Source organism: Microbulbifer sp. CAU 1566 (assembly GCF_023156515.1).
Classification (GTDB): domain Bacteria; phylum Pseudomonadota; class Gammaproteobacteria; order Pseudomonadales; family Cellvibrionaceae; genus Microbulbifer.
Genome location: NZ_JALNMG010000001.1, coordinates 575,895 through 1,037,267, shown reverse-complemented (window position 1 = coordinate 1,037,267; position 461,373 = coordinate 575,895). Strand labels below are relative to the sequence as shown.

Annotated in this window: 374 protein-coding genes, 2 other RNA genes and 1 pseudogene (2 of these 377 running past the window's edge); 193 read left to right on the top strand and 184 right to left on the bottom strand. The window is 57.4% G+C overall.

The genetic code is table 11. The annotated features are described in order from the left end of the window. The 3 genes from M0G74_RS04340 to M0G74_RS04330 all read right to left on the bottom strand — a co-directional run. Nucleotides 1–1,442, bottom strand: partial view of an ABC-F family ATPase gene (locus M0G74_RS04340; RefSeq protein ID WP_160152276.1) — the 5' portion only. Its footprint begins 166 nt before the window's first position; the window shows 1,442 of its 1,608 coding nt (coding positions 1–1,442); its start codon is at nt 1,440–1,442; its stop codon lies off the left edge, out of view. Nucleotides 1,443–1,646: 204 nt separating this feature from the next. Further along, nucleotides 1,647–2,879, bottom strand: a complete 1,233-nt coding sequence (locus M0G74_RS04335; protein ID WP_248214981.1) for a DUF3667 domain-containing protein — start codon at nt 2,877–2,879, stop codon at nt 1,647–1,649. 203 nt (nt 2,880–3,082) lie between these two features. After that, the gene (locus M0G74_RS04330) at nt 3,083–4,171 is read right to left on the bottom strand and encodes an alpha/beta hydrolase-fold protein (protein WP_248214979.1); all 1,089 of its coding nucleotides are present in this window, start codon (nt 4,169–4,171) and stop codon (nt 3,083–3,085) included. A gap of 211 nt (nt 4,172–4,382) precedes the next feature. On the opposite strand from M0G74_RS04330, the gene M0G74_RS04325 reads away from it, so the two are divergent. Next, nucleotides 4,383–4,799: a VOC family protein gene (locus M0G74_RS04325; RefSeq protein ID WP_248214977.1), complete on the top strand. Its 417-nt coding sequence runs from the start codon at nt 4,383–4,385 to the stop codon at nt 4,797–4,799. Nucleotides 4,800–4,842: 43 nt separating this feature from the next. Here M0G74_RS04325 and M0G74_RS04320 read toward each other — a convergent pair whose 3' ends face one another. Next, nucleotides 4,843–5,448, bottom strand: a complete 606-nt coding sequence (locus M0G74_RS04320; protein WP_248214976.1) for a hypothetical protein — start codon at nt 5,446–5,448, stop codon at nt 4,843–4,845. 36 nt (nt 5,449–5,484) lie between these two features. Then, nucleotides 5,485–5,874, bottom strand: coding sequence for a hypothetical protein (locus M0G74_RS04315; protein ID WP_248214973.1), 390 nt, complete (start codon nt 5,872–5,874; stop codon nt 5,485–5,487). On the opposite strand from M0G74_RS04315, the gene M0G74_RS04310 reads away from it, so the two are divergent. Further along, complete coding sequence (locus tag M0G74_RS04310) at nt 5,873–7,648, top strand: ABC transporter transmembrane domain-containing protein (protein ID WP_248214971.1); 1,776 nt, start codon at nt 5,873–5,875, stop codon at nt 7,646–7,648. The two genes, M0G74_RS04315 and M0G74_RS04310, sit on opposite strands and share 2 nt — an antisense overlap. A gap of 154 nt (nt 7,649–7,802) precedes the next feature. After that, the gene (locus M0G74_RS04305; protein ID WP_248214969.1) at nt 7,803–8,501 is read left to right on the top strand and encodes a DUF3592 domain-containing protein; all 699 of its coding nucleotides are present in this window, start codon (nt 7,803–7,805) and stop codon (nt 8,499–8,501) included. 71 nt (nt 8,502–8,572) lie between these two features. Here the strand turns inward: M0G74_RS04305 and M0G74_RS04300 are convergent, their stop codons facing one another. After that, nucleotides 8,573–9,004: a cupin domain-containing protein gene (locus M0G74_RS04300; protein WP_248214967.1), complete on the bottom strand. Its 432-nt coding sequence runs from the start codon at nt 9,002–9,004 to the stop codon at nt 8,573–8,575. A gap of 219 nt (nt 9,005–9,223) precedes the next feature. On the opposite strand from M0G74_RS04300, the gene M0G74_RS04295 reads away from it, so the two are divergent. The 4 genes from M0G74_RS04295 (at nt 9,224) to M0G74_RS04280 (ending at nt 11,857) form a co-directional block, all read left to right on the top strand. Beyond that, the gene (locus M0G74_RS04295) at nt 9,224–10,465 is read left to right on the top strand and encodes an RNA polymerase sigma factor (protein ID WP_248214965.1); all 1,242 of its coding nucleotides are present in this window, start codon (nt 9,224–9,226) and stop codon (nt 10,463–10,465) included. Nucleotides 10,466–10,581: 116 nt separating this feature from the next. Further along, entirely contained in the window at nt 10,582–10,965 is a 384-nt protein-coding gene (locus M0G74_RS04290; RefSeq protein ID WP_248214964.1) for a YciI family protein, read from the top strand. A gap of 32 nt (nt 10,966–10,997) precedes the next feature. Next, nucleotides 10,998–11,441, top strand: coding sequence for an SRPBCC family protein (locus tag M0G74_RS04285; protein ID WP_248214962.1), 444 nt, complete (start codon nt 10,998–11,000; stop codon nt 11,439–11,441). 65 nt (nt 11,442–11,506) lie between these two features. After that, complete coding sequence (locus tag M0G74_RS04280) at nt 11,507–11,857, top strand: YciI family protein (RefSeq protein ID WP_248214961.1); 351 nt, start codon at nt 11,507–11,509, stop codon at nt 11,855–11,857. Nucleotides 11,858–11,929: 72 nt separating this feature from the next. On the opposite strand, the gene M0G74_RS04275 is transcribed toward M0G74_RS04280, so the two are convergent. From M0G74_RS04275 to M0G74_RS04260, 4 genes are all read right to left on the bottom strand, one after another. Next, nucleotides 11,930–13,555: a S8 family serine peptidase gene (locus M0G74_RS04275; protein ID WP_248214958.1), complete on the bottom strand. Its 1,626-nt coding sequence runs from the start codon at nt 13,553–13,555 to the stop codon at nt 11,930–11,932. Between the two features lie 196 nt (nt 13,556–13,751). Further along, nucleotides 13,752–15,134 (bottom strand): hypothetical protein, encoded by a 1,383-nt coding sequence (locus M0G74_RS04270; protein ID WP_248214956.1) that lies wholly within the window; start codon nt 15,132–15,134, stop codon nt 13,752–13,754. 197 nt (nt 15,135–15,331) lie between these two features. Continuing rightward, entirely contained in the window at nt 15,332–16,030 is a 699-nt protein-coding gene (locus tag M0G74_RS04265) for an aspartate/glutamate racemase family protein (RefSeq protein WP_248214955.1), read from the bottom strand. Between the two features lie 70 nt (nt 16,031–16,100). Further along, nucleotides 16,101–17,060 carry a YafY family protein gene (locus M0G74_RS04260; RefSeq protein WP_248214954.1) on the bottom strand — a complete coding sequence of 320 codons (960 nt, stop codon included), beginning with the start codon at nt 17,058–17,060 and terminating at the stop codon, nt 16,101–16,103. 118 nt (nt 17,061–17,178) lie between these two features. Here M0G74_RS04260 and M0G74_RS04255 point away from each other — a divergent pair, with 118 nt between their 5' ends. Then, entirely contained in the window at nt 17,179–17,799 is a 621-nt protein-coding gene (locus tag M0G74_RS04255) for a glutathione S-transferase family protein (RefSeq protein WP_248214951.1), read from the top strand. A 140-nt stretch (nt 17,800–17,939) separates the two neighbouring features. On the opposite strand, the gene M0G74_RS04250 is transcribed toward M0G74_RS04255, so the two are convergent. The 9 genes from M0G74_RS04250 to M0G74_RS04210 form a co-directional block, all read right to left on the bottom strand. Continuing rightward, complete coding sequence (locus tag M0G74_RS04250) at nt 17,940–19,232, bottom strand: DEAD/DEAH box helicase (protein ID WP_248214949.1); 1,293 nt, start codon at nt 19,230–19,232, stop codon at nt 17,940–17,942. A 159-nt stretch (nt 19,233–19,391) separates the two neighbouring features. Next, nucleotides 19,392–19,691, bottom strand: a complete 300-nt coding sequence (locus tag M0G74_RS04245) for a hypothetical protein (protein ID WP_248214948.1) — start codon at nt 19,689–19,691, stop codon at nt 19,392–19,394. A 178-nt stretch (nt 19,692–19,869) separates the two neighbouring features. After that, nucleotides 19,870–20,274 (bottom strand): VOC family protein, encoded by a 405-nt coding sequence (locus M0G74_RS04240; protein ID WP_248214946.1) that lies wholly within the window; start codon nt 20,272–20,274, stop codon nt 19,870–19,872. A gap of 119 nt (nt 20,275–20,393) precedes the next feature. Continuing rightward, nucleotides 20,394–21,131, bottom strand: coding sequence for a hypothetical protein (locus tag M0G74_RS04235; protein WP_248214943.1), 738 nt, complete (start codon nt 21,129–21,131; stop codon nt 20,394–20,396). Between the two features lie 55 nt (nt 21,132–21,186). Further along, on the bottom strand, nt 21,187–21,651 hold the full coding sequence (locus M0G74_RS04230) for a hypothetical protein (RefSeq protein WP_248214942.1): 465 nt from the start codon (nt 21,649–21,651) through the stop codon (nt 21,187–21,189). A 62-nt stretch (nt 21,652–21,713) separates the two neighbouring features. Next, complete coding sequence (locus tag M0G74_RS04225) at nt 21,714–22,196, bottom strand: RDD family protein (protein ID WP_248214939.1); 483 nt, start codon at nt 22,194–22,196, stop codon at nt 21,714–21,716. A 151-nt stretch (nt 22,197–22,347) separates the two neighbouring features. Then, complete coding sequence (locus M0G74_RS04220; RefSeq protein ID WP_248214938.1) at nt 22,348–22,728, bottom strand: hypothetical protein; 381 nt, start codon at nt 22,726–22,728, stop codon at nt 22,348–22,350. A 191-nt stretch (nt 22,729–22,919) separates the two neighbouring features. Continuing rightward, nucleotides 22,920–23,969: an NAD(P)-dependent alcohol dehydrogenase gene (locus tag M0G74_RS04215; RefSeq protein WP_248214936.1), complete on the bottom strand. Its 1,050-nt coding sequence runs from the start codon at nt 23,967–23,969 to the stop codon at nt 22,920–22,922. Nucleotides 23,970–24,120: 151 nt separating this feature from the next. Then, on the bottom strand, nt 24,121–25,044 hold the full coding sequence (locus M0G74_RS04210) for a LysR family transcriptional regulator (RefSeq protein ID WP_248214934.1): 924 nt from the start codon (nt 25,042–25,044) through the stop codon (nt 24,121–24,123). Between the two features lie 200 nt (nt 25,045–25,244). On the opposite strand from M0G74_RS04210, the gene nhaA reads away from it, so the two are divergent. From nhaA to M0G74_RS04190, 4 genes are all read left to right on the top strand, one after another. Further along, complete coding sequence (gene nhaA, locus M0G74_RS04205) at nt 25,245–26,585, top strand: Na+/H+ antiporter NhaA (protein WP_248214932.1); 1,341 nt, start codon at nt 25,245–25,247, stop codon at nt 26,583–26,585. A gap of 271 nt (nt 26,586–26,856) precedes the next feature. Further along, nucleotides 26,857–27,600, top strand: coding sequence for a type 1 glutamine amidotransferase domain-containing protein (locus M0G74_RS04200; RefSeq protein ID WP_248214929.1), 744 nt, complete (start codon nt 26,857–26,859; stop codon nt 27,598–27,600). A gap of 417 nt (nt 27,601–28,017) precedes the next feature. Further along, entirely contained in the window at nt 28,018–28,623 is a 606-nt protein-coding gene (locus M0G74_RS04195; RefSeq protein ID WP_248214923.1) for an AHH domain-containing protein, read from the top strand. Beyond that, a complete protein-coding gene (locus M0G74_RS04190) occupies nt 28,620–29,180 on the top strand; it encodes a DUF1629 domain-containing protein (RefSeq protein ID WP_248214921.1) in 561 nt (186 codons plus the stop codon). Before M0G74_RS04195 ends, M0G74_RS04190 begins: the two co-directional genes overlap by 4 nt. Before the next feature lie 125 nt (nt 29,181–29,305). Here the strand turns inward: M0G74_RS04190 and M0G74_RS04185 are convergent, their stop codons facing one another. From M0G74_RS04185 to M0G74_RS04160, 6 genes are all read right to left on the bottom strand, one after another. Beyond that, complete coding sequence (locus M0G74_RS04185) at nt 29,306–30,028, bottom strand: GIY-YIG nuclease family protein (RefSeq protein WP_248214920.1); 723 nt, start codon at nt 30,026–30,028, stop codon at nt 29,306–29,308. 57 nt (nt 30,029–30,085) lie between these two features. Then, nucleotides 30,086–30,859, bottom strand: a complete 774-nt coding sequence (locus M0G74_RS04180; protein ID WP_248214918.1) for an NERD domain-containing protein — start codon at nt 30,857–30,859, stop codon at nt 30,086–30,088. 4 nt (nt 30,860–30,863) lie between these two features. Next, nucleotides 30,864–31,253 carry a hypothetical protein gene (locus tag M0G74_RS04175; RefSeq protein WP_248214906.1) on the bottom strand — a complete coding sequence of 130 codons (390 nt, stop codon included), beginning with the start codon at nt 31,251–31,253 and terminating at the stop codon, nt 30,864–30,866. Between the two features lie 791 nt (nt 31,254–32,044). Further along, nucleotides 32,045–32,689, bottom strand: a complete 645-nt coding sequence (locus M0G74_RS04170) for a hypothetical protein (RefSeq protein ID WP_248214904.1) — start codon at nt 32,687–32,689, stop codon at nt 32,045–32,047. An 84-nt stretch (nt 32,690–32,773) separates the two neighbouring features. Further along, nucleotides 32,774–33,547: a retron Ec48 family effector membrane protein gene (locus M0G74_RS04165; RefSeq protein WP_248214892.1), complete on the bottom strand. Its 774-nt coding sequence runs from the start codon at nt 33,545–33,547 to the stop codon at nt 32,774–32,776. After that, nucleotides 33,495–34,706: a reverse transcriptase family protein gene (locus tag M0G74_RS04160; RefSeq protein WP_248214890.1), complete on the bottom strand. Its 1,212-nt coding sequence runs from the start codon at nt 34,704–34,706 to the stop codon at nt 33,495–33,497. The genes M0G74_RS04165 and M0G74_RS04160 overlap by 53 nt, the downstream gene beginning before the upstream one ends. A 548-nt stretch (nt 34,707–35,254) precedes the next feature. Here M0G74_RS04160 and M0G74_RS04155 point away from each other — a divergent pair. Continuing rightward, on the top strand, nt 35,255–38,191 hold the full coding sequence (locus M0G74_RS04155; RefSeq protein WP_248214888.1) for a pitrilysin family protein: 2,937 nt from the start codon (nt 35,255–35,257) through the stop codon (nt 38,189–38,191). Between the two features lie 25 nt (nt 38,192–38,216). Here M0G74_RS04155 and M0G74_RS04150 read toward each other — a convergent pair whose 3' ends face one another. After that, entirely contained in the window at nt 38,217–38,384 is a 168-nt protein-coding gene (locus M0G74_RS04150; protein WP_248214885.1) for a hypothetical protein, read from the bottom strand. Between the two features lie 2 nt (nt 38,385–38,386). Further along, on the bottom strand, nt 38,387–39,271 hold the full coding sequence (locus M0G74_RS04145) for a hypothetical protein (RefSeq protein ID WP_248214883.1): 885 nt from the start codon (nt 39,269–39,271) through the stop codon (nt 38,387–38,389). Between the two features lie 323 nt (nt 39,272–39,594). Between M0G74_RS04145 and M0G74_RS04140 the strand changes: the two genes are divergently transcribed. Beyond that, on the top strand, nt 39,595–40,284 hold the full coding sequence (locus M0G74_RS04140) for a glutathione S-transferase family protein (protein ID WP_248214881.1): 690 nt from the start codon (nt 39,595–39,597) through the stop codon (nt 40,282–40,284). Continuing rightward, nucleotides 40,281–41,336, top strand: coding sequence for an SH3 domain-containing protein (locus M0G74_RS04135; protein WP_248214879.1), 1,056 nt, complete (start codon nt 40,281–40,283; stop codon nt 41,334–41,336). The genes M0G74_RS04140 and M0G74_RS04135 overlap by 4 nt, the downstream gene beginning before the upstream one ends. A gap of 100 nt (nt 41,337–41,436) precedes the next feature. Here the strand turns inward: M0G74_RS04135 and M0G74_RS04130 are convergent, their stop codons facing one another. Beyond that, entirely contained in the window at nt 41,437–42,957 is a 1,521-nt protein-coding gene (locus M0G74_RS04130) for an aldehyde dehydrogenase family protein (RefSeq protein ID WP_248214877.1), read from the bottom strand. A gap of 232 nt (nt 42,958–43,189) precedes the next feature. On the opposite strand from M0G74_RS04130, the gene M0G74_RS04125 reads away from it, so the two are divergent. Beyond that, entirely contained in the window at nt 43,190–44,092 is a 903-nt protein-coding gene (locus tag M0G74_RS04125; RefSeq protein WP_248214875.1) for a helix-turn-helix domain-containing protein, read from the top strand. A gap of 131 nt (nt 44,093–44,223) precedes the next feature. Here M0G74_RS04125 and M0G74_RS04120 read toward each other — a convergent pair whose 3' ends face one another. From M0G74_RS04120 to M0G74_RS04105, 4 genes are all read right to left on the bottom strand, one after another. Beyond that, nucleotides 44,224–47,265 (bottom strand): ImpA family metalloprotease, encoded by a 3,042-nt coding sequence (locus M0G74_RS04120; RefSeq protein ID WP_248214872.1) that lies wholly within the window; start codon nt 47,263–47,265, stop codon nt 44,224–44,226. A gap of 303 nt (nt 47,266–47,568) precedes the next feature. Continuing rightward, nucleotides 47,569–48,300: a glycine zipper 2TM domain-containing protein gene (locus M0G74_RS04115; RefSeq protein WP_160152322.1), complete on the bottom strand. Its 732-nt coding sequence runs from the start codon at nt 48,298–48,300 to the stop codon at nt 47,569–47,571. Between the two features lie 109 nt (nt 48,301–48,409). After that, on the bottom strand, nt 48,410–48,652 hold the full coding sequence (locus tag M0G74_RS04110; RefSeq protein WP_248214871.1) for a VF530 family protein: 243 nt from the start codon (nt 48,650–48,652) through the stop codon (nt 48,410–48,412). Between the two features lie 101 nt (nt 48,653–48,753). Then, nucleotides 48,754–50,388 carry a carboxylesterase family protein gene (locus M0G74_RS04105; protein ID WP_248214870.1) on the bottom strand — a complete coding sequence of 545 codons (1,635 nt, stop codon included), beginning with the start codon at nt 50,386–50,388 and terminating at the stop codon, nt 48,754–48,756. 391 nt (nt 50,389–50,779) lie between these two features. Between M0G74_RS04105 and M0G74_RS04100 the strand changes: the two genes are divergently transcribed. Continuing rightward, entirely contained in the window at nt 50,780–51,478 is a 699-nt protein-coding gene (locus M0G74_RS04100) for a hypothetical protein (RefSeq protein ID WP_248214867.1), read from the top strand. 81 nt (nt 51,479–51,559) lie between these two features. On the opposite strand, the gene M0G74_RS04095 is transcribed toward M0G74_RS04100, so the two are convergent. The 5 genes from M0G74_RS04095 to M0G74_RS04080 form a co-directional block, all read right to left on the bottom strand. Then, on the bottom strand, nt 51,560–53,029 hold the full coding sequence (locus M0G74_RS04095) for a serine/threonine-protein kinase (protein ID WP_248214865.1): 1,470 nt from the start codon (nt 53,027–53,029) through the stop codon (nt 51,560–51,562). Nucleotides 53,030–53,180: 151 nt separating this feature from the next. Then, nucleotides 53,181–54,266 carry a cryptochrome/photolyase family protein gene (locus M0G74_RS04090; protein WP_282449932.1) on the bottom strand — a complete coding sequence of 362 codons (1,086 nt, stop codon included), beginning with the start codon at nt 54,264–54,266 and terminating at the stop codon, nt 53,181–53,183. 13 nt (nt 54,267–54,279) lie between these two features. Next, on the bottom strand, nt 54,280–54,714 hold the full coding sequence (locus M0G74_RS18220) for a cryptochrome/photolyase family protein (RefSeq protein WP_282449931.1): 435 nt from the start codon (nt 54,712–54,714) through the stop codon (nt 54,280–54,282). 19 nt (nt 54,715–54,733) lie between these two features. Then, nucleotides 54,734–56,050, bottom strand: a complete 1,317-nt coding sequence (locus M0G74_RS04085) for a DASH family cryptochrome (protein WP_248214863.1) — start codon at nt 56,048–56,050, stop codon at nt 54,734–54,736. Further along, the gene (locus M0G74_RS04080; protein WP_248214861.1) at nt 56,047–57,195 is read right to left on the bottom strand and encodes an acyl-CoA dehydrogenase family protein; all 1,149 of its coding nucleotides are present in this window, start codon (nt 57,193–57,195) and stop codon (nt 56,047–56,049) included. The genes M0G74_RS04085 and M0G74_RS04080 overlap by 4 nt, the downstream gene beginning before the upstream one ends. A 272-nt stretch (nt 57,196–57,467) precedes the next feature. Here M0G74_RS04080 and M0G74_RS04075 point away from each other — a divergent pair, with 272 nt between their 5' ends. Then, nucleotides 57,468–58,697, top strand: coding sequence for an OmpA family protein (locus M0G74_RS04075; protein WP_160152330.1), 1,230 nt, complete (start codon nt 57,468–57,470; stop codon nt 58,695–58,697). Nucleotides 58,698–58,773: 76 nt separating this feature from the next. On the opposite strand, the gene M0G74_RS04070 is transcribed toward M0G74_RS04075, so the two are convergent. Beyond that, complete coding sequence (locus M0G74_RS04070; protein ID WP_248214859.1) at nt 58,774–59,871, bottom strand: AraC family transcriptional regulator; 1,098 nt, start codon at nt 59,869–59,871, stop codon at nt 58,774–58,776. A gap of 148 nt (nt 59,872–60,019) precedes the next feature. On the opposite strand from M0G74_RS04070, the gene M0G74_RS04065 reads away from it, so the two are divergent. Then, nucleotides 60,020–60,346 carry a helix-turn-helix domain-containing protein gene (locus M0G74_RS04065; protein WP_248214857.1) on the top strand — a complete coding sequence of 109 codons (327 nt, stop codon included), beginning with the start codon at nt 60,020–60,022 and terminating at the stop codon, nt 60,344–60,346. Nucleotides 60,347–60,363: 17 nt separating this feature from the next. Here the strand turns inward: M0G74_RS04065 and M0G74_RS04060 are convergent, their stop codons facing one another. The 3 genes from M0G74_RS04060 to rpiA all read right to left on the bottom strand — a co-directional run bounded on the left by M0G74_RS04060 (nt 60,364) and on the right by rpiA (nt 62,257). Then, complete coding sequence (locus M0G74_RS04060; protein ID WP_248214856.1) at nt 60,364–60,708, bottom strand: DUF4168 domain-containing protein; 345 nt, start codon at nt 60,706–60,708, stop codon at nt 60,364–60,366. Nucleotides 60,709–60,907: 199 nt separating this feature from the next. After that, entirely contained in the window at nt 60,908–61,534 is a 627-nt protein-coding gene (locus M0G74_RS04055; RefSeq protein ID WP_248214854.1) for a hypothetical protein, read from the bottom strand. A gap of 45 nt (nt 61,535–61,579) precedes the next feature. Next, nucleotides 61,580–62,257, bottom strand: a complete 678-nt coding sequence (gene rpiA / locus M0G74_RS04050) for a ribose-5-phosphate isomerase RpiA (protein WP_160152335.1) — start codon at nt 62,255–62,257, stop codon at nt 61,580–61,582. A gap of 176 nt (nt 62,258–62,433) precedes the next feature. Between rpiA and ilvA the strand changes: the two genes are divergently transcribed. Together ilvA and M0G74_RS04040 are read left to right on the top strand one after the other, a co-directional pair. Continuing rightward, nucleotides 62,434–63,957: a threonine ammonia-lyase, biosynthetic gene (gene ilvA, locus M0G74_RS04045; protein WP_248214851.1), complete on the top strand. Its 1,524-nt coding sequence runs from the start codon at nt 62,434–62,436 to the stop codon at nt 63,955–63,957. Nucleotides 63,958–64,343: 386 nt separating this feature from the next. Beyond that, nucleotides 64,344–64,484: a hypothetical protein gene (locus M0G74_RS04040; protein ID WP_201277016.1), complete on the top strand. Its 141-nt coding sequence runs from the start codon at nt 64,344–64,346 to the stop codon at nt 64,482–64,484. Nucleotides 64,485–64,589: 105 nt separating this feature from the next. Here M0G74_RS04040 and M0G74_RS04035 read toward each other — a convergent pair whose 3' ends face one another. From M0G74_RS04035 to M0G74_RS04020, 4 genes are all read right to left on the bottom strand, one after another. Beyond that, entirely contained in the window at nt 64,590–65,231 is a 642-nt protein-coding gene (locus tag M0G74_RS04035) for a 5-formyltetrahydrofolate cyclo-ligase (RefSeq protein WP_248214850.1), read from the bottom strand. Nucleotides 65,232–65,287: 56 nt separating this feature from the next. Then, a non-coding RNA gene (gene ssrS, locus M0G74_RS04030) (6S RNA) lies at nt 65,288–65,467 on the bottom strand. 218 nt (nt 65,468–65,685) lie between these two features. Next, nucleotides 65,686–66,000, bottom strand: coding sequence for a cell division protein ZapA (locus M0G74_RS04025; protein ID WP_160152338.1), 315 nt, complete (start codon nt 65,998–66,000; stop codon nt 65,686–65,688). Next, the gene (locus M0G74_RS04020) at nt 66,000–66,203 is read right to left on the bottom strand and encodes a TIGR02449 family protein (RefSeq protein ID WP_248214847.1); all 204 of its coding nucleotides are present in this window, start codon (nt 66,201–66,203) and stop codon (nt 66,000–66,002) included. The genes M0G74_RS04025 and M0G74_RS04020 overlap by 1 nt, the downstream gene beginning before the upstream one ends. Before the next feature lie 261 nt (nt 66,204–66,464). On the opposite strand from M0G74_RS04020, the gene M0G74_RS04015 reads away from it, so the two are divergent. From M0G74_RS04015 to M0G74_RS03980, 8 genes are all read left to right on the top strand, one after another. Beyond that, nucleotides 66,465–67,061, top strand: a complete 597-nt coding sequence (locus M0G74_RS04015; protein ID WP_248214845.1) for a UPF0149 family protein — start codon at nt 66,465–66,467, stop codon at nt 67,059–67,061. Nucleotides 67,062–67,117: 56 nt separating this feature from the next. Beyond that, nucleotides 67,118–68,452: a Xaa-Pro aminopeptidase gene (gene pepP / locus M0G74_RS04010; protein WP_248214843.1), complete on the top strand. Its 1,335-nt coding sequence runs from the start codon at nt 67,118–67,120 to the stop codon at nt 68,450–68,452. Next, entirely contained in the window at nt 68,449–69,732 is a 1,284-nt protein-coding gene (locus M0G74_RS04005) for an FAD-dependent monooxygenase (RefSeq protein ID WP_248214840.1), read from the top strand. The genes pepP and M0G74_RS04005 overlap by 4 nt, the downstream gene beginning before the upstream one ends. A gap of 59 nt (nt 69,733–69,791) precedes the next feature. Further along, nucleotides 69,792–71,027 (top strand): UbiH/UbiF/VisC/COQ6 family ubiquinone biosynthesis hydroxylase, encoded by a 1,236-nt coding sequence (locus tag M0G74_RS04000; RefSeq protein ID WP_236250552.1) that lies wholly within the window; start codon nt 69,792–69,794, stop codon nt 71,025–71,027. Between the two features lie 249 nt (nt 71,028–71,276). Beyond that, the gene (locus M0G74_RS03995; RefSeq protein ID WP_248214837.1) at nt 71,277–72,344 is read left to right on the top strand and encodes a rhomboid family intramembrane serine protease; all 1,068 of its coding nucleotides are present in this window, start codon (nt 71,277–71,279) and stop codon (nt 72,342–72,344) included. A 6-nt stretch (nt 72,345–72,350) separates the two neighbouring features. Beyond that, on the top strand, nt 72,351–73,613 hold the full coding sequence (locus M0G74_RS03990; RefSeq protein WP_248214835.1) for a hemolysin family protein: 1,263 nt from the start codon (nt 72,351–72,353) through the stop codon (nt 73,611–73,613). Nucleotides 73,614–73,804: 191 nt separating this feature from the next. Next, entirely contained in the window at nt 73,805–74,107 is a 303-nt protein-coding gene (locus M0G74_RS03985) for a hypothetical protein (RefSeq protein ID WP_248214833.1), read from the top strand. Nucleotides 74,108–74,230: 123 nt separating this feature from the next. Then, nucleotides 74,231–74,797: a CBS domain-containing protein gene (locus M0G74_RS03980; RefSeq protein ID WP_248214832.1), complete on the top strand. Its 567-nt coding sequence runs from the start codon at nt 74,231–74,233 to the stop codon at nt 74,795–74,797. 215 nt (nt 74,798–75,012) lie between these two features. On the opposite strand, the gene M0G74_RS03975 is transcribed toward M0G74_RS03980, so the two are convergent. Next, nucleotides 75,013–75,690, bottom strand: a complete 678-nt coding sequence (locus M0G74_RS03975) for a 2OG-Fe(II) oxygenase (RefSeq protein ID WP_248214831.1) — start codon at nt 75,688–75,690, stop codon at nt 75,013–75,015. Nucleotides 75,691–75,876: 186 nt separating this feature from the next. Next, nucleotides 75,877–77,658: an SLC13 family permease gene (locus M0G74_RS03970; protein ID WP_248214830.1), complete on the bottom strand. Its 1,782-nt coding sequence runs from the start codon at nt 77,656–77,658 to the stop codon at nt 75,877–75,879. 360 nt (nt 77,659–78,018) lie between these two features. Here M0G74_RS03970 and gcvT point away from each other — a divergent pair, with 360 nt between their 5' ends. Beyond that, a complete protein-coding gene (gene gcvT, locus M0G74_RS03965; protein WP_248214829.1) occupies nt 78,019–79,107 on the top strand; it encodes a glycine cleavage system aminomethyltransferase GcvT in 1,089 nt (362 codons plus the stop codon). A gap of 87 nt (nt 79,108–79,194) precedes the next feature. Next, the gene (gcvH, locus tag M0G74_RS03960; RefSeq protein WP_160152348.1) at nt 79,195–79,584 is read left to right on the top strand and encodes a glycine cleavage system protein GcvH; all 390 of its coding nucleotides are present in this window, start codon (nt 79,195–79,197) and stop codon (nt 79,582–79,584) included. 147 nt (nt 79,585–79,731) lie between these two features. Here the strand turns inward: gcvH and ptsP are convergent, their stop codons facing one another. Together ptsP and M0G74_RS03950 are read right to left on the bottom strand one after the other, a co-directional pair. Next, nucleotides 79,732–82,011, bottom strand: a complete 2,280-nt coding sequence (ptsP, locus tag M0G74_RS03955; protein WP_248214828.1) for a phosphoenolpyruvate--protein phosphotransferase — start codon at nt 82,009–82,011, stop codon at nt 79,732–79,734. A gap of 102 nt (nt 82,012–82,113) precedes the next feature. Continuing rightward, entirely contained in the window at nt 82,114–82,617 is a 504-nt protein-coding gene (locus tag M0G74_RS03950) for an RNA pyrophosphohydrolase (RefSeq protein WP_236250633.1), read from the bottom strand. A 432-nt stretch (nt 82,618–83,049) separates the two neighbouring features. On the opposite strand from M0G74_RS03950, the gene M0G74_RS03945 reads away from it, so the two are divergent. Together M0G74_RS03945 and M0G74_RS03940 are read left to right on the top strand one after the other, a co-directional pair. Then, complete coding sequence (locus M0G74_RS03945; RefSeq protein ID WP_160152350.1) at nt 83,050–83,751, top strand: HAD family hydrolase; 702 nt, start codon at nt 83,050–83,052, stop codon at nt 83,749–83,751. A gap of 104 nt (nt 83,752–83,855) precedes the next feature. Next, the gene (locus M0G74_RS03940; protein WP_248214825.1) at nt 83,856–85,064 is read left to right on the top strand and encodes an imelysin family protein; all 1,209 of its coding nucleotides are present in this window, start codon (nt 83,856–83,858) and stop codon (nt 85,062–85,064) included. Between the two features lie 86 nt (nt 85,065–85,150). On the opposite strand, the gene M0G74_RS03935 is transcribed toward M0G74_RS03940, so the two are convergent. From M0G74_RS03935 to M0G74_RS03915, 5 genes are all read right to left on the bottom strand, one after another. Beyond that, entirely contained in the window at nt 85,151–85,684 is a 534-nt protein-coding gene (locus M0G74_RS03935; RefSeq protein ID WP_160152351.1) for a DUF882 domain-containing protein, read from the bottom strand. Nucleotides 85,685–86,177: 493 nt separating this feature from the next. Then, nucleotides 86,178–87,716 (bottom strand): L,D-transpeptidase family protein, encoded by a 1,539-nt coding sequence (locus M0G74_RS03930; RefSeq protein WP_248214823.1) that lies wholly within the window; start codon nt 87,714–87,716, stop codon nt 86,178–86,180. 16 nt (nt 87,717–87,732) lie between these two features. After that, the gene (locus M0G74_RS03925) at nt 87,733–89,136 is read right to left on the bottom strand and encodes a L,D-transpeptidase family protein (protein WP_248214821.1); all 1,404 of its coding nucleotides are present in this window, start codon (nt 89,134–89,136) and stop codon (nt 87,733–87,735) included. A 320-nt stretch (nt 89,137–89,456) separates the two neighbouring features. Beyond that, complete coding sequence (locus M0G74_RS03920) at nt 89,457–91,424, bottom strand: L,D-transpeptidase family protein (RefSeq protein WP_248214819.1); 1,968 nt, start codon at nt 91,422–91,424, stop codon at nt 89,457–89,459. Nucleotides 91,425–91,870: 446 nt separating this feature from the next. After that, nucleotides 91,871–92,695, bottom strand: a complete 825-nt coding sequence (locus M0G74_RS03915; RefSeq protein ID WP_248214817.1) for an NRDE family protein — start codon at nt 92,693–92,695, stop codon at nt 91,871–91,873. A gap of 90 nt (nt 92,696–92,785) precedes the next feature. Here M0G74_RS03915 and lgt point away from each other — a divergent pair, with 90 nt between their 5' ends. The 10 genes from lgt to M0G74_RS03865 all read left to right on the top strand — a co-directional run bounded on the left by lgt (nt 92,786) and on the right by M0G74_RS03865 (nt 101,416). Then, complete coding sequence (lgt, locus tag M0G74_RS03910) at nt 92,786–93,676, top strand: prolipoprotein diacylglyceryl transferase (RefSeq protein ID WP_248214815.1); 891 nt, start codon at nt 92,786–92,788, stop codon at nt 93,674–93,676. A gap of 21 nt (nt 93,677–93,697) precedes the next feature. After that, nucleotides 93,698–94,531, top strand: coding sequence for a thymidylate synthase (locus M0G74_RS03905; RefSeq protein ID WP_248214813.1), 834 nt, complete (start codon nt 93,698–93,700; stop codon nt 94,529–94,531). Beyond that, nucleotides 94,531–95,049, top strand: coding sequence for a dihydrofolate reductase (locus M0G74_RS03900; protein ID WP_248214811.1), 519 nt, complete (start codon nt 94,531–94,533; stop codon nt 95,047–95,049). Before M0G74_RS03905 ends, M0G74_RS03900 begins: the two co-directional genes overlap by 1 nt. Nucleotides 95,050–95,322: 273 nt before the next feature. Continuing rightward, nucleotides 95,323–96,105 (top strand): DUF3450 domain-containing protein, encoded by a 783-nt coding sequence (locus M0G74_RS03895; protein WP_160152357.1) that lies wholly within the window; start codon nt 95,323–95,325, stop codon nt 96,103–96,105. Then, the gene (locus M0G74_RS03890; protein ID WP_248214810.1) at nt 96,102–97,469 is read left to right on the top strand and encodes a MotA/TolQ/ExbB proton channel family protein; all 1,368 of its coding nucleotides are present in this window, start codon (nt 96,102–96,104) and stop codon (nt 97,467–97,469) included. Before M0G74_RS03895 ends, M0G74_RS03890 begins: the two co-directional genes overlap by 4 nt. Before the next feature lie 14 nt (nt 97,470–97,483). Continuing rightward, entirely contained in the window at nt 97,484–98,011 is a 528-nt protein-coding gene (locus tag M0G74_RS03885) for a MotA/TolQ/ExbB proton channel family protein (protein WP_160152359.1), read from the top strand. A gap of 151 nt (nt 98,012–98,162) precedes the next feature. After that, entirely contained in the window at nt 98,163–98,564 is a 402-nt protein-coding gene (locus M0G74_RS03880; RefSeq protein ID WP_160152360.1) for a biopolymer transporter ExbD, read from the top strand. A gap of 5 nt (nt 98,565–98,569) precedes the next feature. After that, nucleotides 98,570–99,193, top strand: coding sequence for an energy transducer TonB (locus M0G74_RS03875; protein ID WP_160152361.1), 624 nt, complete (start codon nt 98,570–98,572; stop codon nt 99,191–99,193). A gap of 12 nt (nt 99,194–99,205) precedes the next feature. Continuing rightward, nucleotides 99,206–100,543, top strand: a complete 1,338-nt coding sequence (locus M0G74_RS03870; RefSeq protein ID WP_248214808.1) for a tetratricopeptide repeat protein — start codon at nt 99,206–99,208, stop codon at nt 100,541–100,543. 222 nt (nt 100,544–100,765) lie between these two features. Then, the gene (locus M0G74_RS03865) at nt 100,766–101,416 is read left to right on the top strand and encodes an energy transducer TonB (RefSeq protein ID WP_248214806.1); all 651 of its coding nucleotides are present in this window, start codon (nt 100,766–100,768) and stop codon (nt 101,414–101,416) included. A 63-nt stretch (nt 101,417–101,479) separates the two neighbouring features. Here M0G74_RS03865 and ilvD read toward each other — a convergent pair whose 3' ends face one another. The 4 genes from ilvD to M0G74_RS03845 all read right to left on the bottom strand — a co-directional run bounded on the left by ilvD (nt 101,480) and on the right by M0G74_RS03845 (nt 107,087). Beyond that, a complete protein-coding gene (gene ilvD / locus M0G74_RS03860) occupies nt 101,480–103,315 on the bottom strand; it encodes a dihydroxy-acid dehydratase (RefSeq protein WP_248214804.1) in 1,836 nt (611 codons plus the stop codon). A 163-nt stretch (nt 103,316–103,478) separates the two neighbouring features. After that, entirely contained in the window at nt 103,479–104,789 is a 1,311-nt protein-coding gene (gene argA, locus M0G74_RS03855; protein WP_248214802.1) for an amino-acid N-acetyltransferase, read from the bottom strand. A gap of 257 nt (nt 104,790–105,046) precedes the next feature. Then, a complete protein-coding gene (argE, locus tag M0G74_RS03850) occupies nt 105,047–106,201 on the bottom strand; it encodes an acetylornithine deacetylase (RefSeq protein ID WP_248214800.1) in 1,155 nt (384 codons plus the stop codon). A 22-nt stretch (nt 106,202–106,223) separates the two neighbouring features. Beyond that, nucleotides 106,224–107,087 carry a carboxylate/amino acid/amine transporter gene (locus M0G74_RS03845; RefSeq protein WP_248214799.1) on the bottom strand — a complete coding sequence of 288 codons (864 nt, stop codon included), beginning with the start codon at nt 107,085–107,087 and terminating at the stop codon, nt 106,224–106,226. A gap of 18 nt (nt 107,088–107,105) precedes the next feature. Between M0G74_RS03845 and M0G74_RS03840 the strand changes: the two genes are divergently transcribed. Beyond that, on the top strand, nt 107,106–107,576 hold the full coding sequence (locus M0G74_RS03840; RefSeq protein ID WP_248214796.1) for a DUF6314 family protein: 471 nt from the start codon (nt 107,106–107,108) through the stop codon (nt 107,574–107,576). A gap of 62 nt (nt 107,577–107,638) precedes the next feature. Next, entirely contained in the window at nt 107,639–108,928 is a 1,290-nt protein-coding gene (locus M0G74_RS03835; RefSeq protein ID WP_248214795.1) for a Xaa-Pro peptidase family protein, read from the top strand. Nucleotides 108,929–109,006: 78 nt separating this feature from the next. Here the strand turns inward: M0G74_RS03835 and M0G74_RS03830 are convergent, their stop codons facing one another. The 3 genes from M0G74_RS03830 to M0G74_RS03820 form a co-directional block, all read right to left on the bottom strand. Continuing rightward, nucleotides 109,007–109,804 carry a PhzF family phenazine biosynthesis protein gene (locus tag M0G74_RS03830; RefSeq protein ID WP_248214793.1) on the bottom strand — a complete coding sequence of 266 codons (798 nt, stop codon included), beginning with the start codon at nt 109,802–109,804 and terminating at the stop codon, nt 109,007–109,009. A gap of 131 nt (nt 109,805–109,935) precedes the next feature. After that, nucleotides 109,936–111,213, bottom strand: a complete 1,278-nt coding sequence (locus M0G74_RS03825; protein ID WP_160152371.1) for an inorganic phosphate transporter — start codon at nt 111,211–111,213, stop codon at nt 109,936–109,938. 12 nt (nt 111,214–111,225) lie between these two features. Next, nucleotides 111,226–111,903 carry a TIGR00153 family protein gene (locus M0G74_RS03820; protein ID WP_248214791.1) on the bottom strand — a complete coding sequence of 226 codons (678 nt, stop codon included), beginning with the start codon at nt 111,901–111,903 and terminating at the stop codon, nt 111,226–111,228. Between the two features lie 213 nt (nt 111,904–112,116). On the opposite strand from M0G74_RS03820, the gene M0G74_RS03815 reads away from it, so the two are divergent. The 4 genes from M0G74_RS03815 (at nt 112,117) to M0G74_RS03800 (ending at nt 119,080) form a co-directional block, all read left to right on the top strand. Next, nucleotides 112,117–113,901 carry a GspE/PulE family protein gene (locus M0G74_RS03815; RefSeq protein ID WP_248214790.1) on the top strand — a complete coding sequence of 595 codons (1,785 nt, stop codon included), beginning with the start codon at nt 112,117–112,119 and terminating at the stop codon, nt 113,899–113,901. A gap of 124 nt (nt 113,902–114,025) precedes the next feature. Further along, nucleotides 114,026–114,928 carry a PhzF family phenazine biosynthesis protein gene (locus M0G74_RS03810; protein WP_160152374.1) on the top strand — a complete coding sequence of 301 codons (903 nt, stop codon included), beginning with the start codon at nt 114,026–114,028 and terminating at the stop codon, nt 114,926–114,928. A gap of 109 nt (nt 114,929–115,037) precedes the next feature. After that, nucleotides 115,038–117,929 carry a bifunctional [glutamate--ammonia ligase]-adenylyl-L-tyrosine phosphorylase/[glutamate--ammonia-ligase] adenylyltransferase gene (gene glnE / locus M0G74_RS03805; RefSeq protein WP_248214788.1) on the top strand — a complete coding sequence of 964 codons (2,892 nt, stop codon included), beginning with the start codon at nt 115,038–115,040 and terminating at the stop codon, nt 117,927–117,929. Between the two features lie 194 nt (nt 117,930–118,123). Beyond that, the gene (locus M0G74_RS03800) at nt 118,124–119,080 is read left to right on the top strand and encodes a branched-chain amino acid transaminase (protein ID WP_160152376.1); all 957 of its coding nucleotides are present in this window, start codon (nt 118,124–118,126) and stop codon (nt 119,078–119,080) included. A gap of 83 nt (nt 119,081–119,163) precedes the next feature. Here the strand turns inward: M0G74_RS03800 and M0G74_RS03795 are convergent, their stop codons facing one another. After that, on the bottom strand, nt 119,164–120,501 hold the full coding sequence (locus M0G74_RS03795; protein ID WP_248214786.1) for a UDP-glucose/GDP-mannose dehydrogenase family protein: 1,338 nt from the start codon (nt 120,499–120,501) through the stop codon (nt 119,164–119,166). Then, complete coding sequence (locus M0G74_RS03790) at nt 120,498–121,823, bottom strand: O-antigen ligase family protein (protein ID WP_248214784.1); 1,326 nt, start codon at nt 121,821–121,823, stop codon at nt 120,498–120,500. Before M0G74_RS03790 ends, M0G74_RS03795 begins: the two co-directional genes overlap by 4 nt. 320 nt (nt 121,824–122,143) lie before the next feature. On the opposite strand from M0G74_RS03790, the gene M0G74_RS03785 reads away from it, so the two are divergent. Both M0G74_RS03785 and M0G74_RS03780 read left to right on the top strand, forming a co-directional pair. Beyond that, entirely contained in the window at nt 122,144–123,073 is a 930-nt protein-coding gene (locus M0G74_RS03785) for an ELM1/GtrOC1 family putative glycosyltransferase (RefSeq protein ID WP_248214783.1), read from the top strand. Next, entirely contained in the window at nt 123,066–124,136 is a 1,071-nt protein-coding gene (locus M0G74_RS03780; RefSeq protein ID WP_248214781.1) for a glycosyltransferase family 4 protein, read from the top strand. The genes M0G74_RS03785 and M0G74_RS03780 overlap by 8 nt, the downstream gene beginning before the upstream one ends. Nucleotides 124,137–124,186: 50 nt before the next feature. On the opposite strand, the gene M0G74_RS03775 is transcribed toward M0G74_RS03780, so the two are convergent. Beyond that, nucleotides 124,187–124,858: a YrbL family protein gene (locus tag M0G74_RS03775; RefSeq protein WP_248214779.1), complete on the bottom strand. Its 672-nt coding sequence runs from the start codon at nt 124,856–124,858 to the stop codon at nt 124,187–124,189. A 34-nt stretch (nt 124,859–124,892) separates the two neighbouring features. Further along, nucleotides 124,893–126,041, bottom strand: coding sequence for a glycosyltransferase family 4 protein (locus M0G74_RS03770; RefSeq protein WP_248214777.1), 1,149 nt, complete (start codon nt 126,039–126,041; stop codon nt 124,893–124,895). Between the two features lie 324 nt (nt 126,042–126,365). On the opposite strand from M0G74_RS03770, the gene waaA reads away from it, so the two are divergent. Continuing rightward, a complete protein-coding gene (waaA, locus tag M0G74_RS03765) occupies nt 126,366–127,703 on the top strand; it encodes a lipid IV(A) 3-deoxy-D-manno-octulosonic acid transferase (RefSeq protein ID WP_248214775.1) in 1,338 nt (445 codons plus the stop codon). A 135-nt stretch (nt 127,704–127,838) separates the two neighbouring features. Here waaA and M0G74_RS03760 read toward each other — a convergent pair whose 3' ends face one another. Beyond that, a complete protein-coding gene (locus M0G74_RS03760) occupies nt 127,839–128,765 on the bottom strand; it encodes a glycosyltransferase family A protein (protein ID WP_248214774.1) in 927 nt (308 codons plus the stop codon). A gap of 87 nt (nt 128,766–128,852) precedes the next feature. After that, on the bottom strand, nt 128,853–129,818 hold the full coding sequence (locus M0G74_RS03755; protein ID WP_248214767.1) for a glycosyltransferase family 2 protein: 966 nt from the start codon (nt 129,816–129,818) through the stop codon (nt 128,853–128,855). A 334-nt stretch (nt 129,819–130,152) separates the two neighbouring features. Between M0G74_RS03755 and M0G74_RS03750 the strand changes: the two genes are divergently transcribed. Continuing rightward, nucleotides 130,153–131,052 carry a glycosyltransferase family A protein gene (locus M0G74_RS03750; protein ID WP_248214765.1) on the top strand — a complete coding sequence of 300 codons (900 nt, stop codon included), beginning with the start codon at nt 130,153–130,155 and terminating at the stop codon, nt 131,050–131,052. 186 nt (nt 131,053–131,238) lie between these two features. Beyond that, nucleotides 131,239–131,973 (top strand): 3-deoxy-D-manno-octulosonic acid kinase, encoded by a 735-nt coding sequence (locus tag M0G74_RS03745; protein ID WP_248214763.1) that lies wholly within the window; start codon nt 131,239–131,241, stop codon nt 131,971–131,973. Nucleotides 131,974–131,986: 13 nt separating this feature from the next. Here M0G74_RS03745 and M0G74_RS03740 read toward each other — a convergent pair whose 3' ends face one another. Both M0G74_RS03740 and M0G74_RS03735 read right to left on the bottom strand, forming a co-directional pair. Further along, nucleotides 131,987–133,015, bottom strand: coding sequence for an NAD-dependent epimerase (locus M0G74_RS03740; protein ID WP_248214761.1), 1,029 nt, complete (start codon nt 133,013–133,015; stop codon nt 131,987–131,989). A 169-nt stretch (nt 133,016–133,184) separates the two neighbouring features. Then, complete coding sequence (locus tag M0G74_RS03735; protein WP_248214759.1) at nt 133,185–134,687, bottom strand: TolC family outer membrane protein; 1,503 nt, start codon at nt 134,685–134,687, stop codon at nt 133,185–133,187. A gap of 542 nt (nt 134,688–135,229) precedes the next feature. Here M0G74_RS03735 and M0G74_RS03730 point away from each other — a divergent pair. From M0G74_RS03730 to dbpA, 16 genes are all read left to right on the top strand, one after another. Further along, on the top strand, nt 135,230–135,949 hold the full coding sequence (locus M0G74_RS03730; protein WP_248214758.1) for a paraquat-inducible protein A: 720 nt from the start codon (nt 135,230–135,232) through the stop codon (nt 135,947–135,949). 140 nt (nt 135,950–136,089) lie between these two features. Beyond that, entirely contained in the window at nt 136,090–136,593 is a 504-nt protein-coding gene (locus M0G74_RS03725) for a paraquat-inducible protein A (RefSeq protein WP_248215310.1), read from the top strand. Nucleotides 136,594–136,694: 101 nt separating this feature from the next. Further along, complete coding sequence (locus M0G74_RS03720) at nt 136,695–139,055, top strand: MlaD family protein (RefSeq protein WP_248214755.1); 2,361 nt, start codon at nt 136,695–136,697, stop codon at nt 139,053–139,055. A gap of 74 nt (nt 139,056–139,129) precedes the next feature. Further along, nucleotides 139,130–139,717, top strand: coding sequence for a DUF4136 domain-containing protein (locus M0G74_RS03715; protein ID WP_248214754.1), 588 nt, complete (start codon nt 139,130–139,132; stop codon nt 139,715–139,717). 117 nt (nt 139,718–139,834) lie between these two features. Beyond that, nucleotides 139,835–140,401, top strand: a complete 567-nt coding sequence (locus tag M0G74_RS03710; protein WP_248214751.1) for a DUF4136 domain-containing protein — start codon at nt 139,835–139,837, stop codon at nt 140,399–140,401. A gap of 30 nt (nt 140,402–140,431) precedes the next feature. Beyond that, nucleotides 140,432–141,076, top strand: a complete 645-nt coding sequence (locus M0G74_RS03705; RefSeq protein ID WP_248214750.1) for an NUDIX domain-containing protein — start codon at nt 140,432–140,434, stop codon at nt 141,074–141,076. A 160-nt stretch (nt 141,077–141,236) separates the two neighbouring features. After that, nucleotides 141,237–141,758: a DUF1249 domain-containing protein gene (locus M0G74_RS03700; protein WP_248214748.1), complete on the top strand. Its 522-nt coding sequence runs from the start codon at nt 141,237–141,239 to the stop codon at nt 141,756–141,758. A gap of 68 nt (nt 141,759–141,826) precedes the next feature. After that, nucleotides 141,827–142,630, top strand: a complete 804-nt coding sequence (locus M0G74_RS03695) for a phosphodiesterase (RefSeq protein ID WP_248214744.1) — start codon at nt 141,827–141,829, stop codon at nt 142,628–142,630. A 202-nt stretch (nt 142,631–142,832) separates the two neighbouring features. Continuing rightward, nucleotides 142,833–143,531, top strand: a complete 699-nt coding sequence (locus M0G74_RS03690; protein ID WP_248214742.1) for a hypothetical protein — start codon at nt 142,833–142,835, stop codon at nt 143,529–143,531. An 89-nt stretch (nt 143,532–143,620) separates the two neighbouring features. After that, nucleotides 143,621–144,250 carry a YqiA/YcfP family alpha/beta fold hydrolase gene (locus tag M0G74_RS03685; RefSeq protein WP_248214740.1) on the top strand — a complete coding sequence of 210 codons (630 nt, stop codon included), beginning with the start codon at nt 143,621–143,623 and terminating at the stop codon, nt 144,248–144,250. 94 nt (nt 144,251–144,344) lie between these two features. Continuing rightward, nucleotides 144,345–146,231, top strand: coding sequence for a DNA topoisomerase IV subunit B (gene parE / locus M0G74_RS03680; protein ID WP_282449927.1), 1,887 nt, complete (start codon nt 144,345–144,347; stop codon nt 146,229–146,231). Continuing rightward, a complete protein-coding gene (locus M0G74_RS03675) occupies nt 146,215–146,661 on the top strand; it encodes a hypothetical protein (RefSeq protein ID WP_248214738.1) in 447 nt (148 codons plus the stop codon). Before parE ends, M0G74_RS03675 begins: the two co-directional genes overlap by 17 nt. A gap of 86 nt (nt 146,662–146,747) precedes the next feature. Next, the gene (locus M0G74_RS03670; RefSeq protein ID WP_248214736.1) at nt 146,748–147,161 is read left to right on the top strand and encodes a hypothetical protein; all 414 of its coding nucleotides are present in this window, start codon (nt 146,748–146,750) and stop codon (nt 147,159–147,161) included. Between the two features lie 72 nt (nt 147,162–147,233). After that, nucleotides 147,234–147,545, top strand: a complete 312-nt coding sequence (locus M0G74_RS03665) for a cupin (RefSeq protein ID WP_160152399.1) — start codon at nt 147,234–147,236, stop codon at nt 147,543–147,545. A gap of 39 nt (nt 147,546–147,584) precedes the next feature. Further along, on the top strand, nt 147,585–148,019 hold the full coding sequence (locus tag M0G74_RS03660; RefSeq protein WP_248214733.1) for a GNAT family N-acetyltransferase: 435 nt from the start codon (nt 147,585–147,587) through the stop codon (nt 148,017–148,019). A gap of 147 nt (nt 148,020–148,166) precedes the next feature. Beyond that, entirely contained in the window at nt 148,167–149,564 is a 1,398-nt protein-coding gene (gene dbpA, locus M0G74_RS03655; RefSeq protein ID WP_248214731.1) for an ATP-dependent RNA helicase DbpA, read from the top strand. A 94-nt stretch (nt 149,565–149,658) separates the two neighbouring features. Here the strand turns inward: dbpA and M0G74_RS03650 are convergent, their stop codons facing one another. Together M0G74_RS03650 and M0G74_RS03645 are read right to left on the bottom strand one after the other, a co-directional pair. After that, complete coding sequence (locus tag M0G74_RS03650) at nt 149,659–150,267, bottom strand: HD domain-containing protein (RefSeq protein ID WP_248214729.1); 609 nt, start codon at nt 150,265–150,267, stop codon at nt 149,659–149,661. A gap of 32 nt (nt 150,268–150,299) precedes the next feature. Beyond that, entirely contained in the window at nt 150,300–151,073 is a 774-nt protein-coding gene (locus tag M0G74_RS03645) for a class II aldolase/adducin family protein (RefSeq protein ID WP_248214727.1), read from the bottom strand. Nucleotides 151,074–151,207: 134 nt separating this feature from the next. On the opposite strand from M0G74_RS03645, the gene M0G74_RS03640 reads away from it, so the two are divergent. Next, entirely contained in the window at nt 151,208–151,903 is a 696-nt protein-coding gene (locus M0G74_RS03640) for a Crp/Fnr family transcriptional regulator (RefSeq protein WP_248214719.1), read from the top strand. A 1-nt stretch (nt 151,904) separates the two neighbouring features. On the opposite strand, the gene M0G74_RS03635 is transcribed toward M0G74_RS03640, so the two are convergent. Together M0G74_RS03635 and M0G74_RS03630 are read right to left on the bottom strand one after the other, a co-directional pair. Continuing rightward, nucleotides 151,905–152,825 (bottom strand): bile acid:sodium symporter family protein, encoded by a 921-nt coding sequence (locus M0G74_RS03635; protein WP_248214716.1) that lies wholly within the window; start codon nt 152,823–152,825, stop codon nt 151,905–151,907. A 253-nt stretch (nt 152,826–153,078) separates the two neighbouring features. Continuing rightward, the gene (locus tag M0G74_RS03630) at nt 153,079–153,684 is read right to left on the bottom strand and encodes a GNAT family N-acetyltransferase (protein WP_248214713.1); all 606 of its coding nucleotides are present in this window, start codon (nt 153,682–153,684) and stop codon (nt 153,079–153,081) included. Between the two features lie 664 nt (nt 153,685–154,348). Between M0G74_RS03630 and M0G74_RS03625 the strand changes: the two genes are divergently transcribed. Both M0G74_RS03625 and M0G74_RS03620 read left to right on the top strand, forming a co-directional pair. Beyond that, the gene (locus tag M0G74_RS03625) at nt 154,349–155,824 is read left to right on the top strand and encodes a DEAD/DEAH box helicase (RefSeq protein WP_248214709.1); all 1,476 of its coding nucleotides are present in this window, start codon (nt 154,349–154,351) and stop codon (nt 155,822–155,824) included. 358 nt (nt 155,825–156,182) lie between these two features. Beyond that, nucleotides 156,183–157,781: a hypothetical protein gene (locus M0G74_RS03620; protein WP_248214706.1), complete on the top strand. Its 1,599-nt coding sequence runs from the start codon at nt 156,183–156,185 to the stop codon at nt 157,779–157,781. Between the two features lie 57 nt (nt 157,782–157,838). On the opposite strand, the gene M0G74_RS03615 is transcribed toward M0G74_RS03620, so the two are convergent. From M0G74_RS03615 to M0G74_RS03600, 4 genes are all read right to left on the bottom strand, one after another. Then, a complete protein-coding gene (locus M0G74_RS03615; protein WP_248214704.1) occupies nt 157,839–159,134 on the bottom strand; it encodes an amidohydrolase in 1,296 nt (431 codons plus the stop codon). A 60-nt stretch (nt 159,135–159,194) separates the two neighbouring features. Beyond that, complete coding sequence (locus M0G74_RS03610) at nt 159,195–160,193, bottom strand: family 43 glycosylhydrolase (protein ID WP_248214702.1); 999 nt, start codon at nt 160,191–160,193, stop codon at nt 159,195–159,197. Nucleotides 160,194–160,344: 151 nt separating this feature from the next. Further along, on the bottom strand, nt 160,345–161,946 hold the full coding sequence (locus M0G74_RS03605; RefSeq protein ID WP_248214698.1) for an AbgT family transporter: 1,602 nt from the start codon (nt 161,944–161,946) through the stop codon (nt 160,345–160,347). Between the two features lie 284 nt (nt 161,947–162,230). Continuing rightward, nucleotides 162,231–162,974: an OmpW family outer membrane protein gene (locus M0G74_RS03600; RefSeq protein ID WP_248214696.1), complete on the bottom strand. Its 744-nt coding sequence runs from the start codon at nt 162,972–162,974 to the stop codon at nt 162,231–162,233. A gap of 195 nt (nt 162,975–163,169) precedes the next feature. On the opposite strand from M0G74_RS03600, the gene M0G74_RS03595 reads away from it, so the two are divergent. Beyond that, the gene (locus M0G74_RS03595; protein WP_248214694.1) at nt 163,170–163,877 is read left to right on the top strand and encodes a gamma-glutamyl-gamma-aminobutyrate hydrolase family protein; all 708 of its coding nucleotides are present in this window, start codon (nt 163,170–163,172) and stop codon (nt 163,875–163,877) included. A 177-nt stretch (nt 163,878–164,054) separates the two neighbouring features. Here the strand turns inward: M0G74_RS03595 and M0G74_RS03590 are convergent, their stop codons facing one another. After that, nucleotides 164,055–164,603, bottom strand: a complete 549-nt coding sequence (locus tag M0G74_RS03590) for a thioredoxin family protein (RefSeq protein ID WP_248214692.1) — start codon at nt 164,601–164,603, stop codon at nt 164,055–164,057. Between the two features lie 264 nt (nt 164,604–164,867). On the opposite strand from M0G74_RS03590, the gene M0G74_RS03585 reads away from it, so the two are divergent. From M0G74_RS03585 to ureG, 7 genes are read left to right on the top strand one after another with little or no spacing between them, the layout of a single operon-like run. After that, on the top strand, nt 164,868–165,752 hold the full coding sequence (locus M0G74_RS03585; protein WP_248214691.1) for an urease accessory protein UreD: 885 nt from the start codon (nt 164,868–164,870) through the stop codon (nt 165,750–165,752). Between the two features lie 45 nt (nt 165,753–165,797). After that, entirely contained in the window at nt 165,798–166,100 is a 303-nt protein-coding gene (locus M0G74_RS03580) for an urease subunit gamma (protein ID WP_248214689.1), read from the top strand. Between the two features lie 24 nt (nt 166,101–166,124). After that, a complete protein-coding gene (locus tag M0G74_RS03575; protein WP_248214687.1) occupies nt 166,125–166,451 on the top strand; it encodes an urease subunit beta in 327 nt (108 codons plus the stop codon). 13 nt (nt 166,452–166,464) lie between these two features. After that, complete coding sequence (gene ureC, locus M0G74_RS03570) at nt 166,465–168,180, top strand: urease subunit alpha (protein WP_248214676.1); 1,716 nt, start codon at nt 166,465–166,467, stop codon at nt 168,178–168,180. Between the two features lie 16 nt (nt 168,181–168,196). After that, nucleotides 168,197–168,739: an urease accessory protein UreE gene (locus M0G74_RS03565; RefSeq protein ID WP_248214674.1), complete on the top strand. Its 543-nt coding sequence runs from the start codon at nt 168,197–168,199 to the stop codon at nt 168,737–168,739. Further along, entirely contained in the window at nt 168,678–169,394 is a 717-nt protein-coding gene (locus tag M0G74_RS03560) for an urease accessory protein UreF (protein ID WP_248214672.1), read from the top strand. Before M0G74_RS03565 ends, M0G74_RS03560 begins: the two co-directional genes overlap by 62 nt. 34 nt (nt 169,395–169,428) lie before the next feature. Beyond that, the gene (ureG, locus tag M0G74_RS03555; protein WP_248214668.1) at nt 169,429–170,070 is read left to right on the top strand and encodes an urease accessory protein UreG; all 642 of its coding nucleotides are present in this window, start codon (nt 169,429–169,431) and stop codon (nt 170,068–170,070) included. A gap of 405 nt (nt 170,071–170,475) precedes the next feature. On the opposite strand, the gene M0G74_RS03550 is transcribed toward ureG, so the two are convergent. Then, entirely contained in the window at nt 170,476–170,832 is a 357-nt protein-coding gene (locus tag M0G74_RS03550) for a helix-turn-helix domain-containing protein (RefSeq protein ID WP_201276920.1), read from the bottom strand. A 175-nt stretch (nt 170,833–171,007) separates the two neighbouring features. On the opposite strand from M0G74_RS03550, the gene M0G74_RS03545 reads away from it, so the two are divergent. Then, complete coding sequence (locus M0G74_RS03545) at nt 171,008–172,099, top strand: nitronate monooxygenase (protein WP_248214665.1); 1,092 nt, start codon at nt 171,008–171,010, stop codon at nt 172,097–172,099. 59 nt (nt 172,100–172,158) lie between these two features. Beyond that, on the top strand, nt 172,159–172,764 hold the full coding sequence (locus tag M0G74_RS03540; RefSeq protein ID WP_248214662.1) for a glutathione S-transferase family protein: 606 nt from the start codon (nt 172,159–172,161) through the stop codon (nt 172,762–172,764). 66 nt (nt 172,765–172,830) lie between these two features. Here the strand turns inward: M0G74_RS03540 and M0G74_RS03535 are convergent, their stop codons facing one another. Both M0G74_RS03535 and M0G74_RS18335 read right to left on the bottom strand, forming a co-directional pair. Beyond that, nucleotides 172,831–173,781, bottom strand: a complete 951-nt coding sequence (locus M0G74_RS03535) for a response regulator transcription factor (protein ID WP_160152425.1) — start codon at nt 173,779–173,781, stop codon at nt 172,831–172,833. 2 nt (nt 173,782–173,783) lie between these two features. Continuing rightward, nucleotides 173,784–177,233, bottom strand: a complete 3,450-nt coding sequence (locus M0G74_RS18335; RefSeq protein ID WP_248214658.1) for an ATP-binding protein — start codon at nt 177,231–177,233, stop codon at nt 173,784–173,786. 241 nt (nt 177,234–177,474) lie between these two features. Here M0G74_RS18335 and M0G74_RS03525 point away from each other — a divergent pair, with 241 nt between their 5' ends. From M0G74_RS03525 to urtE, 6 genes are read left to right on the top strand one after another with little or no spacing between them, the layout of a single operon-like run. Continuing rightward, entirely contained in the window at nt 177,475–178,632 is a 1,158-nt protein-coding gene (locus M0G74_RS03525) for a hypothetical protein (protein WP_248214655.1), read from the top strand. A 42-nt stretch (nt 178,633–178,674) separates the two neighbouring features. Beyond that, on the top strand, nt 178,675–179,961 hold the full coding sequence (urtA, locus tag M0G74_RS03520; RefSeq protein WP_248214652.1) for an urea ABC transporter substrate-binding protein: 1,287 nt from the start codon (nt 178,675–178,677) through the stop codon (nt 179,959–179,961). A gap of 51 nt (nt 179,962–180,012) precedes the next feature. Next, the gene (urtB, locus tag M0G74_RS03515) at nt 180,013–181,644 is read left to right on the top strand and encodes an urea ABC transporter permease subunit UrtB (protein ID WP_248214648.1); all 1,632 of its coding nucleotides are present in this window, start codon (nt 180,013–180,015) and stop codon (nt 181,642–181,644) included. 47 nt (nt 181,645–181,691) lie between these two features. After that, entirely contained in the window at nt 181,692–182,846 is a 1,155-nt protein-coding gene (gene urtC / locus M0G74_RS03510) for an urea ABC transporter permease subunit UrtC (RefSeq protein ID WP_348983690.1), read from the top strand. After that, nucleotides 182,843–183,688, top strand: a complete 846-nt coding sequence (urtD, locus tag M0G74_RS03505) for an urea ABC transporter ATP-binding protein UrtD (protein WP_248214646.1) — start codon at nt 182,843–182,845, stop codon at nt 183,686–183,688. The genes urtC and urtD overlap by 4 nt, the downstream gene beginning before the upstream one ends. Next, nucleotides 183,685–184,380 carry an urea ABC transporter ATP-binding subunit UrtE gene (gene urtE, locus M0G74_RS03500; protein WP_248214623.1) on the top strand — a complete coding sequence of 232 codons (696 nt, stop codon included), beginning with the start codon at nt 183,685–183,687 and terminating at the stop codon, nt 184,378–184,380. The genes urtD and urtE overlap by 4 nt, the downstream gene beginning before the upstream one ends. A 72-nt stretch (nt 184,381–184,452) precedes the next feature. Here the strand turns inward: urtE and M0G74_RS03495 are convergent, their stop codons facing one another. The 4 genes from M0G74_RS03495 to M0G74_RS03480 all read right to left on the bottom strand — a co-directional run bounded on the left by M0G74_RS03495 (nt 184,453) and on the right by M0G74_RS03480 (nt 188,959). After that, nucleotides 184,453–185,421, bottom strand: coding sequence for a questin oxidase family protein (locus M0G74_RS03495; RefSeq protein WP_248214609.1), 969 nt, complete (start codon nt 185,419–185,421; stop codon nt 184,453–184,455). A gap of 31 nt (nt 185,422–185,452) precedes the next feature. Then, complete coding sequence (locus M0G74_RS03490; protein WP_248214605.1) at nt 185,453–186,262, bottom strand: MOSC N-terminal beta barrel domain-containing protein; 810 nt, start codon at nt 186,260–186,262, stop codon at nt 185,453–185,455. 124 nt (nt 186,263–186,386) lie between these two features. Continuing rightward, nucleotides 186,387–187,364 (bottom strand): family 43 glycosylhydrolase, encoded by a 978-nt coding sequence (locus M0G74_RS03485; RefSeq protein WP_248214602.1) that lies wholly within the window; start codon nt 187,362–187,364, stop codon nt 186,387–186,389. A gap of 212 nt (nt 187,365–187,576) precedes the next feature. Beyond that, the gene (locus tag M0G74_RS03480) at nt 187,577–188,959 is read right to left on the bottom strand and encodes an MFS transporter (RefSeq protein WP_248214599.1); all 1,383 of its coding nucleotides are present in this window, start codon (nt 188,957–188,959) and stop codon (nt 187,577–187,579) included. Between the two features lie 437 nt (nt 188,960–189,396). On the opposite strand from M0G74_RS03480, the gene M0G74_RS03475 reads away from it, so the two are divergent. Further along, nucleotides 189,397–190,158, top strand: coding sequence for a FadR/GntR family transcriptional regulator (locus M0G74_RS03475; protein WP_160152433.1), 762 nt, complete (start codon nt 189,397–189,399; stop codon nt 190,156–190,158). Nucleotides 190,159–190,236: 78 nt separating this feature from the next. Here M0G74_RS03475 and araD1 read toward each other — a convergent pair whose 3' ends face one another. After that, nucleotides 190,237–191,232: an AraD1 family protein gene (gene araD1, locus M0G74_RS03470; RefSeq protein ID WP_248214596.1), complete on the bottom strand. Its 996-nt coding sequence runs from the start codon at nt 191,230–191,232 to the stop codon at nt 190,237–190,239. 328 nt (nt 191,233–191,560) lie between these two features. Between araD1 and M0G74_RS03465 the strand changes: the two genes are divergently transcribed. From M0G74_RS03465 to M0G74_RS03425, 9 genes are all read left to right on the top strand, one after another. Further along, nucleotides 191,561–193,297 (top strand): IlvD/Edd family dehydratase, encoded by a 1,737-nt coding sequence (locus M0G74_RS03465; RefSeq protein ID WP_248214593.1) that lies wholly within the window; start codon nt 191,561–191,563, stop codon nt 193,295–193,297. Nucleotides 193,298–193,506: 209 nt separating this feature from the next. Further along, nucleotides 193,507–194,277 (top strand): SDR family oxidoreductase, encoded by a 771-nt coding sequence (locus M0G74_RS03460; protein WP_160152436.1) that lies wholly within the window; start codon nt 193,507–193,509, stop codon nt 194,275–194,277. A gap of 17 nt (nt 194,278–194,294) precedes the next feature. After that, nucleotides 194,295–195,887, top strand: coding sequence for an aldehyde dehydrogenase (NADP(+)) (locus M0G74_RS03455; protein ID WP_248214592.1), 1,593 nt, complete (start codon nt 194,295–194,297; stop codon nt 195,885–195,887). Continuing rightward, nucleotides 195,877–196,941, top strand: a complete 1,065-nt coding sequence (locus M0G74_RS03450; RefSeq protein ID WP_248215304.1) for an aldose epimerase family protein — start codon at nt 195,877–195,879, stop codon at nt 196,939–196,941. The genes M0G74_RS03455 and M0G74_RS03450 overlap by 11 nt, the downstream gene beginning before the upstream one ends. 429 nt (nt 196,942–197,370) lie before the next feature. Then, nucleotides 197,371–198,315: an ABC transporter substrate-binding protein gene (locus M0G74_RS03445; protein ID WP_248214589.1), complete on the top strand. Its 945-nt coding sequence runs from the start codon at nt 197,371–197,373 to the stop codon at nt 198,313–198,315. A gap of 34 nt (nt 198,316–198,349) precedes the next feature. Then, a complete protein-coding gene (locus M0G74_RS03440) occupies nt 198,350–199,876 on the top strand; it encodes a sugar ABC transporter ATP-binding protein (protein WP_248214585.1) in 1,527 nt (508 codons plus the stop codon). Nucleotide 199,877: 1 nt separating this feature from the next. Then, the gene (locus tag M0G74_RS03435) at nt 199,878–200,945 is read left to right on the top strand and encodes an ABC transporter permease (protein WP_248214583.1); all 1,068 of its coding nucleotides are present in this window, start codon (nt 199,878–199,880) and stop codon (nt 200,943–200,945) included. Further along, nucleotides 200,942–201,919: a galactofuranose ABC transporter, permease protein YjfF gene (gene yjfF / locus M0G74_RS03430; RefSeq protein WP_248214580.1), complete on the top strand. Its 978-nt coding sequence runs from the start codon at nt 200,942–200,944 to the stop codon at nt 201,917–201,919. Before M0G74_RS03435 ends, yjfF begins: the two co-directional genes overlap by 4 nt. A 54-nt stretch (nt 201,920–201,973) precedes the next feature. Next, nucleotides 201,974–202,912 carry an SMP-30/gluconolactonase/LRE family protein gene (locus M0G74_RS03425; protein ID WP_248214576.1) on the top strand — a complete coding sequence of 313 codons (939 nt, stop codon included), beginning with the start codon at nt 201,974–201,976 and terminating at the stop codon, nt 202,910–202,912. Between the two features lie 87 nt (nt 202,913–202,999). Here M0G74_RS03425 and M0G74_RS03420 read toward each other — a convergent pair whose 3' ends face one another. Together M0G74_RS03420 and M0G74_RS03415 are read right to left on the bottom strand one after the other, a co-directional pair. Then, nucleotides 203,000–205,480 carry a glycoside hydrolase family 127 protein gene (locus tag M0G74_RS03420; protein WP_248214574.1) on the bottom strand — a complete coding sequence of 827 codons (2,481 nt, stop codon included), beginning with the start codon at nt 205,478–205,480 and terminating at the stop codon, nt 203,000–203,002. 36 nt (nt 205,481–205,516) lie between these two features. After that, nucleotides 205,517–206,569, bottom strand: a complete 1,053-nt coding sequence (locus M0G74_RS03415; RefSeq protein ID WP_248214569.1) for an arabinan endo-1,5-alpha-L-arabinosidase — start codon at nt 206,567–206,569, stop codon at nt 205,517–205,519. A 216-nt stretch (nt 206,570–206,785) separates the two neighbouring features. Here M0G74_RS03415 and M0G74_RS03410 point away from each other — a divergent pair, with 216 nt between their 5' ends. Genes M0G74_RS03410 through M0G74_RS03400 form a run of 3 tightly spaced genes read left to right on the top strand, consistent with a single transcriptional unit; the run spans nt 206,786 to nt 210,743 of the window. Further along, on the top strand, nt 206,786–207,835 hold the full coding sequence (locus M0G74_RS03410) for a glycoside hydrolase family 43 protein (RefSeq protein WP_248214564.1): 1,050 nt from the start codon (nt 206,786–206,788) through the stop codon (nt 207,833–207,835). 51 nt (nt 207,836–207,886) lie between these two features. Further along, nucleotides 207,887–208,837, top strand: coding sequence for a glycoside hydrolase family 43 protein (locus M0G74_RS03405; RefSeq protein WP_248214561.1), 951 nt, complete (start codon nt 207,887–207,889; stop codon nt 208,835–208,837). A 19-nt stretch (nt 208,838–208,856) separates the two neighbouring features. Beyond that, complete coding sequence (locus tag M0G74_RS03400; protein WP_248214557.1) at nt 208,857–210,743, top strand: family 43 glycosylhydrolase; 1,887 nt, start codon at nt 208,857–208,859, stop codon at nt 210,741–210,743. A 195-nt stretch (nt 210,744–210,938) separates the two neighbouring features. Here the strand turns inward: M0G74_RS03400 and M0G74_RS03395 are convergent, their stop codons facing one another. Continuing rightward, complete coding sequence (locus M0G74_RS03395; RefSeq protein WP_248214554.1) at nt 210,939–213,050, bottom strand: TonB-dependent receptor; 2,112 nt, start codon at nt 213,048–213,050, stop codon at nt 210,939–210,941. A 183-nt stretch (nt 213,051–213,233) separates the two neighbouring features. On the opposite strand from M0G74_RS03395, the gene M0G74_RS03390 reads away from it, so the two are divergent. Beyond that, on the top strand, nt 213,234–214,985 hold the full coding sequence (locus M0G74_RS03390) for a diguanylate cyclase (protein WP_248214545.1): 1,752 nt from the start codon (nt 213,234–213,236) through the stop codon (nt 214,983–214,985). Here the strand turns inward: M0G74_RS03390 and M0G74_RS03385 are convergent. Continuing rightward, complete coding sequence (locus M0G74_RS03385) at nt 214,926–215,417, bottom strand: NYN domain-containing protein (RefSeq protein ID WP_248214542.1); 492 nt, start codon at nt 215,415–215,417, stop codon at nt 214,926–214,928. The genes M0G74_RS03390 and M0G74_RS03385 overlap by 60 nt on opposite strands. 58 nt (nt 215,418–215,475) lie before the next feature. Here M0G74_RS03385 and M0G74_RS03380 point away from each other — a divergent pair, with 58 nt between their 5' ends. Together M0G74_RS03380 and katG are read left to right on the top strand one after the other, a co-directional pair. Beyond that, nucleotides 215,476–216,621 carry a sialidase family protein gene (locus M0G74_RS03380; protein ID WP_248214540.1) on the top strand — a complete coding sequence of 382 codons (1,146 nt, stop codon included), beginning with the start codon at nt 215,476–215,478 and terminating at the stop codon, nt 216,619–216,621. A 177-nt stretch (nt 216,622–216,798) separates the two neighbouring features. Then, on the top strand, nt 216,799–219,018 hold the full coding sequence (gene katG / locus M0G74_RS03375) for a catalase/peroxidase HPI (RefSeq protein WP_248214537.1): 2,220 nt from the start codon (nt 216,799–216,801) through the stop codon (nt 219,016–219,018). 129 nt (nt 219,019–219,147) lie between these two features. Here the strand turns inward: katG and M0G74_RS03370 are convergent, their stop codons facing one another. Continuing rightward, complete coding sequence (locus tag M0G74_RS03370) at nt 219,148–220,977, bottom strand: ATP-binding protein (RefSeq protein WP_248214523.1); 1,830 nt, start codon at nt 220,975–220,977, stop codon at nt 219,148–219,150. A 208-nt stretch (nt 220,978–221,185) separates the two neighbouring features. Further along, on the bottom strand, nt 221,186–224,605 hold the full coding sequence (locus M0G74_RS03365; RefSeq protein WP_248214519.1) for a LamG-like jellyroll fold domain-containing protein: 3,420 nt from the start codon (nt 224,603–224,605) through the stop codon (nt 221,186–221,188). Between the two features lie 943 nt (nt 224,606–225,548). Between M0G74_RS03365 and M0G74_RS03360 the strand changes: the two genes are divergently transcribed. From M0G74_RS03360 to M0G74_RS03350, 3 genes are all read left to right on the top strand, one after another. Then, nucleotides 225,549–228,377 (top strand): TonB-dependent receptor, encoded by a 2,829-nt coding sequence (locus tag M0G74_RS03360; RefSeq protein WP_248214516.1) that lies wholly within the window; start codon nt 225,549–225,551, stop codon nt 228,375–228,377. Nucleotides 228,378–228,952: 575 nt separating this feature from the next. Continuing rightward, a complete protein-coding gene (locus M0G74_RS03355) occupies nt 228,953–231,985 on the top strand; it encodes a TonB-dependent receptor (RefSeq protein ID WP_248214513.1) in 3,033 nt (1,010 codons plus the stop codon). 592 nt (nt 231,986–232,577) lie between these two features. Continuing rightward, complete coding sequence (locus M0G74_RS03350) at nt 232,578–235,445, top strand: TonB-dependent receptor (RefSeq protein ID WP_248214511.1); 2,868 nt, start codon at nt 232,578–232,580, stop codon at nt 235,443–235,445. 171 nt (nt 235,446–235,616) lie between these two features. Here M0G74_RS03350 and ettA read toward each other — a convergent pair whose 3' ends face one another. Then, nucleotides 235,617–237,281 (bottom strand): energy-dependent translational throttle protein EttA, encoded by a 1,665-nt coding sequence (gene ettA, locus M0G74_RS03345; RefSeq protein ID WP_248214508.1) that lies wholly within the window; start codon nt 237,279–237,281, stop codon nt 235,617–235,619. A 451-nt stretch (nt 237,282–237,732) separates the two neighbouring features. Here ettA and M0G74_RS03340 point away from each other — a divergent pair, with 451 nt between their 5' ends. From M0G74_RS03340 to fnr, 4 genes are all read left to right on the top strand, one after another. Further along, on the top strand, nt 237,733–238,809 hold the full coding sequence (locus tag M0G74_RS03340; RefSeq protein ID WP_248214505.1) for an enoyl-CoA hydratase/isomerase family protein: 1,077 nt from the start codon (nt 237,733–237,735) through the stop codon (nt 238,807–238,809). Nucleotides 238,810–238,898: 89 nt separating this feature from the next. Continuing rightward, nucleotides 238,899–239,807: a 3-hydroxyisobutyrate dehydrogenase gene (gene mmsB / locus M0G74_RS03335; RefSeq protein ID WP_248214503.1), complete on the top strand. Its 909-nt coding sequence runs from the start codon at nt 238,899–238,901 to the stop codon at nt 239,805–239,807. 121 nt (nt 239,808–239,928) lie between these two features. After that, complete coding sequence (hemN, locus tag M0G74_RS03330) at nt 239,929–241,410, top strand: oxygen-independent coproporphyrinogen III oxidase (protein ID WP_248214490.1); 1,482 nt, start codon at nt 239,929–239,931, stop codon at nt 241,408–241,410. A gap of 164 nt (nt 241,411–241,574) precedes the next feature. Next, nucleotides 241,575–242,309: a fumarate/nitrate reduction transcriptional regulator Fnr gene (gene fnr, locus M0G74_RS03325; RefSeq protein ID WP_248214483.1), complete on the top strand. Its 735-nt coding sequence runs from the start codon at nt 241,575–241,577 to the stop codon at nt 242,307–242,309. 26 nt (nt 242,310–242,335) lie between these two features. Here the strand turns inward: fnr and M0G74_RS03320 are convergent, their stop codons facing one another. The 5 genes from M0G74_RS03320 to M0G74_RS03300 form a co-directional block, all read right to left on the bottom strand. Further along, nucleotides 242,336–242,902: a hemerythrin domain-containing protein gene (locus M0G74_RS03320; RefSeq protein ID WP_248214479.1), complete on the bottom strand. Its 567-nt coding sequence runs from the start codon at nt 242,900–242,902 to the stop codon at nt 242,336–242,338. Nucleotides 242,903–243,094: 192 nt separating this feature from the next. Next, nucleotides 243,095–243,502 (bottom strand): hypothetical protein, encoded by a 408-nt coding sequence (locus M0G74_RS03315; protein WP_160152465.1) that lies wholly within the window; start codon nt 243,500–243,502, stop codon nt 243,095–243,097. Nucleotides 243,503–243,687: 185 nt separating this feature from the next. Beyond that, nucleotides 243,688–244,281: a pyridoxamine 5'-phosphate oxidase family protein gene (locus tag M0G74_RS03310; RefSeq protein WP_248214476.1), complete on the bottom strand. Its 594-nt coding sequence runs from the start codon at nt 244,279–244,281 to the stop codon at nt 243,688–243,690. Between the two features lie 15 nt (nt 244,282–244,296). Continuing rightward, nucleotides 244,297–244,809, bottom strand: a complete 513-nt coding sequence (hutX, locus tag M0G74_RS03305) for a heme utilization cystosolic carrier protein HutX (protein ID WP_248214471.1) — start codon at nt 244,807–244,809, stop codon at nt 244,297–244,299. A 123-nt stretch (nt 244,810–244,932) separates the two neighbouring features. After that, on the bottom strand, nt 244,933–247,020 hold the full coding sequence (locus M0G74_RS03300; protein WP_248214466.1) for a TonB-dependent hemoglobin/transferrin/lactoferrin family receptor: 2,088 nt from the start codon (nt 247,018–247,020) through the stop codon (nt 244,933–244,935). 209 nt (nt 247,021–247,229) lie between these two features. On the opposite strand from M0G74_RS03300, the gene M0G74_RS03295 reads away from it, so the two are divergent. From M0G74_RS03295 to ribA, 18 genes are all read left to right on the top strand, one after another. Next, entirely contained in the window at nt 247,230–247,901 is a 672-nt protein-coding gene (locus M0G74_RS03295; protein ID WP_248214464.1) for an energy transducer TonB, read from the top strand. Between the two features lie 72 nt (nt 247,902–247,973). Further along, entirely contained in the window at nt 247,974–248,672 is a 699-nt protein-coding gene (locus M0G74_RS03290; RefSeq protein WP_248214463.1) for a MotA/TolQ/ExbB proton channel family protein, read from the top strand. Next, the gene (locus tag M0G74_RS03285) at nt 248,669–249,103 is read left to right on the top strand and encodes a biopolymer transporter ExbD (protein WP_248214459.1); all 435 of its coding nucleotides are present in this window, start codon (nt 248,669–248,671) and stop codon (nt 249,101–249,103) included. Before M0G74_RS03290 ends, M0G74_RS03285 begins: the two co-directional genes overlap by 4 nt. 83 nt (nt 249,104–249,186) lie before the next feature. After that, nucleotides 249,187–249,999, top strand: coding sequence for an ABC transporter substrate-binding protein (locus M0G74_RS03280; RefSeq protein WP_248214456.1), 813 nt, complete (start codon nt 249,187–249,189; stop codon nt 249,997–249,999). Between the two features lie 39 nt (nt 250,000–250,038). Next, complete coding sequence (locus M0G74_RS03275) at nt 250,039–251,100, top strand: iron ABC transporter permease (RefSeq protein WP_248214452.1); 1,062 nt, start codon at nt 250,039–250,041, stop codon at nt 251,098–251,100. An 11-nt stretch (nt 251,101–251,111) separates the two neighbouring features. After that, a complete protein-coding gene (locus M0G74_RS03270; RefSeq protein WP_248214449.1) occupies nt 251,112–251,894 on the top strand; it encodes a heme ABC transporter ATP-binding protein in 783 nt (260 codons plus the stop codon). Nucleotides 251,895–252,306: 412 nt separating this feature from the next. Continuing rightward, a complete protein-coding gene (gene glyA / locus M0G74_RS03265; RefSeq protein ID WP_248214447.1) occupies nt 252,307–253,572 on the top strand; it encodes a serine hydroxymethyltransferase in 1,266 nt (421 codons plus the stop codon). Between the two features lie 416 nt (nt 253,573–253,988). After that, the gene (locus tag M0G74_RS03260; RefSeq protein ID WP_248214445.1) at nt 253,989–255,098 is read left to right on the top strand and encodes an extracellular solute-binding protein; all 1,110 of its coding nucleotides are present in this window, start codon (nt 253,989–253,991) and stop codon (nt 255,096–255,098) included. A gap of 269 nt (nt 255,099–255,367) precedes the next feature. Next, nucleotides 255,368–255,847, top strand: a complete 480-nt coding sequence (gene nrdR, locus M0G74_RS03255; RefSeq protein ID WP_160152476.1) for a transcriptional regulator NrdR — start codon at nt 255,368–255,370, stop codon at nt 255,845–255,847. Next, nucleotides 255,847–256,995: a bifunctional diaminohydroxyphosphoribosylaminopyrimidine deaminase/5-amino-6-(5-phosphoribosylamino)uracil reductase RibD gene (gene ribD, locus M0G74_RS03250; protein ID WP_248215303.1), complete on the top strand. Its 1,149-nt coding sequence runs from the start codon at nt 255,847–255,849 to the stop codon at nt 256,993–256,995. Before nrdR ends, ribD begins: the two co-directional genes overlap by 1 nt. Further along, entirely contained in the window at nt 256,995–257,657 is a 663-nt protein-coding gene (locus M0G74_RS03245; protein ID WP_160152477.1) for a riboflavin synthase, read from the top strand. The genes ribD and M0G74_RS03245 overlap by 1 nt, the downstream gene beginning before the upstream one ends. 76 nt (nt 257,658–257,733) lie before the next feature. Beyond that, nucleotides 257,734–258,849, top strand: a complete 1,116-nt coding sequence (gene ribBA, locus M0G74_RS03240; RefSeq protein ID WP_248214441.1) for a bifunctional 3,4-dihydroxy-2-butanone-4-phosphate synthase/GTP cyclohydrolase II — start codon at nt 257,734–257,736, stop codon at nt 258,847–258,849. Between the two features lie 222 nt (nt 258,850–259,071). Beyond that, a complete protein-coding gene (ribE, locus tag M0G74_RS03235) occupies nt 259,072–259,542 on the top strand; it encodes a 6,7-dimethyl-8-ribityllumazine synthase (RefSeq protein WP_043319264.1) in 471 nt (156 codons plus the stop codon). 16 nt (nt 259,543–259,558) lie between these two features. Continuing rightward, nucleotides 259,559–259,999: a transcription antitermination factor NusB gene (gene nusB / locus M0G74_RS03230; protein WP_160152480.1), complete on the top strand. Its 441-nt coding sequence runs from the start codon at nt 259,559–259,561 to the stop codon at nt 259,997–259,999. 7 nt (nt 260,000–260,006) lie between these two features. Further along, on the top strand, nt 260,007–261,002 hold the full coding sequence (gene thiL, locus M0G74_RS03225; RefSeq protein ID WP_248214440.1) for a thiamine-phosphate kinase: 996 nt from the start codon (nt 260,007–260,009) through the stop codon (nt 261,000–261,002). Nucleotides 261,003–261,023: 21 nt separating this feature from the next. Next, on the top strand, nt 261,024–261,530 hold the full coding sequence (locus tag M0G74_RS03220; protein ID WP_248214437.1) for a phosphatidylglycerophosphatase A: 507 nt from the start codon (nt 261,024–261,026) through the stop codon (nt 261,528–261,530). Between the two features lie 18 nt (nt 261,531–261,548). Further along, nucleotides 261,549–262,181 carry a TIGR02281 family clan AA aspartic protease gene (locus tag M0G74_RS03215; RefSeq protein ID WP_201276973.1) on the top strand — a complete coding sequence of 211 codons (633 nt, stop codon included), beginning with the start codon at nt 261,549–261,551 and terminating at the stop codon, nt 262,179–262,181. Nucleotides 262,182–262,213: 32 nt separating this feature from the next. Then, on the top strand, nt 262,214–262,822 hold the full coding sequence (gene ribA / locus M0G74_RS03210; protein ID WP_160152484.1) for a GTP cyclohydrolase II: 609 nt from the start codon (nt 262,214–262,216) through the stop codon (nt 262,820–262,822). Nucleotides 262,823–263,188: 366 nt separating this feature from the next. On the opposite strand, the gene pulA is transcribed toward ribA, so the two are convergent. Continuing rightward, complete coding sequence (pulA, locus tag M0G74_RS03205; protein ID WP_248214433.1) at nt 263,189–266,584, bottom strand: pullulanase-type alpha-1,6-glucosidase; 3,396 nt, start codon at nt 266,582–266,584, stop codon at nt 263,189–263,191. Between the two features lie 808 nt (nt 266,585–267,392). Between pulA and rsgA the strand changes: the two genes are divergently transcribed. After that, a complete protein-coding gene (gene rsgA / locus M0G74_RS03200) occupies nt 267,393–268,469 on the top strand; it encodes a ribosome small subunit-dependent GTPase A (protein WP_248214421.1) in 1,077 nt (358 codons plus the stop codon). 98 nt (nt 268,470–268,567) lie between these two features. On the opposite strand, the gene M0G74_RS03195 is transcribed toward rsgA, so the two are convergent. The 5 genes from M0G74_RS03195 to M0G74_RS03175 form a co-directional block, all read right to left on the bottom strand. After that, nucleotides 268,568–270,451: a DUF885 domain-containing protein gene (locus M0G74_RS03195; protein ID WP_248214419.1), complete on the bottom strand. Its 1,884-nt coding sequence runs from the start codon at nt 270,449–270,451 to the stop codon at nt 268,568–268,570. A 377-nt stretch (nt 270,452–270,828) separates the two neighbouring features. After that, nucleotides 270,829–272,745, bottom strand: coding sequence for a 1-deoxy-D-xylulose-5-phosphate synthase (dxs, locus tag M0G74_RS03190; RefSeq protein ID WP_248214414.1), 1,917 nt, complete (start codon nt 272,743–272,745; stop codon nt 270,829–270,831). Nucleotides 272,746–272,909: 164 nt separating this feature from the next. Then, nucleotides 272,910–273,797: a farnesyl diphosphate synthase gene (locus tag M0G74_RS03185; protein WP_248215302.1), complete on the bottom strand. Its 888-nt coding sequence runs from the start codon at nt 273,795–273,797 to the stop codon at nt 272,910–272,912. 27 nt (nt 273,798–273,824) lie between these two features. Then, nucleotides 273,825–274,082, bottom strand: a complete 258-nt coding sequence (gene xseB / locus M0G74_RS03180; protein ID WP_160152487.1) for an exodeoxyribonuclease VII small subunit — start codon at nt 274,080–274,082, stop codon at nt 273,825–273,827. 140 nt (nt 274,083–274,222) lie between these two features. Beyond that, a complete protein-coding gene (locus tag M0G74_RS03175; RefSeq protein ID WP_248214401.1) occupies nt 274,223–275,767 on the bottom strand; it encodes a PQQ-dependent sugar dehydrogenase in 1,545 nt (514 codons plus the stop codon). A 625-nt stretch (nt 275,768–276,392) separates the two neighbouring features. On the opposite strand from M0G74_RS03175, the gene M0G74_RS03170 reads away from it, so the two are divergent. Further along, nucleotides 276,393–277,028, top strand: coding sequence for a hypothetical protein (locus tag M0G74_RS03170; protein WP_248214399.1), 636 nt, complete (start codon nt 276,393–276,395; stop codon nt 277,026–277,028). A 37-nt stretch (nt 277,029–277,065) separates the two neighbouring features. Here M0G74_RS03170 and M0G74_RS03165 read toward each other — a convergent pair whose 3' ends face one another. Then, entirely contained in the window at nt 277,066–277,656 is a 591-nt protein-coding gene (locus M0G74_RS03165) for a hypothetical protein (protein WP_248214396.1), read from the bottom strand. A gap of 779 nt (nt 277,657–278,435) precedes the next feature. On the opposite strand from M0G74_RS03165, the gene M0G74_RS03160 reads away from it, so the two are divergent. Next, entirely contained in the window at nt 278,436–279,023 is a 588-nt protein-coding gene (locus M0G74_RS03160; protein WP_248214392.1) for an HNH endonuclease, read from the top strand. A 35-nt stretch (nt 279,024–279,058) separates the two neighbouring features. Here M0G74_RS03160 and M0G74_RS03155 read toward each other — a convergent pair whose 3' ends face one another. From M0G74_RS03155 to M0G74_RS03135, 5 genes are all read right to left on the bottom strand, one after another. Then, on the bottom strand, nt 279,059–280,072 hold the full coding sequence (locus M0G74_RS03155) for a D-alanine--D-alanine ligase (RefSeq protein ID WP_248214389.1): 1,014 nt from the start codon (nt 280,070–280,072) through the stop codon (nt 279,059–279,061). A gap of 50 nt (nt 280,073–280,122) precedes the next feature. Further along, a complete protein-coding gene (mepA, locus tag M0G74_RS03150) occupies nt 280,123–281,016 on the bottom strand; it encodes a penicillin-insensitive murein endopeptidase (RefSeq protein ID WP_248214377.1) in 894 nt (297 codons plus the stop codon). A 104-nt stretch (nt 281,017–281,120) separates the two neighbouring features. Then, complete coding sequence (gene hisC / locus M0G74_RS03145; protein WP_248214375.1) at nt 281,121–282,215, bottom strand: histidinol-phosphate transaminase; 1,095 nt, start codon at nt 282,213–282,215, stop codon at nt 281,121–281,123. A 140-nt stretch (nt 282,216–282,355) separates the two neighbouring features. After that, nucleotides 282,356–283,405: an FHA domain-containing protein gene (locus tag M0G74_RS03140; RefSeq protein ID WP_248214372.1), complete on the bottom strand. Its 1,050-nt coding sequence runs from the start codon at nt 283,403–283,405 to the stop codon at nt 282,356–282,358. Continuing rightward, nucleotides 283,396–284,790 (bottom strand): serine protease, encoded by a 1,395-nt coding sequence (locus M0G74_RS03135; RefSeq protein ID WP_248214370.1) that lies wholly within the window; start codon nt 284,788–284,790, stop codon nt 283,396–283,398. Before M0G74_RS03135 ends, M0G74_RS03140 begins: the two co-directional genes overlap by 10 nt. A gap of 985 nt (nt 284,791–285,775) precedes the next feature. Between M0G74_RS03135 and M0G74_RS03130 the strand changes: the two genes are divergently transcribed. Beyond that, nucleotides 285,776–286,273: a hypothetical protein gene (locus M0G74_RS03130; RefSeq protein ID WP_248214368.1), complete on the top strand. Its 498-nt coding sequence runs from the start codon at nt 285,776–285,778 to the stop codon at nt 286,271–286,273. Here the strand turns inward: M0G74_RS03130 and M0G74_RS03125 are convergent, their stop codons facing one another. From M0G74_RS03125 to M0G74_RS03110, 4 genes are all read right to left on the bottom strand, one after another. Further along, entirely contained in the window at nt 286,274–288,898 is a 2,625-nt protein-coding gene (locus M0G74_RS03125) for a serine/threonine-protein kinase (RefSeq protein WP_248214366.1), read from the bottom strand. Between the two features lie 97 nt (nt 288,899–288,995). Next, nucleotides 288,996–291,653 (bottom strand): serine/threonine-protein kinase, encoded by a 2,658-nt coding sequence (locus M0G74_RS03120; RefSeq protein WP_248214362.1) that lies wholly within the window; start codon nt 291,651–291,653, stop codon nt 288,996–288,998. Between the two features lie 92 nt (nt 291,654–291,745). Then, the gene (locus M0G74_RS03115; protein WP_160152499.1) at nt 291,746–292,768 is read right to left on the bottom strand and encodes an FHA domain-containing protein; all 1,023 of its coding nucleotides are present in this window, start codon (nt 292,766–292,768) and stop codon (nt 291,746–291,748) included. Nucleotides 292,769–293,267: 499 nt separating this feature from the next. After that, nucleotides 293,268–293,777, bottom strand: a complete 510-nt coding sequence (locus M0G74_RS03110; protein WP_248215301.1) for a MarR family transcriptional regulator — start codon at nt 293,775–293,777, stop codon at nt 293,268–293,270. A gap of 465 nt (nt 293,778–294,242) precedes the next feature. Between M0G74_RS03110 and ectA the strand changes: the two genes are divergently transcribed. The 6 genes from ectA (at nt 294,243) to M0G74_RS03080 (ending at nt 300,851) form a co-directional block, all read left to right on the top strand. Then, nucleotides 294,243–294,860, top strand: coding sequence for a diaminobutyrate acetyltransferase (gene ectA, locus M0G74_RS03105; protein ID WP_248214359.1), 618 nt, complete (start codon nt 294,243–294,245; stop codon nt 294,858–294,860). Nucleotides 294,861–294,941: 81 nt separating this feature from the next. Beyond that, entirely contained in the window at nt 294,942–296,276 is a 1,335-nt protein-coding gene (gene ectB, locus M0G74_RS03100; protein WP_248214354.1) for a diaminobutyrate--2-oxoglutarate transaminase, read from the top strand. An 86-nt stretch (nt 296,277–296,362) separates the two neighbouring features. Continuing rightward, nucleotides 296,363–296,767, top strand: a complete 405-nt coding sequence (locus tag M0G74_RS03095) for an ectoine synthase (RefSeq protein ID WP_160152502.1) — start codon at nt 296,363–296,365, stop codon at nt 296,765–296,767. A 136-nt stretch (nt 296,768–296,903) separates the two neighbouring features. Next, the gene (locus M0G74_RS03090) at nt 296,904–298,349 is read left to right on the top strand and encodes an aspartate kinase (RefSeq protein WP_248215300.1); all 1,446 of its coding nucleotides are present in this window, start codon (nt 296,904–296,906) and stop codon (nt 298,347–298,349) included. Beyond that, nucleotides 298,337–299,347 carry a tetratricopeptide repeat protein gene (locus tag M0G74_RS03085; protein ID WP_248214351.1) on the top strand — a complete coding sequence of 337 codons (1,011 nt, stop codon included), beginning with the start codon at nt 298,337–298,339 and terminating at the stop codon, nt 299,345–299,347. Before M0G74_RS03090 ends, M0G74_RS03085 begins: the two co-directional genes overlap by 13 nt. 85 nt (nt 299,348–299,432) lie before the next feature. Beyond that, a complete protein-coding gene (locus tag M0G74_RS03080) occupies nt 299,433–300,851 on the top strand; it encodes a sodium/proline symporter (RefSeq protein ID WP_248214324.1) in 1,419 nt (472 codons plus the stop codon). A 72-nt stretch (nt 300,852–300,923) separates the two neighbouring features. Here the strand turns inward: M0G74_RS03080 and M0G74_RS03075 are convergent, their stop codons facing one another. The 5 genes from M0G74_RS03075 to M0G74_RS03055 all read right to left on the bottom strand — a co-directional run bounded on the left by M0G74_RS03075 (nt 300,924) and on the right by M0G74_RS03055 (nt 304,778). After that, nucleotides 300,924–301,493 carry a YceI family protein gene (locus tag M0G74_RS03075; protein WP_160152505.1) on the bottom strand — a complete coding sequence of 190 codons (570 nt, stop codon included), beginning with the start codon at nt 301,491–301,493 and terminating at the stop codon, nt 300,924–300,926. A 45-nt stretch (nt 301,494–301,538) separates the two neighbouring features. Next, nucleotides 301,539–302,096, bottom strand: coding sequence for a cytochrome b (locus tag M0G74_RS03070; protein ID WP_348983689.1), 558 nt, complete (start codon nt 302,094–302,096; stop codon nt 301,539–301,541). Between the two features lie 207 nt (nt 302,097–302,303). Next, nucleotides 302,304–303,005 carry a hypothetical protein gene (locus tag M0G74_RS03065; protein WP_248214318.1) on the bottom strand — a complete coding sequence of 234 codons (702 nt, stop codon included), beginning with the start codon at nt 303,003–303,005 and terminating at the stop codon, nt 302,304–302,306. 253 nt (nt 303,006–303,258) lie between these two features. Next, entirely contained in the window at nt 303,259–304,212 is a 954-nt protein-coding gene (gene corA / locus M0G74_RS03060) for a magnesium/cobalt transporter CorA (protein WP_160152507.1), read from the bottom strand. Between the two features lie 128 nt (nt 304,213–304,340). Then, nucleotides 304,341–304,778, bottom strand: coding sequence for a host attachment protein (locus M0G74_RS03055; RefSeq protein ID WP_248214316.1), 438 nt, complete (start codon nt 304,776–304,778; stop codon nt 304,341–304,343). A 218-nt stretch (nt 304,779–304,996) separates the two neighbouring features. Between M0G74_RS03055 and M0G74_RS03050 the strand changes: the two genes are divergently transcribed. The 6 genes from M0G74_RS03050 to M0G74_RS03025 all read left to right on the top strand — a co-directional run bounded on the left by M0G74_RS03050 (nt 304,997) and on the right by M0G74_RS03025 (nt 312,667). After that, the gene (locus tag M0G74_RS03050; RefSeq protein ID WP_248214314.1) at nt 304,997–305,413 is read left to right on the top strand and encodes a CBS domain-containing protein; all 417 of its coding nucleotides are present in this window, start codon (nt 304,997–304,999) and stop codon (nt 305,411–305,413) included. A 383-nt stretch (nt 305,414–305,796) separates the two neighbouring features. Further along, a complete protein-coding gene (locus tag M0G74_RS03045; protein WP_248214311.1) occupies nt 305,797–306,663 on the top strand; it encodes a hypothetical protein in 867 nt (288 codons plus the stop codon). Next, on the top strand, nt 306,653–307,726 hold the full coding sequence (locus tag M0G74_RS03040; RefSeq protein ID WP_248214308.1) for a hypothetical protein: 1,074 nt from the start codon (nt 306,653–306,655) through the stop codon (nt 307,724–307,726). The genes M0G74_RS03045 and M0G74_RS03040 overlap by 11 nt, the downstream gene beginning before the upstream one ends. Before the next feature lie 249 nt (nt 307,727–307,975). Next, nucleotides 307,976–310,498 carry a TonB-dependent receptor gene (locus tag M0G74_RS03035; RefSeq protein WP_248214307.1) on the top strand — a complete coding sequence of 841 codons (2,523 nt, stop codon included), beginning with the start codon at nt 307,976–307,978 and terminating at the stop codon, nt 310,496–310,498. A gap of 120 nt (nt 310,499–310,618) precedes the next feature. After that, complete coding sequence (locus M0G74_RS03030) at nt 310,619–311,563, top strand: tyrosine-protein phosphatase (RefSeq protein ID WP_248214303.1); 945 nt, start codon at nt 310,619–310,621, stop codon at nt 311,561–311,563. 453 nt (nt 311,564–312,016) lie between these two features. Further along, a complete protein-coding gene (locus M0G74_RS03025) occupies nt 312,017–312,667 on the top strand; it encodes a hypothetical protein (protein WP_160152514.1) in 651 nt (216 codons plus the stop codon). A gap of 98 nt (nt 312,668–312,765) precedes the next feature. Here the strand turns inward: M0G74_RS03025 and M0G74_RS03020 are convergent, their stop codons facing one another. Beyond that, nucleotides 312,766–313,152 (bottom strand): hypothetical protein, encoded by a 387-nt coding sequence (locus tag M0G74_RS03020; protein ID WP_248214292.1) that lies wholly within the window; start codon nt 313,150–313,152, stop codon nt 312,766–312,768. Between the two features lie 334 nt (nt 313,153–313,486). Here M0G74_RS03020 and M0G74_RS03015 point away from each other — a divergent pair, with 334 nt between their 5' ends. Next, a complete protein-coding gene (locus M0G74_RS03015) occupies nt 313,487–314,614 on the top strand; it encodes an S-(hydroxymethyl)glutathione dehydrogenase/class III alcohol dehydrogenase (RefSeq protein ID WP_160152516.1) in 1,128 nt (375 codons plus the stop codon). A 15-nt stretch (nt 314,615–314,629) separates the two neighbouring features. Then, the gene (gene fghA / locus M0G74_RS03010; RefSeq protein WP_248215299.1) at nt 314,630–315,466 is read left to right on the top strand and encodes an S-formylglutathione hydrolase; all 837 of its coding nucleotides are present in this window, start codon (nt 314,630–314,632) and stop codon (nt 315,464–315,466) included. Nucleotides 315,467–315,550: 84 nt separating this feature from the next. On the opposite strand, the gene M0G74_RS03005 is transcribed toward fghA, so the two are convergent. From M0G74_RS03005 to M0G74_RS02995, 3 genes are all read right to left on the bottom strand, one after another. Next, the gene (locus M0G74_RS03005) at nt 315,551–316,393 is read right to left on the bottom strand and encodes an intradiol ring-cleavage dioxygenase (RefSeq protein ID WP_248214283.1); all 843 of its coding nucleotides are present in this window, start codon (nt 316,391–316,393) and stop codon (nt 315,551–315,553) included. Between the two features lie 43 nt (nt 316,394–316,436). Beyond that, complete coding sequence (locus M0G74_RS03000) at nt 316,437–316,907, bottom strand: hypothetical protein (protein WP_248214281.1); 471 nt, start codon at nt 316,905–316,907, stop codon at nt 316,437–316,439. A 141-nt stretch (nt 316,908–317,048) separates the two neighbouring features. Beyond that, nucleotides 317,049–317,738 (bottom strand): hypothetical protein, encoded by a 690-nt coding sequence (locus M0G74_RS02995; protein WP_248214277.1) that lies wholly within the window; start codon nt 317,736–317,738, stop codon nt 317,049–317,051. A gap of 462 nt (nt 317,739–318,200) precedes the next feature. Between M0G74_RS02995 and M0G74_RS02990 the strand changes: the two genes are divergently transcribed. Next, nucleotides 318,201–321,368, top strand: a complete 3,168-nt coding sequence (locus M0G74_RS02990) for a TonB-dependent receptor (RefSeq protein ID WP_248214275.1) — start codon at nt 318,201–318,203, stop codon at nt 321,366–321,368. A 104-nt stretch (nt 321,369–321,472) separates the two neighbouring features. Here the strand turns inward: M0G74_RS02990 and M0G74_RS02985 are convergent, their stop codons facing one another. From M0G74_RS02985 to M0G74_RS02975, 3 genes are read right to left on the bottom strand one after another with little or no spacing between them, the layout of a single operon-like run. Then, a complete protein-coding gene (locus tag M0G74_RS02985; protein ID WP_248214274.1) occupies nt 321,473–322,339 on the bottom strand; it encodes an SMP-30/gluconolactonase/LRE family protein in 867 nt (288 codons plus the stop codon). A gap of 6 nt (nt 322,340–322,345) precedes the next feature. Continuing rightward, entirely contained in the window at nt 322,346–324,871 is a 2,526-nt protein-coding gene (locus M0G74_RS02980) for a family 20 glycosylhydrolase (RefSeq protein ID WP_248214271.1), read from the bottom strand. 35 nt (nt 324,872–324,906) lie between these two features. Further along, entirely contained in the window at nt 324,907–326,118 is a 1,212-nt protein-coding gene (locus M0G74_RS02975; protein ID WP_248214269.1) for an amino acid deaminase, read from the bottom strand. Nucleotides 326,119–326,307: 189 nt separating this feature from the next. On the opposite strand from M0G74_RS02975, the gene M0G74_RS18330 reads away from it, so the two are divergent. The 5 genes from M0G74_RS18330 to M0G74_RS02950 all read left to right on the top strand — a co-directional run bounded on the left by M0G74_RS18330 (nt 326,308) and on the right by M0G74_RS02950 (nt 333,324). Next, entirely contained in the window at nt 326,308–327,174 is an 867-nt protein-coding gene (locus tag M0G74_RS18330; protein WP_160152522.1) for a MurR/RpiR family transcriptional regulator, read from the top strand. 34 nt (nt 327,175–327,208) lie between these two features. Continuing rightward, the gene (locus M0G74_RS02965) at nt 327,209–328,654 is read left to right on the top strand and encodes a D-aminoacylase (protein ID WP_248214265.1); all 1,446 of its coding nucleotides are present in this window, start codon (nt 327,209–327,211) and stop codon (nt 328,652–328,654) included. Nucleotides 328,655–329,075: 421 nt separating this feature from the next. After that, entirely contained in the window at nt 329,076–329,465 is a 390-nt protein-coding gene (locus M0G74_RS02960) for a RidA family protein (protein WP_248214262.1), read from the top strand. A 64-nt stretch (nt 329,466–329,529) separates the two neighbouring features. Beyond that, complete coding sequence (locus M0G74_RS02955; RefSeq protein ID WP_248214257.1) at nt 329,530–330,987, top strand: sodium:solute symporter family protein; 1,458 nt, start codon at nt 329,530–329,532, stop codon at nt 330,985–330,987. Between the two features lie 129 nt (nt 330,988–331,116). After that, nucleotides 331,117–333,324, top strand: coding sequence for a S9 family peptidase (locus M0G74_RS02950; protein WP_248214254.1), 2,208 nt, complete (start codon nt 331,117–331,119; stop codon nt 333,322–333,324). Nucleotides 333,325–333,411: 87 nt separating this feature from the next. Here M0G74_RS02950 and M0G74_RS02945 read toward each other — a convergent pair whose 3' ends face one another. The 3 genes from M0G74_RS02945 to M0G74_RS02935 are packed head-to-tail and all read right to left on the bottom strand — an operon-like array spanning nt 333,412 to nt 338,357. Further along, nucleotides 333,412–335,952: a DNRLRE domain-containing protein gene (locus M0G74_RS02945; protein WP_248214251.1), complete on the bottom strand. Its 2,541-nt coding sequence runs from the start codon at nt 335,950–335,952 to the stop codon at nt 333,412–333,414. 48 nt (nt 335,953–336,000) lie between these two features. Continuing rightward, nucleotides 336,001–336,690 (bottom strand): DUF1566 domain-containing protein, encoded by a 690-nt coding sequence (locus M0G74_RS02940; RefSeq protein ID WP_248214248.1) that lies wholly within the window; start codon nt 336,688–336,690, stop codon nt 336,001–336,003. Then, a complete protein-coding gene (locus tag M0G74_RS02935; protein WP_248214247.1) occupies nt 336,687–338,357 on the bottom strand; it encodes an ethylbenzene dehydrogenase-related protein in 1,671 nt (556 codons plus the stop codon). The genes M0G74_RS02940 and M0G74_RS02935 overlap by 4 nt, the downstream gene beginning before the upstream one ends. A gap of 221 nt (nt 338,358–338,578) precedes the next feature. Here M0G74_RS02935 and M0G74_RS02930 point away from each other — a divergent pair, with 221 nt between their 5' ends. Both M0G74_RS02930 and M0G74_RS02925 read left to right on the top strand, forming a co-directional pair. Beyond that, entirely contained in the window at nt 338,579–340,699 is a 2,121-nt protein-coding gene (locus M0G74_RS02930) for a TonB-dependent siderophore receptor (protein ID WP_248214244.1), read from the top strand. 176 nt (nt 340,700–340,875) lie between these two features. Then, nucleotides 340,876–342,981, top strand: a complete 2,106-nt coding sequence (locus M0G74_RS02925) for a TonB-dependent siderophore receptor (RefSeq protein WP_248214241.1) — start codon at nt 340,876–340,878, stop codon at nt 342,979–342,981. 137 nt (nt 342,982–343,118) lie between these two features. On the opposite strand, the gene M0G74_RS02920 is transcribed toward M0G74_RS02925, so the two are convergent. Then, nucleotides 343,119–344,858, bottom strand: coding sequence for a M1 family metallopeptidase (locus M0G74_RS02920; RefSeq protein ID WP_248214237.1), 1,740 nt, complete (start codon nt 344,856–344,858; stop codon nt 343,119–343,121). A 344-nt stretch (nt 344,859–345,202) separates the two neighbouring features. Here M0G74_RS02920 and M0G74_RS02915 point away from each other — a divergent pair, with 344 nt between their 5' ends. From M0G74_RS02915 to pelA, 6 genes are all read left to right on the top strand, one after another. After that, entirely contained in the window at nt 345,203–346,330 is a 1,128-nt protein-coding gene (locus M0G74_RS02915; RefSeq protein WP_248214233.1) for a PepSY-associated TM helix domain-containing protein, read from the top strand. Nucleotides 346,331–346,596: 266 nt separating this feature from the next. Continuing rightward, nucleotides 346,597–349,905, top strand: coding sequence for a two-component regulator propeller domain-containing protein (locus tag M0G74_RS02910; protein ID WP_248214220.1), 3,309 nt, complete (start codon nt 346,597–346,599; stop codon nt 349,903–349,905). A gap of 36 nt (nt 349,906–349,941) precedes the next feature. After that, nucleotides 349,942–350,592: a response regulator transcription factor gene (locus M0G74_RS02905; protein ID WP_160152531.1), complete on the top strand. Its 651-nt coding sequence runs from the start codon at nt 349,942–349,944 to the stop codon at nt 350,590–350,592. A gap of 235 nt (nt 350,593–350,827) precedes the next feature. Beyond that, nucleotides 350,828–351,469: a hypothetical protein gene (locus M0G74_RS02900; protein ID WP_248214198.1), complete on the top strand. Its 642-nt coding sequence runs from the start codon at nt 350,828–350,830 to the stop codon at nt 351,467–351,469. Then, on the top strand, nt 351,469–353,910 hold the full coding sequence (locus tag M0G74_RS02895; protein WP_248214195.1) for a matrixin family metalloprotease: 2,442 nt from the start codon (nt 351,469–351,471) through the stop codon (nt 353,908–353,910). The genes M0G74_RS02900 and M0G74_RS02895 overlap by 1 nt, the downstream gene beginning before the upstream one ends. Nucleotides 353,911–354,118: 208 nt before the next feature. Further along, nucleotides 354,119–355,315 (top strand): pectate lyase, encoded by a 1,197-nt coding sequence (gene pelA, locus M0G74_RS02890; protein ID WP_248214191.1) that lies wholly within the window; start codon nt 354,119–354,121, stop codon nt 355,313–355,315. A gap of 75 nt (nt 355,316–355,390) precedes the next feature. Here pelA and M0G74_RS02885 read toward each other — a convergent pair whose 3' ends face one another. The 6 genes from M0G74_RS02885 to M0G74_RS02860 all read right to left on the bottom strand — a co-directional run bounded on the left by M0G74_RS02885 (nt 355,391) and on the right by M0G74_RS02860 (nt 362,825). Further along, on the bottom strand, nt 355,391–356,413 hold the full coding sequence (locus tag M0G74_RS02885; protein WP_248214168.1) for a cytochrome d ubiquinol oxidase subunit II: 1,023 nt from the start codon (nt 356,411–356,413) through the stop codon (nt 355,391–355,393). Next, nucleotides 356,410–357,813, bottom strand: coding sequence for a cytochrome ubiquinol oxidase subunit I (locus M0G74_RS02880; RefSeq protein ID WP_248214165.1), 1,404 nt, complete (start codon nt 357,811–357,813; stop codon nt 356,410–356,412). The genes M0G74_RS02885 and M0G74_RS02880 overlap by 4 nt, the downstream gene beginning before the upstream one ends. Nucleotides 357,814–357,880: 67 nt before the next feature. Further along, nucleotides 357,881–358,453 carry a MarR family transcriptional regulator gene (locus tag M0G74_RS02875; protein WP_248214161.1) on the bottom strand — a complete coding sequence of 191 codons (573 nt, stop codon included), beginning with the start codon at nt 358,451–358,453 and terminating at the stop codon, nt 357,881–357,883. Nucleotides 358,454–358,611: 158 nt separating this feature from the next. Then, nucleotides 358,612–359,553, bottom strand: a complete 942-nt coding sequence (locus M0G74_RS02870; RefSeq protein WP_248214151.1) for a DUF1853 family protein — start codon at nt 359,551–359,553, stop codon at nt 358,612–358,614. A gap of 175 nt (nt 359,554–359,728) precedes the next feature. Next, complete coding sequence (locus tag M0G74_RS02865; protein WP_248214149.1) at nt 359,729–362,083, bottom strand: autotransporter outer membrane beta-barrel domain-containing protein; 2,355 nt, start codon at nt 362,081–362,083, stop codon at nt 359,729–359,731. Continuing rightward, on the bottom strand, nt 362,073–362,825 hold the full coding sequence (locus tag M0G74_RS02860) for an OmpW family outer membrane protein (RefSeq protein WP_248214135.1): 753 nt from the start codon (nt 362,823–362,825) through the stop codon (nt 362,073–362,075). Before M0G74_RS02860 ends, M0G74_RS02865 begins: the two co-directional genes overlap by 11 nt. 362 nt (nt 362,826–363,187) lie before the next feature. On the opposite strand from M0G74_RS02860, the gene M0G74_RS02855 reads away from it, so the two are divergent. Both M0G74_RS02855 and M0G74_RS02850 read left to right on the top strand, forming a co-directional pair. Then, the gene (locus tag M0G74_RS02855; RefSeq protein WP_248214132.1) at nt 363,188–363,508 is read left to right on the top strand and encodes a multidrug efflux SMR transporter; all 321 of its coding nucleotides are present in this window, start codon (nt 363,188–363,190) and stop codon (nt 363,506–363,508) included. A gap of 93 nt (nt 363,509–363,601) precedes the next feature. Beyond that, nucleotides 363,602–364,366, top strand: coding sequence for a DTW domain-containing protein (locus tag M0G74_RS02850; RefSeq protein ID WP_248214130.1), 765 nt, complete (start codon nt 363,602–363,604; stop codon nt 364,364–364,366). A 111-nt stretch (nt 364,367–364,477) separates the two neighbouring features. Here the strand turns inward: M0G74_RS02850 and M0G74_RS02845 are convergent, their stop codons facing one another. The 3 genes from M0G74_RS02845 to M0G74_RS02835 all read right to left on the bottom strand — a co-directional run bounded on the left by M0G74_RS02845 (nt 364,478) and on the right by M0G74_RS02835 (nt 371,263). Beyond that, nucleotides 364,478–367,045: a TonB-dependent receptor gene (locus M0G74_RS02845; RefSeq protein WP_248214127.1), complete on the bottom strand. Its 2,568-nt coding sequence runs from the start codon at nt 367,043–367,045 to the stop codon at nt 364,478–364,480. 375 nt (nt 367,046–367,420) lie between these two features. Then, nucleotides 367,421–369,040: a DUF1254 domain-containing protein gene (locus M0G74_RS02840; protein WP_248214124.1), complete on the bottom strand. Its 1,620-nt coding sequence runs from the start codon at nt 369,038–369,040 to the stop codon at nt 367,421–367,423. Nucleotides 369,041–369,169: 129 nt separating this feature from the next. Beyond that, complete coding sequence (locus M0G74_RS02835; RefSeq protein ID WP_248214119.1) at nt 369,170–371,263, bottom strand: VIT and VWA domain-containing protein; 2,094 nt, start codon at nt 371,261–371,263, stop codon at nt 369,170–369,172. Nucleotides 371,264–371,481: 218 nt separating this feature from the next. Between M0G74_RS02835 and M0G74_RS02830 the strand changes: the two genes are divergently transcribed. Continuing rightward, nucleotides 371,482–372,240: a helix-turn-helix transcriptional regulator gene (locus tag M0G74_RS02830; protein WP_248214116.1), complete on the top strand. Its 759-nt coding sequence runs from the start codon at nt 371,482–371,484 to the stop codon at nt 372,238–372,240. A 27-nt stretch (nt 372,241–372,267) separates the two neighbouring features. Here the strand turns inward: M0G74_RS02830 and M0G74_RS02825 are convergent, their stop codons facing one another. The 3 genes from M0G74_RS02825 to M0G74_RS02815 all read right to left on the bottom strand — a co-directional run bounded on the left by M0G74_RS02825 (nt 372,268) and on the right by M0G74_RS02815 (nt 377,328). Then, nucleotides 372,268–374,070: a DUF3604 domain-containing protein gene (locus tag M0G74_RS02825; protein ID WP_248214113.1), complete on the bottom strand. Its 1,803-nt coding sequence runs from the start codon at nt 374,068–374,070 to the stop codon at nt 372,268–372,270. 502 nt (nt 374,071–374,572) lie between these two features. Next, nucleotides 374,573–376,846, bottom strand: a complete 2,274-nt coding sequence (gene rnr, locus M0G74_RS02820; protein ID WP_248214108.1) for a ribonuclease R — start codon at nt 376,844–376,846, stop codon at nt 374,573–374,575. A gap of 272 nt (nt 376,847–377,118) precedes the next feature. Beyond that, a complete protein-coding gene (locus M0G74_RS02815) occupies nt 377,119–377,328 on the bottom strand; it encodes a cold-shock protein (protein WP_160152554.1) in 210 nt (69 codons plus the stop codon). Between the two features lie 823 nt (nt 377,329–378,151). On the opposite strand from M0G74_RS02815, the gene M0G74_RS02810 reads away from it, so the two are divergent. Beyond that, nucleotides 378,152–379,195, top strand: a complete 1,044-nt coding sequence (locus tag M0G74_RS02810) for an NADP-dependent oxidoreductase (RefSeq protein ID WP_248214082.1) — start codon at nt 378,152–378,154, stop codon at nt 379,193–379,195. A 113-nt stretch (nt 379,196–379,308) separates the two neighbouring features. Here the strand turns inward: M0G74_RS02810 and M0G74_RS02805 are convergent, their stop codons facing one another. Both M0G74_RS02805 and M0G74_RS02800 read right to left on the bottom strand, forming a co-directional pair. Then, complete coding sequence (locus M0G74_RS02805; protein ID WP_248214079.1) at nt 379,309–380,244, bottom strand: alpha/beta hydrolase; 936 nt, start codon at nt 380,242–380,244, stop codon at nt 379,309–379,311. A gap of 70 nt (nt 380,245–380,314) precedes the next feature. After that, nucleotides 380,315–381,247 carry an alpha/beta hydrolase gene (locus M0G74_RS02800; RefSeq protein ID WP_248214077.1) on the bottom strand — a complete coding sequence of 311 codons (933 nt, stop codon included), beginning with the start codon at nt 381,245–381,247 and terminating at the stop codon, nt 380,315–380,317. A gap of 139 nt (nt 381,248–381,386) precedes the next feature. Here M0G74_RS02800 and M0G74_RS02795 point away from each other — a divergent pair, with 139 nt between their 5' ends. Continuing rightward, nucleotides 381,387–382,313, top strand: coding sequence for a LysR family transcriptional regulator (locus M0G74_RS02795; protein ID WP_248214065.1), 927 nt, complete (start codon nt 381,387–381,389; stop codon nt 382,311–382,313). Nucleotides 382,314–382,508: 195 nt separating this feature from the next. Here the strand turns inward: M0G74_RS02795 and M0G74_RS02790 are convergent, their stop codons facing one another. The 12 genes from M0G74_RS02790 to M0G74_RS02735 all read right to left on the bottom strand — a co-directional run bounded on the left by M0G74_RS02790 (nt 382,509) and on the right by M0G74_RS02735 (nt 398,872). Continuing rightward, nucleotides 382,509–384,011, bottom strand: a complete 1,503-nt coding sequence (locus tag M0G74_RS02790; RefSeq protein ID WP_248214061.1) for a class I SAM-dependent DNA methyltransferase — start codon at nt 384,009–384,011, stop codon at nt 382,509–382,511. Continuing rightward, nucleotides 384,008–384,802, bottom strand: a complete 795-nt coding sequence (locus tag M0G74_RS02785; RefSeq protein WP_248214058.1) for a hypothetical protein — start codon at nt 384,800–384,802, stop codon at nt 384,008–384,010. Before M0G74_RS02785 ends, M0G74_RS02790 begins: the two co-directional genes overlap by 4 nt. Next, nucleotides 384,799–386,490 carry an ATP-binding protein gene (locus M0G74_RS02780; protein WP_248214056.1) on the bottom strand — a complete coding sequence of 564 codons (1,692 nt, stop codon included), beginning with the start codon at nt 386,488–386,490 and terminating at the stop codon, nt 384,799–384,801. The genes M0G74_RS02785 and M0G74_RS02780 overlap by 4 nt, the downstream gene beginning before the upstream one ends. A 2-nt stretch (nt 386,491–386,492) precedes the next feature. Further along, nucleotides 386,493–388,244, bottom strand: a complete 1,752-nt coding sequence (locus M0G74_RS02775; RefSeq protein ID WP_248214053.1) for a hypothetical protein — start codon at nt 388,242–388,244, stop codon at nt 386,493–386,495. Further along, nucleotides 388,241–391,021: a type I restriction-modification enzyme R subunit C-terminal domain-containing protein gene (locus M0G74_RS02770; protein WP_248214051.1), complete on the bottom strand. Its 2,781-nt coding sequence runs from the start codon at nt 391,019–391,021 to the stop codon at nt 388,241–388,243. Before M0G74_RS02770 ends, M0G74_RS02775 begins: the two co-directional genes overlap by 4 nt. Nucleotides 391,022–391,175: 154 nt before the next feature. Continuing rightward, entirely contained in the window at nt 391,176–392,813 is a 1,638-nt protein-coding gene (locus M0G74_RS02765) for an ATP-binding protein (protein WP_248214049.1), read from the bottom strand. Nucleotides 392,814–392,835: 22 nt separating this feature from the next. Further along, nucleotides 392,836–393,057, bottom strand: coding sequence for a helix-turn-helix domain-containing protein (locus M0G74_RS02760; RefSeq protein ID WP_282450000.1), 222 nt, complete (start codon nt 393,055–393,057; stop codon nt 392,836–392,838). Nucleotides 393,058–393,392: 335 nt separating this feature from the next. Further along, nucleotides 393,393–393,780: a transfer-messenger RNA gene (ssrA, locus tag M0G74_RS02755) on the bottom strand. Between the two features lie 133 nt (nt 393,781–393,913). Next, complete coding sequence (rlmD, locus tag M0G74_RS02750; protein WP_248214044.1) at nt 393,914–395,323, bottom strand: 23S rRNA (uracil(1939)-C(5))-methyltransferase RlmD; 1,410 nt, start codon at nt 395,321–395,323, stop codon at nt 393,914–393,916. 197 nt (nt 395,324–395,520) lie between these two features. Further along, complete coding sequence (locus M0G74_RS02745) at nt 395,521–396,867, bottom strand: sodium-dependent transporter (protein ID WP_248214022.1); 1,347 nt, start codon at nt 396,865–396,867, stop codon at nt 395,521–395,523. Between the two features lie 61 nt (nt 396,868–396,928). Next, nucleotides 396,929–397,408, bottom strand: coding sequence for an SsrA-binding protein SmpB (smpB, locus tag M0G74_RS02740; RefSeq protein WP_160152569.1), 480 nt, complete (start codon nt 397,406–397,408; stop codon nt 396,929–396,931). Between the two features lie 45 nt (nt 397,409–397,453). Next, nucleotides 397,454–398,872, bottom strand: coding sequence for a sodium-dependent transporter (locus M0G74_RS02735; protein ID WP_248214021.1), 1,419 nt, complete (start codon nt 398,870–398,872; stop codon nt 397,454–397,456). Between the two features lie 263 nt (nt 398,873–399,135). Between M0G74_RS02735 and M0G74_RS02730 the strand changes: the two genes are divergently transcribed. Both M0G74_RS02730 and M0G74_RS02725 read left to right on the top strand, forming a co-directional pair. Next, nucleotides 399,136–399,573 (top strand): type II toxin-antitoxin system RatA family toxin, encoded by a 438-nt coding sequence (locus M0G74_RS02730; protein WP_248214017.1) that lies wholly within the window; start codon nt 399,136–399,138, stop codon nt 399,571–399,573. Then, nucleotides 399,573–399,902 (top strand): RnfH family protein, encoded by a 330-nt coding sequence (locus M0G74_RS02725; protein ID WP_248214014.1) that lies wholly within the window; start codon nt 399,573–399,575, stop codon nt 399,900–399,902. Before M0G74_RS02730 ends, M0G74_RS02725 begins: the two co-directional genes overlap by 1 nt. Before the next feature lie 37 nt (nt 399,903–399,939). On the opposite strand, the gene M0G74_RS02720 is transcribed toward M0G74_RS02725, so the two are convergent. Next, complete coding sequence (locus M0G74_RS02720) at nt 399,940–400,284, bottom strand: outer membrane protein assembly factor BamE (protein WP_160152573.1); 345 nt, start codon at nt 400,282–400,284, stop codon at nt 399,940–399,942. A gap of 386 nt (nt 400,285–400,670) precedes the next feature. Here M0G74_RS02720 and fur point away from each other — a divergent pair, with 386 nt between their 5' ends. Further along, nucleotides 400,671–401,081, top strand: coding sequence for a ferric iron uptake transcriptional regulator (gene fur / locus M0G74_RS02715; protein ID WP_248214010.1), 411 nt, complete (start codon nt 400,671–400,673; stop codon nt 401,079–401,081). A gap of 105 nt (nt 401,082–401,186) precedes the next feature. Here fur and M0G74_RS02710 read toward each other — a convergent pair whose 3' ends face one another. Continuing rightward, entirely contained in the window at nt 401,187–401,780 is a 594-nt protein-coding gene (locus tag M0G74_RS02710) for a 1-acyl-sn-glycerol-3-phosphate acyltransferase (protein ID WP_160152575.1), read from the bottom strand. A gap of 147 nt (nt 401,781–401,927) precedes the next feature. Beyond that, entirely contained in the window at nt 401,928–403,580 is a 1,653-nt protein-coding gene (gene recN / locus M0G74_RS02705) for a DNA repair protein RecN (protein WP_248214007.1), read from the bottom strand. 311 nt (nt 403,581–403,891) lie between these two features. On the opposite strand from recN, the gene grpE reads away from it, so the two are divergent. The 3 genes from grpE to dnaJ all read left to right on the top strand — a co-directional run bounded on the left by grpE (nt 403,892) and on the right by dnaJ (nt 407,817). After that, entirely contained in the window at nt 403,892–404,494 is a 603-nt protein-coding gene (grpE, locus tag M0G74_RS02700; protein WP_160152577.1) for a nucleotide exchange factor GrpE, read from the top strand. Between the two features lie 131 nt (nt 404,495–404,625). Further along, nucleotides 404,626–406,557, top strand: a complete 1,932-nt coding sequence (gene dnaK / locus M0G74_RS02695) for a molecular chaperone DnaK (protein ID WP_160152578.1) — start codon at nt 404,626–404,628, stop codon at nt 406,555–406,557. A 135-nt stretch (nt 406,558–406,692) separates the two neighbouring features. Further along, nucleotides 406,693–407,817, top strand: coding sequence for a molecular chaperone DnaJ (gene dnaJ, locus M0G74_RS02690; protein WP_160152579.1), 1,125 nt, complete (start codon nt 406,693–406,695; stop codon nt 407,815–407,817). A 101-nt stretch (nt 407,818–407,918) separates the two neighbouring features. Here the strand turns inward: dnaJ and M0G74_RS02685 are convergent, their stop codons facing one another. Continuing rightward, complete coding sequence (locus M0G74_RS02685; RefSeq protein ID WP_248214004.1) at nt 407,919–408,362, bottom strand: hypothetical protein; 444 nt, start codon at nt 408,360–408,362, stop codon at nt 407,919–407,921. Between the two features lie 221 nt (nt 408,363–408,583). Here M0G74_RS02685 and dapB point away from each other — a divergent pair, with 221 nt between their 5' ends. The 7 genes and pseudogenes from dapB (at nt 408,584) to greA (ending at nt 417,193) form a co-directional block, all read left to right on the top strand. After that, nucleotides 408,584–409,393 carry a 4-hydroxy-tetrahydrodipicolinate reductase gene (gene dapB / locus M0G74_RS02680; protein ID WP_248214001.1) on the top strand — a complete coding sequence of 270 codons (810 nt, stop codon included), beginning with the start codon at nt 408,584–408,586 and terminating at the stop codon, nt 409,391–409,393. A 52-nt stretch (nt 409,394–409,445) separates the two neighbouring features. Next, a pseudogene (locus M0G74_RS02675) lies at nt 409,446–409,850 on the top strand (ATP-dependent zinc protease); the annotation flags it as partial. A gap of 84 nt (nt 409,851–409,934) precedes the next feature. Further along, nucleotides 409,935–410,855, top strand: a complete 921-nt coding sequence (gene rimK, locus M0G74_RS02670) for a 30S ribosomal protein S6--L-glutamate ligase (RefSeq protein ID WP_236250636.1) — start codon at nt 409,935–409,937, stop codon at nt 410,853–410,855. 201 nt (nt 410,856–411,056) lie between these two features. Then, nucleotides 411,057–411,707 (top strand): YfiR family protein, encoded by a 651-nt coding sequence (locus tag M0G74_RS02665; protein ID WP_248213996.1) that lies wholly within the window; start codon nt 411,057–411,059, stop codon nt 411,705–411,707. A gap of 450 nt (nt 411,708–412,157) precedes the next feature. After that, nucleotides 412,158–413,306 carry a glutamine-hydrolyzing carbamoyl-phosphate synthase small subunit gene (gene carA / locus M0G74_RS02660; protein ID WP_248215297.1) on the top strand — a complete coding sequence of 383 codons (1,149 nt, stop codon included), beginning with the start codon at nt 412,158–412,160 and terminating at the stop codon, nt 413,304–413,306. 69 nt (nt 413,307–413,375) lie between these two features. Continuing rightward, nucleotides 413,376–416,606, top strand: coding sequence for a carbamoyl-phosphate synthase large subunit (carB, locus tag M0G74_RS02655; RefSeq protein ID WP_248213993.1), 3,231 nt, complete (start codon nt 413,376–413,378; stop codon nt 416,604–416,606). Nucleotides 416,607–416,716: 110 nt separating this feature from the next. Further along, nucleotides 416,717–417,193, top strand: coding sequence for a transcription elongation factor GreA (greA, locus tag M0G74_RS02650; protein ID WP_160152584.1), 477 nt, complete (start codon nt 416,717–416,719; stop codon nt 417,191–417,193). A gap of 72 nt (nt 417,194–417,265) precedes the next feature. On the opposite strand, the gene M0G74_RS02645 is transcribed toward greA, so the two are convergent. From M0G74_RS02645 to M0G74_RS02610, 8 genes are all read right to left on the bottom strand, one after another. Beyond that, nucleotides 417,266–418,141 carry a hypothetical protein gene (locus tag M0G74_RS02645; protein WP_248213981.1) on the bottom strand — a complete coding sequence of 292 codons (876 nt, stop codon included), beginning with the start codon at nt 418,139–418,141 and terminating at the stop codon, nt 417,266–417,268. Between the two features lie 120 nt (nt 418,142–418,261). Beyond that, nucleotides 418,262–419,134, bottom strand: a complete 873-nt coding sequence (locus tag M0G74_RS02640; RefSeq protein WP_248213978.1) for a hypothetical protein — start codon at nt 419,132–419,134, stop codon at nt 418,262–418,264. A 585-nt stretch (nt 419,135–419,719) separates the two neighbouring features. After that, nucleotides 419,720–420,664, bottom strand: coding sequence for a hypothetical protein (locus M0G74_RS02635; RefSeq protein WP_248213975.1), 945 nt, complete (start codon nt 420,662–420,664; stop codon nt 419,720–419,722). A 46-nt stretch (nt 420,665–420,710) separates the two neighbouring features. Then, nucleotides 420,711–421,283 (bottom strand): hypothetical protein, encoded by a 573-nt coding sequence (locus tag M0G74_RS02630; protein ID WP_248213974.1) that lies wholly within the window; start codon nt 421,281–421,283, stop codon nt 420,711–420,713. A 37-nt stretch (nt 421,284–421,320) separates the two neighbouring features. Continuing rightward, nucleotides 421,321–422,184, bottom strand: coding sequence for a CsgG/HfaB family protein (locus M0G74_RS02625; RefSeq protein WP_248213971.1), 864 nt, complete (start codon nt 422,182–422,184; stop codon nt 421,321–421,323). Between the two features lie 118 nt (nt 422,185–422,302). Continuing rightward, the gene (locus M0G74_RS02620) at nt 422,303–422,722 is read right to left on the bottom strand and encodes a curli assembly protein CsgF (protein ID WP_160152590.1); all 420 of its coding nucleotides are present in this window, start codon (nt 422,720–422,722) and stop codon (nt 422,303–422,305) included. Further along, nucleotides 422,722–423,165, bottom strand: coding sequence for a curli production assembly/transport protein CsgE (locus M0G74_RS02615; protein WP_248213968.1), 444 nt, complete (start codon nt 423,163–423,165; stop codon nt 422,722–422,724). The genes M0G74_RS02620 and M0G74_RS02615 overlap by 1 nt, the downstream gene beginning before the upstream one ends. Further along, nucleotides 423,162–423,755, bottom strand: coding sequence for a LuxR C-terminal-related transcriptional regulator (locus M0G74_RS02610; RefSeq protein WP_248213964.1), 594 nt, complete (start codon nt 423,753–423,755; stop codon nt 423,162–423,164). Before M0G74_RS02610 ends, M0G74_RS02615 begins: the two co-directional genes overlap by 4 nt. 545 nt (nt 423,756–424,300) lie before the next feature. Between M0G74_RS02610 and M0G74_RS02605 the strand changes: the two genes are divergently transcribed. From M0G74_RS02605 to M0G74_RS02575, 7 genes are all read left to right on the top strand, one after another. Continuing rightward, the gene (locus tag M0G74_RS02605) at nt 424,301–425,380 is read left to right on the top strand and encodes a biotin/lipoyl-binding protein (protein ID WP_248213961.1); all 1,080 of its coding nucleotides are present in this window, start codon (nt 424,301–424,303) and stop codon (nt 425,378–425,380) included. Beyond that, entirely contained in the window at nt 425,367–426,338 is a 972-nt protein-coding gene (locus M0G74_RS02600) for an ABC transporter ATP-binding protein (RefSeq protein ID WP_248213958.1), read from the top strand. Before M0G74_RS02605 ends, M0G74_RS02600 begins: the two co-directional genes overlap by 14 nt. Next, on the top strand, nt 426,335–427,459 hold the full coding sequence (locus M0G74_RS02595; RefSeq protein WP_248213954.1) for an ABC transporter permease: 1,125 nt from the start codon (nt 426,335–426,337) through the stop codon (nt 427,457–427,459). Before M0G74_RS02600 ends, M0G74_RS02595 begins: the two co-directional genes overlap by 4 nt. A 266-nt stretch (nt 427,460–427,725) precedes the next feature. Beyond that, nucleotides 427,726–429,264, top strand: coding sequence for a hypothetical protein (locus M0G74_RS02590; protein ID WP_248213952.1), 1,539 nt, complete (start codon nt 427,726–427,728; stop codon nt 429,262–429,264). Next, complete coding sequence (locus tag M0G74_RS02585; protein ID WP_248213949.1) at nt 429,261–429,899, top strand: VWA domain-containing protein; 639 nt, start codon at nt 429,261–429,263, stop codon at nt 429,897–429,899. The genes M0G74_RS02590 and M0G74_RS02585 overlap by 4 nt, the downstream gene beginning before the upstream one ends. A 6-nt stretch (nt 429,900–429,905) precedes the next feature. Further along, entirely contained in the window at nt 429,906–430,730 is an 825-nt protein-coding gene (locus M0G74_RS02580) for a glycerophosphodiester phosphodiesterase (RefSeq protein ID WP_248213947.1), read from the top strand. Next, on the top strand, nt 430,727–431,650 hold the full coding sequence (locus tag M0G74_RS02575; protein ID WP_248213945.1) for a glycerophosphodiester phosphodiesterase: 924 nt from the start codon (nt 430,727–430,729) through the stop codon (nt 431,648–431,650). The genes M0G74_RS02580 and M0G74_RS02575 overlap by 4 nt, the downstream gene beginning before the upstream one ends. A gap of 97 nt (nt 431,651–431,747) precedes the next feature. Here M0G74_RS02575 and M0G74_RS02570 read toward each other — a convergent pair whose 3' ends face one another. After that, nucleotides 431,748–434,834, bottom strand: a complete 3,087-nt coding sequence (locus tag M0G74_RS02570) for an efflux RND transporter permease subunit (protein WP_248213943.1) — start codon at nt 434,832–434,834, stop codon at nt 431,748–431,750. Nucleotides 434,835–434,911: 77 nt separating this feature from the next. Continuing rightward, nucleotides 434,912–436,051 (bottom strand): efflux RND transporter periplasmic adaptor subunit, encoded by a 1,140-nt coding sequence (locus M0G74_RS02565; RefSeq protein WP_248213941.1) that lies wholly within the window; start codon nt 436,049–436,051, stop codon nt 434,912–434,914. A gap of 247 nt (nt 436,052–436,298) precedes the next feature. Here M0G74_RS02565 and M0G74_RS02560 point away from each other — a divergent pair, with 247 nt between their 5' ends. Next, nucleotides 436,299–436,964 (top strand): TetR/AcrR family transcriptional regulator, encoded by a 666-nt coding sequence (locus M0G74_RS02560; protein WP_248213939.1) that lies wholly within the window; start codon nt 436,299–436,301, stop codon nt 436,962–436,964. An 8-nt stretch (nt 436,965–436,972) separates the two neighbouring features. Here M0G74_RS02560 and M0G74_RS02555 read toward each other — a convergent pair whose 3' ends face one another. The 14 genes from M0G74_RS02555 to M0G74_RS02490 form a co-directional block, all read right to left on the bottom strand. Beyond that, the gene (locus M0G74_RS02555; protein WP_160154856.1) at nt 436,973–437,734 is read right to left on the bottom strand and encodes an ABC transporter permease; all 762 of its coding nucleotides are present in this window, start codon (nt 437,732–437,734) and stop codon (nt 436,973–436,975) included. 17 nt (nt 437,735–437,751) lie between these two features. Then, nucleotides 437,752–438,699, bottom strand: a complete 948-nt coding sequence (locus tag M0G74_RS02550; RefSeq protein WP_248213937.1) for an ABC transporter ATP-binding protein — start codon at nt 438,697–438,699, stop codon at nt 437,752–437,754. 147 nt (nt 438,700–438,846) lie between these two features. Then, entirely contained in the window at nt 438,847–439,575 is a 729-nt protein-coding gene (locus tag M0G74_RS02545; RefSeq protein WP_248213934.1) for a dienelactone hydrolase family protein, read from the bottom strand. Nucleotides 439,576–439,599: 24 nt separating this feature from the next. After that, a complete protein-coding gene (gene trmH / locus M0G74_RS02540; protein ID WP_248213928.1) occupies nt 439,600–440,289 on the bottom strand; it encodes a tRNA (guanosine(18)-2'-O)-methyltransferase TrmH in 690 nt (229 codons plus the stop codon). A 220-nt stretch (nt 440,290–440,509) separates the two neighbouring features. After that, nucleotides 440,510–440,803, bottom strand: a complete 294-nt coding sequence (locus M0G74_RS02535; protein ID WP_160152608.1) for an antibiotic biosynthesis monooxygenase — start codon at nt 440,801–440,803, stop codon at nt 440,510–440,512. Between the two features lie 197 nt (nt 440,804–441,000). Next, nucleotides 441,001–442,254, bottom strand: a complete 1,254-nt coding sequence (gene glp / locus M0G74_RS02530; RefSeq protein ID WP_248213926.1) for a gephyrin-like molybdotransferase Glp — start codon at nt 442,252–442,254, stop codon at nt 441,001–441,003. A gap of 323 nt (nt 442,255–442,577) precedes the next feature. Next, nucleotides 442,578–445,280 carry a nitrate reductase gene (locus tag M0G74_RS02525; protein WP_248213925.1) on the bottom strand — a complete coding sequence of 901 codons (2,703 nt, stop codon included), beginning with the start codon at nt 445,278–445,280 and terminating at the stop codon, nt 442,578–442,580. Nucleotides 445,281–445,305: 25 nt separating this feature from the next. Continuing rightward, nucleotides 445,306–445,662 carry a nitrite reductase small subunit NirD gene (nirD, locus tag M0G74_RS02520; protein WP_160152611.1) on the bottom strand — a complete coding sequence of 119 codons (357 nt, stop codon included), beginning with the start codon at nt 445,660–445,662 and terminating at the stop codon, nt 445,306–445,308. A 256-nt stretch (nt 445,663–445,918) separates the two neighbouring features. Beyond that, on the bottom strand, nt 445,919–448,447 hold the full coding sequence (gene nirB, locus M0G74_RS02515; RefSeq protein WP_160152612.1) for a nitrite reductase large subunit NirB: 2,529 nt from the start codon (nt 448,445–448,447) through the stop codon (nt 445,919–445,921). A 320-nt stretch (nt 448,448–448,767) separates the two neighbouring features. After that, nucleotides 448,768–450,516 (bottom strand): bifunctional protein-serine/threonine kinase/phosphatase, encoded by a 1,749-nt coding sequence (locus M0G74_RS02510; protein WP_248213923.1) that lies wholly within the window; start codon nt 450,514–450,516, stop codon nt 448,768–448,770. A gap of 1 nt (nt 450,517) precedes the next feature. Beyond that, a complete protein-coding gene (locus M0G74_RS02505; RefSeq protein WP_248213910.1) occupies nt 450,518–451,996 on the bottom strand; it encodes a NarK family nitrate/nitrite MFS transporter in 1,479 nt (492 codons plus the stop codon). 297 nt (nt 451,997–452,293) lie between these two features. Continuing rightward, the gene (locus tag M0G74_RS02500; RefSeq protein ID WP_248213908.1) at nt 452,294–453,367 is read right to left on the bottom strand and encodes a CmpA/NrtA family ABC transporter substrate-binding protein; all 1,074 of its coding nucleotides are present in this window, start codon (nt 453,365–453,367) and stop codon (nt 452,294–452,296) included. A gap of 57 nt (nt 453,368–453,424) precedes the next feature. Beyond that, the gene (locus tag M0G74_RS02495) at nt 453,425–454,027 is read right to left on the bottom strand and encodes an ANTAR domain-containing protein (RefSeq protein ID WP_160152616.1); all 603 of its coding nucleotides are present in this window, start codon (nt 454,025–454,027) and stop codon (nt 453,425–453,427) included. Nucleotides 454,028–454,033: 6 nt separating this feature from the next. Beyond that, entirely contained in the window at nt 454,034–455,266 is a 1,233-nt protein-coding gene (locus M0G74_RS02490; RefSeq protein ID WP_248213905.1) for an alginate export family protein, read from the bottom strand. A 426-nt stretch (nt 455,267–455,692) separates the two neighbouring features. Between M0G74_RS02490 and M0G74_RS02485 the strand changes: the two genes are divergently transcribed. From M0G74_RS02485 to M0G74_RS02465, 5 genes are all read left to right on the top strand, one after another. After that, nucleotides 455,693–456,307: a molybdenum cofactor guanylyltransferase gene (locus M0G74_RS02485; protein ID WP_248213903.1), complete on the top strand. Its 615-nt coding sequence runs from the start codon at nt 455,693–455,695 to the stop codon at nt 456,305–456,307. A gap of 53 nt (nt 456,308–456,360) precedes the next feature. After that, complete coding sequence (gene modA / locus M0G74_RS02480; RefSeq protein WP_248213901.1) at nt 456,361–457,254, top strand: molybdate ABC transporter substrate-binding protein; 894 nt, start codon at nt 456,361–456,363, stop codon at nt 457,252–457,254. A gap of 575 nt (nt 457,255–457,829) precedes the next feature. After that, nucleotides 457,830–459,419, top strand: coding sequence for a Re/Si-specific NAD(P)(+) transhydrogenase subunit alpha (locus tag M0G74_RS02475; protein ID WP_348983679.1), 1,590 nt, complete (start codon nt 457,830–457,832; stop codon nt 459,417–459,419). Between the two features lie 12 nt (nt 459,420–459,431). Continuing rightward, entirely contained in the window at nt 459,432–460,829 is a 1,398-nt protein-coding gene (pntB, locus tag M0G74_RS02470; protein ID WP_160152621.1) for a Re/Si-specific NAD(P)(+) transhydrogenase subunit beta, read from the top strand. Between the two features lie 214 nt (nt 460,830–461,043). Continuing rightward, on the top strand, nt 461,044–461,373 hold the 5' end (the start) of the coding sequence (locus tag M0G74_RS02465) for a hypothetical protein (protein ID WP_248213899.1). Its footprint extends 1,659 nt past the window's final position; only the first 330 of its 1,989 coding nucleotides appear in the window; its start codon is at nt 461,044–461,046; its stop codon lies off the right edge, out of view.

The window sequence follows — 461,373 nt, the reverse complement described above, 5'->3', positions numbered from 1 at the left end:
AGCGCCTTGTTCAGGGCCTCGATGGACTCCATATCCAGGTGGTTGGTCGGTTCGTCCATGATCAACACGTTGGTATCCATCATCATCAGCTTGCCGAACAGCAGGCGGTTCTTCTCACCACCGGAGCATACCGCGGCCTTTTTGTTGGCATCGTCCGCGGTAAACAGCAGGCGGCCGAGCATGCCGCGCACCGCCAGGTCGTCGTGTTTGGGCGTGCGCCACTGGGTCATCCACTCAAAGATGGTGAGGTCGCCTTCAAAGTCCGCACTGCTGTCCTGGGGACAGTAGCCGATGGCGGCATTCTCGGACCACTTGATGACACCACTGTTGGCCTGAAGCTGGTCCACCAGGCAACGCAGGAAGGTGGTCTTGCCGACCCCGTTCTCACCGATCACCGCCAGTCGCGCGCCGGCTTCCAGAATCATCTCGCCGCCACTGAACAGGGGCAGGTCTTCAAAGCCGTGGGCCAGGCCTTCCAGGGTCAGGGCCTGGCGGTGCAGTTTCTTGCACTGCTGGAAGGTGATGTAAGGCTTGACCCGGCTGGAGGGTTTTACTTCCTCCAGTTTGATCTTTTCCATCTTCTTCGCCCGCGAGCTGGCCTGCTTGGCCTTGGACGCGTTGGCAGAGAAGCGGTTTACAAAGCTCTGCAGCTCTTCCAGTTCTGCACTCTTTTTAGCGTTCTCCGCGTGAAGCTGTTCCTGAATCAGGGTGGAGGCCGCAACAAAATCCTCATAGTTGCCGGGGAAGATACGCAGCTCGCCGTAGTCGATGTCCGCCATGTGGGTGCACACCTGGTTCAGGAAGTGGCGATCGTGAGAAATGATGATCATGGTGGATTTGCGCTGGTTCAGCACTTCCGCCAGCCAGTGGATGGTGTGGATATCCAGGTTGTTGGTGGGTTCATCCAGCAGCAGGATGTCCGGGTCCGCGAACAGCGCCTGCGCCAGCAGTACCCGCAGCTTCCAGCCGGGGGCCACCTGTTTCATCAGGCCGAAGTGCAGGGATTCCTCAATACCGGCTTCCAGCAGGATCTCACCGGCACGGCTTTCGGCACTGTAGCCGTCCAGCTCCGCAAACTGTACTTCCAGGTCTGCCACGCGCATCCCGTCTTCCTCGCTCATCTCCGGTAGCGAGTAAATGCGGTCGCGCTCCTGCTTGATCTCCCACAGGCGGGTATCGCCCATGATCACCGCGTCCACCACGGTGTATTCCTCAAACGCGAACTGGTCCTGGCTCAGGATGCCGACAGTGCATCCGGGAGCGATGGATACATTGCCAGCGGTGGGCGTCAGGGCACCGCTCAGGATCTTCATAAAGGTGGACTTGCCGCAGCCATTGGCTCCGATCAGGCCATAGCGATTGCCGTTGCCGAACTTGGCGGAGATATTTTCAAACAGCGGCTGGGCACCGAACTGCATGGTGATGTTCGCGGTGGTGATCAAGAGTGTATTCCCGGGAGCTTGCAAGTGAATGGTCGCTGGCGGCTGCAAGTGCGTGAGTCGCCAGCGTCGCCATGACTGAAGGGTTAATTAACCCTGCGCTATGGCGGGCCGCGCACTATACGGTGGCGATGGAGGGGTGTCGAGAAACTTGTTTGATAATTGAGCAATCCCGTTGCAGCCAGGTCAGCTGCAACGGGGCGTCATTCAGAAATTGGCAACACTGGTCAGCCCGGCAATCGTGGTCGCCATGCTGAGCAGGAGAAGGTAGACCACGCTGAGCAACGAATACTTGAACAGGGTCATCGGCCAGCCCTGACGGTATACCCATTTCTGCATCAACAGCAGGTAGACCGGCACCCACAGAGCCAGCGCGACAAGCGCCAGATTGAACAGTGCCTGTGGCAAGGTGTGCGGCTCGGTGAGCCAGGCCCGCAGATCGAACAGCAACACTGCCAGCAATAGCGCCAGCGACAGGAAGGCGTGGCTGTGGAGCGCGACAATCAGGTGTTCCATATAAAGGCGGCGCTTGAACAGGTACAGCAGGCTCAGGCACAGCGCGAAGATGGGCAGCATGATAAACAGTGCCGAGGGAATGGACCCGAACAGCGCATCTTTGAGCAGGTTCGGATCTTTCTCGATACGGGAAATATTCATCGTCAGCCGCGCGCTCTGGCGAACAAACCAGGCATCGATCGCCGACGAGGTGCCGTCGATCTGCGGTGACGGGGTTTCCTCCTGATGGTTTTCGGCGAGACGCTCGACCGCCGCGGGATCCAGTTGTGCAATACGCTGGTCTGCGTGATGGCGAATAATCTGCTCGACGCCGTTTAACAGCCCGGACACACCGGGCAAATCGCCACTTTCCCGCGCCGCCTCGGCAATCTCCTCTATTGCCAGTTCCCGTAACCGCAGTACTTCATCCACACTGCTGGCGGCTGAAATGGAGTGCTCCACACTTTTCAGGTCGAAATCACCCATGGCCTCAGAGGTCGTGGACTGATTGATCGTAAAGGCACTGCCCCAGTCACTGCTGAGGTTGGCAGCGAAGAAGGCCGTCAGGCACAGGAAGACAAACAGTCGCACCGGACTGACATAGCGTGCGCGGCGACCGGCCAGGTATTCATTGGTAAGGAAGCCGGGGTGATACAGCAGTGGCCCAAGAGTCCGCGTGATCCGGGAATCGAAGCAAAATACGGAATTGAGAAAGTCGCCAAGCATTTCCGGTAGCTCGCGCACAAGCCCTTTGGACGGCTGGCCGCAGGCATAACAGTGGGGACCGAGCAGAGGCGCCGTACAGTTCGCGCAATGCGCATGTGCATCGGGTATCTCTGGCGCGTGGCTGCTACTACTTACTTCGCTACTGCTCGCTTCGCTGTTCTGGAGACGTGCATTCGCAGTGGACGTTTCCTGCGCTGTTGGGGTGCTTAAATCACTCATGGTCTAACACGATTTCCGTTCACGATTTTCACTGGCGCAGGCGGGCGCGCAGCGCACGGTTCCAGGGTGTTTCAGTTTGGGCGCCGGGATAATAAGCGGAACGGGTGGCGAAGAGTACCGCTGAGAGTTCTGCTGAGAGTACCGCTAACGGATTCCCTTGCGCCCTTCCGCTTTTTGGCTTCTGGAAAATAGTGGTTCCTGCGTCAGTACTTTTTCCTGGCCAGGGTTACCGTGCCACAGCGGGGGTGGATGGCATCTGTCTCGCACAGGGCTTCGAGGTAGCGCTGACTGGCCTCGGCGTAACCGTTGTCCGTCAGGTAATCCACAATTTCCACAAAGCGAGATGGCTGCACATGCAGGTCGTGGATGGCATAGTCGAATAACGGCTGTAATTTTGCCCGTTCCGCTTCGTCACTGCCGACGGAGTGTCGGGCGGTAATCTGCTGAAGCATTTCCACCGATGGCACTGCCTTTAGCCCGTGGCGGGCAGACAAGGCATCGTAGTGGCGCTTCAGACCCGGGGCTCCAGACATTTTCACCTCCGCAGTTGGCGCCCACTCCGGGAACGCTGCCTGCAGTGCGAACTTCAGCGAGGGATGCTTGGTGCTGCGGTGCGTCTCTGTTGGGAAATGGTGTGATGCGTAGCGGAATTTGCTGGTGGAACTCAGAATGGCGTTGATCCGGGTATAGGGGGCGTGCATATGCTCTCCCTCATTGGCCATGGTCAGTACCAGCGGTTTCTGGTTGGTGAGAGCCTGCCTTGGGAAGGACTCCACTTTGTGCAGAATATCGCCATCATCCAGGGAAGGGCTGAAGGCGAAATACTGGGAGACGGGTAGGGTATTCGACAGCCACTGCTGCATTACAAATTTCCCGGCATGGGAGTGGCCGGAAAGAATTCGGTAGCTCGCTGCTGGATACTCCCGCTCAATAAACGGGAACAGCTCTTTCTCCAGGAATTGCGCAAATTCTGCGTCACCCGCCTTAACATCCAGTTCTTGCCCCTGGCTTTCAATACCCACCACGATGAAGTCCGGCACTGTGTTTGCAATCAGGTCCAGTGTGGCAATGGCCGGCAGCATGTCCCACTGGCTGTGTAACAGATAGAGCACGGGAAACTTCTGGTCCGGGAGGGCGCTGATCGCGGGTAAATAAATATCCAGTTGCTTGTCATCGCCCAGAATGTGCGAAGAAATTGTGCGTGACTGTCCGTAGATTGGTGGTTCTGCCGCGAGGGACGGAAGGCAGAACAGGGATAGCATCAGGGAGAGGAGAGTCATTATTGTTTTCATAGTCTCATTCCTTGGGTAATGGCACTGGGTAATCTACCAGCTGTGACGGAAAAAAAGGAATGGCCGAATGGATGAACAGGCCGCCACGGGCGCGTTTGCAGCAAGGCGCGCGATACTGATTATCCCCTCTCAAGCGCGGTTTACTAAACTGTAAAACAGCCTGCTCGGCGCATTCGCCACGACCCGGATTCCCACTGCCCCCGGAGGAGTTATGAAATCCAACTGCATGCACCTCGCCATTCCCGCCGGGGATCTGGAAGTCGCGAAAACATTCTATTGCAATGTGCTGGGCTGCAAAACCGGCAACAGCGAAGCGGGGCACTGGGTGGATATCGATTTCTGGGGCAATGAGCTCACCCTGCACCAGAGTAAAGAGCAATTACCCAGCGTGCGTCACGATGTGGATATGGGGGCGGTGGCGGTACCGCATTTTGGCGCACACTTGCCCAACGACGAGTTCCAGGCGCTTAAGGCCCGTATCGAAGCGGCGGGACTCGAGTATCTGGACAAACCCTATCGCCGTTTTGTCGGTAATGAATACGAGCAGGAAACCTTTTTTATCAAGGATCCGAATGGCAATGTGCTGGAAATGAAGTCGATGGTAAATCCGGAGCTGATGTTCCGCTAACCCCCTTTGCCTGGCGCAAAAGCTGGCAAGGAGCCCGCTGGTATCAGGCCGGCTTGCGCAAGGAGTGGGTACCAGCATGGAAGAAGCTGACGGCGCGCCGCAGCTTCTGGCCAATATTCACCAGTCGCCACTGTTCCGGCTTCAGCAGCTGCGGCTGGTGCTCCGAGATCAGCCGGTACAGGTGATAACGGGTAACCGCTTTGGCGATTGCCCAGTCGGGGCGCCAGATACGGGAGCGCAGAGTGGCGCGCTCGAAGTCCACCAGGCCCACATTTCCCTCAGCGTCGACCAGTACATCCCGAATCGGCAATGAGTGACGTGCCACCCCCGCAGACAGCATTTTTTCGACAATCGTTGCCAGGCCTTGAAGGTTACGCTCATTCAGCGCTGTTACCGAGGAGCCCGGCAGGCGTGACATCTCCAGCAGGTGTGAGGCATCGGCACTGCGGATCAACTCGGGGACCCCGGCAATACCCTTCAGTCGTGACAGTGCCGCCTTTTCCGTCAGGTAACGCCGCTGCATGCCCCGGCGTTCTTTAAAGTATTTTGTCACCGAGTCAGTGCCAACCTTCAGCAGCACCTTCCTGGTCTCATACTCACCATTGATCACTTTTTTTCCCGTCGCACGGGATCTGATGGCATTTTCCATGAAACGTCCCTGTTTCAAGTCAAACACTGATAAAAATCAGCGATATGTTCCGTTGTAATTGGCGCCATCGGTCGCCTGCCAGTCAGGACATCCGTGACCAAACAGCGCGGTCGGAAATTGAATCGTGAAATTATTATTGCTGAAGTGTGAAGATTTGGAAATTCCCGGATTGCGGAAAAAGCGGCAGTTGCACCAGAAGCGACGATAGAGCGGAGAGAAAGAGCGACGGGCGGCGTGTAATTTAAGTTGGCAGCATTCGCCACCGAATGTGCGATTATGGATGGACGCGAAAATGCGATGGCGAAAGCGCTGGTGCATTATTCGCAGTGAATTCAAGCAGTTGCCCATCAATACAGACAGCAATATGTCCAATACCCCCCATACCCCAGTAGCCACTACGACAGTTCCCCAAAGCGCATCGAGCATGACGTTTCCGGCAATGATGGCCGCGCTCTGGCGGTTTATGCGCCCTTACAAAAAAGTGCTATTTGCCGCCGGCGTGGCGCTGGTATTCACTGCGGGGGTCACCCTGGCCATTGGCCAGGGCGTGCGACTACTGGTCGACAAGGGCTTTGTGGCAAATTCCAGTGAAGCCCTGAGTCACGCCGTATTGGTGATCATCGGGCTGGCGCTCTTGATGGCCATAGGCACTTACACGCGGTTTTACCTTGTGTCCTGGATCGGTGAGCGGGTAGTGGCGGATCTGCGCAAGGCAGTGTTCGACCACATCGTGACCCTGCACCCCAGCTACTTTGAAACCAACCGCAGTGGCGAGATCATGTCCCGCCTCACCACCGATACCACCCTGCTGCAACACATCGTCGGTACCTCCTTCTCCATGGCCCTGCGCAGTGCCCTGATGTTTGTCGGTGCGCTGATTCTGCTGCTCTTCACCAACATCAAATTGAGCCTGATCGTACTTGTGGGAGTGCCCCTGGTATTACTGCCCATCGTGCTCTACGGGCGGCGTGTGCGGAAGCTGTCCAAGGCCAGTCAGGACTCTATTGCCGATGTGGGCAGCTACGCCGGGGAGATTATTCAGCACATCAAAACCGTTCAGAGCTACACCCGGGAAGGCTACGAGAAGCAGGCCTTCGGCAAAGAGGTTGAAACCGCCTTTGGTGTTGCCAAGCGCCGTATTCGCCAGCGCGCGCTGTTAATTGCTCTGGTCATACTGCTGATGTTCGGTGCCGTCAGCGGCCTGCTGTGGGTAGGCGGGAATGACATGATTGCCGGCCGCATGACCGCCGGCGACCTGGCCGCCTTTGTGTTTTACGCCATCATGATGGGCTCTGCCGTCGCGACCATTTCGGAGGTCTACGGCGAACTGCAGCGGGCGACCGGTGCCACCGAGCGACTGGTGGATTTGCTGAATGTGCAAGCGGAAATCCCCGCCGCCAGCGAACATGTGCAGAGCCAGGAAGTGGGTCCCATGGCCAGCGCCCAGGTCGCCTTCGAGGGGGTTGAATTCAGTTATCCATCCCGCCCCGATCAGCTCGCGATTCGCGGGCTGAACCTGATGGTGGCAGCGGGCAAAAGTCTGGCACTGGTTGGCCCCTCCGGTGCCGGCAAATCAACCCTGCTGGAATTGCTGCAGCGCTTCTACGATCCGCTGCGCGGACGCATCACCCTGGGTGGTATCGACATTCGCGAAATGGATACCGCAACCCTGCGCAAACAGATCGCCGTGGTACCGCAGCAACCGGCGCTGTTTACCAATGATGTCTGGTACAACATCCGTTACGGCAAACCCGATGCCAGCGATGCGGAAGTGATTGCGGCCGCCAAAGCCGCCCATGCGCACGAGTTTATTGAGCAGCTGCCGGATGGTTACAGCAGCCATCTGGGGGAGCAGGGCACCCGCTTGTCCGGCGGCCAGAAGCAGCGGATCGCCATTGCTCGCGCCATCCTTAAAGACCCGAAAATTCTGCTGTTGGACGAAGCCACCAGCGCACTGGACGCCGAGAGCGAATACCACGTGCAGCAGGCGCTGGAAGCGCTGATGCAAAACCGCACAACCATCATCATTGCCCATCGGCTGGCGACGATATTGCACGCCGATAGTATTGCGGTATTGGATCAGGGGCAGCTGGTGGCGCAGGGCAGGCATGCGGAGCTTGTGACGACTTCTCCCCTTTACAAGAGGCTGGCTGAATTACAGTTTCGTGATTCCGAGGGCCAAAAACCGGTCCTCGAGTAATCGCCTACATTGGGCCTGTGGTCTCTGTTAAACTGCGTGCCACCCTTGCTGGCATTACATAGGTTGCGTATGCATTGCAGGGGCGTCGACGATAAGCGGGAAGCAATTGCCGCTTTGAAGGATTCAGTCACTATCAGTCACTATAGGGATAGTAATGAAAGCAGTTGCAATCATTAAGTTTGTGTTCACCGCAATCGGCCTTGCGATGCTCGCGGGGGCATTTTTCTTCTTTACCAGCACCCAGGATTTTCTGAAGAGTGCGGCATCTGCCGATGGCACCGTGGTAGCGCTGGTGCCCTCCCGCTCCAGCGACTCGGTTACCTATGCACCAGTGGTGCAATTTATGGACAAAAACGGTGTGTTGATCGAGTTCAGATCTTCATCGAGCAGCAATCCCCCAAGCTATCACGAGGGCGAAGTTGTTGAGGTTCTGTATCCAGAAAGTGCCCCACAGCGAGCCAAGATCAACGGCTTCTTCTCCTTGTGGGGTGGGGCAACCATTATGGCGGGATTGGGCTCGGTATTCCTGATCATAGGTCTTTCCATCATTGTTTTCGGTAACCTGAAAAACAAGAAGATCGAGTTTTTGAAGAAAAACGGAACCCCGGTCAAGGCCAGACTGAAGAGCATTGATCTCAATCATTCTCTCAAGGTAAACGGCAGAAGCCCGTACCGGATTAACGTTCAGTGGGAAAACCCGGAGAAATCGGAAGTACATGTATTCAGCAGTGAGAACATCTGGTTTGACCCCTCGGATCACATTGCCGATGAAGAGATTACCGTCCTGATCGAGAAGGATAATCCCAAGAAATACTACGTTGATATTTCCTTCCTGCCGAAGCTGGCGAGTTAACGTTCCTTCTGAATCCTGTTCAGACCGAGGGTTACGAAAAAGGGGCCGCGTTTGTAAGCGCGGCCCCTTTTTTATTCGTGCTTGCGGTAGACGATAAAAATCACTAGGTCGTCTTTTCCTGTCTGCCTGAGACCATGGGAGTTTCCGGGACGTGTGAGAATTGCGGTGCCGGGACCCACCTCGGATTTCTGGCCGTTCATGGTCAGTTCGCCGCTGCCACTGACCACATAATAGATCTCGTCCTTGTGCTGCTCGTGATAGCCAATGGCCGAACCCGGATGCAGTATCCGCTTTTTGAATACGGTATCCATGGACGGCGCATCGGCGAAAAAGGAAAAGCCAGTAGTTTCACCGCCACCTTTGTGCGGACCCGGCTGCTGAGTGGCTATCTCAGTCTCGCGCTCGATGATATAACCATCATGGTTCGTTGCTTCCGCGGAGGCGAGCATACTGCTGGTAGAGAAGAGGGCTATACCTAGAAAGCCCGACAAGATATTTTTCATGGATACCCATATCGAATAAAAGACGAAACAGAATCGATTTCCAGCCAGTTGATCCAAGGCTGATCGTGCAGAGTCTATCGGTTGGACCTATTTAACATTATTTGCCGCGGAAATATCGATAAATAGTACAAGCAGCAATCCTGTCATAACGGGGCTCGCTATATAAACGCTCTAGCTAAACTGTTCTACCTATAACTTGTCGATCAATAACATTTACCTATGACTGTCGTATCCCAAGCCTGGCTTGACCAGCTTTACCAGACCGAATCACGCCGCGTGCTTGCCACCCTTATTCGTCTGCTGGGGGATTTCGACCTGGCGGAAGAGGCTCTGCACGATGCTTTTGCCGCCGCCATCACCCAATGGCCGGTAGATGGAGTGCCGGATAACCCCCGCGCCTGGCTGGTCTCCACCGGGCGCTTCAAGGCCATCGACCAGCTGCGTCGCAAGGCACGCTTTGATGTGTCCTATGAGGATGTCGCCGAACGACTTGCGGCGGAGCTGACGAGCGAAAGGGAGGACGAGCCGGGCATTGAGGATGACCGGCTGCGTCTGATCTTCACCTGTTGTCATCCCAGTCTGGCGCCGGAAGCGCGACTCGCGCTCACCCTGCGCGAAGTGTGCGGACTTACCACGGAAGAAATAGCCAGCGCCTTCCTCACATCCACGCCCACTCTGGCGCAGCGCATTGTGCGCGCCAAGGCAAAAATTCGCGATGCCAATATTCCCTATGAAATTCCCGAAGCGGAGCAGTTACCCGAACGCCTGGATAGCGTTCTGCACGCCATTTACCTGATCTTCAATGAGGGCTACTCCGCCTCGGCCGGTGAAATCCTGATTCGCCAGGACCTGGCTGCAGAGGCCATTCGCCTCGCGCGCCTGGTGTGTCAGCTGCTACCGGAGCCGGAAGCCGAAGGGCTACTGGCGCTATTGCTGTTGCAGGATGCGCGCCGTGCGGCGCGGGTATCTGCCGATGGCGAATTGATATTGCTGGAGCAGCAGGACCGGTCACTCTGGGATGGGCAGCAGATTCGCGAGGGAAGCGAGCGGGTGCTGGGGGCGCTGGCCAGCCGCCAGTTTGGCCCCTATACCCTACAGGCCGCCATTGCCGCGGTGCATGCGGAAGCCCATTCCGTGGAGGATACTGACTGGCCACAGATCGTTGGTCTCTACGATGCGTTACTGGAAATGTCGCCGTCCCCCGTGATTGAACTCAATCGCGCGGTCGCGGTGGCGATGCGGGATGGACCCGCGCAGGGGTTACAACTGATTGATAACCTGCTTGAGCGTGGGCTGCTGACCAATTATCACCTTTGCCACGCCGCCCGGGCCGACCTCTACCGTCGTCTGGGGCAAAAAGAGGACGCGCGTGCCGCATATCAGGCGGCGTTGGCGTTAGCACAGCAGGGACCGGAACAGCGCTTTCTCGCCCGCCGCCTCGCGGAAATCGAACGCGACTGAATATTCGAAAATTTTCTTAAAAAATTTTCATCCCGCTGTCGAATTCCGTCGTCCCCGAACGACTAGTTAATGAAACAGCCTTTACCCACACCGGGCTGACACAAAAGGAGCAGAGAATGAAATACCTGGCACTGGTCTATTACGACGAGAAGCTCATGGAGAGCAAGTCCCAGCAGGAGTGGGATGCGCTCAATCAGGAGTGTATTGCCTGTGTCGCCGGTTTGAACGAAAGCGGTCACTACGTTTCCGGTAGTCCACTGATGCCCACCAGCTCGGCGACCACCGTACGGGTGCGCGACAACCGGGTCACCGTTACCGATGGCCCCTTTGCCGAAACCAAGGAACAGCTCGCCGGTTTTTACATGCTCGAAGCCAGGGACCTCAACGAGGCCATTACGCTGGCGGGAAAAATTCCACCGGCGCGCTACGGCTCGGTAGAAGTCCGCCCCGCGCGGGAGCTATTGGCCGAGGGTAATCAGGCCGGCGGCGACGCCGATTAACAAATGCCAATTAGCAGAAGGGGAGATAAATCATGACCGGTACCGTTCGTTTGCACCGCGTATTGCGCGCACCCGTGGAGCGCGTGTACCGCGCCTTTACCAACCCGCACGCCATGGCCAAATGGTCCCCGCCGGACGGCTTCTACGCTATCTACGAGTACCTGGAGGCCAAAGTAGGCGGCACCTACAAGGCGTCCTTTACCAACTTTACCACCGGAGATAGTCACTCGTTTGGCGGCGAATTCAAGGAAATCGTCGAGAATGAGCGGATTAGGTATATCGATACTTTCGATGATCCGAACCTACCTGGCACCATGGAAGTGACGGTCACCTTTAAGTCTGTCACCTGCGGAACCGAACTCACCATCGTGCAGGAAGGCATTCCCGAGGTGATTCCGGTGGAGATGTGCTACCTGGGCTGGCAAGAATCCATGGCCGCACTGGCCCGCCTGGTTGAACCGGAAATCAATCAGTAACGCGTGTTTTGGAAAACACTGCAATCCTACTTTCGCGACAAACAGTATCAACACAAGGAGACACCGTGAAAAACTTCCTCGCTATATATCTCGGCACGCCGGATTCCATGAAGAAATGGGAAAATTTATCCGAAACTGAACAGCAGCAAAGGATGAAGGAAGGCATGGCCGCCTGGACCGGCTGGATGGAACAGCATAAAGATATTCTGGTGGTCGAGGGTGGACCGCTGGGTAAAACCAAGCGCATAGATGATGACGGTATCGTCGATACCCGCAACGACATGACCGGGTATGTGATCGTCAAGGCGGAATCTCACGAAGCCGCCGCAAAGCTGTTTGAAGGACACCCGAGCTTCAGTATCTTCCCGGGTGATGGTGTGGAAGTGATGGAGTGTATGCCGATTCCGACACTTTGAAAGTAAAAAAAGAGGCCTGCCAGTATTTTCCATCCAGCAGGCCTCTTTTAAATAGCTCAGTGACTCTACAGATCAGTCCTGAGGACCCGCAAAGAGCTTTCCGATATTCCCTTCATACTTCCAGTTGGAGTTACCGCCTTCAAGCTCATTCCAGTTGGTGGTGTAAAAATGATCCTGAATCTTGCTGCTGTAATAGCGATACAGGCTCTTGGTATTGCCACTGAGAGGCAGATAGGCCGCTACACCATTGTATGACCATCCATTGCCACCACCGCCGAGCTCACCGTAGTTGGCAGTGTACAGGTGGTCGGTTTGCGACGAGTGATAGTAACGGTAAAGTGGTTTGGAATCGCTCTGCTGGCTACGGTATGCATAGCCGATAACACTTTCATATTTCCAGTCGCTGTCCGGTGCAGACTGCAACTCCCACCAGTTTTTGGTGTAGAAATGGTTGCCGATCTTGTCGTTGTTGTAGCGGTGGAAAGCGGTGTAGGTGTTCGAAGTACCACGCGAGTAGGCAAACAGGTTCGGAGTATCAATGGTTTTGCGGTCAGTAACTTTTCCGTAAGTAACCTTGCCCATCACGCTGTTTACAACATTGGCAACGGCGGCATTCGGAGCGCCCTGAAGATAAAGTGCCGCAATGCCGCTCACATGCGGTGCTGCCATGGACGTGCCTTGCCAGGACGCCGTAGCGGTATTGCTACTCGGGTAAGCGGAGCGAACGTCTACGCCCGGCGCCCACACATCAACGCACTGGCCATAATTGGAAAAGGAAGCGCGAGCATCGTTTTTGTCGGTGGCACCGACGGTTAGTGCTTCTTTCACGCGTGCAGGAGATTGAGTGCAGGCATCCTTGGCGTCATTGCCTGCGGAAACCACTACCGTAAATCCAGCGTTAATAGCGTTGCGAATCGCATTGTCGACGGAGTTAGATGTGCCGCCGCCAATACTCGCATGAATTACTGCCGGCTTGGTGCCATTCGAGACAACCCAGTCAAGGGCGGCAATGAAGTCACTCCATTCGCCGCTACCGCCACAGCTCTGAGTTCTTACGGAAACCAAGTTTACGGATTTCGCTACACCGTATGTCTTGCCGCCAATAGTACCGGCAACATGTGTTCCGTGGCCATTACAGTCAGTACCAGTGCCTTTGCTGTTGCTAATGAAATCCCAGCCGGAGCTGGCGCGGCCTTCAAACTCGGAATGACTGTTCTGGATTCCTGAATCGAGAACATAAACCGTAACGCCGGCGCCGGTCCGGTCGTAATTGTAAGTGCCATTCAGGCTGGATCCCCTTTGGTCGATCCTATCGAGGTTCCAGGGCGCGCTCGACTGAGTTGCATCAAGCCAGGTCTTGCCGACTTGCTCGATGTACTTAACTCCAGGTTTTTTGCTCAATTTTTTGAGGGTTTCGATATCGCCCTCAACCACAAATCCATCAACGACCTTGTTGTAAACGCGGTTTAATTTCAAACCGTTTTCATGAGCCATCTGTGTGGCGCGCTCGGACCGATTCAGTCCGGCATATTGCGAGTTGATGGTGCCATTTGAGCTGGTGTCAGCTTCCATGACAACTAGATATTTGTTCGTGCCATTTTCTTTTAGTTGTAAAAAATTATCTTCCTTAGCGGCAAATGCCTGACTGGCACAGAGGGTGCCTAAAAGCAAAGTGCAAAAGATATTGCTTCCTTTCATTCTTACTCCAAAGAATCTAACGTAATTGTTAATGGATAAAATTTAGATGTGAAAAATGGTACAAATTAACCAGTTTTAATTTGTACCATTTAAGCGGTAAGCATTATTAAATGCCTGCGGGAGATTAGCAGTAATCGATTTGTGGATTAAGAAGTTTTTATTAACTTTTAATTGAAAAATCAATTAAAGATGGAACTCAAGTTCCAAGTGAGGCAGGTGAATCCATCGGGGAATCCAATAAATCGAATATTCCTTCTTCTTTTAATACCCGCATCCCTAACCTCTGATCGGATATTCCAGAGCGCAGCAGGTAATCAAAACGCAGGCGATCGCCAGTTTCCACCGCTTCGAAATAGCGGCAATCCACTTGATTGTTCAGTTGGTGCAGGTAATCGCTGAGTTCTATCTGGTGCGAAGAAAACATGAACAGGCAGTTCTCGCGTGTGGAGAAACGCTCAAGGATCGCCAGCGATGCCTCAAAGGCATCTTTCACATTGGTGCCCTTGAAGGGTTCGTCCATCAGTGCGAGCACTTTCTCATTTCGGGCCACGGCTTCCGCCACGGCCTTAACGCGCAGTGCCTCTGCGCGGAAGTAACTCACCCCGCGACGCAGATCGTCGGTCAAGGAGATGGAGCTGAACAGCCACTGTACCGGTACAAACTTGAAGGACTTCGCCGGTACGCCCATGCCCAGGTGGGCGAGGTACATTGCGGTGGCGAAGGCGCGCAGGTAAGTGGTCTTGCCGGCCATATTGGGGCCGGTGAGGAACAGTATGCGGCGCTGCTGATCGAGTGAGGCAGGGTTGGCAACGGGGTTTTTGAGATAGGGGTGGTAGAGTCCTTCCGCCTTCACCTGCAGTGGGCCAGTACAGATCTCGGGCACTATGAAACCGTGCTCTTCATTGGCGTCTGCCATGGATACCAGCGCTTCCAGCTCGTAATTCAATGCCATCAGGCGAATCAGCGTGTCTTTCTCTTTCACCCGCAGTAGCTGGTCGAGCTTGAGCATCTTCCATGTACCCCTGGAACCCACATCAAAATTCGGCACCATGCGAAAGTTGGGGCGCGAGAGCAGCGCGCGCAATTGCTGCAGTAATGGCCCCAGTTCACCCGGGGCGCCTTTTAAATCAGGTTGCGCGGCAAACCGGCGCAGCGCGCGGATTAAGCGGCAGCTGGCTTGGGCGCCGCGCACGATGCTGAAGTAGTGGCTGTCCTGATTAATCCAGACTTGGAGTGAGCCCAGAAAAAATTCGAACCGATTGCGGAAGTCCAGGTTCGGCAGAATTTCCTGCAGGTAATTCTGTGTGCCTTCAACGGCGTAAATGGAGGGAAGCTGCTGGAAAAGTGCGCGCCGCTCGGTGATGAAGCCGATCGCCTGTTGAGTATCCGCAATGCGGTCCGCGCTGGCCCAGGGATTCTGCATGCGTCGCCGCAGTACCGCCGCACCACCGATCGAGCGGGTGCGATTGCAGAAATCAAACAGGCTGGCATCGTCGGTGTCGGACTCGAAGATCTCAAGATCCTTGATGGTGTGTGAGTCGATACCGAGCAGGTCCGCTTTGGTGTTGTTAAGAGACATGGTGGCCTTCCGGTTTGGGACGCGAAGCGGAGATGTCAGCCTTGGCTGTCGCAGTTCCGATCCAGTCGTTATTGTTATCGGTGCTCGCCGGGTAAAAATGGTCAGTATAGACCGATTCGGATCTCCCAAAGCGCTGTCCGGAAGTGTCGCCGATCATCCATCTCGACTATCCTTCCGGGCCGAGTGAAAGCCGCTTGCTAACCTTTAGACAGCGCAAGCTCCACACCCCGGGCCGCGTGAATCTCAGTGGTATCGTAAAGCTGCACAGGGGTATCGCTCTGCTGCACCAGCAAAGCAATTTCGGTACACCCCAGAATTACCGCCTGCGCACCTCGCTGGTGAAGGCACTCGATGATCTGCAGATATCGAGTCTTTGACTCAGACTTAATTAACCCCTGGCACAACTCCTGGTAAATCACATCGTGCACCAGAGTCTGCTCCTCCGGCTCGGGGGTAATTACCTCGATACCAAAATTTTCCGCAAGCCGGCCTTTGTAAAAATCCTGCTCCATAGTGAACCGCGTACCCAGCAAGCCGACAGTGGTGACTTTGTCGCGCACCAGCTGTTGCGCGGTTGCATCGGCGATATGCAGAATCGGGATCGAAATCTGTGATTCGATCTCGTGGAAAACCTTGTGCATGGTATTGGTACAGATCATCAGGAAGTCTGCGCCACCTTGCTCCACCGATTTGGCAGCCTGCGCAAGAATCCTGGCCGTCGCGGGCCAGTCGCCGGCATGTTGGAGCTGTTCGATTTCCGCGAAGTCCACGCTGTACAGGCAGATCTTGGCCGAGTGCAAGCCACCCAATTGTGCTTTCACCCGCTCATTGATCGCCTTGTAGTAACTGGTGGTCGATTCCCAGCTCATCCCGCCCAGCAGGCCAATGGTCTTCATTGCTTTTTCTGTTTCTTAACCCGTATTCGGTATCGAATGCTTTTCACTGTATCAGGAGCAGGGGTGCCGATTAAGCCATGGTGCTTGTCAGCAACTTCTCTGCATGTCGGCGCAACTCGGTTTTGAGGTCCGCTGGCGAGAGAATTTCAAAGTCGTACGGTAATCGCACCAGCTGTGAGGCAAACCAGCCCAGGCAACCGGTCTGTGCGCGCCACAGCACCCCATCGCCTTTTGGCGTTAGCAGGCCGAGTTCATCACCGAGCATCCGGGTGGCGGTCTCAAGATCGGTATGTAGGAACAACTTCACTTCAAAACCCTGCTCCATGGCCGCGAAGCTACCGCGGAGATAGCCGGCAGCATCGAAGTCCAGTGGCCGCTCAAATGGGGATTCCAGTCTGCGTAACTGGCGCATGCGATCGAGGCGGAAGGTGCGGATTTCTGCGCGTAAGTGGCAGTGGCCCACCGCATACCAGCGGCCGTAGCGGAAAACCAGGCCATAGGGATCAAATTCCCGTTGCGTCACCGCGTCATCTGCGTTTTCCCTGCTACTGGTGTAGTCAAATATCACGCGGCAGCGGCTCTGGGTGGCAGTCGCCAGCGCGGCCAGGGTTTCACTGGTGGGTGCGGCCGTCGGCACCAGATCCAGGGTGACACTGTCGTCCAGTGCGCGCAGCTGCTGTTTCAGCTTCTGCGGCATTACGCGTTCCAGCTTGGCCTGGGCGCTGGCAACGGCGGTGGAGATATCGCCTGCACTGAGGCTGCGGGCCGCGAGCAGGCCGAGGGAAATGGCCAGAGTCTCGTCATTGGTGAACATCATCGGCGGTAACTTGTAGCCGGACACCAGCCGGTAGCCGCCGTAGCGCCCGCGCTCTGCGGTTAGCGGAATCCCGATTTCCTCAAGGGTCGCGATGTAACGGCGCAGGGTGCGGCCGTCCACGCCCAGCATCTGCGCCAGCTCGCAGCCACTGGCATTGCCGTGACTTTGCAGCAGCTCCAGCAGTGCCAGTACCCGTGTCGTCGGATTCGACATGAATTGCATCCTGCGTTTTTTATTAGGGCGGAATATAGCCTATTTGAAGACTAGAGTATCCGCATTCCGGTCACACACCGTGGCGGACAATGAGAAGTCAAAGCAACGGAGAGCTGCTATGCAAGATGAAGTGATTTTCTACACTAACCCGCAATCCCGCGGTCGTATCGTGCGCTGGATGCTGGAAGAGGTGGGCGCGCCTTACCGCACGGAGATTCTCGAATATGGCGGCAGTATGAAGGCGCCCGCCTACCTGAAGATCAATCCCATGGGCAAAGTGCCGGCTATCGTACACCGCGATCAGGTGGTGACGGAATGCGCCGCCATCTGCGCCTACCTGGCCGAGGCCTTCCCGCAAGCGGGGCTGGCGCCGACCGCGGAAGAGCGCGCCAGTTACTACCGCTGGCTATTCTTCGCTGCCGGCCCCCTGGAAGCGGCCATTATCGACACCAAAACCCTCGGCGTTGAGCCGGACGCAGAGAAGCAGATGATGGTGGGCTACGGCAGCTACGCGGCGGTGCTCGACAATCTGTCCAACTGGTTTATGGGGCACAACTATGTGGCGGGCGACCGCTTTACCGCTGCCGACGTTTATGTGGGATCGCAGATCAACTGGGGCCTGCAGTTCGGCACTATTGAAAAGCGCGTGGAATTTATCGACTACGCCAAGCGCGTTACCGACCGCGAAGCCTACCAGCGCGGCAATGCAAAAGATGACGCTCTGATGGAGAAGGCCTGATCCATAAACCGATCAGGGCAGCTGCCACTGCAGTTCCGTAAATTATGAAACGGATATCGACCTGAGTACCGGCACTTATCACGGTCACGGCGGCCATTCGTGGCCGCCGCGTCTGTCTGGCGCTTAGTATTTGCGGCCGATCACTTTTTGATAGAACCCCAGGGGGTTTTACGCGGAGGGCTGCCGGACGGACTGCCAGTCGCAGGGCTGGTCGGTTTTTCCGGGCGGCCCGCTTTTTTGACGGTCTTTTTCGCCGCCCCTCTCTTCGCTGAAAAATTCAGGTTCGACGCTGGCAGATCCTTTACCACAGGGAACTCGTCGATCGTCACCCGCTCAATGATCTTCCCAAGCCGGCGCTCCACCGCGCACAGCCGTTTGAAATCGTCCTTGGATACCAGGGATACCGCTTCCCCTGAAGAGCCGGCGCGTCCGGTGCGGCCGATGCGGTGGATATACTCGTCGACATCGTCGGGCAAATCGTAATTGACCACGCGCTCAAGCTCGTCGATATCAATACCGCGGGCGGCAACGCCGGTGGCAATCAGTATATTGATCTCGCCGGATTTGAAATCGGCGAGTATCTTCGAACGCGATGCCTGACTCTTGCCACCATGGATGGCCTCCGCCTTTATGCCACGCTTTTCCAGCTGGCTCACCAGCTTTGCCGCACCGTGCTGGGTACGGATAAAGATCAATGCCTGTGTCCAGTTGCGCTCCGTCACCAGATGACTGAGTAGCGCGGATTTATTGTGCTTGTCGACGGCAATCAACCACTGCGAAATTTTCGGAGCCGTTTTCTTGTTACCAGCAACGGAAACTTCAAAGGGGAATTCGACCACGATATCGGCGAGCGACCTTACCTGACGTGACATGGTCGCGGAAAACAGCAGGCTCTGGCGTCGTGTCGGCAGGCGCGCAATGATTTTTTCGAGATCGTCGATAAACCCCATATCCAGCATTCTGTCGGCTTCATCCAACACCAATACTTCCAGCTCATCAAAATGGAGCGCGCGCTGGCGCGCCAGATCGAGCAAGCGCCCCGGCGTGGCGACCACAATATCGACGCCCTCAATCAATTGCTGTTTCTGCGGCTCCAGGTCAACACCACCCACCATCGCCATCGAAGTCACCGCCAGATGCTTGCCATACTGCCGGACATTGTCTTCCACCTGCATCGCCAGTTCGCGGGTGGGCACCAGAATGAGCGCGCGAAAGCGCTTCGGCCGCCGCTCGCGTTTACCACTGAGCATATCCAGAATCGGCAGCACAAAGGCCGCGGTCTTACCGGTGCCTGTCTGTGCAGTCGCGATCACGTCCCGGCCTTCCAGGATGGCGGGAATCGCTTTGCGCTGGATCTCGGTGGGGGTTGAATACCCTTTTTCTTCAAGGGCTTGCAGGATCGGGGCGCTCAATCCCAGGGGGCGGAATGTCATCTGGAGTCTCTAAAGGGGAGGTAACTAGGGGCGTTGGTCGGTAAATGACCAGCGGCTGGTTTCAGCACGGCATGGTAACAGTAAAGTACAGCGTAGGCGCCGGTTAGCTATTCGGCGTTATGAGCGGTCGCTCCTTGACCGCTGCGGGGCAAATTCCATTCAGGTAATAGCCCAGGCGACGAGTGATAGTGCCAGCCCTGCCAGCAGGCAAAGCAGGCCCTTGATCATCAGTGATTTCGGGTAAGTGGCTTCCTTGTGAATCAGGGAGTAAGGAAGTCCTGTTATCGGGCCGAGAACAAGCGACAACAGCCCCCAGCCCCAGCGGTTATTGCCCAACGCCGTCAGCGCAGCCATCAGGCCACCGAACCAAAAAAGCGTAATGCCTATTACAAGAATGATGAATATCGGTATGGTCAGCCATTGGTTGGCTAGAAATACCTTGAGGATTTCATGTTCCATAAGTTTTCCGGGTGAATATTTTGGCGCGATTGTAACAGGGTCGGGTGGCATATTGATTAGCCAAAATCCTGTCAAGATTTGAGGCCAGGCCACCCCTGGAAACGCGCCACCCGTAAACATGGGGGCAGCCCTTGCGGCCGCCCTCGTACGCCAATATTTTTCTCAGTTATGCATCGGACTACTGTATTGCAGCGGTGTCCATCCACATAATTTCCCAGATATGCCCATCCAGGTCCCGGAAGGCTCGGCCATACATAAAGCCGTGGTCTTCGGGCTCGCGATAGCTGCTGCCGCCCGCCGCAACCGCCTTATCCAGCAGTGCATCTACCTCGGCACGGCTCGCCGCAGACAGGCACACCAGCACCTCGGTGCTCTTGCCGGTATCGCAGATCTCAAGGCCGGGGGTGAAGCCGAGAAATTTCTCACGGGTGAGCAACATCACAAAGTTGCTCTCACCGACGATCATGCAGGTTGCGGTCTCATCGGTGAACTGGGGGTTGAACTCGAAGCCTAGCTGGGAGAAAAACTCGATGGATTTCCCCAGATCGGTGACTGGCAGGTTTACGAACATCATTCTGGACATGGTAATTCCTCTATTTCGACCAACGATAGATGGTGTTGGTATCTAATAGTCGAATCAGAAACGCCGAAATCGACAGCCAGCGAAATTTTTGACGGAAAACTCATCGAGAAGAGATATTGCTACTCTCGTCTAATCCAACTGAGAAAGGCTGGAAGGCCGTTTTCATTCAATAAGCTTTCTCCCTGGCCAATCTGATCCAACTTGCGGACTTGCACCGCATTTTGTGCGGATTTGAAGTAATAACCATCGTAAGTACAGAAAGACCCGCTCTGGTTATAAAGCGGATGTTCGCGCTCCGCGGCGATAAAGGTGATTCCATCACGTGTGAGAGAGCAGTTGGATGCGGGAAGTGCGCCAGTCCATTTTCCGGGCTTCATGCCGCGACCATAGTAGTATGCCAGTCCCGCAATGGGCGCTGGCTCGTCAAAACTGAAAATAAAGGTCTGCTTCGCATGATTGAACAGAAGCTGTGATCCGCCGGATAGCAGGAGAGCGGAGTAGTCGCCGTAATGCACTATATGCTCAATAGAATTGCGGTCTAGCAGGGGGAAGTGCTTTTTGAGTGAAGCGGAAAATTTATCCTGCGTATAGAAACTGGCCATATCCGGCGCCATGGTCACCATCGTTTTCAATGGTTCATTTCTATCCAGTGCAAACCCCAATTGGTCTACCGCTTTCCCTACAATCTCCTCGCGCTTTGGGTCAGCTGTGTTTGGGTAGCATAGAAAATTTGTTTTATCCGATATGCCCTCAAAGCATAAGTGTTCCTGTGTGGCCGTAGCGCTAAAAGAACTAAATGGGGCTAGTAGTATCAGGAGCAATGTTATTAAACCCGCAATTCCTTTTGCTCTGATCATTACCTGAGTCCTTGATTTTTATTGTCGTGTCGAGTGTTTGGTCGGGGCTGATAATTCAATACGAAAGGTCGAAATGTTTCTTTAAGTGGGCTCTAACACGCCTGAAATCCTTGCCGACACTGGAGGAGAATATGATTACTCCTCGCTCCGAATTTGGTTCGGTTAGGTAGATGTCGTGGGAACCGGTTTGGCCGTGTTGCTGAAAGCTCGGAGATGAAACTGCCCCACCTCCAACTCTCAGCCGCATTCCGCTGTAAGGAATGCTCTTGTTCCAGGTGAGGTAAAACCTTTTTCGTAAAATTATGGATTTACTATTCTTGTCTACAAAAATCCATGTTCTGTAGAAAGCAAAGCCCCAAAGAAAAATACATAGAAGTGAGCAAATGGCGATAAGTGTGTAGCTTCCCATTTTATAGCCAACAAAACCAAACCCAATGACTGCAAAGAAAGACAGCAAAAACAGGGCGAATTTAGATTTCATTGGGACCGAGAATGCGTCAATCCACTCGTTCTCGCTCATGTATTTTCCTTCACTTCGTCTTCGCTCTAACTTATGCCTGGAGAGGGTGGTCGCAACGATTTCTAGCAATTTTCAGTTGGTTCAGATATTACGGTTGGTTTGACGACTTCTACTACTGTATTGGCCAGTTTGTCATGCCATCCCTGCTTTTTCTCATCCCATGCAACCCACAGCAACCCCAATCCGAGCGGGATGGTGGAAATGAAATAGCCGATATAGCGAATGACATACTGTTGGAGGGACGGTTTGCCACCAGTTTTGGCATCGACAATTCTGGCCGCAATGGCCATTTTTCCAGGGGTGGCCTGTTTGTATGCCCAGAAGGCAACTATGGCAATGAATGGAAATATCCAGTTAATGACGACGTCCGCAGTGCCCAGGAACAGCTGCTCGCTTTCGAGATATGTCCAGCCATAAATCAGAATCAACGGCGGCAGGGTGATAACCATCAGTATCAGGGTGTCGATGATCGAGGCTCCAACACGTGGCCAGAATCCTACGTAATTGAGAGTGCTTTCTGAGTGCGGCTGGCCCGTGCTAGTCATTCTTCGTCCTTGTTCGTTTGGTGACTTACTTCCTAGTGGGAATTGCATCACATATATTTGGCATGTTTTATATCCCGGAATAATGTTCGCTGACAAGTCACCTGCCTTAAACGAGGTAGTAATCAGCTGTTCGGTGACCTTGGGGCCGAACTTATAGCTCTTGCTCCTTGTCATTGCGCGACGAAACTAAATGAATGATGTTCGACGGGCTAGAGATCCAAAACGCTTTAAACCCCTCAGGTAGTGGTTCAATTTCATCTCTACGATGACAGCCTTGCTCTTTGAGATGTTCGGCTGCTTTACCAATATCACTAGCAACGATCTCCAGCCAGATTTCCGATTGACTCAGGCCGGGCACGGAGTCCAGCCAAAGCACTTTACCGCCAAACTCAAACTTGGGTGTGTCGTCCACACCGTTTCCCGTGAGCTCTTTGAATCGCAAAATGTTTCGATAAAAATTGACGGTGCTTTCATGCTCATGCGCCGGGATCTTCATCGCAATGTTTTTTCCAGGCTCGAATTCCAGATCCATGATTCAATCCTTAGTCCGTGTATTTAACGTCGCGTAAAAATTGAAAGTGAGCTTACCGGAATTTTACAGGTGTCGCTTCCTGCTTGGTTTCATAGGCTCTCAGCGAAACGCTAAGAAGAAACGGCAGTAAAAGTTGTACGGCGGTGCCACCTGTTTGCGGCAGCACCAGTTGAGCAAGGTCCCGCAGTGCTTCAGGGTGCAGCCAGCGAAGCCATATCAATCACAAACCGGTAGCGCACATCCGAGTGCTTGAGACGCTCCAGCGCATCGTTCACCTGGTCAATCTTGATAACCTCGCACTCCGGCAGGATGTTTTTCTTGGCGCAGAAGTTGATCAGCTCCTGGGTTTCGGCAATACCGCCGATGGCGGAGCCGACAATGCAGCGGCGGCCCATGACGACCGCTTCGCTGTTCAGCTCTTCAATCGGGCCAATCTGTCCGACCAGTACCAGGCCGCCATTGATATCCAGCAATTGCAGATAGGGAGTGAGGTCGTGTTTGACCGGAATGGTGTCGATGATCAGGTCGAAGGTGGATTGGGCGGCTTCCATCGCGGCGTCATCGCTGGATACGAGTAAATCATCGGCACCGAGGTCCAGCGCGTCGGCCTCCTTGTCTTCGGTGCGGCTCAGTACCGTGACATCGGCACCCAGGCCCACCGCCAGTTTTACCGCCATATGCCCAAGCCCGCCGAGGCCGATCACGCCCACGTGGCTGCCGGGGCCAATGTTCCAGTGACGCAGGGGGGAATAGGTAGTGATGCCGGCACACAGCAGCGGCGCCGCGCGGGAAAGGTCGAGGCCATCGGGTATGTGCAGCACAAATTCTTCCCGGCATATCAGGTGCTTGGAATAACCGCCCTGGGTCGTCTCGCCGTTAATGCGGTCGCGGCCGGCGTAGGTGAGGGTCATGCCCTCGCGACAGAACTGTTCCTCACCGTGGTGGCACTGATCGCACTCCTGGCAGGAATCCACCATGCAGCCCACGGCCACGGTGTCGCCTTTTTTGAACTGGGTGACGTCTTCACCCACATCGATCACGCGACCGACAATCTCGTGCCCTGGCACCATCGGGAAAATGCCCCAGCCCCAGTCGTCCTGCACCTGGTGGATATCGGTAAAGCAGATGCCGCAATACAGCACCTCCATGGCGACGTCGTTGGGGCGCAGGTCACGGCGTTCAAATTCCCAGGGGGCGAGAGTGTCGCCGGCGGATTGGGCGGCGTAACCGATGGTTTTCATGGCGGGCTCCGGGGTGGTGGCAATGTGGTGTTACCGAGTGTAGGTAAGCCCGCGCGCAACGGTGGCTAATGCTGCGCAAATTGATGCCTGACCGGAGGCAGCGGAGCCCGTAACAGAGCCCGGCGCTCGACCGCCAGAGCAGTAGCGTTGATCAGGTTGAGTGCTTGGCCGCTGCCAGCGTCGCCTTGATACGCTGGCGCAGCCACGCCCGCAGCGGGTCGTCCTGGGTGCGCTGGTGCCAGATTTGCAGTATGTCTACGTCCTGTAATTTCACCGGACAGGGGTAGCTCACCAGGTCGGGCAGGCTGCGGCAGGCCTGTTTGGCCACCGAGTTCAGGCAGGTGATCAGCAGGTCGCTGCCCTCGATGGTGGTGGCGGGGGAGAGGAAGCTCGACAGTCCCGCTACTATGCGCCGCTGGTGGCCGAGCTTGTGCAGCTTCTTGTCCACAATACCGTCCAGGTCACCGGTCAGGGTAGTGACCAGATGCCCGCAGGCCAGGAAGGCCTCTAGATCCAGCGTCTTCCCAATGTGCCGGTTACTGCGGCTCGCCAGTACGCTGAAGCCCTCCTTGTGCACCTTTTGCTGGTAGAAGGACGCGGGCAACTGCTCGAAGAAGCCGGCGATGGCGATATCGCAGGCGCCGGTTTCCAGCTCGGTGCGCGGCAGGCGGCCGCGAGTGTTGTGAAACACCAGCTGCAGTTTGGGTGCCTGCTCACTGATCACCGGCAGCAGTTTGGGCAGCAACAACTGTTCGATAAAGTCGGTGCCAAAGATATGCACGCGGTCTTCCCGCAGCAGAAAGCTCTCTTCGTCGCAGTAGTCGTAAAAGGATTCCAGCGAGCGCACCAGCGCCTGGATCTGCGGCGCCAGCTGGTGTGCCCGAGGCGTCGGCGTCAGTCCGCGCGGGGCGCGGGCAAACAGGGTGTCGTCGAACTCGCTGCGCAGCTTGGCCAGCTTGTGGCTGAGTGCCGGCTGGCTCAGGTTCATACGCTCCGCCGCCACCGAGGCGTTGCGCTCCTCGTACAGCACCTGGAACAGCTTGAGCAGGTTCAGGTCCTTGTTTCTGATATTCATATTCTGAAAGGCAGTATCCAAAAGAATCGAAGTATCTTATATCAGGGTTCGCCCCGGTATAGGCCTCAATCCGCCAATGCGGGCGTGTGCGGCTGGCGAGCCCATATTTGCCCGACTAAGATCCATGGGCGCAGAAGCTGACCGTCAGCACGGATGCGCACGCCCCCCAATGCCACCAACGTCGAGCTCACCAGCAGCGAATGACTACAGAGCAGCAAGGAACGCCAGAAACCACGCGATTGCCCCGGGAACTCGTTCACCGGCTGAAGCAACCTTTTGTGCGCTTCGTGCACATCGAGTCCGCCGCTGGCGCGGTGCTCCTGCTGTTTACCATTGCCGCCCTCGTTCTATCCAACTCACCCTGGGCCGATGCCTTCGAACATATCTGGGAGACATCGATCGCTCTGAAGGTCGGCTCGCTGGAGTTTGGACGCGCGCTGCGGGAGTGGATTAACGATGGCCTGATGACATTGTTTTTCTTTGTGGTCGCACTGGAACTCAAGCGCGAACTGGTGCTCGGTGAACTCAACAATCCGCGCATGGCCGCGCTATCCATATCCGCCGCCCTCGGCGGTATGATCGCGCCGGCGTTGATCTACCTGGCGCTGCAATACGGTCAGCCCGGCGAGCAAGGGTGGGGTACCGTCATGGCGACGGACACGGCGTTTGTTATCGGCTGTCTGGCACTGCTTGGCTCGCGCATACCGCTAAGCTTGCGCATCTTTATGCTGTCACTGGCGATCGTTGATGACATCGGCGCCATTCTTGTGGTGGCCATTGGCTACAGTAGCGACCTTGTGTGGGGCTTCCTGGCGCTGGCCGCACTGTGCCTGATCATCGTTCGCGCCATGGCAATGCTCGGCTTCCGCGGTTTTCCTCTGTATTTCGTGATGGGCGGGCTTACCTGGCTTGCGGTGGATGCGTCCGGCATTCACGCCACCGTCACCGGCGTCATACTGGGATTGATGACCCCGGCGCGCCGCTGGGTGAGTGCTGAGCGCCTGTACGCGATACTGGGCCAGGTAGTGGCGCATCCCGATATTACCCAGAGCAGTGCCGACACCGCCGATCGACATACGCTGCAAGCGGCGGAAGTTGCCGCGCGAGAAACCTTGTCGCCACTCGAGCGGCTGGAAATCTGGTTACACCCCTGGGTGGGCTTTTTCATCATGCCCCTGTTCGCCTTTGCCAATGCCGGGCTGACACTCAACTTCAGCGACTTTGGCAGTTCGGTCACGCTGGCGATTGTCGCCGGTTTTGTAATTGGCAAGCCGCTGGGAGTCCTGCTGTTTAGCTGGCTGGCTTTGCGCACAGGCATAGCGACCCGCCCCCCGGATCTCAGCTGGCAGTTAATGGTCGGTGGCAGTTTTCTCGCCGGTATCGGCTTCACCATGGCGCTGTTCATCGCCAATATGGCGTTCGATAAAACCCTGATCGACAGCGCCAAGCTGGGGATCGTCATCGCGTCCCTTTGTTCTGCAGCGGTCGGTCTCACCGTGTTGATGTGCTTGCCTGCCCGCGCGGCGGCGAAGGATCAATAACCGCGCACCCTCTCCAATCTTGCCAACCCCGCGCGCCAGTGCCGCAGCTTCAGCGTCAGCCCGCAAGGGCACCGGCAATGCGGGTAGCGTCAAACGCGCTGCGCAGCGTGGGACTCAGCGCGCTATTTCTGATATTCATATTCTGAAAGGCAGTGATTCAATGAATCGAATTATCTTATATCAAGATTTGCCCTAGCATAGCCCCCAATCCGGCAGCGCCCCGCCCGTGCGGGGCCGGCTGCCGGCGCAAACTGTCTATTGGAGACCTTACATGAAGAAACTGTTTTCGATCGTTGTGGCGCTACTGGCGCTATCGTCCGCCAGCCTCGCCCTGGCCGCGCCGCGGGTACTGATCGTGGCCACCAGCCACGAGCAGATGGGGGATACCGACGAGAAAACCGGCCTGTGGCTGTCGGAACTGACCCACCCCTACCACGAGCTCAAAAAGGCGGGCTTTGAGGTGGAAATCGCCAGCATCAAGGGCGGCGCGGTACCGGTGGACGCGCGCAGCCTGGCGGATGACGACGCGGTGAACTTTGAATTCCTCGCCAGCCCGCAAACCCGCACCCTGCTGGACAACACCCGCAAGCTCGCGGACGTCAGCCCCAAGCGCTACCAGGCCATCCTGTTCGCCGGCGGCCACGGCACCGTGTGGGACTTCCCCAAGAGCCCCGCGGTGAACAGCGTTGCCTCTGCCATCTATGAAAGCGGCGGTTATGTGGCGGCACTGTGCCACGGCCCGGCCGCGCTGCTGAACGTCACCGGCCCAGACGGCAAGCCGATTATTGCCGGCAAGAAAGTCGCGGGCTTCAGCAATGTGGAAGAAAAAGCGGTAGGCCTGGCAGACGTAGTGCCCTACCTGCTGCAGGACGAACTGACCGCCCTCGGCGCCAACTACCAGGAAGGCAAAGCGTGGGAAAGCTTTGTGGTACAGGACGGCCGCATCATCACCGGCCAGAATCCGCAGTCTGCGGCGGAGCTGGGTCAGGTGCTGGCCAAGGCCCTGAACAAGTAAGCAATAGCCCATAAACGCAAAGAGCCCGGTGACTGCCTGTGTTGAAACTGACACAGGCGGTCACCGGGCTCAGTTGTTTCTAATCAAGAGGTAAAAGCCTGCTATCAATTTGCTGAAGGTAGAGGATGCTCTCAGCGAGTACCAGTTCAATACCAAGCGGCCCACCAGCTATTCTTTCCAAACTGCTGTGTACCTTCGTATGGCAATGGTCATTAGGAAGACCTGGGCGGCCCTTCCATCGATTGAGTCATACATTCTTAAGAGAAAATTACGTAAATCAACCCAACGTAAAAATCCACTCTGACACGAATTTTCCGGCTGGAGTTTTTGGTAGGCCAGAAGCACTAGTTCACTTGCATGCCGTTTAACCACGCTATATTGTTTCTCTCCAATTTAGGGTGAAACGGAACTTCATAAATGCCTTTGCCAGAACGACCGAAGCGATACCATGAAATGGATCGCGTTGAACGAAAGATTCAGACTTACTCAAATAAAAAGAAGCGAAGCCGTAGTGACCTGAATGCAGTAAAGACGATTGCGCAAGTAGAGGCTCAGCTCGACTGTTACCGTTTCTCCGCAAAGGAAATGTCTGAGAAGGAGAAGCGAGATGAGGCGCATCAATCTGCTCGTATGGCCGAGCATCTAATGGCGGTCTGTGACCCTCGTCCTCACGAGCTTTGCCACGCCCATGCGATTGTCAGCGGTTCACACAAAGGTGCAGCAACGCAGAGAGCAATTATGGCTGCTATAGGCATGCGCATTGATGATGCCGATAATGGTTGCTGGCTTCCAAAAAATACCGCTGCAATACCGCAAATGCCCAAACGTTTGCGAGAGGCTGTTCCTCATAGCCGTATACACCGATATAACTATTACTTTTGGCTGGATACGGTAATCGATTATGACCTGATTGAGGACATGGAATCTCTAACACGTGCCCTCAATATGATTGAGATGCGACTGCAAGCTGGTAAGCAGCCCGAGTATGTTATGAATAAGAAAGGTGTAGGGGTCCCTCAGTGATTTTTCGAATACACCCGAATGTTAAAGAGTACTTACATTTTCTGATCAGTGCTGATGAGGTGGAGAATAAGCTGGGTGAAGGCTGTCGTTTCCACTTGGAGAAGAAGCCCAAGCAGTATAATGAAGCTTGGAAGCCGTTAAGTCTGGATTTCTTCAATAACTACGATTCACAGCCCAAGTTAAAACCAGATATTTCCGTATGGAATGGCCGCCTTTATCTGAGCTCAAAAGCCTACGATGCGCTGGCGGCTAAGTTAGCTGGTAGTGGCGAGTTTCTTCCCGTATCGAGTGATGAAGGCTCGGGCTACCTCTTTAATGTTCTTAGTGTCGCTGACGATTTTAATGCGATAGATGACAAGCTTACTGTTCGGAACGAATGGAATGAACTGGTTTCCCTTGGCTTTGATGAGGATAAACTTGAAGAAACACCGCTATTTCGCACTAAGCAGGATACTTACCGAGGTATATATTGTTCAGATCGTATAAAAGATGCGATTGAGAGTGCGAAGCTATCCGGAGTTATATTCTCTCCAGACCTTGCAGATACGCCGGCATAGAGGTGGCTATATCACAGGTTTCAAGGCCGGGTGTAGGAAAAAGCTCTGAGCAAGTAATCGCTATTTGGTAGGCCTAGGACGAAGATTACATGACCTGTAATCTTCGTCCTGTAACTAACACATGCTTAGTTTGCCATGGCGCAATTTTGAATCGAGTAATTGGATATTGAGTCGAGAATTGTGCTCAATGGGCTCATAGGTATTCTTGCGCGGCGATTACTATCTTCAGACCCGTTTGCCGATAGCTCCTGTGAATTCTTAAAATCTGCCATCGCTTCTTCAGTTGATTTGGTTTTTGACCAAATCGTCATTGTATATCTTCCGCCAGTTCGGCCACCCAACGCAAGCGTGTATTCACCCAGTTTGAATTTTACGCCGCGACCATTCTTTGTCAGGGTGTATTTGATGGATAGCCTGTCGAGCTCCGGTACTACTTCAGTGTAAATTCTCTGGAAGTTTTTCTTTTGTACCGATTCCGTTGCGGAAACAACGTCCGCTTCATCTATTACGCCTATTTCTTCGGCTTCCGGGTGGTAGGCGCTGATGAAATCTGAAACAGCTTCGACCAGTGTCTCATTACCATCCCAAAAATACTCTCCATCCAAGCGGGAGTTATCCAAAATGGTATGCAGCATCGATTCGACTTTTCTTGCGTCAATTGATGTCCAGGCTTTTATGATTGATACCTTAATCGGGCTTAAGGTTCCAAGTAGCTCGCGCTCTCTTCGTTCCGGCAAATCGGTAGTGATACCAATTTTTTTAATTGGCGGGAAGGATATTTCAGAGTCAAACCGTTGAAGTTTCTCTGAATAAATAGGTTCTGCAATGTAGAGAGTGTTTTGGGCCATTTTTATTTCTTCTTTATTTGAGCTCGATATTTGAAGCGATTGCCTTCCAGATAATTTTTATTGGATTGACTGTATGTTCCTGCATGCTGGGAACGCCGAGCAACCCCAGAACTGACTCCCTTCATTTTTGCCGCGCGTGCTTGTGCGCTTAATCATCTGACTACCACATTTAGGACAAAGCCACTCGGCTTCGGGGCTATTGCGGGCCCGTAGGTGCTCAACATGTTGCCTATGCGTTTGTCGTGTTGACGCCAGCCGTCGCGACTGAACCCGATGAATAACCGCCTCAAAATCCTCTTCAGTCAATGCCAGTGTCTTGAAGGACTTGATATAGCGGATGTATCCGCCTGCCTTGGTGACATTGGCTGGCATCGGCGTTTTGAAGGTGCTGTTTCCGGTAAAGATCACCACCGAGTGAATGGTGTCCGCCGGCACATCGAGTAGGGACTCCAGTGCTTTCACATGCTTGAAGTTCTGTCTGAGCGGATTCTGGAATTTGAACGTTTTTTTGTAGATCTTCTGTGTCCACTGAGCCTGGCGTTCGCCACCGAATATCCACCCCTGCATATTCTTGGTTTCCACCACGAAGATTCCGAAGCGGGATACGAAGATATGGTCTATCTGTGTAGTGCCGTCCGGTGTCTGCAAGGTTACATTGTGGAATCGCTGGTATGCCCGTGAAGACAGCAGTATCCAGCCAAAGAATGTGACCAGCGCCTCGCCCCAAACTCCCTTAAACCATGCTGACTTTGTAATTGCGCCTATTAAGCCGATGGGGATTAACCAATACAGGATTGATATGAGCTGGACTATGGTTGGTTCAAAATTCATTGGTTTATTTTATTTCCGGAGTTGACTTATAGATTCGTATCTCAGTATCAATCTCTTTTGATATGGCTTTCAGGCCTGTAACTAAAGCATCACTGATTGCTCCAGTGGGGACAAATTTGTTTGATACTAAATCGATACCTTCAGCGCCAGGAAGATCCGGAATCATCGATAGATACTTTTTGAGTCGTTCTGGCTTGGTTGTGCCTCTGCTCAGTTCCTTCTTAAACCGCTCCTGAAAACGCCGTAGTTCGTCTTCATTATCAGTGTCATTTTCTTCGTAGTATATTTTTTCAGCAATTAAGTTTTGTTTCCAGCCGAGCTCATCAATTAGTTGTTTAATTTCTTGTTGAAGCCGGGTTGTCTCTGATTTTGTCCCCATTTGTCTTTTTCTCATCTCTAGTATTCAAGTTGTCCCAGCGGGGACAACTATCAATCTCAACGTAAGGAGACACTAATGTCTAAGTCAATGAGCAAAGCCGCTGCTGCACGTATCCAATCAGCTACTGCCAAAACACATGGTGGCAGTGTACCTAAAGGGTCTTTTGCGGCGCGGGCTCAGTCAGCTGCAGCTACCACTACTCGGCCGCCGAATGGGCCAAGCACGACAGGCAAGCCCTCAGGTGGTGGACGTGGAAATAATCCGCCGAAGGGGAAGTAATTAATAACATTCGGTAATTCCACGACGAAAACGAGACAGGAATGCTGTCTCGTTTTTAGCCATTTCATTGATGTCAATATCTTCCATTGTGTTTGCAAGTGCGCAACTGCATACTCGTGTTTTTTCGGACCGCTGAATGGAATTGAGAAGTGCTCTAGATGAGTTTATGCAACTATCCATTAGTTCATACTCAATGTTGATCGGGTACCGAGGATCTTCAATAAAATGCTTGTCTATTTTGTAGGTTCCGTAGGCGCCGATAACGATTGCAGTTGTGGCTGATAACAGTGGTTTTTTAAACTTCTTGTAAGTATGCCCGGCAAAGGTGCTCTCGCATTTACTACAGATAATGTTTTCACCGTAGCTAATTTTATTTTCTGTGGCACAAGATGGGCATTCAATATTCATGTTTTTTTTAAAATTGGAGGTTAGTGATTTTAAATTTAATCTGGTGATCTTGTTTGGATCAATATTTCAGTAATAAAAATTTTACTTTGGCCCCAATTATTCTGAAATAGTTTCTATACTTACCCAAATAACTGGTTTATCTCTTCAGCGATATTGGCTAGGGTTCTGATTGAAGAGGGTGAAAGTCCTGTATCTCCATGTGCAAGAAAATTTCTTACGTGACGGCCTGCGTGGAGTCTCGTTTTGGCGATTCCCATTGATCGCATCTCTGCAATGATTTCGCATTCTTTTGGGGTGGGTATTGAGAAGGGGCCGCGATTTTCGGTTGGTACTTCCTTAAGGATACTATGTATCTTCTGAGACTGAATTCTATGGATTGCTATATTTCTTGAAGATTTGTAGCCCTCATCCGTGATCCAGCCCTGCTCTAAAGCGATGTCCATGTATTCAGCTAGACTTCTAGGTGTGCGAACAGCTTCTATTTTCTCATTTTTATATTTTAGTTTAAGTGCTAATTCTAAGGCGGTGTAAGCTACTGCTTCAGCGGGTTGATGAAGGCGGTATGAAAAATATGTATATAAGGCTATATTTTTCGCATTTTCGAATATCTGCTGTACGTCAATTGGAGTCTCACGCGACAATGTGATTTCCGCTATTTTTTCATGCCAGTATGCGATATCGATGTGCTTGTTGCGAGGATCTGCGACTAATATTTCGTCAAGTGACTTTAGTGCGTCAACTGGGTGAACTGTGCTGGATTTCATGGCAGGGCAACATTTGCTTGTTTTTTAAGTAGAATTTTTTTCGGTTATTTTAGCTGGTATTATGTTTGGTGCCGCTACGTGTAGCTAGAGATATGACCGGCTTGGCGTCTGCGCAATTCCGCCTGATGCATCCATAGAGAAAGTCATGTTGACCGAATCGATTAGATCAAGCACCTGAGTTTCCACTTCGAAAAAATTGTTTTTAGGCATTCTCTCCATTTTTATACCAAGATTTTCTAGTGCTATTATAAGGCGTGACTGATGATCTTTGTAGCAGTAAGCCTCTCCATGGCTTGCATCGTTTAATGTTTTGTTTGTGTTTCCTATCTCGTTGTGAACTTGAATTATCAGTTCCTTGTAAGTGCGTGACGTTTTAGTATCTCCAGAAGGTGAGTTTGGGAACATCAAACGATACCAGAGGAACACATCAATCCTAGAAGTGGACAGGCTACTGCGTTTCGCTATTTCCGATTCAATGTGAGATCTAAAGAGATTCAAGTGGCTTACATGGCCTGATAGTGCTGAGCTTCTTACGCTAATTAAATATGTTTTCAGAGCGATGTAAACTCCACAAACTCCTACATATGCTCCGATTACTTTGCTTCCATTCTCTAAGATTTCAAGTGGTCCTGAAAATATTTGTGAAAATAAAGTTATGCATTTCGATGTTAGGCAAAAGCTTAAGTTGTTTTCGCTATTAAAAGTTGAAATGTAAGAGGAGGTGGAGAGGATCAGTATTGCGGTAATTATTATGAATAAGCCAAACTCAAACCATGAGTACGAAGGTATTTCTATACTTTGGCGGTTAACTGGAAATTTTATGCTTTTCAATCGGCTTATTAAGGGTTGAAAGTTCATTTAGAAATTCTTCTGCTTCTCTTTTGTGTGTTCGCTTTATGATGGTGACGCGATACGCCGTTATTCCAAAAAGTCTTCGATAGCGGTAAGTGGAGTGATCTACTTGGGATAATTTTTTTAGTCTTTTTATTGCTCTATTTACCTTATCGATATCTTGCTGGGAGGGTAGTGGTTTATTTTTTAAAAGCTTTTTCAAAAGGGTTTTGTGTTTATTGTGGCCAACACGGGCTAGTTTGTTTACGCGTCCCATGCACCGATCGTATTGTTTTCTATAAGAGTTGCTGGTTCTGTAATTGTTTACTCTTGCCATGGAGGTGACATTGTGGACAGATGCGCGAATTTTCGCGATTTCTTTTGCAGGTAAACGGGGGGACGGGAAGTCGACCCTCAGTCCGTGTACCATAAGGGGTTCAATTCCGCTTCGCTGAATTTTTATTTTTTTGGGGTTTAATGGGAGGTCCTTAGCCAGAAGCATGCCTTTTATATATGCTTCAACATGTGCGTAATCGTGGTTTTTAGTCTGGGATGAAACGGTAATGTCATCCACAAGTCTTGTGTAGGTTAATCTCTTTCGCGCTATTTTTTTAACCACCTCTCCCTCTACATCCCAAAGGCATAATGATGCTAGATAGCTGGATGTGATTGCTCCCTGAATTAGCTTGTCGTCATAGCAGCATATTTCGGTAAGGTAATCTGATACATCGTTAGAAAAATTAAAAAAATTCTTGAAAATTTCGTCGACAAAGTCCCTGTGGATGCTTTCGAAATAGTTTGCTATATCTAATTTGAATACACTTTTTGCGCCGCAATGTTTTTCGGCGCATGCAATATAGTCTCGTCTTATTTTTGAGGTTGTTTCGTGCCCAAGATTTTTTCGCGTTTCATTCGGAAGTGAACCGAATAGGTAGTCAGGCCACTCGACCAATTCTTTGAAAATTCGCTGGTTGATCCGATTTTGTATTTTTCGAATCAGTGGAGCAGGGTTATATACTTGCCTGTGGCCTCCGCCAGCTTTCGGAACTTCTTTCCTTTCGTAGCGAGCGTCTAAAGGCATTTTTCTCGCTTTTTCAAGTTCAGCTAAATCAATGCTTAGGGCTTTTGCGAGATTTTTAAGGGCTGATATTGACCCCTTCGCTTTATTTTTTGGAGTTAGGCTCATGGGAGGTTGAAGGTAATGCAGATTGATATTATGCCGGGCTTCCTCATACACAAGAGGCCAGAGTTGAGGGGGTGGTGAACGCCAAACCTTCTTGATGCGTTCGCCCCCCTTGTCTCAAGCCCGGCATAATCACCGACCTACTGGCTCGCCGGGAGGGCGAGGCTGGGAGCTCGGGCATTGGCTTGAAGTCAAGCGCTAGTCCTCAATGGCTAGCAAAAGCAGCAAGAAATAGTCAGTTAGGTAACACCAACAAACGAAACGTTTGCGCGATGTGAACTGTATCTCAAAAAAAAATATTTATCTACTTGGGATTTAAATTGCTCTATTGGGTATTTTATGGTCACACATAGAGAGAATTTGCGCTAAACATGTTTTTTGTGAAGGTCTTTAGCAGGGTTGATAGTATGTGCTTACATACTTTTTCAATGCGGGACTTCGAGGTTCTACAGTATGAAATCATTTAGTGCCTCCTCATATAGCGACGTGTAGTTGGGTACGCATCTATCCCCTGCTATCTTCCTCTGCATAACAATGCAAAGGATCGCCCCATGTCCCGTAACCTTACCGCCTCCCTGGCGCTGCTGACCGCAATCTCCATCCCGGCTCTCGGTCTGTTCGGCTGCGACCGCTCCAGTACCCAGTCCGAGCCGAAGCCGCAAACAGAGGCGGCGTCACAGGCCCCGGCCGAGCAAGAGGCCAAGCCCGATTTCTCCATCGACTACCAGCAGTTCCAGCTGGATAACGGCCTCAATGTGCTGTTCCACATCGACCGCTCCGATCCGGTGGTGGCGGTGTCGCTGACCGCCCATGTGGGCTCGGCGCGGGAGAAGGAGGGGCGCACCGGCTTTGCCCATCTGTTCGAGCATCTGTTGTTCCTGGAGTCGGAGAACCTGGGCAAGGGCGGGCTGGATGCGATGAGTGCGCGTATTGGCGGTTCCGGGGCCAATGGTTCCACGTCCCGCGATGTCACCAATTACTACCAGACGGTGCCCAAGGATGCGTTGGAGAAGATGCTGTGGGCAGAGGCCGACAAGCTGGGCTGGTTTATCAATACGGTGACCGATCCGGTATTGGCGAAAGAGAAGCAGGTGGTGAAGAACGAGAAGCGCCAGAGTGTGGATAACCGCCCCTACGGCCACAGCCAGTATGTGATCGATCGCAATCTCTACCCGGAGGGCCACCCCTACAGCTGGCAGGTGATCGGCTCGCTGGAGGATCTGGACAATGCCACCCTGGACGATGTGAAGACCTTCTTCCGCCGCTGGTATGTGCCCAATAACGTGACCTTGGTAGTGGCCGGGGATTTTGATCCGGAAGAGGCCAAGGCGTTGGTGAAGAAGTATTTCGGTGAGATCCCGGCGGGGGAGGCCATCGAGCGCGCACCCAAGCAACCGATCACTTTAAAGGAAACCAAGCGACTCTATTACGAGGACAACTTCGCCCGCCAGCCACAGCTGAGCATGGCTTGGCCTACGGTGCCGCGCTACAGCGAAGACAGCTACCCGCTGTCGGTACTGACGGAATACCTGTCCAGTGGCAAGCGCGCGCCGCTGTACCGGGTGCTGGTGGAAGACGAGCAGCTCACGGCGTATGTGTCCATGGGTGCCTACGAATCCGAACTGGCGGGGCAGGTTCAACTGGAGGTGCAGGCGTTTACCGGTGGCCATCTGGATGCGGTCTTCGCGGGTGTCCAGAAGGGCTTTGCCCTGTTTGAAAAAGAGGGCATCGCCGAGGAAGACCTGGAGCGGATCAAGGCGGGCCAGGAAGTGGCGTTTTACAACAGCCTCTCCAGCGTACTGGGCAAGGGTTTCCAGTTGGCCCAGTACCAGATTTACGCGAATGACCCGGGGTACGTGACCGAGGATATCGAGCGGTTGCTGGCGGTCACCGCGGAGGATGTGCAGCGGGTGTACGACAAGTACATCAAGGGCAAGCCGTACGTGGCCACCAGCTTTGTACCCCGCGGTGAAAAGGCGCTGGCGCTGTCCGGCTCCACCGCCGCGCAGGTGGTGGAGGAGAAGATCGTAGACGGCGCGGAAGCGCAGTTCGATGCCTCCGCCAGCGCGGCGTACGAGAAAACCCCCTCAAGCTTTGACCGCGCCAAGGAACCGGCCTACGGCGACCCTGCGGAAACCTCGGTGCCGGATGTGTGGCAGGGCAAGCTGGAAAACGGGATCGAAGTCTTCGGTATCGAAAACAGTGAGGTGCCGGTTGTGACCTTCAGCCTGGTGATCGATGGCGGCATGCTGCAGGAGAGTATCGATAAAACCGGCGTGGCCAACCTCACTGCCATGTTGATGGAGCGCGGCACCAAAAACCGCACCCCGGAAGAACTGGAAACGGCGATTCAGAAACTGGGTGCCAGCATCAGCGTGTCTGCCGGTCAGGATGCGTTCCGTTTCAGTGTGACCACCCTGGCGCGCAACTTCGATCAGGTGTTCGCGCTGTTGCAGGAAATGCTGCTGGAGCCGCGCTGGGACGAGAAAGAACTGGTGCTGGCGAAGAAGAGCGTTACCAGCCAGATCAAGCGTGCCGAAGCCGAACCCAATGCCATTGCCGGCAAGGCCTTTGCGCGCTTGCTGCACGGCAAAGACAGTATCCGCGGTCACAGCGGGCTGGGTACCGAAGCCTCCGTTGCAGCCATCACCATGGATGACCTCAAGGCCTATTACAAAAATACCCTGTCGCCCTCGGTGGCCAGCGCGCATGTGGTGGGCGATATCCCGCAGGCGGAGTTTATGGCCGCCGCCGCGCAACTGGCCAAGCAGTGGCCCGCCAAGCCGGTGAAAATTCCCGAACCGGAATCCAAGCCCGCCAAGCCCGGTATCTATTTTGTCGATGTGCCGGGTTCCAAGCAGTCGGTATTGCGTATCGGCCGCCTGGCAATGCCGGCGGTGTCGGAAGACTATTATCCGGCGGTGTTCACCAATTACATTCTTGGCGGTGGTGGTTTCGCCTCGCGCCTGATGCAGCAGCTGCGGGAAGGCAAGGGCTACACCTATGGCATCGGTTCCAGTGTGTCTGGTGGCAAGACCGAGGGCCGCTTCTCGATCGGCAGCGGCGTGCGCGCGAATGTCACCGCGGAATCGGTGCAACTGATCCACGACATTCTCAAGGAGTACGCCCCTACCTACACCGAGGCCGACCTGGAAAACTCGCGCTCTTATCTGGTGCGCGCCAATACCCGCGCGTTTGAAACCGCGGGCGCCAAGCTCGGCCTGCTGGAGAACATGAGTGAATACGGCTGGCCTGCGGACTATGTGCGCGAGCGCGAGGCGACCGCCAAGGCCATGACGATTCCCCGGGTGCAGAAGATTGCAGAGACCTATATGCAGCCGGATTCCATGATCTGGCTGGTGGTGGGCGATCGCGCCAGCCAGTTCGAGCGGCTTGAAAAACTTGGCGTGGGTGAGGTCACCTTGGTGGAGGATCAACAGCCGTCACAGGCGGACGAACCTGCTGCCGAAGCTCTTGGCGAGGACTGATAACGGCAGCTATTAGGGGCAGGTATTAGCGGCAGGATTGCTCGAGCACGGCGATACGCGCCTTGTCTTCGCGGCTTTCCTGCTGGCGGTATTTCTGCGCGGTCGCCTGATCCAGGACGATGTAAACCCAGAATAGATTGGTCGCCAGCAACAGGGTGCTGAGCAATACGATAATGATTGTTTTTGCACCCATGTTCAGTGGCTCGCCTCGGCAGAATGATTGGCCATCGCTTTCTTCAATCGCGCGTAGAGTGCGCTCGGGTCTATCCCCAGTTTCTTGAGCTTGAGTGGCTTATTAATCCCGCTGGTGGTGATCCACAATTCCGGGTAGCGATTGCCATAGGCGATATTGTCGTTGATCCGAAGTCGTTCGATGTCTGCGAAAGCTATCCGTTTTTTCCCAAATGGATAGCGGACCTCAACAGCGTTGTGCAGGATGCACACACCGCAGGCGGTGATGATGTACTCGTGGAGAACAGTGATGATGGTAAACGACATGGCACCGTAGCCTAGCCAGGGGTTACTAACCTGTGCCACGTAAATCCCCATGATCAGAAGAAACAGCGGACCCAGCGCGTAGGCCATGTGGTAGCTGCTGCTTCGGCCAAAACGACACGCCACCGCTCCGCGGCTGTGCAGCGCTATCTGGTGCGCAATGATTTCCCGGAGATCCTCGAAGTCCTGCAGGTGGAAGCTGGCGCTCAGCAGCAGCTTGCCGTCCGCATCACTCAGGTAAAGGTACTGCAGGAAGGTATTCTCCTGCTGGCTGGCGATCGCGCCCCAGGGGATCAGCCCCTGTTCCCGCCCACGGTATTGATACCAGATACCTTCTTCGTCGATCGCCAGTGCCCGGTAGGGCGCCCTTTGTCGCTGGTAATAGGCATAGACGGCGGCCGGCCCCAGCAAGCTGCAAAACGACAGCGAGAGGATATACGCCGTTCTTGTGTCGAGCGGTTCCAGTTCAGGGTTGAGAAGCGGGATCAGTGACAGGGCGGCACTGAACGCGAAGAGTGCCGTGAAGATCTCCTGCCAGCGCCGCAGAAAGCGCAGGTGGTGGTCGAAGATCACATAGTCCGTCATGGGGTGCGCTCACCGGTCCAGATTTTGTTTCTTGAGTGCTTTTATCGTCTTGAGGACGAGCCGGGAATCCCATCCCAGGAAGGAACTGGGCGAGTTATCCACAGGCTGCGGCGTGATTTATAACATGTGAGTTCGGCGGTTTGCAGAGAAATATTCCCATGAACAGCCCTGTTTGCGACGTGTCTCCATGCGATCGGATTAAGAGGCGGGTAATCGCCAATTAACCAAGTGGCAGTGGATTATTATTGCTCTGGAGGTAACCCGTAATACAAGGCCTGGCCAGTGGCCCGGTCTTTTTGTGTGAATAACCAGGGGTGAGCGCAATGGACTACAAACTCTACTACTGGGACCTGCCCTTTCGCGGCGTGTTTATCGAAATGCTGCTGCAGGATGTGGGCGCCAGCTACCAGCGGCTGGATGCCAGTGAAATCTATCCCGACAAGTGCCTGACCATTCAGAACCCGGGCATGGCGCCGCCTTACCTCTACGATTACGGCATCCGCAAAACCATCGCGCAGATGCCGGCCATCCTGATGCACCTGGCGCACAAATACGACTACCTGCCAAAACGCGCCGAAACCCACACCCTGGCCCTGAAAACCATTCTGGACTGCAACGATGTGTTGATGGAAATTACCAACTACAACGGCATGCAGATGTGGGACAAAGCGCGCTGGGACGCCTTTCGCTACGGCCGCCTGCCGGAGTGGATGCAGATTTTCGAGAACACTGGCCTTGCCCACGGCTTGCACGATGGCAAAGGTTTCCTGCTGGGCTCGACCATCTCGGTAGCGGACATTGCCACTACGGCGCTGTTCGGTACCATGATGTACGCTTTTCCCCAGCTGGAAAATGATGTGCAGGAGAATGCCCCGGCGATTGCGGGGTTGTGTCGGCGCATTGAATTCCGATCGGCCATTGCACCATTTTTACAACAGCAGCGGGCAGAGTACGGCCGCGGATATTGCGGTGGTCAGATAGAGCGCTCACTGCGCAAGGTAATGGATGAATGAATAAGAAACTGACCCGCTTGCTACAGATGTCGCAGCAGATATACCAACGCCGCGGGTTTGTATCCCGTGGGGCTTTTACCCTGTTGTTCCTTGCAAGCTTTAGTACACACGCCAGCGTTCTGGAGAATACTGCCTGGCGCCTGTCAGAATTCCGTTCAATGAGTGATGAGGTCGGCTCGCTGCGGCCGGACAACCCTCTCAGTGTGCAGATCCGTTTTGGGGCAGATGGCACCGCAAGTATGCAGCTGGACTGCAATCGGGGTAGTGCCAGGTGGCAGCTCAAACCCTCCACGGATCCGTCCAATGGTCAATTTGAACTGGGCCCGGTAGGGGCGACCCTTGCTCTCTGCCAGGGTAATAATCTGGGTGAGAAGTTCGCACGTGATGCGCCCATGTTGCGCGGTTATATGGTCCGTGATGGTCGGCTGTCTCTCAGCCTGATGGCGGATGCCGGCATTTATATATTCGATCCGATTCCACCGAAGGCCAGTGTGGAGCAAGGCGGACCCAGGGTATGGAAGGTGACTGAAGCACCCTCCGGGCTCAACCTGCGTTCGGCGGCTTCCGCGTCTGCCAGTATCGTGGGGCGCTTCGCCAATGGCGAGCGTCTGGATAATCTCGGTTGCGAAACGGCTGGCGGCCGGCTGTGGTGTAACGTGCAGCAGTTTGGCGGCGGCCCGGTGGGCTATGTCGCCGCAGATTACCTCTCTCCCGCAATCGCTCCCGATGGTTCCATGCCGGCCGGTACAGACGACTCGGCACTGCGCGCGGGCAAGGGGGATTTCGACGCAACCGGTAAAGTCCCCTGTGGTGATCAGTGGTGCGAATTTGGCGTGGCGCGCGCTGGTGGGGGCTTTGCAACGGTAGTAATTACCCGTACAGACGGCATGCGACGGGCGCTGTTTTTCCGGATGGGGATTGCGACCGGCGCCGACACCGCGGAAGCGGACGGGCAGCGCGCATTCAGTGCACGACGCGAGGACGATAATTATCTGATCCGTGTCGGTCCCGAGCGCTACAAAATACCGGATGCAGTGATTTTCGGCGGCTAGTTGAATTAGCGCCCACCTTGTAATGACATAAAAAAAGGGGAGCCGGCGCTCCCCGCAATGTCTCACAGGAGGGATCCCGCAATCGGGACTTTGTGCCGGGTTAGAAGAAACCTAGCGGGTTGGTGTCGTAGCTCACCAGCAGGTTTTTGGTCTGCTGGTAGTGTTCCAGGGCGCGCTTGTGGGTTTCGCGGCCGATACCGGATTTCTTGTAGCCACCGAAGGCGGCATGGGCCGGGTACTGGTGATAGCAGTTGGTCCACACGCGGCCGGCTTGGATATTGCGGCCCATGCGGAACGCCAGGTTCATATCGCGGGTCCAGACGCCGGCGCCGAGGCCGTATTCGGTATCGTTGGCGATCGCTAGCGCTTCCGCTTCGTCCTTGAAGGTGGTGACGCCCACAACCGGGCCAAAGATTTCCTCTTGGAAAATTCGCATCTGGTTGTGGCCCTTGAGCAACGTAGGCTGTACGTAATAGCCCTTGCGGAAGTCGCCTCCCAGCTGTTCGACGCCGCCGCCAAAAATTACTTCTGCTCCTTCGCGCTGGCCAATCTCGATATAAGTCATGATGCGGTCGAACTGTTCCAGTGACGCCTGGGCGCCAACCTGGGTTTCCATATCCAGCGGGTTGCCGCGCTTGATCGCTTTGGTGCGCGCCACCACATGCTGCATAAAGTCGTCGTAGATGGACTCCTGAATCAGCGCGCGGGATGGACAGGTGCAGACTTCCCCCTGATTGAAAAAGGCGAGCACCAGGCCTTCCACCGCCTTGCTGATGTATTCCTCTTCCTGCTGCATCACATCGGCAAAATAGATGTTCGGGGATTTGCCGCCCAGCTCTACGGTGGAGGGGATCAGGTTGTCGGCCGCGCATTTCAGGATATGGCCACCCACGGCGGTAGAGCCGGTAAAGGCGATCTTGGCGATGCGGTTACTGCTGGCCAGTGCCTGGCCGGCTTCTTCACCAATACCATTGACGATGTTCAGCACGCCCGGAGGCAGCAGGTCGCCGATGAGTTCCGCGAGTGCCAGGATGGAGGCGGGTGTCTGCTCGGCGGGTTTCAGCACCACGCAATTGCCGGCAGCCAGCGCGGGGCCGAGTTTCCACGCGGCCATCAGCAGCGGGAAGTTCCAGGGAATGATCTGGCCGACCACGCCCAGCGGCTCGTGCAGGTGATAGGAGACGGTGTGTTCGTCCAGTTCTGCCATGCTGCCCTCCTGGGCGCGCAGGCAACCGGCGAAATAGCGGAAGTGATCCACACACAGGGGAATATCGGCGGCGATGGTTTCGCGTACGGCCTTGCCGTTATCCCAGGTCTCGGCAACGGCGAGCCGTTCCAGATTCTGTTCCATGCGGTCGGCGATCCGCAGCAACACATTGGCGCGCTCTGCCGCGGGCGTTTTGCCCCAGGCGGTCTTGGCGGCGTGCGCGGCATCCAGTGCCAGTTCGATGTCTGCGGCGCCTGAGCGCGGTACTTCACAAAAGGCCTCGCCGGTTACCGGGGACACGTTTTCCATATAGTCACCGGCGACCGGTGGTACCCACTCGCCACCGATAAAGTTTTCGTAGCGCGGTTTAAAGTGAATCAACGCGCCATCTTGTCCGGGCTGTGCATAGATCATCGCGGTTTTCCTCTTTCGAGTCGTTGTTATGTCGCTGAGCTCCCCGCGTGCGTTGTTATCTGTCAGTACGAGGAGTAGTCTTGAAGCGCGGGTGGTGGCCCGGCTTTTTTGGTTTGAGCGATGAAAACATAGGGGCTGCGGGAGTCTCTGGCTTTCCTCTGAGTACAGATCACTTGATTCTGAATCCAGAACCGCAAGCGCAACGTCAGCAACAATAACTAAAAAGAAAACTATGACTGGATTAGCTATTCGCGGTCGAAATAAACCGCGGGAGCTGGTGGAAAACCGCGTCTCTTTCGCCGGTCCCAGCTCTGAACTCAGTGTTTACGATACCTACCTTCCGGCAGAGCGGGTTGGCCTCTGTTCCGGTGAGCTGCTGTATTGCGGCATGATCAGTGGCCGCAAGATCATGCACGGGGCAAAAAATTACCGCGCGGAATTTGTTCCCCAGGAATCCTTTGTGATGTCGCCGGGGGAGCAGGTTTTCATCGACTTCCCCGACGCCCGCCTGGAAACCCCTACCTCCTGTCTCACCATCGAAATTGCCCGCGAGCGGGTGGAAACGATCTGCGCGAAATTAAATGGCGTGGCGGCGGTGCAGCCGGAGTTCGAAGACTGGCGCTACCGCCCGGATACACTGATCCACACCCAGCACAGCCAGGCGACCCAGGCGCTGTTGCAGCGGCTGGTGACCACCTTTACGGAAAATTCCAGTGACCGGGATTTGCTGGTGGATCTGGGAGTGAGCGAACTGGTGGTGCGCATGCTGCGGGAACAGATGCGCACTTTCCTGCTGCAGGTGTGTGAAAACAATCCGGAAGTGAATGGCCTGGGTGCGGCGCTGCACCTGGTGCAGACGAAACTCGACCAGCCGCTGGATATCGACCGGCTAAGCCGTATTGCCTGCATGAGCCGCAGCCGTTTTTACAGCGAGTTTAAAAAACACCTGGGTTGTACCCCGGCGGAATTTCAGCAGCACCTGCGGATGCAGGCGGCAAAGGAACGCCTGGCACGAGGCGAGACCGTCACCCGTGTGTGTTTCGATCTCGGCTACCGCCACCTGAGTCATTTCAGCCGACGCTTTCACCAGCAGTTCGGTATGAGCCCCAAGCAGTTTCAGGAAAAACAACACTGAGTATTTGGGCTTGGGGTACCGGGCGAACAACAACGGCGAGACTGAGAAGGAAAAAAGGCGGCCCGACTTGGGCCGCCTTTTTTTTCGATTTCCATCGATGCTAGTTTTATCAATGGCTTATTTCTCGATGATCAGTAGGTCTGCTTGGCGTGGCCGACCAGCGCATCGCAATAAGCGTTGTTGGCAGCAGGTAGATAGAAGGCACTTTCCACCGCCGGGTAAGCGAAACTTGCTACCTGCGCATCGGCCTCCGCACTGTAGTCCTGGCCGATAAGGTCAAAGTAAGGACGATAATCCAGGCCGGTGGCGCGGCTGGTGGCGATCAACAGCCAGTCGTTGTTGTCGATGGCGTTGGCCTGCTCACGGGTGTAACTGGAGAAGCCCACGGCGACCTTGCCTGTCTCCCAATCGCTGTCGTTGCCTTTGGCGGCATTGAATGCGCGCTCTAAAATGTGCAACCGCGGGATCAGGTTCCAGCCATCATCCAGCGCGCCGTTTTCTTCGGCGTGCATCATCATTTCAATGATCAGCGCTACCCCGTAATTCCAACCGCTATAACCCCGGGCTGCCATATAGGCGGCCGGGTCGGCCTCGCCCTGGCTGGCGGCAAGATCGCTGCTGATGGTATCGAACGGCAGGTTCTGGCAATTTGCCGTGATTCCGTCTTCGTCCTGCGCCCGGGACTTGGGATAGTAGGAATAGAAGTTGGTGGTGGCGTGTCCCTCAAAGCCGTTGAATTTGAAACGACCGCTTTCCACGTTGTGGCCAACTTCATGCAGGTCGCCGTGGCCGAGGACCGAGAAGTCCCAGGTTGCATCGTAAGGGTTGCCGGAGCAGCCGGCGCCACAGGTAGACTGGTCCATATTGCCGTGCTGGACCTGATCCCATACTGCCAGCTCGAAACCGTAGTTCGCGGCAAAGTTTTGGATTTCCGGCACGACGTCGATGCCTTCCCCCTGCACCCCGGCGGCAATGCGCAAGTAGTTGTGATGGTACTTGGTGATATAGGTTTCCATTTCACTCGGTGTGTCCCAGCGGCTGTCCTGGGACAGCGACCGGCTCAGCCTGGTGCCGAGAGAATGGACCTCGAAGTAGTCGGTGACGATTTCGGCCCAGTCGTATTGATCCGCCGCCAGTGCCGCCGCGAAGGCAGCATCGTCGCCACCGGTTTGCCAGAAGGGATGCTGGCCGACATTACTGAATGCGAAGGTCATGTCGGTGCCCTTGTCGGAGAAACCGATCTGCACCGGGCCGCCGTAGGGCGAAGTGACGGTGATGGCTTCGCCGGCTTTGATTGGCATCCTGGTGGACTGCAGGAACTTGGGCCGCGTGTAGCCCCAGGTCGGGCCGTTAGCGCTCGGGTACATATGGCGGGTGGAGCCGGTGCGCTGGGTGTTGATAAATACCGAGGCATCAACGTCGCGGTTGCTGTCGGTGCGGGTGACGGTAAAGGTCTGACCGGGCAGCGCGTAAACACCTGCGGCGCGGAACGAGCGACGGCTGGTGAGGTTTACCGTTTTATCCACAGGCGTGATGTGGCTGAAGTCGGCGCGGCTGAAATTGCCGAGGTCCGGTTGTCCCGGATTGTGCTGCCGGCTGTTGTACACCATCGCATCGGTAAAATAGGCCTTCAGGAAGTCCACGGTGGGGGTGGTGTCTTTCCACATCGGGAAGTCCACGCTTTCGCGGTATTTATCGGCCAGCAGGAGCAGCAGCTTTTCCAGCCGGTATTTACCGTCGATGCTGAATACATCCAGTGCCTGCTGATCGAAGCGTTGCGGTATACCTCGCAGGTTGCTGGTCACGCTGCTGAATTCACTGGCGTAGGCCGCGATATTGCTGCAGTTGTTGTCTTCATCGGCGCACTGGGAAATATCAAAGCTGAAGCTGTTGTTTTTGAAGTGCTGCACCAGGCTGGATATCTGGGTGAGGCTGGAGTGGTTTGCACGCATTTCTGCCGCAGAAGTCCAGTTGGCGGCGTCCTGGGAGAAGTAGTTTCCCGCGCTGCCCGGACTTTGCGTCTGCACCTCAAAGAAACTCAGGATCGGGTTGGTCAACGCGGTGGAATTCCAGCTGTTGGTGTGCACATACAGCAGGGATTGCTGGTTGTTCACCGCCTGCTGCAGTGCAGCGGTTACCGAGTCGGTTGCCATCGCGGTGTCGGTTGCACCGGTGATGATCAGGTCGGCACCGTTCAGGCAGCTGCTCAACTCCGCTTCCACCGCGCAGCGGTTAATGACGGCCTGACTATTTTGTGCCTGTAGCCAGCTTTCTGTGGCACTCATGTTGCCGGAGCTCATTTGCATCAGCGCCACGGTGGCCGCGCCTTCGCCGGAAAGGCTGGCGTCTTGTGGGGCCAGCAGCCAGTCAAGCAGATTGATCATCGGCTGCGAAAATTCCGTATGACCGCCGCCATTGAGATCCACAATGACGTTGTCGCCCATGGCGACGGTACGATAGCCGGATTTATCGGTCGCGGTTACGAAGGTGTAGCTCTGGTTGCCGTTTACGACTTCCAGCACATCACTCAGGCTGTCGAGAGAGAAGTAGCGTGAATTTCGGCTGGGATCAAAAACAATGGGGCCCTCGCCAAAAATGGCCGCGTGAAAGTCGGCAACCTTTTCCTGGCGCTCGGCCACGCGATCCAGAATACGCTGTTCCAGTTCGCTGGCTGCGGCGGGCAGCAGTGCGGGATCGCCGGCCGCTACCGCTTCGTCAATGCGGTCTTTGACGGTGACGGCGATGGTATCGCTGTTGCTGGAGGTTTCATTGCTTACGGTGAGGCGGAATTCAAACGTTTCCGTCTGCATTGAGGAAGGGTAGACAACTTCCGTTTCTGCCGCGTCCGCCGCGGTAAAAGTGACCGCGGGACCGGAAACTTGCTGCCACTGGAAAGTGAGGGTGCCATCGCCACTGACGCTGCTCGTCAGATTTAGCACCTGGTCGTTGTACAGGGTGATTGGATCCGGCAGCGCCACGGATACCGGGGTCGGGCTTGAGCTGTCACCGTCATCTTGCCCATCACCATTATCGGAGCCGTCGCTCCCGTCATTTCCACTGTCTCCGCTATCACCGCCGTCCCCCGGATTTTCAACCGGGTCGTTTACTGGCGTATCGCTGGAGGAACTGCCACCGCCGCCACAACCGACGAGTGCGAGAAGCGTGAAAATCAAAAATGATCTGGTAATGGGTTTTATGGTCATTGTTGCCCTTGAGTGAAAGCTACATTTCCGGATGCGTTACAGACGCGTCGGCGCTGCATGCGATGTGCGCGGCATATTATGCGGATGTAGCGGGGGCTCGCTTGATATCGGGCGGGGTTAGCGAAGTTTTTGACCGAATTGGGATATTGGTCACCGATTGGCGACATTGAATGATTAGGTTGGGTGAATCACCAGGAAAGGAGCAGGCGCGATCCGCGGTGGGGAGCCACCGGCACAGAGGCCGGTGGCGAAGGGGGGGACGGAGCAGGTGGTTTAGCCGGCGGGAACCCAGCTACCGTCCGGGCGGCGGCAGGCGACGCTTTGAGTGCCGCCCTGGCCTACGATTTCGGTAACGAAGGAGCGACAGTACTGGTCACCGCGCTGCTCAAAGGCACCCGGGGTGACCGCGTACTGCTCGTTGCCTTGGGCGTTCTGCCAGGTAACACGTTCACCTTCCGGCGCAAATTCCAGTACCTGTCCTACACACGCCTGGTTGCGCTGATCCATCTTTTTGCCGATGTTGCCACCAATCAGCACACCGGCGATGGCGCCGCCAATGGTGGCAGCGGTATTGCCGCGGCCATCGCCAATCTGGTGACCGATCACGCCGCCGATCAGGCCGCCCAGCACGCTGCCGACCTTGTCGCTGTTACAGCGGGAGGCGGTAGTAGGCTGCGGAGCCGGTCGCCACTCCGGGCGGTACTCGGGCTCCGGTGCCTGCTGGTTGAACCAGGGCGGAAGTACCACCACGCGTACGGGCTCACGTCCATGATGGTGGTGGTCCACATAGCGATCCCGGGTGCGGCAGGTGCGCTCTTCCACATAGTCGCCATTGCGCTTCCACTTGCGCTCAACCTTGCAGTTCCCGTCCCAGTATTCTTCTTTGCGCTCGTGCTTGTGGTGTTTGTTCTTCTTCCAGCCGCGGCCTTCGGGCGGATCGGCGTACAGGCTGCTGGAGAGGGTGCCGCAGAGCAGCGCGGCAAGGGCGGTGGTCAAGATTCTCATGCTGAATATCCGCTTCGTTCTTATCAATGGCTATTGGCGCGGATAGTAACAACGGTGATCTGAACAGACAGTGAATGAGTCAGCGTTTCTGGTACCTGATCGGCGGGTCTCAGGATTTGGTCCAGGGGTTATCCCGGCAGAAGGTCGCAATGTAGAGGTCTTCGACCTTGCTGCGGGCCCAGGGGGTTTTGCGCAGAAACTTGAGGCTGGATTTCACCGAGGGGTCTTTCTTGAAGCAGTTGATATCAATGCGCTCCGCCAGACCATCCCAGCCGTAGTGGGCCTCTAGTTCCTCGACGATATCGGCGAGTTTGATGCCGTGGAGCGGATTGTTGGGTTGTGAATCCTGCATAGATGACTGCCCGGGCGAACTGGATTACTGAAATATTTCTGCCCGGGATTATGCCTTGTTACCGCCGGCGGTATCCACCGCCGGGTCCATCGCGTTTGGGCTCAGGCACCCCACAGACCACAGCGGTGATCGCTGGTGAAATCGCTTTCGTTGGTAAAGGCACTATCGCCGCCCAGTCGAATCAGTTGATCCTCCAATTCGAAGGCTGGCCAGTGAGCGTCACTGCCGCCGTTGGGGTCGCCGCTGCGCGCAAAGCGGGTCCAGTAGCGGATCATTCGGTTGGATAGGGCCAGCTGTGCATCCGTTGCGCCGCGGGTGCGGAAGGCCGCTTCACTGCCCCAGATATAGGGGATTTCAAATGCGTGTGAGGCTCCCAGTTCCAGTCCTTCCGGGCGAAATGGCAGTATTGCGACGGGGGCCTCGCGGTCGGCAAATTCATAGGCGTAAGTGGTCACCAGTGTCGACAGCTGTGTGGCCTGGCGCAGAGCATTACAGGCAAACACGGCATCGGTTCCTATGGCCCCCATCGCCTGCCAGACGTTACCGGCGTACAACTCCAGTGGATAAAACCGGGCAATGCCAGCGACGACGGGGCTGTCGGTGGGCTGTCCGATCAGTGCGCCTATTTCCCCGTGGTACTGATCTGCGGTGGGCGGGCTAACGCCGCTCAATGCATCGATACCCACAAACAGCGTGTACTCGTCCAGGTTGCTGCCCATGAGTACGGGGACTGCCTGGAAATTGCCGCTGGCCAGGGCGCTCTCAATGGAGTCCTGCGGCAGCAATTCCGAGCCGTAATTGGGGTTTACTCCGGTGCCGTCGGTGAGCCCTTCCTGCAGCGTCAAGATTTCCGACACGCTCAGTGCGCGCAGGCATTCGGTATCGGTGCAAGGGGTAAAGGCCACCTCGCCAAGTTGCTCTGCGGTGCCGAGCGACAGTTGGGTGGGGAGATAAGCGCCGCTTTGTACGATGGCCTTGTGAAACAGGCCGGCAGTGTGAGGTGAGGCGATCAGGGACAGCACACTGTGGCCGCCGGCGGATTCCCCGAAAATGGTGACCTTGTCGGGGTCGCCGCCAAACTCGGCAATATTTTCCTGCACCCACTCCAGCGCCAGCTTTTGGTCCAGCAGTCCGTAGGCGCCGGAGAAGCCATTCTGTTCCGCGGTAAGTGCCGGGTGTGCCAGAAAACCGAAAGCACCGAGACGGTAATTCAGGGTGACCACGACCATGTCTTCAGCGACCAGTCGCGCGGGATCGTAGGCTTCCCCGCCGGAGCCACTGATAAAGGCACCGCCGTGGATCCACACCATCACCGGCAGGCTCTCACTGTTTTCCGGGGTGTAGACATTGAGGAAAAGGCAGTCCTCCGAATCACTGGCGCCACCCATCACGCCGCCAGCCTGGGGGCAATTGGGTCCAAAATTCACCGCCGCCAGCACGCCACTGTGTTCCTCGACCGGTTGTGGCGGCGCGAAGCGCAGCGCTCCCACAGGTGGTCTGGCATAGGGAATGCCGCGAAACGAGAGCATATTGCTTGCACTTTCGAGTGCACCACGCACATCGCCCTTTGTGGTCGTGCGTACCAGTGGGTCCGCTGCGGGTTGTTCCGGGCCGGGTGGATTATTGTCAGGCAGAGTGCGATCGGTCGGATCCGCGCCCGAACCACAGCCCGCGGAAAGAAGGACAGAAAGAAGGAGAGCAGAAAAGCTGGCAGCAACGACGTATCTGAAAATCATCTGGAAATGCCTTTGGAAATTATTATGTTCAGCGCCACCCCGGGCCTGGCAGCGGAACCTTCAGGCCGGGGAGCTCGAAATTGTAGGAAGGCGACATTTCCACCGGTATCACGGCAGAGACCAGATAATCGGGTGATTGGTTGCTCATGTATTGCAGGGGGCAACCCCGCTGAATTTGATCGGATTGCGAAAGCAATCAGTGCAGCGTGAGCAATTTCAGGATTCCGAGTGGTCATTCGCGACAACTGGCCAGCGTAAATAAAACATCTGTCTAATCTTCATTTGCCCGCGGAACTCGAAATTCGCTTGGGTAAGGAACGAATAAAATCGCCCAATTTGGCAGCAAACGGTTCGGCTCGAGAGTGGGGCTTATTGTGCAAATGGAGAAAGCATGAAAACTGCGAATCTAGGAAAGAAATATACGCTGAAGGCGCTTGTGTCCGCTGCCAGTATCGCGCTGGGCACCATAGCCCTGGGCAGTGCGGCTCAGGCCGAGGTGTTCGAAATGAAAAAGGGCGAGTTTTCTGGCTCTTTCATCACCTCGTATCTGACCTATAAGCCCGGTGATAGAACGATTACCACCATTGCCAACGGGTTTGCCGCGGGTAAAAAAATGGGGGCGTTTCAGAGTCATACTGTGGCGGATTTTCGTAATGAGAGCTCGGATTGCAATCCGGATGATGGGTTGGATCCAATGCGGGTCGAACGCTTTTTCATTGTCGTGAAATCGGATGTGGTTTTGACCTTCAAAAAGGGGCAGCTTTTTCTGAAGTCGGAATATCCAATGGAACCTCCGGTTGATACCTCTATCGCTGAAATACGTGAATATGCAAGCGGCTGTGCGTTTTTCAATCTTGTACTGGTTGAAGAAAGACCAGAGCTTGCGGATATCGCTGGAGGCTTCGATCTGAAGGTGAAATACAAGGTTGTGGGCGGTACCGGTGCGTTTGCCGGAGCCAAGGGCGAATTGATCAGCACCTCAACAGGTACGACGCTGGAATTTAATGATAACGGTGGTGGTGAAAACTGGTTCGGCGGCGCTAGCGGTACGCTCGAGGGCAGCTTCTGTACCGATTGCAGTTACCCTTAGTAGAGGTTGGGATCGAAACAGTCCCGCTCGTTATGCCGTGCTGATTCCAGGCTGATTCTGGATGGCAGACACTGTCCAGGATCAGTTGCTTCCGTCGATGGTTTTGCGGATTTTGCCGAACACGTTGCGGATCAATTTTTTCGCGGTGGGCATCTGCTCTTCAATCTCGGTGCGCAGTGCCAGCAGCTCGGCATTTTCCGGCTGGATGCTGAGACCGGTATTGGCATCCCGGTGCGCGCGGTCCAGTTCGCCTTCGAGCAGATGGGCACGGGCGCGTCGGGAGTACTCCGCCGCAAGCTGATCGATACCTGCGAGCGCCTGCGGGTTGTCTTCTTCCAGGGCGAGTGCCTCGCGATAGAAGTGCAGGGCATTGGTGTCTGCGGGTTTGACCAGGTTGCCGCGCTCAAGGGCCTCGGCGCCCCGGGTGACGTAGTCCTGTACCAGTAATTCCGTCACGCGCTCCAGGCCTTCGTGCGCCTCGTCATTGTCCTGTTCCAGCAACAGTACCTGGCGGTAGTAGTAGCGGGCGTTGTCCTGCTCGGGGGCGATAAAGCGGCCCTCTTCGAGCCTGAGCTCCGCCTGCTCCAGCAGTCGATTGATTTCGCGTTCGGTTTCGCTCTCGTAAGTCGCGAAAAACACCAGTAGCAACGCTGCGACCGCACCGACTGCCGGCAGCAAGAACCGCGGCAGCCGACCGGTGATGCCGGTCTGGCCGGCAGACATAACAGACGGACGCGCCGCGGTTGCGGTGGGGTCGAGCAACAGTTCGATGGCGGTGGCCAGTTCCTCGCAGGTTTGAAAGCGGTCCTGGGGGCGCTTGGCCAGCATGCGATCCAGCAGCGGCTGCAGATACACATATTCCTCGGGCAGCGGCGGCAGTGCCTGTTGGATATGGTTGATGGCGGTGCTGGTGTGGGTGCTGCCCTTGAACGGGTTATGCCCCAGCAGCAGTTCCAGCAGGATCACGCCCAGCCCATAGATATCCGTGGTGATATCCAGCGGTTGTCCCTGGGCCTGCTCGGGGCTGCTGTATGAGGGGCTGCCCAGGCTGTGTCCTACCAGGGTCAGGTCCGAGTCATTCTCCACATCCTTGGCAATGCCGAAATCGGTGAGTACCGCGGTGCCGTCCTTGCGGAATAGGATGTTCGCCGGCTTCACATCCCGGTGGATGATGCCCTTGGCGTGCACCACGCCGAGGCCCGTGGCGATTTGCCGGATCAGCCGCAGGATTGCACCGGGTTCGCGGAAACGCTCCCGGTTCTCGCTCAGGTCACCGCCTTCGAGAAACTCCATGGCGATGTAGTGGTCGCCACTGGCCAGTGTCGAAATATCGTGGATGGTGATGACGTGGGGATTGCTCAGGCTGGCAATAAAGTGCGCTTCGTTGATGAAGCGCTCATTGAGCTGGGCCTGGTTTCCGTTGCGCAGGACCTTGATGGCAACCTTGCGGTTCAGCGATTCCTGGGTGGCCAGGTAGATCGAGGCCATACCACCCTGGCCGATGGGGCCGTGTACTTGGTAGCCGGGGATTTGAAATTCGGGGTGCGTCATAACAGCCAGATTTGCCAGCGCTGATGGATCAATGGAGGGGCGCAAGGATAGCGCCGCGATTTGGCGAAATAAACCGAGCGCGCCACAGAGTGGTGAGCGCATCACGCAAGGGGGGCTTTGGTGTCTGTTGCCAGCGGTGAAAATACCGTCGCTAGAAGTTGTCCGGGTTGCGTATGATCTGCCTGGCGCGCGCCGACAGTGCGGCGAGTTCCTCGCGGTCCATTTTGTCCAGCAGGCTGAGCATCATCGCCATGCGCGGGTTGTCCTCGAAATGTGTGCGCTTTTCAGCCAGGAAGTGCCAGTAGAGGCTGTTAAACGGGCAGGCGTCCTCACCGGTTTTTTCCTTCACCTTGTAGCGGCAGTCCGCGCAGTAATTGCTCATCTTATTGATATAGCTGCCGCTGGAGATATACGGCTTGGTGGCGACCAAGCCGCCATCGGCGAACTGGCTCATGCCCCGTGTGTTGGTGATTTCCACCCACTGGATTGCGTCGATATAAATCCCCAGGTACCAGTCGTCTACCTGGTCTGGGTGCACCTGGGTCAGCAGCGCGAAATTGCCGGTGATCATCAAGCGCTGGATGTGATGGGCGTAGGCGTGATCGAGGCTGTTTTGGATGGCGTGGTGCAGGCAGTTCATCTGCGTGTCTGCGCTCCAGTAAAACGCCGGTAGGTCGTTGTGATTTTGCAGCCGGTTACAGCGCCCGTAGCCCGGCATCTCCCGCCAGTAGACGCCGCGCATGTATTCCCGCCAACCGAGAATCTGCCGCACAAAGCCTTCGACCTCGTTGAGGGATATGGTGTTCTTGTGTTGCTGCCAGTATTCGATGACCGCATCGATCACTTCCCAGGGGTGCAGCAACTTGCTGTTCATGGCGAAACTGAGGCGGCTGTGAAACAGGTATACCTGTTCGGGGTCCATCGCATCCTGGTAATCGCCGAAGTGGATCAGAAGGTGCTCGCAGAAATAGCGCAGTACCTTCAGACCGTCTTCGCGGGTGGTGGGCCAGTTGAAATGTTCCGGATCGATATTGCCGAAGGTTTTTACTCCCGCCTGTTCAATGCGCCGCAGGGTATCGCGTACATCTTTGCGGAATCCTTTTTCATGGGGTATTGCCGGCTTGCCCTTCCACTTCTTGCGGTTGCTTTCATCGAAGTTCCATTTGCCACCGGCAGGCTTGCCATCCTCCATCAACAGATTGTGCTTGCGGCGCATGTGCCGGTAAAAGCTTTCCATCAGCAGGGATTTTTTATCCGCAAAAAAACGCTTCCAGCTCGCTTCTGGAAGTAAGGAAGTGTTCGCTGTCGAAGGCTTCGCTGGGAATACTGAGGTCGTCACTCAGTTGTTGGAGTTGCTGTTCCAGGCGGTATTCATCGGCCAGCTGGTATTCGAACTTTTCAATCCCGTGTGTCTGGATCAGGTTGGCGATATTGGTGCCGAGCTTCTGGGTGTTGTCCGGGTGGTCCAGGGAGTAGTAAATCACGCGCTTACCGCGGTCTTCCAGCCACTGGGCGAACGCGGACATCGCCTCGAAAAATGCCACCACCTTCTGGATGTGATGCTTTACGTAGTCGGTTTCCTGGCGCATTTCGGCGATGAAGTAGAGCGTGTCTTCATCGTCGCTGCGGAACCAGGAGTGCTTGTGGTTGAGCTGGTCGCCCAGAATCAGGCGCAGAGTCTTCAATGGGCTTTCTCTTGTCGGGTTACCGCCAGCGGTTGCGAAAACTCCGGTCCGGGTCGTAGCGCTCGGCCTGTCCCTGGATGTCGAAGCGGCGATCGCGTGGGTCGTTGCCTACACCGCTGTTGTACATCCAGTTGCCGTAGTTACTGTGGACGTCGTAGTCCAGCAGCAGGCTTTCAAAGTAGGCAGCGCCGATGCGCCAGTCCTGCTGCCGTTCGCGCGCGAAATAGCTGGCGACATTCTGGCGACCGCGATTGCTCATCCAGCCGGTGGCCGCGATCTCACGCATGTTGGCGTTGACGAAGTCGTATTCGGTTTCACCGTTTATCCAGCACTGGATTTCTTGCGGGTCGCGCTGCCAGGTGTATTCCTGTTCGAGGATGCCGCCGAGACGGAAAATCTGGTCTCCGTGTTTGAGGCTGACGAACTTGAAGAAATCCCGCCACAGCAACTCGAATACCAGCCAGTAGGTGTCCTCGTTGGCTTTTACGTCCTGTTCGAACTCCCGGATCAGCCAGTACACCTGCCGCGGCGAAAGACTGCCGTTGGCGAGCCATGGGGAGAGCTTGCTGCTGTAGTCGGTGCCGACAAGGCCGTCGCGGGTGTGTTTGTAGCGTAAGAGGTTTTCGGATTTCCAGAAATAATCCTGAATCCGCTGCTGGGCGGCTGCGCCACCCCCGTGAAAGGGAAAGGCGCTGCGCGGATCCGGGGTGAAGGTTTCCAGACCAAGCTGAGCGAGGCTGGGCAGGCTGGTGTGAAAACCTTCCACCGCCGCGAGTTGGCCATTTTCAGCCGGCATGGGCGACGGGCGCGGAACCGGCGGGCGAACAGACCACGCTTGCTCGCACGACTTGCGGAAGGCGGTAAATACACGAGGCAGATCCTGCGGGGCAAACGGCAGGTCTTGCGGGTGCAACAGCAACTGGCCATAAAACTCGTGCAGATTCACTGCGGCCATTCCAGCGGCAGACTGCACGGCCTCCTGTACCTGCCGCTCATCGCGGGTCCATTCCCGCTGCAGGTAGAGATCGCTTATCCCGAGTGTCGCCACTAATGCGGGGATCGCCGACTCCGGGTGTTTCTGGCTGATCAGTAGTGGAACATTGATGACCGCGAGCTGCCGCTGCAGATCGGCGAGAGACTCCAGCAGGAACTGCGCGCGGAATTTTTCCGTGCGCCGAAACCCGTACCGGTCTTTTTCAAACTGACGCGGGTCCAGGCAGTAGAGTGCGACCACCTTACCGCCGTGTTGCTGCGCATTACTGCAGGCTTCGGCAAGGCCGTGGTGGTCGCTGCTGCGCAGGTCGTTGCGGAACCAGACCAGGTTGTTCTTGTTCATTCGCGCTTGAGGAGCTCCCGCGAAATGATCAGCTTCATGATTTCATTGGTGCCGGCGTAGATCCGCTGTACCCGCGCGTCGGCCCAGGCGCGGGCGATGGGGTACTCCCACATGTAGCCGAAACCGCCGTGCAACTGCATGCACTCATCCAGCAGTTTGCATTGGAAATCCGTCGCTAGCAGTTTGGCTTTGGCGGCGGTGGAGACGTCGAGCTTCTCCTCGTAGTGCAATTCCAGGCAGCGGTCGATAAACACCCGCAGAGCGGTGAGTTCGCTATCCAGTTCGGCGAGTTTGAACTGGGTATTCTGGAAGGCGGAAATGGGTTTGCCGAAGGCCTTGCGGTCTTTGACGTATTCGATGGTCCAGCCGATGGCGGCCTCACAGTTGGCGATGGCATTTACCGCCACGCTCAAGCGTTCCTGGGGCAACTCCTGCATCAGGTAAATAAAACCCTGGCCCTCTCCCCCCAGCAGATTTTCCGCCGGTACTTTGACATCGTCGAAGAACAGCTCGGAAGTGTCCTGGGCTTTCATCCCCACCTTTTCCAGATTGGTCCCTTTCTTGAACCCGGGGCTGTCGGATTCAACCAGCAGTAGGCTGACACCGGCGGCGCCCGCGGCGGGGTCGGTTTTCGCTACCACCACCACCAGGTCTGCATGCTGGCCGTTGGTGATAAAGGTTTTGGAACCGTTCAGCACATAGTGATCGCCGTCTTTCACCGCAGTGGTGCGCACGCCCTGCAGATCGGAACCGGCGCCGGGCTCGGTCATGGCGATGGCGGTGACGATGTCGCCGCTGATACAGCCGGGCAGGTATTTCTGCTTCTGCTCTTCGGTACCGTAATTGACGATGTAAGGCACGGCGATATCCGAGTGCAGGCCCCAGCCGATACCCGTCAGTCCCTGGCGGGAAATTTCTTCATCGACGATGGCGTTGTAACCGAAGTCCAGTTCCAGCCCGCCGTAAGCTTCCGGCACCTGCGGGCACAGAAAGCCCATGGCGCCGGCCTTGCGCCAGAGTTCGCGGTCTACCTGGCCGTCTTTTTCCCACTGGTGATGATAGGGGGCGGCTTCGGTTTCGAGGAATTTGCGCACGCTGTCGCGAAACTGTTCGTGTTCGGTACTGAAGACGGTTCTCGGGATCATGATGGGGTGCCGTGTTATTGCTGTTGTCGATTTCCATTGCCGCTCTGGAGATGGCGGAATGGCTGGTCTGAATAAATTAGCTCATGTGGCGCCGGGCACAATGGCTTTTGGCGCCAAGTCTCTGGACTGATCGCATTAAGAATCCTGATGTACCGGGTTTTTCTTATTCTGAAACGGCCTAACTTGAGGATTTTGGTGCCGTACACTGTTGAGAGTGATTTCGCCGAAGGCAATCGCGGCGGCAACAGTGCAAGTAAACGTGAGGTACGCAAATGGCTGACAATCTTCTGGAAATGGCGGTACGCCATTTGGGTTCATCGGGTCTGGGCGCACTGGGTAGTGCTCTGGGTTTGCCGGAAGGCAAAAGTGAATCTGCATTCACCACCGGGGCCGCATCGGTACTTGCGGGTATGCTGAACAAGGCCGGCAGCGAGAGCGGTCTCGGCGCTCTGCTGAATATGGCGACCAAGAGCACCAGCATGGACCTGTCGTCGCCGGCGGATATTTTTTCCACACCGGACAAGATGACCAGTCTGCAAGATGTGGGCGGCAGCATGCTGGAATCCCTGTTTGGCGGTAAGCGCGACGGTGTGATCAACGCGGTTGCCGGCGCGCTGGGGCTGAACAGCACCAAGGGCGGCAGCCTGCTGCGCATTGCCGCGCCGGTGATCATGTCGCTGATCGGCAAGCTGGTGAAAAGCAAAGGCCTGAATATGGAGGGCTTGGCAGCGCTGTTGCTGGGGCAGAAGGCGCATGTCAAAGACAAGCTGCCACCGGGGCTACTGCAGGAGCTGGGGGTGAAAAACCTCGATGAACTGGCGGAGCGCACGGTGGTGGAAACCACACCGCGTCAGACTGCGCACACCCGGACACCGCCACCGGTCAAGAAAAGTGGCTGGGGCAAGTGGCTGTGGCCACTGTTGATTGCCCTGGGTGTACTCTGGGCGCTGAACATGTGCGCCAAGAAAGAAAAACTGGATGACGGCACCGGTGGTGTGGTCATGGAACAGGATGAGGTAGTGGTCACCGAGGAGCCGGCAACGACCGACGAACCGGCAGTGGTGGAAGACGATGTGGTGGTGGCCGAGGAGCCAGTCACCAGTGGCGATTTCGGCAAAGACTTCCGCGATTACCTGGCCAATGCCCAGCGCGATCCTAACCGCGAGTTCCCGCTGAATATCGAGTTCCCCACCGACGGCAGCATGCCCAACGCGGCATCACTACCGGACGTGCAGGCGCTGATTACCGTGATGCAGGAAAACCCGGGGCTCTCGATCATGATTGAAGGCCATACAGATAGCGACGGCGATGCCGGGGCCAATCAGAAGTTGTCTGAGTCCCGTGCGCAGGCGGTGATGAAGATGCTGACCGATGCCGGTATCGATGCCACCCGTATCAAGGCGGTGGGCGTGGGCTCTGCCGACCCGGTGGCGAGCAACGACACCGAAGAGGGCAAGCAGAAGAACCGTCGTATCGTGGTGAAGGTGACCTCCTTCGAGTAGAAATGATCGACAGTGAATGCCTGAAAAAGAAAACCCGCGGTTCGCCGCGGGTTTTCTTTTTGCTGGAGCAATAAATTTAATTGCGGTACTTGTCCCGATAAGCGCCGGGTGCGAGACCGGTCCATTTCTTGAAGGCGCGGTTGAAGGCGCTGGGCTCGGAAAAACCCAGGCGCTCGGCAATTTCGGCCACTGCAGTTTCCTGCTGTTTGAGCTGGTACATAGCCATATCCCGGCGCACGGAATCCTTGATGTCCTGCCAACTGTTGCCTTCGTCTTTCAGGCGTCGACGCAGTGTCTGTGGTGAGGTGAACAGGCGCTCGGCCACATCGTCCAGGGACAGGTTCTCGATGCTGTTGTGGCTTTGCAGCATGCGGCGGATGCGGCCGGTAAAACTGTTATCGGACTTGTACTGGCTCAGCAGGCACTCGGGGGCGCGGGCGAGGAATTCGCTCAGCTGCTGGGCGTCGCGCACCAGCGGCATATTCAGATAGCGGGTGCTGAATACCAGGCAGCTTTCCTGCTGGTGAAAGTAGTGCCGGCAGGGAAACATATCGCTGTAGTCTTCATCGTAATCCGGTGGCGGAAAGGCCAAGTGTACCCGCTCCAGCAAAATGGTGCGGTCGATCAACCAGCTGAAAAAGCGCAGCCAGATGACCGCCAGGGATTCGACGAAGTTCTGGTTCGGTAACTGTTTCTGGTTGCCGTGATGGAAAATCAGGCGCGCCTCTTCCCCGTCTTCCACCAGTTTGATGTGCAGGTCGTCACTGACCATGCTGACAAAGCGCCCGGAGCGCAGCAGGGCTCGCCGTAAATTGGGGCAGGTGATGGTGGCGTGGGCCATCATCGCAAAGGTGCCGCGCAGCCAGGGTCGCGCCAGGTAACCGCCGGATTCATCTCCCAGCTGATCCCACAACAGGCGCAACAGAAGGGCCAGTTGCTCGCGGCCAATACGGGCGTCGTTGCGGATGGTGGTGGCGGGTTCGATACCGGCGCTCAGCAACAGCTGGTCGGTGTCGACGCCCGCGGCCTTGGCCCCGGCGAGGTGGGCAAATACCGCGGCTGCCAGAATGCCGGGGTCCTTGTGGCCCGCGTCAGACTGCTCATGGTCGAGGGCTTGGTTTTCTGTCTCCACGGTCACGATTCCCGGCTCCGGTGTCGTTGAGGGGGAGTGCATTGTTATGACGCACCTGAATGGGGGGATTATGCAAAAAGGTGCATAAAAAGTCCCGCTTCCGGGAAATTGGGAAATCAATGTGCTACAAATGGTTTTTCTGTCGCCCGCCAACTGCCAATTGCCAACCTATAAGCTACAGGGAGCGATCATGGACAAAGCCATTACCAGTGCACTCAACCCCACCATCTGCCGGCGTCTGCTGATTACCTATCTGATCGAGCAGTTACCGCGCCCCAACAATCCTGCGCTGGAGGAGGTGACAGGTTGGCCGCGGCGCACGGTGCAGGATGTAATTGCCAAGGGGTTGCCGGGGCACGGCACGCGAGTGGAATTCGTGCAGCAGGGGGTGCGCAACAACGATGGTTATTACGAACTGAAAGACTGGGGTTCGATCGATGGCAGTTGGGTGCGGGCGCACCTGGAAGAGATTGCCGCCGTACTGGAGCTGGCGCCGGAGCGGATTCCGGCGCCCTAGGCTCTTTGGCGTAGCCGTTACTGCGGGGCGGCGGCCTTCTGCAGAATGTCGTTCACTTTCTGTAGTAGCGCTGGATCATTGCGCAGCTGGGTGGCAATGCCCTGGTATTCTTCTTTGCTCAGGCCCGCGCCCTGCACCGCGGCGACCATTTTGGACTGGGCTTCCACGTTGATGGCTTCGGCAGCAGCGGCATCCGCGGCCGCTTTGATCTTGGGGGCGTATTCCTGGCTCAGAGTGACGATGGAGCGGTAGGCATCGGCAAATTTCTTGAGCTGCGCGTCGCTCACAGCGGTTTCTGCAAAGGCACTGGAAACGGCGAGAGCCAGTGCGAGTGCGGCGGAGTAAATGGCGGTCGGCTTCATGAGCACCTCTCGTTATTGAGATCACGCATCTGTGCGGAGTGCACGCCCAGCGTCGATTGAGGGCTACAGAGCCTTGGCGGTGTTGAGGCGCTGTCTGCTTAGGGTAGTTGGTATTCCGGCCCGCTTGAGCCATTTGCCGCCAGTCTGCACCGGCGGCGGTCGTTTTGTGTGGCAGTGCCAACTCACCGTTTGTGCAGCGTCAAAAAAGCCCGAGGAATTTTTTGCGTTTTTTCAGCGAGGCCTCGCAACTATTGAGTTGTCGCTGGTAGCTCTGAGCCCTGGAAGAAACCTTTTGGGCCACATTCTTTAGCCATTTTTTGTTGCGGTAGGTGCGGCGGTTAAAGCCCCCCTGGCCTTCGTGGTAAGCGAGGTACAGGCTGTAGGTGTCGTTGGGCTTGATCCGGCACTGGCGCTGGCTGGTATTGTGGTACCAGCCGACAAAGTCGATAGCATCGGCGAAGTCATCGCGGTCACCGCCGTAGTTACCGGTGGAGCGCTGGTAGCCTTTCCAGGTGGGGCCCAGTGCCTGGGCATAGCCGTACGCATCCGAAGGGCGCGGTCCGGGAATTATCCACAGGATCTTGGTGCGCGGCGGTTTGGCGTCGTGCACAAAGCGGGACTCCTGGTGCAGGGTGGCCATCATGGTCGCAATCGGGGTATTCCATTTGCGCGCAGACTTGGCGGCGTCGTGATACCAGTCGTCTTTCTCGCGAAAGATCTCGCAGATATTGTCGGTATTGCTGGGCGGAGTAGTGGCGCAGCCCGCCATCAACAGCATGGGCAGGGCGAGCAACGCCAGTTTCAGTTTCTTATTCTTATGAATCATCAGCTTCCAAATGATTGTTGCTTAGATTGTTACTTAGATTGTTGCTCAGACTTTTGATTTGATCGTCTTCACGCCATCGGCGGTACCGAGCAGCAGTATGTCGGCGGGGCGTGCCGCAAAGAGGCCATTGGTGACCACACCGGTGATATTGTTGATGGCGTCTTCCAATGCCAGGGGCTTGGCGATCTGCATATTGTGCACGTCGAGAATGACATTGCCATTGTCGGTCGTCACCCCCTCGCGGTACACCGGGTCTCCACCCAGCTTCACCAGCTCGCGGGCAACATAGGAACGCGCCATCGGAATGACTTCGACCGGCAGCGGGAAGTTGCCCAGCACTTCGACCCATTTGCTGCCATCGGCGATACACACAAACTCTTCGGAGCAGGCCGCCACAATCTTCTCGCGGGTGAGCGCGGCGCCGCCGCCCTTGATCAGCTGCAGCAGCGGGTTGGTTTCATCGGCGCCGTCCACGTAGACACGGATGCTGTCCACCGCGTTGAGGTCGTACACGGGAATTCCGTGGGACTTGAGGCGTTCGGCGGAGGCGTCGGAGCTGGCGACGGTGCCGTCAAACAGGCCCTTTTTCTCCGCGAGGAAGTCGATGAAGTAATTGGCGGTAGAGCCGGTTCCGACGCCGACAATGGTGTCGGCATCCAGCATGGGGGTGATGTATTCCACCGCGGCGCGGGCGACGTCCTGTTTCAGTTGATCCTGGTTCATAGCTGGTCCCGTAAGGCTGTCCTGTAAGGAAAATATGCGTCCATGTGCAATTTTTGCCATCAAAATACCCGCTTTCGAATATTTTTTCGCGCAAAAATGGCCTGAAAGTGGCTTTGCTGCTGTATAGCGATTAGACTGGCGGGCTTGCAAACGTCCACCGGCAGTCGGTTTTTGTCATGCCCAAGTCCTATATCAAGCGCATTTTAGACGCGCGTATTTACGATGTCGCCATCGAAACCCCGCTGGAGCCCATGCGCCAGCTTTCACATCGCCTGGGAAACCGCATTCTGCTGAAGCGCGAAGACCTGCAGCCGGTGTTTTCTTTCAAGATTCGCGGCGCCTATAACAAACTGTTGCAGCTGCCTCCGGAGCAGCGCGCCAAGGGTGTGATCTGTGCTTCGGCGGGCAATCACGCCCAGGGCCTGGCCCTGGGCGCCCAGCAACTGGGGGTGCGCGCGACCATCGTCATGCCGTCGACCACACCGGCGATTAAGGTGAATGCGGTGCGCATGCGCGGCGCCGAGGTGGTGCTGCACGGCGATACCTTTGATGAAGCCGCTGCCCGGGCCAGAGAGCTGGTGGAAGAGCGCGGCCTGGTGTTTATCCATCCCTACGACGACCCGGACGTGATCGCCGGCCAGGGTACCGTGGCGATGGAATTGCTGCGCCAGCAGCCCGGCAATCTGGATGCGGTGTTTATCCCGGTGGGCGGCGGCGGCCTGGCGGCCGGTATGGCGGCTTACATCAAATATGTGCGCCCGGAGATCAAGGTTTACGCGGTAGAGCCGGAAGATGCCGCCTGCCTGAAATTGGCCATGGACGAGGGCAACCGCGACGGACGCCTGCCGCAAGTGGGTCTGTTTGCCGATGGTGTGGCCGTGGCGCAGATCGGCGAGGAAACCTACCGGGTGCTGCGCGAGACCCTCGACGGGGTCATCACCGTGACCACCGACGAAATCTGCGCGGCGATCAAGGATATCTTTGAAGATACCCGCTCCATTGCCGAACCCGCCGGTGCCGTGGGCCTCGCCGGGATGAAAAAGTATGTGGAACAGAGCGGCAGTGAAAACGCCACCCTGGCCACGGTATGCAGTGGCGCCAATACCAACTTCGACCGCCTGCGCTATATCAGTGAGCGCACTGAAATCGGCGAGAAGCGCGAGGCGGTATTGGCGGTAACCATTCCGGAGAAGCCCGGTAGCTACCTGCAGTTCTGCCAGGATCTGGGCGATCGCTCCATCACTGAATTCAACTACCGCTATGCCAACAGCGGCGAGGCACACATCTTTGTCGGCATGCAGGTGACCACCGATGCGGATCGCCAGCAGCTGGTTGCGCAATTGCAGGAGGGCGGTTACCGGGTGACCGACCTCACCGACAATGAAATGGCCAAGCTGCATATCCGCCATCTCGTTGGCGGCCGCGCGCCGGGTATCGAGGATGAGGTGGTTTACCGCTTCGAATTCCCCGAGCGCCCCGGGGCACTGCGCAAGTTCCTGGAGCAACTGGCGGGTCGCTGGAATATCACCCTGTTCCACTACCGCAACCACGGCGCGGCCTACGGGCGTGTGCTGGTGGGGCTGGAGGTAGCCGCGGCTGAGCACCCGGCGCTACGGGCCCTGCTGGACCAGCTGCACTACCCCTTCTGGGAAGAAACCGAGAATCCGGCCTACCAGTTCTTCCTTTCCCAGGGGAAATGAACCGGGTGCAGTGGAATATGTGTACCAGTCGTCAGATTTTGCGGTGGGTAGTTCACCCGCGCGGATCTGTCGAACTTGCAATTTCCAAAATGTGAGGTTTCTCTCAAAAAAAAGCGCTTGACGGGTTACTATTTGGCCATCGATCGAGTATCTTTTGACCGGTGATTGGCCCTTGTGGGCCAGCTGAATGCCAACTTGGCATCAGTTTGGCAAGGGTAGTGACGAGGGTGACTGAGCAGCTATGTGAAGGAGGAATTTTTCCTCTGAAGCGGAACTTTTCAACAGCTCCAAGTCTAAATCACCACTGGCGGCGCAGATCGCCAGGTAAAAAAAGAACTCGAACGAATTAAAAACAACAAGAATTCAGATCTAACAGGATGGTCCCCATGAAACCCGATGCATTGACACTCGCTGTAGTTGTCTTTGTTGCGGGCGTACTGCTGAGCAGCAGTGGTCTGACCGAGGTGTTCTCTTCCGACCAGGAAGAGGCCCCGGCGGCGCTGCAGCAGGGAGTGGTTACTCGCTGACCCCTTCGCCCGCAGGCTGAATGCCACAAAAAAAGCCAAACCCGAAAAGGTTTGGCTTTTTTTGTGCCTGCCGTTCGGGGCGCACCCCTTGCGGTCTCGCGAGGCTCAGGTGCAGCGGTATAACTGCTGATCGGTGGCCACCAGCGATAGCGGAATATCCCAGCTCTCCACCGTTAACTGATGTACGCACTGCAGCTGGTGGGCAATGCCCACCAGCTTTGGGCCGCTGCCCGGCCGTAAACGCTTGAAGGCGAAGGTGCGGTCATAGTAACCGGCGCCCATACCCAGGCGCGCCCCGGAGGGATCAAAAGCCACCAGGGGCAGCAGCACCAGGTCCATTTTGTGTGGTGGTCGGACTTTCGCGATGCGGGATGTCTTCCCGGGCGCGATACCTGAGGGCTGGTTGCGGCGAACCAGCGGTTCAGGAATACCGTAGCGGTTGCGATAGCGCAGGGGGCTGCCGGTCCAGTGCAGAAAGGTCATGGTGGAGCGGTTGCCGCGGGGCAGTGCGGGCAGGTAAAAGTGCTTGTCCGGGAAGCGTGCCAGCAGCGGGCGCGGATCGATCTCGCCGTCCATGGGCCAGTAAATGCCGATGTGACGGGCCCGTTTCAGCTCTGGGGACAGTGCCAGGCGTGCGCACAGCCGCTGGCTGGCCAGGCGCTGCTGATATTGGCTCAGGGCGCGTCGCGCAGCGCGAATCTGTCGGCGCAGCTGGGTTTTGACTGTGGGTGCGGGCGTGTCTGACATCGGCGGACGCTGGATGTGCGGCAGTGGAGTTGGCGCACTGCCCGGCGTAAGGAATTAGGAGCCCCGAAGATGCGGCTGATGACATAGCCTTGAACCGTAAGGCTCAAGGTGGGGGTTACCGGAATGCATAAGGCTTTCCGCTACAAGGCGGACTTGCACACCAACATCCGCTGGGAACCTCCAGGGTAGAATTATCGGCTCAGGACATAGTCAACTGGCCAACACTTCAGGGCGAGGGGTAATTATACAACTTGGAAGCTATCTTGGCTAAACGCACTTTCCGTGAAAAATGTGCTTTTTGGCGATAGTCAAGCATCGCGGTTGCGAAGGTCTTATAGAAAGTCGTGTAGCTAGAAAGTCGTGTAGTGGATGGCGGGCGGGGAAGTGCTGCGAGGTAGTTATTAGATAGTTGTTAGATAGTTGCCAGTGACTCGCGACGCAAGAGGCGCCGGGATCAAGCCTGGTCGAATTTGTTGAGCGCCGCCTGGACTTTTTCGTGCAGGCGATCGAGCATTTCCTCTTCCACCGGCTGGCGCGCGAGCCCGGCCTTGGCCTGGATCAGCTCGTGGGCGATATTCAGGGCGGCCATCACCGCAATGCGCTCCGCACCGATCACGGAACCGCTGTTGCGGATTTTAGCCATGCGCTCATTGAGCAGTCGCGCAGACGCCTGCAGACCCGGCTGTTCTTCTTCCGAACAGGCAACGCGATACTCTTTATCGAGAATCGTGACGGCCACTGTGGCGGAATTGTGCGGTTTGCTGCTCATCAGTTTTCTTGGCTCAGGCCTTTCAGTCGGTTGATCATTGTTTCAACGCGGCTGCGGGCCACTTCATTGTTTTTAATCAGCCGTTGGCGCTCCTGCAGCCACTGGCCTTCCTGTTCACGCAGTGTTCGGTTATCTGCGGTCAGCTGCTGGCACTGCTGTATCAGCGAGTCCAGTTTCAATTCTAACGCCTGTAGTTTGTCCATAATGCCTGCGTATTCGGTGCGCCGCTTACCCCTGCGACTTGTTGCGCCGCCGCTCGTCAACGGCGGCCGCTCTTTGCATTGACTGGAATAAAATCCAGCGCCACGACTGCGGGAGCCGGGGGATTCCGCTACTATATTGCCGGTGTAATAGGGGGTCAATTGCCCCGCGTCTTTAGTGTGAACGGGCGCTAGCCATTATTTCGCCAGTTTGGTGAGTTAATCGCACCCCAGCCTTGTTTGCCGGTGTCTCCAGGAGAGTTTATGTCCCCATCAACCCCTTCCGCAGCGTCAGCCAGGGAAATATCCTTTGATGACCTCGCCAACCAGATTGTGGTGGCCGGCGGAAAAATCGGCCCCAGTGAACTGCACGGGCTTATCTGTGGCCTGCTGGCCGCGGGTGCACGCCCGGACAAGTCGCGCTGGCAGAAAGAGCTGGCGGAATTTCTCGACCTGGATGCGGTACCTGCCGACCTGCTGCGGGATGCGCTGCAACTGGTCGAGCGCAGCCAGCAGGACCTTGCGGACAACAATTTTTCATTCCAGCCTCTGCTCAGCAGTAGCGATGAGTTGGCCGAGCGTGGTCAGACCTTGTGCCACTGGTGTGAGGGCTTTCTGCACGGGTTTGGAATCGGCAAGTATGCCGGTGAACTCCTGCCCACCAGCAGCGAGGCTTTGAAAGATCTGGCAGAGATCGCCCAGCTGAATGCCTCTGACCTGGAAAACAATCCCGAGCAGGAGCTGGAGTTATTCGAAGTGCAGGAATATGTGCGTATGGCGGCCCTGAATATCTTTGTGGAATGCAACTCCGCAGCGGATGGCAGCGAGACGCCGGCCGCTGATGCACCCACGTTGCACTGAAGGGGTGCACTAAAGGTGTCAAACTCCCGCCGCCAGCCCAGATATATTTTCAGTTCATGAATATTTCCAAAGCCGAATATGCCCGTCGCCGGCAACGTCTTGTCGATGGGCTGCCACCAAACAGCCTCGCCATAGTGCCGGCAGCGCGTGAGCAATTGCGCTCGCGGGATACCTATTTTCCTTTTCGCCAGGACAGTGACTTTCTGTATCTCAGTGGTTTTGATGAGCCCGAGTCTTTGCTGGTACTGATCCCCGGGCGCGACCAGGGGCAGGCGCTGCTGTTCTGTCGTGAGCGGGATGAGGAAAAGGAAATGTGGGATGGCCCGCGCCTGGGCCCAGAGCGGGCGGCGGAATACTGCGGGCTCTGCGATGCGTTCCCGATCGGTGATCTCGACGATATCTTGCCGGGATTGCTGGAAGGGCGGGACCTGATTTTTTACACCATGGGCCGCTTTCCCCAGCTGGATCGCCGCCTGCAGTCCTACCTCAAATCCATTGACAGCGCGCCGGCGAGCAGTGGCGCGCCGGAAATGGTCAGCCTGGACCCTCTGCTGCACGATTTGCGCCTGTATAAAAGTGCCGCGGAAATCCGCCTGATGGCGCGCGCGGCCGAGATCAGTGCCGAGGGCCACCGCCGCGCCATGCTGCGCTGCAAGCCCGGGTTGTCGGAATATCACCTGGAAGCAGAATTACTGCACGCCTTTACCGCCGCGGGCGCGCGCGAGCCAGCCTATACCAGTATCGTCGGCGGCGGCCGCAATGCACTGGTGATGCACTATTGTGCCAACAATGCACCGCTTAAAAACGGCGACCTGGTATTGATTGATGCCGGCTGTGAATATCGCGGTTATGCAGCGGATATCACCCGCACTTTTCCTGTCAACGGCCGCTTTAGTGGCCCGCAAAAAGCCGTGTACGAAATTGTGCTGGCGAGCCAGCAAGCGGCGATCGAACAGATCGTGGCCGGGAACGACTGGGACCAGCCCCACCGCGCCAGTGTGGAAGTGATTGTGCGCGGGCTCAAGGACCTCGGACTGCTGAAGGGCGATACACACGGGTTGATCGAGTCCGGCGCCTACCGCCGCTTTTATATGCATCGCGTTGGGCACTGGCTGGGGATGGATGTGCACGATGTGGGCGATTACAAAGTCCATGGCCAGTGGCGACAACTGGAAACGGGGATGACCATGACGGTTGAGCCCGGAATATATATCGCTGCGGACGACGATGCGGTGCCGGAAAAATTCCGCGGTATCGGCATCCGTATCGAAGACGATGTGGCACTGATGAAAGATGGCGCCCAGGTCCTGTCTGCGGCGGCGCCCAAAAGTGTCGCCGATATCGAGCACCTGATGAGTACCGGAGATCTGGTGCAGGAGACACTGCTGTGAACGAGTCCCCCGAAGTTATTAACGCTTCCGATCCGCCGAAAACCGATGTGGCGATTGTTGGTGGCGGTATGGCGGGCGCCTGTCTCGCGCTGATGTTGTCACAGCAGTGCCCTGAAATAACGGTTTCCCTGCTGGAACGCCAGCCGCTGCCAGACAGTAATGCCAGCCTGACGCTGCCGAGTTTTGATACCCGTGCAACAGCCATTGCCGCCGGCAGCCTGCAACTGTTTGCCCAGCTTGGTTTGTGGCCGCAATTGCGGGAGTACGCCGCGCCCATTCGCAAAGTGCAGGTCAGCGACCGCGGCCACAGCCTTGGTGCCACCCTGGATGCAAAGGTGGAGGCTGCGGCAAGTTTTGACGGCATGCTCGGCGCGGTGATTGAAAATGCCGCCCTGGGACCTCTGCTTTACCGGGCGCTGGCAGAAACCGACGTGCAAGTACTGGCACCGGCGGAAGTGACCGGAGTGCAGATGTTGCCGGCAGGCGCGCGATTGAGCTGGCACAGCGGTGATAAACCACAGCAATTACAGGCAGGCTTGCTGGTCGTGGCCGACGGTGTTGGCTCGCCGCTGTGTCGCCAGCTGGGGATTGCCTCCTCGGAAGTGGATTATCACCAGCAGGCACTGGTGACTACCGTGGGCCTGCAGCGCGATCACGGCGGCGTGGCTTTCGAGCGCTTCACCGATAGCGGCCCCATGGCACTTCTGCCACTGCCACGCCGGGATGGCACCCACCGGGCCGCGCTGGTATGGACCTGTGAAAATAGCGACAGGGACGCACTGGCGACTTTGTCGGAGGCTGAGTTCGTACAACACCTGCAGCGGGCTTTTGGCTGGCGTGCGGGGCGCATCCTGCGCGCGGGCAAGCTGCAGAGTTATCCGCTGAAGCTGTCGCTGGCGCGGGAGCAGGTCCGTAGGGGCTTGGCGCTGGTGGGCAACTGTGCGCACTTCCTGCACCCGGTGGCAGGCCAGGGGTTCAATCTCACCCTGCGGGACTGCGATGGCCTGGTGCGGGCGATTGCCTCTGGTCGGACACTGGCGGAGCAGGGCACCGGTTGCGGGCAATTCCGCCCCGGCGAGCTAGACTTACTTCAGGCCTACTGGCGCGAACGTCAACATGATCAGCAGCTGACCATCGGTTTCAGTGACCGCATCCCCCCCCTGTTTGCCTCCCGCAACCTGTTGATCAGCGGGGTGCGGCAGGCCGGATTGCTGGGGCTGTCGCTGTTTCCCCCCCTGCGCGCAGGCTTTGCCCGCCAGGCCGCTGGTCTGGCGCTCTGATCCACCCTATAAGTACCTGATTCGGTCAACACGCAATTCAGCGCGGAGAACAACTGCCTATGAACAGACAGCGAATGGACGTCACCATCGTCGGCGGCGGCATGGTGGGTATGGCGCAGGCGGCACTGCTGGCCGTGCGCCACCCGCAGCTGCGGATTTCGCTGCTGGAGGCCTCTTCGATCGAACCGCCGGTAGACCCCGAGCACTACGACGCTCGCGTGGTCGCGCTGACGGAATCCTCCCGGGCACTGCTGGAAGAGGTGGGGGCCTGGCAGCAGATCGCCGGTCAGCGCGAGTGCCCCTATACGCAGATGCGGGTGTGGGATGCCGAGGGTACCGGTTCCGTATGGTTTGACTGTCGCGACGTCAAGTTGCCGAACCTGGGGCACATTGTGGAAAACAATGTGATCCTGGCGGCACTCCGCGCGCGTATTAATGCATTGAGCAATGTGGACCTGGTGACCGGGTTCAAGCTGGAAAGCTGGTGGCGGGACTGCGGTCTCTGGCACCTGCAATCCCGCAGCCCGGACCGCGATGCCGTAGAGGGGCTGGACAACCAGTCTCCGGTGCTCACCACGCGCCTGTTGATCGGCGCCGACGGCGCCCGCTCGCGGGTGCGGGATTTGTTGCGCATTCGCACCCGAGATGTGGAATATCAGCAGACCGCGCTGGTGTGTATCGCCAAGTGCGAGCAGTCTCACCAATTTACCGCTTGGCAGCGATTCTTGGATACCGGTCCCCTGGCGTTCCTGCCACTCTCGGGGCTGGGCGATGATCGCCACTGTGCGGTGGTCTGGTCCGCCGACGATGTCCTTGCCCGCGAACTGGTGATGCTGGATGACAAGGCGTTTGCCCTGAATCTGGAAAAGGCGTTTGAAAGCCGCCTCGGCGGCATCGAGTCCGTCAGTGAGCGTTTTTCTTTCGCGTTGCGCGCGCGCCATGCGGAAGCCTATTTCGGTCCGGGCGCGGTGCTGATTGGTGATGCCGCCCACAGCATTCACCCCCTGGCTGGTCAGGGCGTGAACCTGGGGTTAATGGATGTGCTGGTGTTGAGTGAGGAGATCGGCCGCGCCCTGAAACGGGAAATTTCGCCGGCGCACACTTCAGTGCTGTCCCGCTACCAGCGCCGTCGCCGCGGTGAAAACGCGGCCACGCTCAAGGCCATGAGCACGTTCAAATCCCTGTTCGGTGCCGGCGACCTGCACTGGCGCTGGTTGCGCAATACCGGGCTGAGCATGGTGGATGCCAGCCCACTATTGAAAAAACGCATCATCATGCGCGCCATGTCGGTGTAAGACTAGCAGGCCCTGGAGATCCAGCGGTCGCGGTGTTCAATAAAAAACGCGGCGCTGGGCCGCGTTTTTTATTGGCCTGCTGTGCGAGGGGTGAGGCGCGAGGAACGAGGAACGAGGTGCAAGGAGTAAGGTGTGAGGCTGGTGTGTGAGGAGCTAGGCGCAAAAATGGCGGTATTCAGAATCTCCCGACAAAATTTGTTAGAGTCCCGCGGTCTGTTTTTTCTGTCCCGAGAGTAAAAGGATCGGCACTTGAGTAACTGGATCACCGTGTGCGACTTCCCCCTGCAGCAAGACCTTTCTGCAGTGGCGGATTTTATTCGCCGCCACCAACTGCCTCTGCGCATCACCGAAGAGAACAACCACCAGCGGGTTGCCTGCCTGGCTCCGCAACTCGTGGATCCCATGAAGCAGTTGCTGGAGCGCTGGCAGTCTGGTGAGCTGGATCTCGCGCAGGTCAAGGTGCACGTCTACGACGAAAACGAAACCGCATCGGCCGGACAAGCGCAGGTTGATGAACCGCAGAATAAAGTTTTGCCGGAGTCGGTGGATGCTAATGCCAAGCCAGGCGCAGAGCCCCGAAAAAAACCGGCAGTGTATTCGGTTATTCCCGACTGGCCTCTGTTGCAGACCCCGGTCAGTTTGCTGTTGATTGCCTCGTGCTTTATCGGCTGGTTTCTGCTGCGCCAAGGCTGGTTCGAACCCCTGGTGATCTTTCCGCAGCAATCCGGCGATTTTGGTCCCTCGGCTTCCTCCCTGTCCCGGCATCTGGCGCACGGGGAATACTGGCGCCTGTGGACGCCGGCCATTGTGCATTTTTCCCTGCCGCACGCACTGTTTAACAGCCTGGGTATCTGGATTGTCGGGCGCTCGCTGGAGGCCCGTGCCGGTTCGCTGTGGTTTGCCCTGCTGGTACTGATCAGCGCACCGGTTGCCAATCTGGCGCAGTATTTCTGGGCACCACAGAACCTGTTTGGCGGTATGTCCGGCGTGGTATATGCCCTGATCGGCGTCGCCTTTGTTATCCAGCGCTGGCAGCCCCAGTGGCGGGATCTGCCCTCGTCTCTGGTGTGGCTGGCGGTCGTGTGGTTGCTGGTGTGCATGAGTGGGCTGGTGGATTACTTTATTGCCGGCGGCATAGCCAATGCCGCACATCTGGGCGGTTTTGCCGCAGGGCTGATTCTGGGGCTGCTCTTCTGTATAGCGGGCGGAGCCCGACGCTATTTCGGGAGCGGAGTCGGAGTCGGGGTCGGGGGAGAGCCGGGTAATAGCAGCTCGACGGATGCCCGCCCTTCGGCCAACGCGCGCAAAAGATTCTGATTACCCATGTTGCTACTGATTGTTTATGTTCTGGTCGCCCTTGGGTTTTCATTCCTGTGTTCGGTCGCCGAGTCTGTGCTGCTCAGTGTGACCCGCCCCTACATCAGTTTGCTGGAGCGGGAAGGGCATAAATCCGGTGGCCTGTTGCGGCAACTCAAGGATGATATCAATGCGCCGCTGGCAGCCATTCTTACCCTCAATACGGTTGCGCACACCGTGGGCGCCGCCGGTGCCGGGGCGCAGGCCGCGGCTGTCTTTGGCAATCATTATCTGGGGATTGCCTCGGCGATACTGACGCTGTTGATTCTGGTCTTTTCCGAAATCATTCCCAAAACCCTCGGCGCGGTTTACTGGCGTCAGCTGGCCCCGGCAACCGCCTATGCTCTGCGCTATCTGGTGATATTGCTGAAGCCATTTGTTTGGCTGTCGGAGTGGCTGACCAAGGGCATGGCCCGCGGGCCCACCATGACCGGGTTCAGTCGCGAAGAGTTTGCGGTGATGGCGGAACTGGGGGAAGCCGAGGGGCAACTGGAACGGCACGAGTCCAGTATTCTGCACAACCTGTTTTATACCTTGCGGGATCACACGGTGCGGGAAGTGATGACGCCGCGCACCGTGGTGTTCTCGCTGTCCCAGGATATGTCCATCGCCGATGCCTACGAGTATGTGGACAAGAGCCGCTTTTCTCGCATCCCGGTGTACGAGCAGGATGATCCGGATTATGTGGTTGGCTTTGTGCTTAAACAGGATCTGTTGTCAGCTTATATCCGTGGTGAAACTGAGGGTAACTTACGTGAGCGGCAGCTGCGGGAATTACGCCGGGATCTGTTGATGCTGCCGGAGACCGCCGCCATCTACCAGGCCTTCCACAAAATGCTGTCGCGCCGGGTGCAGATCAGTGCGGTAGTGGATGAGTACGGCAGCCTGGAGGGGCTGGTAACCCTGGAGGATATTCTCGAAACGCTACTGGGCGAGGAAATCGTCGACGAAGCCGATAAAACCCCGGATCGCCAGGAACTGGCCAAGCGCCTGTGGCGCTGGCGCTCCAAGCGCTACGGTCTGCGGGTGGATGAAACGGCGCAGGAGCAGCAGGCAGAAACCGAGCCCCAGGAGCAGTTGCAGGAAATTATCAGGGAAGACAGGCCGGACATTGATCCGTCACCGGTTGCGGGTGAGGACGGTAATCCTGAAAAAAAATCCGCGGGTGCCGAGCCGTTCGACAAAGGGCCACAGGAGAAAACGAAACCGGATGACCGCGGGGAAAGTTAGAACCCCGTCAGTATTTTGCGGTCTCATTGAGTACGATCGAACTCTTGTGGCAGTTTTGTTTACTGATCTTGTGAACGAATTTTTTCAACGGTTCACCGCAAGGCCCTTGAAAAATACCTGTCGCGGACGGATAACTAAGCTGTCGGCAGCGGGTTCAACCCCTGCCGCGAAAGACATAATTCGAAAAGCCAGTGAGTCATAACGTGCGTCTTGGAATCCTACTGATACTGCTGCAGTCCATGCTGCTCTGCGCCGAAGGTCGCGCGGAGTCGCAGTCGGTACAGCTGGATTCCGTCGACAAAGTTGTCGGCACACTGCTGCTGGATGGCGACGAGCAACAGCCGGATCAGCCGGACGTTGCTGCTGTTCTTCCTGTTGCTCAGCGGCAAGTCCTTGAGGCTGCTACTGTTGCTCCCGAGTCAGCCAGTGTTTCCCCCCTCTCTTCTGCGGCCCGTGCGGCCCATACCATTCGCGGGCCGCCAGCCCGGCAATAATTTTCTGAGTGTTATCGAATCAGGCTCCGGCAGTACCGCTTTGCTGTCGGCGCCCCCCAGAATAATCCGGTCGCAAGATCTAGGTTTACGGATTGTTGCGCCCGCAAAAAGAGAATTGTTGTCATGAAAAAATTGGATCTGGTACCGCTGCAGGATGTGGACAAACTGGTTTTCCCGGAAGAGTTTCACGAGCTTACCCTGAGTTCTCCTGCGCTCAAGTTCGTTACCGATTTCAAAAAACACCATCCGGCAGTACTGACGGCATCGGTATCCGCGTTAGATGCGGCACAGGTGTTGCGCACCGGACACAGATCCTGGGTACTGGTGATGGATCATCGCGGTGACTTCACTGGTCTCCTCACTGCAGAAGATGTGTCCTATCAGCGGGTGATGCAGTGTGTGGCTGCTGGGCAGAATCGTGGTGAATTGACGGTTGCTGACCTGATGCATAGGCGCAATCAACTGCAGTTGCTGAGCTATGCCCAGCTGCAAGGGACTTCGATTCGCGATGTGCTGGAAACCATGCGCCGCGCCGGGCAGCGCCATTGTCTGGTGGTGGATGTTGACCAGCACCACGTGCGCGGTGTGATCAGTGCCGAAGATGTTGCAGCGCGACTCGATATGGATTTCGCCATCGACACGCCGGCCAATTTTGCAGAACTGTTATCGGCGGTGGCTCCGGTACATTGATCTGTGGTTATTTGGATTACTTCTTGGATTACTTCGGTCTGCGAATTTGCCAACTGGGCTAGGTGCGAAGGTGGCGATGCCGGGGATAGTCTTGCGAGACCGTCTGCGGCCAGGACGGCCGCAGTCGAGCCCCCAAGGATGGGTTTACGGCGTGTCTCGCAAGACTATCCCCGGTAGCGTCACCGCCTCCGGGCGATCCGATTGTGCTGTGTCCTCTAGCGGGCCGGATCGATCGTATCTCCAAGGCTGTTGTTCACCCGGAACCAGCCGGTAACGCTATAGCGCGGGCGGTGGCTGGTGAGTACTTCGTGAGGGAATTCCTCCGACAGGAAGATCACCATCTGCCCAAAGCGCGGCGCCACTTTTTCAATCACTTCTTCCCCGTCCGGGGCATAGATCTGCAGCTCGCCGCCATTCTGCGGCTGCCAGTTGGGGGTCAGGTAGAGCACCGTGCTGACCAGCCGGTTGGTGTTGCCCTTGAACGCATCCAGATGCTTTTTGTAGTAGCTACCGCGGTCGTAACGGGCGTAGTGGCACTCGTAATCGAACAGCCCCAGGAACAGTCTCCGGTTCAGCCCCAGGCGCAGAGATTCCGCCCAGCTCAGGTAGGCGGCCACGGCCGGGTTGGACTTGTCCAGCCAGAAAATTTCGTCGGTGCGCACAAACTGGTTCAGCTGGTGCTCCTGCTCGCGGCCGATGCCCGCGGTCTGGAAGCGCGCGCGGTCGATGGAGCGAAAGTGTCGCAGCAGTGACCCCAGCAGGGCCGGCGGTAGGGGTGCCGGTAATACGATATACCCGGTTTCACGCAGGGCGCTGGCAATACGGTCCAGCGGATCGTCGCCATCGGGGCCGCGGCGCCAGGCGTTCTCCTCAAGGGATAAAACGGCGTTCAAATAGGTTGTTTCCGGAATGGGGCTGCGCGGGAAGGTGCTGGCCGAGAGGGAGGTCTGTGGCGGCGGCCGGCGCGGCGGTTGAACAGGTCGATCTTTATACAACCAGTTCAACCGGCGTGCCAGAAAAATTCGCCGGATTTGCACGCTTAGGGTTATTTGTCCGAGCTATTTGTTTAGAGCTGTGCATTAAGGGCTTAGCACCAGATCCCAGCCGGTCAGCAGAATCGCGATGGTCACCGTGCCCACCAGCAGGTTCATCGGCAGGCCCACTTTCAGGTAGTCGGAGAAGCGGTAGCCACCGGGGCCGTAGACCATCAGGTTGGTCTGGTAACCCAGAGGGGTGGCAAAGCTGGCGGAGGCCGCCATCATCACCGCGAACATAAACGGTTCCGGGTTCAGCCCGGCGCTGGCGGTAATCTGAAGCACAATGGGCACCATGATGATGGCTGCGGCATTGTTGGTGACCATTTCCGTCAACAGCGAAACGCACAGATACACCAGGATCAGCATCAGCCAGGGGTGGCCGTAAGACAGGGATATCACCATCTCTGCCACGACTGCGGCGACCCCGGTTTTCTGCAGGGCCACGCCGAGGGCAAAAGACGCAGCGATGGTAATCAGCACCGGCAGGTCCAGGCTTTTCTGCGCCTGGTTGACCGAACAGCACCGAGTCACCAGCATGGCGCCGGCGCCGAGTAGGGAGGCGTTGAGCATACTGATCAGGCCGGTGCCGGCGGCCAGTACAATCGCGATCAGAATCAGCCAGGCGGTGAGGCCTTTTTCGTGGCGTGGGCTCTCCGCTTCCAGGTCATTGATCAGCAGGAAGTCCTTGCTATAGCGCTGGCGCAGTACAAAGCCGGGGCGCGCTTCCAGCAGGAGTGAGTCGCCGGCCTTCAGCTTGGTGCTGCCGAGGTTGCCGGACACCCGCTGGCCGTTGCGGGCCACCGCCAGTACCGCGGCACCGTAGCGTTTGCGGAACTGGGCGTCGCGGATACTGCTGCCGATCACTTCGCAGTGGGGAGAGACGACCACTTCCACCAGACGACGTTCTTCCACCCCGGTCTTGAGAGCGGAGTCGCTATCGTCATGGTCCGAGGGCACTATGCCGCGCATGCGCAGCAGATCGGAGATGGCTTCGGTCTCACCGGCGAATACCAGACGGTCACCACCGCGCAGCTTTTCCTCGGAGCGCACCGGCGTGATCGCCCGGTTATCGCGCTCGATTTCCACCAGATACACCCGCCGCAGGCCCCGCAGGCCGGCGTCCTCCACCGTTTTTCCTACCAGTGGACCATTACTGTCCACCGCCACTTCCAGGGTGAATTCCCGCAGGTTACCGAAGGGCTTCTTTTCCCGGCGATCTGGCAGCCAGCGCGGGAAAAAGATCAGCATAAAGGCCACACCGATCAGCGCGGCCGGGAGTCCCACAGCGGCAATGGAGAAGAGGGAGAAGCCTTCATTGCCGGTAATCGACTGGTACTGGCCATTCACTACCAGATTGGTGCTGGTGCCGATCAGGGTCAGTGTGCCACCGAGAATCGCGCCGTAGCTGAGGGGAATCATCAGTTTGGAGGGTGCCACGTCGATGCGCTTGGCCCAGGCATTCAGCGCCGGGATCATGGTGGCCACTACCGGGGTGTTGTTGAGATAGCCAGACAGGGCCACCACTGGCGCGAATACCCGCAACATGGCAGAGCGCACAGTCTTGGGGCGCCCCAGCAGGTGCTTGACCATCATATCGATGCCGCCGGAGGCGTGGATGCCGTTGGCGACCACAAACATGGCGGCCACGGTGATCAGGCCGCTATTGCTGAACCCGGACAGTGCCTCACCGGGGGAAAGTATCCCCGTCACGCTCAACAGGGTGAGCGCCGCCATCATCACCAGATAGGCCTGGATGCGGGAAAAAATCAGCGTGGCCAGTACGGCAAAGACGAGAAAAAGGGAAAACCAGCCGGACCAATCCATAGCAGAGAGCGTGCGTTCGCAGTAACAAGACGGCTAAAACTACTGCAAACCCTTTGGCACCAAAAGTGATTTTTTCACATATTGATATAGCGTTATTCGAATTGCGGGGGTATTTGTCGCCATCAGGCCTGCTGGTGAATACCGCTTCAAGCATATTTTTCACTGCGGCTGCTAGTCTTTGCAGAGTATCGGCATCTGGTAACTGCTGTTGGGCGGCCGTTAGAATACGCGGCTAAATTTGGAGGGGCTTTGCGGGTCGACTTTCTCCGGTCAGCCTGTCAGGCCGACTTTCCGGCTACCCTGAGCAACTTCGGGTAGGGGATCAGATCACAGGATTCAGCGAATAATGGGAATTGAATAATGGGAAATAAAACCGCGCTTTACGATACCCACGTTTCCATGGGCGGCAAAATGGTGGACTTCGGCGGCTGGGATATGCCGCTGCACTACGGCTCACAGCTGGAGGAGCACCACAAGGTACGCCGCGCAGCGGGCATGTTTGACGTCTCGCACATGACGGTCGTGGACGTAGACGGAGCCGGCGCCAAGGACTACCTGCGCACCCTGCTGGCCAACGACGTAGCCAAGCTCGATGGCAACCCCGGCAAGGCGCTGTATACCGGCATGCTGAATGAACAGGGCGGTGTGGTGGACGACCTGATTGTCTACCTGCGCGACCCCGGTTACCGCGTGGTGGTTAACTGTGCCACCCGCGAGAAAGACCTGGCGTGGATGAACGAGCAGGCCAAAGCATTTGAGGTAACCCTGACCGAGCGCCCGCACCTGGCGATGATCGCCATTCAGGGGCCGGAAGCGATCGGCAAGGTAAAAGACGTCCTCGGTATCGACTGGGCCGCCGCCATCGACGGCCTGAAGGTATTCAACAGCTTTGCCCGCGGCGACTGGTTCATCGCCCGCACCGGCTATACCGGTGAAGATGGTCTGGAAATCATGCTTAACAACGACGATGCCGCCGGTTTCTGGACCGCGCTGGCAGAGGCCGGTGTTGCTCCCTGTGGCCTCGGTGCCCGGGATACCCTTCGTCTTGAAGCGGGCATGAACCTTTACGGCCACGAGATGGACGATGACACTTCCCCACTGCAGGCCAATATGGCCTGGACCATCGCCTGGGAACCCGATAGCCGCAAGTTTATCGGTCGCGATGCACTGGAGCAGGAAAAAGCTGCCGGTGTCGAAAACAAGTTGGTGGGCCTGGTGCTGGAAGAGCGCGGTGTTTTGCGCGCCGGTCAGCAGGTTGTGGTAGACGGCGCGGATCGCCGCGGTATCATCACCAGCGGAACTTTCTCCCCCACCCTGGGCTATTCCATTGCGATGGCGCGGGTGCCGGTGAGTGTTGGTGACACCGCGCAGGTTGAGATCCGCAACAAGCTGATCCCGGTGCGGGTGGTCAAGCCGAGCTTCGTGCGCAACGGCAAATCGCTGGTGTGAGCTTGGTGTGCGCAGCGATTGCCGCGCACTCTAATTTAATTCATTTTTGAAAGTACTGTTTAGCAGCTTATTTGAGGGAAAACGCCCATGAGCGAGATTCGCAGCGAACTGAAATACGCCTCCAGCCACGAGTGGGCACGGTTGGAAGAGGATGGCACCGTAACCGTGGGTATCAGCGACCACGCCCAGGATGCCCTGGGTGACGTGGTGTACGTGGAGACTCCGGAAGTGGGCACTACCCTGTCTGCCGGTGAAGAGGCGGGTGTGGTTGAGTCCGTGAAAGCGGCCAGCGATATCTACGCGCCGATTTCCGGCGAAGTCATCGCAATCAACGAAGCGCTGGAAGACGAGCCGGAAACCGTCAACTCCAGCCCTTACGACGACGGCTGGTTCTTCAAGATCAAGCCCAGCGATGAGAGCGAGCTGGACAAGCTGATGGACGCGGAAGCGTACAAGGCGGAGAGCGAAGAGGGCTGATTACCCTTTTCTCTTTTCAATACAAAAATGCCGGGCTTAATGCCCGGCGTTTTTGTTTGTGCTGTTTGTTTGTGCTGTTTGTTGGTGCCGTTAGTTGGTGCGGCGTGTCTGGAGAGCTTCGGGTGAAGGTGGCGATACCGCCCCCTTTCAAGAGCCCGAATTCGCCTCGGCTTGCTGCGGCTGCACCAAGCCACCGATACCGAGGTCCTGCAAATACCCGCGCAGTTTCTCTTCGATCTGCTCCGGGCTTTCCATCAGCAGAACCTGCTGCAGCAGCTGGTCCAGTTCCGATTTGTTGACTTCCCGCAGCGCGGCTTTGACCCGGGGCAGGTTGGTGGCGTTCATGGACAGGACGTCGTAGCCCATGGCCACTAGCAGCAGGGCGCCGCCGGGATCGCCGGCCAGCTCGCCACAGATACCCACCTTGGTGTTGGTCTCGTGCCCCGCCGTTACCACCTGCAGGAGGGCCTGGAGTACCGCTGGGTGGAAGCTGTGGTAGATGCCTGCGACGCGGCTGTTATTGCGATCCACGGCCAGCAGGTATTGGGTCAGGTCATTGCTGCCCACGGACATGAAGTCTACGCGCTTGGCCAGTTCGCGGGCCTGGTACACCGCCGAAGGCACTTCAATCATGATTCCCAGCGGCGGACGCTGGATGTTGAAGCCTTCGTCCAGTAATTCATCGTACGCGCGGTCCACCAGTTTGCGCGCTGCCTCCAGTTCGCTCACGCCGCTGATCATCGGCAACATGATGCGCAGGTTATCGAGACCGAGGCTTGCCTTCATCATCGCGCGCACTTGCCCCAGGAAAATTTCCGGGTGATCCAGGGTCACGCGGATGCCGCGCCAGCCGAGGAAAGGGTTGGTTTCCTCGATGGGGAAGTAGCTGAGGGCCTTGTCGCCACCGATATCCAGGGTGCGCATGGTCACCGGGCGGGGGGCGAAGGCCTGGAGTTGTTCGCGGTAGATTTCCCGCTGCTCCTCCTCCGAGGGGAAGCGGTCCCGCAGCAGGAAAGGCACCTCGGTGCGGTAGAGGCCGACGCCTTCGGCACCGCGCTCGAGAGAGCGCACCACGCCCGCCATCAGGCCGGTGTTGACCCACATGCGCACGCGGTGGCCATCGGCCGTCTCGGCGGGGAGTTTGGCGAGGTGGTCCAGGTTTCGGGCCAGCTCCCGCTCCTCTTCGACAATGGCGTCGTAGCGGCGCTTCAGCTCTGGCCCGGGGTGTATGTGCAGTTCGCCGCGGTAGCCGTCCACCACCAGGTCGACGCCGTCCACCTGCTCCCAGGGCAACTCCTGGGCCCCCATCACCGCCGGTACGCCCATGGCGCGGGCAATAATGGCCACGTGGCTGTTGGCGGACCCCTTGACGGAAATCAGGCCGGCGAGTTTCTCCCGCGGCACATCGGCCAGCACCGAGGCGGTGAGTTCTTCGCCGACAAGCACGGTATTGTCGGGATATTCCCGCTGGCTCTGCTCCTGCTGGCGCAGGTGCATCAGTACCCGTGCGCCCAGGTCGCGTACATCGGCGGCGCGATCGCGGAAGTAGGAATCGGACATGGCCTCGAAGCGGCGCACATGCTCCAGCATGACCTCGGCCCAGGCGCGGCTGGCAGTGAGTTGTTGGCGGATGCGCTCGCACACTTCGACTGCAATGGAGCTGTCGTCGAGCATGCTGATATAGGCGTCGAAGAGGGCGCGCTCTTCCTTGTTCAGGTCGTTCTTCAGGCGCTCGCCCACATCGCGGATTTCATCGCGGGCGGCAGCCAGGGCCTGGTGGAAGAGGGCCAGCTCACCGTCGACATCCATGGTGCAGGCGAACGGAACCGCAGCGAGGTTGGCGGGCGGCGCGACAATATGCGCGCGGCCGATGGCGACGCCGGGGGAGGCGGCGAGGCCGGTAAATTTTGCTTCATTGCGCTGCTGGCCCATGTTGGCCAGGGCGCCGGTGGCCTCGGCGTGAGCGATAACACCGGCGAGTTGGGCCGAGAGGGTGACCAGAAAGGCCTCTTCGCCTTCGTCGAAGCGGCGTCGTTCGGCCTGCTGCACCACGAGCACACCGAGCACATTGCGGTGGTGGATGATGGGGGTGCCGAGAAAGGCGGAGAAGCGCTCCTCGCCGGTGGCGGGGAAATACTGGAAGGCGGGGTGGGCCTCGGCGTGTTCGAGGTTAATGGGCTCCTCGCGGGTGGCAACGTTACCCACCAAGCCCTCGCCGGGTGCCAGGTGAACCTGGCCGACGGCGTCCTGGTTCAGGCCCTGGGTCGCCATCAATACATAGTTGCCGGACTGTTTATCGCGCAGGTACACCGAGCACACCTTGGTGTGCATGATGTCCCGCACGCGCCGGACAATAATATCCAGCACCGAGTGCAGATCCCGTGCGGTGTTGACTTCCTGAACGATGCTGCGCAGTGATCCGAGCAATGTGGCTTTCCTCGCCCTGTTCCTGTGGCCCCGCGCCTTGGCGGGGGCTGTCACTGGCCGTGCGCTGTATCCTTGTAGCCGGACCTGTTGCCCGGCGAAGGGTTACTGGTCGCGCTTCAGCCAGCGTCTTTCCAATTGTATTTGGGTGGGCGCCAGTTCGGTGAGCGCCCGGCGGTAAACCTCCCGTTTGAAGGTCACCACTTTTGTCAGCGGGTGCCAGTAACTCACCCAGCGCCAGTGATCAAATTCCGGCTTGTAGCCATTGTTGAAGCTGATGTTGCTTTCTTCCGCATTCAGCTGCAATAGGTACCATTTCTGCTTCTGGCCGATGCACAGCGGCTCCGAACGGCGGCGCACCAGCCTTTGCGGCAGGCGGTAGCGCAGCCATCCGCGTGTGGTTGCCAGTAAGGTGACCTGGCTGCGGGTCAGCCCGACCTCTTCGTAGAGCTCGCGGTAGAGCGCCTGTTCGGGAGTTTCACCCGGGTTGATGCCGCCCTGGGGAAACTGCCATGCGTCCTTGCCGCCAACCCTGCGCGCCCAGAGCGCCTGTCCGCGCTCATTCAGGACAATGATGCCGACGTTGGGGCGAAAGCCCTCACTGTCGATATTGCTGCTGTCGCCTGGCGCTGTACCAGTGTTCTCCACGTCCGTTTTGCGGGCAGGGTTGCCGGCGTCGGATTTGCTGTTGCGTGCGGAGTTTCTGGCGGGTCTGCGGCGGTGTTTTCGCCCGGCGGGAGTCTGCTTGCCGTTGCCCAAAATACCGTCCTCAAATTTCAGCGGTGCTGGCTGGTTCAGGCCCCTGGCTAGTCAGGGGCTTCCGCCGCACCATAATGTTCTGCATTGTTCCACAGCGACTGAAATACGGCAATTCAGTGACACCCGTCCGTGTAAGCCCGGTCGCTCCGGGGTAAAATCCTGCGCCTTCGGGCAGGGCGTGCAGGGAGGTCGGTGGCTTCCGATGAGCGGTCTGGCGCATAAACAGGTTAACAGGACAACCTGTGCGCCAACTGTGCCCTATATTCAATAAAGGAGATTTTTGTGCAGTTGGCGATTTTTGATCTGGACAACACCCTGATTGGTGGCGATAGCGATCACGCTTGGGGCGAGTTTCTGGTTGCCCGGGAATGTGTTGACGGTGAGCGCTTCCGCAGTGAGAACGACCGCTTCTATCGGGACTATCAAAGTGGCGAACTGGATATCTTCGCGTATCTGTCGTTTGCCCTAGAGCCACTGGCGCAACTTTCCCGCGGTCAACTGAATAACCTGCAGCGGGAGTTCATGCAGGAAGTGATCAGTGAGATCTGGCTGCCGCATGCCGAGACCTTGATCCAGCGGCACCGGGACGCGGGGCACCACATCATGATCATCACCGCGACCAACCGTTTCGTGGTTGAGCCCATTGCCTCCCAGTTGCGCGTGGACACCCTGCTGGCCACCGAACCTGAAGAGGTAGACGGCAAATTTACCGGCCAGGTAGCCGGCCAGCCCTGCTTTCAGGAGGGCAAAGTGGTGCGTTTGCAGCAGTGGCTGGATCAACACCCGCAGTACGCGCAGGGGGAAAAGTGGTTTTACAGCGATTCCATCAATGACCTGCCGTTGTTGCAGCAGGTGGAACACCCGGTGGCCGTGGACCCGGATCAGCGGCTGCACGACGAGGCGCTGTCACGGGGCTGGCAGGTGATTAGCTTGCGCGGGGACCACGAAGACTTTTTGGGTGCGCTGAGCGCGCTGGACGGTTGATCGTGCTGGTGGGTTGATCGCGCGATCGAGTCATTGCGAGTATCAGCACTCAGGTATATCGCAATCAATTTTTTTTGGGAAACAGGATCAGGGCTGGATATCAGGTGAAAAACGCAGTCATCAAACCGTATATGTTGAACCGCCGGGCACTGGCCCTGGCCCTGTGCGGACTGCTGCTGGCCGGTACCGGCTGCGAGCGCGAGCAGCCTGAAGCCGAAGTTGAAAGCGCCGGCGCGGTAGCGCCGACACAGGTAATCAATACCGCGGCGGCCGAGAGTTTCTCCGCAGACTACTGGCAGGCGGGACAGGCGCAGGTGATCGATGCCGAAGCCGCCGCCCAGGCGCTGGAGCGCGCGGTGGTGCAGTTGCTGGAATCGCCCACCGAGGATCATCTGGAGGCGGCCAAGCTCGCATGGCTGGATGCCCACCGCGAACTGGCCGGCGCCCTGCCATTCATCAAGGTGGCCTTCTCACCGTCGGACCTGCAGCAGCAGGGCAGCGAACTGATGCTGGCGCTGGACAGCTGGCCGGCCCAGGCTGGATACCTGGACACGGTGCCCGGCTATTCCACCAGTGGCATCGTCAACGACACCGCGATTGAGCTGAATCTGGCCAATCTGCGCAAACAGCACCGACTCACGGCCCACGAGGAAGCCAGCACCGGTTTTCACGCGCTGGAGATCATGCTCTGGGGGCCCACCAGTGAGCGCACGGCCGAGCAGTTTGTTGCGGCCAGCGGCGGTGAGCAACCGGAAGCCCAGGCCGCCAACCGCCGCCGCGAACTGACCCGGCTGATTGCACTGGGCATCAGCGAGGATCTGGCGGGACTGGCGCAACGCTGGCCGCTGACGGCCAATGACCTGTCCCAGCGCTACCTGGCGCAAGGTCCGGCAGCGCGCATTCAGTGGATTCGGGCGACGCATGTGGCGTTGCTGCGCAACGAAATTCTGCCGCGCTTGCCGGAGAGTTCGGAGAGTGATGTGGAAAGTGGCCACGCCGCGGACTCCAAGCAGGCGCTGCTCGCTATATTGCGCAATCTGCAGGCCAGCTGGTTGCCGGAAGGGGGCGGCGGCCTCGCGGACCTGATGCTCGATCGGCACCAGGCCGAGGCACTGGCCCAGAATTTTGGTGAGCTGGAAGCGCGGTTGCTGAAGATGGAAGACCCTATCGAGCTGGCAGCACCCGCAGAGCTGCAGCGCAGCCGGCAGCAAATTGAAGCCTTGATCGGACTAATTTCCGGAGACACCAAGGTGCCGGCGCGGGATGAGGATATGACGCCGGTCAGCCTGACGGCTCCGGAGGGCGAGGGTTAAGCCGGAACAGGACCGGAAATCCCTCGCGCATAAAAAAACCCAGGCAGTGCCTGGGTTTTTTGTTGTCGGTTGCTACCGGCCGTTGATTACCAGCGGCGAACCGGGCCAGTGTCGACGTGCACGAAGTTACTCTTCGGGTAGTAACCCACACCGCCTGCTTTCAGGTCCAGTGCTGCCTGGCGCAGTTTGGACAGTGCGACACCCGGCATGCGGATATCCAGTGCCATACCGCGGGTGTGGTAGCTGCGTCGAGCCACACCGCGGCCAGCTGCGCGCAGCTTGGCGTTGGTCTTCGGCGAACGGTAGCCGGAGATAATTTCTACCTCACCGTTGTAGTTCAGCTTTTCCTTCAGCTTGTACACGATGTCGAACAGTTTCGGGTCCATGCGCGTGACTTCGTTGGCGCGGTGGTCGCGCAGCAGACGGTTGAATTGCTTCAGGCCGCTGCTATCGTAGTCGCCATCCGCCCAGAAAGCGGTGTTCAGGCGCTCACCAGTATGCAGGTTGCGCATTTTCAGAGTGCGCGACTTGCCTACTTTTGCCAATGCGGGGCCGGCTGAAACCGCCGCCGCGGTAGCTGCAGAAACTGCCAAAAACCTGCGTCGTGAAAGTTCTTTCATACCCTGTACCGCCTTTGCTTTCGTAGTAAGTGTTGCCTTCATGAGCCTCTAGTTCTTCGAGTGGCTTCCAGTGCTACTCGGTATGGCTGCACTGTACAAAAAATAGCCTTTGGTTACAAACCGATCAGCTTTGATAGCGAATTGATCAAAAAATAACCTGGTTATTTTTTTCTAGCAGGCTACCCACCGCGGATTTTTTTTGCCCAGTTGGACGGGAAATCATGGCAAAGTGAGATGACAGCGTTGTCTTTCGGGGAATATTATTTTTCTGTGACTGCTGGGTGCAGAAATCCTCGGTCTGGTGGTGAATACCGGTATATATCGGGCCGGCCGACAGAATACGGGCGTTTGCGCGGGGGTTGGCAGGAGGCTGATCGTGGGAATCCGGGGCTGCAGATGGCAGTCCGCCCCGAAAGCCGGGGCGGACGATATGCTCAGTTATTGGGGTATAGGGCGCCAGAATGGGCGTTTGAAGACCAGTCAGGCCTGTGAGTCACCGATCCCGGTGGTAGATGTCCGGGCGAAACTGCACCTGGCCCAGGGGATCTACCCAGGCGGTAAGGTAGGTAATGAACAGTTTTGGCGGGCTATCCACTTTGATGGTGACCGATTCATCCCCAGTGGTCGCCTGCGCCACCCGGGTTCTGTCCCAGCCCTGTGGCTTGAGCAATGTATAGGCCAGCTCTTCCGGTTGCTGCAGGCGGATACAACCATGGCTGAACGCGCGGTGGCGGTGCTCGAACAGGCTCTGGGCCTGTGTGTCGTGCAGAAAGATGGCCTGTTTGTTGGGGATTACGAACTTGACCCGCCCCAGTGTGTTGCCCGGTCCGGAGATCTGGCGCAGGGTCGCCTTGCCACTGGCGGCGCTCTCGATGCTTGCATCATTGATCGGGCTGGTTCGGTTGGTGCCGTATTTCACCACCCGGTAACCCCGTTTGTGCATCGCCTCGGGGTTGTTGCGTGCCTTGGGCAGCAGGTCGGTGAGCAGGATGCTGCGGGGCACTGTCCAGGTGGGGTTGAACACTACCGATACTACTTTTGTGGTCATTTCCGGAGTGCGCTTGGTGCTTTTACCCACCACGGTTTTCATGGTCAGCACCACCCGCTCCTGATCCACCAGTTGCAGCTGGTAGTCCGGTACGTTCACCAGTATGTAGCGTTTGCCGGGTTTCGCCGGCAGCTTGTCCCAACGTTCTGCGTTCAGTTCCATCAGGCGCGCCAGCTCTTCGGGCGAGCGCGCCAGTTCTTTCAGTGTGGATTTATCAGCGCGCCCGGTAACCTCCATTCCATGGCGGCGCTGATAGGCCTCTACTGCCAGTTTCAGGCCGGTGTCAAAACGCTGTGGCTGGTCATCGGCAATCTTCAGTGGCCCCGGTTGACCGGTGTAATCACCGAACTGCTTTAATAACTGGCGCAATTGCGCAACCCGCGGACCCCGGTCGCCGGCGGCGAGGGGGCCGCCGGGCGCAAGCGGCTGCCACTGCACGGTCATGGCCCGGTAACGTGCGGCCTGTTTGCGCAGCGCATCCCCGGCGGTGGCGAAATTGATGGCGCCATCTTTTCCCGGGCGGGGTGTTTTTGCCGTATCGGTATCAACCGCAAGCTCGGGTGTTTGTTCCTCGGGAATTTCTGGGGTTGGTTCCTGATCATCGCTGCCGGCTGCGGCTTCTTCCTCATTTTCGGCTAAATCTTCATCTTCCGGCGCCGGTGCCGGCACTTTTTCGTCGGCGGAAGGCTGCTGCACTTTGGACTGCTGCTCGGCGTCCGTCTCTGGTTGGGGGCTTATATTCAGCTGAGGGCCCTTATCTGGCTGAGGGCTCTTATCTGGCTGAGGGCTCTTGTCTGGCTGAGAGCCCTGCCGGGTATTTTCAGCTGGTGGTTTGGCGGTCTGCGCGTCGTCTGCGTATGTGATGATCGCCAATGGGAGCAGCGCGCAGCAGCTCAGGGCGGCGACTGCCGAGAGGTGCCGCGCGGCGATCCGCTGCGGGCACTGTCGATTTGCGCTGGGTGTACTGCTCTTGCTGATTTTCATTAGGGCCCCCCTTACCTCACTCTGCTGCGTCGCCGCTTTCTGGATCGGGTTCTTGTGCATCGTCGCTGTCAGCGGGGCGGTCGCGACCGTAGACATCCGGGCGGAAATTCAGCAGCCCCTCTTCATCGACCCAGGCAGTCCAGTAGGCAATATGGACCGGGATGGGTTGATCCAGGGCCACGGAGCGAGTGCGCGTGCCACTGGCATAACGGGATAGGCGTTCTGCATCCCATTGACCGCGTTTAGGGTTCTGATTGGCAAGAACGATTTCGGCAAATTCCTGGGGTTTTTCCAGGCGTATGCAGCCGTGACTGAAGGCGCGCTGGTTGCGTTTGAACAACTCCTTTCTCTGGGTGTCGTGGAGAAAGATGGCCTGCTGATTGGGAATAATGAATTTGAAGCGCCCCAGGGCATTGCCCTCGCCGCCTCGCTGTTGCAGGGCCACGCTACCCAGGCGCAGGGCGCGCAGGTTGCCACCGCTGAAAGGCACGGATTTACCGCGGTTGTTCACCAGCCGGTAGCCGCCGGCGGCGAGGTTGGCGGTACCTTTGGGCAGTAGTTCGCGCACGGCGATGTTGCGCGGTACCGTCCAGGTGGGATTGAAGACCACACGGGTGAGTCGGGTGGTGAGTAGCGGTGTGGCGTGTTTGGTCTTGCCGACCACCACGCGCATGCGGTACTGCTCTCGCTCCCCCTCCATCAGGCGCAGGGTGTACTCGGGAATATTGACCAGGATGTAGCGCGGTCCCAGGTCTTTGGGCATTTTTTGCCAGCGCTGCATATTGGCTTCCAGGGTGGCGAGGCGCTGTTTGGGGGGGATGTTCAGGTGGTCGCGGGTGGCGCGGTCGACGATGCCATCGGCGCGCAGGCCGTGGCGCCGCTGAAACCGTTCCACCGCCCGGCGCACTGTATCGTCGTAAGTTTCTGCGGGCTTTTTACCCGCGCTTTTGCCGCCTTCGGGGCCGCTGTTCTCCAGGGCGGCCCTGGCCATATCGTCGCTCAGTGGCAGGTCGCCGTACTGCATCAGCAGGCTGCGCAGGACCAGCACCTGCGGGTCCCTTACGCCGGGTGCCAGTGTCTGTCCCTTGGGTAGCGGCTGCCAGTGCCCCCCCTCGCTCAGCGCCTGGTATCGCGCGAGTTCTTCCCGCATCAGCGCATACTGGCGTCCGTAGGGCGTGAAGGGGCTGTAGTCATTGCGGTTGCCGGCAACAGCTACCGGGGTGGCGTTCTCGGGTGCTTTTTCGTGGTTTATGTTTGGTGAAGCGCGCTGAGCAGTGCGTGCTTCGGAGGCCTGTGTGACCAGGGCCTCGTCTTCGGTATTGCTACTATCTTTGGCTGGCTGGTCGGCCAGCCCATCCAGCGATAGAGACAGAATCATGGCGGCGCCGAAGCCCAACGGAATTCCCAGCTTGTTACCCATCAACTGACCCCTAAACGATCAAGCAATTACTCATCAAGGCGGTTGTCCCGAGGCTGCGAGTGCAAATAGGGCGAACAAACGTCCGGTTTTGGTCGCAGTCAGCGGTCCACATACCTCTAATTGGTAACTTGTGACCGGAATGGCGCCAAATACGATTGCGGTATTCGGGGAAAGGCTTTCGAGTGGTTTCGGAATATTGGAGAGAGGGACGGATGGAGATGGCGAGATGCGGAGCCTGGTTTGCCGGGTGGGGTTGCCACCCGGCGTTTGGTGGGCAGTGAGAGAAGAGGGGGCTGGCTCCAATGGGAGCCAGCGATCGATCAATCGAACTGGTTTACCGCGAGGCCGTCCTTGCCGTAGATGTCCGGGCGGAAGTTCATCCGGCCCTGGCCGTCTACCCAGGCGGTCCAGTAGGTGAGGTAGACCTTCACGTTCTGGCTCATCCGGACTTCGGTGGTGTCGTCACCGGTGGTGAGCTGTTCGATACGGTAGCGGTTCCAGTCGCCCGGCTCGTCCCGCAGTAACACCTCGGCCAGCTGGCGCGGTTTGGCCAGGCGCACACAGCCGTGGCTATAGTCGCGGTCGGTCAGGCCGAACAGGCTTTTGGCGCGGGTGTCGTGCAGATAAATGTCGTCGGCATTGGGGATCTCAAACTTCACCCGGCCGAGGATATTCTGCTCGCCACCTTTCTGGCGCATTAGGAAACCACCGGCGGCCGCGGATTTCAGGTTCTGCGAGGTCAGCGGCAGGTAATCCCCACTGCCGTTCACCACCCGGTAACCCATGTTTTCCATGCCGTGGGGATTGGCGCGGGCCTTGGGCAGTATCTCGTTGACCAGAATGCTGCGGGGCACCGTCCAGGTGGGGTTGAAGACCACGCGGGCGACGCGGGTGTTGATCTCCGGCGTCTGGTGCACTTTCTTGCCCACCACCACGTTCATGGACAGCTTGATGCGGTCGTTTTCGACGTAGCTGAGGTTGTAGCCGGGAATATTGACCTGAATGAAGCGATCCCCGAGGTTGGCGGGCAGTTTTTCCCGGCGGCGAATGTTGGTTTCGATGATGTGCGCGCGTGCCGTGGGTGAGATATTCAGGCGCTGCCGGGTCTGTTGGCCGACAATGCCGTCGGGTCTCAGGCCGTGGCGTGCCTGGAAGCGCACCACCGCTTCGTGCAACCGCTGGTCAAACTTGTTGCTGTTGTCGTTGCCGTAGCTGTAATAGTCCCCGTACACCGTCAGCATGTTGCGCAGGTGTACCACATTCGCGTGCTTGGCACCCAGGGTCATGGCCGGTCCCGGCGGCAGTGGGCGCCACTGGCCGCGGGCAGCCATATCCCGGTAGCGGGCCAGTTGCTCGCGCAGGGCCTGGGCGTCGCTGCCGAAAGGCGTATTCTCTTCGGTATACAGTCCTTCACCGTGACTCGGTGTCAGACCGGATCCCTCGTCCTGCAGGCTGCGGAAGCGCGGCATCACGCGCGGATAGGCCTGTGGATAACTGCGGGTCGAGTAGCGTGACGCGTGGCTGGTACCGTAGCGGGAGCCGTTGGTGTAGGCCTGTTGAGAGCGCTGCTGGGTGTAGTAGCGCGAGCGGTCAGTGCTCTGGGCGCTCTGCCCACTGCGGTTGTAGCCACGGAAATATTGCCGACCGCTGTCGTTGGCCGCATACAGCGGGCTCTCGAATCCACTGGCGGCGTCGTCGCCGTCACCGCGGGCGCTGGCCATCTGGAAGCCGCCCTCGGTCAGGTTGACCGGGGTGATGTCCTTGCGGCGCAGACGCGGGTGATGTTTGGGGCTCTTGGGATTGAGCTTGTCCAGCTGGGTATCCTGGGCGTAGGAAATGAAGGCATCCGTCAGCAGTACGTCCAGCACCGCGGCCATCTGCAGACGCTGTGGGGAGTCCCGCAAGGTGCGGTCGAAATAGCCCAGGTGATAGCGGTAGTCCACCATGCTGCTGGGATTACCGGAGCTGGAGGCCGTGAGCTGCTTCAGCAGGTCGTTGGCGGTATCGCTGAGGCTGTAGTTATCAAACCACAGCAGCCGGTAATCCGTGCGCCGGTAAATGCGGCGTACTGCCACCGGATTGAAGATCGGGTCCTGGGCCGGCCAGGCGTCGGGGTTGTCCTCCAGCCAGTTCACCAAATGGGGGCGCACGGCATTTTCCGGCAGTACCGGCACCGTTTTCTGATTGGCTGTAAAAGCGTAATAGAGGGCAAACACACACAAACTGCCGAGAAAAATCAGCGGCAGCGGCGATTTGTGTTTGCGACGCTCTGGAATGAAATATGACATGGTACCTCAGCGATACTGCAGGGCGCCGGTTTACAGTGCGGAAGCCGGGTGCCCGATCGTTCATACCTTCCCAACCTTCGGAGTGCCTGTCCTTATTCGATCGACGACCGAGAGTCGCCAACGGCACACCTAAGTCGAGCATCCCGCGCGACCTTCCTTTTATGTAAGCGAAAGTTGAGAGCCGTTTTGCGCGTATCTCAACATCCGCCTGCCTGTGAAATTAAGTATGGCAACAAATGCGAAATTTGCTTGGCGCCAACTTCATTTCACCTTAGTTGGTTGGCGCGATTTGCTCTGGAGATGGTGGCTGGCAGGAAAAGAGTGCGCTTTTCGAGGAAAGATTAGGCAAGTAGGGTGCTGTTACCGATGAAATGAGGTGAGTGATACCGGGCGGGCGCACAATTTCCGCCGCGAAAATTAGCGGTAGGACTGATTTGGCGGTAGGGCTACGTTGGCGGATACGAAAAGTGCCGCAGCCTGCCGCTGGCCTGGCCGTCGATATAGGTCTGTTCCCACAGGTGTGTGCTGCCGTCCCGGTGCACTGCGACCAGCGTGCTTGCGCGGGTTCCGTAGCCGCCAGACAGGGAAATCGGCGACTCGCCGGCGAGATCTTCCGGTTCGATGCGCACAAAAATGGACGAAAGGGCCAATTCCATTGGCCTTCCCACTCCGGTATCCGGGAGTTGTGCGATGGGCGCGCGCAGTGTGTCCGCCAGCAGTGCCATCGCCGGGGCCACAAAATGTTCACTGTCCAGCTGCGCCGGGAGCTCGGCAACTAGTGCTGCCAGGGATTCCCTGCCGCGGGTGACCTTGGGCCAGGGGGCGTCCGCGGCGCCATTGGAGATGCCGTGAACACCGGGTGTCAGGGCAAAGGGTTGGTGGCGATTGCCTGCGCAGACCAGTGCTGCCCCGACCTTGTGGTCAAACAGTACTGCATTGAACCCGCGGTAGCGCGCGCCTTCGAGGCCTGTGGAAAAGTCGGCGGGGCTGGCCGTGCCGGACAGAAATGCCAGCGGGATTTCGCCACGGGACTGCGCATTCGGGGGCTCCGGGGTGCCGGGCTCGCGGATATTGGTTACCGCCGCTACCCGGCCGCCCGGCGCCATGCCGAGCCAGGTGCCGCCGGCCTCCAGGTCTCTGCCTGCGGTGATTGCCCGCTCCTGCCAGAGTTGGGCAGGTGCCGTTGGGCGCCGGTAGAACTCATCCCGGTTGGCCAGCATCACGAGGGGATAGTGGGGGTGCTGGCGGTAGGCAATCAGAAGCAGGCACATGGATTTTCCCCCGGGGCCCACTCCTGGGCTTTAAATGGCAATAACTTTCCAACCATAATAACGCCCAACTTGAATAACTGCGGTTTGAGTATGCTGACTTACCCCGAGATTGATCCCGTTGCAGTGGCCATAGGGCCGCTCAAGATCCACTGGTACGGCCTGATGTACCTGGTGGGCTTTGTTGCTGCCTGGTGGCTGGCCCTGCGTCGCGCCCAGAAACCCTGGTCGCCGGTGATCAAATCCGAGGTAGAGGACCTGATCCTGTTCTGTGCCATTGGCGTGGTGGTGGGCGGTCGCCTCGGCTACATGTTCTTCTACAACTTTGGCGAACTGGTGCAGCACCCGCTCAGTCTGTTCAAGGTCTGGGAGGGCGGCATGAGCTTCCACGGTGGCCTCATTGGGGTGATGGTTGCGGCCACGATCTATGCGCGCAAAATCGGCACTACCTTCCCCGCACTGATCGATTTTGTGGCGCCATTGGTACCCATTGGCCTGGGGCTCGGGCGCATCGGCAATTTTATCGGCCAGGAGTTGTGGGGGCGGGAAACCGACGTGCCCTGGGGAATGGTGTTTCCCCGTGACCCGCAGCTGTTGGTGCGTCACCCTTCGCAACTTTACCAGGCGTTTCTTGAGGGCCTGGTCCTGTTTGTGGTGTTGTGGATTTTCTCCCGCAAGCCGCGCCCACGTCTGGCGGTGGGTGGCCTGTTTATCCTGCTGTACGGTATTTTCCGCTTCCTGGTGGAGTTTGTACGCCAGCCAGACACCGGCATCAGTGTGATGTTCGGCTGGATGACCCGCGGTCAATTGCTGTGCCTGCCGATGATCGCTGCCGGTATCATCCTGCTGATCTGGAGTTACCGCACCCAGCCGCTGCCCGAAGGCCGCGGCCAGGGTGAAACACCGAATGCCGCAGGGCAGGATAAGAAACAGAAGGGCTCCAGCAAGCCCAGTAACGGCGCCGCCAAGCGCGAAGCCAACTAACTATACAGCCGGTTTATATAGATGAAGCAGTATCTCGACCTCATGCGCCATGTGCGCGACAGCGGCACCCTCAAAAGCGATCGCACGGGCACCGGTACCCGCAGCGTATTCGGTTATCAAATGCGCTTTGATCTGGCCGAGGGCTTTCCGTTAATTACCACCAAGAAATGTCACTTGCGCTCCATCATTCACGAGCTGCTGTGGTTCCTGAAGGGCGATACCAATATCGGCTACCTGCAGGAAAACGGCGTGCGCATCTGGGATGAGTGGGCGACGGAAGAGGGCGACCTCGGGCCTGTCTACGGCTATCAGTGGCGCTCCTGGCCTACCGCCGATGGTCGCCATATCGACCAGATAAAAGACCTTGTTCAGCAGCTCAAGACGCGCCCGGATTCCCGTCGCCTGATTGTCAGTGCCTGGAACCCGGCGGACCTGCCCGATGAAGGGGTCTCCCCAAGTGCCAATGCGGCAGCCGGCAAAATGGCGCTGGCACCCTGCCACGCCCTGTTTCAGTTCTACGTGGCCGATGGCAAGTTGTCCTGCCAGCTGTACCAGCGCAGTGCGGATATCTTCCTGGGGGTGCCTTTCAATATCGCTTCCTACAGCCTGCTCACCCTGATGCTGGCGCAGGTGTGTGGCCTTGAGCCCGGCGATTTCGTGCATACCTTCGGTGACGCCCACCTCTACTCGAACCATATGCAGCAGGTGGAGGAGCAGTTGTCCCGGAAACCCCTGCCGCTGCCGAAGATGGTGATCAACCCCGAGGTGAAAGACCTGTTCGAGTTCCGCTTTGAGGACTTTGAGCTCCAGGGTTACGAGGCGCACCCGCACATCCCCGCCCCGGTGGCCGTGTGATGGCGGGGCTGAAACCGCCGTTGGCCATGATCGTGGCGATGGCGGGCAATCGCGCCATCGGTCGCGAGAATGCGCTGCCCTGGCGGATCTCCGGGGACCTGCAGTTTTTCAAGCGCACCACCCTGGGCAAGCCCGTGGTGATGGGGCGCAAGACCTTTGAATCCATCGGTCGCCCGCTGCCGGGGCGGAAAAACATCGTTATTACCCGCAATCCGGACTGGCGCGCAGAGGGGGTGTCGCTGGCGGCATCCCTGGAACAGGCGCTGGCGCTGGCTGCGCAAGCGGCGGTGGGTGATGGTGCTGAAGAGATCATGGTCATTGGAGGTGCTGAAATTTACCGCCAGGCAATGCCCTTGGCACAGCGTTTGTATATCACCGAGGTGGAAGCAGAGGTGGAGGGAGACGCCTTCTTCCCGGAACTGGATGAAACCTGGAAAGAGGTCGGAAGGGACTGTTACCCGGCTTCGGACAAGGACGAATACAACTACTGCTTAGTCCAGTACGACAGGTTTAAATAAATGCAATTTGACTAAAAAATGCTCTTTCGAGTAGATTTGGTCGAATGTTGCACAGTTTGAGCTGCTGCAATTGTGTGCATGAACCCCGGGGGTGTTACCCGGGTGTTACCTTGCTACACAGGGGAGGCGGCTCAGTCAATCGGCATTTGAATAATCAATTCGCCTGTTTACAATGTGCGGCTCTTAGCTGTCTTCAAACCAAAAAACTACCGCGTTGTGGCAGCTAATTCATCGCGACCATGTTGTGAAATATTGAACCCACTGGGGGGTCTAATGAAAACCAAGCGATTCATGGCTGTGGCGCTGACCACTGCGCTGTCTGCCGGCGCACTGTACGGTAGCGTAGCCACTGCGGATACACTCGACACCGTTCTTAAAGTCGGTCAGCAGAAAACTGCGGCAGCGACTGCATCTCAAAAGCGTATCGACAAGATCGCTCAGGAAACCTCTGACCTGCTCCAGCAGTTCAAGGTTGTGAACAAAGAGATTGACGGTCTGCGTGTATACAACCGTCAGCTCGAAAAGCAGCTGGCCAACCAGCTGTCCGTGATCAAGGACCTCGACGAGTCTATCGATCAGGTCACCGTGATCGAGCGTCAAATCCAGCCCCTGATCCTGCGTATGCTGGACGGCCTGGAGCAGTTCATCGAACTGGACGCCCCTTTCAAACTGGCCGAGCGTAAAGAAAACCTCGCCGGTGTGAAGAACAATATGGACCGTTCCGATATCACTGTAGCGGAGAAATTCCGTCAGGTGCTGGAGCTGTACAACTTCGAAGCTGAATACGCGCGTAAGATCGACAGCTACGGCGATACCCTGAACGTGAACGGTCAGGATCGTGAAGTAAACGTACTGCAGATCGGCCGTATTGCCCTGGTAGCTCAGACCACCGACTCCAAAATCTCTCTGGCTTACGACAAAGCCCAGAAAGCATGGGTTGAGATCGATTCCGGCGAATACCGCCGCGCAATCATGCAGGGTCTGAAAATCGCCAAGAAACAGGCCACTACCGACATCATGACTATGCCGATTCCGGCTCCGGAGGCTGCGCAATGAAAACCATCGCCAAAAGCGTATTAGCAGTAGCTGCCGCTGGCCTGATCAGCGTTTCCGCTGTAGCCCAGGACAAAGCTACCTCCCTGGACCAACTGCTGAAAATGGTTCAGACCTCTAAAGTTGCCGAGTCTGCCGAGCACAAAAAGCGCGAAGCGGACTTCCGTCGCCAGAAAGCCAATCAGGCTTCCCTGCTGAGCCAGGCAGAAAACACCCGCACTTCTGAAGAAGCCCGCTCCGCGGCGCTGGAGAAGAAGTACGAAGAACAGGAACTGCTGGTTCAACAAAAGCGTCAGCAGCTGGACGAGCGCCTCGGCTCTCTGAAAGAACTGTTTGGTCACCTGACCTCTACCGCTGGCGACCTGCGCGCCAACCTGCAGGGCTCTCTGGTTTCCGCTCAATACCCTGGCCGTGCCGAGTTCCTCGATCAGCTGATCGACAAAATGAACTCTGCGACCAAACTGCCGACCATCAAGGAAATCGAGCGTCTGTGGTACGAGCTGCAGCGTGAGACTGTTGAGTCAGGCAAGGTTGTCAAGTTCAGCGGCACTGTGATCAAGCCCGACGGTGAGCAGGCTGAGCAGGAAGTTGTACGTGTTGGTAACTTCAACCTGGTTTCCAACGGCAAATACCTGGAAATGAACGACAACCAGAAGATGGCCGAGCTGATCCGTCAGCCCGACGGCAAGTATCAGAGCATGGCAGCTGACCTGCAGGCAGCAACCAGCGGCTTCAGCGCCTTCGGTATTGACCCCACTGGTCCTACTGGCGGTTCTTACCTGAAAGCCATGATCGCCAGCCCGAGCATCGTTGAGCGTTGGCACCAGGGTGGCATCGTTGGTTACATCATCTCTGCAGTTGGTGTAGTTGCGGTACTGCTGGCCCTGTGGCGTCTGCTGGTGCTGTCCGGTGTTAACTCTAAAGTGAACGCCCAGCTGCGCTCTTCTACTCCGAACACCAACAACCCGCTGGGTCGTGTTCTGGCTGTTGCGGAAGAGAACAAAGGTGTCGACGGTGAGACTCTGGAACTGAAGATGGAAGAAGCGGTGCTGAAAGAGCGTCCGGCCATCGAATCCGGACTGAACCTGCTGAAGATCATCGCCATGGTTGCTCCGCTGCTGGGTCTGCTGGGTACCGTTACCGGTATGATCATCACCTTCCAGGCGATCACCATCTTCGGCGCGGGCGATCCTAAAGCCATGGCGGGTGGTATCTCCTCTGCACTGGTAACCACCGTTCTGGGTCTGGTCGTGGCTATCCCGACCGTGCTGCTGCACACCATCGTGAACGGCCGTGCCAAGCGCATCCTGCACATCCTGGACGAACAGAGTGCCGGTATCGTTGCAGAAAACGCTGAGCGTAAATAAGAGGAGGCGGCAACATGCACGCATTAAATGACGCATGGGCCGCCGTCAACGCCTTTATGGCGTCGGGCGGGCCAGTACTACTTCTGATCGCCGGCCTGACCTTCTTCATGTGGACGCTGATTTTCGAGCGGGTCTTTTACTTCAATGGCGGTCTGAAACGTGACGTTCAGGGCGCCGTGGACACCTGGGAAGCGCGCCCCGAGCGCAAATCCTGGAGTGCTCACCAGATCCGCTACGCACTGGTTTCCCGGGTATCCGAGAAAATTCAGAGCAATATGGACATGATCCAGACTTGTGTTGCCCTGGCGCCGTTGTTCGGTCTGCTGGGTACTGTCTGGGGCATGATCAACGTGTTCGAAGTTCTCGCGATCACTGGCGGTGGTGATGCCAAGCAAATGGCCAGCGGTGTATCTATGGCCACCATCCCGACAATGGCGGGTATGGTGACTGCACTGTCTGGGGTATTTGCCAATACCTACATCACCCGTACCGCAGAGCGTGAAACCCAGCTGCTGGAAGATCATCTGACGATGGATCACTGACGGCACCACTGTACAGGTGCGCAGGTTCCTCAACCGGGACCTGTTCACCGGAAGGTTTAGCCAATTCAGGGAGCTTTCACTATCACATCGCTGATGTGCAAGCTCCACAAGGCCAAATCTCGCTATTAGCATTTCGCTAGAGAGAGTTGCAATGAGCAGAAAAAAGACTACGGCAGAAGAAGAAGGGCAAGCAATTGACCTCACGCCCATGCTGGACGTGGTGTTCATCATGCTGATCTTCTTCATCGTCACCGCGACCTTTATCAAGGAGCCGGGCGTCGATGTTGTTAAGCCGGAAGCGACTACCGCTGACCTCAAAGCCGCCTCTATTCTGGTAGCGATTAACGACAACGACGAAATCTGGATTGCCAAAGAGCAAGTAGACGACCGCCTGGTGAAAAACACCCTGGAGCGTCTCTATGCCGAAAACCCGAAAGGGTGGTTGGTTATTCAGCCCGATAAGAAGGCGAGTATCGAGAAGGTTGCCCTGATCGCAGATGCGGCCAGGAAGATCGGAATCGAGAAAGTCTCGGTCGCTACAGAGAAGAGTTAACAGCTATGAACCCGGTAAGACTAGTAGGGGCGGGTGCGCTGGCGGTAGCCACCACTTTTGCCCTGATCTTCACCATGCATGCGCTGATCGAAGCCAACTTGGGTGCTCCCAAAGAGGAAGAGCAGATCAAGGTAGCCGACGTCGTGATGCCGGAGCAGAAGATCGAAACGCAATACGATACCAGCAAACCGGACAAGCCCGACGAACCTGAGCAGCCGCCGCCCGATATGCCGGAGCCGGAGTTTGACCAGCCTGACGTAGACAATGCTTTGAACATGTCTGCCCCGGCTGCCAGCGCCGACCTCAACGTGGGTGGTATTGGTGGTTTCGCCTCTGAAGGTGACTACCTGCCGATCGTGAAGGTTCAGCCCCAGTATCCGCGTCGCGCACTGCAGCGTGGTATTGAAGGTTGGGTAGTTGTGGAATACACGGTAACCAAGAACGGCTCTGTGCGGGATCCGAAAGTCGTGGAAGCATTCACGCTCGACGGTAACCCCACCACTATCTTCAACAGTGCGGCGATCAAGTCTGCGTTGAAGTACAAGTACAAGCCGCGGGTTGTTGATGGTGAGCCAATTGAAGTGCCTGGTGTAAAAACCAAGATCAGCTTCAACATGGCCAAGAACTAATAGGGGACGCATATGATTATGACGACCGTGACGAAAAGCCTTTCCAGGCTCGTCCTGCGCACGTCCGTAGCGCTGCCCCTGGTACTGGCACCAGCCGTAAGCGTTACGGTACTGGAGGCTGCGGGTGTATCTGCACCTTTCGCCCAGGCGGAAGCCCAGGGTGAACAGAAGACCCGCAAAGTGCCGGCCATGCGTGAGAACGTGTTCAAAAAGCTGGGTGCTGTGCAGGAAGCTGCCGATGCCCAGAACTGGCCGGCCGCGCTGGCTGCTCTGAAGGAAATGGAAGCGGGAAAAGACAAGTACAACGGCTATGAAATAGCGCAGATGTACTACTTCTACGGCTTCGTTTATTTCCAGATGGAGCGCTACAACGACGCCATCGCCAACTACAAGAAAGTACTGCAGCAGGGTGAATCCAACCTGCCGGTAGCACTGGAAGTAGGGACTCTGTTCACCGTAGCCCAGCTGTACTTTGTAACCGAAAACTACAAAGAAGCAGTCAACTACCTGAACAAGTGGTTCGCGGTTTCCGATCGCATTACTGCCGATTCTTACGCGTTGCGCGCTCAGGCTTACTACCAGCTGGGTGACAACAACAAGGCACTGGCCGATATGAACCAGGCTGTGTCCATGTACGAAAAAGAAGGCAAGGTGCCCAAGGAGCCATGGTTCGGCCTGCAGCGTTTCCTCTACTACGAGAAGAACGACTACAAGCAAGTGACCAACATCCTCGAGAAGCTGGTTAAGCACTACCCGAAAGGGGAGTACTACAAGCAGCTGGCGGGTATGTACGGCGAACTCAAGCGTGAAGACGATATGCTTCACATGATGGAAGCCGCCTACCTTGCTGGTGCCCTGCAGAAAGAGAAAGAGCTGTTGAACATGGCTTACCTCTTTATGGGTGCGGAAATGCCGTACAAGGGTGCCAAGGTAATCGACAAGGGTATCAAAGAGAAAAAGATCCCGCGTACCTCCAAGAATCTGGAAACCCTGGCTCAGGCTTACCAGATGGCTCAGGAGCTGCAAAAGTCGATTCCGGAGCTGGAAGCAGCGGCCAGTATGTCTGATAAAGGCGACCTCTATTCCCGTCTGGCAGGTATTTACCTGGATCTGGATAAGAATAAGGAAGCGGTAGACATGGGTGCGAAGGCGCTGAAGAAGGGCGATATCAAGCGTCCGGATCAGCTCTACATCGTACTGGGCATGGCCAATGCCAACCTGAAGAAGTACGACACTGCACTGAAAAACTTCAAAGAAGCGAAGAAAGACAAGCGCTCCGAGAAGTTTGCCAGCCAGTGGATTACGTTCGTAGAGAACGAAGCGGAACGGGAAAGACAACTGGCAATGTAAGCCGGGCGTTTTATCCGAACCGAAAGGCCGCACATAGTGCGGCCTTTTTTTTGCCTGATTTTTGCGTCGACTGGCGTTTATTTGATCAATAAATGGGAATTATTTGCATTATCGTGGAAATCGACTAAATACTGAAAGTAGCTGATCAGCTTTTTCCGCCGCGCTACGACCCTCCGTCCGGCGCGACAAATCAACACCTGAATATAAAAAGGAGAGGTGTTTATGGAACAGGCTTATCTGCCCAATACCATTCCCCAGTTTTCCATTTCCAAAAAATCGGCAGTTCTGCTTCGCAACAGTACTTTTGCGCTCGGCGTTACCGGGCTGTTACTGCTGGGTATGTCACAACTGATTGCCACAGACTACCGGGCACCAACGGAAGCGCTTCCCCCCAGGGTTGCACCGATTCATATGCCAGAGGTAAAGACTACGGTGTACAAGTCCGACCCGGTGCTCAAGCCCCAGGAGATTCCGCCGACCGTTCAGCCAACGGTGGTGGAGCGGAATATTGAGCCGGGCGATGTGCCGATAACCTTTGAGCCGCCGGTGGTCGAGCGGCGGACATTCGATCCGACGCTGGTGAATGCTGATCCCTTGCCCATCTACAAGCCGGCGCCACGCTACCCGCGCAGGGCACTGGCGAGGGGCATAGAGGGTTATGTGGTGGTGGAATTCACTATTAGTACGAACGGCAGTGTGAAAAACCCGAGTGTTGTCGGTGGCTATGATAGTGCCGGCGTGCCGACGGATATTTTCAACAGTGCCGCACTCAATGCGGTGGAGCGTTTCAAATACCGACCTTTGATGTCTGAGGGGCAACCGGTGGAGAAGCACGGTGTGCGCAATCGGATCAGTTTCAAAATGGCAGAATAAGGGTAAGGCAAAAAATAGCGGGCTTATCGGCCCGCTATTTTTTAAAGGATATCTACTCGCAGATCAGTCGATCTCTCGTACCGCGCCCTTGTCGGCGCTGGTAGCGAGCAGTGCATAGGCCTTGAGTGCGCGGCTAACCTTGCGCGGGCGGACCTTGGCAGGCTTCCAGCCTTCCTGGCCCTTGTTATTCATGGCTTCGCGGCGGCGATGAAGCTCCGCTTCCGGAATGTCTACCTCGATCAGGCGCTTGGGTATATCGATGCGCACCAGATCGCCGTCCTGCACCAGGCCGATATTGCCTCCACCAGCGGCTTCCGGTGAGACGTGGCCAATAGACAGGCCGGAGGTGCCGCCGGAGAAGCGGCCATCGGTAATCAGGGCGCAAGACTTACCCAGCCCCTTGGATTTCAGGTAGCTGGTGGGGTACAGCATTTCCTGCATACCGGGGCCACCTTTGGGACCCTCGTAGCGCACAATCACCGCTTCCCCTTCCTTCACCTTGCCTTCCAGGATGTGTGCCACGGCGTCTTCCTGGCTCTCGACAATATGTGCGGGGCCTTCAAACTGCCACAGCTCTTCTTCCACCCCCGAGGTTTTTACCACACAGCCGTCCGGCGCGAGGTTACCGAACAGCACTGCCAGGCCGCCCTCTTGCGAGTAGGCATGCTCCACCGAGCGAATGCAGCCGTTCTCGCGATCGCCGTCCAGGTTGTTCCAGCGGCAATCCTGACTGAACGCCGTCTGGGTCGGGATGCCGGCGGGGCCGGCGCGGAAGAACTTGTGCACAGCGGGGTCGTCGGTACGGCGAATATCCCACTGCTCCAGCGCTTCCTTGAAAGAGCTGCTGTGTACCGTGGGCAGGCTGGCGTCCAGCAGGCCACCGGCTTCCAGTTCCCCGAGGATCGACATGACTCCGCCGGCGCGGTGTACGTCTTCGATGTGGTATTTCTGGGTATTGGGGGCCACTTTGCACAGCTGTGGAATCTTGCGCGACAGACGGTCGATGTCCGCCAGGGTGAAGTCCACTTCACCTTCCAGGGCTGCGGCGAGCAGGTGCAGGATGGTATTGGTGGACCCGCCCATGGCAATGTCCAGCGCCATTGCATTGGAGAAAGCAGCGCGATTGGCAATGGTGCGCGGCAGCGCCGTCTCGTCGTCGTTATCGTAATAGCGCTTGGCCAGCGCCACGATCTCACGGCCTGCACGCAGGAACAGCTGCTCCCGGTCCGCATGGGTGGCGAGCATGGTGCCGTTGCCGGGCAGCGACAGGCCCAGGGCCTCGGTCAGGCAGTTCATGGAGTTGGCGGTAAACATGCCAGAGCAGGAGCCGCAGGTTGGGCAGGCGGAGCGTTCGTATTCGGCCACCTGCTCGTCGCTGGCGTCGTCGGTCGCGGCAATGACCATGGCATCCACTAGGTCCAGCTTGTGATCGGCGAGCTTGGTTTTGCCCGCTTCCATGGGGCCACCGGACACAAAGATCACCGGAATATTCAGCCGCAGGGCGGCCATCAGCATTCCCGGGGTAATCTTGTCGCAGTTGGAGATGCACACCAGCGCGTCGGCGCAGTGGGCATTCACCATGTACTCCACCGAGTCGGCGATGATCTCGCGACTGGGCAGGCTGTACAGCATGCCGTCGTGGCCCATGGCGATACCATCATCCACGGCGATGGTGTTGAACTCTTTCGCCACCCCACCGGCCTTCTCGATTTCCCGCGCTACCAGCTGGCCCATGTCTTTCAGGTGCACGTGCCCGGGCACAAACTGGGTGAAAGAGTTGGCCACGGCAATGATGGGCTTGTGGAAATCTTCATCCTTCATGCCGGTGGCGCGCCACAGGGCGCGAGCGCCAGCCATATTGCGGCCAGCGGTGGAGGTGCGGGAGCGGTACTGAGGCATAGTGGTACTTATAACCGAAAACAATGAATTCAATGGATGGCTGCCCGGCGCGCAGGCAGGACGCGACAGATTAGCAAAATGGGAGCCTTATTGCGCGGCTTGTGGCAATGATGGAAATTGGCGCAAGGCTTGTCCGCCCTGCGCCCTGTTTATCGCAAGGCCATTACCCTTTAAGGGCTTTGCGTAAAACGCGGGAATTTCGCTGGATGTTGTACAGAGACTTCCGGCTGGCGGGAAGCGCCGAGACGTCCACCTGGGTAAAGCCGCGCTCGATGAACCAGTGTTCGGTCTGGGTGGTGAGTACGTAAATCTCTGCCAGGTCCAGGGTTCTCGCCTGTCGTTCCAGGTGTTGCAACAGCTTGGCGCCGCGGCCACCGCCGCGAAATTCCGGGTGAATCGCCACGCAGGCGATTTCCGCGGCGATGGTATCGCCCTGTTCGTCGAGAATCGGATAGAGCGCGGCACAGGCCACCGGGGTACCGTCCACTTCCACCAGGGTGAAATGGTCGATTTCCGATTCGAGCTTTTCCCGCGAACGACGCACCAGAATACCCTGCTTTTCCAGTGGCCGGATCAACCCGAGAATCCCGCCGACGTCGTTGATCCGCGCGCGCCGAATGACTTCGTAGCTGTCGCGGTAAATCATGGTGCCGGCACCCTCGCGACTGAGTAGCTCCTGCAATAGCGCGCCGTTATCCGCATAACTCAGCAGGTGTACCCGCTGGGTTCCCGCATTGCAGGCGCTGAGGGCACAGCTGAGCGTCTCGCTGTCCACGGTATCGGCAATGTCTTCCGCCTGATGGATGCTAAGGTCGTATACCGGCTCCCCATTCACCTTCAGTTGCGGCAGGTCGCGGAACAGAATCAGTTTTTCCGCCCTGAGCGCTTTGGCCGCTTCCGCCGCAAGATCCAGATAATTCAGGTTAAACAGCTCGCCGGTCAGCGAGGTACCGAATGGCGATAACAGCACCAGAGAATTTTCGTCCAGTGCGCGGGTAATTGCCGGCACTTCCATACGCCGCACCTGGCCGGTCCAGCGCATATCGGTACCGTCGATGATGCCCACCGGGCGCGCGGTGACGAAATTCCCGGATACCACTTTCAGCGCGGAGCGCGCCATCGGCGAATCCGGTAGCCCCTGGGAAAAGGCCGCCTCAATTTCAAAGCGCAATTTACCCACCGCGGCCTTGATGACTTCCAGGGTTTCCCGGTCGGTAATACGGGTATTGCCCTGAAAGCGGCTTTCAATGCCGGCTTTTTCCAGTGCGCGATTCACCTGCGCGCGCGCGCCGTGCACCAGCACCAGTTTTACCCCGAGGCTGATCAGCAGCGTGAGGTCGTGCACCAGGTTGCGAAAATTCTCGTGCTCGAATCCGTCCCCGGGAATTGCAACCACCAGGGTTCGCCCGCGCAGGTCATTGATATAGGGCGCGGCGTTTCGGAACCAGTTGAGTGTGGTGTTATCGGTGTTCACGACGATGTCATTTCAGCAGGTGGCTCGGTTAGTAAGCGAATATACCGCATTTTCTGCGGGATTGATTTCCAATTGCTGTTTCATTTTTGTTTAAAAACGCAGATTTTTCCGCGAAGGTGACGATATCGGGTGCGCTTTTACGAGACCGTCTGCGGCCAGGACGGCCGCAGCCGAGCCCCCAGGGATGGGTTTACGGCGTGTCTCGTAAAAGCGCACCCGGTAGCGGCACCGCCATAGGTCTGCAATCTTGCTCTCGATTACAGGCAGAAACGCCCAATCATACCTCTGAGGATTTCCACCATCGGATCAATTCGTTCCAACCCGAGATACTCATCCGGCTGGTGCGCCTGGTCGATATCCCCGGGACCGAGGACGATGGTCTGCATCCCGAGTTTTTGTAAAAAAGGCGCCTCGGTTGCAAAAGCTACACTCTCGGCGCTGTGGCCAGTAAATTTCTCCGCGACCTGCACGAGTTCAGACTGTGCCGGTTCCTCGAAGGCCTCGACCCCACCGATCAGTGAATCCATTTCCAACGAAATTTTTTCGCCACTGACGGTATCTTTCAGGCGCTGATAAAGCTCACCGCGCAGTTCCTCCATCGGCATGCCCGGCAGTGGGCGCAGATCGAACTGCAATTCGGTGTGGCCGCAAATACGATTGGGGTTGTCGCCGCCGTGAATGCAGCCCAGGTTCAGGGTGGGAACCTGCACGGCAAAACCGGGATTCTGGTAGCGCTCTTGCCACTCCCCACGCAGTTTGAGAATTTCCGACATGGCCATGTGCATGGCCTCCAGCGCACTGGCGCCGTAGGCCGGATTGGACGAGTGCCCGGCCTGGCCGGTAATGCGTAGCCGTTCCATCATCATGCCCTTGTGCATGCGGATGGGCTTGAGGCCGGTGGGCTCGCCGATAATCGCGTAACGGGCTTTGGGCAGACCGGCTTGCACCAGCGCGCAGGCGCCGGACATGGAGGTTTCTTCATCGGCGGTGGCGAGAATGATCAGCGGCTGCTGCAGCGGCTTATTCGCAAAGGCTTTCGCGGCTTCAATTGCCAAAGGGAAAAACCCTTTCATATCCGTGCTGCCGAGACCGTAAAAACGGTTATCGCGCTCGCTCAGTTTGAACGGGTCTGACTGCCAGCGGTCGTCATCGTAAGGCACTGTATCCGTGTGCCCCGCAAGCACCAGTCCACCATCGCCCTGACCCAATGTGGCGATCAGGTTGGCTTTGTGGGGCTGGTCCTCCATGGGCATTATTTCGATACGGAAGCCCAGGGTCTCCAGCCAGGCGGCCAGCAGGTCGATCACACCGCGGTTACCCATATCCAGTTTGGGATTGGTGGCGCTGACGCTGGGGCTGGCAACCAGTTGTTGCAGCTGGCTCTGCAGCGTTGGCAGAGTGCGGATGCTCATTTCATTTGTCCTTCTAAAAAGTTCAATTCCGTCTGTGCGTGTTGCGCCACTCACTGATCAATACCGCGGCCACGATGATAGCGCCGCCAATAGCGAGGCGTGGCAAGTTCGCGTCGCGATTCCAGAGTAACAGGTTTACCAGTAACCCCGCCGGAATCAGCGCGTTGTTCATGGCCGCGAGTGTGCCGGGGGATACCTGAGTTGCGCCCTTGTTCCAGAGGAAGTAGCCCAGACCGGATGCTACGGCACCCAGCCACAACAATATGCCCCACTGAACCCCGTTGCTCGGGTACTTTGGTTCGCCCAGTATGAGCCAGGCGGTAGCCGCTACGATACTGGCGCCGATGAAAAACCAGCCGAAGGTTTGCCGCGGCGGAAGGGTGGCTGCGCGCTTTTGGTCAGATTGCATAAACTGCTTGTAGGCTACCTGGCCGGTGGCGAAACAAAGGTTGGCGCCCTGTACCACCAAAAAGCCTTTCCAGTAGTCCTCACTGAGGTTGTCCCAGCGGATGATGGCTGCACCGAGTACCGCGACGGCGGCAATCAACAGATTCCACAGTGAGAAGCGGTGGGCCAGCAGGTCGTAGATCAGGGTGATATAGACCGGGGTGAAGATGGTGAACAACAGCACTTCCGGAACACTGAGCAGCAGGAAAGACTGGTAGTAAAAGAGATACATCAGGCCCAGCTGCACGGCACCGACCGCCATTAATGTGAGTGCTGTGCGCGGCGGAGTACGCCAGTTGAGTAGCGGCAGAAATACCAGGGTTGCCAGTAGAACCCGGGTGAGAACCGCGAAGTAGCTGTCGACCTGGCCGGCGAGGTAAACACCGATCAGGCTGAAAGAGAAAGCCCACAGCAGGGTGATGAGAATCAGCAGAATCATGAACTGGATATCGAATTGGTGAACAAACGGGTGGATTTCAAAGGTCTGGAGGCCTTGGCGCAACTGTGTGAGCGTTTAAAGAAAGTCCGTGCCTTCAGCTTCAATGCCAGTAACGGCCCCGGGTCGAAAACCAACTGGCGTGGGCACGGGCGTGGCGAAGTGGGCGTCAGCAGTTTCGGTGCGCATATCCTGTTTGCCGAGCGGGCCGAGTTTACCGATGCCGACGGGCACAAGGTCGATCTGCAAAACCGCTATCGCTGGACGCGCTGTAGTGATTTTGTGCGCCTTGAACATTTGCGTCGCGAGGCGCCGGTTTTGCTGTTCAATCTGGTGCCTGTGACGGAACACGGGTTTCGTCATCAGTCTCCCCATCTTTGCGGGGAGGATACCTACACCGCCGACCTGATTCTGCACCCTGATGAAATCGAACTGATCTGGCAGATCCACGGACCGCGCAAGAACGAGCGCCTGCATTATCACTACTGGTAGCGCCTGTTTTTAGCGCTAAAACACGATACTCTCTGCCAATTATAAATAGTGGAGAGTGTTTCATGCCCACCAAACGTCAACTACTGAAAGCGGCCGCGTTGCTGGCGGTGGCGCCGGCCCTGCCCCTGCGCGCGGCTACCGAATCCCCTGCAAAAGCTAATAAGCCTGAGTCCCTGCTTGCTGGCGTGCAGCCGATCACTGTGGCTGAGCGGCAGGCGCGGGTCGCCAAGGCCCAGGAGTTGATGGATGCATCGGGCATCGACGCCATTGTGCTCGAACCTGGCGCTGCAATGTTGTATTTCACCGGTATTCGCTGGTGGCGCTCCGAGCGCCTGACCTGTGTGATTATCCCCCGGCGCGGCGACATTGCCGTGGTTACGCCGTTTTTTGAAGAGCCGTCGGTGCGTGAATCGATGACCTTTGGCAGTGACGTGCGCACCTGGCACGAACACGAGAGCCCATTTGCACGGGTAGCCTCGGTGATGAAAGATCGCGGCTTTACGCCTGGCTCTAAGCCCGGCTCTAACTCCGGCGTTATCGGCCTGGAGGCCTCGGTGCGCTGGTTTGTCGCCGATGGCCTGCGCGAAGCGCTACCCGGGTTCAAGCAGGTAAGTGCGGATCCTGTCACTCGCGGCTGTCGCATGGTCAAGAGCCCGGCGGAGCTGGCGCTGATGAAAAAGGCCAATGAAATTACCCTGGCGGCCTACGGCATGGTGTTGAAGCAGCTGCGCCCGGGGATGACACCGGCGGATGTGAATCAGCTGATGCGCGAGTCGCAGACTGCGCTGGGTGGGCAGGGTGTTTGGACCATGGCGCTGTTCGGTGAGGGTAGTGCCTATCCCCATGGCACCGATCAACCGCAGCAGATCCGCGAAGGACAGGTCGTTTTGATGGACTGTGGCTGCAGCGTTGAGGGTTACCAGTCGGATATTTCCCGCACCTTTGTTTACGGCGAACCCAGCAAAAAACAGCAAAAAATCTGGCAGCTGGTCCGCGAGGGCCAGAACATTGCCTTCGAGGCCGCCAAGCTCGGCGCCCCCGCGGGCAGTGTTGACGATGCGGTGCGGGCGTTTTACCTGAAGAATGGCTTCGGGCCGGATTACCGCTTACCCGGTCTTTCCCATCGCACCGGTCACGGCATCGGTATGGAAGGGCATGAGCCGGTGAACTTTGTGCGGGGTGAGAAAGTGAAACTGGCACCGGGCATGTGCTTTTCCAACGAGCCGGGTATCTATATTCCCGGAGAATTCGGTGTGCGTCTGGAGGATTGCCTGTACATGACGGAAGAGGGCCCCGCCTGGTTTACCCTGCCGCCAGACAGCCTCGCCAGCCCGTTGGGGCGCTTGGCGTGATGTCGTTGTATTGAAGTGGATCTTGGGGCCGGCCGACAGGTCCGGCCCTTTATCGGTTTAGCTCGCGATAGCCTTCTGTTACAGGGTGATCTGCCCGCGCAGGTAAGTCACTGCACTGCCCCGCATGATCACGCGATCACCTTTCAATTCACAATCCAGCTCGCCACCACGGGGTGAAATCTGTCTGGCTTTCAATGCGGTTTTGTCGAGCTTCTCGGCCCAGAAGGGCACCAACCGCGTGTGTGCGGAGCCGGTAACCGGGTCTTCGTCGATGCCGATGGCGGGGGCAAAAAAGCGGCTGACGAAATCGCAGTCGAATCCCTCCCCGGGGGCGGTACAGATCAGGCCTTTATAGGGCAGCTTTGCCGCTGCACGCATATCGGGGTCGAGCCCGGCGACAACCTCCGCAGAAGCGAACTCGAGTAGCAGCTGGTCATTTGAGCCGGCAACTTCGAGTGCACGGAGAGGCTCTAGGCCCAGCGCCAGGGTGAACGCATCGACGACAGGGATATCCCGATTGGTCTGGGCGGGAAAGTCCAGCGCCAGTTGCTCGCCGTCCCGGCGCACCACCAGTTCTCCGCTGCGGGTAAAAAAGTGGATCTCTTCGTCGGTAAAGCCCAGTTCCGTCCACAGCAGGTGGGCGGTTACCAGGGTGGCGTGGCCGCACAGGGGGACTTCTTCGCCGGGCGTAAACCAGCGCAGTTCAAAGCCGTTGCCAGTGGGCACAGTGAAGGCCGTTTCCGCCAGGTTATTTTCGGCAGCAATCTGCAGCATCAGATCGTCATCGAGCCAGCGGGTAAGGGGCACGTAGGCGGCAGGGTTGCCTTTGAACAATTGGGAGGTGAAGGCGCCAGCCTGATAGATGGGCAGTTGCATGGGAGTTTCCTTCTCACATTGCCAGTGCAAATTAAGCAGAAATAGAAGACATAAAAAAGGGAGCGCTAAACAGCGCTCCCTTTTTAACAGGCGCGGGCGGTAATTTCTATTACCAGCCCAACTTCGGGTACTTACCAGCCAAAAACGCCCTTGAAGAAGAAGAAGAACAGAATCGCCAGACCCGCGCCTGCGGGCAGGGTGACGATCCAGGAGGCGGCAATGGTGGTAATCATGCGCAGATTCAGCGCGCCGATACCCCGTGCCAGGCCAACCCCCAGTACCGCACCCACCAGGGTGTGGGTGGTGGAGATGGGCAGGCCGGTGCCGGAGGCGAGCACCACGGTGGAGGCCGCGCCCAGCTCGGCGGCGAAACCGCGGCTCGGGGTCAGCTCGGTGATCTTGCGTCCGATGGTCGCCATAACCTTGAAACCATAAGTGGCGAGACCGACGACGATACCGGCACCACCCAGCAGCAGGATCCACGGTGGCATTACCGCTTTGGCCGTGACCGCACCCTGTTGCACGGTGTTTACGACCGCCGCCAGCGGGCCTACCGCGTTGGCCACGTCGTTGGAGCCGTGGGCAAAGGCCATGGCACAGGCGGTGAAGATCATCAGGATGGCGAACACGCGCTCCACGTTGGCGAAGCGGTTGTCTTTTTCCATTGCCGGGTCGCGTTTGATGCGCTTCAGCAGAGCGATACCTACGCCCATCACCACCAGGCCCATAACACCGGCAATCAGCGCGTCCTGCCAGAAGGAAAGGGAAATGCCGGCGTCTTTGAATACGTGCTTGAGGCCCTTGGTGAGGGTCACCATGGAGATCATCCAGCCCACCGCAAACATATACATGGGGATGTAGCGCTTGGCGTTACTGAAGGGATCCTCGGTATTGAGGATCAGTCGCTGCACGCTCCTGAACAGCAGGAAGGAAATGGTGCCTGCGAGCACCGGCGATACCACCCAGCTGGCAACGATGCTCGCGACCTTGGCCCAGGCCACCGCGTCCACGGAGATACCCACGGCAGAGAAACCGACAATGGCACCGACAATGGAGTGGGTGGTGGACACCGGCCAGCCGAGGATACTGGCAATCATCAGCCAGGTACCCGCCGCCAGCAGTGCCGACAGCATGCCGTACACCAGCAGTTCCGGTTTATCGTTGAACAGGTCCGGGGAGATGATGCCCTTGCGGATGGTGGAGGTAACCTCGCCACCGGCCAGGTAAGCGCCGGCGAATTCGAAGATCATGGCGATGATGATCGCCTGTTTGATGGTCAGTGCGCGGGAGCCCACCGAGGTGCCCATGGCGTTGGCGACGTCGTTGGCACCCACACCCCAGGCCATGAAGAAACCGAAAACACAGGCCAGGATCAGGAAGATATGGCCGTACTGAGCAATGATATCCATGGTCTTCCCCCTTTAACGTGCGAGCAACAGTTGCAATCGGTTGCCCACACCGTGGGCCTCATCGGCCAGGTCGCCGACCCACTCGATGATCCGATAGAGGAAAATCACGTCTACTGGCGGCAGCCCTTTCTCCATTTTGAACAGAGAGGCGCGCACTTCCACTTCGAGCTTGTCGGACTTGCGCTCCAGGTCATCGAGCTCTTCGGTCATGCGCTGGGCGATGTCCACCTCGCGCCCGGCGAAGCCAGATTCCAGCAGTTCATCCAGTTCGTTGATGGCGGTAAGTGCTTGGGCGGAAGCGGCTACGGCGCTTTCCACGAAGGTGCCCATCATGGCGTGCATGGAGGCAGGGATCTCCATTTGGCGGCCAATGGCCAGCCCGGCGATATCCTGGGCCTTGTTGGCCACTTTGTCCTGGGCGTGCAGCAGTTCCAGCAGGTCGGTGCGGGAGACCGGCATAAACAGGCTGTCCGGCAGGTGCAGACGCAGGTCTTTTTTGATGTCGTCGGCGCGGTTCTCGCTGGCGGAAATGCGCTGTTGTACGGTTTTGGCAGTGCTGAAGTCCCCTTGCATAAGGGCTTCAAAGAAGGGCACCAGATCCGCTGACGCCTTGTGGGCAGTCGCCATGTGCTCCTTGATCGGCTTGATCGGCGAGCGGCCGAACAGGTTGGCGATATTGGACAGGGGCATGGTCTGTTCCTTTTTTCCGGTCCTGACAGTTAACAAGAAGGCCGCCTGGTTAAACCCGCAGCGGCCAAATTTGGCGGCATGGTACCCCAACATCTGCGCAGGGCACAGTGACGCTTTGGTTTCGCCGCCATTCTGCGAATCTCTCGCACTTTCACCGCCGATCAATAGAGCTACAATGCGCCTTCACACTTAAGCGTAGACGGGTAACAGGGTATGGCTGTAGGCACAGGGGTGAGAGGCGCGGACCGGGTTCTCGATTTGCCGGGGTTACTGGAAGACCTGGTGAGCCAGGGTTATATCAGCCGCCTGGACGCCAATCGCCTGATTGGCACCCCGCGCACGGCCGAGCAGGCACAGATGCACCCGCTCAGCTATATCGCCAGCTGTGAGCTGCAGAACCAGAAAAAGCCGGGCAGGGTGCTGGATGCGGCTGTCCTGACCCAGTGGTTGGCGGATACCTCCTCCCACGGCCTCTACCATATCGACCCGCTGAAAGTGCATGTGGCCTCGGTCACCGAGGTCATGAGTTTCCAGTTTGCCAAGCGCCACCAGATACTCTGTGTGGAGGCCTCGAAAGAGATGCTGCTGGTGGCCACCGCCCAGCCCTATACCTCCGGCTGGGAAGAGCAACTGGAGCACACCAGCGGTCGCACCGTGCAGCGGGTGGTGGCGGACCCGGCGGATATCAAACGCTACTGCACCGAATTCTATTCCCTGGCCAACTCCATATCCGGGGCCAGCGGGTTAAAGGGCAGTTCCGGTGCCAACAACTTCGAGCAGCTGCTGGAGCTGGGCAACCTCAAGGACCCGGAAGCCAATGACCAGCACATCGTCAACATTGTGGACTGGTTGCTGCAGCACGCCTTTGATCAGCGCGCCAGTGATATCCACATAGAGCCGCGCCGGGATGTGGGCCGCATCCGCTTTCGCATCGACGGTGTGCTGCACCCGATTCACGAGCTGCCGGATCAGGTCAATGCCGCCATCACCAGCCGTCTGAAGATCCTCGGGCGCATGAACGTGGCGGAAAAACGCAAACCCCAGGACGGACGCATCAAAACCAAGCGCCCCGATGGCAGCGAGGTGGAATTGCGCCTTTCCACCTTGCCCACGGCGTTCGGGGAAAAACTGGTGATGCGGATCTTCGATCCGGAGGTGCTGGCGCGCTCCTACACCGACCTGGGGCTCGGCGGCGACGACCTGGCGCGCTGGCAGACCATGTTGGCTCGCCCCAACGGTATCGTACTGGTCACCGGCCCCACCGGCTCTGGTAAAACCACCACCCTGTATACCGCGCTGAAGCAGCTGGCCTCCACCGAGGTAAACGTTTCCACCATCGAAGATCCCATTGAGATGGTGGAAGACAGCTTCAACCAGACCCAGGTGCACCACAGTATCGGTCTCGACTTTGCCGCGGGTATCCGCACCCTGATGCGTCAGGACCCGGACATCATCATGGTGGGGGAGATCCGCGACCTGGAAACCGCGCAGATGGCAGTACAGGCGGCGCTTACCGGCCACCTGGTGATCTCTACCCTGCACACCAACGATGCCCCTACCGCAGTGACGCGTCTGCTGGATCTCGGATTGCCCCACTATCTGCTCAAATCTACGGTACTCGGGGTAATGGCCCAGCGCCTGGTGCGCACCCTCTGTCCCAGCTGCAAGCGCAAGGCGGAGGTCAGTGACGAGGACTGGCAGGCACTGGTGAAACCCTGGAAGGCGCCCAAGCCCGAGGTGGTGTACCAGCCGGAGGGCTGTCTCGACTGCCGCAACACCGGCTACCGCGGCCGCCAGGGTATCTACGAAATACTGCCGTTCACCGAAGGAGTGCAGGCCCTGGTCACCCACGATTGCGATCTGCAGCTGGTGCGCCGGCAGGGGATGCGCGAGGGCATGAACAGTCTGCGGTTATCCGGTGCACGCAAGGTTGCCGCAGGTATCACCACCGTGCAGGAGGTGCTGCGGGTGGCACCGCCACCGGATATTTCTTTCTGACAAATGGCCATTCCTGTTGCATAGTCAGACTGATCGAAGCGAACAATAAAGAAACGATTAATAAAGAAACGATTAATAAAGAAACGATCAATAAAAAAGCGATCAACCAAAAAGGATGATTGAGATGACGCTTGAATACGCACTTCTGGATGTTTTCGCCGATGCCCCGTTTCAGGGTACCCAGATCCCGGTGGTAAAACTGCCGGGGACCGAAACCAGCGACGCTTCAAAAATGGCGATCGCCAGTGAATTCCAGCAAACCGAAACCGTATTTATCGAGCCGCACAAGGATGTACCGGCCTGTGTGTTCAATAGCAAGGGGCCGCAGCGCTTCGGCGCCCACACCATTCTCGCCGCCTCCTATGTGGCGTTCGAGATGGGATTGACCCAGGACGAAGGCAGCTTTGCTTCCTTCCTGCTGCGCCAGGACGAGGGGCTGATCGAAAGCTTTATCGATAAAGCGGAAGCCGGGCCGGGCGCCATCCAGTTTGCGCGGGTGCTTTCCCCCACTGCCGATCGCTACACGCCGGAAGTTAGCCGCCTCGCTGCGGCACTGAACAGCGACGAAAAACATATCTCGTTCAGCAAGTACAAACCCATGGTGATCAGTGTCGACAGGCCCACACTGATCGTGCCCTTCACCCGCCCGGAGCATGTGATTGCCGCCAGTCTCAACAGCGAACGCTGGGCGCAACTGCTGGGTGAACTCTACACCTCGGAACTCTTCCTGTTTGCGCCCGGTTCCATCACCGGCAGTACAGAATTCCACGGCCGCCTGCTGAACCCCAACCTGCCGAAAGAGGTGTTCCCGCCGATTGGCAATGTCATGCCGGAGTTTGTGGCCTACCTTGCGGAACAACAGGAAACCGCGGCGGGCACCCACACCTTCTCCATTGATCGCGGCAGCCTGGAAACCCGCAAAAGTATTCTGCACGCCGAGTTCGATAAAAAACCGGGCAAGGAAGTGCGCTGTCGGATCGGCGGCAATGTGATCAAGATGGGCGTGGGGACGCTGCTGCACTCCTGAAGAAACCGTTTTGACTACCCGAATTTCCTATATTCCATAGATTGATGTAACCCCCAACAAAAAACGGGCCCGTGCATTGCGCGGGTTTTTTGTGTCAAAGGAGAGAAAAATGTCGCTGTTCGAACACTGCCCCGCCCCCATGGCAAACCGTGCGCAGCAACGGTGGCAGCAGTGGTGTGAGGCGGCGGATGCGTCGACGGTGACGCAGGTGGAAACTCGTCTGCAGAGCGCCGATGCTCCCGCTCATCTCGTCGACGCCCTGGCGCACAGCCTGGTGGGTTCAGATTTTTTCCTGCAGCAGTGTGTGCGCTTCCCCGATCTGCTACCGCTGCTGCTGGAGCAGGATGACCTGGGGATACCGCCCATTGACCTGGGAGCATTGGACAGCGAGGAGTCGCTGGAGCGGCACCTGCGCCAGCTGCGCAATCGTGTCAACAGTGAAGCCATCTGGCGGGATTTTGCCGGCCAGTGGGATATCCCCCAGGTGTGCGCCCGCCTCACCCAGCTGGCGGAAATGACGATTCAGGCAGCGCTGGATTGGCACCGGGCAAAGATGGTTGAGCGGCATGGCGAACCCCGCGACCGGGACGGCAATATTCAGCCCATGATCGTGCTCGGCATGGGCAAGCTGGGTGCGCGCGAACTGAATTTATCCTCCGACATTGACCTGATTTTTGCTTACCCGGAGCCGGGCGAGAGTGACGGCGACCAGTTTGAAGGCAAGAAAACCCTGGAAAACCAGGCGTATTTTCAGCGCCTGGGCCAGCGACTGATCAAAACGCTGGATGCCGTCACCGCCGACGGCTTTGTATTCCGGGTGGATATGCGTTTGCGCCCTTACGGCGACAGCGGTCCCTTGGTAAGCCACTTTGCGGCACTGGAAGATTACTACCAGACTCAGGGGCGTGAGTGGGAGCGCTACGCCATGATCAAGGCGCGCCCGGTGGCGGCGGCCGGTGAAGGCGCGGCGGAAGCCTGCGAAGAATTGATGGAACTGCTGCGGCCCTTTACCTATCGCCGCTATATCGATTTCAGCGTGATCGAGGCGCTCAGGGAAATGAAAACCCTGATCCAGCGCCAGGTGCGCGCCCGCGGTCTGATCGACAATATCAAACTGGGCCGCGGCGGTATTCGTGAGGTGGAATTTATCGCCCAGGCTTTCCAGTTGATTCGCGGTGGTCGCGAGCCGGATCTGCGGGTGCGCAATATATTGAAAGTGCTGCCGCTGCTGGAGCAGGGTGGCCATTTACCGCAAGGCGCTGCCGCGAAGTTGCGCGATGCCTATCTGCTGTTGCGCCGGGTGGAGCACGGCCTGCAGGCGGAGCGCGACCAGCAAACGCAAACACTACCGCCGGAAATCGAGCGTCGCGAACACCTGGCGTTTGCCCTCGGTTACACCAACTGGCCGGCGTTGGAAGAAAAACTGGTGGCGGCGCGCGCGGTCATCGAGCGCGAATTTGATGAGGTGATAGCGCCACCGGAAGAGGCAACGGAAATTACCGCTAGCGACAGCTGGCAGATGCTGTGGAATGGCTGCGAGCGCAGCGAAGACCGCGATAGCTGGCTCGAGCAATTGCACAACGCCGGCTTTCAGCCCGCGGCCAAAGCGCTGGAAGCTGTGGTGGCTTTGCACAGTGATCGCATTGTCAGTGCGTTGCCCGCTACCGGTCGCCAGCGCCTGGACCAGACGATGCCGCTGTTGCTGGCCGCCGCTTCCGAAGTGAGTGAGCCCTTGCTGGCGCTGGAGCGGGTAACACCCTTGCTACGCTCTATTTTGCGCCGCAGTGCCTACCTGGTGCTGATCAATGAAAACCCGCCGATCCTCGCGCAATTATTGCGCCTGTGCAGCGCGTCACCGTGGATTGCCGAGCTATTGGCGCGCCACCCGATTTTATTGGATGAAATGCTCGACCAGCGCCGTCTGCTGGAGCCTTCCACGGCAAAAGATATTGCCGACGACCTGCGCCAGGAACTGCTGCGGGTGGATCCGGAAGACCTGGAAGCACAGATGGAAGCCCTGCGCCATTTCAAACAGGGCCAGAGCCTGCGTATTGCCGCCCAGGAAGTCACCGGTGCTTTGCCGTTGATGAAGGTAAGCGATTCACTGACATGGCTGGCGGAGGCGATACTGCAGCAGTCGCTGACCCTGGCGTGGCAGCAGGTGACGGAAAAACACGGAACGCCCAACGGCGCCACTGCCGAAGATATGCATTTTTCCATCGTCGCTTACGGCAAACTCGGTGGCCTGGAGCTGGGGCACGGCTCGGATCTGGATATCGTGTTTGTACACGACGCCGAACCCCAGCAGTACACCGACGGCGAACGCTCCATCGACAATCTCAGCTTTTACACCCGACTCGCCCAGAGGCTGATCCATATCCTGCAGACCCGCACCCTGAGCGGCCCCCTGTACGAGGTGGATACGCGCCTGCGCCCGTCGGGCAATTCCGGTTTGCTGGTGACCTCACTGACAGCGTTTGAAAAGTACCAGCGCGAGAGCGCCTGGACCTGGGAGCACCAGGCACTGGTGCGCACACGCACCGTGGCTGGCAGTGTGCGCCTCGGAGAGGCGTTCGAATCCCTGCGCACAACGCTTTTATGTGAGGCGCGGGATGAGCAGAAATTGCGTGAAGAGGTGGTGCAGATGCGCAATAAGATGCGTGCGCACCTCGATAAGAGCAATGATCGGCAATTCGATCTCAAGCACGGTGCGGGCGGTATTGTCGATATCGAATTTATGGTTCAATATGCTGCATTGGCCTGGGCGCAGCGCGCCCCATCAATCGTGCGGTATACCGATAATATTCGCATTCTTGAAAGCCTCATCGAGGCGGGCCTGATGCCGGCCCACCAAGCCGAGCATTTGATCGACGCCTACAAAGCCTACCGATCTGAAGGTCATCGCCTGGCATTACAACAGCTGCCGGGGGTTGTATCCGGTGACCAATTCGAAGCGGAAAGAAAGACCGTTGAAACAACTTGGCAGCAGTTACTGGGTTAAAGCGCTCCCGCCTTTTTTCGTGCATGCGTTTTCCCCAATGGTTTCACTGCAGCCCAATTAAACTGTTTTTCACCAGGCTCTGTGCTGTAGGAGCCTGCCTGCAGGCGAACAGGCTCGATCCGGTATAGACCGCTCCCGCTCCTTCCCCAGGCCGCTCCTACAGAGTGCGTAATAGAATTTTGTAGGAGATCCCCATGTCTTTTGCCGATCGAGACGGCGTTATCTGGTTTGACGGTGAACTGGTTCCCTGGCGCGATGCCCGGATCCATGTCCTGACCCACACACTGCACTACGGAATGGGTGTTTTCGAAGGTGTGCGCGCCTACGAAACCGCCGATGGCGGCACCAGTATTTTCCGGCTGCAGGAGCACACCCGCCGCCTGTGCCGTTCCGCCAAAATCATGAACATGCCAATGCCGTACGATGCTGAGCAGCTGAATGAAGCCCAGCGTCTGGTGGTACGTGAGAATGGCCTCAAGGAAGCCTATCTGCGCCCCATGGCCTTTTACGGTTCCGAGGGCATGGGCCTGCGCGCGGACAAGCTGCAGACCCACGTGATTGTCGCCGCCTGGGAGTGGCCGAGCTATATGACCCCGGAAGCCCGCGAGCTGGGCATCAAGGTCAATACCTCTTCCTACACCCGCCACCATGTGAATATCGCCATGTGTAAGGCGAAGGCCAACGGCAACTACATCAACTCCATGCTGGCGCTGCAGGAAGCCATTCGCAACGGTTGTGAAGAGGCCCTGCTGTTGGACCCGGAAGGCTATGTGGCGGAAGGCAGTGGCGAGAACTTTTTCCTGGTAAGCGACGGGGTTATCTACACCCCGGAACTGACCTCCTGCCTGGATGGCATCACCCGTGCCTCGGTGATCCAGCTGGCGCACGAGTGCGGTTATACCGTGAAGGAAAAGCGCATCACCCGCGACGAGGTGTATATTGCCGACGAAGCCTTCTTCACCGGCACCGCCGCGGAAGTGCTGCCGATCCGCATGCTGGATGGCCGCACCATCGGCGAAGGTCGCCGCGGGCCGGTGACCAAGCGTCTGCAGCAGCTCTACTTCGATGTGGTTCAGGGCAAGAGCCAGGCGCACCTGGGCTGGCTCAGCGATGTGCATGAAACCTGCGCGCAGGTAGCAGCATCGGCTTGATTGTCTGGATTGGCTCAAATAAAAAAGGGTGGACCCCGCAAGGTGTCCACCCTTTTTTTATACTGTGTCGACAGGCCGACCTATCAGCTTGCCTGCTGTGGGCGTCCCACACAGTAGTAGTCAAAGCCGGCTTCGGCCATATCCAGCGGGTGGTACAGGTTGCGGCCGTCGAACACCACCGGCTCGCTCAGGCTGCTGCTGACGGTAGCAAAATCCAGGGTTTTGAACTGCTGCCACTCGGTGGCCACGATCAGGGCATCGGCGCCGGACAGGGCGCTGTCGCGGGTGCCGCACAGCTGCAGGTCGTCGCGGTTGCCGTAAATACGTTCGCACTCGTGCATGGCTTCCGGGTCAAACGCGCGTACCTTGGCGCCCATCTGCCACAGGTTTTCCATCAGGACCCGCGCCGGTGCTTCACGCATGTCGTCGGTGTTGGGTTTGAACGCCAGTCCCCACAGGGCAAAGGTTTTACCGGAGAGGTCCTTGCCATAGTGCTGCACAATCTTCTCCAGCAGGTAGTGCTTCTGGCTGTGATTGCGGTCTTCCACCGCATTCAGGATCATCGGCTCCAGCCCCAGTTGCGCGGCGGTGGTTTTCAGGGCCTGCACGTCTTTCGGGAAGCAGGAGCCGCCGTAACCGATACCGGGATAAATGAAGTGGTAGCCGATACGCGGATCGGAGCCGATGCCCTGGCGCACGGATTCGATATCCGCGCCCACCTTATCGGCAATCACCGCCATCTCGTTCATAAAGCTGATCTTGGTGGCGAGCATGCAGTTGGCCGCGTACTTGGCCAGCTCCGCGCTGCGCACATCCATCACGATGACCTTGTCGTGATTGCGGTTAAATGGTGCGTACAGCTGACGCATCTTCTGCTCGGAGGCATTTTCCGAGGTGCCGATAATGATGCGGTCCGGCTTCATGCAGTCGGCCACCGCCGAGCCTTCCTTGAGGAATTCCGGGTTGGAAATCACATCAAATTCCAGGTTCAGCGCATCGCGCGCCTGCAGGGTACGGGTTACTTCCTCACGCACCTTGTCCGCGGTGCCCACCGGCACGGTGGACTTGTTGATGATGTATTTTTTGCCGTTCATATGTTCGGCAATGGTGCGGGCTACGGTCAGTACGTAGCGCAGATCTGCGGAGCCATCTTCATCCGGCGGAGTGCCGACCGCGATGAAAATCAGTTCACCGTGGGCCACGCCCTCGGCGGCGTCGGTGGTGAAGGTCAGGTTGCCGGATTCATTGTTGCGCTTGACCAGTGGCTCCAGGCCTGGCTCAAAAATCGGAATATGGCCCTGCTTCAGGCGTTCTATCTTGTTTTCGTCGATGTCGATGCAGGTTACCCGGTGGCCGGCTTCGGCCAGTACGGCCGCTTGTACCAGTCCTACATAACCGGTGCCAAATACGGAAACATTCATTGCGCTACAGTTCCTTCACATTTGTCTGAATTGGAGGTTTCTTTACTCACTGCGCCCTGCTCGGATTGTGGGAGGTTTGAGCGAGCGATCACCAGGGCAATACACAGCCAGGTGAATACCATCATTTCCGAGCTGAACAGTTCGCGATGGGTGCTCAGCGGAAACCAGGTGCACAGCAGTATGATCAGTGGAGCCAGCGGGCGCCGGGATTCCGCTACCTGCGTATAGTCACCATGCCAGACGATACGCAGAAAGCATACCAGCACGGCGAGAAACAGCGCGCAGCCGACAATGCCGGCGCCGGCGAGAATTTCAAACACCACCTGGTGTGCGTAGGGTTGATCCAGGTGGGTATCAGCCCACTGTTCCGGTAGGAACAGCACGTAGTTGCCGGCACCGGTACCCAGCCATGGCGAGGCGAGGAATTGCTCCCAGGCCTGGCCCCACAGCTGGATACGTACCGGAATCACTGACGACAGGCCGTCCATATCCAGGCTCTGGGGAATGCTGGCGGCAATACGCTTGCCGATCATCGGGTCGCTGATGATCCACCAGCCGGCAAACAGCGCGGCTGCCGCGAGCAGGCACAGCACACCGATGGACGCGCGCAGCTGCTGGCGAATGGTGTACAGCCAGATCAGGCTAATCAGGGCAAAGGCTGCCCAGCCAGCGCGAGTATTGCCGAAGAAAGTGACCGCGAGGCACAGTAAATAGATTCCGGATTGTAGCGGCAGGCTGAGCCGGCGCACCGCCGGGGCGAAGAGTACCCAGGCGCAGAGCGGGGCTATGTAGTAGCCAAATTTGTCCGGGTGGCTGAAGTAACCGCCGAGGCGCTCTGCCCGGGGTACGCCGAAGAGGTCGAAGCCCACCAGCGCCTGGAAGAGCCCGTCCACCAGCCAGAAGCCGATAATGGCGAGCAGGCACAGTTGCAGCTTGTGCCATATGGCATCATTCCGTGCCCACAGTAGCACCGGGATTCCCGCAAGCATCAGGATCAGCTGGAAGGCGGCCAGTTCAATGGGTTTGTCGGTGTATTCCGAACCCGCCGCAGAAAGTGCCAGCGCGGCCGCGGCAAGCAGGTTCATCAGGCACCAGGGCTTGATGCCAAACGGCTTCCAGCTGTTGCGGTCGCGGATCAGCAAGGCGATGGCGGTAATGGCGAGCACCAGCACCGAGAGCTGAAAGGTGCGTGACCAGGGCAGCACCCAGATAAAGCTGCACAGCAGCAGGCCGATGGCAAATGGGCGGTCGAAAGTGCGCCGCAACAGGGCTTTGAGCGGGGATACGCTTTGCGGCGACGCGGCCGACAAGGTGGTAGACATACAGCGGGGATCCTGTTTTCCGGCCTTATTAACGACGATTTATGGGCCCTGGATAAGCCGAGCATTGTATCCCCAGAGCCCATTGCGGGCTACCGCAGCGGGCTCCGGGTCTGGCTGGTCACCGGTGTGTGCGCCAGTGGGTCATTCAGAGACCGCAATCCCGTACAGCAGTTTCAGTCTCGCCGGTGGCTGGGGTAGCATGCCGCGGAAGCGGGCGGGCATTCACCGGCGCTCATTCTGGATTCTGTCTCCGTTGAGGTCATCGCAACGGGCGTGATTTGCGGTTAAAGCCGGTGGCGTTGAAGCAATAAGGGGAAATTGTGCTGGTTATCTGGCGTTTTATTGACGGCAATCGCGCACACGAGAAGCAGAGCGCTGCGTTGGTCAGTGGCCTTGAGCAGTGCCTGGGGGCGGATGCGCTCGATTGCCGGACGATCGACTGTGGTGCGGTCAGGATATCGCTGTGGGGCGGCTTGCCCGCGGCTCTGCAGTCGCTGCCTCGCCCCGACTTCATCATTGGTGCGGGTCACCGCACCCACTGGCCGGTTCTGCGGGCACGGCGCCTTTGCGGGGGCCGCAGTGTGGTAATCATGCAGCCGAGCCTGCTGCTTTCCTGGTTCGACTTTGTGATTGCACCGGAGCACGACCGGCCCCCGGCGCTGGAGAATGTGATCCTGACCCAGGGCGCACTTGCCGAGCCGTTGCCGGAATTGCCGCTGGAGGCGGATCGCGGGCTATTGCTGTTTGGCGGTCCCAGCCGGCATTTCCATTGGGACGCGGCCAAAGTGGCGGCGGTGTCGGAGCGGCTGCTGCAGCAGCCTCTGAAATGGGTGCTGGCAGATAGCCGCCGCACCCCGGAGGGAACCCTGGAGCAGTATGTGGGCAGCGGGGCCGAGCTGGTGCCCTGGCAGCAGAGTTCCCCGGGGTGGCTGGCGGAGCAGATGGCCCGGGCCGGGCACATCTGGATTACTGGCGACAGCGTATCCATGGTATTCGAGGCGCTACAGAGCCGGGCGCAGATCGGCGTGATCGCCCAGCCCAGCCGGCGGCCGCGCAACAAAATTCGCGGCGCCATGCAGCGCCTGCTGGATCAGGGGCTGGTGGCGGAACAGGTCGAGGCGATGAGCATGGATGCATCCACAGCGGATGCGCGGTCGTCTCGCGAACCCTTCAATCAACAGATAAGCTGTGCGCGCGCTCTATTGCGCCGTTGCGGTATCAAAACAATCGAGGAGCACAGGTATGGTTGAGTTGGCGGAAGGGGCACAGCGGGACAAGCCATTGCGAATTTGCCAACTGTTTACCAGTGTAGAAACCGGCGGGCTGGAAAAGCATGTGCAGGAGCTCAGCAGCTGGCAATTGCAGAATTGCGAGGCCGAAGTCTACGTGATTGCCCACCCCCGCTATCGGGCCATGTTTCCCGCCGGGGTCCATTTTCTGGCGGTGAATACCGATCGCGGGCGCCGCAACCCGCTGCTCAGTTTTGAACTGCTGCGGTTGATGCGCCGCTATCGCTTCGACCTGGTGCACGCCCATGCGGCCAAGCCCGCCTACCTGATGCGCCGCCTGCAGCGCTGGATTCCCGGCAAGGTGGTGCTGACCCGGCACAATGTGGCCAATCCCAAAGACAGCCTGTCGAAACATTTCCCGCACCGGATTGCGGTGAGCCAGATGGCGGTGGCCAACTCGGCGCTGCGTTGGCAGGTGATCCCCAATGGCACCCGGTTGCCGAAGCTCGGTGAGGGTTACCGATCCGTGCTGGACAGTGGCAAACCGGCGGTGATTTCCGTTGCGCGCCTGGTGCCGGCCAAGGGAATCGATCTTCTGCTGCGGGCCTGGGCCCAGGCGCAGGTCGGGGATGCGGTGCTGTATATCCTCGGCGATGGCCCGCTGCGCGCGGAGCTGGAACGGCTGGGGGATGAGTTGCAGCTGGGGGAGCGGGTGAAGTTCGTGGGGTTCCAGTCCCATGTTGCCGACTGGATGTCGGTGGCGGATCTGATGGTCGTCGCCTCAAGCAAGGAGGGCGCCCCTTATACCGTGGCCGAGGCGCTGCTGGCGGGCTGTCCTTTGGTTTCCACCCATGTGGGCAATGTGGCCGAAAATATTCCGGCGTCCTACCTGGTCGACATCGGCGATACTGCCGGGCTCGCAGTAAAACTGACGTCGGCACTGGGGGATCTGGAGCAGCTGCGGGACAATTACAGTCCTTATTTTGCCCGCGCCCGCGAGCGCCTGACCCTGGATGCGATGGCGACGGAAACCATGAAAGTGTACCGGGCCGCACTGGCGTCAGCGCCATTAGTGACAGAATGAGCGGCTGGGTGTCGGGTGTCGGGCGTCGGGTGTAAGTAGCTGGCGTTGCCTCAGCGCCGGCGACTGATGTCCTCAGCCTCTTCCCAGGTGATTGCGCGGTCTGAGGTTTCCCACTCCACCCGCGCCCACATGCGCTTGATTCTGCGCTCCAGATAGCGATCCCGGGAGCCCTCGAAAATTTCGGCAAACGGCAGGAAGGCGGAGCGACCAAGGCCATCGATCAGCACCAGCTGGGGATTTTCCCGCGTCTCGCGGATGACCAGGTTGTGGGGCAGCAAGTTCTTGGTCATCACTCCCGACAATCGCAGCCAGTCCGCAAACTCGCTGAGCGCGCGGTGAATGGTTTCATCCAGGCCGTAGAGCTGGAGGTAGCGCTCCAGGGTCATTGCCGGTTCACCCCTGCTGTCCAGTATCAGCTCGGAAACGGATCCCGGGCCCGCGCTGGTGTCCTCGATACCGTACCAGCGCGGCAGGTGTTGCCAGACGATGCTGTCGGCGGCCGCGTTTTTTAATGCTTTCTGGTGGTAACCCTCGCGCTCGCGCGCGTTGTCATCAAACTGGTCGTCCCCGAACAGTTTCTTGTACCAGGGGGCTCGCGCACGCAGTTCCCCAACACGCCCTGGAATCATCACCTTGATGCAGCGCTCCGGGTGTTCGGGATGGCGGTAGCAGTGGCGGTTGCCACCGGAGGCGAAGGGACGCTGCTCTCTCAGATCAATCAATGGTTACTGTCTCTCTTTTTCAATACTTCCGGCACTATTTTCCAGCACTGGCTCCTTCTGCCAGCAGCTGCTGATACAGCGCCAGGGTGCGCGCGACCATGTGATCGAGGGTGAACTCTGGGGGTAGCTCTGGGGAGAGCCGTGCAGCCCCTGTCTGTGCCAGTAATCTGCGGGTTGTTGCCAGTAATTGTTCGCGGTTGCCATTCTCCACCAGGCCGTCCGGAAAGCAGGCACGCAGGGACTCGGCCGGACCGCCAATGTCATAGCCGATAATCGGCGTGCCCATGGCCGCCGCTTCGATCACAGTGCGCCCGAACGGCTCGGGGGTTTTCGACAGGTTATAGACCAGGGTGGATTGTCGGTACCATTCGCGGATATCGCTGCGGTGGCCGGTAAACGTGATTCTGTCCCGAACGCCCAGCTCGCTGGCCAGCGTCTGGAGTTCGTCGGCGTAGTGCTCTTTGTTTTTTTCCGCACCGCCGAGAATGATGCCCTGTATATCCTGGTAATTTCCGTCCCCGCCACTGCCCGTCAGCTCGGCAATCATGCGAATAAAATCTTCCTGTCCCTTCCAGCGGGTCAGGCGACCCGGCAATAGCAGCCAACGGCGGTCGCGCAGCTCGGGGAATTCACCCAGCGTGGTTTCCTGCCAGTCCGCAGGTACCGGCAGCTCCGGTGAGAACTCGCGAGTGTCCACACCGCGGTAGATCACTTGCGGCTCTGCCCGCAGGTCTGACGAATAATTTTCCAGCAGGTAGCGTTTGACGCAATCAGAAATGGCGATGACCTGCTCGGTCCTGGCCATGATCGCGCTGTAGCGATTGATGGAGTAAAGGCCGTGGGCGGTGCTCACCAGTCGTGGTCGCGTCTTCGGGTCGAGCTTTTTCCACGCGAGATACGTGAGCCAGGCGGGTACCCGGGAGCGCAAGTGCAGGATATCCGGCTGTAGGTCCCGAATCAGTCGGCGCAGGGGGCGCACCTGGCAAAGGCTAGCCAAGGATTTTTTGTGCACCGGCAGAGTGATATGCCGGCTGCCTTCCATTTCCAGCTGTTTGACCAGGCGTCCGCCGCTGGAGATAACGATGGATTCGTGACCGGCGCGCACCAGGGCACGGGCCAGGTCCAGGGTGCCTCTTTCTACGCCGCCGGAGTTGAGGGCAGGCAATAGCTGGATGACTTTCAAAATGCACTTCCCGCTGACCGGTTAAACAATGGCTCGGGGAGTCACTTAAATGCTCCTCGACGCGCGGATTATAGGGGACAAGTGCGGGGGTAACGCAAAGGGCTCCTTGTCCGAGCTGATGAAGGGGGCTGGTGCCAGCCGCAGTCCGGTGACCTTAGTCTGGTTGACTTGGACGCCTGTGCGGTCAAAACTTCGGGCATTGAGTCGCGTCAGCGGGGCGCGAAGATAGCGTAGAATGCGGCGAGGTGCGGGGTTTGGTCCCGCGGCGCTTGACCTCGCTTAGATTCACTTTCATCACCATCGCCGATACCGATTTTTAAACTGATGCGCCACATTTACACATGGTTTTTCCGCCTCTCCCTGCCGTTGATGCTGCTGCATCTGTGGTGGCGCGGCCGGGCCGACCCGGCTTACCGCAAGCGCTGGAGTGAGCGTTTTGGGCTGGTGCCTTCCCGGCCCGGTGCCCGCCGCCGCTGGCGCGAGCGCTTTGGGGTGGTACCGGACCGCGCCAGCCGCGCGCCGCTGATCTGGATCCACTCGGTGTCGGTGGGAGAAACCCTCGCCGCCATCCCCCTGATTGAAGCCCTGGCCGCCCGCCACACACAGTGGCAGTGGCTGGTAACCACCACCACCCCAACCGGCTCCCAGCGTGTGCACGATGCCTTGGAGCCACTACTCAATGGGCGCCTGCTGCACTACTACATGCCGTTCGATTTGCCCGAGTGTCTGTCGCCGTTTGTGGACGCTCTGCGCCCGAATATTCTGGTCAGCATGGAAACGGAACTGTGGCCGAACCTGTTGGCGGTGTGCAGCAATCGCAATATGCCGTCGATCCTGGTCAATGGCCGCCTGAGCGCCAAGTCAGCGCGGGGATACGGTCACTTTGCCGGCCTGAGCCGCAGCATGCTGAATCACCTAACCCTGATACTGGCGCAGTACCCGGCGGATGCGGAGCGCTTTATTGCGCTGGGGATGCCGGCAGAGCGGGTGACCGCGGTGGGCAATATCAAGTTTGACCTACATATCGGTTCTGGCCTGATCAGCGAAGCCCAGGCATTGTCGCATCAGTGGCGGGGCAACAGCCGCCGGCCGGTGTGGCTGGCAGCGAGTACCCATGCGGGGGAAGACGAGCTGGTGCTGGCGGCTTACGAGATCCTGCGCCGGGATTTCCCGGATCTGCTGCTGGTGCTGGTGCCGAGGCATCCGGTGCGCTTCGATGGTGTGGCTCGCCTGTGCCGCGAGCAGAACTTGAGTGTCGTGCGACGCAGTGACGGCGTGGCTCCCGGCGAGAATGATCAGGTACTGCTGGGGGACACCATGGGTGAACTGCTGCGTTTTTACGGCGCCTGCGATGTCGCCTTTGTCGGGGGCAGTATGGTGCCTGTCGGCGGGCACAATATGATCGAGCCGGCGGCCTGGGGCGTCCCAATTGTGTGCGGGCCGCACCTGCACAATTTCAGTACCGTGTCCGCGCTGATGCGGGAGTCCGGTGGTCTGGTGGTCGCCGAAGACCCGGCGCAGATGGCCGCCGAAGTCGGAGTCTGGCTCGGCGACCCGGAGCGCCGCATGGCTGCGGGCAACAGTGCGCGGGAAGTCGCGGCGCAGAACAGCGGTGCGCTGGCGCGCACGGTGGATGAAATTGAGGTGTTGATGCGGGGGTGAGTTGCCCCGGTTGGCTGTCTGTTGCCAGAACAGTAAAAAGGGCCGGATGCGCGATGCACCCGGCCCTTTTTTGTTACTGGCCCCGGCGGCTTGTTAATGGCCCCCGCGGCTTGTTGATAGCCCCAGTGGCGGTTTCTAGTGTTTGTCGGTCGCTTTGCGCACGCTGCTGCGAATCTGGGTATTCAGCTTGCTGCCGGTATAGCGGCCTTTGCTGATATGGCGGATACGGTAAACCCCCGGGATATCCAGCGGCTCACCCCGGGTCCCCAGCAGCCAGCGAAAGGCGCGGTCCTCGTGGGCCTTGCACCAGCTGGCCGCCGGCTTTTGGTAGTAGGCCAGACTGTCGCAGTAGCCGCCGGCGCGGGCGATATCGCCGTGGGCAATCTGCAGTGGACCAGTGGCGCGGTCGCGGGTTTGCTCCACAAACAGCGAGTCGTCGATATCGATGACCCGCAAATCCTGCGGATCGAAGTTCAGCATGGGGTCGTCATCCTCCAGCAGCGAGGTGATGCGCTCGCGCAGGGGGAACACCAGGCTGTCGTTGCGGCCCTGCAGCTGCTCCGCCAGCTGGTCAATGCACTGCTCGCGGAACATCAGGTCGCAATCGGTAAACCAGATCCAGTCGGCCTTGGTGGCCAGGGCCGCCTGATTGCGACCGATCGCGCGGCGGTACAGGGATTCCTTCGGCAACTCACACCAGTTCCAGGTCACCCCGGGCACCTGCTGCTTGGCGAAAAAGTCGAGTACAGCGGCGGTGCGGGTGTCTTCGCCGTTGTAGTACACCGTCATGGTCACGGTGGCTTTGGTGGGCGGAAAGAGCGCCAGGGAGCTCAACTGGTAAATCAGGAAGTGGGAGTACTGCCAGCAGTGGCTGACGATTTCAATATCCAGCTTGCCACTGCGCGCTGCGCGTTGCTCTTTTCTCGGCAGTGGTTTTTGAAACAGCGAGGCGGGTACCCAGCCGCTGGCGGCGAGACGCAGGAAACGGCTGACGATGGGATCAGACCAGTGTTTTTTCAGGTCGACGCCGGGAGAATCAGTGTGATCAGAATTACTTGGCATGGCGCTATCTTGTCAAAGTGAGGCGGATATACAGTCGAAAACCGCCGGTTAATGCTCAGGTACACAGGTTCGGGAGGGGCGATGGCCTCAGTCTGTCAGCCCGCCGTTTTTTGTCCCCGGTTGATAACCGGCATCCAGCAACTGGCGAATCCCCTGGGGTGTTTCGATAATGCGCTCTTTGGCCACCCGTAGGCGCAGGGCCTTGTTGCGGGCAACAATTTCCGGGTCGGCGTAGCCACGGGGGTGGTCCAGGTGCACGCAGACGGCATCAAAGCGCACATGGCGGGGCTTGATGCCGGCGTTCTCAAGGCGCACCCCGAATTCTCGGTCCAGTCCGCCCCAGGCCATGCGCTCGTCGAAGCCATTCACCTTGAGGATGTCGTCCCGCCAGGCAGAGGCATTGGAGCCCTTGAGGTTGCAGGCGGTGGGGGTGATGCGGTTGAGCAGCGGCGCCCAGCGCGGCGTTGCGCGGAGTTTCAGGGTCTTGCGCCGGGCCTTCAGGCCGTGCTCCCTGAGCCACTGGAAATCGAAGCAGCGCCCGGACAGGATGTCGTCCCGGGTGATGGCTTCGCTGGTGCTCATGGGCAACTTGAAATAGCTGCCGGAAAGGAAGTAGCCCCGCTCGGCACGGCGTTTGTGTACTTCCAGAAAGTCCGCCCGCGGTATGCAGTCGCCGTCGGTGAACACAATATAGTCACCGCGAGCCTCGAGAATGGCCTTGTTGAGAATGCGGCATTTGCGGAAGCCGTCATCTTTCTGCCAGACATGGCGAATATCCAGTCCCGTCTCCTCCCGCAGTCGCGCGACCAGTTCGGCAGTGTCACTGCGGGAGCCGTCATCGGCAACAATCACTTCCAGAGCCTGTTCGGTTTGGCAACTGTAACCCCACAGCACTTTTTCCAGCCATTCGGGGGAGTTGTACGTGGTCATGATGACAGACAGTTTCATGGGCTTCTGCGGTTGGTTGGCGTGGTTGATGGGAGAGTGTGACTCGGTGTGCTGCCAGGCGGCGAATCGGGCATTGCCGGGCGGGAAATCGGGGCCGCTGAGCATATACCAACAATCCGGCTATTGCGAACGCGCGGGCGGAGCCGGTTGACCAGGCAGTGCTGCCTGTTTTCGGGCCTGTTTCCGTGCCGGGTTCCTGAGTGACTCCGGGCTTAAAAGCCGCCAAGTTTAAGGTGTTGGCCAGGGCTTTGCACCCGGAGTGGGCGGTTGACGGGTCAATTTGGGATAGGGTTCATTTCGGTTAATAGAGTCACGGCACGCCCCCCGGGTGATTTGGTATGCTGTACCGGTTGCAGCCGCCTCCGGTGATGGCCCGGCGGTGATAGCCCGGTTCCTGTCCTTCGACGTCTACCACCCGATTTTAACCACTCGAGCCCCCATGCATATTTTTGTCTTTTCCTACAATCGTGGCCCGTTTCTCGAAAACTGCATCCGCTCCATCGAAGACTGTGCGCCGCAATGTCAGCTGACGGTCATTGACGATGGCAGCGATGATCCGGAGACCCGCCGTGTGCTGGCGGAGATTGCCAAGCGGCACCAGGTGATCGACAAAACTGCCGAGAGTGGCCACAAGCTCGGTGGCCTCTACGCCAATATGCAGGCGGCCTTTGAAATGGCCGCTGACGATGCCCTGATCTGCTTTCTGCAGGATGACACCCAGATGGTGCGCCAGCTCTCCGATGAGGATATTCAGGAGCTGCGGCAGAACTTTGCGGATCAGCCGGACCTGGGGTTCATTTCACCGGCGTTTGTGCGCGGCATTTCCCTGAAAAAAGCGGCCAACCAGGATTTCCGTTTCGATAGTGAGCGCGGCTTCTGGTTCTGGTATCCGCGCCAGCGCTCAACCGGAACCTGGTTCTCCGCACTGCTGATTGCCGACCCCCGGCGCCTGCGCCAGGTGGACTGGTCTTTCGAGGTGGGTGAATCGGTAAACAACCGCAAGGCCGCGAAAATTTTCTGCCGCATGGCGCGGATGCGCGCTCCCTTCTCCATGTGGCTGCCGAACGGCCGCGCCTATCGCGGCAAGCAGAAATCCCTGGCCCTGCGCTTTGGTGAGTGGTCCCGGCGCTGCGGCCTCTACCCGCTGGAGATCATGACGGATCAGCAGGTGGAGGATCTCAAGCTGGCGGATCCTGCCCGGTTGCCGGTGGCTGAAGAGTTCCTCAAACCTACCCGTGGTGCACTCAAGACGCCCTGGGCCTACGACCCGATGCAGGGGGCCGGTTGGCTCAAGCTGCTGGATCGCCTGGAGCGAAAATTGCGCGGACTTTTTCGCTGAGCTGTTATTTTTCACAGCGTTTTCCACGGCATTTGCCAGGGCTTTTTTTGCCGGGTGCGACCAGTTCGTCACCGGGGGGCTGGGGTGAGGGCCGGCTTGGGGGTAGAATGCGCGGGATTTTCATCAGGTGGACGGCGCCGCTTGCACAGTGACTGTGCACACCCGGTGCAAAGCGAGGGATTACCCGTGGGGTATCGGCACTTCAAAAATAAACTGGCGACTGTCATTTATGACGATGCGCTGGTGGATGCCAGTTGCGAGCAGTTGTTCCAGCGGGAGTGGCTGCAGCAGAACAGCAATGGTGCGCTGGTGGAGCGCGGCAAAGCGGTGATGTTTAGCTACCGCGGGCTGGAACTGGTGTTCAAGCGCTATCACCGCGGTGGTCTCGCCGGGCGCCTGGTCGAAAAGACATACCTGTACAGCCGTTTACCCAACACCCGCGTGTGGCGGGAGTTCAATATGCTGGTGGCGATGCGCGAGCTGGGACTGCCGGTGCCGCGCCCGGTGGCGGCCCGTTGTGTCAGTCTGCCACCGCTGGGCTACCGCGCTGCGCTGATTACCGAGCGGGTAGCGGACTCGAAAACCCTGACTGAAACCCTGTGTGAAAAGCCACTGGATAACGCCCTCTGGCAAAAACTGGGTGCATTGATCGCGCGCTTTCACCGCGCGAATGTTTATCACGCGGATCTCAACGCCAGCAATATTCTGTTGACGGGCAGCGACGAAATTTATTTGATCGACTTCGATAAAGGGGTCATCCGCAAACACCTCTCCCGCCAGGATGCGCAGTCCAATGTGTCCCGCCTGCGGCGTTCACTGGACAAGCTCCAGGGGCGTCACCCCACTTTTTATTTTTCGGAAGAAAACTGGCAGGCACTGACGCAGGCCTACCAGCGCGCTATGGACTGTGAAAGCGCATAGCTGATCCGGGCAACTAAACGGAATAGTAAGCCCGGTACCACTCCACAAATTTTTGCACGCCTTCTCGCACACTGGTGTCCGGCTTGTAGCCGATGGCCTGTTGCAGTTTGCGGGTGTCCGCGTGGGTGTCGGGAATGTCGCCCGGCTGCATTGGCAGCATCTCGCGGATCGCTGTTTTACCCAGTGCTTCCTCCAGCGCATCGATATAGTCGGACAGTTGCGCGGGGTTGCCGTTGCCGATATTGAAAATACGGAAGGGGGCATTGCTGGTAGCTGCGGCGGGATCCGCTGCAGACCAGGCGGGATCCGCCGTGGCAATCTGGTCGCTGGACTTGATCACCCCTTCAACAATGTCGTCGATGTAGGTGAAGTCGCGGCTGTGGTGGCCGTGGTTGAACACCGGGATCGGCTGTTCCTGCAAAATCAGTTTGGTGAATTTGAACAGCGCCATATCCGGGCGCCCCCAGGGTCCGTACACGGTAAAAAAGCGCAGACCGGTGGTGGGCAGTTTGAACAGGTGGCTGTAGCTGTGGGCCATCAGCTCGTTGGCGCGCTTGGTGGCGGCATAAAACTGAAGCGGGTGATCGACACCGTGATCCTCACTGAACGGCATGGTGGTGTTGCCGCCGTAGACACTGCTGGTGCTGGCGTAGGTGAGGTGTGGTGTTTTCGCGCTGCGGCAGGCTTCCAGCAGGTTGGAAAAACCGACCAGGTTGCTTTCTACATAGGCTTCCGGGTGTTCGATGGAGTGGCGCACGCCGGCCTGGGCTGCGAGGTGAATAACGCGATCGAACTGGTGGCGTTCAAAGCAGGCGTCGAGTGCCGCTTTGTCGGCGATATTGGCGCGTACAAATTCATACTCAACCGCATCGCCCTGTCGCTGCGCGGTTTTTTCCAGCGCCTGCAGGCGGGCCTCCTTGAGGCTGGTTTCGTAGTAGTCGTTGACATTATCCACGCCCACCACGGAATCGCCCCGTGCCATCAGCGCGTTTGCCACGTGGAAACCGATAAAGCCCGCATTGCCGGTAATCAGACACTTCATGAGTAAAAACAGACCGCTGTTGAATAATCCAGGAGGCTAGGTCGGGAGCTCGCGCAATTGTGAATCGCGCCCCGCAATTGTAGTCAGCCCACAAAAAAGGCCGGCACTATAGCAGTGCCGGCCTTCTTTTTCTGCGCCCGGTGTTGTATTCCGGGATGCCTGTCGGTGCTTACTTGCTGAAGCGGGCGGCGCCGCTGTCGAGTATGTGCGCACGGGATACCGGAGACGCCGGGTTCAGGCGCAGGTCCAGCTGCTGCAGGTCCTCCGGTGCCAGCAGGCCGGCCACCAGTTTCAGGTTCAGCGTATTCAGGATGTAGTCGTAGAGTGCATTCGCATAGTCGGTCTGGGACTGTGCCAGGGTGCGCTGGGCCAGCAACACATCGACAATATTGCGGGTGCCCACTTCATAGCCTGCCTGGGTGGCGTCCAGTGCGCTTTTGGCGGAAATCACTGCCTGCTCGCGAGCTTCCACTCGGCTGGTGTCGGTAGTAACCGCGCGGTGCAGGGTGCGGGTGTCCTGAATGGTATTGCGCTCGGTCAGGTTGCGCAGGTCTTCGGCCTGGAAGGCCTGGTTACGCGCTTCCCTGCGGCTGGCGCTGAGACGGCCACCGGTGTAGAGGGGCATATTCAGGGTGATCGCTGCCACGGTGACTTCGGTGCTGCCGTCTGCCGGGATAGTGGAGCTGATTTGCCGGTCCAGTGAGGGTACGCGGGTGGTGGTATTGCGGTCACCTTCGTCCTCGATATTCTGATAGGCGATGGAGCCGCCAATCGTCGGCAGGTGCTCGGCCGCTGCGGCGCGGGCACCGTAGCGCGCCGCATCGGCAGACAGCCGTGCGGCTTTGAGGCTGAAGTTGTTGGTCAGCGCAAACTCTACCCAGGCGGCGCGATCAGCGGGGTCCGGCGCGGCAACGGTAAAGCTGGGCTGCAGCGGCGCCACGGTATCGTGGTTGATGCCGGTCAGCACCGACAGGGCGTCGAAATTGCTCAGCAGGTCGTCCTGGGCGGTAAGGCGGCGGGCAACGGCGCTGTCATAGGCTGAGCGGGAATCGTAAACGTCCGTAATCGCCGTCAGACCCACTTCAAAGCGCTGCTGGGTCTGTTCCAGCTGTTTGGCCAGGGCTTCTTCCTCGGCGCGCGCGGCTTCCAGCACATCGTGGGCGCGCAATACGTCGAAGTAGGCGCTGGCCACGCGGATCATCATATCCTGCTGATTGGCACTGAATTCGGCGGTGGCCTGTTCGCTGACTGTCTTGCCCTGCTTGTAGCCGAACCAGGCTGGCAGGTCGAAGATTGCCTGGTCCAGGCGGGCACCATAACTGGTGGTGTCTACGTCACTGTCGCCAGACTGGATGGACTGCAACAACCCGAGGTTGTTGTCGAACTGGATGCCCCTGGATTCAAAATTGGTTTTGGTCTTGCTTCTTTCCGCAGAGGCATTGATCTGCGGCAACAGCGCTGAGCGGCCGAGATTCTTGGCTTCCAGGCCGGCGCGATAGGCAGCGCGGTCGGCGGCCAGCTGTGGATCGTTATCCAGCGCCTGCAGATAGATTTCCCACAGGGTGTCGGCCTGGGCCTGCATGGCGCCGAGCCCCAGAACAGCGGCGGCGAGCAGAGATTTGAGCGGGCGAACAAATTGGCGCGCTGTGCGCCCAGTTGCACTTCTTGTCATTACTGTTGATTTCCTGTGACAGCTGCGGTCTTCAAGTTTCCGGTGGCCTGTGTTTTGCGGCCTGCTTTCCAGGCAGCTTCCAGGTGGTTAGTTTCCTGGAGGGCCCCGGGCTCGGGAGTCTTTGCTCCCGCTTTCCTGTAAACCCCGCTATTCCTTTGGTTAAGGATCTGGAGCCAGTCTGTAATGTGCTCTGAAGGCGGTGCTGGCTTGGCCCGGATGCGTATTTACGGTGTCTTTCAACTGCGTCTTCTGACGGAGTTCGGGCCTGCGGTCGCGAGAGTGTACCTGCCGGCCGCAGGAGCGTCGAGGCGACGATCGGCGCAATTTGGTATATCTTCGTTAAATGGACGCGAATGTGCGTCCAGTGACAAAAAACACCTGCCGATCGGCACAACGGTACTTTCCGTGTACATCCTCTGTGCTTCCCGGCTATTCAGACGACGTGAGGTCGGTACTTGGATGCAGCCCCGGAAATTGCTTCCGCCTGCGCTGTCAGACCTCTACTACGTGCGACACACCGACAGGCGATATACGGACCGGCAATGGGGCAAGATTCCCGGCACAACGAACAGCATTACACCCCGGGTGAAGACCCGCCGCCGCGCGCGACCTGGCGGCGTGCCTGCCACCAGTGCGATTTGTTGCTGACCCGGGATCGGGCCCCGGTGGGGCAGCGCTTGATCTGCCCCCGCTGCGGCGCAACCCTGCACCGCAATATGGAGCGCAGCGTTGCCCACACCGCGGCCCTGAGTCTGACGGGGCTGCTGCTGTTTATTCCTACCGCCAGCCTGCCGCTGCTGGAATTTTCGCTGTTTTCATTTGGTGCTGAAAACACCCTGATGAACGGGGTCCGGTCGCTGTTTGCGGCGGGTTATATCTGGCTTGCCTCTATTGTGTTGTTTTGCAGCGTGCTGGCGCCGCTGGGCAAGTTTCTGCTGCTGGCGTTTATCAGCTGGGGCAGCGGCTGGGTGAGTATGGGCAAGCCGGTGGCGCGGGCGCTGCGCTGGTATCACCACCTGCAGGAGTGGGGCATGCTCGATGTGTACATGCTCGGGATTCTGGTGGCGCTGGTGAAAATGTCGGATCTCGGCAAGATGAGTGTGGAGCCCGGGCTCTACTGTTTTGTGGCGATGATGGTGGTATCCAGCGCAGCCACAGTGTCATTTGACGCCGAAACCGTATGGGCGCGCCTGGCGCGGCGGGCTGCGGCCGCCGGCGGCCACAAGCCGGAACTGGATTCCGCTGCGGAGACGCCCCATTGAACCGTCCGGCGCGCGCCCTGTCTGAGGGCTTTTGGACTTGCCTCGGTTGCCGACAGCTGGTGTCGGTGGCGCGGGGTACCCGTTCGTGTCTGTGTCCCCGTTGCGGCGCGCGTATGCACGGGCGGGTGGAGGCCAGTGTGATGCTGACCTGGGCGCTGACCATTACCGGCGCACTGTTGCTGATTCCTGCCAATATACTGCCAGTGATGACGGTCATCTATCTGGGTTCCGGGGAGCCCAGTACCATCATCGGCGGCGCTTTGGAGTTGTACCACAATGGCCTCTGGGGCATTGCGCTGATTGTGTTTGTGGCGAGTATCGCGGTGCCGGTAATGAAACTGGTTGGGTTGGTTATTCTCTGCCTGACGGTGCAGCTGCGGTTAAATGTGGCACCGCGCCAGGCGATGCGGATCTACCGGGTGGTGAATGCGATCGGGCGCTGGTCGCTGCTGGACCTGTTCATGATCTCGATCCTGGTGGCGCTCGTAGATATGGGGGCCATCGCAGAGGTGGAAGCCGGAGCCGGCAGTACCGCGTTTGCGACGGTGGTGGTGGTAACCATGTTTGCGGTGCGGGCATTTGACCCGCGCCTGATCTGGGATATGTACGAGTCGAAGGTGACTGAGTCGGAGTCCGGCCGCTGATTTGCGGTTGCCGAACCGCAGCACCGGCTGGCAGCGCAATGAAGTAATGAAGTAATGAAGTAATGAAGTAAAGAGCAATAAAGTAAGCAAAGGGAGTATGGATGAGCGAGCCGCCGTTTGAATACGACGCCCAGCCGGAAGGTCTGGCGCGCCGCAGTCGCGGTCTCTCGCTGGTGTGGCTGCTGCCCTTGATCGCGGCACTGATCGCCGTGTGGCTGCTGTACAAGGATTTCACCCAGGGCGATATACGCGCCACGATTCTGTTTTCCAGCGGTGATGGCTTGGTGAAAGGCAAGACCGCAGTGAAGTATGCCGGGGTGGAAATCGGTGTGGTGGGCGATTTCCGGCTGGTGCCGAACGCCACGGAGCTGGAAGGACAGGACGGGGTCCTGGCCGAGGTAACGTTTAACCGCAGTGCCGGCTATCTGTTGACCAAAGGCAGCAAGTTCTGGCTGGTGAAGCCGGAGGTGTCCCTCACCGGGGTGCGCGGGCTGGAAGCGCTGGTGTCCGGTAATTACATTGCGGTCGAGCCGGGCAGTGGCGCTCAGCAACGGCACTTTGTTGCGGTGACCGAGCCACCGGCCTATGTGCGCGGTGATGGCCTGCGTGTCACCCTTAAATCTCCCCGCCTGGCGTCGCTCAATCGCGGTTCACCGGTGTATTACCGCCAGTTGGAAGTGGGGCAGGTAGAGAGTTACCACCTGGCGGAAGACGCCAGCGAGGTGGAGATCAATCTATTTATTCGCCGCAGTTATGCGCACCTGGTGCACCGCGGCAGCCGCTTCTGGAATACCTCGGGGGTTTCGATCCAGGGGGGCATCAGCGGTGTCAATGTCGAGCTGGAGTCCCTCGCCTCCCTGATTGCCGGCGGTGTGAGTTTCTACACTCCGGAATCCCAGAACCAGTCGCCGCTGGCGGTGGATGGCAACGAGTTCAAGCTGTACAAAAGTTTCGCCGAGGCGGATGCCGGTATTCCCATCACCCTCAATTTTGATCGCGGTGTAAGCCTCGCCGAGGGCACTACGCAGGTGATCTACCAGGGAATCCGGGTGGGGCAGGTCAGTACCGTTAAAGCCAATCGCAAAATCGACGGGATGGAAGTAAAGGTGCTGATGGACCCCATCACCGATGACCTGCTGAGCGAAAACACCCGCTTCTGGCTGGCACCGCCCACGCTGGATTTCACCTCCGGTATCAATGACCTGCTGAAAGGAAATCGCATCGAGGTTGACCTGCGCAAGGGGCAGCGCTCGGTGCGGGAGTTCGCCGCCCACTCCAGCCCGCCGCCGCGGGACCCCCGGGTGCCCGGGCTGCATCTCCAATTGACCGCGAGAAATACCGGCTCACTGCAGCGGGGTGCCTCGGTGTACTACCGCCAGGTAGAAGTGGGGCGGGTACAGGGGATGGCGCTCAAGCCCGATGGCTCCGGGGTGGAGGTCTATGTGGTGATAGACCCGCCCTACGCGCACCTGGTGAATGGTGAAAGCCGCTTCTGGAATGTGAGTGGTCTGCGTGCCAGTGCCAGCCTCAAGGGGGTGGAGGTGGAGACGGACTCACTGTTGTCGCTGGTGCGCGGCGGCATCGCCTTCGGCAGTGGCCCCCACGACAGCAAAAATGCCGGCAGTGCCCGCAGCGGCGACAGTTTCCGGTTATATGGCAGTCGCGACGAGGCGATGGAAGAGGGCGTCAATATCTACATCGACCTCACGGGCGATGAGGGTCTGAAAGTTGGTGCGCCGCTGCGCTATCGCGGCATTCAGGTGGGTGAAATCACCCGCATGCGCCTCAGCCACGAACTGGATGGCGTGCGTGCGCGCGCCCGTTTGTACCAGCGCGCCGAGCGCTTTGCACGCACTGGCACACGCATGTGGGTGGTGGGACCGAAGATTGGACTCAGTGGCGTCGACAACCTGGATACCCTGGTCACCGGGCCATTTCTCGAGCTGGAGCCCGGTCAGGGCAATGAGCCGCAGACGGAGTTTGTGGCCCTGGCCGTCAAGCCCGAGCCGGACCTGGCCGATACCATGATGATGCCCGGATTGGCGCTGATTCTGGATGCGCCGCGGCGGGGATCGCTTAAACGCGGCAGCCCGATTTATTATCGGCAGGTGCAGGTGGGCAAGGTGACCGGTTACCAGCTGGGGGAACTGGCGGATCGTGTTTACATCTATTGTTATATAGAACCCGAATTCCGCACCCTGGTGCGGGAGCATTCCAGATTCTGGAATGCCAGCGGAATGGATGTGAATTTTGGCCTCAAGACCGGGCTGGATGTGCACACCGAGTCTGCCCAGGCCCTGCTGGCGGGAGGCATCGCCTTCGCGACACCGAACAATCCGGAAATGGGGCTGGAAGTGGAATCTGGCAGCCACTATCCACTGTATGGCAAGGCCGAGCCCGAGTGGCTGCTATGGAGCCCGAAAATCGAGCTTTACCCGGCACTGGAAGACAGTTTCAAATAAATCGGCTCCGCAATACACGGAACATATCTTTTCGTTGCGCTCAGAGCAGAAAACAGAAGGGAAAGGAAAAACGGATGCGTAATAGAATTAGCCGCATGGCGTCGGGATTACTGGCCTTTGCAGGACTGGTCGGACTGGCCGGGGGCGCTCTCACAGGCTGCAGCAGTCCCACCCAGATCGACCGTATCGAATCGCGCACGCCGCCCGTCAGCTTCCAGACCTACGCCTGGGGTACTGAGGTGTTGAGTGCCGACACCGGCGCCCCGGCGCAGCTGGTAGAACTGGATACCGAGCTGCGCCAGACCCTCGGCGCGCTGCTGCAGTCCCGCGGCTACCGACAGGTACAGGGTGTGGACAATGCGCAGATGGTGGTGGACTACCAGATCGCGGTGGTGGAAGAAGAATTTGCCGGTGATCCCACCAACGAAAGCTGGGATGCGCAGTTCGACAGCAACGCCCAGTCCGGGGTGGTGGAATTGCCTTCGCGCACCGGTGCGCCGCGGGTCACTCTGTCTGTGGGCATCGGCCCGCAAAATGCCATGCCCATCTGGGGCGGCAGCGCCACCAAATTGATGGTGCGCCCGGAGGACAAGAATGAGCGCCAGCGCATCCTCAACAAGGCCATTGGGGAATTACTGCAGGATTTACCGCCGGCCTCTTGACCGGTAGGCTTTCCAGTGAGCGGCCGCTGATGGCCAGCGCTCGGATAAACAACCAATAACAGTTTCGGCAGGGACGCCGGTGCTCCAAACGCATACCAACGCATCGCGGGAGAACACATGGCTTCGCTGCTTAAATTTCGTACGGCTGCCCTGCTGGGGCTGATTCTGGCCCTGGGGCTCACGGGCTGTACAACCCCCAACCCGGTGGCCGTGGACTACGACCCATCGTTCAAATTCGCCAACCTGCGCAGCTATTACCTGCTCGACACCTTGGCCAATGGCCCTGTTTCGCCCTTCGAAAGCAAGCGTGCCAGCCAGGCCGTCGACGACATCCTCAAGGGAAGCTACCAGCCCGCAGCCAGCCGTGACCAGGCAGACTTCCTGGTGCGGGTACAGCTGTTCAGCACCGATAAAGTGGCGGTCTACGACGACCCCTTCAGCATTTACGGTGGCTACCGCTACTTCGGTTTTGGTTGGCGGGCCCCGCTGCGGGTGCGTGAATACCGTGAATCCACCCTGATTGTGGATGTGCTGTCGCCGGAAGAAGCCCCCCTGTGGCGGGGTAGCATGCCCACGGTAGCCGGGCGCTACGAGTCGCCGGACCAGCAATTGCTGCAGCTGCGCGAAGAGGCCGCCCTGATTCTCGCCCGCTTCCCACCCTACAATGATGTCGGTTACGACTGATTGTCCGTTTTCGATTGGGAAGAATCTTGCATGAGCAGTGATAAAACGGACCTCAAACCTCAGTTCACCCGCGGTGCGGTGGATATCCTGTCCCGCAAAACCGTCTACGACGGTTTTTTCAAAATGCACAAACTGCGCCTGCGCCACCGCCTCTACCGTGGTGGCTGGGGTGGCGAAATGGAACGCGAGCTGTTTGTACGCGGGCATGCGGTGGGGGTGCTGTTGTTCGACCCCGAACACCAGTTGGTGGCACTTATCGAGCAGTTTCGCATTGGCGCCCTGGAGCGCGAGGCGGGTCCCTGGTGCCTGGAGGTGGTAGCCGGCATGGTCGAAGAGGGCGAGTCCCTGGAAGACGTCGCCCGGCGCGAACTGCAGGAAGAGGCCGGCCTGGAGGTGCAGGAACTGCACTTTATTCGCAGTTACCTGCCAAGCCCCGGCGGAACCTGCGAGCGGATGCACCTTTTTTGTGCTTGTGCCGACCTGCGCGGGATCGAGGGCCATTTCGGGCTGGCGGAGGAGCACGAGGACATACGCCTGCGGGTATTCCCGCTGGAGACGGTATTGGCGGCAGTAAACAGCGCTGATGACGCCATCGACAATGCCGCCAGTATCATCAGCCTGCAGTGGCTGCAGCTGAATCGGTCACGGCTGGAAACCGGAGCGACGCGCGGCTGAATGGTTGCAGCTTGTGCGACCAATTTCCGCGGTATTGCACGGATATTGCACCCGCACAGTGGTGATATGACAAGAATGCGACCAATGGCGCCGGCAATCGGTGGTGGCGCGGATATTTTGAGAGATGAATCACGGCGCGAACTCAACAGGAGTGTCGATAATGGCGGTACCGGCAGGCACTGGCCGCAGTAAGGCGGCATCACAGATCCGGACGATCGCAAAAGAGCGATTTCGTGTGGATCTGCCCACTTATCATGCAGACTGTGATGCCAATTATCTGCGCCTGTGCAAATTGATGCCGGAGCTCGCAAGTAACCAAAGCTGGCGCTACCAGATGCCCGACGGCACCCTGGAAGTGGCGGTGCTGGAGCGCAGCAGGTACACCACAGAGGTGAGCCTGCAATCCTCCGCGCCGGAATCCGGCAGCAAGGACAAAAACTGGCTGGCTCCGCCTCCCATTACCGTGCGCCTGTATCACGATGCGCGCATGGCGGAAGTGGTGGCGGTGGATGGCCAGGGGCCGATCGGTGGCGACGGACTGAATTTCAGCTATCCCAACCCGGCCATGCACAGTGAAGACGAGCGCCAACAGGTCAACCGGTTCCTGAGCGAATGGTTGGCTCATTGCCTGGCAAATGGCCGCGCGGAAGTCGACTTCACCCTGGGTGGTCGGCGCATCTGAATCCTGCGGACGAGAGAGAAAGCCGGGCATCGCACAAGCGTACATGGATGTTTCGGCAAGGTGAGAAAGTGAATAACGCGGCAGTAGAACCAGCAAATCGGCTGATCCAGATAACCGACCCCCATGTTGGCGGCCGGCCGGATTATCAGTTGCTGGGCCTGGATACCGGCCGCACACTGGATGAAGTACTCACGGCCGTCGCCGGCAGCGCTGACGCCCCTGAGCTGATGATCGTCACCGGTGATGTCTCTGCCAACGGCTCTGAAGCCGCCTATCGCCGTTTTCTACATAAAATGCAGCCGGTCACCACCCCCTGGTTCTGGTTGCCCGGCAATCACGATAATCCCCAGCGCATGGATGAAATCGCCCCCAGAAGACGCCCGGAAGTGGTGAGCCTGGGTAACTGGCGTCTGTTGTTGCTGGATACCAGCGTGCCCGGGCAAATCTGCGGTGGTTTCAGTGCCGCTGAGCTGGCGCGTATCGAACAGCTGATTGCCAGCCACAGCGAGCATCCCCTGTTGCTGATGATGCACCACCAGCCGGTACCCGTTGGCAGCCACTGGATCGATGGCCACATGCTGCGCGAAGGGCGCGAAGCCTTTATCGAACTGGTGCGCGGGGCGGACAATGTGCGCGCCATTGCCTGGGGACACGTCCACCAGCAGTACGACAGCCAGCTGGATCATATCGGCCTGCACGCCACCCCTTCCACCTCGGTGCAATTCACCCCCGGCAGCGGTCCTTTCGCCGTGGACAGTGAAATGCCCGGCTACCGCTGGTTTGAACTCAACGACGACGGCAGCTATAGCACCGGGGTCGAGCGCGTCGCCATCGCCGAATACAGCGTGGATCTGGCCTCTTCCGGATACTGATCCCGGCTTTTCCAATGGAAGCAGGATGATCGGTCATTTCACCGTTAAACCTGCCTTTCGTGACTTCGTGATCTATTTTTATTTTAGAATGGCACCTGAATTCGCGGTTTAGCGGTACCGGGTTCAATGGCTGGTCAGGATCGATCACCTTTGGCCGCCTGATATTTTCTTGTACTTTCGTACTTCAGGAAGTGAGGTCACCATGCTAACAATTCATCGCAAACTTCTTTCTTGGCCATTTCTCTCTAGGCCGTCTCTCTCTGGGTTACTCCTCTCCCTTTCCCTTGCGCTGCTCGGCGGTTGTGTCCAGCAGGCGACGGTTACCCCGCAAGATACCGAAGACGGCCTGCTGCCGCGCCAAACCGGGCTGGATAGTGTCAGTGCTGCCTATGCCTTTGACCTGAGTGGCGCCAAGGTTTATCTCGAGCCGGTCAATGTGGCTTACAGCCGGCGCTTTCCCGGCGCAGGCTCTCCCCTGAGAGCCAAGGACTACGAGCTGGACCAGAAGGATATAGCCCGCCTCCAGGACCTGATGGGGCAGACGTTGACCGAGCGCTTCCTGGCACCGCGCCAGAGTGTGCTGGTGAGCGATAAAGCGCAGGCGGATTACGTTCTACAGCTGGATCTGAGCAGCTTCTCACTGGGCGCACCGCTGGATCCGCAACCCTGGCTGTGGCGGGTGTATACCGATCAGAGTGCTTACGGTGTACTCTCCGGTGAGCTGCAGGATAGCAACGGCAATGCGGTGATGCGCTTCAGCGACCGCCGCGATATCGGTGAGAACTTTGGCAGCCTCGGCCCTAACGGCCGCTTCGAACGCTTTACCAGTGTCACCTTCTGGACCGACATGAAAACCGATATGCGCCGCGCATTTGCCAGCCTGGATAAGTCGCTGCAGTAACAGCCTGGTTGCTACAACCTCACCATAACCTCGCCATTTGGGGAAAGCCGCCGGTACTTATGCCGGCGGCATCGCTATAATCCCCGCCCATGTCACACCCACAATTCTCTAGCGAACGCCCGCTGCTGATTTATCTGCACGGCTTCCTGTCATCGCCGCAGTCCTACAAATGCGAACTGCTCAAAGCCTGGCTGCTCGAGCATCGCCCGGACATCGTCTTTTACGCCCCGCTGGTGTCGCCCTATCCCGGCGAAGCTGCGGTTGTGCTGGGCAAAATATTGCAGGACTCTATAGACAACCACCTGGGGCCCATTGGCCTTGTGGGGAGCTCTATGGGAGGGTTCTGGAGTACCTGGCTGGCCGAGCAGCACCAGCTACCGGCAGTGCTGGTCAATCCCGCGGTCAAACCTTCTCGCTTCATGCCCAAATATTTGGGGCAGGACTTGCAGCCTTACAGCGGGGAAATGCAGACCTATCGCCTTGCCCCCGAAGATGTGGATAAGATGCGGCAATTGGAAGGCAACGTGGTTGCGCCTCTGGCGGGCCGCTACTGGTTGCTGGCCCAGCGCGGGGACGAGACGCTCGACTGCCGTGAGGCGGAGCAGTTTTACCACGGACAGCGGCAAACGGTGGAAGAGGGCGGCGACCACAGCTTCCAGGGATTTGCCCGCTATGCCGAGGCACTGGTAGATTTCCTGTTTCCGCCAGACAACAATTAGATAGAAGATCTAGGACAATCGCTCATAGCGAGCACTGAGCAAAAAACAACGAATAAGCATCAGCAGTAGGCACCCCGAGGGGTGAGCAGAAATTATGGCCAATTATTCCGCTGAAGATATCGAGGTACTAACGGGGCTGGACCCGGTGAAAAAACGCCCGGGTATGTATACCGATACCACCCGACCGAATCACCTAGCCCAGGAAGTCATCGACAACAGTGTCGACGAAGCCCTTGCCGGCCACGCCAAAAAAATCGAGGTGGTACTGCACAAGGATCACTCTCTGTCGGTCAGCGACGATGGTCGCGGCATGCCGGTGGATATTCACCCGGAACAAGGGCGTCCCGGAGTGGAGGTGATCCTGTCCACCCTGCATGCGGGGGGTAAATTCTCCAACAAGAATTACCAGTTCTCCGGCGGTCTTCACGGCGTGGGTGTGTCGGTGGTTAACGCGCTGTCGAAAGTGGTGGAAGTCACCATTCAGCGCGACGGCCAAGTGCATCGTATTGGCTTCCAGAATGGTGACAAGGCCTCCGATCTCGAAGTGATCGGCGAGTGCGGCAAACGCACCACCGGCACCAGCATCCGTTTTCTGCCGGACCCCAAGTATTTCGACTCCAACAAATTCTCGGTACCGCGCCTGCGCCACCTGCTGCGCGCCAAGGCGGTGCTTTGCCCCGGTCTCTCCGTCACCTTTATCAATGAGCAGGACGGCGAATCCGATCAGTGGTACTACGAAGACGGCCTCAAGGATTACCTGGCCGCGGCCAACCAGGGCTGGGAAGTGCTGCCGGCAGAACCTTTTGTTGGTAACTTCTCCGCGCAGACCGAAGCGGCAGACTGGGCGGTGCAATGGCTGCCGGAAGGCGGTGAAGTCACCGCCGAGTCCTACGTCAACCTGATTCCCACCGCCCAGGGCGGCACCCACGTCAACGGCCTGCGCGCCGGCCTGCTGGATGCCATGCGCGAGTACTGCGAAATCCGCAATCTGTTACCACGCGGCGTCAAACTCGGGCCGGAAGATATCTGGGGCCAGTGCTCTTACGTGCTTTCCGCCAAACTCGCCGACCCGCAATTCTCCGGCCAGACCAAGGAGCGCCTCAGTTCCCGTGAGGCCACTGCGTTTATTTCCGGTGTGGCCAAAGATGCGTTTGGCCTGTGGCTGAACCAGCACACCGAAGACGGCGACAAGCTCGCCGAACTCTGCATCAGCAACGCACAAAAGCGCCTGCGTTCGGCGAAAAAAGTCGCGCGTAAAAAAGTCACCCAGGGCCCTGCGCTGCCGGGCAAACTGGCCGACTGCTCCAGCGGTGATACCAGCCGCTCGGAACTGTTTCTGGTGGAAGGTGACTCCGCCGGTGGTTCTGCCAAGCAGGCCCGCGACCGTGAATTCCAGGCCATCATGCCCCTGCGCGGTAAAATCCTGAACACCTGGGAAGTGGACTCCAGCGAGATTCTTGCCAGCCAGGAAGTGCACGATATCGCCGTCGCGCTCGGCGTAGACCCGGGCAGCGACAACCTCGAAGGTCTGCGCTACAACAAAATCTGTATCCTCGCGGATGCCGACTCCGATGGCCTGCACATTGCCACCCTGCTGTGTGCGCTCTTCCTGCGTCACTTCCGCCCGCTGGTCACCAATGGCCATGTGTATGTCGCCATGCCACCGCTGTTCCGTATCGACATCGGTAAAGACGTCTACTACGCACTCGACGACGCCGAGCGCCAGGGCATTCTCGATCGCATCGCCGCGGAGAAGAAGAAAGGCAAGATTCAGGTAACCCGCTTTAAAGGGTTGGGTGAAATGAACCCGCTACAATTGCGCGAGACCACCATGGACCCCAACACCCGCCGTCTGGTGCAACTGTTTATCGATGCTGGCGACGACAGCAATCAGTTGCTGGATATGTTGCTCGCGAAGAAGCGCGCGGGAGACCGGAAGCAGTGGTTGGAGAGTAAGGGCAACCTTGCCGAAGTCAGCTAAAGATAAAGCCCCGCAATGCGGGGCTTTATTGTTTGGGGCAGAAATGGTGGCAATCTGGAAAGCGCCCGCCGCCCCTGCAGCGAGTATCAGGAAAATGAGAACCCGGCGAAGAAGAGTGCTCAGTAAAAAATATCGGCTTGTGACAATAATGGCTATGGCAGTTACGTTGCTGGCGGGGGCTGTAGCGCTATTCGTTAGTGAAGGGTTTTGCAGCAAAAGACATAATGGTCTTTATTGCCATACCGGAGCTAGCCAACTCTTCCTGAGCTGTTTCGTGGCCTGTTTGGCAATTTCTCTGCTCGTTGGCTTTTTTGAAGTTTACTCTGGCAAGAAAATTGTTGTTTTAAAGTCCAATTTATCAATGGCTATTGCTTTGCTAAGTATGCCGTTACTTTGGTTGAGTATGTATTTTGCGGATCCTAATGCCTGACAATCGAAGTCCCCAATGCGGTGAGCGTCGGTGTGTATGGATATATACACAATGTAATTCAATCTTCCTTTTTGGTAATCACTGCCGTGCAGTATTTTAAAAAGACTCGAAAACTACTTTGGAATGCCGGGGCGGCTGTTTTCTTTACCTACGTGGGTTTTCAATGTGCTTTCGCAGCATTGGAACTGGCCGGTGTTGATTTTCCTGAAATCTGTAAAAATACGGAAGTTGTCAGTGTGCCATCTCCAGATGGCAATAAAGTTGCCAGGATCGGTTATTCAGATTGCGGTGCATTCACCCGGGTCCAGACCGGTGTTCTGCTTGTCGACCTGAGAAGTGGCGAGGAATACGGCGGTATTTTCGGTATTGATTCTGAGCCCGGTGATCTCAGGGTTAGCTGGGAGAGTGACAAACTTCTGGTGTTCTCCAATTTTCCAATGGAAAAGCTACTGTGGTTCAATCAGAAGCCATTTTCCGGGGTGAAATTCAGGGTTCAATAGGCGTTCGTAGATGTCCTGTCAGGTGGGCCGCGTTTTGGATGGTCAATGTTTATGGATCTAGAGTGTTAAAAAATGGAAGTCGTAAGAAGCAAAGATTTTTCCGCTGAGCGCGCCTGGGGTGCAAAGGAAATTGCCAATATGGGTGGCATAACCACAAGGCTTCACTGGACGAATGCGCCATACAAGTGGCACGTAAACGATGGTGAAGAAGTCTTTGTGGTGCTGGATGGTGTGGTCGATATGCACTATCGCGTATCCGGCAAAGAAGAAGTGGCCGTATTAGAGGTGGGGGATATCTTTTTTGCATCCGTAGGCACCGAGCACGTGGCACACCCGCGAGGTGAAGTGCGCGTACTTGTGGTTGAGAGCGCGGATAGCGTGTAGCAAAGCTAGAAATTTTTTTTGCGTGAAGTGTGAGCGGGTATGCCAAGATTAGCCGAATTAAAAGACAAAGACGGAATATTGCAGCTCTACCGGGCATTGAGGCCGAATGATCCCGAACTGGGTTCTGAGGCCTCGGAAAAGGCGTTGTCAGAAATTATCAATTCCCCCAATGCCGATATCATTGTTGCGGAGCATAACGGCAAGTTGAGTTCTACCTGCATGCTGGGCACTGTGCCCAGTATGGCAATGGCCGGGCGCCCCTTTGGTGTCATTGAACATGTTATTACCCTTCCGGAAGCGCGCGGCAATGGATTGGGTAAAGCGGTGTTGACCTTCGCCCTGAATCAGGCCTGGGATATGGGTTGCTACAAGGTTTTGTTGCTTTCGGGCGCACAACGTGTGGAAGCGCACCGGTTGTACGAGAGTGTCGGTTTTATTGGTGATGTGGAAAAGGGCTTCGTCGCCAAGCCCTAGATCTAGCCCTGGCACCGACAGCATGCGTGTGACGCTGCGGGCGCACAGTTTTCCGGCTAGGGTGCATTTTGTCGGATTCCAATAGGAAATTGCCCTGCGCTTACCTACAATACGCGGCCTTTCCTTCTATAAGCCCCGGTTTCCACCATGTCTGACACGGATCACCCCCGCGATTTTCAATCCCTGCCGCTGCAGCAGTCCCTGCTAAAGAACCTGTCGGATCTCGGCTTTGCACGCCTGACGGAAATCCAGGCCGCTGCGCTGCCGGCGATTGTGGCGGGCAAGGATGTGATCGGTCAGGCCAAGACCGGTTCGGGGAAAACCGTGGCTTTTGGCCTCGGTGTTCTGCACAAGTTACAGGCGGAGCGCTTCCGGGTGCAGGCGCTGGTGTTGTGCCCCACCCGGGAGCTGGCGGACCAGGTGGCGAGGGAACTGCGCAAGCTGGCGCGGGCGATTCACAACATCAAGATTCTGACCCTGTGCGGCGGTATGCCGTTCGGGCCACAGATTGGCTCGCTGAAGCACGGCGCACATATTGTCGTCGGCACGCCCGGGCGTATTGAAGATCACCTGCGCAAGGGCAACCTGGACCTGAGCGAGGTACAGACTCTGGTGCTGGACGAAGCCGATCGCATGCTGGACATGGGGTTTCAGGCGGTACTGGACCAGATTCTGGCGGCATTGCCGCAACAACGCCAAACCCTGCTGTTTTCTGCTACTTATCCAAAAACCATTGATGCGCTGGCCACCCGGGTCATGCGCGACCCGGTAAAAGTCGAAGTAACCGCGGGGCATACCCAGAGCACTATCGAGCAACGTTACTACCGGGTGGAAAACAACGAACAGCGTCCTGCTGCTCTCTATCAGTTGTTGGCGAGCCTTGATGTTTCGTCGGCGGTTATCTTCTGTAACACCAAAAAGGAAACCGACGAGGCTGCCCAGGCTCTGCGCAGTGCCGGTTTTGCCGCGTTGGCGCTGCACGGTGATATGGAACAGAAGGATCGCGACCGCACCCTGACGCTCTTCGCCAACGGCAGTGCGTCGATTCTGGTGGCGACGGACGTTGCCGCGCGCGGACTGGATATCGAAGAGTTGCCAGTAGTGGTGAACTACCACCTGTCCCGCGATCCGGAAGTGCATGTGCACCGGGTCGGGCGCACCGGGCGTGCGGGCCAGAAAGGCCTGGCGCTGTCGCTGGTGAGCAAGAAGGAAATCTACAAGCTGGAGCGCCTGGAAGAGCTGATGCAGCAACCGATTACCTTGCAGGAAATCCCCACCATTGAAAAAGGCTTCCGGCCAGCTCGTCCGCTCATGTCGACACTGCAGATCGATGGCGGCAAAAAACAGAAAGTCCGGGCTGGGGATGTGGTCGGTGCTTTGACCGGCGAGGGTGGGATTGACGGTAACCAGATCGGAAAAATTCAGCTGTTTGACTTCTCCACTTTTGTGGCGGTGGAGCGAACAGTGGCAAAAAAAGCGCTGGGCAAGTTGGCCAACGGCAAAATCAAAGGTCGCAATTTTCGCGCGCGTATTGTCGGGGTCTGAATAGATAGTCTGAACGGATTCAGGAGCCGCCCAATGTTGGTTGCGGGCGGCTCCGACTTCAAATCCTACACTGCGATTCTGGTCGCAGTATTGATCACGCCATTTCTTCGGCTTTTTCCTCAAAAGCCTGCTTATAGAGCGACTTCTTCGGCTTTTCGAAAATCCGCTTCAACATCGGTTCGAAAAACGCCAGTGGCAGCGTTTCACCCTCTGCGTCGAACGCCGGTGCATCGTACTTCTGAATGAATTCCAGCGTCTGCGCGAAGTAGCGGTGCTCACGGTAGTTATCGCGGAGGTTGCGATCCATACCTAGGTAGTGGAAGAAGTAGTAACCCTGGAAAATCGCGTGATGCTTGATCATCCAGTGATTGGCCTCGCTGACGAAGGGCTCGAGGATCACCGCCGCAACATCGGCGTGGTTGTAACTGCCCAGGGTGTCGCCGATATCGTGCAACAGCGCGCAGATCACATACTCCTCGTCTTTGCCATCGCGGTGGGCGAGGGTTGCGGTTTGCAGGCAGTGGGTCAGGCGGTCGACCGGGAAGCCGCCAAAGTCGCCTTCCAGCAGTTTCAGGTGGGCGATAACCCGGTCTGCGAGGCCCTGGGCAAATGGCCCAAAGGCGTCGGCGATGCACTTCCAGTCTTCGGCGCTACCCTGTTCCATATGGGTGAAAGTGGCCCGTGGCGAATTATTATTTTCCATTTTTTTACCTAGTCAGATGAATTTCGAAAACATTACTTGCGGTAGCTTGGATCGATGCGGTCGAGTTTGCGCAATAGACCTGGCCATGCGAGCTTGCCGCCCTGGTTACTGGTGACCTTGTTACCTTCGCCGACGATCTTGTCGATGATCGGCTGCGGCACCGGGGTCAGCGGGCGATTACCGGCGAGGGCGGCGACCTGGATTTCACAGGACTTCTGCAGGATAAACATCGCAAGGAAGGTATCTGCCACCGAAGGACCGCAGGTAAGCAGACCGTGGTTGCGCAGAATCATGTAATTTGCGCTGCCAAGGTCCCGAACCAGTCGCGCTTTCTCGTCTTCCCTTACGGCAATACCCTCGTAGTCGTGATAGGCCAGGTTGGAAAGCGGGAACAGCGATTGCTGTGACAGTGGTAGCAACCCTTCGCTGTGCGCAGCCACCGCAACCCCTTCCACGGTGTGGGTATGCATGACACATTGCGCATCTTCGCGGGCTTCATGGATACAGCTGTGAATGGTGAAGCCGGCCGGGTTTACCGGGAAAGGTGTGTCGTCGACTTTCTCGCCGTTGAGGTCGATCTTGACCAGGCTGGACGCGGTGATTTCTTCAAACAGGGCGCCAAAGGGGTTGATCAGGAAGTGGTGTTCCGGACCAGGGATTCGCGCTGACAGATGGGTAAATACAATTTCATCCCAACCGTGGAGTGCGATCAGTCGATAGGCTGCGGCCAGGTCTACCCGCAGCTGCCACTCTTCAGCGCTCACTTTGCCTTCGAGGGACGGAATGGAATCCAGTGTCGCAGTCATGGGCTTTCTCCCGTATTTTGTTATTTTGCGTATTGGCTTTTAAGACAGAGCCATTTTAGGTACCGGCGCGTGCACAAGACTGTCAATTGGTTTACGTTTTCCCGGATGAAGTACTTTCGCAGCAGGAGGCAAACATGAATGAGTTATTGGTGAGTATTCAAGCCTGCCCGCTGCTGGCAGGTTTGGGAGAGGAAGCCCGCCAGGCTCTCGCCAGTCTTTGCCGCAGTCGTACTTACTCTGCGGGCGAGATCATTTATCCGCCGGGATCGGTGCAGAGCAGCCTGTGTATCATCGCCGATGGCCGCGTCCGCATTTGTTCCAGCAACGCCGGCGGCCGCGAGGCCATATTGGCGATTCTCGATGTGGGTGCCTGGTTCGGGGATACGGTTTTTTCCCCAGGGATGCCAAGGGTTTTCGGCGCCACCGCGCACAGCGATAGCCGGGTAGTAGAAATCCCGGGGGAGGGGCTGCGATCTTTGTTGCAGCGTTACCCGGAGGGCTACCCCACCATGCTGGATCAGGTCAGTCGCCGGCTCTGGTCTGCTATGTCAGTGATTCAGGACGATGTATTGCGGGGCACCGAGGCGCGCATCGGCAGGCGACTATTGTTTCTTGCGCAAATGCACAATCGTACGGGGACGGCGGGCGGTCAGTCAGTCAGTTTTGCACTTACCCGCGAACTGCTGGCGAACATGATGGGCATGACTCGCCAGGGGGTGCACGGTGTGCTTAAAAACATTGAAAACCAGGGGTTGATCGAGTTCGCCTATGGGCGCGTGACCATTGCGGATCCCGCGCGCCTGCAGCGTTATGTCGACGGATTGGATTGACTCAACGTGCGTCTGCCAGCTTGGCATTTTCCTCGGTCGGGTTTGCCGGCTGGCAATCACTGGCTTTCACTACCCGTCGGCCATAGCTCACCAGCAGGAAGCCGATGGGGAACATAATCACGCCGTAAATGGCGGAGGGCACCGACATCTCACTGGAGTGCAGCAGGGTCAGGGTGACCATCAGGCCCAGGGTGCCATTCTTGATCCCCAGCTCGGTAGCAACGGCGAGCCCTTCGCGCTTGGTCAGCCCGGCCAGTTTTGCACACAGCAGTCCGGCTGCGATACCCAGGAGGTTCAGGGCAATGGCCGCGGGGCCAGCCTGTACCAGCAGCTCCAGAAAGCGATCGCGAATACCGTATACCAGCCCGACGACCAGGGCCGCCAGCACAAAGGCGCCGAACAGGCTTACTGCCCCCTCGGCCCGGGTTGCCAGTGCCGGTCTCCACGCCTTCACGAGCATACCGATTGCCACGGGCAACAGGACGATGGCCGACAACATGATCACCGTCTTGGTAAACGGCAGCGCAATTTCCTGGCCGCTACCAAAGTAGGTCTGCAGTGCGTAGTTGGTAAAGATGGGCAGGGTCATGATGGTGATCATGCTGGCGGAAACCGTGAGCACAATAGACAGCGCCACATTACCGCGGGCCAACAGGGTAAACAGGTTGGACGTGGTGCCGCCGGGACATGCGGCAATGATCACCAGGCCCACGGCCATGCCCGGGGGCAGTGCCAGTGCCCAGGCGAGGGCAAATGCCGCCAGGGGCATAACCAGTATCTGTGCCAGTGTGCCGATGATCAGCCCGGCAGGCTTTACCGTGACTTGGTGGAAGTCCCGGGCAGTGAGCGTCAATCCAATCCCGATCATGATGATAAACAGGGCGATCGGCAGTCCAATCGAGACGAGGGGGCCGGATTCCATAGGAACCTCCAGAAATTATTATTAGGCGTGTTGTTTGTCCTGAGTCGCTGGATAAGGGGCCAGGCGCTCCGGATGCATCGCTATCACTATTCTAGTTGAGTCATTTTAGATAGGCGCCGGTGGCGGGAATGTCAACTTTTTGACAATTGTGTGTGAGGGCGGCTGCTGCCGCCCTCTGGTGGGTTATCCCGGGCTGGCTTTGCGGTTTGTCTGCAAATGCTGGGGTTACCAATGTAGTGGTTGCAACAGCAGGTCACTGCAGATGCAGGCTATAGCGCACCATGGTGTAGTCGCGGGGGTCGGACTTGCACGCGAACCCCAGCTCCCGGGCGACGTGGTCAATGGCGTTGTTGCCCGCGGATTCGATGGAGTAAATTTCTTCCAGGCCGTCGACCTTGGCGGCGTCTACCAGCTCCTGCAGCAGATATTTGCCGAGGCCGGCATTCTGCCAGTCGTCAGCAACCACAACGGCGCACTCGCACGCGCGACCGTCTGGATCGCAGGCGAAGTTGGCGACTCCTACGGCGTGCTGGTTACCGGCTTCATCCTTATAGAGTGCAATAAATGCCTCGTGCTGCGGGTCGTTGTCGCTAAGAATTCTCATCAGCTGTTTGCTGACCTGGCCAATGCCGCCGAGAAAGCGCATTCGACAGGAGTCGGCGGACAGCCCCTCAATCAGTTCGCGTTCCAGATCGACATCCGATGCCTGTACCGGGCGAATGACAACCTGGCGGCCGTCTCGCAGGGTATAGCGACTATGGTCCAGTGGGCTGTCACTGATGCCGATCTCATTCAGGTCGCCCTCATTGACGCCGCTTTCGAACCACTGGCTGCGTTGATTCATGGTCGTGCCAGACATAAGGCTATCCTCCCCGTTTGCCGCGACTCGAAGAATTTGTGTCACTCAATCTGCGGCCCTCGTGTCGATTTTGTGCCTAGTATGTAGAACCGAAAGCACAGCACCGAAACTTCGGTATTGCCGCTCACGTTTCCCCGAGTCCAGGTTCACGCTTGTTATTGCTACTTCCCGGCTATAGCACCATCGGCAGCGATTCTACAGCCGCAGGGGAATGCTACGGTGGCGCCAGTGGCAGCCAAAGGTTCCACGGGGCTCGAAGGGGATTTCGGGCGAAATAGTGCCTGTGCGACACCATTGCAAATAAAACTGGGCAGTCTGACGCCCTGTGGTATAGTGCCGCGGCTGGCGCTAACGCCAGTTGCGTCATCTGTAGGCCGAGACTGTTTTCGGCTCATTTCTGGAACGCTGTACTCAACAGTGTGTCTGAACCTCCTCTACTGAATGCCGCACCGTGCCGAAGTGAAACTTTCGGCTACTGCCTTTGGCGGCGAATTTGAAGCTGACCCGTGGAACATGGGTTTTTCGATCTGTTCACAGCAGCACAGCTTCCCCCAAATTTTCTGACCGGATCTATTCCCTGACACTGGGTGCCGGAACCACAAACTCGCGAACTGCACAGTCGCTATTGCGCAGTCGCACATTCGTTAATTGAAGAAAGAAATTTATGTTGTTTGAAGATCTCGGCCTGGTGCCGGAAATTGCCCGCGCCGTTGCGGAACAGGGTTACACCAAGCCCACCCCGATTCAGGAGCAGGCGATCCCTGTGGTCATGCGCGGCGGTGATGTGATGGCGGCGGCGCAGACCGGTACCGGTAAAACCGCCGGCTTTACCCTGCCGTTGCTGCATCGCCTGAGTAGCGGCAAACGCGCCAGCAATAACCAGGTGCGGGCGCTGGTGTTGACGCCGACCCGCGAACTGGCGGCGCAGGTTTTTGATAATGTGCAGAGCTACAGCAAAAACCTGCCGTTGCGACACAGCTGTGTATTCGGTGGGGTGAAGATCAACCCACAAATGATGCGCCTGCGTGGCGGTGCCGACATTCTGGTCGCCACCCCGGGCCGCCTGCTGGATTTGTACAATCAGCGCGCGATCAAGTTTGATGCACTGGAAGTGCTGGTACTGGACGAAGCCGACCGTATGCTGGACATGGGCTTTATCCATGACATCAAAAAAATTCTGCGGGTGCTGCCGGCCAAGCGCCAGAACCTGCTGTTCTCCGCGACTTTCTCTCCGGAAATCCGCGCCCTGGCCAAGGGGCTGGTGAACGATCCGGTGGAAATCGATGTAAGCCCGCGCAATACCACCACCCAGACGGTACTGCAGAAGCTGCATCCGGTAGACAAAGCGCGCAAGACCTCGCTGCTCAGTCACCTGATCAAGGAAAATGACTGGCATCAGGCCCTGGTCTTCAGCCGTACCAAGCACGGTGCCAACCGCCTGGTGACCCAGCTGGAGAAGAGCAAGATTTCTGCCGCGGCCATTCACGGCAACAAGAGCCAGAATGCGCGCACCAAGGCCCTGGCCGATTTCAAATCCGGCAAGGTTCGGATTCTGGTGGCGACGGATATTGCCGCGCGCGGTATCGACATCGATCAGCTGCCCCAGGTAGTGAACTTTGACCTGCCCAACGTGCCGGAAGATTATGTGCACCGTATTGGCCGCACCGGCCGTGCCGGCGCCAGCGGTCGCGCGGTGTCTCTGGTTTCTGCGGATGAAATCAAGCAGCTGCGGGATATCGAGCGGCTGATCCAGAAGCCCATCGAGCGCGAAGAAATTGAAGGCTATGAGCCGGATCACCAGTTACCCGAATCCGGAGGCAAGGTTGGCAAGGGCGCACAGGTGCGCCGTGACGGCGCCCCGCGCAAGAAGCCGGCCAACCGCCGCGGCGCTTCCGACGGAAGGGATTCCGGAAACCGCTCTGGCAATAGCGAAGGTCGATCCGGCAATCGCTCGGGTAACCGCGGTAACGGCAACCGGCGCTCTGAAAACGATGCGCGCGGCAATCGTCAGGACGGAAATCGCAGTGGTAATCGCCAGGATGGCAATCGCAGTGGCAACGGCGACTCGCGCGGCAATCGCGCTGGCGGTGCGGATCAACGTCCTCGCCAGCGTCGGGCCCGGCGCAGTGAAACGGCGTGATTTGACGCCCTGCTAGAAAATTTTTCCACGAAACGGCGAGCTTCCAGCTCGCCGTTTTTGTTGGTGCTCACTTACCTGCCGCACTCGGCAGGGCCGTAATGGCGTCTTTCCCGGGGTACTGAATCGGGGCGCGGCACCGGTCCTGTTCATCTGCAGCTTGTCTCGGCTATAGTTCCCGTTATATAGATTTCATGACTTGTTGGTATTAGTATTTCGCGCCAATGACAGCGTTGTCATTGGCGGGTGTGGTGAGAGGCAATTCGCTTTATTTCTTGCTGCCACCGCTTTGCGCACCCGGAAAGGTGCGTGAATTCGAAGTACTTGAGGTTGTCCGCAACCTCGTTTTAGGGACAGAGTTATGTATCGATCTATCCGTGCCAATGCGTCCGCATTGGTCCTGGCAGCTTCTGCCGTTTTTACTTCTGCTACTTCCGCACAGGCCATACAGGTGGATTGCACCGCAGTACCTGATTGGGACTCGGTCAGCGCCTATGCCAGTGGCGCCCGGGTGGTGGAGAGCCAGCAGCGGTATACCGCCAACTGGTGGAACCAGAACACACTGCCTTCCACCCACCATGGGGAGTGGGGTGAGTGGACGCTGGATGGCACCTGCTTGCCTGCATTTCACGCCGTGGACATCGACAAAGAGTTGCTGATTCGCGACCTGTCGGTGGTGGACTCGCAAGCGGCCATCAGCGGCGAGCTTTCCTGGCTGCATCTGATTGAACAGATGATGCCGCAGGAGAATCCGACCAACGCGGAAAAAGAAGCGTTTGTTCTGCACTGGCTCAACAGCTACCTCAACCAGCAGGTCATCAACGAGGACGTGGTGGCCACGCGCCCGCAGATGCAGACGCTGTTTATCGAACCCTGGCGGGGTATGAGCTTTAACCTGAGCCAGGGCACCAGCGATGCGCTGAATTTCGATATTCACCTGTTCCGCCTGCTGGCGATTGTCTACCGCCCGGATCTGCATACCCGGGATGCCAGTGGCCAGGTCACCAGTGGTGGTGAGGCGCGCTTTGTATTCAGCTTTAACCAGCCCAGCAGCGGTGGAACCCTGCCGGCCAAGGTCATCTTTGAGTACGGCCTGGAAGCCAATTCGGAAGAGGAGCTGCTGGCCTGGGCCGAGGGCTTCCACGCACTGGGTGCACTGGAGTTTGGTGAACAGTACAACCAGCAGTTGATCGCCTTGACCAACCGTTTTACCGGTAAAAATACCGTGCCACACAAGCCCAATGGCAATGCGTTGAACCAGCTGCGCACCAATGAGCTGCCCTTCGCGGATCCCTGGCAGCTGCGGGAATTCAAACTCAGTGCGGAAACCGGCTTGCTGGAGCCCGCGACCGTCGCACAGACCCCGGCGGATGACGTGAACGGCACCCAGCTGTTCGCGGATTACGTCAACAGCGCGGAAGCCGAAATCCTCGATGGCAGCTATGTGGTACCGCTCCAGTTTGCCGGTGAGCCATTGCTCGGTGGTGCTTCCGATGCCGAGATCGGGCGATTTGCGCGGCCGGTAACTACCTGGAACGGACCCGGAATCCTGAATAATGAGGCGCGGCATATCGTCGGCCTGAATACCTGCAGCGGTTGCCACGGTACCGAGACCAACACCGAGTTTTCCCACGTGGTGGAGCGTGAAGTTGGGGAAGTTGCCGAGATTTCAGCGTTTATGAGCGGTGTCGTGATCAATTTGGCCACCGGGGAAGAGGAACCGTTTGTGGTTGAAGATCCGGTGAGCGGCGAACTGCGTCAATTCCACGAGCTGGATGATCGTAAAACCATTATGGACTGCCTGCTGGAGCGCTGTTTTGCCAGTGCACCTGAAGCGGCAACTGTGGCGGTGAGAACACTGCGCACTGCCGTCCCACAGGAAAGCACCGTGGCAGTAAAGAGTGCAGAGGCGATTGCGTTTGAAGCCTTGATGGCGGAGCGCAGGGCGCGCGCGCATTGATCTGACGATCGAAGAGAAACAGGCGGAGCAGTGCTCCGCCTTTTTTTAAGGTGGTTTTTAACTTTCTTGCTGGCTGGCGAGGTAATCCAGGGTTAGCTGGGTAATCGCTTTGGTGCCTACCTTGAGCGCGCTTTCGTCCACGTAGAAACGCGGCGAGTGGTTGCTGGCGGCGCTGGCAGGGTTGGTGCCTTTTGGGGTGACACCCAGGAAATAGTAAAAACCGGGAACTTCATTGGCGAAGAATGAGAAGTCTTCAGCACCGGTAATTTTCGGAATCACCATCACCTTGTCATCACCGGCCGCGGCTTTCAGTGCGGGTACTGCAGCTTCGGTCAGCGCCGGGTTGTTACTGGTCACCGGGTAACCTTCCAGAATTTCCACTTCCGCGGTAGCGCCGGTGCTCTCGGCAATTTTCTCCGCGGTGACTTTCAAGCGTTTAAAAATTTCCTGGCGATTATCCATATCGAAATTGCGAATGGTGCCATTCAGGAAGACGCTGTCGGGAATGATGTTATTGCGCACACCGCCGTCGATCTTGCCGAAGGACACCACCGCGGGTTCCTTGGTGATATCAATCTGGCGACTGACGAGGGTCTGGGTGCCCATCACAATCTGCGCGGCAGCGGTGATCGGATCGACACCGCCCCAGGGACGGGAGCCGTGGGTCTGGCGACCTTTTACATTGATACGGAACTCGTCGGAACTCGCCATCAGCGGGCCTGAGCGGTAGCCGATCACACCCGTCGGCAGGCTGGAGGTCACGTGCTGGCCGAAGGCCACAGCGGGCTTGTACTTCTTGAACAAGCCCTCTTTCAGCATCAGCTCTGCGCCGCCCTCTTCGCCATCGGGCGCCCCTTCTTCCGCGGGCTGGAAAATAAACAGCACATTGCCAGCCAGCTCATCGCGCATATCCGCCAGCACCTGGGCGGCACCCATCAGCATGGCTACATGGGTGTCGTGACCACAGGCGTGCATCACACCCACTTGCTCGCCGTTGTATTCGGTCTTTGCCTTGGAGGCGAAGGGAATATCCACCTGCTCGGTAACTGGCAGTGCATCCATATCCGCGCGCAGCGCCACGGTAGGGCCTGGCTTGCCGCCCTTGAGCAAGCCGATCACCCCGGTGTGGGCAACACCGGTTTCCACTTCCATGCCGAGGGACTTCAGGTGTGCGGTGATGTATTTGGCGGTTTCGAATTCGCGGTTACCCAGCTCAGGATTCTGGTGCAGGTGGCGGCGCCATTCGATGACCTTGCTTTCGGTCTGAGCCAGTTGTTTGTCGGCATCCGCCGCTTGTGCCTGGAGGGCGGTGGCGGCGAGTGCGAGAGCGATGGTTAATGTTGTTTTTTTCACAAGAAATTCCTGTTTGCAGTGCATGGCCGATTGGCAGGTAACCATGCACTGCTGCAAGAATCAATCCTTGTGGGCAATGGTGCTCTTAACCCGCTCGGAGAAATCCGCTACACCCTGGTCAGTACGCACCACTTTCTGGATGGTGCCATCCGCGTTGAAATGCAGGTATTCGGCGGTGGAATAGCGCTGGCGTTTCTCACAGCTGGACACCGGTGACTGCATCCAGCGGTGGTAAAACAGAATCCACTGTCCCTTGTATTCGACGATGGAGTGGTGGTTGTTGCTCTGGTTCTCCTGATCCATAAAGACACCCTTGTACTCCCAGGGCCCCAGCGGTGAGTCGGACATGTAATAGGCGAGCTCGCGGTTGTTTTCCGGCATGGTGAAATAATATTTGCCGTCGCGCTTGAAGACCCAGGGGCCTTCCATCTTTGGCTCGTGGCCACCCATATCCATCTTCTGGAAATCGCCCTGGATACTGCGCATATCCTCGGCCATCTCTACCACGTAGTAATCAAAGCTGGTGCCGTGGAAATACAGGTAAGCCTTGCGGTCGTCGTCCATGAACAAAGCCGGATCGTTGGCATAGGGGGTACGCCACAGGGGCGCGCCGATGACATCTTTGAAGGGACCTGTGGGCGAGTCGCTTTCGGCAATGCCAATGCCCATCCACTTGGTGCTCTTCTCAGGGTTTACCCGATTCTTGTGACCGGTGCCCGCGGGAAACACCAGGTAGTATTTGCCATTCTTGTAGGCCGCATCCGGTGCCCAGGCATAGTTGTCGGCCCAACTGAGGTCGTCCACCGACAGCACGGCACCGTGATCTTCCCAATCCACCAGATTGTCCGACGAAAACACATGCCAGTTTTTCATCCAGAAATCCTGCTGGCACTCCTCGTCGTGGGAGGTGTAGAGGTACATCTTGCCGTCGCTCCACACGTGGGCAGACGGGTCGGCGGTTTTGATGTTGCTGCCGAAATCGAGGGGGTTCTGGGCCTGGGTGGCGCTGGCGCTCACTAGTAGCGACAGTAGGGTCGCTCTCAAGGTGGCTTTGGGCATGGGACACTCCTTTCATCGCGGCCTCATTTTTGTCAGGCCATTTATTGTTTTGGTCTGGCCGATTGTACGGATTATTGACCGGGAAGTAATGGCCAAAAAAAACCGCGCTCGAGGGCGCGGTTTCTGGAGGTTGCTTGTCGGTTCCGGTGACTTACATGGTGAAGTAAGTCGCCGCTCCGGGGCCAACCGGCAGGCCGGCGACAAACACCCAAAGGAAGAAGAGTGCGGTCCAGCCGATAAAGAAGAAGATCGAGTAGGGGATCATGGTCGCGATCAATGTGCCCATTCCCAGGTCTTTCTTGTAGCGGGTGGCGAAAGACACGATCAGGCCGAAGTAGCTCATCATCGGCGTGATGATGTTGGTCACCGAGTCGCCGATCCGGTAAGCGGCCTGGATCACTTCCGGCGCATAACCCAGCAGCATCAGCATGGGAACAAAGATCGGCGCGGTTACCGCCCACTGCGCCGAGGCACTGCCCAGGCTCAGGTTGACCACACCACACATCAGGATAAAGAAGAAGAACAGGATCGGGCCGGTGAGGCCGATGCTCTGCAGGGCTTCCGCACCCAGCACCGCAAAGATGGTGCCCAGGTTGGTCATTTTGAAGAAGGCCACAAACTGCGCGGCGAAGAACACCAGCACGATATACATGCCCATGGTGCCCATGCTTTTCGACATAGCATCGATCACATCGCGGTCATTCTTCATGGTGCCCACCACCTTGCCGTAGACAAAGCCCGGTACCGCAAAGAACACCACAATCAGGGCGACAATGCCTTTCAGGAAGGGGGAGCCGGCTACGGCACCTGTCTCCTGATTTCGCAGTACACCCCACTCCGGCACTATGGTGAGTGCCAGCAAACCACACACCGCAAGTACCGCGAGGCCGGCGTATTTCAGGCCGCGTTTCTCGGTGTCGGTCAGGGTGGTCATCTTGTCCTGTGACAGGTCGACAGACGCTTCGCTGTTGTCGTACTTGCCCAATTTTGGTTCCACAATCGCCAGGGTCACCCAACTACCCACAATGGTGATCAGGAAGGTACTGACGATCATGAAGAACCAGTTCACCTCGGGCCCCACCACATAGTTGGGGTCGATCATGTGCGCGGCGGATTCGGTGATACCGGACAGCAGCGGATCCACGGTGCCGAGGAACAGGTTGGCACTGTAACCGCCGGATACCCCGGCAAAAGCCGCGGCCAGACCCGCCAGCGGGTGTCGGCCGAGGGAGTGGAAGATCATCGCCGCCATGGGGATCAGCACCACATAGCCGAGCTCGGAGGCGGTATTGGAGATGATGCCGGCGAATACCACGATCACCGTAACGGTGCGTTTGGAGGCCTGCAGAACCATACCGCGCACCGCGGCAGACAGCAGCCCGGAGTGCTCGGCAATCCCCACACCCAGCAGGGCCACCAGAACCGTGCCCAGGGGTGCAAAACCGGTGAAGTTGGTGACAAGTGTTGTGACTATGGTCCTGAGACCTTCGCCAGAGAGCAGGTTGACCACATGGATAACGCCATCGGCAGCACGACCGGCAGCACCTTCGGGGCGGGGATCCGCCACTGACAGGCCAAAAAAGGACGCGATGCCACTGATCAGCACCACACCCACAGCAAAGAGGGCGAACAGAGTAATCGGATGGGGGAGCAGGTTGCCCAGCCACTCGACAGTGTCGAGGAAGCGGGTAAATGCCGTTTTTTTCGTGGCGCCGGCGGGCTGGATGTCACTGGGGGATGTGGATGTTGTCATTATGTCTCCTGTGCGAGTGCCTGCCGGCTAAAAAGTGATCAAATAACGGGCAATCATACAGCAATAATGATGGCGGCGCCTTTGAGCGAAGGGTGCCAGTATTTCTAGTTGAATTTCAGGGATTTTGGGCAATATTTGCCGAAAATACTGGGGGATCGAAGGGTATAGTGCCAGTGCGAAAGGGGCGGGGTGAGCGTTCAGCGTGCGCAGATGATGGCCCGTAATTGGTTTGGCGGGCGCCCGCTGACGCCCGCTCAAACGCAAACCGGTTCAGATGTTGAGGGTCAGAATTTGTAGCCGAGTCCCACCGAATAGACCCAGGGATCTATGTCCACATCAGTGGTGATACGGGTGGTGAAATCGCCACGGGAGCGGAAGTCGATCTTCGCCTTGGTATCGATATCCAGGTACCAGACCGCCGCATTGAACAGCCAGTTGCTGTCGCGACCGAACATGATGTCTACCCCCAGCTCGCCAGCGAGCCCCCAGGAGTCGTCCAGCTTCAGGTCCGCCGGGGTCAGGGCACCGAGCACGTCCTCGAAATACTCGTTGGCGACATTGCTGATATCTTCATCCATAAAGGTGGTGAAGTTCACGCCGAAGCCGACATAGGGCTGCACCCAGGACTCTTTGCACACGGGGAACCACTGCACCGTGAGTGTCGGCGGCAGGTGCTCGATGCTGCCCAGGTCGACTTTGCCCAGCAGGTTGCCGGGATTGTTCGGGTCCGGCAGGCCGGCGACGGCGAGGTCGTGCTCGAAGGGCAGTGCTACCAGCAATCCTAGGCCAAAGTGGTCGGCAAACAGCCAGGTGCCGGTGATGGTGGCGCTGTCACCGCTGTCTACGTAGACCCGGGTATCTTCCAGAAAGGTGCTGCCGTTGATTCGCAGCCAGTCGGAATCATCATCGGGGTCTACATAGCCCCAGCCGATGCGGGCGATGAAGTCGCCCTGCTCGTAATCTGCCAGGCACTGGTTGGCACCGAGGGTAGCCGCGAGAATCGCCGCAGCCAGGCTGATTGCTTTCATGCATTCGCTCCTTGAACTTCATGGCCGTGTGGCGCAACACTTTCAGTCTAGCCGGGGATGGAAAAGCGCAATATTTTTGCGTTTACTCTGGTGACAGGTCGAGTGCTGATGATTTGGGGCTTGTTGGTCTCCGGGCGCAGCGGGATAATGTGATCACAAATTTACTGGTGTGTTTTAGTGAGCAGTGGTGGAAAGATGAAAATAGGTGTTCTGAAAACCGACGATGTACGCCCGCAACTGGTGGCGGAATTCGGCGAGTACCCGGAGATGTTTGCGGACCTGCTGAAGCGTGAAGACCCATCTCTGGAGTTTGTGACCTATGAGGTGCAGCACGGCCACTATCCGGACGATATTGATGAGGTGGATGCGTACCTGATTACCGGCAGTAAAACCGGTGTCTACGATGACCAGCCCTGGATTGCGCCTTTGATGGCGTTTGTGCGCGAGTTGCACAAGCGTGAGAAGCCGACCCTGGGGATCTGTTTTGGCCACCAGTTGATTGCCCATGCGCTGGGTGGTGAGACGCGCAAGTCGGAGAAGGGCTGGGGCGTGGGGGTGCACAGTTATGAGGTGCAGGAGACGCCGGTGTGGATGGTGGAGCCTAAGCAGAACTTCAGTCTGCTGGTGAGCCATCAGGATCAGGTGGTGACACCGGCGCCGGGTACCAAGGTGATTGCGTCCAGCGATTTCTGCCCTTATGCGCTGCTGCAGGTTGGTGAGCACATGCTTACGATGCAGGCACACCCGGAGTTCACTAAGCCCTATTCTCAGGGGCTGATGGAGCTGCGCAAAGAGGTGTTTGGTGAGGATATGGTGGAGAAGGGTAAGGATTCGCTTTCTAACGATATTCACACCAGTGCGGTAGCGCGGTGGATGCTGGCTTTTTTGAAGAGTGCTTCGTAGTTGAGGTGAAAGTTCTATTTGCATTATGTGGCGCCAAAGCACTGGGTGTAAGTTTTTGAAACCGCTGTGAATACATCCCTGTACGCTGCGTCGGCGACGTCCCTGTCGCCGACGCTTTCAAAAACTTACACCCAGCACTTTGGCTTCAGCCCACCTGTATTGCTTCGTGAGCAGAATCTATTTCCACTTGATATTGCAGCCGATCGACGGCGTCTGATCTTCTCCTGGCTCGTCCCCCGCCAGAACCTTATCCACAGCGCCGCGTAAATCCTTCCCATTCACCGGTTCATCATTTCCCGGTCGGCTGTCATCAAACTGTCCTCGATAGGCAAGCTTTCCATTCCCATCAAACAAGAAAAAGTCCGGGGTGCAGGCGGCATCGAACGCCTTGGCTACGGACTGATCCTCGTCCACCAGATACGCAAAGCGATATCCCCGCGCGGCCACTTCTTCCTGCATTTTCTCCGGGCTGTCCTCCGGATAGCTGGCAAAGTCGTTGCTGTTGATGGCGACGATGCCGAGGCCGGCGGGCAGGTACTGTTCGGCGAACTCGGAGAGTGCGGCGGCAATGTGTTTTACGAAGGGGCAGTGGTTGCAGATAAACATGACCAGCAGAGGTTTGCCCGCATAGTCGCTGCTGCTGACCTGGGTGCCGGTCGGATCCGGGAGTTTGAAGTTGGGCATGGAAGTGCCCAGCGGAATCATGGTCGAGGGGGTGAGGGCCATTGGTTGCTCCTTTTCCGAGGCTAGAGATCAATTCTGATATTTATTCAGCCGTGTCCGAGTGTACGGCTTTTGTAAGGCCATTTCAGGCCGCTGTTCGTTTTGCCCTTTACTTCAAACTTTCGACTGGTACCGGCAGGTAGCGTTCTACGTCAAATGACGCATACCCCTCGCTTCTGAATCTTGTTTCCATTGGCCTTAAATCCAACCTGCTGCCGGGAAAGAGTGAAAGATTTTCCGGGGCGAGAAGCTGTTGCCAGTGTTTCCATGAATCAACTCGCTATTCCCGAGCCCAGTGCGGCTGAAGCCGTTTCCGCAGGGCGCTGGCACGCGAATCTGGAGCTGCAGTTCGCGCGCGGGGCGCGTGGCTGTCGGCTGGTGCGCAATCGGCATTTCGGTCCCTTGTATGTGCAGAAGCCGTTCTTTCCAGAAGGGCGGGATCTGGCGCATGTGTATCTGCTGCATCCGCCCGGAGGGCTGGTTTCCGGAGATCGGCTGGATATCCGCGTGGAGGTTCAGCAGGGCGCGGGTGCGCTGGTGACGACCACCGGTGCTGGGCGTGTTTACCGGGCGCGGCAGGACGGCCTGTTGCAGAGTCAGAATACGACGCTGCGGGTCGAGGCCGGGGCGAGCCTGGAGTGGTTGCCGCTGGAGAATATTGCCTACCCGGGTGCCAACGGGGCTATGAACACGCGGGTGGACCTCGCGCACGGGGCGCGCTTTGCAGGCTGGGAGGTTACGTCCCTCGGTTTGCCCGCCTGCGATGCCACCTTTGCCAGTGGCCAGTTATTACAGCGGCTGGAAATTTCTCGTGAGGGCGTCCCGCTACTGGTGGAATCCCTGCGCTTGAGCGGTGAAGAAATTTTGCAATCACGCGCTGGGCTGCAGGGGCTGCCGATCAATGGATTGCTGGTGATGGGGCCGTTTACGGAGGCACCAGAAGAGATTGTGCTGGAAGACTGCCGGGAAATTATCGCAGCGCATGACAAGCGCTGTGTGGCCGGTGTCACCCTGGTCGGCGAAATGCTCGCGGTGCGTGTGTTGGGGCGCTGCGCGTTTGAAGTGCGTGCACTGCTTACCGATGTGTGGGCGCGACTGCGGCCTGAATGGCTGGGGCGTAACCCCTGTGCGCCGCGAATCTGGCGCACCTGATTTGTTTTGATATCTATAAATTGAAAAGGCACTGCAGGATTTTGCATGGAATTACTGCCGAGAGAAAAAGACAAGCTGCTGGTGTTTACCGCCGCACTGCTCGCCGAACGCCGGCTGGCGCGTGGATTGAAATTGAATTATCCGGAGGCCGTGGCACTGATCACCATGGAAATCATGGAAGGTGCGCGGGACGGCAAAAGTGTTGCGGAGCTGATGGGTTACGGCCGCGAGATATTGAGTGCAGACCAGGTGATGGACGGCGTTCCCGAATTGGTTCACGAAGTGCAGGTGGAGGCCACTTTTCCCGACGGCACCAAACTGGTGACCGTGCACAATCCCATCAGCTGAAGCGCTAAATAAAAAGGGTGTGAAATGATTCCCGGAGAAATTCAGGTCGCGTCAGACAGAGGCGACATCCTACTCAATCCCGGTCGTGAAACCCGCACCCTGCGGGTGGAAAATACCGGTGATCGCCCGGTACAGGTGGGCTCCCATTACCATTTTTATGAGGTCAACCCGGCGCTGCGGTTCGAGCGCGAACAGGCGCGAGGGTTTCACCTGAACATCGCCTCCGGTACCGCGGTGCGTTTCGAGCCCGGGCAGGGGCGCGAGATAGAGCTGGTGGCTTACGCGGGCGCGCGCGAAGTGTACGGGTTTCGTGGTGAGGTCATGGGCCCACTGGACAAGGTCGGGGAGTGAGGGGAGTGAAACCGTGAGCAGCATGGATAGAGAAAGCTACGCACAGATGTTCGGCCCCACTACCGGCGATCGCGTACGTCTGGCAGACACCGAACTCTGGTTACAGGTAGAAAAAGATTTCACCCGCTACGGGGATGAAGTGAAGTTCGGTGGCGGTAAGGTAATCCGCGACGGTATGGGGCAGAGCCAGCGGCCGTCTGCCGAGACCCCCGACCTGGTCATCACCAACGCGCTTATTCTCGATCACTGGGGTGTGGCCAAGGCGGATGTGGCGGTAAAAGACGGACGCATTTCCGGTATTGGCAAAGCGGGCAATCCGGATGTGCAGGAAGGGGTCGAAATCATCATCGGTCCCGGCACCGAAATTATTGCCGGCGAGGGTTCGATCCTGACTGCCGGCGGTATCGATGCGCACATTCACTTTATCTGCCCGCAACAGGTGGAAGAGGCATTAATGTCCGGCGTCACTACCATGATTGGTGGCGGTACAGGACCAGCTACCGGCACCAATGCCACTACCTGCACCCCCGGTCCCTGGAATATTGGCAAAATGCTGCAGGCCACCGACAGCCTGCCGATGAACCTGGGCTTTCTCGGCAAGGGCAATGCCAGCCTGCCGGAAGCGATTGAAGAGCAGCTGGAAGCCGGTGCCTGCGGATTGAAACTGCATGAGGATTGGGGCACTACGCCTGCGGCCATCGACTGCTGCCTGACGGTAGCCGAAAAATACGATGTGCAGGTGGCGATTCACACCGATACCCTGAACGAATCCGGGTTTGTGGACGATACCCTCGGCGCTTTCAAGGGGCGCGCCATTCATACCTATCACACCGAAGGTGCCGGCGGCGGCCACGCGCCGGACATTATCAAGGCGTGCGCCTCGGAAAACGTATTGCCGTCTTCCACCAATCCCACGCGTCCCTACACCGTCAACACCGTGGATGAACATCTGGATATGCTGATGGTGTGCCACCACCTGGATACCAGTATTCCCGAAGATATTGCCTTTGCCGATTCACGTATTCGCAAGGAAACCATTGCCGCGGAGGATATCTTCCACGACCTCGGCGCCTTTAGCATGATCGCCTCGGATTCCCAGGCGATGGGGCGTGTGGGCGAAGTGGTAACCCGTACCTGGCAGACCGCGCACAAAATGAAAGTGCAGCGCGGCAATTTGCCGGAGGACGCGGTTGGTGAAACTGCCGGAGCCGACAACTTCCGCGCGCGCCGCTATATCGCCAAGTACACCATCAACCCTGCGATTACCCACGGCATTGCCCACGAGGTGGGTTCCATTGAAGTGGGAAAACTGGCAGATCTGGTGTTGTGGAAGCCGGCCTTCTTCGGCATAAAACCATCGATGATTTTAAAAGGCGGGATGATTGCCGCGGCCCCCATGGGCGATCCCAATGCCTCGATTCCAACTCCACAACCGGTGCATTATCGGCCCATGTTCGGCGCCATGGGGCTGGCTGCAGCGAAAACCTCGGTGACCTTTGTGTCCCAGGCTGCACTGGACAACAGCATCGGGGAAAAGCTCGGCCTGCAACGCACCCTGGTAGCCTGTAAAAACACCCGCAGTATCCGCAAAAAAGACATGCTGCTGAACGACTGGCAGCCGGATGTGACTGTCGATCCCCAGACCTACGAAGTGCGAGCCGATGGTGAACTGCTTAGCTGTGAACCCGCCACGGAGCTGCCGCTGGCGCAGCGCTACTGCTTATTCTGATTGTGAGGAACGCCTTTTGACACTGGATATCTACGAGCGTCTCGGTACCGACAGCGGAAAAACGCCCCAGTATTCCCTGGTGCTGGACCACCTGCAACGGGACCGCGGCCGCTTGCGCGCACAGGCGACCGACGGTAGCGAAGTGCGGATTTTTCTGGAGCGCGGCAAGCCATTACAGGTAGGGGAAATCCTGCAGAGCCAGTGCGATAGCTATGTCGAGGTAGTCGGCGCCGAGGAGCCGGTAACCACCGCCCACTGCAATGACTGGTTCACCTTCAGCCGCGCCTGCTACCACCTGGGAAACCGACATGTGAAATTGCAGATCGGCAATCGGGAAAGCGCCAATGGATACTGGCTGCGTATAACCCCCGATCACGTTCTGGAAGAAATGCTGGAGTTGCTTGGGCTCAGCCTGATGCGAGAAGAGGCGGTGTTTGTACCGGAATCCGGTGCCTACAGTGGTGGCCATTCCCATGGGCACTCTCAAGGGCACTCGCATGGCCATTCGCACAACCATTCGCACAGTCATGACGATCACCATGAGCATCACCACCACTGACACAGCGCTGCTGCGCCTGCTGCAGTTGTCCAGTGCCAGCCTGCCGGTGGGCGGCTACGCGTTTTCCCAGGGATTGGAATACGCCATTGATACGGGCTGGGTAAAAAATTTCGAGCAGACTCGCGAATGGCTGTCATTGCAACTGATGGAATCCCTGGCGCAGGTGGATTGCCCGCTACTGCTGCGTTGCTATCGCGCACTGCAGCAGGGCGATATGGAACAGCTGCATTACTGGAATCATTACGCCCTGGCGTGCCGCGAAACCCGCGAACTGCGCCTCACGGACACCGCCACCGGCAACGCCCTGATCCGGCTTTTGATTCAGCTGCAGATTGAACAACCGCTGGAGAAATCCGAAGCCAGTTTTGTCACCGCCTTCGCCATCGCCGCACATCACTGGCAACTGAGCGAGGAAGCCGCCGTACTGGGCCTGGTGTGGGCCTGGCTGGAAAACCAGGTTGCCGCCGCCACCAAACTGGTGCCCCTGGGACAGACCCAGGCGCAGCAACTGATCGGCAAAATTCAGCAACAGGTACCGGCGGCCATCACCAGCGCAACACAATTACAAGACTTCGAACTCGGGGCTGGCCTGCCCGCGCTGGCTATCGCCAGCGCCAAGCACGAACACCAGTACAGTCGATTGTTCAGATCCTAACGAGAACCCAATAAGCATCCTGGGGATAAATACCATGACCACAGCCAAAAAACAGACCCTGCGTGTCGGCATCGGCGGCCCGGTAGGCTCCGGCAAAACCGCGTTGCTGCGTGAACTCTGCGGTGCCATGCGTGAGTACTACGATATCGCCGTCGTCACCAATGACATCTATACCCAGGAAGATGCCAAGTTCCTCACTCACCACGAGGCACTGAGCGCGGACCGCATTCTCGGCGTAGAAACCGGCGGCTGCCCTCACACCGCCATCCGTGAAGACGCCTCCATGAACCTCGCCGCCATCGACGAACTCATCGCCCGTCACGGTGAACTGGATGTGGTGTTCGTGGAAAGCGGCGGCGACAACCTCAGCGCCACTTTTAGCCCGGAACTCTCCGACCTCACCATCTATGTGATCGATGTATCGGCTGGTGACAAAATCCCCAGAAAAGGCGGCCCAGGTATCACCCGCTCCGATTTGTTGATCATCAACAAAATTGACCTGGCCCCATTGGTCGGCGCGTCCCTCGAAGTCATGGATCGCGATGCCAAAAAAATGCGCGGCGAGAGGCCGTTTGTCTTCTCCAACTTGAAGGTACAAAAGGGCCTCAAAGACATTATCCAATTCATCGTGCGCGAGGGAATACTGGAAGAAAAATCGATTCCAGCAATTGACTGAAAAAGATCAAAGCAAGAACGCAAGCAGTCGAGGAAAATATGAAAGCAAAAATTCTCACCAAAATCATGATGCTCATGACGCTCGTAAGCGCGAGTCTGGCCACTCAAGCCCACGAAGGTCACGCACCTGCCGGGGTTGTGCACGAAATGCACCATATACTGTGGATTGTTATGGCGTTTTCGGTAAGTGCGGTTGCCGTATTCTTGTTACACATACGTAGAAGTTCAAAAAACGACCAGAAAGACTAAATAGCGGTGGAGTGCAACTGTCAGACTTGAAGACAGTGGGCCGGGTACAGGTTTCCAGGAGCGTCGCAAACAGGATGTTTGCGCCGCAGCGCCCAGGGATGGGTTCACAGCGATCCTGGAAACCTGTACCCGGTGCGCTGTCGCCACGACACTAATTTCATGGCGTAGTCTGTGAGGCCCGCACCTTGAGCTTGTGCCCAACCTGCACAATCGCCTCGATTGCCGGCTTCAACTCCGCCCCCAGCTCGCTCAACCGATATTCCACACTGGGTGGCGACGTCGGCATCACCTCGCGGATAACCACCCCGCGCTCCTCCAGTTGCTTCAGTCGCGTCGTCAGCATCTTCGCAGAGATCCCGGGAATATCACTTTTCAACTCGGTAAAACGCCGCGCCCGCTCACTCAGGAACCAGATAATATTCGGCGTCCAGGCCCCACCGATTACCTCCATGCAGGTACTCAAAGGGCAACTGGCCGGTGGCGTTTCCACCGGATTTTTTCGACGTGGCAGCACCGCAAACTTCCTTACTGTTTCCAAATTATGATTGCCGGAAAATCACCGGTTACCATCCGGTAACCAGGTATCCAGACCGTAACCACATATTGTAGTTACAAAGCTTCCATTAGTATATTTTGGTAACCACTGCCGCTAGACTGCCTCCCGCACACATCAGCCAGGGAGAGTATTTATGCGGAGAGAGGATTTTCGTGACAACCCGGTAGCGCAGGCACTGGGATTGACCTACCCGGTTTTACAAGGCCCCTTCGGCAGCGGTCACTCCAGTGCCGAACTTGCCGCCGCGGTATCCAATGCCGGCGGACTCGGTGCCTACGGTGCCCATCACCTGTCCGGCGTAGGCATTCTGGCGCTGGCCGCGGATATCCGAAATCGCACCGACAAGCCCTTCAATCTCAACCTGTGGATTCCCCGGGATCAGGAGTGGGGCCAACCCTTCAGCAAATCGCGCGAACAAACCTACCTCAAACAGATTGCCCCGCTTTATCAAGAGATGTCTCTGTCTCCACCAGCGGCCGCCGAGAATCCGCTGCACGATTACGAAGAGCAGGTGGAGGCAATACTCGCAGCGCGGCCGGCGGTATTCAGTTTCGTGTTCGGTATTCCCGAACCCTCGATTCTCGATCGCTGTGCCGAGCGCGGTATCAAAACCCTGGGGGCGGCGACCACGGTCGCCGAGGCGGTGGCACTGGAAAGCGCTGGCGTGGATATGGTGATTGCGTCAGGACTGGAAGCGGGCGGCCATCGCCCGGCGTTTTTGACGGAGCCCGAACCGCGCACTTTGCTCACTACTTTTGCGCTGCTGCCCAGGGTGCGCGATGCGGTATCGATTCCGGTGATCGCCGCTGGCGGTATTGCCGATCATCGCGGCGTGCGCGCCGCCATGGCGCTTGGGGCGGATGCGGTGCAGGTAGGCACCGCGTTTCTCGCCTGTGAGGAATCCGGCGCGAGCGATATGCACAAGCGGCTGCTGCGCAAAAGAGAGGGTGTCGATACCGTACTGACGCGAGTGGTTTCCGGGCGTATGGCCCGCTATATCCGCAACCGCCTGACCGAAGCCAGCGATGCCTGGGACGATCCGGCATTGCCCTATCCATTTCAGATGTCGGTGACGCGGCCGCTCTCCCGTGCGTCCACGGAAAACAACAATCCCGACTTTGCCACCATGGCCGCCGGTCAAATGATTGGCCTCAGTTTCCACCTGCATGCGGCAGAACTGCTGTCTGCCCTGGTGGGCGAAACCGATGCTGTCCCTGAACGATGAATACCAACCTGTTGCTGTAAGCAAGCCTGTTTGAACCCTAACCCACAAAGGATGAAACCATGTACAAACTGTATTACATGCCCGGTGCCTGCTCTCGCGCGATTCACGCATTGATACTGGACTTGGACCAGCCGGTAGAGCTGATTGCGCGGGACTCGGTCGAGGACTTCCGTTCCATTAATCCGACCAACCAGGTACCGGTACTGGTAGATGGCGACCTGGTATTGCGCGAGGGCGCCGCCATTGTGCTGTATTTGCTGAACAAGCACGCGCCCGAATCACTGGGAGCCAGCGCGGCACAACAGGCGGAATTCACCCAGTGGCTGATGTTTGCCAACGCCACGCTGCATCCGGCCTATGGTCTGCTATTTTTTGCCAGTCGCGGCCTGGAGTCGGACGCGGCCAAAGAGGAGGTTTTACAGAAAGCCGCCGCGCGGATTAACGGCCTCTGGCAACTGGTGGAACAGCGTCTCGCGGATCGGCCGGTTATCTGCGGGGAGAAAGTATCGGCGATCGATATGATGCTGGCGGTTTACGCCAACTGGAGTAATTACTTTCCGCTGGAGATCTCTCTGGGTAAAAATACCCGGCAGCTCTTTGAGAAAGTGGTGGAATACCCGGCCTTTGCAAAGGCGGTGGCCGCAGAAGAAGCGGTCGCAGCCTAGAAAGTCACGCGATTCAAAACGGGAGGCCGATGGCCTCCCGTTTTTTCAGTATCTTATCGCATCGGCTCAGGCGTCCGGGTTCAGTGCGCGTATTGCGATGCCCGCCGCCGCCGTACGGTTTTCAACGCCGAGCTTTGAGAAAACGCCTTCGAGATGCTTGTTGACGGTGCGCGGACTCACCTCGAGAATCTCGCCGATTTCACGATTGGTTTTCCCGTTGGCAATCCAGAAGAGTACTTCCGATTCCCGTCGGGTCAGCGACAGTTTTTCGCGCAGTATTGTCTCGCCGCCGGGGCCACCATCGTCTATCAGTTTCAACAGGTAGGTGCTGCCGCCGCGCTGCTCGATAAACACCACCGCGAGTGGTTTGTGAAAACCCTCCAGCTTTAATTTGTGGCCACTCCCCGGGTTGCGTGACAGCCATAGCTGCAGGTCTGCTGCCATTTTCTGTTGCAGGCCGCCTTCCATTGCACCGGCGCTGCTCAGCAGGGCATAGGTCTGTGGTGTGGCCCAGTGCATTCGACCCGCCGCATCCACGGTGCACAGGAACTGCCCGGTAGAGTCCAGGGCCTGGTGGGCACTGGAGGTCAGGCGCGCATTGTTCAGATGCACTTTCATGCGGGCCAGCAGTTCATTCGGCTGAATCGGTTTAGTCAGGTAGTCGACGCCGCCGCTTTCCAGCCCGCGCACGATACTTTCGGATTCTGTCAGCCCGGTCATGAAAATTACCGGAATAGAAGCCAGCTCGGGATCGGCTTTCAGCAAACGGCAGGTTTCAAACCCATCCAGCCCCGGCATGACCGCATCGAGCAGAATCATATCCGGGCGCAGGCGGCGGGCAATATTCAGCGCCTGGTTGCCATCCAGCGCAACCAGTACGTCTATTCCTGCCTGCTCCAAGGTGTCATTGATCAGGCTCAGGGTATCTGGCGAATCGTCCACTACCAGCACGATATCGCCTGTGTGCGTATCCGCCGTTGACCGGGTGGCACTGGCCGTGTCGTCACCGGGTTTCATGTTCACTCCTTGATTTCCAGGGCTTCGCTCAAAGGCTCGAAGCGCATGGTGTCCGCCAGCTGGCGGAATTCTTCAATGCGGTGTGTGGGTACCACCGATTCTGCGGCAATCCGGTCCAGGGTACGGTGCACGCCGCTGCGGTAGCCGATGCGCGCGTATGCGAGCAGTTCTGCCAGCAGTGGATGATCCGGCAGTGCCTCACTGGCGTTAGCTTGCCGCGTTTGTGGCTTGACCGCGGGTCCGCTGTCGGTGGCGTAAACCCAGGTCAGTTTCAGCAGTTGGGCCATGGTGTCGAACAGCTTCTGGTTCACCAGCGGCTTCACCAGGTAAGCATCGTGGTGGGCGGGCTCGCTGTCGCCGGGTTTCAGGTGTCGCTCCTGTGCGTCGGCGGAGAGCATCACGATGGGGACGGCAATACCGCGGGTGCGCAACTGCTCGGCGAGCTCCAGTCCGCTCATGCCCGGCATGGTCACATCCAGCAGGAAGAGGTCGGGCTGTTGCTGCTGTACCAGTGCCAGACAGTCTTCGCCGCTCTGTGCCTCCATCATGGAAAAGCCCAGTGGTGTCAGCAGGTCGCCAATCAATCCGCGGTGAATGGGCTCGTCGTCCACCACCATTACGCTGCGGCGCGGGCCCTGGTAAGCGCGGATACGACGCTCCGGCACCTCGCTGTGGTGATCCGAATCCACCCACGACAGCAGCAGGGACACGGTGAAGCGGCTGCCGGCGTCCGGTGCGCTTTCCATGCGCAGCTCGCCGCCCATGATTTCCGTCAGCAGGTAGGCGATGGTCAGCCCGAGGCCGGTACCGGTGGCCACTGGAGTTGCGCCGTTGCGCACCCGCTCAAAGGGTTTGAGGATACGCGCCTGATCTTCCGGGTGAATGCCCACACCGGTGTCCACAATTGTGAACTCCGCTACCTGATTGCGGTAGCGGATGTGAAAATCCACCTGTCCCTCGCGGGTGTATTTGATCGCGTTGGACAGCAGGTTGATCAGTATCTGGCGCAGGCGTTTTTCATCCGCGATTACCGTGGATGGCAGTGGATTATGGATATGGCAATAAAACCGGATGCCTTTTGCCTCAGCCTGGGGACGGAACATTTCCACCATCTGTTCGAGCAGTTCCGGCAGCCGTACCTGGTTGCGGTAGATATCCAAGCGCCCGGCTTCGATCTTGGAAATATCCAGCAGCCCTTCAATCAGGTCCGTCAGGTATTCACCGCTGCGTTTGATAATGCGCAGGCCATTGCGATGCTTTTCCGGAATGTCCTGCTGCTGGTTGAGCAGCTGTGCGTAGCCGAGAATGGATTGCAGCGGTGTGCGGAGCTCGTGGCTGATCCCAGAGAGGTAGCGGCTCTTGGCGCTGTTGGCGCGGTCCGCCTGCTCCTTGGCCGCTTGTAAGGCGCGGTCGGTTTCCTTGTGCGCTTCGATTTCGTTCAGCAGCAGCCGGGTCTGGCGGTTCGATTCCATCTGCGCAACGATGCGGCTGTCGTGGGTCAGCAGGAACAGCCAGGCCAACACGCCCGCAATCAGCAGCAGCACCACAAACAGTGTCCAGAACGCCTGGCTCAGCAACTGTGCCTCCCCGTCACTGGCCGGTTGTAGCTGGCCATAGATCAGTGACAACACGCCGGCAATACACACACTGGCGCCCAGTAGCAGAGCGGCAAAGCGTCCCAGTCGGGAATCCACCCCGTTCACCACGGCCTCCGGCACCAGTATTTTGGCGAAGGTGGCCAGCTGCCGGGAAAAGCGCGCGTCCGGCTTGCAGGCATCGAGACAGCGGGAGTCGAGTGAGCAACAAAGTGAACAGATCGGGCCCTGGTAAGCGGGGCAGTGGCTCATGTCCGCCGGTTCGAAATCGTTTTCGCAGATACAGCAGGTCTGGGCTGACTGGATGTAGCTACTGACAGCGCGCTCGCCGTCGCCGTCGAGAAAGTCCCTATGACGGGCGAGATAGAAACGGCCGCCGGTTGCCAGCCCCAGCAGCGGCACCATCACAAAGCAGATACCGAGGCTGATAAAGCTGGCAAAATTTTTCGCCACTTCGCCGAAATGGCCTAGGTAACACAGGATACCGATCACCGATGCCAGCAGCATGGAGCCCACGCCCACCGGATTGAAATCGTACAGATGCGAGCGCTTGAACTCCACGTAGGACGGACTGATGCCCAGCGGCTTGTTGATCATCAGATCCGCCGCCAGGCAGCCCAGCCAGCTGATGGCCACCAGGGAGAAGATACCCAGCACACCTTCGAGTGCGCGGTAAATTCCCAGCTCCATCAGAATCAGCGCGATGCTCACATTGAACACCAGCCAAACCACACGACCCGGATGGCTGCGGGTAAGTCGCGAAAAGAAATTCGACCAGGCGATGGAGCCGGCGTAGGCATTGGTGACGTTGATCTTCATCTGCGAGATCAGCACCATCACACCAGCCAGGATCAGCGCCATGGTGGGTGACTGGGTCAGGTAGTTGAACACCGTCTGGTACATGTACACCGGATCGGCGGCCTGCTCGGCAGAGGCGCCATCGGTGATCGCCAGATAGGCGAGGAAGGAACCGAACAGCATCTTGATCACGCCGATAAAGATCCAGCCCGGCCCGGCAAGGGTCAGCCAGAACCACCAGCGCTTGCGATTCTGCCGGGTCTTTTCCGGCATGAACCGCAGGTAATCCACCTGCTCGCCAATTTGCGCCACCATGGCAAAAAACACTGCACTGGCAGCACCAAACAGCATCCAGTTGAACCCCGCTCCCGCCGGATTGTGTTGCGGTGCGTACTGGGTCCAGTCATCCACCCGGGAAATTTCAAACCAGGCTGCACTGCCCAGTGCCAGGCACTGCAACAGTAACCACAGTGGCTGGGTGCCGATCTGGAATTTGCTCACCGCGTGAATGCCGTGAGTCACGATGGGGATGACCGCCAGCGCGCAGAATATGTAGCCGATGGCCGGGGGAATACCCAGCAGGGCATGCAGGGCCGAGGTGAGGATTGCGGCCTCGATGGCGAAGAAGATAAAAGTGAAGGAGGCGTAGATCAGCGAGGTGATGGTGGAACCGAGATAACCGAAGCCCGCACCGCGGGTCAGCAGGTCGATATCCAGGCCGTGCTTGGCCGCGTAATAGGTGATCGGAAAGCCGGTAATAAAGATCACCGCGGCCACTGCGAGCATGGCGGCAACAGTGTTGATAAAGCCGTAGTTGAGGGTCACCGCCGCAGCGATCGCCTCGAGCGCGAGAAAGGCAGTGGCACCAAGGGCGGTTTTGGCCACCTGCTCAATGGTAAAACGGCGCCCGCGCACGGCGGTAAATCGCAGTGCGAAGTCCTCTAGGGTCTCGTCTCCCACCCACTTGTTGTAGGTCCGCCGTACGCGGAACACCTGTTGTGCGGGTTGCATGGCCTGTTGTTCGTTGTCGTTATCGTTGCCCGTAAATATTTCAACCACCGGGTGCTGCCTACTGCTGGTTTCTCGTCATATTCTTTTTTCTTGCAACAAGAATACCGGATTCTGTGCTGATTACTGCCATCCTTAGTGTACTTCCCTCCGCATTTCTGAAAACCGTCAAATGACGTAGTCACCGGCCCCAATACGCGTATAGCTCCCCTGTCCCCACGGTCGAATAATCGATAGCAGCAAAAATAACCAATCGAGACCAAAACCGAGATCGAAAACCAAGGGGACAATCATGGAGAAGTATTCAGGAGGTGAGCGACTGTCAGCGGTATGCCAGTCGAAGAAAAGGTGGTTAGGTGGCGCCTGTGCGGCAGGGGTTCTGGCGGCGAGCGCCGTATCACTGCCGGTGTCAGCCAAGCAGTACGAATCGGAAGGTGGGCAGACGTTCAGTATCGGTGCCGGATTTCGCTCCCAGTTCCAGTCGGTGGAAGGGGATAGCGAATTCACCATGCCGGATATCCGCGTCTACACCTCTGGCCAGCTGAATGACACGGTGAAGTTCACCTTCAATCTGCAACAGCGGGACGGCGATACCGTGGATGTGCTGGATGCGATTGCGCAATTCGAGTTCAGCCCGGCGTTTAATATCTGGGCGGGCCGCATGCTGACGCCGGCGGACCGCATCGAAATGAGCGGACCTTACTACGGTCTCAGCTGGAACCAGTATCGCCAGCCGCTCTACGCCTCCGACCAGGGTGGCCAGGCGGGACTGATCGGGCGCGATGAGGGCATTACCTTCTGGGGCACCGCGGGAAAATTCCAGTACGCCGCTGGTAGTTTTATTGGCCTCGATGAATACAGCAACCAGGACGAGAAACCGCTGTACGCCGCGCGCTTTGCCTACAACTTCCTGAATATGGAAGCCAATCCCGGTTACTACACCAGCTCCACCTATTACGGTGGTCTCGGCAATATTTTTACCCTGGCGCTTTCCCTGCAGAGTCAGGAAGACGGTGTGGGCAGTGCGGAATCCGCCGGTGATTTTTCCGGCTGGACCGTGGATATGCTCTCGGAATCAGTGCTGGATGCCGGCGGTGTGATTACCGTCGAGGCGGAATACAAGAGTTTCGATGCTGATTATACCCTGGCCTCCCAGCCCACCAGCGGCGATTGCTTCTGTCTGTTTGACGGCGAGTCGGTCTTCGCCACTGCTGCCTACCTGTTTCCGGTCAACGTGGGCCCGGGCAAATTCCAGCCCTACCTGCGTCTGGTGGAAAACAGCCCATCCGATGCCGACAGCAGCAGTTCCACCGAGCTGGGCCTCAATTATGTGGTCAACAGCCACAACACCCGCCTGAACCTCAGCTATGTCTCCGGTGATGCCAACGCCTCCGGATACGCCGGCGCGGATGTGGATGTGCTGAGCCTCGGCTTGCAAGTCCAGTTGTAAAACACCTCGGGAAAAGATCCATAAAAATACAGGAGCCACTCCATGAAACTGAAAAAATTCGTTGCCAGTCTGGCGTTCGCCGCCGGCACTAGCGTAATCAGCGTTGCCGCGCTGGCGGCTGAGACCATCAAGGTCGGCGTACTGCACTCGCTTTCCGGCACCATGGCCATCAGTGAAACCACCCTGAAAGACACGGTGCTGATGATGGTGGAAGAGCAGAACCGCAAGGGCGGTCTGCTGGGCAAAAAACTCGAAGCGGTGGTGGTAGACCCGGCTTCCGACTGGCCACTGTTTGCGGAGAAGGCCCGCGAGCTGCTGACCAAAGAAAAAGTGGATGTGATCTTCGGTTGCTGGACATCGGTATCGCGCAAATCCGTGTTGCCGGTGATCGAGGAACTGAACGGCTTGATGTTCTACCCGGTGCAGTACGAGGGTGAAGAGTCTTCCAAAAATGTGTTCTACACCGGTGCCTCGCCGAACCAGCAGGCAATCCCGGCGGTGGATTACCTGATGTCCGATCTCGAAGTGGAGCGCTGGGTACTGGCCGGTACCGACTACGTCTATCCGCGTACCACCAACAAGATCCTGGAGGCGTACCTCGAATCGAAGGGCGTCGCCAAGAAAGACATCATGATCAACTACACCCCGTTCGGGCACTCCGACTGGCAGAGCATCGTTTCCGATATCAAGAAATTCGGTGGCGCCGGCAAGAAAACGGCGGTGGTATCCACCATCAATGGCGACGCCAATGTGCCTTTCTACAAAGAGCTCGCCAACCAGGGCGTCAGCTCCGAGGACATTCCGGTCGTGGCCTTCTCCGTGGGTGAAGAAGAACTTTCCGGTATCGACACCGGTCCACTGGTCGGCCATCTGGCGGCCTGGAACTACTTCCAGGGCATCGACAGCGAGGCCAATGAATATTTCGTCCAGCAGTGGAAAAAATTCATTGGTGATGAAAAGCGCGTAACCAACGATCCCATGGAGGCGACCTATATCGGGTTCAACATGTGGGCCAAGGCGGTGGAAAAAGCCGGTTCCACAGACGTGGATTCGGTTGAGCAGGCAATGATCGGCATCGAGTTCCCGAACCTCACCGGCGGCGTCGCCAAGATGAACAAAAACCACCATCTGTCCAAGCCGGTATTCATCGGCGAAATTCAGGACGACGGCCAGTTTGAAGTGGTGTGGGAAACCGAGGGTGTCGTGGCCGGCGATGCCTGGTCTGACTTCCTGCCGGGTTCCAAGGACCTGATTGCCGACTGGACCGCACCGATCAAGTGCGGCAACTACAACACCGAGTCCAAGGCCTGCAGCGGCCAGGCTCAGTAAAGCGGTTGGCGAAATCCCCCCAATCTTGATGTAACGAATGCGGAGAGTTTAGTGAAGGTTTTACTACTCAAGCTTTGGATGGCATCAGTGGCCGTTTTGCTGCTGCCAACCGGCAGTCCGCTGGCGCAAACAGAACCCACAGCAATCGCTGTGGGTTCTGTGCTCCAGCAATTACCCGGCGCAAGTCTGAAAAAGACCGGTGACCTGGTGCGACAGCTGGAGCAGGCCGGGGGCGCTGAAATGCGTTCTCTATTTGAAATGATGCTGGCGGGTGATCTCTACTATGTGAAAGAGAGCGGACAATTGTTGGAGATCCAGAAAAACAGCAGCGGAACCCTGGTGGGCCGGGCGCTGTTTGATGGCGCGGAGCTCGGGGAGTTCAAATCCCGCGCGGTGAAAAAAATACGTGTAAACAACCGGCTACGCAGTCAGCTGCGCGATGCCATTGCGCGAATCGATTTGCTCCACGGTGACGGGCAGTCGCAGCGCGCGGCGGTACTTGCCATGCTGGACGATTTGACGCCACAGAATATCCGGCTGTTGGAAGAAGCACAAAAAGCCGGTGTGAACGCCGAAGTCGCCGAGTTGATCAGTCTCGCAGACGCTATGGTGCAACTGCGCGACAGCAACAGCACCGCAGATCGGCTTTCCGCAATCGCGATCATGCAGGGGCGGCTGGAAGCCCCGGTTCGCAATCAGCTGCAGAGATTGTTGAACACCGAGAGCGAACAGGATGCCGTGGTCAGGGCGGCCGCGCAGAAAGCGCTCGATAAAATTTCCGAACGCATCAAATTCTACAGCCAGATGGAGCAACTGTTTTTTGGCCTGAGCCTCGGTTCGGTACTGTTGCTTGCGGCCATTGGCCTCGCCATTACCTTCGGGGTGATGGGGGTGATCAATATGGCCCACGGTGAAATGATCATGCTCGGCGCCTACACCACCTATGTGATTCAGCAGCTGATGCCTGGGGCTATCGGCTATTCCCTGCTGGTCGCGGTGCCGGCGGCGTTTCTGGTATCTGGCAGTGTCGGCGTGCTGATCGAGCGGGGCGTCATTCGACATCTGCAGGGGCGTCCGCTGGAAACCTTGCTCGCCACCTTCGGTATCAGCCTGATTCTGCAACAGGCGGTGCGCAGTATTTTCTCGCCGCTGAATATGCAGGTGGTGACGCCGGACTGGATGAGCGGTTCCCTGGCGATCAACCCGGTGTTTTCCGTCACCTACAACCGGTTGTATATCCTGCTGTTTGCCCTGGCGGTATTCGTCGCATTGGTGACAGTTCTGAAAAAGTCCTCTCTCGGCCTGAATGTGCGCGCAGTCTCCCAGAACAGGGACATGGCCAAAGCCATGGGCGTGCGCACGGAAATGGTCGATGCAATGACCTTTGGCCTGGGTTCCGGAATTGCTGGAGTGGCCGGGGTGGCACTTTCGCAGTTGACCAATGTGGGGCCAAATCTGGGGCAGTCTTACATCATCGATTCCTTCATGGTGGTGGTATTTGGCGGTGTCGGCAATCTGCTCGGTACACTGGTCGGCGGCTTCTCCCTGGGGGTTGCAAATAAATTCCTTGAACCGGCTACCGGCGCGGTACTGGCCAACATCATTGTGCTGGTCTGCCTGATCCTGTTTATCCAGAAACGTCCAAAAGGCTTGTTTCCCCAGCGCGGGAGGGCAGCGGAATGAGCACAATGAGCACAATGACTCGCATGCTGGAGAAGATCACGGCCGCGATGACCGAGTTGCGCCAGCCTGGCAAGGGCTCCTCGTTGCTGGTGGGGATACTCCTGGTGACAACCCTGGCGATGTCTGCGGCCAACCTGCTGTTACCGGCAGATTCGCCGCTGTATGTCAGTACCTACACCATTACCCTGATGGGGAAGTACCTGTGCTTTGCGATGCTCGCCATGGCGGTGGACATCATCTGGGGATACTGCGGGATTCTGAGCCTCGGCCACGGGGCTTTTTTCGCGCTCGGCGGTTACGGCATGGGCATGTACCTGATGCGGCAGATTGGCGACCGCGGTGTCTATGGCAATCCGGATCTTCCGGATTTTATGGTGTTTCTGAACTGGCAGGAGTTGCCCTGGTACTGGTTCGGTATGGATCAGTTCTGGTTCGCGATATTGATGGCGATGGCTATTCCCGGCCTGTTGGCATTTATTTTTGGCTGGCTGGCATTTCGCTCACGGGTGACCGGTGTTTACCTGTCGATCATGACCCAGGCGCTGACCTATGCTTTGATGCTGGCATTTTTCCGCAATGAAATGGGCTTTGGTGGCAACAACGGACTGACGGATTTCAAGGATATTCTCGGCTTTGATTTACAGGCGGACAGTACCCGCGTGGCACTGCTGCTGATTACTACCTTGCTGTTGGTGATCGCCTTTATCAGTAGTCGCGCCATCGTACAGTCGCGCCTCGGCCGGGTGATTGTGGCAGTGCGGGATGCCGAGGCGCGCGCGCGCTTTCTGGGTTACCGTACCGAACACTACAAGGTATGGCTGTTTGTTTACTCCGCACTGATCGCGGCAGTGGCCGGCATCTTGTATGTCCCACAGGTAGGTATTATCAACCCCGGTGAATTTGCTCCACTGAATTCCATCGAAGTGGTGGTGTGGGTGGCCGTCGGAGGCCGCGGTACCTTGTACGGTGCCATTGTCGGTGCCCTGCTGGTGAATTACGCCAAAACCCGCTTTACCGCCATCATGCCGGACGGCTGGCTGTTCGCGCTCGGCGCTTTGTTTGTCATCGTTACCGTATACCTGCCAAAGGGGCTGGCAGGTTTGTTGCAGCGTTTTTCCTCTACTCAAACCCCGCAACCTACGCGGGATAAAACGCACGCTGACAGCAGCCGCGAAGTGAGCGGCGGAGAGGTGAACGCATGACGAGTTTGAATCAATTCGCAGGCCAGGCGCGCGAACTGTTGCGTCGGGATACCGCCTGGCCGTTTCTGGTACCGCGTCGGCGCGCGCCTGATGTGTCGAAAAACGTGATTCTGTATCTGGAAGACCTGAACGTCAGTTTCGACGGATTCAAGGCGCTGAACGATCTCACCCTGTATGTAAACGACGGTGAGCTACGCTGCCTGATCGGCGCCAATGGCGCCGGTAAAACCACCTTGATGGATGTGATTACCGGAAAGACCCAGTGCGACAGCGGCAGCGCCTGGTTCGGCCAGAACATCGACCTGCTGGCTCACGACGAAGCGGAGATTGCGCAGCTGGGGATCGGGCGGAAATTCCAGAAGCCCACGGTATTTGAAGCGCACACGGTTTTCCACAACCTGGAGTTGTCCCTGCAGGGCAGCAAGGGTGTGTGGAGCGCACTCACCGCGAGTCTCTCCGGCAGCGAGCGCGACCGGATCGATGAAGTGCTGAATATTATCGGGCTGGAAAATGCCCGCCACCAGTTGGCCGGTGCGCTTTCCCATGGCCAGAAGCAGTGGCTGGAAATTGGCATGTTGCTGGCCGCCGAACCGCGCCTGTTGCTGGTGGACGAGCCGGTGGCGGGAATGACCGCGGAAGAAACCGAGCGTACCGCAGAGTTACTGACGTCCCTTGCCGGTAAACATACGGTGATTGTGGTGGAACACGACATGGAATTTGTACGCAGTATTGCGCGCACGGTAACGGTATTGCACCAGGGTTCGGTACTGGCGGAGGGCACCATGGACCAAGTGCAGAACAACCGCGATGTCATCGAAGTGTATCTGGGGGAAGAGGCATGATCCGGATTGAAAAGCTCAACCAAAAATACGGTGGAACCCAGATCCTGTGGAATCTCGACCTGGATATCGAAGCGGGTTCCTGCACCTGCATCATGGGGCGCAATGGCGCCGGTAAGACCACTCTGCTCAAGTGTCTGATGGGGTTGTTGCCAGCCAGCACTGGCCGGATTCTGTATCAGGGTAAACCGATTGAGGGCAGCCCGGCACAGGCGCGGGCAAAAATGGGGATTGGCTATGTACCCCAGGGCAGGGACATATTCCCGCTGTTGACGGTGGAAGAAAACCTGCAGATCGGATTGCCGGCCCGCGGTGACGGCCTCAAAAAAATTCCCGAGCGGATTTTTGAATTGTTTCCCGTACTCAAGGATATGCTGCACCGCCGTGGCGGTGATCTTTCCGGTGGTCAGCAACAGCAGTTGGCGATAGGCCGCGCGCTGGTGATTGATCCGAAAGTACTGATACTGGATGAACCGAACGAGGGTATTCAGCCCAATATTGTTCGCCAGATCGGCGACGTCGTTACGCAACTCAATGAAGAGGACGGGATGACGGTAATCCTGGTGGAGCAGAAGCTGGGGTTTGCGCGTCGGGTGGGAAAAGAGTTTCGTTTGATGCAGAAAGGTTCAGTGGTTGCGGCGAACAAAATGTCGAATCTGGATGATGGTTTGATTCGCCAGTATCTGGCGGTCTAGGTAGGGTTTAGGAATAGCTTTCAGGGCCAGGGTTCAGGCCCTGGGTTTAGGCCCAGGTTTCAGACCCAGGGTTTAGGTGAAGACACGCAGGTAATTGCGATTACCGTAGTGATGAAACTCTTCCAGCGCACTGTAGGCAAGTTTGATTACATGGTCATCCTCGCTGTGCAGCGCTTTTTCCCGGATTGCTGTCTGCTGTTGCAAAATATTGTCGATTTCCTCCAGCGGAATGGGCTGAATTTTTTTGGGCCCGGTACTTAAATACGCAATCACCAGCCCCTGCCAGAAATAGCGCAGTGCACTCTCCTGATCTTCGCAGTAGGGCAGTATCAGTCGCAGTGCGTGGCAACCGGTGACGCCGTGGAGCAGGGTGAAATCCCTCGTGCCCAGGTAGGCATCGATGGCGACACGGGCAATGTCTTCGAGGCCCAAAAATTGCGGTTGGATTGGCGTCTGCAGCCAATCGGGCTGGCCGGTAACCGCCTGCATATGATCGGCGATATTGCCCGGGGCTACGGCAACCTCCGGGTATTTTTCCGCAACCCGGTGAATGATGGTTGCGGCTGTCTGCGGAGTGGTCTCACTGCTGCTACTCAGTTCGTGGTAGTCGAGGTTCCAGAAGGCCAGCCCCATGGCAATTTCTTCCAGGTGACGGGCGTCGATGCCGTAGGCGGTACGGATCAGGCCGTGGAAGGCGGCGGTGGCGATGGCAGGTAGTAGTGGCGGCAGCTCCTGTTGCAGGCACTTGGCGATTCCCAGCTGTCTAAGCTGCTGTTCGTAGTAATGCAATACACTGGGAAAAGCGTCGTCGCGGTTGCGGTAATCCGCGGGCTTTTCGATATCGTCAACGGGGCTGCATGGGCGCGGGTGCAGGTGCGGGGTACTGCGGCCGAACGCGTGTTTGAGTGGTTGCGGTCCTGCACTCAGCTTGTCCAGGGCGATCAGCACCATGGGCAGGTGATTGGCCAGGCGGTCACCGTAGTGTACGTGGTAGCGGCTGCCGGCTTCGAGCAGCTGTGCGCAGTCGCGGGTGATGCTCATCTTGTGCCCCCTCTGCTGGTCGCGTTTCCCGTCAGCGAACTTCGACCCTATCGCCCAAGTGTATGGTGGCCGGTATCTGGTTGGCAGATGCGGGTGCCAGGTTCATGCCAAAGTAAATTTGGCCGTCTTCCCAGCGGCGGTAGCTGGCCAGGGTGCGCAGGGGCTCTTTCTGTGCGCGTCCGGTAAACGGGTGCAGGCCGGGAATGCCGCAACGGGCACAGGGGTGGGTACAGTCGAACACTAGCGGGCCGTCGTGGGTGTGGATGATAAGGGTTTTCCAGCTGTCTTCGGCAAAGGGTTCACAACCACTGACTACCAGATTCGGACGAAAGCGCAGCATGGATACGGGCTCCGCGAGGCGACGGTTGAGATCGTCCAGGGATGCCTGGCTGATGACCAATAGTGGCGCGGCATCGGCGAAGCTTACCTGCCGGTCTTGCCGCGGGGCTTCCAAGGGGCGCTGGAATTCATCGCCCATGGCAACGAGACGCACTGGGGATTGCAGCTGTTCGCTGAGCCAGTGTGCGGCTTCGTCGCCGGCATCGCGGGCGCTGACCTCATCGTCCCATACGCGTACCACACGGGCGTTTGCATCGCTGTCTGGCTGGCGGATTTCGATGGCGACGCCTTCGGGGTTTTCCAGGCGCACTCCGCTGCTGGTCACGGTGGCTTTCAGTTGCGCCATGGGGCGCAGGCGGCGCTGGGTGACGAACTGATTATCGCCATCCACCAGCATCCAGCGGCGATCATTGACCGCGCCGAAGCGGTCCAGTGGCAGGGATTTGCATTTGTGTCCCTGCAGGGATTTAACCGGGAAATGGTAGAGCGCGGATATTTCCACGGATGGCTCCTTGATCCTGTGTCTGGAGCGGCAAGAGTAATGGTTAAAGGGGTAACAAAAAAGGCCCGCAGACGCGGGCCAGTAGTAAACCTGTGAGACAAGTTTAACGGAGATGAATTGGCATTCAGGGCTCGGACGGCTTGCCGAACTCCGGGAAGCCCTCTGCATTCCAGTGAATTGCTTTTACAAAGGTGTGGCGGTTCGGGTCCCACAGTGGGTCGCCGACAATTTCGGTGTAGGTGCGCGCATGGAAAACCAGGATGTCTTCGCTGCCATCTTCGGAGACGGTGAAACTGTTGTGCCCGGGTCCGTAAATGCCGCGCTGGTAATCGCTTTCCAATACGGGTTTGGGGGACTTTTCCCAGCTCGCCGGGTTCAGCACATCCGCGTTCTCATCTGCCCACAGCAGGCCCATGCAATAGTTGTGATTGGTGGCGCTGGCGGAATAGCCGATAAAAATACGGCCATTTTTCTTGATCACCGCGGGGCCTTCATTCACCAGGAACCCGATCACTTCCCAATCGTATTCCGGTTTGGTCAGTAATACCGCTTCACCCACGATGGAGGTGGGGCTGTCCATTTCGGCAATGTAGAGATTGGAGTTGCCGGCAATTCCCGGACCCTTCTGGGCCCATAAATAGTAGTGTTTGCCATGGTGTTCAAACACGGTGGCGTCGAGGCAGAAGGTGTCGATGCCGGAGTCTACCTGGCTGAGTTCCCAGGTTGCATTCATCGGGTCAGCATCGGTAGTGGTGAGGGCGTACATCCGGTGTTGAAAGAGGTCGTGTTTGATCTCCCGCGATGGCGCTGCGGCGAAGTAGATGGCCCATGTGGGGGCCTGGCCCTCGATGTGGACATGGTGGATTTCCGGGGCCCAGATCAGGTCGGAATAGGGACCGGTTTCGGGTTTGGTCCATACGGTAACTTTTTCGGCCTCGGCGAGGCCGGCGATGGTGCTGGCGCGGCGCAGCTCCAGGCGGTCGTATTCAGGAACTGAGGCGATAAAGTAATAAAACCCATCATTGTGCTTGTAAATAAATGGATCGGCGCGTTGCTCGATCAGTGGTTGCAGCAGGGGTTCTGCGGTTTTTTCTGGAATCACTTTGGTACTCCGGTACATCGCGTTTCGAGCGTTTGAATTTTTTCTGTGGCGGTGGCGCTACCGGGTACTGATTTGCAAGACACACCGTAAACCCATCCATGGGGGCTCTTCCGCGAGGTCCCTCTCGCGGAAGGTCTTGCAAACCAGTACCCGGTATCGCCACCTTCTCGGAAATTTTTAATTTCTTAACTGGTTGTGTTTTAAGTTGTTTTTCAGGTTGAAGCCGCAGGAGCTGGGTCCGGTTCGGCCTTGGTTGCGGGCTTCAATTCACCATTCTTTAGCGCGGTGTAGTATTCATCGGTAATCACAAATTTGCGCATCAGCAGCCCCAGAAGGAAGTGGAACAGGCCGGGGATAATGGTGAGCATTAAGGCGATACCGGTAAGAGTGAATTCGCTCTGGGTTTCTCCGGCTTCGTATCCGAAATAGGTGAGCAGCAAGCCGGTAATAAAGCCGGCGAGGCCGGCGCCGGCTTTCTGGCAGAAGGAAATTCCGCCGAAGGCGAGGCCGCTCACGCGTTGGCCGGTTTTGGCGTGACCGTAGTCGACGGCTTCGGCGATGGCAGACCAGAACACCGGAGCGTGCAGGTCAACGACGAAGGAAAGCAGAATGTAGAGCGCGAAGGCCAGTGCAATATCGCCGGGGGATACCGCGAAAAACATCAGGGCACTGAGAATGCCGACGAGCATTTGCGACCAGCTGAATAATTTAATTTTGCAGAAGCGCTTGGTGATCCAGGTGGAGGCGACCATGGAGACGATGGAGGCGGCGATACCGGCACTGGTGAACTGGGCGGCCAGGGATTCGTTGCCGCCGAGGTAGTAGATCGCGTAGTAGAAGGCCACGCCGCCGCGCAGTGCATAACCAATGGTGCCCAGGACGCAGGCGCCGGCAAGGATCAGCCACTGGTCATTTTTAACCAGCAACTTCAACTGTTGTCCGAGGGGCTGCTCATCCACCACGTGCTCGACACGTTCGCGGGTGGTGAAGAAGCACATCACCAGCAGCAGAACGCCCACCAGGGACATAAAACCCATGGCCAGCTGGTAGCCCTTGGCCATGTCGCCGCCGCCCCAGGATTGGGCCAGCACCGGCACCGAGGCCACGATGACGACGTTGGCAATCTTGGCAAAAAACATGCGGTAGCCGTTTGCCGACAGGCGCTCCTGCGGATCGCTGGTGAGCACGCCGATGTAGGAAATGTACGGGATGGCCACACCGGTAAACATGAGTGTGGCAAACAGGTAGGTGACGTAGGCCCACACCAGTTTCGCGTTGTAATCGAGGTTCGGGGTGGTGAACAGCAGGAAGACCGCGAAGCCATAGGGGATGGCGAGATACAGGAACCAGGGGCGGAAGCGGCCGTGACGGCCTTTGAATTTGTCCGTGAGCAATCCCATCAGCGGGTCGCTCAGGGCATCGACCAAACGCGCAGCGAGGAACAGTGTTCCAACATGCGCCGGTTTCAGGCCGAAGATGTCCGTATAAAAGTACTGCATGAAGTAGAACATGGCTGCGATCATCACGTTCACGGCCATATCGCCGGCACCGAAGCCGACTTTTTCCACCACAGACAACTTGCTCGACTGCTGCATGGTGCTTTCTCTCTTATTATCGATCGCTTGTCGTACCGGGGCTTTTATTGCGCTTGTCCGTACGTTTATTTTTTTTGGACGCCCTATTTATTGTCCTGAACCGGTGAGCGAAGTTCGTTTGGGCGCGACAGAATATATATATTATTGTAGTATTAAAGTCAAAGCGCAGGAGGGGTAAGGCCCCGGAACCGTGCATCGACTTTTAACTCGCCCGGAATAGGCGTACATTTCGCAGTCACGCTTCCGGAAACGGGCGCGAAACTTCTGTATCCTACCCGGCGGGAATGTACAAAAGCTGTGCGATCGTACCAGATGTTGTGCGATTCAGGTCGAAAATTAATCAGTCCGATTTTTTTACCGGTTGGTCCCGGGTAAGGCTGGTTGTTCCGCTGCATCAACGATTTCCGGAATCGGCGGCACCAGAAAAGGCAAGCATTATGGTTAAACAAGTCAGGGAAAACAGGCCGCGCAGCGTGCACGCCTGGGTCGCATACGAGCTGGGCACGCGCATCGTGACCGGTTATTACGAGCCCGGTGCCTATATTCCCAACGAGGCCACCATTGGCGAAGAGCTGAATGTATCCCGCACGGCATTGCGGGAAGCCTTCAAGATCCTCACGGCCAAGGGGCTGATTGAATCCCGTCCCAAGCTGGGTACCCGGGTACGCCCGCGGGAATTCTGGAATATGTTCGACTCCGAAGTGCTGCGCTGGTGTTTTGACTCCACCCCTTCACCGGAATTCCTGCGCTCCCTGTTTGAGGTGCGGGAAATGATCGAGCCCACCTCTGCCGCCCTGGCGGCCAAGCGTGCCACCGATGAGCAGATCGAGGCGATGGAGAAAGCCTACAAGGCGATGGAAACTGCCGAGCCGGGCACCGAAGAAGTGATTCTCACGGATATCGAATTCCATATGGCCATCCTGCGCGGAACCAATAACGAGTTTATGGTTTCCCTGGGGGAGTCGATCAAGACTGCGCTGATGGGGCTCTTCCGAATCAGTAGCTCCAAAGAGGCGGCCTATCAGGCGTCTTTGCCTGGCCACCACGCCGTGTTCCTCGGTATTCGCGATCGCGATCCGGAGCGTGCGCGTTTCGAAATGAAATCCCTGCTGTCCAAGTCGGTGCACAAGGCGCTGGATCACCTGGCAGAGGAAGAGGGAAATGCTGGAGCGGACGGCAAGGTAGATATTGCGGTGTAATTCCTTTGCTCCCCGGTGCATGCGAAATAAACAGGGCAGCTCATGGAGCTGCCCTGTTTATTTGCGAGACTGGTTCCCTTAAAGGGTTTTCACCTTGGGAATCACGCGTTCCACCACTTTCAGTGTGTTGCGCAGCGGGCGGCCAAAGGTTGGTGACTCGATTTCAAAGCGGTCGCCGGCCTGGGGCTGGATCCCGTCACCGAAGCTCAGGGTGGCGGTGCCGAAAAAGTGCACCTGCACATGCCCGGGGCGGCAGAAGTTGTTGTACTTGAAGTGGTGGTCTTCCAGGTTCTCGATGGTGTGGGACATATTGTCTTCACCGCTCACAAAGCTCTTTTCCCAGATAACTTCCTCGCCGCGCACAATGCGGGAGATCCCTTCAATATGCTTGGGCAGCTCACCCAGTAACAGCTCCGGGCCGAAGGAGCAGTGGCGCAGTTTGGAGTGGGCCAGGTAGAGGTAGTTCTGGCGCTCGGTCACATGGTCGGAGAGTTCATTGCCGATGGCGAAGCCGATGCGGCAGGGAGTACCGTTGGCGTCATTGATATAGATACCGGCAATTTCCGGTTCCTCACCGGCATCCAGGGCAAAGGATGGGCTGGGGATGGATGCCTCCGGCGGGATTACACAGTCGCCATCGCCCTTGTAGAACCACTCCGGCTGCACGCCGGTTTCGCCCGGCGCGGGTTTGCCACCTTCAACGCCCATCTTGAACATCTTCATGGTGTCGGTCATATCTTCCACCTTGCCGGTGGCATTCTGGGCGTGCATCGCGGCGCGGGTGTCCGCGCTGCCCAGATGGGTAAGCCCGGTTCCCGCTACCATCAGCTGGGTGGCCTGCGGGTGGTCGATGGGTGACAGCAGTCGGCTTTCATCGATGATCTGTTGGTAGTCCAGGCGAATATCGGACAGCAGTGAGCTGGCCAGAATTTCCAGGCCGGTGTTGCTTGCCAGTGCGCGCTGGGCCAGCTGGTATACGGTTTCGACATCCTTCAGCTGGTCGATGGTATTGCTGTCGACCACGGCGCCCACTGCGCGCTGGCCGGATTCGGTGGTGAACTGGATCAGTCTCATCGCTTTTTCTTCTCTATTAGCCTGCTGTTCGGGACCACCGGCATCTCTCTGCGTCCCTTTCAAGGCGCTGGTTAAGCGGCGCTGGCCAGGAGCTATACAGTGCCCGGTGGAGGGGGTATTTTCTGTGCAGCGCCGTGTAAAAAATGTTCTCTGTGACGCTGGTCATTATTAATATCATACAATATGATGTATCTCAATGAGCGCACTTAAAAGGTGCCACTTAGGCTTGCGATGACAGAAATCGGGGCAAGTTGATTCCGAAGCTTGTCCCGATTTTTAATAAGTCATACAATAATAGTTATGAGAGAATAAATGGGGTTCAATAATAATGGCCAGTGATAAGAAGAAGACGGTCCTGCGGTCGGCCAATTGGTTCGGTACCCGTGACAAAAACGGTTTCATGTACCGCAGTTGGATGAAGAACCAGGGCATCCCCGAGCATCATTTTGAGGGCAAGCCGGTTATCGGTATCTGCAACACCTGGTCCGAGCTGACCCCGTGTAATGCCCACTTCCGCAAAATTGCCGAGCACGTCAAAAAGGGCGTGATCGAAGCCGGCGGCGTGCCGGTAGAATTTCCGGTATTTTCCAACGGTGAATCCAACCTGCGTCCCACCGCCATGTTTACCCGCAACCTGGCGGCCATGGATACGGAAGAGGCTATCCGTGGCAACCCGCTTGATGCGGTTGTGCTGCTGGTGGGTTGCGACAAAACCACTCCGGCCCTGCTGATGGGTGCCGCCAGCTGCAATCTGCCCACTATCGTGGTTACCGGCGGCCCCATGTTGAACGGCAAACACAAGGGCAAGGACGTAGGTTCCGGTACCCTGGTGTGGCAGGCCCACGAAGAGTACAAGGCCGGCAATATTTCCCTGCACGAATTCCTGAGCGCCGAGGCGAGCATGTCCCGCTCTGCGGGTACCTGTAACACCATGGGTACCGCGTCCACCATGGCGTGTATGGCGGAGTCCCTCGGCACCAGCCTGCCGCACAATGCCGCGATTCCCGCAGTGGATTCCCGCCGCTATGTGCTGGCGCACCTGTCTGGCATGCGCATTGTTGATATGGTGCATGAGGACCTGACCCTGTCCAAGGTGCTGACCAAAGACGCCTTTATCAATGCGATTCGCACCAATGCCGCCATCGGTGGCTCTACCAACGCGGTTATCCACCTCAAGGCCATTGCCGGTCGCATGGGCGTGGACCTGAATCTGGACGACTGGAAAGAAGGGCGCGAAGTGCCGACCCTGGTCAACCTGCAGCCGTCCGGCAAATACCTGATGGAAGAGTTCTATTACGCGGGAGGCCTGCCGGCTGTGTTGCGCCGCCTGGGTGAATCCGGTGCCTTAAATAAGGACTGCCTGACCGTCAATGGCAAGACCATTGGCGAGAACGTGGAAGATGCACCCTGTTACAACGACGATGTCATTCGCCCGCTGGACAACCCGCTGGTAGAAAATGGCGGTATCTGTGTGTTGCGCGGCAACCTGGCGCCGCGCGGTGCCGTGTTGAAGCCATCGGCGGCAAGTCCCGAGCTGATGAACCACCGCGGCCGCGCGGTGGTGTTCGAAGACTTCGAGCACTACAAGTCCCGCGTGGTTGACCCGGATCTGGATATCGATGAAACCTGCGTGATGGTGCTGAAAAATTGTGGTCCCAAGGGATATCCGGGGATGGCGGAAGTGGGCAACATGGGCCTGCCGCCCAAGGTATTGAAAAAGGGCATCAAGGACATGGTGCGTATTTCCGACGCGCGCATGAGTGGCACTGCCTTTGGTACCGTAGTGTTGCACACGGCCCCGGAAGCCATGGAGTTTGGCCCGCTGGCGGCGGTGCAGGATGGTGACATGATTCACCTGGATGCGCACAATGGAGTGCTGCACCTGGAAGTATCCGATGAAGAAATTGCCGCGCGCCTGGAAAAACTGAAAGCCAATCGCGTGATCGCCACTACCAGTGGTTATGAGGCCATGTACCGCAATCATGTGATGCAGGCCGACGAAGGTTGTGACTTCGATTTTCTGGTGGGCTGCCGCGGTTCAGAAGTACCGCCGCACTCTCACTAACCGGAAGCGCTGTACACGCCAGATAGATTTTCTACAGGTAACCATTAATCCGGTTTATCACGTTTGACTCCCGGCGCCCTTCGGGGCGCCTTTTTTCACTCAGGCGTACCGGCCCTACCTGTCGACCGGATTCGGTTGAATCCATGCGATCCACTCCGCAGAGAGTGGGCGCAGTAATGACAACGAATAATGCATAAAGCGAGCGAGTGATGACGCTGACCAATCAATATCCGAGCCTTAATGGCAAAACCGTATTTGTTTCCGGCGGCGGTTCCGGCATTGGCGCCAGCCTGGTGGAGTCTTTTTTCCAGCAGGGTGCCAAAGTTGCCTTTGTGGATATTCAGGAAGACGTATCCTCCGCGCTGGTCGAGCGCCTGCGCAACGAAAGTGCGGCAGGCGAAGTGCGCTTTTACCCCTGCGACCTCACCGATATCAACCGCCTGCAATCGGTCATCGCGCAGGCGGCGGAAGAGCTGGGCCCCATCTCGGTACTTATCAATAACGCCGCCAATGACACGCGCCACGATTTTCGTGAGGTAACTCCGGAACAGTGGGACAAGTGTCTCGCCGTCAATATGCGCCACCACTTCTTTGCGGCGCAGGCGGTATATCCCTATATGAAAGCACTGGGAGCGGGTTCCATCATCAACCTCGGTTCCATGAGCTGGCACGCTGGTCAGGGTGGCATGCCCGGCTATACCAGTGCCAAGGCATCCATCGAAGGCCTGACCCGTGGTTTGGCCCGCGACATGGGGCCGGACCGTATCCGCGTGAATTGCCTGGTGCCCGGTTGGGTGATGACTGAAAAGCAACTGGCCGAGCGGGTCGATGACGCTGCACGCGAAGCCATCGACAAGGGCCAGAGTGTAAAAGACCCACTGATGCCGGAGAGCATCAGTGCCATGGCCCTGTTCCTGGCTTCCGACGATGCCTCTATGTGCACCGCACAGAATTTCATCGTCGACGGCGGCTGGATTTAAAAACTTAGGAGAAACCAATGACGATTACCGGAAAACAACTTATTGCAGGCAACTGGGTTGACGGTCGTGCCGGATCATTTCATGGCGTAAACCCGGCCACCGGTGAAAACCTGGCACCGGCGATCAGCTCCGCGGATGAGTTCCAGGTAACCGAAGCGGTGAATGCCGCCAGCGCCTGCGCCACGGAATTTGCCAATCTGGCACCAGCCAAGCGCGCGGCATTCCTCAACGCCTGCGCCGACGAAATCATGAACCTGGGCGATGAGCTGCTGGAGCGTGTCTCTGCAGAGACCGGCTACCCGCTGGCCCGCGCCCAGGGCGAGCGCGGCCGTACCTGCGGCCAGCTGCGCCTGTTTGCAGACTGGATTGTAAAAGGTGAATACCTGGATGCGCGCATCGATACCGCGATGCCGGATCGTGAACCGCTGCCGCGCCCGGACCTGCGTTCCTTCAATCAGGCACTGGGACCGGTGGCGGTCTTCGGTGCGAGCAATTTCCCGCTGGCGTTCTCCGTCGCCGGTGGGGACACCGCGGCGGCATTTGCCGCCGGTTGTCCGGTGATTGTAAAAGGTCACAACTCCCACCCGGGCACCAGCGAGCTGGTAGCCCAAGCGATTGATAAGGCCGTAAAAAGCACCGGCATGCCTGCGGGTATTTTCTCTCTGATCATGGGTTCCGGGCGCCGCGTGGGTGCCGAGCTGGTAAAGGCGCCGGGGGTAAAAGCGGTCGGCTTTACCGGTTCCCTGCAGGGCGGTATGGCGCTGTTCAACCTGGCCAACGCACGCCCGGAACCGATTCCTGTGTTTGCGGAAATGGGCAGTATCAATCCGGTCGTACTCTTGCCTGAGGCACTGGAAGAAAAAGCGGAAACCATCGCCGAAGGCTTTGTCGGATCCCTGACCCTGGGTACCGGTCAGTTCTGCGTGAACCCGGGGCTGGTACTGGCAGTGGAAGGTGCAGGTCTGGATCGCTTTATCGCGGCCACCAGCGATGCGCTGGCCAAGGTCGACGCTGGTGTGATGTTGAATGAAAATACCCTGGCGGGATACCAGAGCGGTGTTGCCCGCCTGCGCGATCAACAGGGCGTGGAACAGGTTGGTTGTGGTGAAGCCGCTGGTGATGATAAAGGATTCACTTGCCAGGCGGGTCTGTTGACCGTGGATGGCAAGAACTTCCTCGCCAACAAAGAGCTGCAGGAAGAAGTCTTTGGCCCCATGTCTCTGGTAGTGAAGTGTCGCGATCGCAGCGAACTACTACAGGCAATTGCTTCCCTGCAGGGCCAGCTGACCGGAACTCTGCAGTGCACCGAATCCGAGCTCGCGGGGTACGGCGATCTGGTCGAAATCCTGCGGCAGAAAGTCGGCCGTGTGGTTTGCAACAACTTCCCTACGGGTGTGGAAGTGTGTCATTCCATGATGCACGGTGGTCCTTTCCCTGCGGCTACCGATGCGCGCTTCACTTCCGTGGGCACCATGTCCATCGCGCGCTTTGTGCGCCCGATCTGCTTCCAGAACTATCCGGAAGCACTGCTCCCGGAAGCCCTGAAAAACGCCAATCCGCTCAACATTGCGCGGCTGGTAAATGGTGAAAAAAGCAGTGATGCAATCTGAACTGAACATGCCCAGCGGGATAGTCGCCTCTGAGCTGCCCATCGGCAGCGGTAATCGACCGCTGCAGTTGATTACGCTGGAGAACAGTCGTGGTACCCGGGTCACCTTGTGTGACCTCGGTGCCAGCCTGTATTCCATCCACACCAAAGACCGCTATGGCCACAGCGATAATATCCTGCTGACCTACGCCGATCCTCAGCACTGGCTGGAGAACGATGGCTACCTTGGTGTGACTGCGGGTCGGGTTGCCAACCGCATTGGCGGTGCGCGTTTTGAACTGGGTGGTGAGACTTTCCTGCTGCCGGCCAACGATGGTGAAAACCATTTGCACGGTGGCCCGGAGGGTTTGCATAGCAAGCGTTGGCAGCTGGTGCAAAGTGAATCTTCAGCACGTTTCCAGGCGGTGACATTTCGCTGTGTTAGCGCAGACGGTGAGGGTGGATATCCGGGTAATCTGGATATTGAGCTGACGTATTGTCTGGATGAGGATGATGCTCTGACCCTGGAGTTTCGTGCGGTAACCGATGCGGAAACGCCGGTGGCGTTGACCAATCACTGTTACTGGAATCTGGCAGGGCGTGACGGAATCCTCGAGCATGAGCTGGAGATCTACGCTGACCAGCTGCTGCGCCTGAACGATCAGCTGATTCCTACTGGTGAGTTGCTCGAGGTTGCGGATACACCGGTGGATTTCCGCAAGCGCAAGCAAATTGGCCGTGATATCGAGTGGTGGCCGGGTGGTTACGATAATTTCTGGGTGGTGGATGAGACCGCGGACAAGGCTCTGAAGCCGATTGCATCTCTGGTACATCCGTCGTCCGGGCGTGCGGTAAAAATTTTCTCCAGCGAGGCTGGGGTCCAGTTTTACAGCGGAAATTTCCTGGATGGCAGCCGCAATCGCGATGACGGCTCCCCCATGAAGCAGTATGCGGGATTGTGTTTGGAAACCCACGGTTTCCCGGATGCGCCTAATCACAGTAATTTCCCTTCTGTAATTTTGAAGAAGGGTGAGCAGTACCGGCAGACAACGAGTTACCAGTTTTCTGCGGAATAAACTCTTTCTTCGTAGTGGAATTTTTGCTGCGAAGGCTTCGGTTCGGCAGGGGTATCCGGGACTGTCTGCGAGAGGGACCTCGCAGACAAGCCCCCAGGGATGGGTTTACGGCGTGTCCCGGATACCCCTGCCGGACTGGAGCCGCCACTAGTGGTTATTCCTTGCCAAGTAAATGCTGCAGGGTAGCGACTAGCTGGCCGTAGTGGCGCCCCCGTCGCCGGGAAGCGGTTCACGAGACACGCCGTGAACCCATCCATGGGGGCTCGACTGCGGCCATCCAGGCCGCAGACGGTCTCGTGAACCGCTTCCCGGCAACGGGAGCTTCGCGTCTGAGTATCGAGTGTTCGTTCACAAAGATGAGTGGACCTACAAAGGGAGCCAAGCTCCCAACAATAAATATAAACAATCCAAAGTGATGAGGAGTCCGCTATGAAGATCTCTCGAATCCTGTCTGGCGCTTTTGCCCTGGCCCTGTGTGCCAGCCAGAGTGCACTCGCAACCACCATCGGTTTTTCCCAGGTCGGCTCGGAAAGTGGCTGGCGCACCAGCTTCAGCGAGTCGGTCAAAGCGGAAGCGGAAAAGCGTGGTATCACCCTGAAGTTCTCCGATGCCCAGCAAAAGCAGGAAAACCAGATCAAGGCGGTGCGCAGTTTTATTGCCCAAGGGGTCGATGCGATCATGATTGCCCCGGTGGTGGAGACGGGCTGGAAGCCGGTATTGCGCGAAGCTAAACGCGCGCGGATTCCGGTGGTAATTCTCGACCGCAATATCGATGTGAATAACCAATCTCTGTTTCTTACCCGTATTGCATCGAACTTTGTTGAAGAAGGCCGTCGTGCGGCGCAGTGGTTGATGGATGAAACCGGCGGTAACTGCAAAATTCTCGAGCTGCAGGGCACTGTGGGTGCTACCGCGGCGATTGATCGAATGAAGGGTTTTAATGAGGTGATCGCCGATTACCCCAACGCGGAAATCGTACGCAGCCAGACCGGTGAATTTACCCGTACCAAGGGTAAAGAGGTAATGGAAGCCATGCTCAAGGCGGAGAACAGCGGCAAGGATATTTGTGCGCTCTGGTCCCACAACGACGAGATGGCCATCGGTGCCATTCAGGCGATCAGGGAAGCGGGGCTGAAGCCGGGCAAGGATATGCTGGTGGTTTCTGTGGACGGTGTGCCGGATTATTTCAAGGCGATGGCGGATGGCGATGCCAATGCCACGGTGGAGCTGAACCCGCACCTGGGAGCGCCGGCGTTTGATGTGATTGAGGCCTACCTGAAGGGCGATCGCAAGGTGGAGAAACTGATTACCACCACCGGTGACCTGTTTACCCAGGAAACCGCCGCTGCAGAATACGCGAAGCGCTCAAAATAATAGAACTAGACGCGATAGCCGGCAGGTAAACACCATGACGTTGTTAAGTCTGAGTAAGGTCGAGAAGCGCTACCCGGGGGTTAAAGCCCTGGACGGCGTGGATTTCCAGTTGCGCGAGGGCGAGGTCCACGCGCTGCTGGGGGAGAACGGGGCTGGGAAGTCCACGCTGGTAAAAGTGATGACCGGTGCGCTGCAAGGTGACGGTGGCAGCATGGCCTATCTGGGTGAACCGCTAAAGCTGAAGAGTACCGCGCACGCGCAAGCCGTGGGTATCAGCACGGTTTACCAGGAGGTCAACCTGTTGCCCAATCTTACGGTGGCACAGAACCTGTACCTGGGGCGTGAGCCGAAAAAGTTCGGGTTGATCGACTGGAAGCGGATCAATCGTCAGTCAAAAGAAGTACTGAAGCGCTTTGACCTGGATATTGACGTTACCCGGCCGCTATCGACGTTTTCTGTTGCGATTCAGCAACTGATTGCCATCGCTCGCGGTGTGGATATGTCGGCGAAGGTGCTGGTGCTGGATGAGCCCACCGCGAGTCTCGACGCGGAGGAATGCGAGAAGCTATTTTCCGTGATGCGCGAGTTGAAGGCCAAGGGCATCGGCATTGTGTTTATTACCCACTTTCTCGATCAGGTATACGCGGTGTGCGATCGCATCACTGTGTTGCGCAACGGCCAGCTGGTTGGGGAGTTCGAAGCTGTTCACTTACCCCGCAGTGCGCTGGTGGGGCATATGCTCGGTAAGGAGCTGCAGGCGGAAACCAAAGTTCAGGCTAGGGAGGTACAGTCGGGAGACGTGCAGGCTAAAGAGCAGCGGGAACAAAAAGCGCTCTCGGAAACGTTACTGGAACTGGACGAAGTTGCGGTACGTGGTTCTCTGCACCCCACCTCCCTGACGGTACGTCGCGGCGAGGCGGTGGGCCTAGCGGGCTTGCTCGGCTCCGGGCGTTCAGAAGTCTGCCGTGCGGTCTTCGGTGTGGATAAAACCACCGGCGGTAAACTGACCTTCAAAAACTCGCAGCAAAACTTTTCACAACCCGCGGAAGCCATTGTTCAGGGGTTGGCGTTGTGCCCGGAAGACCGCAAGACCAGCGGTATCGTTGGCCCGCTATCTATTCGCGAAAATATCGCGTTGGCACTACAAGCGCGACGGGGCTGGTGGCGTCCGATGAACCGTGCCGAGCAGCAGGCGCTGGCGGAGCGGTTTATCGCCGAGCTACAAATTGCGACACCGGATGCGGAAAAGCCCATTGAACAGTTGAGTGGCGGCAATCAGCAGAAAGTGATTCTCGCCCGCTGGCTGGCCACCAATCCGAAATTGCTGGTGCTGGACGAGCCTACGCGTGGCGTCGACATAGGTGCACACGCAGAAATTCTCAAGCTGATCAAAAAATTCTGCGGCGACGGCATGTCTCTGTTGGTGACCTCTTCCGAGCTGGATGAGCTGGTGGCTTTTTCCGATCGTGTTGCGGTAATGCGTGACCGCCGCAAGGTGGCGGAGATCGAGGGCGACGACATTACCGAAGGCAATATCATGCAGGCGATTGCGGAGGCGTAACGTGAGTAATCTACAAACGATCGCGGGCCAGGCGAGTGCCCCGGAAAAAGTCACACTGCCCAAGCTTAACGGCCGCTATGTATGGCCGATGCTGGGGCTCCTCTGCCTGCTGGCCATCAACTTGGTCATGGCTCCGGAATTTTTTCATATCGAAATCCAGGATGGACGCCTGTACGGCAGCCTGATCGATGTACTGAATCGCAGTGCACCGGTGGCGCTGCTGGCGATTGGCATGACCCTGGTGATTGCCACCGGCGGCATCGATCTGTCTGTTGGTGCGACCATGGCCATTGCCGGCGCAGTGTGCGCCAACCTGATTGTGGGTGGTGTGGATAACATTCTGTTGTTGATGGCGGCCGGTCTTGCCGCGGGCCTGGTAGCGGGTGCGGTCAACGGTGGGCTGGTGAGCTATATGGGGATTCAGCCGATCGTGGCAACCTTGATCCTGATGGTGGCCGGGCGCGGTATTGCGCAGCTGGTCAACGCGGGCCAGATCGTGACCTTCCAGAACGATGCCTTTGCGTTTCTCGGCACGGGCGCTTTCCTAGGCCTGCCGTTCCCGATCGTACTTGTACTGATTGTGTTTGCGCTGGTGCAATTGCTGATGCGTAAAACCGCACTGGGTTTGTTCGTGGAAAGTGTGGGTTGTAATGCCGGAGCCAGCTATTACCTGGGGATCAATCAGCGCGCGGTAAAAATGATGGTTTACTGCATTGCCGGTGTCTGTGCGGCACTGGCGGGTATGATCGCCGCGGCCGATATCCAGGGTGCAGATGCCAACAACGCAGGCCTGTGGCTGGAGCTGGATGCGATTCTCGCCGTTGTGATTGGCGGTGCATCGCTGATGGGCGGGCGCTTTTCCATTCTGTTGTCCCTTGTCGGGGTGCTGGTGATCCAGTGCCTCAGCACCACCATCATCATGAGTGGTCTGCCGGCAAAGTTTAATCTGTTGATCAAAGCCTTGGTGGTGATCTTTGTGCTGCTGCTGCAGTCGCCGCTGTTTCAGCAGCAGATGGCTGCGCTTGTTGCATCCTTCAGAAAAAACAAACACGCAGGGGCGCAGGTATGATTCAGTCTCTCGCCAATTCCAGATTCACCGCACTGTATGTGACCAGCGCTCTGTTTGTGCTGTTGTTCCTCGCGGGTGCTTTGCAGTTCGACGGATTCGGTAGCACCCGGGTGGTGGCCAATCTGTTTTCCGATAACGCCTTTCTGGTCATTACGGCCATCGGCATGACGTTTGTGATCATCTCCGGTGGTATCGACCTGTCGGTGGGGGCAGTGATCGCCCTGACGGGTGTGGTGTGCGGGCTTTTGATCGGCGAACTGCAGTGGCACCCGCTGATCGTATTCCCGATGGTGCTGCTGGGTGGTGGCCTGTTTGGCGCTTCCATGGGCGCGCTGATCCACTACTACAAACTGCAGCCGTTTATTGTCACGTTGGCGGGCATGTTCCTGGCCCGTGGTCTCGCGACGACCTTGAGTGAAGAGTCCATCCCGATTGAGCACCCATTTTATGACGCAGTGGCCGATTTCGGTCTGCTTCTGCCCGGCGGTGCCTGGGTTGGGGCATCCACACTGATCCTGTTTATGGTACTGATTGCGGCCATCGTGCTGGCGCATTTCAGTCGCCTCGGTGGCTTTATCTATGCACTGGGAGGCAGCGCCCAGTCCGCTCAGCTGATGGGCGTGCCGGTTGCCCGAACCACTATCAGTATCTACGCGATCAGTGGATTCCTGTCTGCTCTTGGTGGAATCGTCTACTCCTTTTACACATTCTCAGGATATTCTCTGGCCGCCGTCGGTATGGAGCTGGATGCCATTGCGGCGGTGGTGATTGGTGGTACCCTGTTGACCGGCGGATCCGGCTATGTGGTAGGCACCCTGATCGGTGTGCTGATCATGGGGGTTATCCAGACGTATATCTCCTTTGATGGCACCCTGAACAGTTGGTGGACCAAGATCGTGATCGGCCTGCTGCTGTTTGCTTTCATCGGTATGCAGCGACTGCTCACCCGGCGGCAGGCTGCAGCGGCACACTAATTGCTACCCATAGACGATAAAAAATCAGGCAATACGGAATAAGAGAGGGCGCTCATGCTCGAAGTACAGCGCATTGACGCGATCGAAGTCGGCAATACCCTGGGTGAAGGGGTGCTGTGGAACCACAAAGAGCAGAGTGTCTGGTGGACCGATATCCACGAGTGCAAACTCTATCGCCTGTCCTGGCCCGGCCGTGAACTGGAGGTATTCGATACCCCGGAGCGCCTGTGTGCCTTTGCCTTTACCGACCGTGAAAACTGTATTGTCGCCGCGTTTGAAACCGGCTTCGCCCTGTTTGATTACCGACAGGGCAAGATCCTGTGGCAGAAAACCCTGCTGGAAAAGGGCAGTGGCCTGCGCTTCAACGACGGCAAGATTGATCGGCAGGGGCGTTTCTGGGCGGGTACCATGGCGGAAGATGGCCGTGAAGACGCTGCAGGTGTCCTCTACTGTCTCGAGGCCAATGGTGTGGTCAGCCAGCAGGAAAGCAATATCTTTATTTCCAATGGCTGCTGCTGGGATGTGAACTCCAGCCACTTCTATTTTGCCGACTCTCCGCGCCGCAGTATTTACCGTTACAAGTTCGATGCCCGCCGCGGCGATATCGGTCAGCGTGAGCTGTTTGCGCGCACCATGTTCGGCATTTATCCAGATGGTGCCACCGTGGACTCAGAGGGTTATCTCTGGTCCGCCCAGTGGCGCGGTGCGCGAATCCAGCGCTATTCCCTAGACGGCAAGTTGGCCGGGGCTATTCCGGTGCCGGTGAGCCAGCCGACCTGCGTTACCTTCGGCGGTCCGAATCTGGACCTGATGTTTGTCACCACGGCAAAAGAATCTCTGAACGAGTGGACCCTTGATCGGGAGTGGCAGGCGGGTAACCTGTTTGTGTTCAAAACGCCGTTCAAAGGCGTGATGGGCTTCCGCTTCAATACCGCACAGCTGCTGGATAAACTTGAGCAACCGGTACCATCAGAAGAGTTAGCTCCGGCCTGAATTCATCCGGCCAGAGCGATCAATAAAAAACCCCGGGCAGGGTGACCTGCCCGGGGTTTTTTATGTGCGCCGCTGCTATTCATTCATCTATTCACTATTCTCCGTCGCGCGCAGCAGACGCACACCGTAAATTCCTCCGGCCACGGAGTTTTCCGCCGCTTCAAAGCGCAACTCGATGTGCCCCTGGTTTGCCTGTTCCAATACCTCGCTGGGCACCGGGTAATCCATACTGAAAAAAGCATCCCCGTGGCTGCCATCCAGTGTTACCTGCGCGATCTCCACCGCGTTGGCGAGGATCCGGAAACTGCGTCCATTATCGAGCCCGAAGTAGGTAATGCGCAGTGTCTGTGCTTCCTGGTTGGGATCATTCAAACGGTAGCTGAACCAGTCGCTGGCATGTCGCCAGTGGCGACCGCGGTGGACGCCCGCTTCGGTACCGGCGCCGGCAAAAAAGTGATCCGCTTCCGGTTGCTGCTCGCCGGGCGCCACCTTGTCGATGGTCTGGCGCATCAGTGCCAGCCGTGCGCGGTCTTCCGCTTCACGCTGTTGTTGTTTGGCTGCCAGGTTTTGCGGCGTACTGTAAGGCCAGTAAATACTGTAGCGGGACTCGTGCACTCGGAAAAAAGGAATCAGCTCCAGCCCCGTACCGGCATCGGGGTTTAGCGCGGGAAGTTCGGCGCGGGCGATATTCTTCCCCAGTGCCGGGATATCTGCGGTACGCAGGCTATCCGGCGCGGCAAAGCGCAGCTGGTCTCCGGGCAAGCGCCGCAGCCCGAGCGCGAAATCGCGGTCCTCGCTCACAAAGGTGGGTGTCATTTCCTGCGGGCACATGGGGCCACGGGCGATATGCCCCATACGACTGTCGTCGGCGAGAAAATTGAGTTGCTCGCCGACAAAAGGCTGGGTTTTTGCTGCCAGTACAACAGGCCCGTAAGTCAGTGCGTAATAGTCGGATTTATCCGGAAGCTGTTCCGCTTGCGGGTGCATCGGCAGCTTGACTTCAATACGGTCACCATCGTTCCAGTGGCGCGCCAGGGTGACATAACTGCCTGGCTTCTCTTGTACCGAAACGTTTTCGCCATTGATTGCAATAGCGAGGCTACCTTCATCGACCCAGGTGGGGTAGCGCAGTTTCAGGCGGAAACTGCCGCTGCCGGTGACGGTGAGCGTGGTGGTTTCCGTATCCGGGATGGTGTTTTCCTGGCGGATCTGGATACCTTTTTCATCCCAGTTCAGGGTCGAGGGAATGAACAGGTTTACGAACAGGTCGTCGCCGCGATGGGCGTAAATCATCTCGCCGTATTTGCTGTGGTTTTCGATCCCTGAGCCCACGCAGCACCACATGGCCTCCTCGGGCTGGGAGTACATACGATAGTGGTTGGGGCGCATGGGGGTGAAATACACCAGGCCACCGGTGTCCGGGTTTTGTGATGACAGAATATGGTTGTAGAGCGCGCGCTCGTAATAGCGGATATAGCGGGTTTGTGGATCGCCCAGTTCCGCATAACCCAATTCTTGATTATTCAGGTACAACAATTGCGTCAGCTTCAGCATGTTGTAGGTGTTGCAGGTTTCCGGCCCTTCCACATCTTCCACCATGGGCGCGAAGTCATCGGTGGGGTGGAAGTGCTCGCGCACGCTGTTGCCACCAATGGCCACAGTGCGGTGTGTTACCACTTCATTCCAGAAATATGCAGCGGCGTCCTGCCATTTTTTATCCTGTGCCAGATCGCCCACACGCTTGTAGCCGATGACTTTGGGGATCTGGGTGTTGGCGTGCAGGCCGGTGAGCTTATCCTGCTGCCGTTCCAGTGGATCGAGAATTTCGCGGTGTGACAGGCGCTTGGCTATTTCCAGGTATTTTTTGTCACCGGTAATTTCCGCGACATCGGCGTAGACTTCATTCAGGCCACCGTGCTCACTTTTCAGGATCTGTTGTAGCTGTGCATCCGACAGATTCGCGATCAGTTCAGCCCCCCAATCGGACAGGGCGATCAGCATTTCCAGGGCTTGCTGGCTGTCTGCGTATCGATACGCATCCCGCAAGCCGGCGTAGACCTTGTGGATATTGTAGAGCGGGACCCACTTTTCATTCAGGGTAAACAGATCGGAGCGGATATTGCCCGCGGCCAGGTCATTCCACATGGCTTTGCCGCCGGGCACGCCACTTAAATAGCCGTTGCCATTTTTATCCTGTGCGCGCTTCAGCTCGTCGAGCATATAGTCGAGGCGCTGCTTGACCTCACTATTGCCGGTAGCGGCCCAGGCCAGACTCAACGCGGTTATGTAGTGGCCACCAATATGGCCATCGAGGCCGGTATTTTCCCAGTTACGGTAGTTTTCTGCTTTGGGCGCGAGACCCGCCTCCTTGAGGTAGGGCGCGAGCAGCCGGTCCGGATCCATTGCCAGTATGTACTGGATGTTGGTGTCCTGGGCGTGCTGGAAAGGGCTTGCCAGCAGGCGAACCTGGTCGAGCGGGAACACTTCCAGTTCGCCGGGTTCTTGCTTGCTGGCGCATCCGCTTAGGGCAAGGCTACTGATTGCGAGGCTTAAGATTATTTTTTTCATCGCCATTCTGGTGCTTTTATTCTGAATCGGTGAGAACTACTTAACTTTGAATCCCTGGTACTTATCCAGCTCCGCGGGATCTACGTGCGGCCATAAATCATCATCCCAGGTAATATCCATGATCTTGAGTTTCTGCAGGCCGTTGTCCGCTGACTCATAGGCGTGGAGTACCAGATAATCCTTGCCATCAAAGGTGTAGGCACTGTTGTGTCCAAGCCCCGGCCAGCGTTTATTCCCGGAAAGCAGTGGTGTGCCACCACCGTTCGCCATATCCACGCCGTCTTTATCCAGGTAAGGCCCGGTGACCGATTTCGAGCGGCCGACTGCCAGCCGGTAAGTACTGTCATCGCCCTTGCAGCAGAGCCCGCGTGAGATAAACAGGTAGTAGTAACCGTTTTTCTCAAAAATAAACGGTGCCTCCAGCTCTTCCGAACCGGCCTTGTCCACCGGCTGGTATTTTTGCCGGTCGCCGCGGGCGATGGTGTGCCACTCTTGCGGTTCTGCCAGCCTGGTGAGCGAGCTGTCCAGCTTCACCAGTTTCAATCCCTCCCAGAAAGACCCGAAGCTCATCCAGGGGGTGCCGTCTTTATCGAAAATGATGGCCGGGTCAATGGCATTCCAGTGGTCGCGGTGCGGGATTGATTGCACAACAATGCCCTGGTCCTGCCAGCCATACGCCGGGGAACTGGGGTCGAGAGTCGGGGAGGTGGTCACGCCTATGGCAGAGGTATTTTTGCCGAAGGCGGAAACCGAGTAGTAGAGGTAGAAGCGATCATCGTGCTCGATGATGTCCGGTGCCCAGAGGTGGCCATTGAAGGTGGGTGATACGCCCTTCGCCCAGTCGGGCTCTGTGTCAAAGGCGCGACCGGAATAGGTCCAGTGCTGCCTGTCCGGTGAGCGGTAGATGGTAATGCCTGGACCAGTGCTGAACAGGTAGTAACTGTCGCCTTCCTGGATCATTACCGGGTCGTGCACGTCGATCTGGCGCTGCGCCCGGGCATCGCTGTCGGCGCAGGCGGCAAGGGGAAGGCTGAGGCAGGCAGCGGCGAGCGCGACCGGGCGCCGCAGTACTGCGGGAAGTCGGAACATATCGGCTTCTCTTTATGGCTATTGTGCTTCTCTCATCCACACAAGCCCGTCGAATTATGGTGCTTAACGGGGTTGTTAGGGTATTAGTAGTATAATAATATTGTTTGTAGCGCGGCAACTGCCCTGAATTCCGCAAATAGCGCTACGGAAAATAGCAGTATCGGAAATAGCAGCCCCGCGAATAAAGACAAGACTACAACGATAACGAAAGCAGCGATGAACTTCCCAAGCCTGTTCCCCCGGGTGTTGGCCTGCGCCTGTCTCTGGCTTTCCGCCAGCGTGGCCGCAGCACCGCCGACCCAGAACGATATGTCCCTGCACGATATGTCCCTGCAGGGACACATACCTTCGCCCCTGGTGGCGCGCCGGGCCGATCCCTGGGTTATTCGCCGCGATGGTTTCTATTACTTTATTGCCACGGTTCCGGAATACGACCGCATCGAGCTGCGCCGCGCCGAGACCATTGCCGGCCTGGCCGAAGCCGATGCCGAAGTGATCTGGCGCAAGCATGCCGCAGGCCCCATGAGCGCACATATCTGGGCGCCAGAACTCCACTATATCGACGATGCCTGGATCATTTATTTTGCCGCCGGTGAGGCAGAAGATCCGTGGAAAATCCGCATGTACGCCCTGCGCAACAGCGCCGCCAACCCGTTGCTGGGGGATTGGCAGGAGATGGGGCAAATGGCGACGCCGGTGGACAGCTTTTCACTGGATGCCACCAGCTTTACCCACCGCGGTAAACGCTACCTGGTCTGGGCCCAGTACGATGTGAAAGACGACCTGGGCTCGCAGTTGCTGATGGCGGAAATGGTGTCAGCCACCGAAATTCGCCCGCCGGCCATCACCCTGTCGACGCCGACCTTTGATTGGGAGACCCGGGGGCACAAGGTGAATGAAGGTCCGGCGGTGCTGAAAAAGAATGGCCGGGTGTTCATCAGCTATTCCGCCAGCGCCACCGATGCCAACTATGCCATGGGCCTGTTGTGGGCCGATGAAGGTGCGGACCTGATGAATCCCCGGAGCTGGAACAAGTCACCACAGCCGGTGTTTTACACCAGTGCAGAGCGCAAGCGCTTCGGCCCGGGGCACAACAGTTTTACGGTGGCTGAAGATGGCGTAACAGATCTAGTGGTGTACCACGCGCGGGATTACCGGAATATCCAGGGTAACCCCCTGCTGGATGGTAACCGCGCGACCCGGGTGCGGGTCCTGCACTGGGATGCTTCGGGTATGCCGGAGTTCCGCCAGCAGGCTGCAGACTGAACACCGTATTTTTTCGCGAATTGTCATTATAAAAATAGAAGTGAGAGAAATATGAAAAACAGATTTTTAGCCGCTCTCGTCACCGCAGGGCTGACCGCAACGGCGGTCAGCAGCCATGCCGCCAATCCGGCCATCACCGAGGTGCTCACTGCCGATCCGGCGGCGATGGTGTACAAAGACACCGTCTACCTTTACACCGGCCACGACGAAGCCAAGGACAACAAGGGCTTCTACGAAATGCACAAGTGGCTGGTGTTCTCCTCAAAAGACATGGTGAACTGGAAAAACGAAGGTTCTCCTCTGACGGTCACTGATTTTAAATGGGCCAAGGGCGATGCCTGGGCCAGCCATGTGGTGGAAAAAGATGGAAAATTTTATTTCTATACCACGGTGCGCCACGATGAAACCAAGCCGGGCTTTGCGGTCGGGGTCGCGGTTTCCGACAGCCCAACAGGTCCCTTCAAGGATGCCCTGGGCAAGGCACTGATCAGCAATGACATGACCACCGATACCGAGATCGACTGGGACGACCTGGACCCGGCGACCTTCATCGATGATAACGGTGAGGCCTATTTATTCTGGGGTAATACCAAACCGCGCTGGGCCAAGCTCAAGGACAATATGATCCAGCTGGATGGTCCCATGCACAGCCTGGACCTGCCGAACTTTACCGAAGCACTCTATGCGCACAAACACGGTGACAACTACTACCTGACCTACGCCATGGGTTTCCCGGAAAAAATCGGCTATGCCATGAGCAAGTCCATCGAGGGGCCGTGGGAGTACAAGGGTGTCCTCAACGAACTGGCGGGTAACTCCAATACCAACCACCAGTCCATTATCGATTTCAAGGGTCGTTCCTTCTTTATTTACCATAACGGCGGTACGCCGGAAGGCGGCAGTTTCCGTCGCTCGGTGTGTATCGACGATCTGCACTACAACGAAGATGGCACGATTCAGCGTGTGGTCATGACTTCTGAAGGCGTAAAGCCGGTTCAATAACGACAAGGGAGTAATCAGCATGAACCTAAAACGCGTTTCCCGTTTTATCACAAAAAGTTTGGTTGCCGGCATTGCGCTGGCGAGTATTACCGCCTGCCAGCCCGCTGAAAAAAGCGCGGAAAAATCCCCAGCGGGGAAAGACGGAAAAAGTGCGCAGGGTGAAGCTTCCGTGCAGCCTGAACAATCGCAGCACGGCCAGATCGATGCCCCCGAAGGCATGTTCGCCAACCCGCTGTTTGCCAATGGTGCCGATCCCTGGCTGGAATACTGGGATGGCAACTACTACCTGACAACCACCACCTGGACCTCCCAGCTGGTGATGCGCAAATCGCCGACCCTGGACGGGCTCGCCACGGCGGCGCCGATTAATATCTGGTCCGATACCGATCCGGCGCGCTGCTGTAACTTCTGGGCGTTTGAATTCCATCGCCTGAATGGCCCCAATGGCTGGCGCTGGTACCTGATGTATACCTCCGGCCAGCACGGCACACTGGACCACCAACACCTGTCGGTACTGGAAAGCGTGGGCGACGACCCCATGGGGCCCTATGTATACAAGGGCTCGCCGATGCCGGATACCTGGAACATCGACGGCACCTACCTCGAGCACAAGGGTCAGCTGTACCTGCTGTGGTCTGAGTGGGTGGGGGACGAACAGCTGAACTGGATTTCCAGGATGACCAACCCCTGGTCGATCGAGGGACCGCGCGTGGTGATTACCCGTCCGGAAGCCGAGTGGGAACAGAGTGGTCGCAAGGTGAACGAGGGCGCCGAGATCCTGAAAAAGGATGGCCGCACTTTCATGATTTATTCCGCCAGCTTCTGCGATACGCCGGACTACAAACTGGCAATGAAGGAACTGACCGGTGATGACCCGATGGACCCGGCCTCCTGGACCAAGTATCCGGAGCCTGTGTTCCAGCGCGGCAATGGCGTCTTCGGCCCTGGTCACAATGGTTTCTTTAAATCGCCGGACGGAACCGAAGACTGGATTGTCTATCACGGCAACTCGAAAGAGACCGACGGCTGCAGTGCGACCCGCTCGGTGCGCGCGCAGAAATTTACCTGGAACGAAAGCGGCACCCCGAATTTCGGCGTACCGGTACCGGAAGGTGAATTCCAGAAGCTGCCCTCCGGTGAAAATGGACCCATCACCACCAAGGTGCAGGGCGCGCGCTGGAAACTGGCGAATGCGGTAAGCAATCAGTGCTTGACCGGTGCTGGCACGGACGACTGCGCATCCAGCGACAGTGAGTGGGTGCTGGATAGCACTGGCGACGGCGCTTACCGTCTGGCGAATGCCGCCAGCGGCAATTTCCTCAACCAGAGCGGAGAGCTGGCACCCTGGACCAATACCGGGTCGGAGCGCTGGACCCTGGACCAGAATGAAAACGGCTGGGTGCAATTGCTGAATCGCGATACTGGCAAGCCGCTGATGGCAAAAGACTGTAATGGCGAAGGCTGTTCTCAGTGGTTGCTGCAGCCCGCTGAAGAGGTTGCCATCGCTAGTGTACAGAGTGGCCGAGTGTTGCAGGCAACCGGTTGTGCGACAGGGGCTGACATTCGCCAGGGGGCCTGGAAAGGGGATTCCTGCCAGCGCTGGAAAATTGCGGCGGCGGATGAAGGGTTTGTAAAAATACAGGCCGGCGACCAGTGCATGACCATCGCTGACAATGCCGTGGTCCCCGGTGCGCCAGCAGTACTTGGTAGCTGTAAAGAAAGCAGCAGCCAGTGGTTGCTGCAACCGCTGGCCGACGGCAGCCTGCAAATCAAAAACCGCGAGAGCAAGCACAACCTGGACCTGGCGCACTGTGGTTTGGCGGAGGGTAATACCTTTGCCCTGGCGCCCGCAGCGGACAGCGACTGCCAGAAATTCCAGCTGCGAGCGGTGCCTGCGCGGGGTTGATACAGTCCTTGATTTAGCCCTTTGAGCAGGGCAACGATTTTTATCGGGCTTGGGTGGCTACAGAAATGTAGACCACCCCTTTTTTTGCCTGTCGAAAATGCCAACGCCAGCTTCAATAGCAAAAGCCCCCGCAAGCAAACACTTGCGGGGGCTTTTACTGAAACGTAGTTATTTCGGCGCTGATTGATAAATCGATCAGAACGCCTTGTTCCACCCGAAGCTCAGGGTGCGCCCACGACCGGCAAAATAGGTGCTGTCGTTCACGTAAGTAAGGGTCTGCGAGTAGTAGGTGATATACGACTCGTTCGCCAGGTTTTCCACACCCAGGGTGAAAGTACCGAGTTCCGGATTGGTATAGGTGGCCATCGCATCGAGCAGGCGATAGCCATTGAAATTGTGCTGCGGCAGGCCGCCATCAAATTCGCGATCCAGTAATGCGGAGTACTGCAGGCGTCCCTGTACCTGCTCCGCCAGCGGGCCGGCAATGTAAAGGTTTACCCGGTCCGGGGCGATATTGCGGCCGTCGAGATCTTTATCCAGAGTACCGTCGTTGTCACTGTCAAAGCGGCCTTCCAGTTGACTGTAGGCAATGCCGGTGCGCACCCCTGACTCGAACTGATAGCTGGCAGTCAGCTCCAGTCCGTTGATCTCGGTCTTCTGGCGAGTTATTTCACCGATGCCATTCACCACCAGAATACGCGAGCCGAAGTCGGAGTCGGACCAGAAGTAGCTGCCGGCAATTTCCAGGCCGCCGTTCTGATAGTTGGCACCGATCTCGGTGTTGTCCGCGATTACCGGCTGCAGGTCAACAAGGTCCGCTACCGTCTGGTCCGGAGTGTTAACCCCGCGCAGAATCAGCCCCGCGTCCGGCATGGTGAATCCTTCGGCAAAGGAGGCAAACAGGGTGAGGTTTTCGGTTACATCGAATACGGCACCGGCATTCCCGAGTACCTCGCTGAAGTCTGGAGAATCACCTTCCACAAAGGTGTTATTGGCACCGGCCACGGTGGTGAAACTGGGGACTTTCAGGGTGACGTTTTCCACGCGGCCACCGGCAGAAAGGCGCAGGCGGTCATCGATCAAACGCTGCTCCAGCTGCACGAAGGGCGCCCAGCCCTGATACACCATGTTCGGTACCCACAGGCGGTCGGTCTGTGCCAGCTCCTGATAGGTGTTATCGCGCAAATAGTCGAGACCGGTAACCAGTTGCAGGCCGTCCACCAGGGTGTTGTCGCGAATAAACGTCAGCTTGGCACCGGCCTTTTCCGAGGCCAGGGCAGACTGGTCAAACAGGGTGCCTATCGGCGCAATCTCCGGGTCCTGGAATGCGGCAAAGGCACCGCCGCCATAGAGTGCGTAAAAATCGTAGTAGAAAGTTTGCGCGCTCAGTTCACCGCCCAGCAGGTCGCTGTGGGTGTAGCTGAAGGTGAGGTTGAGGGCTTCGTTTTCGGTGGGGTCGCCATCACCCCGGCCTTTTTCTGACGTGGCGGGAATACCCTGGACCATGTCCCCGGCCACTACGCGGTAGTCGCCATCCCCAGCCAGGTTGAAGTAATTGGCGGAGGCTTCCAGGCGCTGTGTGCTGTCCAGGTCGTAGCCAAATTTGCTGAACAGGTTCCAGCTCTGGCTATCCATAAAGTCGCCCTGGACGGGGTCTATGGCAATGGGGTCTCCATCGGCATCGTAGTAAATATCCTGTGCGTCGTAGGCGATGCCGGTGACGAAATCACTTTGCGCGAACTTTTTACCGATGAGTCCGGAGACTTTGTAGTGGTTGTCGTTATCCAGTAGATCGTCCGTGGACATCGTGGTGTTCAGCTTGCGCAACCAGTCGCCGGACTCCGGCGCATCCACGGTCACGTAATTGATCACACCACCGGTGGCGCCCACACCCTGGATGGCGTTGGCACCGTAAATAACTTCCACGCGGTCGATAAAATCCGGGTCGACGGTGAAACCGCTGCGTTCACCGTTGCGCAGGGGCGTGGACTGCGGCACGCCGTCCGCCATATACAGGGGTGTGCGACCGCGCAGGGTCACGCCGTTGCTGGTCATCTTCTGGTGGGCAGGGGTGAGGCTCGGGACGGTGAAGCTGAGACTGTCCAGCAGACTGCTGCTCATGGCCAGCTGCTGATCCAGAGCCTCGCGATCCAGTACCTTGACGGTATTCGGGATGGCGTTGATCGGTTTGTTACTGCGGCTCGCGGTCACAGTGACCGTTTCAATGGTCTCTTCCGCCTGGGTCGAAGCGGACGCGCACAGGCTGCAGATCACTGCGGCCAAGGTAGTTTTGTGGATGGAAGTCATTCCCTGCCCCCGATTGAAAATGATGGGTGATCCCCGACGTGCTGGCCGCAGGGTCTCGAGTGGCTGCGAATGATATAGATTATCAGTTGCGTGCTCAATACGTGGCTGGGTGCAGGGGCTTATACCTGTTGTGGTAAGATTTGGCGTCACTTATCAAAATAATGAGCGTGGGGAAGCGCAGCGATGAATATCGCAAGGTTGGTTTGGGGGCTGTTGCTGATTTGTCTGTCGCTGAGTGCCTCTGCCCAATCGTTTGTAGTGGAAGAGGGACAGGGTCCCCGTAGTCTTACGGCACACCTGCGGCTACTGGTCGACCCGCCGGGGACCCTGGAATTGCAGGATCTACTGGCGGCGGATGCACAGCAGCAGCTGAAGCCCGTCGAGGGCGAGCGCGCAAACTTCGGGTTTACGGGGGCCAGCTACTGGGTCGCGGTGACCCTGACGAACCCGACCGCGTCTCCCCTGGGGTTGATTGTCCACCAGGACTACCCGCTGATCGATTTTCTGGACTTCTGGTCCCCCCAACCCGACGGCAGCTGGACGCAGATCGCAACCGGCGACCGCCGCCCCTTCCATTCCCGTCCGCTGAATCTGCGCGATTTCGTTTTCCCGATCACCCTGCCTGCCAACAGTACCCAGACCTACTACCTTCGCTACCAGACCGCGGGCTCGATGAATATCGGCCTCAGTGTCAGCAGCAACACCGCCTTTTTGCCGCAGCTGGGTAAAGAGCAGATATTGCTGGGAATCTATTACGGCGGATTCCTGGTGCTGGTGATTTACAACCTGTTTCTGTTCCTGGCGGTACGCGACCGGGCCTATGCCTATTACATGGGCTACGCCGTCAGTTACGGACTGTATTTTGGCGTACACAACGGTATTTCCTTTCAGTATCTGTGGCCGGGTAACCCCTGGCTGGCCAATCAGAGCCTGGTGATCCTGCTTGGGTTTACCCTGATCTTTGGTATCCAGTTTGTACGCACCGTCTGCTCTGGCCCGCGGTTGGCCCCGCGCACCGATACCCTGGCCCGCTGGTTGCTCTACCTGCTGATTCCGCTGACGGCGGTCTCACCATTCGTCAGCTATGGGCCGATCATTCTGAGCCTCGCTATTTTGACGCTGGTACTGTCCATGCTGTTTATGGTGATGGGGGTGATCAGCCTGCTGCGGGGCTCGGTACCCGCGCGGTATTTCCTGGTGGGCTGGACCGCACTACTGGCGAGTGTGGTCATCTACATGCTGAAAACCTTTGGGTTGGTGCCCCACAACAGCTTTACCCACAATGCCTTCCAGGTGGGCGCGTTGGTTGAAATGGTCCTGCTGTCTCTTGCTCTGGGCGCCAGGGTTGGGGAGATACAGCGGCACGGTTATACGGACCAGTTGACCGGCCTGTTCAACCGGCGCTATTTCGATGAGCAGTTGCCGCGGGAGTTTGCACTCGCGGCTCGCAGCGGCACACCTCTGGCCCTGCTGATGCTCGACCTGGATCACTTCAAAACCATCAACGACCGCCTGGGACACGGCCGGGGTGACGCGGCATTGCGCGGCGTCGGCCAACTGCTGCGGAAGCTGGTGCGTAAACCGGTGATTGCGTGCCGCTATGGGGGTGAGGAATTTGCAGTGCTGTTGCCGCGCGCCGATTTACAAGCGGCGAAAGTGGTGGCAACGCGATTACTGCGGGGAGTGGCGGAAACGGAAATAGACGGCGTGCGCCTGACGGTGAGTATCGGTGTGGCGGCATTCGAGAACAATAATTTTGACGCGGCGATCCAACTGTTTGAATCCGCAGACAAGGCGTTGTACACGGCCAAAGAAAACGGCCGCAACTGTGCGGTTTGCGGCACGGATGTGGAGCCTGGTGAGCGCTTGGTTGGATTAGTTCAGCAACAGGTCCCGTTCAATCGGGATGAAATCGCTGGCGGCGTTAATCAGTGAGCTGGCGGTGAGGGCTGCAACACCGTATACCTCGACTTTTTTGCCGCGGTCTGCGCGCAGTTTATTCACCAGCAAATCGAAATCCCCATCGCCGGACACCAGGATTACGCAATCGGCATCGCCACTGTCCTCCAGTGCATCAATGGTGATACCTACATCCCAGTCGCCCTTGGCAGAGCCATCGGATCGCTGGATATAGGGTTTCAGTTTGACCTCAAAGCCGATGGCCCTGAGGATATTCTGAAATTCCCGCTGCTTGGGGTCGCCGCGGTCAATCGCATAGGCGATCGCCCTGGTGACCTGTCTGCCTGCGGTCGCTTTTGCCCAGAAAGCGTTGTAATCGAAGTTGCGCCGGAACGCCTGCCTCGCGGTGTAATACACATTCTGGACATCGACAAAAATCGCGACTTTTTGCATCGTGCAGCTAACCATGGTGGAAACCTGTAACTTTACCCGATCCACACTCGATTCACAGACTCCCGGCTTTTACATGAAGAACCTGATTTCCGCCTTGTGGCTTTGTATTTCCATCGGCGCCAGTGCACAGCCTTTCACCGTGGCCCCCGACCTGTTTGATCGTCACCAGCCTGAAACTTTGGGGCTCGCCACGGCACCGGGTACCGAGTCTATTACGGTCTATCGCGGCGTGTCGGAAGAGAGTCAGTACAACCACGGTGCGGTGTTATTTGCAAACAAGGGCACCCTGTATCTGCAGTGGCAGAGTTCGCAGCGGGATGAAGATGCGGTGGATACCCGGGTGCTCTACGCCAGCAGCAGTGACGGCCTGCATTGGAGTGCTCCAAAAGTGCTGGCGCCGGCGCGCGAAGGCGCGGTAGTAACCAGTGGTGGCTGGTGGGCGCAGGGCGACGAACTCTATGCCTTCATCAACGTGTGGCCAAACAATCTAGCACCAAGGGGCGGTTATACCGAAGTGTTTACCCGTCAAAACGGTGAGCACTGGGGTGAAGCGGCGCGGCCAAAATTTGCTTCCGGCGAGCCCCTGGACGGCGTGATCGAACAAGATTTCCACACCTATTGCGGCAGGCTGGTGACGGCATTGCATCGCCAGCCGGGTTTGCAAGTAGCGCCGCTCTATACCGATGACCCGTCCGGCTTGAGTGGTTGGAAACTGGGGCAATTTGAAAATCTGTCGGTAAAAGACGGCGTAAGCCGGGAACTGGAGCCGAGCAATTTCATGCGCAGGGACGGCACCCTGGTAATGGTGTTTCGGGATCAGCAGAGCAGCTTTCGGGTACTGGCGGCAGCGAGTAAAGACTGCGGTGAAACCTGGTCCCGTGCGCAAGCAACCAATATGCCGGATTCCCGTGCCAAACAGAGTGCGGGTAACCTGCCGGACGGCACTGCCTATATCGTCAATAACCCCAGCGGCTCGAAAACCCGCGAACCCCTCACCGTCACCCTGAGCGATGACGGCGCGACTTTTGATCGCGCCTACTTGCTCCGCGCCGGGGGCGAGCAACTCGAAGGTCCGCGCTATGAAGGACTGTATAAACGAAAGGGCTTCAGTTATCCCAAGTCCTTCGTGTGGCGGGAACACCTGTATGTGGCCTATGGGGAAAACAAAGAAAATATCGTGGTTACCCGGGTTCCCCTGGCTAGTCTGGCAGCACATTGATTACATTTTGCACGATGAATTGTTGCGGTCTATAAGGCTAATACCGCGTGACTATCAAAGACCCTTTTTAGATTGTGGATATTAATAAGGCCGATAATAACGTCTAATTTCAAGGTGATTGCGTGACCCTATAGGATTCTCTCGTCCGATTGATGAGACTATAAGGAACGCAATCCAATGCTCAAGAAATCCCTCTCCCTGGCGGTGGCGCTGGCGACAGCCATCACCGTCAATGCCAACGCTGCGCCTTCTGGCGATCAGGTCATGTCCAACCAGGACTGGTGGCCGAACCGCATCGACCTGCAACCGCTGCGCATGAACGCGGAAAAGTCCAACCCGATGGGTGAAGACTTTGATTACGCCGAAGCTTTCAGCAAGCTGGACCTGGACGCAGTCAAGAAAGACCTCAGGGAAGTCCTCACCACTTCCCAGGATTGGTGGCCGGCGGACTACGGTCACTACGGTCCCTTCTTTATCCGTATGGCCTGGCACAGTGCCGGTACCTACCGTGTTTATGATGGCCGTGGTGGCGCCGGTGGCGGCCAGCAGCGTTTCGAGCCGCAGAACAGCTGGCCGGACAACGTGAGCCTGGATAAAGCCCGTCGCCTGGTATGGCCGGTAAAACAGAAGTACGGCAATGCCATTTCCTGGGCAGACCTGATGGTACTGGCCGGCAACGTATCCCTGGAATCCATGGGCTTCAAAACCTTCGGCTTCGCCGGTGGCCGTGAAGACGACTGGGAAGCCGATGTTGTTTACTGGGGCTCCGAGCGTGAGTGGGTTGCCAACGACAAGCGCTTCAACGGCAATGTGCTGGAAAAACCGCTGGCCGCAGACCACATGGGCCTGATCTACGTAAACCCGGAAGGCCCGAACGGCAACCCGGATCCGCTGGCTGCCGGTCACCGTATTCGTGACACCTTCGGCCGCATGGCCATGAGCGATGAAGAAACCGTTGCGCTGATCGCTGGTGGTCACACCTTCGGTAAGGCCCACGGTGCGCACAAGCCGCAAGAATGCGTCGGTGCAGCGCCGGGCGGTGCCCCGATCGAACAGCAGGGCTTCGGCTGGGAAAACAAGTGTGGCAAAGGCCACTCTGAAGACACCATCACTTCCGGCTTAGAAGGCGCCTGGTCTGCCAACCCGATTGCCTGGAGCTCCCAGTTCCTGGACAACCTGTTCGGCTTCGAGTGGGTGAAAACCAAGAGCCCGGCTGGCCACACCCAGTGGGAGCCGAAGAATGCCGAGCAGGCGAAGTTTGTTCCGGATGCGCACGTTGAAGGTAAGCGTCACGCGCCGATGATGTTCACCACCGACCTGTCCATGCGCTTTGATCCGAAGTACAAGGAAATCGCCGAGCGCTTCCACAAGAACCCGGAAGAGTTCCAGCTGGCCTTCTCCAAGGCGTGGTTCAAGCTGACTCACCGCGACCTGGGCCCGCGCGCACGCTACCTGGGCGACGAAGTACCGGCGGAAGTATTGAGCTGGCAGGATCCGATCCCTGAAGTGGACTTCAAACTGATCAGTGATCGCGATGTGAAAAACCTGAAAGCCGAGGTTCTGGACAGCGGTCTGAGCGTATCTGAACTGGTGCGCACTGCCTGGGCTTCAGCGTCTTCTTACCGCGGTACCGATATGCGCGGTGGTGCCAACGGTGCTCGCATCCGTCTGGCTCCGCAGAAAGACTGGGCTGTGAACAATCCGCAGGAGCTGGACAAGGTTCTGGGCCAGCTGGAGAAAATCCAGCAGGAATTCAACAGCAGCGCGTGGGGTAACAAGAAAGTGTCCATGGCGGACATGATCGTTCTCGGCGGTGCCGCGGCAATCGAGCAGGCAGCCAAGAAAGCCGGTTACGACGTTACCGTTCCGTTCAAGCCGGGTCGTAATGATGCTACCCAGGAAATGACCGATGTTCAGTCTTTCGGTTACCTGGAGCGCAAGGCCGACGGCTTCCGTAACTACTACTCCGAAGACGCGCACATGATGCCGGTGGATATGCTGATCGACAGCGCCAATCTGCTGGACCTGAGCGTTCCGGAAATGACGGTACTGGTAGGCGGCATGCGTACCCTGGGTGCGAACCACGACGGCTCCACCCACGGTGTATTCACCGACAAGCCGGGCACCCTGAGCAACGACTTCTTCGTAAACCTGCTGGATATGGATACCAAGTGGTCCAAGTCCTTCAAGGAAGATGGTCTGTATGAAGGTAAAGATCGCGAGACTGGCGAAGTGAAGTGGACTGCCACCCCGGTAGACCTGATCTTCGGCTCCAACTCCGAACTGCGCGCACTGTCTGAGCTGTACGCCAGCAACGACAGCGACGAGAAGTTCGTAAACGACTTCGTCAATGCCTGGACCAAGGTGATGACCCTGGATCGTTTTGACCTGAAGTAATCCAATCTGTCACAGGATGGGTTTGCCTGCAAAGGCAAAGGCCGTACCTTCCGGAACGGCCAAATTAAAAAATGGGCAGCCTCAGGCTGCCCATTTTTTTGTGCGAGAAAACCTGTCGAATACTTTCCATTAGTCCAGGTGTTTGTTGATCGCCGCGATTAACTGCGGAAAAGCGATCGGCTTGGTGAGGTAGTCGTTCATGCCTGCATCCAGCGCCGCATTGCGCTGGTCACTAAAGGCCGCGGCCGAAAGGCCGATGATCGGTGTATCACAAAATGCCGGGTTCTGGCGAATTTTTTGCGTGGCTTCGATGCCGCTGAGCCCGGGCATCTGAATATCCATAAAAATCAGATCCGGGTGCATGGCCTGGACTTGTTCGATTCCCTGGCGGCCATCGGCGACAAAGGTGGCGTCCACCTTCAGATCATCACAGAACGCCTGCATCAGTGTCTGGTTCAGCGCGTTGTCTTCAAAAATCAGAATCCGGATACCGTCGAGTGAGCGGGTTTTTTCCTGCTCACCACTTGCTATTGGTGTGGGGCTGCCGTGGCGCAAGGGCAACAATACCTGGAAGCGGGTGCCGACATTATTTTCACTTTCCAGGGAAATACTGCCGCCGAGGAGTTCCACCAGGCTGCGGGTAATTGGCAGCCCCAATCCGGTACCGCGGGCTTGCCCACGGAGGGATTTGTCCACCTGCTCAAACGGCTCGAAAATAATCGCCTGTTGCTCCGGCGGAATACCGATACCGCGATCCATCACCTCGATCGCAAGCTGTGTGTCGTTCCGGTTTTTCAGCGTGAGTGTAATGGCGCTGTCGGCCGGCGAGAATTTGATGGCGTTGGCGATCAAGTTGATGAGTATCTGCGACAGCTTGCCGCGGTCACTGCGAATATACGCGGGCAGGGTGGGGTCGATATCACAGTGAATACGCAGGTTCTGGCGAATGGCCTGGGGTTCGCAGGAAACCAGGATGCAGTCGATCAAGCGCTGTAGCGGGAAGTCCTCCTCCACCGCTTCCATCTTGCCCGCCTCGATCCGGGATATATCCAGCACATCGTTCACCAGCTCCGCCAGGCGCTGGCCGCTGATGGAAATTTTTTCGAGGAACTCACGAAAATCCTGCGGCAACTCGAAACCGGCACTGCGGCTATGCAGCACCTGGCTGAAACCGACAATCGCATTCAGTGGCGTGCGGATCTCGTGACTCATATTGGTCAGGAACTGGGTTTTGGAACGACTGTAAAACTCCGCTTTTTCTTTGGCCTGTACCAGCTGCCGTTCCAGCGTCTTGCGCTCGGTAATATCCAGAATGACGCCGATCAATCCGCCAAGGCGGCCATCTTCCAGCTCGTAAGCAGCCTTGTTGAATATGACATCGTGCAGGCTGCCGTCGGCGTAGGCCACTTGAGATTCGTAAACCTGCTGGCCGCGCTGGTGCATCAACTCCAGGTCTTTCTCGTGATATACCTTGGCCTGGGGGCCGGGGGATACGCCATACACCGAGTGACCGACAATCGCCTGCCGCGACTTGCCGAGGAAAGCCTCAAACGCGCGGTTGCAGCCGGTGTAAATGCCATCGGCGTCTTTATAGAAGATGGGGGCGGGGATGGCGTCGATCAGAATCTGGAGGAAATGCAGTTGGTCGGACAGGGTCTTTTCGGTTTGCTCGTGCTTTTTCAGTTCCTGTTGGTACTCGGCATTGAGCTTTTCCTGGTGGGCCAACAATCTGGCCTGACGTAGGTTAAGGCGCTGCTGCAGGCGATATAACAGGAAACCGGAGAAGCCGACCAGCGCAGTTGCCAGTAGTACCCGCAGCACCGAGCCGGCGAATTGGGTTCCCGGTGGCAGTTGGCTAATAATCAGCCATTCGCTGGCACCCATTAACAGCAGTACTGCGAGCAGGGTTGGCAATATGTGATGAATGAGCGGCAACCGCGCCCCAGTCGAGTGTTCCATGGCAAGGTCTTATTCGATCCGTACCCCTTCACACTACTCAAAGCCCGGGAGGGCGGCAATATTTCTATGGAGCGAAAACCTTTGACCGAGAACAAGTCGCCCATGAAAAAGGGCAGCTTGCGCTGCCCTTTTTTTGGTTTGGTTCGGTTTGGCCCGGTTTTATCCGGTTTGAACCTTTTCTTTAACTAGTGTGTAGAAATTGGCGTCATCACTCTTGGTTCAGTAGCTCCGCCTCATATAGTGCCTGAATGTCGGCAGCGGGAATGGCATCTGCATAGACTTTCAGCTCGTCCATCATGCCGGGGTAGGGGGTATCCCAGTAGTTCACGCCCAGGGCAAAGTGGCGTTCCGCCGCAGGGCCGAAAATATCCGGGAAGTTGCTGCCGCCGAAGGCCTGCTCGCCGTTGATGTACACACTGACTTCACCGCCATTCACACTGACCGCCAATTGGCTCCAGGCATCCTGTGGAATCTGGATACCGGTATTGGCGTCGTACCAGGCGGTGCCGGACCACAACATGGTGTCGCTGCCGTGGCCGTTGGGCAGCAGGCTGATCCAGCTTTCTGTGGTGGCCCAGCCGAAGAAGCTGGTGGTGTAGGCGGTGAGTGCCGAGGGGCTCAGCCACAAGCTGAAGCTGTAGTTGTGATCCTCGATCAACCCGTCCGGCAATACCACGCCGGACGCGCCGTCGAATACCGCGGCCTGGCCGGTAACACCGTCGGCATAGGTGATGCTGCCACCGGCCGCATCGATCAGATTGCCGACCACGCTACCCGCACCGAAATTACCGGTGGTGTCATCCAGGGTCTGTTCGAAACCGTAGTGGGCTACAGGTTCGGGCAAGCCGCTGGATTTCACCGTGACGGCGAAGGTTTTCACTTCCTGGGCACCGTTCAGGGTCAGCGTCGCGGTGAGGGTGACTTCGGCATCGCTGCCTTCCGGGCGGGTGACCATACCGGCGCTGCCCGATACCTCGATCGCCGCCGGGTTGGAGGAACTCCAGTGGATGGCGGCGGCGTAGGGGCCGGTTACCGGCAGCTGCAGATTGTCCGCAACCGCGGACAGGTCGCCCAGATCGAGAATCGCGGTAGCGGAAGCCAGCAATTCGGCGTCGGACTTTTTGTCGATATCCAGGAAGCGAACCTCCTCGGCGGTGAGGGCGGCCTCGTACACTTTCAGCTCATCGATCAGGCCATTGAACGGCAGGTCCCAGTAGTTGACGCCGAGCGCGAAGGTTCCGGTGTTGCCGGAGAAAAAGTCGCTGAGGTTACCCGCAGAGAATTTCTGCTCGCCGTTCAGGTAGACGCTGACCAGGCCCTGGTTGACGGAAAACGCCATGTGGGTCCAGGCGCCTTCCGGAATCCGCTCGCCTGCGGAGCCATCGAACCAGGCCTCGCTACCACTCCACAACATGGTGTTTTCATCCCAGCTCTGGGGCAGGAAACTGATCCAGTTGTTGGAATAGGGCAGGCCGTTGTCAGCGGTCTGCTCGTTGACGGCACCAAAGAAGGCGGTGGTGAATCCGGTGATTGCCGTCGGGTTGGCCCAGAAGGACACCGTGTACTCGTAGTTGTTGATCAACCCTTCCGGCAACAGTACGCCGTTGCTGCCGTCGAGCTGCAACGCTGAGCCTTCCAGGCCTTCGGTGTACGCGATGGTGCCGGTATTGAAAATGCGGTCGCCGGTGGCGGTACCCGGAGCGAAGCGGCTTTCGGATTCCGCCAGGCTGTTTTCAAACGGGAACCAGGCAGTGCGGTTGTACGGCTGGCGCTGGGGAATGGTGATGTCGAAGGACTTACTGCTGGTGGCTCCATTGAGGTCGATGTCCGCGGTGACGGTGATCGTCTGGTCGCCTTCACCCGCATTGGGGCGCGTTACGCTGCCATCGGCCTGCATGACATTTTCGTCGCTGCTGCTCCAGGTGATTGTGGCCGCGCGGGTGCCGCGGGTGGGTAGTGTCAGGCTGTTATCCGTCGAACTTGTCGGCAGTGCCAGCGCATCACTGATGTTGGTGAGTACATCGGCGTCCGCCAGGTTATCCATCTTGGTGCCCCAGATGGATTCGCCGCTGGCGGATACCGCTGTAAACACCGGCACCAGCTTGCTAGAAGCCTCGTTCCACTGCCACTGGGTGACCCCCGCGTAGGCAACACTTTCACCGTCGATATCCAGGGTAAAGCTGATCTGCGTCGGGTTATCCACATCGTGGGCATAGGTACCACTGACTTCGCCACTCACTGTGCCATCGTCATTCAGGGAAACATACAGGGTGGGTTTGGCAGTGCGGTTGATGTCCTTGCCGTGGTTGATGAATTTGTAGGTGCCGTTCAGGTCGTTGCTGTCGACGATGTTGTCCCCATCGATGGGGGCGTAGCGCTGGGGTGAAGCCACCAGCCAGCCGTCGGCATTCACGAACATCTCGTGCACGCGCACCGAGTGCTGTTCACCGCGGTTGGGGAAACGGGTATGGGTAATCAGCAGGTGCTTGCCGGTGGCTTCGTCGTAGTAGGCAGAGTTGTGGCCCGGAGCCAAATAGCCGCGCGCGCCGACGGTGTCGCCCACATCCGAGGCGAATTCAAAGCCGCCCATCATCTTCACCCCGTAAGGCGCGATGCTGTCCCAATTGCCGCGGGCATTGACCATGTCATTGCCTTCCGCGTCCAGGAAGGGACCGTCCGGGTTTTTCGAGCGGGCGATGCGAATGTTGTAGCCATCGGTGGAGACAAAGCCGCCGAACGACATGAAGAGGTAGTAGTAGTCACTCTCCGGGCTGTACAGCATGTAAGTGCCTTCAATGGCACTATGGTCGCCGCCGGTAAGGTGTTTGCCGAAGCCCTGGCCGGGGAGCGGCTTGCCGGTGGTTTCATCCATTTCCAGGATAAAGATGCCGCCGGAGTAGGAGCCGTACGTCATCCACAGCTTGCCATCCTTGTCGTAGAAGACATCCGGGTCGATGGCGTTGGGGTGGATCCAGGGGTTGTACTCGGTGCCGGTGAAGCCGTCGGGACCGTAGCCCGCCGCCAGTTCTTCCGGGGTCATGCCGGAGCGCATGAAGATGCCCAGATCGGTATAGGGGCCTTCGATGCCGTCTGCCACCGCGACGCCGAGATAGGAGCGCGGCGCGTTGCAGTCGCCGGCTTCGCTTTCCGGGTTGGCGCAGTGGTTGTAGTAGAAGTAGTAGTGACCGTCGTTCAGCTTGATCACATCTGCGGCCCAGGAACCCTGGTGGCCGCCGACCCATTCCAGCCCCTCGGAAACTTCACTGGCGTAGGTGTTGAACAGGTGGTTCTGGTCGTTGACGCCTTCGGCGACAAAATCCCAGGTCATCAGGTCGGTGGACTTGGCAGCAGCCAGGTGGGAGCCGAATACATAAAAGGTGCCGTCGTCGTCGCGGATCACCGATGGGTCGTGCACACCCATATCGTTGTAGGCGATGGTGCTGCCATCTGCGGTGGGGTCAGTGGCGTCCGGAACCTTTGGCCGCTCGGGCTGGGGTTCCGGTTCTGGCTGAGGTTTGACAATGGGGTCGTCATCGCCGCCGCCGGAACCCGAATCAAAACAGCCGGTGGTCGACAGAATGCTGGACAGCACTAGGGCCAGGTAACTGACCCGGTGGTTGGTCTTCATGGGTGAATCCCTCTTGTATTTATTATCTGGAGCTTTCTCTCCGCTATTACCCCCTCCGATCGCACCCAGTACCGCAGTGCGCACAGAGAATGCCAGTGCCGACAGTGGGGCTGCCGACATCTCCAGCGCAGGGTAGCCGTGAATCTTGCCAATAGAGTTATCGTATTACAATAATATTTTGGCTTTTGTGGCCCGGAACTGCGGAGAAAGAGCCGTTGATATGGGCCGCAGAGTCCCGGAGCAGCCGGTATAGGTGATAAATCGTTGATTTTTCGTGCAGAAAATGAAGAATTACGTGCCGGTCTTTACCGTTGGAGACCGCGCTGGCGGTTACTGCGGGTCATTGTTCCCGGCTATGGCCCTGATAGCGCGGGTTTGGTGCCGCCTGGAGCGTATTGTTTCTGTCCAAAATCTTCATTTTGTATAACAAAAATGGCGAAAAGCTCGTTGACGGACCCGAAATAAGTGGCTAGCATGCCCAAAAGTAATACAAATAAGGTGTAAATCCGGCCTTCCCGGGGCGCTACTTGCAAAAGTGTTTGCCACCAGGGGGGAGGGACACCAGATAAAAGAGAGTGCGAGCCGGCCCTGCCGAGACAAGCACCGAATAATAAGAGAGTCGAAGACCAGCGATGTGCGAGAGACGACTTCCCGGCCAATCCTGTACGGCCTGCATCATCAGTCGTTTATTGCCCACCCAATTAGCCAGTGTGGCTCTCATCTGCCCGAAACCGAATGGGGTTTGTGTTCCCTGAGCACAAGCGACCCCTTGACGCCTGTAATTCGCGAGTGGAACCCCGGCCGCCCAGAGGCCGGATACGTTGCGCAAGCCGGTTACAGACAGAAACCCGCGCGGAGGTCTGGCGCGGAAATACCGGGAGTGGTGAATACCCTCCCCGGAATTCGGCAACACAATAAAAACACCCAAGATGGGAGAGATAATATGTTCAAGCGACACCTACTGAGTTCGTCCATTGCCATGGCGACGGCGTTTGGCGGCATGAGTAGTGCAGTGTTGGCTCAGGACTCCAAATACGATGCGGAGATTGATGAGTCGGCAGCGCTGGAAGAAGTGGTAGTCACCGGTGTGCGGGCAAGTTTGTCCAAAGCGATTGATATCAAGCGCGACAAGTTTCAGATCGTGGATTCCATCGTTGCGGAAGACATCGGTAAATTCCCCGATAACAACGTCGTGGAAGCCCTGCAGCGGGTAACCGGTGTGCAGGTCACCGACCGCGGCGCCGGTGAAGTGTCTACGGTAGCCATCCGCGGCTTGAATGATGTGACCACCACCGTGAACGGTCGCCAGATTTTTACCGCCTCTGGCCGCTCGGTTGCACTGGCCGACGTACCGGCCAGCTTGCTGCGTGGCGTGGAAGTGTATAAAACCCGCGATGCCTCGCAGATTTCCAGTGGTATCGCCGGACAGATCGATATCCGTACCAACCGTCCGTTTGATTTTGACGGCAGCAAAGTCGTACTGGCTGGCCGCAATATTTATCAGGAACAATCGGAGAGCAACGACCCCAACTTCAGTGGCATGTTTGCCAATTCCTGGGAAGGCGACTTCGGCAAGTTCGGTGCGCTGGTCAACCTCTCCTACGCAGAGACCAATTACCGCGACCAGAGTATTACCCCGGGAGCGGCGGTGCCATTTGTCACCGGTGACGCACCGGAAGGCTGGGTTCCTTACGAGCGCATCCAGGTCAACGATGGCCGTGTCGCTGAGGCGCCGGTGTGGGAGCCGGGCCTGGAAAGCGGCCTGCCGTACTCTGCAGGTTCCACGCTGACCATGAACGGCGAAGAGGTGGGCTATGTACTGGGTCGCGATGCCGTATTTGCCTCGGATTTTACCGGCAAGCGCGAACGCCCGGCGGCGAACATCTCCCTGCAATGGGCTCCCAACGAATCCTCCGAATACCTGTTTGAAGCCTTCTATAACGGCTACCGCAATGAATCCTTCAACTCCCTGAACTTCACCTTTGTTGACTGGTGGGGCGACAACACGCACCTGCCAATGGGTGGGGAAGTGGAATTGTTTGACGGTACCAACGTGGTCAAGAGCCGCGATGTGGCTGCGCCCTACGGATTCACCAGCGGCGATATCGCTGCGGGCAAGACCGACAGCTTTGTGTATGCCCTGGGTGGTAACTGGGATATCAGTGACAGCTTCCGCCTATCTTCCGAGCTGATCTATCAGGACAGCACCTTTGAAGAAAGCTTTGTGGCCATGCGTTTCGATCGCGTTGCCTACGGTCTGGGTGTGGACTTCAACACCGGCAATGGTGAGCCCGCGCTGGAGTTCTACGACAACCCGGAGACGCCGGATGTCGATGAAAGTGACCTGACCGATGCCGCCCAGTGGAATGTCGCCCAGCTGTATGACAATGGCGGCAGTCGCGAAGGTGATGCAGTGACCTTCAAGCTCGATGGCGAGCTGGATGTGAACTGGGGTGCGATCAACCAGGTCAGCTTCGGCCTGCGTCACGAAGGTCGCTTTGCTTCTGAGTCCACCCGCGGCCAGGAAGGTTTCCTCGGACGCAATGCCGCAGAGTTCAATGAGAACCTGGTAAGCATCAACAACAACTTCTACGATGGTCGAGCGGATATTCCGCTGTCATGGGCGGCGCCCAATGGCCACTACATCCACGACAACATCGATGAGTTCCGCACGCTGTACGGGCTGTCTGCCGAACCGCTGCTGACGACCTTCGAACTGGATGAAGACACCACCTCGGTTTACGCCCAGGCGAGCTACGAAACCGAAGTCGCTGGCCGTATCCTCGATGGTCAATTTGGTGTTCGCTACGTGAATACTTCTCGCGACATGGAATTCTTCGATGTCGGTATCCTGGATGAGAATGGCAATCCGGTGGGCACTTCCGGTTCCGGTAGCAACTCCAAGCTGCTGCCGAGTCTGATGGTCCGCTACGCGATTACCGAAGATCTGTTCGCACGTCTGGCCTATACCACTACGCTGCAGCGTCCCGGCTTCACCCAGTTGAACCCGTGGATTTACTACGCGCCCAGCGTGACTAATACCAACGGTACCGCCAGTGCGGGTAACCCGGATCTGGAGCCGGTTGAATCCCAGAATATCGACCTGTCTCTGGAGTGGTATTTCGGAGAAGCCAGTGCGCTCTACGGCACCTTGTTCCGCCGCGATATCGAAGGCTTCTTCTACGATGCCAAGAGCTACATTACTCATCAGGCAGAAACCGAAACCGAGCCCTCTACTTATGTGCTGACAACACCGGGCAACACCTCCAACGGTGTTCTGCAGGGGCTGGAGCTGGGCGCGACCTATTTCCCGGAGAACCTGCCGGGCATACTTGACGGCTTCGGTATTCAGGCGAGCTATACCATGCTGGACTCCGAGCAGGAAGTGCCGGTATACGACGATTTGAGTGGTGCTTTGGTGGGCATGGAAGAAACCCCGATTTTCGGTGTTTCCGACTCCTCCTACAGCGTGGTGTTTGCCTACGACAAGAACGACCTGGATATGCGTCTTTCCTACGTATGGCGTGACGACTTCCTGGCTAACTACGAAGCGCGTATTTTCGCCAACCCCCTGGGTGTCTATCGCCAGGCGGAAGTCAGCATGGACTTCCAGGCGAGCTACGACGTGAGCGACAACCTGGTCGTCACCTTCGATGCCACCAACCTGACCGATGAAGAGTATCGTAGCTACTACGAAAACGCCGATGTGTATAACCTGGGCAATGCGATCTTCAGCCGTACCTTTGCGCTGGGCGCCCGCTACTCATTCTGATCTCCGCGGAAACTTCCGCAACCTTCCTTTAGGCAGCCCTCGGGCTGCCTTTTTTGTTTCCCCGTGCTAACTGGCAATACCTCGACTGATTTTGCGAAAAAGTCGGATAGCAGAGCTTTTTGCGGTGCTATTGGATGATTTTGGCGATAAATATTGAAAAAGGTCTGTTGCCGCTAAAAATGTAAGTTTTATGTAAGGTCATTATTTCCAGGGTTTTAATTGTTAGGAGGATATTTTCATTTTTGCGCTTTATTAGGCTGTATATCCCAGTGCACCCTTTTGGGCCTGTGTAAACGGGAGCTGGTGCGTCGCTCCAAAAATCAGACGTTCGTACTGAATGGCGCGGTTTTCCCCTGATCAACTGCTTGTTTTGTTGGACTTTTGTCGAACAAAGTTTTGCCGCAAGTGCACAAAAAGAGACTTGGTTAATTATTGTCAGGTTGGACATGAAATGCCGTCATGGGCATTTTTATTGGTGGGCCTGTAAGTTACTGAAAGGCAGCTTTTCAGGCGCCTTAATCAACAGATAACAAAACTGATTCAGTAGAGATCCAACAAAAAAGAGAGGGGGCCAAATGACCAGGTCTAATTTCTGCGGGGCAGAGCCTACTCAGGCAAAGTCCAAGTTTGTTCGTTCCGCGTTGAGCATCGCGCTGGGCATGTGCGTTGCCGGCGGGGTATACGCTCAGAGCACCACGGGTTCTATCTCCGGTAATGCGCCTGCTGGCGCCACCGTAGTGATCAAAAACAACAGCGGTTTCAGCCGTACCATTACTGTCGATGCCTCCGGCCGCTACAACGTCGGCTCTCTGCCGGTGGGCACCTACGTGGTTACCGCGGAGCAAGACGGTGAGACTGTTGGCTCGCGCAGCATTCCTGTGCGCCTCGGCGGTAGCTCCGATGTTTCCTTCGGTGGCGACGATGCCCTGATGGAAAACGTTACCGTGATCGGTGGCGAAAACATGCCGGCGATCGACGTCAGCTCCACCGACACCCGCGTAGTACTGACGGCCGAGCAGCTCGAGCGTCTGCCCATGGGGCGTTCCGCTGAGAACATCGCCCTGTTGGCGCCCGGTGTAAACGCCGGTGCCAGCGGCTACTTCGGTAACATGGTGTCCTTCGGTGGTGCCGGTGTTTCTGAAAACGCCTATTACATCAACGGTTTCCTTGCCAGTGATCCCCTGTCCAACCTCGGTGGTTTCAGCCTGCCTTACGCCTCTGTGGCCCAGCAGGAAACTTATACCGGTGGTTACGGTGCCAAATACGGCCGTTCTTCCGGTGGTGTAATCAACCAGGTGGGTGCCCGTGGTAGCAATGACCTGCACTTCGGCAGCCAGGTGATCATCACACCCAAGGGCCTGAAGTCCAGCAAGCCGGATACCTACTTCCAGAATATGGAACTGCCGGAAGGCTACGAATACACCCACCCGGAACTGGCCGGCACCAAACGTGAAGAGGGCAGTGAAGACTTCTCCTGGGGTGAAACCTACACCGGTTACGTCAGTGGCGCGCTGATTCAGGATAAGCTGTTCGGTTTCGTTTCCTTCGAAACTGAAATGAAGGAAGCGCAAAATTCTCCGTACGCCGACGGGACCCCTCGTGTAACCGACTGGGACAACGAGAACAACAAGGTCTACGCGAAGCTGGACTGGTACATTACCGAAGACCATCTGCTCGAATACACCTACATGGGTGAAGAGAACACCGAAGAGGGCAGCTTCAACGAGTGGGATTTCGATACCGCGACCCGCGGCCCGGCTTTGGACTCCGCTCCCAATTCCATCAGCAACCGCAGTGAGTTCTCCATCCTGAACTACACCGGCTACCTGACCGATAGCCTGACCCTGAGTGCGACCTATGGCCACGGCAGCTTCTCTTATAAAGACGAGCTGGGCGGTGATACCCTGTTCCCGTACATCTCCGGTTACCTGAACCAGGATCCGTCGATTGTCGGTGATAACCCCATCGCTAACCGCGCCGGCGGTTACCAGGGCCGTAATGCCCACGACTACACCGACGGTGTGCGCGTGAACCTGGAGTGGGTAGTGGGCGACCACACCCTGACCTTGGGTGTGGACAACATGGAGTTTGAGTCTGAGAACGAAGGTGTCTCTCAGGTAACTGATGTGTGGATCTACGGCCGTGCCGAGCCGGGCTCCGACCTGAACGCCGCACTGGGTGTGGGTGCTCCGGGTGGCGACGGCTACTACGTGCAGAGCTACATCTACCAGGATGCCACCAGCATGAAGCTGGAGCAGGATTCCTACTACCTGGAAGACCGCTGGCAGGTAACGCCTGATGTGCTGCTGTCCATGGGCCTGCGTAACGACAAGTTCACCAACTACAACCTGGACGGCGACGCCTATCTTGAGTCTGACGACCAGTGGGCACCGCGCCTGGGCGCTGCCTGGGATGTGTTCGGTGATTCTTCGTTCAAAGTCTACGCCAACGCCGGTCGCTACTATCTGGCGATGCCGAACAACGTTGCGATTCGCGGTGCCTCTGCGGCGACTTATACCCGCGAGTACTTCACTTACACCGGAATTGATGAGAACGGTGCACCTACCGGCCTGACCGCGCTCGGCCCGGGCCCGGTATCCGCCAATGGTGAGTACGGCCAGGCGGTTGACCCGGATACTTTTGCCCCCTCTGACCTGGAAAACATGTACCAGGACGAGTACATCATCGGCTTTGAAAAAAGCCTGGGTGAAGACTGGACCTACGGTGGTAAGTTCACCTTCCGTGACCTGAAGTCCGGTATCGACGACGTGTGTGACCCCGACCGTATGGTTGCCAAGCTCGAGTCCATGGGTGTGGATCCCGATAACCTGGCGATGGAATACTGCTACATGTTCAACCCGGGCGGTACCAATACCTTCAGCATCGCGAATCTCGATGGCGAAGGCCGCACCCAAGTGACCATGAGCGCCGACGACTGGGGTATGCCTGACCTGAAGCGTGAGTACTCCGCGATTGACCTGTTCATCGAGCGTCCGTTCGACGGCAAGTGGGAAGCGCGTGTGGACTACACCTACAGCAAGCTGCAGGGCAACACCGAAGGCCAGGTTAAGTCCGAGTTCGGTCAGGACAACATCTCCAAGACCCAGGACTGGGACGTGGCAGAACTGATGCAGTTCTCTGATGGCTACCTGGCGAACGACCGCCGTCACCAGCTGAAGATTCGCGGTAGCTACGCCGTTACCGAGGAACTGCTGCTGAGCGCCAATGCCCGTATCATGTCCGGTATGCCGGTCAGCTGCCTGGGCTTCTACAACCCGGATGGTACTGTCGACGAAGCGTCTGACGCCGGTGACCCCGTTGGCTACGGCGCCAGCTACCACACCTGCTTCGGTGAAGTGGCAACCCCGGGTGACGAACGTACCCCCTGGACTCGCACGCTGGATATGGGTCTGACCTATACCCCGGCATTTATGGATCAGAAGCTGCGTTTGAGCATGAACGTGTTCAACCTGCTGAATGAAACCAAAGCGACCCAAATGGATGTGACTTCGGAAGACGACCCCTACACGGTCAGCAATACCTACAACACGGCCCTGGGTTACCAGACTCCGCGTTACGTGATGCTGACAGCGTCTTACGATTTCTGATAACCATAAATCCTCTCAATAGTAACGGCCCCTTCGGGGGCCGTTTCAGAATGCACATCCTTTATTTGCCGGCCAAGTGTCGGCTTTTTTCTCCACTGTTCTGGGTTGAGCGCTGGGTCTGATGTCGTCGCAACGATGCACAGGAGCCCCGGTTGGATGCACCCGGAAACAGATTTTTGAAAGAAAGTTGTAAGTATTTCGTGATCTGGTTCAAATTGGTCCCGTATGGGTAGTTTTATTTCAGATTGATTAAGTCATTTTGTATTTCTTGTGAAATTTAGGATGACTTTGCGTTGTATGTCTCGACTGGATCGTTTGGCGTTACAGCCTGGTTGTTCGGTGAAGTCGCGCAAGAGACAATTTGTAACTTATTGTTTTTATGGATATTTTTTTGTTTTCCGGGCGGGTGCTGACGGTATTGGGACTGTCAGCTAAGCCCGTTTCGGGGGCAAATACGAGAAAGTCGCTTAAAGGGGGAAATTGAGGTAACGCAGAGCCCGTCCGTTTAGAGATATGTGTTGGGCATATGGCCGCTGGGGGCGGCCATATACGACTAACTCTAAAAAAACGATGACCAAAGGGGGTCTCTATAATGAGTTCTACTCGCAATCTGCGTCACAACCTCGCTCGCAGCGCCCTGGCGCTGGCTATTGGTGCCGCCACTATTGTTGGCGCTCCTTCCGTACTGGCTGACGACACCACCGGTACCATCCGTGGTTCCGTTATTGGTGCCGAGTCCAGCTCTGTCATCAAGCTGACCGATACCGCGCGCGGTGTTACCAAAGAAGTCAGCGCTTCTGCAGACGGCAGCTTCCGTTTTGGCAGCCTGACTCCGGGTAAGTACCAGCTGCAGGTTTTTGAGAACGGTGAACTGATCGACACCCAAGACGCGGTAGTTGGTCTCGGTGGTACCACCACTATCTACCTGGGCGACAGCACTGGTGTAGAAGAAGTTCTGGTTACCGGTGAGCGTATTGCCCAGGTTGATGTGGGTATCGCGGAATCCGGCATGGTAATTTCTGCTGAAGAGCTGAACGAACTGCCGGTGGCCCGTGACCTGACCTCCGTTACCATGCTGGCTCCGAGTGTTTCCAAAGGCGACCGTACCTTCGGTGATAACGCGAGTTTTGCGGGCGCTTCCGTTTCTGAGAACGTGAGCTATATCAACGGCCTGAACACCACTAATTTCCGCGACGGTCTGGGTTTCTCCAAAGTACCGTTCGAGTTCTACGACAACATTCAGGTTAAAACCGGCGGATATTCAGCCAAGTTCGGTCGTTCTACCGGTGGTGTAATGAACGCCACTACCAAGAGCGGTACCAACGAATTCAAATTCGGCTCCAGCTTCTACTACGATGAGCAGCTGGAAACCTCCCCGAATACCTATTCCGCGGTTAACGATAAAGACAGCCTGGATAACACCGAGGCGAATGTTTACGCGTCTGGTGCCATCATTCCGGATCGTCTGTTCTTCTACGGGCTGTATAGCAGCAACGTAGAGAACGAGGAATACTACGGTATGACTAGCGGCCGTGGTTATAAGGCAGAGACCGATGGTGATTTCTGGGGCCTCAAGCTTGACGGCTATATCACTGAAGATCACCGCGTGGAATTCACTGCTTTCAGTGATGAACGCGAGACAGTAGAAGCTGCGTACGCGTACGATGCAGAGACTAATACCACTGGTGACTTCCTGGGTAATACTACTTACTCGCGCGGTGGTACCAACTGGATTGCTACTTATGTCGGTAACCTGACCGACACCATGACGTTGTCCGTATCCTATGGTGAAAACGAAGCGGACCGCAGCAACGTTCCTGATAATTCCGATTCACCGTGGGTTTACTGGGATCAGGGTGGCCTGCAGGCGATCGGTGACTGGGTAGATACCAGCGTTTCCGAAGGCGTCGATAACCGCAAAATGACTCGTATCGATTTCTCCTGGGATCTGAACGATCATTTCATCGAGGTCGGTCTGGATAACGAATCCAACAGCCTTTCTGAAAATACTTACTACTCTGGTGGCATGTACTGGCGTCTGTACCCGGACCTGAATCTGGCGCGTCAGCGGATTTACCAGAACCAGGGTAACTTCGAAACCGAGTCCGATGCATTCTATATCCAGGATACTTGGGATATCACTGATACCCTGACCCTGCAGGCTGGTCTGCGCAACGAAACCTTCACCAATAAAAATGTTGCCGGTGATGCGTTTATCGAAGTTGATGACCAGTGGGCGCCCCGCCTGTCTGTAGTTTGGGATCCGACTGGTGCTGGTAACCAGAAAGTGTTTGCCAACTGGGGTACCTACTACCTTCCTATCGCTACTAACACCAACATTCGTATGGCTGGCCAAGAGCTCTACACCTACGAGTTCTTCGAATGGGATGGCGAGTGTCTGAATGCGGATGCCACACCGTGTAATCTGGGTGCCTCTGAAGGTCTGGGTTACTACGCTGACGGTACTATTCCTGATACCCGCAGCCTGGTAGATACTAATATCGAGCCGATGTATCAGTCCGAGTTCATCCTGGGCTATGAAATCGCGACCGAGCAGGGGTACATCCTGGGTGCCAAAGGTATCTACCGCAACCTGGAAACCTCCATCGAAGACGTGGCGATCGATGCTGCAGTAATCGATTACTACAACTCCACCGGCTCCTGGGATGCGTCCAAAGTAGGCGGTGCTTCGGTTGAAGACGTATTTGGTGGTTTCCATCAGTACGTACTGACCAACCCGGGCAACGAAATGCGTATCTTCATTCCGGAGATGGGCGAATTTGTTGACCTGAGCGCTGGCCAGCTGGGATACCCGGAAGCCCAACGCCAGTACGGCGCGGTTGAGCTTACCTTTGCCCGTCCATTCGATGGCAAATGGTCTCTGGATGCGTCCTATACCTGGGGCCACAGCTGGGGTAACAACGAAGGTGGCGTACGCTCCGATAATGGCCAGACCGACTCCGGTCTGACTACCAACTTCGACCAGCCGGGACTGCTGGATGGTGGTTACGGTGATCTGCCGAACGACCGTCGCCACACAGTGAAGGCATTCGGTACTTACGCCTTTGATATGGGCCTGCGTATGGGCGCCAACTTCATGTGGCAGACCGGTCGTCCGCAGAACTGTTTCGGTATGCACCCGACTGATGGGTTTGCGCAGGCGTATGGTTCTGAGTCCTTCTACTGTCAGGGAGAGTTCGCTAAGCGTGCTAGCCAGGGTCGTACAGATACCTACTGGAATCTTGATCTGAATGCACAGTACCCGATCGAAATGGCAAACGGTCAGAAGCTGCTGCTGTCCATGGATATCTTCAACATCTTTGACAATGACACCGTCTTGGAGACTCAGGAGGTTGGCGACCAGGATGGCACTACTGCGCCGAACGAGTTCTATGGTATGCCGGTCTACTACCAAGAGCCGCGCAGCATCCGCTTCGGCGTTCGCTACGACTTCAACTGATCTGATCGGTTGATATAAAAAATTGCCAATTGCGCAGCTGTTTGGTTGTGCAATTGGCAAACCTCTCTTACTTTAGCCAGCCTCTCTGAGGCTGGCTTTTTTATTGCCCATCAGAAAGATAGAAAAAAGCCCGCAAAATGCGGGCTTTTTACATTAAGTCGCTGAAAAAAATCAGGTCTTCAGCTTCTTGTACTGCATCCGGTGCGGCGTGGCATTCTCACCATTGCGTTCCACAAAGTCCTCGTGGTACTCAGTGTAGTTGCCCTCAAAGAACACCACGTTACTGTCACCTTCGTAGGCCAGGATGTGGGTCGCCACACGGTCGAGGAACCAGCGATCGTGCGAGATCACCATGGCGCAACCGGGGAAACTCAGCAGGGCTTCTTCCAGGGCGCGCAGGGTTTCGATATCTAGGTCGTTGGACGGCTCATCCAGCAGCAGTACGTTGGCACCCTGCTTCAGGGTGTAGGCCAGGTGCAGGCGGCCGCGTTCACCACCAGAAAGCTCGCCCACGCGTTTCTGCTGATCACTGCCCTTGAAGTTGAAACGGCCGATGTAGTTGCGCGAGCCCACTTCGTAGTTGTTGATCTTGAGAATGTCCTGACCGTCGGAAACGGCTTCCCACACGGTCTTGTTGTCGTCCAGGTTTTCGCGGCTCTGGTCGACGCTGGCGATCTGTACGGTTTCACCGATTTTGATCTCACCGGAATCCGGCTTCTCGGTGCCGTTGATCATGCGGAACAGGGTGGATTTACCGGCGCCGTTACCACCGACGATACCGACGATGGCACCCTTGGGTACACGGAACGACAGGTTGTCGATCAGCACGCGATCGCCGAAGGCCTTGCTCACATTCACCAGCTCGATCACGTTGTCGCCTAGGCGCTCACCCGGCGGAATGTAAATCTCGTTGGTCTCGTTGCGAGCCTGGAATTCCTGGGACTGCATTTCTTCCAGGCGGGACAGACGGGCTTTGTTTTTGGACTGGCGGCCTTTGGGGTTCTGACGGGCCCACTCCAGTTCTTTCTGCATGGCCTTGGCGCGGGCCTGCTCGCCTTTCTGTTCCTGCTCCAGACGCTTCTCTTTCTGTTCCAGCCAGGTGGTGTAGTTACCTTCCCAGGGAATACCGTAGCCGCGGTCCAGTTCCAGAATCCAGCCGGCGACGTTGTCGAGGAAGTAGCGGTCGTGGGTGATAGCCACCACGGTGCCGTCGAAGTCGTGCAGGAAGCGTTCGAGCCAGAATACGGATTCCGCATCCAGGTGGTTGGTCGGTTCGTCCAGCAGCAGCATGTCGGGGCGGGAAAGCAGCAGGCGGCACAGGGCTACACGGCGCTTTTCACCACCGGACAGGTTGTTTACGTCCGCATCCCAGGGCGGCAGGCGCAGAGCATCGGCGGCTACTTCCAGACGGTGCTCCATATTGTGCGCATCCCAGGCCTGGATGATGTCTTCAAACTTCTGCTGTTTCTTGGCCAGCGCATCGAAGTCGGCATCCGGCTCGGCGTATTCGGCGTAGACCTGGTCGAGGCCGGCGAGGGCATCAATGGCCTCGCGCATGCCGTCTTCGACGTTGCCGCGCACGGTCTTGGCGGGATCCAGCTGCGGTTCCTGGGGCAGGTAGCCCACGTTGATACCCGGCATGGCGCGGGCTTCACCGTTATAGTCCTGATCCACACCGGCCATGATGCGCAGCAGAGTGGATTTACCGGCACCGTTCAGACCCAGCACGCCAATTTTGGCGCCAGGGAAGAAGGACAGGGAAATATCTTTCAAAATTTCGCGTTTAGGCGGAACAACCTTGCCCACGCGGTTCATTGTATAGACGTATTCAGCCATTAGAGCTCGATTCCAGTCGGTCAGAATTTGGGCGCAAGTTAGCAGTTTGTTGGAAAACTTCAACCTGCACTTTCTTCGGGCCTTGGGGCTGGGCCCTGTTGTGGTAATTGGGTCGTTCGGTAGCAGCGCCTTTGCATCGAAGTGTCGAGGGCTCACCAAGCTCTAGCGATATAAGACTACGAAGTGCATCACTTCAATGCGAAGGTGGAGTGGCGGGTAAAGGTTTTCAAAAGCGTCGGCGACAGGGAAGTCGCCGACGCAGCGTACAGGGATGTATTCACAGCGGTTTTGAAAACCTTTACCCGGTGCTCCGCCGCCACAGGGCCTGCTTAAAAACGGACCACAAACCTGTCCGATACAATAACCAGTTGGGTGGCGTGATAGGGCAGGTAATGCCACCACCAACCCATCTATGTTTAACTTGGCCCCAAATAAACAGCCGGGAACCAGTATGACCCAGGATTTACCCGTAATCGTTGAGCGCCAGGGCCCCGTTGGCAAATTGACGCTTAATCTGCCCAAAGCCCTCAATGCCCTCAACCTCGACATGATCGACCTGATGGCCGCACAGCTGGAACAGTGGCAGCAGGACGACAGTGTCGCCTGTATCTGGATAGAGGGCGCTGGTGACAAAGCCCTGTGTGCCGGTGGCGACGTGGTAGCGCTGCACCGGGAATCCGGCAGCTACGAAGACGAAGGCGCCAGTGAGTTTGTGGAAGCGTTTTTTTCCCGCGAATACCACCTCGACTACCAGATCCACACCTACCCAAAACCCATCATCGTCTGGGGCAACGGTATCGTCATGGGCGGCGGTATCGGTATCATGAATGGCGCCAGCCACCGCGTGGTCACCGAAACCACGCGTATGGCCATGCCCGAAATCACCATCGGTCTCTTTCCCGATGTGGGCGGCAGCTGGTTTCTGAACCGTATGCCCGGTCGCATTGGCCTGTTCCTCGGCCTGACCGGTGCCCAGTTTAACGGTGCCGATGCCATCTATACCGGTATGGCGGATCGCCTGGTTGCCTCCGGGAGCAAGGATGCGGTCTTTGGCGCCCTCGTAGAGGCCGGGTTCAATAGCGACCCGGAACACAATCGCGCGCTGGTAAGCCGCCTGCTCAAGGCCTCTGAAATGCCCGCCGACCAGCAGCCGGATTCCAATGTGCGCGCCCACTACGATGTGATCCAGCAGCTCACCGAAGGCGCCACCCTGCCGGAGGTCTATCAACAGATTGTTGCATACGCCGGTGATGATGAGTGGCTGCAACGGGCTGCCAAAACCCTCAGGGCTGGCTGTCCGTTAACCGCATGGGTCGTCTGGGAGCAGCTGAAGCGCGGCAAACATCTGTCGCTGCAGGAGGTGCTGGAAATGGAAAAAATACTGGCGGTGAATATGTGCGCTAATGGTCAGGTAAAGGAGGGGGTGCGTGCACTGCTGATCGATAAAGATCGCAATCCGCAGTGGCAACCGGCAATCCTGGCAGAGGTCACAGCGGAACAGGTGGAGGCCTGTTTTACTGCACCCTGATTGAGCGACGGTCGGGGTTATCTAACCGGAAGTAAAAATAATGGAAAGTAACAATAAAAAAGTAACAATAAAAATGAGAGGGAAAAAACATGCAGTCAATCAAAAAGATCGCGTTTATCGGCCTCGGTAATATGGGCGGCCCCATGGCCGCAAACCTGGTGAAAAAGGGTTTTGCAGTAACGGCCTTTGACCTGTCGGTACCGATGCTCGAAAGCGCAGTGTCCAATGGTTGCCTGCGCGGCGAAAGCGCGGAAGCGGCGAGTGACGGCGCCGACGCGGTGGTTTCCATGCTGCCCAGTGGTGAAGCGGTGCGTGCGCTGTATCTCGGGGCGCAGGGTTTATTGCAGGGGATGGATCGGGAAACCCTGCTCATTGACTGCTCCACCATTGCCGCAAACGACGCCCGCCAGGTGATCGCCGCAGCGGCTGAGCGCGGTATCGACGCGCTGGATGCCCCAGTCTCCGGTGGCACCGCCGCCGCCGCGGCAGGGACTCTGTCGTTTATGTGCGGTGGTGACGACCAAACCCTGGAGAGGGCGCGTCCGGTGCTGGAGGCCATGGGCGCAAATATTTTTCATGCCGGCCCCGCCGGCAGCGGCCAGGTCGCCAAAATCTGCAACAACATGCTGCTGGCCATTCATATGATCGGCACCGCGGAGGCTTTGCAGCTGGGGGTGGATAGCGGGCTGGACCCGCAGGTGCTGTCGCAGATTATGAGCGCCAGCTCCGGCGGCAACTGGTCACTGGAAAAGTACAATCCCTACCCGGGGGTAATGGAAAATGTGCCGGCCTCACGGGACTACCAGGGTGGTTTCTCCGTGGCCCTGATGCTGAAAGATCTGGGGCTCGCCATGGATACCGCCGCTGGCAGTGCATCCTCGACACCGCTGGGTGCGCTGGCGAAAAACCTCTACCAGCTGCACGGTGGCGATGACCTCAATAGGTCGCTGGATTTTTCCAGTATCCAGAATCTGTTCCGGCGCCCTGTCGGAAACTGAATGCCGCGACCAACCTGCCGGCGCTTGATCTAAATCAAGCGCCGGTAATCCGTGGCCCGGTAACTTTGCGCGATCCCATAGTTTCCCGCTCATTCAGCACCGGATCACAGGTTACGCGTAAATGGCCTCAAATCGCTTGGACAGCGCCCCTTCTCGCAGCAGCGATACTCCTTGTATCCGCGGTTCCTCTGGTTCCTTGGCCTCGGGAACCGCTTCCGAAGATCTTTCTCCTGAACTGCTGGCGCGTTACGCGGGCCCATGTCCTCGCTACACGTCGTATCCCACCGCCGACCGGTTTACGCCGCTGCATGCCGATCGTGAGGCGCGCGTGGCCAACGGAAGTGGCAAGCCCTGGGAAGCATTGCGAGACGTGAGCTCCCTGTCGCTCTATGTGCATATCCCATTCTGCCGTTCCCTCTGTTACTTCTGTGCCTGCAACAAGGTGATTACCCAGCAGTATGGTCTGGCTTCCAGCTACCTGGAGCGTGTACTTGCTGAGGCGCAGTGGTATCGGGAGCGCGTCGCACGAGTGCTTGTGACTCAATTGCACCTCGGTGGTGGTACGCCCACCTATCTGAACGACGGTGATCTGACGCGGCTGGTGAGGGGGCTCGGGGAAGTGTTTGACCTTCGCCCCGGAGAGGACGTGGAATACAGTGTGGAAGCGGATCCGCGGGTGCTGGAACTGGAAACCCTGGATACGCTACAAACACTCGGTTTCAATCGCCTGAGTATGGGCATCCAGGATTTCAATCCGGAGGTGCAAAGGGCGATCAACCGAATCTGCACGCCGCAGCAGGTCCGCACTCTGACTGATGCCGCGCGGGCGCGGGGCTTTGGCTCCATTTCCTATGACCTGATCTACGGTCTGCCCGGGCAGGACGTGCAAAGCCTGGAGCGCACCATCGATAAGGTGATTGAGTTGGCACCGGATCGTATTGCTTTGTATCACTACGCGCATCTGCCACACCGATTCAAGGCGCAACGCCTGATCGACTCCGACCTGATTCCGTCACCGCAGGCAAAAATCGATATGCAGCTTGCCGCGACACAGCGGCTGACAAATGCAGGTTACCGGTTTCTCGGTATGGACCATTTTTCCCGCCCGGAAGACCCCCTTGCCGCGGCCGCCGACGATGGGCGCCTCGCACGCAATTTCCAGGGCTATACATTGATGCCCGCTGACGCGCTGATCGGCCTTGGTGCCTCGGCCATCAGCTACAGCCGCGATGGCTATTGGCAGAACCACCACGGCCAGAAGGAGTATGCGACGGCCATTGCCGAGCGCGGCGAGGCCATCTGCCGGGGCTGGTCGCTCGATGATGACGACCGCGCGCGGCAGTGGCTGATCATGGAGTTGATGTGTCATCTCCGGGTGGAAAAGCGCGCGCTGGAGCTGCGCACAAACACGCCGTTCCGGCAGTATTTTGCCGCGGATCTGGCCCGCTTACGCCCTCTGATTGCGGACGGGCTGATACGGGAATCAGCGCAAGACCTGGTGGTCACTGAGCGCGGTCGCTGGTTCCTGCGCAATATTGCCGCCGCTTTTGACCGGCACTTGCACACCGGGGAATCCGCAGCTCAGTACTCCCGTGTGCTTTAATCGGTTGCTGGAGATATAATTCCAGAATGGACGGGGCGGGGAAGCGCCCCTGAATTGGGAATTTCTTTCGAAAGCTGCCGCGAAAGAATGGGCGAAAGATCGATCGAAAAACTTATCGACGAACAGTTCATCGACGAAATAGTCATCGAATAGTGGAAGTGGAAATGACGATGCCGAAATCCTCACCAGTGGTCAATTGCGGAAACTGCTCTGTCAGAAGGTTGTGTCTGCCGGTGGGATTGAGTGAGGAAGATATCCAGCGCCTGGAGCAGGTCTCGCGCAAGAAAAAAATCCTCAAAGCCGGCGACACCCTGTTTCGCGCCGGTGATCCCTTTTCCAATCTCTATGCCATTCGCTCGGGCAGCTTCAAGTCTGCGGTGATTGGCGCCGACGGTGACACCCAGGTGACCCATTTTGCATTACCCGGTGAATTGCTGGGGCTGGATGCGTACAGCAGTGGTTCCCACCCTGGTTATGCGGAAGCGCTGGAAGAAAGCAGTGTGTGTGTACTGCCATTCACTCAGCTGGAAAATCTGGCGCAGCAGGTGCCCGCACTGCAAAAGCAGATTTACAACATATTTTCCGAAGAACTGAAGCAGGACAACGACGTGTTGCTACTGCTTGGCAAGCGCTCCGCGGAGAGCCGTCTTGCAGCACTCCTGATCAATATCTCCAGCCGCTATGCGCGACGTGGCTACTCCGCCAGTGAATTCAAGCTTTCCATGCAGCGTATGGATATCGCGAACTACCTGGGGTTGACCGCAGAAACCGTCAGCCGCCTTATGTCGCGCTTTCAAAAACAGGGCCTTATTCTGGCGCAGGGCAGGGCAATCAAGATTCTGGATCTAATTGCCCTTAGTGAGCTTGCTGGCACCCACTGCAGTTACGAGAACGGATAGAATACCGGCCATTTTATTGGCTGCAATCAGTAGGCAACCGCCAGTTCTTGCCCTGCAAGATCCTGATAGATGGCTTCGTATAGCTGCTTCACGCCCTGGTGAAAATGTCCGCTTTGTCGGTTCGCCAGGGTGGCGGTTACTTTATTCCAGTCGTTGTCTGTCAGATATTGATTGACCAGCGGCAGCAAAATTTCATTTTCTTTCTTCATGTGTTCGCGCTGCAGGGAAATATAGTTCTGTGCGGTGCTGAACAGTCGTTCCCGTTCCACAGCGGCATCGTTGGCTACTGCGTAAAACAGCTGGTTCATTGTGCGGGTGGCTTCGGCAATCGCGCTGTGTTCCGCGGTGATCCTCGCAACCACATCGCGGATTTCCACAGGCTTGCTGAGCAATTGTTCGAACACCAAATCTTCCACCGGGTGGTGCCACTGGTCGGGATAGACAGAAAAGTAATCCAGTGCCTCCAGGATCATGCTCAAGGTTGCGGGATCCCGATCTTGTTTTCCCAGTTCGTGGAGCAAATGTTCAAACACATCCAGTAGGTTTTGCATGTGTTTGTGGTCATTGCAGAGCTGTCGGTAGATATTATTCATCTCTCGCCTCTTCATTTTTCGCTTCCATGACGGTTAGTGACAATCGACAACTTCATTGTTGTCTGCTGTCAGAGGGAGAGCTTGATCTGAATCAAGCCGCGACAATATCGTGTCGCGGCTTGCGTCGACAGCGCAAAGCGAGTGCTATCGAAGGGAGGTGAGGAAAGGTGAAGCCTGGGGGCCTCAGTGACGTTAGAAGTAATAATCCTGCAGATCGATCTGTTCCCAGTCGTACACCAGCTTCGGGCCATCCGCGGTTACCAGGCTGACCTTGTCGGCCACCAGGCACTCGGACCAGTCGACCTTATTCATATCCACGATTTCCGCGCCGCCTTGTACCTGCACAATGGAGTCCTTCCATACCTGCTGGCAATTGTTTGGAACTTCACCCTTGATCAACAATTGCTGGCCCAGGTAGTTCTGGTAACGCAGCTGGGGCATGCGGTTCAGGTGGTAGCGCTCTTCCTCTGCCTGCAGGAAGAACTTGCCGTTTTCCTCGATCAGGGTGCCGCTGACGGTGAGCGTTTGTTGCGGCGGATTGGCGGCACAGGCGGAAAGGAACAGCAGGGGAAGCAGTAAGCTCTTTTTTGACGACATCATTATTACTCTTTGGTTATTTGTTACCAAAATAGCAAGTGAGGGTTGCAGAAGCGTTTCAGTTTGGTTGCAGCGGTACCGCGGGCAGGAAAAAACTGTCAGAACAGCAATCGGGAAGCGGAGGGGAGAAGGCATTATAAAGTCCGGCGCCACACAGGGCGCCGGTGTGCAGTGAACACCCGGAGTGTTCAGGCTGCGTCGCTGTTCTTTTCCTTGTGGCCGTCTTTCAGGTGCAAGGCGACCTGTTTTTCCAGGCCTTCCAGCGCGTACGCCTGGCCAAAGCCTTTGACGTAGCGCCCGGCGCTGGGCTTCAGTTCAAACAGGTGGAAATCTTCCAGGCCTTTCAGGTGATCCATAACCGGGCCAAACTTCTCCCGCAGTTGTTCAATGCGCTCCTGCCAGAGAGGCGCCTCACGGCCGATCAGGCCCGCCTCCACATTGAACGTCACCCGCAAACGCGCAAACGCCTGCTTGGTATCCGCTTCATCTGCATTAAATATCACAGAAGCCTTACGGTTAGCTTTCAGGTTGGCTGCATGTTCGGAAAGGTCGGAAATAAACAGGTAAAAGTGTCCATCGGCGGCCAGAAAGGGCGCGGTGCTCGCGTGTGGGTGCCCCTCTGGTGTCAGGCTCGCCAGGTTCAGTAGCTTGCGGGTGGCGATGAAGTCGCGCACTTCAGCGACCAGGTCGGCGCCGTCATTGGTCTTGGGTGCACTGGTTTGTGGATCGGCTTGTGGCGTGCCGGCTTGATTGTCGATGTTACTGTTGTTCTGTTCGGTCATGATCAGAATCCCCCGTCAGGAATGTTCAGCGCCGGCGCCTGCCAGCTGCTGCTTTAAAGCGTTAAAACGAGCAACCTGTTCCGAGATCAGTTTGCGCTCTGCATCCCGTCCCAGAAATACCTTGAATACACAATTGCCACTGGGGGCCAGGAATACGATGGAATGGCTCTCGGCCCCGCGGTGGGGTTTGCTCACAAAGGCCACTTCACTCAAGCCGTCCACCAGCAGGTGACCGTGGAAGGGGTTTTTGTGGTGCATGAAGTTGTAGTAGCCGTGGGCGATGCTGCCCCTGGGGAATTCCCCTTTGAATTCGAACACCGAGCCCTCGTTCTGCACGATGGTGGTGACCTTGCCCCAGTTGGGCAGTTCTTCAATCAGTTGCCACACCGCTTCGCTGCCGGCAAGTGAGGCCATGTCTGCGGGCAGGTTGGCGATGATTTGCCGCACGCTGGTGTCGAGCTGTTTTGCCATCTGCTCCAGGGTATGGCCCGGTTCGCTGGCCAGTAATTCCTGTACCTGTTGTTGCATGATTCGGTTTTCCGGCAATGTCTTAATGAAAGATGTCTTGAATACGGGCTTTGCAAGTGCAAATGGCGGGCCGCAGACAATCGGCCCGACTCGCACTCCGTTCCCCGGCAAATGAACAAGGGATCAGAAGCGGTAACTGGCAGAAAGCTTAATGTTGCGTCCGGGCATATACAGCTGCTGGAAGGCGACCCGATACTCCTCGTCCGCCAGGTTATCCAGCGCCAGCCCCAGCTTCAGGCCGTTGAGGTTTCCGGTGGCCGGTTCCCAGGTCACATAGGCATCCGCCAGAGTGTAGCTGTCGAACTCGCGGGCTTCGTCGTCCGGCAACTGATCCTGGGCGGAGACCAGTGAGGTACGCAGGCCGGTTTTCAGGTCGCGTTGCAGGAAGTAGTAACCCAGGTCCAGCACCCACTTGTCGGCGGGGATATTGCTCAGGTAGCTGTCATCTGACAGGTCCTTGCCCTCGGTCTGGCCGTAGCTCAGGCCCAGTTCCAGGTCGTTCAGCCGGTAGTTGGCGCCCAGTTCAAAGCCTTTCAGTTCTGCTTGGTCCACATTCTGGTAGGTGGTGTTCATGGGGAAGCCAAACATGAAGTGCGGATTGGTGACCACCTGCTCGATAAAGTTATCCACCTTGTTGCGGAACACCGCGGCACTGGCGGTCAGCTGGTCGCTGTCACTGGCGAGGCCGCTGAAGGCAAAGTCTGCGCGCAGCTCGGTATTCTGCGCTTCTTCTGCTGCCAGATCCGGGTTGGGGATAAAGGTGTTGGCGAGGAATCCCATACCCATAAAGCTGAAATCACCGTAGGCGTAGTGGGTGCCCTGGGTGTACATCTCTTCCACCCCCGGTGCCCGGAAGGCTCTGGCGTAGCTGGCGGTCAGGTTCATCCAGTCGCTGGCTTTGACGGAGGCGGCGATGGACGGGGATACCGCGCTGTCTTCGCGGGCGGAATCCGCCAGCTGTTTGCTGCTTGCTTCAAAGCGGTCGTAGCGCACCCCGGGGGTCAGGGTCAGCAGGTCGGCAAAAGTGAAGTCCGCCTGGGCGTAGAAGCCCAGTACCTCGGAGTCCGCGTTCATATCTTCCGGCCGGTTGTCGCCGTCGCGCACGGTGGTGACGTCGTCCCGGTACCAGTCGAGGCCGTAGACCCACTGGGCGCCGAAACCGTCACTGGCATTGGTGATGGTAATACCGGTGGTGTTCACTTCGGTGTTGTCATTTTGGCCGTTTTGTCCCTGGGTCGGACGGAATTCGTCGAACTGGGTGTCGTTGCGATACACGGTGAATTTCGACGTGTGTTTACCGTCCAATGCCTGTACCAGATAGCTGGCGGTCAGGTTCTGGTCGGTAATGTCGCGTTCGATAAACGGCGAGCTGGTGCCCACATTGGCGTTGGGATTGGACGGCACACCTTCTTCGCGATTGTTGTGGCGGAAGATGACATCGAAGCGCTGGCTATCGCTGATCTGGGCGCCGCCACGGAGGAGCAGGGCGGTGTTATCACTGGCGCTGTCCGCTAACTCTTCGCCGCCGCCAATCTCCAGATTGTCGCGCTCGGAAACAGTCCCGTTTACCAGATAGTCGAACTTGCCGGATTGGCCGTAGATCGCCGCGGTGGTTTCGGTAGAGTCGCCATTACTGCCCAATTCTTCCTTCAGGTAGCCGCCAAAGGTTTCACCGTTTTTCAGCAAGTCGCTGGCGTTTTTGGTCGACAGGGCCACCACGCCGCCGATGGCGCCGGAGCCCCAGAGGCTGGATGCCGGGCCCTTTTTCACTTCGACCTGCTTCAGCAGTTCCGGGTCCAGCTGGTAAGTGCCGCGGTGGCCGGAGTTAAAGTTCTGGCGCGCACCGTCGATGGTCTGCAATACGCGCACGCCGGACAGGCCGCGAATATTGGGTGCCTGGTTGGAGTAGCGCGGGCCGCCTTCCACCTGAATGTTGGGTTCATATTTCAGTGCCTGGGCGATGGATTCCGGTTGCTGCTCTTCCAGCTGTTCGCGCTCGACAACCACCGTGCGCGCGTCTTTTTCCGTCGCGGCCGGGTTGCGGTCTGCGGCGACAACTACTTCGCCAAACTGGATTACCGGTTGATCACTGTGCGCGGTGTCTGCTGCCTGTGCCAATGTGTTACTGGCACCCAGCGCCAGCAGTGCGGCGGCGAGAGGTTGGAGTTTCAGAGTCTTGATCTGGCCCATGGCGGTGCCCCCTTTGTGCATTTGTGCATTCCCAAATTGTTTTCTGCGCAGTTCAGCTGCTTGCGCACTCGGTCGTTTTTTGTACGAGCGACAGCCTGCGGTTGCGCCAAAGAATATGTACAAATAACCTAATTGTAAATGCTAACAATTATCGTTTGAGTTTATTTGGGCGGATTGCTAACCTGTGGTCAGCCAAAAAACGTGAACGAGGAATGCCCGTGCGAGTGCGCATGACAGTGATGCTGATCTGTTCCTTTGCACTGCACGGGTGGTTGCTGTGGGCAAAGCCGGCGACGGAAGTTCCGGCGCCCTCGGCTGCGGTGGCATTGAAACTGGGGCAGCTGAAGTTGGCGCCTGGGGCGGAACAATCTCAGCCGCAGACACAGCCGCAGCCGCCGGAGAAAGCACCGTCGAAGAAAGCACAGGTGACGGATGCGCCTGATCTAAAGCCAGAGTCAAATCCGACGCCAGTAGCGGAAGTCTCGGAAGAGGCGGGAGAGAGGCAAGAGAAGCGAGAGCGGCAAGAGGCACAGGAGACTGCCGATATGACGCCAGTGGCGAGTGTGTCGCAGGCCCCGACACAGGCAGTTGAACGAATGCAACAGCAGAGCCTGAGCGATATTCCGGTGCTGGTGGAGCGCCCTGCGTTCGCCAGTCCGCCCGATGCACCGGTTTACCCCGAGCTGGCGCGGCAGCGCCGGCAGCAGGGCACGGTTGTGGTGGAGGTACAGCTGGATGCCTCGGGCACGCAAGTGGTGCGCAGGTTATTGCAGTCGTCCGGTGTGGACAGTCTCGATGAGGCTGCACTGCGGGCGGTGGCGCGCTGGCACTTTCTGCCCTATCGGGAAAACGGCCGCGCGCGCCTGTCGCGGGTGCAGCTGCCAATCCGCTTTTCGCTGTAACTATCCGTTGTAACTATCCGCTGTAAACAATTGGCGGCACTGCAGAGACGGCGCCAGATCAACGAGTGAAATATGTTCGTACATCAAACCTGGTCAGAGTTTTTTTCCCAGCTGGGCCCCATGGGCTGGCCGTTATTGTTGGTCTCGATGGTGGCGCTGGCGTTGCTGGGCGAGCGCCTGTGGTTTCTGCTGACAACCGGGCACCGTGGAATCAGTGAATCCTTCAAGCGTCTGCAGTGCACTGCAGAGTCCGGGCTGGATCAGCTGGCGCAGCAGTGTGAGGGGGAGCGCGCCTTGGCAAGCCGCGCCACCGCCCTGCTGTTGCAGCACCGGAATACGGAAAAAATGCAGCGCGAAGAGGTGGCCGCGGTCTGGCTGCAGGAGCAGCGTCGGCGGTTGCACAGCGGCCTGCGCCTGTTGATGGTGATCGGCATTATCAGCCCGCTGATGGGGCTTTTGGGCACAGTGCTCGGGTTGATTGGTATGTTTGCCGGCCTGTCAGGCAGCCATGAAGCAGTGACCCCGGCGCTGCTGGCCGACGGTCTGGGTATGGCGATGCATACCACCGCCGCGGGTTTGATGGTCGCACTTCCGGCCATTGCCGGTGCGCACCTGCTGGCGATCTGGAGCGACCGCACGGTGGCGGATCTGGAGCACCTGTTCAATCGTGGGAACCTCTGGCTGGAAGGGTTGGACCCCTGTGCCTGCAAGCGGGAGTTGCCCCCGCGCGTGCCTGTATCGAACTGTGATCTGACGGTAGTGGCGCAGTGATCAATATCAATCCACCCAGTAAGCGGGATTTTTCCCTGGCCAACCTGGCACCGGATCTAACGCCGCTGCTGGATATCATTTTTATCGTACTGGTGTTTCTGCTGCTCACCGCCAATGTGCGGCTGACCTCACTGCCTATGGATCTGCCCGCCAGTGAGCGCGCCAGCGCGGCCATGCCGTCCAATCCGCTAACGATTTCCCTGTCCAATCGCGGCCCGGATCTGTGGGGCATCGAGGATCGTGGCTACAGTAATCAGAACGCATTTGAACAGGCGCTGATGGCAGCGTTGGTAGCTGGCCCCGAACGCCCGGTGGCTCTGGCCAGTGATCGCAATGTACCGGTACAGCGCATGCTCGATCTATTTGCGCTGTTGCAGCAGCAGGGCATTGAAGTGGCCGAAATTGCCTTGCAGCCAGACGCTGCCCAGTAACCACTCTGAATTGTTATCGACCTATCGACGGGATGCACACCATGCTCACTCTGGTAAAAAAAATAACGGCTGTGACTTCAGCAATGATTTTGTTGTTGGGCGTTAGTCAGCATTGCGCCGCGGCGCCCGAGCGAGTGATCAGCGCCGGCCACTCGATTACCGAACTGGTGCTCGCGCTCGGCGGTGGCGACAGCCTGATCGCCGTGGACTCTTCCACCCGCCTGCCGGCAGATTTTCGCAAGGTCCCGGTGGTGGGTTACTACCGACAATTACCGGTGGAAGGATTGCTGGCGCAGAACCCGCAACTGCTGGTGGGCGGAGAGCACATGGGGCCTGCGAATACACTGCAGCTGTTGCAGGATTCCGGGGTAGCCGTGTTGCAGTTACCGGAAGCGGAAAATGGCGAGCAATTGCTGGATAACATCGACCGTCTTTCTGAAGTGCTGGAAAAACCCGCAACATTAATCAAGCAGGGCGTCCAGGCGCAGTTGCGTTCATTGATGGCAGCGCGAGCCGCGCTGGCGGAACCACCGCGTATTCTGTTTGTGCGCGCACAGCAGGGGCGCGGTGTTAAAGCCGCCGGCACCGGCACCAGCCCCGACAGCCTGATCCGGCTCGCGGGTGGCATCAATGCCGTGGATTTTTCCGGTTACAAACAGCTGTCGGATGAGGCGCTGTTGCAATTGCGCCCGGACTGGATTTTGTTTTCCAGTGATCAGGCGGAACAGCTGAACGATGGCCTGGCCCTGCTGGAATGGCAGCCGCTGCTGAAATTGACCCCCGCCGGAAAAACACAGGCGTTTTACGCGGTGGATGGCTATGCACTGCTGGGGGGTATCGGTCTCGCCAGCTTGGCCGAGGCGAAAAAGCTGAACGAAACCTTGGCCGCGCGGTGATGGCGGCAGTGTGCAGCGACAGATAACAGAGGTACCCCGGTGGAGTTTCGCCTGAGTGACAAAAGCCTGTTGCCGGTATTGGTAGCACTGCTGTTGATCGGCAGCTGTCTATCCCTTGGCGTGGGGGCAATGGCAATCGGCTGGCGCGATGTGCTGGCGGGGCTGATGCACTGGAGCTGGCCTGGTTTTCTGAGCCTGGATGTGCCGGAGCAATATGCGCTGGTACTGGGAGAGATTCGTCTGCCGCGATTGCTGCTCGGCTTGATTGTGGGTGGAATACTGGGGCTCTGTGGCGCGGTGATGCAGGGGCTGTTTCGCAACCCGCTGGCCGACCCGGCGATTATTGGAGTTTCCGCCGGTGCCGGTGTCGGTGCCGCATTGGTGCTGGTATTTGCCAGCGGCACGGCGCTGACCACCGTTGCCGGTGGTGTATTGAAGCAAGTGCACTGGCTGTTGCTACCGGTTGCCGCCAGTTTCGGTGGGGCGCTGAGTACCTGGCTGGTGTATCGACTCGGCGATCGCGGCAAATCGGTGGTGATGATGCTGCTGGCGGGTGTGGCCATCAATGCACTGGCCGGTGCCGCAATTGGCCTGCTGAATTACGTCGCCGATGATCGCGCGCTGAGGGATATCACCCTGTGGCAGATGGGTAGCCTGGGTGGTGCAACCTGGGGCGCGGTTGCCATGGCGGCATCGGTATTGCTGGTCGCGGGCGCGTTGTTGTGGCGGCGCGCACCGGCACTGAATGCGCTGTTGCTGGGTGAGTCGGAAGCCCGCCACCTGGGGGTGGATGTGGCACGGCTCAAGCAGCTGATGATTGTGCTCACTGCGATTGCCATGGGCGCCGCGGTATCGGTTTCGGGGATGATTGGATTTATCGGTCTGGTGGTGCCCCACACCATACGCCTGCTGCGGGGGCCGGATCATCGCTTCCTGTTGCCCTACAGTGTTCTGGCGGGCGGATTGTTACTGGTAGTTGCGGACACCGTCGCCCGCACCCTGGTAGCCCCTGCGGAATTACCGGTGGGCATTCTCACCGCACTGTTGGGGGCGCCCTTCTTTATTTACCTGCTGTGGCAACAGCGCCGGCAGATTTTTTAACGGGGGCGCCAGTGCTGATCCAGATCGATAATCTCGGTATCTCTTATCCCCGCGCCAGTACACCTCTGCTGGAGGGTATTTCCCTGGAGTTTGCCGCGGGCCAGCTCACCGCATTGCTGGGCCCTAACGGCTGCGGCAAAACATCCCTGCTGCGGGCCATTAGTGGCGAGCTGAGTCACAGTGGCAATATTCGTTTGTTCGGTCGACCCCAGCAGGACTGGTATCGCACACCGAAAGATCACCGCCAGCTGGCGCGCCGCTACGGCTTGCTGCCACAGCATTCCAATCTGAATTTCGCGTTTACCTGTGCGGAAGTGGTGGAACTGGGGCTGGCGCCCGGCAGTCTGTCGCGGGTGGAGCAGGGCGAGCGCGTTGAGCACTTTATGCGGCGTGCAGACGTCTGGCATCTGCGGGATCGGCTCTTTCCCAGTCTTTCCGGTGGCGAAAAGCAGCGGGTGCAGCTGGCCCGGGTGCTGTCCCAGCTGAGCCTGGCAGACGGTGACGACGCGCGGATCCTGTTACTGGACGAGCCCACCTCGGCGCTGGACCTCAAGCACCAGCACCAGGTGCTGGCCCTCGCCAGGGAAGTGGCCGATGAAAATACCGCGGTGGTTGCGGTGCTCCATGATCTCAATCTCGCCGCGCGCTATGCCGACCGCATGGTGATGTTGGCGAATGGCTGTGTGCAGGCTGATGGCGCGCCCGCGGAGCTGTTAGAGCCAGAGCTGGTGGAGCGGGTCTACGGCTACCGGGGGCAGCTGGTGGATGTGGCCGGCTTTAGTGCTCTGCTTTAGCAGCTGTAGTTCAGCTTCGTAGCAGGCTTGGTGGCGGTACTGCTATCGGGTGCGTATTTACGAGACACGCCGTGAACCCATCCCTGGGGGCTCGGCTGCGGCCGTCCTGGCCGCAGACGGTCTCGTAAATACGCACCCGATAGCAGTACCTTTGCCCGTGTCGTTGAGTTCTTTTCCTGGCGCTGCTGTCAGCGCTTTACCTGCTTTGCCTTCCATGCCTCTCTTATGGTCGCCAACTTGAATAAACCGGGCGCTGAATTGAATTTGTTTCATGTGTACCCTTTGCACCGCCGCCACTCCCTTGGTGTACAATGCGCCGCTTTCTGGGGCGGGCCGGTCACAATCGGGTCGGGATTTGCCCTTGTCGAGATTATGCTTGCGCGATCTGCGCCTTATCATCCGAGGGAACACCATGTTTGATAAATCCGTCACCCTAGCTTCCTACGACCCCGATGTGTGGTCCGCCATTCAGGACGAAGACCGCCGCCAGGAAGAGCACATCGAGCTGATCGCTTCCGAGAACTACACCAGCCCGCAGGTGATGGAAGCCCAGGGCACCAGCCTGACCAACAAGTACGCCGAAGGCTACCCGGGCAAGCGCTACTACGGTGGCTGTGAGTATGTCGACAAGGTAGAAGCCCTGGCCATCGAGCGCGCCAAAGAACTGTTCGGCGCCGACTACGCCAACGTTCAGCCGCACTCCGGCTCCCAGGCCAACGCCGCGGTTTATCAGGCTCTGTGCGCCCCCGGCGACACCGTGCTGGGCATGAGCCTGGCCCACGGCGGCCATCTGACCCACGGTGCCAAGGTCAACTTCTCCGGCAAAATGTACAACGCGGTACAGTACGGCCTGAACGCCGATACCGGCGAAGTGGACTACGAAGAAGTAGAGCGCCTGGCGCTGGAGCACAAGCCGAAGATGATCGTGGCCGGTTTCTCTGCCTACAGCCGCATCATGGACTGGGCCAAGTTCCGCACCATCGCCGACAAGGTTGGCGCTTACCTGATGGTGGATATGGCCCACGTTGCCGGTCTGGTTGCCGCAGGCGTTTACCCGTCTCCGGTTCCCCACGCGGATGTGGTGACCTCTACCACCCATAAAACCCTGCGCGGTCCCCGCGGCGGTATCATCATTGCCAAGGCCAATGAAGAGATCGAGAAGAAGCTGAACAGTGCGGTATTCCCGGGCGGCCAGGGCGGCCCGCTGATGCACGTGATCGCGGCCAAGGCGGTTTCCTTCAAGGAAGCCATGAGCCCAGAGTACAAGGCCTACCAGAAGAAGGTTGTGGAAAACGCCCGCGCCATGGCGGCTACCTTCCTGGATCGCGGTATCAACATCGTATCCGGCGGCACCGACGACCACCTGATGCTGGTGGACCTGATCGGCAAGGAATACACCGGTAAGGATGCAGACGAAGCCCTGGGCAACGCCAACATCACCGTGAACAAGAACGCCGTCCCCAACGATCCGCGCTCCCCGTTCATCACCAGCGGCCTGCGTGTGGGCACCCCGGCCATCACCACCCGCGGCTTCGGTGTGGAAGAGACCAAGCAGCTCACCAACTGGATCTGCGACATTCTCGACGCGTTGGAGAAAGGCAACGCCGATGCGACCATCGCGGAAGTGAAAGCCAAAGTACTCGAGATCTGCGCCAAGTTCCCTGTCTACAAGGTGTGAGATAAAGGCGTGAGATAAAAGCGGAAAGCGTTAATCTCCGTTCTCAAAAAAGGCCCCTATCCGGGGCCTTTTTTCGTTTTTGTTACAGGTGAAAGTAAAAAGTTGCCGCCCGACTGTGAAACAGGTCGCGGTTTCTGTTTTAATACGCGCCCTCAAAAACCGAAGCGGAGTTCGGGTCTGTATAGTTAAGAAAACAGGCGCGTAATTTGCTTCTGTAATTTGTAGCGGCTATTTGTTGTAGCAGCTTGTAGCAGCAGGGACGCGTTGCTCAGCGAATGCTCACCAGGGTCCGTATAACGGGCTGGTACTTTCGGGTCCAAGCGGTATCAGGATTCGATGCTTTGCGATCACGGCGGGAGTGCCGGCGCAAAGCGCTGAACCCACCGCGCAGCCAGGCTGCGGAACGAGAGTAGAAGATGCGTCCAATATCCAATGTATTGCTCATTCTGACCGCTGTGATCGGGTTGAGCCTCTGTACGCAGGCCAGTGCGCAATCCCGCGAACTGCATTTCGCCAACTGGTCTGAGTCCATTGCCGAAGACACCATCAGCGATTTCGAAGCGGCCACCGGCATCAAGGTGCACTATTTCGAATTCGACGATATCGAAGAGTTGGAAGAGGTCTGGCTGAAAGAGGGCCGCCGCTTCGACATCATCGTGCCCGGCTCCGACAACATCCCCAAATACATTGCCGCTGGCCAGTTGCAAAAGCTCGATCGTAACCGCATCGACAACTGGTCCCAGAACGACCCAAAATTCATGGAGCGGTTGTCCCTGTTCGACCCGGGCAATGACTACGCCATCCCCTACCTGTGGGGCACCGTGGGTATCGGCTACAACGTGCAGGCGGTGGAAAAAGCCTTCGGCGGCATACTGCCGGAAGACAGCTGGGACCTGCTATTCGACCCCGAGTACCTCGGCAAACTCGACCACTGCAACGCCACCCTGATGCGCTCCCCGGAAGAGATTTTCGACGTCGCGCTCAAATACCTGGATAAAGACCCCAACTCCATGAGCATCGCCCACCAGTACATGGTGGCCAACCTGCTCTCCAAAGTGCGCCTGCACATTACCGACTTCGACTCCGGCGAATACGTCGAAGACCTCGCCAGCGGCAAACGCTGCATCGCCCACGCCTGGAGCGGCGACGTGCTGGTTGCCCAGCAAATGGCGGAAGAAGCCGGCAAAGACTTCGATATCCGCTACGTAATGCCGAAAGAGGGCTTCCCATTGTGGATCGACGTAGTGTCCGTGCCCACCAATGCCCAGAACATCGACGCTGCCTACCAGTTCCTGAATTACCTGATGCAGCCCAGTGTCATCGCCAACATCAGCAACGAAACCCAGTACGCCAACGCCAACATGGCGGCTCAGGACCTGGTCGACCCGGAGCTGCTCGGCAACCCCGCGGTCTACCCGCGCCCTCAAGAGCTGGAGCGCACCTGGATTCCCGCCGCCACCAAGTCCCGGGTGCTGGCGCTGCGCCACAAGCTTTGGCAGCGGATTATTGAGCGGGAAGAGATCTAACCGAAAGCGGGTTGCGAAGCTCCTTGCTTTGATGCGAAGCAAGGTTGCCGGGTAGAGCTTTTTGAAAGCGTCGGCGACAGGGACGTCGCCGACGCAGCGTACAGGGATGTATTGAAGGGGGGCGCCTAGCTCGGTTTCAAAAAGCTCTACCCGGTGACCTTGTGCCACTGGAATTAACTAGTGGCTCTGCGGCCTTCGAAAACCTCCGGGCAGCCTAAATTTCCACCTTGTGGTAAACTGCGGCCCACTTTTTCGAGGGCCCTCTCCCCATGCACTGTCCCTTCTGCAGCGCAGATGAAACCAAAGTCGTAGATTCCCGCCTGGTGGCCGATGGCGACCAGGTGCGCCGTCGCCGTGAGTGCCTGCAGTGCCACGAGCGCTTCACCACCTTCGAAACCGCCGAGTTGGTGCTGCCACGCGTCGTCAAGCAAAACGGCCAGCGCGAACCCTTCAATGAAGACAAGCTGCGCGCCGGCATCCAGCGCGCCGTAGAGAAACGCCCGGTCAGCACCGAGCGGGTAGAGGCCGCCGTCGCCCAGATCAAACACGCCCTGCAGGCCACCGGCGAACGCGAGCTGCCCGCCATGCACATCGGCGAGCTGGTGATGGAACAGCTGCGCGAACTGGACCAGGTGGCCTTCGTCCGCTTTGCCTCGGTTTACCGCCGCTTCGAAGACGTCAGCGACTTCAGCGACGAGATCGAGCGTTTGAATACCCCCAGGGGGAGCAAACAGGGAGAGGCAAAGTGATGGCCTTCACCCCAAGAGAACTCATGGCCCGCGCCATCCAGCTCGCCGAGCGCGGCCTCTACACCACCATGCCCAACCCCCGGGTCGGCTGTGTGATCGCCGATGCCCAGGGCAACATCCTCGCCGAAGGCTGGCACAAGCGCGCCGGAGAAGGGCACGCCGAAATCGAAGCGCTGAAAGACGCCGGAGCCCTCGATGGTGGAGACGGGGCCCGCGGCAACATCGCCTACGTCACCCTGGAACCCTGCAGTCACAGCGGTAAAACCGGCCCCTGTGCCGATGCGCTGGTGGCCGCCGGTGTGGCCAAAGTGGTCTTCGGTATGGAAGACCCCAACCCCAGCGTCAGCGGCAAAGGGTTACAAAAACTGCGCGATGCGGGCATTGAAGTGGAAGGCCCCTTGCTGGAAGAATCCTGCCGGGCGCTGAATCCGGGCTTTATCAAGCGTATGACCCTGGGTTTGCCCCTGGTGCGCAGCAAGTCCGCGATGAGCATCGACGGCCGCACCGCCATGGCCAGCGGCGAATCCAAATGGGTTACCGGCCCCGCGGCCCGCGCCGATGTGCAGAACTTGCGCGCGCGCAGCTGCGCCATTGTCACCGGCGTCGACACCGTCCGCTACGACAACCCGAATATGAACGTGCGCCCGGAAGAAATGGCGCTGCCGGCCGATGAAGCGGCCGCAGCGGCAGAGAAGCAGCCCCTGCGGGTCATCGTCGACAGCAAACTGCGCACCCCGGCCAGGGCCTTTATTTTGCAGGGCGCCGCCCCCACATTGGTGGTCACAACGGAAGCCGCCGACAGCGAGCGCCGCGCGCGGCTGGAAAAGACCGGCGCCGAGGTACTGGTGCTGCCCGCCGATAAAAACGGCCGTGTGCACCTGGGCGAGCTGCTGAAAGAGCTGGCCCGCCGCGAGTGCAACGAGGTACTGATCGAGAGTGGTGCCACCCTCTCCGGCGAATTCATGTATCAGGGCCATGTAGACGAGATCATCGTCTACATGGCGCCCAAGATACTCGGCTCCAGCGCCAGACCGCTGTTTGAGCTGCCGATAGAACGCATGGGCTCCATGTTGCCCATCACCATTACCGACATGCGCGCCGTCGGGCACGACTGGCGTATCACTGCGACTACTGATATCGAGCGCTGATGTTTACCGGAATAGTTGAAGCTGTTGGCGAAATCTCTGCCCTGCAACCCAGTGGCGGAGACCTGCGTGTACGGGTCAAAACCGGCAAGCTGGACCTGTCCGACGTCAAACTGGGCGACAGTATCGCCACCAACGGCGTCTGCCTGACCGTGGTGGATTTGCCCGGCGATGGCTACTGGGCCGACGTATCTGCAGAGACGCTCGCGGTAGCCACCCTGAACCACTGGAAACTGGGCGACAAGGTAAACCTGGAAAAGGCCCTGACCCCCCAGACCCGCCTCGGCGGCCACATGGTCAGTGGCCACGTGGACGGCATCGGCGAAGTGGTGTGGCGCAAAACCACCGCCCGTGCCGAACAGTTTCGCCTGCGTGCCCCGGATGAACTGGCCAAATATATTGCCCACAAGGGCTCCATCACCGTCGACGGCACCAGCCTCACGGTGAATGCCGTTGACGGCGCCGAATTCGAACTCACCATCGTGCCCCATACCATTGCCGAAACCGTGATCGGTGGCTATCAGGCGGGCACCAAGGTGAATCTGGAAGTGGACCTGATAGCGCGCTACCTGGAACGACTACTCTTGGGGGATGCTGCGGCGCAACCCAAGAGCGAAGGACTGACCATGGAATTCCTGGCCCAGCACGGTTTTTACAAGGCCTGAATCAGAGGGCCAGAGGCTCCCACCGAACACTTCAGGCAGGCTCGAAGAAGTTTGCCAAATACGATCCGAGAGAGTTATGGAACTGAATAGCGTTGAAGAACTGATCGACGATATCCGTCAGGGCAAAATGGTCATCCTGATGGACGACGAAGATCGCGAAAACGAAGGCGACCTGGTAATGGCCGCCGAGCAGGTGCGTCCGGAAGACATCAACTTCATGGCCACCCATGCCCGCGGTCTGATCTGCCTGACCCTGACCGGTGATCGCTGCGAACAGCTCGACCTGCCGCTCATGTCCCGCGACAACGGCGCCCAGTTCAGCACCAACTTCACCGTCTCCATCGAAGCCGCCGAAGGCGTCACCACCGGCATCTCCGCCGCCGACCGCGCCCGCACCATCCGCGCCGCCGTCGCCCGCAATGCCAAGCCGTCCGACATCGTCCAGCCCGGCCACATCTTCCCGATCAAGGCCCAGCCCGGTGGCGTATTGAGCCGCGCCGGCCACACCGAAGCCGGCTGCGACCTGTCCCGCCTGGCCGGCTTCGAACCCGCCGCCGCCATCGTCGAAATCATGAACGAAGACGGCACCATGGCCCGCCGCCCGGACCTGGAAAAATTTGCCAAACAGCACAACCTCAAGATCGGCACCATCGCCGACCTGATCAACTACCGCGCGCTCAACGAAAAAACCGTAGAGTGCGTCAACGAGCGCAAAGTGCACACCGAATTCGGCGAATTCAAACTCCGCACCTACCTCGACAAAGCCCGCCGCGAGCGCCACTTCACCTTCAGCCTCGGTGAATTCCAACCGGAAGAGCCCACCCTGGTACGGGTACACGTCGCCAGCACCCTGCGTGACGTTTTCAGTCTGCGCCGCGGCGACGAGAAATTCGAACCCTGGACCTTCCGCAATGCACTGAAAAAAGTCGCAGAAGAAGGCAAGGGCGTAGTGGTTGTCATCTGCCACAACGAAACCACCGACGAAATTGAAGAAAGCATTGACTGGCTCATCAGCGGCAAGCAACAGCGCCCGAGCCAGGATCTGGTGTACAAGCAGGTAGGTACCGGCTCACAGATTTTGCGCGATCTGAAGGTACGCAAAATGCGTTTGATGAGCGCGCCATTCCGGTTCAGCGCCATTTCCGGTTTTGACCTGGAAGTGGAAGAGTATCTGAACGCAGAAGAAATCTAAGACAAATTGCACTGGTGGTTAATGCCACCAATGTACAACTTGAAGGTGGAGTGCCGGGTATCAGTTTTCAGGAGCGTCGCAAACAGGATGTTTGCGCCGCAGCGCCCAGGGATGGGTTCACAGCGGTCCTGAAAACTGATACCCGGTGCTTCACCGCCACTGCACCAGGACCCGAAGCATTAAAAGGGGCCCGCAGGGAACTACCAGAAAACGGAAAAAACCATGAGTAATATCAAAGTAATCGAAGGGGATTTCGTAGGCAGCACCGGTAAATACGCGCTGCTGGTGAGCCGCTGGAACAGCTTCGTTGTAGAAAGCCTGAAAGATGGTGCCCTCGATACTCTGCGTCGCAAAGGCATCAAAGAAGAAGACATCACCATCTACTACGCCCCCGGCGCCTTCGAATTCCCGCTGGCCGCGCAGAAAATTGCCGAAACCAAAAAATTCGACGCAGTGATCGCCCTCGGCGCAGTCATCCGTGGTGGCACCCCGCACTTCGAATACGTCGCCGGCGAATGCACCAAAGGACTCGCCCAGGTCTCCATGAACACCGGCATTCCTGTGACCTTCGGCGTCCTCACCGTAGACTCCATCGAACAAGCCATCGAGCGCTCCGGCACCAAAGCCGGCAACAAAGGCTGTGAAGCCGCCGAGACCGCCCTCGAAATGGTCTCCCTGATCAGCAAAATCTGATTGAGAAACGACTGAAATGACCGTAACCGCATCCGCCCGCCGCAAGGCACGCCACTACGCCATGCAGGCCCTGTACCAGTGGCAAATGGCAGGCTCCAACCTGAACGCCATCGAAGCCGAGTTTCATGCCGACAACGACATGACCAAAACCGACGTGGCCTACTTCCGCGAGCTGCTCCACGGCGTGGCAAAAAACCTCGATGAAATCGAAGGAACCTACAGCCAGTACCTCGACCGCGATGTTGAAGAACTCGATCCGGTATCCCGCGCCCTGCTGCGCATGTCCACCTTCGAGATGAAAAATCGCGTCGACGTACCCTACAAAGTCGTGATCAACGAAGCCGTCGCCCTGGCGAAAAAATTCGGCCCCACCGATGCCTTCAAATTTATCAATGGCATCCTCGACAAAGTGGCTCTGAGCGAGCGCAGTGTCGAAGTAAAGGCTGATAAAGGCTAAGCCCCTTATGCCCGGCCCCGGTGAATTTGAACTGATTCGGGAGTACTTTTCCTCCCGCTTTCAGGCCGGAACCCCGCCGGGCGGTACTGCTGATGGCGGTACTTCCCAAGACAATATCGGAAACGGTGTTGTACTCGGGATCGGCGACGACTGCGCACTGCTGGCGCCGCCGCCCGGCAAATTGCTCGCCACCAGTGTCGATACCCTGGTGGCCGATGTACATTTTCCGGCAAAGGCCGATCCCTACCGTATCGCCAGCCGCGCACTGCGTGTGAATCTCTCCGACCTCGCCGCCATGAACGCCCAGCCCCTGTGGTTTACCCTCGCGCTCACTCTGCCGCAAAGTAATCCGGAATGGCTGGAACCCTTTGCCCGCGGCCTTGCAGAAACCGCGCACCAGTACGGTATTACCCTGATAGGCGGCGATACCACCAAAGGCCCGCTGTCGATCACCATCCAGGTTACCGGTGCCTGCGACAGGCCACTGCGGCGCGATGGCGCAAGCGCCGGTGATATCATTTTTGTTACCAATCAACTGGGCGCCGCCGCAGCCGCGCTGCCCATTGTGCTCGGAGAGATCGCGGGAAGTCCGGAGCAACAGCAGCAGACAGCGGCGGCCTACTACTTCCCCGAACCGCAATTTGCGGTGGCCCGGGCCATTGGTCCCTATGCCAGTGCCGCACTGGATATTTCCGACGGTCTGCTCGGTGATCTCGGGCATATCTGCGAAGCGAGCAGCCTGGGTGCCGAACTGGAGCTGGATAATTTCCCGGTCGCGCAACTGGCACAGTCGATGAATGCGGACACAGCGCTGGAAGCCGCGCTCACCGGCGGCGACGATTACCAGCTCTGCTTTACCTTGCCCGAACAACACCTGAGCACGATCGAAAGCCTGAAGCTGCCGGTTACCGCTGTGGGTCGTATCGTTTCCAAGCCGGGTATCCGCTGCCGCTTGCACGACAAATCCTGGCAGCCAGGCAGCGCCAGCTACCAACATTTTTAACCGGTGGAGAACAACAAGAAAATGACACCGACACAGGCCCAGATTCCGACCCCGACATGGGGTGAGCTACTCCGCAGCCCGGTCATGTTCCTGGCTTTTGGGTTTGGCTCCGGCCTTGCCAAAAAAGCCCCGGGTACCTTTGGCACTCTCGCCGCCGTGCCCGTCTGGTACGGCCTGCAGTTTCTGTCGCCGGTGGCCTACCTGGCTGTGATCCTGGTGACGTTTATTCTCGGCTGTTACCTCTGCGGTGCGGCCTCAAAAACGCTCGGGGTGCACGACCACGGCGGCATCGTATGGGATGAATTCGTCGGCTACTGGCTCACCATGTTTATGGCGCCCGCGGGCTGGTTGTGGGCCCTGTACGGCTTTGTGTTGTTCCGCATCTTCGATATCGCAAAACCCCAGCCCATCGGCTGGGCAGACCGCCGGGTACACGGTGGCCTGGGGATCATGCTCGACGATATACTCGCGGGCATCTATGCCGCGCTGGTGTTGCAGGGCACGGCCTACCTGATGCACACCCTCTGAGGCAGGACGCCCATGAAAATGAACAGATTTCTGGTAGTGATCGCACTGTTGTTGCCGGCCATTGGCAGTGCGCAGGATGTACGCCTGAAAGCGATCTTCGGCACCAGTGCCATGTTTGAAATTGACGGCAAGCAGCGGCTGCTGAAATCCGGCAAAACCTCGCCGGAAGGGGTCACACTGGTCTCGGTGACCAGCGACCATGCCCTGGTGAAAATGGATGGTCGGGAGCAGCGGTTGACGCTGGCAGCCCCGGTGGCCTCCCAGTACGCAGAAGTCAGCAAGGCCGAAGTACGCCTTAGCCCAGACCGTCGCGGCCACTACAACACCTCGGCCTGGATCAACGGCCGCCAGGTGCCGGTGATGGTCGATACCGGGGCAACCAGTATTGCGTTTAACTACCCCACCGCAAAAAGTCTCGGCCTGGACCTCTCCCGTGCGCAACCCATGCGGGTGTCTACCGCCAGCGGAGTGGAGCAGGCTTATCGGTTACAGCTGAGCAGTGTCACCATTGGCGGTATCACGGTGCACAATGTGGATGCGACGGTACTCGGCAATAATTTTCCCCAGGTGACGCTACTGGGTAACAGTTTTTTGAGCCGCGTGGATATGCAGCAACAGGATGGTCTGTTGTTGCTCCGCGCGCGCGATTGATCACGCACATTGATGGAACGTGAGGTATCAGTTTGACCATTCGCTATGTGGAATCCTCCAAGCTGCCAACTTCCTGGGGCATGTTTGAGATGCACGGTTTTGAGGAAGTGGAGACCGGCAAGGAGCATGTTGTTCTGAGCATGGGTGACCTGGATACGGATACGCCGGTATTGGCCCGTATTCACTCCGAGTGTCTGACTGGAGACGCTTTGTTTTCCTTGCGCTGTGATTGCGGTGCGCAGTTGCAGTATGCGCTGCATCGCATTGCTACCGAGGGACGTGGTGCGGTGTTTTACCTGCGTCAGGAAGGACGCGGCATCGGTCTGCTGAACAAGATCCGAGCGTATAAGTTACAGGATTGTGGCGCAGATACGGTGGAAGCCAATGAACGTTTGGGCTTCGGTGCGGATATGCGGGACTACTCCATTCTCAAACCAATGATCGACCATCTGGGTATCAAGTCCATTCGCCTGATGACGAATAATCCACGCAAGGTAAAAGCGTTGGAGGATCTTGGTATTGAAGTGACCGAGCGTCTGCCACACCAGTCTGGACGTAATCCGCACAACACGAATTACCTTTCTACCAAAAAGGGGAAGCTTGGCCATTTGTTTGACGATGAAGAAGGCTCAGAGAAGTAACTAAAAAGACGTCCGTTAAAGCATCGGTAATATATAAGAATCCAAATTGAAGGCCTCGATACTGGCAACCGTTTTCGGGACCGTCTGCGGCCAGGACGGCCGCAGCCGAGCCCCCATGGATGGGTTTACGGCGTGTCACGGAAACGGTTGCCAGTAGCGGGGCCGCCACTCCCCAGACTACGAAGTCCTCCTAATACCCCGGAGCTTCACTTTCTTACGGTTTAAGTGGCGAGCCTGCCACCGGTGACTTTATGCGAGACACGCCGTAAACCCATCCATGGGGGCTCTTCTAAAACATCCCTGTTTTAGAAGGTCTCGCATAAAGTCCCCGATATCAGCCTCTTCTAATCTAGCTCTATATCTCCGTCAGAAGCTTGAGAAAAATCTTTCAATTAAATCTGTAAGAATCTTTAGAGCGTCTTTCCTTTCTCTAAAATTTTCCAATTTCTCTGCGTTTCTAATCTGAACAAATACTGCAGTTGTTCTACCTGGTAGTGTGAAAGCCCCTGAATTGCGATCGAATTTCGCACTGCGCAGATCCGGATCTGCCGAGTGGCGCTGCATCGGGTGCAGCTTCAGGTGAGTGCCTGCCAGTGCATCGTGATTGAACGTAATGGTTTCTTTGTCACCATTAAATAACACCACAATACGTTCATAGCGACGATCGATTTCACCCTCCAGATCCTCCAGTTGTATCGTGATCAATCCTGGCACCTGCTCCGGACCAGTGTTGAGGAAGCTCACGTGCTTCTGAACTTCCGCTGCAGTGGTCAAACGGAACAGCGGCGAGCTGTTACGAATGGCCAGTTGCTCGCGGAAGATGGCCGCGGTTTGCTCCCGATGGGACTTTTGCGGGGCAATATTGGGGTTCGCCAGCAGGGGCTGCATGATCCACCAGCTGTCTTCATTTTTGTCCGCGATGGGCAGACCCGCACCCCACTTGTCGGTTTCCAGTGAGAAATCCAGAGCATTGAACCAGTCGCCAGAGTTGTAACTGTCGCGGTCCATGGATTTTGAGCGCAGGAAGTCCTGGCCGGCGTGGATAAATGGTACCCCCTGAGCAAACAGCACCAGTGAATTACTGAAGGCCTGGATACGTGCGCGGTCTTCAATAGTTGCCGTGCTGTTGGCTTTGATCTGTACCCCGTCAAACAGGGTTTCATTGTCGTGGGCGGCGATGTAGTTGATGGACTCCTGTGGGTCTCCGGTATAGCCGGTGGGCTGGCCATTGTAGATCAGCTGTTCACCGCGGGTTTCATTGCCGTAAGAGTCAGTGAAGCGGTAGTCCTTGAGGTTGCCGGCGAGGGAAACGCGTACCTTGTCCGCAAGCGTCAGCAGGGTCTGGCGTTCGTCGCCCCAGAATTTACCGTTGCTGTCGGTAAACAGACCGTTGCCGAAACCCTGCTCCTCAAAGCCGCCAAACGGATTGCCGCCGCGCACACTGTCGCGCAGGCGGTCATTGAAGGTGCCGACACCGCTGCCTGCCATGTTGCCCTGGCGCGCCTGTACGAAGCGGGCATCGTTGGCCACTTCTCCAAAGTTCCAGCCTTCACCGTAGAGGTACACAGACTTGCCATCCACGCCGGCATTTTGCGGTGTTAACGCATCCAGCATGGCGCGGGTCTTGAGGATATTGTCGAGGCTGTGGTGGCCCATCAGGTCGAAGCGGAAACCGTCTACCTTGTAGTCTTTGGCCCAGACTTCCATGGAGTCCAGCATGAGTTTTTCCATCATGCGGTGTTCGCTGGCGGTGTTGGCGCAGCAGCTGCTCATTTCTACATTGCCGTCATTGTTGCGGCGGTGGTAATAGCCGGGAACGATTTTATCCAGCACCGAGTTCTGGTACTGGCCGAAGGAACTGGTGTGGTTATAAACCACATCCATCACAACACGCAGGCCGGTTCGGGAAAGGCTCTGTACCATTTCACGGAATTCACGAATACGGGCGGTGCCGTTGGCATCGGTGGCGAAGCTGCCTTCCGGGACGGTGAAGTGGAGTGGGTCGTAACCCCAGTTGAAACCGTCACTATCGCGGATGGCGTTGACGGCGGCCTGTTGCGCTTCGCTATCGGCGGCGTAGACAGAAAGGTCTTCCGGTGCTTGCTGCTGTGACTTTTCTTCATTGACGGTGGCGAAGTCAAACGCGGGCAGCAGGTGGATATGGCTCATGCCCGATTGCGCGAGCTTTTTCAGGTGGCGCATGCCATTGCTGTGACGGCGGGTGAAGGCCTTGAAAGTGCCGCGCTCGTTTTCCGGCACGCTGCTGTCTTCAATGGAGAAGTCCCGCACATGCAGTTCGTAAACTGAGATATCTTCGGGGTTTTCCAGTTTCGGTTTGTGCAGGCGATTCCAGCCGCGGGGCTGCAAATCGCGGTCGTCCAGGTTGATGATCTGGCTTTTGCCGCTGTTGAGCGACAGCCCCAGGGAATAGGGGTCGGTCACCAGATTGGTTTCCACCGCGTCAGAAAAATACGAGAAGACTTCGACCTCATACAGGTAATAAGCGCGATCCCACTCTTTACCGATGGCGGCCTGCCAGGCGCCGTCTTGCTGGGTCATTTCCAGCACCATATCGGCTACTTCGGACTGCGGGTCGTTGAACAGGTGCAGTTTTACCGAACGCGCGGTGGGGGCCCAGAGGCGGAAGTTGATCGCATTGTGCGTAACGTCAGCACCCAGTTTACCGTCGTAATAAAATGCCTGGTCCAGCAGGCCCGCGAGCTGAATACCGGTGGCATCTTTCAACTTGCCATTGCTGTCGTAGAGTGCGAGGGCCAGCTGTCCACTGATCAGTTGACTCGGATCAATTTCCTGAGTGAGCGAAAAGACGTTCTGGCTGGCGAGGTGGGGGAATTTTTCCTGGCTATCTTGCGGCAGTGTGGCGTGGGACTGCAGTGGATAGCTGGCATCGGCGGCAATGCCATCCGGGGTGATTTTCAGATTGCCGTCAGCGCTGTACAGCAACTGTACCCGGTCGCCATCGGCGGGGCTGATGTTCCAGGCGAAGTGACTGCCGTCTACCCAGTGAGCCTTTTCCTGGGTCAGGTCGCCGCGGGGAATACCGTTGGTGCTGATGGTGACCTGTTTGCTGTTGGCATCGAAAGCAAAATAAATTTCGTCGCCATCCTCTGCCACGGTGAAGGGCACATTGCCGCCGTTGTTTCCGTAACTTTCATTCCAGCCTTCATTCAGGGCCACTTTGAATTCGTAGCTGCCAGCGGGAATTTCTGTGGTGAGGAAGCTGTAGATACCGTCACCATCGCTGTCCTGTAGCCAGCTGCGCAGACAGTCCGGTTGCCAGTCTCCGGAGCAGCCCAGTGCGCCCTGAAAATTGCCCGCGGCGGTGGCGATGGTGCTGTTGGCGTTGCTGGTAATCCAGTGGGTTTCGTGATCGTAGTAGAACTTCACCGCGCGGCTTTCGCCCAGTTGCAATCCGATATTGGCGCCGTTGCGATAGCCGTTTGCGCCGTAGTTTTCGTCCCAACTGTTATTCAGTGCCGCTTTGTATTCCCAGTTGCCGGCGGGAACCGAGAAGGTGGCCTGCCATTTGTCGTCGCTTGCATCGTACGCCAGTTGCGTTGCCGGGCATTCGGGTTGCCAGTCACCGGGGCAGCCGAGGGCGGCCTGCAGGTTACCGGGGATGCCTACGCTGGTGGGTGCCGGAGTGTCGGAAGCCTGCGCCTGGTTGGCGGTGAGGATGGCGTGGGATAGCAGACTTGCGGCCAGCAGCAGGCCGGCGGGCTTGGATAGCGTCGCGTGCATGGGGTTCTCTCTAATTTCTATTTTTATTTGGAGCGTCGTTATTCGGTGCTGTGTTATTCAGCTCGATCTTCGGGGTATCGCTTACCCCACACCATTGGACGAGAGATCTCCGCGTGCGACCTCCTCCCCGGGGGAGGGTGAATGAAACAGGCGCCAGGCGTAGTGGAACAGGGGTATCTGCTCGGGTATTGTGCTGTAACAAACCCTTCACAAAAGCTTCACTTGAAAGCAATCAATTAACGCCATTCTGTACCTGAGCAAGACGCTGGTCTCGCGAGTTGCCAGGGAAGGGCAATAGAGTGACCGATGGAGTGGCGAGGTCAGAGAGTGCGTCTATACTCAAATTATCTGAACGCTGAAGGTCGAGAAAGGTGATGTACCGTCAGTGATCCGATATAGAGGCCGGCTTTATGCCGGCTTTTCTTTTTTGTGCGGGCCTGCAGCGCCTGTACCGCGGCGCGCCCTGTAGACAGTCTGCGGGTTCAAGCTATTGCGGTTGGCTGGCTTGGCTGTTAAATTGCGTGAAATTCCACCAGCGGAGGATTGTTGATGAGTGTATCCAACCCCCGCCGGGCCAGCCGCGACTGACGATTCCCCTGGTCAGTCACCTGCCCGGCAATGTTCTTTTGTCGGGTTTCCCACCCAACTGGAAACCCTATCCCATACTGCCCAGACTGTGTCTGAGGCTTGATAGACGTACGCCTGCCTGATGGAAAACACCGGGGCAGGGTACATTTGAGGGTTTAGAACCTTGAGTAAATCTCTGATTTCACGCCGCCCGGCATTTCGGCGCGGAGCTTCTACAGCTGTGCAACAAAAATCCGCCAGTGCACCATCACCCCTGCGGCAGCTGGGTTGGAAACCTTTTTTCCAACAGCAGCTGAGCCTGGATGAATTGAATGACTGTGTGCCGGTGCGGGTTATGGCGGTACACCGAAGCCAGATCGAGGTCTCCGGTGAAGAGGGCGAGGAGCCGGTACTGGTCAACGGCTCCCTGTTTGAAGACGCCGCGGAAAAACCGACGGTAGGTGACTGGCTACTACTGGATCGCGAGACGCGCAAACCACAGCGGCGCCTCGAACGTAGCAGCCTGTTCCGGCGCATGGCGCCGGGCGCCAAACAGGCACAGCTGATTGCGGCGAATATCGACAACGTCCTGATTGTTTCCTCGTGCAACAACGACTTCAACCTTTCGCGTATCGAACGCTATCTGGCGCTGGTGCGCGAAGCCGGTTGTCGGGCCTGTCTGGTATTGACCAAAGCGGACCTCAGTGACAATCACGAGCAGTACACCGACGCCCTGAAAAAGCACCGTGACCTGCCGTTAATTTTGGTTAATGCGCTGGACCCGACAACCCTGGAGCCGCTGCGCGATTACTGTCGCAATGGCGAGACCGTCGCCTTGCTGGGCTCGTCCGGTGTTGGTAAATCCACATTGCTCAACAGCCTGGCCGGCCAGGTACTGGCAGCCACTTCCGGTATCCGTGAAGACGACAGCAAGGGTCGCCACACCACCCGCCACCGCGCGCTTTATGCCATACCCGAAGGTGGGCTGTTACTCGACAGCCCGGGTATGCGCGAACTGGGCCTGGCGGATGTGAGTGAAGGCCTGGCGGCGACCTTTGCCGATATCGGCAAACTGGCGGCAAAGTGCCGCTTCGCCGATTGTGCCCATGAATCCGAACCTGGCTGCGCGGTACAGGCGGCCATCGATTCTGGTGCTTTGGATGAACGGCGCCTGCGAAACTGGCAGAAGCTGGAGCGGGAAGTGGCGCGTAACAGCAAGACACTCGCGGAAACGCGTGCGGATGATAGGGCGTTCAGTCAGTTCGTTCGCAAAGTGGTGCAGGAACAGGCGCGTTTGCGGAAGAGTGGAGAGGAGTAAGTAAGGGTGCACAGCCCCAGGCTTTTAGCGAAGACAAAGCGGCGGGGCTTTTTTAGATACGTCAGCGACAGGGACGCCGCTGACGTATGTTACCGGGATCAGTTCAAAGCAGTCTGGCCAGCGCCGCCGGCAGCGGGGACGGCCTGGCTGATCTGTCCGCCCTGGGATTCAATCCAGTTATTCATCCGGCTTTCCAGCACATTCAAAGGCAGTGCTCCTGCTCCCAACAGTGCATCGTGGAACTGGCGAATATTGAAGTTGGTGCCCAGCGCTTTTTCGGCGCGCGCGCGAATTTCCTTGATCTTCAACTGGCCGACTCTATACGCCAGTGCCTGTCCCGGCCACACCAGGTAGCGATCAATTTCCACCACCACATCGTGCTCCGGCTTGGCACTGTTCTCCATGAAATACGCAATCGCCTCATCGCGGCTCCAGCCGAGCTGATGCATGCCCGTATCCACTACCAGACGCACCGCTCGCCACATATCGTACGTCAGCGCACCAAACTCGTTGTAGGGGTCTTTGTACAGACCCAGGTCGTAACCCAGGCTCTCGGAATACAGCCCCCAGCCCTCGACAAAGCCGGTGTACATTTTTTCGCGGCGCAGCGGGTGAATATCCTGCTGTTCCTGGGCCAGCGCAATCTGTAAATGGTGGCCCGGCATCGCCTCGTGTACCGTCAGCGCCTCCATTTCCCAGGTCGGACGGCTCTTCAGATCGTAGGTATTCGCAAAGAAAACACCCGCGCGCCCTGCCTCTTTGGAACCTGGCTGATAGTAAGCGGTGGTCTGGGATTTTTCCGAGTAGCCCGGGATCGGTTTCACCCCGTAAGGCAAGCGCGGCAGGGTGCCGAACAGCGCCGGCAGTTCACCGTCGATACGCTTGGCAATATCCCGGTAATTCTTCAGCAGGTCTTCTTTGGTCTCGTAGTAAAACTGCGGATCGTTGCGCAGAAAATCCGTAAACGCTTTGAAGTCGCCTTCAAACCCGGTCTTCTTGATGATGGCATCCATCTCTCCGCGAATACGCCGTACCTCGCCGAGGCCGATACGGTGTATTTCCTCGGGGCTCAGATCGGTAGTGGTCTCTTCCTGAACCTTGTAGGCGTACCAGCGGATGCCATCGTCATTTTTGGTAAAGGCCGTTTCGGTGGTGGCATTGGGGATATATTCCCGCTCGACGAACTCCGCAAAGGCCTGCCAGTTAGGCACCAGCGACTTCTGGTAAATGCTCTGCGCCTGATTGCGCAGCTTGGCCTGTTGTGCCGCCGGCAGCGATGATGGCATTTCGTTAAAGGCTTTCAGCAGCGGGCTCTGCTTCGGATCTGCCGGCACCAGCGCACGGATCTGCCCGGGCAGGTCGCGCAGGGTAATCTGTGGCGGAGTCAGGTTTTGTCGCAGGCCTTTTTCCATCAGAATTTTGGTTTGTTCGATCAGGCCGGGCAGTTTGTCCAGTCGCGCCAGAATATCTTCGTAGTCTTTTGCGGTGCGCTTGGGCATAGCGTTGAGCACGGCGGGTACACTGCGCTGGATGCCACTCATGTGATTGACCGGCAGCAGGTGCTCTGGGAACTGGTAGCCTTTCACCTGCATCAGCAGGTCCTGGTACAGCAGTTGGTAGTCGAGCTGTTCGTCCTCGGCCAGTTTGCTTTTATCCAGGTGGCGACTGGCGGCAAGTAATCTGCGGGTCTGTCCTTTGCGGCGTTCGATACCGGCGTTGGATTGGTCGGTCCAGTTGCGTTCTACTCCGGGGTAACCTTTGTAGGTGGCAGATTCCGGATAGCTTTCCATAATCCAGCGGTAGCGCAGGTCTTGCAGTGCCTGCAGTTTTTCACTGGCGCCCTTTTTGGGCATGGCATCCATGGCTTTTTCAAACGCTTTCTGGTCCATGGCCTGAACATTCAGGCTTATTGCCATGATGGCGGTAGTTAAGCTGAGATGTTTAGAGTTCAGGATTTTTTTTACTGAATTGGAAAAGGACATCGTACTTCCTGTCTCTGATTTATAGTTTGTTGAAACGTGGTTGCAACGAAGCTGAAAGGCTTAATCTAAGACGGGACTCTGGGTAAAGTTTTTCGGAAGCGTCGGCGACAGGGACGTCGCCGACGCAGCGTACATGGATGTATTCACAGCGGTTCCGAAAAGCTTTACCCAGAGGCCCGGCGCCACTGTGCCTGCTTTCGTAGTCCTATTGCGGAGCTCTGGTCAGAGTACAGTGGCGGCCGGGCACCAGGGGCGGGTTTTCAGGACCGCTGTGAACCCATCCCTGGGCGCTTCGGCGCAAACATCCTGTTTGCGACGATCCTGAAAACCCGCCCCTGGCCCCCGCCCTTAAGTTCCTGTTTCTTGCTTCGTAAGCGTTAGATTGCGGCAGCTTGGCCGTTTGATTGGGCCTGGTGCATCTGCGACTGACGTTCTCGGATTTGTTCTTCGATGCCTTTGGCATCGAGTCCGATTTCTGCCAATAGTTTTGGATGCTTGCCGTGTTCGATGATTTTGTCCGGCAGGCCCAGTTGCAACAGTGGAACGGGAATGACTCTGCGGTTCAAATATTCGGAAACCGCGCTGCCAGCGCCACCGGCAATCGTGTTTTCTTCCAGGGTAACCAACAGGCTGTGGCTGTCGGCGATCTGGTCGAGTAAACCTTCATCCAAAGGCTTAACCCAGCGCATATCCACCAGCGTTGCACCCAGTTTTTCCGCGACCTCACGTGCCGGCGCAAGCAGTGTACCGAAGTTCAGGATGGCGACCTCTTTACCTTCCTGAATCACACGGCCCTTGCCGATCGGTAGTTCATTCAATTCCTGTTCGATTTCCACACCCGGGCCGGTACCGCGAGGGTAGCGTACCGCCGCGGGGCCAGGGTGCTGGTAGGCGGTGTACAGCAGCTGGCGGCATTCGTTTTCATCACTGGGCGCGGCGATCACCAGATTTGGCAGGCAGCGCATAAACGTCAGGTCGAAACTGCCCGCGTGGGTGGGGCCGTCTTCGCCGACGAGACCGGCGCGGTCGATGGCGAAGGTAACGTCCAGATCCTGGATCGCCACATCGTGCACCATCTGGTCGTAGCCGCGCTGCAGGAAAGTAGAGTAAATCGCCACTACCGGTTTCTGGCCTTCACAAGCAAGGCCGGCAGCCAGGGTCACTGCGTGTTGCTCGGCGATGGCGACATCGTGGTAGCGCTCGGGGAAGCGCTCGGCAAAGTCCACCATGCCAGAACCCTCGCACATGGCGGGGGTGATGCCGATGAGTTTGTCATCCTGCTCCGCGGTGTCACACAGCCACTGGCCGAAAATATCCTGGTATTTGGGCCCTTTCTTTTTCACCTCTGCCGCGGCGACCTGCACCTTGGGTTCCGGTTCGAGCTTGTTCAGCGCGTGGTAACCCACCGGGTCTTCTTCCGCCGGGCCAAAACCTTTGCCCTTGGTGGTGACGATATGCAGCAGCTGCGGGCCGCGCTGATTGCGCAGGTTGCGCAGGGTATGCACCAGGTCCTGCATATTGTGGCCATCCAGCGGACCCACATAGTTAAAGCCCAGTTCTTCGAACAGGGTGCCCGGGGTGATCATGCCTTTCACATGCTCCTCGGTGCGCCGCGCCAGCTGCCAGGCCTTGGGGATGGCAGACAGGATCTTGCGGCTGCCCTCGCGCATGTTCAGGTAGGTCTTGCTGGCGAGGATGCGGGCGAAATAGGTTGCCAGACCGCCGACATTCTTGGAGATGGACATGCGGTTGTCATTCAACACCACCAGCATGTCTTTGCCGGTGTGTGCGGCGTGGTTCAATGCCTCGAACGCCATACCCGCGGTCATGGCACCGTCGCCGATCACCGCGACTACCTTGCGCTCGTCCGGTGAGCCCAGCGCCATGCCCAGGGCGGCACTGATGGAGGTGCTGGAATGTCCCACGCCAAAGGTGTCGTAGGGGCTTTCGCTGCGCTTGGGGAAGCCGGACAGGCCGCCCTGCTGGCGCATGCTGAGCATCTGCTCGCGGCGGCCGGTGAGAATTTTGTGCGGATAGGTCTGGTGGCCAACATCCCAGACCAGACGGTCTTCCGGGGTGTTGTAGATGTAGTGCAGGGCGATAGTGAGTTCCACTACGCCCAGACCGGCGCCGAAGTGTCCGCCAGTCTGGCCGACACAGTAGAGCAGGTATTCGCGGAGTTCTTTTGCCAGTTCTGGCAGTTGTTTTTCCGACAGGGCGCGCAGTTGGGCCGGTTGGTCGATCTGGTCGAGCAGCGGAGTATGCGGGCGCTGGCGGGGTATCTGGTCGAACATCAAGGGTCCTGAATTCGGGCGTTTTGGGCCTGTCTCCGGCGGGGAGAGGAGTGCGCGCAAGTGGCACTGGGCCCAAAGTATCAATTGCAACTGATAATGGTAGGGGATTGTATGCCCAAGGGCGCCAGATTGCATCCTGTGGGGGCAGGGAGGAGAAACCGGGATCAATGATCCCGGTGAACGATATAGTCCGCCAGCTGCCGCAGTATCTGGGTGTTGCCACCCAGTTGTGCCAGGGCGTCGCTGGCTTCCCGGTGAAGTTCGTCGGCTTTGGCGCGGGCGCCGTCAAGGCCGAGTAGGGATACGTAAGTCGGTTTGTTGCGGGCGGCATCAGCGCCCTGGGTTTTGCCCAGGATCTCGGTGTCGGCGGTGACATCGAGGATGTCGTCCTGTACCTGGAAGGCCAGGCCGATGGCCTCGGCATAGCGGGTGACGGCGGCCAGCTGTTGAGGATCCGCGCCGCCGATCAAGGCGCCGATTCTGGCACTGGCAGAGATAAGGGCACCGGTTTTCAGGCGGTGCATTTGCTTCAGCTGTTCCAGCGACAGCGCCTGGTCCACCGCCGCCAGGTCGATCGCCTGGCCGGCCACCATGCCGCGGGCGCCGGAGGCCTGGGCGAGTTCGCGGATGACCCGAACCTTCAGCTCGGCATCGAGAGGGGCGTCGGCCAGAAATTCAAAGGCCTGGGTCTGCAGGGCGTCGCCGGCGAGGATGGCGGTGGCCTCATCAAACTGGATATGGCAGGTGGCGCGGCCGCGGCGCAGGGCGTCATCGTCCATGGCCGGCAGGTCATCGTGCACCAGAGAGTAAGCGTGTACACACTCCAGCGCGGCTGCAGCCTGGTGGCTATTGTTGGAGGCGGTGTCGCCGCCGAGAGCCTTGGCCGCGGCGTACACCAGTGCCGGGCGCAGGCGCTTGCCGGGGCCCAGGGCGGAATAATTCATGGCGGCGAACAGGGCGTCTGCCGGTGACTGGTCGGCGAGGGCGGCCTTGAGGGTCTGCTCAACCTGCTGGCTAGCGGTCTGCAGGAATATCTTCAATTTTGCGGGCATGGCCACGGCAGTGGTGGAAGCGCTCACTTACTCCGCATCTCCGGCGAAGTCGTCGGCCGCGTCGAATGGCAGTTCCTGGACCTTGCCGTTTTCTTCCATCAGTACCTTAACCTTCTGCTCGGCGCTGGCCAGCTTCTGCTGGCACTCGCGGGTGAGCTTCACTCCGCGCTCGAAATCCGACAGTGCCTCGTCCAGTGGCAGATCGCCGCTTTCCAGACGCTCAACCAGCTGTTCCAGTTCTTCCAGTGCGCTCTCGAAGGTAGAGGCTTTCTTTTTGGCTGCCATGGGGTCACTTCTCTCTAGGGCCTTGTTCACTGCCGGGCAACCTTAGCCGCTGGCGGTATGGCGGTCAATTGGCGCGCCGCTGGATATCCACAGCCGCGCAAGCCGGGATTTTCAGGAAACCCCGGGGGTTGTGGATAAGGTTACGGCAGGTAGTTCAGCAAATCGCCGCTGGCCCCGTCGGCTTTGACTTCCCGCTCCATCAGAAAGTGCGCCAGGGCTCGCTTCTGACTGTTACTGAACCCGTAGTTGGGCATTGGCGGTGTCGGGGTGTCAAAGTAATCGGCCAGTTGTTTCAGGGTATATTTGCGGCTCAGGTCCTTGAGCGGCAGTTGCTGGTGGCACTGGGCGCAGTCCCGGCGCTCGTAAATCAATGCACCCTGGCGGGCGGCGTTGCCGTCGATGGCCAGGGGCTTTTTCGGCGCGCTGATGGGGGGGCGATTGGGGATAGGCGCATCGCTGTCGCTTAAGGTTCCAGAACCGGGCTGTACCCGGTAAATAGCACCGGCGTAATCATCGGAAATATAAATATTGCCGCGCACGTCCTCCGCGACATCCACCGGGCGACCGTATACCGTGCTTTTATCCTTGCCGAGAAAGCCCCACATAAAATCCTCGGCGTAAATGCCGCCATTCTCTCCCCAGTGCAGCGACACTACTTTATAGCCATCTTTCACATCGCGGTTCCAGGAACCGTGCAGGGCAACCAGCGCAGATTCCCGATACTGATCCGGTTGCTCAGGGCTGCGCAGAAAGCGGATGCCCAGGGGGGCATTGTGGGCGCTGAATTCGTACACCGGGGAAATCGAATCGGCGATTTTCTGGCGCACCGCGGCATCGGCATTCACCCCGTAATCCGGATCCGGCACTTTCTGACCATTGGCGTAAGGCCATCCATAAAAATGGTCTTTCTCGACGCGGTTCAGTTCACAGGGCGGAAAGTCGTTGCCGAGCCAGTCGCGCCCGTTATCGGTGGCGTATAGATCGCCGTCTTTCGGCGACCAGTCCAAACCGACACTGTTGCGCAAACCGGTGGCGTAAATCTGGAAATTGCTGCCGTCCGGACGGAAACGCATAATGGTTGCGCGCTGGGGGTCTTCCTCTACACATACGTTGCAGGTAGAACCACTGGAAAGATACATCCAGCCATCCGGCCCTATGCCCAGGGTTTTGGTCCAGTGGTTGCCGGTATCCCCGAGGTTGCTGACGATTTTCTGATAGCTGCCGGCTATGCGTCCGTCGGAGTGATCAAAGGGAATGCGTCCGACGCCATTGCTCTCGGCGATGTACAGCCAGTCTTCAAACAGCGCCAGACCGTGGGGGCGTTGCAGTCCATCGATGAGAATCCGCTGCCCGTCAGTTTTGCCGTCCCCGTTGCGGTCACTTAACAGCAGGCTGACCTGCCCGAGTTTGGGCTGGGACACCAGCAGATCGCCGTTGCGTGTTATCGCCATAAAGCGTGCGTTGGGGACAGCGTCACTGAAAAGATCCAGCCGATAGCCCGGCGCTACCTGCAATTGACGTTGCACCACCTTGTCATCGGTATTGGCGCCGATTAATTGTCCCCAGGGGACATTGATGCCCGGAATCAGACCCGCGACAATCGCTGCTACTAACAGAATCAAGACGATGGCGGCAAATACCGCAACCCGGCCAAAAGTTAGCGCGTTTTTCGACGTAGTTCTCACAATTGCCTTGATCCCGTAACAGAAGTAACTATAGTTAGCCGCTAAATGTCGCACAGTAGTACCAGTTGCGATACGCGCCACCTCCCTCCTGACGTCCCGTCCAGGTGAAATGTGACGACGGTCACATGCTTGTAAGACATCTCTTACAACAACTTCAGCACTTTCCCACTACCCTAATTTTCCCCAGCGACCATAATGTATTTGCAAGGACGGAGAACGGATTGCAACGGCGGCAAGGACAGGTCCCCAAGGAATGGAGACCGCGCTGCCAAGCCTGAAAGGATTTGGGCACCATCCTGTGAGACGCACCGCTTGGGCTGGATTGCCTGAGCGGTGTTTTACGTTTGGGGGTTTGTAAAAGTGCCGTCTCAAATGGCACGGTACCTTCATGGCCTTTGCGCCTCCTTCATCTCTGCTTGTATATACCGCCTGATTTTCACACCCATCTTACTGGATATGCTGTTGCCCATATAAACAGCCTTTCTGTCCTTCACGCCATTCAGGGTTTTCCTGCGCATAGTAATGTTTTAGAGATTGCGTTCAATAGCGCTTCAATCAATGAGATATTACCGTTCCTACAAAGTAGGCGTATAGATGGCAGGTTGTTAGAGAAGAGAGTGGGTGGTTGGGTAAACATATAATTTTTCATCGCAGAATTCGTCGGAAATTACATTTCTGTCTGGTCATAGGGCTCTTTCTGACGGCTTGTGCGAGAGAGCAAGGCGGGGCCTCCGAATTTTCGCTCGATACAAATAGTTTTTCGGTTGATGCGGAAGGAAGAGTTTCGATTGGCGGTGTTCGGATCCTGCTTGGCGTAGACCGGATGGACGAAATGGAGGCGTTACTCGGTAAGGCTCCACTAACATCTGGAGTAATGAAGTCTTGGCCAAATACGGGGTTATCGGCAGTTGAAAAGCACGGCTGCTTGCAATCTATTATGGTTGCGTTGCGTCCAACATCTAAGTTGGCCCTGGAGCCTGTAGCAAAAATGGTAGTGATTGAGCCCTTTAAAGGGGATATTGCTGTTGTCGATTTGACGATCGCAGCCGATAGATCCATCAGGGAGTTAAACGCCGCTTCGGAGATTAAGTTTTCCCAGTTTGGCCCTCATACTGTTCGTTACAGCATTCCGGGTAGTGATGGGATCAGTGTTTACTTATATTACGGTGAGCATGAGAACAGCGCGTCGAACTTACAGTTCAGTGTGTCGAAAGATAAGTACGACTGCCGCGCCATTCCCCCTTTCCCAGCCAGCCTTTGATGAGGATTTAACTGGGTTTTGTAGAAGGTATCTGGGCTCAGAAGCCCAGACCCTGTTTTAAGCTTGTGTTTTTAGAGAAGTGCAGCAGACCGGCCATCAAATTATCGAGCTGATCATCTTTTACGTTAATAAAAAACCCGAGATCACCTGCACCCTCAACCATGACTAGCTTGCCCGGGGAAAGGCCTTCGCAGAATGTCGAAGAGAAGGAGCCGTCTGTATCTTTGACTCGAATGGATTTAATTTCATCCAGGTTCATGGCGAATTGGCCCTTTCGCCATTCTTTTTTGGTGGTAATGCTGACCGTGTTTGTGTTGCTTAAAACGCGAACCCCAGTAATTTCAGCATTGGCGACAAATTTTGCAGCGAATGTGAGGGTTCCGTCCTCTTGTACGGATAATTTATCGTGATCTTGGAACCCGGATGTCATTTTTAATCCGCCGATACAAAAGCCTCCACCGTATTCAGATTTTGTCAGCAAAGTAGATAAAAGCTGTTGTGCCGCCTGATCGTTTAGCTCAGCCATTCTATTTTTTGTTTGTTCCGTGACCGTATAGCTCGATGCACAGCCAATCAGAAGCGCTGAAAGTGCTGAGATCATTAGGCTGGTAAGTGAGAATTTAGACAAAATCAGAGTCCCTTTTTAGTTGAAAAGTTTTTTTTCATTATGATTATTTTGCTCCATACCGTAGTTTGGGCGGTTAGAGAGTAAGTAACTTTAGATTAAAAGTAAAAAGGCTAGAAAATACGAAGTGGTGTCTATAAAAATTTACCAACAAATCGTTTAAATCACATTGGGGAGATAAAGGCAGCCTTGTTGCTGTCGGCATGATTTCTGTGGGTAATAAATAGCGATTCGGCGCCGACCTATTTCTAGCTGGTTGAAAATCAGGCGGCGCTTGAAGCAGGAATTACATTCAGCTGCGGATTTCTGCATCAGTGAGTTCAAGAGCAAATCGTTGAGGCTGTTACCGGAGAAATGGCCAGTTTTCTACTGAGGCGCGTATTTCCTCATCTTTAGGGGCCGCGGCAGCACGTAACCCTGGGCCGTGGCTAGCTACTTCCCGGGGTTGAAGAAAGGTATCTTTTTTAGCCTCAGTCTGGAAAACGTCACAATTCTCCGCTTTAATCAGAGCAAGCCGGTCCAAATACTGTGACCGTGGAGGATGAAGCATTCAGTAATTCAATGCTGTACCCGTTTGTAATGCAACCACCTTTTCATCATTGGTGGTCGAGTCTTCATCGCCCCCGAATTTCGCCGCTTTCCTCCTGCGCTCCCCATTCCCCTGATTTTCTCCGCCGAATTTTCTCCGAAGTTTTCCACACGATTTCCAATGTCCTGAGCCCCACCGGATTGTCCTTGGGGCTTTGTTGTTTTTACGGTTCGCAGATACGGGAGGTGAACGCGTGCAAGCACAAATCCTGAGGTTGAATCTCGCGGGGCAGCCACTGGAATGGCTGAGCTGGGAAGAAGCCGCCTGCCTGTATGTGCGGGAGCTGGTTACCTGGACTCTGGGAGGTGTGGTGCAAACGGTACACGGCGGTATCAACCGCCAGGGCGAGCGCTCGACACTGGAGCTGGCTGCCATCATTGCCTGTGGCGGAGAGCGTATGGGGCGTCCCCGCAATCGCCCGCCGCTGAATAATCGCGCCCTGTTTGCCCGCGACCAACACACCTGCCTTTACTGTGGCAGCTGGTTTCCGGTGCGGGAATTGACCCGGGACCATGTGCACCCGGTTTCCAAAGGCGGGCGGGATATCTGGGAGAACGTGGTCACCGCCTGCCGCCGCTGCAACCAACACAAGGGCAATCGGCTGCTGGAAACCATCGAAATGGACCTTCTGGCACTGCCATTTGTACCCAATGCGGCAGAGTACCTGGCGCTGACCAACAGCGCGCGGATTCGTGGGGATCAGATGGAATTTCTGCGCGGCCAGTTTTCACGGCCGCGGCAGGAAGGGTGGCTGTCTGAGGCTTTATCGCAAGCCAGTTAAGGTCAGTGCGTGGGTGGCGCAGACGCAAGATTCGATTAACTGACGGCGCCGCGAATTAACGCACTTAAATAGGTACAGAAATCGTGTCCCTGATTCTGCAACATCTTCGGGAACATGGAGATGGAGGTCATGCCCGGGAAGGTGTTCACCTCATTGAGATAGATCTCGCCGTCATCGGTGAGGAAGAAATCGATCCGCGACAGGTCTTTCAGCTGCAGGCCGATAAATGCCCGTTTTGAGGCCGCGTGAATCCAGCCCAGCTGCGCATCCGACAGCCCCTCTGCTACCACGTGGGTCTGGGCGCGACTGTTGTCGGCGTACTTCTCTTCATAACTGTAAAAGGTATCCGTGGGTGCACAGACCTCACCCGGAGGCGTAATCACCAGCTCACCCTCGTAGGTGTAGGCGGCAACTTCCAGCTCGCGTACCGTCAGGCACTTTTCCACCAGCACATAGGGCGACAGAGTAAAGGCTTCCTTCAGCGCTTTCTCCAGCTCTTCGGCACTGCTGACCTTATAGCAGCCCACGGACGAGCCCTGGTTGGAGGCCTTCACAAACACCGCGCCCCAGTTCGTCAGTGCATCCTGCGCCTTGGCAATTTCTTCCGCGTTGTTCGCACACAGGAACTGGTAGGGGGTATTGTCGATGCCCAGTGCCGTCAGCCACAGTTTGGTGGTGATCTTGTTGAAACAGGTTTTGCTCGCCTCGGCACCGCAACCGTAATAGGGCAGGCCGAGAATCTCCAGCTGCGACTGCAGGTCGCCGGTCTCACCGGGGTAGCCGTGGATCGAGGGGATCACGTAATCCACCGGCTGTGCGCTGCCTGAGGCGCTGTACAGCAGCTTGTCCGAGCGCAGTTCACGCACCAGGCCGTCGCTATCCAGTAACTGGCCATCGGCGTTCATGGTGACCCGGGTGAGGACGATATCCTCGGCTTTGGCCAGCTCGCGCTGGATAAAATCGGCAGTGCGCAGGGAGACATCATGCTCACTGCCGCCACCGCCGCAGATCAGCAGGACCTGAATTTTGTTGGGGGCCTTATCGGTCATCGGGCTCTCATCAATTTGTTACGGTTGTCTTTTTACTGTTGCCGTTTTTACTACGGTTTGGCGGCCGGTGCCGTCAGTACCTGTGCGCACTGGGTCGGCATTTCGGGCTTCTTCGGCGGTTTTTCCGGTTTCGGTTTTGGTTTTGTCGGCGCCGTACCGTTTAGGATGGCGTAAAACTCATCGCTAAACCACCAGTCGAGCCCGCCTTCGCAGGGTTTGCCCCGTGGTGGCGCCTGCGGTTTGCAGTTTTTGTCTTCCGGCGGACAGTTCAGGCGCACATGGAAATGATAGTTGTGTCCCCACCAGGGGCGCACTTTGCGCAGCCATTCGTTGTCGCTACCGGCGATGTCGCACATCTTCCGCTTTACCGTGGGGTGCACAAAAATACGCGCTACCCGTGGGTCTTCGGAGGCAATCCGCAAGATGTTGGGGATCCGCGGGTCCCAGTTTTTCTCCAACAGTATATGCTTGCGCTCGTCCGCCATGGGGATGGCCGAGATATTATCCCGCTCCCAGGATGACAGCGGCCGCTCCGCCGCGCGCTCATCCTGGGAAAACCAGATATCCGCATCCAGGCCCATCTGGTGGCTTCTGTGGCCACTGCTGAATGGCCCGCCGCGCGCCATGGACATATCCCCGATCTGCAATCTGCCGAGCTGGTTTTCTTCCACGGCGTTGGAAAAGTCCTTTAAAAACTCCACCAGGTAGGGATTGCCGTAGTGCCGGTCGCGCCCGGTGCGCACCAGTTGAAACCCTTCTCCCCGCAGTGGCATTTCCTCTGCGCCGCTCAGGCAGCCATTACTGTAGCCGCCGATACTGGCAGGGAGCTGGTTGGAGGGCTTTTTCACTGCCTCCCAGGGGTTTTTGGCAAAAGCTGGATGGGATACAGCCACAATCAGTGTGGTTGCAAGTAATTGAGAGAGGAGCTGGGCGATAGGCGACATGGTTTACTGCAGTTGCGTCGGTTTCTGGATTAGTGCCCGGGGAATTATAGAGGTTCCCGAAGGAACCTCTCTGGACTGGCTCTCGAAATCGATGCGGACCGCGCTTACAGAATGGCTCGACAGGCTTCTATCAGTGCATCCATCTCCTCATCGGTACCAATGCTGATACGCAAGTACTCACTAATCCGTGGCTTGTTGAAGTAGCGCACAATGATGTTCCGCTCGCGCAAGGCCTGGAAAAGTGCCTCGGCTGAAATCTTCGGCGGTTTGGCGAAAATGAAATTGGCGGTCGAGGGCACGATGTCGAAGCCCATTTCGGTCAGCGCAGCACAGGTGCGGTCGCGGGTAGCGATCACCTTGGCGCAGTTGTCCGCCAGCCACGCGCGATCCGCAATCGCCGCCGTCGCCACCTTCTGGGCAATACCGTCAATCGGGTAGGAGTTGAACGAGTTCTTCGCCCGGTTCAGCCCCTCAATCAAATGGGTCTGACCCAGCGCATAACCCAGGCGCAGTCCCGCCAGCGCATGGGATTTGGACAGGGTGTGGATAACCAGCAGGTTGGGATAGCGGTCAATCAGCGCAATAGCACTCTCACCACCAAAATCGATATAGGCCTCATCGATCACCACCACCCGCTGCGGATGCATCTGCAGCAACTGCTCGATATCGGCCAGTGGCAGGTAGCGACCCGTAGGCGCGTTGGGGTTGGGCAGGATTACGCCGCCGGTGTTATCGATGGCGTAGTCTTCCACCGCAATGGCGAAGTCGTCCCGCAGCGGCAGAGTGTGCGCCTTGATACCGTAAAACTGGCAGTACACCGGGTAAAAGCTGTAAGTGATATCCGGGAACAGCAGAGGCTCGGGGCGCTGGAAGAAGCTGTAAAACGCGTGCGCCAGCACCTCATCGGAGCCGTTGCCCACAAAGACCTGCTCCGGCGCCAGATCAAACTGCTCGGCGATGGTCTTACACAGCTGGGTGGATTCCGGGTCCGGGTACAGCCGCAGATGGCTGGCGAGGCCCGGCTCCTGAAGCACTGCCTGTGCCTTGGGAGAGGGCGGGTAGGGGCTCTCGTTGGTATTGAGTTTGATCAGCCGCTCGGTGGTCTTCGGCTGCTCGCCGGGGACATAGGGCTGAAGTTTCGCTACCGCGGGGCTCCAGAACGGGTTGCCTGGGTTCTGGTCTCCAGTTTGATCACGCATGCAGTCACTCCTTGTGCCGGGCAGATTGGCTCAGCGGGCGGAGATTTTAGACCCTGAGGGCGCAGACTTCGACGGTTAACTGTGGCTAATTGCACTTAACGACGCTTAACGGAGCGGGCCGCTCTCCTTTATTCGTCGCCTTACACGTCGTCCCCTTCCGGCATCTGCTTATCGGACGCCTTTTTCTTCGCTTTTTTGTCCGCTTTGTCTTTTTTCCCTTCTTCATCCAGCGAAATATCAAACAGCGCCGGTGCATCCGCGAGGAACTCTTCCTGGGGTACCGGCTTGCGCCACAGCATCGACTTGAACTTCAGCTCCTTGGAAACCTGGGGTGACTCGCTGAACTCACCGATGTTGCCGATTTCCACCGCAGCGGCAAATCCGAGGAAACACCAGGGCAGCAGTATCGAAGCCGCCAGTCGCCAGTGTGGTGCCAGGTTCAGCGCCAGGTAAATAGCGCACCACAGCATGAACGGGATCAGGGCGGCGAGTACCAGAAGGTTCAGCAGCGGCATCACCTGGCTCAGGGAGAAATTGAAATTCAGCAGGGTGCCGAACCACTGCCAGGCGGCGTAGCCCAGTGCCGCAACGGCGGCAATGGACAGGTGGGCGAGGAAGTGGGCCTCGTGCTTCACCACCTTGCCGATAAACGCCCAGGCTGCGGCGTACACCAGTAGTCCGGTGATGGTGTTGGTAAGCACCTCCACCACGGTGGTCCATTCGAACTTGCCGGTAGTGCCGAGGTAGGTCATCCACAGGCTGAATCCCGCCACCAGCAGGCACAGCAGCGTCGCCATCAGTGGCGTTGCCACGCGGTCGAACACGGTTTCCGCGGAGTGCAGCGGAACCGCCGGGGCCACGCTCATGTCCGTATCGATAAAGCGCAGGCGGCTTTTGCCGATCTGTATTTCGTCGCCGCTCTCGATCAGGTGTTCGCGGATTGCCGTCGGTTTTACCGACTTGTCGCGGAAGTTGCCCAGTAGGCGAATCCCGTTGAGGCTGTTCAGGTCGCGCAGCAGGTAGCAGCCGTCCTCGTCTTTGACGACTTCGGCGTGCACCGGGTCGACGTGGGGGTCCTGCACCATTACCGCATTGTCGTAGCAGCGGCCCAGGGTGGCGCGGTCTTCTTCCATGCGGTAACGGGTGTCTACCCGGTGGGCACGACTGATTTCTTCGATAATCAGTGCCATTGGATTTCGCTCACAAACTTCTGGGTAAAGGCGCTGGCGGATTCCTGGGTAAACCCGGACAGGGTGAAGTGGCTCACCAGGGCGCGGTTACTCTGGTCCACGGTCAGGCTGACGTAAAACACATCGTAGAGTTCCGGGTAATCCTTGTAGCGGCGCACACAGTAGGAGGTGCGCGCGATCACCGGGTCGCGATTGCCATTGGCTTTGGGGGGCGTCTGCTCCGGTGCGGCTTCACTCTCGGCGGATTCGGCGTCCTGCTCCTTGCCGTGCCCGTTTCTGGGGTGGATGGTGAACTGCTGTTTGCAGTTGAAATTGGTGACGTCATCTTCGCCAGCGCTGTTGCCGGGGTAAAACCCGCTCATCTCATCTTCGTAGGCGCTGTAAAAGCGCGCGGAGGAGAGGCTGTCGTCGGATTCCAGCCAGAAGAACTCGTATTCCACCCGCCCGGTATCAAATTCCTCGGAAAGGTAAACCACGTCCTGGCCGGTACAACCCTTGGCGATTTGCGTGACTGGCTCTTCATCGTCGTCGCTGGTGTTACCCCAGCACTGTACCGAGGGCACAATTTCACCGACCACCAGCGCATCCCCCAGCGGGCGCAGCTTCCAGTCGGCGGCGAGAATTTTGTCGATGATGCGCTGCTGGTTTCTGTGCAGTTGGCGGTTGATGACCGGTTGCAGCTCCACCGCGCCGTTACCTTCGCCGGCATCCTGTTTGAAGTCCTGCCATAGCGCCACCAGCTTGTTCACCGGTACCAGGAAGCTGATCTGGTTACCCGCGGTGGCCACATTGATACCCACCACCTGGCCATTGCGATTGATTACCGGTCCGCCACTCATGCCGGGGTTGATGGAGCCGGAGAAGTGAATACGGTCGTAAAAGCTGCCGCCGGCAATGCCGTTATAGGTGCCGGGCACGATGGTCATACCCAGGTCCAGCGGATTGCCCATGGAGACGATGGTCTCGCCCTTGCTGGGGGATTGTGCGGCCAGCTGCAGGTGATCGGCACCGGGTTTGCCCTTCTGGCGCAGAATGGCGAGGTCGTTGATCACGTCCACATCCAGCAACTCCAGGTCGCCTTCTGCGCCGTCGACGGACAGGTATTTCAGCTGGTATTTGTCCGGGTCGTGTACCGCTTCCGATACCACGTGGTAGTTGGTGGCAATCAGCCCATCGGCGGAGATCTGGAACCCGGAGCCCAGCCCTGTTTTGGAGTTGGAAGACTGCTCGATCAGGCGGATCTGGTACAGGCTGCCGCGATAATCGCTGTACAGCTGCTCGTAACTTTGCGCAAGTGCAATATTTGGCGCCAGTGCAGTGCTGGCGGCACACAATAGTAGCGAAGCCAGCAAGTGCGAAAACAGACGCTTAACAAGGTTGGGCATATCGCGGTGCTTATCCATAGCGTGCCAGATGAAAAATCCCTGGCCGGTAATAAAAATTCTGGCGTCAATTAAAGCGAAATTGAACCGCAAATCGGCTGATTAAATTGTGGCCGAAATGACGGCCGATATTACGGGATCGGTCACAGGGCAACAAGCGACCCGCATGTTCTACCCGTCCATTCCACGCTGTAATCGAACACCCTTTATTGACTGTTGAGTGTAGTGAAACCCTTTGTGTCTTGCGCTTTATCTGCTGGGTGTAAGTGATTACTACCGCGCTTTGCGGCGTTTTTTCTGGGGTTGGGGGTGAGGGCTGCCTGAAAACACTGCGCGTGTAATGGCGTGTAATGGCTTGTGATCGAAGTGTAATGGGGTTCTGCGTAGAGTAGCGCTCAAGGTTGAAGGACACGCGATGCCCGGCCGTCACAGGAGCCGAGGCAAGGTGGATTGCAGACACCCTGTTACCAGTGGGCCGTTAAGGAAGACGGAACACGGCAAGCGATGGATTCGCTTGCCGCACCGGTAACAGCAGAGCGCACTTCGACCAGTTGCCAAAGGATTGGTAGCCGGGGATTTCAGCAGGATTTCTTAAGCAGGCCTCTTGTAGAAGCCCCCGGCAATTCAGGAAGACTTCGGCGCAAGCTGAACCGTCAGGCCGGCCCGGTAACCACAGAGCCTAGGAAGCCGGGATTGTGGAAGGGCCTGACAGAGGCACGGATGCCTCATTTCGCTCTTGATAGTGTTGTTGTAACCGTAGATGGCTGGGACCATCTGATTCATACCGGCAGTAAGCTTGCTTACTGCCGGTTTTTTTTCATCAAAACACTATGGAATTTGGCTTGGCGGTTGCAGTAAGCTGTGTGACGCAGTTCTCGTTCTGAGTCTGTGTTTGATGTTCAAAACTTTTCAAGACCATTGAATGCCCTGGGCGGTTTGCAGGGAAGGTGAGTATTGGCTCACTGATTACAACTATAGGGATGACAACATGAACAAAGCAGAAGTAGATAGTTATTGCGATACGTTGCCGGTGCTGGATATTCAGGTGCCTGCGGATGGTATCGAAATCGATATGATGCTGCGCCCGGTCGAGCCGGATAATGGCGTAGCGCAGTACTGGCCATTCTATGAAACCTGCAACCCGAACGAGCTGTTCGGCAATATGGGTTTCCACTTTGGTGGCCGTGGGGGCAAGGTGAAAATCAAGCTGACCCTGGATCTGTCCGCCGTGCCGGAGCGGGATCTCGAGTTTGCGCTGAGTACCGGTCGCAAGTTGGATGGCTTACTGGCGCTTAGTCCGGATTTTAAACATCAGTTTAAGGCAACTGCCAAGCGGGTTGACGGACGCTATACCCAGCTGAATATCACGGTTAAAGATCAAGATAATAAACCCGATAACTTCTCCTTCTACTGGCTGTGTGAGTCTGTGGACGGCGGCATGCATTTTGTTTCCGGTGATCCTAAAATTGCTGTGCGCCCAGACTGACTAGAGGCAGGTTGATTTTAGGGCTTCGGTATGAGTGCAGATTTCCTGAAAAGGTGGTAGTGAAAACCAGTCTGTGCTCATTCCTTGCTCTACCAGTTGCCCCATATAAATTGCTGCAGATTGATACTCTTGGGCTAATGAATAGATCTGTGCAGATGCGTATTTTATATTTGTGTCATTAGGTGTGTCCTTATTTAATTGGTAAATTTCATTTATCGACTCCGAGGTTTTTCCTAGGTATGCGAGTGATAGTGCTCGATACATTCTTGATTCGATATCGGACTTTGAATTAGTTAGCTCAAGTATTTTTTCGTATGTAGCGGTATATCTCTCGGTGTCACCCGTTGCGACATATACTTCGGCAATATTGCCTAGGGATGTGAGATTGTTAGGGGCAATATTTGCCGCAATTTTGTAGTTTTCTAAGGCTGTATTGTATTTTTTTTGAAGGTAGTTTGCTACGCCTAGGTTTGTATGATCATGCCAGCTTCTAGTTTGATCTGGAATGCTATTTAAAAACGACTCTGCTTCTGCGTAATTTCCATTTTCTAGATAAATTCCACCCAAGAGTCCATATGAGTTCCAGTGTGTTGGATACCTCTTGATTAGGCTTTTAAGGTTGGATATTGCTGAAGAGTATTTTCCTTGCATATACAGATTTAAGGCTAAAGTATAGTAGCTTGATTCTGACGAATGGTAGCTTAAAGATTTTTCCGCATATTTTTGGCCTTTAACGTACTCCCCTCGGTTGTATAAGAACCTGGCATATTCGGAAAGTATTTCGGCGGGAGGAATTTGGATTGCTTCAGCTTTTGATATAAGGGATTCGAAATCGCTGTAATTTTTGTTGTGAGTTTGTAGCTCAACTTCCAGTTTTAGTATCTCTTGAGTGCTAATTTCTGTGCGTTTAGCTCGATCGAGGGCAGCGGACCCTAAGTTCAGGAACTTCTGTTCGTTGGAGTTTAGAAAAAGACCTATCGCTACTTTGATGAAGGTTCGATATATATTGATGTTTTTGGGGTTTTTTACCGAAAGGTGTTCTAGCGTATCCAAGTCTTTTGGGGAGAATACGCGATTTTCTGCGCGATCAGCAATTTGCAGATACACTTCGTAATCACTTTCATCAATGATAGCTTGTTGAGTAAATTTTTCGAGTAGAGCTTGCTCAAAAAGCTGGCTAGTAGTGTTGGTTATGCTATGGGCAGATTCTTGCCTCATGTTGGAAAGAATCGTAATATTTTTTTGCTTTACTATATGGCTATTTAAAGGGGATATTCTTTGTATCTCAGTGTTACAACGGGTTTCCGCACACGTTAGATGTGCAAAGAGTGCATCGGTAGCTCCTTTATTTCGCAATACCTGCAACTGCTCCTCAAAATCCATCCCTTCTTTAGGCTCAAAACTCACTAACGCACTCGCCTTCAACTGCGAAACCGAATTCATCAATGCCTGCCGCACCATAGTGCGCGTCAGTGTCTTGGAATTCTCCTCCCCACGAATCTCCCCGTTAATCTCCACCGGCATCACCGCAATATAATGCGGCTCTAATCGCGTAATCTCCTTCCAGCCCCAGTAACCCCCTGTACTCAAAAGTAATGCAGCGGCCACACCAGCCAGCACATGCTGCCAGCGGCGGCGGCTTTTGACTTTGTGGTGGGTAAACAGGTCGGTCAGTGTTGCGGTGTAATCGTCGGTATCGGATTCCAGCCCCTGTTTGTACAGCAGCTCAAACCCCTGATACACAATCAGTGCACTCTGCGGGCGCTGGGCCGGGTCTTTGGCTAGGAGTTTGTCCAGCAGTACCGCCAGTGGTTCGGGAATTTCCACCCACGCCTGCTGCGGTGGGGTGTGCGGTTCGCTGGTGATGCGGTTGGCCATGGCCAGGGCGCCGGCTTCGTGTTTGGCGAAGGGGCGGCTGCCGGTGAGCAGTTCGAACGCAATGGTACCGAGGCTGAACAGATCGCTGCGGGCATCCAGGGTTTTGCCGAGGATCTGTTCCGGCGACATGGCGGTGATGGTGCCGGCGAGCTGGTTTTCCAGGGTAAGGGTTTTCTCGTCCAGCTGCTGGGATTTGGCGATGCCGAAGTCGGTGATCTTGGCCACCGGTTCACCCTTGGTATTTTCGGCGATGAGGATGTTGTCGGACTTCAGGTCCCGGTGAATGATGCCGAGGTCGTGGGCCTGGGTGAGGCCCTGGCAGATCTGCATCAGCAGGCTGAGTTTCTGCTGCAGGCTGGGGCTGCGCTCGCGCATCCAGGCGCGGAGCGTGGTGCCCTCGATATATTCCATCACCAGCGCAACGCTGCTGCTGCCGTTTTCCAGAGACTCTTCCAATACATCGTGCAGGGCGACGATATTGGGGTGGTTGAGCTGGGCTAATAATCGGGCTTCTTGCTGGATGCGGTCGCGGGCGTTCTGACTGGCGACATCATCCCTGAGCTTTTTGATCGCCACCTGGCGGTGCAGTTTGAGGTCGTCGGCGAGGTAGACAATTCCCATGCCGCCGGCACCCAGGGTGCTGTTTATGCGGTAGCGCTCGCTGCCGTTGCCCGGTAACTCCGTGGCGGATTGACTGGTACTGGTAGCACTGGTCTGTTGGCCAACTTCTGGATCTGCAATATCCATCTGCGTGTTCTTTTTGTTAGAGCCTATTGAATACCCGGGTCTTACCCCTGACCAGGGTGTTCGGCGTGCCGGGTTGGCTCCAACCGGAGGTTGCCGGTTAAAGGTTCACGTTGGCATCGCCGCTGCTGGCAATCTGGGAATTGCCTGCGTTGTTTTTGTTTCCTGTACCGCCGCAGAGCCCCGGGTATTGCTGCCGCAGGTCGTTGAAGGCGGGAATATCGCAGATTTTGACAAAGCGCGCGGTGCAATACCAGATGGGAGAGAATCCCTGTTCCAGGGTTTTGCGAATATGGGCCTTGGCGGAGAGCAGGTCGCCGGTGGTGATATACACCTGGGCGCGGGCATAGTTGACGTAAATATCGTCCGGCGCATCCCGGCGAATCCGGATCAGGTTGTCCACGGCTTTTTCCGCTTCGCCGAGTTCTGCATAGGCGCGGGCCTGCAATAGCAGGGCTTCCCAGTCGTCGCGGCCCTGGGTGATTTGCAGGGCGCGCTGGGCAAAGGCGGGTGCCTGTTCCGCCTGCCCCAGTTCGTGAGCGATTTCGGCGCGGTACAGCAGCGGGTCGGCGTCGTCCGGGGAGAGGCGGGCGAGGCGATCGAAGCAGCGCTGGGCCTGGCGGTAGTGCTTTTCGATGTAATAACCCTGGCAGAGATTGTACAGGTCCAGCGGACCCAGGCTCTCGGCGCCGACCTCGGTCAGCAGGCGAATGGCTTCCTCGGGTTGGCCCAGGTCCAGCAGGTTGCTCGCCAGCAGCGAGTTGGCATCGCTGAAACCGGTGTAGCGGGTCATGGCTTCCCGCAGTACTTCGTTGGCCGCAGGCATGTCGCCCATCTGGGTCAGCGCCAGCGCTTTCTGGGTCAGGTAGACATAACTGGTGCGCAGGGCCAGGGCGTTGTTGATCTCTTCCAGTGCCTGCGGGTAGGCGCCGCGCCGGTGGTGGTAGAGAGCGCTGAGAAAGTAGTAACTGGCCCTGTCCGGCAGTACCAGTTTCAGGCGTGCGAGCAGCGCTTCTGCCCGGCCCGCGTCGTTCACATGGATTGCCAGCCGCAGTTCGCCGATCAGTAGTTCCGGGGTGTCGGCCAGCGAGGCCGGTGCCTTGCGCAGGAAGCTGGCCAGGCGTTTATCGGCATCTGCTGCGCGGCTGTTGGCTTCGCGATCGATCACCATGGCCGCGTAGAGTTCGTACAGCGGCGCAAAGGTGCCTGCGGTTTTTTGCAGCTCCTCCAGCTGGTCCAGCAGGGTTGCCTGGTGTAGCTGGTCACTGCGTTGCTCGTAGATCTCCAGGTAGGTCAGGTAATCCGCATCGCTGATATGGGGTGGCTGGTCGTTGCCGCGTGCCGGGTAGTCCGGCAGCAGGTGGTTGACCTGGTGCAGGGTGCGGCCGCGGCTTTCCAGGCCTTCTTCCACCACTGCCAGGCGGGTACTGCGGCTGGCAATGACCGCGAGGGTGTCGCTGTCGAGCAGTTCCAGCGAGAGTTCGCAGCTAAGAGGATCGCAGTCGAACGCCGGCACCAGCAGCAGGTCGGCACTGAGGGACTTGGCCTGGGCTGCCAGCGGTTCACCGCGCAGGCTGCGGGATTCCGCAAAGGAGATCAGGTTGAGGCCGCTGCGGTTGGAGAGCCCCTGTTTGAGGGCATTCTGTACGTTGCTCACCAGCAGGCGCTGCTCGCGGCTTAATGCTGCTTGCTTGTCGCGGTCCAGCGGTTCCAGTACCGCAATATATTTACTCGCTGCGGGCGCGGTGCTTTTCGAGAGCAGGTCGCTGTTGAGCAGGGCGAGGGTGGCGGCTGCGAGAAGGCCGGTGGCAAGGGTGCCGAGGGCAATGTGTCGCAACAGGCGTGGACGATGGCTGCCCTGCTGGTAAAAGCTTTCCGCGGTAACCGTGGCGGTGATTGTGTGGGTGCGGGTAAAGCTGCCGCTGCCCTGGATCGCGATCAGCTGCTGGTCGAGCTCGGCGGCGACCGCGGCGGCATTGATGGGGCGCTGCTCCGGCTGTTTGGCCAGCAGCTGGTCGAGCAGTGCGCAGAGTGCCGGCGGGAGCTCTGGAGCCAGCTTGGACGCCGGTGGATGCGGATGTTTGACGATGCGGTCGACGGTGACATAGGGGCTGCTGTTGTCGCCGAAGGGATTCTGGTCGCACAGCAGGCGGTAGGCCACGACCCCCAGGGCGAACAGGTCGCTGCGGTTGTCCAGGGGCTTGCCCTGGGCCTGTTCCGGCGACATGGCACCCCAGCTGCCGGCCACGTGCTGCTCACGGGTAAGGTCGCTGTCTTCCTGCAGGTTTTTGGCGATGCCGAAATCGGTAATCTTGATGGTGCCGCTGCTATCCACCAGGATATTTTCTGCTTTCAGGTCCCGGTGAATGATGCCGGCGCTGTGGGCGCGGGTGAGGCCGGCACAGATCTGCTTCAGCAGCTGTAGTTTCTGCACCAGGTCCGGGGAGCGCTCCCGCTGCCAGCGCTGCAGGTTGCAGCCGTCCACATACTCCATCACCAGCGCAATATCGTTCTCGCCCTCGACCACATCGTAGAGCTGAACAATATTGTTGTGATTGAGTTGTGCCAGCAGCAGCGCCTCGCGACGAATGCGCTCACTGGCATTGCTGCTGTTGGGGTTGCGGAGCAGCTTTTTGATCGCCACCTGGCGGTTCAGGCGTTCGTCGGTTGCCAGGTACACCACGCCCATGCCGCCGGAGCCGAGGCGGGCGGTAGCGTGATAGCGGCCGATGTAAAAAGGTAACTGCTCTGTTTGCATGCTTCTGACTGCGGTAAAAAACTACGGGTTAACCGCCGTCCGTGGTTTTTGGCCCACTCCCTGTGGGCGCTGAACATTAATCCAGCCGTGGCTCAAACGGGTTCGGGTACTTCTGAGCCGGTGGTCGTATTGATAATGGGGTGTTCGTCACTGGTGGCTTCCAGGACTTCTTTCTGCGACCCCTTGAAGATATCCAGCTGGTTGCACCCGAGGCGCATTTCATAGGCGCGGCGCTCTACCAGGCGTGATGTGTCGATGGCGTCCGGCAGACTGTCGGCAATCTGTTTGCGCGCGCGGAATATCTGGGTGTTCAGATGGTTGACGGTAATACCCAGCTCGCGGGTGGCCAGGTCAATGGCGACCCAGCCCTGGTCGGAGTGGTCGACTTTGCGCTGAATATCGCGGATACGGGCGCGGGCCAGGTAGAGCAATAAATAATTGTGGGTGCGCGCCGCCAGGTCGAGTTTCATGTCGTCTTTGGCCAGCTGCAACTGTATGTGTTCTTCGTGATGGCTGACGCTAAAGCGCAGGCGGAAATCCGAGACACAGAGGTTGTTGATCGACAGTTCGGTGGTGGTGCTCTGGCTATTGCCGAGGAACAGCTCCCAGCTGTTGTGGGCGCAGTCGATGCGGCTGCCGTGGTTGACGACTCTCGCGCTTTCGCTGTTTTCCGCGCTCTCCAGCAGCTCGTAAATCCACACGCCATTGATGGGATTGAAGTGCAGGCTGGCGATGGGGTCGTGCTCATCGGGCAGCAGGTGATAGGACTCCAGAGGCTGGCTTTCACCGCTCTCGATGTCGATCAGCAGGTTTTCCGGTGGGTCCAGGTTTTCCATTCGCCACACCGGGTTGTTGGCGCGGCCGAAGGTAATTTTGTCGCCCACTTGCAGCTGCTGATTTTTGGCGGGGATCAGTTGCTGGCCATTGACCCAGGTGCCATTGCGGCTGAGGTCGCGAATAACCCAGTGGCTGCCGGTCCATTGAATGGCGGCGTGAATACCGGAAATTTCCGGCAGAGTGATGCGCGTGTCGGCGACACCCTGGCGGCGACCCACAGTGTGGTGTGCCATCAGGTAAACCGGTTGATCCCGGTCAGGATGTTGCAAGCAGGCCATGTTCAGTCCCTTCCCCAAATAAGACCACATCGCAGTGACACAGTGAGCCCGCAACATTTCGGCTTTGTGTGCGTGTGGAAATGATCAAGACAGGGCGGCCGGATTGCTTCTCGCCGAGCACAGCCTTGTGCACGGCCAATGCGGCAGTCGCCCGTATAGCAATACGGGTCTCTGCCAGGGGCCAATTGTTTTTACCGGGTTGCGGTCGCGGGGGCCGAGTGGTTCAAGCATGTTCCGGTGGGGAGATGCGTGACGCACTTCTCATCTTTTTCTGCCGCGACAACGCAAAGCGCCGCTGTCTTGAGTCAGTGAACGCTTACTGATAGTCGCGCGTCCACTTTAGTGTTGTTGCCCCATTTATACCCGACTTCGGCCCGATTGCAATGATTGGATGCGAATTGTTAGCAACGGGCGAACAGCTTGTACCGGCGTCTCGGTCAAGCTTGATTCCGGGTTGTACTCGGGTGCTTTAAAAGAGGGGCGTATTGGTACTCCGCCCTTATTTCGGCTCGTCCTGCTCTGGCAGGTTGCGGCTGTCCTTGCGGTCGAGGTCTCCCACATCCAGTACCGGCGAGGCGTCGATATGTTCCGCATCCATCATTAGTGCCACCCGCTGCAGGGACGAGATGATCATGGATTGCTCCCACTCCCGCAGGTCGCGGAACTGTTTGACGAAGTGCTCCTGTAGCGGGGTGGGGGCGTCGCGAATGATGTCTGCGCCTTTATCGGTCAGGTAGGCGTGCACCTTGCGCTTGTCTTCGATGGAGCGCTCCCGATACACCAGCCCGCGCTTTTCCAGGCGGTCGAGGATGGTGGTAACAGTGGCCTGGCTGAGGCTGATTTCTTTTGCCAGGGCGCCAATGGTGACCTGACCCTGCTCACGGATAGCCTGCAGCAGCAGTAGCTGCGGTGCGGTCAGCCCGGCGGTCTTCACCAGCTGCTTGGAGTGCAGGTCGGTGGCGCGGATCAATCGGCGCAGGGTGATCAGTACTTCTTCAATTTTGTCCATCAGCAGCAGGCTCTTGAAATCAGGGTGGCAGGCGCGGCGGCTTGTTTGCCCGCGCCCGACTTTAGGTCCTGCGGCGCTTTTGTCAATTGCCTGCCCGCCCTGAGTCACATTTTCGTTCACCTCCGTGCCAATTCGCGACTTTTCTCCGGGTGCCTCTGCCCGTGACCCGGTGCGGCCATGGGCTTCCCTGTGGCCCCCGTGTTTACTGGGCTCGGCGTAATCCAGCGTGTCGTTTTCGGGGTCGAAACTGGTCGCGTTCTGATCAAATTGCATGAGGCTTGGCCTTGCGCCCTCGATAATGTTTAGAGTACGATGTATTTAAATATTTAGAGCAGTAAATAATTTTTTAAAGAAAAGGTCAAATTTCAAGCGAAAATAAGTGGTGATGACGTAATGTCGCGTTTTCAAAGCTTTTTTACATTCATTTGATATAGATCTAACAATTTGATGACTAAAGGTATTGGTTTGAGCGCGACAAGCGAACAGAAAGAAGACGACTCAATCGACGACAAGGTAAAGCTGGCGCAGCCGGCCAGTGCGCCCGAACAGGGTGCGCAAGTGCTGCTGCGCCGCCCGGTGAGCGAAGACGGTGCCGCAGTGCACCAGCTGATCGGTGCCTGCCCGCCCCTGGATACCAACTCCCTCTATTGCAACCTGCTGCAGGCCAGCCACTTCTCAGCCACCAGCGTGGCGGCGGAACTGGATGGCGAGCTGGTGGGTTTTATCTCCGGTTACCGGATTCCCGAGCGCCCCGACACCCTGTTTGTATGGCAGGTGGCGGTGGCCGAAGCGGGGCGCGGTATGGGCCTTGCCGGCCGCATGCTGCGCGAAATCCTCGGCCGCCCGGCCTGTGGAGCGGTCACCCACCTGGAAACCACCATTACTCCGGACAACGACGCCTCCTGGGCGCTGTTCCGCAGTCTGGCGCGCAAGCTGGGCGCTGGTTGTGTGGATTCGGTGATGTTTGACCGCGAGCGCCACTTCAAGGGTGCCCACGACAGTGAAATGTTGCTGCGTATAGGTCCTTTCACCGCGGCCGCGGCCGAACCCGTTGCCGAGACGGCTGCAGCTGCAGTTGGCTGAGCGCGCGGTACCGGTTTTGCGGCCTGTTTTCTGTTTCTCCTTTTACTTATTTAAATCAACCATTCAATAAGGGTGGCCTGTATGAAAATTTTTGACGAAATCGAATCTGAAGTAATGAGCTATGCCCGCGCTTTCCCGCGGATTTTTAACAAGGCGCAGGGCGAGTACCTGTACGACGAAGACGGTAACCAGTACCTGGATTTCCTCGCCGGCGCCGGCACCCTGAACTACGGCCACAACAACCCGCTGTTCAAGGAAGCGCTGCTGGAATACATCCAGCAGGATGGCATTACCCACGGCCTCGACCTGCACACCAAGGCCAAGGGCCAATTCCTGGAGGCCTTTTCCGAGAAAATCCTGAAGCCGCGGAACATGAGCTACATCATGCAGTTCACCGGTCCGACCGGCACCAACGCGGTTGAGGCTGCGCTGAAAATCGCGCGCAAATACAAAGGCCGCGAGAACATCATTTCCTTCACTAACGGCTTCCACGGCTGCAGCATGGGTGCGCTGGCGGCGACCGGTAACTCTCACCACCGCGGTGCCTCCGGCGTGAGCATGAGCGGCGTATCGCGCATGCCTTACGAGAACTATCTCGGTGACGACATCGATACCACCGCCTACCTGGACAAGGTCCTGAGCGATTCTTCCAGCGGTATCGACCACCCGGCAGCGGTGTTGGTGGAAACCGTACAGGGCGAGGGCGGTATCAACGCGGCCAGCGTCGAGTGGCTGCGTAACCTGCAAGATGTGTGCAACAAGCACGACGTATTGCTGATTGTGGATGACATCCAGGCCGGCTGTGGCCGTACCGGCAGCTACTTCAGCTTTGAGGAAGCGGGCATCAAGCCGGACATCGTTACCCTGTCCAAATCCTTGAGTGGTTACGGCCTGCCATTTGCGGTGGTACTGATGAAGCCGGAGCTGGATCAGTGGAAGCCCGGCGAGCACAACGGCACTTTCCGCGGCAACAACCTGGCCTTCGTTACCGCCACTGCAGCCATCAACCACTACTGGAGCGACGACAAGTTCGCCAAGGAAGTGCTGCGCAAGGGCGACTACATCGAGCAGCGCCTTTCCACCATCGTTGAGAAATACGGTGACGGCAACATGACCACCCGCGGCCGCGGCATGTTCCGTGGTCTCAACTGCGTCAGCGGTGAACTGGCGGACAAGATCACTACCGAAGCCTTCCGCAATGGCCTGGTGATTGAAACCAGCGGTGCCGACGACCACGTGGTGAAAACCCTGTGCCCGCTGACCATCAGCGACGAGAACCTGACCAAGGCGCTGGATATTGTGGAAGCGGCCGTGGCCAAAGTGCTGAAGGGCCAGGATGTCCCGGAAGAGCACGATTTCTTCGCGGACGAGAGTGGTGCGGAATCCGCAGAGAAAGTATTGGCGGGTGCGGCCTGATACTGGCCGCCACTTTTCAACACGAAATAGTCAAAGCCAAATTTTTCAAGACCAGAACACGAATTTAGAAAGAGTTAGTAAAAGCAATGATCGTTAGAAAACTGCAAGAAGCCGAAAAAACCGACCGTCGTATTGTTTCCGAAGGCTGGGAGAGCACCCGCCTGCTGTTGAAGAATGACAACATGGGCTTTTCCTTCCATATCACCACGATCTATGAAGGTGCTGATCTGCACCTGCACTACCAGAACCACCTGGAATCGGTGTACTGCATTTCCGGTGAAGGTTCGGTGATGGCGGAGGCTGATGGTGTGGTGCATGAGATCACCCCGGGCACCATCTACATCCTGGACAAAAACGACAAGCACGTACTCAAGGCCAAATCCGAAATGAAAATGGCCTGTGTTTTCAATCCGCCGCTGCACGGCAAGGAAGTGCACAACGCAGAAGGCGCCTACGAGCTGGATGCCGAAACGGTACAGGACGAAAAATAATCCGACCGAGCGCAGCAGTAACACGATGTACGAAGCAGCCATTTACAACAGGGCGGCAGAGTTCTGGGGCACCAGTCGCAAATATTTTGCCGGTGCCTCACATCTGAAACTCGAAAACGGTCAACGCAAGGATCCCATGAAGACCCATACGGTAGAAAAAATTGGCGGTACGTCCATGAGTGACTACCGCGCAGTACGTGACAACATCATTCTGAAAAACGGCAGGGCGAAAACCGAAGGACTGTACCAGCGTGTATTTGTGGTTTCTGCCTACGGTGGCATTACCGACATGCTGCTGGAGCACAAAAAATCCGGTCGCCCAGGGGTATTTGCCCTGTTTGCCGGCGCCGATGATGAGCGCGAGTGGTCCGATGCGGTGGCCGGTCTGCGCAAGCAGATGGAAGAACTTAATGCATCGCTGTTTACCGATCAGGTGATGCTGGCCAAGGCTAACCGTTTTATTGGTGAGCGCCTGGACGATGCCGCCAACTGCCTCGGTGACCTGGAGCGGGTTTGCCAGCACGGCCACTTTGCCCTGGAAGGGCACCTGGATGTGGTCAGTGAAATGCTGGCCAGCCTGGGGGAAGCGCACAGCGCCTGGAATACGGTACAGCTGTTGAAGCAGGAAGGCATCAATGCGCGCTTTGTCGATCTCACCGGTTGGCGCGATGGCGAACACATGACCCTGGACGAGCGCATCGAGCGTGCCTTTGCCGATGTGGATTTTGCCAGCGAACTGCCGATTGCCACCGGTTATGCCCACACCGCCGACGGTCTGATGAAGACCTTTGCGCGCGGTTACAGTGAAATGACCTTCAGTCGCATCGCAGTAAAAACCGGTGCCAGTGAAGCGATTATTCACAAGGAGTACCACCTGAGCAGTGCCGATCCGCGCCTTGTGGGCGAGGAGCAGGCCGTGCCCATCGGCCGCACCAACTACGATGTGGCGGACCAGCTGGCCAACCTGGGTATGGAAGCCATCCACCCGCGCGCGGCAAAAGGATTGCGCCAACAGGAGATTCCCCTGCGGGTGATGAACACTTTCGAGCCCGAGCACCGCGGTACCCTGGTAACGGGCGACTATGTAAGCGACACACCGCAGGTAGAAATCATCGCGGGGCGTAAAAACATCTATGCTGTTGAATGTTTCGATCAGGACATGATGGGCAGCATGACCAGTTACGACCGGGCGATCAACGAAATCATTGCGCGCTTCAAGGGCAGCGTGGTGACCAAGGATACCAACGCCAACACCATTACCCACTATTTGGGTAACAACCTGAAAACCGTCAAGCGGATCAAGAGCGCGATTGGCGAGCTATTCCCCGACTGTGACATTCAGGTACGCAAGGTGGCGGTGGTTTCCGCGATTGGCAGCGACATGAAAACCTCCGGCATGCTGTCCCGTGCCGTGAGTGCGCTGGCCAACTCGTCGATCAGCATCCTCGCGGTGCACCAGTCCATGCGCCAGGTGGATATGCAGTTTGTGGTCGATGAAAGCGACTACGAAAGTGCGGTCAAAAGCCTGCACGCGGCACTGGTGGAAGTGCACGAGCATGGCGACGCCATATGCGCAGCCTGATACCTGCCAGGATGTTCCGACTGCCGCCAGCCCTGCTGGCGGCAGTGTTGCTTGTGGCGGTCGCATTTTCGGTGATCACTGCTCCGGTTAATGCACAGGACGATGCAACCGTAGCGCCACCGGTGATTACGGAAAAAGAAAAAGCAGAAAATAAAGAAAAGCTGGCAGAGCTGGAAAAGCTCTCCGATGCCGCGGACAAGCTGGAAAAGCCACTTTATTCGCCCTTCATCGAACGCTATGTGCTGGATGAATTGAAACAGCTGCGGGTGGACATGGCCGCGCAGAAAGTCTCTCTCACCGAAAACATTGTCGACCGACAATTGAGCGCCGCCGACAAGGCCATCACCTACGCGACCGACACCATCACCTATTTCTTCTACCTGATTGCCGGCTTCAGCTCACTACTGGTGATCATGGGCTGGACCTCTATTCGCGATGTGAAAGAAAAGGTGCACACCCTCGCCAACCAGGAAATCTCAAGCCTGGTAGAGCAGTACGAAGAGCGCTTGCGCAGCATCGAAGAACAACTGTCGGAAAAAACCCAGCACATCGAAAACAACCGCGACGAAATCGAATTGACCCAGGAAATTCACTCCCTGTGGTTGCGCGCCGGTCGCGAGCAGACCCCCAGCGGAAAAATTGCGGTTTACGACCAGATCCTGAAGTTGCGCAAGGACGACGGCGAAGCGCTGACCTACAAGGCGGATGCGGTGCTGGAACTGGACGAACCCCAGTGGGCCATCAACCTGTGCCTGCAGGCGCTGCAGATCGACAACGAAAACGGCAACGCCTACTACCAGCTGGCCTGTGCCTATGCCTATTTAGAACAGTGGGAAGAGTCCATCGATTACCTGAAGAAAGCCCTGGATATTTCCTCGGCCTACCGCGACGAAGCGCTGGAAGACTCCGCATTTGATGGCCTGTACAACTCGGCAGAATTTACCGCACTGATGGGTATCCAGCCCGATGGCGCCACACCTACACCAGGTAAACACTAAGCCCATTGCGATTGATAGATTTCATAAAAAGCATCGCTGTAGAAAACCAATAACGCATTAAAACAATATTTAGGGGGGAGTATCCGTGCTGATCAGTTTCCTGTTTTTTCTGGCTTTGTTTGCTGCGGTAGGCATCAGCTCTTACCGCAAAAGCCGCGGTACCAAAAAAGATTACTACCTCGCCAGCCAGGATATTTCGCCCATGCTGGTGGGCCTCTCTGCGGTAGCCACCAATAACAGCGGTTACATGTTTATCGGGGTTATCGGTTACACCTACGCTACCGGCCTGGCTTCCATCTGGCTGATGCTGGGCTGGATTCTGGGGGATTTTCTCGGCTCCCTGTGGATCCATAAAAATCTGCGACAGGCGGCAAAGCACAGCGGTGAATCCAGCTATGCCGGTGTACTGGCCTGCTGGCAGGGCACCCGCTTTGGCGCCTGGCAGAAACTCGCCGGTATTCTCTCGCTACTATTCCTTCTCGCCTACGCCAGCGCGCAGCTGGTTGCCGGCAGTAAGGCGCTGTATGTGGTACTGGACCTGCCGATCTGGAGTGGGGCGGTCATCGGTGGCGTCATTGTTGCGGCCTATTGCCTGGCCGGCGGTATCCGTGCGTCCATCTGGACCGATGCGGCGCAGTCACTGGTGATGGTGGTGGCCATGGGCATACTGTTGTATGTCGCCACGCAATCTGTCGGAGGCCTGGGGGCCGCCTGGCAACAGATGGGGGAGGTCGAGGGCTTCCTGAACTGGTATCCACAGGACTTGCTGTTACCGGGGGTTGCCGGTGGCGTGTTGTTTGCGCTGAGCTGGCTGTTTGCCGGCATCTCCGTTGTCGGCCAGCCCCATGTGATGGTCCGCTTTATGGCCCTGAACGATTCCGGGCGCATGATCCAGGCGCGCTGCTGGTATTACCTCTGGTTCACGATTTTCTATTTCATGGCCACGGGTGTGGGCATGCTGTCGCGTATTCTGCTGAACGATCCCGGTACCTTTGACGCGGAGCTGGCGCTGCCGATGATGGCGATGGAATTATTGTCGCCGGTGTTGGTGGGTTTGATTCTTGCGGGGATTTTTGCGGCCACCATGTCGACGGCGGATTCGCTGGTGCTCAGCTGCTCCGCGGCCCTTACCCATGACCTCCTGCCGCAACGCACTGAAAACACGCGCCTGCTGAAAATCGCTACGCTGGGTATAACGACCGCGGCAGTCGCCTGGGCACTGTTAAACAAGCAGAGCGTGTTCAGCCTGGTGGTGATGAGCTGGTCCGCCCTGGCTTCGGCCTTTGCGCCACTATTGATGGTGTTGGCCGCCGGCGGCAAACCCTCACAGAAGCTGGCGATTGTGATGAGTGTACTGGGACTTGCCACCGCACTGATCTGGCGCTGGCTGGGTTGGCATGCACATATTTACGAGGGCATGCCCGGGATTCTTATGGGGCTTGTGGTCTACGCTGTGGGGCACTTTTTGGCTCGCGAGCCCGTGAGTCGCACAGTGAATGCCTGAATACAAGAAACCCGGCACTAGGGCCGGGTTTCTCGTCCATCCTGTGAGACGGAAAATGGGTTGGACGGAAGGTTACTGACGAATACCTTCTACATCCAGAATCATTTCAACGGTCTGGGAAGCCGGACCCAGGTCGTAATCGATACCGAAATCTTTCAGCTTGAATTCGGTCTTGCCGGTGAAGCCCTGACGGTAGCCGCCCCAGGGGTCCTTGCCGCCACCGATTTCGGTCACGTCGATGGTGATCGGCTTGGTTACACCGTGCAGTGTCAGGTCGCCTTTCAGCAGTGCTTTGCCGTCGCCATTGGCTTCAAACGCGGTGCTTTTGAAGGTGGCGGTGGGGAACTTGTCCACGTTCAGGAAATCTTTGCCGCGCAGGTGCTTGTCGCGCTCAGCGTGGTTGCTGTTCAGGCTGGTGGTGTCCACGGTGACCTGCACGGAAGAGGCTTCCGGCTTGGCTTCATCGTAAACAAAGTTGCCATCGAACTTGTCGAAGCGGCCGTACAGCCAGCTGTAACCCAGGTGCTTGATACGGAACTGGACAAACGCGTGGGCGCCTTTGGTGTCGAATTTGTAGTCCGCTGCCTGGGCAGCAGTAGCGCCGATCAGGGAGGCGAACAACAGAACTGCGAGCTTTTTCATAATCTCTTCCTGCGAGTGGGTTAAAATTTTCGGTTAAAACTTGAGCTAATTTGTTCGCGGGCCGAGGCCCAGCATTTTTTTCAAGGTGCTATCCCGATTGACGAAGTGGTGCTTGAAAGCCGCAAGGCCATGCAATAACACCAGACCCATCAAACTCCACGCCAGCCACTTGTGGATAAGTCCAGCCACATCTTCCTGGTTCTCCAGCCCGTCGAGGGTCGCCGGGACACTGAACCAGTTGAACACCTCGATCGCGCGCCCGTCCGCAGTACTGATCAGATAGCCGGAAACTGAAATCGCCAGCAGCAGCCCATAAATGATCCAGTGTGCCGCACCGGCAGCCCGTTGCTGCCAGCGTGGGGCCGGTTCCGGCGACGGGTTCACATTCAGCCAGCGCCACAGCAAGCGGAGTAGCAACAGGATTAACAGCAGGATACCCACTGACTTGTGGATATCCGGCCCCTGGCGATACCAGGGGTCGTAATAAGACAACCCGCGCATCCACCAGCCAAGGGCAAACATACCGATGATGGCCGGGGCCATCAGCCAGTGGAAGGCGACGGCGATCCAGCCGTAATGGGATTCACTGTTGCGGGTCTGCACTTCGGACTCCGTCGGTGTCTGCCAGGGGGTACCCAGGGGTTGTCGAATGGCACGCATTATAAAAATTTTATGGCGCGGTAATAGCGCAAAAAGCCGGCGCTATTTTTCGAAAAAATCGCACAGGATGCAATTGCTGCAGGCTATGGGCCGGGAAGGCGTAGGGGAAGGCATAGGGGAAGCCGAGAGGAAAGCTGGAGATGTAAGGCGTCAGTGATGGCTGGCGTGCTGGCGCTCGGCGGCGTTGAGTACCTTGCCCAGCAGGTTGAGGTCCAGCTGGCTGCGGTCGCTGAGCTGGTGGGTCAACCAGTTCAGGTCGTGGGGTTGTTGGTCGCTCTCCTTGCCGTTTTCCATGGCGATCTGTTCCAGCTGCCAGATGACATCCAGCAGCAGGTCGGGAGCCAGCGCCTGTTCCTCGTCTTCGGTGAACAGGTGATTTTCCAGGCGATCCAGGTCCCGGCGTTTGACCACCAGCTCGGCGTAGTTGGGATACCAGCGGCTGCTGAAGGGTTCGGGGCGGCGGCTGAAGTCGAAGGTGATGCGCAGGCGGTTGCCGTCGCTATCTTGCAGAACCGGCGTGTCGTTCTCTTCCGCGGGCAGGGCGGGGTGGTGGCGCAGTATGCCGACGATGGCACGCCAGTCGCTGCTGTGTTCCGGGCAGAGACGCAGGGGCTGTTCGAGTTCGATGGTGGGGGCGCCGGGTCGGTCGATGTAGGCGAGTTGCTGGCCGGGGCGGTACCAGTAGAGGTCCAGTTTGTGTTCTGCGGCGAGGCGGGCGAGGTCGTCGCTGGTAAGGGGTTCTTCAGACAGGGCACTGAGGTGGTCGACGGCCTGCTGTACGCTGAGCCAGCGCCGCATATGGAAGGGTTTGCTGCCTGATTTCCCCGTTTTACTGCTAGCCGCCGCTGCCATTGTTGCTTTACTTCCCTATGGAGTTTTTTTTACCCATAAAAGGTTAGCAGCTGGCGGTGAATTTGGTCGGAATGTGAGTGGCAGGAAGGGGAATTTTGTGAATAGATTTGTGGCGTCAGTGCTAGCGGGTATGTGTTTGTGAGACACGCCGTAAACCCATCCATGGGGGCTCGGCTGCGGCCGTCCTGGCCGCAGACGGTCTCACAAACACATACCCGCTATCACTGCCTTCGCATCGGAGTTATTTGGCTTTTTATAACCAACCTTTCTTCTTGAAATACAAATAGGGCGCCATTCCCGCCATCAGCATCAAGCCCAGCGCCCAGGGGTAGCCGAGTAACCATTGCAACTCCGGCATATGGTCGAAGTTCATGCCATAGATACTGGCGACCATAGTGGGAGGCAGGAAGACTACGGCGGCGATGGAGAAAATTTTGATGATCTTGTTCTGTTCGATGCTGATAAAGCCCTGGGTGGAGTCCATCAGGAAGTTGATCTTTTCGAACAGGAAGGTGGTGTGGGACATCAGGGTGTCGATGTCGCGCAATATGCCCCAGCAGGTTTCGCGCAGTTCCGGGTCGTCTTTCAGGTGGCGCTGGAGGAAGGCGATGGAGCGCTGGGTGTCCATCAGGCAGAGGCGGATTTTTCCGTTGGAGTCTTCCAGTTTGGCGAGGTGGTCGATGGCTTCTTCCAGGTCGGCTTCTTCATCTTCCAGTACCAGGTGGCTGACTTCGCCCAGTTTCAGGTAGTTGTCTTCCAGGGCGTCGGCGAGGTTTTCGACTTTCTGATCGAACAGCAGGGTCAGCAGTTCCTGGGCGTTGTGGGCTTCTACCTGGTTGCGGCGGGCGCGCATGCGCAGCAGGCGGAAGTCGGCCAGTTCGCTTTCGCGCACGGTGATGAGCCGCTGGGGCTGTAGGATGAAAGCGACGGTGGCGGTGTCGTGGCGGCCTTCGCTCTGGGTGAGGTAGAGGGAGTGCACGTGGATACCGGCGGCGTCCACAAAAAATCGGGCGGAGGATTCCAGTTCTTCGACGTCTTCGGATTCGGGCAGCTCGGTGCGCAGTAGCTGTTCCAGCAGGTCGCGCTCGTTTTCTTCCGGGTCCTGCAGGTCGATCCAGGCCGAGTCGGAGAGGTCCTGGCTGCGGTAATCGCTGCCGGCGTAGGTTTCTTTTATTTTGCCGCGCTGGATTTCAAACAGTCTCAGCATTACCGCTTCCTTGATCTTGGATTTTGCCGAGGCAATGGCCCCGGGGAGTCTGGGGCATGGTGTCAGTCTGTTGGCAACAAATCAATTGCCGCCACTGTCCTGTGGCGGCTTGGGCTGAGGATTTTCGCTTACAGCCACATGGGCAATTGCGCCCGTATCTGCTCGGTATCGCAGGTGGTCAGGTTTTTGCGGGACTCTCCTGCAATGGTGGCCAAGCAGGGAGACGACATGGACTGGCGCAGGCTGCCGGCCATGGAGGGTTCTGCGACGATATACAGGCGATCGAAGCGCCCCTGTTGCCGCCCCTGTTCCAGGGTGTGGGCGATGTCGCGGGCAAATTTTTGCGCGCCCTGTTTGCGCAGGCTGGTGGGCTCCGACATGGCGTGGCGGCCGAGGCCATTGCTGTCGAAGGATCTGCCGGGGGCGTCGCTGAGCAGCTCCTGCCCTTTCATGCGGCCTTCCGGGTAAACAAGGGATTCTATTTCATTGAGTGTGCCCGCGCGTTTTTCCGCCTCAAACACGCGTGCGTGAGTATGGTTGGCTACCAGAACCCAGGCTTTTGACATGGTCGTTCACCTCTGTTTTTGCTGCGAGTTACCGCATTGGGTTTACTGCTGAATGGTAGGCCGGAAGCAGTCGTGTTCCTAGGCAATACACGGCTCTCACTCGGGTTGCCGCTCACTATCATGTCCTCAGGGCACATTATTTATCGTCGGGTATGTCGCCGGACGGGAGCTTTGAAACGGGAGCTTTGAAACGGGAGCTTTGAAACGGGAGGTGTGAGATGAAAGTCGAACAAGCCATGCACCGGGGCGTCACCTGGTGTTCACCGGATACGCCGCTGCAGGAAGTGGCGCAGCTGTTGCGGGATCACGATGTGGGCGCCATTCCGGTAGGCGAAAATGACCGCCTGATCGGTATGGTCACTGATCGCGATATCGCCTGTCGGGCGGTGGCCGAGGGCTGGGACCTGCGCAGTAAGTGCGCCCGCGACGTGATGACAGAAAACATTGAATACTGCTACGCCGATGAAAATATGGAACAGGCAATCGAGCATATGGAGCATATGCAGATCCGCCGCCTGCCGGTGGTGGATGGGGCGCGGCGCATGGTGGGCATGTTGAGCATGGGCGATATTTCCCACTCGGTGAACGACGACAGTTGCCACCGCTATGCCGCCGCCGTTTCCGCCCATCACTAGGGCGGGAGCCGATCGCTAAAAAAGTGCGTCCTTGCACTCTTAAACGCCAGCCGGTGGGCGTATAACACCGGCTTGTCCCTGGGTTTAGAGATGCGGTTTAACCCGATGGAAAGCGCATCCATGCGCTGCGTACTCGAAGCGCGCGTTTGGCGTCCGCCTGTGAAACCGGGCGCCTGCGCAGTCGAAATTTTGTGTCGTCGTAGCTATTGGCCTATCTACCTCTTTACCTGTCGATCTCTCTGCCTACCTGAGTGGGCAGAGTTATATCAAAAACAAAGGCAAATGCGAATACTTATCATTTAAATATTGTGAAGTTTGTCGTCATCGGTTTGTCATGGAACGTACATAGACTGCCGTTCAATGACCGCTGACCAGATTGTCCAATGACCCCGCTTCTTTTTACCGACCGCAAAGTGCACCTGGCCGCACTGGCGCTTCTTTTTGCTGCCGGGGTGGCGCTGTGTCTTTGGCTTTCCGCTCACACAGGCACGGTGCCGGAGACGGGGTACTACCACCTCTACCAGTGTGAAACCCGGGGGCCCGCAAAGCGTGCGGATGGCGAGGGCAAGCTGTTTTTTTCTGTGTTGCTGGTTTCTTCCTCTCATGCCCGGGAAATTGCCGATAACCTCTGTAAAAATCCGGCAATGGGGCGGCACTACGCCGGTGTGCAGGTTTCGTGGAAGCCCCGCAGCCACCTGGCGGCCGAAGACATTCTGAGTGAGGCCTACGACCTGATCTGGAGCCGCACCCATTCAATGGCGGGATTGCTTCCCGAGTACGGGGACTACTACGAGCCGCTGCTGCGTTACGACCACTACCGTGTTTACTGGTTCAGTCGCGGAGCCGAGCCCGAATTAACCGCGGAATACTTTCACGGCAAACGCATTGGCCTGCTCAACGACAAATTGAGCCACACCCTGTACCTGTTGCCACTGGCATCGCTCAAGGATGCCGGGATCGAATTCAGTGCGGAAAACCTGATTTATTTCGACGATGCCGTGAGCCTCTACCAGGCCTTCGCGCGGGATGAACTGGATCTGGTGAGTGGCGGCGACTATGTGCAGCAGGATCTGGATATCCCACTCTCCCGCACCCTGATTTCCAGTGACGCCAACGCCGCGACCCTGTTTGTCAGGCGCAAGCGCGCCCCTGGTATCGAGTGTGCGCTGGTGGCCGCCTTCAACGGGTTTGCCAACGATTATCTACAGGGGCAGCGGGTGTTTGAGGGAGGAGAGCGCTGTGCTCCCTGATCGAGCCAATCTTCGCCCGGTACTTTTCTGGGGGCTGCTGTGGGCGCTACTGAGTGTGTGTTTCTGTGGGCTGGCCGCCTGGCAATCCCAGCGCACACTGGTACAGGATATTTCCACCCAGCTCGACCGGCAGCTGCCGGAAAAACTGGCGCTCGCCCTGCAGGCGCGGCTGACCGATGGCGACCTGGGGCAGTGGGTGTCCAACCGGCTGGAGCAGGATCTGCAAAAAATCACTCCGACGGGCGGATTGCCGAACGTAAGCAGCTGCTCCGCACGTGTGATCCAGTTGATTGGCGATGAAGGCTCGGCGCCGGGAGGCAATATTCAGGTGTCGTGGCACATCGGCAGTGAGCCGCGCCATACCTTGCTGTCGTTGGACTGCCAGTACAACTGGCCGTTGCTGATTGCGAGCCAGTCCCTGCTGGCATTGCTTCTGGTGATGGTCATTGCATTGTTGCCGCGGCCACTTTCCCGTGCGCAGCGTGCGCGCATTGCACAGCTGGTGCAGCGGGGCCTGCCTTCGGGCCAGGCGTACAGCCTTTCCGAAACACTGACCGACCAGCAATTACAGTGGTTTGACTGTGCCATGCGCGCGAATGGTGGCAACACGGAGCAGGCGCTTGTTGTCGCCGCCACGGACAATCGGCTGGAATTCAACTGCACCTCGCTACAGGTTCGCGTGCACGGTGTTGTGGTGAAGTTGTCAAAGACGCCTTTCTTTTATTACCTCTGGTATGCGCTGCAACGGCAGGGCGATGAGCGCGAGGGCTGGTTTTTGAACCCGCCCGTCAATCGCCCGGACCGCGCTGCTGCCGAATCCCTGATCGAATGGATGGAAGCCCACGGCGGGCATAACAAGTCCATCAACGATCTCAAGGAGAACGGACTGCGCGCAAAAACCCTGGATCAGAATCGCAACAAAATTCGCGACGAACTGGTCTCCGCCCTTGGCGAAAATCTCGCCACTTCCTTCCTGTTCGAGTCAGAACGCGACCTGAAAAGCGGCCGCTATCGCCATCGCCTGTCACTGGGTTCGTCACAGATCGAAGTCGTAACTGACTGATTTATCGATACTTTTTCTTTTAGAGATATCTCTTTTGGGGGCTGAGGCCTCCTTTTAACCTGTTTGTCACACGCAATTTTGATCATGCGCTCCGAGCGGCCCGGAACACACATCGGGCCTTATTAGGATCTCGACAGGATCTCGACAGGAACTCGACAGGACCTCGATAGGACCTCGATAGGACCACGGTAGCAAACCACTCGAGCATCGACTTCTACACCGATACCGAACCGATTCGGAGCAAAACAAATGATCAATCTTGAGCGCAACAAACTGTCTCTGCTGATTTCTCTTTCTCTGGCCGGTGCAGCGGCACCGGCTCTGGCGCAACAGGCGGTGGACGCCGGTCAGCTGGAAGAAGTGAGCGTAATGGCGCAGCCGATCCGCGATAGCCAGAAGGCCGCGATCGACGCCAAGCGCGATGCCGACAACACCGTCGACATTATTTCTGCCGATACCATCGGCCGCTTCCCCGACCAGAACCTGGCGGACTCCCTCGGCCGTGTACCGGGTCTGGCCATCGAGCGCGACCAGGGCCAGGCGCGTTACATCAACTTCCGCGGTGCACCATTCCGTTACACCTCTCTCGCCATCGACGGCCTGAGTATTCCGGGTGCGGAGAATGGCCGCGTACCGCGCTTCGACAGTTTCCCGTCGGTAATCACCAGCCGCATTGACTCCAACAAGGCGATCATGGCGGACATGCCCGGCAGTGCAGTATCCGGACACATCAACATCTCCACCTTCGACCCGTTTGTGAAAGAAGGCTGGGCTTTCTCCACCGACGTGGGCATGGGTAACCAGGAGTTGGGCGACGGCGACATTGAAAAGCTGGCCCTGCGCACCTCCTGGTCCAACGACAACTTCGGTTTCTCCCTGTTCACCTCCGAGAACAGCCGCGAGCAGGTCACCGACAACCGCGAGTACGACATCGAGCGCACTGATAGCGGCGAAGTGCTGGTCAACGAGCTGGACTTCCGCAGCTACAAGGTCACCCGTGAAGACCGCGCCTACGGCGGCCGCTTTGAGTTCCGTGGTGACGGCGCGCTGGAGCGTGTATTTGTATCCACCCTGTACAACGAATTTCAGGACTTCGAAGAGCGCAACCAGATCGTATTCGACTTTGCTGGCGGTGCTGAAGCCGTGGGTGCGCCGCAAGCCACTGGTGCGGTTGCGGAAAACCAGTTCGCCCTGGCCGGCCGCGCCCTGGAGTACGGTCTTTACGAGAACTCCACCTTCACCAATACCCTGGGTGCGGATTTCACCCTGGGTGATTGGCATGTCGAGTCTCGACTGAATTTCACCGAAACCGAAAACAATATGTTCCTGCCGATGCCGCGCAGCGCAGGTGGTTTCGTGATGGCGAGCTTCGATGTGAGCGATCTGCTGGACCCCGCCGTAACCGGGCTGTTTGATCCTCGCGCCCAGGCGCCGATCGACGTCAATGAGATTAACTATGCCGTTGACCTGGGTATGCTGATCGGCACTGAAATGACCATCGATGCCACCAAGTTCAAGCTGGATGCCGAGCGCGAAATGCAGTTGTTCGGTCAGGACGCGGTGGTAAAAACCGGGTTCGAGATGGATGCCCGTGAGGCTGATGGCTTCGGCATGGTATTCGCTTACGGCGGCTTCCCTTCCGATGTAAACATCAACGACTTTGCCACCAGCGAAGCCTGGGAGAGCCAGTTCAGCAACGGTATCGCCGGCGCTACCTACTACGACAACAAAGGACTGCGCCAGGCGTGGAGTGCTGCGGTCGGCGGCCTGACCCTGACCCCGAACGATTCCCAGGCCATCCGCTTGGAAGAGGACATCACCGCGGGTTACGCCATGGTGACCACGCACTACGACTGGGGCAACCTGGTACTGGGCGCGCGGGTAGAGAACACGGATTACCTGAGCGAAGGCCCCACCGGCAACTTCGAAGACAGCTTCACCAACGTACTGCCCAGCGCACACCTGAACGTTGACCTCGCTGAAGACGTAAAACTGCGTATGTCCGTGTCCACTGGTGTCAGCCGTCCTACCTACGCAGAATGGCGTGGCGACGACATGGTCGACTTTATCCAGAACAGTGTGAGCGCGGGTAACCCGGCGCTGGAAGCGGAAGAGTCCATTGGTGCGGACCTGTCCCTAGAGTGGTACGCCGGCGACGCCAGCCTGCTGAGCGCCGGCCTGTTCTCCCGCAGCATCGACAATGTGATTTACGCGCAGAGCGATGTGATAGCGGGCAGCGCCTACCTGCCGGAAGTGGGTGCCGACTACTGGGTTTACACCCAATACGTCAACGGCAGCAACGGCAAGATGCGCGGAGCCGAGTTCAATGCCATTGCCCAGGCTGCCGATTTCCTGCCGGCCCTGGAAGGTTTTGGTGTCAGCGCCAACCTGACCCTGCTGGACAGCGAGTTTGAAACCCTGGACGGCACCCGCCACAGCCTGCCGGGCACCTCCGAGAACATCTTCAATGCCTCGGTGTTCTACGAGATGGAAGGCTTCTCTGTTCGCCTGAACCACCAGTACCGCGACGACTGGCTTTCCACCACCGAGAACGTCGGCATGAATGATTACTGGGCCGAGCAGAAGCGTGTGGACCTGTCTGTGAGCTATGACCTGCCGATGGATGTATTCGGTGCGGGCGTCACTCTCTACGCCAACGCCAATAACCTGACCGATGAGCAGGACGTGCGCTACACCGGTGACGAGAGCAACCCGAACCAGGTGGAAAGCTACGGCCGCCGTTACCTGGCCGGCTTCCGTATGAATTTCTGATCCAGCGAATGAACAACTGCCCGCGCTGAATTGATGCAGCGTGGGTCCGTTTACCCAACCTTTTTTTACCCAAACTTTTTTGCAACTAATTTTTTACGCAAATAATTTTATAGGTGCACCATGCAAAGCAAATTCGTATCTAGCCTACTCGCAGCCGCTATGGCGATGACCCTAGGTGGTTGTGCGGCCACTGACTCGCTGAACAGCAACGCCCTGAACGCCAGCGCCGAAGCGGCTAGCGTTCAGGCTGGCGTTCAGTCCAGTGTTCAAACGGGTGTCGAACAGACCCGCGTACTGCCCCTGGAAGGCGGTCGCAACTTCCGTGATCTCGGCGGCTATGAAACTACCGACGGCAAAACCGTAAAGTGGGGCAAAATGTACCGCTCCGGGATACTGACCAACCTGACGGCGAAGGACTACGAGTACCTCAGCGATCGCAATATCAGCACTATTGTGGATTTTCGCTCAACCAAAGAGCGCACCAATGAGCCGGATAACTGGCGCGGGACCAGTGCGATCACCCTGGAATGGGACTACGAGATGAACTGGGAAAAGGACTTTGCCAAAATATTCGCGCAACCGGATTTTGACAAGCAGGACCTGGTCGAGCTGATGGACAAGGGTTATGCCGATATGGTTACCCAGCAGGCCCCGGCCTACCGCGCCATGTTCCAGAAACTGATCGAAAACGATGATGCGTTGTTGTTTCACTGCACCGCGGGCAAGGACCGCACCGGTATTGGCGCAGCGCTGATTCTGACCGCGCTGGGGGTTGATCGTGAGACGGTAAAACAGGACTACATGCTGTCCAACAAAACCCTGGCGGGCGTGAAAATGATGGAACTCCCGGAAGACGCCAGCGAAAAGGAAAAGCGTATGTACGCCTTTTTCGCCCAGCTGCCTGAAGATATTCGCGGGGCCATGTCGGGTGTTGAGCTTTCCTGGCTGGAAAGCGCCTTTGCCGAAATGGAGCGCCAGCATGGCTCGGTTGAGGGCTATATCGAAACCGTGCTGGACGTCGACAGCCAGGAGCTGGCGCTGCTGAAGGCTCGCTACCTGCAGTAATCGGCTGCTTCGTATGTCCGCATGTTCGCATGTTCGAATGAACGGCGGATAGTGCCCAATCAGAGGCCGCAGCTAGCCTGCAAACCTGTTCCGCGGAAAATTCTGCAAGTGGCAGGTATTGCAGGTGATTGTCCGGCCTCTGATATTCCGATCATCCGGCTTGTTCAGTTAATCAACAAATTCAGGCGATAGCAGCAGCAGAGACCGAGTTTTTTCTGGAAGTGGCCCATTGGTTGCAGGGGAATTCTGGTGCGCCCATCTTGGGCACGGATCCACTCAATCAGGAGCTCCCGGGAGTTACAGCCCATGCCTGCCGATACCGACTATTCTCCGCTAATTATTCGATTCCCCTTAACCGGTCTTTTCCGTCGAGTCCGTCGAGTCCCACAAAGCCGACGATTCCGCCCGTTACTTGTCGCTGGGCTCGCCTGGCTTACATGCTCTTCGACGACAATGGCCGTCGCAGCTGAGTCAGGGAATATCGCTGGCTGGCCGCTATTTGCTGACGGTGTCCCTGCCATTCACCTTGCGGTCGCGCCGATGGAAGTCACGGTCGAGGCGCCCACGCCGCTGACCGGAAACAACCTGCAATTACTGCTGGCCTTGTCGGGCAGTAATGGCGGCCTGGGGGAAATGAAAAACAAGGCGATGCAGGAATTTGCCCAGCACCTGGAGCAGCAGGTACAGCAGCGCTTCGGCGAATTTTTTGTCGATGAAAAGGTAAAGCTGGTGACACAGGGCGCGCCCTTGAGCTTGCATACCAAGTTCACGGTTGTCATTCGCCAGCGAATGAATGACATTTTTAACGGGGCGGATTACGACCTTGAAAAAGGCACCATGAATGCCTACGGCAATTTCCGCTACCAGTTGCTGGGGTTTGACCGGACCGGTAAAGAGGTTCCGCTCAAGCAGGGGCGGGTGGATATCGCGGACCTGCGCCTGAAGGCCGACTATCGCACCCGTGCGCCAAAAGATGGCGGTGTGGTGGAAGACACTACCCGACAGGCGACCGAGCGATTGTTGGAAGAGATTGCCGAGGAAGTGCTGGATAAGGTGGAGGATGACCTTGAAGCGGGTTCTCTGCTGAAGCTGGCTCGTCTCTGAGCCAGCTTCCGCATTCCAGAATTACTATCCAGCTTTGCTATCCAGTTTTCTATTCAGCTTTACTATCTAGCTAGCTTTATTTTAGTGAGTAGCACCGGTCAGTTGAGCACCGGGTGACCGCGGTACATTTTGCGGGGTGCAATGGTGGCCCCGCGACCATCGTGTAATGCCAGCTCCTCCCCGTAAATCATTTCGTAAATATTCTTTTTTCCCGGCTCCTGCAAAATTTTCTGGCCGCGATAAAGGCGCTCCGGTGGTTCGTCACCGGTCAGGAAGGGGCTGCCCTTGAGGGTCTCCAACTGGGCGATCAGCTTGCGGGTGTCGCTGTCGACGGTGCGGCTTTTTACCTGCGCCAGCTGCTGTTCAAAATCAAAGTCGGAAAAGCGCAGGTTCAAACCGAATTCGGCCTGCAGGCGCTTGCGGAGTTTGCGCAGGGAGTTGAGAGCCTGGGAGTTCATCAACCATTGGTGATCGTTCATCGTCATTGAGCCTTTGTTGTCTTTTTACCTCCACTCGAGCAAATTGCGGGCCAAGTTTTAGGCGGGGCTACTATCTAGAGAAGGGAGGAGAAGGGAGGAGAAGGCAAGAGAAGGGAAGAGAAGGGAAGAGAAGGGGCGAGGTGAAACCCGATGCGATGACGGTGATCGGATATTGTTAGCACCAGCTGTGTGCAAAAAAGCGCCGGACTGTGTGCCGGTGAGTCAAGGTTGTGCCGGCAGAGACAGCGGACAGCCCCTGATCTGTTAAGCTAGTTGCCAGATTCGGCCGAGCCGACCAAGTAATCCGTGCGGATAAGTTTAGATAGAAAGAGGAATATTCATGTCTGCAGAGACCATCAAGTGTAAAGCCGCTGTGGCGTGGAAAGCGGGCGCGCCGCTGTCGATCGAGGAGGTCGAAGTGGCACCGCCGAAAAAGGGCGAAGTGCGGATCAAACTGCTGGCCACCGGTGTGTGTCATACCGATGCCTTTACCCTGTCTGGTGACGACCCCGAGGGCGTTTTCCCTGCCATTCTCGGGCATGAAGGCGGCGGTGTGGTGGAATCTGTGGGCGAGGGCGTCACGAGTGTCGCGGTGGGCGACCACGTGATCCCGCTGTATACCCCGGAATGCGGTGAGTGCAAATTCTGTCTGTCCGGCAAGACCAATCTCTGCCAGAAGATCCGTGCGACCCAGGGCCAGGGCCTGATGCCCGATGGCACCACGCGTTTTTCCATAAACGGCGAGCCCATCTACCACTACATGGGGACTTCGACCTTTTCCGAATACACGGTACTGCCTGAAATTTCCGTGGCCAAGGTGAACAAAAACGCCCCCCTGGAAGAAGTCTGTCTGCTGGGTTGTGGCGTCACCACTGGTCTGGGGGCGGTGGCGAATACGGCAAAAGTGGAAGAGGGCGCAACGGTCGCGGTATTTGGCCTCGGCGGTATCGGCCTGGCCACCATCATCGGTGCGCGCCTGGCCAAGGCCTCACGGATCATCGCGGTGGATATCAATGAAGGTAAATTCGAGCTGGCGAAAAAGCTCGGTGCCACCGACTGCATCAACCCGAAAAACTACGACAAGCCGATTCAGGAAGTGATTGTCGAACTGACCGACGGCGGTGTGGACTACTCCTTCGAGTGTATCGGCAATGTGAATGTCATGCGCTCGGCGCTGGAGTGTTGCCACAAGGGTTGGGGTGAGTCCGTCATTATCGGTGTTGCCGGCGCCGGCCAGGAGATTTCCACCCGTCCCTTCCAGCTGGTGACCGGTCGCGTATGGCGCGGTACGGCATTCGGCGGTGTGAAGGGGCGTTCGCAGCTGCCGGATTATGTCGAGCGCTATCTCGCCGGCGAATTCCAGCTGGATGACTTTATTACCCACACCATGCCGCTGGAAAAGATCAACGAAGCGTTTGACCTGATGCACGAGGGTAAAAGTATCCGCAGCGTCATCCACTACCAGTAAGGTGCAGCAATGACCATGGAACTCGTTAGCAAAACCCACTGTTTCGATGGCACCCAGTGCCAGTATTCACATCGCTCCGAAGTGCTGGATTGCGATATGCGCTTTTCCATTTTTCTGCCATCCCAGGCGGAAAAAGACCAGCAGTTTCCGGTGCTTTACTGGCTGTCGGGCCTGACCTGCACCGATGAAAACTTTTCCCAGAAGGCCGGTGCCCAGCGCATGGCGGCGGAACTGGGCATTGTGTTGGTGATTCCGGATACCAGCCCGCGTGGTGACGATGTGGCAGACGATGCGGGATATGACCTGGGCAAGGGCGCGGGCTTTTATGTCAACGCCACCCAGACACCCTGGAAGCCGCACTACCGGATGTACGATTACATCGTCGATGAATTGCCGGCACTGATTGAGGAAAATTTCCCGGTCAGTCAACGCCGTGCAATTTCAGGCCACTCGATGGGTGGCCACGGTGCGCTGACCATCGCGTTGAAGAATCCGGAGCGCTTTACCTCGGTGTCGGCCTTCAGCCCCATCTGCAACCCCATTGCCTGTCCCTGGGGTGAGAAGGCCTTCGCGGCGTATCTCGGTGAAGATCGCTCGACCTGGGAGGAGCACGATGCCTCGGTATTGATTGGCCGTGCGGTAGAAAAACTGCCGATGCTGGTTTCTCAGGGGGAAGAAGATCAGTTCCTGGAACAACAACTGAAACCCAATGCACTTAAAGCGGCAGCGGAAGCGGCGGGATACCCGGTGAAGATCGAGTACCACGCAGGCTACGATCACAGCTATTTCTTTATCGCATCGTTTATCGAGCAGCACCTGCGCTTTCATGCAGATTATCTGTTGGCGCACTAGTCCGATAGTGCGCACTCGTTTAATAAAAAGGCCGGCATATGCCGGCCTTTTTATTTCTGCTCGTTTATTTCTGTTTATTCATTGCTATACGGCAATACCCACCTGCAGCGTCGCGACATAGCCATTTTCAAGATCCCCGGTAACGTCTGCCAGCTGGTAGCTAACGCCGTCACTGAACACATTGTCTGAGGCGAAACTGCCCACCGAGCTGTTTTGCCCCTTGTCCGCGTAGAGTGTTGAGTCGTAAACCGCCTCAGTGATTTCTTGCGGGAAAGCGATCTGCGAGGTGGCGGTCGCGGTGCTGCTGCTGAACAGGAAAACCTGGAAATGGATGTGGGTAATCCGCCCGCTATACCACCCGGGGTAAATGGTTTCGAACAGCACCATACCGTCGCTGTCGACATCCTGAATGCCGCGGCAGTAGGTTGTTCCCCGTTCGTCTGCGCCCGGCTGCGAGTAGCCAGAGTAGCGCCCATCTTTATCGCAGTGCCAAACGTACACGCTGGCATTGGTAATCGGTGCGCAGTCGTTATTCACGTCGACCAGATTCAACACCAGCGTCAGCGGTAACCCGGTTTTGCCCTCGGTAATATCGGAGCGCGCCATGGCGGAATTGCTCAATACGGCGGTGAGCGGGTAGGGACCTTCGGTCTCTTGTGGAATCAGGGTGCAGGTGCCAGTCGTACCGCCGGAGCTGCTGCCCGAGGAACTGCTGCTGGAAGATCCGCCAGAGGACGACCCTCCGGATGAACTGCCCGAATTGGCGTTGCCACCAGAAGAGCCGCCGCTATTGCACCCTGCGAGCAATGCCATACTGGTCATGCCCATCGCGGACAACATCTGCCGGCGATTCAGGTTTTTTGCGTGTACATCCCCGTCAGCATTTGTGCCGACTTCCTGTGGTGGACTTTCTGTTTCTCTATGCATTTTTATACCCTGTGGTTCGGTTTCCGCTGTTGATCGCACCAGCTTAGCCGGCACGGCACTCTCCCCGGATCTCGACGGAACCCTGCAGATTGCTCTTCTCGATCACAAACCAGCCGTGGGGGCAGTATTGGGTGGTGGCGAGGACTTCTTCCAGACGTTCCCCTGCGGCTTTTTCCGGGTTTTCCCGCATCTTGCCACTCATACCGCCACCGCCGGGGCCACCTCCCATTCCTCCGCCGGGACCGCCGCCCATACCACCACCGGGACCACCGCCCATGCCACCACCACCGCCAGGGCCGCCCGGGCCACGTCTGCCGCCACCCATACCACCGCCGGGGCCGCCGCCCTCACCGCCGCCATTGATCGTGGCGGTATAGGTGAACATGCGGTTGCCCTGTTCGGTGATATTGGTGATGAAGGATTCGGAGAAAACCGGCGGTGCCTTTGGGGTACTGGCACAGCCGGTAATGGTGGTGATGGCCGCGAAAGCGGCCGCGGTGTAGAGCGATTTCATGGTGACTCCAGTGTGTTGTAAGCACTATGAGACCACCACGGTGGTTTGGCGTTGAGTCCTGACGGGTAAAGATTGGTTAACGATTGTTAAGCCTGGAACTTGCTCCTGAAGCTTGCCCCTGGAAATTGCCCCAGGAGCTTGTCAGTAACCCCAGGGTGTCGGCGGAAGTGCGACCGGCTTTGTCAGGTCGAACTGAACACGAAATTTGCGTCCATTAGGGCGTGTCAGCTCGTAAACAAAATATTGTCCCGGATGGATCTCCATCGCCCAGGTGTTCTCCAGGGAGGCATTTAGCCCTTCGCGGGTAAAGGTCGAAATCGATTCCTGGTCCACAGGGAATTCCTGCCGGTTTTCAGTTCCCGCGGCCTGGGTATCCCCGCCGTACATGGTGACTGCATCCTCACTGCCATCTTGGTGGCGGTGATCGTGTTTCAGGCGCAAACCCGAGTCGGTGCGCGTGAGTATCCAGGTGCGTGAATGGTCCTCTCCCACATGAAAGGGGATGCGGATCTCACGGCTGGGTGCGTCGCAGCCCCGCACATGCATGACCAGCGGCTTGCCAGCAAAGGCATCCGGCTCCGGTGAGCGCGGTTCGTTGGCGGTAATCTGGCCGGCAAAGGCCTGGCCACAGTAGGCCGCAATCTGCGTCAGGAACTTGTCTGCTGGTACTGCCTCATCGGCAGAGGTGCCAGCGGAGTTACCGGTAGTGTCTGCGCCGCAGGCGGTCAGCAATGTGCTGATCAACAGCGTACTGGTCAGCAGGGCGCTCATCTGGCGTGGAGCAGACAGAGGCGGCGCGACCGCTGACTGGGGGTATGAGGGTAGGGGCATTATGGTGCTTTCCTGTGGCGCTTTTGTCCGATTGGGAAGCTAAAGGTAGTTTGGCGCGGTGCCCGGATCAATCCCGGTGGGCGGTGCCGTCGAGCCAGCCTGTGAAAATATCTAACATTTAATTTCATATTTGTTGAAAGTTATTTTCCCAGTTGGTATGTTTCTCTCATGCGCTGGTATCACCAGTCCATTCATGATGTTCACCTTGTACCGCTCGCAGTCGGGACTCCCACAGGTATTGCCGGTTTGGGGAGCTCCCGGAGCATTTTTTGCACTGTCTGTTTTTAGGAGCTGGGGTGTGGAAAACCAGGTACTGAATAGAGGTACTCAATACAGGTGTTGAATAGATACTGGGGCCGCGCGGGGCTTTGAGGATGCGACTATAAAGAGGGCACTGGGCAGGGATTGCCAGGGGTAGTGCCGTCATACCAATAAAAAGATATACACCACCGAGGGTTAGCCATGCCAAGGAAATTCAATCCCACTTTCAATCGAAAATTGCTGAGTGTCGCTGTGTGCGGTGCGGTTTACGGCCTGCTGCCAGGGCAGCTGGCGGCGCAGGAAGCAGAACAACTGGACGATGCACTGGTAGAAGAGGTCGTGGTCTACGGTGATATCCGCGCGACACTGCAGTCCGCACAGTCACTGAAACGCGACGGTGACACCGTGAAAGACGTGATCACCGCATCGGATATAGGTGCACTGCCAGACAAGTCGGTCACCGAGGCCCTGCAGCGGGTGCCCGGTGTCAGTATCGAGCGCTTCGCCGCCTCTGACGACCCCAACCACTACGCCGACGAAGGCACCGGTGTACTGGTGCGCGGTCTCGATCGCGTGCGCAGTGAAATCAACGGTCGCGACTCTTTCAGCGCTACCCGCAGCGGCGGTCTCAACTTCGAAGATATTTCCCCGGAGCTGCTGGGTGCGGTGGAAGTGGTGAAGAACCAGACCGCAGACATGATCGCCGGGGGCATCGCCGGTACCGTAAACCTGATCACCCGCAAGCCACTGGACAGCGGTGAGCGCATTGTCGCCGGCACCGTGAAAACCAATTACGGCGACTTCCGCGAGGAAGCGACGCCCACCACCTCCGGTCTGTTCAGTGACGTGTGGGAAACCGATGCCGGTGATTTCGGTTTTCTGATTTCCGCTTCCCATTCCGAACTCGCTACCCGCGGTGATGGTATTGGTGTGGCCAACTTCTATTCCCGCGGCGATGCGCACATCAACGTGCCGCCCTCCTGGGACCCCAATGCGATTGGTGGTACAGCGCCGAACTCCCCGCTGGAAGGTCCGCCCGCGTTTGCCGATCAGCCTGCCGGCTCCACTTACTATATTCCCGGGCAGTACTCCCTGCGCAGTGCCGAGAACGATCGCGAGCGCACCGGTTTCGCCACCTCCTTCCAATGGCAGTCTCCGGATGACAGCGTTATCACCACACTGGAATACCTGCGTTCCGATGCCTCCCTGGTGTGGCAAGAAAATGTAATCGGCCCCCAGGCCCAGGGTTTTGCCCAGGGGCAGTGGTGGGATTCCCGTGTGCGCACCGACGTGTCGGAAGACATGATGCCCACCTGGGACGACAACAATATGTTCACCAGCGGTGTAATCAGCTTCGGCCCGGAAATGCCGATGCACCTGTCTTCCCGCTACAACGAAACCGAAACCTCGGTTGAAGATGTCTCCTTCAACATCAACTGGCAGGCCACCGACCGTTTGAATGTTGGCCTGGATATCCAGCGGGTGGACGCCACCGAGGAGATGATCAATAACGGCATCAACGCCCGCGCACAGCACACAGTTTCCGATGTTTACCTGGATCTGCGCGGCAGTCGCCCGAGTATCGAGTTCCTGAGCGACCGTCTGTTCGAGCCGGACTACACGCCCAACTGGGATGGCATGCGCCCGGATGTACTGCTGGCCACCGCACTGGATACCGCCATCGACTCCGACGCCAGCATGAACGCGGTGAAACTGGATCTGGAATACGAACTGGGCGATGGTTGGGCGCGTACCCTGAGCGGTGGTGTCTACAGTTCCGACAAGGACCTCACCGTGCGCGACACCGAGTACTCCAACTGGGGTGCGGTCAACACGCCGTGGAACACTGCCCTTTCCATGAACGGCGATTACAATGCGATTGCCGGTGAGTTCGAGCGCCAGAGCTGGGGCGATTTCTATCAGGGCGGTATTCTCGACGGACGCGACGATTTCCTGTTTATCAAAATGGCGTCGGCTAAAGATTTCGCCAACTTTATGCGTCGTGCCTGTGACGCCGGGTTTAACACGGCACCTTATGGTGAAACCAATCCGGGTGGCGCTTCCGAAGTGGGCCAGAGCAACCCCGAGTGTTACCAGGCCATGGTGGACATGGCCGGTCGCGTAGCCCCGGGCAGCCCCTTCGCGCCCCACGACATCACCTCCACCAATGAGAAGCGCCAGGAAGCCTATGTGCGTTTCGACTTCGCCGATGACACGTTGGCGATGCCCTACCGCGGCAACTTTGGCCTGCGTTACGTGAACTACCAGCTGGAGTCCACCGGCTATGTGGTAATGCCCGCACTGGGCGGTGAGGGCGCCGAGTTCCTGAGTGAAAACCTGCAGGCGTTTGCCGACGGCCTCGGCGCGGTGAGCACGGTGGACGGTACCGATTACAGCACGGTATTGCCGAGCTTCAACGTAGCGGTGAATGTGCAGGAAGATGTGATTGTGCGTTTCGGTGCATCCCAGAGTCTCTACTTCCCGAACCTGCAGGACACCCGCAACTCACGTATCGTGACCCTGGAATATGAAGTGCAGCGCGACGGTGAGGGCGGCCCGGTCACCGGCATTACGCCCGGCAGTGTGCAGATCAATGGCACTGCGCGTAATCCCTACCTTGAGCCGGAAGAAGCGCTCAATATTGACCTGACCACCGAGTGGTATTTCTCTGATACCGGCTCACTGGCGCTGGCCGTGTTCCGCAAGGATATCGATAACCTGTTCCGCGAGCGTCCCTTCCTGGCGGATGTGACCAACCCGCGCACCGGTGTAACCGAGTCCGTTTCGTTTAATGGTCCGGCGAACGACGGTGAGGGCTCTATCCAGGGCTTCGAAATTTCCTACAGCCAGTTCTTCGATAACCTGCCGGGCGCCTGGAGTGGCTTGGGGGTGCAGATGAACTACACCTACATCGACCAGAATGATCTGAATGATCCGATGAGCGATGAACAGCTGGGTGCGGTGCGCTTCGATACCACTGGCGAGCCGATTTACGATGGCCGCAACAGCTTCCGCGCCTTCACTAACCTGCCGCTACCAGGCTACTCCGATGAGAGTTACAACATCGTGGGTATGTACGAGTATGCCGATCTATCGATGCGTCTGGCGTACAACTGGCGCTCCGAATATCTGGTTACCCGCCGCGACTCCAATGAATTCGCGCCGGTGTATGCGAAGGCGGCGGGCTTCCTCGATGGTTCCGCTTACTACGACATCACCGACAATATCCAGATCGGTCTGGAGGCGAGCAATATCCTGAACACCGAGACGCGCACCGAGTTGCAGTTGGATCAGGATGGCACCCGTACCGATTCTCTGAACTTTGTTACCGATCGCCGCTATGCCCTCGGCCTGCGCGCCCGGTTCTGATTCGGGAGCCGGATAACTTACCGGCCTTCTGAACTGGAAAAGCCCACCTGCCAAAAGCGGGTGGGCTTTTTTTGTTTGGGTAGCGCCGCCGCTACCCAACGACTTCAGCGCTCGACGGAAAACTGCTCTATAGCCCCGCGCTGCTGCATGGTCACGTACCCGGTGCCGCTATCCGTGCTCAGTGCAATATTGGTCGGGTGTTGTCCGCTCAGTTGAATGGTTGAAAGCACTTCGCCTGCCGGGGAAACCTTGAGAACTACACCGGCTCCGTATCGGGTGATGTATAAATTCCCCTCCGCATCCGTCTGCATCCCGTCCATGCCGAAGTCATCAAATGCCATCAACAGCTGTTTATTGGCGAGATCGCCATTGTCCAATACGTCGTACACCCAGACCCGGCGCTGCACACTTTCATTGAGGTATAGATTCTTGCCATCCGGACTCAGCTCAATACCGTTGGTGGTGCCCATGTCTTTTTCCATCAGCGCAAATGTCCCCTCTGGCGAGATTCGCCACAGCTGACCGCTGTTATTCGCCCAATCAGGGTCGCTGGCATAAATGGTGCCACTGGCGGAGATAGCGATGTCGTTGGGCTGGTGCATCTGCGGGTTATGGAACTTGTGGATAACTTTTTTGCTGGCAGGATCAATCTTCAACACATTGTGGCCGGTGTAATCCGCCACATACAGAAACCCGTCGTGAAAACGCAGGCTATTGCCGATACTGCCTTCCGGCAGTTGCAGCCAGACTTCACCACTGTCTTTTGCCGTTACCCGGCCAATGGTGCCCTGGCGGGCAAAGTTCACCGCGTAAAGGCTGCCATCCGGGCCGACAACCGGGCCTTCCACACCGCTGGTAAAGCTGCCTTCCGGCATCCAGTCGGTGGTGTCACGCGTGACGGAAGCGACCGCAATGCAGGAAATTGCCAGTGCAAGTATCGAGGTGCCCAGTAAATTAGCCATCTTGTGCATTTGCCCTTATCTCTTAGCTATGTCTGCGTTGTTGCCTGAATATTGCAGGCTATCCATCAATCGTTCCAGCACGTAGACCGCCGGCAGCACCACTTCCCCGTGCATCCCTTTGAGGGCTTCTATCTGACGGCGAATATCAACGGCCTCACTGTCGGAAAATGCCTGTTGGTCCATATAGCGACTGGCAATCGTGAAGGAAAGTTCCATCTGCTGCCGTACCCGTTCGGCGAGCAACTGGACATCCGCCGGCAGTTGTTCGCGCTGTTTGAGCAGGGCTTCGGCAGCGACGCCAGCGCGCCACAGGGGGATCAGCCCGGAGTGCAGGCGCGCGCGGTTTACCTCTACAGCGGGATTGGCCGGCAGGTAATCCAGGAGCTGGCGGAATTCGCGCAGGGCTATACTTTCCGCTGGCAGGCTGTCGGCAAAGCGGTTTAGCGGATCGCGACGGGAGTAGCTTTCTTTGGCCGACTTTTCATGATGGCGGTGATAGTAGTGCGCCGGCTCCAGGACCGCAGAAAAATCCAGGGCCTCGGATTGCAGCTTGTCTGGAAACAGCGTTTGCAGCGCCACTTTCTGCTGGGACTTGTTCTGCAGGCCGACGGCGGTTTCTGCCCAATGATCGATTTCTGTCAGGCGTTGGTAGAGAAAATCCTCATCCTGAAGTTCTTTCCCGGACCACAGGCGCTCTGCCACGGCAAAAGCCCGCGGCCACAGGCGCAGGTCGATGTTGTGCTCATCGATCATTTCTGCCCAGAGTGCCACTTCGCCGCCGAGGATATTTTTCTGCTGCTCGTCGCTTAATCGTGGTTCCCCGGAGCCCAGGTAGCCGGGTTCACTTTCGAGGCTGCTGCTGCGAAACAGCGCGCCGCTGGAGTGGTAGGACGTATTGCCTACCAGGAAGTCACCGCTCAGGGACTTGTCTTGCAGCAGAAGGCGCGCGCGCAGCGGTCCCATCCAGGTGTCCAGTTTGAATGTGGTGTAGGGGCCCGTGCGCTCGATATTGTGTAGTAGCTGTATCGCCTTGCCTTCGAATTTGATATGGCCACGCAGCTTGCCATCCGTCGATTCCACGATGGTAAAGGTACCCGTCAGTGCGCTGCCCCGTTTGCGCGGTGCGCTGAAATACCAGGACTGCCACGGTTCGTTGTTTTTGATCTGGGTGAATGTTCGCTGTTTGGGAAGAATGTGATTGCGGTAGTGATAGCTGCTGTACTGGGGCTGGTCCAGATAGAAACCGGTGGAGAGAATACCGTAGTGGTCGGCGCGGGCGATTTCCTTGAGGGCGTCGGGACCGCGCCAGGATTGCACCGCGGCGGTCTGCGCCAGACCCGGGTGCAGGATTTCATCCCAACCGATCATTTTGCGGTTCAACCCTGCAAGGATTTGTGCCAGCCGGCTGTTGAAATAGTTGTGCAATGCGTGGCTGTCTTGCAATTGTTCTGCCTGCATAAACTGTTGGATTTCCGGGTTGCTTTCCCAGTGTTCCGGGTCAACCTCGTCGCCACCGATATGCACATATTCAAACGGGAACAGCGCGACGACTTCCCCGAGAATTTTTTCCGCAAAGGTATAGACCTCCGGGTTGGCCGGGTTCAGCAGTGGTTTGTGTACACCCCAGCGATCTTCCGGCGCATAGGGACCGGGCGCGGACATGAGTTCCGGGTAAGCGACGGCAATGGCGCTGGTGTGGCCGGGCATATCGATTTCCGGTACCACCACAATACCGCGTGCCGCGGCGTAGGCGACGATGTCGCGCACCTGTTCGTGGGTGTAAAAGTTTCCGCCGGGGGCTGTTTCGTGGAGTTTCGGGTAGGCGTGACTCTGCAGGCGCCAGCCCTGGTCGTCGGTAAGGTGCCAGTGAAATACATTCAGCTTGGCTGCGGCCATGCCGTCCAGTTGCCGTTTAATGGTCTCTACAGAAAAAAAGTGTCGCACCGAGTCCAGCATCAGGCCGCGCCAGCGAAAACGCGGCTGGTCTTCGATCTGGATGCCGGGCAGCATTTCGTATCCGGCGGTGACTCCGCTTTTATCGCTACCGATATATTGCGACAGGGTTTGCAGACCGTGCAGCAATCCGATTTCCGTGTGTGCACTGAGCTGTACTTTATTTGCGGTTACCTGCAGGCGATAAAAGGCCCGGTTTCCGCTGAGTGCCGCCAGGGTGTTTTCATCTGCATAGTCAGGAGACGTAAGGACAAGTTCGATCCGGCTCCCGACATCACTGTCAGGAATTTCCGCACAGGGTCTGGCAACGGCCAGCTGGATATTCTGTTGCCGCTGCAGGCGTTCGCGGAAGCGATCAGTGGCGTCGTTCAAGCGCGTTGATGCCGCCGGTGGCAGGCAAATCTGGCTGCTGTCCTCCAGGCGCATGGGGGCAGTGGGTTGGACGTCGACTTGGTGGGGGTAGGGCATCATCGCCGGTAGTCGCGCGTCGTACTCTGAGTATTCCGAGGATTTAGCATTGGCGAAAGGCGGCAGTATCAGAGTGACTGCCGCGGTCAGTGTGAGTATGTTGGATCTTCTATTGCCCATGGCTTTTCTCATTATTCTGTTATCGGAATCCAGCATCAGAAAAAAGTGTCCACGCTTTCGAGCAGGTTGTAGTCATCGTCGATCACCCGTATCTGCCGCCATTTGTCGAAGGTAAGGCAGGGGTGCGAGGTAGAGAGAGCGATGATATCCCCAACCTGCAAATCGCAATTTGCGGGAGTCCGCATCATCGCGTGCTGGTCCATGATCGCGCTCAGTGTCCACTGCGGGTCCGCGTTTTGCGGCACTGTGTCCCGCCCAGGACGAAAATGCAGTTCTGGTTTTGGCAGTCCCGCATCAAAGGCCGCATCCCGTTTGCCGAAGGCGAGAATCGCCATGCCGGCTTCGGGAATGGATTGTACATAGGCCCAGATTTCCAGGCTCGACTGCAGGTCGTCCGATGGGCTACAACACTTGTCCTCTTCCAGCCGCTGCATAACAGCGGCCTGGGCGTCTGCGTAGATACCGCGGTCGTGGATCAGGTAGCAGCCGGGGCGGATCAGCGGCACCAGGCGCGGCTCGTTATGATCGGTAAACACGACGGTCACCAGATCGTACCAGGCGGAACCGGCGCCGCTCAGGATCACCTGCTGGGTGTCGAAGCGGTTTTCCGCGAGCAGGGCGAGGCAAAGTTCGCGGGTATTGATCAGGTGTTCACGCACGCGATCCTCCACCGTGTCGTCACTGGCGTCGCGGCCGTGAATCAATCCCTCATAGGTCTCAATCCCGCCCAGCTGCAGTTGTGGCCAGTTGGCGATTTCGTCACACACGACGCGGGCCTGCTGTGCATTTCGGCAACCGGTGCGGCCTCCGGGTACACCGAATTCCAGCAAGAGCTTCAGCGGCTTTTCCTGTTCCGAGAAGTAGCGCCCGAGCTGACGCGCATTTTCTGCGGAATCCACCAGGCAGAAAAATTCCAGCTCGGGAAAGTCCCGCTGGAGTTTTGCGATCTCGGCGAAGTTCGGTTTTCCCACCAGCTGATTGGCCATCAGTATCCGGGAAATACCGGCTTCCGCGGCGACCCGGCACTGGGCGGGATTGGCCAGGGTCATACCCCAGGCACCGGCCTGCTGCTGCAGCTTGAAAAAGGCGGGGACCATGGTGGTTTTGCCGTGGGGCGCCAGCCCAACATCCCGTTCATCGGCGAAGCGCTGCATCCAGTTGAGGTTGTGCATCAGTCGCGAGCGGTAGATCACGGCGGCGGGCAGGGTTATCTCTTCCCGCAACAAATTGGGTGTGTGTGTGTGCATCAAATCCTGTCCCTGCTGTTCTTCACCAGTCTTCGTTATTTGTCTTGGTAGAAAATACCACAAATTTAAATCAAGTGTTGAAAGTAACAAACACGATACCTATACTGGCCCGACTTACGTACCATCAATATCCGAACCGCCCGGCGGCGGTTGTCCTCCAGAAGCAGTCGCAAAACAGGATAAGTCATCGTGAGTCACGAACCGGATATTGTGTCGAAAATAAATGGTCACTACGGCCAGCTGCGGGATGCAGAACAGAAGATCGCCCGTCTGGTGGTCGACGATATCAGCTTCGCCGCCCACGCCAGTATCAGCGAGCTGGCGGACAAGGCCGGGGTCAGCGAGGCCACCATTACCCGCTTTGCCAAAGCGGTGGGTTGCAAAAATGTGCGCGACCTGAAACTGCGCCTGGCCCAGGCGCTGGCCGTGGGTCAGCGCTTTTACACCGAAGTAAAGACAGAGCCCGGAGCCAACTACGGGGTTTACGATGAAATTAAAGCGGCGCTGGATCACAACGCGCGGCTGATTACCGAAGCCGTCATCGAACCGGCCGTGACGTCCCTGGTGGGGGCGCGGCAGATTTTGATTTTTGGTGTGGGTGGTGGTTCCACCGTGATGGCGCAGGAATGCCAGCACCGCTTTTTTCGCCTCGGATTTGCCGCTACCGCTTATTCCGATCCCATGCTGATGCGCATGGCGGCCTCGACTATTGATAGCAGCGATGTGGTGCTGTGCCTCTCCCTGGGCGGTTACAGTCCGGATGTTCAGGAGGCAGCAGAGATTGCCCGGGAATACGGCGCGACCATTGTGGGTGTAACCGTTGCGGATTCTCCCCTGGCGAAAGTGCTGCATCACCTGGTGCCAATGGAACCATTGGAGACCGATTACATTTTCAAGCCCAGTGCCTCGCGTTACGTCATGTTGGCGGCGATCGATGTGCTGGCCACTGAGCTGGCCGTAAAACAGAAGCGCAAAAGTCGCGAGGCATTACGCCGGCTCAAACACACACTGGATAGCCACAAGCACGGCGAAGATCGCCTGCCTCTGGGGGACTGACCAGCACCGCAGATTTTGGCGCACAGGATAGTGGATGACTTTCGATACGGTAATTCGCAATGCCCAGGTTATCGATGGCAGTGGTGCCGCAGCGGTTTGCGCAGACCTTGCCATTAGCGGGGGTAACATCGAGCGAATGACCGCAGTGGCGCATGGTGGCATTCGCGAATCCGGGCGAGAAGAAGTGGATGCTACCGGTCTCTGTCTGACGCCGGGGTTTATCGATGTACACACCCACGACGACCTGGAGGTTATCCACAACCCCAAAGTGCCGGCCAAGATCAGCCAGGGGGTGACCACCGTCATTGTGGGTAACTGCGGTATCAGTGCCAGCCCGGTCACCCTGAAAAGCGATCCCCCAGATCCGCTCAACCTGCTCGGCGGGCGCGAACGCTTCTCCTACCCCAGGTTTTCCGATTACGCCCACGCCGTGCAAAAGGCGCGCCCGAATATCAATGTGGCCGCACTGGTCGGCCATACCTCCCTCCGCAACAACCATATGCCGGACCTGCAGCGCTCGGCCTCGACTGACGAACTCGCAGCCATGCGCCTGCAATTGCGCGAGGCGCTTCAGCAGGGCGCCATCGGGCTCAGTTCTGGCCTTGCCTACGGCAGCGCAAAATGCGCGGATACCGCGGAAGTGTTGGAAATGGTTGCCGAGTTGGCGGCACAGGGCGGGGTCTACACCACCCATTTGCGCACCGAGTTTGACCGCATTCTTGAGGCCATTGATGAGGCGTTGATGACGGCCGGTGAGCATCGTGTGCCGCTGATTATTTCCCACCTGAAATGCGCGGGCCGCGGCAACTGGGGCCGCAGTAGTGAAGTGCTGGAAAAACTGGACCTAGCGGCGCCACACCAGAAACTGGCCTGCGACTGCTACCCCTACACCGCCAGCTCCAGCACCCTGGATCTTGCGCAGGTGAACGACGATATCGAGATCTTTATTACCTGGTCTGAGACATTTCCGGAGCAGGGCGGGCGGCGTTTGGCGGATATCGCGCGGGAGTGGAGTCTTTCCAATTACGCGGCGGCAGAGAAGTTGCAGCCGGCGGGTGCGGTATACCACTGTATGAGTGACGCGGATGTACAGAATATTCTGGCCCATCCGTTGACGATGGTGGGCTCGGATGGTCTACCCAATGACCCGCATCCGCACCCGCGCTTGTGGGGAGCTTTTCCACGCGTGCTTGCCCATTACGGACGAGACCTGAAGCTATTCGACCTGGCCACGGCGGTGCACAAAATGACCGGACTTTCCGCGACCAATTTTGGTTTGGCGAACCGGGGTTTTATCCGCGAGGGCTATTGTGCGGACCTGGTGTTGTTTGATTATGCGCGGCTGGAATCCATGGCCGACTATTCGCAACCGCAATTGCCTGCGCGGGGAATTCGGCGGGTCTGGGTGAATGGGGTTTGTAGCTATTCCGATGGTGACGTTCTCGACGCTCGCAGTGGTTCTTTTTTGTTTCGCGCGTGATTTTTAGTGTGTTGGTGCTCTGTTCTCCTGCGGTGGCGGCGGAGCACCGGGTAAAGCTTTTCGGGACCGCTGTGAACCCATCCCTGGGCGCTGCGGCGCAAACATCCTGTTTGCGACGCTCCCGAAAAGCTTTACCCGGCACTCCACCTTAATATCGGGCAGATTGACTTCGAATAGAGAGAGTGACTTTTTCAACAGTCTATTCGTCGTCCTGAAGGCGCAATTTTTTCTTACGAAGTGGTAAAGCCAGAATGGAAGGAAGAGCGTCGGGCAAGGCTTTTCGAAAGCGTGAGCGACAGGGACGTCGCTCACGCAGCGTACAGGGATGTATTCACAGCGGTTTCGAAAAGCCTTGCCCGATGATCTTCCGCCACCAAATCCAAATCAAAGCGCACCACCAAACCAACGACAGGGTAGTAACATGATTCAGAGATTCGGCGTCGAAGGCGGTACAGGTACCGGGGGCCAACACCTGCCATTTTCCAGTGCAGTGGAAGCCGGTGGCTTTCTTTATGTCTCGGGCCAGACCCCAATGCGCGATGGCGAAGTGGTGGAGGGCGGTATCGTCGAGCAGTCGCAACTGGCGATCGACAATTGCTTTGCGATCATGGACAGGGCGGGTTACGGCGTCCAGGACGTGGTGCACGTAACCGTTATTTTGACCGATGCGCGATACTTTCAATCCTTCAATAAAGTCTTCAAAGAAAATTTCGGGGACAACCCGCCCGCGCGCATCTGTTCCGTGTGCGATCTGGTAGTGGACTGCAAGGTGGAAGTTGGCATAGTTTGTTACCGTGATCCGGCAAAATAAACGCTATGTCTGAAACAAGAAAATAAACTTAAAAAAACGCGTTCAACAAGAATAAATTCCCAATATGAATGCAGACTATTTCCTGGCCGCGTTCGGCCTCTACATCGTATTCCTAATTGCCATCGGCTGGTTTGTCAGTCGTCACCAGAAAAGTGGTGACGACTTTTTACTGGCCGGTCGCAGTCTGCCCATCTTCCTCACCGTAGGCACCACCGTGGCCACCATGGTCGGCACCGGCTCCTCCATGGGCGCGGTGGGGTTTGGCTATGGCCACGGTTGGGGCGGAGCGCTTTACGGTGTTGGCGGTGCGGTGGGTATCCTGCTGCTGGGAATCCTGTTTGCGCCGGTGCGCGCGCAGCGCTTCTCCACCATGAGCGAAGAGCTGGCGTCCTATGTGGGAGACCAGCCGCTGGTCAAAAAAGTCGTTGCCCTGCTGATCTTTATTGCCTGCCTGGGTTGGCTGGGTGCACATATTCTCGGTGGCAGCCTGTATCTGGCCTGGATTGCGGGTATCGACCTGCAGCTGGCCAAACTGCTGGTGGCCCTGGGCTTCGCCGTTTTTGTGGTGATCGGCGGTTACCACGCGGTAGTGTGGACCGATACCCTGCAGGCACTGGTGCTGTTTACCGGTTTTATGCTGATGGCCGGGTTTGCACTGCACCAGGTGGGCGGCTGGGAGGCAATGCTGGCGGCGCAGCCGGCATCGCACCGCAATCCACTGGCTGCAGACTCCATCGGTCTTCTGCCCTCCATATCCCTGGCGGTCGTTATCGCGGTGGGGGTTCTGGCAACCCCTTCCTTTCGCCAGCGGATCTATTCCGCGCGCAGCGTGGCTTCGGTGCGCCGCTCCTTTTTTATTTCCGGCTCCCTGTATCTGGGTTTTTCCCTGGTGCCGGCGATCATCGGTATGTGCGCCTATGTACTGAGCCCCGAGCTGGATAACCGCAACTATGCATTCCCCTTTCTCGCCATCGAGGTACTGCCACTCACCATCGGTTTGATTGTGCTGCTCGCGGGGCTCTCCGCCACCATGTCCAGTGCCAGCTCGGACGCCATTGCCGGGGTGTCGATCCTGGTGCGGGACTTTTCTCGAGACTTTTCCCGCCCCCCTGCCCGGAAGCCTGCTCCAAACCCTGCGCAGCCGGAAACGGGAGCGTCTGACTCCATCCGTCGATCGCGTATCGGGTTGGTACTGGTGATTGGCGCCGCACTGGGGCTGGCGATGCTGTCGGATGACCTGATCGGCTACATCGGCAAGATGATTTCCACCGTGATGGCCGGGCTGTTCGTCTGCGGCATGCTGGGGCGTTTCTGGCCCCGGTACACCTGGCAGGGGGCCCTGGCTTCATTGCTGGCGGGGGCGATGGCTTCGATATTGGTGATGGTTACCGCCAATGAATATTGGGGCAACCCCATATTGCCTGCGGTATTCGCCGCGCTGGTCGCGGGAGTACTGGTGAGTCTGGTTACCGGTGCACCGCGCGCGGTTGTTGAATCAGACCCGGAGTTCGACGCGGGCTGAGGTCGCATCGCCGCAAATTCTGGCACTGAATACCCCCTCGCTCTATTATCTCCCGATTGACTCGGGGGAGCTGTACTGCAGTTTCCGATACAAATTCAATAAATACATTTTATAAATACGAGAGACTGCATGAAACGGAAACTGTTTTTCCTGTTGGCCTGCACTTTTGCCGGGCATTCTTCTGCTGAACAGCTCACTATCGATAGATTGTTCTCTGACCCCGCGTTGAGCGGTACCAGCCCGCGGGCGCTGCAGTATTCGCCGGACGGCAGCCGCGTCACCTTCCTCAAGGGACGAGAAGAAGATTACAACCGCTACGACCTGTGGGAATACAGTGTGAACGACGGGGAAACCCGTATGCTGGTCGACTCCGACAAGCTGCACAGCGGTGAAGAAAAACTTTCCGACGAAGAGAAGGCTCGCCGCGAGCGCCAGCGTATTTTCGGCAGCGGTATCATGGAATACAGCTGGTCCAAAGACGGTAAGTCCCTGCTGTTCCCCCTCGCAGGCGATGTGTTCTTCTACGACGTGGCCAAAGCCAAATCCAAGCGCCTGACCGAAACCGAAGCCTTCGAGACCGATGTGCGGGTTTCCCCCAAAGGCCATTTCGTTTCCTTTATCCGCGACCAGAATATTTTTGTGGTGGACCTGAATACCGGTAAAGAGCGTCAGCTCACCACCGATGGCAAGGGCCCGATCAAGAACGGTATGGCGGAATTTGTGGCCCAGGAAGAAATGGACCGTATGACCGGCTACTGGTGGTCGCCGGATGAAAAACGCATTGCGTTCCTGCAGGTGGACGAGAGCCCGGTTGATGAAGTGACCCGCAGCGAAATTTATGCGGACCGCATCGATATGATCCAGCAGCGCTACCCTGCGGCCGGACGCCCCAATGTCAAAATCAAACTGGGTGTACTGGACATCGCCAGTGGCAAAACCCAGTGGCTGGACCTCGGCAAAAACCAGGACATTTATATTCCACGGGTAAAATGGGCGCGGGATAACCTGCTGTCCTATCAATGGCAGAACCGCAGCCAGCAGAAACTGGAACTGCGTTTTGTGGATATCCCCAGCGGAAAGACCCGTACCGCACTGACCGAAACCAGCGATACCTGGGTTAACCTGTTCCACGACCTGCGTTTCCTGAAAGACAGCGACCGCTTTATCTGGGCGTCGGAAAAAGGCGGTTTCAAACACCTGTACCTGTACGATTTCAACGGCAAGCAGCTGGCACAGCTTACCCGGGGCGACTGGGCGATCGACCAGGTTGAGGCGGTGGATGAAAAATCCGGCAAGGTTTATTTCACCGGCCGCAAAGATACGCCGCTGGAGCGTCACCTGTATGTGACCAACCTCGATGGAAAAGCGGAAGCAGCGAAGATTTCCAGCCGCTCCGGTATGCACAGCATTGCCTTTGCGGATGATGCATCCGGTTATATTGATCGCTACTCCAATCCGACCACGCCAACCCAGGTCAGCCTGCACGGTATCGATGGCAAGCGCATTACCTGGCTGCAGGAAAACAAGGTTGAGAAAGGGCACCCGCTGTACCCGTATATGAGTGACTGGATCACTCCGGAGTTCGGTGAGATCAAGGCGCCGGAAGGCCACACCCTGTATTACCGCATGTACAAGCCGGCGGGCTTCGATCCGAAGAAAACCTATCCGGTAATGGTATTCCTGTACGGCGGCCCGCACGCGCAGCTGGTCACCAATAGCTGGGACAGACCGTTCAACCAGTTCATGGCCCAACAGGGTTATGTGGTCTTTACCCTGGATAACCGCGGCTCAGCCAATCGCGGTAAAAAGTTTGAAGATCCCATTTTCCAGAAAATGGGTAGTGTAGAGGTGGATGACCAGGTCACCGGGGTGAAATTCCTGCGCAACCTGCCGTTTGTTGATCCGGAGCGTATTGGTGTTTACGGCCACAGCTACGGTGGCTATATGACGCTGATGACCATGTTCAAAGCGGGAGATTACTTCAAGGCGGGCATCTCCGGTGCACCGGTAACCGGCTGGGAGCTGTACGACACCCATTACACCGAGCGCTATATGGGCAACCCGAACCAGGTGCCGAAAGCTTACGAGGCATCGTCGGTATTCCCCTATGCCAAGGACCTGAAAGGCCCTCTGCTGATATATCATGGAATGGCGGATGACAATGTGTTGTTCACCAATACCACCAAGCTGGTGAAGCAGTTGCAGGACAATGGCCAGCAGTTCGAGTTGATGACTTACCCGGGCAAAAAACACAGTATGCGCGGCAAGGAAACCGGAAAGCACTGGCATCAGATGATGAAGGACTTTTTTGATCGTACGCTGAAAGCGACGGACTGAGTTCGCCAGGCCAGATTGAAATAAGTTGGAATACGTTGAAATAAAAAGGGGCTTCCACTGGAAGCCCCTTTTTTAATGCCGGTTACTTCAATTCCCGCAGGTGCCCTGCAAACGCAGCAGTGGCCCCTGACCAGTTTCCTTGGAGGTCATGTCCACACCGTTACTGCCGCTTTCGGCGGCGATGACCAACCCGGTGTTGCTACCGCTCAGCCAGGTTTCCACGATACCCGAAGACAGCAGGTCTACCTGGAAAGTGCCGGTACCGTTGGGGACAAAAGTGGCCAGGGGATTACCGAGGATGCTGCTGCCACCCACGCTGTTCCAGGTGGCCGAATCTTCCTGCCAGTCGCTATTTGCCCGATAGAAACCGAAGGTGTTACTCGAGCGGTTGGTGACATTCAGCTCAAGCAGGGCCTGGGTAAAGTTGCTGCAGGTTTCGACACCGGCGAGATCGAACTTGATCAGGGTGTACAACTCGCCGTACTGGCGATCGCTGCCATCGGCCAACAGGCCATCGCTGTCGCCATCAAAGTTGGTGCCGCTTTGACCCGAACCCACAAACACATCATCAGAGGCCGCCTGCACCAATGGCTGGCTGCTGCCCGAACCGGACGAACTGCCAGAAGAGCTGCCTGACGAGCTGCTACTGGAAGAGCCGCCGGAGCTGGAAGAGCTGCTGGAAGACCCGGTGCTGCCGCAGTCGGCATCCAGATACAGTACCGGGGCCACACCGGTTTCCTTGGAGCTCATGTCTACACCGTCGCTGCCACCCAGGGACGCGATCACCAGGCCGGTATTGCTGCCATTCAGCCAGGCATCGACGGCACTACTATCGAGCGCAATTTGTGTCAGGCCGGTAGTCGCGGGGGTAAAACTGGCCAGCTGGCTGCCCTGGATACCGGTGCCGCCGATGCTGCCCCAGGTCGCAGACGCTTCCTGCCAATCGCTGCCGGCAACAAATACGCCGAAACTGCTGTTGGAGTAGTTGGTGACATTCACTTCGAGAGTGACGTTGCTGAAATTACTGCAGCTGGCGACATCGTCCAGATCGAATTTCAACAGGGTCATCATCTGCCCGTAGGTGGTGTCAGAACCGTCTGCCAGCAGACCTTCGTTACTGCCGTCGTAGTTGGTGCCCGTCTGGTTGGCGGTGACAAAGACGTCGTCGCTCACCGCAAGGGCGTACCCCTGGCCACCGGATCCGCTGGAGCCACTGGAGGAGCCGCCCGAACTGCTGGAAGAGCCGCTGGAGGAACTGCCGTCGCTGATCACGCTGCGGTTGCTGGCGTTGCGGGTGAGGGTCATGGCTTCGCCCACCTGGTTGGCGCTCCACCAGTTGACGTTGCTCGGCAGTGCCAGTGCATCTGCCGCGCGGTCGCTGCGACTCAGGGTGCTGGCAGATGTATCGAACTGCGCAGTGCGCACGGTCAGTTCACTGGGGCTGACCTGGATGACCTTGAACTGCTGGATACTGGCCAGGTCGATGGTCCAGGATTTTGGATCGTTTGCGGAGCGTGCCGGTGCCCCCCAGCTGCCTTCGCCCACATACACGGTGCCGCCGTTTGATGCGGTGACAAAGCCATTGCCACTGGGCGCAACCGCCTGGGTCAGCTTGGTCATGTGGGTGTCGGATTCCACCACCAGGTTCATGCTGTAGTCGTAGAAATTTTGCGCCCACCAGCTGTGCAGTGTGAGGTTGTCAGACTTGCCGGTGTAGTGCGGGAACATGGGTTTGTGGTACTGGGCAAAACGCCACTGGGCACTGCCGCCGTAGCTGGCGAGGTCGCTCTGTAGCCAGTTGTTCATGGCCGAGGCGTAGGAGGACCAGCCGCTGTTCTGGAACTGGCTGTTTAGGGTGTAAACCCGCAGCAGTGGGGAAATTTGTACCGCACCGTAAGTGTCACTGGGATTGCAATTGCCATCGCCATTGAAGTCCGCGCCGAATACCAGGCACAGGGTGGAGTAATTGTCGTCCTCGTGGTTGCCGTGGGTGGGAATCAGCGGATAAATACGCTTGTAATCCAAACCGTCGATCTGGTCGCTGGAGTAGGTGAGTTCCCAGTCGTCCAGAAAGGCACTCATCTGCGAGGCGCTGTTGGCATCGGTAAAGTCGCCGCCGTGCATCACCGCCAGCGGGCGGATTTTTGCCAGCAATTGATTGCCCTGGCGGCGGTTGGTGTGGCCGGTGCGGGTATCGCCACCGGCGATCACCACGAAGGGCGAGTTGTCATTGGGTGCGGTTTTAAACCAGAAGCGATCGCCGCAACCGTCCTGGTCACATACACGGTAAAACACCTCGGAATCTGCCGGCAGGTTTTCCAATCGCACAAAGTGGCTGCTGATACTGCCGTCGAAGGTGCGGCTCGCATCCACGCCGGCACTGGTCCAGGCGCTTTCGTCGGTGGAGTAGCCGTAACTCACATAAGGATTGGAACTGTTACCATCGGGTGAGAAGCCGATGACGGCACTGTTGCGGCCGTCGTTGTCCCAAATCAGGCGGTGGTGTTTGGTGGCTGCATTGATGTCGGTTGCCGCAAGGCCCAGCAGCAGGCCGGCGGTACCGGCGATTGCGCGCATCGCATTTTCGCGGGCAACACGAAAATGCTTGTTTCCCAGAAACTCTTTCATGGGGTTTTCCCTGGTCGAAGGATTATTTTAAATGTGGACGTTCGGAAGTTACTGCGCGGGGAAGTGTGCGAGGGATAAGTGACAGCTTGTTGAAGATTCCGAAACCAGGCGCACAAAGGCCGCATTGCGGTGTGGAATTGTGATCGGTTGCCCATCCACAAAACTGATGGCAACGGCACTCCCGTCCAGCGCTTTGTAAACATCCTGTAACGGGACTTCCTGTTTTGAAGTCCAGTAATCACCGCGTTTGGTTTTTGGGAAAAAGGCGGTGTCGATAGTGGGCTGGCCCGCTTTGGCTTCGGTGTCCACCAGCGTGCGCATTTCATCGGCGCTGGGCAGGCGCCAGTCCTGTTGGCCACACAGCTGCTCCTGGCGTGCGCGTCGGATCAGATCCGCGGTATCACAGCGTTCGTCTTCAAAATAACAGTCGCCCCGGTTGGGGGTGCCCAGTGCGGACTCTTTCCCCGAGTTTTCCCCTGGTTCCCTGTACCAGGAGTAGGTCCACAGGCCATCGTGAATATTTTCACTGTCGGTTTTCACTTCCCACAACAGCCCGCTGCGCTGGTCGCACACACAGGGCCAGGGGCCGGCCCAATGGGGCAGTGGCTCGCCGCTGCCATCGATCTTGGTGAAGTGGTGTTGTGCCGGTTGCGGGGATTGCGGTTGGTGCAATGCTGCGGCCAACAGTCCCACAGTTGGCACGCAAAATACGATGAGTGAGCGCTGCCAAATGTTCATCGGGACAACTCCTGAGGAAGCTGCAGGCGGATCGCGCGGGTGTGGCGGGTGTGCGCCACCTGCGCATGGTCGAAGGCGGAAACCCACAGACAGGTGCCATCGACAATGGGAACATCCAGGGCGGAGCCGGTAACCCGCTTGCGCACAAATTCCAGGTTCCAGTAACCATCCCGCCACTGCCCGCGGGCGCGCACATCGGCGCGGTCGCCCTCGAAGCGGTTGGAGTTGTACATCACCGAAGGCATCACTGTGCCCTGTGGATAGCGTATGTCCTGCTCCGGCGAGTAGGGCTGGTAGTCGAACCAGGGAATGACCCAGTCGCGCGCGCGATTTGTTGGCAGCCCAGGATCAATGCCCTGCAGTGTTGCCAACTGCGCGGGGTCTGCCGGCAGGCGTTTTGGGACGATTACTTGCGGCTTGTACCACTGCCAGTTCATTACATAAGCGCCGGACTCCTTGCCGTCCTGCTGGTAGCCCGCGGTAAAGCGGCGCTCGCCCGGGCGCTCCTTGTCTGGCGGGCCGATAAAATTGTCATCCGCCAGGTACATGTCGTTGGTGCGCACCGCTTTCCAGTGCCACAGGTCATGCAATTGCCCGTCGCTACTGTAGTGGTACCCCTTGCCGTGCCAGTTGGCGGGGCGCTCGGCCAGCGGCTTGCGCCCCAGGTGCGCGGTACCCGCGGCCGCAAAGGCGCAGCTGGAAGAAAGCAGTACCGCGAATTTGTCTTCGTAGAAACGGGTCTCGTCAAAATTGTGGAAGCCTTGTTGTTGTACTTCCCAGCCCTGTGCTGTTTTCAGCAACGGCAGGTGCACCAGGCTTTGGCTGTCGTCGCGCCAGCGGGCCGATAGATAAAATTCCTCGCCGTTGCTGAGTGCCCGCAGGGTGACTTCGGTGGCGCCTTCGTCAAAGTTGGCACCGCCATCGGTGTAGACAGTAATGGGCATTGCCATTTGCCACTGCGGCTCGTCCGCGTTGCCGTCAATCTCTATGGGCGCGTGATCCGGGTCGAGCAGTGGTATAGCGGTGACTGCAAGCCGGAACTGGCTTTGCTGACTGGTTAAAAGCCAGGTGGCGGTGAAGACCAGTACAGCAATCCCGAGCAATGCGCCGCCGATCCATTGCCGGTGCCGGGAGCGATGGCCGGGCCTGGGGATGGCGACCAGTGCCAGGGACTGTCGCCCCCAGCGCGCCAGATACAGTCCGGCGTGGAGCAGTAGATAGAGCAGGGCGCCGAGGGCCGCGAGGAAGTGCCAGTCCCGCGGGTTCAGCCCGATTCCCCAATTTCCCCAACCGTAAAAGAGCAGCCAACCACTGAGCAGTGACAAACCCAGCAGCGGGTAACCGGCGCGAATGATTGCCCGGTGCCAGCCGGGCCAGTGTAGGCCACGGGCCTTTTTACTGTCGGTGGAATTTGTGCCGGCAGTCCGGTGGGCATTACTGGGAAATACGCGATAGGCGATGTAAGCAATCACTACCAGTGAAAACACCACGGCGCTGACGAAGTGCCATTGGATGACCCCGCCCTGGGGCAACAGTTCTTCAAACAGGCTTACCTGCGGGCGGGTGAGGCTGGCGATACGCAGTCCGGTCAACAGGCTGCACAGCAGCGCAGCTGCGGCGCAGGTGTGCAGCAGTATCCAGCGCAGGCTTTTGCGGTTGGCGGCCACCGGTTCCCCCGAATCATGGTGTAAAAGCGTGCGAGGTTAAGTTGGCGCGGTGGCAGTTTGATGACATGGACGACCGGTGGGACGAACGGGTGCACATTACGGTCAAATTATCCGCGCCTACTCCTAATCTCCATTAATCTAAATGATAATTGGTTGCATTCGCATGGTTCTGTCCCTAGACTCGCGCCCCAAATTCAAGGGGTAATTCTGGGGACTCGAACATGCCATCCACGCAACACCTGTTTGCCAGCTCTGTGCTGGCGGTCGCTCTCACCGCGGCCAATGCCGCCATCGCCGCGGAAGGGAAGTCTGACAAGCTCGAGAATGTCGAGGTAGTCGGCGAGCAGGTGGATTCTTACCTGGTCGAGGATATGGACACCGCTACCGGCCTCGGTCTGTCGATCATGGACACCCCTCAGTCCGTCTCCGCGATTGGCAGTACCCAGCTCGACGATTTCAACCTGTACAACCTGAACGACGCGCTGCTGGCAGTGCCCGGCATTCAGGTCGAGAGTGTGGAGACGGATCGCACTTACTACTCCTCCCGCGGCTTTGACGTGACCAACTTCCAGGTTGACGGCGTCGGCCTGCCGTCAACCTACGGCAACCGCAGCGGTGAGACCGACACCTCGATCTACGAACGTATCGAAGTAGTGCGCGGTGCCAACGGCCTGATGAGCGGCGCGGGCAACCCTTCTGCCACGGTCAACATGGTGCGCAAGCGTCCTACCGATGACCTGCAAATGTCGTTCAGCGCTATCGTCGGCTCCTGGAGCAGTCTGCGTCTTGAGAGCGACATCGCCGGCACCCTCAGCGATGGCTTGCGCGGCCGTCTGGTGCTGACCAAGGAAGACAAGGAGTCTCACCTGGACTTCTACGCTATGGACAAATCCGTGGCCTACGGTGTGCTGGAAAAAGACCTGGGTGCATCCACCCTGCTGACCCTGGGTGCCAGCTATCAGGCGAGCCTGGCAGACAGCCCGCTGTGGGGAGCCCTGCCACTGGTGTACTCCGATGGCTCCGCCACCGATTACGATGTGTCTGCCTCGACCTCTGCCGAGTGGGCCTACTGGGACAATATCGAGCAGGAAGTTTTCGCCGAGCTGAAGCACCAACTGGCCAATGGCTGGGAAGTTAAAGGCTACTACAGCACTGCAGATGTCGAAGGCGACAGCGAACTGCTGTACATGTACAGCCTGCCAGATCGCGGTACCGACGAAGGCCTGATCGGCTACGCCAGTGGTTATACCCTGGATGCCAAACGGGATGTGTTTGACCTGCGTGTTTCCGGCACCTACAACCTGCTTGGGCGCGAGCACGATTTACTGTTCGGATATAACTGGTCCGAGGGCGCCACTGAAGAAGTGTCCCTGTACGATTACACCAATGGCTTCCCCTGGATCGGTGATTTCACCCAGTGGAATGGCCAGACTCCGGTCAAGCCGGTATTTACCGACGGCCTGACGGGTAGTGACTTCAATGAAGCACAGAGCGCCGTATTTGCCGCTACGCGCTTTCGTGTGATCGACGCCCTGAGCCTGGTGGGCGGCGCGCGCATGGTGAACTGGGAAGCCGAAGGTACCGGTTATGGCACCAGCAAGCTCACCGAGGTCGATGGCAAGGTGCTTCCATACGCGGGTGTGGTGTATCGGATTAACGACAACTACTCCCTGTACGCCAGCCACGCTGAAACTTTCGCTGCCCAGGACGATGTCGCCCGGGACCTGACCTTCATCGACCCCACCGAAGGGGTGAACGACGAAGTAGGTGTTAAGGCACAGTTCCTGGAAGGCAAGCTGATGGCAACCCTGGCCTACTACCAGACCCAGCAGAACAATGTGGCGGAATTTGCCGGGCAGGTGCCAGACCCGGACAACGACCAGATCCTGATCGACTACTACGAAGGCCGCGATTACGACAGCGACGGCTTTGATCTGACTGTCAGCGGCCAGCTCGCCGATGGCCTCAATATGGAATTCAGCTACGCCAAGGTGAATATCGATAATACTGCGGACAATGGTCTCGACCGCGACTTTATCCCGGCCCAGACGGTGCGTTTGTATGCGAGCTACCGTCCGCCCATGCTGGACGCGTTGAAAGTCGGTGGTGGTCTTAACTGGCAGGATGATATTTCGCGGATGCACGCTGCTGGTCACGTCATTGAGCAGGAGGCCTACGCCACTCTGCAATTGTTTGCCAACTACAAGGTAACCGAGCAGCTGAGCTTCTCCCTCAATGGTGAAAACCTTACCGATGAGAAGTACATCAGCAGCCTGTATTGGGATCAGGGCTTCTACGCCGCTCCGCGCAGCTTCAGCGCGTCGGTGAACTGGCGTTACTGATTGATCAGTGGCATCAGAGAAATAGCTTGCGTGAAATAGCTATTCAGAAGGGCGCCGGACTGTTTCAGTGCGGCGCCCTTTCCGTATAACCTAAATGATAATCTGTTGCATTTGCATGCACCTGTCTTTAGACTCCCGTCCCAAATATATGGGGCCACCTCTGGGGATCGATGAAGATGCAATCCAAGCAACCAATGTTTACCCGCGCACTACTGGCAACCGCACTGCTCGCGGCCAATTCCGCCATCGCTGCGGAAGCGGAGAGCGAAGCCGCGGCAACCGCCATTGAAGAAGTCGCCGTTGTCGGCATACGTGAAAAGCGTGTCAGCCGCGGTGCTACCGGCCTCGCCCTGGCCATCAAGGACACCCCGCAGTCGATCAGCATCGTCGACCAGCAGACGATGCAGAACTTCGGCATCACTGGCGCCAACGATGCACTAGAGCTGAGCACCGGTGTCAACGTCGACCAGTATGAAACCAACCGTGCCACCTTCAACTCCCGCGGTTTCGAGATCCAGCTGACCCAGGTCGATGGTCTCGGCATGACCAATGATTTCGGCACCGTAGTAGGCCAGCTGGATACCTTCCTGTTTGAAAAGATCGAGCTGATCCGCGGTGCCAACGGCCTGCTGACCGGTGTCGGCAATGCCTCCGGTACCATCAACTACGTGCGCAAACGCCCCACCAACGAATCCGGTGGCATGCTTGATCTGCGCGGCGGTTCCTATGGCTACAAGCGTGTGGCCGGTGATTACAACCAGGTGCTGACCGAAGATGGCAGCTGGGCCAGCCGTGTGGTGGTGGCCTATGAGGACAAGGATTCCCACATCCGCGACCTGCACGACGAGAAAACCTCTGTGTATGGTGTGATCGATGGCCAGATCGGTACCAATGGCGTTCTGACCGCCGGTGTCACTGTGCGCAACGACAAGCAGGATTCCCCCATGTGGGGCTCCCTGACCCTGTACTATCCCGACGGCAGCATGGCGGACTTCAGTCGTTCCTCTTCCACCTCGGCGGACTGGACCTACTACGACACCGAGGCCACAACGGCGTTTGTCGAGTACACCCACCAGCTGGCGCGGGACTGGGAAGCCAAGTTCACCTACAACCGTCACGAAAACGACACAAAGTCTGCATTGCTGTACGCGTACAACACCGCAGGCAATTTCATTTACGAAGACGGAAGCGGGCTGATTGGCTGGCCCTACATGGGCTACACCGAGAGTACCAACGACCTGCTGGATGCCAATCTCAGCGGTGCGTTCAATGCGTTTGGTCGTGAGCACAGCCTGATTGCCGGTGTGAGCCACTCCATGAAGGAAACCGCTTCCGGCAACGCCAGCGTACCCGGCGAAGACATGTTCCTGCCGCTGTCCCTGCCCTACGGCGGCGACGCCTACCCGGAACCCAACTGGGGCGGGATGGCACCGGCCTCTGCCGGCGAGCAGGAGTTGACCCGTATCTACGCCGCGACGCGCCTGAGTATTACCGACGAGCTCAAGGCGATTGTGGGGGTGAATGCCATCAAGCTGGCGCGGGAGGGTAGTTCCATTTACGGCTCCGGCGTATCCCAGACCATCTACCCGGACACTGAAGAGACCAGCCCCTACCTGGGCCTGACCTACGACTTCAGCGACAACATTCTCGGTTACGTCTCCTACTCGGATATTTTCCAGAATCAGGACCAGACCGACATCAACCAGGTTTACCTGGACCCGATGAAGGGCGTGAACATGGAAGCCGGGGTCAAGGCCGAGTGGTTTGATAACCGCCTGCTGACCACCGCTGCCGTCTTCAGCGCCGAGCAGCAGGGCCTGGCAACCTTCGGCGGTGTGAGTGACAGCGGCACCTACTGGTATGCCCCCATGGATGTGAAATCCGAGGGCTTCGAACTTGAAGCGGTTGGCCAGATCAGCGAAAACGCGAATCTGACCCTGGGCCTGACGCGTCTCGACCTGACCGGCCCGGACGGCAACGATATTTACGAATGGGTGCCGCGCACCACCGCATTGGTGCGCTACGACACTCAATTGGAAGCACTGCCGCAACTGCGCCTGGGTATCAACGGTCGCTGGCAGTCCGATATCGTCGGCAGCTACGCCAAGCAGGACGCCTTCTTCCGTGCGGACGTGTTTGCGTCTTACGAGCTGAGTGAAGCCGCCAGTGTGCGCCTCAACGTCAACAACCTGTTCGATGAGAAGTATGTCGAGGGCCTGGCCTATGGTGCCATCTACGGTGCCCCGCGCCACGGTCAGGTTTCTGTCGAGTACCGCTTCTGATTCGCTGAACGTAGGTTTTAGTGCGTAAACACATTGCGCGTAAATAAAAAAGGCCGGGCGAACCTGAGGTTCGTCCGGCCTTTTTTGTTGTGGCCCGAAAGCCGTCGCGCAGATGGGGTTGCGTCTGCGCGCAGGATTTAACGCTTTTTGCGCTTCTCGGTATTTTCGTCACACAGGCCGATGATGGGCAAATACCGCAGCACCTTCATTTCTGGATCAATCACCACATGGTCGTCTGCAGAGGCGGCAATGGTGATGGTTCCATCGACCGGCTGGTATACCTGCAGTTGTCCGTTCACCGATACCGGCACGGGCATCGGGAAGGGCAGTTCGTCCGGGGTTTTCCAGCTGAGGGTGATGGACTGGCCTTGTCCCTGTTCTTGCCCCTGTTCTTGCCTTTGCGTTTGCTGGACCAGCTCTGGCAACTCGGCCTGTTTCAGGTACATATCAAACAGCCACTGGTAATCTTCGCCCGTCAGTTTGTTGACGATACCGATAAAATCCTGCGTATTGCGGTAACGCGGCGTAATGGGGTAGGTCAGGGAGGTGGTGTTGTCGGTGCCGTACAGCAATTCCCGGGTTGCCTGCCAGAACAGTTTGTCGCCGATCAGCCAGCGCAGGGTGTGCAGGGTCCAGCCCCCTTTGCCATAAATATCGGAGTTGAATGCCTGTTCCGAGGTGATGTCTCCCTCCAGCACAATGGGTTTGCAGTTCATCAATCCCAAATAGGATTTATACATGCTGTGGTTGTAAGCGGCGCTCCCAAAATGGTCGAGGCTGTAGGCCGGCTGCATGTATAAACCGAAGCCCTCATGTAGCCAGGCGTCATTGAGTTTTTCGTGGGTAATCAGGTTGCCGAACCATTCATGGGCCAGCTCGTGTTGCAGCAGCCAGTCAAATCCGTAGTCGTCGCGTTTGTATTTTTTACCGTAGGCATTGATGGTCTGGTGTTCCATGCCCAAGTGGGGTGTTTCCACAAAGCCCAGCTTCTGGTCGCCCCAGGGGTAGGGGCCCAACTGGCGTTCGAAGAATTCAATCTGTTGCAATAAATCGTTGTCGATCAGCTGCTGCGCCTTTTCGGCATTTTCGTCCAGGGCCCAGAATTCAATCGGCACCTGGGCGCCGTTGATGCTGGTATAGGTTTGCTGGATTCTGCGGTAAGGGCCGATATTCAGGGCAATGTTGTAGTCGCTGGCCGGAACAGACAGCAGCCAGTCGAACTGAGTTTTGTCCTCTCCCACCGGGGTGATCCCCTGCAGCACACCGTTGGTCACCGCACTCAATCCCTTGGGTACCGTAAGGCGAATGCGCATGCTGTCGGCCTTGTCGGTAAAGTGGTCCTTGCATGGCCAGAATAAATCGCAGCCTTCCCCCTGTACCGCAGTGGCAATCCACGGCTGCCCGTTATCTGTCTGTTTCCAGACGGTGCCACCGGTCCAGGGGGCATTCAGGGCAATATGCGGCTTGCCGGAATAGTACACATCGACCGTCACCCGCTCGCCCGGGTGGAAGGTTTTGCCCAGTTCAATGGTCAGAATACCGCCCTGTCTCTGGAACTGCGCGGCCTGATCGTTTACCCGAATCTGTTCGATATCGAAGCGGCTATCCAGTTTCAGTTCCACCTGGGCGCTGTCTTCCAGCAGCAGGAATTCCGTGCGTCCTGATCCTTTGATGGCTTTTTTATCGGGAAATATTTCCAGGCTCAGGTCGTAGGTTTTGACATCGGCCCGCTGCGCTATTTCGGACAGGGGTTGCCCGGTGTCGCCAATCAGCGGATCCAGTGGCGGGGGGAGTTGTTGGCAGGCGGCCAGGCTCAGCAGTGGGAGCAAGCGCCACAACGGGCTCTTTATTGCCTGGGCAAACGTCAAAAAGCGCATCGGAATTCCAGAAGGTTGATTATGAGTTATCCGGGGATGATGGCACAGATTTACACGGCCAATCCATGGAGGGGGGGCAAGTTGACACTTGTGGAGGGCGACCCGAAGTCATGCATCGTCAGTGTCCATATACATTTTGTATGACGCTGATTAATAAAATCTAAATGAGAATTCGTTGCATTTACTGTGCGGGGTGACTAGACTCTCGTCCCAGTTGTCTCTGGTTCTCCCCTGTTTTCCCTGGTTCGGAGCGGAGGGCGGATGCAGTGTCTATGCCGTGGCGGTCTTTCCGCTATCGGTCGAAAAGCGCGTTTCTCACTACCGTTTCTCATTACCAAAGAATCATGAATAAAACCCTGTTCAAACTGCACAGCTGGATGGCGCTGGCCGCCTTTGTCCCACTGCTGGTCATCTGTATTACTGGCAGCATCCTGGTGTTCAAGCACGAGATCGACACCCTGCTGGCGGCAGACGTGGTACGGGTAGATTCTGCAGGGCGCGAGCGCCTGAGCCTGGACGCGCTGGAAGCGTCGATGCACCGCAACTTCCCGGATTACGAAGTCACCGGCTGGGCGCTGTTTCAGGACAAGGACCGTGCAGACGTGGTCTACACCATGAAGTACGGCACCGACGAGTGGACCTTTGCCCTGATGGACCAGTACACCGGCGAGCCCCTGCGCGGTCCCACCGGTTTGACCGCTGACCTCACCAACTGGCTGCTGGACCTGCACTACACCCTGCTGATGGGCGACTGGGGCATGCTGGTAACCAGTATCTTCTCCATTCTGCTGTGTGGGCTTGGTATCACCGGTTTTATTCTGTACCGCAAATTCTGGAAGAACTTTTTCACCCTGCGCTGGAACGCGCGCATGATCGTGTACTTCTCCGACCTGCATAAAATGACCGGCATTATCGGTGCACCCATCCTGCTGATCCTCGGCTTTACCGGAGCCTGGTGGAACATCACCCACTTTGCCCACGAAATGGAAGAACACGCGGACGGCCACGAGCACTACAAAATGGCCGAGCGTCTGTACAACGACGACCTCTCCCTGCAGGGGCTGATGGACGATGCCGGCATTCGTATCCAGAACTTCGAGACCACCTACGTTTCCTTCCCCTGGGAGCCGGGTGCCAACTTCACCTTCTGGGGCGATGTACACAGCGGTAACCCGCTGATCAGTGAGTACGCCAGCAACGTGACCTACAACGCCCAGAGCGGCGAGCATATGCTCAGTTACGATATCCGCGATGCCTCCGCAGGCGCGGTGATTGTGGACAGCTACCGCCGCCTGCATTTTGGCAACTTTGCCGGTCTTGTGAGCAAGATCCTGTGGTGTGTCATCGGCCTGTCGCCGCTGCTGCTGTCCATTACCGGTGTTTACATCTGGTACCAGCGCCGCGAGAAACGCCGCAATGCACGCGAGAAGAAACGCGCGAAAGCGGCGGCACTGGCAGGGGCTGCTGCCTGAGCACCGTGACAACCAATGCATTCTTTTGAGCCGGGCGAGTCCCGGCTTTTTTGTGCCTGCGTTTCCGCAACTTTGTGCCTGGCACTTCCGCAACGTGCCCCATAAAGTGACTGGCAGCGACCCAAAATGACCAGAAAATGTCCCGGCAAACTGTGACGGTCGTCCACTGTATGGAGGGCGCCTCTGCTTAGAATAAGTGGATAACCGGCGCCCGATCTGGATGCCGGACCGATCTGTGGCCAGCAAAACAATAATACGGAGCTGCGATGCGCTGGGTATGCCTGGCCTGTTTCATCCTGATGGGGGTGCCCGCGGTTCAAGCGGAACCGGCGGACTCCCTGTCTCTGAATTCCCAGGCACTCAATTCCTTTCCACCGAGTTCCTTGCCGCTGGAGTTTTCCCCGGTGGGGGCGACCCGCGGGCTGGACGTCAAGGTGGCCACCTCGGTATTGGTCGATCGCAATGGCCTGCTGTGGGCCGCCTCGCGGGAGGGCTTGTACCGTTTCGACGGCTATCAGGCCACTGCCCTCAAGGTCGGGGACGGAGGACTGCCGGACAACGACCTCCGCGCGTTGTATGAAGATCGCGCCGGCAATATCTGGATTGCCAGTAACACCAGCGGGCTTACCCGCTACCAGCCCGCTGAGGATCGCTTCACCCACTTTCGCCACCAGTCCGCCAACCCCGACTCACTCTCCCACGAAAGTATTTACGGCATGGCAGAAGATGCCGATGGGCAGCTGTGGGCGGGCAGTCAAATTGGTCTGAACCGGGTAAACCCGGATACCGGGCAGGTAACGCGCTTCCTGCACGACCCGGCACAGCCGCGCTCCCTGTCGCACAACTATGTCTACGATGTGCTGGCGGAGCCCGCAGGGGATGCGATCTGGGTCGCCACCATTGGCGGTGGCGTCAATCGCTGGCGTGACGGCGCCAGTGGCTTTGACCACTTTGATCTTTCCCGGTTAACCGCGGCCGAGGGCGAACTGAACAGCGTATTTGCCTTGGCGCGCTACGGTCGCGACCTGCTGTTTGCAGGTACCCACGGGGGGCTGGTGGCGCTGGATATCCAGCGTGGCGAAGCGCGGGTGATCGATTTGGGCGGTGATGTGCCACCGGTGATCCCGACGCTGGAGTGGGGCCCCGACGGGCGCCTGTGGATTGGCACCATGGCGCGCGGCGTACTGGTCTATGACCCTGTCACGGGGGCGGTTGCGGCGGCAAACCCCAAGCCCCTGGGAGAGGAGTCGCAGTTGCCGGCACTGCCGCAACTGTCGCTGCAATTCAGTGGTGGGCGTCTGTTCGTGGGCACCTGGGGGAGCGGTGTGTATATGGCGCGTTTGCGCCGGGAAGGCTACGGCTGGATGCGCGCAGGAACAGAGCCGGGGCAGTTGCGCCATCACAATGTGACCGCAGTGGTCGCCAGTCGCGGGCAGCTGCCCTGGATGGGCTCCTTTGGTGGTGGCTTGCAACCGCTGCTGTCCGGGCAGCGTGCGGGGACAGGCCCCGGGCAAGCGGACGACGAGATTTTCAAAGACGGCATACTCACGATTCTCCAGCGCCGCGACGGCCAGTTACTGGCGGGCAGTAACCACGGGCTTTGGGTGATCGAGCAGGATGATAGCCACCGCCTGATCAGCGGGGATTCCCCCGAAGGATTGGGCACGGGGTATGTGACCAGCTTGTTGGAAACGGAGGGCGGCGACCTCTGGGTGGGCGTTGGTGGCAGTGGCCTGTTTCGCCTGCCCGCCGGCAGCGACCGCTTTCAGCGCTACGCGCATACGCCGGGGCAGGGGCACTCCCTGAGTGGCAACTACATCACCACACTGCTGCAATTGCAGGAAAACCGGTTGCTGGTGGGCACACGCTCCAGTGGCCTGAACCTTTGCACCATGGCCGCCTGGCAGTGCCAGCCATTTGGTCGCGAGCAGGGGTTGGGCCATCACAATGTCACCGTGCTCTATCGCGATCGCGCGGGCGATATCTGGGCGGGCACCGATGGTGGCGGCCTGCACCAGCTGCAATTGGATACCGCAGGCCGGCTGCAATTGCAGCGGCGCTGGACCGCGGAAGATGGATTGCTCGGCGCCAGTATCATGGGGATCGTCGAGGACGATGACGGTTCACTGTGGATAAGTTCGCGCCAGGGCCTGTCGCGATTGCGGCCGCAGGATGGACTGCTGGTGCATCATGTAGCGGAAACCGGCTTACCGGTAACTCACTTTAATGCACGTGCGGTTGCCCGCGATGAACACCATCTCTACTTCGGTGGTATTGGCGGCCTGGTGATCATACCGGCGGGGACGGAAATGGTGCTGCGCCAGGCCAGTCCGGTACGCATGGTTGACGTCTCGCGCCGTGCAGGCAGCGGTGGTGGTGGTGACTCTGGCGGCGACACGGCTGGTGACCGAGGCATCCATACCCGCCCGGCTACGGCCCTGGAGCGTATCGACATTGGTTGGGGCGAAATGCTGTCGGTGTCTTTTGCGGTCCTCGATTTTGCCAGTGCACCCCATCAGTACCAGTACCGCTTGCGACCCACGGAAGCCTGGCAGTCTCTCGGCCCCAGGCGCGAGCTGACCCTACTTGAGTTGTCGCCGGGGGAGCATCTTCTCAAGGTGCGCGGCCGCGATGTGTTTGGCAGTTGGAGCGAATCCCCCGCACTGTTGCTCAATGTGGTGCCACCGTTCTGGATGACAGGCTGGTTCCGTGCTGTTGCGGGCGCGATCATTTTGCTGTGTGGATTTTCCTTGCACCACTTCCGTTTGCGCGGCCTGCGTCGGCGCAATCGCACACTGGAAAGTCTCCGTCGCGAGCGCGAACGCGCGCTGGAAAAAGCGGAAGTCAGCGGCCGCGAACTGGCACAGGCCCACACCGGCCTGCGCAATCTCACCGCGCGGCTGCAGTCCGCCAAGGAAGAACAGCGGCAACAGATTGCCCGCGAACTGCACGATGAACTGGGGCAAACCCTCACAGCCGCCAAACTGTCCCTGCAGCGGGTCGGGCGCGCCGCGAACGCAGAGGAGCGCAACGTGCGCGTTGGCGATTCGGTATCGATGCTGGACAAGATGATTGCGCAGGTGCGCAATATTTCCCTCACCCTGCGACCACTGTTGCTGGACGAGGTGGGGCTGGTGGAAGCCCTGAAAGTGCACCTGGACTCGGTCTCCGACCGCACCCAGGTCGATATTGTTTTGTGCGCGGACGGTGAGGTAGGCAATGTGCCGGAAGAATTACGCACCACCATTTTTCGCCTGACCCAGGAGGCGGTCAATAATGCACTGCGCCACGCGGGATGTCGGCGCATTCTGGTCAACCTCCATGGCGACAGCGCCAAGTTGTCGCTTTGCGTCGAAGACGACGGCTGCGGTTTTGATCCAAACCAGGTGTGGCAGCGGGTATTACGCGGCGAGCATCTGGGATTACTGGGTATGCTGGAGCGGGCGCGCAGTGCCGGTGGGGAATTGCATTTTGACGCAGAGCCCGGAAGAGGTAGCCGCATCAGTGCGGTTATTCCCCTGCACGGGCAAACAAGCGAGAGCGCGGCTGACCATACTGTCCCGGATTTTGCTTGAGAAAATGTTCCGGAATCATTTTATGCGGGAATAAAAATGACAAAACGCATACTGCTGGTGGATGACCATTCATTGATGCGCGCAGGAATTCGCGCGTTGCTGGATGAGCTCGAAGGTTTCGAGGTGATTGGTGAATGCGGCAACGGCCTCGAAGCCGTGGAACTGGTGCACCGCGAGGAACCGGATCTGTTGTTACTGGATATTTCGCTGCCCGGATTGAACGGGCTGGAAGTGGTACAGCAGCTGGGCCAGTCCCATCCGGACCTCCGGGTACTGATGCTGTCGATGCATGCCGGGCCGGAATATGTTGCGCGCGCCCTGGGCTCGGGAGCGTCCGGTTATCTGTTGAAAGACTCTGCCTTCGATGAACTGGCGGCGGCGCTGCAGGCGGTGTGCAGTGGTCGCGACTACCTCTGTTCTGCCATCGACAGTGAAACCGTGCAGCGTTTTGTGCAGGGTGTGCCAAACGGGCACTCTGCGCAGGAAATTCTGACCCCGCGCCAGCGGCAGATATTACAGCTGATTGCCGAGGGTTGCGGACCGCGGGAAATTGCCACCAATCTCAATGTCAGTGTAAAAACCGTAGAGGCCCATCGCGCGCAATTGATGGAGCGGCTCGGGATTCACCATGTCCCCGGGTTGGTACGCTTTGCCATTCGGGTGGGAATGATTTCTGCCGAACCCTGACCCATTCTGGTGCCATGACTTTTTTGGCGACAGTTATGTGCACCAATTTTTTTCTTGGTGCTATTCCAATATGACAACCACTTCACACTAACTCGAATATCGGGGTTTCCCCTATATCCCGTAATCGAGCGCTCTCATTAAGTTTGATGGGTCAATTTATTGGCCGGGTCGAAGCGTGAAACTGCATCGACTCTCCTTATCGACCACCGATCAACAACAACGAGAGGAATGCAAAGTGTTGAGAAAACTTCTCCAGTACCGCATGCCCGTAGCCAAACTGGCGGCGGCACTTCTGGTGATGCTGTCAGTGCCAATGGCACATGCCACCAAACTCAAAACCCAGAACCTTACCCAGTTGATTCAGAGCGCTGAGTCCATTGTTGCGGGTACGGTTACCGACGTGACCGATGGCCTTGATGCCGCAGGTGTGCCTTACACTGAGGTCACCATCGCTGTGGGCTCCGTGGCCAAGGGCAAAGTAAAAGAGGGCGAAAATTACACCTTCCGTCAGTTCGGCCTGCTGAAGCCGCGCACCTCCGCCAATGGCCACCAGATGCTGGCTATCGCCCCGGAAGGCTTTCCGCGCTGGCACAAGGACGAGTACGTGGTTGCGTTCATGTACAAAAAAGCCGGCCGCACCGGTCTGCAAACCACCGCGGGTATGGCCCAGGGTAAGCTGAAAATGATTAACGGCACCCTCGTCAATCAATTCAATAACGCTGGCATGTTCGATGGTGTTGAAATTAACCAGCAATTGCTGAGCGCCGAACAGCAAAACATGATTACCGCTCCCGGTGCCGTTAATGCGACGGCATTTATGGACCTTGTTGGCCGCGCCGTCGCGGAAAACTGGATTGCCAAAGGGGAGATGAAATAATGAAAATTTCAAAATTGACCATGGCCATCGGTCTCGCCGTTGCCGCCAATGCCGTGCACGCGGGTGGCCCCCTTTACACCACCGATGGTGACAACCCGCAACCACTGAAGTGGGATACCAGCAAGGGCACCATCCCGGTTTACACCGATGGCGGTGAGGCATTTACCTTTGATTACGATGGCGAAACCCCGTTTCTGACTATTCAGCGCGCCAACGAAATTACCGCACACGCCTTTGCCAACTGGAGTGATGTACCCACTTCGACTTTTTCCGCAGAAATCAGCGGCACCATCGAGGAAATGACCGGTATCGCCGATGTTACCGGCGAAAATGCCGCCGAGATTTATAACAAGGAAAACGGTTACGGTTTCTGGGTGCTCTACGATACCGACGGCTCCATCCTGGAAGAATATTTCGGGGTGCCAAAAGAATCCGTATTGGGTATCGCCTTCCCGGAATGGGCGGACGAAGACAACAATATTATTGAAGCCACCGCGGTGATGAATGGTTGGAATGTGTGGGAACACGATACCGAGGGCAACCAGGTTGCCGGTGTGTTTACCCATGAATTCGGCCACGCCATCAACCTGTCTCATAGCCAGGTCAACGGTTCCATGGCGTATATGAGCTACACCTACGCACCGAATTATCCGGGCATTGAAGGTTGTGGTGTGGAGGCAGTGCACCGCTACGATTACCCGTCGGCTTACGGGGCGAATAATGCGAACCCAGCCATTATTGAAACCATGTTCCCGTTTATCGACCACAGCGGCCAGGCGGGTGTGGAACAGAGCACCGTGGACCACCCGGATGACCGCGCGGCAATTTCCAATATTTACCCGACCGCGGATTACGCCTCCACCACCGGCACCATTACCGGTGTGTTGCGCCTGAAAGACGGCGTGACCGAATACAGCGGCATCAACGTGATTGCGCGCAACGTCAACAATCCCATGTTCGACGCCGTGTCGGATATGACTGGTTCCGCCACCCAGGGCAAGATTGGTCCCGACGGCCGCTTTACCATCCGCAATCTGACCCCCGGTGAATCCTACGTACTCTACCTGGAAGAAATTGTTGCCGGTGGCTATCCCACTACACCGCAGCGCCTGGCTTCCGTTGGTGAATACTGGAACCTTGCCGAGAGCAGCGATCCGCTGAGCGATGACGCCTGTGAGGCAACGCTGATTGTTGCCGAGGCCGGTGTCACCAAAGAAGCGGATTTCTATTTCAACGGCTTTGAAGATGGTGTGCAGGTGACCCCGGTGGTGGCTGCATTTATCCGTGATATGTCCAAGAGCGGCAAGGTCGCTGCCGGTGAAGTGGGTTCCACCGCATTCATGTGGTACCCCGATCGCGGCTTTATGGTGTTGCCGCCGGAATATGTTCCGGCCAATGGCGCCATGAGCCGTAACGGACAGAAAATGCTGGTGCATAAAGACATCAACGGCAATGGCATTCAGGAGCCGGTGATCTGGAGCGCGAAAGGCGACATTGCCCTGGGTGACCTGAATGGCAACAGCTGCGGCGGTGGCGGCTCAACCGGTGTGACCGCCGCGAGTGGCTGGGACATGGATGACGCGGGTAAAACTGCCATCGGTCTCGCCTACAAGGATACTGACGGCGACGGTGTGTGCCAGGGCTCCTTCAAGGGCGAGATCGTGCCCTGGGTGTGGACCGAGAAGGACGGCATGCAGGAGCTGGACACTTCCGCGCTGGATAAGAGTAAAACCCAGTTTGTGCGCGCGCACGCTATCTCCGGTAACGGCAACGTTGTTCTCGGCAGCAACTCGCACAGCAAAGCCGTGGCCTGGGTGAACGGTGGCTCGCTGCTGGATCTGGGCACCGCCTACGGTGCTTACGAGACCTATGCGGCTAGCTACGATGGCACAAAGGTCGCGCTGTCGACGCGGAACGGCGTCCAGGTGTGGAACCCGCAGAAGGGCCTGGGCTCAGACGCGGTGACCAATGTCGGATCCCTGCGTTGGTGTCACGATATGCCGTACAACTATCTTGGGCGGGATTTCTGCGCACTCCTCGGCGAAGATGCCATCACGCAAGCGGTGGGTTCGGTACCCCTGACCGTGTTTGACATGAGCGATGACGGCACTGTCATGGTCGGTCGCGCCGGTAGCTTCTTCCTCGGCCTGGCCGGCGGTCTCTGGGTCGAAGGTATCGGCTGGATGCACTTCGCCGACTTCCTGAAAAAACAGGGCGTGGTGGAAATGGACAAGCTGCCGCTGGACAACCCCATCTCCATCAGTGCTTCCGGTAAGGAAATTGCCGGTGGCCTCGCGGGTGCTTCCTTCTCCTGGCACATTGACTTGAGCCAGGTCCACGTGTGCAACGGTGGCGTGACCCAGCAGACCGGTTTCCCTGGCGGCCTGCGGGATGCGGTTGCCGCGGGTGCCCAAGTAGGACGTTGTGAATTCCTTGATTGATCGTTAGCAACCCTTGGTTAACAGCCCCAGGTTAATAGCCCTAGGTTAACAGCCGTCATTGTTGCTTTCCCCGGCCTTGCGCCGGGGTTTTTTGTTTATGGGGGCAGCCCTGAATGGGCAGTGGGGGGAGCGGGTTCCACCGGCGGAGAGACTCTGATAGCATCGGTTTGGTATGACCAAATAATAAATCTGCCTGACAGGGTTTAGTATGAAATTTCGCCAATGCCTGTATGCTGTTATGGCCTCGCTGGTGGTACTTGGGGGCTGTTCCGGTGATTCCAGCGCGCAAGAAGATGCGAAAGACGGGCTGCAGCCGGCAACATCGATGCAGGAATACCAGCTACTCTCAGATCACTTCCGGTCACTGGATGAAAAGGCGCTGCAAGCGGAGCTGGAGTCCATCGGGCAGAAAAAAAGCACCAAGCCCACCAAGCACAAGCTGTTTGGCTTCGATGTCAAAAAAGCGCTTTACGACCGCGACTATATCGCCAGTGCAGAAGGCAAGGCCCTGGCGGACAGCCTGCTCACTTTCCAGACGCCGTCCGGCGGTTGGTCAAAACGCACGGATATGCAGTTGCCCCGGAAACCCGGCCAGCATTTTGGTACCGAAACAAGTTACGTTCCCACATTTGATAACTACGCCACCACTACCCAGTTCTGGGTGATGGTGAATGCTTGTAATGCGCATCAGCTTGATCGCTTCTGCGATTCCGCCAGCCGTGCACTGCGCTATATCTTGCTGGCCCAGTATCCCAATGGCGGCTGGCCACAGACCTTTCCCCTGCGCGGTAAATACCACGATGACATTACCTTCAATGACGACGCTATTGCCAACCTGTTGAAAGTGGTGGCTGCGGCGGCCGAAGGTGACGAGCGACTGAATTTTCTCGCGGACGAGCTGAAAACACAGGCAAAACACAGCCTGCAGAAAGCACTGGATATGCTGGTTGCCACACAGGTGGAGATCGATGGCGAACCCACCATCTGGGGCGCCCAGCACAATGCGAAAACCCTGGAGCCGACAGCCGCCCGTGCCTTTGAGCCGGTGGCGCTGGCCACCAGTGAAAGTGCCGACCTGATGCTGTTCCTGATGACCCTGAAAAACCCGCCGGAAAATATCCGCAGGGCCATTGAACGTGCGAATAACTGGTTTGAAAAACACCAGATCGACGGCCTGCGCTACCGTCGCGGTGATCAATTACCCGCGCTGCTACCGCAGGAAGATGCCGACCCGCTGTGGGCACGGTTTTACGATATCGACAGCGATCGCCCGGTATTCGGTGATCGCGACGGCAAGGTGTATTTCGAGATAGACAAGGTGTCGGCGGAGCGCCGCGCGGGTTACGGCTGGTATACCGAGCGCCCCTACAAGGCGCTGAAGGAATACCGCAAATGGAAATCGTGATCGACCGGTTTTGCTGAATTAAAAAGCCCGCGCTGATGAATACAGTGCGGGCTTTTTTTGTTTTAAACGACGTTGTTAATGATAGTGCAGCTCTGTGGCCTTGCCGCGAAATACCCGGTACGACAGCGCGGTGTACAGCAGAATGACCGGCACTACGATCACCGCACCCACCAGAATGAATTGCAGTGACTCGCGCGCGCTGGCGGCTTCCCAGATGGTCAGCTGGCCGGGAACAATTTCCGGGTAAAAGCTGAAGGCGAGGCCGGCAAAGCACAGTAAAAATACCAGCAGCACATTCACGAACGGAATCCAGCAGTGGCGGTCGTCCACCTTTGGCAGGCGCCGTAGCAATATCTCGTTGGCAGCAAAAGCGAAGAAACACAGTATCGGCACCAGCAACACAAACATCACCAGCGGAAAGGTAAACCAGCGGTCGAACACACCGGGGTTGACCAACGGGTTGACCGCGGAAACCGCAACCACACCCACAAACGCCGCGCGGCCGGCCCGGCGTGTCCAGCGGATTGCCCGGCCCTGTAGTGCGTCTTCGGTTTTCATGATCAGCCAGGCGCCGCCGATATAGGTATAAGCGGCTGTGACGCCCACGGCGCTCAGCGCGCAGAACACCTGCGCCGGCCAGCTGGAATCAAATCCCATCACGTATTGGCCGAGCATATAACCCTGGGTCAGGCTGGTGAGCAGTGAGCCCAGTTTGAAAGTACGGTCCCACGCCAGCTTGTGATCCACCGCCGCCTTGGCACGAAAGTCGAAGGCCACCCCGCGCATGATCAGCCCGATTAGCATGATGGCCGCGGGAAGATACAGGTTGGTCAGCACAATACTGTGGGCCACCGGAAAGGCGATCAGCAGCAGGCCGATGGCCAGCACCAGCCAGGTTTCGTTGGCATCCCAGAAGGGGCCGATGGAGGCAATCATGGTATCCCGCTGCCGCTCATCGGCCGCGTCCATGGGCAGCAGGATACCCACGCCGAGGTCGTAGCCGTCGAGGATGGCATAGACGATGACTGCCAGCCCCATCAGGCCGATAAAGACGACCGGCAGCCAGTCGCCATTGGCCATTTCTGCAAAACTGCTCATTGGTTACCTCCCTGAGCGTCGTAGCCGTATTCGCTGGATGTGTTGTCGGGCAGGTTGGTGAGGCTGCCATATGCGGCGGGCTCGGTGGTTTCAAACTCTTCCACTTTCACCGACTTCAGTGCCATCACTTTCAGGGTGTGGATATAGGCCCACATCAGCACCACATAGGTGACCAGATAAAGCGCCAGTGACAGCCCCACATTGGACGCTGCCACCGGAGTGACCGCGTCCGCCGTGCGCAATACACCGGTCACCAGCCAGGGCTGGCGCCCCACCTCGGTGACATACCAGCCCGCCAGCGTTGCTACCCAGCCGGAAAATGTCATGCCTACGAGCAGTTTCAGCATCCACGGTGGCAACTCCTTGCGACGATGGAGCAGGAAGCAGCCGGTCCAGGCTACCGCCAGCATTAGTAGACCCATGCCAACCATGATGCGGAAGCCGAAAAACAGCGGCTTGACCGGAGGGTGGTTACCTTCGAACTCGTTGAGCCCGCGGATGGTGCCGTCGGTTTTGTGGGTGAGAATCAGGCTCGCCATATTGGGAATGCCGACGCTCAGGTGATTGGTTTTCTGCGCTTCATCCGGAATCGCAAACAGCAGCAGCGGCGCGCCCTGTTCCGTTTCCCATACGCCTTCCATTGCGGCGATTTTCTGCGGCTGGTGCTCGAAAGTGTTGAGCCCATGCAGGTCGCCCACAAACGCCTGTACCGGTGCCAGGATGGCCGCCAGTACCAGGCCGGTTTTCAGTGCCAGGCGCGGCGCCTGTTTGTGGTCGCCTTTCAGTATCCGGTAGGCGGATAGCCCGGCTACAAAGAATGCCGCGGTCAGTCCGGACGCCAGCAACATATGGGTAAAACGGTAGGGGAAAGATGGGTTAAAAATGATTTCCAGCCAGTTGCTGGCGTGTACCACGCCGTCGCGTATTTCGTAGCCCGCCGGTGTCTGCATCCAGGAATTGAGCGCGAGAATCCAGAAGGCGGAGAGAGTGGTGCCGACGGCCACAATCAATGCGGACAGGGTGTGCATGCGGCTGGAAACCCGATTCATCCCGAACAGCATGATGCCGAGGAAGGTGGCTTCGAGGAAAAACGCCGTGAGCACCTCATAGCCCAGCAGTGGACCGGCAATATTGCCCACCTTTTCCATAAAACCGGGCCAGTTGGTGCCGAACTGGAATGACATGGTGAGCCCGCTCACCACGCCAAGCGCAAACGTCAGGGCAAATACTTTTACCCAGTAGCGGTAGGCTCGCATCCACACCGGGTTTCCGGTGCGATCAAAGCGCAATTTGAAAAAGAACAGAATCCAGCAGAGCGCAATGGTGATGGTGGGGAAGAGAATATGAAAGCTGATGTTGGCCGCGAACTGTATGCGCGACAGGATCAGTGTATCCAGCATGAGCACCTCGGTTAAAACGTGCCGCTCCGGAAGGAATGTGCTGAAGCGGCCTACTTCCTGTTACAAACTATTTTTTTCCGGTCTTGGTTTCCTTTTTGATGGCACTGCCCGCCCTGGATTTGAGTTCCAGCAATTTACTGAGGCCGGAGCCCAGTTTCATCAGCTTGAGCAGGTCTTTTTCATCCAGCTTGCTGAGGGTATTGGCAAACTGGTCGAGCATTTCCAGCAGGCTGTAGACCTCCTGGATTTTCTCCTGGGCTGCGGCTTCCTGTTCATCCCGGGGATCGTTCAGTAACAGCTGGCGCAGCAGGGTGAGGGTGGGATCCAGCTCGCGCTTGCGGCGCTCTTCAAACACGGTGCGCGCCAGGTCCCAGATGGAGCCGGCAGCGGTGAAGTAGTCCTTGCGGTCACCGGGCTGGTGGTGCAGTTCGATCAAACGCCACGCCTGCAGCTCCTTCAGGCCCATGCTCACATTGCCGCGACTGATCTTCAGCGCCTCCGCCAGCTGGTCGGCATTCACCGGTTCGTTGTGGATCGTCAGCAGGGCAAACATCTGGCCCACGGTACGGTTGAACCCCCAGCGGCTGCCCATCTCGCCGAAGTGCAGCACAAACGCCTGTGCCTGATTGGTGAGTTTCATTCTTTATGGTCTTTTCTTAACTTTCAGAAATTTCTGAAAATTGTAAATGCTATTTGACCGGTGTCAAGTATGGAGAGCTGTATGGGTGCTAGCGCTCGCGAGATTGGATTCAGGTGCGAGCCAGATGTTGGCCGGATGTTGGCCAAATGCTGAGGTGTTCAGGCGCCGGATGGGGGCAAATGCGCTCCCTGACAGGCACGACTATACCAGTCGTCGGGAACCAGAAAGCCGCGGCTCAATTCGCCACTGTGATCGCTGGCAGCAATACATATTGGTCCTCGGGCTTGTAGCAGGGTCCGGACTTCGTCGCTGTGGTCACCCCTCGCTCCTGCGGTCAGGGCCTGCTCCGGGGTGCCCTGGCTAGAACCAAGTGGCGCCAGCCAGCAGGGCTTTGGCAACTGGTGCCAGTGCCACTGTGTTCCGGCAAAGGTGGTGAGGAAGGTTGTCAGATTCGCCCACCAGTAGTCGCCAGCGGAGGTCGCTGCTGCTTGACGTTGCTGGCCAGCCGGGGGCAGGGCGCGAAACAAGCGACCGGGCATAAGAGTCCACTGTCGCTGGATATGAATGCCCTCTGCCTGCAACTGTGCCTGAGCAGTCGAGTGGTGAATGATGGGCAGCTGGTGATCGCAGGTGTGGCTCAGCTTGATGTCCAGCCGATCCTTTAGTCCGGGTCCCACCCACAGGTCGCCCACCTGCAGGTAAAATTTTACCGCCAGCTCCCAGTGCTCAATCGTGTCTTCAGGCAGGTGGTGCACCACAAAATCCAGTTCGCCCAGTGTTTTTCCCTGATTGCGCAGGGGCAGGTTGCGGGCGATCAGGGCGTAGTCCGGGTGATACTCGAAGGCGAACGCAAACAGGTTTTCGAAGTAGATACCCAGCCGTCGGCTAGCGTTGGCTTCGATGGATTGCAGTAGAAGCGGGCGTAAATATTTCCGCGAACCCGCCGTAGAAAAGTAATCGTGGAGGCGTTGGCGGCGAGATTCCGGTAACCAGGGGAGCGCAGTGTTTTGGGTGATGTCGGGGCTGCGGAGCGCCCACAGCAGATTGTTCCAGTGGTCGGGCGTCGCCTGTGGCAAAGAAGGAGTAGAGACTGCGTGCATGGCGCCAGTATAGGTAAATTTTTGCCCGCCGTTAACCGGTGCAAGGTGAGATTCGTCTCAGTCCGGCTTACTCCTTGTCAAATTCAGTTTGCCTGTTTATTTTTCACCTGTTTACCTCACGTCAATATACCTTTCGCGACTTACTGCTAGTTACTCGCGATCAGCTAATTGTCAGTTACCATTTAAAGCGAAAACCAATGGTAAATTGCACACTGTCACTATCGCCGAAGTTATCCAGACTGCTGGCATAGTCGACTTCGCCGTATACGGAACAGCGGTCTCCACACTGGTCGTAGGTGGCACCCACGCCGACCTGCCCCCACCATTCATCCCGGGCCTGATACAAACGCGTCCCGGAAATATTCACATCGGTCTCATCGTCAAAGTAGTAAAATGTATTGGCGATGGCGTAGAGGCCAATACGCTCCAGCAGCAGATTGCCATACATATTGCGATTGATACGCTGGCTCAGGCGCTGTTCAAAGGCGAGTCCCAGACGCGCAAAGCTGGCCTCGTTTTCGGCATCGGTAAAGGTAACGCCGTACTGGTCGAAATTATCATCGATATCTTCGGCAATATAAGCGACCTGAACCTGAGGTGTGAGTGAAAAGAAATCACACAGCTTGAAACTGTGTCCGGCTTCAACGGAAAAATTGAATCCCATCGCATCGTTGCCGGTACCCAGGTAATGCAGCTCGTGGGAGTAAAGGTCTGAGTCAAACCAGTTGAACTGCATTTGCAGGTCGGCGTAGCTACCCTGGCTACCGTACCAGGTGAGCGTGGTGCCGATACCAAAGTTTTCGGTATCAATATCACCGTGACCGAAGAAACTGTCGAGCTCGGTACTGCCATAGGCGTACTGCCCGAAAACGCCCAGTATCAAGCGGCCACGATGTACCGCCGGGTCGAATGAGAAGTCGGCGCCGACCTGTACCTGGCCGAAGTCCTGCTGCCACTCTGCGCGAGTGGTGGAATCGTCCGGCACATTGTCGTTGTATTCGGAAGTCAGGCGCATCCACAAGCCGCCGCCGTCGATGGTCCTCTCCACGGCATTACCGTAACAGCAGATACCGCGATCCTTGAAACTGGTGCCGGCCCAGAAACGGTTGCCGACCCGTTTGCGCAGGGTGGTGGGCTGGTTCATGCGGCGGATTGCCTGGGGGTAGGTTTCGTAAAGCACGGCCCCGGGCTGCCAGCGGGGAAGCAACTGGCCACTGCCATCAAAGGGATCGGGCAAGACTGAACGCAGATACCAGTTGCCGTCGTTGATACTGGATTCGCTCAGCCCGCCGTGGTGCAGGGTATATCCGTAGGCGCCGCCAACCGTCGCTCGCCGGCCGTCCTGGCCGATGTATTCACCATCCAGTGCAAAGGCATCGCGGGGTGAGTTACCGCTGATGGTGATGATCTGTATTCCATCGCCGCTCGTCTGTGCGCCGGTACCATTGCGGTTGTACACGCGCACAGAGGTATGGCCGCGTGCATCCCCCTCGATGTTGAGTAAATCGGTAGGTGAGTTGTCGGATCCCAGCTCGGTGTCTATCCACAGGCGGCCATCGCGGCCGGTATAGTCCCCATAGCGGCCGTTGCTGTGTTGGGCAATATTCAATGTATTGAAGCGGTCGTCCTGCAACCAAAGCGTGCCGGCATTTACCACGTCACCGGAGATGGTGTAGTTCTCGGGCGTAAATGCCAGAACACCACCGAAGCGAATATCCAGTCCCAGCCGCTGGCGGCCTACCGTGCCGCCACCGACGGCAAGGGCGCCCGACAGTTCAATTTTGGAACTGCCATTGATGATGATGTGTTCCCAGTTTTGTAATAAGCCGCCGTCAATCCGGTGGTCGAGTTTGAACCTGAGGGTATCGATATAGCCGTCATCGGCATCCAGGTCGTCACCGCCATCGAAAGTGGCATCGCCCTCATAGGCATAGGCGTCGATTTCCAGGTAATCGGAGCCATCACCGGCATTGATCAGTGATACGATGCCTTCGTCCCAGTAGATGTAGTCATCGCCACTACCGGTGTCGAGAAAATTAAAAATAAAGCCGCCGTCCAGGATGACATCGTCGTCGCCATCGCCCGTCAGCAACTCGAACACGATGCCATCGTAAATTTCGACGCGATCGTTGCCGGCACCGGTATCCATACCGCCGCCAAGGAAGCCTCCGACTTCGGAGTCTCGGTTATTCATGATGACGGTATCGTTCCCGTCACCGGTAAGCAGGTTGGTTTCTACTATGGCGCCGTCGATATTGACCTGATCGTCGCCGGCGCCGGCATCCAGTGTGCCGATGGTGCCGCCGTTCAGGTCCAGGGTATCGTTGCCGCCAAGGCTGCTGACGTCAGCGCCTTCTGCGTTGTTGTCTGCATCACAGAGGATCTGGTCTGGCCCCTCGGTGCCGATATTGCCTGGCGTACACTCCGCCAGAACGCCCTGAGGGAATGCTACGGAAGCCAGCCCGATCGCAATCCAGAGCCCGGTGGAAAAAGCCGGCGTTGCCCCGGGATTCTTGCGTTTAGAACTCATAGGTAATGCCCAGATTCAGGGTCCAGGGATTGACCTCGAAATCCGAATAGAGCCGCTCATAGCCGTCGCTGGTGGGGAAAGTCACTTCCGTATCGGAATTGGCATCGGTGTAGATAATCGCGGCATTGATCAACCAGGAACTTGCGATACCCCGGCCCAGGCGCCAGTCGATACCCAGCTGGGCGCTGGCGCCCCAGGAGTGCGTCATACCGAACGCCGCAGCGGGTCGCGTCGCCATGCCGCTGCCGAACAGGTAGTGATTAAATTCCGGGTAAATGTCGTCGTCGTAAAAGTCGGAATAGTTAACGCCAATACCAATGTAGGGTTGTCCCAGGCAATCCAGATCCGTCATGTACCAGTTGACGAACAGGTTGGCCGACGAAGCACTGAAACGACCGAAATGAATATTGTCGCGGCCGGGCCGTCCACGAAAATTTTGTAGCAGCAGTGAGTGATCGGAATCCCCGATATACAGCAATTCAAGACCGAGATAGGGTAGTGGGCGCCACACGCCCGATACATTCCAGGTGGTATCGTCCTCAATTTCCCAGTGGGTCCGGTACAGCTCCCAGTCCTGCAACAGGTAATATTTCAGGGTGGTATTGTTGTCATCCGGATATACGAAACTGGCTCCTGCCCTGACATAAAAGCGGGTCAGGTCGACATCTGAAACAGGAATCTGCGCTTTTGCCAAAAGAGGGAACAAAAGAACCAGGGTTGCGGCCAACTTGAGCTTTTTCATGGTTAACTCCGTTTAACCCCGTTTGCCACGGGTTGACCTCAGCGACCCTGCTTATGCTTGGATAGTCACCTTATCGGTCGAAAGCTTTGTTATGGCGCGGCAATTATTGATTTGGAAAACTGCCGGAAAATTCGAGATCACCAGTAAAAGTAGCAGGAAGTAGCGAGGTTGCATGGGGATCGGTGACCCCGGAGATAGGCCGGGTATCCCGCCCCTGGCCGCTGCGGTTGATACGCGCATTCGTGGACTTGCCCAAATTTCCACCATCGGTTATTGTGGCGCCAACTTGAGGAGGACGACCTCCCCCACTCTGGGAAAAGATGCCGAGGACGACCTGGCCCTGTTTGAAAACGGAGCAGTCAATGTCCCCCTGGATCTACCTTCTCGTCGCCGGCGCCCTGGAAGTTGTTTGGGCTTTCTCCATGAAGCAATCCCACGGCTTCACCCGGCTAGTACCCTCTCTTATCACTCTGGTCACCATGCTGGGTAGCTTCTGGCTGTTGGCTGTTGCCATGCGCAGTATTCCGCTCGGTACGGCCTACACCATCTGGACGGGTATTGGCGCTATCGGCGCTTTTCTTGTCGGGATTGTGTTTCTGGCGGAACCGGTAAATGCCATGCGGATCACCGCCGCAATTCTCATTGTTGCGGGGCTGGTAATGCTGAAACTATCCAGCAGCTGAGATCCGTCGTTTTTCAAGTGTGTTCAATCTCCATTTGAGAAAACCGCCGAGCTTGCGCCTGGCGGTACCTCAAAGGCTTTATCAAGAATGGTTATGTATTCCAACGCATACACCCGCCTGCGCGATCAGGAACTCGCGAAATCCACCAAGCCATTCCAGGCCAAAGGCAAAAGCGTCAAACGCTGTCGCGACTGTCAGATGGGCGAGTTTGCCTGTCTGTGCGAGTGGCGTCCGACCGCGGACAGCGCACAGGGCTGGTCACAGGAGGCTTCCGTAGAATTTGTGTTGCTCATGCACCGCAAGGAACTGTTCAAGCCCACCAATACCGGTCGTTTGATCGTTGATGTGTTTCCGAATACAAGGGTGTATTTGTGGAACCGGCTTGAAGCACCGGAAGAACTCAGGGAGCTATTGCGTGACCCACAGCGGGAGTGCTTTGTGGTGTTCCCCGGTGAAGATTCAGTAGAGAACCCGCGGAAGGTCGTTCAATCGCTGCCCGCGACCGCCAAAAAAATTACACTGATCGTGCTTGATGGCACCTGGAAGCAGTGCAGCCGCATGGTGGGTTTGAGTCGCTGGCTGGACGGTACTCCCTGCCTGAGCCTGCCGAAAACACTGGTGAAGTCCTACGCCGTGCGCGACTCGGGCAGGAGTGATCGCTTCTCCACCGCGGAGGCGGCGATCAGCTGTCTGGTTCTCGCCGGTGAAGATAAACCTGCGGATATGCTGCGGCACTACTTCAATATTTTTAACCAGCACTATCTGGCGACCAGAGGGCTTCGGACATCGGAGCCTGGTGAGAGTCATAATGCCTTGCAGGCGCTGCTGGAGAAATGCCGTGGTGGGAAAGGCACATAACCAATGCCGAGCAGCAGTGATCAGGTGGCAATGATTAATTAACCAGTCAGTTTTTAACGAATTTTTTTTAAAAAAAGGGAGGGCCGAGGCCCTCCCTTTTTGTTCGGTGGTTTAGAAGTTGTAGGTCACCTTGCCGTAAACAAAGCGACCGCGCGGATCGTGCTGGCTGGATACGTAGCCGTAGAGATCGGAGTCACCGTCGCCGATGGCGAAAGGTGGCTCCTCATCCAGTGCATTGTCTGCACCGAGGCTCAGCACCATATTTTCGAAGCCGGTATAACGGGCCTGCAGATTCATGGTCATGAATGAATCCACCATGCGGGATCTGTTGGTGTCGTAATCCAGGGTACCGTCAAAATCAATGTCCGGCGTATCCTCGAACTCACCGATATAGTTCAGCCCCAAAGTGAACGCAAAGTTATCCCGGGCCCAGTCGGCGGAAGCCGCCCAGCGGTGCTCGGGGTATTCATACTCGCCCGCCAGTTCACGGCTCAGGAAGGCATCGCCCGCGGCATTCAGTTCCACCCGCTCAAACTCCGACAGGTAAGAATAATCCAGGCGCAGACCGAGATCGCCACCGGCGACGGTCAGTGCGGAGTAGACCAGGCTCAGGTCAATGCCGGAGACCGTCTGCTCGCCGATATTGATAAAGCCGCTGTTGATCGACTGCAGGGAACCGAGGGATTCGCCGGGCAGCGGCGCGGAACGGACACAGACAGTACTGTTTTGATCATTACAGAACTGGCTGTACAGGTAGCCGAAGGGCACCTCGTCGATCTTGCCTTCCTGGGTGATGCTCCAGAAATCCAATGACAGCTGCATGCCGTCTATTGGCTTGACCACCGCCCCCAGGTTATAAGACTCCGACTCTTCCGCATCGAGGTCCGGGTTGCCGGAAAACACGATGTTGTAGTCGGTGCTGGCACAGTAGGCGTCGTTGATGTTACAGCCGTAGCTGTCGATAAAGAACAGGGATTCCTCCGACGGGCCCAGGCCTATCTGCGCAAGCGAGGGCGCGCGGAAACCGGTGCCCCAGGAAGCGCGCAGAGAAAGCTGTTCACTGGCGGTCCACAACAGATTGACCATTGGGTTAGCAGTGCTGCCAAAATCGCTGTAGTCGTCGTAGCGGCCTGCCAGGGTCAGATCCAGATTGGCCGGCAGGGGAATCGCAAACTCGACAAATGCGGAATTGATATCCCGGCTGGCGGAAGCGGATACCGATTCGGTACCGAAAATCAGCCCGCGCTGGAACTGATCATCGGGGATGTCGGAAGCGCTTTCTTCGCGGTGCTCCAGGCCCGCAGCCATGGCAATAGCGCCATTGGCGGTATCAAAAAGTTCACCGCTGATGGTGAAGTCCAAACCGCGCAATTCGGATTTGCCCTGGCGCACCAGGCTGGTGGTAATGGCGTCGATCACCGACTGCGGGTTTTGCACCCCGCCGAAGGGGTTATAGCGACCCGCATCAATTTCATCCTGCAGCAGGTCGGTGCGGACCCAACCCTGGGAGCGGTCGCCGGTCTGGGTGGATTCGCTGCGCGAACGCTGCGCCGAGGCTTCCCAGTCCCAGTCGGCAATAGTGCCACGCAGGCCAAACACACCGCGCAGGTTATCGGTTTCGATATCCCACTGGCGCGCGCCGGCATCAACGGTGCGGTAGCGGCCCACATCGATACTGCTGGCTCCGGTGAAGGGATTGTTGGGGTGGTCGATGGGCACGGTGAGCCCGGCGGCTTCGTCCAGTGGTGTTGGCGCGCCCTGTGCTATGGAGGTGTTGTGCTGTACCGTCAGCTCACTAAAGAACTCGATGTTGTCCGTCAGCTGGGCGTGACCGAGCATCAGCACACCGGTGCGCTCGGCTTTCGGTGTCAGCAGTGTCCAGGGGCCATAGTCGTATACACAGGTTTGACCGGAAGCACTGTCTGCAGGGCAGCCCGGGTCGATGGTGGTTTCGCCATCGACAATAAAGCGGCCCGGGTAGCCGCGGGATGAGCGGAAGTCCATGCCGCCGCGGAAAGACTGGTCGGCGGTATCCAGCCCGCGCCGCTCGACGCTGGCGAGGGTCGAATTGCTGCGGTGATCAAAAATAAGCGTCAGGTTTGAATCGTCGCCGTTCACCCCCCACACCGCGGAAACCGCCTGCTCGTCGTAACCATCGGCACCACCGAAGTCGGCGGAGACTTCTGCCCCTTCAAAGTCCTTGCGCAGTACCAGGTTGACTACCCCGGCCACGGCATCGGAACCGTAAATAGCCGAAGCGCCGTCTTTCAATACCTCGACGCGCTCAACCGCCGCGATCGGAATACTGTTGATGTCGACGAAGTTGGTGGTGATGCTCTCGGCAAAGGCACTGATGGCAACCCGTTTGCCATTCACCAGTACCAGCGTGGCGTCGGCACCCATACCGCGCAGGCTGACCGCCGCGGCGCCGTTGGCGGTCGAGTCCTGGTTATTGCCGCGGGTGGAGAAGGTGCCGTTACCCGCGGCCGGGTTCTTCTCGAACATCTGTTGCAGGTTGGTAAAGCCAGATTTTTCGATGGCTTCACGATCCATTACCTGAATGGGCGTCGCTGTTTCAAATTCTGCATTGCGCTGAATGCGAGAACCAACGACCGCGATTTCCTCCATGGTTTTTTCATCGGCCGCAAATACTCCTTGCGGCGTGCTGGCTGTGATCACGGATAAAATGGCGCCCGATAAAACATTTTGGCGTGATATAAATTTTTTCATTAATTTGCTCGTCCATTTGCCATCGTTATTGTTAAGTGACTGAATCGGCGAGGCCGTTCAGTAGCTCGAAAACACTATCAATGGTCCGGAGGCGAGGCAATTAATATGAGGTGAATTGTCGAGAAGCAGAGATTTGTTGAATGGCTTTATCAAATGGACTGTGAAGGTATATCCAAATTCAGCATTAAATTATTCACGATCTTTTTGCGTTGGGTTTTTTCCCTGAATCAACCGGCAAGTAAGTGGCACTATCGTGCATTTTTGTGGGAGAGAAGTAATGCGGGCGAAAACAAAAAAGTTATCGCCCATGTTAATTGTGGTTTCTTAGTTAACGCGTTCGACTTCGCTTGGTTGCCACTGTTTGCTAAAGAAAGGTTCCAGCGGACTGTATAGGCGCAACACGGGGAAAAAACTTTTGCCGGGCACGGTTTGAACCCAGTTGCCCCGTGCCACGCCGTCGGGCTGCTCGGGTGCAAAATAAACCGTAATCGATCCATCGCCGGCCGCTTCCGCCGCTGGTGACGGGTAGCTCTGGCTGCCGGCTCGGGGATAGCGCTGAGGCGTGTCGAGCATGGATCGGCTCATGGTGTCATACAGGGTCCACGACCAGAATTTCTCGGCGGGGACATTCTTCGGTAGCGTCACCTTGTAGGTTTTGGCGCCGTCGAAATAGTTGTTGTCAGAATCCACCATGGTCCAAAGATAGGTAGAGCCGATGCCGGTCAGTCGCATGGCCATGGCCGGAGTAATACCGGTGACGCCATAAAAGAATGCCTGGCGCGCATCCAGTTTCCGATACCCGGTAGCGGGAAAAGGCTTGATGCCTTCCCTGGTTATCATGGGAATGGGTGTTTCGAATTCGTAGCCGGTGTCGAACAGCATATTCTGCCAGTTGGAATTCTTGTAATAGAACCAGGACGGCGCGCGCGGGCTCATCAGCAGACTGCGCGAGGTGGCATTGGCAATCGCCAGCGCGTCGTTGAGAATTTTCTTCATCCGCGCATCCGGCGCGAACGGCTTGTCCTTGACGATACCGATGGCAGCGACCGGCCCCATCAGCTCGGGATCGAGCGAGGTGGCGGGCTCTTCCTGCACTATCTTGTTCAGCATCTCGTAGTAGGACATGTCATTGGGCGGGACCGTATTCATGACCTTACCGCTGCCCTCATGGAATACCGTAGCGGGGGGCTTGGTTAGTTTTCCCAGCTTGGCCTTGCCATCGAGAAACTCTGCCACCGAGGTACCCACGCCGCCCGGGTTATACGGGTAGATCTTGGTGAATTGGCGGATGCGTTCGGCGACGGGCTTTGGATCCTTGCCATCTTCCAGAAAGGCACGCGCGAACCAGGCGCCGTGCACGGTTTTGGCGTGCGCAATATTAAAGCCGCCCTGGGGCAGGGGGCCGTCGTAGCCCGGTGGCACAATCAGGTATTTACCACCCTCGCCGCGATCGGGCCCAGGCAGGCCGACATCGATGACCCAGCGGAACCACGCGTCCTGCACCGTACCCAGAACCTGTGGTGGTACCTCCAGTACCACAGGGCCATTGCTGAGGTCGAGACCGCCGATGACGTATACCGTGTCCGCATTGGCCGTCAGGAAAAGTGATTTCGCGTCCATCAACTCTGAAAAGACAATCACCTCGTTATCCTTCACGCCGATATCGCGCAGACCCTTGCGGATCGCATAGATACTCACGCCGCGCAGATTGTCGGTAAAGGCGCGCACCGCATAGGAGAGATCAAGGTTGTCGTAGACCTTGTTGAGGGTTTCTTTACTGGGCATGCCGTCGTCAAATTCCAGCGTGCCTATACGCGTCTCCACTTTGTCGGGCGTGGTGATTGAAGGCGGAATGGCGGCATTCGATTGAGCGGTGGCGATATGGTTGGCGGTAAACAGGATAAAAACGGCAGATATACCGACGAGCTTGATGAGTCTTTGCATGGTGCACCAGGTTAAATTCGCACTGTCGGAAAAAATTCTAGCAGGGTGCGCCTTTAACCGGTTGCTGGAATCTTAGAACGTCGTAAAAAATCGGGACTCCAGTGAAGCCCCGGTTTTTATTTTCACAGATTAATTCCCCGCCGCTGCTCGTTGCGCGCGTCGGCGCAACAGGATCAGCGTGAACAACATCAGAATCAAAACCGGCCCCGTCGACCCGCCGCTGCTGCGCGGATAGGAGCGGCTGCTGTTAAAGGCCGGTTGCGCGCTGTCCTGGCGGTTGTCCTGAACCGGTGCTACGGCGCGGTTTTCACGGGCAGTCCTCTCCCGTTCTACGCGCGCCTTGTTGTTGCGGGCGATACCCTGTTGTTCGAATACCTGCTCCTCAACCACCACCATCGAGGTGTAGGGTGTTACCAGTCCATGCTCCACCGCGAGATCGACAATGGCGTCTTCGCTGTCGCTATCGTGGCCCAGGTAATCCATGCGGTTCTGCAGGTCTTCAATGGTGGCGTAAGCCCACAGTCGCTCCAGTTCCGGGTTGCGGGTATCGGTGGCCGGGAAATTCAGGTCCGAACGGTAGTGCACCTCGCGGCCGGACACCTTGCCGTTGATCTCGAGCTTGGCCTGGCCATCGCCCCAGTAGTGTCCGAATACGATCAGTTGCTGGCCGCGGTACAGGGAGCCGATCTGCGCGGGACTCATATCGCGCACCTTGATCCCGGACTTATTGCCGGAAATGCGCAGGGAGATATCCCGGTAGGCTTCATGGCGCAACTGGTCCGCCGCCTGTACCAGGCGCCCGGAGATGTCATCGCTGTTGGAAATACTCATGGCAAAGCCATTGGATACCTTCGCCATGCCTTCGAGTAAAGGTCGGTTGGCACTGTTACCCATCACAAAGGTGAACAAGCGGATATCGTGTTGCTCGAGCAGTTCCAGGAAGGCCTTCTTGGCAACCACACCCACATTGGCAACGCCGTCCGTCACCAGAATTACCGCACTGGGTCTGTCGGAATCGAGCCCGTTGTACGCGGCTTTCAGGCCCGCGAACAGGTTGGTGCCACCGTCAGGCTGGGTCGACTCCAGCAACTGCAGGTAGTGGTTCACGTTGGCGTCATTGACGGCGACATAGCCGTTGGTCAGCTCGCGGGCCTGGTCATTGAACAGCACCATGCGGAAGCGATCTCCGGGCTGCAGCTTTCCCAGTCCCTTGCGCACACCTTCCGCCAGGCTGTGATATTTCCCGGCCATGGAGCCGGAGAGGTCGAGTACAAACGTCCAGTCGCGACCCTGGGATATTTCACCCAGGTCATCCCCCGGTGTCAGCGTCAGCATAAAGGTGCCGCGATCGCTGCCCTCGGGGCGGTAACTGATCATATCCACGGCCCCGGGCAGGCCAGGCTGATGGCGCCAGTAAGCGACGATGTCCTTGTCCAGGGTAAAGGCGCTACCGGTGGACGTCGCTGTCGCAGCCATCGATGTCGGCGCCTGTTCCTCAACATCGGCAAACGCCGTGGCACCCGCGGAGTTTGCGAATGACACCTGCCATTCCTGATCCGAGGAGCGCTGTACCTGCGCCTGTGGGTGTGCGGGCATCAGGAACTGGTCGATGGGGTAGGAGGAGCGCATGGTCAATTTGAAGCTGAACGCTTCCTGCACGTGTTCCTGATAGGTGAAAAACGCCATGCGCTCCTCATCCACACCGCCTTCTTCCAGCGGGTATACGTAGCGCCCGATACCCAGTTCCGCATGTACCGGCTGGATATACACCAGGCGGATACGCACGGTGTCATTCGGTAATACCGGGTAAACGCGGCTGTCGAAGCTGCGGTATTCATCCTGTTCTGTCAGTGCGGTGCGCCGGCCCTGGGACTTTTCCTGTTCGTACAGTGCGCGCGCCTGCTGTTTGCGCATGACTTCTCCGGTCACCGGCTTGCCGTCGATCCAGTAGGTGAATTCACCCACCGAGGCCTTTTCCGGAACCGGGAAGGAGTAAATGGCTTCCAGTTCCCGGTCGTGGGGATTGGCAAACGTCTGGTCCACCTCGGTGATGGCATAGCCGTCCTCGATCACCACATTGACGTGGTGCTCCTTGATCTCCAGCTGGGGCAAGTTGCTGTTGGCCGGTGTCAGCAGGCCCGCGGCCATCGCAAGCCCGGGCGCCAACGCGCCCAACAATAAACACACACTCCAGCCGATGGTATTGCGCCATAAACCTTGCATTGTCGGTTCCTCCATATGCCAACTGGGGCTGATTGGGATTGCATGCCACCAGGCACGCGCCGAGGGGGAATCTATCGTCAAAGGATCGCAAGGGTCACCCGAATCCGATAAAGTCGCGTGAACCGGACCAGAAAGTATCAGCTGGTGATACCTTGGTGCTTCTGCAGGACAGGGTTTGGGGACAGGGTTTGAGTGCAGGACTTTAAGGAGGGCGGGGAATGAGCCAGGTACAGGCACTGATGAAGACGCTGAAGCGCGAGCTGAAGGCGAGGGGAGTTACTTACGTGGAGATTGCCCGGCAACTGGATCTGTCGGAAAGCAGCATCAAGCGGATGTTCACCGGCGGCACTTTATCCGTTGCGCGGCTCGAATCCCTGTGCCATATCGCCGGGCTGGATTTTTCCGAGCTGGTGCGCAAGGCCGCAGAGGCAAGGCGCGGCATCGCCACCCTGAGTGAAGAGCAGGAGCGGGAAATTGCTGTGGATCCGCGCCTGTTGCTGATGGCGGTGTGTGTACTCAACCACTGGACCATCGAGCAGATTCTGGAAACCTACGAACTCAGCGAAGCCGAAAGCATTCAATTACTGGCGCGCCTCGACCGACTGAAACTCATCGAACTCCTGCCGCTCAACCGCTACCGCTTAATCGTCGCAAAAGAATTCCGCTGGCTCCCCAACGGTCCGATCCAGCAGCTGTTCCAGAAGGAAATACAGCCAGAGTTCCTCGGCTCCAGTTTCTCCGGCCCTGGTGAAAAACTGGTGTTTCGCACCGGCATGTTATCGCGGGCGGCCAATGCCGAGCTGATGAAAAAAATGGATCGATTGCTGCAACAGTTTGACGAACTGCACGATGCGGACAGCGCGCTGGCGCTGGACGAGCGCTACGGTTCCAGCCTGTTGGTGGCGTTACGCCCCTGGGAGCTGCAGTATTTTAGTCGCCTGCGGCGCGGCAATCGGGAAAAGACCTTTCCCGAATAATGCCGATGCCGCCGGTAAAGTGTTTATTTACTGCGTTTGCGCGTCCGGGGTATACCAGATTGGCGATGTCCAGGCGCGCTCCTGAATGCTCACTGGCAGGTCGTCCGGCCGCTCGAGATTGTTTCTCACCGCATCGTAGGTGGACCAGCGCGGCGTGGGGATTTGCAGAACACGCGCGTAGTACATGGCCGGTTGTGATGGATCGAATTCGGGATCGGTCCAGGTTGCCATTAGTTGGTTGTCACCGATGGTGTTTTGATAGGTGGCATCCTTCTCATTGACGGTGTCCCCCACCGGTGGGATTTTTCCGTCGGGACCGGGTTTGCGATCGTCGGATAGGGCGACGTCGTAAATTTTGGACTGCTGCTCACCATCCTTATCGATCCAGCCCTTGATGATCTGGATGCGGTCGAGGTTGGCGCCGTCCGCTTCCTTTAGGGCCTGCACGATGAAGGTCGGTGCCTTGCCACCTCCCGCTGGTGGTACGGGCAGGTCGCCACCCATCGGAACACCTTTCGCATAGGCCTGCTTCACGCCGTCTTCCGAACCCAGCGAGACCCCGGACAGTTCGAAGCCACCGAAGAAGCGCACCATTGGCCGCGGCCCTGAAGTTGCGTAGGTCTCCTTGCGCTTGATCGCCTCAAAAATCCCATCGCGGGTATTACTTTCGGCCCACACTGCGGCCACACCACCGGAACTGAAATGGCGCACCTGCTTGGCTCCTTTTTCATCCACGCCGGGCGGTCCTTCCAGCCGGTGTTTGGGGTCTATTTCGAAGCCAAACTTACCGGTGTAGTTGTCTTCCTCGATTGCAGACACACCGTTGTGGGTATCGGAGTCGCCGATAAAGCCGTACTTGAACGGGTTACCCTTGCCTTCACTCTGGAGCTTGAGGCCGCGAATCAGCGCCTCCCGCACATAGCCACCCTTCTTGTGCTCCGGAGGTGTGGCGGTGGGAGCGAGGGTGTAATCCCAGAGTTCGAAGCTGCCGAACTCGTCATTGGGGAAAAGTGCAGGATAGGTTTCCGAGGTGCCCTTGATCTGGGTGATTTCATACACCGGCTCGTTGCGCATGCGCGCCGCGGCGTATTCCTTATCGAGGGCACTACCGCCAAAGGATTTATCCACAGGAAACATGATTCCGTCGCTGGCATTACCGTTGTGCGGAACCGCGAGGAGGTCGTTGCCGGCGTCTCGCTGCGAATCCATCCAGCGCCACAGGTCTTCCGGCTTGCTGGAGTCGAGTGCAGAGAAAGGTGCATCCGGCACCTTGGCACTGTCGCGGAAAATCACTACCCGATGAATATTTCGCCAGTCCGGTGCGGAAGTCCATTCGTAGCCTGGCATGGTAGTGAATTTGCCCGGCTCGTAATACTTGTCGGCAATTGCAACCACTTCAGACCAAAGGGTTCTGGCGAGTTCTTTACTGCCGAGGATCGGATCTACTTTTGGCGGATTGGAGTACATGCCGTCACTGATCGTGCCATAGGCATCGAAGGATTTTTTCGGGTCGTCACCGGTGATATCCGCGGCCAGGGGATGTTTGCTGATAGGGCTTTGTTGGTCTTCCATGAGCGGGAGTGCACCGAGGTATTCCGCGTGGTCGGAAACGATATACCAGTCCAGCGGCCGTTCTATTTTCAATGGTTTCCCAACGTCACCGCCGCCGGTAATTTCTTCGCCCATGGCCCAGCGGTAAGCATCTTCGGGGTTTACCCATGCAGCGTTGATATAGGCATCGAAGGACCAGCGGGTGTGCACATGCAGGTTGCCGAAATAGACATCGCGGTTGGGGTTGGGTTTTATACCGGTGTCAGCATCTGTCGTCATTGCATCCGCTGTTTCTGGAGCAGCCCAGTCCCCCGATTCTGTTGCTGAAAGATCTTCTGTCACTGCCGCGTCAGGTGTTTTTCCTGCGTCCCGTGAGGCTTTTTTGTCTTGCTCCGCGCCACAGGCTGCCAGCAACACAATGAAAATCAGGGAAGAGCGTGGAAGTCGCATAAGCTACTCACTAATTGACTGAATCTGATGGAATTCTGGGTAGTTTAGTAATAGTTGAAGGAGGGCTTGTGTGCACGATCGGTTGCTCGCTTGACGCTAATTACCCTTTTAAAATGACCGGAAATTCGGATCCATCACTTATGAGACGGGGAAGTCGACAAGGCCAATATTGACGCGGTATTGAACCGGTAGCGAATCCTTGTCAGGTAATCGCACTATGATGCGGTGTGGTGTCAGGGCTTTAAAGTGCGAAAAAAAAGCCCATCACCTTGCGGTAACGGGCTTTTATCATTCAAGACTGCGGCAGGTTCTTGGTGAACTGCTTTGGCTTCTACCCGGCCAGCGCAAGTTCTATTTTACGTCGTTCCATATCCACGGCCATCACGCGTACCTTGATTGCATCGCCGATAGTAAAGCTGCTATTGCTTCGTTCACCGACAAGCCGCTGTGCAGCCGCATCAAAATTGTAGTAATCGTTTTTTAGCGCCGATATGTGTACCAGCCCTTCCACCAGTGTCTCACTGAGTTCAATGAACAAGCCAAAGCCGGTAACGCTGCTCACGGTGCCGTGAAAGGTATCGCCGATAAAGTCCTGCATATACTCGCATTTCAGCCAGGCTTCAACGTCCCAGCTCGCCTTGTCCGCGCGGCGCGAAGCGGCAGAGCACTGTGTGGCGAGGGTTTTCATCGCCGCATTGTCGTAGGGGTAGCTTTTACCGGGGGCGAGAGGTTTCGCATTTTCAAAACGCTGCACCGGCGCATCGCCGGCGCCGAGCACAAACTTGAGCGCGCGACGCAGCGGACTGCGTTGTGTTTTCCGGCGGATCACCGAGCGGATGGCGCGGTGTACCAGCAGGTCCGGATAGCGGCGAATGGGCGAGGTGAAGTGCGCATACGCGGAATACGCCAGGCCAAAGTGGCCTTGGTTATTCGGGCTGTACTCCGCCTGGCTCAGGGACCGCAGCATCATGGTACGGATCGACTGCGCGTCCGCGCGACCATCAAGACTGCGCAATAGCTGGTCGTAGTGCGCGGGCGAGGGCTTGTTGCCACCGGCCAGCTTAAGCCCCTTGGCATTCAGAAACGCGCGCAACGCCGTGAGCTTTTTATCCCGCGGACCGTCATGCACGCGATACAGCGCCGGCATTTTCTGACGATTGAGGAAGTCTGCGGTGGCCACGTTGGCGCTCAGCATGAACTCTTCAATCATCTTGTGCGCATCGTTGCGAATGACCGGTACGATGCGCTCGATCTTGCGGTCGTCGGTAAATTTGAACTGCACTTCCGGCTTCTCAAAATCCATCGCCCCGCGTTTGGTGCGGGCGGCTTTCAATACCGCGTAAAGCTGATGCAATGCATGGATATGGGGTGCGGTATCGCCGAGGCGGCGTGCGGTCTCCCGCCCGAAACGTGAATCCGGTGCGGTAATGAAGGCATTGACCTGGTTGTAGGTCAGTCGGGCATGGGAGTGGATCACACCTTCGGAAAAGGTGTAGCTGGTCATTTTGCCGGACTTGCTGATGGTCATCTCACAGACCATTACCAACCGGTCGACCTGCGGGTTGAGCGAGCACAATCCGTTCGACAGTGACTCCGGCAGCATCGGTACAACGCGGCCGGGGAAGTACACGGAGGTTGCACGCTTCTGCGCTTCCAGATCCAGTGCACTGGCAGGCGCTACATAGTGGGAAACGTCCGCAATGGCCACAAACAGGCGCCAGCCACCGCTGGAGTCCCTTTCACAATACACCGCATCGTCAAAGTCCTTGGCGTCTTCACCGTCGATGGTGACGAACGGCAATTCTCGCAGGTCGGCGCGGTGCAGTTTGTCGGCTTCGGGTACGCTGCCGCCTAGTCGCTGTGCGGCTTGGATCGCCTCTTGTGGCCAGGTATGGGGAATGTCGTGGCTGCGGATGGCAACATCGATTTCCATACCGGGCCCCATGGAATCGCCGAGCAATTCAGTCACGCGACCGAAGGCGTTGTAGCGGCGGTTAGGGAATTCGGTGATCTCGACAAACACATACTGCCCGGGCTGTGCGCCCATCAGTTCGTCACGGTCGAGGTCAATTTCATGGGTAATGCGGCTGTTTTCCGGCTTGAGGAAGTAGTGATCCTCCTCAAACTGTAACCGACCCACCAGATGTGTGGTGTTGCGTTCCAGCACATTGACAATAACGCCGGTCTTGCGGCCGCGGCGATCAGTACCGCTGATGCGGGCCTGCACGCGGTCGCCGTCGAACACGCTTAGCATTTCGTTATCGGATAAAAACAGGTCTTCGGCGGAGTCATCACTGGACAGAAAGCCGAAGCCATCCGGGTGACCGATAACACGGCCACTTACCAGGTCTTCCGGTTTCACCAGGCTATAGCCTCTATCGTGATCAAAAAGAATTTGTCCGTCGCGCTCCATGGCGCGTAAACGGCGGCGCAGCGCTTCTTTCTGCTCATCGCCAGAGAGATGCAGGACTTTCGCCAGTTGCTCCCGGTCGAGTTTTTTCTTGTTCTTTTCCAGCAAGCTCATAATGAACTCGCGTGCGGGAATAGGGTGGCTGTATTTTTCAGCGTCCAGTGGATTAAACGCAGCTATTGGGGATTTGCTCATGATTTCCTCTTGGGAAAACCGCCAATAAGATTGCGCTTGGTAAAAACTGGAGTGGTGTGTCAGGACAGATCAGGTGTTACTCGGCAAGATATGCAGGCGGATATGACTCAACAGTGTTGAGGGATGTTGCGGTAGGGCATGCACACCAGATTTAGTGTGGATGCCCGACTTTCAGATTGCGCGACCCAAGGGGGCGGCGCAACCAGAGTGGCACTGACGGCCACTCAGCAGTAAACCAGAGTCTGGTTCACTACAGGTGTGAGCGTATTCGCTCAGAGGCAAACGATTTTTTCAGCTTGCGGACCCTTCGGGCCTTGCGCTACGGAGAACTCAACAGCCTGGCCTTCGGCCAGGGTTTTGAAACCTGAGCTTACGATTTCACTGAAATGTGCGAAAACGTCAGGACCAGATTTCTGTTCAATAAAGCCAAAGCCTTTGGATTCGTTAAACCACTTAACAACGCCGGTAGTTGTGTTAGACATGATAATTTCCTGTAAACAAATAGGGGTACGCCTTCATGAGGCATGAATAGCAAAAAAAAGACTGGAATTTAGATGCTACAGGACGAAGAACAACGACTACGACGAAACTGAGGATTTAAACAAGAGACTTACTTTTTAACTAGGGGCACTGTATGCCCCTCTGTGGGCTAAGTCAAAGCATTTCTCATCAGTGGATCCTACGGGGGCTGGAAAGGGTGAAGTGTAGCGGTCAACTCTTTTTGGCCACCGAACTCTGAGCATTCCAATATTTCTCTTCTGCCGCATTTGGTGGCATCCCATACCTAACTGTAGTTGAGAGGTAGGATGGCCGGCGCAAATGGGAACTTGCCAGTCAGTAGCTGTGTTCCATAGCTTCCCCTATGGTGATTAGCTCGTAAGCCGGATCCAGCAAGAAGCGCAGTAGTAATGAGTCCACATTTTTTTCGATACTAAGGGGAATCACACACGTTTTTGACAAACAACAAGGGAAAGCTGGCCACTCAATGGCTTGATAGGTGAAATCGCGCCCGTCCTTCTTCCTGGAGCAGAAGGGCTCGGTGATCAATCTAACCTGACTATCTTACCTGTTAAGTGAGCTGAGCGCTGAGTGAGTCTGAGATCAAGTGGGATTTGACCGCGGAACTGTCGATGGATTTTGTGCCCATATTCGTAGGCGGCACGCGAGCGAGGAATCACAGAAATTACCGTAGACTTTATCGAGGAAGTCCGGAAAGAAAAAGATCGCTAGATCGGTTATCAACCCGCTCATGACCCCCGTGCCACAGCGCATCGGGGTTCATCAGAACAGAACGATGGTGCCTATATGAATCAACGCCGCGATATTAACCGCCAGGTTACCTTGGCATCTCGCCCTCATGGCGCGCCTACACCAGATGATTTCAAACTTGTTGAATCCGCGGTGCCAACCCCGGATGAAGGCGAAATCCTGTTCAGAACCATCTATTTGTCACTCGATCCGTACATGCGTGGGCGTATGAGCGACGCGAAGTCCTACGCAGAACCCGTAGCCATTGGCGGGGTGATGGTTGGTGGCAGCATTTGCTGCGTTGAAGAATCAAAGAACGCAGGCTTCGAAAAAGGCGACCTGGTGGTGGCATTTGGCGGCTGGCAAGACTATAGCCTGTCGAATGGCGAGGGTGTGATCAAACTCGATAAAGCCATGCCAAACCCATCCTATGGTCTGGGAGTATTGGGTATGCCGGGGCTAACCGCATACATGGGGCTGATGGACATTGGTGATCCCAAAGCCGGTGAAACCCTGGTAGTGGCGGCAGCGACAGGTGCTGTGGGCAGCCTGGTTGGCCAAATTGGCAAAATCCAGGGCTGTAAAGTGATTGGTATAGCGGGCAGCCAGGAAAAATGCGATTACGCGGTGAATGCGCTTGGGTTCGATGAATGCCTTAACCACCATGCCGATGATCTGGATCAGCAACTTGCTAAAGCATGCCCGAAGGGGATTGATATTTACTACGAAAACGTCGGCGGCAAGGTGTTTGATGCGGTATTGCCATTGTTAAATCCGAAAGCGCGTATTCCGCTGTGCGGTTTGATAGCTCAATACAATGCAACGGATTTACCGGCAGGCCCAGATCGCATGCCGCTGTTAATGAGCAGCCTGTTGGTCAAGCGGATCAAAATGCAGGGCTTCATTGTCTTTGATGACTATGGCCATCGTTATGCTGAGTTTCAACAAGCCATGGTGCCTTGGTTGACGTCGGGTCAGATCAAATATAAAGAGGACAAGGTCACCGGCCTTGAAAACGCGGTATCGGCCTTTATTGGCCTATTGCAAGGTGAGAACTTTGGGAAGCTGGTGGTAGAAGTTGGCCCTGAGCAGTTAAGTTGAGGGTGTTTAGATAAACGGCGCCTTTCCTCGGCTACGGAGTGCGCCGGTAGCAATTGCGGGCTTCAGCTGCATGATCGCAGTGAGCCCGCTTCACTTCAAGTTGGTGCGCGGGTTTAAAGGTGCCGCTCGAAGAATGGCAGGACCTCAGCCATCGTCAGTGCTACAGGCTCGGGTTGGTCGTATAAGTCGTAATGAGAGTAGCCCTCTGCCACTAAAATCTGCTTGTCTTTCGACGCCGCACGCCCGTAAATTTCCCAGCCATCCCGATAGGCACCGAAAGCGCCGGGTTTATCACCGATGACCACTAACAGTGGCTGCGTCAGCAGGCTTTCGGCGTTGAGGAATGCATCCCAGCCCATGGCGGCGCTGTTAAACGAAAACAGGCCACTGGTTGCACCGTTCGGCGTTTGACCGCGCGCGGTCTTGTAGTAGTCCGTCGCTTCCAGCACATCCCTGTCGGTGATGCCATTGGCCCGGCCTTCTTCCACCGAAGCTGGTAGGTAGTCAATCACGTGGCGCTCTGCACCCTGCGCTTCGGCGGTGCGCTGCTTGCCCATGGCCTGCAGGGCAGACACGGGATCGAATTCACTAAACCCTTCGCGAATCAGACGTCCAAAGTTCACGCCGGTAATGGAGGTCAGCGCCTTGATGCGGTGATCGGTAATCGCCGCGTGAATGGTGTATCCGCCTCCGCCGCAAACCCCGATGGCGCCGATACGCTCCGGATCCACATACGGCAGTGTTACCAGGTAATCAATCGCAAAGCGGATGTCGGATGTGCGAATCGAGGGGTCCTCGATAAACCGCGGGGAACCTCCGCTTTCGCCCTGAAAGCTGGCGTCAAAAGCAAGAGTTACATAGCCAGCCTCCGCCAATGCCTTCGCATAGATGTTGCCGGAAGTTTGCTCCTTGCAACTTCCGATCGGGTGCGTACAGACGATGGCCGGGTATTGTTTAGTGTCATCAAACTCTGGCGGCAGGTAGAGGTCAGCTGCCGACGGCCATCCCAGGTTCTGATAATTAACGTTTTGTACGTTTACGTTACTCATTTACATTACCTCGAATTTCGAATCGGGGCACACTCAGAATGTGCCCCTGTATTCCAAGGATTAAATTCCGTTACTTCAGCGTGCGCGCGAAAAACGGGGTCAGTACGGATACCGCTTCGTCCACATACTCAGGCACGTCGTACAGTGACATGTGGTTCGCACCTTTCACGACATGCATTGTTTTGTCGCTGCTGGCTGCGCGGGCGATCAGGTCATCACTCATCCATTTGCTACCCGCCTGGTCGCCGGCAACGGTGAGCACCGGTTGTGTCAGGAAGGCCTCCGCCAGGTTGTAGGCGTCATAGGTGATGATCTGGTTCAGGCTGCGGGCGGTCATAAAACCGGGCGCATTCGGGTGCTGGCAACGATCGGTGTGGTAGTACTCCCAGGCCTGGCGCAGCTCTTCATTGGGCGCATCCTCCTCCTTCATTGGGGCCAGAGGCAGGGTGCCCAGTTCATCGCTGTTGGCGTCGCTGGTGCGCGCTTCGGAGCCCGCCACAACATACGGCAGTGCGTCGGCATCCTTGACGCTGTTCTCCCAGCCGTTGCGGAACATCTGGCCGATGTTTACCGCACTCACGGTGGCCAGGGATTTAATGCGACGGTCGGTGATCGCGGCATTGGCGGAGTAGCCGCCGCCAGCACAGACGCCCATGGCGCCGATGCGGTTGTTGTCGACGTATGGCAGCGTGGTCAGGTAGTCGATCACCGCACTGACATCCTCGGTGCGGATGTAGGGGTTCTCCAGCTGACGCGGGGTACCGGTGCTCGCTCCCTGGTAAGAAGCGTCGTAAGCAACCGTGACCAGACCGCTCTCTGCCAGTCGCTCGGCATAGAGGCCCGCGGTCTGCTCCTTAACACCACCACCGGGGTGGGATACCACGACTGCGGCGTACTGCTGGCTTTCATCAAAGTCGGCAGGGAAGTACACGTTGGCGGCGATAGTGACGCCCTGGCCGTTGAGGTTCTTGATGCTGATGCTTTTCATGCTGGAGTGGTTCATGACGGTGCCCTTCATGTTGGTAGCTTCGGTCTCAGTGTTTTTCTGAGCCGTTGTGCTCAGACAGGGAAAATATTAATGGCGGGCCTTATTTGGAAAAGCGTGCTAAAACTTAAATCAGTGTTAAGTACAGGTTAACAATATGGCCGTCGATCCCTCGTTGTACCCATCTCTAGTGTGGTTTGTGCGTATCGCGCATCACAGCAGCATTACTAAGGCCGCGGAGGAGGGGGAGGTATCACGCGCAGCCCTGTCGCAGCACCTGAAATCGCTGGAACAGCAGCTGAATGTGCGGCTGCTGAATCGCAGTACGCGCAGCATGTCGCTAACAGAGGAGGGGCAGCGACTGTTTGACGTTCTTACCCCGGCCATTGAGTCGGTCGACCAGGCAGTCGCTGAGGTGGGGGAGTCGCAGGCTGAGCCATCTGGGGTAATACGGATCAATACGTCGCGGGTGGCTGCCAGGTTATTGCTGGAGCCAAAGATGGAAACCTTCCTGGCGCGCTATCCCAAACTAAAGTTGGAATTGATCCTGGATGATGGCCTTTCCAATATCATTTCCAGTGGCATGGATGCAGGTATTCGCCTGGGGGAAAGTCTCGCTGAGCATATGGTGGCTGTGCCGGTAACACCGCCGATGTCGATGGCGATCGTTGGCTCCCCGGAGTATTTCGCGAAGCACGGCACTCCGGAAACGCCGGATGACTTGCTGCAGCACAACTGCCTCGCCTTTCGTTTTACCTCCAGTGGCATCATCGACCGCTGGGCGTTCACATCGCCTGATGCTGACAAGCGCACTCTGGTGTTCGAGCCGAAGGGTAATGGGGTATTCAATGATGACGAAAGTATGCTGCGCGCAGCGCTTAATGGTGTGGGGGTCGTGCAGCACCTAGATCTGTGCGTGCAGCAGTATCTTGATGATGGGTCGTTGGTGAGGGTGTTGCAGAGCTGGTGTGAGCCTTTTCCGGGATTCTTTTTGTATGTGCCTTCGAGGGCGCAGATGCCGGCGAAGATGCGGGCGTTGATTGATTTTTTGGTTGAGCAGCGGGATGAATTTTTGAGGGTTTAGTGACCGAGTTTTGCTGGTGCTAATTTTGATGATCAACCAATCGAATTACATTTTTTGACTGCAATATCGGTTAAAATAACTATGCCGGTTAACTCTCGGTAACAGGCATAGTTAGATCAGCGGTTTACTGTTTTCTCTCGGTTTTTGGTGGCCAGGTAAAATTTCCTTACATTTGACCTAGGCTCGCGCCTCGTATCACTTGTCCTGCAATCCGGCTGCAACATCGCGGAAGGCGGCTAGTGCTGCTTCCAGGTGTTCAATTATTTCCTGCTGAAGTACATCTGGTGGTGGCAGATCTTCGAGGCTATCCAGGCTGTCATCATTCAGCGGTAAAAAGTCGAGATTGGCCTTGTCGCGGGCTATCAGTTCGTCGTAGCTTAAAAACTTAAAGCGCTCAGTGGCAACTCTCTCATGGCGATTCTCTGGGTTGTAGCAGTTAACGAAATCTTGCAAATCGTTCAGTTTCAGTGTGCGCGTTTTAAGGGTGAAATGCTTGTTAGTGCGGAGGTCATAGAACCAAATTCCCTTGGTATGAACCTGGCCATCTTTGGGCTTTGCATCGAAGAACACCACGTTCGCCTTTACACCTTGTGCGTAAAAAATGCCGGTGGGTAGGCGCAAGATGGTGTGGACGTCGCAGTTCTCCAAAAGCTTACGACGAATTTTTTCACCGGCGCCACCTTCAAATAGGACATTATCCGGTAGCACCACCGCGGCCTTGCCATCCACTTTTAGCATACTGACGATGTGCTGTAAAAAATTGAGCTGCTTGTTCGAGGTGGTTTCCCAGAAGTCCTGCCGTTCGTAGGTGAGAGCCTCTTTGTCTTCCTCGCCATCTTCATTGGTGATGGTCATGCTGCTTTTTTTGCCGAAGGGTGGGTTAGCCAGCACATAATCCACTTTTTGTTTCGGCTCGCTGATGAGTGCATCAGACCGCTCTACCGAAGGCTCACCTTCAAGCTCGCCGATATTATGGAGGAACAGATTCATCAAGCACATACGGCGCGTGTTCGGCACAATTTCATTGCCGTGGAAGGTTTGGTCACGCAAAAACTCTTTTTGCTTCTTGTTGAGCTTAGGTAGATCGCGATTGAGCCAGGATTCGTTATCTTTAAGCCATTCCCCTGTTCCCGAAAGCCATTCATTGGCAATCAGGAAAAAGCCTCCCGTGCCACACGCTGGGTCGGCAATGGTCTTCAGTGGCTGCGGGCGAATACAAGCCACCATGGATTGGATGATGGCGCGTGGCGTGAAATACTGGCCAGCACCGCTTTTGGTGTCTTCGGCGTTCTTTTGCAGCAAGCCTTCGTATAAGTCCCCTTTAGTGTCGGCATCTAAACTGATCCAATTTTCTGCATCAATCAATTGCACCAAGCGCGAAAGTTTGGCCGGGTCCTGGATTTTATTTTGGGCTTTGAAGAATATGGCCCCTAGCATCCCAGGCTCTTGCCCAAGCTTGTGCAAAGTAGCCAGGTAGTGGGCTTCCAATGGCTCACCCACCTTGGCGGTTAAGGTTGGCCAGTTGTACTTTTTAGGGATATGGGTTTCGCGGTTGTACGGCTCTTGCGAGTATTCATGCGCGAGCTTTAAAAACAGCAAATAAGTGAGCTGCTCCAGATAGTCGCCATAGCCAACACCGTCATCGCGCAATGTGTGACAGAAGTTCCAGATTTTCTGAACTAGTGTGCTTGTATTCATAAAAGGGCCTCTACCCAAGTTTTTTCTCTATGTGTGCCGATGGCTGAACGGAAAAAACTTGAGTACTCTTGATCTGATGAAATATATTTTTTTAACTCTTCGCTAACAGCTGCACTTTCTGTATCGCCAACCAAGTTCAATAGTGTGGCCAGAGTCTGCCATCGGCTGCGTTTATCTTCCGGGGTATTCCATTTATTGAACCCGAGAAGCTCAATGGTGTATCGCGCGCGCTGGAATTCCCATGTGTCTGCAATAGCTGCTGGTTTGACTTCTCCATCAATGCCGTGCGCGAGCAATTCGCCATCCTCTTTCACGCAAGGGTCGAGTAATCTGGGTAGCTCCGCGTTTAATGCGCCTGTAGGTATTGCACAACGCTGTGCTTCATTGAGAATGGGGAATTCATTGGCCTTGCCGTGTAGTGTCTCGGTGTCATCTTTTTCTGGCCGATTGCACCTTTGGCATGAAAGCCGAAAATTCCACCATTCATAGGCGAGCCAGTAGTATCCGTTATGTCCTGTCAGCTTTTCGCCATCCACCGTGATGCCCAACTTTGGACGAAAGTGATCGACGTCAAACGGCGCACGCGTGCTCTTCGATTCGCAATACCAGCACTTGTGTCCGCTGGTATTGGAGAGCCATTTTTTGAGTAAGACCCAGCTGCCGCTTTTTTTAATGTAATTTGCACGGTCAGTATGCGTTCCCAAAGTGCTCACCGTCGCAAATCTCGCGGCATAAACCGTAGGCCAGCGTTTAGGAAAATGTGGGGGTAATGGAACTTCGATAAATCTCAAGATTGCTCCTCCTGCAAACTTCGCAGCAGGCTTTGCACTAAGGCATCGAGAGCCATTTGTTTGTTCTCCGGCGTTATGATGGCTCCGTCTACATCGCCATTCGCAGCCAGATCAAATCGAGCACGTAGATACTCTTGCTCCAGCCTATCTCTTGACCCAAAATTGAAATCCAACTTTTCAAGGCGTGTGCGAATTTCAATCAATCGTTCCCGGTCAGCATCGCTTAATTGAGTTTTTTGGGTGGAGAGCTGGTGCAATGCAAGCAGATCTTCATTTGTGGCCTTATCCAGACTGGTGCCCAAGCCAAACATATCACTGGTTACAATGCCAGCGAAGCCCATCCCTTTCGGATCGACTGCCGGGTTTTCTGCCTTCACGGTGCGACTGCCTGCTTCACGATACAGAATCTGAACCTGCTCTTTCACCAGCTCAGCAATAGCCAAGGGGTTATGGGTCGTCAATACGATATGGCCGTTGCCCTGGTCCTCGCTGTTCTGCCCGATAAAGAATTTCAAATAGTGCAAATAGTCCACGCTCCAGCGCGGATTCAAATGGGTATCTGGTTCATCCAGTAAAAACAGGCTTTCATCTTCCGCTGTAAAGTGCAGCAAACCCAATACTGTAAGCAATTGCTGCTCGCCTTCACTTAGCTCCCGGAAAACGACGCTGCCGTCATTTTTTTTCAGTTGAACCCTTATGTGTACGGCTTCGATTAAATCCGATACAAACGTGCTTTCCAAATCACGGAAAAACTCTTTGCTTTGCTGATTACCCACTAGTTCTCTAAGGGATTCAATATCCTTAATGTAAAGATATTTATATTCATTTTTAGTGCTATTTTTGTTCCAAATTGACTTTGGAACTTTTCTCATTATTGTTATGGGCGCTAAGGACACATTCATCAATCGGTCCAGAAAACGTTGTGCCAATCCACGCGAAAACCAAAATCGTTCGTCACCTTCTTTAGAGTTCCATTTTGGTTCGCGCAGCTCAAAAAGAACGGATTCAATTCCAGTCTCGAGGTCGATACCAAGCTCTTCTCGGAAAAAATCTTTTGTTGAGTCTGTTGGGTTAATAAGAAAAGCCAATAGCACAAATTGACTGTGTACTGGCAATGCATAAAAAAGACGTTTGGGTTCCGGGTCTGTCTTTGATCGCACTAGCTTTTGATAATAGTCCTTTAAATAAGGCTCAAAAATATCATACATTCGAGAGCCTTCGCCGGAGTAGTAACTGAAGACATATCGCGGCAAGTATTCACTATCGGACTTCAAGAAGGTGGTGAGCTTGACGGGCTTGCCGCGCAGGACCGATACAGGCGGTTCGCCATCCATAAAAGAAATCAGCGTGCCTTCACCACGAGCTTCGGCATCTGTGGCTACGTGAATCGTCAATGGCTCTTTGTCCCGATCCGGGTCCGCATCAATATAGATATGGCGCAGGCTCTCGCCTGAGCCCATACGATAAGCCAACTGAAAGGCAAACGCGGGTTTACGCTCCTGCGCGATCAGATCCCGGAAGATAATGGCCAGCGCTTCGAGCACGTTGGATTTACCGGTTCCGTTCCAGCCTATCACGACCGTCACCCATTGGTCTTGATCGAAGTCGATGGTGACGTTCTTCAGGTTTTTGAACTGGTGGGTCGGGCTGTCCTTCGCGCTGCCGATGGTGAGTTTATCTAGCCGCATGCTTAACCTGCCAACAGCTTGATACGGTCACCGGTCTTGCGACCTTTTTTATCGGTGATCGCTTCCACGGCCAGACGGCCCTGCTTATCCAATTTACGCAGCTCAGCATAGAGTTCTTCAATGCGCTCGGTCAGCGTGCCGTCGGTCACCCCGCAGCGCCGGAAGGCTTCTTGAGATTCCAGCCAGTCGCCCGCTTCGGCGAGTACGTCGATCAGTTGGTTCACCACGGCGGCGATCTCCTTTCTTTTTTTCGGTTGGCGTTTTTTGGACAGCTTGGCGCGTTCCGCCCGCTCGGCGCGAATGCGCTCTAGCAGCACGCCAGCCAGTTCGTCATTGGGGTCTTGCGGCACCAATTCCCCGGTAAAGGCGGCGCGCAGGATGTTTTGGCGCTGGGCGGTGGATTGTTTGAGGGAGAGATCGATCGATTTCAGTTGGTCTTCAATCGAGGCCTCAGCATCAACTAGTGCTTTTTCAATTTCCCGCTGTTCTTCCATCGCACAGATTGCCAACGGAATCGCTCGAATATGGCCGAGATTCACGCGAGGTCGCCCAATTCCCTTGACGAATTTTAATACGGCATCACGAACAGGTTTTGAGTTAAGTTGCGACATTGCTACATGCGGGATTGCGAGGTCTTTATTCAAACGTACCCTTGCGCAATCAGCTTTTACAATAGCTGGAGACACTCCTGTCGGAATAATGCAGGCCCTCGGAAGTACCTCTCCAAGCATCGCTACGACAAGATCGTCTTTCTCTACTACATGTTTCGCGAGTTGCTCATAGTGATCTTGCGAAATATGGGCTTTTGCATCAATAAATACGCCGTCACCAATGTTTTGTAGTCGAATTACTCGAGGCCCGGTCTCCTGATAATGCGATGACTTAAGATTCGAGCCAAATGGCCCGTCAGTGATGGCTGACTCATCTAGCGAACATTGATCAACAGTCGCCCACACCCAGCCCTCCGGCAGAGGCGGTAAATCGCTGGTATCTGGTTGCACCGGTTGGGGGTATTTCTTTTGCCAGTCTTTGGGCGGCTTTTTGCCTTTTTCTTCGAATTTGGCGAGTTGCTTGGCTTCCCAGCGGCTGCGGCGCTCGGAGAGGATACGTTCCAGCAATTGCGCGCCGGTTTCCGCTGGAGTGTTGTTGGCCCGCCACTCGGCGGTGAGTGCGCCTTCTACAGCAGTCTTCAGCAGCGATTGGCGATATTGCCCCAGCTTTTTTTGCGCGGCCTTGAGTTCGGCTACACCGGCATCGAGGTCGGAGAGTAGTTCTTCGAGTTTGGCGACGATTCGGGTTTGTTGCGCTGGTGTTTCGAAGGTGAAGCTGAATGCAGCTATGTTTTTCGGTCGTACTGCGGGATAGAGTGCACCCTGCACGAGGGCCGACATTTCGTCGACAAAGCGCTGAGATTGAACCAAGCGAAACAAGAACTCTGAGTGCAACCAGCGGGACCTTAGAACATGAAAGCCTGTGGAGCCGATTGCACCGTCAAGCTGTTCGGGAACAAGTGCGACTGCATTCAGATTAGGACGAGTCATTGAAACCAGCACGTCACCAGCACGAAGAAGCTGCTTGGCTCGACTCGGAGCTTGCGATAGTGCCAACGACTTAGGTTCAGTGATCTTTTTGGTTTCTCGGTCAATACTGCTGATATCGACATAAACGAAATCGCTTGCCGGCCCTGTCTGTTCTGCAGGTTCGTCTACTAATTCACCGAGGGTGGCAATCAAGTGCTGATTCAAATCACTCACGCCACCAGCTCTCCATTCATTTCATTCATCAAGTTATCCAAGTCTTTACCAAATAGCCCCCAGGCTTTTTGTAAACCGCCCTTGTCGGCCAGTTCGGCGTAGTCAAAATCATCGCGGTTAATAGAGCACGAGCTGGCGATATGGTCTTTCATTAGGCGTAGCCAGTCGGTTTGTTCGGGCGTAAAGGCCGTGCCGCGCTGGGCGTTGTGACGGAAGATCCAGGCGCGAAAGCGTTTGTCCACTTCCTCGGCAAATGGCTTGAGTTCGCCGTCCATGCCTAAGGCAAAACGCACAAGCGAAACCAAATCGGTAAGTTGGCGTTTTTTATCCGCACCTTTCACGGCACTGGTTTGCACCCGTGCATAGGCGTTCCACAGGCGCTCAGTGGTGAGCATCAGCGGTGGTTTGCTTAGGTGCTCGTGCAATTCTTCGAGCATGTCGAAGGTGAGGTCGCGGCGCTGGTAGGGCTGCTGGTAGAAAAAGCCGAGTGCGGCAATTTCGTCTTTGTGGGCGGCAATGTAATCGGCAAAGCTTTGTATTACTGCCTTGGCCTGCGTTTCGGCCTGCTCGGAAAAGCCCGAGTAGGTGACCTGATCGAGGTTGATATGGTCGATGATCTGCTCGCGCTCTCGGCGGGCGTTTTCGATTTCATCGCGCAGTTCCGGTTTATCAAAGGGTGCACAGGCTGCAGCTACGCGTTCGGCGCGTGCGGCGGCGATTTCTTCGGGCAGCAAGGTGTCTTCACTGCGGGTAATACCTTTGGCTTTTGCCGTGGATAAGGCCGCTTGCACAATGGCGTCGGGGTCGAGCGCGGCAATTAAGGATTTTCCGAGTTCGCCTACCGGAATGCCACCGCTGGCTTGTTCAATACGGGCTTGGGCTTTGTCATCCAGCTGTTTGGCCAGGCGCACCAGCCGGTTAGCGAGCGAGAGCACGGTGTCATCATCGCGGCTGCCCATGGCGACGCCTTGCAGCAGATTTGTCAGTGCTATGCCGGGTTTCTTTTCCAGCGGGCGGCTTTCGGTTTTTAATGATTTTTCCACGCCGACGGCGTCGATCAGCACAAATCGCGTTTTGGCACCGTCGGCACTGTTACTCACGCGCTTGAGACTGTCGCTATCGAGGCTGCGCACGCCGCGGCCTTTCATTTGCTCGTAGTAGCCCTTACTGCGCACATCGCGCATGAACAGCAACACCTCCAGTGGCTTCACATCAGTGCCGGTGGCGATCATGTCCACGGTGACGGCAATGCGCGGGTTGTAATCGTTACGAAAGCTCGAAAGGATGCTGTCGGCATCTTCCTCGGCGCGGTAGGTGACCTTTTTACAGAAGGCATTCCCCTGGCCGTAGACCTCGCGCACCATATTGATGATGTCGTCGGCGTGGCTGTCGGTTTTGGCAAAGATCAGGGTCTTGGGTGTCTCTTTGCGGGCTGGGAATATCTGTGTTTCCACAGCGGCCTTCATGGCCTTAATCACTTGGCGGATTTGGCTGACATTTACGACGGACCTGTCCAACTCTTTACCGCTGTAGGTGGTATCGTCTTCGGTTTCGGCCCAACGCTTTTTTCGGGTGGAACGGTCACGGTGGTCTACCCATTCTTTGGCCTTCAGTGCGGCGCCCTTTTGGGTGATATCGGTTTCAATTTCATACACGTCATAGCCGACGTTAACTCCATCGGCGACGGAGTCTTCGTAGCTATATTCGGCGACGATATTTTCGTTGAAAAAACCGAAGGTGCGTTTGTCGGGCGTGGCGGTAAGGCCGATCAGGCTGGCATCGAAGTAATCGAGAACCTGCTTCCACAGGTTGTAGATGCTGCGGTGGCATTCGTCGATGACGATGAAATCGAAGGTTTCCACGGGCACTGCCGGGTTGTAGCGAACGAACTTTTCCTGCTTGGAGGTTTGCTGTACTTCATTGAGCGAAACGTCTTCTGCAGACTCATCAATCGGTTCGCCACTTAAGATGGAGTACATGCGCTGGATGGTGCTGATGCACACCTGCGAGTGAGGATCGATATTGGGCGAGGCCAGTCGCTGCACGTTGTACAACTCGGTAAATTTGCGACCATCGTCCGGTGGTGTGTAGGCCATGAATTCCTGATGTGCCTGCTTGCCGAGGTTGCGGGTATCGACCAGAAACAGGACGCGCTTGGCGCTGCCGAACTTGAGCAGGCGGTAAACTGAGGTGATGGCGGTAAAGGTCTTACCGGCACCGGTAGCCATGTGCACCAGGGCGCGGGGTTTGTTTAGCGCCAATGATTTTTCCAGGCCGGTCACAGCGCTTATTTGGCAATCGCGCAGGTTGCGTTCGGGGAGCGCAGGCATTTGTTCGGCCAAGCGGCGGCGTAGGGTTTCTCTTTGCGCCAGCCAGGTGGCGAGTGTCTCCGGCTTAAAGAAGTGGAATATTTCACGCGAACGCGGCACCGGGTCAGCACCATCGGTGTAACGGATGATTTGACCGGTGGCCTCAAATAAAAAGCGCAATGGAGTGTTGTCTGAGCGCCATTTGAGTGTGGCGTTGGCGTAGCGTTCGGTCTGATTTTCGGTAACGGTGATGTTTTCACCAGCCGCATCCTTTTTGGCTTCAATCACACCGACAGCCGTTCGATCTACAAAAAGCACGTAATCCGCCGGGCCGGTGTCGGTGGGATATTCACGCACGGCAATACCTCGGCCCGCCCCCAGGTTTAGTTGCTTCATGTCCTGAATGACCCAGCCGGCTTGCTCCAGCTTTTGGTCAATTTGCTGGCGAGCTTTGGTTTCCGGTGTCATGCGTGATTTCCCTTCACTATGAGTAGCTCTATCGCCCATACGCTAGAGATTTTGGTCGATATAACTCTTTGATTTATCGAGCCTCTAGAGGTATATCGCCCACTTTCTATCACCCAGCAATCGCCGATATCGGTCTGTTTGTCCGATAGGTGGTTCATAGGACTGCCCAATAACGTCGCCAGCGTTTGTCACCTTCAAAGCGAACGTCGCCGCGTTCGATCAACTCATCCAATGCGCGCTTAACCTGTTTCGGGTGGATCTCGTTACCAATGCGTCGGTTGATGTCGCTAATCGCGGACTCTGGGTAGCGCTGGAGGTCTTCAAGAACCAGTGCAGCCAAGCGGTGAGGTTCGATGCGCTTGAGTGTGGTTTCTCCAGTGAAATTAAGAGTGCGCAGGAGATTTGGATCAATAAAGTAGCGTGTGGCTTGTGTTCGGCCGGCACTTTGCACTAGATGCCAATCCAGCAGTCGTTTGAGCCACGGCTGTAAGGCTTCGACGGTCGGCAATTCCAGCGCGCTGGCGAGTTCCCGGGCAGTCAGTGCGTCATGTTGTGCCAGCAGGCCTAGCGCAATGCGCTCACGCTGGGTGAGCTGATAGGTTTGATCAGCCTTGGCAATGAAATCGATGATTTCGGGCTTGATGATGCGGCGGCGTACAGTCACCTGCACTCGATCATGGGTTTCGATCAGTTCCGGCGCTGGGCGGCCTTGAGACAGTAGTACTTCGAATATTTTGTCGAAGCCACTACCTTCGCGTTCCATCAATTTTAAATCGTGAAAGAGGCGGGCAAGGTGCTCGTTGCGGCGCACGGTGGTGTGCAGCACGTTTTGTGGTGTGACCCCCAGTGGCAGCGGGCCGGGGTTGACCACTTCCAGTCGGTCCGGGTGCAGGTTCAGAAAGATGTCGCCGCGCTGGGTGTAGGGGCGATGTACAAGAGCATTGACCAGTAGTTCGCGCACCACGATTTCATCAAAGGCGGGCACGTTCTGGCGGTACAGGCCATCGGGCAGTTCGTAGCGCTCACGAAAGTCGGGAACTTCCAGCCAGACAGCCTCGACTAGCTCAATGGGACTGAGTGTGTGGTCGTCCCATACCAGCTTGTTTACTTTCTGGCCGAGGTCGTCGTACTTGATGAACTGAATCACCGGGGCTGTGGTGAGTTGGGCGCGGTGATGTTGGTGGCCTAGGCAGAGAATGCCCAGGTTGGTGAGGGATTGCTCTCGCGTGAATTGATAGTGATCAAGTAGCTCATCATCAGTCTTTTCCTTAACCGATGCCTTAACTCGATCGGAGGCGCGAAGGGCCTGAAGCAGCTTGTCACGCTTTGCCGCATCTACCTCGGTGCGTGGTATATGCAGGGTAGTTTGGGTTTCCCACGGAAGTGCGGAACGTTCATTAGCCAGACGCATTACGTCATCGCCTGTGACCGGCTTGCTTTGATCGGCTATACGCAGGAAATATCGGCCATCTGTGGTAGAAGCTACGGCTATGGCACGTGGAATGCGCAATTCGATGTACTGACCACCATTCGAGGCGGTGACTACATCCGGTAACACGGTAATGTTGACGGTACGCTCAGCCAGCTTGCGCCTAAGAACATCAGGCAGCTCAGTTGGGATCTTTTGTTCGGCTGGCGGCGCATCCTGGCCGTCCTCAATGCCCAGCAGCAAGCGACCGCCGGTTGCATTGGCGAACGCAATACAATCTTTGGCGATTTCATTCCAGTCTGCCGTTTTGCCCGTTACCGCTCGCAATGACTTTTTGTCGAGGAGTTGTCCTTCCTGGCTCACGCGCTCTATTTCCTACAGTGCATTATTTGGGTTTGGGACCATTTTCCGGTTCGTCATCGGCGCCGCCTTCGCGAACCCATTCGTCCACTTCTGACAGCTGGAATTTCCACAGCCTACCGATTTTGTGCGCGGGCAGCCCCTTGCGTTCGCGCCAGCGGTAAATGGTGTCCTTCACTACGCCCAGGTGTTGGGCGACTTGCTCGGCAGTAACCCACGGTTCAGCAGTCATGGCAATTGCATCCAGCTTAAAGCCCTAAAGTCGTCTTAAGTCGTCAGCAGTCTAACGAAAAGTTGCTTTTGCAGCCAGTATTGGGGCTTGATCCTTGGGCGTGGAATTTGTTGGGAGCTGTGCTGGGAAATTGGTGTTATGCAAATGGTGGGAGTAGCAAGATTTTCGTGTTCTGCGAGTCCGTATGGCGGGAGTGATTCGGTGCTTTGCACCTCACCCCTTCGGGGCAGCCTTCGGCTGTCTTAACGCGCTTTGCGCGTTGATCGAACCCGGCGCTGTTGCATTCCACTCGCGACAGCTCTTCCAAATTAAAAAGGCCCGTTACCTTGCGGTAACGGGCCTTTTTAATTTGGTGGAGATGGCGGGAGTCGAACCCGCGTCCGTCAGCACTCTGCCAAGAGCTCTACATGCTTAGTTCCGCCTATTGATTTAACTCTCTACAGCCCAGCGGGCAGGACGTGGAGAGCGAACCTGAATAAGTTTTAGGCCATCCGCGTCAGGCGCGCTTCAGGACGATCCAGTTCTATATGACAGCCAGCAGCGCGGTACTGGAACCTTGCTGAAGGCCGCTAAGGGCGAACCCTTAGAAGTGCTTTACGGGCTGCTTACGCAGCCAGTTGGGCACCGTAGTTGTCGTCGTTGGCAACTAATAAAATGCAGCTTTGGATTTACGTGATTCGCTACCCTCACGGCATGCACCCATGGTTTCGCAACCAACGTCGAATCCAAGTCATCCCCGGAATCTACGCAGTGAACAGGCTTTGTCCACTGGTCAGTTCGAAACGCATTTGCGTGGCCGGGAGTATACCTGAAGGTCACGGGCCACCATAGGGCGGCGGATAAATTTTGTGACCATCTGGTGTCCTGTCGGTTACTCCCGTTCAAACAGGGCAATGGACTCCACATGGGTAGTGTGGGGAAACATGTCCATTACACCCGCCTTAGTTAGACGGTAGCCCCGCTGCAGAAGTTCCGCGGTATCCCGGGCCAGGGTCGCGGGGTTGCAGGAGACGTAGACGACACGGCGGGCACCGAAGTGCGCGATGTTACGTACCACTTCCAGCGCGCCGGTGCGGGGCGGGTCCAGCAGGATTTTGTCGAAACCGCCTCTTGCCCAGGGGCTGGTGGAAAAGTCATCGGTCAGATCGGCGGCCTGGAATTGCACATTGTCGAGCTGGTTGTGCTCGGCATTTTCACGGCCGCGGCGGGTGAGGTCGAGGGCGCCCTCAACGCCCACCACTTCGGCGGCGCGTTTGGCCAGCGGCAAGGTGAAGTTGCCCAGGCCGCAGAACAGGTCGAGCACACGCTCGTTCGGCTGCGGGTCTAATAGTTCGATCGCGCGGTGCACCATCTGGCGGTTGATGGCGAAGTTCACCTGCACGAAGTCCTGGGGATGGAAGTGCAGGGTCAGGTCGAATTCCGGCAGGGTGTAGCTGAGCCTTTCCTCGCCGTCTGCGGGCCAGATTTTGTGCGGGGTGTTTTCCGCCTGCAGGTACAGGTGCCAGCCGCGCGGTTGTACGAAGTCGAGCCACAGCTGGATATCGCCTTCCGGCAATGGCTTCAGGTGACGCACCACCAGTGCAATGTTCTCTTCGCCCGCAGCCACTTCGATATGCGAGATGTGGCGGCCTTCGCGGCACTGGTCGATTAGCTGGTGCAGTTGCGACAACTGGCTGGAAAAGGATTCCGGCATTACCAGGCATTCGCGAATGTCGGTGAGGTTGTTGGAACGTTTTTCGCGGAACCCCAATACCAGTTTCGGTTTGTTGCCTGCGCCTTTCGTATGCGCTTCTTTGACATAGCGTACCCCGAGGCGGGCCTTGCTGCGGTAGCCGGCAATCTCGGCGGTGAGTGGCGGCAACACCTGATCCGGGCTGACTTTGGCAAAGCGTTGCAGTTGATCCAGCAGGATCTTTTCCTTGGCGGCTATCTGGGCCTCCGGCTGCATATGCTGGAGTGCGCAGCCGCCGCACAATTCGAAATGGGGGCAGGGTGGTGCCTGGCGTTCCGGCGCAGCGTCTTCCACCTCGATGGCGACCGCTTCATCAAATTTTGCCCGTTGCGCCAGGTAGCGGATCTTGACGGTCTCACCGGGCAGGGCGTTATCCACAAACAGGGTTTTGCCGTCCAGGCGTGCGATGCCACGCACCTCGTGGCTGAGGGCGTCGATGGTTACGGTTGGCGTGCTGCTGGAGGGCTTGGCCGGGCGCTTGGACGGGGCACGGCTTGGAGAGCTGGTTCGGGCCTTGTTACGGGGGAATGGCGGGCGTCTGGATGGCATCGTGGCTAGGGCTTCCGGGGCGGGCTTCTGGTTGATCGAGGAATTCGCGAGTCGCGAGGGCGCCAATGATAGTCCGCAGCGCACAGAAATGCGCGTTTATGGTCGGGATAGGCGGTGAAAGAGGGTAGGTGAAAGGCGGGAAAAAGGAGGGCGGAGCAAAGAGGCCGCGGTATTGCCGCGGCCTCAGCAGAAAGTGCTCAGATAATGGTTTGTACGAAGGCGGCCAGGATCAGCAGCGGGCAGGCGATGCGCACATACCAGGGCCAGATCTTCCAGAACAGGGTCTTCTCGATATCCGGGTGACCTTCTTTCAGCTCGCTCAACAGCTGGTCTTTACGGAAGATCCAGCCGGCAAAGACGCACAGGACCACGCCGAGCAACGGCTGTCCGTATTCGGTGCTGATGGAGACCACGAGCCCGAACAGGGTGTCGAAGTTGAAGATGATCACGCTGCTGATGGCGAAGATCACCAGCCCCATCAGCAGGGTGGCGGGGCGGCGTTTCAGGCCCAGGTTTTCAATGGAGAAGGCCACCGGTACTTCCAGCATGGAAATGGAGGAGGTGAGGGAGGCGATGACCATCAGGGCGAAGAAGGCGATGGCCACGAACAGGCCGCTGGTACCCATGGTGTCGAACAGAGCGGGCAGTACCTGCAGGATCAGGCCGGGGCCGGCAATCAGGTCGCCACTGGCGGAGAAAATCTGGGTACCCGCTTCCTGCGCCACGTACATGGCCGGCAGGATCAGCAGGCCGGCGGTGAAGGCGATGCCCACATCGATCAGGGTCACCAGCGCGCCCAGGCGCGGCAGGCTTTCCTGTTTGCTGAGGTAGGAGCCGTAAATCAGCATGGTACCTACACCGAGGGAGAGGGAGAAGAACGCCTGGCCCATGGCGGACAGCAGCAGCTGCGGGGAGAGCTTACTGAAATCCGGAATCAGGTAGGCTTCAAGGCCTTTGATGGCACCTGGCTGGGTCAGTACGTAGGCAATCAGCATCAACAGCAGGATGATCAGCGTCGGCATCAGCAGGGTAGACCAGCGCTCGATCCCCTTTTCCACACCGCTGGCAATGATCAGCATGGTGAGGCCACTGAAGATGGCGGTAAAAGTGAAGTTGCGAGAGGTGCTGTCACCGGTGAGCCATGCCGCGGTCTCCTCGGCACCAAACAGCTCGGCAAAGGGATCTGCCAGATGGGCGACCATCCAGCCGGCGACAATGGCGTAGAAACTGAGAATCAGGGAAGCGACCACAATGCCGGAAAAACCCGCGATGGTACCGACGCCCTTACTGATCGGACCGGTGGAAATACCGCGTAGCGCCTGCACCATGTTCCGGCGTGCGTGGCGGCCCAGGGTCAGCTCCGCCATCAGCACCGGGTAAGCCAGCAGGAACGCCATGATCAGGTAGAACACTACAAAGGCGGCGCCACCATTGGCGGCCACATTGGTCGGGAAACCCCAGATGTTGCCGAGGCCCACCGCCGAGCCGGCGGCGGCCATCAGGAAGCCGAGGTTGGAAGTGAACTGTCCTCGCGGTGCACTCATGGTAAATCCTGTAATTATTCTTTTGCTGAGTTGAGATTTGGTCTTGGTGGCAAATTGGGTGTTAGCGGTTGTCGCTGCGCATCAGGCGCTGCTTCTGCCGGTTCCATTCCCGCTCTTTCTCGGTATCACGCTTGTCGTGTGCGGCCTTACCTTTGGCCAGCGCGATCTCGCACTTGATCAGGTGTTGTTTCCAGTAGAGCGCGGTGCAAACGCAGGCGTAGCCCTTCTGGTTGACCGCTGCCACCAGCTTGGCAATCTCGCGCTTGTTCAACAGCAGGCGGCGGGTGCGGTCCGGTTCGGTGACAAAGTGGGTGGAGGCGCTGGCCAGGGGCTGGACACGGGAGCCCAGCAGCCACGCCTGGCCATCTTTGAACAGGACGTAACTGTCGGTGAGCTGGGCCTTGCCTTCGCGGCAGGATTTGACTTCCCAGCCCTGCAACTCCAGGCCAGCCTCAAACTTTTCCTCAATGAAATAGTCGTGCTTGGCCTTCTTGTTGAGGGCGATGGTGTTGGAAGCCGGGGCTTTCTTCTTTTTTGCCATGAATACTACTTAAGTGCCTGTGACAGGCGGGTGTCCAAATATTGTCTAAATGAAGCTGGTTCCGAAGAACTTCAGCGCAACCGTGTTGATAAAGATCAACAGCAGGATTGCCGGGATAAAGGTGCCGAGGGCGAAGTTAACGTACTTCTGCGACAGGGTGCCGGCAAAGCCACTGTCGCCTTCCTGGAGTTCGGCATCCAAATTGGCCCGCTTCCACTTGTAGATCACGAAGATACACACCAGCAGGCCATTCAGGGGCAGGATGGTATCGTAAAAAATGATTTCTACCAGATCGAAGAAGGATTTGTCGCTGCCGGCGAGGCTGATCAGCTGGGTCAGCCAGTCTGCCATACCGAAGGACATGGCGCAGGCGACCGCCAGAATAAACTGAATTGCGGCCACGGTGTAGATGGCCTTCTTGCGGCTCATGCCGCGCTCGTCCCGCAGGGTGGCGATGGGGACCTCGATGATGGAGACCAAAGAGGTAAGCGCCGCCACGAACACCAGGAAGAAGAAGATGGCTGCCACCGCGCTGGCGCCGAAGTAGCCGATGCCGTCTTGCAGTGACAGGAAGATCTTCGGCAGGAACAGGAAGATCATGCCGGCAGAGGAGTCGCTGAGGGTGGACGGGTCTATCTGCGGGTTGAAGTGGAAAATACTCGGCAGAATCAGCAGGCCAGCGGTGAAGGCCACCAGGGTATCGGTCAGGGCCACGGCTTTGGCGGAACCGGGAATCGAATCCCGCTTCTTCATATAGGAGCCGTAGGTGATCATGATGCCCATGCCCAGGGAGAGGGAGAAGAAGGCCTGGGCCATGGCCTTGCTTACCACTTCAGCGCTGATTTTGGAGAAGTCCGGGATCAGGTAGTACTTGAGTCCCAGCACGGCGTTTTCCCGCGTAAGGACGAACAGTACCAGGCCGACGAGCATCACAAACAGCATCGGCATCAGGGTTTTGGCCGCGCGCTCGATACCGTCTTTCACGCCCAGAGACAGCACGCCGTTGATCATCAGCATCAGCACGATCAGGTAGAGGAAGACCGCTTTGGAATTGATGAACTCGCCGAAATAGGCTTCGGTGGTGAGGGAGATCAGGTTGCCCTTGAAGATTTCCACCAGGTAGCCGAGTACCCAGACGGTGACCACCATGTAAAACACCGCGATCATAAATGGGGTAAACAGGGCCAGCCATCCGGGGATGCGCCAGAGTTTCGAGCCGCCAGAAAGCTGGCGGTAGGCACCCACCGGGTCTTTATTGGTTTTGCGGCCGAGGGCCAGTTCCGCCATCATCACCGGCAAGCAGATGAGGAATACGAAGAGCGCGTACACCAGCAGGAAGGCACCACCACCACTTTTAGTGGCGGCTACCGGGAAAGACACCAGGTTGCCGATGCCGACCGCGGAGCCGGCGGCTGCCAGGATAAAACCGATACGGGAGCCGAAATGTTCTCGGGTTGCAGACATAGTTTTCTCGCTTGCCTTTTATTCTTGTCGTCTGAATGATGGCGACCCTTGCAGTCCGAGATTGACGGTAACAAGGGCCCGGCCCGGAAATGTGCGGGCGCATTTGGTAACAGATTGTTGCAGGATTTATCCGCCTTGAGTAGCGTCGCGGGCAAAATCGGCCCGTGAAACACAGGATAGGCAATAAAACTGCCTGTACCGGGCAGGGTTTAGGCAATGATCCCGTTTTGAACCCGTTAAGCAGTAATGGCAAAAGTGGAACAATGACAAAAATTGAACGCAGCGCACTGGTGATGTTCAGTGCCGAGCAGATGTTTGACCTGGTGAATGACGTCGCCAGTTATCCACAGTTTTTGCCCGGCTGCCGCGGTGCGGAAATCCTGCACCGGGATGGAGAGACCCTGGAGGCGCGGCTGGATCTTAGCCGCGCGGGTATCAGCCAGAGCTTTGTCACCCGCAATCGCCTGCAGCGACCGGAAAAAATGGAGCTGGTGCTGGTGGACGGCCCCTTCAGTGAATTCAATGGCTGCTGGACCTTTACCCCACTTGCGGAAAATGCCTGCAAAGTGGCGTTTACCCTGGAGTTCCGTGCGCAGAATCGTTTGCTGGGGGCGGCGGCGGGCAAGCTGTTCAGCGGAATCGCCAATCAGATGGTGGATGCCATGTGTGAGCGCGCGAAACAGATTTATGGAGAGAGTTGATGAGCGGCCAGAAAACTATCGCAGTGGAAGTGGTTTATGCACTGCCCCATGAACAGCGTTTGATGAGCCTGCTGGTGCCGCCCGGTACCACTGCGTTACAGGCGCTGGAGTTGTCCGGCATTCCCCGGGAGTATCCGGAAGTGCAGCCGGCAACGGCGAAGCTGGGGATTTTTGGTCAGGCCCTGGGCACCAAGGGGTTGGCGGTGGCGGCGGAATATGTACTGCAGCCGGGGGACAGGGTGGAGGTCTATCGGCCACTCATTGCGGACCCCAAAGAGGCCCGCAAGCAGCGCGCGGAAAAGGCAAAGCGGCAAGCGCAGGGCGAATAACCGGGTTGGTGGCTACCCGCGCGGTGGCGGGCCTGGATCAGGGCCAGCCGGCGGGCTGCCAGTCGCCGCTGGTTGCGATCAACAGATCGCCATTGAAGTAAACCGAGAAACGCTTCTGGGTCTCTTCCCCTTTGGGGGAGCGGACGCGGTTGATGTAATCCCAGCGGTTGGGATTGAAGGTGTCTTCCAGCAGCGAGGTGCCGAGCACGAAGCGCACCTGGCGACGAGTCATGCCGGGTTTCAGCTGATCCACCATTTCCTGGGTGATGATATTGCCCTGCTGCACCTGGATACGGTGTACACCGGGAAACTTGAACAGGCTGCAGGCGGTGGCCAGGCTGCACAGCCCGGCAATGATCAGAATTCGTACAACTGATGGCATTGAATGCTCCATCTGAATTTTTATTAGGTCCGTATTTGGTAGCGGTACCGTTTCGGTGCCGGTTCGGCATCCGGGTTGGGTAGGGGCCTAAACCGGGATCGTACCCGGGTTGAATCACCACACCGATCGACAGAATAGTCGCTATTTTGCCGATAAAGTTCCCAAAGGCGTTTCGCCACCTCCCTATTTTCCGCAAGGCAAACCCAGAAAGTGAACAGTCACTTACCGGCTGTGCTCTGCGGTGCAGGCGCAAGGCCATCTATCAGACCGATTGCCCCCTTGGGGTTCCGCTACCTTCGCTGGGCGTGGATAATACCCGAACTGTTCGCCTGCCGACAGGCGCTACACCATTATTACGAGCACACACATCCGGAAAGCAATTACCCATGTCGAACGAAAATCAGGAACTGCGCAAAGCAGGCCTCAAGGTCACCCTGCCGCGAGTCAAAATTCTGCAACTGCTGGAGAGCGCCAGTGAACAGCACCTGAGTGCAGAGGATGTGTACAAGATGCTGCTGGAAGCCGGGGAAGATGTAGGCCTGGCCACCGTTTACCGAGTACTGACCCAGTTTGAGAGCGCCGGCCTGGTGATCCGCCACAACTTTGACGGCGGCCACTCGGTATTCGAGCTGGACCGGGGCGATCACCACGACCATATGGTCTGCACCGATAGCGGCAAGGTGATCGAATTTCACAATGAGAAGATCGAAGAACTGCAGCACCAGATCGCTGAAGAGCACGGCTACGAGCTTACCGGCCACAGCCTGGTGCTCTATGTGAAAAAGAAAGACAGCTGAAAGAGAGCTGAGCAACGCTCAGATTTTGGGCGCAGACCGAAAATCAGAGCGACAAAAAAGGGGAGCCACTGGCTCCCCTTTTTTATGCGTTCCGATACCCGGTACTTAGACGGGCGCCGTGTAGTCTTGCGGGTACTTGCCCACCTTGCCCGCATAGTAATTGCCGAATCGAGCGAGCTCCTTGGCGAGGTTTTCGCCCATTTCCATTACCGGCCCCAGGCCCGCTTCCTTCTTGGCGAAATCGATAAATCCGCAGACCACCGGCACCGCGGCGCCGCGGGCGATGTGATAAAAGCCGGTTTTCCAGCGCTCGGCTTTGCCGCGGGTGCCTTCTGGGGGCACGGCAATCACCAGTTCATCCCGGGTGTTGTACTGGTTGACGGTGGCTTCCACCAGGTTGTTGGCCTTGCTGCGATCCACCGCAATGCCGCCAAACCAGCGCATGGTGCCGCCCAGCGGGAACTGGAAGAGTTTGTCCTTGCCCATCCACTGCGGGTTCACTTTCAGCTTGAGGGCGGCGAGGATAAAGAAGTAGCCATCCCAGTTGGAGGTGTGGGGGGCGGCCAGCAGTACATATTTTTTCAGCTTGAGGGCGCGCTCGTCGGCCACCACTTTCCAGCCGTGCAGCTTGAGCAACAGGCGTGCAAGCAGTCGCAGGCAGGGGGTGAGAATGGGAGTATTGAAAATCGTTGTTTGCATGATAAGACCGAATTCTTTGCCCGTCAGTGTAGTTGGCGCTTTGTACCAGGGCGCGGCAGTATAAAATGAATTTCCTGCCGCTTTCGGTCAATTTCGGTCTGTGGGCCGCCTAGTTGTGACTGGTGGGACTTGCTCCGGGCCGGGCGATTAGGCCCTGCCCAGCATTTCCTCTGCGTGGGCCAGGGACTGCGCGGTGGTCTCCCCACCCAGCATGCGCGCTACTTCCGCGCTGCGCTCGGTATCTTTTAATTCACGCAGGGCCACGAATACGGCCTTGCCGTCACTGTGTTTCTCCACCAGATACTGGCGGTGGGCGCGGGCAGCGACCTGGGCCAGGTGGGTGACACAGATAACCTGGCCGCGCTCACCCAGCTGACGCAGCAGCTTGCCTACCACGTCGCCGGTGGTGCCGCCGATACCCACATCCACCTCATCGAACACCAGGGTGGGGGTGCGGGAAGTCTGCGCGGTAACCACCTGGATCGCCAGGCTGACCCGGGACAGTTCACCGCCGGAGGCGATCTTGCCCAGCGCCCGCGCGGGCTGGCCGGGGTTGGTGGCAATCAGGATTTCCACTTCTTCGAGGCCGGTGGCGGTGGGTTTTTCCAGCTCTGTCAGCGCCAGCTCGACGCGCGCGTGGGGCATCGCCAGATCAGCCAGCTGCGCATTGACGGCCTTGGCCAGTTTGCTGGCGGCCGCGGTGCGCAGTTTACTGAGCTTGCCGGCACTGGCGCGGAAGGTCTTTTCAAGTCGTTCGCACTCGGCGGCCAGTTTATCCAGGGCATCTGGCGCACCGATTTCTTCCAGCTCCTGCTGCCACTGCTGCTGCAGTTCCGGCAGTTGATCCGGTTGTACCCGGTGCTTGCGGGCGATGGAATAGATGGCGGAGAGGCGCTCTTCCACTTCCGCCAGCCGCTCCGGGTCCATTTCAAAACGGTCGATGTGTCGCGACAGGGTGCTGGCGGCCTCGTCCACCTGGATACGCGCACTGTCGAGCATCTGCGCCACTTCTGAAAGTGCGGTGCTTTGCTCCGGCATGGCGCCGACCAGCTGCAGGGCGCGGTGTAGTTGCTCGGCGATATCACCCTCGCCGCCATTGAGTAGTGCGGCCAGCTGGTAGCTGCCGCTCAGGATCTCGCCGGCGTTGGCCAGCTGTCGCTGCTCGCTTTCCAGTTCTTCCAGCTCGGCCGGTTTCAGGTCCAGCTGTTCCAGCTCTTCCAACTGGTACTCCAGCAGGTCGCGGCGGGCCTGGGTCTCTTCGGCGCTGTCTGCCAGCTTGCGGTAGCGGCGGTACTGGTCCTGCCAGGTCTTGTAGTGAATGCGCACTTCGGCGCTTTGCGCCTCGGCACCGGCATATTCGTCCAGCAGGCGGCGGTGGGTCTCTTTTTTCAGCAGCGATTGGTGTTCGTGCTGGCTGTGGATATCGATCAGCTGTTCGCCGAGGGTGCGCAGCTGCATCAGCGTGACCGGCTGGCCGTTGATGTAAGCGCGGGAGCGGCCGTCGACACCGATGGTGCGGCGCAGAATTACTTCCCGGCCGGCGTCCATTTCCTGTTCTTCCAGCCAGGCGCGGGCCTCTTGGTGTTCACCGATATCGAAGGTGGCGTGGATATCGGCGCGCTTGGCGCCAGCGCGCACCAGCTCGCCGTTGCCGCGGTCGCCGAGGGCGAGGCCGAGGGCATCGAGGGTGATGGATTTGCCCGCGCCGGTCTCGCCGGTGAGGGTACTGGTGCCGGGGCCGAATTCCAGCTCCAGCTGGTCGACCAGGGTGAATTGGCTGATAGACAGGTGCAGCAACATGGGATTATTTTCATGGCTATCGGAGTAGTGGTTGTTTATACAGTATTTGAGGGCGCGGTTTCAATCACCCCGGGCGCTGTTTGTGCGGCGATCGATTCCCCGGGGTTGGTCTCGCCACAGCTGCATTGCCACCTTACCCTGTGGTTTGCTCCGCCGCGTGAGGGCCTTGATTCCGGACTGCAGCGGTATCACTTGAAGTGCCCCGGGGCGCCCCCATATAGCCCTTCACCCCCGGTTCGGCGCGGCCGTACCGGCGAGTTACTCATTTGACCTATTGGCAGTAGACCGACGGACTACAGACGGAGAAAGCAGTGGCCAAAGAGCGCAGCGAAGAACAACAGATCGGCGAGCAGGCCGAAATCGAGCAGCCCAGTGCAGAAGAGCAGCACGCCGCCGAGGAGGCTCTGGCGGAAGAGCTGGCCGCCGAAGGTGAAGCTGGTGAAGAAGGTGCGTTGGTAGAGGAAATCGCCTCCCTGCACCAGCAACTGGCAGATCACAAAGACATGGTGCTGCGCGCCCAGGCCGAGGTGCAGAATGCCCGCCGCCGCGCCCAGCAGGACGTGGAAAAGGCCCACAAATTTGGCGTTGAGAAGCTGATCAAGGATCTGCTGCCGGTGGTGGACAACCTCGAGCGCGCTATTGCCACCATCGACAGCGAGCACGAAGCCCACAAGGCGGTGGTCGAAGGCATTGAGCTGACCCAGAAGTCCTTTATCGACACCCTGACCAAGTCGGGTGTGGAAGTGCTCGACCCGGCGGGTGAGCCCTTCGACCCGGAGCTGCACCAGGCCATGGCCCAGGTGCCTAACGGCGATGTAGAGCCGAATACCGTGCTCGAGGTCTTCCAGAAAGGCTACCGCCTGAACGGCCGCCTGGTTCGACCGGCGATGGTCGTGGTCAGCAAGGCGCCGTAAGGCAGAAATAGAAATCCCTGCGCTGGGTGCCCTTGAAAACAAAACGACGGCACCAATATAAGCAGCAACCGAATACAAACGTGCGCCGCCAGGACAGAATCCGGCGCGCAGCAAAGTGAGGAATCAAACCAATGGGAAAAATCATCGGCATCGACCTGGGTACTACCAACAGCTGTGTGGCAGTACTGGACGGCGACAAGGCGCGTGTTATTGAGAACGCCGAAGGCGATCGCACTACGCCTTCCATCGTTGCGTTCACCGACGACAACGAAGTACTGGTTGGCCAGTCCGCCAAGCGCCAGTCCGTGACCAACCCGACCAATACCCTGTACGCCGTCAAGCGCCTGATCGGCCGCAAGTTCAAAGACGACGTAGTACAGAAAGACATCAAAATGGTGCCTTACTCCATCGTTGAAGCCGACAACGGCGACGCCTGGGTGGAAGTGAAGGGCGACAAGAAGGCACCGCCGCAGATCTCTGCTGAAGTGCTGAAGAAAATGAAGAAAACCGCGGAAGATTTCCTCGGTGAGAAAGTAGACGCAGCGGTAATTACCGTACCGGCCTACTTCAACGACTCCCAGCGCCAGGCCACCAAAGACGCCGGCCGCATCGCCGGTCTGGACGTGAAGCGCATCATCAACGAGCCGACTGCGGCTGCGCTGGCCTACGGCCTCGACAAGAAAGGTGGTGACCGCACCATCGCGGTTTACGACCTGGGTGGCGGTACCTTCGATATCTCCATCATCGAAATTGCCGACGTCGACGGTGAAATGCAGTTTGAAGTGCTGTCCACCAACGGTGACACCTTCCTCGGTGGTGAAGATTTCGACCTGCGCCTGATCGACTACCTCGCCGAGCAGTTCAAGAAAGACCAGGGCATCGACCTGAAAGGCGACCCCCTGGCCATGCAGCGCCTGAAAGAAGCCGCTGAAAAAGCCAAGATCGAGCTGTCTTCCAGCCAGCAGACCGAAGTGAACCTGCCGTACATCACCGCAGACGCTACCGGTCCCAAGCACTTGGTCGTCAAACTGACCCGCGCCAAGCTGGAAAGCCTGGTGGAAGACCTGGTTACCCGCTCCCTGGAGCCGGTAAAAACTGCCCTGGCTGACGCCGACCTGTCTGCCTCCGGCATCGACGAAGTGATCCTGGTGGGCGGTCAGACCCGTATGCCGCTGGTGCAGTCCAAGGTCACCGAATTCTTCGGCAAAGAGCCGCGTAAAGATGTGAACCCGGACGAAGCGGTTGCCGTTGGTGCAGCGATCCAGGGTGCGGTTCTGGGCGGTGACGTGAAAGACGTACTGCTGCTGGACGTAACCCCGCTGACCCTGGGTATCGAAACCATGGGTGGCGTGGCCACTCCGCTGATCGACAAGAACACCACCATCCCGACCAAAAAGTCCCAGGTGTTCTCTACTGCTGATGACAACCAGACTGCCGTGACCATTCACGTGGTACAGGGTGAGCGCAAGCAGGCGGCACAGAACAAGTCCCTGGGTCGTTTTGACCTGGCTGACATCCCGCCGGCGCCGCGCGGCATGCCGCAGATCGAAGTGACCTTCGACATCGATGCCAACGGCATCCTGCACGTGCACGCCAAAGACAAGGCGACTGGCAAAGAGCAGTCCATCGTGATCAAGGCCTCTTCCGGTCTGTCCGATGAAGAGATCGAAAAAATGGTACAGGACGCCGAGGCCAACGCCGAAGCGGACAAGCAGTTCGAGGAGCTGGTCACCACCCGCAACACCCTCGACGGCCTGATCTCTGCCACCAAGAAAACCCTGGAAGAAGCCGGTGACAAGGCGACTGCGGAAGAGAAAGCCGCAATCGACGCCGCTCTGGCAGAAGCCGAGGAAGCGGTAAAAGGTAACGACAAGGCGGCCATGGAAGCGGCCACCACCAAGCTGACCGAAGCCTCCGGCCCGGTAGCCCAGAAGATGTACGCGGAGCAGGCGCAAGCCGGCGAAGCGGCCGCGGAACAGGCTGAGCAAGCCCAGTCCGGTGGTGACGACGCAGTGGACGCTGAGTTCGAAGAAGTCAAAGACGACAAGAAAGAAGACAAGTAACTCCGCAAGAGTAACAACGACTTGTCTCAGCCCTCGGGGAGCCGGTAGCCCGGCTTCTCAGGGGCAATAAAAAAGGCGCGGGGGCTCAATCGAGCTTTCGCGCCTTCTGCAGTTTTAAAAAGAACACACAGAGCTATGTCCAAACGCGATTACTACGAAGTCCTCGGCGTCAGCAAGGGCGCGGATGAAAAGGAGCTGAAAAAAGCTTACCGCCGGGTGGCGATGAAATTTCACCCGGACCGCAACCCCGACGATAAAGAGGCGGAAAATAAATTCAAAGAGGCCAACGAGGCCTACGAAGTACTTTCTGATCCGCAGAAAAAAGCGGCCTACGACCAGTTTGGTCACGCCGGTGTAGACGGCCAGGCGGGCGGCGCAGGTGCCGGCGGCTTTGGCGGCTTCTCGGATATCTTCGGTGATGTGTTTGGCGATATCTTTGGTGGCGGCGCCGGTGGCGGCCGTCGCGGTCCCCAGCGCGGTTCCGACCTGCGCTATGACCTGGATCTGGATCTGGAAGACGCGGTGCGCGGCACTACGGTCAAGATCAAGGTGCCGACCCTGGCCAATTGCGGTACCTGTCACGGTTCCGGCGCCAAGGCCGGTTCCAAGCCCCAGACCTGTGGCACCTGTGGGGGTGCTGGTCAGGTGCGCATGCAGCAGGGCTTCTTCTCTGTGCAGCAGACCTGTCCTAACTGTCGTGGACGCGGCACCGTAATCAGTGACCCCTGCGGCAGCTGTCACGGCCGTGGCCGGGTGGAAGAAACCAAGACCCTTTCCGTGAAAGTGCCGCCGGGTGTGGATACCGGTGATCGCATCCGCCTCGCCGGTGAAGGCGAAGCCGGTCCGGATGGCGGACCTGCGGGCGACCTTTATGTGCAGGTGATGGTGCGTGAACACGAACTGTTCCAGCGCGATGGCAAAAACCTGTACTGCGAAGTGCCGATCAGTTTTGTCACCGCGGCGCTGGGCGGCGAGATGGAAGTGCCCACCCTGGATGGCAAGGTCAAACTGAAAATTCCAGCGGAAAGCCAGACCGGCAAACTGTTCCGCCTGCGTGGTAAGGGTGTAACCCCGGTGCGCGGTGGCGCTCCCGGTGACCTGCTGTGCCGGGTAGTGGTGGAAACGCCGGTCAACCTGTCTGCCAAGCAGAAAGAGTTGCTGGAAGAGTTTGCCAATACCTTGAGCGAAAAGAAAAACTCCCCCCGTCAGACCGGTTGGTTTGAAGGGGTGAAGAACTTCTTTGGCGATATGAAGCTCTGATTTTTTCGCCGTTTCAGCTTCCATAAAAAGCCCGGGTTCAAGGACCCGGGCTTTTTACGTTTGGCAGTCAGCGGCGGTTACCACTTGTTTGCAGTGCCTTGTCAGTTTTCTGCCAGGCGGCGCCGGAATTCCTCGTGAAACTCTCGCTGGATTTTCTTCAGCTCTTCCAGCTGCTCCGGGTTCAGGATTTTGACCATTTCCGCCCTGGTCGCTGCCCGCGTGGCAATGATCTTCGCATCCAGTTCTTCTTTCTGCATTTGCGTCAGCTTGGGCATTTTGCCGTCGGCAAAGCCGTAATCTTTGATGATCATCAGCTGCAGCTCGAAGCTTTTTTCCAGCAGGGGCAGTGCCTTGTCTTCCTGCTCTGGCGTCAGTTTCAGGCGCAGGGTTATCCAGTCGGTAATATCGTCGTATTTTTCCCAGAAATCATCGCCCAGCCCGCTGTTGTCGACTGCTTTACCGGTGGATACCACGGTGAACAGCAGGAGCGCGAACAGGGCGGCGGAAAGGGAAGACCAGAAAGGATTGCGGGACTCCGGGGACATGCGTGGCGCTCCGATCATCAAGATAATTAAAGCCTAGTAGAGGAATCTGGCGCCGCAAGGCGTACCGGGTGGTCAGTGGTCTGTTATGTTGTCTGCAGTTGTGGTCAGTACCCGGCTGTGGAGCCTGGCGTGCGGGCTTCCGGTATGGATTGCGGTATTGCCCGTCGTGAAAACCGGGGTAGAATCCGCGCCTTTCACAGCCCGGCCGAAGGAGAAGAGACATGGCGGTAAAAGTAGCAATCACAGGATTTGGTGGCCGTATGGGGCGCGTGCTGGCGGAAGCGCTGGCGTTTGCGGAGCAGGATGGCACTGCCCGGCTGAGTGCGGCTATCGTGCGCCCGGGCTCCAGCCTGGTTGGCGCAGATGCCGGTGAGGTGGCCGGTATCGGTCGCAACGGCCTGGCAATCATCGATAGCCTGGAGCAGGCGGAGTTCGATGTGCTGATCGATTTCACTGCACCCCTGGCTACGATCGAGAATGCTGCTTACTGCGCGGAGCATGGCAAGGCCATTGTCATCGGCACCACCGGCTTTGATCCGGAGCAGAAGGCTCAGATGCTGAGTGCCGGCGACAAAACTCCGCTGTGTTTCGCGACCAATTTTTCCACCGGTGTGAATCTGTGCTTTAACTTACTGGAAACTGCAGCGCGGGTTCTGGGCAACGATGTCGATATCGAAATTGTCGAAGCCCACCACCGTCACAAAGTGGATGCCCCCTCTGGTACTGCGCTCAGCATGGGTGAAGTGATTGCGGATACCCTGGGGCGCGACCTGTCCAAAGTGGCGGTTTACGGCCGTGAAGGGCAGACTGGCGAGCGCGCGCGTGAAACCATCGGCTTTGCCACCGTGCGTGGCGGCGATGTGGTGGGGGAGCACACGGTATCTTTCCTTGCCGATGGCGAGCGCATCGAAATTACCCACAAGGCCAGTAGTCGGCTGGCATTTGCCCGCGGCGCCGTACGCGCCGCGGTCTGGTTACATGGCCGTGCAGCGGGGCGCTACGATATGCGCGACGTTCTGGCCCTTAAATAATCTGGTCCTTAAACAAAGGCGACCACCTTGTTCGGGGTCTGCTTAGGAGTCTGTGTTGGAAAAGAAAATCATTGTTGGCAGTGAAGAGTGGTGCGCCTTTCCTGGGCTGGGTATTCCCGCCATCAAGGCGCGAGTGGACTCCGGTGCCAAAACCTCCAGTCTGCACGCTTACAATATCCAGCCGTTCAATCGCAATGGCGAACCCTGGGTAAGCTTTGAGGCGCATCCGCTGCAGAACCTGCGTCGTCCGCGGGTGCGTTGCGAGGCGCGGGTTTTGGACAAGCGCACCGTGCGCAGTTCATCCGGCGATGCGGAAAAGCGCATCGTCATCAAAACCAGCCTCAGCATTGGTGGCAGTGTCTGGGATATTGAACTGACCCTGACCAATCGCGACACCATGGGTTACCGCATGCTGCTCGGCCGCGAGGCGATGATGGGGCGGATGCTGGTGGATCCCTCCGAGAGCTTCTGCCTGGGTGAAATTCCGCCGAGCCAGCTGGAGGAGTACTACCGCGACGAGCACCATATTGCCGGCACCGGGCTGCGTATCGGGGTACTGGCATCCAATCCGGACCTATACAGCAACCAGCGGATCATGGAAGCGGGCGCTGAGCGCGGTCACCGTATGACCTTCCTGAACATTCGCCAGTGCTATATGAAGCTGGATGCGGCGGAGCCGGAAGTGCACTACCGGGATGGGCGTATCCTCAACAACCTGGATGCGATCATTCCGCGGATTCGTCCCAGCCAGACGTTTTATGGCTGTGCGCTTACCCGCCACTTTGAAAGCATGGGGGTCTTCGCACTGAATGGCTCCCAGTCCATCAGCCAGTCCCGGGACAAGCTTTACTCCCTGCAGTTGCTGCAGGAGGGCGGATTGAACATCCCGATCTCGGGTTTCGCCAACTCGCCGATGGATACCAACGAGCTGATCGACATGGTGGGCGGTGCGCCGCTGATCGTGAAACTGCTCGAGGGCACCCAGGGGCGCGGCGTGGTACTGGCGGAAACCCGCAAGGCCGCGGAATCCGTAATCAATGCCTTCAAATCCCTGAAAGTGAACCTGCTGGTGCAGGAGTTCATCCGCGAGGCCCAAGGCAAGGACCTGCGCCTGTTTGTGGTCGATGGCAAAGTGTTTGCGGCGATCCAGCGGGAGGCGGCACCAGGGGAGTTTCGCGCCAACATCCACCAGGGCGGTACCGCCTCGGTGGTCAAGATCCTGCCGGAAGAGCGCAAGCTGGCGATCAAGGCGGCCAAGGTGTTGGGCCTGAAAGTCGCCGGCGTGGACATTATCCGTTCCAAGAAAGGCCCGCTACTGCTGGAGGTGAACTCCTCCCCGGGTCTGGAAGGTATTGAAAGCGCCACCCGCAAGGACGTCGCCGGGTCCATGATTATGGCCATCGAAAAAGCGCTGAAGTGGCGCCCCACCATCAAGCCGGTGGAGCTGCCAGACAGCGAGTGAGTCGCCACTGGCCTTTGGCTGAGAAGTGCGGAGCTGACTGCTGAGAAGCGGTCAGTTCCGGCGCTAGATTCTGGCGCGCAGCTGCTGCCTTTCCGTTGGTGGCTGCGGTTGGCCGGTACTAGTCTTTTGGGGTGCACCGCCCGGTTCAGGTTTTCACACTTTGTGAACTCAAGTTGTGAACTCAATTTGTGACCCCAAAAGATGTTGAAGTCAGAAAATAAAGTTCCTGCCGCCAATCCGCTGGCCGTTTCTGCGACGGGGGGACTTTCCCGCATGCCCGTCCGCTTCCGTCCCGATCGTCTCGGTTTCCTGCTCCTTGTCATGCTCGTGTGCCTGTCGCCACTGTCTCCGCTGAAGGCCGCTGCCAGCGAGCACCTGTCGGACAGCGATCTCGGGCGCAAGGTGATGGTGGACTATATCGTGCATTTCGCCCATCACCTGCAGTGGCCCATTGATGTTTTCAACGGGACCAACGCGCCCTTCCGGATTTGTGTCATGGGCGAGGATGAACTGGTAGCCCCGCTGACCGCGCGGCTCAACCGGCACCGGGTGCAGGGGCGCCTGGTGGCGTTGGAGGAAGTCCACGACGGTGAAATGCTGCGCGCGCGCCGCTGCCAGATCATTGTGATGGGCGATATGAGTGCTGAGCAAATGCTGAAGGCGGTGGGTGCACTGGAATTCTTCCCGGTACTCACGGTGAGCGATTTCAGCCGATTTGCGGCCCTGGGCGGTATGGTCGAGTTTGCCGGTAGTGGCGGCAATATGGCGCTGCAGCTAAATAAGACCCGGTTGGAGCGGGCTGAATTGAAAATGGGCAACAGCCTGTTCCGGCTGAGTCGGCAGGTGAATTGACTGACAGGTTTTGTGTTCCCCGGCGTTTCTCTCGGTTTGCTGTCGCTGCGGTCGGATTTGACGCATATTTGTACTGGCGGCCGGGGCTGTTTTCCCGTAGAATCTGCGCCCGGCTTGGAAAGGTCCCTCCGCTGTCGCCCGGCGCCGAAAAGTGCATTTTGATGCCATTCTGTGTCCTGGGCCTGAGGCTTTCCCGCCAAGATAAGTGCCGGTGGCAAGCACCGCACACGCAGTGAGAGCCCAAGTGAGCCCTTTAAAAACCGCGCGTGAATAAATTTATAAAAAAGCGAGATGAAGCAGACGTTTCATCTCGCTTTTTTATAAAAGGCACCCGGTAAAAAAGTTGCAGGTGAAACTGCTGCTGACTGTAGGCCCTCTCACCCCGCCCGGAAGCTGTTCTGACGATTGGAGATTGAATTGAACAACGCTGTTCCCACGCCGGAATCCTTGATGCCCAGCACTACCCCGGCTTTGCTGGTGCTCGCTGATGGCAGTGTTTTTCACGGCCGCGCCATCGGCGCCGAAGGCTCAACCGTAGGCGAGGTGGTATTCAACACCTCCATGACCGGTTATCAGGAAATCCTGACAGACCCGTCCTACGCCCGCCAGATCGTCACCCTGACTTACCCCCATATCGGCAATACCGGTACCAACTCTGAAGATGAAGAGTGTGCCGAGATCTGGTCTGCCGGTCTGGTGATTCGCGACCTGCCGCTGATGGCCAGTAGCTTCCGCAGCGAGCAGTCGCTGGAGGACTACCTCAAGTCGCGCAACATTGTTGGTATCGCCGATATCGACACCCGCCGCCTGACGCGCATTCTGCGTGACAAGGGTGCGCAGAGCGGCTGCATCGTGGCCGGTGCTCGTGAAGGCGAGAGTATCGACGAAGCCGAAGCCCTGAAAAAGGCCCAGGAATTTGCCGGCCTCAAGGGCATGGACCTGGCCAAAGTCGTCTCTACCAAAGAGAAGTACGACTTCAACGAAGGCAGCTGGGAGTTGGGTCAGGGCCACAAGCCGGCACCGGCGGCGCAGCCCCACAAAGTGGTGGCCTACGACTTCGGCGTGAAGCGCAACATCCTGCGCATGCTGGTGGACCGCGGCTGCAGCATCACCGTGGTACCGGCGGAAACCCCGGCCTCTGAAGTGCTGGCGATGAACCCGGACGGCGTCTTCCTGTCCAACGGCCCCGGTGACCCCGAGCCCTGCGATTATGCCATCCAGGCGATCAAAGAGATTCTCGACACCGGCCTGCCCACTTACGGCATCTGCCTGGGGCACCAGTTGCTGGGCCTGGCAGTCGGCGCCAAGACCGCAAAAATGAAATTCGGCCACCACGGCGGCAACCACCCGGTGCAGGACCTGAACTCCAGCAAGGTGATGATCACCGCGCAGAACCACGGTTTTGCGGTGGACGTGGACACCCTGCCGGACAATGTGGAAATCACCCACAAGTCCCTGTTTGACGGCACGCTGCAGGGCATTCGCCTGAAAGACAAGCCGGCTTTCAGCTTCCAGGGACACCCGGAAGCGAGCCCTGGCCCGCACGATGTGGCGCCGCTGTTCGATCAGTTTATCGAGATGATGGAAGCGCGCCGTTAAGCCGCCTCTACTTGAAACGAAGACCAGAATTTTATCCACCGGCTGCGGCCGGCTAGATACGGAAGAAAGATGCCAAAACGCACAGACATTAAAAGCATTCTGATCATCGGTGCCGGCCCCATCGTCATCGGTCAGGCCTGTGAATTTGACTACTCCGGCGCCCAGGCCTGTAAAGCCCTGCGCGAAGAGGGGTTCCGGGTGATCCTGGTGAACTCCAACCCGGCCACCATCATGACCGACCCGGCGATGGCGGATGCCACTTACATCGAGCCGGTGGAGTGGAAAACCGTTGCCAAGATCATCGAGAAAGAGCGCCCGGACGCCATTCTGCCTACCATGGGCGGCCAGACTGCACTGAACTGTGCGCTGGCGCTGGACAAGCACGGCGTGCTGAAAGAGTTTGGCTGTGAGCTGATCGGTGCGGACAAGAACGCCATCGAAAAAGCGGAAGACCGCAACCTGTTCGACAAGGCGATGAAGGCCATTGGCCTCGAGACCCCGCGTGCCAAGATCGTGCACTCCATGGAGGAAGCGAAAAAGGTGCCGGAGGAATTTGGTTTCCCGGTGATCATTCGCCCGTCCTTCACCATGGGTGGTTCCGGCGGCGGTGTGGCTTACAACTGGCCGGAGTTCGAGGAAATCTGCAAACGCGGCCTCGACCTGTCGCCGACCAACGAACTGCTGATCGACGAATCCCTGCTCGGCTGGAAAGAGTACGAGATGGAAGTTGTGCGTGACAAAAACGACAACTGCATCATCGTCTGTGCCATCGAAAACTTCGACCCCATGGGTGTGCACACCGGTGACTCCATCACCGTGGCCCCGGCCCAAACCCTCACCGACAAGGAATACCAGCTGATGCGTAACGCATCCATCGCGGTATTGCGTGAGATCGGTGTTGAGACTGGCGGTTCTAACGTGCAGTTTGGTATGGATCCGAAAACCGGCCGCATGGTGATCATCGAGATGAACCCGCGGGTGTCCCGTTCCTCCGCGCTGGCCTCCAAGGCCACCGGTTTCCCGATCGCCAAGGTCGCGGCCAAGCTGGCGGTGGGTTACACCCTGGACGAGCTGCAGAATGACATCACCGGCGGTGCGACCCCGGCATCTTTCGAACCGTCCATCGATTACGTGGTTACCAAGATTCCGCGCTTCACCTTCGAGAAGTTCGGTGAAGCTGACGCGCGCCTGACCACCCAGATGAAATCCGTGGGTGAGGTGATGGCGATCGGTCGTAACTTCCAAGAGTCCATGCAGAAAGCCCTGCGCGGTCTGGAAGTGGGTTCCTTCGGTTTCGAGCCGAAACTCGACCCGGCAGAAGTGGGCTCCATGGAGAACCTGCGCCGAGAGCTTTCCGTACCGGGCGCCGAGCGTATCTGGTACGTGGGCGATGCCTTCCGTATGGGCCTGAGCATCGACGAGGTTTACGAGCTTTCCGGTATCGACCCCTGGTTCCTGGTGCAGATCAAGGAACTGATGGATATCGAAGAGCCGCTGAAGTCCATGCCGACTTCTGCGCTGGATGCCAAGACCATGCGCTTCCTGAAGCGCAAAGGCTTCTCCGACAAGCGCCTGGCCGACCTATTGGGCGTAAGCCAGAAAACCGTGCGTGAATTCCGCCACAAGCTGGGTGTATTCCCGTCCTACAAGCGTGTGGACACCTGTGCGGCCGAGTTCGCGACCAGCACCGCTTACATGTATTCCACCTACGATGAGGAGTGTGAAGCCGAGCCGACGGACAACAAGAAAATCATGGTACTCGGCGGTGGCCCCAACCGTATCGGTCAGGGCATCGAGTTCGATTACTGCTGTGTACACGCGGCACTGGCCATGCGTGAAGACGGTTACGAGACCATCATGGTCAACTGTAACCCGGAGACGGTTTCCACTGACTACGACACTTCCGACCGCCTCTACTTCGAGCCGGTAACCCTGGAAGACGTGCTGGAAATCGTACGCAAGGAAAAGCCGGTGGGCGTGATCGTCCAGTTCGGCGGCCAGACCCCGCTGAACCTGGCGCGCTACCTGGCCAACGAAGGTGTGCCGATCATCGGTACCACCCCGGAGCAGATCGACCGCGCCGAAGACCGCGAGCGCTTCCAGCAGATGATCATGCGCCTCGGCCTCAAGCAGCCGCAGAACGCCATCGTGCGCTCCGAGTACGAAGCGATTCAGCGCGCGAAGGAAGTGGGTTACCCGCTGGTGGTGCGCCCGTCCTACGTACTGGGTGGCCGCGCCATGGAGATCGTCTACAAGGAAGACGAACTCAAGACCTACATGAAGGAAGCGGTAGAAGTTTCCGAAGATGCACCGGTACTGCTGGATCACTTCCTGCACTCCGCCATTGAGGTGGATATCGATGCGGTATCCGACGGCCAGGATGTGGTGATCGGTGCGATCATGCAGCACATCGAACAGTGTGGCGTACACTCCGGTGACTCCGCCTGCTCCCTGCCGCCCTACAGCCTGCCGGCGGATGTACAGGACCTTATGCGCGAACAGGTCAAAGCCATGGCCCGCGAACTGGGTGTGGTTGGCCTGATGAACACCCAGCTGGCCTACCAGGACGGCGAGATCTACGTGATCGAGGTGAACCCGCGCGCTTCCCGGACCGTACCTTTTGTATCCAAGTGCATCGGTACTTCCCTGGCGAAGATCGCCGCGCGCTGTCAGGCCGGTATCAGCCTGGCGGAGCAGGGCTTCACTAAGGAAATTGTGCCGGATTACTACTCCGTCAAAGAGTCGGTATTCCCGTTCAACAAATTCCCGAAAGTGGACCCGATCCTCGGCCCGGAAATGAAATCCACCGGTGAGGTGATGGGTGTAGGTGAAACCTTCGCCGAAGCCTTCGACAAAGGCTTGATCGGTGCGGGTGACGCACTGCCGGAGTCCGGCAAGGTGTTCATCTCCGTGCGCGATGTGGACAAGCCCGGTGTGGTGGATGTGGCTCGCGAGTTGTCCAGTCTGGGCTTCGAGCTGGTGGCTACCCGCGGTACCGCTAAGGTCTTGCAAGATGCTGGCATTACCGTTACAACGGTCAACAAGATGAGCGAAGGTCGCCCGCATATCGTCGATATGATCAAAAATGACGAAATTGCGCTGGTGGTCAACACCACCGAGGGGCGTCAGGCCATTCGCGATTCTGCAGATATCCGTCGCAGTGCCGAGAACCATCAGGTGTGCTACACCACTACGCTGGCTGCGGCCCGCGCCATGGCAATGGCCATGCAGATTGCGGAACCGCATCAGGTGCGTAGCCTGCAGGATCTGCATCAGCGGGTCCGCCACCTGCAAGGCTAGTTGGCATCTTTCTGCTGCTCCTTGTATAAAGGGGCAATAAAACCTTAAGTAAAAAGCTTCGCCGTTTGGCGAAGCTTTTTCGTTGTGAAATGACCATTTTGGAGGTTCCCTTGAACCGCGTACCCATGACCGTAGAGGGCGCAGAAGCCCTGCGAGCAGAACTGGACAACCTGAAGAAAGTAGAGCGCCCGGCGGTAGTACAGGCCATTGCCGAAGCCCGTGAACACGGCGACCTGAAAGAAAACGCCGAGTACCACGCGGCCCGTGAAAAACAGGGTTTTATCGAGGGTCGCATCCAGGAAATCGAAGCCAAGCTGTCCATGGCGCAGGTCATTGATGTAAAAGCGATTGAGCCTAGCGACAAAGTCATTTTCGGCACTACCGTTACCATTATTCATATGGAAAACGATAGTGAGGTGACTTACAAGATCGTAGGTGACGATGAAGCCGATGTGAAAAACAAGAAAATTTCCGTGAACTCCCCGATTGCCCGCGCGCTGATTGGCAAAGAGGTGGGTGACATTGTTGTGGTCAATACCCCGTCGGGCGCCATCGAGTATGAGATTGATGCGGTAGCGCACCTGTAATCTCTGGTTTATTTCCAGAATTGAAAAGGCGGCCAAAATGGCCGCCTTTTTGTTTTGAGGGTAACAACGTTCTTACTGCAGGATATTCGCGTGGTTCCCTGAACCAATCTGGGTAATGATCGCTTCGTTCGATGTGGAACTTTGCGAGATATACGCCCGATTGAGATTTCCGTATTGATTCACGATCGCGGAGTTTCCTCCTTGAACCTGCGAGATCACAGCCATATTGGCTATCCCACCCTGATTTATCAGAGCGGTATTATGGCTCGAAGCCTGCGTCACCACGGCAAGGTTGCCAATACCATCCTGGACAATATCCGCATTGTTGTACTGACCATGTTGCGTAGTGTGTGCATTATTGCCGAACCCACTCTGGGTGATGGCGCTGTAATGACCACTGCCCACTTGAGTGATACTGGCAATTTGCCAGCTGCCGAACTGCAGAATATGTGCTTCGGAGTCGCTTGCTCCGTACTGGCCAATAAGACCGTAGTGAACGTCACCGTATTGTTTGATGGTGGCCATGTTGTCGTAACCGCCATACTGAAAAATACTGGCGACATTACCGCTACCTGCTTGATCGATCAGAGCGTCACTGTTGACAGTGTCAATTTGGAAGGTGCTCGCCCAGTTGTGCTGGCCGACCTGATAAATTGTTGCACTGTTATCCGCGCCACCCAATTGCAGTGAGTAAGCATTGTTTAATTGCCCGTACTGCGAGTGGTGCACCAGTCCGCCTAATGAGAGCACATCGGAGCTGTTCTCATTCGATCCACCATGCTGGGTAATGATAATGACAGAACCGTTGTCAGCGGTCTGATCAATCAACGCCTCGTTGCCATTCCCGGTTTGCGTCAGGATGGCCGTATTGTTGGATGCTATCGCCCAGCCACTACTTGCCAATAGGACCGCAGCGGATAGAGCAGATAGTAGGGAGGGTACTTTCACTGGATGCTCCCTTATATGAAATGCAAAAAAGGAGTTTACGCACAGAGGTTAATTTCTGGTGCCGTAGGTATAAGCTCCGGGTGCCTCGAAAGCACCCGGATCTTATCGCTCGCGATGTAATTACTGGACAATTACACCCAGGTTGCCACCACCGGCTTGCAGACCGACCGCAACGTTATTGTCGGTGAATTGAGTGGTGTAGTGTTGGTTGAATAAACCCACTTGAGCAGTCAGTGAGAAGTTGTCATTGCCGTACTGGTTGGTGGAGGCAATATTCAGAATGCCGCCTTGCAGAGTCAGCTGAACGTTGTCTTTACCGGACTGATTCACATGCGCAATATTCGCGATACCAGCTTGACCAACAAACGAGGTGTTGTTTTTGTTGGACTGCATAACATCGGCATAGTTACCAATACCCGCTTGCAGGATGTCGGAATCCTGGCTGACGCCGGACTGGGTTGTATGAGCCATGTTGTAGTCACCCAATTGGGTGGTGCTCGCATTGGAGCCAAAGCTGAGGATTTGCGTGGTGCTCTGCTTGTTGGATTTACCGATTTGCAGGACATTGGAATGGTTGCCGGCACCGAAGGTTTGCAGGGTATAGGACTTGTTGCCTTTTCCATACTGATCGGTATATGCATGGCTGAAGAATTCAACCGCTTGTACAGTATCGGAATCGTTGCCAATACCAACCTGTAGGCTGCTGCTCATATTGCCGATACCAGCAACTTGAGTCGCTGAAGCCTTGTTGTAGATACCCAGCTGAACCTGATAGATCTTGCCGCCAAGATGGAATGCTTGGGTAGCATCCGCCTTGTTCACAAAGCCGATCTGAGTTTGGCTACTGAGGTTGTACGCAGCAAAAGTAGCCTGGTCGGAGGTGGCATGGTTGCCGCCGCCGAGTTGGGTTTGCAGGGCAGTGTTGTTGTCTGCCATTACAGTACCGCTGGCGGCGATCAGGATGGCTGCGGCGATCGGGGAAAACGTCTTCATGAGTTGCTCCTTTACTTCGGACGTTAGTACAACCAGCCCCGTGAGACTGGTTAACGATGGCGCAATGGAAAGCGCCATGTTCCATAAGGTGAAGCTCTGTGAGTGGCGTCATTGCCTGCTCGGTGGGGCTTCGCTACCTGAATCGTTGAGTGTCTAACCTGTGGTCTAACCCCTGTCGGGGCAGTAAACGACCATGGTGAGTGCAATTTGATCTTTCGGGTTAAAAAGTGATCATCTTGGTATTGAGTGTTGCTTGCTCATGGGTGGGTCGCTATAGGAGAGAAGTCATGAAAGACTAGGAAGAAAGTACAGTTTTTAATCAGTATTGATTCCGGAAATACCGATTTCATAACCGAATGGATGGGAGGTGTCGCAAAAATTCATTTTTTGACACGAATTCCAGCATTATTGATGCTGTTCTGGATAACCGTTGCGCTTTTAACGAGCAAAAATCACTGGCGTATGATTTAGCTGGCGAGTAGAAGGTAGCGGTGAGAGAAGTTGCCAGGGAATAGTGATTGGCGGGCGTAGCTTGAATTACGCGTATAAAGTCACAACAAATCCGCGGGCTGCTAGGTAGCTGGTTTACTGGGTTAGAGAAACCGAATTGCCATTGCCGAATTGCGTCACAACGGCCGTAGCAGAAATACCATTCTGGGAAACTGCGATATTGTTCAGCGTACCTATCTGACTGACGATGGACTGGTGACTCCCACCCATACCAAATGACCCGTTCTGAGTAATACTGGCTTGGTTGAGGGATCCGCTTTGTGTGGCCTTGATATCGTTGTTGTTATCTTCTTGAATTAACTCAATCTGGTTTGCGAAGCCTGTCTGGAGTAAATCGGCTTCGTGCAAGCTACCAGACTGCAGTGTGGTAGCTCTGTTGTATACACCTTCCTGGTTGGTTGCGGAGAAGTGCGCAAGGCCGCTCTGGTGAGTACTGGCTTTATTGTCATTTTCAATTTGGCTGACGAAAATGGCACTGTGGAAGCTAGTGTGCTGCGTTAAATTGGCTTGGTTCTCAGCCCCTTTTTGTCTTACCTGCACTCTGTTGAAATTACCATTTTCCTGAGATGCCTCAGCCTCGTTGCCATAGCCACCCTGACGGGTAGTCACTGTGTTCTTGTAGGTGACTGACTGCAATACTGTTACCGAATTTTTAACACCGACCTGTGAACTGTTGATGGTATTCACGCGGCCATATTGTTGCCGCGACTCGATGTCGTTGAACAGCCCGTCCTGAACCTGGACAATGCTGCTGCCAGACTCCTCCTTCTGAATTCCCTCGGCGCTATTTTGATAGCCCTTCTGGCGCTGTTCGAAATCATTGTTCTCGGTGTTTATTTCTGTCTGCCCTGATATCGCGAGATTCTCAATACCGATCTGGTGTTGATAGATGGTGTTCTCTTCGGCATTCAGTTTTTGCGTCGGGAGTGAAATGGCGACGAGCAACGCCACCGCCAATGCCGGAAATGTAGCCGTTACCGGTGAAGATAGGATAACTTCGCTGGCGTAAACATGTGGCATGGCTCTGATTCTCATATACCGGACTATTTGAGTGGCAATACGGTTGTCAGTCGTATTGATTGACGGTTGTTGTCATCGAGACGCCGGTCTGGGTAACCGCGGTGTGCAGGCCGTTGCCGCGCTGATTGATAGTGATCTGGTGGGATAATCCAATCTGTTCTACCTTGGCCGAATTATTGACGCCATATTGTGAAATACCCGCCTTGTGCGCAAACCCAATCTGCTCCAGCAGAATCATGTTCTCGTAGCCCGCCTGAACCAGAATGGCGATATTACTCTCACCGAGCTGGCTCAAGGTGGTGCTATTGGCTTGTCCTGCCTGGGTACTTAACAGAAGGTTGCCATAGCCTGCCTGTTGCACCGTTAGAAAGTTAATGGTTCCGTACTGCTGTGCGGAAACATGATTGAAGTTACCTTCCTGATTAATAATGGCCATATTGGCAACGGAATAACCCAGGGGCTGGTCGATTTCGCTGATCGCGGAAAGCTCGGAACTTCCTAAGTAATTCTGGGTATGCCCTAGGGAGCTGAACAGGCCCAAACATACAGCGCCTGCACAAAGCGTCGTCAATTTTCGCGCGCGAAAGTCACTGCGCCATGACGGGGTTAGGCTATTCATATCACTTGCTCAGCTGTGCAGTTATCGATTATCAGCGTTATAGAATTACAGCATTTTCATTCAGGTAGTACTGCAATACCGGGTTATTGATATCGTCCGGGTTTTGCAGCGCCCAGGAATTATTGACAATTCCCTGACTGATCAGGTGAATAACCGCAGATTCCATCGCAGACAGCATCGCCATCTGAGCGGGCTCGTTGGTTGTGGTGCCAAGTTCAATTTCCAGCAAGCGCTTGAATTTTACATAGCGGAATACATCGGCACTGATTGCTTTCGAGTAAATGGTTTTGGAGGTGAGTACTGTGTGCAGAACTTGACCAGAGCGTATGTCAATGGCACGCAAATTTACGGTGACCTGATCCACCCGGTATTGTTCATCGGCGCCAATACCAAAGTAGCGAGCTCCGGCACCTCCCGTGCGCAAGTTGGTGTCGTAGGCCACTACGCCGCCTTCCAGTAGAACGTTGGCCGCGATTAGCGAGGGCAGCATTATGTTGTTTTCGGGGGCATCTGGCTTGGCCAGGGCGGCGCGAATGATCTTGCGCTCGGTCAGCAGGTTTTGCAGGCCTTCTCTCTCCAGGGGAATGAACCAGCCGGATTCGCTGAGCACGTTCATCAACATGGATGCGGCGCCCTGGGTTACGGCGGTTGAAAAGCTGCTGGCCGGGGCAGGCTTGTACTGTCCCGTTTGATCCCTGAAATTGTAAACGGCGGCCAGAATTTTCCCCTTGGGCTGGGGAAGATTGACCAGGTCCCTGTAAGTACTGACTCGGGGGGTCAACTGGGCGTCGGTAATTCCCGGGCCGAACAGGGCGTCACCGGTTTTTTTTACAACTGTGCAACCACTTACTGCCATCAGAAAGGAAAGGGCGGCGGCAAGTTTAGAACCTCTAATAAACATCTCACTTGACTCCAATATTATTCACAATTATTTAGGATTTAGGTGTCAGTTCTGGGTGCTTCTAGGTGGAACTGATAATAGGTATTCCTTTTGGGTATTTCTGAGTGTGTATGAACGATCAGTTGGTCGGATTCAGGCCACTTACCACGATCTCGCTTTTATCGCCGGTTGCCCTGTCTGTAATCAAAACGGTCAAGACGCCATCGTTGTCGAGAATCTGGACGATAAAGTCATCGGTGACCAGTTCGCCACTATTGCCATCGCCTACGTCGGTCAGTAGCTGGTTGAGAAGCCGGGTTTCCAGGGAATCGGTGAACCTGTCCAGGGCGCTTGGCTGCTCGTAGAGGTCTGCAGGATTGTTCGGATCTTCGTGATCGTCCTGAGACTGAGCATTCTGTAGTAAGAAGGAACCATTTAGCGGATTTCCGCCAAAGTTCGGGTTTGTGGGTTCGTAAATAAGTTCTGTGCCAAGCGCAATCGAGCTTCCAAGGGCGACACAGGGCGATAGCAAAATACCAACTATTTTTTTTCTGTTCATCAGAGTTCATCCTTGCCTAAGTCGAAGTGGTCGGTGAAGGCTGCGCGAATTTTTTCTTGCAATACCATTTCATGAATCATTTGTGAGGCTTGTTCTGCCAAACCTCGAATGTTGTTGGTGCTGGGGCTGATAAATTGCCGGAAAACCGTTTTGTTGTTGTAGGTAATCCAGATCAGGTTGCCCCAGCGTGCGGATGGCCGCTCTTGAATTGTCAGGTTGTAATCACTATCGGGGTACCGCAGGTTTCGGTACTCACTCATGAAGCGGGCAAAGTCATGCCCGGTTCGGGTAATGGTTTGATCGATATTGAAGCCGCTAATTTCATCTTCCAGACGGCCAGTGTCTTCATTGGCTGTCGCGATTGGCTCCAGCTCATCGTCGCTACCCCCTTGAGCCAGGGAATAACTGGAGAGCAACAAGAGAAGTAACACCAGGTATCTCATATCCGCTCGACCTGGAGGTGTAATTTTGCCCAGTTGCTCGCTTGCAGGCGGTTCTTGACGCCGATTTTCCGGAATATGTTGTACATGTGGTTCTTAACCGTGTGCTCACTGAGGTGCAGCCTTGACGCAATAATGCTATTGGGCTCACCAGTGGTCAGCTGTGCCAGGATTTCCTGTTCGCGTTTGGTCAATAAAAAGCGGGAGCGGGACTCAGAATCGTTCTGGACTCGCGAGTTCTGAATGGCAAACCCGAGCTTGCTAATCAGGTCCTTTTGCCCGGCGCGGTTGTCACAGAGAAACTGGAACTTCCGCTGCTCCAGCGGTTTGGTGATATGGCTGGGAAGATCTAGCGGGAAATTAATCAGAAGAACCCTGGGGTGCTCAATATTTTTCAGAAAGTTGAATTCTGCGCTGGGCGTGGACTTTGCGCTCAGGGCAAAGCAGTCAACAATTATGGCGTCGTAGTTTTTCAAACAGTGTTTTTGTCGTCCGAATTCTGATTTTTCCCAGCTGAAATGTAGTTGCTCAGAAACGAGCGAGTAGAGTAAATCCCCATGCAGGCCGGAATCGCTCAAAAAGAGAATCGGCATAAGTTGCCCCATGTTTAGTCATTGAAGACCCCAGGTAGAGATTCCGGCGCCTATCGCTACAGTGAATGTGCCTCACTGTATTTCCTCTTCTAACTTCTTTTTACGAGCGACTGCTTTTATCTGCCCTGATTTGAGGAAACTATGTCGGCCCCATTAAGTGGAAAATCTCATTCCTTGAGAAATTTGTATGGAGTGTAGACGTGATTTCTGGGGCAACTGAAGATTAAAGTGACAGACCTCACATAATATTTTTTCTTAAGAAAAATTGTTTTAAGAAGAAAATTTCCAGAAAAACGGTTTTTTATAATTTCCGGCAATAAATTCCTTGGTTGGCTGTTTACTTGGAACGATTTTTTGGTTTTGGCGCTGGATTCAGTGGAAATCGCAATCCGGAGCGGAACCAGCGATGGCACTGGAACGACGGCGGACGCGATGAATTGGCGATGTAACGGATGGTGTTCTGGAATTTGAACGCGAAACCCTGGGTCCGATTAACAGCGTTGTGCCTTGTCACGCTCGCTTGCAGCCAGCGGGAGGAATCGGCTTTGGGGACGCTTGAGTGGGATCGAATTGCGCTGCCGGCGCCGGTGGCGGAAAAAATTATTCGCATCTCCGTTCGGGAAGGTCAGCGTGTTACCGCGGGGCAGCTTTTGCTGGAGCTGGATCCGTCGCAAACCCGTGCGCGACTGAACTCCCTGCAGGCGGCGGTCGCGCGCCAGGAAGCCGAACTGGAAGAGTTGAACGTCGGGCCCCGGGTTGAGGAAATAGCACGCGCCAGGGCGAGCCTGGACGCGGCGGAGGCAGAGGCGCGGGACCGCGCTGCGGAGTACCAGCGCCTGCTGCCGCTGTCGTCGAAGAATTACGTTTCAAAGTCTGATCTGGATCGGGCCAGGGCCTCCGCAGACAGCGCCAAAGCCCAGGTGCAGTCCGCCCGCCAGCAATTACTGGAGCTGGAACGAGGCACGCGCAGTGAGGAGATTCAACAGGGGCAAGCGGCACTTTCCCAGGCGCGGGCGGAGGCCGATGCCCAGCGGGTGTTGTTGGAAAAGCTGGCGGTGCGCGCACCCAGGGCGGGAATCGTAGACAGCATTCCATTCAAGCTCGGGGATGAAGCCCCTATAGGCGGGTCACTGGTAGTAATGCTGACCGGTGATACGCCCTACGCGCGGGTGTATGTTCCGCAACCCATGCGCCTGAAGGTCCAGGTGGGCGGTCGCGCACAGGTTACGCTGGAGCAGCTTGCGTTTGCCGAGAATGAGATGGAAGGAAATGAGGTAGAAGGAAAAAGCCATCCCCGAACCTACGAGGGCAGGGTGCGTATGGTACGTAACGTGCCCAGCTTCACTCCCTACTACGCACTGACTGGCGATGACGTCAGCCGCCTCAGTTACCTCGCCGAGATCCAATTGCAGCGGGACGCTGCCGGGTTGCCCGCGGGGCTGCCATTGCGGGTGGAATTTGTCGCCGTTGCCGCTAACCGCCGCCCACAAGAAGCAAACGCAACGACGGAGCCCGGCGACTCCCTTTCACCCCTAACTCCCGCATCCGGCGAATTGCTGACACCGGATCCACCATCCACGAATGACTCTGCCGTTCAACCGGAACACTACGATGGCGGAAAGTGAGTTTGCCATTCGCGCCCGCGGGCTGAGCAAAACCTTCGGCAGTCTCAAGGCGGTGGACAACATAGACCTGACCGTGGAGCGCCAGCAGATCTACGGGTTTCTCGGCCCCAATGGTTCCGGCAAGTCCACCAGTATCCGTATGTTGTGCGGCTTGCTGTTACCTACCGCGGGTGAGATTGAAGTGCTGGGGCTGGAGATACCGCGGCAGGCGGAAATCCTGCGCCAGCACATCGGTTATATGACCCAGCAATTCTCGCTGTTTACGGACCTTACGGTGCGCGAGAACCTGGAGTTCCTCGCCGCGGTGCAGAATATCCCGGCACGGGAGGCGCGCCCGCGTATAAAGCAGTTGCTGCAGGAGTATCACTTTGACGGCCGCGCGGATCAGCTGGCGGGCACCATGAGTGGCGGCCAGAAACAGCGCCTGGCATTGGCCGGCGCAGTCATACAAAAGCCGGAGCTGTTGTTTCTGGACGAGCCCACCAGCGCGGTGGACCCGGAATCCCGGCGGGACTTCTGGGAGAAACTGTTCGAGCTGGCAGATGCCGGCACCACCATTCTGGTTTCTACCCACTATATGGACGAGGCGGAGCGCTGCCACCGCCTGGCGATTCTCGATCGCGGTCGCCTGGTGGCCGATGGCAGTCCGGCCGAGCTTACCGGTGACCTGAACGGCCGCACCCTGCTGGTGGATACCGCCCAGCAGCGCCGGGCCAAGCAGGCGATTCTTGCCGTGCCCGGTGTGATCAGTGCGGCGCAGATAGGCAATAGCCTGCGGGTGCTGAGCGGCCCGCAACAGGATTGTCGCGAGAAAATAAAGGAGGCCCTGAGCGCAGCGGGGATTACCGCACAGGTAGGACCTGTGACCCCCAGCCTGGAAGATGTGTTTGTGGCGGTGACCCAGCAGCAGTCGAAACACGCCGGGGAGCAGGACGCAACGGTGGCGTCGAGCCTGTGAATGGACGTCGCCTGTTCGCAGTCCTGCTCAAGGAGTTCCGGCAGATGCGCCGGGACCGCATGACCCTGGCAATGATCATCGGCATTCCGGTGATGCAACTGGTGTTGTTCGGTTATGCCATCAACCTGAATCTGCGCAATCTGCCTGCGGCCATTGCGGATCAGTCGGGAACCAGCGCTTCGCGCGCGCTGGTGATGGATATGCTCGCCACGGAAGTGATCGAACCGGTTGCGAATGCGCGCACTCCCGAGCAGTTGATGGAATTGCTGCGCCGGGGGGAAATCAGTGTCGGTGTGGCGATTCCCTATGATTACGAGCGGCGCCTGGCTCTGGGGCAGGAAGCGGTGCAGATACTGGTGGATGGCAGCGATACGGTGGTACAGAGCGCCGCGGCGCAATTGGCCCAGGTACCCGTGGGTGAGCCACCACCGGAAAACAATACCAGCCTGCCTAATCGCCAGTCTTCGATTCCTTTACCGCAGACTTCGGTCAGTATCGTCAGTTTTTACAATCCCCAGCGGGTTTCGGCGATCAATATTGTGCCAGGGCTGATCGGTATCATTCTCACCATGACGATGGTGATGTTCACGTCCGTGGCCATAGTGCGGGAGCGCGAACGCGGCAATATGGAGCTGCTGATTGCCACGCCGGTCAGCAGTGCGGAGCTGATGATCGGCAAGGTGTTGCCCTACGGCATCATCGGCCTGATCCAGACCAGCCTGATCCTGTTGCTGGGGACCTGGTTGTTCAGTGTGCCGATACGCGGCAGCCTGTTGGATGTCTATATCGCGGCGTTGCTGTTGATTCTTGCCAATCTGGCGATGGGGCTGCTGATTTCTACCCGCGCTCAGTCCCAGTTCCAGGCGATGCAGATGACCTTTTTTGTGTTCCTGCCCTCCATATTGCTCTCGGGGTTTATGTTTCCCTTCGACGGTATGCCCAGAGTCGCCCAGTGGCTGGCAGAGTTGCTGCCGCTGACGCACTTCTTACGCCTGATCCGCGGAGTGATGCTGCGCGGCGCCGGCATCTTCGAGCTGTGGCCCGATCTACTGGCATTGATCACGTTTATCCTGCTGATGATGACCCTGGCGATTGCGCGCTTCCGCAAACGCCTGGATTGAGCGTATTTCCTTCTGTGCGTTTGGCGCTAAAAGCATCATTCTCGAAACATTCCCTGCCTTTTTGTTGTCTTCTCCCCCTGTGACTGCGACGAATTGCATCGGAACTGTGATGGCATAAAAGAAACCGCCGCCGAGCCCTGATAGGATAGGGCGGTGATTATTCTGTCATTGGTGGCCTCGGCCGCCACTTGTCCGCTACAAGACTGAGGTCGGGTCTGTACACACGTTAACTGTTGCTGCCTGTCAGCAAGGGAGGAAGCTGTACCATGACCGGAATCTTCCAGAGCCTGCCACCCTGGTTGTGGTTTGTCATTGCACTGGTTGCGCTGTTTCTGGCGCGCAAACCTGTTCACCAGGGAATACTCGCCCTGGCGCGCTTTTTTCACCAATCCCTGCGCCTGGGCGCCAATGCAGTTGCCGCCTCGGAGCGCCGCCTGCAGTTGCGCAACCGCGAGGTACTGCTCGCTGCCGGGCGCGAGGCGACCGAGCGGCATATCGAGCGCGAGTTCGACCGTATCGAAGGGGCGATGAAAAAGGAGCTGGCGCAGTACCCGGCGCTGCATCGCAAATTGTGTGAGCAGCTCACCGCCATCGATGAAGACTATGTGCGCAGTGCAGAAGTGCCACCGGAACCCACCAACTGGGCCAAGGCCATCAAGGCCGTTGCCGAAATTCCCGCCAAGCAGGATCCGGTCGTGGGTGATGTACTGGAAACCATTCACGGTTCCATGCGTAAGGCGGAGGGCAAAGCGCTGGAAGCCTACCGCGAGTCTGCCCGCGAGCGTCACCAGTTGCTCAAGCGCATGATGCCGGCGTGGCGTTCCATCCTGAAAAGCCTGGGCAAGGTGAATAAAACCGTTGCCACGGTGCAACAGCGCTCCAAAGTCGTCGATGGCCATATGGATCGCTACGAGGAAATCCTGCAGGGCAGCGACCGCGCCCAGCGCATGTTGTCGTCCTCATCCCTGAGCCAGTTCTTTATTTCCGCCTTTGTATTGGCCATTGCGGTCGGCGGTGCGCTGATTAATTTCCATCTGATCGCACGACCAATGACGGAAATGGTGGGTGGCACCAGCTATATCGGCAACTTTAAAGTGGCGGACATCTCCGCGCTGGTGATCATCCTGGTGGAGATCACCATGGGGCTGTTTGTTATGGAATGCCTGCGGATTACCCGCTTGTTTCCGGTGATCAGTGCACTGAGTGACAAGCTGCGCACGCGGATGATGTGGGCCGCCTTCGCGCTGTTGTTTTTCCTGGCCACGGTGGAAGCCGGACTGGCGTTTATGCGCGAAATTCTGATGCAGGAAGACCTGGCCGTCAGTGCGCAACTGCGGGGCGCGGAGGTCGCCGCAGTGGACAGCAGCGTTTACTGGATCACCACGGCGGCGCAAATGGGGATGGGCTTTATCCTGCCATTTGCGCTCACGTTTGTGGCCATACCACTGGAAAATTTTATCGCCTCTACCCGCACTGTTATCGGTATTGTTACGGCATTTTTTCTGCGTTTGTTGTCGGTTGTTTTACGCCTTGCGGGAACGGGCAGCCTGCGCATCGGCACCTTGCTTGTGCGACTCTACGATATCGTGATCTTTTTCCCCCTGTGGCTGGAAGCGCGCTTTCTGGTTTGGCGTGAGCAGGCTGCGGAAAAAGCCGTTGTGGCAAGTGCGGTTGGGGAAAGTACGGTTGAAGAATCTGTGCCGGTTTCCAAGGCTAGTTCTCGGTCGCCCTCCAGGCGATCTGCAAAGTCCGCATCGAAGTCTTCAGCAAAACTTCCTACAAACCTGGAGGAGCAGCCATCGTGAAACATTGTCTAACGCTGTGTCTGCTGTTTGTCCTCACCGGTTGTGGAGAGCCGGTGGCCCGCAACCAGGGTGTGTATATGCTGATCGACACCTCGGGTACGTACACCGAGGAGCTCGGCAAGGCGCAGCAGGTGATCAATTTCACCCTGGCACGGCTGAACCCCGGGGATACCTTTGCGGTGGCCAGTATCAATACCGGCAGTTTCAGTGAGAAAAACATCCACGCCAAGGTCACCTTTGACGACAAACCCAGTGTGGCCAACCGGCAGAAGCAGGCTTTCCAGCAGAGCATTGATGCCTTTGTGAAAAGCGCGCAGCCTGCGGCTTACACGGATATTACCGGAGGCCTGCTGCAGGCGGTGGAATTTCTGAATGAAAAGCAGCCGGGGCGCAAAACCATCCTGATTTTTTCGGACCTCAAGGAAGAAATAAAGCAGGGCTACAATCGCGATCTGCCGCTGTCGCTGAACGGATTTGACCTGATCGCCCTGAATGTAACCAAGCTCAACAGTGACAATGTCGACCCCAGTGAATACCTCGGGCGTCTGCAGCAGTGGCAGGAGAAAGTGGAGCAGGGCGGCGGTAGCTGGCGCGTGGTAAATGATCTGGAGCGGCTGGAAAGAATACTGCCGTGATAACGCTTGAACAAACCTGATCACTGGTTGCGGCCGGGCCGCTCGCGTCCGCTGGTTGTTGCCCACGGCGACGAGGGTGGGCGCGGACTTTTTCCGGGCAATACCCTGTTGTACCTGCGCGAGATGGTGGCGCTGGGGGTGGATGCCGTGGAGATGGATCTGCATCTCACCGCGGACGGTCACCTGGTCATGCTCCACGATGGCACCCTGGAGCGTACGACCGATGGCAAAGGCATGGTGGCCAGCAAAACCCTGGCGGAGCTGAAAACGCTCAATGCGGCCTACCACTGGTCCCCGGATGGTGAACGCTATCCCTATCGCGAGAACCCGCAGGCGCTGGCCACCATCGATGAAGTCTTGGCCGAGTTTCCCCAAACCCCGCTGATTATCGAGCTCAAGGACAATGATCACCGTGCGGCAGAGGTTCTGGCCCGGGTAATACAGCGGGCTGGCTGTGAAACGTGGGTAAATGTTTCATCCTTCCACCGGGGCGTGATCCGTAGCTTTCGCAATCTGTGTCCACAGGTTGCTACCGGAGCCACACTGCCGGAGGCGCTGCTGTTTTTTGCCGCCCAGTGCCTGTTTGCAGAAAGACTTTTGCGGCCCGCCTACCAGACCATGCAGTTGCCCTGTCGCTACTACGGCCTGCCGGTATTTACCCGGCGCTTTGTACAGGCGGCACGCCGCTGTGGTCTGCACCTGGCGGTGTGGACGGTGAACGATATTGAAAGCATGAAGAAATATATCAACCAGGGGTTGGACGGCATTGTTACCGACAGGCCCGACAGGCTGTTGTCAATTCTGGACTCTCGATTCAGGAAAGTTGAATGATCAAGCGACTGCTGTTTTTTATCCTGATGGCCCTGGTGGTTTTTGTCGGCTGGCGCTATCTCGCGGCGCGCCCTGCGGCGGATATGGGTCTGCAATTTCCCGCTTATCCGGCAGACGGTTTCCGTAGGCCCCTGGTGATTGCCCATGCGGACGACTCCGGGCAGGGGCTCTACCCGGGGAACACGCCGGTTTTTCTGCAGCAAATGGCGGCGATGAAGGTCGACGTGCTGGAAATGGACCTGCATGCCACCGCCGATGACGAACTGGTGCTGATGCATGACGCCACTGTGGATCGCACCACCGATGGCGAGGGTGCGATCAGAGACATGACCCTGGCGGAGTTGAAAAAACTCAATGTGGCTTACAACTGGAGCCAGGATGGCAGCAGCTACCCCTACCGGGAAAATCCGCAGCGTATTCTCACAGCCGATGAAGTGTTCAAACGGTATCCCAAATACCCCATGGTGATTGAATTGAAATCGCCGGAAGCGGATGCAGCCCTGGCTCTGTGCGGCAAACTCAAGGCGTACAACAAGAGTAATCAGGTGATTGTTTCCTCTTTCCATCAGGGGGCGATCGATGCCTTCCGCAGCGAATGCCCCCATGTGGCCACCGGTGCCGGATCCGATGAGGTGAAACTGTTTGCGCTGGCGTCCAAGCTCAAGGCCTTCCGCCTGCTGAGTCCGCACTATCAGGCCCTGCATATTCCGTTGACCTACGACCGTATTACCCTGGTGGATAGCAGTGCACTGGAACAGGTACAACAACACGGCGTGCGGGTAGATGTGTGGACGGTGAATGACGAAGCGGAAATGCGGCACCTGATCGAGTTGGGGGTAGACGGCATCATGACGGACAGGCCGGACCGCCTTATGCAGGTGATTGCGGAGATGCAGGAGTTTGAGGAAATGAGCCAATAGTGTGATTGCCTGGAAAATAATCCTCGCAATAGCTACCAATTAAAAAGGGGCAAGGTGAAAACACCTTGCCCCTTTTTAATTGGTTTTTACTCTTCGCTCAGTTCTGGATGGCGGCGGCCTCAGGGGCAAGCGATGCATTCTCCTGTGGTTTGCGCACCCGAAACCAGGCCGCGTAAAGCGCCGGTAAGAAGAGCAGGGTCAGCGCGGTGGCCACAATCAGCCCCCCCATGATTGCTACCGCCATGGGGCCGAAGAAGTCGCTGCGGGACAGCGGGATCATCGCCAGTACCGCGGTGAGCGCCGTCAGCACAATGGGGCGGAAGCGGCGCACGGTGGATTCCACAATGGCATCCCAGGCGGACAGCCCCTGCTTGATATCCTGTTCTATCTGGTCGACTAGAATCACCGAGTTGCGCATGATCATGCCGGCCAGGGCAATGGTGCCGAGCATGGCGACAAAGCCGAAGGGCTTGTTGAACAGCAGCAGGAACAGGGTGACACCGATAATCCCCAGCGGCGCGGTCAGAAACACCATGGTGGACAGCGACAGGCTACGCAATTGCAACATCAGCAAGGTAAAGACCACCAGCACAAACAGGGGCATGCCGGCGTTCACCGATTTTTGTCCCCGTGCGGATTCCTCCACACTGCCACCGATTTCCAGCAGGTAGCCCGAGGGAATGGTGTCGCGCAGTGCCTGTAGCTGTGGCCAGATTTCCGCGACAACGGATGCCGGTTGCTGTGTGCCGTAAATATCCGCGCGCACGGTGACCGTGGGCAGGCGGTTGCGGTGCCAGATAACCCCCTCTTCAAAGGCGTAATCCAGGGTGGCTATCTGGTTCAGTGGCACGCGGCTGCCCTGATCTGTCTGTACCGCCAGGTTGCCCAGTTGCTCCAGCGCCTGGCGCTCGCGCTCCTCGCCACGCAGGGCGACCGCAATCAGCTCGTTGTCTTCGCGGAACTGGCCAACGGTGGTGCCGGAGAGTGAGCCCTGCAGAGCCTGCGCCAGTGCGCCGCTGCTGATACCCATGGTGCGAGCCCGCGCCTGATCCACGTCCAGTTGCACCACCTTGCTGGGTTCTTCCCAGTCCAGGTGCACGTTGGAAATGGCAGTATTCGGGCGAACGGTATCCGCCACCTCGCGGGCGATGCGCCGCACCTCACTGATGTGTTCACCGGACACCCGGAACTGCACCGGATAACCTACCGGCGGGCCATTCTCCAGGCGCGAAACCCGGGTACGCACGCTGGGGAATTGTTCGCTCAGGGTGGCGATCAGCCACTGGCGCACTTCCTCGCGCTCTTCGACCGAGCGAGTCAGCACCACGAACTGGGCAAAGCTGGCGGCGGGCAATTGCTGGTCAAGTGGCAGGTAGAAGCGCGGGGATCCGGTACCGACATAAGCCACATAATTTTCGACTTTCGGGTGCTGGGCCAGCAGCGACTCCAGCTGCATTGCCTGCTCCTCGGTCGCCTTCAGGGAGGCGCCTTCGTTCAGTTTCAGGTCCACCATCAGTTCCAGGCGCGCCGAGGAAGGAAAAAACTGCTGCGGCACGAAGCGGAAAAGGGCAATGGCACCGACAAAAACGATCAGCGTCAGCAGCATTACGGTTTTGCGGTAGTGCAGGCACCATTGCAGCAAGCGCCGGAATTTCTCATAGAACGGTTTGTTGTAGGGGTTGTGCTGTGCGTCGTGGCCCTGTGTTTGTGGCAGCAGGCGGTGGCCCAGATAGGGTACGAAGATCACTGCGACCACCCAGGAGGCCAGCAGCGACAGGGTAACCACCTGGAAAATAGAGCGGGTGTATTCACCGGTACCGGACTGCGCCGTGGCAATGGGTAGAAAACCCGCTGCGGTAATCAGTGTGCCGGTAAGCATGGGGAAGGCGGTACTGGTCCAGGCAAAACCGGCGGCTTTCAGGCGCGAGAGCCCCTGTTCCATTTTGATCGCCATCATTTCCACCGCGATGATCGCGTCGTCGACCATTAACCCCAGCGCCAGTACCAGTGCACCCAGGGAAATCTTGTGCAGGCCGATGTTGAAGTAATTCATCAGCGCAAAGGTAATAGCGAGCACCAGTGGAATGGACAGTGCGACCACCAGGCCGGTGCGCAGTCCCAGCGAGAAAAAACTCACCAGCATCACAATGGCCAGGGCTTCTGCCAGTACCTTGACGAACTCCCCCACACTGCTTTTTACCGCCGCTGGCTGGTCGGAGACTTTGCGCAGTTCCAGCCCCAGGGGCAGGTTCTGTTGCAGTCCTTCGACGGCACTGTCGAGGCGTTCACCCAGTTGCAAAATATCGCCGCCGGGTTTCATGGAGACGGCGATGCCGATGGCATCCTGCCCCATAAAGCGCACGCGCGGTTGCGGCGGATCACTGAAGCCGCGCTCGATGGTGGCGATATCGCCCAGCGTCAGGGTGCGGCCGTAGGCGTGAATCGGGAACTGACGGATTTCCTCAACCGTGCGGAATTGGCCGCTCACGCGCATGCGCACCCGGTCGCTGGCGGCTTCCACAAATCCCGCATCCGCCACCTGGTTCTGGTTTTGTAAGGCACCCTGGACTGCTGCCAGCGGAATACCGAGGGATGCCAGTTTGGCATTGGAAATTTCGATCCAGATTTTTTCGTCCTGCAGGCCGAGCAGTTCTACCTTGCCTACATCGCCAACCCGCTGCAGCGCCAGCTGCAGGCGGTCGGCGTAGTCTTTCATCAGGGCGTAGTCAAAACCGTCACCGGTGAGGGCGTAGATATTGCCGAAGGTGGTGCCGAACTCGTCGTTAAAGAATGGCCCCTGAACATCCGGCGGCAGGGTGTGGCGAATATCGCCAATTTTTTTTCGCACCTGGTACCAGAGGTCGGGAATTTCGTGGGAGCGCATGCTGTCCCTGGCCACGAACATGACCTGGGATTGACCGGGGCGGGAGAAAGAGGTGATGCGCTCGTACTCGCCGGTCTCCATCAACTTCTTTTCCACTCGCTCGGTAATCTGGCGGGAGACTTCCTCGGCGCTGGCTCCGGGCCAGAGGGTATTGACCACCATCACCTTGAAGGTGAAAGGCGGGTCTTCACTTTGTCCCAGTTGGGTATAAGAGATGGCGCCCATGACGCTGAGTACGATCATGGCGTAGAGCACGAGCGGGCGGTTCTTCAGCGCCCATTCGGAGAGATTGAATCTCATGGCAGTCATTCCGTGCGCAAGTCGGCAGTGCGAATATTGTTGTAAGCGGTTCTGATATGCGGGTCAGGCCCGGGCGGTCATGGCGTCCGCGCGAGGCTGTTGTCGAATTCGATGGGGCGATTGCGGCGGTCCACCGGGCGCACGCGCTGGCCTTCCTGCACCAGCTGGGTGCCGGCAGCCACCACCCAATCCTGTAGTGTCAGGCCGCCCTCGACGATCGCATTTTTATCGCCAAAGCTGGTGAGGGTGACAGGGGTTTTGCGCAGGGTAAAAGTGTCCGGGTCCATCACCCAGACGTGTGCGCGGCCTTCGTCGGCGGTTACCGCAGCCATCGGCAGGGTCAGGGAATTGCCCTTGGTTGCGCCCTGTACATACACCCGTGCGCTCTGGCCGAGTTCGGCACCAGCATTGCCGTTGTCGAAGGCCACTCTGGCTTCAAAGGTGCGCAGGCCGGACTCGGCAGAGGGGGACAGCTCGCGGATCTGTCCGGGGAAGGGGGCACCGGGATTGGACCAGAGTTCGAGGTTTACCGGTTGGCCCACGGTGAAGCGGGTGATTACTTTTTCTGGAAGATCGATACGCACTTCGCGGTCGCCATCGGCGGCCAGCACAAACGCGGACTGCCCGGCGGCGACTACCTGGCCCGCATCGATCATGCGCCGGGTAATCACACCGTTTTTCGGGGCTTTGAGGGTGGCGTAATCCACCTGATTGGCGGCGACTTTCAGTTGTGAACGCGCGCGCTCCAGCTGGGCCAGACTGTTTTCGTGGCGGGTTTTCACCGCATCCAACTGGGATTCGCCTACCAGCTTGCGATCAAACAGTTCCTGAAAACGGGCGAGCTCGTTGCCGGCATTGCGCTTTTCCGCTTCTGCAGCCTCCAGTTGCGCCTGAGCAGCATTCCGCTGCAACAGCAGGTCCTGCGCATCCAGTGTCGCCAGTGCCTGCCCCTGTGCTACCCGGTCGCCTACTTCCACCAACCGCTGGGTGACAGCACCGCCCACGCGGAATGCCAGCGCCGGCTCATGGCGTGCGCGCACTTCCCCGGGGTAGACCTCAAGCTGGGCCCCGGCCAATGTAGGCTGGACCACGATTGCCGGGCGCGGGGGCTTCTGTATACCGGATTCCGGTGCCGAGCAGGCGCTGGTCAGCAACCCGCCGACAATCAGTGCAAGCCACGGCAACTGGCGCAGTCTGCTATTGGGTGAGCTGTTCATAAGGGCCTCTTTCCTTGTATTTCCGCGAACAAGCAGTGTCTTCAGGGGGTGACTGGCCGGTTGCAAAAGACGTGGCACAATCACAAAAGCTGGTACTCTAGTATTACCAGTGCAGTCAGGCGCCACGAGCGCCTGCTGAATTGTTATACTGGTCAGTATAGTAATTTTATTAAACTCGCGAGTCCACTAATTGCGTGGATGTTTCTCTGTGCTCGCGAGCTGACGATGAATAGATGACGAGCGCGCCATGCCAGAACATACCTCCACCCGCGTAACCGCTTCTCCCGGGGCTGCCACTTCAGCCCGCGGCCGCCCAAAGGACCAGACCAAACGACTGGCCATTCTGGAAGCTGCCAAGCAGTTGTTCCTGACCCATGGCTTTGCCGGTACCAATATGGACGCGGTGGCGGCGGAGGCGGGGGTATCCAAGCTCACGGTCTACAACCACTTCTCGGATAAAGAGACGCTGTTTACCTCGGCCATTGCCGACAAGTGCGGAAGCCAGATGCCGGTGCCCATGTTTGATCTGGAGCCGGGCATGGATGTGGCGGATATGCTGCAGAAAATCGGCGAAGCCTTTCTGGAGATGCTCTACAGCGAAGAGCCAATGAAACTGATGCGCCTGATCAATGCGATTGGTGCGCAGGACCAGACCATGGCGGAGTTATTTTATGAGGCGGGGCCACTGCGCACGCGCGGTGAAATGGTGCGCTTCCTGGCGCGGGCGGATGAACTGCAGCAATTGCGGGTGCCGGATACCATCAGTGCCAGCGAATTATTTTTTGGCATGCTGCAGGGCGGCTGCCGGCACGTGCACATTATGCTCGGTTGCTGTGAGGCGCCGTCGCCAGAAGAGAATCGCGCGCATGTCGCCGAAGTCGTGCGGGTCTTTATGCGCGCGTTTGGTGGCTGATTGGGGGCTTAGGTACGGATCTTGTAACCGGTGCGGAAAATCCACCAGATACCGGTCATGCACAGCAGCAGGAAGAACAGGGTCATCCCCAGGCTGATGCCCACATTTACATCCGACACCCCGTAAAATGCCCAGCGGAAGCCGCTGATCAGGTACACCACCGGGTTGAACAGGGTCACCTTCTGCCAGAATTCCGGCAACATATTGATGGAGTAAAAGGCACCACCGAGGAAGGTCAGTGGGGTAATCACCATCAGCGGGATTATCTGCAGTTTCTGGAAATCATCCGCCCAGACCCCGATGATAAAACCGAACATGCTGAAGGTGACCGCGGTCAGAATCAGGAATGCGATCATCCAGAACGGGTGTGCAATTTCATAGTCCACAAAAAAGCGCGCGGTAATCAGAATCAGGATGCCAATCACCACCGACTTGGTCGCTGCCGCTCCCACGTAACCCGCCACAATTTCAAACGCCGATACCGGTGCTGACAGCACTTCATAAATAGTGCCGGAGAATTTCGGGAAAAAGATGCCGAAAGAGGCATTGGAAATACTCTCGGACAGCAGCGACAGCATGATCAGCCCGGGGATGATAAAGGCCCCGTAACTGACCCCCTCAATCTCTCCCAGGCGCCCGCCGATGGCGGTGCCAAACACAATAAAGTAGAGGCAGGTGGATATTACCGGCCAGGCAATACTCTGCATCAGGGTGCGCCCGGTGCGCGCCATTTCAAATTTATAGATGGCGCGGATGCCATAGGTATTCATTGTCATTACTTCCTCAGTCATCCCGCCTGCTGGCGTTCGCTCTGGTTCTGGTGCACCAGGTTTACAAAGATTTCCTCCAGTGAGCTCTCGCTGGAATGCAGGTCTTTGAACTCGATACCCTGCTGGTTCAGGCTGCGCAGCAGATCGGCGATGCCGGTGTGCTCCCGCTGGGTGTCGAAGGTGTAGATCAACTGGTTGCCTTCGTCGGCCAGTTCCAGTGCAAATTCACCCAGTGACGCCGGCAGCGCCTGAATCGGGTTCTGCAACTGGATTACCAGCTGCTTCTTGCCCAGTTTGCGCATCAGGGTATGTTTGTCTTCCACCAGCACCAGCTCACCGTGGTTGATCACACCGATACGATCCGCCATTTCCTCGGCTTCCTCGATGTAGTGGGTGGTGAGGATGATGGTCACACCGGACTCCCGCAGGCCGCGCACCATTTCCCACATGTCCCGGCGCAACTCCACATCCACACCGGCGGTGGGTTCGTCGAGAAACAGGATAGAAGGTTCGTGGGACAGCGCCTTGGCGATCATCACTCGGCGTTTCATGCCGCCGGAGAGCGCCATGATCTTGCTATCGCGCTTTTCCCACAGGGACAGCTGACGGAGGATCTTCTCGATATATTCCGGGTTCGGTGCCTTGCCGAACAGGCCGCGGCTGAAGTTGACCGTGGCCCAGACACTTTCAAAGGAATCTGTGGATAACTCCTGGGGCACCAATCCGATTTTGCTGCGTGCCGCGCGGAATTCCCGCTGGATATCGTGGCCATCCGCCAGCACCTTGCCGTTACTGGGATTGACGATGCCGCAGACAATACTGATCAGTGTGGTTTTGCCGGCGCCGTTGGGCCCGAGCAGGGCGAAGATTTCACCGGGTTGAATGTCGAGGTCGACGGATTTGAGGGCGGTAAAGCCGCCGGCATAGGTTTTGCCGACGTTCTGGATGGAGATGATGGGTTGCACGCTTTCCCCTTTCGCTGTGTGTCGTGCCCGTGAGGTTGCTCACCGGGGGCGGACATTGTGCCGCGCTGGCACCAGCGGCGCCAGTCTTGGAGCGGGAAAGCGTGCGGCTTTTAAAAAGCGTCGATCAGAATTGCCTATCAACAGCGCTTAGCGATTGAAAATACGCTCGTAGAAGGCGACGGCGCCTTCGTAGGCCTGGTTGGCGGCGTCTTCATTGTAAGCCAGTGGGATGCCAAACTTTTCACCGCGACCAGTGGCGGCGGGGTTGGTAAAGCCGTGTTTGGCATCGGGGAAGCAGGCTAGGTCAAAGCGCACGCCAGCGGTGAACATTTCCTGTACGAAGCGGGTGACTTCATCCGCGGGGATCATGTCATCGCTGCCACCGGTGTACACCTGGAGCTCCGCTTTCACATCACCTGGTTTGATTTTTACATCCGTCTGCAGTGCGCCGTGGAAGCTGACGACACCTTTCAGGTCGAGCCCCAGTCGCGCCATGGTGAGCGCGACGGCGCCACCGAAGCAGTAACCCTGGGCGGCGATTTGGCCGGAGGCGACTTTTTCGTGGCCGTTGATCAGATCCAGCGCGGCCTGGAAGCGGGCGACGGGCGCGCCTTCGGTTTCCAGAGTTTTGTTCATGAGAGCGGCAGCGTCGCTGGGGTTGTCGGCGCCGACCCCAGTGCCGTACATATCGAGGGCGAAGGCGACGTAGCCTTCAGCGGCGAGGCGCTCGGCCTCTTCACGGGTAAAGTCATTGAGACCCCACCATTCGTGTACCAGGAGGATGGCCGGGCGCTCGCCTTCGACCGTTTCGTCGTAGGCCAGGTAGCCGGTGAAGGATTCGCCGTTTACGGTGTATTCGATATCTTCGGTGTACATGGTGTCCTTCTTGAGGGATGGTTTTTACGCTTTCTTCGGTTGGCGATATCTCGGGTCTTGCGGCGGAATGATATCGCCATCTTCGTCCAGTTCCGGGAATGGCAGTTTGTACTGCTCGCAGTATCTCACCATTTTCGGGTGCATCCAGCGGAACAGGATGTCTTTGATTTTCAGATCTTCCTCATCGAGGGTTTTGTTGTCGTAGAGGCCGGCCTTCTGCCGCTGGTGCATGGCTTCCTGCAGGATGATCGCGGCGGCGACACTTACGTTGTAGCTTTCTACCATTCCGATGATCGGGATGGTGACATGATCGTCGGCGTGTTCAGCGGCGTAGTCGCTGAGGCCGTCCTTTTCTGCTCCCATGACGAGGGCGAAGGGTTTGGTGTAGTCGGCTTCGCGGTAGTCGATGGCGCGGTCGGACCAGTGGGCGGCGTATAAATACATGCCACGGTTTTTGAGTTCAGCCATGCCGGTCTGAATATCGGGGTAGACGCTGTTGCCAGTGAAGCGGCCGCTGCCACCGGCGGTGTTGTGGTAGATCTTGTGCCCGTGGGTGGGTTGTACCATATGGATTTCGGGGATGCCGACGGCGTCGGCGGTGCGCAGCATGGCGGAGATATTCTGGGCTTTGTGGACCTGGTCGGTGAGGATGGTCATGTCGTGCTGGCGCTGGCGGAGCACCTGCTTGAATTTCTCGTAGCGGCTGCGGCTCATGGTACTTCTATCTTCGGGGTTCTGATCTGGCCGCGGATTATAGCATTGTGGTTTGTGTCCGGGTTTGTGGTACTTACTTGGGTGATTTGGTGGCGGCCAAGCACCGGGCAGGAGGTTTCAGGACCGCTGTAAACCCATCCCTGGGCGCTGCGGCGGCGACGTCCTGTCGCCGACGCTCCTGAAACCTCCTACCCGGCACTTGGCCTTCGCATCTGGGTTTTTAATGTTCGACTAGTGAGTAGTGCTCTACTTCGGGGAATGGGTCGTAGAAGTGGTGGAGGAGGGCTTTCCAGTTTTGGTATTCGGGGGATTTTCGGAAGCCTTCTGTGTGGTCTTCTAGTTTTTTCCAATTCACTAATAGGATATAGCGATTTTCTTTTTCCAGGCACTTTTGTAGTTGATGGTTGATATAGCCCGGCATTGAGGAAATGATACTTTGTGCCTTTTTAAAGGCACGTTCGAACTCTTCATTCTGGTTTGGCTTCACGTCCAGAATCGCCACTTCAAGAATCATGTTATTTCCACGTAAAACAATGTTGTCTGTAAAAATACAAGATTTGAAGCGAAGGTAAAGTGCCGGGTATAGGTTTTCAGGAGCGTCGGCGACAGGGACGTCGCCGACGCAGCGTACAGGGATGTATTCACAGCGGTCCTGAAAACCTATACCCGGTGCTTTGCCGCCACTAAACTTGCTTACTCGGGGCCACAAAACTAAGCCAAAGGCGCATTAAAAGGCTCCACAGTAACCCAATCCCCAGTCTCACAATCCCCCCCTTCCCGAGGCAAAACAACAAAACAGTTCGCCGCAGCAAAGCCGGATAGAATATGACTCCCCTGAATACCGCGAGTCTCCACCACTTGAATCCCATCCTCATCGCGATAGGTAAACCCGCGTTGATAATCCGTGCGTCCAGGTCTCTTGCGAATATCGTTCAATAACCGCGCGCGAACCTGCAGCGGAGGCTGGCGAAACTGTGCGGAGGTGCCGCGCAATTTTTCCAGGGCGGGAACAACCAGTTGATAAAGCGTGACGATCGCGGAAACCGGGTTGCCGGGAAGGCCGAAGAACAGGGTTTCACCTTGAGTTTTCGGGAGGCGACCGAAAGCGAAGGGTTTGCCGGGTTTGATGGCGAGTTTCCAGAAGCCGATTTCGCCGAGTTCCTGCAAAACGGTTTTGGTGAAATCCGCTTCACCAACGGATACACCGCCGCTGGTGATGACAAAGTCTGCGTTGTCGCGGGCTTTGATGAAGGCCTCGTGAATTTTTTCCGGTTGGTCCGGCCAGCAGCCGAGATCCAGGATATCCACATCCAGCTGTTCCAGCGCAGCCTGCAGGGCAATGCGGTTGCTATCGTAAATGTCGCCGTCACCCAACTCGGAAGCGGGGGTACCGATGGGTTTCAGTTCGTCGCCGATAGAGAGCAGGGCGGCTTTGAGTTTGCGCAGTACCGTGACTTCGGCCACGCCGGCGCCGGCCAACAGCGCAATATGGGGGACTTTGATTTTTGAGCCGACAGGTATGAGGCTTTGGCCGGTGTGCACGTCTTCGCCGCGACGGCGAATGTTTTCGCCGGGTTTGGCGGGGCGGCTCATGGTGAGTTGGTCGCCGTCCAGGGTGCAATTTTCCTGCATCTGTACGCGGTCGGCGCCGGTGGGTACGGCGGCGCCGGTGGTGATTCGGGTGGCCTGGGCTGGCTCTAGAGTGCCGTCAAAAGGATGGCCGGCGAGGCTTTTGCCGATGATGGTGTAGTTGTCATGGTCGCCACTGAGCGCGTAGCCGTCCATGGCGGAGTTGTCGCAGGGGGGCAGGTCGAGTGCGGCCAATACGGGCTCGGCCAGTACGCGGCCGCAGGCCTGACTCAATGGGATAGTTTCGGTCGCGGTAATGGGGTTGATGCTGTCGATCAGCATCTGTTTGGCGGCTTCTACGGAACGCAGGCCGTTTTCTGCACAGGCATCAGTCATTGTTATTGCCTTAAATCTTGTCTGTTTGGTCGAGAAGATAGCTGGCCGGGGCACAGTTTCCAAGTCTTGATACTGGCACAAGTCTTCGGGATAAGGTGCCCGGTAGCGTCACCGCCACAGTGTTGGAGCGGAGCTGGGTGGTACCTACTTGGGTGATAGGGTGGCGGCAAAGCACCGGGTATGGGTTTTCGAAACCGCCACAAGTACATCCATGTAGGCTGCGTCGGCGACGTCCCTGTCGCCGACGCTTTCGAAAACCCATCCCCGGCACTTTGCCTTCGCATCGAGGATTGTGTCTTTCGGTTAAGAGCGAGGTATCGCTCTTAACCGACTGCTACTGCGAGATTGGTATTCAGCAGCGCTGAGATTTCCGGCTTACAGGAACCACAGTTGGTTCCACATCCCAGCAGTTCACCCAGTTCATCAACCGACGCTGCACCATCCGCAATCGCCGCTTCGATTTCCTTGCGGGACACCTGCAAGCAGGTGCATATCATCTGCGCGCCGGCGGGGACGTCGTGTAAGAGCTTTGCGGGGGCGTCTGGCAATGGTTCTTGCAGGGCGTTTTCCAGGGTTTTGCGGTCCGGCAGGCCTTGCCATTCGGCGCTGGTGAAGACCAGTAATTCCATTTCTTCACTGTGCAGCAGCCAGCGTTCGCCGCTGGGTAGTTGCAGTTGTTTGCGATTGAGCTGTTTGCCACTGAGATTGAACAGCTTGTCGGCCATGGACTGCCAGTCCGGCTGTTTTTTCAGGGCCAGTTCGAAACGGTAACCGCCTTCTACCGGTACCCGGTACCAGTGCAGGATGGTTTCGAATAGCTGCGCATCACCGGCCTGCAGGCGACTGTGGAGCTCTTCTGCGGCTTTGGTGCGGAGCAACAAACAGGCGTAGCTGTGAGCGGATAGGGGTTCTATTTTAACTGCCACCTGCTTCAGTTCCGGCTGTCCGGAGAAGGGATCGGTGAAGGCGATCGCCAGGGCGCTGACGGTGGCGTTGTGGGCGAGGCTGTCGCTCCAGTGGATCGGGGCGAACAGTTGGCCGGGTTTCTGGCTGCTGGTGAGATGGGCGCGGCCGAAGAACTGGCCCTTTTCGCTTTCCACACGTACCAGTTGCGCGTCTTCAATACCGAATTTTGCGGCTTCCTGCGGGTGTACGTGCAGCTCCGGTGCTTCGCTGTGGTCCAGCAGTTTGCGCGCGCGGCCGGTGCGGGTCATGGTGTGCCACTGGTCGCGCAAGCGGCCACTGTTCAGTACCAGCGGGTATTCGTCGCGGGTTTCCTGCTTCGGGCACTGGGGTTGTACGGCGACGAAGCGGGCGCGGCCGTTCGGGGTGTAAAAGTCGCCGTCGCTGAACAGGCGCGCGGTGCCGTTGGGATGTTCGGCATTGACCGGCCATTGAACTGGAGTGAAGAAATCGTATTCCTGGTCGCTGATATTCGCCAGCGCGGAAATATCAAAGGCACGGCGGGCCTGGTCGCGATTGTTTTCAAAGCCGGACAGGGCGGCGTGTTCGCGGAATATATCTGCGGGACTTTCAAAGTTGAAGGCTTCGCCAAAGCCGAGGCGCTTGGCAACGTCGCAGATGATTTCCCAGTCGTGGCGGGCCTCGCCCGGCTTGGGCAGGAAGCCTTTCTGACGAGAGATACGGCGCTCGGAGTTGGTGACGGTGCCGGTCTTCTCGCCCCAGGTGGTCGCGGGCAGCAACAGATCGGCGGTGCGTGCGGTGTCGGTATCGCCGACGCAGTCGGAAACGATCACCGTGGGGCAGTTTTTCAGAGCAGCGGCCACGCGGCGTGCGTCCGGCATGCTCACCGCCGGGTTGGTGGCCATGATCCATACGGCCTTGATCTGGCCACTCTCCACCGCGTTAAACAGATCCACCGCTTTCAGGCCCGGGCCCTGTGCCATTTTTGTGGCGTTCCAGAAACGGCCCACACGGTCGATATTGTCTTCGGTGAAATCCATATGCGCAGCGAGCATATTCGCCAGCCCGCCCACCTCACGTCCGCCCATGGCATTGGGCTGGCCGGTGATGGAGAAGGGTCCGCAGCCGGGCTTGCCGATGCGACCGGTGGCCAGATGGCAATTAATAATGGTGTTGTTTTTGTCGGTGCCGGTGCTGGACTGATTGACGCCCTGGGAATAAAAGCTGATGACTTTTTCGGTGGTGCGGAACAGCTCGTAAAACTCAAGTAACCGTTCCAGCTCCACACTGCAGTATTCCGCTACCTTTTCCGGCGTCCACTCCGCTGCGGCGTAGAGGGTGTCGGTAAAATTTTCCGTGTGGTCGTCGATAAACCCCTGGTCCAGCGCACCGAACTCGGTGAGATAGTGCAGTAGACCATTGAACAGCGCGGCATCACTACCTGGCGTAATCGCCAGGTGCATGTCCGCCATTTCACTGGTGGCACTGCCACGGGGGTCCACCACCACCAGCTTGGCATTGGCCGCCTGCATACGCTGGAACAGAATCGGGTGGGTCCAGGCGGCATTGGAGCCGATCAACACCACCAACTCCGCCTCATCCAGATCCTCGTAATTACACGGCACCGCATCCGCGCCCAGGGCGCGTTTGTACGCAGCTACCGCGGAGGACATACACAGGCGGGAATTGGTATCCACGTTGCCCGTACCGATAAACCCCTTCATCAGCTTGTTGGCAACATAGTAGTCTTCAGTCAGCAACTGGCCGGACAGATAAAACGCCACCGAATCCGGCCCGTGCTCATTAATGGTCTCGCGCAGCCGAGACGCGGCAAATTCCATCGCCGTTTCCCAGTCGCACTCTTCGCCGTGCAACTGCGGCTTTAACAGACGTCCATGATTGCCCAGAGTATCCGCCAGCGACGAACCCTTAACGCACAACTTGCCCTTGTTGGCCGGATGCTGCTGATCTCCCTCAATGCGGATCACATCCTCACCAGTGGCCGGACTGGACTCCCGCGTCGCCGCCACCCCGCAACCCACCCCGCAATAGGGGCAGGTGGTGCAGGATCTGTGGGCGCTGAACAGTTCTGTTAATGCCATCTTCGACTGCTTATTTTTGCTTGTTTTATTGATCGAATTGAATCAGAACGTCATCGCCCTCAAAGGCAACCGGGAAGATATCCAGCTTGATCTCTTCCTCTTCCAGGCACTGTCCGTCGGTCAGACGGTAGTGTTGCTTGTACAGCGGCGAGGCAACGGTCAGCTCACCGTCGATCTCCGCCACAAGGCCGCGGCCGATTACGCCCGCGTTGGCGATAGGATCCCAGTTATCGATGGCGTACAACTGGGGTTCCTGCTCGGGTAAAAAAAACAGGGCAATCTGACGACCGCCCACAAGAGCGCACACTCCGGAATCGGCTACAAGATCTGATCGCTTGCAGACTTGCAGCCACTCGGTGCGGGTTATGGCAACTTCGCTCATTCTGGTTCTCCACAAATGGTGGTGGTGAAATTCTTAAAACTTGTGTTCTTTTCCAGCTTCTGTGGGGCTGGATTCCGGCCTGCGCCGGAATGACGCGGGGCGGAGTAAATCAGGTCGATGCGAAGGTGGAGTACCGGGTGTCAGGTTTCAGGAGCGTCGCAAACAGGATGTTTGCGCCGCAGCGCCCATGGATGGGTTCACAGCGGTCCTGAAACCTGACACCCGGTGCTCCACCGCCACCGGACTTCAAAAAAACTTAAGCCGGCTCTGCAATCTTGACGATTTCTTCCTGGGTCGCAGGGCGGCGTTGCTCACGCTCTTCTACGAAAACGATCTTCTCGTCTTTCTCGTCGGTGTTTACGAACTGGCGGAAGCGCTTGACCATCTCTGGATCGTTGATCGCAGTTTTCCACTCACACTGGTAAGTGCCAACCACATTGGTCATCTGGCGCTCCAGCTCATCACAGATACCCAGCTTGTCCTCGATCACCACCTCACGCAGGTAATCCAGACCACCCTCCAGGTTCTCCAGCCACACCGAAGTCCGCTGCAACTTGTCCGCCGTGCGCACGTAGAACATCAGCACCCGGTCGATATATTTAATCAGCGTCACATCATCCAGATCCGTCGCGAACAAGTCCGCGTGACGCGGGCGCATACCGCCGTTACCACACACATACAGGTTCCAACCGTTCTCGGTAGCAATCACACCAATATCTTTACTCTGTGCTTCCGCACACTCACGGGTACAACCGGAAACCGCCATCTTGATCTTGTGCGGCGAGCGCAGGCCCTTGTAGCGGTTCTCCACCGTCAGCGCCATGCCCACACTGTCCTGCACACCAAAGCGACACCAGGTGCTGCCCACACAGGACTTCACCGTACGCAAGGATTTGCCATACGCGTGGCCGGTTTCAAAGCCCGCGTCGGTCAGCTCGCGCCAAATCTCCGGCAACTCCTCCAAGCGCGCACCGAACAGGTCGATACGCTGACCGCCGGTAATCTTGGTATAGAGGTCGTACTTCTTCGCCACCTGTCCCAGCACGATCAATTTATCCGGCGTAATCTCACCGCCGGCAATACGCGGAACCACGGAGTAGGTACCATTCTTCTGCATATTCGCCATAAAGGTATCGTTGGTGTCCTGCAGGCCAACGTGGGGCTTCTCGTGGATATGTTCGTTCCATAGGGACGCAAAGATGGAAGCCGCGGTGGGCTTACAGATTTCACAGCCTTTACCGGAACCGTGCTTGTGCAACAGCTCGTCGAAGGTTTTGATTTCCTCCACCTGCACCATGTGGAAAATTTCCTGGCGGGTGTAAGGGAAGTGCGGGCAGAGGTCGTTGTTGACTTCCATACCCAGGGCCGCGAGTTCCGCATCCACCACGTTTTTCAGCAGTGCAGAACAACCGCCACAGCCGGTGGCCGCCTTGGTGCAGTCTTTGACTTCACCCACAGAGCAGCAACCGCCCTGAACCGCACCGACGATATCGCCCTTGCTGACGTTGTGACAGGAACAGATGGTGGCGGTGTCCGGCAGCGCGTCTGCACCCAGGGCCGGGGCAGCGCCGTCCAGTGCCGGCAGGATCAGTTGCTCCGGGTGCTCCGGCAGATCCATATCGTTCAGGTGGTATTGCAGCAGGGTGTCGTAATCGCCGGTGTCGCCCACCAGCACCGCGCCGCGCAGCTTCTTGCCTTCGCGATCGGTAATCATGCGCTTGTACACGCCGGTCTGCTCGTCGACGAAGGTGATCGCCGCGGAGCCTTCCGCGCGGCCGTGGGCGTCGCCGATGGAGCCGACTTCCACACCCAGCAGTTTCAGCTTGGTGCTCATGTCTGCGCCGTTGAATTCCGCCGCTTCGCCACACAACAGCGAAACCGCGGTGCGCGCCATGGTGTAGCCGGGTGCTACCAGGCCGTAGATAAAGTTGTTGAACAGGGCACATTCGCCGATGGCGAAAATGTTTTTGTCGGAGGTACGGCAGGTATTGTCGACCACGATACCGCCGCGCTCACCCAGTTCGATACCGGCGGATTTGGCCAGGCTGTCTTCCGGGCGAATACCCGCGGAGAATACAATCAGGTCTGTATCCAGGGACTTATCGCCCTTGAAGTTCATGCGCAGGCGGCCGCCGTCCACTTCTTCGATCAGTTCGGTGGCGGTGCTGGTGTGTACGGTCACGCCCAGCTCTTCAATTTTTTCCCGCAGTAACTTGGAGCCGCCTTCGTCCAGCTGTACGGACATCAGGCCGGGGGCGAATTCGACCACGTGGGCTTCCAGGCCCAGCTGTTTGAGTGCGTTGGCCGCTTCCAGGCCCAGCAGGCCACCGCCCACAACCACTCCAACCTTGCCGTCTTTGGCGGCGGCCTGGATTTTGTCGAGGTCTTCGAGGGTGCGGTACACGAAGCACTTTTCGTGCTGATGGCCGGGGATCGGCGGAACAAAAGGATAGGAGCCGGTGGCCAGGATCAGGTGATCGTAGGCAACGGATGCACCGCTGGCGGAGGTCACGATTTTATTTTCGCGATCAATGCCCACGGCGGCGTCGTTCAGTCGCAGGTCGTAGCCCCAATCGCGATACTGCTCCACCTTGCCCATGGCCAGGTCGTCGGCGGTGCGGCCGCCAAAGTATTCGGAGAGGTGTACCCGGTCGTAGGCGGGACGGGGTTCGGCGCAAAATACCAGCACGTCGAACAGTTCCCGTTCGGGACGATTTGCCAGTTGTTCCAGGAAGTGGTGACCCACCATGCCGTTGCCGATGACGACGATTTTTTGCTTAACCATAATCTCTGCCGTTTGAACCTGATTCGTGCGACAGAAGAAAAGCGTTGGGGGAGGGCCTGGTTAGCTTGCGGCTGCACGGGCGTCCCCTCTTCTGTCGAAGAGTGTCAGGCGCCGTTGCCTTGCTAAAAGAATTTCGGATTGTGATAAAAGGTATTCAATCTCTGTGCCAACTTGTTACAGGCGGTATAAGGCGGGGGAAACCATAGGAACTGTGCGGTTTATTGGCGAGTGCGCATCCATTGATGTTGCATTTTGGTGCGCATGGCCGATCTGCGCCCCATGTTGGAACTTTGCGGGGCGGAATGATCGTTGGCGGTTAATCAGAGGAAGTACAGCAGGTGGGAAAGAATCGCCAGAATCGCCACCGTCTGCCAGAACAGCAGTGGATTGCGCTCCATCAACGGTGGCTTCTCCCCGCTGGCGAACTTTTTGTTCGGCGTACTGAGATCGTGCACAAACTCCGACAGAGCCGGGTAACGGTTTTTCGGGTCTGGCGCGCAGGCCCGGCGCAGGGCACCGTCAATCCAGTCCGGCAAATCTTCCCGCTGGCGGCGCGCACTGATATAGCGCAGGCTGGCATAGTTCTTCAGCTGGTAATGATTGCTGCCGAAGCGTTCCTTATAAGGGTAGTGACCGGTGAGCATCTCGTAGGCAATAACGCCGAGGGAGAAAATATCCGAGCGGTGACTGGCGGCATCACTGAAAAAGTATTCCGGTGCGCAGTAGTTCTTGCTGCCCGGCGGTGCACTGTCCTGATAGCGCAGCAACTCCTGCAGCCCTGCCGCATTGGCGCCCCCCAGATCGATCAGCTTCAGGCGACCGGAGGAATCCACCATAATGTTTTCCGGCTTCAGATCCCCGTGCACGATTTCCAGTCGCTGCAAGCGACGCAGGGCACTGACCAATTGCTGCACCAGATTGCGCACCTGATCCAGCGGCGGCTGCGGATTCAGCTGCATCCACTGTCGCAGATTCTGCCCGTCCACATACTCCATTACGTGATAAAGAAACTTGCGCTCCTTGCGCGGCGGAAACACCTTCACAATGGCCGGGTGCTCCAACCGGCGCCCGGTCCACTCCTCGGCGATAAACCGCTCGATATAGGCGGGATCGTCACTGAAGTTTTCCGATGGCGCCTTCAATGCACGCAGCTCATCGGAATCCAAATCCCGCACCAGATACAGATAACTGCGGCTGCTCGCATGTAACTCCTGCAGCACTTCGTAATCATCGATCTTGTTGCCCGGTTGCAGGGGCGGCGGGAAAGGCAGCTGACTCGTCGCCAGCATCACATCGTCCGCCTCCAGTGTCTCGAGCACATTCGCCCGGCACAGCGCCAGGCTCAGATTGTCCTTGCTGCCGTTCTCCAGTGCCGCCGCCATCAATGGCTGCGACGCCTCCAACTGGTGATCCAACAGTAACTGGCGAAATTGCTGGATGGGCAGAAAATCGTGAATGCCGTCGGTGGTTACACAATAAAGATCGCCCGCTTCCAGCGGCTCCTGCCGGTAATCCACCTCAATATGCGCATCCATTCCCAGCGCGCGACTCAAAAAAGTCCGCCCCGGACCCAGCGTGCGACTGTGATCCCGGGTCAGGCAATCCAGGTTGCCGTCCCGCAGCCGGTAAATCCGCGAATCCCCGATATGAATCAGATGGGCCGTAGAGCCTTTGAAAACCACCGCAGAGAAAGTCGTCAACCAACCCCGCTGTACCTCATCTGCACCACCGCTCTGCCGATACAGCCAACCATTCAGCGCATGCAGAACCCGCGCCGCCGCCTGCTTCACCGACCAGGAATCCGGCGTACTGTAATAATCGGAAATAAATCCACTCACCGCAGCCCGCGCCGCCGCACCACCCGCCTCGGCACTACCCACCCCATCCGCAATCGCCGCCAGCGAACCGCGATATCGCAGATCACTCCCGGTCGCCCGATAGATCGCCACCGCGTCGTCGTTATAAGCGCGCTGGCCACACTCGGTGGCGGTGGCAAATTCCAGATTTTCGGAATTGGAAGCCTGTTGATCGGAGTCGGGCACAGTGATGATTTCGCAGGTGGTGTTCATATCAAGCAACGTCGATCAGGGAAACACTACCGTCAGGCATTACCTCGGCCATCTGACCTTCCGGCTCTTCCAGGAACAGCAGCGTAACAAACCCAAGTACCGCCGTACCCGCAATCACCAGAAAGAAGGTCTCGTAAGAAACCATACTCAGCACCGTCAGGTAGAAAACCGCGCCCACATTCCCGTAAGCCCCCGTCATCCCCGCAATCTGCCCGGTCAAACGACGCTTGATCAGCGGCACTACCGCAAACACCGCGCCCTCACCAGACTGCACAAAGAAAGAGCACGCCATCGCGGCAGCCACCGCCAGATACAAGGGCCACTCGCTGTCGATCATACTCATGGTCAGATAACCCAGCGCCAGGCCCGCCGTCAGAATCAGCAGCGTACTCTTGCGTCCAAACCGGTCACTGATCAAACCGCCAGCCGGGCGCGACATCAGATTCATAAATGCATAGGCAGAAGCCAGCAGACCCGCCTTCACCGGATCCAGGGTAAAGGTCTCCGAGAAAAACAGCGGCAGCATCGAAATCACCGCAAGCTCGGAACCGAAAGTAGCGAAGTACAGAATATTCAGTACCGCCACCTGCTTGAACTGATAGCGATGGATCGGTTCCGGCAGCTTCACGAAAATCTCTTTGTTGATGTCGTAGCACTTCTTCGCATCAAACACATAAAGGGCTACCAGGGATACATAAATCACGATCGCCACCGGCATCGCCAGCATGCCAACACCGGCGGGGGACAGTTTCCAGGTCAGCAGCGCCAGTGCCGCGTACATGGGCACTTTCATGATCAGCAGCAGCACAAAATCCGACGGGCTGGAAACTTCCATACCGCCAATTTTTTTCGGCTTGAAGTAGGTGCCGCCCTTCGGGGTATCGGTAACCGAGCGGTAGTAAATCACACTGTACACCAGCGCCATGACACCGGTGAGGCCGATGGCATAACGCCAGCCCTCTTGCCCCGGAGTGTCGCCGCCGAACAGCAGCGCGATGGTGGGCAGGCTCATGGCCGCGGCGGCGGAGCCGAAGTTACCCCAGCCGCCGTAAATACCTTCCGCGGTACCCAACTGCTTGGCCGGGAACCACTCGGACACCATACGGATACCAATCACAAAGCCGGCACCGATAAAGCCCAGCAGGAAGCGGCCGATAGCCGCTGCGGTAAAGCTGTCCGCAATGGCAAAAATAAAGCAGGGGATACTGCCAATGGCCAGCAACAGGGAATAGGTCAGGCGCGGGCCGTATTTATCGGTCAGCATGCCGATGATTACCCGCGCTGGAATCGTCAGCGCCACGTTCAGGATCAGCAGCGTCTTCACCTGCTCGGAAGTGAGCGACAGACTGTCGGCAATGGCCATCAGCAGCGGTGCGTGGTTGAACCAGGCAAAAAAGGTAATAAAGAAAGCAATCCAGGTCAGGTGCAGCACCCGGATTTTTCCTTTAAAGGAAAACAGATTTAAAGAATCACTGGACATGGTCTTATCCCGTTAGTTTATGAATTGGATCTGCCTGCTTCTGCTGCGGCGCGGCCCAAATCGCGGGCATAAAAAAAGCCCACGGGGCAACCTGGCTGCCGCCTGTGGACTTCGGTGTCCGATCTATCGCATCTAGTGAAGGTGCGAGCGCTTCTAAAGCGATTGGTCCCAACCGGGTTGGCTTCCAATCGCGGCGCTTTTGCTCAATTTAAGTATTCAATATTTGTGCCATATCTGTGCCTTTTACCGTGCGGGCACTGTGAAAAGGCGCGAAACTGGTGCAATGGGTGTAAAACGTTAAGGCGTATTGAGTTCCCGATGGCGCATAAAGTCCAGGGTCTGCTGGTAGAGGTCTGAGCAGAAGACTTCCGCGGTATCGCTATCCACCGGTGCGATGTCATTGCACAGGGCCAGCAGTTCGCGGCCTTTCTTTTCCGTCGGGCGGCCGTGATCCGTCTGCGGGTGGGCGAACAGGTGCCAGTCGGGATTCCTGGTCGGGCTCTGCCCGCCGTGTGCGATCAATTCGTCGCCCAAGGAGAGGGCGATGGCAGATTCCGGCAGGTTGAGATATTCGGTGCGGGCGAGAATGCCCACGGCATCTTTGCGCTGGCTACGATCGCTCAGCCAGGCGCAGGCTTCCAGTAATGCGGCGCGCAGCGCCAGGTGTGTAGCGGGGTTGGCCTGGTGCCAGCTGCGGGTGACCGCCAGTACTTTTTCCGGCATGGCCGGCATCAGGGTATTGCTGGGGGTGGCAATCACGCCGATGCCTTCCTGAACCGCGAGGGTATTCCAGGGTTCGCCCACACAATAGCCGTCAATGTCGCCGCGACGCAGGGTGTCCACCATCTGCTCTGGTGGCAGCACCAGGATGCGCACATCGGTATCCGGATGTATCCCCGCTGCCGAGAGCCAGTGGCGTAATTGCAGGGTGTGGCTGGCGAAGGGATAGACGCTGGCAAAGGTCAGCGGTTTGGCATTCTGGTCGCGGGTGTCGATGTAGGATTTGAGTGCCGCGCCGATTTCCGCTGAGTCTGCACCCGCCGGTAACTCCAGCTGCTCGTAAAGCGTACGTGAAAGGGTGATGGCGTTGCCGTTACTGCTCAGGATCAGCCCGCTGAGCAGTTGCTCGTCGCACTGCGGCAGCGTCTGTTTCAGGGTCAGGGGCATGGGTGCAAGGATGGCTGCAGCGTCGGCCGCACCGCCGATCAACTTGTCGCGCAGGGTGGCCCAGGACGTTTCCTGCTGAAGTTCCACCCGCAGGCCATAGCGCTCGAATAACCCCAGTTCCTGGGCAATGATCAGCGGCGCACTGTCGCTCAGGCGTAGGTAGAGAAGTTTCAGGTTGGTTTTTTCTACTTGCAGACTGCTCACGATAGTTCTCTTGGAATTCTCAATATATTTGGGCGTGCACGGGCGGCAGAGAGTGTGTTACTTCGCTGCCGCCTGCAGGTGCGTGACAATTTGTTCCGCCACATTGCGCATGGTGGAATTACTGTTCATGGCCAGGGTGCGCAGGGTCTGGTGGGCGGCCTGTTCGCTGATATTTTTGCGGGCCATCAACAGGCCTTTGGCACGCTCGATAATTTTGCGCTCGTCCAGCTGTTGCTGGGTGCGCTCCAGAGACTGGCGCAGGTGTTGATAGCTGCGGAACTGGGCCATGGCAATTTCAATCGCCGGCGCCACCCGTTCGGCCGACAGCCCCTCCGCCATATAGGCACTGACACCGGCCTCTACCGCGCTGGTAATAAAGTCGGCACCGCCGCGGGCGGAAAACATGGCCACCGGCGTCGGGTTGTGCTGGTTGATCACCGCGAGACTTTCGAGAATGTCGCGGTCGGGAGACTCGATATCAATCAGGACAATATCCGGGCGGTGTTTTTCCACCTGGAACAGGAGTCCCTCTGCGCTGGAGAGTTGCGCGAGTAATTTGTAGCCGGCAGCGGTCAGCTGCTCGGCCACCATAGTGGCGCGCTCGGGCTGGTCATCGACCAGCAGGATGCTGACCGGTGTTATTGCGGGTGTCGTCGTCATCGCTCTTTAGAACTTCAGTTCGAACTGCAGCCAGAACTTGTCCGTATCGCTGCTGAAGGTGTCAGCATCGTAGGTGGCGTACTTGGCGAGCAGGCCGATATTTTTTGTTATTGCATAGGTCGCTACCAGGTCGAGTTCGTTGCCGTACTCGCGGCTGTCGCGATCGCTATAGAATTTATGCAGGGTTGCTGCAATCTTGATGCCAGAAACAACGACTGAGCCGCCAACGTAGTAGTCGCGAATACCGTCCGCGGGTGTGGTCAGGAACTTGTCGTCGTAGCCCTGGAATTTGTGCAGGGTGGCCAGTGGAGTCTGGAATGCCCATTCACCGTCACCGGTGAGCCACTCGGTACCCACATGGCCGGCAAATTTGTATTTTTGTAGCGGTTTTGATCCGATTTCTGCGTTGTAGTACTCCGCCGTGTAATCGATGGGATTGCCGCCAATATCATTCTGGGTGGCGGCACGCAGGTGCCAGCGATAGCACTCGAAGTCTGCGGCCCAGTCAAAGCCAAAAGTGGCACTGGCGAATTGTTCCTGGTCGTGGAAGTCGAGGCTGTAGATAAACCCGGTCAGCTTGTGATTGGGGTTGATCTTGAAGTGCAGGTCGAGCGCATTCACCGGCCCCTGAATATCCGCGTCGGCGCCGTCCGGACCGAAGATGCGGTTGACGTTCCAGCTGTAGAAGTAATCCACGGAAAACGTTTCGCTGAAAGCCCACTCGGTGCGAAGGGCGTCGTAAGTCTGTTCATTCTGGCGCCAGGCCACGCCACCGATAAAACGCTGGTCGTCGAAATTGATGCGCTGGCGGCCGACGGTGATCAAGCCCTGTTCCCGGGCGTAACTGAGCTGGCCGCGGTTGATTTCGCTGTAGTCCGGATCGGCAATTACCGGGTAGTTGGTTTTGCCGTTTTCGGTGTTGTTAAAGTTCTCGCTGCTGATATAGGTGACGTTGTCCCCCTCGATCAGGAACTCCCAGCCATCCCAGCGGGCGCTGGTCCAGGTAGCGCGGCTGCGCAGGGTCCCGGCGGTGGCATGGTGGGGGAAGGCCACGTCGCGCACGTGCTCGTAGCGGGGGCGAAAATTCAGGTTGAAGGTACTGTTGCGGATCATGTCGCCGGCATTCTGGGCGATGTTTTCCTCCGCCTGCACCGCAAAGGTGGGCGCAAGCGTTAGCACTAGCGTAGCGATAGCGGTGTGTCTGGTGGAACACTGTGCTCTTCGGATGCGCTCGGGCATGACATTCTCCGTGGGGTTTCTGCAGGCATAAAAAAAGCCCGGCAGCACTGATTGTGCTGCCGGGCTTCTTTGCCTGTGACAATTAACAATCAAAAGTCGTACCAATTTTTCAAATCTAGCCGAGTGAACGGTATCTTTGGGCGCGGCCAGGTGTTGAGGTCACTTTTCGGCATCAAATTGCACGGGCGGGGTGCAATGGGTGCGAATGACGCTCTCTCGTGGTGCAGTGGGGTCTGTCGAGTGACTGTATTCGGTGCACACCTGGGGAGCTTTGTGCCCGAGCCGGATTGCGTATGGTCTGTTATCGGGCCCGGCTTCGGGTTCGCCACGAATAGGTTAGGATGAATGGAGGATGAGTGAGCAGGTGATAGGTCAGCCGCGAAAAATGGATGAGCCAAGAAGTAGAAGTCAGGGAAGCAGTAAAAAATGACAACTGACATTGATCGCACAGAGTCAATAACCGTTATACCCAAGCGCGCCTGCCCAGTGGTACTGGCGGGTGGACAGTCCAGCCGCATGGGCCGGGACAAGGCGCTGCTAGAATTATCCAACGGGCGCAATTTGCTGGAGCAGGCCAAATGGCTGTTTGAAGACTTGGATGTGCCTACCGGGTTGGAGCTGATGCCGACTCTGGTCAGTGGCAAGCGCCCGGGCGCCATTGCCGACCGGGTACCGGAGGCAGGTCCTCTCGGAGGACTGCAGGCCATTGCCGAGCACCTGCAGCAGTGGGCCTTGCCCTGTGATGCGCTAATAGTGGTGCCGGTGGATATGCCCCTGTTGAGCCGCAGCCTGATCCGCCAGCTGTGTGCGGCCGGGCAAGCGGTGGAGCAGGCAGTGTGTTTTGGTGATTTCTATTTGCCCTGCTGGTTGCCGTTGAATGCCCACTGCCGATCGTACCTGGATGCGGCCGCCGCTGGGCATGCCATCGGTTCCATGCGCGCGCTGTTCGGCTTCCTGGGCTGTTTGCAGCTGCCGGTACCCGATGGGGACTGGCATCTGAATGTGAATCGGCCACAGGATTTCCAGCAACTGAAGCTGTAGGCCTGCCGCGGCGGGTCTGTCTTTTCGCCCGCGGGGATTCGGAGGTAGCGCCCATGGACTGGTGGACAAGGATCCGCGCTCGCATCGTCTGTATGACATCGTGCCTTGCCGTGGGGCTTGCTTTGGGGCTTGCGCTGATACTCACCGGCTGCGGAAGCCGCGACCCGGCCGTCTTGAAGCTGGCGGTGGATGCCAGCTTTCAGCCGGCGATCGAAGCGTTGCGACCGGATTTCGAAGCTTCCTGCGGTTGCCGCTTGGAGATAACCAGCGGCGCCAGTGGCCTGCTGTACAGTCAAATTCGCGCCGGCGAGTCTTTCGACCTGTTCTTTTCTGCGGATAGCGCCCGGCCCGTACTGTTGGAAAAAGCCGGCCTAACGGTTCCCGCCAGCCGCCAGACCTATGCCCGGGGGCAATTGGCCCTTTGGGTCAGCCGTGAAATCTCCGGCGATAAATCTTCAGGTTACTCGACTCTGGCGGCGAAACTGGCGGGCGGCGATGCGGCCCTGACGCCGCGCCAGCTGATTCTGCTGCTGGGGCGGGGCAAGCACAAACTGGTGGTGGCGGATCCACAACTGGCACCAGACGGTGATGCCGCGGTAAAAATGCTGAAGAAGTTCCGCCTCTGGCCGCGCCTGAAAAGCCGCATGCTGTATGCGGGCCACGCGGGGCACGCGCAGATCATGCTGAGCCAGGGGGAGGGGGATATGGGGCTGATCCCCTACGGGCAGGCCCTGGCCTCCGGGAGCAAGGGGCAGTTTATGCGCATCCCGTTTCAGTTCCACCCGCCCATAGAACAGCAGTTGGTTATTCTGCGCAGTACTCGCGAGCGCACCCGCGCAATCCAGTTGCTGCAGTACCTCCGTTCTCAGCCGGTCCAGTTGCGGCTCACAAGGCTGGGTTTTATGGCGGCAGGTGTCACTTCGGGCAATCCCGCAGGTCACCGGTAAATCGATGGGATTTATATCCGGGTATAAACCGTTTCAATAGAAAAGGTTTCATATAAACCTTGTTTATATTTGCTCAAATAATTGGTTTTATTTGATACCTATTCCAATACTGACTAATTACTATTTCAAAGCGTTATTGTTTATTTCGTTAATAGATAAACCCTTTGGAATAGTTAATTAAATATTTGTTTATATGAGCGCAAAATATTCCGAAATCGGGAGCTTGATTATTTTTACGCCAATTTCTTTTGGTTGGCATCAATTGAGCTGTATTTAATCGATTGTCATTAAAGTCACGCGAAAACCCCGACTTTTCGTTACTTGTGTAACTTTTTCTGCTGTTTTTTAAGCAGTTTTCGGCATTTTTAATAAAATTCCACTAAACGAGTAATAAGAATCCTCTATTTCCGTTGCCGAAATTTATTCTCTTTAATGCATCGTCCTACCGAAAAGGTTTTAATTCCTCGGAAAAGTTTTTTTTCCCGAGGGCGCCCGCCTGCACTCTGCAATCGGGAGTCCGATTTTCGGGAATCATAATCAGCGGTATCGATCAGCCATCATCCAACTCTCCTGGAGTGGATGGGCTATATAACAATGAAAATTTATTAACGGGAGCACAAACGGTGATTATTGCCATACCAAAGGAGACGGCGCCGGGCGAGGCGCGGGTGGCGGCAACGCCAGCCAGCGTCAAGCGACTCCAGTCGCTGGGCTTTGACGTTGTTGTCGAACAGGGAGCCGGTGAAGCAGCCAGCTTCCCGGATGCCGAATACGAACAGGCCGGAGCCAAGCTGTGTGCCAACGCAGCGGAGTGCCTGAGCCAGGCTGGCATCGTACTGAAAGTACAGCAGCCGAACGATGCCGAGCTGGACCTGATCCCCAGCGGCGCCACCCTGGTGGCCTTCCTCAAGCCTGCGCAGAACGAAGCGCTGCTGAAGAAGTTCGCCGACAAAAACATCAATGCGCTGGCGGTGGAATCCATTCCGCGTATTTCCCGCGCCCAGAAAATGGACGCGCTCAGCTCCATGGCCAATATCGCCGGCTACCGTGCGGTGATCGAGGCAGCGCACAACTTTGGCCGCTTCTTTACCGGCCAGATTACTGCCGCGGGCAAGATTCCTCCGGCCAAGGTGCTGGTGATCGGTGCCGGTGTTGCCGGTCTGTCTGCCATTGGTACTGCCAAGAGCATGGGCGCCATCGTGCGCGCCTTCGACACGCGCCCTGAAGTACGCGAGCAGGTCGAGTCCATGGGTGCGGAATTCCTCACCGTGGAAATCGAGGAAGACGGCTCCGGCACTGGCGGTTACGCCAAGCAGATGTCCAAGGAGTTTATCGACGCGGAAATGGCCCTGTTCCGCGAACAGGCCAAGGAAGTGGACATCGTCATCACCACCGCGCTGATCCCCGGCAAGCCGGCACCGAAACTGTGGCTGGCGGACATGGTGGATACCATGGCCGACGGTTCCGTGGTTGTGGACCTGGCGGCGGAAATGGGCGGTAACTGTGACTATACCGAAGCTGACAAGAAAGTCGTCAAGAGCGGCGTGACCATCCTCGGTTACACCAACCTGGCGAGCCGTGCGGCGACCCAGTCCTCCACCCTGTACGCCACCAACCTGGTGCACCTGCTGACCGACATGACACCGGAGAAGAACGGCGAGATCGTCATCAACTTCGAAGACGAAGCGGTCCGCGGTGCTACTGTGGTGAAGGAAGGTGAAATCACCTGGCCACCGCCCGCGCCGAAAATCTCCGCTGCGCCCCAGCAGAAAAAGCCGGAGCCGCAGATCCAGGTAGAACCCAAGCCGGAGAAGAAAACTTCCCCGCTGTCGCTGGTGGCCTTCTGGGCCGTGGCCGGCGCGCTGCTGCTGGCGCTGGGTAAATCCGCCCCAGCGGACTTCGTGGCCCACTTTACCGTGTTTGTTCTGTCCATCTTTATCGGCTGGCAGGTGATCTGGAACGTATCCCACGCCCTGCACACCCCGCTGATGAGTGTGACCAACGCCATTTCCGGCATCGTGATCATCGGTGCCCTGTTACAGGTGGGGGCCACCGGTTCTTTCCTGGTGACCATCATGGCGTTTGTGGCGGTACTGTTTGCCAGTATCAACATCTTCGGTGGTTTCTTCGTAACCCACCGTATGCTGAAAATGTTCCGTCGATAAGGAGAGGCAGACATGAATAGCGTAATTTCTATGGCGTATCTGTTCTCTGCGGTGATGTTCATCCTGAGCCTCGGCGGACTGTCCACTCACGAAACTGCACGTCGCGGTAACTACTACGGCATGGTGGGTATGGCGGTTGCCATTATTGCCACCGTCGCCGGTATCACCTCCGGCGCCTACCTGCCCGTTGGCATCGCCATGGGCGTGGGCGCGGTGATCGGTATTCACCTGGCGCGCAAGGTCGAAATGACGGCAATGCCGCAGCTGGTAGCCCTGCTGCACAGCTTTGTGGGCCTGGCTGCGGTACTGATCGGCTGGGGCGGTTACCTGGATCCGCGCATCAATCTCGAAGGTGCGGCGCACATCGTGCACAACTCCGAGATCTTTATCGGCGTGTTCATCGGTGCCATCACCCTGACCGGCTCCATCGTTGCCTTCGGCAAGCTGCAGGGACTGATCTCCGGTAAACCGCTGATGCTGCCGGCGCGGCACTGGCTGAACCTGATCGCGCTGGTGATCTGTGTGGTACTGGGTGCCCAGTTCATCCCGGCGGATGTGAGCAGCGCCACCATCATCAACCTGATGGTGATGACCGGTATCGCGCTGCTGCTGGGTATTCACCTGATCGCCGCCATCGGCGGTGCGGATATGCCGGTCGTGATCTCCATGCTGAACAGCTACTCCGGCTGGGCCGCGGCGGCTACCGGCTTCATGCTGAGCAATGACCTGCTGATCGTGATCGGCGCTCTGGTGGGCTCCTCTGGTGCCATTCTGAGCTACATCATGTGTCGCGGTATGAACCGCTCCTTTGTCAGCGTGATCCTGGGTGGCTTTGGTTCCGACGGTACCGTTGCCTCCTCCGATGGCGAGGAAGAGGGCGAGGCAGTTGCCACCACCCACGACGAGCTGGCGGACGACCTGAAAGCGGCGAAAAGCATCGTGATCGTACCCGGCTTCGGTATGGCCGTGGCCCACGCCCAGCAGGCGGTGAGCGACCTCACCGACAAGCTGCGCAAGGCCGGCAAGACCGTGCGTTTCGGCATCCACCCGGTAGCGGGTCGCCTGCCCGGTCACATGAACGTATTGCTGGCGGAAGCCAATGTGCCCTACGACATCGTGCTGGAGATGGAAGAGATCAATGACGACTTCCCGGAAACCGACCTGGTGCTGGTGATCGGTGCCAACGACACCGTCAACCCGGACGCGGTCGAGAAGCCCGGTTCTCCCATCGCCGGTATGCCGGTACTGGAAGTGTGGAAGGCGGGCAAAGTGGTGGTGCTGAAGCGCTCCATGGCCTCCGGCTACGCGGGTGTATCCAATCCGCTGTTCTTCAAGGACAACTCGCGCATGCTGTTTGGCGACGCCAAAGACAGCCTGCAGAGCGTGCTGGGCAAACTGACCCCGGCCTGATCTGATCAGCCCGGTCAGTGACCAGAAAGGCGGCCCCCGCAAGGTGGCCGCCTTTTTTTATCCAGTCGCTGCCCAGGTCTTGGGGTGAATGGCCGGTGTCGATCATTGGTCAGACCGGTGGTAATCTTAGGTGCCAAAGTATCCATGACTGCCCCGGGTGAGATACGCCCCTGTGCTGCGCAAGTTGTCACTCTAACGATAAAAAGATCTGATCATGCACCTTGTAAACCGCCCTCTCGCCAAGTTGTTTGTCCGCGCCACAGGCGTGGCCCTCAGTGCTTTTGTATTGACCGCCTGTGGCGGTGGTGGAGGAGGCAGTGATGGAGGGAACCGGAATGGTGGCGGCACCAATCCGCCAACCCCATCGGCGTCGGCGGGACTGACCCTGACCGGGGACGAGAGTGCTGTCACCGGGAATTCGGTCGGCATCGTCGCGAGTCTGTCCGAGCAGGGGTACAACCGCTACCACTGGCAACAGCTGTCCGGCCCCACAGTCGATATCATTGCGGGCAACGGCTCCGCCGGTATCAGTTTTGATGCCCAG

What these genes read in the sequence shown, in the direction of transcription:
- M0G74_RS04335 (WP_248214981.1), bottom strand. Translation starts at nt 2,879, where the DNA reads ATGAGTGATTTAAGCACCCCAACAGCGCAGGAAACGTCCACTGCGAAT.
- M0G74_RS04330 (WP_248214979.1), bottom strand. Translation starts at nt 4,171, where the DNA reads ATGAAAACAATAATGACTCTCCTCTCCCTGATGCTATCCCTGTTCTGC.
- M0G74_RS04325 (WP_248214977.1), top strand. Translation starts at nt 4,383, where the DNA reads ATGAAATCCAACTGCATGCACCTCGCCATTCCCGCCGGGGATCTGGAA.
- M0G74_RS04320 (WP_248214976.1), bottom strand. Translation starts at nt 5,448, where the DNA reads ATGGAAAATGCCATCAGATCCCGTGCGACGGGAAAAAAAGTGATCAAT.
- M0G74_RS04310 (WP_248214971.1), top strand. Translation starts at nt 5,873, where the DNA reads ATGACGTTTCCGGCAATGATGGCCGCGCTCTGGCGGTTTATGCGCCCT.
- M0G74_RS04315 (WP_248214973.1), bottom strand. Translation starts at nt 5,874, where the DNA reads ATGCTCGATGCGCTTTGGGGAACTGTCGTAGTGGCTACTGGGGTATGG.
- M0G74_RS04305 (WP_248214969.1), top strand. Translation starts at nt 7,803, where the DNA reads ATGAAAGCAGTTGCAATCATTAAGTTTGTGTTCACCGCAATCGGCCTT.
- M0G74_RS04300 (WP_248214967.1), bottom strand. Translation starts at nt 9,004, where the DNA reads ATGAAAAATATCTTGTCGGGCTTTCTAGGTATAGCCCTCTTCTCTACC.
- M0G74_RS04295 (WP_248214965.1), top strand. Translation starts at nt 9,224, where the DNA reads ATGACTGTCGTATCCCAAGCCTGGCTTGACCAGCTTTACCAGACCGAA.
- M0G74_RS04290 (WP_248214964.1), top strand. Translation starts at nt 10,582, where the DNA reads ATGAAATACCTGGCACTGGTCTATTACGACGAGAAGCTCATGGAGAGC.
- M0G74_RS04285 (WP_248214962.1), top strand. Translation starts at nt 10,998, where the DNA reads ATGACCGGTACCGTTCGTTTGCACCGCGTATTGCGCGCACCCGTGGAG.
- M0G74_RS04275 (WP_248214958.1), bottom strand. Translation starts at nt 13,555, where the DNA reads ATGAAAGGAAGCAATATCTTTTGCACTTTGCTTTTAGGCACCCTCTGT.
- M0G74_RS04270 (WP_248214956.1), bottom strand. Translation starts at nt 15,134, where the DNA reads ATGTCTCTTAACAACACCAAAGCGGACCTGCTCGGTATCGACTCACAC.
- M0G74_RS04265 (WP_248214955.1), bottom strand. Translation starts at nt 16,030, where the DNA reads ATGAAGACCATTGGCCTGCTGGGCGGGATGAGCTGGGAATCGACCACC.
- M0G74_RS04260 (WP_248214954.1), bottom strand. Translation starts at nt 17,060, where the DNA reads ATGTCGAATCCGACGACACGGGTACTGGCACTGCTGGAGCTGCTGCAA.
- M0G74_RS04255 (WP_248214951.1), top strand. Translation starts at nt 17,179, where the DNA reads ATGCAAGATGAAGTGATTTTCTACACTAACCCGCAATCCCGCGGTCGT.
- M0G74_RS04250 (WP_248214949.1), bottom strand. Translation starts at nt 19,232, where the DNA reads ATGACATTCCGCCCCCTGGGATTGAGCGCCCCGATCCTGCAAGCCCTT.
- M0G74_RS04245 (WP_248214948.1), bottom strand. Translation starts at nt 19,691, where the DNA reads ATGGAACATGAAATCCTCAAGGTATTTCTAGCCAACCAATGGCTGACC.
- M0G74_RS04240 (WP_248214946.1), bottom strand. Translation starts at nt 20,274, where the DNA reads ATGTCCAGAATGATGTTCGTAAACCTGCCAGTCACCGATCTGGGGAAA.
- M0G74_RS04235 (WP_248214943.1), bottom strand. Translation starts at nt 21,131, where the DNA reads ATGATCAGAGCAAAAGGAATTGCGGGTTTAATAACATTGCTCCTGATA.
- M0G74_RS04230 (WP_248214942.1), bottom strand. Translation starts at nt 21,651, where the DNA reads ATGAGCGAGAACGAGTGGATTGACGCATTCTCGGTCCCAATGAAATCT.
- M0G74_RS04225 (WP_248214939.1), bottom strand. Translation starts at nt 22,196, where the DNA reads ATGACTAGCACGGGCCAGCCGCACTCAGAAAGCACTCTCAATTACGTA.
- M0G74_RS04220 (WP_248214938.1), bottom strand. Translation starts at nt 22,728, where the DNA reads ATGGATCTGGAATTCGAGCCTGGAAAAAACATTGCGATGAAGATCCCG.
- M0G74_RS04215 (WP_248214936.1), bottom strand. Translation starts at nt 23,969, where the DNA reads ATGAAAACCATCGGTTACGCCGCCCAATCCGCCGGCGACACTCTCGCC.
- M0G74_RS04210 (WP_248214934.1), bottom strand. Translation starts at nt 25,044, where the DNA reads ATGAATATCAGAAACAAGGACCTGAACCTGCTCAAGCTGTTCCAGGTG.
- nhaA (WP_248214932.1), top strand. Translation starts at nt 25,245, where the DNA reads ATGACTACAGAGCAGCAAGGAACGCCAGAAACCACGCGATTGCCCCGG.
- M0G74_RS04200 (WP_248214929.1), top strand. Translation starts at nt 26,857, where the DNA reads ATGAAGAAACTGTTTTCGATCGTTGTGGCGCTACTGGCGCTATCGTCC.
- M0G74_RS04195 (WP_248214923.1), top strand. Translation starts at nt 28,018, where the DNA reads ATGCCTTTGCCAGAACGACCGAAGCGATACCATGAAATGGATCGCGTT.
- M0G74_RS04185 (WP_248214920.1), bottom strand. Translation starts at nt 30,028, where the DNA reads ATGGCCCAAAACACTCTCTACATTGCAGAACCTATTTATTCAGAGAAA.
- M0G74_RS04180 (WP_248214918.1), bottom strand. Translation starts at nt 30,859, where the DNA reads ATGAATTTTGAACCAACCATAGTCCAGCTCATATCAATCCTGTATTGG.
- M0G74_RS04175 (WP_248214906.1), bottom strand. Translation starts at nt 31,253, where the DNA reads ATGAGAAAAAGACAAATGGGGACAAAATCAGAGACAACCCGGCTTCAA.
- M0G74_RS04170 (WP_248214904.1), bottom strand. Translation starts at nt 32,689, where the DNA reads ATGAAATCCAGCACAGTTCACCCAGTTGACGCACTAAAGTCACTTGAC.
- M0G74_RS04165 (WP_248214892.1), bottom strand. Translation starts at nt 33,547, where the DNA reads ATGAACTTTCAACCCTTAATAAGCCGATTGAAAAGCATAAAATTTCCA.
- M0G74_RS04160 (WP_248214890.1), bottom strand. Translation starts at nt 34,706, where the DNA reads ATGAGCCTAACTCCAAAAAATAAAGCGAAGGGGTCAATATCAGCCCTT.
- M0G74_RS04155 (WP_248214888.1), top strand. Translation starts at nt 35,255, where the DNA reads ATGTCCCGTAACCTTACCGCCTCCCTGGCGCTGCTGACCGCAATCTCC.
- M0G74_RS04150 (WP_248214885.1), bottom strand. Translation starts at nt 38,384, where the DNA reads ATGGGTGCAAAAACAATCATTATCGTATTGCTCAGCACCCTGTTGCTG.
- M0G74_RS04145 (WP_248214883.1), bottom strand. Translation starts at nt 39,271, where the DNA reads ATGACGGACTATGTGATCTTCGACCACCACCTGCGCTTTCTGCGGCGC.
- M0G74_RS04140 (WP_248214881.1), top strand. Translation starts at nt 39,595, where the DNA reads ATGGACTACAAACTCTACTACTGGGACCTGCCCTTTCGCGGCGTGTTT.
- M0G74_RS04135 (WP_248214879.1), top strand. Translation starts at nt 40,281, where the DNA reads ATGAATAAGAAACTGACCCGCTTGCTACAGATGTCGCAGCAGATATAC.
- M0G74_RS04130 (WP_248214877.1), bottom strand. Translation starts at nt 42,957, where the DNA reads ATGATCTATGCACAGCCCGGACAAGATGGCGCGTTGATTCACTTTAAA.
- M0G74_RS04125 (WP_248214875.1), top strand. Translation starts at nt 43,190, where the DNA reads ATGACTGGATTAGCTATTCGCGGTCGAAATAAACCGCGGGAGCTGGTG.
- M0G74_RS04115 (WP_160152322.1), bottom strand. Translation starts at nt 48,300, where the DNA reads ATGAGAATCTTGACCACCGCCCTTGCCGCGCTGCTCTGCGGCACCCTC.
- M0G74_RS04110 (WP_248214871.1), bottom strand. Translation starts at nt 48,652, where the DNA reads ATGCAGGATTCACAACCCAACAATCCGCTCCACGGCATCAAACTCGCC.
- M0G74_RS04105 (WP_248214870.1), bottom strand. Translation starts at nt 50,388, where the DNA reads ATGATTTTCAGATACGTCGTTGCTGCCAGCTTTTCTGCTCTCCTTCTT.
- M0G74_RS04100 (WP_248214867.1), top strand. Translation starts at nt 50,780, where the DNA reads ATGAAAACTGCGAATCTAGGAAAGAAATATACGCTGAAGGCGCTTGTG.
- M0G74_RS04095 (WP_248214865.1), bottom strand. Translation starts at nt 53,029, where the DNA reads ATGACGCACCCCGAATTTCAAATCCCCGGCTACCAAGTACACGGCCCC.
- M0G74_RS04090 (WP_282449932.1), bottom strand. Translation starts at nt 54,266, where the DNA reads ATGGAAAGCTTTTACCGGCACATGCGCCGCAAGCACAATCTGTTGATG.
- M0G74_RS04085 (WP_248214863.1), bottom strand. Translation starts at nt 56,050, where the DNA reads ATGAACAAGAACAACCTGGTCTGGTTCCGCAACGACCTGCGCAGCAGC.
- M0G74_RS04080 (WP_248214861.1), bottom strand. Translation starts at nt 57,195, where the DNA reads ATGATCCCGAGAACCGTCTTCAGTACCGAACACGAACAGTTTCGCGAC.
- M0G74_RS04075 (WP_160152330.1), top strand. Translation starts at nt 57,468, where the DNA reads ATGGCTGACAATCTTCTGGAAATGGCGGTACGCCATTTGGGTTCATCG.
- M0G74_RS04070 (WP_248214859.1), bottom strand. Translation starts at nt 59,871, where the DNA reads ATGCACTCCCCCTCAACGACACCGGAGCCGGGAATCGTGACCGTGGAG.
- M0G74_RS04065 (WP_248214857.1), top strand. Translation starts at nt 60,020, where the DNA reads ATGGACAAAGCCATTACCAGTGCACTCAACCCCACCATCTGCCGGCGT.
- M0G74_RS04060 (WP_248214856.1), bottom strand. Translation starts at nt 60,708, where the DNA reads ATGAAGCCGACCGCCATTTACTCCGCCGCACTCGCACTGGCTCTCGCC.
- M0G74_RS04055 (WP_248214854.1), bottom strand. Translation starts at nt 61,534, where the DNA reads ATGATTCATAAGAATAAGAAACTGAAACTGGCGTTGCTCGCCCTGCCC.
- rpiA (WP_160152335.1), bottom strand. Translation starts at nt 62,257, where the DNA reads ATGAACCAGGATCAACTGAAACAGGACGTCGCCCGCGCCGCGGTGGAA.
- ilvA (WP_248214851.1), top strand. Translation starts at nt 62,434, where the DNA reads ATGCCCAAGTCCTATATCAAGCGCATTTTAGACGCGCGTATTTACGAT.
- M0G74_RS04040 (WP_201277016.1), top strand. Translation starts at nt 64,344, where the DNA reads ATGAAACCCGATGCATTGACACTCGCTGTAGTTGTCTTTGTTGCGGGC.
- M0G74_RS04035 (WP_248214850.1), bottom strand. Translation starts at nt 65,231, where the DNA reads ATGTCAGACACGCCCGCACCCACAGTCAAAACCCAGCTGCGCCGACAG.
- M0G74_RS04025 (WP_160152338.1), bottom strand. Translation starts at nt 66,000, where the DNA reads ATGAGCAGCAAACCGCACAATTCCGCCACAGTGGCCGTCACGATTCTC.
- M0G74_RS04020 (WP_248214847.1), bottom strand. Translation starts at nt 66,203, where the DNA reads ATGGACAAACTACAGGCGTTAGAATTGAAACTGGACTCGCTGATACAG.
- M0G74_RS04015 (WP_248214845.1), top strand. Translation starts at nt 66,465, where the DNA reads ATGTCCCCATCAACCCCTTCCGCAGCGTCAGCCAGGGAAATATCCTTT.
- pepP (WP_248214843.1), top strand. Translation starts at nt 67,118, where the DNA reads ATGAATATTTCCAAAGCCGAATATGCCCGTCGCCGGCAACGTCTTGTC.
- M0G74_RS04000 (WP_236250552.1), top strand. Translation starts at nt 69,792, where the DNA reads ATGAACAGACAGCGAATGGACGTCACCATCGTCGGCGGCGGCATGGTG.
- M0G74_RS03990 (WP_248214835.1), top strand. Translation starts at nt 72,351, where the DNA reads ATGTTGCTACTGATTGTTTATGTTCTGGTCGCCCTTGGGTTTTCATTC.
- M0G74_RS03980 (WP_248214832.1), top strand. Translation starts at nt 74,231, where the DNA reads ATGAAAAAATTGGATCTGGTACCGCTGCAGGATGTGGACAAACTGGTT.
- M0G74_RS03970 (WP_248214830.1), bottom strand. Translation starts at nt 77,658, where the DNA reads ATGGATTGGTCCGGCTGGTTTTCCCTTTTTCTCGTCTTTGCCGTACTG.
- gcvT (WP_248214829.1), top strand. Translation starts at nt 78,019, where the DNA reads ATGGGAAATAAAACCGCGCTTTACGATACCCACGTTTCCATGGGCGGC.
- gcvH (WP_160152348.1), top strand. Translation starts at nt 79,195, where the DNA reads ATGAGCGAGATTCGCAGCGAACTGAAATACGCCTCCAGCCACGAGTGG.
- M0G74_RS03935 (WP_160152351.1), bottom strand. Translation starts at nt 85,684, where the DNA reads ATGAAAGAACTTTCACGACGCAGGTTTTTGGCAGTTTCTGCAGCTACC.
- M0G74_RS03930 (WP_248214823.1), bottom strand. Translation starts at nt 87,716, where the DNA reads ATGAAAATCAGCAAGAGCAGTACACCCAGCGCAAATCGACAGTGCCCG.
- M0G74_RS03925 (WP_248214821.1), bottom strand. Translation starts at nt 89,136, where the DNA reads ATGGGTAACAAGCTGGGAATTCCGTTGGGCTTCGGCGCCGCCATGATT.
- M0G74_RS03920 (WP_248214819.1), bottom strand. Translation starts at nt 91,424, where the DNA reads ATGTCATATTTCATTCCAGAGCGTCGCAAACACAAATCGCCGCTGCCG.
- M0G74_RS03915 (WP_248214817.1), bottom strand. Translation starts at nt 92,695, where the DNA reads ATGTGCCTGCTTCTGATTGCCTACCGCCAGCACCCCCACTATCCCCTC.
- lgt (WP_248214815.1), top strand. Translation starts at nt 92,786, where the DNA reads ATGCTGACTTACCCCGAGATTGATCCCGTTGCAGTGGCCATAGGGCCG.
- M0G74_RS03905 (WP_248214813.1), top strand. Translation starts at nt 93,698, where the DNA reads ATGAAGCAGTATCTCGACCTCATGCGCCATGTGCGCGACAGCGGCACC.
- M0G74_RS03900 (WP_248214811.1), top strand. Translation starts at nt 94,531, where the DNA reads ATGGCGGGGCTGAAACCGCCGTTGGCCATGATCGTGGCGATGGCGGGC.
- M0G74_RS03895 (WP_160152357.1), top strand. Translation starts at nt 95,323, where the DNA reads ATGAAAACCAAGCGATTCATGGCTGTGGCGCTGACCACTGCGCTGTCT.
- M0G74_RS03890 (WP_248214810.1), top strand. Translation starts at nt 96,102, where the DNA reads ATGAAAACCATCGCCAAAAGCGTATTAGCAGTAGCTGCCGCTGGCCTG.
- M0G74_RS03885 (WP_160152359.1), top strand. Translation starts at nt 97,484, where the DNA reads ATGCACGCATTAAATGACGCATGGGCCGCCGTCAACGCCTTTATGGCG.
- M0G74_RS03880 (WP_160152360.1), top strand. Translation starts at nt 98,163, where the DNA reads ATGAGCAGAAAAAAGACTACGGCAGAAGAAGAAGGGCAAGCAATTGAC.
- M0G74_RS03875 (WP_160152361.1), top strand. Translation starts at nt 98,570, where the DNA reads ATGAACCCGGTAAGACTAGTAGGGGCGGGTGCGCTGGCGGTAGCCACC.
- M0G74_RS03870 (WP_248214808.1), top strand. Translation starts at nt 99,206, where the DNA reads ATGATTATGACGACCGTGACGAAAAGCCTTTCCAGGCTCGTCCTGCGC.
- M0G74_RS03865 (WP_248214806.1), top strand. Translation starts at nt 100,766, where the DNA reads ATGGAACAGGCTTATCTGCCCAATACCATTCCCCAGTTTTCCATTTCC.
- ilvD (WP_248214804.1), bottom strand. Translation starts at nt 103,315, where the DNA reads ATGCCTCAGTACCGCTCCCGCACCTCCACCGCTGGCCGCAATATGGCT.
- argE (WP_248214800.1), bottom strand. Translation starts at nt 106,201, where the DNA reads ATGAGCATCCGCACTCTGCCAACGCTGCAGAGCCAGCTGCAACAACTG.
- M0G74_RS03845 (WP_248214799.1), bottom strand. Translation starts at nt 107,087, where the DNA reads ATGATTCTGCTGATTCTCATCACCCTGCTGTGGGCTTTCTCTTTCAGC.
- M0G74_RS03835 (WP_248214795.1), top strand. Translation starts at nt 107,639, where the DNA reads ATGCCCACCAAACGTCAACTACTGAAAGCGGCCGCGTTGCTGGCGGTG.
- M0G74_RS03830 (WP_248214793.1), bottom strand. Translation starts at nt 109,804, where the DNA reads ATGCAACTGCCCATCTATCAGGCTGGCGCCTTCACCTCCCAATTGTTC.
- M0G74_RS03825 (WP_160152371.1), bottom strand. Translation starts at nt 111,213, where the DNA reads ATGGATATCATTGCTCAGTACGGCCATATCTTCCTGATCCTGGCCTGT.
- M0G74_RS03820 (WP_248214791.1), bottom strand. Translation starts at nt 111,903, where the DNA reads ATGCCCCTGTCCAATATCGCCAACCTGTTCGGCCGCTCGCCGATCAAG.
- M0G74_RS03815 (WP_248214790.1), top strand. Translation starts at nt 112,117, where the DNA reads ATGGCTGTAGGCACAGGGGTGAGAGGCGCGGACCGGGTTCTCGATTTG.
- M0G74_RS03810 (WP_160152374.1), top strand. Translation starts at nt 114,026, where the DNA reads ATGACGCTTGAATACGCACTTCTGGATGTTTTCGCCGATGCCCCGTTT.
- glnE (WP_248214788.1), top strand. Translation starts at nt 115,038, where the DNA reads ATGTCGCTGTTCGAACACTGCCCCGCCCCCATGGCAAACCGTGCGCAG.
- M0G74_RS03800 (WP_160152376.1), top strand. Translation starts at nt 118,124, where the DNA reads ATGTCTTTTGCCGATCGAGACGGCGTTATCTGGTTTGACGGTGAACTG.
- M0G74_RS03795 (WP_248214786.1), bottom strand. Translation starts at nt 120,501, where the DNA reads ATGAATGTTTCCGTATTTGGCACCGGTTATGTAGGACTGGTACAAGCG.
- M0G74_RS03790 (WP_248214784.1), bottom strand. Translation starts at nt 121,823, where the DNA reads ATGTCTACCACCTTGTCGGCCGCGTCGCCGCAAAGCGTATCCCCGCTC.
- M0G74_RS03780 (WP_248214781.1), top strand. Translation starts at nt 123,066, where the DNA reads ATGGTTGAGTTGGCGGAAGGGGCACAGCGGGACAAGCCATTGCGAATT.
- waaA (WP_248214775.1), top strand. Translation starts at nt 126,366, where the DNA reads ATGCGCCACATTTACACATGGTTTTTCCGCCTCTCCCTGCCGTTGATG.
- M0G74_RS03760 (WP_248214774.1), bottom strand. Translation starts at nt 128,765, where the DNA reads ATGCCAAGTAATTCTGATCACACTGATTCTCCCGGCGTCGACCTGAAA.
- M0G74_RS03755 (WP_248214767.1), bottom strand. Translation starts at nt 129,818, where the DNA reads ATGCTCAGCGGCCCCGATTTCCCGCCCGGCAATGCCCGATTCGCCGCC.
- M0G74_RS03750 (WP_248214765.1), top strand. Translation starts at nt 130,153, where the DNA reads ATGCATATTTTTGTCTTTTCCTACAATCGTGGCCCGTTTCTCGAAAAC.
- M0G74_RS03740 (WP_248214761.1), bottom strand. Translation starts at nt 133,015, where the DNA reads ATGAAGTGTCTGATTACCGGCAATGCGGGCTTTATCGGTTTCCACGTG.
- M0G74_RS03735 (WP_248214759.1), bottom strand. Translation starts at nt 134,687, where the DNA reads ATGACAAGAAGTGCAACTGGGCGCACAGCGCGCCAATTTGTTCGCCCG.
- M0G74_RS03730 (WP_248214758.1), top strand. Translation starts at nt 135,230, where the DNA reads ATGGGGCAAGATTCCCGGCACAACGAACAGCATTACACCCCGGGTGAA.
- M0G74_RS03725 (WP_248215310.1), top strand. Translation starts at nt 136,090, where the DNA reads ATGCTGACCTGGGCGCTGACCATTACCGGCGCACTGTTGCTGATTCCT.
- M0G74_RS03720 (WP_248214755.1), top strand. Translation starts at nt 136,695, where the DNA reads ATGAGCGAGCCGCCGTTTGAATACGACGCCCAGCCGGAAGGTCTGGCG.
- M0G74_RS03715 (WP_248214754.1), top strand. Translation starts at nt 139,130, where the DNA reads ATGCGTAATAGAATTAGCCGCATGGCGTCGGGATTACTGGCCTTTGCA.
- M0G74_RS03710 (WP_248214751.1), top strand. Translation starts at nt 139,835, where the DNA reads ATGGCTTCGCTGCTTAAATTTCGTACGGCTGCCCTGCTGGGGCTGATT.
- M0G74_RS03705 (WP_248214750.1), top strand. Translation starts at nt 140,432, where the DNA reads ATGAGCAGTGATAAAACGGACCTCAAACCTCAGTTCACCCGCGGTGCG.
- M0G74_RS03700 (WP_248214748.1), top strand. Translation starts at nt 141,237, where the DNA reads ATGGCGGTACCGGCAGGCACTGGCCGCAGTAAGGCGGCATCACAGATC.
- M0G74_RS03690 (WP_248214742.1), top strand. Translation starts at nt 142,833, where the DNA reads ATGCTAACAATTCATCGCAAACTTCTTTCTTGGCCATTTCTCTCTAGG.
- M0G74_RS03685 (WP_248214740.1), top strand. Translation starts at nt 143,621, where the DNA reads ATGTCACACCCACAATTCTCTAGCGAACGCCCGCTGCTGATTTATCTG.
- parE (WP_282449927.1), top strand. Translation starts at nt 144,345, where the DNA reads ATGGCCAATTATTCCGCTGAAGATATCGAGGTACTAACGGGGCTGGAC.
- M0G74_RS03665 (WP_160152399.1), top strand. Translation starts at nt 147,234, where the DNA reads ATGGAAGTCGTAAGAAGCAAAGATTTTTCCGCTGAGCGCGCCTGGGGT.
- M0G74_RS03660 (WP_248214733.1), top strand. Translation starts at nt 147,585, where the DNA reads ATGCCAAGATTAGCCGAATTAAAAGACAAAGACGGAATATTGCAGCTC.
- dbpA (WP_248214731.1), top strand. Translation starts at nt 148,167, where the DNA reads ATGTCTGACACGGATCACCCCCGCGATTTTCAATCCCTGCCGCTGCAG.
- M0G74_RS03650 (WP_248214729.1), bottom strand. Translation starts at nt 150,267, where the DNA reads ATGGAAAATAATAATTCGCCACGGGCCACTTTCACCCATATGGAACAG.
- M0G74_RS03645 (WP_248214727.1), bottom strand. Translation starts at nt 151,073, where the DNA reads ATGACTGCGACACTGGATTCCATTCCGTCCCTCGAAGGCAAAGTGAGC.
- M0G74_RS03640 (WP_248214719.1), top strand. Translation starts at nt 151,208, where the DNA reads ATGAATGAGTTATTGGTGAGTATTCAAGCCTGCCCGCTGCTGGCAGGT.
- M0G74_RS03635 (WP_248214716.1), bottom strand. Translation starts at nt 152,825, where the DNA reads ATGGAATCCGGCCCCCTCGTCTCGATTGGACTGCCGATCGCCCTGTTT.
- M0G74_RS03630 (WP_248214713.1), bottom strand. Translation starts at nt 153,684, where the DNA reads ATGTCTGGCACGACCATGAATCAACGCAGCCAGTGGTTCGAAAGCGGC.
- M0G74_RS03625 (WP_248214709.1), top strand. Translation starts at nt 154,349, where the DNA reads ATGTTGTTTGAAGATCTCGGCCTGGTGCCGGAAATTGCCCGCGCCGTT.
- M0G74_RS03620 (WP_248214706.1), top strand. Translation starts at nt 156,183, where the DNA reads ATGTATCGATCTATCCGTGCCAATGCGTCCGCATTGGTCCTGGCAGCT.
- M0G74_RS03610 (WP_248214702.1), bottom strand. Translation starts at nt 160,193, where the DNA reads ATGCCCAAAGCCACCTTGAGAGCGACCCTACTGTCGCTACTAGTGAGC.
- M0G74_RS03605 (WP_248214698.1), bottom strand. Translation starts at nt 161,946, where the DNA reads ATGACAACATCCACATCCCCCAGTGACATCCAGCCCGCCGGCGCCACG.
- M0G74_RS03600 (WP_248214696.1), bottom strand. Translation starts at nt 162,974, where the DNA reads ATGAAAGCAATCAGCCTGGCTGCGGCGATTCTCGCGGCTACCCTCGGT.
- M0G74_RS03595 (WP_248214694.1), top strand. Translation starts at nt 163,170, where the DNA reads ATGAAAATAGGTGTTCTGAAAACCGACGATGTACGCCCGCAACTGGTG.
- M0G74_RS03590 (WP_248214692.1), bottom strand. Translation starts at nt 164,603, where the DNA reads ATGGCCCTCACCCCCTCGACCATGATTCCGCTGGGCACTTCCATGCCC.
- M0G74_RS03585 (WP_248214691.1), top strand. Translation starts at nt 164,868, where the DNA reads ATGAATCAACTCGCTATTCCCGAGCCCAGTGCGGCTGAAGCCGTTTCC.
- M0G74_RS03580 (WP_248214689.1), top strand. Translation starts at nt 165,798, where the DNA reads ATGGAATTACTGCCGAGAGAAAAAGACAAGCTGCTGGTGTTTACCGCC.
- M0G74_RS03575 (WP_248214687.1), top strand. Translation starts at nt 166,125, where the DNA reads ATGATTCCCGGAGAAATTCAGGTCGCGTCAGACAGAGGCGACATCCTA.
- M0G74_RS03560 (WP_248214672.1), top strand. Translation starts at nt 168,678, where the DNA reads ATGGCCATTCGCACAACCATTCGCACAGTCATGACGATCACCATGAGC.
- ureG (WP_248214668.1), top strand. Translation starts at nt 169,429, where the DNA reads ATGACCACAGCCAAAAAACAGACCCTGCGTGTCGGCATCGGCGGCCCG.
- M0G74_RS03545 (WP_248214665.1), top strand. Translation starts at nt 171,008, where the DNA reads ATGCGGAGAGAGGATTTTCGTGACAACCCGGTAGCGCAGGCACTGGGA.
- M0G74_RS03540 (WP_248214662.1), top strand. Translation starts at nt 172,159, where the DNA reads ATGTACAAACTGTATTACATGCCCGGTGCCTGCTCTCGCGCGATTCAC.
- M0G74_RS03535 (WP_160152425.1), bottom strand. Translation starts at nt 173,781, where the DNA reads ATGAAACCCGGTGACGACACGGCCAGTGCCACCCGGTCAACGGCGGAT.
- M0G74_RS03525 (WP_248214655.1), top strand. Translation starts at nt 177,475, where the DNA reads ATGGAGAAGTATTCAGGAGGTGAGCGACTGTCAGCGGTATGCCAGTCG.
- urtA (WP_248214652.1), top strand. Translation starts at nt 178,675, where the DNA reads ATGAAACTGAAAAAATTCGTTGCCAGTCTGGCGTTCGCCGCCGGCACT.
- urtC (WP_348983690.1), top strand. Translation starts at nt 181,692, where the DNA reads ATGACCGAGTTGCGCCAGCCTGGCAAGGGCTCCTCGTTGCTGGTGGGG.
- urtD (WP_248214646.1), top strand. Translation starts at nt 182,843, where the DNA reads ATGACGAGTTTGAATCAATTCGCAGGCCAGGCGCGCGAACTGTTGCGT.
- urtE (WP_248214623.1), top strand. Translation starts at nt 183,685, where the DNA reads ATGATCCGGATTGAAAAGCTCAACCAAAAATACGGTGGAACCCAGATC.
- M0G74_RS03495 (WP_248214609.1), bottom strand. Translation starts at nt 185,421, where the DNA reads ATGAGCATCACCCGCGACTGCGCACAGCTGCTCGAAGCCGGCAGCCGC.
- M0G74_RS03480 (WP_248214599.1), bottom strand. Translation starts at nt 188,959, where the DNA reads ATGCAGCAGTCGAGCAAGTTGTCTGTGGTGGAAAAAGTCGGCTTCGGT.
- M0G74_RS03475 (WP_160152433.1), top strand. Translation starts at nt 189,397, where the DNA reads ATGGTTAAACAAGTCAGGGAAAACAGGCCGCGCAGCGTGCACGCCTGG.
- araD1 (WP_248214596.1), bottom strand. Translation starts at nt 191,232, where the DNA reads ATGAGACTGATCCAGTTCACCACCGAATCCGGCCAGCGCGCAGTGGGC.
- M0G74_RS03465 (WP_248214593.1), top strand. Translation starts at nt 191,561, where the DNA reads ATGGCCAGTGATAAGAAGAAGACGGTCCTGCGGTCGGCCAATTGGTTC.
- M0G74_RS03460 (WP_160152436.1), top strand. Translation starts at nt 193,507, where the DNA reads ATGACGCTGACCAATCAATATCCGAGCCTTAATGGCAAAACCGTATTT.
- M0G74_RS03455 (WP_248214592.1), top strand. Translation starts at nt 194,295, where the DNA reads ATGACGATTACCGGAAAACAACTTATTGCAGGCAACTGGGTTGACGGT.
- M0G74_RS03450 (WP_248215304.1), top strand. Translation starts at nt 195,877, where the DNA reads ATGCAATCTGAACTGAACATGCCCAGCGGGATAGTCGCCTCTGAGCTG.
- M0G74_RS03445 (WP_248214589.1), top strand. Translation starts at nt 197,371, where the DNA reads ATGAAGATCTCTCGAATCCTGTCTGGCGCTTTTGCCCTGGCCCTGTGT.
- M0G74_RS03440 (WP_248214585.1), top strand. Translation starts at nt 198,350, where the DNA reads ATGACGTTGTTAAGTCTGAGTAAGGTCGAGAAGCGCTACCCGGGGGTT.
- yjfF (WP_248214580.1), top strand. Translation starts at nt 200,942, where the DNA reads ATGATTCAGTCTCTCGCCAATTCCAGATTCACCGCACTGTATGTGACC.
- M0G74_RS03425 (WP_248214576.1), top strand. Translation starts at nt 201,974, where the DNA reads ATGCTCGAAGTACAGCGCATTGACGCGATCGAAGTCGGCAATACCCTG.
- M0G74_RS03420 (WP_248214574.1), bottom strand. Translation starts at nt 205,480, where the DNA reads ATGAAAAAAATAATCTTAAGCCTCGCAATCAGTAGCCTTGCCCTAAGC.
- M0G74_RS03415 (WP_248214569.1), bottom strand. Translation starts at nt 206,569, where the DNA reads ATGTTCCGACTTCCCGCAGTACTGCGGCGCCCGGTCGCGCTCGCCGCT.
- M0G74_RS03410 (WP_248214564.1), top strand. Translation starts at nt 206,786, where the DNA reads ATGAACTTCCCAAGCCTGTTCCCCCGGGTGTTGGCCTGCGCCTGTCTC.
- M0G74_RS03405 (WP_248214561.1), top strand. Translation starts at nt 207,887, where the DNA reads ATGAAAAACAGATTTTTAGCCGCTCTCGTCACCGCAGGGCTGACCGCA.
- M0G74_RS03400 (WP_248214557.1), top strand. Translation starts at nt 208,857, where the DNA reads ATGAACCTAAAACGCGTTTCCCGTTTTATCACAAAAAGTTTGGTTGCC.
- M0G74_RS03395 (WP_248214554.1), bottom strand. Translation starts at nt 213,050, where the DNA reads ATGACTTCCATCCACAAAACTACCTTGGCCGCAGTGATCTGCAGCCTG.
- M0G74_RS03390 (WP_248214545.1), top strand. Translation starts at nt 213,234, where the DNA reads ATGAATATCGCAAGGTTGGTTTGGGGGCTGTTGCTGATTTGTCTGTCG.
- M0G74_RS03385 (WP_248214542.1), bottom strand. Translation starts at nt 215,417, where the DNA reads ATGGTTAGCTGCACGATGCAAAAAGTCGCGATTTTTGTCGATGTCCAG.
- M0G74_RS03380 (WP_248214540.1), top strand. Translation starts at nt 215,476, where the DNA reads ATGAAGAACCTGATTTCCGCCTTGTGGCTTTGTATTTCCATCGGCGCC.
- katG (WP_248214537.1), top strand. Translation starts at nt 216,799, where the DNA reads ATGCTCAAGAAATCCCTCTCCCTGGCGGTGGCGCTGGCGACAGCCATC.
- M0G74_RS03370 (WP_248214523.1), bottom strand. Translation starts at nt 220,977, where the DNA reads ATGGAACACTCGACTGGGGCGCGGTTGCCGCTCATTCATCACATATTG.
- M0G74_RS03365 (WP_248214519.1), bottom strand. Translation starts at nt 224,605, where the DNA reads ATGAAGACCAACCACCGGGTCAGTTACCTGGCCCTAGTGCTGTCCAGC.
- M0G74_RS03360 (WP_248214516.1), top strand. Translation starts at nt 225,549, where the DNA reads ATGTTCAAGCGACACCTACTGAGTTCGTCCATTGCCATGGCGACGGCG.
- M0G74_RS03355 (WP_248214513.1), top strand. Translation starts at nt 228,953, where the DNA reads ATGACCAGGTCTAATTTCTGCGGGGCAGAGCCTACTCAGGCAAAGTCC.
- M0G74_RS03350 (WP_248214511.1), top strand. Translation starts at nt 232,578, where the DNA reads ATGAGTTCTACTCGCAATCTGCGTCACAACCTCGCTCGCAGCGCCCTG.
- ettA (WP_248214508.1), bottom strand. Translation starts at nt 237,281, where the DNA reads ATGGCTGAATACGTCTATACAATGAACCGCGTGGGCAAGGTTGTTCCG.
- M0G74_RS03340 (WP_248214505.1), top strand. Translation starts at nt 237,733, where the DNA reads ATGACCCAGGATTTACCCGTAATCGTTGAGCGCCAGGGCCCCGTTGGC.
- mmsB (WP_248214503.1), top strand. Translation starts at nt 238,899, where the DNA reads ATGCAGTCAATCAAAAAGATCGCGTTTATCGGCCTCGGTAATATGGGC.
- hemN (WP_248214490.1), top strand. Translation starts at nt 239,929, where the DNA reads ATGGCCTCAAATCGCTTGGACAGCGCCCCTTCTCGCAGCAGCGATACT.
- fnr (WP_248214483.1), top strand. Translation starts at nt 241,575, where the DNA reads ATGACGATGCCGAAATCCTCACCAGTGGTCAATTGCGGAAACTGCTCT.
- M0G74_RS03320 (WP_248214479.1), bottom strand. Translation starts at nt 242,902, where the DNA reads ATGAATAATATCTACCGACAGCTCTGCAATGACCACAAACACATGCAA.
- M0G74_RS03315 (WP_160152465.1), bottom strand. Translation starts at nt 243,502, where the DNA reads ATGATGTCGTCAAAAAAGAGCTTACTGCTTCCCCTGCTGTTCCTTTCC.
- M0G74_RS03310 (WP_248214476.1), bottom strand. Translation starts at nt 244,281, where the DNA reads ATGACCGAACAGAACAACAGTAACATCGACAATCAAGCCGGCACGCCA.
- hutX (WP_248214471.1), bottom strand. Translation starts at nt 244,809, where the DNA reads ATGCAACAACAGGTACAGGAATTACTGGCCAGCGAACCGGGCCATACC.
- M0G74_RS03300 (WP_248214466.1), bottom strand. Translation starts at nt 247,020, where the DNA reads ATGCACAAAGGGGGCACCGCCATGGGCCAGATCAAGACTCTGAAACTC.
- M0G74_RS03295 (WP_248214464.1), top strand. Translation starts at nt 247,230, where the DNA reads ATGACAGTGATGCTGATCTGTTCCTTTGCACTGCACGGGTGGTTGCTG.
- M0G74_RS03290 (WP_248214463.1), top strand. Translation starts at nt 247,974, where the DNA reads ATGTTCGTACATCAAACCTGGTCAGAGTTTTTTTCCCAGCTGGGCCCC.
- M0G74_RS03280 (WP_248214456.1), top strand. Translation starts at nt 249,187, where the DNA reads ATGATTTTGTTGTTGGGCGTTAGTCAGCATTGCGCCGCGGCGCCCGAG.
- glyA (WP_248214447.1), top strand. Translation starts at nt 252,307, where the DNA reads ATGTTTGATAAATCCGTCACCCTAGCTTCCTACGACCCCGATGTGTGG.
- M0G74_RS03260 (WP_248214445.1), top strand. Translation starts at nt 253,989, where the DNA reads ATGCGTCCAATATCCAATGTATTGCTCATTCTGACCGCTGTGATCGGG.
- nrdR (WP_160152476.1), top strand. Translation starts at nt 255,368, where the DNA reads ATGCACTGTCCCTTCTGCAGCGCAGATGAAACCAAAGTCGTAGATTCC.
- ribD (WP_248215303.1), top strand. Translation starts at nt 255,847, where the DNA reads ATGGCCTTCACCCCAAGAGAACTCATGGCCCGCGCCATCCAGCTCGCC.
- M0G74_RS03245 (WP_160152477.1), top strand. Translation starts at nt 256,995, where the DNA reads ATGTTTACCGGAATAGTTGAAGCTGTTGGCGAAATCTCTGCCCTGCAA.
- ribBA (WP_248214441.1), top strand. Translation starts at nt 257,734, where the DNA reads ATGGAACTGAATAGCGTTGAAGAACTGATCGACGATATCCGTCAGGGC.
- ribE (WP_043319264.1), top strand. Translation starts at nt 259,072, where the DNA reads ATGAGTAATATCAAAGTAATCGAAGGGGATTTCGTAGGCAGCACCGGT.
- nusB (WP_160152480.1), top strand. Translation starts at nt 259,559, where the DNA reads ATGACCGTAACCGCATCCGCCCGCCGCAAGGCACGCCACTACGCCATG.
- thiL (WP_248214440.1), top strand. Translation starts at nt 260,007, where the DNA reads ATGCCCGGCCCCGGTGAATTTGAACTGATTCGGGAGTACTTTTCCTCC.
- M0G74_RS03220 (WP_248214437.1), top strand. Translation starts at nt 261,024, where the DNA reads ATGACACCGACACAGGCCCAGATTCCGACCCCGACATGGGGTGAGCTA.
- M0G74_RS03215 (WP_201276973.1), top strand. Translation starts at nt 261,549, where the DNA reads ATGAACAGATTTCTGGTAGTGATCGCACTGTTGTTGCCGGCCATTGGC.
- pulA (WP_248214433.1), bottom strand. Translation starts at nt 266,584, where the DNA reads ATGCACGCGACGCTATCCAAGCCCGCCGGCCTGCTGCTGGCCGCAAGT.
- M0G74_RS03195 (WP_248214419.1), bottom strand. Translation starts at nt 270,451, where the DNA reads ATGTCCTTTTCCAATTCAGTAAAAAAAATCCTGAACTCTAAACATCTC.
- dxs (WP_248214414.1), bottom strand. Translation starts at nt 272,745, where the DNA reads ATGTTCGACCAGATACCCCGCCAGCGCCCGCATACTCCGCTGCTCGAC.
- M0G74_RS03185 (WP_248215302.1), bottom strand. Translation starts at nt 273,797, where the DNA reads ATGCCCGCAAAATTGAAGATATTCCTGCAGACCGCTAGCCAGCAGGTT.
- xseB (WP_160152487.1), bottom strand. Translation starts at nt 274,082, where the DNA reads ATGGCAGCCAAAAAGAAAGCCTCTACCTTCGAGAGCGCACTGGAAGAA.
- M0G74_RS03155 (WP_248214389.1), bottom strand. Translation starts at nt 280,072, where the DNA reads ATGACCGATAAGGCCCCCAACAAAATTCAGGTCCTGCTGATCTGCGGC.
- mepA (WP_248214377.1), bottom strand. Translation starts at nt 281,016, where the DNA reads ATGTCGCCTATCGCCCAGCTCCTCTCTCAATTACTTGCAACCACACTG.
- hisC (WP_248214375.1), bottom strand. Translation starts at nt 282,215, where the DNA reads ATGCGTGATCAAACTGGAGACCAGAACCCAGGCAACCCGTTCTGGAGC.
- M0G74_RS03140 (WP_248214372.1), bottom strand. Translation starts at nt 283,405, where the DNA reads ATGGCACTGATTATCGAAGAAATCAGTCGTGCCCACCGGGTAGACACC.
- M0G74_RS03135 (WP_248214370.1), bottom strand. Translation starts at nt 284,790, where the DNA reads ATGCCCAACCTTGTTAAGCGTCTGTTTTCGCACTTGCTGGCTTCGCTA.
- M0G74_RS03130 (WP_248214368.1), top strand. Translation starts at nt 285,776, where the DNA reads ATGAACAAAGCAGAAGTAGATAGTTATTGCGATACGTTGCCGGTGCTG.
- M0G74_RS03125 (WP_248214366.1), bottom strand. Translation starts at nt 288,898, where the DNA reads ATGGATATTGCAGATCCAGAAGTTGGCCAACAGACCAGTGCTACCAGT.
- M0G74_RS03120 (WP_248214362.1), bottom strand. Translation starts at nt 291,653, where the DNA reads ATGCAAACAGAGCAGTTACCTTTTTACATCGGCCGCTATCACGCTACC.
- M0G74_RS03115 (WP_160152499.1), bottom strand. Translation starts at nt 292,768, where the DNA reads ATGGCCTGCTTGCAACATCCTGACCGGGATCAACCGGTTTACCTGATG.
- M0G74_RS03110 (WP_248215301.1), bottom strand. Translation starts at nt 293,777, where the DNA reads ATGGACAAAATTGAAGAAGTACTGATCACCCTGCGCCGATTGATCCGC.
- ectB (WP_248214354.1), top strand. Translation starts at nt 294,942, where the DNA reads ATGAAAATTTTTGACGAAATCGAATCTGAAGTAATGAGCTATGCCCGC.
- M0G74_RS03095 (WP_160152502.1), top strand. Translation starts at nt 296,363, where the DNA reads ATGATCGTTAGAAAACTGCAAGAAGCCGAAAAAACCGACCGTCGTATT.
- M0G74_RS03090 (WP_248215300.1), top strand. Translation starts at nt 296,904, where the DNA reads ATGAAGACCCATACGGTAGAAAAAATTGGCGGTACGTCCATGAGTGAC.
- M0G74_RS03085 (WP_248214351.1), top strand. Translation starts at nt 298,337, where the DNA reads ATGCGCAGCCTGATACCTGCCAGGATGTTCCGACTGCCGCCAGCCCTG.
- M0G74_RS03075 (WP_160152505.1), bottom strand. Translation starts at nt 301,493, where the DNA reads ATGAAAAAGCTCGCAGTTCTGTTGTTCGCCTCCCTGATCGGCGCTACT.
- M0G74_RS03065 (WP_248214318.1), bottom strand. Translation starts at nt 303,005, where the DNA reads ATGGCAGCGGCGGCTAGCAGTAAAACGGGGAAATCAGGCAGCAAACCC.
- corA (WP_160152507.1), bottom strand. Translation starts at nt 304,212, where the DNA reads ATGCTGAGACTGTTTGAAATCCAGCGCGGCAAAATAAAAGAAACCTAC.
- M0G74_RS03055 (WP_248214316.1), bottom strand. Translation starts at nt 304,778, where the DNA reads ATGTCAAAAGCCTGGGTTCTGGTAGCCAACCATACTCACGCACGCGTG.
- M0G74_RS03050 (WP_248214314.1), top strand. Translation starts at nt 304,997, where the DNA reads ATGAAAGTCGAACAAGCCATGCACCGGGGCGTCACCTGGTGTTCACCG.
- M0G74_RS03045 (WP_248214311.1), top strand. Translation starts at nt 305,797, where the DNA reads ATGACCCCGCTTCTTTTTACCGACCGCAAAGTGCACCTGGCCGCACTG.
- M0G74_RS03035 (WP_248214307.1), top strand. Translation starts at nt 307,976, where the DNA reads ATGATCAATCTTGAGCGCAACAAACTGTCTCTGCTGATTTCTCTTTCT.
- M0G74_RS03030 (WP_248214303.1), top strand. Translation starts at nt 310,619, where the DNA reads ATGCAAAGCAAATTCGTATCTAGCCTACTCGCAGCCGCTATGGCGATG.
- M0G74_RS03025 (WP_160152514.1), top strand. Translation starts at nt 312,017, where the DNA reads ATGGCCGTCGCAGCTGAGTCAGGGAATATCGCTGGCTGGCCGCTATTT.
- M0G74_RS03020 (WP_248214292.1), bottom strand. Translation starts at nt 313,152, where the DNA reads ATGACGATGAACGATCACCAATGGTTGATGAACTCCCAGGCTCTCAAC.
- M0G74_RS03015 (WP_160152516.1), top strand. Translation starts at nt 313,487, where the DNA reads ATGTCTGCAGAGACCATCAAGTGTAAAGCCGCTGTGGCGTGGAAAGCG.
- fghA (WP_248215299.1), top strand. Translation starts at nt 314,630, where the DNA reads ATGGAACTCGTTAGCAAAACCCACTGTTTCGATGGCACCCAGTGCCAG.
- M0G74_RS03005 (WP_248214283.1), bottom strand. Translation starts at nt 316,393, where the DNA reads ATGCATAGAGAAACAGAAAGTCCACCACAGGAAGTCGGCACAAATGCT.
- M0G74_RS03000 (WP_248214281.1), bottom strand. Translation starts at nt 316,907, where the DNA reads ATGAAATCGCTCTACACCGCGGCCGCTTTCGCGGCCATCACCACCATT.
- M0G74_RS02995 (WP_248214277.1), bottom strand. Translation starts at nt 317,738, where the DNA reads ATGCCCCTACCCTCATACCCCCAGTCAGCGGTCGCGCCGCCTCTGTCT.
- M0G74_RS02990 (WP_248214275.1), top strand. Translation starts at nt 318,201, where the DNA reads ATGCCAAGGAAATTCAATCCCACTTTCAATCGAAAATTGCTGAGTGTC.
- M0G74_RS02985 (WP_248214274.1), bottom strand. Translation starts at nt 322,339, where the DNA reads ATGCACAAGATGGCTAATTTACTGGGCACCTCGATACTTGCACTGGCA.
- M0G74_RS02980 (WP_248214271.1), bottom strand. Translation starts at nt 324,871, where the DNA reads ATGGGCAATAGAAGATCCAACATACTCACACTGACCGCGGCAGTCACT.
- M0G74_RS02975 (WP_248214269.1), bottom strand. Translation starts at nt 326,118, where the DNA reads ATGCACACACACACACCCAATTTGTTGCGGGAAGAGATAACCCTGCCC.
- M0G74_RS02965 (WP_248214265.1), top strand. Translation starts at nt 327,209, where the DNA reads ATGACTTTCGATACGGTAATTCGCAATGCCCAGGTTATCGATGGCAGT.
- M0G74_RS02960 (WP_248214262.1), top strand. Translation starts at nt 329,076, where the DNA reads ATGATTCAGAGATTCGGCGTCGAAGGCGGTACAGGTACCGGGGGCCAA.
- M0G74_RS02955 (WP_248214257.1), top strand. Translation starts at nt 329,530, where the DNA reads ATGAATGCAGACTATTTCCTGGCCGCGTTCGGCCTCTACATCGTATTC.
- M0G74_RS02950 (WP_248214254.1), top strand. Translation starts at nt 331,117, where the DNA reads ATGAAACGGAAACTGTTTTTCCTGTTGGCCTGCACTTTTGCCGGGCAT.
- M0G74_RS02945 (WP_248214251.1), bottom strand. Translation starts at nt 335,952, where the DNA reads ATGAAAGAGTTTCTGGGAAACAAGCATTTTCGTGTTGCCCGCGAAAAT.
- M0G74_RS02940 (WP_248214248.1), bottom strand. Translation starts at nt 336,690, where the DNA reads ATGAACATTTGGCAGCGCTCACTCATCGTATTTTGCGTGCCAACTGTG.
- M0G74_RS02930 (WP_248214244.1), top strand. Translation starts at nt 338,579, where the DNA reads ATGCCATCCACGCAACACCTGTTTGCCAGCTCTGTGCTGGCGGTCGCT.
- M0G74_RS02925 (WP_248214241.1), top strand. Translation starts at nt 340,876, where the DNA reads ATGCAATCCAAGCAACCAATGTTTACCCGCGCACTACTGGCAACCGCA.
- M0G74_RS02920 (WP_248214237.1), bottom strand. Translation starts at nt 344,858, where the DNA reads ATGCGCTTTTTGACGTTTGCCCAGGCAATAAAGAGCCCGTTGTGGCGC.
- M0G74_RS02915 (WP_248214233.1), top strand. Translation starts at nt 345,203, where the DNA reads ATGAATAAAACCCTGTTCAAACTGCACAGCTGGATGGCGCTGGCCGCC.
- M0G74_RS02910 (WP_248214220.1), top strand. Translation starts at nt 346,597, where the DNA reads ATGCGCTGGGTATGCCTGGCCTGTTTCATCCTGATGGGGGTGCCCGCG.
- M0G74_RS02905 (WP_160152531.1), top strand. Translation starts at nt 349,942, where the DNA reads ATGACAAAACGCATACTGCTGGTGGATGACCATTCATTGATGCGCGCA.
- M0G74_RS02895 (WP_248214195.1), top strand. Translation starts at nt 351,469, where the DNA reads ATGAAAATTTCAAAATTGACCATGGCCATCGGTCTCGCCGTTGCCGCC.
- pelA (WP_248214191.1), top strand. Translation starts at nt 354,119, where the DNA reads ATGAAATTTCGCCAATGCCTGTATGCTGTTATGGCCTCGCTGGTGGTA.
- M0G74_RS02885 (WP_248214168.1), bottom strand. Translation starts at nt 356,413, where the DNA reads ATGAGCAGTTTTGCAGAAATGGCCAATGGCGACTGGCTGCCGGTCGTC.
- M0G74_RS02880 (WP_248214165.1), bottom strand. Translation starts at nt 357,813, where the DNA reads ATGCTGGATACACTGATCCTGTCGCGCATACAGTTCGCGGCCAACATC.
- M0G74_RS02875 (WP_248214161.1), bottom strand. Translation starts at nt 358,453, where the DNA reads ATGAAACTCACCAATCAGGCACAGGCGTTTGTGCTGCACTTCGGCGAG.
- M0G74_RS02870 (WP_248214151.1), bottom strand. Translation starts at nt 359,553, where the DNA reads ATGCACGCAGTCTCTACTCCTTCTTTGCCACAGGCGACGCCCGACCAC.
- M0G74_RS02865 (WP_248214149.1), bottom strand. Translation starts at nt 362,083, where the DNA reads ATGAGTTCTAAACGCAAGAATCCCGGGGCAACGCCGGCTTTTTCCACC.
- M0G74_RS02860 (WP_248214135.1), bottom strand. Translation starts at nt 362,825, where the DNA reads ATGAAAAAGCTCAAGTTGGCCGCAACCCTGGTTCTTTTGTTCCCTCTT.
- M0G74_RS02855 (WP_248214132.1), top strand. Translation starts at nt 363,188, where the DNA reads ATGTCCCCCTGGATCTACCTTCTCGTCGCCGGCGCCCTGGAAGTTGTT.
- M0G74_RS02850 (WP_248214130.1), top strand. Translation starts at nt 363,602, where the DNA reads ATGTATTCCAACGCATACACCCGCCTGCGCGATCAGGAACTCGCGAAA.
- M0G74_RS02840 (WP_248214124.1), bottom strand. Translation starts at nt 369,040, where the DNA reads ATGCAAAGACTCATCAAGCTCGTCGGTATATCTGCCGTTTTTATCCTG.
- M0G74_RS02835 (WP_248214119.1), bottom strand. Translation starts at nt 371,263, where the DNA reads ATGCAAGGTTTATGGCGCAATACCATCGGCTGGAGTGTGTGTTTATTG.
- M0G74_RS02830 (WP_248214116.1), top strand. Translation starts at nt 371,482, where the DNA reads ATGAGCCAGGTACAGGCACTGATGAAGACGCTGAAGCGCGAGCTGAAG.
- M0G74_RS02825 (WP_248214113.1), bottom strand. Translation starts at nt 374,070, where the DNA reads ATGACGACAGATGCTGACACCGGTATAAAACCCAACCCCAACCGCGAT.
- rnr (WP_248214108.1), bottom strand. Translation starts at nt 376,846, where the DNA reads ATGAGCAAATCCCCAATAGCTGCGTTTAATCCACTGGACGCTGAAAAA.
- M0G74_RS02815 (WP_160152554.1), bottom strand. Translation starts at nt 377,328, where the DNA reads ATGTCTAACACAACTACCGGCGTTGTTAAGTGGTTTAACGAATCCAAA.
- M0G74_RS02810 (WP_248214082.1), top strand. Translation starts at nt 378,152, where the DNA reads ATGAATCAACGCCGCGATATTAACCGCCAGGTTACCTTGGCATCTCGC.
- M0G74_RS02805 (WP_248214079.1), bottom strand. Translation starts at nt 380,244, where the DNA reads ATGAGTAACGTAAACGTACAAAACGTTAATTATCAGAACCTGGGATGG.
- M0G74_RS02800 (WP_248214077.1), bottom strand. Translation starts at nt 381,247, where the DNA reads ATGAACCACTCCAGCATGAAAAGCATCAGCATCAAGAACCTCAACGGC.
- M0G74_RS02795 (WP_248214065.1), top strand. Translation starts at nt 381,387, where the DNA reads ATGGCCGTCGATCCCTCGTTGTACCCATCTCTAGTGTGGTTTGTGCGT.
- M0G74_RS02790 (WP_248214061.1), bottom strand. Translation starts at nt 384,011, where the DNA reads ATGAATACAAGCACACTAGTTCAGAAAATCTGGAACTTCTGTCACACA.
- M0G74_RS02780 (WP_248214056.1), bottom strand. Translation starts at nt 386,490, where the DNA reads ATGCGGCTAGATAAACTCACCATCGGCAGCGCGAAGGACAGCCCGACC.
- M0G74_RS02770 (WP_248214051.1), bottom strand. Translation starts at nt 391,021, where the DNA reads ATGACACCGGAAACCAAAGCTCGCCAGCAAATTGACCAAAAGCTGGAG.
- rlmD (WP_248214044.1), bottom strand. Translation starts at nt 395,323, where the DNA reads ATGCCATCCAGACGCCCGCCATTCCCCCGTAACAAGGCCCGAACCAGC.
- M0G74_RS02745 (WP_248214022.1), bottom strand. Translation starts at nt 396,867, where the DNA reads ATGAGTGCACCGCGAGGACAGTTCACTTCCAACCTCGGCTTCCTGATG.
- smpB (WP_160152569.1), bottom strand. Translation starts at nt 397,408, where the DNA reads ATGGCAAAAAAGAAGAAAGCCCCGGCTTCCAACACCATCGCCCTCAAC.
- M0G74_RS02735 (WP_248214021.1), bottom strand. Translation starts at nt 398,872, where the DNA reads ATGTCTGCAACCCGAGAACATTTCGGCTCCCGTATCGGTTTTATCCTG.
- M0G74_RS02730 (WP_248214017.1), top strand. Translation starts at nt 399,136, where the DNA reads ATGACAAAAATTGAACGCAGCGCACTGGTGATGTTCAGTGCCGAGCAG.
- M0G74_RS02725 (WP_248214014.1), top strand. Translation starts at nt 399,573, where the DNA reads ATGAGCGGCCAGAAAACTATCGCAGTGGAAGTGGTTTATGCACTGCCC.
- M0G74_RS02720 (WP_160152573.1), bottom strand. Translation starts at nt 400,284, where the DNA reads ATGCCATCAGTTGTACGAATTCTGATCATTGCCGGGCTGTGCAGCCTG.
- fur (WP_248214010.1), top strand. Translation starts at nt 400,671, where the DNA reads ATGTCGAACGAAAATCAGGAACTGCGCAAAGCAGGCCTCAAGGTCACC.
- M0G74_RS02710 (WP_160152575.1), bottom strand. Translation starts at nt 401,780, where the DNA reads ATGCAAACAACGATTTTCAATACTCCCATTCTCACCCCCTGCCTGCGA.
- recN (WP_248214007.1), bottom strand. Translation starts at nt 403,580, where the DNA reads ATGTTGCTGCACCTGTCTATCAGCCAATTCACCCTGGTCGACCAGCTG.
- dnaK (WP_160152578.1), top strand. Translation starts at nt 404,626, where the DNA reads ATGGGAAAAATCATCGGCATCGACCTGGGTACTACCAACAGCTGTGTG.
- dnaJ (WP_160152579.1), top strand. Translation starts at nt 406,693, where the DNA reads ATGTCCAAACGCGATTACTACGAAGTCCTCGGCGTCAGCAAGGGCGCG.
- M0G74_RS02685 (WP_248214004.1), bottom strand. Translation starts at nt 408,362, where the DNA reads ATGTCCCCGGAGTCCCGCAATCCTTTCTGGTCTTCCCTTTCCGCCGCC.
- dapB (WP_248214001.1), top strand. Translation starts at nt 408,584, where the DNA reads ATGGCGGTAAAAGTAGCAATCACAGGATTTGGTGGCCGTATGGGGCGC.
- M0G74_RS02665 (WP_248213996.1), top strand. Translation starts at nt 411,057, where the DNA reads ATGTTGAAGTCAGAAAATAAAGTTCCTGCCGCCAATCCGCTGGCCGTT.
- carA (WP_248215297.1), top strand. Translation starts at nt 412,158, where the DNA reads ATGCCCAGCACTACCCCGGCTTTGCTGGTGCTCGCTGATGGCAGTGTT.
- carB (WP_248213993.1), top strand. Translation starts at nt 413,376, where the DNA reads ATGCCAAAACGCACAGACATTAAAAGCATTCTGATCATCGGTGCCGGC.
- M0G74_RS02640 (WP_248213978.1), bottom strand. Translation starts at nt 419,134, where the DNA reads ATGAAGACGTTTTCCCCGATCGCCGCAGCCATCCTGATCGCCGCCAGC.
- M0G74_RS02635 (WP_248213975.1), bottom strand. Translation starts at nt 420,664, where the DNA reads ATGCCACATGTTTACGCCAGCGAAGTTATCCTATCTTCACCGGTAACG.
- M0G74_RS02630 (WP_248213974.1), bottom strand. Translation starts at nt 421,283, where the DNA reads ATGAATAGCCTAACCCCGTCATGGCGCAGTGACTTTCGCGCGCGAAAA.
- M0G74_RS02625 (WP_248213971.1), bottom strand. Translation starts at nt 422,184, where the DNA reads ATGTTTATTAGAGGTTCTAAACTTGCCGCCGCCCTTTCCTTTCTGATG.
- M0G74_RS02620 (WP_160152590.1), bottom strand. Translation starts at nt 422,722, where the DNA reads ATGAACAGAAAAAAAATAGTTGGTATTTTGCTATCGCCCTGTGTCGCC.
- M0G74_RS02615 (WP_248213968.1), bottom strand. Translation starts at nt 423,165, where the DNA reads ATGAGATACCTGGTGTTACTTCTCTTGTTGCTCTCCAGTTATTCCCTG.
- M0G74_RS02610 (WP_248213964.1), bottom strand. Translation starts at nt 423,755, where the DNA reads ATGCCGATTCTCTTTTTGAGCGATTCCGGCCTGCATGGGGATTTACTC.
- M0G74_RS02600 (WP_248213958.1), top strand. Translation starts at nt 425,367, where the DNA reads ATGGCGGAAAGTGAGTTTGCCATTCGCGCCCGCGGGCTGAGCAAAACC.
- M0G74_RS02590 (WP_248213952.1), top strand. Translation starts at nt 427,726, where the DNA reads ATGACCGGAATCTTCCAGAGCCTGCCACCCTGGTTGTGGTTTGTCATT.
- M0G74_RS02575 (WP_248213945.1), top strand. Translation starts at nt 430,727, where the DNA reads ATGATCAAGCGACTGCTGTTTTTTATCCTGATGGCCCTGGTGGTTTTT.
- M0G74_RS02570 (WP_248213943.1), bottom strand. Translation starts at nt 434,834, where the DNA reads ATGAGATTCAATCTCTCCGAATGGGCGCTGAAGAACCGCCCGCTCGTG.
- M0G74_RS02565 (WP_248213941.1), bottom strand. Translation starts at nt 436,051, where the DNA reads ATGAACAGCTCACCCAATAGCAGACTGCGCCAGTTGCCGTGGCTTGCA.
- M0G74_RS02560 (WP_248213939.1), top strand. Translation starts at nt 436,299, where the DNA reads ATGCCAGAACATACCTCCACCCGCGTAACCGCTTCTCCCGGGGCTGCC.
- M0G74_RS02555 (WP_160154856.1), bottom strand. Translation starts at nt 437,734, where the DNA reads ATGAATACCTATGGCATCCGCGCCATCTATAAATTTGAAATGGCGCGC.
- M0G74_RS02545 (WP_248213934.1), bottom strand. Translation starts at nt 439,575, where the DNA reads ATGTACACCGAAGATATCGAATACACCGTAAACGGCGAATCCTTCACC.
- trmH (WP_248213928.1), bottom strand. Translation starts at nt 440,289, where the DNA reads ATGAGCCGCAGCCGCTACGAGAAATTCAAGCAGGTGCTCCGCCAGCGC.
- M0G74_RS02535 (WP_160152608.1), bottom strand. Translation starts at nt 440,803, where the DNA reads ATGATTCTTGAAGTGGCGATTCTGGACGTGAAGCCAAACCAGAATGAA.
- glp (WP_248213926.1), bottom strand. Translation starts at nt 442,254, where the DNA reads ATGACTGATGCCTGTGCAGAAAACGGCCTGCGTTCCGTAGAAGCCGCC.
- M0G74_RS02525 (WP_248213925.1), bottom strand. Translation starts at nt 445,280, where the DNA reads ATGGCATTAACAGAACTGTTCAGCGCCCACAGATCCTGCACCACCTGC.
- nirD (WP_160152611.1), bottom strand. Translation starts at nt 445,662, where the DNA reads ATGAGCGAAGTTGCCATAACCCGCACCGAGTGGCTGCAAGTCTGCAAG.
- nirB (WP_160152612.1), bottom strand. Translation starts at nt 448,447, where the DNA reads ATGGTTAAGCAAAAAATCGTCGTCATCGGCAACGGCATGGTGGGTCAC.
- M0G74_RS02510 (WP_248213923.1), bottom strand. Translation starts at nt 450,516, where the DNA reads ATGAACACCACCTGCGAAATCATCACTGTGCCCGACTCCGATCAACAG.
- M0G74_RS02505 (WP_248213910.1), bottom strand. Translation starts at nt 451,996, where the DNA reads ATGTCCAGTGATTCTTTAAATCTGTTTTCCTTTAAAGGAAAAATCCGG.
- M0G74_RS02495 (WP_160152616.1), bottom strand. Translation starts at nt 454,027, where the DNA reads ATGACGACGACACCCGCAATAACACCGGTCAGCATCCTGCTGGTCGAT.
- M0G74_RS02490 (WP_248213905.1), bottom strand. Translation starts at nt 455,266, where the DNA reads ATGCCCGAGCGCATCCGAAGAGCACAGTGTTCCACCAGACACACCGCT.
- M0G74_RS02485 (WP_248213903.1), top strand. Translation starts at nt 455,693, where the DNA reads ATGACAACTGACATTGATCGCACAGAGTCAATAACCGTTATACCCAAG.
- modA (WP_248213901.1), top strand. Translation starts at nt 456,361, where the DNA reads ATGGACTGGTGGACAAGGATCCGCGCTCGCATCGTCTGTATGACATCG.
- pntB (WP_160152621.1), top strand. Translation starts at nt 459,432, where the DNA reads ATGAATAGCGTAATTTCTATGGCGTATCTGTTCTCTGCGGTGATGTTC.